Annotated in this window: 394 protein-coding genes, 5 tRNA genes, 3 rRNA genes, 1 other RNA gene, 17 pseudogenes and 1 riboswitch (2 of these 421 only partly in view); of the genes and pseudogenes, 181 read left to right on the top strand and 239 right to left on the bottom strand. The window is 61.7% G+C overall.

Going from position 1 to position 461,373, the window contains the following annotated elements; translation table 11 throughout:
* The 5 genes from AYM40_RS05480 to uvrB form a co-directional block, all read right to left on the bottom strand.
* A protein-coding gene (locus AYM40_RS05480) for a 4Fe-4S binding protein (protein WP_082854955.1) crosses the window boundary here: on the bottom strand, window positions 1-288 show its 5' end (the start). It extends 1,119 nt beyond the left edge of the window; 288 of the gene's 1,407 nt are visible here — the first part of the coding sequence; it begins with the start codon at window positions 286-288; its stop codon lies beyond the left edge, outside the window.
* The gene (locus AYM40_RS05475) at window positions 285-1,130 is read right to left on the bottom strand and encodes an FTR1 family iron permease (RefSeq protein WP_063495338.1); all 846 of its coding nucleotides are present in this window, start codon (window positions 1,128-1,130) and stop codon (window positions 285-287) included. The genes AYM40_RS05480 and AYM40_RS05475 overlap by 4 nt, the downstream gene beginning before the upstream one ends.
* Before the next feature lie 84 nt (window positions 1,131-1,214).
* Entirely contained in the window at window positions 1,215-1,547 is a 333-nt protein-coding gene (locus AYM40_RS05470) for a cupredoxin domain-containing protein (protein WP_063495337.1), read from the bottom strand.
* A gap of 130 nt (window positions 1,548-1,677) precedes the next feature.
* Window positions 1,678-2,226, bottom strand: a complete 549-nt coding sequence (locus AYM40_RS05465; protein WP_063495336.1) for an iron transporter — start codon at window positions 2,224-2,226, stop codon at window positions 1,678-1,680.
* A 322-nt stretch (window positions 2,227-2,548) separates the two neighbouring features.
* On the bottom strand, window positions 2,549-4,642 hold the full coding sequence (gene uvrB / locus AYM40_RS05460; protein ID WP_063495335.1) for an excinuclease ABC subunit UvrB: 2,094 nt from the start codon (window positions 4,640-4,642) through the stop codon (window positions 2,549-2,551).
* Window positions 4,643-4,953: 311 nt separating this feature from the next.
* On the opposite strand from uvrB, the gene AYM40_RS05455 reads away from it, so the two are divergent.
* Window positions 4,954-6,153, top strand: coding sequence for an amino acid aminotransferase (locus AYM40_RS05455; protein ID WP_063497852.1), 1,200 nt, complete (start codon window positions 4,954-4,956; stop codon window positions 6,151-6,153).
* Between the two features lie 179 nt (window positions 6,154-6,332).
* Here AYM40_RS05455 and AYM40_RS05450 read toward each other — a convergent pair whose 3' ends face one another.
* Both AYM40_RS05450 and AYM40_RS05445 read right to left on the bottom strand, forming a co-directional pair.
* Complete coding sequence (locus AYM40_RS05450; RefSeq protein WP_063495334.1) at window positions 6,333-7,586, bottom strand: DUF3734 domain-containing protein; 1,254 nt, start codon at window positions 7,584-7,586, stop codon at window positions 6,333-6,335.
* Window positions 7,587-7,596: 10 nt separating this feature from the next.
* On the bottom strand, window positions 7,597-8,394 hold the full coding sequence (locus AYM40_RS05445; RefSeq protein ID WP_063495333.1) for a 3-hydroxybutyrate dehydrogenase: 798 nt from the start codon (window positions 8,392-8,394) through the stop codon (window positions 7,597-7,599).
* Between the two features lie 222 nt (window positions 8,395-8,616).
* Between AYM40_RS05445 and AYM40_RS05440 the strand changes: the two genes are divergently transcribed.
* Entirely contained in the window at window positions 8,617-9,588 is a 972-nt protein-coding gene (locus AYM40_RS05440) for a potassium channel beta subunit family protein (protein WP_063495332.1), read from the top strand.
* Window positions 9,589-9,787: 199 nt separating this feature from the next.
* The gene (locus AYM40_RS05435; protein ID WP_063495331.1) at window positions 9,788-10,633 is read left to right on the top strand and encodes a 23S rRNA (adenine(2030)-N(6))-methyltransferase RlmJ; all 846 of its coding nucleotides are present in this window, start codon (window positions 9,788-9,790) and stop codon (window positions 10,631-10,633) included.
* Window positions 10,634-10,733: 100 nt separating this feature from the next.
* Here the strand turns inward: AYM40_RS05435 and AYM40_RS05430 are convergent, their stop codons facing one another.
* The 4 genes from AYM40_RS05430 to cueR all read right to left on the bottom strand — a co-directional run bounded on the left by AYM40_RS05430 (window position 10,734) and on the right by cueR (window position 13,499).
* Window positions 10,734-11,783, bottom strand: a complete 1,050-nt coding sequence (locus AYM40_RS05430) for an ABC transporter substrate-binding protein (protein WP_063495330.1) — start codon at window positions 11,781-11,783, stop codon at window positions 10,734-10,736.
* A 269-nt stretch (window positions 11,784-12,052) separates the two neighbouring features.
* Window positions 12,053-12,406: a hypothetical protein gene (locus AYM40_RS05425; protein ID WP_063495329.1), complete on the bottom strand. Its 354-nt coding sequence runs from the start codon at window positions 12,404-12,406 to the stop codon at window positions 12,053-12,055.
* Window positions 12,407-12,635: 229 nt separating this feature from the next.
* Entirely contained in the window at window positions 12,636-12,782 is a 147-nt protein-coding gene (locus tag AYM40_RS38035) for a DUF3563 family protein (RefSeq protein ID WP_074284875.1), read from the bottom strand.
* 294 nt (window positions 12,783-13,076) lie between these two features.
* Complete coding sequence (gene cueR, locus AYM40_RS05420) at window positions 13,077-13,499, bottom strand: Cu(I)-responsive transcriptional regulator (RefSeq protein ID WP_063497851.1); 423 nt, start codon at window positions 13,497-13,499, stop codon at window positions 13,077-13,079.
* Between the two features lie 123 nt (window positions 13,500-13,622).
* Between cueR and AYM40_RS05415 the strand changes: the two genes are divergently transcribed.
* Both AYM40_RS05415 and AYM40_RS05410 read left to right on the top strand, forming a co-directional pair.
* The gene (locus AYM40_RS05415; RefSeq protein ID WP_063495328.1) at window positions 13,623-13,841 is read left to right on the top strand and encodes a heavy-metal-associated domain-containing protein; all 219 of its coding nucleotides are present in this window, start codon (window positions 13,623-13,625) and stop codon (window positions 13,839-13,841) included.
* 17 nt (window positions 13,842-13,858) lie between these two features.
* On the top strand, window positions 13,859-14,779 hold the full coding sequence (locus AYM40_RS05410; protein WP_063495327.1) for a dTDP-4-dehydrorhamnose reductase family protein: 921 nt from the start codon (window positions 13,859-13,861) through the stop codon (window positions 14,777-14,779).
* A gap of 106 nt (window positions 14,780-14,885) precedes the next feature.
* Here AYM40_RS05410 and AYM40_RS05405 read toward each other — a convergent pair whose 3' ends face one another.
* From AYM40_RS05405 to AYM40_RS05365, 9 genes are all read right to left on the bottom strand, one after another.
* Window positions 14,886-18,545, bottom strand: coding sequence for an error-prone DNA polymerase (locus AYM40_RS05405; RefSeq protein WP_063495326.1), 3,660 nt, complete (start codon window positions 18,543-18,545; stop codon window positions 14,886-14,888).
* A 5-nt stretch (window positions 18,546-18,550) separates the two neighbouring features.
* A complete protein-coding gene (locus tag AYM40_RS42220; RefSeq protein ID WP_063495325.1) occupies window positions 18,551-20,443 on the bottom strand; it encodes a Y-family DNA polymerase in 1,893 nt (630 codons plus the stop codon).
* The gene (imuA, locus tag AYM40_RS05395) at window positions 20,343-21,182 is read right to left on the bottom strand and encodes a translesion DNA synthesis-associated protein ImuA (protein WP_063497850.1); all 840 of its coding nucleotides are present in this window, start codon (window positions 21,180-21,182) and stop codon (window positions 20,343-20,345) included. The genes AYM40_RS42220 and imuA overlap by 101 nt, the downstream gene beginning before the upstream one ends.
* A gap of 494 nt (window positions 21,183-21,676) precedes the next feature.
* A 5S ribosomal RNA gene (gene rrf, locus AYM40_RS05390) occupies window positions 21,677-21,789 on the bottom strand.
* Between the two features lie 219 nt (window positions 21,790-22,008).
* A 23S ribosomal RNA gene (locus AYM40_RS05385) occupies window positions 22,009-24,889 on the bottom strand.
* A gap of 341 nt (window positions 24,890-25,230) precedes the next feature.
* Window positions 25,231-25,306: transfer RNA gene (locus AYM40_RS05380), tRNA-Ala, on the bottom strand.
* Window positions 25,307-25,397: 91 nt separating this feature from the next.
* Window positions 25,398-25,474, bottom strand: a tRNA-Ile gene (locus tag AYM40_RS05375).
* A gap of 64 nt (window positions 25,475-25,538) precedes the next feature.
* Window positions 25,539-27,069, bottom strand: a 16S ribosomal RNA gene (locus AYM40_RS05370).
* The 16S, 23S and 5S rRNA genes sit together here with 2 tRNA genes alongside, the layout of an rRNA operon.
* 487 nt (window positions 27,070-27,556) lie before the next feature.
* Window positions 27,557-28,672 (bottom strand): AI-2E family transporter, encoded by a 1,116-nt coding sequence (locus AYM40_RS05365; protein ID WP_181448407.1) that lies wholly within the window; start codon window positions 28,670-28,672, stop codon window positions 27,557-27,559.
* 271 nt (window positions 28,673-28,943) lie between these two features.
* Here AYM40_RS05365 and AYM40_RS05360 point away from each other — a divergent pair, with 271 nt between their 5' ends.
* The 4 genes from AYM40_RS05360 (at window position 28,944) to AYM40_RS05345 (ending at window position 32,871) form a co-directional block, all read left to right on the top strand.
* Complete coding sequence (locus AYM40_RS05360; RefSeq protein WP_063495324.1) at window positions 28,944-30,158, top strand: DUF2863 family protein; 1,215 nt, start codon at window positions 28,944-28,946, stop codon at window positions 30,156-30,158.
* Window positions 30,159-30,375: 217 nt separating this feature from the next.
* Window positions 30,376-31,251, top strand: a complete 876-nt coding sequence (locus AYM40_RS05355) for a response regulator transcription factor (RefSeq protein ID WP_063497848.1) — start codon at window positions 30,376-30,378, stop codon at window positions 31,249-31,251.
* A gap of 112 nt (window positions 31,252-31,363) precedes the next feature.
* The gene (locus AYM40_RS05350; RefSeq protein WP_063495323.1) at window positions 31,364-32,038 is read left to right on the top strand and encodes an energy-coupling factor ABC transporter permease; all 675 of its coding nucleotides are present in this window, start codon (window positions 31,364-31,366) and stop codon (window positions 32,036-32,038) included.
* 167 nt (window positions 32,039-32,205) lie between these two features.
* A complete protein-coding gene (locus AYM40_RS05345) occupies window positions 32,206-32,871 on the top strand; it encodes a BspC domain-containing protein (RefSeq protein WP_063495322.1) in 666 nt (221 codons plus the stop codon).
* 117 nt (window positions 32,872-32,988) lie between these two features.
* Here AYM40_RS05345 and AYM40_RS05340 read toward each other — a convergent pair whose 3' ends face one another.
* Window positions 32,989-34,143: a M14 family metallopeptidase gene (locus AYM40_RS05340; protein ID WP_063495321.1), complete on the bottom strand. Its 1,155-nt coding sequence runs from the start codon at window positions 34,141-34,143 to the stop codon at window positions 32,989-32,991.
* 34 nt (window positions 34,144-34,177) lie between these two features.
* Window positions 34,178-34,960 carry a peroxide stress protein YaaA gene (gene yaaA, locus AYM40_RS05335; protein WP_063495320.1) on the bottom strand — a complete coding sequence of 261 codons (783 nt, stop codon included), beginning with the start codon at window positions 34,958-34,960 and terminating at the stop codon, window positions 34,178-34,180.
* Between the two features lie 58 nt (window positions 34,961-35,018).
* Here yaaA and AYM40_RS05330 point away from each other — a divergent pair, with 58 nt between their 5' ends.
* A complete protein-coding gene (locus AYM40_RS05330; RefSeq protein WP_063495319.1) occupies window positions 35,019-35,507 on the top strand; it encodes a putative toxin-antitoxin system toxin component, PIN family in 489 nt (162 codons plus the stop codon).
* Between the two features lie 127 nt (window positions 35,508-35,634).
* Window positions 35,635-36,807, top strand: coding sequence for a pyridoxal phosphate-dependent aminotransferase (locus tag AYM40_RS05325; RefSeq protein ID WP_063495318.1), 1,173 nt, complete (start codon window positions 35,635-35,637; stop codon window positions 36,805-36,807).
* 109 nt (window positions 36,808-36,916) lie between these two features.
* On the opposite strand, the gene AYM40_RS05320 is transcribed toward AYM40_RS05325, so the two are convergent.
* Window positions 36,917-37,564: a glutathione S-transferase family protein gene (locus tag AYM40_RS05320; RefSeq protein WP_063495317.1), complete on the bottom strand. Its 648-nt coding sequence runs from the start codon at window positions 37,562-37,564 to the stop codon at window positions 36,917-36,919.
* 126 nt (window positions 37,565-37,690) lie between these two features.
* Here AYM40_RS05320 and AYM40_RS05315 point away from each other — a divergent pair.
* The 6 genes and pseudogenes from AYM40_RS05315 to AYM40_RS05290 form a co-directional block, all read left to right on the top strand.
* Window positions 37,691-38,110: pseudogene (locus AYM40_RS05315) on the top strand (3-hydroxyacyl-CoA dehydrogenase NAD-binding domain-containing protein); the annotation flags it as partial.
* Window positions 38,111-38,202: 92 nt separating this feature from the next.
* Window positions 38,203-38,991 carry an oxepin-CoA hydrolase, alternative type gene (locus AYM40_RS05310; RefSeq protein WP_063495315.1) on the top strand — a complete coding sequence of 263 codons (789 nt, stop codon included), beginning with the start codon at window positions 38,203-38,205 and terminating at the stop codon, window positions 38,989-38,991.
* Window positions 38,992-39,012: 21 nt separating this feature from the next.
* Window positions 39,013-39,729, top strand: coding sequence for a histidine phosphatase family protein (locus AYM40_RS05305; protein ID WP_063495314.1), 717 nt, complete (start codon window positions 39,013-39,015; stop codon window positions 39,727-39,729).
* Between the two features lie 20 nt (window positions 39,730-39,749).
* Complete coding sequence (locus AYM40_RS05300; protein WP_063495313.1) at window positions 39,750-40,856, top strand: phosphotransferase; 1,107 nt, start codon at window positions 39,750-39,752, stop codon at window positions 40,854-40,856.
* 62 nt (window positions 40,857-40,918) lie between these two features.
* Window positions 40,919-42,178, top strand: a complete 1,260-nt coding sequence (locus AYM40_RS05295) for an acyl-CoA dehydrogenase family protein (protein ID WP_063495312.1) — start codon at window positions 40,919-40,921, stop codon at window positions 42,176-42,178.
* A gap of 173 nt (window positions 42,179-42,351) precedes the next feature.
* On the top strand, window positions 42,352-43,053 hold the full coding sequence (locus AYM40_RS05290; protein WP_063495311.1) for a glutathione binding-like protein: 702 nt from the start codon (window positions 42,352-42,354) through the stop codon (window positions 43,051-43,053).
* Window positions 43,054-43,204: 151 nt separating this feature from the next.
* Here AYM40_RS05290 and AYM40_RS05285 read toward each other — a convergent pair whose 3' ends face one another.
* From AYM40_RS05285 to AYM40_RS05225, 14 genes are all read right to left on the bottom strand, one after another.
* Entirely contained in the window at window positions 43,205-43,684 is a 480-nt protein-coding gene (locus AYM40_RS05285) for a MaoC family dehydratase (RefSeq protein ID WP_063495310.1), read from the bottom strand.
* Window positions 43,681-44,139, bottom strand: a complete 459-nt coding sequence (locus AYM40_RS05280; protein WP_063495309.1) for a MaoC family dehydratase — start codon at window positions 44,137-44,139, stop codon at window positions 43,681-43,683. Before AYM40_RS05280 ends, AYM40_RS05285 begins: the two co-directional genes overlap by 4 nt.
* Before the next feature lie 36 nt (window positions 44,140-44,175).
* The gene (locus tag AYM40_RS05275) at window positions 44,176-45,303 is read right to left on the bottom strand and encodes an acyl-CoA dehydrogenase family protein (protein WP_063495308.1); all 1,128 of its coding nucleotides are present in this window, start codon (window positions 45,301-45,303) and stop codon (window positions 44,176-44,178) included.
* Window positions 45,304-45,313: 10 nt separating this feature from the next.
* Complete coding sequence (locus tag AYM40_RS05270; RefSeq protein WP_063495307.1) at window positions 45,314-46,510, bottom strand: acyl-CoA dehydrogenase family protein; 1,197 nt, start codon at window positions 46,508-46,510, stop codon at window positions 45,314-45,316.
* A gap of 48 nt (window positions 46,511-46,558) precedes the next feature.
* Window positions 46,559-46,984 (bottom strand): DUF1178 family protein, encoded by a 426-nt coding sequence (locus AYM40_RS05265; RefSeq protein ID WP_063495306.1) that lies wholly within the window; start codon window positions 46,982-46,984, stop codon window positions 46,559-46,561.
* A 265-nt stretch (window positions 46,985-47,249) separates the two neighbouring features.
* On the bottom strand, window positions 47,250-47,774 hold the full coding sequence (locus AYM40_RS05260; RefSeq protein WP_063495305.1) for a helix-turn-helix transcriptional regulator: 525 nt from the start codon (window positions 47,772-47,774) through the stop codon (window positions 47,250-47,252).
* A 50-nt stretch (window positions 47,775-47,824) separates the two neighbouring features.
* Window positions 47,825-48,073: a hypothetical protein gene (locus AYM40_RS42215; RefSeq protein WP_082854953.1), complete on the bottom strand. Its 249-nt coding sequence runs from the start codon at window positions 48,071-48,073 to the stop codon at window positions 47,825-47,827.
* A gap of 340 nt (window positions 48,074-48,413) precedes the next feature.
* Window positions 48,414-48,998, bottom strand: a complete 585-nt coding sequence (locus AYM40_RS05255) for an NUDIX domain-containing protein (RefSeq protein WP_063495304.1) — start codon at window positions 48,996-48,998, stop codon at window positions 48,414-48,416.
* Between the two features lie 42 nt (window positions 48,999-49,040).
* On the bottom strand, window positions 49,041-49,337 hold the full coding sequence (locus tag AYM40_RS05250; RefSeq protein WP_063495303.1) for a DUF2818 family protein: 297 nt from the start codon (window positions 49,335-49,337) through the stop codon (window positions 49,041-49,043).
* Window positions 49,337-50,809, bottom strand: a complete 1,473-nt coding sequence (nuoN, locus tag AYM40_RS05245; protein WP_063495302.1) for an NADH-quinone oxidoreductase subunit NuoN — start codon at window positions 50,807-50,809, stop codon at window positions 49,337-49,339. The genes AYM40_RS05250 and nuoN overlap by 1 nt, the downstream gene beginning before the upstream one ends.
* 25 nt (window positions 50,810-50,834) lie before the next feature.
* Complete coding sequence (locus AYM40_RS05240; RefSeq protein ID WP_063495301.1) at window positions 50,835-52,325, bottom strand: NADH-quinone oxidoreductase subunit M; 1,491 nt, start codon at window positions 52,323-52,325, stop codon at window positions 50,835-50,837.
* A gap of 14 nt (window positions 52,326-52,339) precedes the next feature.
* Window positions 52,340-54,412 (bottom strand): NADH-quinone oxidoreductase subunit L, encoded by a 2,073-nt coding sequence (gene nuoL, locus AYM40_RS05235; RefSeq protein WP_063495300.1) that lies wholly within the window; start codon window positions 54,410-54,412, stop codon window positions 52,340-52,342.
* Between the two features lie 17 nt (window positions 54,413-54,429).
* Window positions 54,430-54,735 carry an NADH-quinone oxidoreductase subunit NuoK gene (nuoK, locus tag AYM40_RS05230; protein ID WP_013339863.1) on the bottom strand — a complete coding sequence of 102 codons (306 nt, stop codon included), beginning with the start codon at window positions 54,733-54,735 and terminating at the stop codon, window positions 54,430-54,432.
* 20 nt (window positions 54,736-54,755) lie between these two features.
* Window positions 54,756-55,442, bottom strand: a complete 687-nt coding sequence (locus tag AYM40_RS05225; protein ID WP_063495299.1) for an NADH-quinone oxidoreductase subunit J — start codon at window positions 55,440-55,442, stop codon at window positions 54,756-54,758.
* Here AYM40_RS05225 and AYM40_RS41260 point away from each other — a divergent pair.
* Window positions 55,432-55,716, top strand: coding sequence for a hypothetical protein (locus AYM40_RS41260; protein ID WP_158515241.1), 285 nt, complete (start codon window positions 55,432-55,434; stop codon window positions 55,714-55,716). The two genes, AYM40_RS05225 and AYM40_RS41260, sit on opposite strands and share 11 nt — an antisense overlap.
* On the opposite strand, the gene nuoI is transcribed toward AYM40_RS41260, so the two are convergent.
* The 16 genes from nuoI to AYM40_RS05145 all read right to left on the bottom strand — a co-directional run bounded on the left by nuoI (window position 55,665) and on the right by AYM40_RS05145 (window position 71,645).
* Window positions 55,665-56,153, bottom strand: coding sequence for an NADH-quinone oxidoreductase subunit NuoI (gene nuoI / locus AYM40_RS05220; RefSeq protein ID WP_063495298.1), 489 nt, complete (start codon window positions 56,151-56,153; stop codon window positions 55,665-55,667). The two genes, AYM40_RS41260 and nuoI, sit on opposite strands and share 52 nt — an antisense overlap.
* Before the next feature lie 15 nt (window positions 56,154-56,168).
* A complete protein-coding gene (gene nuoH, locus AYM40_RS05215) occupies window positions 56,169-57,233 on the bottom strand; it encodes an NADH-quinone oxidoreductase subunit NuoH (RefSeq protein WP_063495297.1) in 1,065 nt (354 codons plus the stop codon).
* Entirely contained in the window at window positions 57,234-59,567 is a 2,334-nt protein-coding gene (nuoG, locus tag AYM40_RS05210; RefSeq protein WP_063495296.1) for an NADH-quinone oxidoreductase subunit NuoG, read from the bottom strand.
* Between the two features lie 122 nt (window positions 59,568-59,689).
* Window positions 59,690-61,018 (bottom strand): NADH-quinone oxidoreductase subunit NuoF, encoded by a 1,329-nt coding sequence (gene nuoF, locus AYM40_RS05205; protein WP_063495295.1) that lies wholly within the window; start codon window positions 61,016-61,018, stop codon window positions 59,690-59,692.
* Window positions 61,015-61,500, bottom strand: coding sequence for an NADH-quinone oxidoreductase subunit NuoE (gene nuoE / locus AYM40_RS05200; protein ID WP_063495294.1), 486 nt, complete (start codon window positions 61,498-61,500; stop codon window positions 61,015-61,017). Before nuoE ends, nuoF begins: the two co-directional genes overlap by 4 nt.
* A 131-nt stretch (window positions 61,501-61,631) precedes the next feature.
* Complete coding sequence (locus AYM40_RS05195; protein WP_063495293.1) at window positions 61,632-62,885, bottom strand: NADH-quinone oxidoreductase subunit D; 1,254 nt, start codon at window positions 62,883-62,885, stop codon at window positions 61,632-61,634.
* Between the two features lie 9 nt (window positions 62,886-62,894).
* Window positions 62,895-63,497 (bottom strand): NADH-quinone oxidoreductase subunit C, encoded by a 603-nt coding sequence (locus AYM40_RS05190; protein WP_063495292.1) that lies wholly within the window; start codon window positions 63,495-63,497, stop codon window positions 62,895-62,897.
* Window positions 63,498-63,518: 21 nt separating this feature from the next.
* Window positions 63,519-63,998 carry a NuoB/complex I 20 kDa subunit family protein gene (locus AYM40_RS05185; RefSeq protein ID WP_006052903.1) on the bottom strand — a complete coding sequence of 160 codons (480 nt, stop codon included), beginning with the start codon at window positions 63,996-63,998 and terminating at the stop codon, window positions 63,519-63,521.
* A gap of 63 nt (window positions 63,999-64,061) precedes the next feature.
* Window positions 64,062-64,421, bottom strand: coding sequence for an NADH-quinone oxidoreductase subunit A (locus AYM40_RS05180; RefSeq protein WP_007175615.1), 360 nt, complete (start codon window positions 64,419-64,421; stop codon window positions 64,062-64,064).
* 161 nt (window positions 64,422-64,582) lie between these two features.
* Window positions 64,583-64,667: transfer RNA gene (locus tag AYM40_RS05175), tRNA-Leu, on the bottom strand.
* 112 nt (window positions 64,668-64,779) lie between these two features.
* Window positions 64,780-65,157, bottom strand: coding sequence for a preprotein translocase subunit SecG (gene secG, locus AYM40_RS05170; protein WP_063495291.1), 378 nt, complete (start codon window positions 65,155-65,157; stop codon window positions 64,780-64,782).
* Between the two features lie 82 nt (window positions 65,158-65,239).
* The gene (tpiA, locus tag AYM40_RS05165) at window positions 65,240-66,019 is read right to left on the bottom strand and encodes a triose-phosphate isomerase (protein ID WP_063495290.1); all 780 of its coding nucleotides are present in this window, start codon (window positions 66,017-66,019) and stop codon (window positions 65,240-65,242) included.
* Between the two features lie 133 nt (window positions 66,020-66,152).
* The gene (locus AYM40_RS05160; protein ID WP_063495289.1) at window positions 66,153-67,169 is read right to left on the bottom strand and encodes an NAD(P)H-quinone oxidoreductase; all 1,017 of its coding nucleotides are present in this window, start codon (window positions 67,167-67,169) and stop codon (window positions 66,153-66,155) included.
* A gap of 210 nt (window positions 67,170-67,379) precedes the next feature.
* A complete protein-coding gene (gene pnp, locus AYM40_RS05155; RefSeq protein WP_181448406.1) occupies window positions 67,380-69,527 on the bottom strand; it encodes a polyribonucleotide nucleotidyltransferase in 2,148 nt (715 codons plus the stop codon).
* A 338-nt stretch (window positions 69,528-69,865) separates the two neighbouring features.
* On the bottom strand, window positions 69,866-70,138 hold the full coding sequence (gene rpsO, locus AYM40_RS05150) for a 30S ribosomal protein S15 (protein WP_011487489.1): 273 nt from the start codon (window positions 70,136-70,138) through the stop codon (window positions 69,866-69,868).
* 184 nt (window positions 70,139-70,322) lie between these two features.
* Window positions 70,323-71,645 (bottom strand): branched-chain amino acid ABC transporter substrate-binding protein, encoded by a 1,323-nt coding sequence (locus tag AYM40_RS05145; RefSeq protein ID WP_063497847.1) that lies wholly within the window; start codon window positions 71,643-71,645, stop codon window positions 70,323-70,325.
* 184 nt (window positions 71,646-71,829) lie between these two features.
* Between AYM40_RS05145 and AYM40_RS05140 the strand changes: the two genes are divergently transcribed.
* A complete protein-coding gene (locus AYM40_RS05140; RefSeq protein ID WP_063495287.1) occupies window positions 71,830-72,393 on the top strand; it encodes a hypothetical protein in 564 nt (187 codons plus the stop codon).
* Between the two features lie 114 nt (window positions 72,394-72,507).
* Here the strand turns inward: AYM40_RS05140 and AYM40_RS05135 are convergent, their stop codons facing one another.
* The 6 genes from AYM40_RS05135 to AYM40_RS05110 all read right to left on the bottom strand — a co-directional run bounded on the left by AYM40_RS05135 (window position 72,508) and on the right by AYM40_RS05110 (window position 79,635).
* Complete coding sequence (locus AYM40_RS05135) at window positions 72,508-74,055, bottom strand: 2-isopropylmalate synthase (RefSeq protein WP_063495286.1); 1,548 nt, start codon at window positions 74,053-74,055, stop codon at window positions 72,508-72,510.
* A gap of 364 nt (window positions 74,056-74,419) precedes the next feature.
* Window positions 74,420-75,289, bottom strand: coding sequence for a CDP-diacylglycerol--serine O-phosphatidyltransferase (gene pssA / locus AYM40_RS05130; protein ID WP_063495285.1), 870 nt, complete (start codon window positions 75,287-75,289; stop codon window positions 74,420-74,422).
* 24 nt (window positions 75,290-75,313) lie between these two features.
* On the bottom strand, window positions 75,314-75,952 hold the full coding sequence (locus AYM40_RS05125; protein WP_054034968.1) for a phosphatidylserine decarboxylase: 639 nt from the start codon (window positions 75,950-75,952) through the stop codon (window positions 75,314-75,316).
* A 134-nt stretch (window positions 75,953-76,086) separates the two neighbouring features.
* Window positions 76,087-77,103: a ketol-acid reductoisomerase gene (gene ilvC, locus AYM40_RS05120; protein WP_063495284.1), complete on the bottom strand. Its 1,017-nt coding sequence runs from the start codon at window positions 77,101-77,103 to the stop codon at window positions 76,087-76,089.
* 165 nt (window positions 77,104-77,268) lie between these two features.
* Window positions 77,269-77,760 (bottom strand): acetolactate synthase small subunit, encoded by a 492-nt coding sequence (gene ilvN, locus AYM40_RS05115; protein WP_011487482.1) that lies wholly within the window; start codon window positions 77,758-77,760, stop codon window positions 77,269-77,271.
* Between the two features lie 111 nt (window positions 77,761-77,871).
* Complete coding sequence (locus AYM40_RS05110) at window positions 77,872-79,635, bottom strand: acetolactate synthase 3 catalytic subunit (RefSeq protein ID WP_063495283.1); 1,764 nt, start codon at window positions 79,633-79,635, stop codon at window positions 77,872-77,874.
* A gap of 352 nt (window positions 79,636-79,987) precedes the next feature.
* Here AYM40_RS05110 and AYM40_RS05105 point away from each other — a divergent pair, with 352 nt between their 5' ends.
* The 11 genes and pseudogenes from AYM40_RS05105 to AYM40_RS05055 form a co-directional block, all read left to right on the top strand.
* Window positions 79,988-80,551: an RNA polymerase sigma factor gene (locus tag AYM40_RS05105; protein WP_063495282.1), complete on the top strand. Its 564-nt coding sequence runs from the start codon at window positions 79,988-79,990 to the stop codon at window positions 80,549-80,551.
* Window positions 80,548-80,964: a DUF3619 family protein gene (locus tag AYM40_RS05100; RefSeq protein WP_063495281.1), complete on the top strand. Its 417-nt coding sequence runs from the start codon at window positions 80,548-80,550 to the stop codon at window positions 80,962-80,964. Before AYM40_RS05105 ends, AYM40_RS05100 begins: the two co-directional genes overlap by 4 nt.
* Before the next feature lie 16 nt (window positions 80,965-80,980).
* A complete protein-coding gene (locus AYM40_RS05095; protein ID WP_063495280.1) occupies window positions 80,981-81,739 on the top strand; it encodes a DUF3106 domain-containing protein in 759 nt (252 codons plus the stop codon).
* 13 nt (window positions 81,740-81,752) lie between these two features.
* On the top strand, window positions 81,753-82,274 hold the full coding sequence (locus AYM40_RS05090) for an RDD family protein (RefSeq protein WP_063495279.1): 522 nt from the start codon (window positions 81,753-81,755) through the stop codon (window positions 82,272-82,274).
* 223 nt (window positions 82,275-82,497) lie between these two features.
* Window positions 82,498-83,439: a UDP-2,3-diacylglucosamine diphosphatase gene (locus AYM40_RS05085; protein WP_063495278.1), complete on the top strand. Its 942-nt coding sequence runs from the start codon at window positions 82,498-82,500 to the stop codon at window positions 83,437-83,439.
* Between the two features lie 30 nt (window positions 83,440-83,469).
* Window positions 83,470-84,501, top strand: coding sequence for a glycosyltransferase family 4 protein (locus AYM40_RS05080; RefSeq protein ID WP_063495277.1), 1,032 nt, complete (start codon window positions 83,470-83,472; stop codon window positions 84,499-84,501).
* A 20-nt stretch (window positions 84,502-84,521) separates the two neighbouring features.
* Entirely contained in the window at window positions 84,522-85,175 is a 654-nt protein-coding gene (locus AYM40_RS05075) for a diacylglycerol kinase (RefSeq protein ID WP_082855149.1), read from the top strand.
* Window positions 85,176-85,462: 287 nt separating this feature from the next.
* Window positions 85,463-86,188 carry a TetR/AcrR family transcriptional regulator gene (locus tag AYM40_RS05070; protein WP_063495276.1) on the top strand — a complete coding sequence of 242 codons (726 nt, stop codon included), beginning with the start codon at window positions 85,463-85,465 and terminating at the stop codon, window positions 86,186-86,188.
* 2 nt (window positions 86,189-86,190) lie between these two features.
* A complete protein-coding gene (locus AYM40_RS05065) occupies window positions 86,191-86,775 on the top strand; it encodes a TIGR00730 family Rossman fold protein (protein WP_063495275.1) in 585 nt (194 codons plus the stop codon).
* An 84-nt stretch (window positions 86,776-86,859) separates the two neighbouring features.
* Window positions 86,860-87,606, top strand: coding sequence for an SDR family oxidoreductase (locus AYM40_RS05060; protein ID WP_063495274.1), 747 nt, complete (start codon window positions 86,860-86,862; stop codon window positions 87,604-87,606).
* A pseudogene (locus AYM40_RS05055) lies at window positions 87,607-87,837 on the top strand (glycosyl transferase); the annotation flags it as partial. It lies immediately after the preceding gene.
* 5 nt (window positions 87,838-87,842) lie between these two features.
* On the opposite strand, the gene AYM40_RS05050 reads toward AYM40_RS05055, so the two are convergent.
* From AYM40_RS05050 to AYM40_RS04980, 15 genes are all read right to left on the bottom strand, one after another.
* On the bottom strand, window positions 87,843-88,448 hold the full coding sequence (locus AYM40_RS05050; protein WP_063495272.1) for a DUF924 family protein: 606 nt from the start codon (window positions 88,446-88,448) through the stop codon (window positions 87,843-87,845).
* Window positions 88,441-88,854, bottom strand: coding sequence for a group II truncated hemoglobin (locus AYM40_RS05045; protein ID WP_063495271.1), 414 nt, complete (start codon window positions 88,852-88,854; stop codon window positions 88,441-88,443). The genes AYM40_RS05050 and AYM40_RS05045 overlap by 8 nt, the downstream gene beginning before the upstream one ends.
* Window positions 88,855-88,883: 29 nt before the next feature.
* Window positions 88,884-91,466, bottom strand: coding sequence for an ABC transporter permease (locus tag AYM40_RS05040; RefSeq protein ID WP_420488463.1), 2,583 nt, complete (start codon window positions 91,464-91,466; stop codon window positions 88,884-88,886).
* Window positions 91,463-92,074: a DUF4126 domain-containing protein gene (locus AYM40_RS05035; RefSeq protein ID WP_063495269.1), complete on the bottom strand. Its 612-nt coding sequence runs from the start codon at window positions 92,072-92,074 to the stop codon at window positions 91,463-91,465. The genes AYM40_RS05040 and AYM40_RS05035 overlap by 4 nt, the downstream gene beginning before the upstream one ends.
* A 260-nt stretch (window positions 92,075-92,334) precedes the next feature.
* The gene (sugE, locus tag AYM40_RS05030; protein WP_063495268.1) at window positions 92,335-92,655 is read right to left on the bottom strand and encodes a quaternary ammonium compound efflux SMR transporter SugE; all 321 of its coding nucleotides are present in this window, start codon (window positions 92,653-92,655) and stop codon (window positions 92,335-92,337) included.
* Between the two features lie 153 nt (window positions 92,656-92,808).
* Window positions 92,809-93,507: a two-component system response regulator KdpE gene (gene kdpE / locus AYM40_RS05025; protein ID WP_063495267.1), complete on the bottom strand. Its 699-nt coding sequence runs from the start codon at window positions 93,505-93,507 to the stop codon at window positions 92,809-92,811.
* Window positions 93,500-96,334 carry a DUF4118 domain-containing protein gene (locus tag AYM40_RS05020; RefSeq protein ID WP_063495266.1) on the bottom strand — a complete coding sequence of 945 codons (2,835 nt, stop codon included), beginning with the start codon at window positions 96,332-96,334 and terminating at the stop codon, window positions 93,500-93,502. The genes kdpE and AYM40_RS05020 overlap by 8 nt, the downstream gene beginning before the upstream one ends.
* 186 nt (window positions 96,335-96,520) lie before the next feature.
* A complete protein-coding gene (kdpC, locus tag AYM40_RS05015) occupies window positions 96,521-97,099 on the bottom strand; it encodes a potassium-transporting ATPase subunit KdpC (protein ID WP_148662223.1) in 579 nt (192 codons plus the stop codon).
* A gap of 51 nt (window positions 97,100-97,150) precedes the next feature.
* Window positions 97,151-99,262 carry a potassium-transporting ATPase subunit KdpB gene (kdpB, locus tag AYM40_RS05010; protein WP_063495264.1) on the bottom strand — a complete coding sequence of 704 codons (2,112 nt, stop codon included), beginning with the start codon at window positions 99,260-99,262 and terminating at the stop codon, window positions 97,151-97,153.
* A gap of 44 nt (window positions 99,263-99,306) precedes the next feature.
* Window positions 99,307-101,112 (bottom strand): potassium-transporting ATPase subunit KdpA, encoded by a 1,806-nt coding sequence (gene kdpA, locus AYM40_RS05005; protein ID WP_063495263.1) that lies wholly within the window; start codon window positions 101,110-101,112, stop codon window positions 99,307-99,309.
* Entirely contained in the window at window positions 101,109-101,201 is a 93-nt protein-coding gene (kdpF, locus tag AYM40_RS05000) for a K(+)-transporting ATPase subunit F (protein ID WP_063495262.1), read from the bottom strand. The genes kdpA and kdpF overlap by 4 nt, the downstream gene beginning before the upstream one ends.
* Entirely contained in the window at window positions 101,198-101,311 is a 114-nt protein-coding gene (locus AYM40_RS04995) for a hypothetical protein (protein WP_063495261.1), read from the bottom strand. The genes kdpF and AYM40_RS04995 overlap by 4 nt, the downstream gene beginning before the upstream one ends.
* A 332-nt stretch (window positions 101,312-101,643) precedes the next feature.
* Window positions 101,644-102,618 carry a quinone oxidoreductase family protein gene (locus AYM40_RS04990; RefSeq protein ID WP_063497845.1) on the bottom strand — a complete coding sequence of 325 codons (975 nt, stop codon included), beginning with the start codon at window positions 102,616-102,618 and terminating at the stop codon, window positions 101,644-101,646.
* Between the two features lie 53 nt (window positions 102,619-102,671).
* Window positions 102,672-103,061 (bottom strand): methylglyoxal synthase, encoded by a 390-nt coding sequence (locus AYM40_RS04985; RefSeq protein ID WP_063495260.1) that lies wholly within the window; start codon window positions 103,059-103,061, stop codon window positions 102,672-102,674.
* Window positions 103,062-103,137: 76 nt separating this feature from the next.
* Window positions 103,138-103,920 carry an SDR family oxidoreductase gene (locus AYM40_RS04980; RefSeq protein WP_063495259.1) on the bottom strand — a complete coding sequence of 261 codons (783 nt, stop codon included), beginning with the start codon at window positions 103,918-103,920 and terminating at the stop codon, window positions 103,138-103,140.
* Window positions 103,921-104,156: 236 nt separating this feature from the next.
* On the opposite strand from AYM40_RS04980, the gene upp reads away from it, so the two are divergent.
* The 10 genes and pseudogenes from upp to AYM40_RS42210 all read left to right on the top strand — a co-directional run.
* The gene (upp, locus tag AYM40_RS04975; RefSeq protein WP_063495258.1) at window positions 104,157-104,807 is read left to right on the top strand and encodes a uracil phosphoribosyltransferase; all 651 of its coding nucleotides are present in this window, start codon (window positions 104,157-104,159) and stop codon (window positions 104,805-104,807) included.
* Window positions 104,808-105,314: 507 nt separating this feature from the next.
* On the top strand, window positions 105,315-106,043 hold the full coding sequence (locus AYM40_RS04970; protein WP_063495257.1) for a YebC/PmpR family DNA-binding transcriptional regulator: 729 nt from the start codon (window positions 105,315-105,317) through the stop codon (window positions 106,041-106,043).
* 264 nt (window positions 106,044-106,307) lie between these two features.
* Window positions 106,308-107,606: a phosphoribosylamine--glycine ligase gene (purD, locus tag AYM40_RS04965; protein WP_063495256.1), complete on the top strand. Its 1,299-nt coding sequence runs from the start codon at window positions 106,308-106,310 to the stop codon at window positions 107,604-107,606.
* A 237-nt stretch (window positions 107,607-107,843) separates the two neighbouring features.
* Window positions 107,844-108,767: an oxygen-dependent coproporphyrinogen oxidase gene (gene hemF, locus AYM40_RS04960; RefSeq protein ID WP_063495255.1), complete on the top strand. Its 924-nt coding sequence runs from the start codon at window positions 107,844-107,846 to the stop codon at window positions 108,765-108,767.
* Window positions 108,768-108,793: 26 nt separating this feature from the next.
* Complete coding sequence (locus AYM40_RS04955) at window positions 108,794-109,546, top strand: nicotinate-nucleotide adenylyltransferase (RefSeq protein ID WP_420488462.1); 753 nt, start codon at window positions 108,794-108,796, stop codon at window positions 109,544-109,546.
* 4 nt (window positions 109,547-109,550) lie between these two features.
* Window positions 109,551-110,006 carry a ribosome silencing factor gene (rsfS, locus tag AYM40_RS04950; RefSeq protein WP_063495253.1) on the top strand — a complete coding sequence of 152 codons (456 nt, stop codon included), beginning with the start codon at window positions 109,551-109,553 and terminating at the stop codon, window positions 110,004-110,006.
* Window positions 110,007-110,075: 69 nt separating this feature from the next.
* Window positions 110,076-110,546: a 23S rRNA (pseudouridine(1915)-N(3))-methyltransferase RlmH gene (gene rlmH / locus AYM40_RS04945; RefSeq protein WP_063495252.1), complete on the top strand. Its 471-nt coding sequence runs from the start codon at window positions 110,076-110,078 to the stop codon at window positions 110,544-110,546.
* Window positions 110,547-110,624: 78 nt separating this feature from the next.
* Window positions 110,625-111,254 carry a Maf family protein gene (locus tag AYM40_RS39930; protein WP_063495251.1) on the top strand — a complete coding sequence of 210 codons (630 nt, stop codon included), beginning with the start codon at window positions 110,625-110,627 and terminating at the stop codon, window positions 111,252-111,254.
* 9 nt (window positions 111,255-111,263) lie between these two features.
* Window positions 111,264-112,733: a ribonuclease G gene (gene rng / locus AYM40_RS04935; RefSeq protein ID WP_063495250.1), complete on the top strand. Its 1,470-nt coding sequence runs from the start codon at window positions 111,264-111,266 to the stop codon at window positions 112,731-112,733.
* Window positions 112,734-112,965: 232 nt separating this feature from the next.
* Window positions 112,966-113,091, top strand: a pseudogene (locus AYM40_RS42210) (Arm DNA-binding domain-containing protein); the annotation flags it as partial.
* A gap of 370 nt (window positions 113,092-113,461) precedes the next feature.
* Here AYM40_RS42210 and AYM40_RS04930 read toward each other — a convergent pair.
* The 4 genes from AYM40_RS04930 to AYM40_RS04915 form a co-directional block, all read right to left on the bottom strand.
* Window positions 113,462-114,526 carry a maleylacetate reductase gene (locus AYM40_RS04930; RefSeq protein ID WP_063495249.1) on the bottom strand — a complete coding sequence of 355 codons (1,065 nt, stop codon included), beginning with the start codon at window positions 114,524-114,526 and terminating at the stop codon, window positions 113,462-113,464.
* Window positions 114,523-115,227: a dienelactone hydrolase family protein gene (locus AYM40_RS04925; RefSeq protein ID WP_063495248.1), complete on the bottom strand. Its 705-nt coding sequence runs from the start codon at window positions 115,225-115,227 to the stop codon at window positions 114,523-114,525. The genes AYM40_RS04930 and AYM40_RS04925 overlap by 4 nt, the downstream gene beginning before the upstream one ends.
* Before the next feature lie 73 nt (window positions 115,228-115,300).
* Complete coding sequence (gene tfdD / locus AYM40_RS04920) at window positions 115,301-116,413, bottom strand: chloromuconate cycloisomerase (RefSeq protein ID WP_063495247.1); 1,113 nt, start codon at window positions 116,411-116,413, stop codon at window positions 115,301-115,303.
* Window positions 116,410-117,177, bottom strand: a complete 768-nt coding sequence (locus AYM40_RS04915; RefSeq protein ID WP_063495246.1) for a chlorocatechol 1,2-dioxygenase — start codon at window positions 117,175-117,177, stop codon at window positions 116,410-116,412. Before AYM40_RS04915 ends, tfdD begins: the two co-directional genes overlap by 4 nt.
* Window positions 117,178-117,370: 193 nt before the next feature.
* On the opposite strand from AYM40_RS04915, the gene AYM40_RS04910 reads away from it, so the two are divergent.
* A complete protein-coding gene (locus AYM40_RS04910; RefSeq protein WP_063497844.1) occupies window positions 117,371-118,267 on the top strand; it encodes a LysR family transcriptional regulator in 897 nt (298 codons plus the stop codon).
* A 645-nt stretch (window positions 118,268-118,912) separates the two neighbouring features.
* Here the strand turns inward: AYM40_RS04910 and AYM40_RS04900 are convergent.
* Window positions 118,913-119,155 (bottom strand): annotated as a pseudogene (locus AYM40_RS04900) (transposase domain-containing protein); the annotation flags it as partial.
* Window positions 119,156-119,424: 269 nt separating this feature from the next.
* Here AYM40_RS04900 and AYM40_RS04895 point away from each other — a divergent pair.
* The 3 genes from AYM40_RS04895 to AYM40_RS04885 are packed head-to-tail and all read left to right on the top strand — an operon-like array spanning window position 119,425 to window position 122,449.
* The gene (locus AYM40_RS04895) at window positions 119,425-120,513 is read left to right on the top strand and encodes a site-specific integrase (protein ID WP_236720895.1); all 1,089 of its coding nucleotides are present in this window, start codon (window positions 119,425-119,427) and stop codon (window positions 120,511-120,513) included.
* Window positions 120,510-121,457 carry a tyrosine-type recombinase/integrase gene (locus tag AYM40_RS04890; protein WP_063495243.1) on the top strand — a complete coding sequence of 316 codons (948 nt, stop codon included), beginning with the start codon at window positions 120,510-120,512 and terminating at the stop codon, window positions 121,455-121,457. The genes AYM40_RS04895 and AYM40_RS04890 overlap by 4 nt, the downstream gene beginning before the upstream one ends.
* On the top strand, window positions 121,454-122,449 hold the full coding sequence (locus AYM40_RS04885) for a tyrosine-type recombinase/integrase (protein WP_063495242.1): 996 nt from the start codon (window positions 121,454-121,456) through the stop codon (window positions 122,447-122,449). Before AYM40_RS04890 ends, AYM40_RS04885 begins: the two co-directional genes overlap by 4 nt.
* A 44-nt stretch (window positions 122,450-122,493) precedes the next feature.
* Here AYM40_RS04885 and tnpC read toward each other — a convergent pair.
* The 12 genes and pseudogenes from tnpC to AYM40_RS41825 all read right to left on the bottom strand — a co-directional run.
* Window positions 122,494-123,840: pseudogene (gene tnpC / locus AYM40_RS04880) on the bottom strand (IS66 family transposase); the annotation flags it as partial.
* Window positions 123,841-123,902: 62 nt separating this feature from the next.
* Window positions 123,903-124,259, bottom strand: coding sequence for an IS66 family insertion sequence element accessory protein TnpB (gene tnpB, locus AYM40_RS04875; RefSeq protein ID WP_148662106.1), 357 nt, complete (start codon window positions 124,257-124,259; stop codon window positions 123,903-123,905).
* Entirely contained in the window at window positions 124,235-124,582 is a 348-nt protein-coding gene (locus tag AYM40_RS04870) for a transposase (protein WP_148662105.1), read from the bottom strand. Before AYM40_RS04870 ends, tnpB begins: the two co-directional genes overlap by 25 nt.
* Before the next feature lie 77 nt (window positions 124,583-124,659).
* The gene (locus AYM40_RS04865) at window positions 124,660-125,559 is read right to left on the bottom strand and encodes an AraC family transcriptional regulator (RefSeq protein WP_063495240.1); all 900 of its coding nucleotides are present in this window, start codon (window positions 125,557-125,559) and stop codon (window positions 124,660-124,662) included.
* Between the two features lie 347 nt (window positions 125,560-125,906).
* Window positions 125,907-126,074, bottom strand: coding sequence for a hypothetical protein (locus AYM40_RS41255; protein WP_158515240.1), 168 nt, complete (start codon window positions 126,072-126,074; stop codon window positions 125,907-125,909).
* A gap of 222 nt (window positions 126,075-126,296) precedes the next feature.
* Window positions 126,297-127,220, bottom strand: a pseudogene (locus AYM40_RS04860) (IS3 family transposase); the annotation flags it as partial.
* Between the two features lie 15 nt (window positions 127,221-127,235).
* On the bottom strand, window positions 127,236-128,591 hold the full coding sequence (locus AYM40_RS04855; RefSeq protein WP_063495238.1) for an IS110 family transposase: 1,356 nt from the start codon (window positions 128,589-128,591) through the stop codon (window positions 127,236-127,238).
* 231 nt (window positions 128,592-128,822) lie between these two features.
* Window positions 128,823-129,083 (bottom strand): annotated as a pseudogene (locus AYM40_RS04850) (transposase); the annotation flags it as partial.
* Window positions 129,084-129,181: 98 nt separating this feature from the next.
* Window positions 129,182-130,243 (bottom strand): MFS transporter, encoded by a 1,062-nt coding sequence (locus AYM40_RS04845; RefSeq protein ID WP_063495237.1) that lies wholly within the window; start codon window positions 130,241-130,243, stop codon window positions 129,182-129,184.
* Window positions 130,244-130,258: 15 nt separating this feature from the next.
* Entirely contained in the window at window positions 130,259-131,227 is a 969-nt protein-coding gene (locus AYM40_RS04840; protein ID WP_063495236.1) for an IS5 family transposase, read from the bottom strand.
* Between the two features lie 82 nt (window positions 131,228-131,309).
* Window positions 131,310-131,609: pseudogene (locus tag AYM40_RS38015) on the bottom strand (MFS transporter); the annotation flags it as partial.
* Between the two features lie 482 nt (window positions 131,610-132,091).
* A complete protein-coding gene (locus AYM40_RS41825) occupies window positions 132,092-132,319 on the bottom strand; it encodes a hypothetical protein (RefSeq protein ID WP_063495235.1) in 228 nt (75 codons plus the stop codon).
* A gap of 579 nt (window positions 132,320-132,898) precedes the next feature.
* Here AYM40_RS41825 and AYM40_RS39920 point away from each other — a divergent pair.
* Window positions 132,899-133,216: a hypothetical protein gene (locus AYM40_RS39920; RefSeq protein ID WP_063495234.1), complete on the top strand. Its 318-nt coding sequence runs from the start codon at window positions 132,899-132,901 to the stop codon at window positions 133,214-133,216.
* On the opposite strand, the pseudogene AYM40_RS38010 reads toward AYM40_RS39920, so the two are convergent.
* Both AYM40_RS38010 and AYM40_RS04825 read right to left on the bottom strand, forming a co-directional pair.
* Window positions 133,209-133,426, bottom strand: a pseudogene (locus AYM40_RS38010) (IS3 family transposase); the annotation flags it as partial. The gene AYM40_RS39920 and the pseudogene AYM40_RS38010 overlap by 8 nt on opposite strands.
* Before the next feature lie 70 nt (window positions 133,427-133,496).
* A complete protein-coding gene (locus AYM40_RS04825) occupies window positions 133,497-134,384 on the bottom strand; it encodes a LysR family transcriptional regulator (protein ID WP_063495233.1) in 888 nt (295 codons plus the stop codon).
* Between the two features lie 103 nt (window positions 134,385-134,487).
* Between AYM40_RS04825 and AYM40_RS04820 the strand changes: the two genes are divergently transcribed.
* On the top strand, window positions 134,488-135,399 hold the full coding sequence (locus AYM40_RS04820) for a TauD/TfdA dioxygenase family protein (protein ID WP_063495232.1): 912 nt from the start codon (window positions 134,488-134,490) through the stop codon (window positions 135,397-135,399).
* A gap of 482 nt (window positions 135,400-135,881) precedes the next feature.
* On the top strand, window positions 135,882-136,172 hold the full coding sequence (locus AYM40_RS04815) for an alpha/beta hydrolase-fold protein (protein WP_082854945.1): 291 nt from the start codon (window positions 135,882-135,884) through the stop codon (window positions 136,170-136,172).
* Window positions 136,173-136,321: 149 nt separating this feature from the next.
* Here AYM40_RS04815 and AYM40_RS04810 read toward each other — a convergent pair whose 3' ends face one another.
* From AYM40_RS04810 to AYM40_RS42080, 6 genes and pseudogenes are all read right to left on the bottom strand, one after another.
* Window positions 136,322-137,482 (bottom strand): porin, encoded by a 1,161-nt coding sequence (locus AYM40_RS04810; protein WP_063495230.1) that lies wholly within the window; start codon window positions 137,480-137,482, stop codon window positions 136,322-136,324.
* A gap of 130 nt (window positions 137,483-137,612) precedes the next feature.
* Window positions 137,613-138,329 (bottom strand): annotated as a pseudogene (locus tag AYM40_RS43170) (IS3 family transposase); the annotation flags it as partial.
* Window positions 138,330-138,405: 76 nt separating this feature from the next.
* Window positions 138,406-138,938 (bottom strand): annotated as a pseudogene (locus AYM40_RS04800) (formaldehyde dehydrogenase, glutathione-independent); the annotation flags it as partial.
* Window positions 138,931-139,509 (bottom strand): ferredoxin reductase, encoded by a 579-nt coding sequence (locus AYM40_RS04795; protein WP_063495228.1) that lies wholly within the window; start codon window positions 139,507-139,509, stop codon window positions 138,931-138,933. The pseudogene AYM40_RS04800 and the gene AYM40_RS04795, both read right to left, overlap by 8 nt.
* 61 nt (window positions 139,510-139,570) lie before the next feature.
* Window positions 139,571-139,798, bottom strand: a complete 228-nt coding sequence (locus tag AYM40_RS42085) for a hypothetical protein (protein ID WP_063495227.1) — start codon at window positions 139,796-139,798, stop codon at window positions 139,571-139,573.
* A 15-nt stretch (window positions 139,799-139,813) separates the two neighbouring features.
* Window positions 139,814-140,149, bottom strand: coding sequence for a Rieske 2Fe-2S domain-containing protein (locus tag AYM40_RS42080; RefSeq protein WP_063495226.1), 336 nt, complete (start codon window positions 140,147-140,149; stop codon window positions 139,814-139,816).
* A gap of 724 nt (window positions 140,150-140,873) precedes the next feature.
* Here AYM40_RS42080 and AYM40_RS39915 point away from each other — a divergent pair.
* A complete protein-coding gene (locus AYM40_RS39915; protein WP_148662104.1) occupies window positions 140,874-141,059 on the top strand; it encodes a hypothetical protein in 186 nt (61 codons plus the stop codon).
* A 19-nt stretch (window positions 141,060-141,078) separates the two neighbouring features.
* On the opposite strand, the gene AYM40_RS43590 is transcribed toward AYM40_RS39915, so the two are convergent.
* Window positions 141,079-141,216 carry a hypothetical protein gene (locus AYM40_RS43590; RefSeq protein WP_420488472.1) on the bottom strand — a complete coding sequence of 46 codons (138 nt, stop codon included), beginning with the start codon at window positions 141,214-141,216 and terminating at the stop codon, window positions 141,079-141,081.
* Window positions 141,217-141,420: 204 nt separating this feature from the next.
* Between AYM40_RS43590 and AYM40_RS04775 the strand changes: the two genes are divergently transcribed.
* The gene (locus tag AYM40_RS04775) at window positions 141,421-142,332 is read left to right on the top strand and encodes a TauD/TfdA dioxygenase family protein (RefSeq protein WP_063495224.1); all 912 of its coding nucleotides are present in this window, start codon (window positions 141,421-141,423) and stop codon (window positions 142,330-142,332) included.
* A 724-nt stretch (window positions 142,333-143,056) separates the two neighbouring features.
* The gene (locus AYM40_RS04770; protein ID WP_063495223.1) at window positions 143,057-143,368 is read left to right on the top strand and encodes a DUF4148 domain-containing protein; all 312 of its coding nucleotides are present in this window, start codon (window positions 143,057-143,059) and stop codon (window positions 143,366-143,368) included.
* On the opposite strand, the gene AYM40_RS04765 is transcribed toward AYM40_RS04770, so the two are convergent.
* The 3 genes from AYM40_RS04765 to AYM40_RS04755 all read right to left on the bottom strand — a co-directional run bounded on the left by AYM40_RS04765 (window position 143,365) and on the right by AYM40_RS04755 (window position 146,206).
* The gene (locus AYM40_RS04765) at window positions 143,365-143,577 is read right to left on the bottom strand and encodes a hypothetical protein (protein WP_063495222.1); all 213 of its coding nucleotides are present in this window, start codon (window positions 143,575-143,577) and stop codon (window positions 143,365-143,367) included. The two genes, AYM40_RS04770 and AYM40_RS04765, sit on opposite strands and share 4 nt — an antisense overlap.
* Window positions 143,578-144,365: 788 nt before the next feature.
* The gene (locus AYM40_RS04760; protein ID WP_063495221.1) at window positions 144,366-145,367 is read right to left on the bottom strand and encodes a transketolase family protein; all 1,002 of its coding nucleotides are present in this window, start codon (window positions 145,365-145,367) and stop codon (window positions 144,366-144,368) included.
* Window positions 145,364-146,206: a transketolase gene (locus tag AYM40_RS04755; RefSeq protein WP_063495220.1), complete on the bottom strand. Its 843-nt coding sequence runs from the start codon at window positions 146,204-146,206 to the stop codon at window positions 145,364-145,366. Before AYM40_RS04755 ends, AYM40_RS04760 begins: the two co-directional genes overlap by 4 nt.
* Before the next feature lie 266 nt (window positions 146,207-146,472).
* Between AYM40_RS04755 and AYM40_RS04750 the strand changes: the two genes are divergently transcribed.
* The gene (locus AYM40_RS04750) at window positions 146,473-147,819 is read left to right on the top strand and encodes an IS4 family transposase (protein WP_063495219.1); all 1,347 of its coding nucleotides are present in this window, start codon (window positions 146,473-146,475) and stop codon (window positions 147,817-147,819) included.
* Between the two features lie 8 nt (window positions 147,820-147,827).
* Here the strand turns inward: AYM40_RS04750 and AYM40_RS04745 are convergent.
* From AYM40_RS04745 to AYM40_RS04725, 5 genes and pseudogenes are all read right to left on the bottom strand, one after another.
* Window positions 147,828-149,051: pseudogene (locus tag AYM40_RS04745) on the bottom strand (MFS transporter); the annotation flags it as partial.
* 80 nt (window positions 149,052-149,131) lie between these two features.
* Complete coding sequence (locus AYM40_RS04740) at window positions 149,132-149,881, bottom strand: SDR family NAD(P)-dependent oxidoreductase (protein ID WP_063495218.1); 750 nt, start codon at window positions 149,879-149,881, stop codon at window positions 149,132-149,134.
* Between the two features lie 191 nt (window positions 149,882-150,072).
* Complete coding sequence (locus AYM40_RS04735; RefSeq protein WP_063495217.1) at window positions 150,073-150,963, bottom strand: LysR substrate-binding domain-containing protein; 891 nt, start codon at window positions 150,961-150,963, stop codon at window positions 150,073-150,075.
* A 562-nt stretch (window positions 150,964-151,525) separates the two neighbouring features.
* Window positions 151,526-152,659, bottom strand: coding sequence for an MBL fold metallo-hydrolase (locus tag AYM40_RS04730; protein WP_063497842.1), 1,134 nt, complete (start codon window positions 152,657-152,659; stop codon window positions 151,526-151,528).
* Between the two features lie 485 nt (window positions 152,660-153,144).
* Entirely contained in the window at window positions 153,145-154,641 is a 1,497-nt protein-coding gene (locus AYM40_RS04725) for an IS5 family transposase (protein ID WP_063494538.1), read from the bottom strand.
* A 1,267-nt stretch (window positions 154,642-155,908) separates the two neighbouring features.
* Here AYM40_RS04725 and AYM40_RS04720 point away from each other — a divergent pair.
* A complete protein-coding gene (locus AYM40_RS04720; RefSeq protein ID WP_063495216.1) occupies window positions 155,909-156,145 on the top strand; it encodes a hypothetical protein in 237 nt (78 codons plus the stop codon).
* 191 nt (window positions 156,146-156,336) lie between these two features.
* On the opposite strand, the gene AYM40_RS04715 is transcribed toward AYM40_RS04720, so the two are convergent.
* Together AYM40_RS04715 and AYM40_RS04710 are read right to left on the bottom strand one after the other, a co-directional pair.
* On the bottom strand, window positions 156,337-156,567 hold the full coding sequence (locus AYM40_RS04715) for a helix-turn-helix transcriptional regulator (protein ID WP_082855146.1): 231 nt from the start codon (window positions 156,565-156,567) through the stop codon (window positions 156,337-156,339).
* Window positions 156,568-156,806: 239 nt separating this feature from the next.
* The gene (locus AYM40_RS04710) at window positions 156,807-157,067 is read right to left on the bottom strand and encodes a hypothetical protein (protein WP_063495214.1); all 261 of its coding nucleotides are present in this window, start codon (window positions 157,065-157,067) and stop codon (window positions 156,807-156,809) included.
* Window positions 157,068-157,519: 452 nt separating this feature from the next.
* Here AYM40_RS04710 and AYM40_RS42205 point away from each other — a divergent pair, with 452 nt between their 5' ends.
* The 5 genes from AYM40_RS42205 (at window position 157,520) to AYM40_RS04685 (ending at window position 161,428) form a co-directional block, all read left to right on the top strand.
* The gene (locus tag AYM40_RS42205) at window positions 157,520-158,305 is read left to right on the top strand and encodes a hypothetical protein (protein WP_082854943.1); all 786 of its coding nucleotides are present in this window, start codon (window positions 157,520-157,522) and stop codon (window positions 158,303-158,305) included.
* A gap of 11 nt (window positions 158,306-158,316) precedes the next feature.
* The gene (locus AYM40_RS04700; RefSeq protein WP_063497840.1) at window positions 158,317-158,733 is read left to right on the top strand and encodes a DUF4279 domain-containing protein; all 417 of its coding nucleotides are present in this window, start codon (window positions 158,317-158,319) and stop codon (window positions 158,731-158,733) included.
* A gap of 329 nt (window positions 158,734-159,062) precedes the next feature.
* Window positions 159,063-159,488 carry a hypothetical protein gene (locus AYM40_RS04695; RefSeq protein WP_063497839.1) on the top strand — a complete coding sequence of 142 codons (426 nt, stop codon included), beginning with the start codon at window positions 159,063-159,065 and terminating at the stop codon, window positions 159,486-159,488.
* Window positions 159,489-159,606: 118 nt separating this feature from the next.
* The gene (locus tag AYM40_RS04690; RefSeq protein WP_063495213.1) at window positions 159,607-160,740 is read left to right on the top strand and encodes an alpha/beta hydrolase family esterase; all 1,134 of its coding nucleotides are present in this window, start codon (window positions 159,607-159,609) and stop codon (window positions 160,738-160,740) included.
* Between the two features lie 178 nt (window positions 160,741-160,918).
* Window positions 160,919-161,428, top strand: coding sequence for a hypothetical protein (locus AYM40_RS04685; RefSeq protein WP_063495212.1), 510 nt, complete (start codon window positions 160,919-160,921; stop codon window positions 161,426-161,428).
* A gap of 139 nt (window positions 161,429-161,567) precedes the next feature.
* Here the strand turns inward: AYM40_RS04685 and AYM40_RS04680 are convergent, their stop codons facing one another.
* The 5 genes from AYM40_RS04680 to AYM40_RS04665 all read right to left on the bottom strand — a co-directional run bounded on the left by AYM40_RS04680 (window position 161,568) and on the right by AYM40_RS04665 (window position 165,236).
* Window positions 161,568-163,277, bottom strand: a complete 1,710-nt coding sequence (locus AYM40_RS04680) for a putative bifunctional diguanylate cyclase/phosphodiesterase (protein WP_063495211.1) — start codon at window positions 163,275-163,277, stop codon at window positions 161,568-161,570.
* Between the two features lie 257 nt (window positions 163,278-163,534).
* Window positions 163,535-163,729, bottom strand: a complete 195-nt coding sequence (locus AYM40_RS43585) for a hypothetical protein (protein WP_420488461.1) — start codon at window positions 163,727-163,729, stop codon at window positions 163,535-163,537.
* Window positions 163,726-163,935 carry a hypothetical protein gene (locus tag AYM40_RS04675; protein ID WP_063495210.1) on the bottom strand — a complete coding sequence of 70 codons (210 nt, stop codon included), beginning with the start codon at window positions 163,933-163,935 and terminating at the stop codon, window positions 163,726-163,728. The genes AYM40_RS43585 and AYM40_RS04675 overlap by 4 nt, the downstream gene beginning before the upstream one ends.
* Before the next feature lie 199 nt (window positions 163,936-164,134).
* Entirely contained in the window at window positions 164,135-164,635 is a 501-nt protein-coding gene (locus AYM40_RS04670; protein WP_063497838.1) for a GAF domain-containing protein, read from the bottom strand.
* A gap of 178 nt (window positions 164,636-164,813) precedes the next feature.
* On the bottom strand, window positions 164,814-165,236 hold the full coding sequence (locus AYM40_RS04665) for a TOBE domain-containing protein (RefSeq protein WP_063495209.1): 423 nt from the start codon (window positions 165,234-165,236) through the stop codon (window positions 164,814-164,816).
* Between the two features lie 368 nt (window positions 165,237-165,604).
* On the opposite strand from AYM40_RS04665, the gene AYM40_RS04660 reads away from it, so the two are divergent.
* The 3 genes from AYM40_RS04660 (at window position 165,605) to AYM40_RS04650 (ending at window position 168,494) form a co-directional block, all read left to right on the top strand.
* Window positions 165,605-167,257, top strand: coding sequence for an SH3 domain-containing C40 family peptidase (locus tag AYM40_RS04660; protein WP_082854942.1), 1,653 nt, complete (start codon window positions 165,605-165,607; stop codon window positions 167,255-167,257).
* Between the two features lie 255 nt (window positions 167,258-167,512).
* The gene (locus AYM40_RS04655; protein ID WP_063495208.1) at window positions 167,513-167,989 is read left to right on the top strand and encodes a VOC family protein; all 477 of its coding nucleotides are present in this window, start codon (window positions 167,513-167,515) and stop codon (window positions 167,987-167,989) included.
* 31 nt (window positions 167,990-168,020) lie between these two features.
* On the top strand, window positions 168,021-168,494 hold the full coding sequence (locus tag AYM40_RS04650; RefSeq protein WP_063495207.1) for a VOC family protein: 474 nt from the start codon (window positions 168,021-168,023) through the stop codon (window positions 168,492-168,494).
* Window positions 168,495-168,544: 50 nt separating this feature from the next.
* On the opposite strand, the gene AYM40_RS04645 is transcribed toward AYM40_RS04650, so the two are convergent.
* The 7 genes and pseudogenes from AYM40_RS04645 to AYM40_RS04610 form a co-directional block, all read right to left on the bottom strand.
* On the bottom strand, window positions 168,545-169,348 hold the full coding sequence (locus AYM40_RS04645; RefSeq protein WP_063495206.1) for a transglutaminase-like domain-containing protein: 804 nt from the start codon (window positions 169,346-169,348) through the stop codon (window positions 168,545-168,547).
* 113 nt (window positions 169,349-169,461) lie between these two features.
* The gene (locus AYM40_RS04640) at window positions 169,462-170,358 is read right to left on the bottom strand and encodes a transglutaminase family protein (RefSeq protein ID WP_063495205.1); all 897 of its coding nucleotides are present in this window, start codon (window positions 170,356-170,358) and stop codon (window positions 169,462-169,464) included.
* 368 nt (window positions 170,359-170,726) lie between these two features.
* Window positions 170,727-172,481, bottom strand: a complete 1,755-nt coding sequence (locus AYM40_RS04635) for a ShlB/FhaC/HecB family hemolysin secretion/activation protein (RefSeq protein WP_063495204.1) — start codon at window positions 172,479-172,481, stop codon at window positions 170,727-170,729.
* 98 nt (window positions 172,482-172,579) lie between these two features.
* Entirely contained in the window at window positions 172,580-172,789 is a 210-nt protein-coding gene (locus AYM40_RS04630; protein WP_236720894.1) for a hypothetical protein, read from the bottom strand.
* Window positions 172,790-172,794: 5 nt separating this feature from the next.
* On the bottom strand, window positions 172,795-181,158 hold the full coding sequence (locus tag AYM40_RS04625) for a hemagglutinin repeat-containing protein (RefSeq protein ID WP_082854941.1): 8,364 nt from the start codon (window positions 181,156-181,158) through the stop codon (window positions 172,795-172,797).
* A 702-nt stretch (window positions 181,159-181,860) separates the two neighbouring features.
* Window positions 181,861-182,308 (bottom strand): annotated as a pseudogene (locus tag AYM40_RS04615) (DUF308 domain-containing protein); the annotation flags it as partial.
* 162 nt (window positions 182,309-182,470) lie between these two features.
* On the bottom strand, window positions 182,471-183,394 hold the full coding sequence (locus AYM40_RS04610) for a recombination-associated protein RdgC (RefSeq protein ID WP_063495199.1): 924 nt from the start codon (window positions 183,392-183,394) through the stop codon (window positions 182,471-182,473).
* Window positions 183,395-183,549: 155 nt separating this feature from the next.
* On the opposite strand from AYM40_RS04610, the gene AYM40_RS04605 reads away from it, so the two are divergent.
* From AYM40_RS04605 to waaC (AYM40_RS04595), 4 genes are all read left to right on the top strand, one after another.
* Entirely contained in the window at window positions 183,550-183,870 is a 321-nt protein-coding gene (locus tag AYM40_RS04605) for a hypothetical protein (protein WP_063495198.1), read from the top strand.
* Between the two features lie 358 nt (window positions 183,871-184,228).
* Window positions 184,229-184,372, top strand: a complete 144-nt coding sequence (locus AYM40_RS41250) for a hypothetical protein (RefSeq protein ID WP_158515239.1) — start codon at window positions 184,229-184,231, stop codon at window positions 184,370-184,372.
* 150 nt (window positions 184,373-184,522) lie between these two features.
* Window positions 184,523-185,533, top strand: a complete 1,011-nt coding sequence (locus AYM40_RS04600) for a glycosyltransferase family 2 protein (protein WP_063495197.1) — start codon at window positions 184,523-184,525, stop codon at window positions 185,531-185,533.
* A 331-nt stretch (window positions 185,534-185,864) separates the two neighbouring features.
* Window positions 185,865-186,884 carry a lipopolysaccharide heptosyltransferase I gene (waaC, locus tag AYM40_RS04595; RefSeq protein WP_063495196.1) on the top strand — a complete coding sequence of 340 codons (1,020 nt, stop codon included), beginning with the start codon at window positions 185,865-185,867 and terminating at the stop codon, window positions 186,882-186,884.
* A 210-nt stretch (window positions 186,885-187,094) separates the two neighbouring features.
* On the opposite strand, the gene AYM40_RS04590 is transcribed toward waaC (AYM40_RS04595), so the two are convergent.
* Entirely contained in the window at window positions 187,095-188,168 is a 1,074-nt protein-coding gene (locus tag AYM40_RS04590; protein ID WP_063495195.1) for a glycosyltransferase family 4 protein, read from the bottom strand.
* On the opposite strand from AYM40_RS04590, the gene AYM40_RS43230 reads away from it, so the two are divergent.
* A complete protein-coding gene (locus AYM40_RS43230) occupies window positions 188,167-188,295 on the top strand; it encodes a hypothetical protein (RefSeq protein WP_256390475.1) in 129 nt (42 codons plus the stop codon). The genes AYM40_RS04590 and AYM40_RS43230 overlap by 2 nt on opposite strands.
* Before the next feature lie 15 nt (window positions 188,296-188,310).
* Here AYM40_RS43230 and msbA read toward each other — a convergent pair whose 3' ends face one another.
* Window positions 188,311-190,104, bottom strand: coding sequence for a lipid A export permease/ATP-binding protein MsbA (gene msbA, locus AYM40_RS04585; RefSeq protein WP_063495194.1), 1,794 nt, complete (start codon window positions 190,102-190,104; stop codon window positions 188,311-188,313).
* A 185-nt stretch (window positions 190,105-190,289) separates the two neighbouring features.
* On the opposite strand from msbA, the gene AYM40_RS04580 reads away from it, so the two are divergent.
* The gene (locus tag AYM40_RS04580; RefSeq protein ID WP_063495193.1) at window positions 190,290-191,051 is read left to right on the top strand and encodes a glycosyltransferase family 2 protein; all 762 of its coding nucleotides are present in this window, start codon (window positions 190,290-190,292) and stop codon (window positions 191,049-191,051) included.
* Between the two features lie 54 nt (window positions 191,052-191,105).
* Here AYM40_RS04580 and dnaE read toward each other — a convergent pair whose 3' ends face one another.
* Complete coding sequence (gene dnaE, locus AYM40_RS04575) at window positions 191,106-194,684, bottom strand: DNA polymerase III subunit alpha (RefSeq protein ID WP_063495192.1); 3,579 nt, start codon at window positions 194,682-194,684, stop codon at window positions 191,106-191,108.
* Between the two features lie 416 nt (window positions 194,685-195,100).
* Here dnaE and AYM40_RS04570 point away from each other — a divergent pair, with 416 nt between their 5' ends.
* Window positions 195,101-195,964 (top strand): sulfurtransferase, encoded by an 864-nt coding sequence (locus AYM40_RS04570; protein WP_063497836.1) that lies wholly within the window; start codon window positions 195,101-195,103, stop codon window positions 195,962-195,964.
* A 240-nt stretch (window positions 195,965-196,204) separates the two neighbouring features.
* Window positions 196,205-197,089, top strand: coding sequence for a tRNA glutamyl-Q(34) synthetase GluQRS (gluQRS, locus tag AYM40_RS04560; RefSeq protein ID WP_063495190.1), 885 nt, complete (start codon window positions 196,205-196,207; stop codon window positions 197,087-197,089).
* On the opposite strand, the gene AYM40_RS04555 is transcribed toward gluQRS, so the two are convergent.
* From AYM40_RS04555 to purT, 6 genes are all read right to left on the bottom strand, one after another.
* The gene (locus AYM40_RS04555; protein WP_063495189.1) at window positions 197,090-198,577 is read right to left on the bottom strand and encodes a DEAD/DEAH box helicase; all 1,488 of its coding nucleotides are present in this window, start codon (window positions 198,575-198,577) and stop codon (window positions 197,090-197,092) included.
* Window positions 198,578-199,067: 490 nt separating this feature from the next.
* The gene (locus AYM40_RS04550) at window positions 199,068-200,504 is read right to left on the bottom strand and encodes an aldehyde dehydrogenase family protein (protein WP_063495188.1); all 1,437 of its coding nucleotides are present in this window, start codon (window positions 200,502-200,504) and stop codon (window positions 199,068-199,070) included.
* A 99-nt stretch (window positions 200,505-200,603) separates the two neighbouring features.
* On the bottom strand, window positions 200,604-202,256 hold the full coding sequence (locus AYM40_RS04545; RefSeq protein ID WP_063495187.1) for an acetolactate synthase large subunit: 1,653 nt from the start codon (window positions 202,254-202,256) through the stop codon (window positions 200,604-200,606).
* A gap of 291 nt (window positions 202,257-202,547) precedes the next feature.
* Window positions 202,548-202,916, bottom strand: a complete 369-nt coding sequence (locus AYM40_RS04540; RefSeq protein WP_063497835.1) for an MliC family protein — start codon at window positions 202,914-202,916, stop codon at window positions 202,548-202,550.
* Window positions 202,917-202,990: 74 nt separating this feature from the next.
* A complete protein-coding gene (locus AYM40_RS04535; RefSeq protein WP_063495186.1) occupies window positions 202,991-203,203 on the bottom strand; it encodes a DUF6726 family protein in 213 nt (70 codons plus the stop codon).
* Window positions 203,204-203,334: 131 nt separating this feature from the next.
* A complete protein-coding gene (purT, locus tag AYM40_RS04530; RefSeq protein WP_063495185.1) occupies window positions 203,335-204,549 on the bottom strand; it encodes a formate-dependent phosphoribosylglycinamide formyltransferase in 1,215 nt (404 codons plus the stop codon).
* Window positions 204,550-204,826: 277 nt separating this feature from the next.
* Between purT and AYM40_RS04525 the strand changes: the two genes are divergently transcribed.
* Window positions 204,827-205,366: an META domain-containing protein gene (locus AYM40_RS04525; RefSeq protein ID WP_063495184.1), complete on the top strand. Its 540-nt coding sequence runs from the start codon at window positions 204,827-204,829 to the stop codon at window positions 205,364-205,366.
* Between the two features lie 435 nt (window positions 205,367-205,801).
* A complete protein-coding gene (locus AYM40_RS04515) occupies window positions 205,802-210,112 on the top strand; it encodes a DNA translocase FtsK (RefSeq protein ID WP_420488471.1) in 4,311 nt (1,436 codons plus the stop codon).
* A gap of 194 nt (window positions 210,113-210,306) precedes the next feature.
* Here AYM40_RS04515 and AYM40_RS04510 read toward each other — a convergent pair whose 3' ends face one another.
* Entirely contained in the window at window positions 210,307-211,599 is a 1,293-nt protein-coding gene (locus AYM40_RS04510; RefSeq protein WP_082854939.1) for a lactonase family protein, read from the bottom strand.
* A gap of 142 nt (window positions 211,600-211,741) precedes the next feature.
* On the opposite strand from AYM40_RS04510, the gene AYM40_RS37975 reads away from it, so the two are divergent.
* A complete protein-coding gene (locus AYM40_RS37975) occupies window positions 211,742-211,894 on the top strand; it encodes a DUF3096 domain-containing protein (protein WP_073429502.1) in 153 nt (50 codons plus the stop codon).
* Between the two features lie 219 nt (window positions 211,895-212,113).
* Here AYM40_RS37975 and AYM40_RS04505 read toward each other — a convergent pair whose 3' ends face one another.
* Window positions 212,114-212,359 carry a hypothetical protein gene (locus tag AYM40_RS04505; RefSeq protein ID WP_063495180.1) on the bottom strand — a complete coding sequence of 82 codons (246 nt, stop codon included), beginning with the start codon at window positions 212,357-212,359 and terminating at the stop codon, window positions 212,114-212,116.
* A 230-nt stretch (window positions 212,360-212,589) separates the two neighbouring features.
* Between AYM40_RS04505 and AYM40_RS04500 the strand changes: the two genes are divergently transcribed.
* Entirely contained in the window at window positions 212,590-214,470 is a 1,881-nt protein-coding gene (locus AYM40_RS04500) for a glycoside hydrolase family 15 protein (protein WP_063495179.1), read from the top strand.
* Window positions 214,471-214,648: 178 nt separating this feature from the next.
* A complete protein-coding gene (locus AYM40_RS04495; RefSeq protein ID WP_063495178.1) occupies window positions 214,649-215,926 on the top strand; it encodes a polyhydroxyalkanoate depolymerase in 1,278 nt (425 codons plus the stop codon).
* 106 nt (window positions 215,927-216,032) lie between these two features.
* Here AYM40_RS04495 and AYM40_RS04490 read toward each other — a convergent pair whose 3' ends face one another.
* On the bottom strand, window positions 216,033-216,665 hold the full coding sequence (locus AYM40_RS04490; RefSeq protein WP_063495177.1) for a TetR family transcriptional regulator: 633 nt from the start codon (window positions 216,663-216,665) through the stop codon (window positions 216,033-216,035).
* 231 nt (window positions 216,666-216,896) lie between these two features.
* On the opposite strand from AYM40_RS04490, the gene rsxB reads away from it, so the two are divergent.
* From rsxB to AYM40_RS04475, 3 genes are all read left to right on the top strand, one after another.
* Window positions 216,897-217,721 (top strand): electron transport complex subunit RsxB, encoded by an 825-nt coding sequence (rsxB, locus tag AYM40_RS04485; protein WP_063497834.1) that lies wholly within the window; start codon window positions 216,897-216,899, stop codon window positions 217,719-217,721.
* Between the two features lie 19 nt (window positions 217,722-217,740).
* Window positions 217,741-218,385: an endonuclease III gene (gene nth, locus AYM40_RS04480; protein ID WP_063495176.1), complete on the top strand. Its 645-nt coding sequence runs from the start codon at window positions 217,741-217,743 to the stop codon at window positions 218,383-218,385.
* A gap of 96 nt (window positions 218,386-218,481) precedes the next feature.
* On the top strand, window positions 218,482-218,916 hold the full coding sequence (locus AYM40_RS04475) for a DUF1841 family protein (protein WP_063495175.1): 435 nt from the start codon (window positions 218,482-218,484) through the stop codon (window positions 218,914-218,916).
* A gap of 105 nt (window positions 218,917-219,021) precedes the next feature.
* Here AYM40_RS04475 and AYM40_RS04470 read toward each other — a convergent pair whose 3' ends face one another.
* Entirely contained in the window at window positions 219,022-219,405 is a 384-nt protein-coding gene (locus AYM40_RS04470; RefSeq protein ID WP_063495174.1) for a c-type cytochrome, read from the bottom strand.
* A gap of 59 nt (window positions 219,406-219,464) precedes the next feature.
* Window positions 219,465-219,833, bottom strand: a complete 369-nt coding sequence (locus AYM40_RS04465) for a c-type cytochrome (protein ID WP_063495173.1) — start codon at window positions 219,831-219,833, stop codon at window positions 219,465-219,467.
* Window positions 219,834-220,175: 342 nt separating this feature from the next.
* Here AYM40_RS04465 and AYM40_RS04460 point away from each other — a divergent pair, with 342 nt between their 5' ends.
* The 5 genes from AYM40_RS04460 (at window position 220,176) to AYM40_RS04440 (ending at window position 225,327) form a co-directional block, all read left to right on the top strand.
* Entirely contained in the window at window positions 220,176-221,018 is an 843-nt protein-coding gene (locus tag AYM40_RS04460) for an AAA family ATPase (RefSeq protein WP_063495172.1), read from the top strand.
* A gap of 72 nt (window positions 221,019-221,090) precedes the next feature.
* The gene (locus AYM40_RS04455; protein WP_063495171.1) at window positions 221,091-222,266 is read left to right on the top strand and encodes a vWA domain-containing protein; all 1,176 of its coding nucleotides are present in this window, start codon (window positions 221,091-221,093) and stop codon (window positions 222,264-222,266) included.
* Window positions 222,267-222,306: 40 nt separating this feature from the next.
* Window positions 222,307-223,527: a benzoate/H(+) symporter BenE family transporter gene (locus tag AYM40_RS04450; RefSeq protein ID WP_063495170.1), complete on the top strand. Its 1,221-nt coding sequence runs from the start codon at window positions 222,307-222,309 to the stop codon at window positions 223,525-223,527.
* Window positions 223,528-223,686: 159 nt separating this feature from the next.
* Complete coding sequence (gene tal, locus AYM40_RS04445) at window positions 223,687-224,640, top strand: transaldolase (protein WP_063495169.1); 954 nt, start codon at window positions 223,687-223,689, stop codon at window positions 224,638-224,640.
* Between the two features lie 270 nt (window positions 224,641-224,910).
* On the top strand, window positions 224,911-225,327 hold the full coding sequence (locus AYM40_RS04440; RefSeq protein WP_063495168.1) for a VOC family protein: 417 nt from the start codon (window positions 224,911-224,913) through the stop codon (window positions 225,325-225,327).
* A gap of 80 nt (window positions 225,328-225,407) precedes the next feature.
* Here AYM40_RS04440 and AYM40_RS04435 read toward each other — a convergent pair whose 3' ends face one another.
* The 7 genes from AYM40_RS04435 to AYM40_RS39905 all read right to left on the bottom strand — a co-directional run bounded on the left by AYM40_RS04435 (window position 225,408) and on the right by AYM40_RS39905 (window position 231,361).
* On the bottom strand, window positions 225,408-226,532 hold the full coding sequence (locus tag AYM40_RS04435) for an FUSC family protein (RefSeq protein ID WP_148662101.1): 1,125 nt from the start codon (window positions 226,530-226,532) through the stop codon (window positions 225,408-225,410).
* Between the two features lie 124 nt (window positions 226,533-226,656).
* Complete coding sequence (gene mctP, locus AYM40_RS04430) at window positions 226,657-228,207, bottom strand: monocarboxylate uptake permease MctP (protein ID WP_063495166.1); 1,551 nt, start codon at window positions 228,205-228,207, stop codon at window positions 226,657-226,659.
* On the bottom strand, window positions 228,207-228,455 hold the full coding sequence (locus tag AYM40_RS04425) for a DUF3311 domain-containing protein (protein WP_063495165.1): 249 nt from the start codon (window positions 228,453-228,455) through the stop codon (window positions 228,207-228,209). The genes mctP and AYM40_RS04425 overlap by 1 nt, the downstream gene beginning before the upstream one ends.
* 395 nt (window positions 228,456-228,850) lie before the next feature.
* Window positions 228,851-229,774, bottom strand: a complete 924-nt coding sequence (locus AYM40_RS41245; protein WP_063495164.1) for a hypothetical protein — start codon at window positions 229,772-229,774, stop codon at window positions 228,851-228,853.
* Window positions 229,771-230,244, bottom strand: coding sequence for a DNA-deoxyinosine glycosylase (locus AYM40_RS04415; protein ID WP_063495163.1), 474 nt, complete (start codon window positions 230,242-230,244; stop codon window positions 229,771-229,773). Before AYM40_RS04415 ends, AYM40_RS41245 begins: the two co-directional genes overlap by 4 nt.
* Window positions 230,244-231,014, bottom strand: a complete 771-nt coding sequence (locus AYM40_RS04410) for a chorismate--pyruvate lyase family protein (protein ID WP_082854938.1) — start codon at window positions 231,012-231,014, stop codon at window positions 230,244-230,246. The genes AYM40_RS04415 and AYM40_RS04410 overlap by 1 nt, the downstream gene beginning before the upstream one ends.
* 26 nt (window positions 231,015-231,040) lie before the next feature.
* A complete protein-coding gene (locus AYM40_RS39905; protein WP_162493824.1) occupies window positions 231,041-231,361 on the bottom strand; it encodes a hypothetical protein in 321 nt (106 codons plus the stop codon).
* Here AYM40_RS39905 and AYM40_RS04405 point away from each other — a divergent pair.
* A complete protein-coding gene (locus tag AYM40_RS04405; RefSeq protein ID WP_063495162.1) occupies window positions 231,261-231,767 on the top strand; it encodes an OmpA family protein in 507 nt (168 codons plus the stop codon). The genes AYM40_RS39905 and AYM40_RS04405 overlap by 101 nt on opposite strands.
* A 189-nt stretch (window positions 231,768-231,956) precedes the next feature.
* Here AYM40_RS04405 and AYM40_RS04400 read toward each other — a convergent pair whose 3' ends face one another.
* Window positions 231,957-233,759 carry a tetratricopeptide repeat protein gene (locus AYM40_RS04400; protein WP_063495161.1) on the bottom strand — a complete coding sequence of 601 codons (1,803 nt, stop codon included), beginning with the start codon at window positions 233,757-233,759 and terminating at the stop codon, window positions 231,957-231,959.
* Window positions 233,760-234,030: 271 nt separating this feature from the next.
* On the opposite strand from AYM40_RS04400, the gene AYM40_RS04395 reads away from it, so the two are divergent.
* The gene (locus tag AYM40_RS04395) at window positions 234,031-234,300 is read left to right on the top strand and encodes a hypothetical protein (RefSeq protein ID WP_063495160.1); all 270 of its coding nucleotides are present in this window, start codon (window positions 234,031-234,033) and stop codon (window positions 234,298-234,300) included.
* A gap of 156 nt (window positions 234,301-234,456) precedes the next feature.
* Here the strand turns inward: AYM40_RS04395 and htpG are convergent, their stop codons facing one another.
* Together htpG and AYM40_RS04385 are read right to left on the bottom strand one after the other, a co-directional pair.
* Window positions 234,457-236,355 carry a molecular chaperone HtpG gene (gene htpG, locus AYM40_RS04390; RefSeq protein WP_063495159.1) on the bottom strand — a complete coding sequence of 633 codons (1,899 nt, stop codon included), beginning with the start codon at window positions 236,353-236,355 and terminating at the stop codon, window positions 234,457-234,459.
* 140 nt (window positions 236,356-236,495) lie between these two features.
* The gene (locus AYM40_RS04385) at window positions 236,496-237,950 is read right to left on the bottom strand and encodes a PLP-dependent aminotransferase family protein (RefSeq protein WP_063495158.1); all 1,455 of its coding nucleotides are present in this window, start codon (window positions 237,948-237,950) and stop codon (window positions 236,496-236,498) included.
* A gap of 278 nt (window positions 237,951-238,228) precedes the next feature.
* Between AYM40_RS04385 and AYM40_RS04380 the strand changes: the two genes are divergently transcribed.
* The 6 genes from AYM40_RS04380 (at window position 238,229) to AYM40_RS04355 (ending at window position 245,955) form a co-directional block, all read left to right on the top strand.
* Window positions 238,229-238,918 (top strand): VOC family protein, encoded by a 690-nt coding sequence (locus AYM40_RS04380; RefSeq protein WP_063495157.1) that lies wholly within the window; start codon window positions 238,229-238,231, stop codon window positions 238,916-238,918.
* Between the two features lie 75 nt (window positions 238,919-238,993).
* Window positions 238,994-240,190: a PLP-dependent aminotransferase family protein gene (locus tag AYM40_RS04375; protein WP_063495156.1), complete on the top strand. Its 1,197-nt coding sequence runs from the start codon at window positions 238,994-238,996 to the stop codon at window positions 240,188-240,190.
* A gap of 55 nt (window positions 240,191-240,245) precedes the next feature.
* On the top strand, window positions 240,246-240,710 hold the full coding sequence (locus tag AYM40_RS04370; RefSeq protein WP_063495155.1) for a RidA family protein: 465 nt from the start codon (window positions 240,246-240,248) through the stop codon (window positions 240,708-240,710).
* 181 nt (window positions 240,711-240,891) lie between these two features.
* Window positions 240,892-241,800 carry a PhzF family phenazine biosynthesis protein gene (locus tag AYM40_RS04365; protein WP_063495154.1) on the top strand — a complete coding sequence of 303 codons (909 nt, stop codon included), beginning with the start codon at window positions 240,892-240,894 and terminating at the stop codon, window positions 241,798-241,800.
* 366 nt (window positions 241,801-242,166) lie between these two features.
* Window positions 242,167-244,533 carry an EAL domain-containing protein gene (locus tag AYM40_RS04360; RefSeq protein ID WP_063495153.1) on the top strand — a complete coding sequence of 789 codons (2,367 nt, stop codon included), beginning with the start codon at window positions 242,167-242,169 and terminating at the stop codon, window positions 244,531-244,533.
* Window positions 244,534-244,746: 213 nt separating this feature from the next.
* Complete coding sequence (locus tag AYM40_RS04355; RefSeq protein WP_063495152.1) at window positions 244,747-245,955, top strand: chromate transporter; 1,209 nt, start codon at window positions 244,747-244,749, stop codon at window positions 245,953-245,955.
* 122 nt (window positions 245,956-246,077) lie between these two features.
* On the opposite strand, the gene AYM40_RS04350 is transcribed toward AYM40_RS04355, so the two are convergent.
* The 4 genes and pseudogenes from AYM40_RS04350 to AYM40_RS04335 all read right to left on the bottom strand — a co-directional run.
* On the bottom strand, window positions 246,078-246,536 hold the full coding sequence (locus AYM40_RS04350; protein WP_063495151.1) for a CopD family protein: 459 nt from the start codon (window positions 246,534-246,536) through the stop codon (window positions 246,078-246,080).
* Between the two features lie 368 nt (window positions 246,537-246,904).
* Entirely contained in the window at window positions 246,905-248,563 is a 1,659-nt protein-coding gene (gene ltrA, locus AYM40_RS04345; protein ID WP_063495150.1) for a group II intron reverse transcriptase/maturase, read from the bottom strand.
* A gap of 795 nt (window positions 248,564-249,358) precedes the next feature.
* A complete protein-coding gene (locus AYM40_RS04340) occupies window positions 249,359-250,513 on the bottom strand; it encodes an IS110 family transposase (protein WP_063495149.1) in 1,155 nt (384 codons plus the stop codon).
* Between the two features lie 235 nt (window positions 250,514-250,748).
* Window positions 250,749-251,639, bottom strand: a pseudogene (locus AYM40_RS04335) (IS110 family transposase); the annotation flags it as partial.
* Window positions 251,640-252,149: 510 nt separating this feature from the next.
* On the opposite strand from AYM40_RS04335, the gene AYM40_RS04330 reads away from it, so the two are divergent.
* A complete protein-coding gene (locus AYM40_RS04330; RefSeq protein WP_148662098.1) occupies window positions 252,150-252,572 on the top strand; it encodes a hypothetical protein in 423 nt (140 codons plus the stop codon).
* Window positions 252,573-253,491: 919 nt separating this feature from the next.
* On the opposite strand, the pseudogene AYM40_RS04325 reads toward AYM40_RS04330, so the two are convergent.
* The 5 genes and pseudogenes from AYM40_RS04325 to AYM40_RS04310 all read right to left on the bottom strand — a co-directional run bounded on the left by AYM40_RS04325 (window position 253,492) and on the right by AYM40_RS04310 (window position 257,235).
* Window positions 253,492-253,933: pseudogene (locus AYM40_RS04325) on the bottom strand (SET domain-containing protein).
* 185 nt (window positions 253,934-254,118) lie between these two features.
* Complete coding sequence (locus tag AYM40_RS04320) at window positions 254,119-254,325, bottom strand: hypothetical protein (RefSeq protein WP_063495147.1); 207 nt, start codon at window positions 254,323-254,325, stop codon at window positions 254,119-254,121.
* 203 nt (window positions 254,326-254,528) lie between these two features.
* Window positions 254,529-254,812 (bottom strand): annotated as a pseudogene (locus AYM40_RS37960) (HU family DNA-binding protein).
* Between the two features lie 1,280 nt (window positions 254,813-256,092).
* A pseudogene (locus AYM40_RS04315) lies at window positions 256,093-256,596 on the bottom strand (ATP-binding cassette domain-containing protein); the annotation flags it as partial.
* Window positions 256,597-256,833: 237 nt separating this feature from the next.
* Window positions 256,834-257,235 (bottom strand): DUF4399 domain-containing protein, encoded by a 402-nt coding sequence (locus AYM40_RS04310; RefSeq protein WP_063495145.1) that lies wholly within the window; start codon window positions 257,233-257,235, stop codon window positions 256,834-256,836.
* A gap of 341 nt (window positions 257,236-257,576) precedes the next feature.
* Here AYM40_RS04310 and AYM40_RS04305 point away from each other — a divergent pair, with 341 nt between their 5' ends.
* Together AYM40_RS04305 and AYM40_RS04300 are read left to right on the top strand one after the other, a co-directional pair.
* Window positions 257,577-257,768, top strand: a complete 192-nt coding sequence (locus tag AYM40_RS04305) for a rubredoxin (protein ID WP_063495144.1) — start codon at window positions 257,577-257,579, stop codon at window positions 257,766-257,768.
* A gap of 232 nt (window positions 257,769-258,000) precedes the next feature.
* A tRNA-Arg gene (locus tag AYM40_RS04300) sits at window positions 258,001-258,075 on the top strand.
* Window positions 258,076-258,260: 185 nt separating this feature from the next.
* Here AYM40_RS04300 and AYM40_RS04295 read toward each other — a convergent pair.
* From AYM40_RS04295 to AYM40_RS04285, 3 genes are all read right to left on the bottom strand, one after another.
* Complete coding sequence (locus tag AYM40_RS04295) at window positions 258,261-258,968, bottom strand: glutathione S-transferase N-terminal domain-containing protein (protein WP_063495143.1); 708 nt, start codon at window positions 258,966-258,968, stop codon at window positions 258,261-258,263.
* Window positions 258,969-259,182: 214 nt separating this feature from the next.
* Window positions 259,183-259,404, bottom strand: coding sequence for a hypothetical protein (locus AYM40_RS04290; protein ID WP_063495142.1), 222 nt, complete (start codon window positions 259,402-259,404; stop codon window positions 259,183-259,185).
* A 147-nt stretch (window positions 259,405-259,551) separates the two neighbouring features.
* Window positions 259,552-259,743, bottom strand: a complete 192-nt coding sequence (locus tag AYM40_RS04285; protein ID WP_063495141.1) for a CsbD family protein — start codon at window positions 259,741-259,743, stop codon at window positions 259,552-259,554.
* A 176-nt stretch (window positions 259,744-259,919) separates the two neighbouring features.
* Between AYM40_RS04285 and AYM40_RS04280 the strand changes: the two genes are divergently transcribed.
* From AYM40_RS04280 to AYM40_RS04260, 5 genes are all read left to right on the top strand, one after another.
* On the top strand, window positions 259,920-260,246 hold the full coding sequence (locus AYM40_RS04280; RefSeq protein WP_063495140.1) for a hypothetical protein: 327 nt from the start codon (window positions 259,920-259,922) through the stop codon (window positions 260,244-260,246).
* A 272-nt stretch (window positions 260,247-260,518) separates the two neighbouring features.
* Window positions 260,519-261,802 (top strand): DNA (cytosine-5-)-methyltransferase, encoded by a 1,284-nt coding sequence (gene dcm, locus AYM40_RS41815; protein ID WP_063495139.1) that lies wholly within the window; start codon window positions 260,519-260,521, stop codon window positions 261,800-261,802.
* A gap of 30 nt (window positions 261,803-261,832) precedes the next feature.
* Window positions 261,833-262,279 carry a very short patch repair endonuclease gene (locus AYM40_RS41810; protein WP_063495138.1) on the top strand — a complete coding sequence of 149 codons (447 nt, stop codon included), beginning with the start codon at window positions 261,833-261,835 and terminating at the stop codon, window positions 262,277-262,279.
* A 172-nt stretch (window positions 262,280-262,451) separates the two neighbouring features.
* Window positions 262,452-262,955 carry a YbhB/YbcL family Raf kinase inhibitor-like protein gene (locus tag AYM40_RS04265; protein WP_063495137.1) on the top strand — a complete coding sequence of 168 codons (504 nt, stop codon included), beginning with the start codon at window positions 262,452-262,454 and terminating at the stop codon, window positions 262,953-262,955.
* Between the two features lie 145 nt (window positions 262,956-263,100).
* On the top strand, window positions 263,101-264,543 hold the full coding sequence (locus AYM40_RS04260; RefSeq protein WP_082855145.1) for an MFS transporter: 1,443 nt from the start codon (window positions 263,101-263,103) through the stop codon (window positions 264,541-264,543).
* A 45-nt stretch (window positions 264,544-264,588) separates the two neighbouring features.
* On the opposite strand, the gene otsA is transcribed toward AYM40_RS04260, so the two are convergent.
* From otsA to AYM40_RS04235, 6 genes are all read right to left on the bottom strand, one after another.
* Entirely contained in the window at window positions 264,589-266,019 is a 1,431-nt protein-coding gene (otsA, locus tag AYM40_RS04255) for an alpha,alpha-trehalose-phosphate synthase (UDP-forming) (RefSeq protein ID WP_063495136.1), read from the bottom strand.
* Between the two features lie 210 nt (window positions 266,020-266,229).
* Window positions 266,230-266,442, bottom strand: a complete 213-nt coding sequence (locus AYM40_RS04250) for a hypothetical protein (protein ID WP_063495135.1) — start codon at window positions 266,440-266,442, stop codon at window positions 266,230-266,232.
* 150 nt (window positions 266,443-266,592) lie between these two features.
* A complete protein-coding gene (locus AYM40_RS42200) occupies window positions 266,593-266,883 on the bottom strand; it encodes a hypothetical protein (RefSeq protein ID WP_082854936.1) in 291 nt (96 codons plus the stop codon).
* Between the two features lie 118 nt (window positions 266,884-267,001).
* Window positions 267,002-268,402: a sigma-54-dependent transcriptional regulator gene (locus AYM40_RS04245; protein ID WP_063495134.1), complete on the bottom strand. Its 1,401-nt coding sequence runs from the start codon at window positions 268,400-268,402 to the stop codon at window positions 267,002-267,004.
* Window positions 268,403-268,711: 309 nt separating this feature from the next.
* Window positions 268,712-268,990 (bottom strand): hypothetical protein, encoded by a 279-nt coding sequence (locus AYM40_RS04240; RefSeq protein WP_063497832.1) that lies wholly within the window; start codon window positions 268,988-268,990, stop codon window positions 268,712-268,714.
* A 48-nt stretch (window positions 268,991-269,038) separates the two neighbouring features.
* The gene (locus tag AYM40_RS04235; protein ID WP_063495133.1) at window positions 269,039-269,356 is read right to left on the bottom strand and encodes a DUF883 family protein; all 318 of its coding nucleotides are present in this window, start codon (window positions 269,354-269,356) and stop codon (window positions 269,039-269,041) included.
* A gap of 381 nt (window positions 269,357-269,737) precedes the next feature.
* Here AYM40_RS04235 and AYM40_RS04230 point away from each other — a divergent pair, with 381 nt between their 5' ends.
* From AYM40_RS04230 to AYM40_RS04220, 3 genes are all read left to right on the top strand, one after another.
* Window positions 269,738-270,781: a sigma-54 interaction domain-containing protein gene (locus tag AYM40_RS04230; protein ID WP_063495132.1), complete on the top strand. Its 1,044-nt coding sequence runs from the start codon at window positions 269,738-269,740 to the stop codon at window positions 270,779-270,781.
* A 391-nt stretch (window positions 270,782-271,172) separates the two neighbouring features.
* Complete coding sequence (locus tag AYM40_RS04225; protein WP_063495131.1) at window positions 271,173-271,769, top strand: hypothetical protein; 597 nt, start codon at window positions 271,173-271,175, stop codon at window positions 271,767-271,769.
* Window positions 271,766-272,287 carry a hypothetical protein gene (locus AYM40_RS04220; protein WP_063495130.1) on the top strand — a complete coding sequence of 174 codons (522 nt, stop codon included), beginning with the start codon at window positions 271,766-271,768 and terminating at the stop codon, window positions 272,285-272,287. Before AYM40_RS04225 ends, AYM40_RS04220 begins: the two co-directional genes overlap by 4 nt.
* A gap of 65 nt (window positions 272,288-272,352) precedes the next feature.
* On the opposite strand, the gene AYM40_RS04215 is transcribed toward AYM40_RS04220, so the two are convergent.
* Window positions 272,353-273,699 carry an AAA-associated domain-containing protein gene (locus tag AYM40_RS04215; RefSeq protein ID WP_063495129.1) on the bottom strand — a complete coding sequence of 449 codons (1,347 nt, stop codon included), beginning with the start codon at window positions 273,697-273,699 and terminating at the stop codon, window positions 272,353-272,355.
* A 23-nt stretch (window positions 273,700-273,722) separates the two neighbouring features.
* Window positions 273,723-275,474 (bottom strand): ABC transporter permease, encoded by a 1,752-nt coding sequence (locus AYM40_RS04210; RefSeq protein ID WP_063495128.1) that lies wholly within the window; start codon window positions 275,472-275,474, stop codon window positions 273,723-273,725.
* Window positions 275,475-276,190: 716 nt separating this feature from the next.
* Between AYM40_RS04210 and AYM40_RS04205 the strand changes: the two genes are divergently transcribed.
* A complete protein-coding gene (locus tag AYM40_RS04205) occupies window positions 276,191-277,801 on the top strand; it encodes a diguanylate cyclase (protein WP_335341182.1) in 1,611 nt (536 codons plus the stop codon).
* 158 nt (window positions 277,802-277,959) lie between these two features.
* Window positions 277,960-278,226, top strand: coding sequence for a hypothetical protein (locus tag AYM40_RS04200; protein ID WP_063495126.1), 267 nt, complete (start codon window positions 277,960-277,962; stop codon window positions 278,224-278,226).
* A 33-nt stretch (window positions 278,227-278,259) separates the two neighbouring features.
* Here the strand turns inward: AYM40_RS04200 and AYM40_RS04195 are convergent, their stop codons facing one another.
* Window positions 278,260-279,576 (bottom strand): ATP-binding protein, encoded by a 1,317-nt coding sequence (locus tag AYM40_RS04195; protein WP_063495125.1) that lies wholly within the window; start codon window positions 279,574-279,576, stop codon window positions 278,260-278,262.
* Window positions 279,560-280,285: a response regulator gene (locus tag AYM40_RS04190; protein WP_054035058.1), complete on the bottom strand. Its 726-nt coding sequence runs from the start codon at window positions 280,283-280,285 to the stop codon at window positions 279,560-279,562. The genes AYM40_RS04195 and AYM40_RS04190 overlap by 17 nt, the downstream gene beginning before the upstream one ends.
* A 219-nt stretch (window positions 280,286-280,504) precedes the next feature.
* On the opposite strand from AYM40_RS04190, the gene AYM40_RS04185 reads away from it, so the two are divergent.
* Entirely contained in the window at window positions 280,505-281,032 is a 528-nt protein-coding gene (locus tag AYM40_RS04185) for a periplasmic heavy metal sensor (protein WP_063495124.1), read from the top strand.
* Between the two features lie 200 nt (window positions 281,033-281,232).
* Here the strand turns inward: AYM40_RS04185 and AYM40_RS04180 are convergent, their stop codons facing one another.
* A complete protein-coding gene (locus tag AYM40_RS04180) occupies window positions 281,233-281,943 on the bottom strand; it encodes a pirin family protein (protein WP_063495123.1) in 711 nt (236 codons plus the stop codon).
* Window positions 281,944-282,625: 682 nt separating this feature from the next.
* Between AYM40_RS04180 and AYM40_RS04170 the strand changes: the two genes are divergently transcribed.
* From AYM40_RS04170 to AYM40_RS04155, 4 genes are all read left to right on the top strand, one after another.
* Window positions 282,626-283,315, top strand: a complete 690-nt coding sequence (locus tag AYM40_RS04170; protein WP_063495121.1) for an ABC transporter permease — start codon at window positions 282,626-282,628, stop codon at window positions 283,313-283,315.
* On the top strand, window positions 283,312-284,025 hold the full coding sequence (locus tag AYM40_RS04165; RefSeq protein ID WP_063495120.1) for an ABC transporter permease: 714 nt from the start codon (window positions 283,312-283,314) through the stop codon (window positions 284,023-284,025). Before AYM40_RS04170 ends, AYM40_RS04165 begins: the two co-directional genes overlap by 4 nt.
* A 49-nt stretch (window positions 284,026-284,074) precedes the next feature.
* Entirely contained in the window at window positions 284,075-284,854 is a 780-nt protein-coding gene (locus tag AYM40_RS04160) for an ABC transporter ATP-binding protein (RefSeq protein WP_063495119.1), read from the top strand.
* Between the two features lie 589 nt (window positions 284,855-285,443).
* The gene (locus AYM40_RS04155; RefSeq protein ID WP_063495118.1) at window positions 285,444-286,598 is read left to right on the top strand and encodes a porin; all 1,155 of its coding nucleotides are present in this window, start codon (window positions 285,444-285,446) and stop codon (window positions 286,596-286,598) included.
* 266 nt (window positions 286,599-286,864) lie between these two features.
* Here AYM40_RS04155 and glnK read toward each other — a convergent pair whose 3' ends face one another.
* Both glnK and AYM40_RS04145 read right to left on the bottom strand, forming a co-directional pair.
* Window positions 286,865-287,203 carry a P-II family nitrogen regulator gene (gene glnK, locus AYM40_RS04150; RefSeq protein WP_006048444.1) on the bottom strand — a complete coding sequence of 113 codons (339 nt, stop codon included), beginning with the start codon at window positions 287,201-287,203 and terminating at the stop codon, window positions 286,865-286,867.
* 185 nt (window positions 287,204-287,388) lie between these two features.
* A complete protein-coding gene (locus AYM40_RS04145; RefSeq protein WP_063495117.1) occupies window positions 287,389-289,077 on the bottom strand; it encodes an NAD+ synthase in 1,689 nt (562 codons plus the stop codon).
* A gap of 134 nt (window positions 289,078-289,211) precedes the next feature.
* On the opposite strand from AYM40_RS04145, the gene AYM40_RS04140 reads away from it, so the two are divergent.
* The 7 genes from AYM40_RS04140 (at window position 289,212) to AYM40_RS04105 (ending at window position 298,021) form a co-directional block, all read left to right on the top strand.
* Window positions 289,212-290,381: a GNAT family N-acetyltransferase gene (locus tag AYM40_RS04140; RefSeq protein WP_063495116.1), complete on the top strand. Its 1,170-nt coding sequence runs from the start codon at window positions 289,212-289,214 to the stop codon at window positions 290,379-290,381.
* A 9-nt stretch (window positions 290,382-290,390) separates the two neighbouring features.
* Window positions 290,391-290,717, top strand: a complete 327-nt coding sequence (locus AYM40_RS04135) for a GIY-YIG nuclease family protein (RefSeq protein WP_063495115.1) — start codon at window positions 290,391-290,393, stop codon at window positions 290,715-290,717.
* A 171-nt stretch (window positions 290,718-290,888) separates the two neighbouring features.
* Window positions 290,889-293,192 carry a type VI secretion system Vgr family protein gene (locus AYM40_RS04130; RefSeq protein WP_063495114.1) on the top strand — a complete coding sequence of 768 codons (2,304 nt, stop codon included), beginning with the start codon at window positions 290,889-290,891 and terminating at the stop codon, window positions 293,190-293,192.
* Between the two features lie 166 nt (window positions 293,193-293,358).
* Window positions 293,359-295,947, top strand: a complete 2,589-nt coding sequence (locus AYM40_RS04125; RefSeq protein ID WP_236720892.1) for a glycoside hydrolase family protein — start codon at window positions 293,359-293,361, stop codon at window positions 295,945-295,947.
* 324 nt (window positions 295,948-296,271) lie between these two features.
* Window positions 296,272-296,823: a lysozyme inhibitor LprI family protein gene (locus AYM40_RS39890; protein WP_148662097.1), complete on the top strand. Its 552-nt coding sequence runs from the start codon at window positions 296,272-296,274 to the stop codon at window positions 296,821-296,823.
* A gap of 426 nt (window positions 296,824-297,249) precedes the next feature.
* Complete coding sequence (locus AYM40_RS04110; protein WP_063495110.1) at window positions 297,250-297,690, top strand: hypothetical protein; 441 nt, start codon at window positions 297,250-297,252, stop codon at window positions 297,688-297,690.
* A gap of 37 nt (window positions 297,691-297,727) precedes the next feature.
* Window positions 297,728-298,021, top strand: coding sequence for a PAAR domain-containing protein (locus tag AYM40_RS04105; protein WP_236720891.1), 294 nt, complete (start codon window positions 297,728-297,730; stop codon window positions 298,019-298,021).
* A gap of 331 nt (window positions 298,022-298,352) precedes the next feature.
* Here the strand turns inward: AYM40_RS04105 and AYM40_RS04100 are convergent, their stop codons facing one another.
* A complete protein-coding gene (locus AYM40_RS04100; protein ID WP_063495108.1) occupies window positions 298,353-300,458 on the bottom strand; it encodes an FUSC family protein in 2,106 nt (701 codons plus the stop codon).
* 296 nt (window positions 300,459-300,754) lie between these two features.
* Entirely contained in the window at window positions 300,755-301,282 is a 528-nt protein-coding gene (gene ppa / locus AYM40_RS04095) for an inorganic diphosphatase (RefSeq protein ID WP_063495107.1), read from the bottom strand.
* A 283-nt stretch (window positions 301,283-301,565) separates the two neighbouring features.
* Here ppa and AYM40_RS04090 point away from each other — a divergent pair, with 283 nt between their 5' ends.
* The 3 genes from AYM40_RS04090 to AYM40_RS04080 all read left to right on the top strand — a co-directional run bounded on the left by AYM40_RS04090 (window position 301,566) and on the right by AYM40_RS04080 (window position 305,246).
* On the top strand, window positions 301,566-303,005 hold the full coding sequence (locus AYM40_RS04090) for an aldehyde dehydrogenase family protein (protein ID WP_063495106.1): 1,440 nt from the start codon (window positions 301,566-301,568) through the stop codon (window positions 303,003-303,005).
* 78 nt (window positions 303,006-303,083) lie between these two features.
* On the top strand, window positions 303,084-303,842 hold the full coding sequence (locus AYM40_RS04085; protein WP_063495105.1) for an SDR family oxidoreductase: 759 nt from the start codon (window positions 303,084-303,086) through the stop codon (window positions 303,840-303,842).
* Window positions 303,843-303,926: 84 nt separating this feature from the next.
* Window positions 303,927-305,246 (top strand): MFS transporter, encoded by a 1,320-nt coding sequence (locus AYM40_RS04080; protein WP_063495104.1) that lies wholly within the window; start codon window positions 303,927-303,929, stop codon window positions 305,244-305,246.
* 198 nt (window positions 305,247-305,444) lie between these two features.
* On the opposite strand, the gene AYM40_RS04075 is transcribed toward AYM40_RS04080, so the two are convergent.
* Genes AYM40_RS04075 through hemC form a run of 3 tightly spaced genes read right to left on the bottom strand, consistent with a single transcriptional unit; the run spans window position 305,445 to window position 309,672 of the window.
* Window positions 305,445-306,635 (bottom strand): heme biosynthesis protein HemY, encoded by a 1,191-nt coding sequence (locus AYM40_RS04075; RefSeq protein ID WP_063495103.1) that lies wholly within the window; start codon window positions 306,633-306,635, stop codon window positions 305,445-305,447.
* A 2-nt stretch (window positions 306,636-306,637) separates the two neighbouring features.
* Window positions 306,638-308,656: a fused uroporphyrinogen-III synthase HemD/membrane protein HemX gene (hemDX, locus tag AYM40_RS04070; protein WP_063495102.1), complete on the bottom strand. Its 2,019-nt coding sequence runs from the start codon at window positions 308,654-308,656 to the stop codon at window positions 306,638-306,640.
* A complete protein-coding gene (hemC, locus tag AYM40_RS04065; RefSeq protein ID WP_063495101.1) occupies window positions 308,656-309,672 on the bottom strand; it encodes a hydroxymethylbilane synthase in 1,017 nt (338 codons plus the stop codon). The genes hemDX and hemC overlap by 1 nt, the downstream gene beginning before the upstream one ends.
* A gap of 413 nt (window positions 309,673-310,085) precedes the next feature.
* On the opposite strand from hemC, the gene ppc reads away from it, so the two are divergent.
* Complete coding sequence (ppc, locus tag AYM40_RS04060) at window positions 310,086-313,286, top strand: phosphoenolpyruvate carboxylase (RefSeq protein WP_063495100.1); 3,201 nt, start codon at window positions 310,086-310,088, stop codon at window positions 313,284-313,286.
* Between the two features lie 60 nt (window positions 313,287-313,346).
* Here the strand turns inward: ppc and AYM40_RS04055 are convergent, their stop codons facing one another.
* Both AYM40_RS04055 and AYM40_RS04050 read right to left on the bottom strand, forming a co-directional pair.
* The gene (locus AYM40_RS04055; RefSeq protein WP_148662096.1) at window positions 313,347-313,682 is read right to left on the bottom strand and encodes a hypothetical protein; all 336 of its coding nucleotides are present in this window, start codon (window positions 313,680-313,682) and stop codon (window positions 313,347-313,349) included.
* Window positions 313,683-313,778: 96 nt separating this feature from the next.
* Window positions 313,779-314,531, bottom strand: a complete 753-nt coding sequence (locus AYM40_RS04050; protein ID WP_063495098.1) for a class I SAM-dependent methyltransferase — start codon at window positions 314,529-314,531, stop codon at window positions 313,779-313,781.
* Window positions 314,532-314,705: 174 nt separating this feature from the next.
* Between AYM40_RS04050 and AYM40_RS04045 the strand changes: the two genes are divergently transcribed.
* Together AYM40_RS04045 and argH are read left to right on the top strand one after the other, a co-directional pair.
* Window positions 314,706-315,518: a helix-turn-helix transcriptional regulator gene (locus tag AYM40_RS04045; RefSeq protein ID WP_063495097.1), complete on the top strand. Its 813-nt coding sequence runs from the start codon at window positions 314,706-314,708 to the stop codon at window positions 315,516-315,518.
* A 163-nt stretch (window positions 315,519-315,681) separates the two neighbouring features.
* Window positions 315,682-317,088 carry an argininosuccinate lyase gene (argH, locus tag AYM40_RS04040; protein ID WP_063497831.1) on the top strand — a complete coding sequence of 469 codons (1,407 nt, stop codon included), beginning with the start codon at window positions 315,682-315,684 and terminating at the stop codon, window positions 317,086-317,088.
* 247 nt (window positions 317,089-317,335) lie between these two features.
* On the opposite strand, the gene AYM40_RS04035 is transcribed toward argH, so the two are convergent.
* On the bottom strand, window positions 317,336-324,829 hold the full coding sequence (locus tag AYM40_RS04035) for a non-ribosomal peptide synthetase (RefSeq protein ID WP_063495096.1): 7,494 nt from the start codon (window positions 324,827-324,829) through the stop codon (window positions 317,336-317,338).
* A 520-nt stretch (window positions 324,830-325,349) separates the two neighbouring features.
* On the opposite strand from AYM40_RS04035, the gene AYM40_RS04030 reads away from it, so the two are divergent.
* A complete protein-coding gene (locus AYM40_RS04030) occupies window positions 325,350-325,772 on the top strand; it encodes an energy transducer TonB family protein (protein ID WP_420488460.1) in 423 nt (140 codons plus the stop codon).
* A 183-nt stretch (window positions 325,773-325,955) separates the two neighbouring features.
* Window positions 325,956-327,263, top strand: coding sequence for an MFS transporter (locus tag AYM40_RS04025; RefSeq protein ID WP_063495095.1), 1,308 nt, complete (start codon window positions 325,956-325,958; stop codon window positions 327,261-327,263).
* Window positions 327,264-327,289: 26 nt separating this feature from the next.
* Here the strand turns inward: AYM40_RS04025 and AYM40_RS43225 are convergent, their stop codons facing one another.
* Entirely contained in the window at window positions 327,290-327,424 is a 135-nt protein-coding gene (locus tag AYM40_RS43225) for a hypothetical protein (RefSeq protein ID WP_256390474.1), read from the bottom strand.
* 210 nt (window positions 327,425-327,634) lie between these two features.
* Here AYM40_RS43225 and AYM40_RS43220 point away from each other — a divergent pair, with 210 nt between their 5' ends.
* Both AYM40_RS43220 and AYM40_RS04020 read left to right on the top strand, forming a co-directional pair.
* Window positions 327,635-327,757 carry a hypothetical protein gene (locus tag AYM40_RS43220; RefSeq protein ID WP_256390473.1) on the top strand — a complete coding sequence of 41 codons (123 nt, stop codon included), beginning with the start codon at window positions 327,635-327,637 and terminating at the stop codon, window positions 327,755-327,757.
* A 504-nt stretch (window positions 327,758-328,261) separates the two neighbouring features.
* Entirely contained in the window at window positions 328,262-329,677 is a 1,416-nt protein-coding gene (locus AYM40_RS04020; protein ID WP_063495094.1) for a chloride channel protein, read from the top strand.
* Window positions 329,678-329,787: 110 nt separating this feature from the next.
* Here the strand turns inward: AYM40_RS04020 and minE are convergent, their stop codons facing one another.
* The 10 genes from minE to AYM40_RS03970 all read right to left on the bottom strand — a co-directional run bounded on the left by minE (window position 329,788) and on the right by AYM40_RS03970 (window position 339,418).
* Window positions 329,788-330,051, bottom strand: a complete 264-nt coding sequence (minE, locus tag AYM40_RS04015; RefSeq protein WP_028196771.1) for a cell division topological specificity factor MinE — start codon at window positions 330,049-330,051, stop codon at window positions 329,788-329,790.
* A gap of 14 nt (window positions 330,052-330,065) precedes the next feature.
* Window positions 330,066-330,881 (bottom strand): septum site-determining protein MinD, encoded by an 816-nt coding sequence (minD, locus tag AYM40_RS04010; protein WP_063495093.1) that lies wholly within the window; start codon window positions 330,879-330,881, stop codon window positions 330,066-330,068.
* Window positions 330,882-330,985: 104 nt separating this feature from the next.
* Entirely contained in the window at window positions 330,986-331,849 is an 864-nt protein-coding gene (gene minC, locus AYM40_RS04005) for a septum site-determining protein MinC (RefSeq protein WP_063495092.1), read from the bottom strand.
* Window positions 331,850-332,069: 220 nt separating this feature from the next.
* Window positions 332,070-332,603, bottom strand: a complete 534-nt coding sequence (locus tag AYM40_RS04000; RefSeq protein WP_063497829.1) for a GNAT family N-acetyltransferase — start codon at window positions 332,601-332,603, stop codon at window positions 332,070-332,072.
* A 186-nt stretch (window positions 332,604-332,789) separates the two neighbouring features.
* Complete coding sequence (gene map, locus AYM40_RS03995) at window positions 332,790-333,575, bottom strand: type I methionyl aminopeptidase (protein ID WP_063495091.1); 786 nt, start codon at window positions 333,573-333,575, stop codon at window positions 332,790-332,792.
* 395 nt (window positions 333,576-333,970) lie between these two features.
* Complete coding sequence (locus tag AYM40_RS03990; protein ID WP_063495090.1) at window positions 333,971-335,128, bottom strand: transporter substrate-binding domain-containing protein; 1,158 nt, start codon at window positions 335,126-335,128, stop codon at window positions 333,971-333,973.
* Between the two features lie 42 nt (window positions 335,129-335,170).
* Window positions 335,171-335,929 carry a hypothetical protein gene (locus AYM40_RS03985; RefSeq protein ID WP_063495089.1) on the bottom strand — a complete coding sequence of 253 codons (759 nt, stop codon included), beginning with the start codon at window positions 335,927-335,929 and terminating at the stop codon, window positions 335,171-335,173.
* Window positions 335,930-336,388: 459 nt separating this feature from the next.
* Window positions 336,389-336,478: transfer RNA gene (locus tag AYM40_RS03980), tRNA-Ser, on the bottom strand.
* 185 nt (window positions 336,479-336,663) lie between these two features.
* On the bottom strand, window positions 336,664-337,959 hold the full coding sequence (serS, locus tag AYM40_RS03975; RefSeq protein WP_063495088.1) for a serine--tRNA ligase: 1,296 nt from the start codon (window positions 337,957-337,959) through the stop codon (window positions 336,664-336,666).
* 145 nt (window positions 337,960-338,104) lie between these two features.
* Window positions 338,105-339,418 carry a replication-associated recombination protein A gene (locus tag AYM40_RS03970; protein WP_063495087.1) on the bottom strand — a complete coding sequence of 438 codons (1,314 nt, stop codon included), beginning with the start codon at window positions 339,416-339,418 and terminating at the stop codon, window positions 338,105-338,107.
* Window positions 339,419-339,672: 254 nt separating this feature from the next.
* On the opposite strand from AYM40_RS03970, the gene cytX reads away from it, so the two are divergent.
* Window positions 339,673-340,989: a putative hydroxymethylpyrimidine transporter CytX gene (gene cytX / locus AYM40_RS03965; RefSeq protein ID WP_063495086.1), complete on the top strand. Its 1,317-nt coding sequence runs from the start codon at window positions 339,673-339,675 to the stop codon at window positions 340,987-340,989.
* 105 nt (window positions 340,990-341,094) lie between these two features.
* Here cytX and speB read toward each other — a convergent pair whose 3' ends face one another.
* On the bottom strand, window positions 341,095-342,084 hold the full coding sequence (speB, locus tag AYM40_RS03960; protein WP_063495085.1) for an agmatinase: 990 nt from the start codon (window positions 342,082-342,084) through the stop codon (window positions 341,095-341,097).
* Window positions 342,085-342,253: 169 nt separating this feature from the next.
* Here speB and AYM40_RS03955 point away from each other — a divergent pair, with 169 nt between their 5' ends.
* The gene (locus AYM40_RS03955) at window positions 342,254-343,174 is read left to right on the top strand and encodes a LysR family transcriptional regulator (RefSeq protein WP_063495084.1); all 921 of its coding nucleotides are present in this window, start codon (window positions 342,254-342,256) and stop codon (window positions 343,172-343,174) included.
* A gap of 179 nt (window positions 343,175-343,353) precedes the next feature.
* Here the strand turns inward: AYM40_RS03955 and lolA are convergent, their stop codons facing one another.
* The gene (lolA, locus tag AYM40_RS03950) at window positions 343,354-344,091 is read right to left on the bottom strand and encodes an outer membrane lipoprotein chaperone LolA (protein WP_063495083.1); all 738 of its coding nucleotides are present in this window, start codon (window positions 344,089-344,091) and stop codon (window positions 343,354-343,356) included.
* Window positions 344,092-344,309: 218 nt separating this feature from the next.
* Window positions 344,310-346,625 (bottom strand): DNA translocase FtsK, encoded by a 2,316-nt coding sequence (locus tag AYM40_RS03945; protein ID WP_063495082.1) that lies wholly within the window; start codon window positions 346,623-346,625, stop codon window positions 344,310-344,312.
* 335 nt (window positions 346,626-346,960) lie between these two features.
* Between AYM40_RS03945 and trxB the strand changes: the two genes are divergently transcribed.
* The 4 genes from trxB (at window position 346,961) to AYM40_RS03925 (ending at window position 350,846) form a co-directional block, all read left to right on the top strand.
* Entirely contained in the window at window positions 346,961-347,959 is a 999-nt protein-coding gene (gene trxB, locus AYM40_RS03940; protein WP_063495081.1) for a thioredoxin-disulfide reductase, read from the top strand.
* Between the two features lie 158 nt (window positions 347,960-348,117).
* Complete coding sequence (locus tag AYM40_RS03935) at window positions 348,118-348,876, top strand: Smr/MutS family protein (protein ID WP_063497828.1); 759 nt, start codon at window positions 348,118-348,120, stop codon at window positions 348,874-348,876.
* Window positions 348,877-348,889: 13 nt separating this feature from the next.
* A complete protein-coding gene (locus tag AYM40_RS03930) occupies window positions 348,890-349,510 on the top strand; it encodes a trimeric intracellular cation channel family protein (RefSeq protein ID WP_063497827.1) in 621 nt (206 codons plus the stop codon).
* Between the two features lie 418 nt (window positions 349,511-349,928).
* On the top strand, window positions 349,929-350,846 hold the full coding sequence (locus tag AYM40_RS03925) for a LysR family transcriptional regulator (protein ID WP_063495080.1): 918 nt from the start codon (window positions 349,929-349,931) through the stop codon (window positions 350,844-350,846).
* Between the two features lie 128 nt (window positions 350,847-350,974).
* Here AYM40_RS03925 and AYM40_RS03920 read toward each other — a convergent pair whose 3' ends face one another.
* From AYM40_RS03920 to AYM40_RS03905, 4 genes are all read right to left on the bottom strand, one after another.
* Window positions 350,975-352,090 carry an ABC transporter ATP-binding protein gene (locus AYM40_RS03920; protein WP_063495079.1) on the bottom strand — a complete coding sequence of 372 codons (1,116 nt, stop codon included), beginning with the start codon at window positions 352,088-352,090 and terminating at the stop codon, window positions 350,975-350,977.
* A 218-nt stretch (window positions 352,091-352,308) separates the two neighbouring features.
* Window positions 352,309-353,166, bottom strand: a complete 858-nt coding sequence (locus AYM40_RS03915; RefSeq protein ID WP_148662094.1) for a carbohydrate ABC transporter permease — start codon at window positions 353,164-353,166, stop codon at window positions 352,309-352,311.
* Window positions 353,156-354,097, bottom strand: a complete 942-nt coding sequence (locus AYM40_RS03910; RefSeq protein ID WP_063495077.1) for a carbohydrate ABC transporter permease — start codon at window positions 354,095-354,097, stop codon at window positions 353,156-353,158. The genes AYM40_RS03915 and AYM40_RS03910 overlap by 11 nt, the downstream gene beginning before the upstream one ends.
* A gap of 197 nt (window positions 354,098-354,294) precedes the next feature.
* Window positions 354,295-355,542: an ABC transporter substrate-binding protein gene (locus tag AYM40_RS03905; RefSeq protein ID WP_063495076.1), complete on the bottom strand. Its 1,248-nt coding sequence runs from the start codon at window positions 355,540-355,542 to the stop codon at window positions 354,295-354,297.
* A 533-nt stretch (window positions 355,543-356,075) separates the two neighbouring features.
* Here AYM40_RS03905 and zwf point away from each other — a divergent pair.
* The 3 genes from zwf to AYM40_RS03890 all read left to right on the top strand — a co-directional run bounded on the left by zwf (window position 356,076) and on the right by AYM40_RS03890 (window position 360,352).
* Window positions 356,076-357,539: a glucose-6-phosphate dehydrogenase gene (gene zwf, locus AYM40_RS03900; protein WP_063495075.1), complete on the top strand. Its 1,464-nt coding sequence runs from the start codon at window positions 356,076-356,078 to the stop codon at window positions 357,537-357,539.
* Between the two features lie 211 nt (window positions 357,540-357,750).
* A complete protein-coding gene (gene pgl / locus AYM40_RS03895) occupies window positions 357,751-358,458 on the top strand; it encodes a 6-phosphogluconolactonase (RefSeq protein WP_063495074.1) in 708 nt (235 codons plus the stop codon).
* Window positions 358,436-360,352 carry a bifunctional transcriptional regulator/glucokinase gene (locus AYM40_RS03890; RefSeq protein WP_063495073.1) on the top strand — a complete coding sequence of 639 codons (1,917 nt, stop codon included), beginning with the start codon at window positions 358,436-358,438 and terminating at the stop codon, window positions 360,350-360,352. The genes pgl and AYM40_RS03890 overlap by 23 nt, the downstream gene beginning before the upstream one ends.
* A gap of 436 nt (window positions 360,353-360,788) precedes the next feature.
* Here the strand turns inward: AYM40_RS03890 and AYM40_RS03885 are convergent, their stop codons facing one another.
* From AYM40_RS03885 to apbC, 5 genes are all read right to left on the bottom strand, one after another.
* Window positions 360,789-361,553, bottom strand: coding sequence for a lysozyme inhibitor LprI family protein (locus AYM40_RS03885; protein WP_063497826.1), 765 nt, complete (start codon window positions 361,551-361,553; stop codon window positions 360,789-360,791).
* 2 nt (window positions 361,554-361,555) lie between these two features.
* The gene (locus AYM40_RS03880) at window positions 361,556-363,841 is read right to left on the bottom strand and encodes an arginine/lysine/ornithine decarboxylase (protein ID WP_063495072.1); all 2,286 of its coding nucleotides are present in this window, start codon (window positions 363,839-363,841) and stop codon (window positions 361,556-361,558) included.
* A gap of 84 nt (window positions 363,842-363,925) precedes the next feature.
* A complete protein-coding gene (gene dcd / locus AYM40_RS03875) occupies window positions 363,926-364,495 on the bottom strand; it encodes a dCTP deaminase (protein ID WP_028200499.1) in 570 nt (189 codons plus the stop codon).
* Window positions 364,496-364,770: 275 nt separating this feature from the next.
* Complete coding sequence (locus AYM40_RS03870) at window positions 364,771-365,304, bottom strand: superoxide dismutase family protein (RefSeq protein WP_063495071.1); 534 nt, start codon at window positions 365,302-365,304, stop codon at window positions 364,771-364,773.
* Between the two features lie 152 nt (window positions 365,305-365,456).
* Entirely contained in the window at window positions 365,457-366,545 is a 1,089-nt protein-coding gene (gene apbC, locus AYM40_RS03865) for an iron-sulfur cluster carrier protein ApbC (RefSeq protein ID WP_063495070.1), read from the bottom strand.
* Window positions 366,546-366,876: 331 nt separating this feature from the next.
* On the opposite strand from apbC, the gene AYM40_RS03860 reads away from it, so the two are divergent.
* The 3 genes from AYM40_RS03860 (at window position 366,877) to AYM40_RS03850 (ending at window position 373,228) form a co-directional block, all read left to right on the top strand.
* Window positions 366,877-367,530: an OmpA family protein gene (locus AYM40_RS03860; protein ID WP_063495069.1), complete on the top strand. Its 654-nt coding sequence runs from the start codon at window positions 366,877-366,879 to the stop codon at window positions 367,528-367,530.
* A 442-nt stretch (window positions 367,531-367,972) separates the two neighbouring features.
* Window positions 367,973-370,108 (top strand): methionine--tRNA ligase, encoded by a 2,136-nt coding sequence (gene metG, locus AYM40_RS03855; protein ID WP_063495068.1) that lies wholly within the window; start codon window positions 367,973-367,975, stop codon window positions 370,106-370,108.
* Between the two features lie 765 nt (window positions 370,109-370,873).
* Window positions 370,874-373,228 carry an enterotoxin A family protein gene (locus AYM40_RS03850; RefSeq protein WP_158515237.1) on the top strand — a complete coding sequence of 785 codons (2,355 nt, stop codon included), beginning with the start codon at window positions 370,874-370,876 and terminating at the stop codon, window positions 373,226-373,228.
* Window positions 373,229-373,291: 63 nt separating this feature from the next.
* On the opposite strand, the gene AYM40_RS03845 is transcribed toward AYM40_RS03850, so the two are convergent.
* Together AYM40_RS03845 and AYM40_RS03840 are read right to left on the bottom strand one after the other, a co-directional pair.
* Window positions 373,292-377,593: a translocation/assembly module TamB domain-containing protein gene (locus AYM40_RS03845; protein ID WP_063495066.1), complete on the bottom strand. Its 4,302-nt coding sequence runs from the start codon at window positions 377,591-377,593 to the stop codon at window positions 373,292-373,294.
* Window positions 377,594-377,621: 28 nt separating this feature from the next.
* On the bottom strand, window positions 377,622-379,460 hold the full coding sequence (locus AYM40_RS03840) for an autotransporter assembly complex protein TamA (protein ID WP_063495065.1): 1,839 nt from the start codon (window positions 379,458-379,460) through the stop codon (window positions 377,622-377,624).
* A gap of 269 nt (window positions 379,461-379,729) precedes the next feature.
* Here AYM40_RS03840 and AYM40_RS03835 point away from each other — a divergent pair, with 269 nt between their 5' ends.
* From AYM40_RS03835 to panD, 4 genes are all read left to right on the top strand, one after another.
* Window positions 379,730-379,915, top strand: a complete 186-nt coding sequence (locus AYM40_RS03835; RefSeq protein WP_054035105.1) for a DUF3460 family protein — start codon at window positions 379,730-379,732, stop codon at window positions 379,913-379,915.
* Window positions 379,916-379,919: 4 nt separating this feature from the next.
* Window positions 379,920-380,792 (top strand): segregation and condensation protein A, encoded by an 873-nt coding sequence (locus AYM40_RS03830; protein WP_063495064.1) that lies wholly within the window; start codon window positions 379,920-379,922, stop codon window positions 380,790-380,792.
* A 217-nt stretch (window positions 380,793-381,009) separates the two neighbouring features.
* Window positions 381,010-381,843: a pantoate--beta-alanine ligase gene (gene panC / locus AYM40_RS03825; RefSeq protein ID WP_063495063.1), complete on the top strand. Its 834-nt coding sequence runs from the start codon at window positions 381,010-381,012 to the stop codon at window positions 381,841-381,843.
* A 50-nt stretch (window positions 381,844-381,893) separates the two neighbouring features.
* A complete protein-coding gene (panD, locus tag AYM40_RS03820; protein WP_012432059.1) occupies window positions 381,894-382,280 on the top strand; it encodes an aspartate 1-decarboxylase in 387 nt (128 codons plus the stop codon).
* Window positions 382,281-382,350: 70 nt separating this feature from the next.
* On the opposite strand, the gene AYM40_RS03815 is transcribed toward panD, so the two are convergent.
* On the bottom strand, window positions 382,351-382,989 hold the full coding sequence (locus AYM40_RS03815) for a ParA family protein (RefSeq protein ID WP_063495062.1): 639 nt from the start codon (window positions 382,987-382,989) through the stop codon (window positions 382,351-382,353).
* A 210-nt stretch (window positions 382,990-383,199) separates the two neighbouring features.
* Here AYM40_RS03815 and AYM40_RS03810 point away from each other — a divergent pair, with 210 nt between their 5' ends.
* The gene (locus AYM40_RS03810; RefSeq protein ID WP_063495061.1) at window positions 383,200-383,619 is read left to right on the top strand and encodes a PaaI family thioesterase; all 420 of its coding nucleotides are present in this window, start codon (window positions 383,200-383,202) and stop codon (window positions 383,617-383,619) included.
* A 43-nt stretch (window positions 383,620-383,662) separates the two neighbouring features.
* Here the strand turns inward: AYM40_RS03810 and AYM40_RS03805 are convergent, their stop codons facing one another.
* On the bottom strand, window positions 383,663-385,132 hold the full coding sequence (locus tag AYM40_RS03805) for a cobyric acid synthase (protein WP_236720937.1): 1,470 nt from the start codon (window positions 385,130-385,132) through the stop codon (window positions 383,663-383,665).
* Between the two features lie 167 nt (window positions 385,133-385,299).
* Here AYM40_RS03805 and cobU point away from each other — a divergent pair, with 167 nt between their 5' ends.
* Genes cobU through AYM40_RS03785 form a run of 4 tightly spaced genes read left to right on the top strand, consistent with a single transcriptional unit; the run spans window position 385,300 to window position 388,727 of the window.
* Complete coding sequence (gene cobU, locus AYM40_RS03800; RefSeq protein WP_063497825.1) at window positions 385,300-385,854, top strand: bifunctional adenosylcobinamide kinase/adenosylcobinamide-phosphate guanylyltransferase; 555 nt, start codon at window positions 385,300-385,302, stop codon at window positions 385,852-385,854.
* Window positions 385,854-386,789, top strand: coding sequence for an adenosylcobinamide-phosphate synthase CbiB (cbiB, locus tag AYM40_RS03795; protein WP_063495059.1), 936 nt, complete (start codon window positions 385,854-385,856; stop codon window positions 386,787-386,789). The genes cobU and cbiB overlap by 1 nt, the downstream gene beginning before the upstream one ends.
* Window positions 386,782-387,819: a threonine-phosphate decarboxylase CobD gene (gene cobD / locus AYM40_RS03790; protein ID WP_063495058.1), complete on the top strand. Its 1,038-nt coding sequence runs from the start codon at window positions 386,782-386,784 to the stop codon at window positions 387,817-387,819. The genes cbiB and cobD overlap by 8 nt, the downstream gene beginning before the upstream one ends.
* On the top strand, window positions 387,816-388,727 hold the full coding sequence (locus AYM40_RS03785; protein ID WP_063495057.1) for a cobalamin-binding protein: 912 nt from the start codon (window positions 387,816-387,818) through the stop codon (window positions 388,725-388,727). Before cobD ends, AYM40_RS03785 begins: the two co-directional genes overlap by 4 nt.
* A 39-nt stretch (window positions 388,728-388,766) precedes the next feature.
* Here AYM40_RS03785 and AYM40_RS03780 read toward each other — a convergent pair whose 3' ends face one another.
* From AYM40_RS03780 to AYM40_RS03750, 7 genes are all read right to left on the bottom strand, one after another.
* The gene (locus AYM40_RS03780; protein WP_063495056.1) at window positions 388,767-390,182 is read right to left on the bottom strand and encodes a Fic family protein; all 1,416 of its coding nucleotides are present in this window, start codon (window positions 390,180-390,182) and stop codon (window positions 388,767-388,769) included.
* 208 nt (window positions 390,183-390,390) lie between these two features.
* On the bottom strand, window positions 390,391-390,981 hold the full coding sequence (gene cobC / locus AYM40_RS03775; RefSeq protein WP_063495055.1) for an alpha-ribazole phosphatase: 591 nt from the start codon (window positions 390,979-390,981) through the stop codon (window positions 390,391-390,393).
* Complete coding sequence (locus tag AYM40_RS03770) at window positions 390,966-391,742, bottom strand: adenosylcobinamide-GDP ribazoletransferase (RefSeq protein WP_063497824.1); 777 nt, start codon at window positions 391,740-391,742, stop codon at window positions 390,966-390,968. The genes cobC and AYM40_RS03770 overlap by 16 nt, the downstream gene beginning before the upstream one ends.
* Before the next feature lie 63 nt (window positions 391,743-391,805).
* On the bottom strand, window positions 391,806-392,867 hold the full coding sequence (gene cobT, locus AYM40_RS03765; RefSeq protein WP_063495054.1) for a nicotinate-nucleotide--dimethylbenzimidazole phosphoribosyltransferase: 1,062 nt from the start codon (window positions 392,865-392,867) through the stop codon (window positions 391,806-391,808).
* 37 nt (window positions 392,868-392,904) lie between these two features.
* A complete protein-coding gene (locus tag AYM40_RS03760; RefSeq protein ID WP_063495053.1) occupies window positions 392,905-393,744 on the bottom strand; it encodes an ABC transporter ATP-binding protein in 840 nt (279 codons plus the stop codon).
* Window positions 393,741-394,781: a FecCD family ABC transporter permease gene (locus AYM40_RS03755; protein ID WP_420488459.1), complete on the bottom strand. Its 1,041-nt coding sequence runs from the start codon at window positions 394,779-394,781 to the stop codon at window positions 393,741-393,743. The genes AYM40_RS03760 and AYM40_RS03755 overlap by 4 nt, the downstream gene beginning before the upstream one ends.
* 48 nt (window positions 394,782-394,829) lie before the next feature.
* Window positions 394,830-396,743: a TonB-dependent receptor domain-containing protein gene (locus AYM40_RS03750; RefSeq protein ID WP_063495051.1), complete on the bottom strand. Its 1,914-nt coding sequence runs from the start codon at window positions 396,741-396,743 to the stop codon at window positions 394,830-394,832.
* 90 nt (window positions 396,744-396,833) lie between these two features.
* Window positions 396,834-397,091, bottom strand: a riboswitch (cobalamin riboswitch).
* 207 nt (window positions 397,092-397,298) lie between these two features.
* Between AYM40_RS03750 and AYM40_RS03745 the strand changes: the two genes are divergently transcribed.
* From AYM40_RS03745 to AYM40_RS03725, 5 genes are all read left to right on the top strand, one after another.
* Window positions 397,299-397,655 carry a hypothetical protein gene (locus tag AYM40_RS03745; RefSeq protein ID WP_063495050.1) on the top strand — a complete coding sequence of 119 codons (357 nt, stop codon included), beginning with the start codon at window positions 397,299-397,301 and terminating at the stop codon, window positions 397,653-397,655.
* The gene (locus AYM40_RS03740; protein WP_063495049.1) at window positions 397,652-397,966 is read left to right on the top strand and encodes a cell division protein ZapA; all 315 of its coding nucleotides are present in this window, start codon (window positions 397,652-397,654) and stop codon (window positions 397,964-397,966) included. The genes AYM40_RS03745 and AYM40_RS03740 overlap by 4 nt, the downstream gene beginning before the upstream one ends.
* A 110-nt stretch (window positions 397,967-398,076) precedes the next feature.
* A non-coding RNA gene (gene ssrS / locus AYM40_RS03735) (6S RNA) lies at window positions 398,077-398,258 on the top strand.
* A 103-nt stretch (window positions 398,259-398,361) separates the two neighbouring features.
* On the top strand, window positions 398,362-398,820 hold the full coding sequence (locus tag AYM40_RS03730) for an EVE domain-containing protein (RefSeq protein ID WP_063495048.1): 459 nt from the start codon (window positions 398,362-398,364) through the stop codon (window positions 398,818-398,820).
* A 196-nt stretch (window positions 398,821-399,016) separates the two neighbouring features.
* Window positions 399,017-399,748 (top strand): SIMPL domain-containing protein, encoded by a 732-nt coding sequence (locus AYM40_RS03725; RefSeq protein WP_063495047.1) that lies wholly within the window; start codon window positions 399,017-399,019, stop codon window positions 399,746-399,748.
* A 93-nt stretch (window positions 399,749-399,841) separates the two neighbouring features.
* On the opposite strand, the gene lgt is transcribed toward AYM40_RS03725, so the two are convergent.
* Window positions 399,842-400,747 (bottom strand): prolipoprotein diacylglyceryl transferase, encoded by a 906-nt coding sequence (gene lgt, locus AYM40_RS03720; RefSeq protein ID WP_063495046.1) that lies wholly within the window; start codon window positions 400,745-400,747, stop codon window positions 399,842-399,844.
* Window positions 400,748-400,880: 133 nt separating this feature from the next.
* Window positions 400,881-401,861: a LysR family transcriptional regulator gene (locus AYM40_RS03715; RefSeq protein WP_063495045.1), complete on the bottom strand. Its 981-nt coding sequence runs from the start codon at window positions 401,859-401,861 to the stop codon at window positions 400,881-400,883.
* A gap of 215 nt (window positions 401,862-402,076) precedes the next feature.
* On the opposite strand from AYM40_RS03715, the gene ilvD reads away from it, so the two are divergent.
* Both ilvD and AYM40_RS03705 read left to right on the top strand, forming a co-directional pair.
* Window positions 402,077-403,750, top strand: coding sequence for a dihydroxy-acid dehydratase (gene ilvD, locus AYM40_RS03710; protein WP_063495044.1), 1,674 nt, complete (start codon window positions 402,077-402,079; stop codon window positions 403,748-403,750).
* Between the two features lie 182 nt (window positions 403,751-403,932).
* Window positions 403,933-404,274 carry a c-type cytochrome gene (locus AYM40_RS03705; RefSeq protein ID WP_063495043.1) on the top strand — a complete coding sequence of 114 codons (342 nt, stop codon included), beginning with the start codon at window positions 403,933-403,935 and terminating at the stop codon, window positions 404,272-404,274.
* Between the two features lie 69 nt (window positions 404,275-404,343).
* Here AYM40_RS03705 and AYM40_RS03700 read toward each other — a convergent pair whose 3' ends face one another.
* The 3 genes from AYM40_RS03700 to AYM40_RS03690 form a co-directional block, all read right to left on the bottom strand.
* Window positions 404,344-405,063: a DUF2486 family protein gene (locus tag AYM40_RS03700; protein WP_063495042.1), complete on the bottom strand. Its 720-nt coding sequence runs from the start codon at window positions 405,061-405,063 to the stop codon at window positions 404,344-404,346.
* A gap of 93 nt (window positions 405,064-405,156) precedes the next feature.
* Window positions 405,157-405,573: a DNA polymerase III subunit chi gene (locus tag AYM40_RS03695; RefSeq protein WP_063495041.1), complete on the bottom strand. Its 417-nt coding sequence runs from the start codon at window positions 405,571-405,573 to the stop codon at window positions 405,157-405,159.
* 52 nt (window positions 405,574-405,625) lie between these two features.
* Window positions 405,626-407,182 carry a leucyl aminopeptidase gene (locus tag AYM40_RS03690; protein WP_063495040.1) on the bottom strand — a complete coding sequence of 519 codons (1,557 nt, stop codon included), beginning with the start codon at window positions 407,180-407,182 and terminating at the stop codon, window positions 405,626-405,628.
* A gap of 137 nt (window positions 407,183-407,319) precedes the next feature.
* Between AYM40_RS03690 and lptF the strand changes: the two genes are divergently transcribed.
* From lptF to AYM40_RS03675, 3 genes are read left to right on the top strand one after another with little or no spacing between them, the layout of a single operon-like run.
* Window positions 407,320-408,417 (top strand): LPS export ABC transporter permease LptF, encoded by a 1,098-nt coding sequence (gene lptF, locus AYM40_RS03685; protein ID WP_063495039.1) that lies wholly within the window; start codon window positions 407,320-407,322, stop codon window positions 408,415-408,417.
* Window positions 408,418-408,420: 3 nt separating this feature from the next.
* Window positions 408,421-409,569: an LPS export ABC transporter permease LptG gene (gene lptG / locus AYM40_RS03680; RefSeq protein ID WP_063495038.1), complete on the top strand. Its 1,149-nt coding sequence runs from the start codon at window positions 408,421-408,423 to the stop codon at window positions 409,567-409,569.
* Window positions 409,570-409,580: 11 nt separating this feature from the next.
* Window positions 409,581-409,961: a sirohydrochlorin chelatase gene (locus AYM40_RS03675; protein WP_063495037.1), complete on the top strand. Its 381-nt coding sequence runs from the start codon at window positions 409,581-409,583 to the stop codon at window positions 409,959-409,961.
* 53 nt (window positions 409,962-410,014) lie between these two features.
* On the opposite strand, the gene cobA is transcribed toward AYM40_RS03675, so the two are convergent.
* From cobA to AYM40_RS03645, 6 genes are all read right to left on the bottom strand, one after another.
* Entirely contained in the window at window positions 410,015-410,767 is a 753-nt protein-coding gene (gene cobA / locus AYM40_RS03670) for a uroporphyrinogen-III C-methyltransferase (RefSeq protein WP_063497823.1), read from the bottom strand.
* A 73-nt stretch (window positions 410,768-410,840) separates the two neighbouring features.
* Window positions 410,841-412,154 (bottom strand): sulfate adenylyltransferase subunit 1, encoded by a 1,314-nt coding sequence (locus tag AYM40_RS03665; protein WP_063495036.1) that lies wholly within the window; start codon window positions 412,152-412,154, stop codon window positions 410,841-410,843.
* A gap of 18 nt (window positions 412,155-412,172) precedes the next feature.
* Window positions 412,173-413,135: a sulfate adenylyltransferase subunit CysD gene (cysD, locus tag AYM40_RS03660; RefSeq protein ID WP_063495035.1), complete on the bottom strand. Its 963-nt coding sequence runs from the start codon at window positions 413,133-413,135 to the stop codon at window positions 412,173-412,175.
* Window positions 413,136-413,250: 115 nt separating this feature from the next.
* The gene (locus tag AYM40_RS03655) at window positions 413,251-413,997 is read right to left on the bottom strand and encodes a phosphoadenylyl-sulfate reductase (protein WP_063495034.1); all 747 of its coding nucleotides are present in this window, start codon (window positions 413,995-413,997) and stop codon (window positions 413,251-413,253) included.
* Complete coding sequence (locus AYM40_RS03650) at window positions 413,994-414,533, bottom strand: DUF934 domain-containing protein (RefSeq protein ID WP_063495033.1); 540 nt, start codon at window positions 414,531-414,533, stop codon at window positions 413,994-413,996. The genes AYM40_RS03655 and AYM40_RS03650 overlap by 4 nt, the downstream gene beginning before the upstream one ends.
* Before the next feature lie 22 nt (window positions 414,534-414,555).
* Window positions 414,556-416,235, bottom strand: coding sequence for a nitrite/sulfite reductase (locus AYM40_RS03645; protein WP_063495032.1), 1,680 nt, complete (start codon window positions 416,233-416,235; stop codon window positions 414,556-414,558).
* Between the two features lie 234 nt (window positions 416,236-416,469).
* Here AYM40_RS03645 and AYM40_RS03640 point away from each other — a divergent pair, with 234 nt between their 5' ends.
* The 9 genes from AYM40_RS03640 (at window position 416,470) to AYM40_RS03595 (ending at window position 424,673) form a co-directional block, all read left to right on the top strand.
* The gene (locus AYM40_RS03640; RefSeq protein WP_063495031.1) at window positions 416,470-417,411 is read left to right on the top strand and encodes a CysB family HTH-type transcriptional regulator; all 942 of its coding nucleotides are present in this window, start codon (window positions 416,470-416,472) and stop codon (window positions 417,409-417,411) included.
* 33 nt (window positions 417,412-417,444) lie between these two features.
* Window positions 417,445-418,605 carry an ABC transporter substrate-binding protein gene (locus tag AYM40_RS03635; protein ID WP_063495030.1) on the top strand — a complete coding sequence of 387 codons (1,161 nt, stop codon included), beginning with the start codon at window positions 417,445-417,447 and terminating at the stop codon, window positions 418,603-418,605.
* Between the two features lie 248 nt (window positions 418,606-418,853).
* Window positions 418,854-419,114, top strand: a complete 261-nt coding sequence (locus AYM40_RS03630; protein ID WP_063495029.1) for a hypothetical protein — start codon at window positions 418,854-418,856, stop codon at window positions 419,112-419,114.
* Between the two features lie 184 nt (window positions 419,115-419,298).
* Window positions 419,299-419,952: a protein-L-isoaspartate O-methyltransferase family protein gene (locus AYM40_RS03625; RefSeq protein WP_063495028.1), complete on the top strand. Its 654-nt coding sequence runs from the start codon at window positions 419,299-419,301 to the stop codon at window positions 419,950-419,952.
* A gap of 59 nt (window positions 419,953-420,011) precedes the next feature.
* Entirely contained in the window at window positions 420,012-420,335 is a 324-nt protein-coding gene (locus AYM40_RS03620; RefSeq protein WP_063495027.1) for a rhodanese-like domain-containing protein, read from the top strand.
* Between the two features lie 324 nt (window positions 420,336-420,659).
* Window positions 420,660-421,136, top strand: coding sequence for a DUF2844 domain-containing protein (locus AYM40_RS03615; protein WP_063495026.1), 477 nt, complete (start codon window positions 420,660-420,662; stop codon window positions 421,134-421,136).
* A 26-nt stretch (window positions 421,137-421,162) separates the two neighbouring features.
* Window positions 421,163-422,479: a DUF3443 domain-containing protein gene (locus AYM40_RS03610; RefSeq protein ID WP_063495025.1), complete on the top strand. Its 1,317-nt coding sequence runs from the start codon at window positions 421,163-421,165 to the stop codon at window positions 422,477-422,479.
* A 202-nt stretch (window positions 422,480-422,681) separates the two neighbouring features.
* A complete protein-coding gene (locus AYM40_RS03605; RefSeq protein ID WP_063495024.1) occupies window positions 422,682-423,134 on the top strand; it encodes a DUF2844 domain-containing protein in 453 nt (150 codons plus the stop codon).
* A gap of 33 nt (window positions 423,135-423,167) precedes the next feature.
* Window positions 423,168-424,673 (top strand): DUF3443 domain-containing protein, encoded by a 1,506-nt coding sequence (locus tag AYM40_RS03595; RefSeq protein WP_082854933.1) that lies wholly within the window; start codon window positions 423,168-423,170, stop codon window positions 424,671-424,673.
* A 106-nt stretch (window positions 424,674-424,779) separates the two neighbouring features.
* On the opposite strand, the gene AYM40_RS03590 is transcribed toward AYM40_RS03595, so the two are convergent.
* The gene (locus AYM40_RS03590; RefSeq protein WP_063495022.1) at window positions 424,780-426,111 is read right to left on the bottom strand and encodes an aspartate aminotransferase family protein; all 1,332 of its coding nucleotides are present in this window, start codon (window positions 426,109-426,111) and stop codon (window positions 424,780-424,782) included.
* 350 nt (window positions 426,112-426,461) lie between these two features.
* Between AYM40_RS03590 and urtA the strand changes: the two genes are divergently transcribed.
* From urtA to ureG, 13 genes are all read left to right on the top strand, one after another.
* Window positions 426,462-427,760 (top strand): urea ABC transporter substrate-binding protein, encoded by a 1,299-nt coding sequence (gene urtA, locus AYM40_RS03585; RefSeq protein WP_063495021.1) that lies wholly within the window; start codon window positions 426,462-426,464, stop codon window positions 427,758-427,760.
* Between the two features lie 135 nt (window positions 427,761-427,895).
* Window positions 427,896-429,533: an urea ABC transporter permease subunit UrtB gene (gene urtB, locus AYM40_RS03580; protein ID WP_063497821.1), complete on the top strand. Its 1,638-nt coding sequence runs from the start codon at window positions 427,896-427,898 to the stop codon at window positions 429,531-429,533.
* Window position 429,534: 1 nt separating this feature from the next.
* Window positions 429,535-430,719, top strand: a complete 1,185-nt coding sequence (gene urtC / locus AYM40_RS03575) for an urea ABC transporter permease subunit UrtC (protein WP_063495020.1) — start codon at window positions 429,535-429,537, stop codon at window positions 430,717-430,719.
* Window positions 430,716-431,579, top strand: coding sequence for an urea ABC transporter ATP-binding protein UrtD (gene urtD / locus AYM40_RS03570; protein WP_063495019.1), 864 nt, complete (start codon window positions 430,716-430,718; stop codon window positions 431,577-431,579). Before urtC ends, urtD begins: the two co-directional genes overlap by 4 nt.
* Window positions 431,580-431,635: 56 nt before the next feature.
* Window positions 431,636-432,328: an urea ABC transporter ATP-binding subunit UrtE gene (urtE, locus tag AYM40_RS03565; RefSeq protein ID WP_063497820.1), complete on the top strand. Its 693-nt coding sequence runs from the start codon at window positions 431,636-431,638 to the stop codon at window positions 432,326-432,328.
* A 162-nt stretch (window positions 432,329-432,490) separates the two neighbouring features.
* Window positions 432,491-433,372: an urease accessory protein UreD gene (locus AYM40_RS03560; protein WP_063495018.1), complete on the top strand. Its 882-nt coding sequence runs from the start codon at window positions 432,491-432,493 to the stop codon at window positions 433,370-433,372.
* Between the two features lie 227 nt (window positions 433,373-433,599).
* A complete protein-coding gene (locus AYM40_RS03555) occupies window positions 433,600-434,403 on the top strand; it encodes a transporter substrate-binding domain-containing protein (RefSeq protein WP_063495017.1) in 804 nt (267 codons plus the stop codon).
* A 161-nt stretch (window positions 434,404-434,564) separates the two neighbouring features.
* Window positions 434,565-434,867, top strand: coding sequence for an urease subunit gamma (gene ureA / locus AYM40_RS03550; RefSeq protein ID WP_063495016.1), 303 nt, complete (start codon window positions 434,565-434,567; stop codon window positions 434,865-434,867).
* A gap of 39 nt (window positions 434,868-434,906) precedes the next feature.
* Window positions 434,907-435,212 (top strand): urease subunit beta, encoded by a 306-nt coding sequence (locus tag AYM40_RS03545; protein ID WP_063495015.1) that lies wholly within the window; start codon window positions 434,907-434,909, stop codon window positions 435,210-435,212.
* A gap of 55 nt (window positions 435,213-435,267) precedes the next feature.
* Window positions 435,268-436,974, top strand: a complete 1,707-nt coding sequence (ureC, locus tag AYM40_RS03540) for an urease subunit alpha (protein ID WP_063495014.1) — start codon at window positions 435,268-435,270, stop codon at window positions 436,972-436,974.
* 3 nt (window positions 436,975-436,977) lie between these two features.
* Entirely contained in the window at window positions 436,978-437,670 is a 693-nt protein-coding gene (gene ureE / locus AYM40_RS03535) for an urease accessory protein UreE (protein ID WP_063495013.1), read from the top strand.
* Window positions 437,657-438,337 carry an urease accessory protein UreF gene (locus tag AYM40_RS03530; RefSeq protein WP_063495012.1) on the top strand — a complete coding sequence of 227 codons (681 nt, stop codon included), beginning with the start codon at window positions 437,657-437,659 and terminating at the stop codon, window positions 438,335-438,337. The genes ureE and AYM40_RS03530 overlap by 14 nt, the downstream gene beginning before the upstream one ends.
* Before the next feature lie 11 nt (window positions 438,338-438,348).
* Window positions 438,349-439,002 carry an urease accessory protein UreG gene (ureG, locus tag AYM40_RS03525; RefSeq protein WP_063495011.1) on the top strand — a complete coding sequence of 218 codons (654 nt, stop codon included), beginning with the start codon at window positions 438,349-438,351 and terminating at the stop codon, window positions 439,000-439,002.
* A 4-nt stretch (window positions 439,003-439,006) separates the two neighbouring features.
* On the opposite strand, the gene AYM40_RS03520 is transcribed toward ureG, so the two are convergent.
* From AYM40_RS03520 to AYM40_RS03500, 5 genes are all read right to left on the bottom strand, one after another.
* Window positions 439,007-439,756: a Fic family protein gene (locus AYM40_RS03520; RefSeq protein WP_063495010.1), complete on the bottom strand. Its 750-nt coding sequence runs from the start codon at window positions 439,754-439,756 to the stop codon at window positions 439,007-439,009.
* A 138-nt stretch (window positions 439,757-439,894) separates the two neighbouring features.
* Window positions 439,895-441,211 (bottom strand): lipid IV(A) 3-deoxy-D-manno-octulosonic acid transferase, encoded by a 1,317-nt coding sequence (waaA, locus tag AYM40_RS03515; protein ID WP_063495009.1) that lies wholly within the window; start codon window positions 441,209-441,211, stop codon window positions 439,895-439,897.
* A gap of 76 nt (window positions 441,212-441,287) precedes the next feature.
* Window positions 441,288-442,172: a Kdo hydroxylase family protein gene (locus AYM40_RS03510; RefSeq protein ID WP_063495008.1), complete on the bottom strand. Its 885-nt coding sequence runs from the start codon at window positions 442,170-442,172 to the stop codon at window positions 441,288-441,290.
* A gap of 61 nt (window positions 442,173-442,233) precedes the next feature.
* The gene (gene waaC / locus AYM40_RS03505; RefSeq protein ID WP_063495007.1) at window positions 442,234-443,235 is read right to left on the bottom strand and encodes a lipopolysaccharide heptosyltransferase I; all 1,002 of its coding nucleotides are present in this window, start codon (window positions 443,233-443,235) and stop codon (window positions 442,234-442,236) included.
* 196 nt (window positions 443,236-443,431) lie between these two features.
* Entirely contained in the window at window positions 443,432-444,826 is a 1,395-nt protein-coding gene (locus AYM40_RS03500) for a phosphomannomutase/phosphoglucomutase (RefSeq protein WP_063495006.1), read from the bottom strand.
* A gap of 289 nt (window positions 444,827-445,115) precedes the next feature.
* On the opposite strand from AYM40_RS03500, the gene AYM40_RS03495 reads away from it, so the two are divergent.
* Genes AYM40_RS03495 through galE form a run of 4 tightly spaced genes read left to right on the top strand, consistent with a single transcriptional unit; the run spans window position 445,116 to window position 449,440 of the window.
* Window positions 445,116-446,378, top strand: a complete 1,263-nt coding sequence (locus AYM40_RS03495) for an oligosaccharide flippase family protein (protein ID WP_063495005.1) — start codon at window positions 445,116-445,118, stop codon at window positions 446,376-446,378.
* Window positions 446,375-447,205 (top strand): glycosyltransferase, encoded by an 831-nt coding sequence (locus tag AYM40_RS03490; RefSeq protein WP_063495004.1) that lies wholly within the window; start codon window positions 446,375-446,377, stop codon window positions 447,203-447,205. The genes AYM40_RS03495 and AYM40_RS03490 overlap by 4 nt, the downstream gene beginning before the upstream one ends.
* 51 nt (window positions 447,206-447,256) lie before the next feature.
* On the top strand, window positions 447,257-448,405 hold the full coding sequence (locus AYM40_RS03485; RefSeq protein WP_063495003.1) for a glycosyltransferase family 4 protein: 1,149 nt from the start codon (window positions 447,257-447,259) through the stop codon (window positions 448,403-448,405).
* A gap of 12 nt (window positions 448,406-448,417) precedes the next feature.
* Window positions 448,418-449,440 (top strand): UDP-glucose 4-epimerase GalE, encoded by a 1,023-nt coding sequence (gene galE / locus AYM40_RS03480; RefSeq protein WP_063495002.1) that lies wholly within the window; start codon window positions 448,418-448,420, stop codon window positions 449,438-449,440.
* A 73-nt stretch (window positions 449,441-449,513) separates the two neighbouring features.
* On the opposite strand, the gene AYM40_RS03475 is transcribed toward galE, so the two are convergent.
* The 9 genes from AYM40_RS03475 to AYM40_RS03435 all read right to left on the bottom strand — a co-directional run.
* Window positions 449,514-450,215 (bottom strand): phosphatase PAP2 family protein, encoded by a 702-nt coding sequence (locus AYM40_RS03475; protein WP_063495001.1) that lies wholly within the window; start codon window positions 450,213-450,215, stop codon window positions 449,514-449,516.
* Between the two features lie 598 nt (window positions 450,216-450,813).
* Window positions 450,814-452,058, bottom strand: coding sequence for a hypothetical protein (locus AYM40_RS03470; RefSeq protein WP_063495000.1), 1,245 nt, complete (start codon window positions 452,056-452,058; stop codon window positions 450,814-450,816).
* A 2,287-nt stretch (window positions 452,059-454,345) separates the two neighbouring features.
* Window positions 454,346-455,041: a class I SAM-dependent methyltransferase gene (locus AYM40_RS03465; protein WP_158515236.1), complete on the bottom strand. Its 696-nt coding sequence runs from the start codon at window positions 455,039-455,041 to the stop codon at window positions 454,346-454,348.
* Between the two features lie 81 nt (window positions 455,042-455,122).
* The gene (locus tag AYM40_RS41235) at window positions 455,123-455,290 is read right to left on the bottom strand and encodes a hypothetical protein (RefSeq protein WP_158515235.1); all 168 of its coding nucleotides are present in this window, start codon (window positions 455,288-455,290) and stop codon (window positions 455,123-455,125) included.
* Between the two features lie 21 nt (window positions 455,291-455,311).
* The gene (locus AYM40_RS03455; protein ID WP_148662093.1) at window positions 455,312-455,629 is read right to left on the bottom strand and encodes a hypothetical protein; all 318 of its coding nucleotides are present in this window, start codon (window positions 455,627-455,629) and stop codon (window positions 455,312-455,314) included.
* A gap of 410 nt (window positions 455,630-456,039) precedes the next feature.
* Window positions 456,040-457,335 carry a glycosyltransferase gene (locus AYM40_RS03450; RefSeq protein WP_082854932.1) on the bottom strand — a complete coding sequence of 432 codons (1,296 nt, stop codon included), beginning with the start codon at window positions 457,333-457,335 and terminating at the stop codon, window positions 456,040-456,042.
* A gap of 277 nt (window positions 457,336-457,612) precedes the next feature.
* Window positions 457,613-458,854 (bottom strand): glycosyltransferase, encoded by a 1,242-nt coding sequence (locus AYM40_RS41230; RefSeq protein ID WP_063494995.1) that lies wholly within the window; start codon window positions 458,852-458,854, stop codon window positions 457,613-457,615.
* A complete protein-coding gene (locus AYM40_RS41225) occupies window positions 458,851-460,086 on the bottom strand; it encodes a lipopolysaccharide biosynthesis protein (protein WP_063494994.1) in 1,236 nt (411 codons plus the stop codon). The genes AYM40_RS41230 and AYM40_RS41225 overlap by 4 nt, the downstream gene beginning before the upstream one ends.
* Window positions 460,083-461,373, bottom strand: the 3' portion of a protein-coding gene (locus tag AYM40_RS03435) for a DUF6418 domain-containing protein (RefSeq protein WP_063494993.1). The gene runs 146 nt beyond the window's last position; the window shows 1,291 of its 1,437 coding nt (coding positions 147-1,437); the start codon falls outside the window, past its right edge — the gene reads right to left on this strand; the stop codon is at window positions 460,083-460,085. The genes AYM40_RS41225 and AYM40_RS03435 overlap by 4 nt, the downstream gene beginning before the upstream one ends.

Below are 461,373 nucleotides of genomic sequence, written 5' to 3'. Positions count from 1 at the left end.
GAGCGCGCCCTCCGGGCACAACACGCCGCACCAGACGCGGCCAAGCATCACCATCGACAGCAGCACGAAGGGCCACCAAATGCCCCAGAACACGAACTGAGCCGCCAGCGTCAGGTTGTTCCACAGATGCGCGGTGTCGTCCGGCAGCGGCATCACCGCCGGCACGAGAATCAGGAACGCGTACACCGCCACCACGACCCACTGAATGCCGCGGATCAGGCCGCCATGACGCTGCATCCACTGCCCGGCCGCGGCGAGGCGGCCCGGGCGGGTCATGACGGCACTCATGCTGCGCGCCCTGCGGCTTGCTGCGCCGGCTTGCGATTCACGCGACGCACCAGCAGATAGACGACCAGCCAGTACACGGTGTAGGCGACCAGATTCATCAGCGCCGGATGGGCGCGATAACCGGTGAGCGTCGCAACCAGCGAACCAAAGGTGCTCGAGTCGTCGAGGATGGCTGAGGAGTTCCACATCTGGCCGATGATCGTCGGCAGGATTTCCTTGTCGATCAGCTTGTCGACGCCGGTCTGGAACAGGCCCGCGCCGAGGAACAGCAGCATGATTTCGGTGACGCGGAAGAAGAGCCGCCACGAGAAATACCTGCCGCCCAACTGCAGCACGTAGAAGGTCAGGAACGCAAGACCGAGGCCGATCACCACCGCGAGCATCTGGTTGCCGTCCACGTGACCCGATTGGCCAAAGCCGAGACCGTACAGGAAGATCACCGTTTCGCTGCCTTCGCGCGCGATCGCCAATGCGACCAGCACCGCGACGCCCCACCAGTTCGAATCGCGCTGACTCTTTTGCAGCGACTGTTCCATGTCGCGCTTGAGCGACCGGCCGTGCTGCTTCATCCATAGCACCATCTGCACGATCAGCACACATGCGACCAGCACCATTGCGGTCTGGAAATAATCCTGCGCGTCACCGGAGAGCACGTCGGTGAAACCGACCAGCGCCGCGCCGAGTGCAACCGCCGCGACCACACCGGCCGCGACGCCGCCCCACAGGTACGGCAAACCGCGGCGCGCATCGTCGTCGCCATTTTTCAACCACGCGTACAGGATGCCGACGACCAGCAACGCCTCGACACTTTCCCGCCACACGATGAATAGAATCTGACCCATTCAAGCTCTCCCTTCTACCCTGCTAGTGCTTTGGCGAACGCGTAACCCGTTTTTGTTCGAGGCGTGCGCTCGCGCCCCAAGCCGCTACTTCGCGACGATCACGCCCTGCGCCTGCTGATGGAAATCGTCGAAGAACTTGTACTCGCCTGGTTCCAGCGGAGCGATCACGACGAACGAATCCGCACCCGGCGCCAACACCTTTTCTTTGCGCAGCTGCACACTTTCGAACTCAGCCGCGCCCTTGCCGGTGTTGCGTATCGCGATCTTGATGCGCTGCCCTGCCGGCACTTCGATGCGCGCCGGATTGAGCTTGCCGTCATTCATTTCCAGGCTGAATGTGGGCAAATCGGCGGCGTGGGCGGCGCCGGCCAGCGACGCCAGCATGGCGAGCATCGCGATCTTTCGGTTAATTCTCATTAGCCTTTCCGGAAAACGCGGCGCAGAGCGGGTCACATCGCCCGTGCGCCGCCTGCTGCTTGCATTCACTCATTCACGCCTCGTCACGCAGCGATGCGTGACGAGGCGTGATGATCTGCGTCGGCGGCGATCAATAACCGCCCTTCTTGCCGATACCCGCGAACGTGAAATCGTATTCGAGCGTGATCGGCTTGAACCACGGACCCACGCCGGTTTCCTTGTCGACGTGACGACCGAACGCCATGTGGCCGGTTTGCATCGGCGCCTCGACGATCATCTTCAGGTGATACTTGCCCGGGCCTTGCAGCTTGACGTTGTCGCCGTAGTGCGGACCGTCGTTGGCGACCATCGCCATCATGTCGCCCTTCTGGGTCTGACTCGAACCGGCTTTCGTCAATTCATAACGAACTTGCAGATACGGCATCCAGTCGCCTTCGGCGAAACCCGTCGGATTGTTCTTGACCGCATGGATGTCGGCTTCAAGGTGGATGTCCGATTCCGACGCCTTGCGCATCATGCCTTCGGGTTCCATCGTGATCGGCTGCAGATAAACCGCGCCGATTTCCATGCCACCCTGAATCTGGTGCTTGCCGATCGGGTATTCCGCTGCCGTTGCGGAAAGCGCCGCTACCGTGGCCACCGCTGCTGCGCCGCCACGCACAAATGAAGAAATCCGCATTGAAACTCCTTATTTTTATCAGACTGGAATCGAACCCATTGGAACAGTGCGGCGCACGTGCGTTTTATGCCGCGGCCCCGGCGCCCTCTGACAGAGGACAGACCGCAGACAATTTCATTACGAACGATAATGCGAACTATTCTCAATATTGGTCGAGTTTATCATTGATCGGCAGGGAGAACAAACGAGAACGCGCGCAAAGCCTTATGGGAACAGGGCCTTAAGGCGGTCTTAAGGAAAGCGCGGGCGAAGGGGTTGGCGGGGTGTAAGGCGAGGAGAGACAAGGCGCGGCACATTGCCGCGCCCTGAACAGGAAGGGGGTTTAATCGACGCCGGGCACGTGGTCGCCGACATTCGCGCCGAACACGCGCTGCCGCAACAGCGCCAGCTGGTCGCGAGTTTGTGCGGCCTTTTCGAACTCGAGATTCTTGGCGTGCTCCATCATCTGTTTTTCGAGACGCTTGAGCTCCTTGGCAAGCTGCTTCTCGGACATGTCTTCGAATTTCGCCCGAGTCTGCTGCTCCTTCAACTCGGCGCGGGCATCGTCGACGTTGTACACCCCGTCGATGATGTCGCGAATCCGCTTGACCACGCCGCGCGGCGTAATGCCGTGCTCCAGGTTGTAGGCGATCTGCTTGGCGCGCCTCCGTTCGGTTTCGTCGATAGCGCGGCGCATCGAATCGGTCACCCTATCCGCGTAGAGAATCGCCTTGCCGTTCACGTTACGCGCCGCCCGCCCGATGGTCTGGATCAGCGAGCGCTCGGCGCGCAGGAAGCCTTCCTTATCCGCGTCGAGGATCGCGACCAGCGAGACTTCGGGAATATCCAGCCCTTCGCGCAGCAGGTTGATCCCGACCAGCACGTCGAACGTGCCCAGCCGCAGATCGCGAATGATTTCCACCCGCTCGACCGTATCGATGTCGCTGTGCAGGTAGCGCACCTTGACGCCATGGTCGGCCAGAAACTCAGTCAGCTGCTCCGCCATCCGCTTGGTCAGCACTGTCACCAGCACGCGGTCGCCTACTTTGACGCGCTCGTTGATCTCGGCGAGCACGTCGTCGACCTGCGTACGCGCCGGGCGCACCTCGATTTCCGGATCGACGAGGCCGGTAGGACGCACCAGCTGCTCGGCCACCTGCCCCGCCGTTTTCTTTTCGTAATCGGCCGGTGTGGCCGACACGAACACCACCTGACGCATCTTGCGTTCGAACTCGTTGAACTTGAGCGGGCGATTGTCGAGCGCCGACGGCAAGCGAAAACCGTAGTCGACCAGATTCTCTTTACGCGCCCGGTCGCCGTTGTACATGCCGTTCAGCTGGCCGATCAGCACGTGCGACTCGTCGAGCAGCATCAGCGCGTCGGGCGGCAGATAGTCGACCAGCGTTGGCGGCGGCTCGCCGGGCGCGGCGCCCGAGAAGTGCCGCGAGTAGTTCTCAATGCCCTTGCAGAAACCCAACTCCTGCAACATTTCCAGATCGAAGCGGGTGCGCTGCTCGAGCCGCTGCGCTTCGACCAGCTTGCCATTGCTATAGAAGAACTCGAGCCGGTCGCGCAGTTCGGTCTTGATCGTTTCGACCGCGCGCACCACGGTGTCGCGCGGTGTCACGTAATGCGACGATGGGTACACGGTAAAACGCGAAATTTTCTGCCGCACGCGGCCGGTGAGCGGATCGAACAGTTGCAGCGTCTCGACCTCGTCGTCGAACAACTCGATGCGCACCGCCATTTCCGCGTGCTCAGCCGGGAAAATATCGATCGTGTCGCCGCGCACGCGGAACGAACCGCGCTGGAAGTCGGCTTCATTGCGGTTGTACTGCATCGCGATCAGCCGGGCGATGATGTCGCGCTGGCCGAGCTTGTCGCCAGTACGCAGCGTCAGAATCATCTTGTGATATTCCGACGGGTTACCGATACCGTAAATCGCCGACACCGTGCCGACAATGATTACGTCGCGCCGCTCCATCAGGCTCTTGGTGGCCGACAGCCGCATCTGCTCGATGTGCTCGTTGATCGACGAATCTTTCTCGATGAACAGGTCGCGCTGCGGCACATACGCTTCCGGCTGGTAGTAGTCGTAGTACGAAACGAAGTACTCGACCGCATTGCGCGGAAAGAACTCGCGAAACTCCGAGTAGAGCTGCGCGGCGAGGGTCTTGTTCGGCGCGAACACGATCGCCGGCCGGCCGAGCCGTGCGATGGTGTTGGCCATCGTGAAGGTTTTGCCGGAGCCGGTCACGCCGAGCAGCGTCTGGAACGACAAGCCGTCCTCAATGCCTTCGACGAGCGTGTCGATCGCCGTCGGCTGGTCGCCGGCGGGCGGATACGGCTGGTACAGCTGGAACGGCGAGCCTTCGAACGCAACGAATTTGGATTCGTCGAGCGTTTCGTCGGCTTCAGTCAGATGGTGTTCGGACATGGGGAGCGGCACCGGGCCTTGGGCAAAGAACTATTCTAACGGGTTGCGGGAGCCCGAGCCGAGCGGGCCTGCGTAGGGGTTGCGGGGGCAGTGGAGAAAGGGCAAATGGCGCCTTGGTGCCTGTTTTTCAAGCAAATAATTCAGTCCAGCGGGCTTTGTCGCCCGAAAAATGCCTGCGAATTCGCTACAATGCCAAGTTGCGCTCGCTCGTCGATGCCCACCCGCCCTCTGAATGAATCGTCCGTCAGACACCGTTGGCCGGGCCGCCCGCGCTCGAAGCCGCCCTCTTTTCACTACTGCTGCCCACCATCATGTCTCTGTTCTCCGCCGTCGAACTTGCTCCCCGCGACCCGATTCTGGGCCTGAACGAAGCCTTCAACGCCGATGCGCGCGCCACCAAGGTCAACCTTGGCGTTGGTGTGTACTTCAATGAAGAAGGCAAGATTCCGCTGCTGCGCGCCGTGCGCGAAGCGGAAAAGGCACGCGTCGAAGCCGCGCTGCCGCGCGGCTATCTGCCTATCGAAGGTATCGCTGCCTACGACGCTGCAGTGCAAAAGCTGCTGCTCGGCAACGACTCGCCGCTGATCGCCGCAGGTCGCGTCGTGACGGCGCAAGCACTGGGCGGCACGGGCGCGCTGAAAATCGGCGCCGATTTCCTGAAGCGCCTGAACCCGAACGCCAAGGTCGCGATCAGCGATCCGAGCTGGGAAAACCATCGTGCGCTGTTCGAAAGCGCCGGCTTCGAAGTCGTGTCCTATCCGTACTATGACGCGCACACGCATGGCGTGAACTTCGAAGGCATGCTGAACGCGCTGAATAGCTATGCCGCAGGCACGGTTGTCGTGCTGCACGCGTGCTGCCACAACCCGACCGGCGTCGATCTGACTGTCGACCAATGGAAGCAGATCGTCGAAGTCGTCAAGGCGCGCAATCTGGTGCCGTTCCTCGACATCGCTTACCAGGGTTTCGGCGACAACATCGAATCCGACGCTGCTGCGGTGCGTCTGTTCGCGGCATCGGAACTGAACGTGTTCGTGTCGTCGTCGTTCTCGAAGTCGTTCTCGCTGTACGGCGAGCGCGTCGGCGCATTGTCGATCATCACGGCAAGCAAGGAAGAATCGGCTCGCGTGTTGTCGCAGCTGAAGCGTGTGATCCGCACGAACTACTCGAACCCGCCCACGCACGGCGGCTCGGTGGTTGCGGCGGTGCTCGCATCGGCTGAACTGCGCGCCACGTGGGAAACGGAACTCGCCGAAATGCGCGACCGTATCCGTGCAATGCGCAACGGCCTGGTCGAACGTCTGAAGGCAAACGGCGTGGGTCGCGATTTCAGCTTCGTGAACGCACAACGTGGCATGTTCTCGTACTCGGGTCTGACAGCGCCGCAAGTGGACCGTCTGCGTGAAGAGTTCGGCATCTATGCAGTCGGTACGGGCCGCATCTGCGTGGCTGCGCTGAATACGCGCAACCTCGACGTGGTGGCTAGCGCGATCGCTCACGTGCTGAAGTAAGGCATGTCGGAGCGCGGGCGTTCATCGCGCGCGCTTTGCCTGGCTGTTGCGGCTTGAACTGCTTGTAGAAACGGCGCCCTTTCGGGCGCCGTTTTTTATTGGCCGGCTGTTGCTGGACGTGTGATTGTCACCGGCCGACACGCCCCGCCGCCGTCAACTGCTGACGTGACCTACTTCTGTCACCCACGACCGTTTCCGCGCGCATCCCGATGGATATCGTGCGTGACAAAACCTGCGTCGTTATCCGGCATGTCGAGCCAATCGGGTTGAGCAAGCGATTGGCGGATATCTTCCAGGCCGCTTTTCCAATGTTCACGCATTGTAGAAAGGCCGAACTGGAAGTCTTTGAAGTGCCCTTCGTATTCCTTCTGCCGATAGATAAGGTGGATCACGTTATAGCGCTTCGAACACGACAGTTCATCCGCCAGCTTGCACCACGGGTCGTCGCGCTGGTCAGACGGCACGCGATCGAGCACCTCGCGCAGCACATGCCGGAAACGCTGCGAACGTTGCAGCATATCGGTCACGAGACGTGTGCGGCTCGAATACTGGATGTCTTTCACGCGCCCTTGAACATCGGTGATGTTGTCCGGCACCGGCCCGATCGCGCTCCATAGATCGACCTGGAACGCGAGCGTATCGCGACGAGGCGTGGTCTGAATCACCTCATAGAGCGGTGTGTTCGACATCAAACCGCCGTCCCAGTAATACTGGCCGTCGATTTCGACCGCCGCGAAACCCGGCGGCAACGCCCCTGAGGCCATGAAATGCTCAGGCCTCAGTTTCGTATGCGTGTTATCGAAGTAGGCGAAATTGCCTGTACCGCAATTGACCGCACCCACCGACACACGCATATCGCCGGAATTGATGCGGTCGAAATCGCAAAGCGCCTCCAGCGTAGCCTTGAGCGGCGTGGTGTCGTAGTAGCTCGCCAGTTGCGGCGGCCCGGAGACGGCGGGCAGCGGCGGCGGGAAACGCGGCACGAAAAAGCCCTTTTGCCCTTCCACGATCGCGCCCATCGCCTGGGTCGCCGTGAAGGCCTTGCGAACGGCCTCACTGGAATTGAACAGCGCGTGCTCGACAAAGGCCGGCAACGGTGGCCCGAACGCCGGCTGACAGATCGTCTCCCAGAATTGCAGCAGCCGCTCGACGCGTTTTTCCGGTGGATTGCCGGCGATGATGGCCGTATTCAGCGCGCCGATCGAAATGCCAGCGAGCCAGTTCGGCTCGATGCCGGCTTCGTACAGCCCCTGAAAGACGCCGGCCTGATAGGCGCCCAGCGCGCCGCCGCCTTGCAGCATCAGCGCAACGGTTTCGTAGTTCGGCAACTGGAGCTGCTGGCCGGGATACGCGGCGGGCGCCGGACCAGCGCCCTCGCCTTCCCCGCCGCCGGGCGCGCCAACGCGCGCCCGCTTGAGATTGCGTTGCGCCATGGGCGCCTCCTTATTGCATGTACCAGCCGTGGCTCACAATAAAGGACTGGCCGGTCAGCGCCGCAGTCGGGAAAGTTGACAGGAACAGCACCGTCTGCGCGACGTCTTCCACCGTGGTGAAGATGCCGTCGACCGTGCCGCCCAGCATCACGTGCTTGACCACGTCTTCTTCACTGATGCCGAGCTCCTTGGCCTGCTCGGGAATCTGCTTGTCGACCAGCGGCGTACGCACGAAACCCGGACACACCACATGCGAGCGCACATTGTGTTTCGCGCCTTCCTTGGCCAGGACGCGCGCGAGCCCCAGCAGCGCATGCTTGGCCGTCACATAGGCGGACTTCAGCGGCGACGCTTCGTGCGAATGGACCGAGCCCATGTAGATCACGATGCCGCCGCGATCGTCTTTGTACATGTGCTTGAGCGCGGCCTTGGTGGTGAGGAAGGCGCCGTCCACGTGGATGGCCTGCATCTTCTTCCAGTCGGAAAACGAGTAGTTTTCGATCGGATTGACGATCTGGATGCCGGCGTTGGAAATCAGAATGTCGATCGAGCCGAACTCGGCCGCGACTTTGTCGATGCCCTGGTTGACGGCGTCTTCATTCGTGACGTCCATCGCCACGCCGATTGCCTTTCCGCCACCCTTTTTGATTTCTTCAGCGACAGCGTTTGCGCCGTCCTGATTCAGGTCGGCGATCGCGACCGCCGCGCCCGCCGCAGAAAGCGTGAGCGCAATCTGCTTGCCGATACCGCTCGCGGCACCGGTAACCACCGCGACCTTGCCATTCAGATTCGTGTTCAGTGACGACATCCAGAACCTCCATGCAGTTGATGAGCAATGACACCACGGGCCGCAGGCGGCGTGAAGTCAGCCAAACGGCATAGGCCGTTTGGCTGAATGCTGCACTGCGCCCGACGCTGCTATTGTGCATGAACCGTGTGGACTACATCCGTAAAACGCACATCGAGCCTTATCTCTTTAAACTAGACGTTTCAGTGGAATTCCGGCGGCATCACTACCAAGGAGGAATGCATGAATTATCGACGTCTGGGCCGCTCCGGCCTGCAAGTCAGCGAACTGTCCATCGGCTCATGGGTCACTTACGGCAATCAGGTGGATCGTGGCGCAGCGCGCGAGTCGCTTGCAGCCGCACGCGATGCGGGGGTCAACTTCTTCGACAACGCGGAGGTGTATGCCGGCGGCCAATCCGAAGAGATCATGGGCCAGGCACTCAAGGAACTGGCGTGGCCGCGCGTGAGCTATGTGGTATCGACGAAATTCTTTTGGGGGCTCAACGAAGCGCCAAACCAGTACTACACGCTGAACCGCAAATATTTGCTGAACGCGATCGATTCATCGCTTAAACGCCTGCAGCTCGATTATGTCGATCTGGTGTTCTGTCATCGTCCTGACCCGAACACGCCGGTCGAAGAAACCGTGTGGGCCATGAGCGACATGATCACGCGCGGTAAGGCACTGTACTGGGGCACGTCTGAATGGAGCGCCGACGAAATCCGCGCGGCTTACGAGATCGCTGAGCGGCATCATCTGCACAAACCGGTCATGGAGCAGCCGCAGTACAACCTGTTCCACCGCAAACGTGTCGAGCAGGAATACAAGCGGCTTTACGAGGATATCGGCCTTGGGCTCACCACATGGAGTCCGCTCGCGTCCGGCCTGCTCACCGGCAAGTACCGCGACGGCGTACCTGCCGATAGCCGCGCACAGTTGCAAGGCTACGACTGGCTGCGCAAGCAGCTCACCGATGCCGGCAAGAACAACGTGGTCGGCAAGCTGGGCGACGTGGCCGACGAGCTGGGCTGCACGGTCGGCCAGTTGGCGATTGGGTGGATTCTGAAGAATCCCCATGTAAGCACGGTCATCACCGGCGCGTCGCGCGTCGAACAGATCGGTGAGAACATGAAATCCGCCGATGTAGCCGAGCGGATCACGCTGGAGCTCAAGCAGCGGATCGAGGAGATCATTGGCGACGCCTACGACTGACCGGCCGCGCGCCAGAACCCGGGACTGCGGGACATGGCTCGCGTACCATCGGGGCTGTGTCGCGCGCAATGCAATACGGCGCGCAACGCGGCGTCGCGTACAATACGCGACCGCGCCGCACTTCAGTTGTGCTGCCGCATTGCACTCGCATCGCCGAATCCGCCCTGGACCGGCCGCCCTCTTTCAGCGTCTCCTCATCATGCTCAGCTACCGCCACGCCTTTCATGCAGGCAATCACGCCGACGTTCTGAAACACGCCGTCGTGTTGCAGCTACTGCGCTACCTCGGCCAGAAGGACAAAGCCTACTGGTATATCGACACGCACGCAGGCGCCGGCGTCTATTCGCTGAAGGAAGGCTACGCGACCAAAACCGGCGAGTTCCAGACCGGCATCGCCAAACTATGGGAGCGTAACGACCTGCCGTCGATCTTCGCGGATTACGTCGACGAAGTGAGCGCGCTGAATCCGGATGGCCAGTTGCGCTTCTACCCGGGCTCGCCGTATATCGCGTGGCGGCAGATGCGCGAGCAGGATCGCATGCGCCTGTTCGAACTGCACACCACTGAAATCGACGTGCTGCGCCATAATTTCCGCGACGCAGGCCGCCGCGCAATGCTTTACGCGGGCGACGGCTTCGACGGCATCCTCGCGTTGCTGCCGCCCGCGCCGCGCCGCGCGCTGGTGCTGCTCGATCCGTCGTACGAAGACAAGCGCGATTACACGCGTACGCTGCGCTGCGTCGAAGAAAGCCTGAAGCGCTTTCCGACCGGCACCTACGCGGTCTGGTATCCGCAGGTAAGACGCCTGGAATCGCAGCGCTTCCCCGATCAGTTGAAGAAGCTGCAGGAGCGCAACTGGCTGCATGTGAGCCTGACCGTCAGCAATCCGCCGACCGACGGCTTCGGCTTGTTCGGCAGCGGCATGTTCATCCTGAATCCGCCGTACACGCTGGCAAAAACACTGAAAGACCAGATGCCCTGGCTGGTTCAGGCGCTCGGCGAGGACAAGGCCGCGCAGTTCAAGGTCGAATATCGCGGCGATTGAGCCGCGTTGCAGGCTCCGCGCAAACTTGTATCTTGGCGATCGAGCAGCGCCCCCGGTCGCATACGCGCGCGACCGGGTAAATCATCCGCCACCAGAGCGCCTACTTGAGTTGCGCCGCTGCCTTGCGGGCGAAGTCGTTGGTATAGGTCGCGTTCAGATCGATCTTTTTCGGATCGAGGCGATTATCGAACGACGACAAGGCGCGTAATGAGGTCGCCGGACCATCCGCAGGCATCAAACCATCCGGCGAATAGGCGTCACGCACGTTGTGGAAGGCCTCCACATAGAGTGCCGAGTCGTTGAGCAAATAGGCCGGCGGCACCATCTTCAGCAAGTCGGCATCGCTCGCGGTCTGCAGCCAGTGGTCCGCGCGCACGATCGCATTGGCGAGCGCCTGCGTCGTCTTCGGATACTTCTGGATGAAAGTCTCCGATGCATAGAGCGTCGCCGCCGGCATCGTCCCGCCGAATACCTCCTGCGTGCCCTTCACGGTCCGCGTGTCGACCAGCACTTTGATCGCGCCGCTACGCGTCAGCTTGGTCATCATCGGATCGACATTGGACAACGCGTCGATCTGACCGCCGCTCACCGCGGCCAGTACCGTGGCGCCGCTGCCCACGCCGATCGCCGAAATCTCGTTGCGCTGTACGCCCGCCTTGCGCAGAGCCACGGTAAGCACCAGATCCGTCGACGAACCCGGCGCGCTCACGCCAACTTTGGCCCCCTTGAAGTCCGCCAATGTCTTGATCTGGTCCGCCTTCGATTTCAGCACCGCGACGACGATCTGCGGCGCGCGGCCCATCAGCACGAACGCGCGGTAGTGTTGCCCCTTTGCCTGCATGAACAACGTGTGCTCGAATGCGCCGGCGCCCACGTCGGCGCTGCCGCCCACGACCGCTTCCAACGCCTTCGACCCGCCCGCGAAATCTTCGAGCGTGACGTCGAGCCCTTCGTCCTTGAAGTATCCCAACTGCTGTGCGGCGAGTACCGGCAAATAGTAAAGGCCTGGCAAACCGCCGACGGCCATCGTCAACGTGGGCTTTTCCGGTGTGTCTTTGGCGAGCGCGACACCGGGCAGCGCCGCGGGTACGATCAGCGCGATCAACGTGGCGCAGGTGCCGGCGATACGCCGCATCCAGTGAGTAGGCATTTGATGTCTCCTTGTTCTGTTTTCATTCGATGCAATGGCGCTGCGCACTGCGCATGGCCCGCATCGCTGGCGAGAAAGCGCGCAACGATTGTCGTCGGACCGTTTCGCACACGCCATGCGCCGAAACCCGAATGGCGTATGCAGTGCCTCGCGCGTTAGCCGAAGGTGCGCGTGCACATGCGGCCGCACGACAGAGGCACCGCCGCTCGAAGCATCAGCGGATGGAAAAAAGGAAAAGAAACGACTGGAAGATATCGCGCCGGAGACGCTTATTGCGCACGCGGCACGGGACGAGGTTGTGGCTGCGGTTGTGGAGACGGCGTGCCGCCGCCGACAGGCAACGGGATGTAGGGCGCGACCACGATCGGCATCGACGAATTCGGCGCCAACTCCGTGGGCGTTGCGATGGGCTGCGCCCCGACGATCGGCTGCCGCGAGAGCGGCGCGGTCTGCAACACGGTGCCGCTTTGGCCGTCGCTAATGCCGCTTTGCGAGTCGAGTATCACGGGTTGGCGGGCGTTGTCGCTCGACGCAGCGAAAGCCGCCGGTACTGCAACCACTGTTGCCAGCGAGGCTGCGACGGCCATGGCCAGGGCGGATTTGAGCAAGCGGACAGGAAGCATGGGCGGACCGGTTGAGTTTGAGAATGCCGGATAACGCAGAAAACGCTTCACCTTACCGCGGCGGCAACCGTCAGGCTAGTCGTTATTCGCCGTGAGTCGCTTTGAAGCGCCACTTGCCATGAAATTTTCGCGGTCCAGATGTGACAAAGCCCCGTCTATACGGGGCTCAACACTTTACTGCGATGGCTGCGCATGAGCGCTGCCGGGTCAAACGTGATGCAGTTGAAACTTACAGCGAGTAGCCGTTGGTTTCGAGCGAGCGGATGCGCTGTTCGAGCTGAACGATATCCGACGACGATGCCAGGTAGGCTTCACGACGGCTGCGTTCTGCGGTTTCAAACCAGGTGCTCAACTTTTCAAGTACGTATGCAAACATGATGTTCTCCAAGGATCACATTGAATCCCCGGTGAGTTTTGCATCAGGGATTTCCCGTAAAAGGGTTAACCCGCATTATAGCCTTATGGTGCAACCTTGCTAGTGAAATGCCCGCATGACGTGCATTCCGTTTTGGAATGGTGCACGCCCGTGGTGCATCTAAGCCATTGATTTATATAAATTCAAAGTGACTTCCATGAGTCAATCGATATTCCCCCCAATTATTTGGCACCATTTCTGTGCGTTTTGGCGTTCGGCTAAGACAAATCCTGCGTCAGGTTGCACCCAGCGCTTTCAAATCGGATAGCAACCCTTCCCCGACACCAGATCGGTGTCGGCTAGCCGCTCGATAATCGGGCAATCCGGGCGCTCGTCGCCGTGGCAATGGTCCGCCAGATGCGCCAATGTGTCGCGCATGTCGGTCAGCTCGGCAATGCGGCGATCGAGTTCCGCGACGTGCTCCAGCGCAATCGCCTTCACTTCGGCGCTGGCGCGCGACCGGTCGTGCCACAGCGCCAGCAACCGGCGGATATCTTCGACCAGAAAACCAAGACGGCGCGCCTGCCGGATGAAACGCAGCGAATGAACCTCTTGCGGCCCGTATACGCGGTAGCCGGCGCTCGTGCGCGACTTTGCCGCCAGCAAGCCCACGCTTTCGTAATAGCGAATCATCTTCGCCGTGACGCCCGACGCGCGGGCCGCTTCACCGATATTCATGACTGTTTCCCCAGTGTGTGCGCCGATCATACACCTTCCCATAGTGGGAAGGTCAGCCACTCAACTACGCGTCGGCAGGCATAATTCAATCATCGCAACATTCATTTTTTCGAGGCAATCCCAATGACGATCGAATTCCAGGTAGAAGGCATGAGCTGCCAGCATTGCGTGGCGGCGGTCACGAATGCGATCCGTGAACACGATGAAGCCGCCCAGGTCCAGGTCGATCTGGCATCGGGCCGCGTGGCGGTCGAATCGGCGCAGCCGGCTGACACGCTAAAGGCCGCAATCGACGAGGCCGGTTACACGGTTATCAGCGTGACCAGCGGCCCGGCCCGCTGAGCGAGCGAGCGACCGTTATGTTCAAGGTTGCCGTCATTGGTGCTTCCGGGCTGCTTGGCCGGGCCCTCGTCGACGAACTGGCACAGCAGGCCGGTTGGCGAGTTGTCGCCACGGCGTTCAGCCGGCCGGGGCGGAACACTGTTGCGCTGGATATTCGCGATGCGCGGGCGGTCGAGCAATTTGTCGAGCGCGAAGTGCCGGACGCGCTCGTGATTGCCGCTGCGGAACGCCGGCCGGATGTGTGCGAGCACAATCCGGCGCTCGCCCGGGCCTTGAACGTCGATGCGGTGCGCACCCTGGCCGCGGCGGCAAAGCGGCGCGGCGCATGGACGCTCTCGATCTCAACCGACTACGTGTTCGACGGCGCCCACCCACCCTATCGGCACGATTCCGCGCCCGCACCGCTCAATGCCTATGGGCACAGCAAACTCGAAGGCGAGCGCGCACTGGCGGAATCCACCGATCTCGGCTGCGTGCTGCGTTTGCCGCTGCTATATGGGCCGATCGTCGCTTGGGCAGAATCAGCGGTGACGAGTCTCGTGCCGGCGATTGCCGCGTCGGCTTCACGCGAGGGCAACGCCGCCGCCATGGATGCATGGGCGATTCGCTACCCGACCTTTACGCCGGACGTTGCGTTCGCGATCCGGCAGATGCTCGAACGGCATGCGCGTGGCGATGCGATCCGCGGCATCGTGCAATGGTCGGGCGACGAGCCGATGAACAAGTATGAAATCGCCGTGCGGCTGGCAGAAGCGCTGCAACTTGATGCGCAACTGACGCCACAACATACACCCACCGACGCGACGCCGCGTCCGCATAACTGCCACCTGGCGTCGGACCGGCTCGCGGCGCTCGGCATTGGCCGCCGCACGCCATTCGACGTTGCGATCCGGCAAGTGCTGGCCGCATTTCCATGGCGGGGCGAGGCAGCGGCGTAGCGCCCGGCCGCGCGCTTAACCACGGCAGGTACTATCCGCGTTTCCACGGCCCGGCGGCACGCCAGCCTGGCGTTGGACCTGCAAGCTAAACCACGGCAGGTCGGCATCAATGAAAATCGCGGCTCGCCGTGGCCAGTTCGCCGAGCCACTCGCTGTGATCCTCGAGTCGATGCGCGACGAGATGGATCACCTCGCCCTTCTGTTTCCGTTTCGCCTTGCCCGCTTCATTTGCGTTCACCACGTTGCCAGCGCTGTCACCGCCGGCAGAAACGCCGTCATCGCGCTGCAAGACGCCATACACCGCCAGCAACGATGAACCCAGCAGCACCTTGCGCTGCTTTTCCACCAGCGATGGCCAGACGATCACGTTGATCGAACCGGTTTCGTCTTCGATGGAAACGAACACGGTGCCGTTTGCCGTGCCCGGCCGCTGCCGCACGGTGACGATGCCGCAGGCGCGCGCCAGCGTGCCGTGCTGACACGCGGCAAGTTCTGCCGCCGTGCGAAAACGCTGCCTGGCAAGACGTTCGCGCAATAGCGCGAGCGGATGACGATTGAGCGTGAGGCCGATGCTCGCGTAATCGTCGACGATCTCGCGACTTTCGGCGGCCTGCGGCAATACCAACGGCGCTTCGGCGATCGGCGCATCGCGCAGCAGTTTGGGCACCGCCTGCTGCGCGGTTACCGCCCACCACGCTTCGCGCCGATGGCCCGCGATGCTGACCAGCGCGTTCGCCGCGGCGAGCGCTTCGAGATCGCGCCGCGTCAAGGCCGCGCGGCGCGTCAGATCGTCGACGTCGGCAAAGTGCGCGTCGCTACGAGCCGCCATGATGCGTTCGGCAGCCACCTGCGAAAGGCCTTTGATCAGATGCATGCCAATGCGTACTGCCGGACCGCGCACACCATAGGTTTTCGACGATTGGAATACGCGTGCGGTCAGCTGTTTTGCCGCGCGCCGGATCGTCCGGGCCACCGTGAAGCGCCGTAACGACAGATCGCGTAATTGCTGCGCGGATAGTACGCCCTGCTGACGATGCAAACAGGTCTCGCTCGATGAAATCCGCTGCCCTTCGTGACCGCGTCTTTCGAAGGTCGATTCCCAATCGCTCAAGGTCACGTCGGGCGGCAATACCTGGACGCCGTGCCGCCTGGCATCCTGCACGAGTTGCGACGGCGAATAAAAACCCAATGGTTGACTGTTCAGCAATCCCGCCAGAAAAGCGGCCGGCTCATAACGTTTCAGCCACGCGCTGAGATAGACGAGCAATGCGAAGCTTGCCGCATGGCTTTCAGGAAAGCCATATTCGCCGAAGCCTTCGATCTGTTTGCAGATGCGCGCGATAAACTCGGGTTCATAGCCTCGCTTGAGCATGCGTTCGGTTAGATCTTTCTGATACTTCGCCAAATTGCCGGTGCGCCGCCATGCGGCCATCGCTCGTCGCAATTGATCCGCTTGCTCGCCAGTGTAGTGCGCCGCAACCATCGCGAGGTGCATCACCTGCTCCTGGAAAATCGGCACGCCAAGCGTGCGCTCCAGCACGGGCCGCAACTCATCCTTCGCGTAGTCCACCGCCTCCAGACCTTGCTTGCGACGCAGATACGGATGCACCATGCCGCCCTGAATCGGCCCGGGCCGCACGATCGCGACTTCGATCACGAGATCGTAGTATTTGTTCGGCTTCAGCCGCGGCAACATGCTTTGCTGCGCACGCGATTCAATCTGGAATACGCCGATCGTATCGGCATGGCCGCACATTTCGTAGACGGCTCGATCCTCGCGCGGAATATCCTGCACCCTGAATTTCGGAAAGCCGCGCCGCAATGCAACGAACTCCAGCGCGCGCCTGATAGCCGACAACATGCCGAGCGCCAGCACGTCGACTTTCAATAGCTTGAGCGCATCGATATCGTCCTTGTCCCATTCGATCACGCTACGGTCTTGCATCGTCGCATTCTCGATCGGCACGAGCCGTGACAGCTTGTCTTTCGCGATCACAAAGCCACCGACGTGCTGCGACAGATGACGCGGAAAGTTGCGCAACTCTTTGGTAAGGCGAATCAGATTCTGCGTGATATGCGATGTGGCATCGAAGCCCGCTTCGGCCAGATATTTGGCGACCGCATCCGTGCCGTCCCACCACTGCTGCGATTTACTGATCCGCTCAATCAATGATGCTTCGAGTCCCAACGCCTTGCCGACGTCCTTCAGCGCACTGCGTGCGTGATAGGTGATCAGCGATGCAGTGAGCGCAGCGCGATGACGGCCGTACTTCCCATAGATATATTGAATCACCTCTTCCCGACGCTGATGCTCGAAATCGACATCAATATCAGGCGGTTCGTTACGCGCGCGCGAGATGAACCGTTCGATCAGCATGTTCATGTGTACCGGATCGATCTCCGTCACATGCAGGCAGTAGCACACGATCGAGTTCGCCGCCGAGCCGCGGCCTTGGCACAGGATGTTTCTGGAACGCGCGAAGCTCACGATATCGTGCACCGTCAAGAAGTATTTTTCGTATTTCAGCTCGGCGATCAGCAGCAGCTCTTTCTCGATCTGACCAATTCGCTTCAGATCCATGCCATTCGGCCAGCGTTCGACTGCGCCGGCCATGACCAGCTTGCGCAGATAGCTCGACGGCGATTCGCCGGCGGGCACCAGTTCTTCCGGATACTCGTACTTCAGTTCGTCGAGCGAGAAGCGGCATAGGGCGGCGATGCGCAGCGTTTCTTCAAGCGTGTCGCGCGGATATAGTTTGCCGAGCCGCACACGCGTGCGCATATGCCGCTCGGCATTCGCCTCCAGCGCGTGGCCGCATGCCGATAGCGGGGTGACGAGACCGATCGCGGTCAGGGTGTCCTGCAATGGCTTGCGCGATCGCGCATGCATCAGGACGCCCCCTGCCGCCACCAGAGGCAAACCGCTCGCTTTTGAAATCATCCGCAACGCGTCAATCTGAAGATCGTCGCTGCCGGTTTGCCAGAGTTCGAGTGCGATCCATGAGCGTTGCGGAGCGACCGATGCCAGCCAATGTGCACAACGCAATGTATGTGAGAGCGTCGCCGTGCGTTGCGGCACGAGGATCAGGACGCAATCGGGCAAGGTCTTGAGATGTTCGAGATGCGGCAATGCATCGGTGAAATCGGACGGACTGAGGCGATAGCTGCCCTTGTCGGCACGCGAGCGGGCGAGCGTGATCAGTTCGGAAAGATTGCCGTAGCCATTGCGGTTGGTTGCGAGCGCAACCAGTGTGCAGAACGGTTCGCCTGCATCGTCCGTCAGATTCAGTTCGCTGCCGATGATGAGGTGAGGGATGGGTTTTAGCGGCTCTTGCTCAGTGGGTCCGTGTTGTGGGGCTTCCTGTTGTGGGGCTTCCTGTTGTGGGGCTTCCTGTTGTGGGACGTCCTGTTGTGGGACGTCCTGTTGCGAGCCCCCTGGATTTGTGGGCGTCGGCTTTGCTGCTTCTTCCAGAAAGGTTCCTACTTGCGCGGCTTTCGCTTTGTGTTCGCGCTCCTTCTGTTGCCGGTCCCGCTCCTGCTTGATTTCTCTTACCGCCGTGTGTGCGCGCACGACGCCTGCCAGCGAGCATTCATCGGTGATCGCGAGCGCGCTATAGCCGCGCGACATCGCCTGCTCGACCAGTTCATGCGGATGCGACGCGCCACGCAGAAACGAGAAATTAGTCAGGCAATGCAGTTCCGCATACGGTGGCAGTTGCGCCACAAGCGCCTGCTCGAACAAGAATGAGGGCCGGGGATTTGCCATGATGCTCAGCCGAACAAACCCTGCAAATACCACTCGCCGCCAAGACGCTCTCGATACACCCAGAACATATGGCCACGATCGTCTGCCGCAACGTAGTAATCCCGCTCGACGCAATTACCGTCCCACCACCCTGCTTCAATCCGTTCGGTACGCGTGAGCATTTTCAGCGGCCGACGATAGATCGGCCGCTGGTCGCGCACCATCAGGCGCAGCGGCTTGTCGAGCATCCAGACGGGGCGAGGCTGCGATGGCAATGCACTGTCGGGCAAATCGAGCGAGGCTTGGGCATCGACCGGTTGTGTGACGAATAGGCGCCGGCTTGTTGAGCCAGACTGTCGGGATAGGTGCACTGGGGGTGCGGTGCGTTCTGCCTGTTCTGCCTGTTCTGCCTGTTCTGCCTGTTCTGCCTGTTCTGCCTGTTCTGCCTGTTCTGCCTGTTCTGCCTGTTCTGCCTGTGTCGCCTGTGTCGCCTGTGTCGCCTGTGTCGCCTGTGTCGCTGCATCTCCGTCTGCGCGCGCAATCTCCAATGCAGCGTGCTGCAACTCATCGGTCAGCCAGGTTTTATCCGCTTTGATTTTTGTCCTGGCTTTCGCAGACGAACGCTTCTTGCGCGAAAACGCTTGCGCCTGGTAGGCCTCGACGCGCATTGCCCGCTCAGGCCGATGATCGTTCTGCACCGACATCTTCAGCACGTTCTCCGGCCCCAATCGCGCGCTCAGGCGTTCGAGCAGACGTGCAATCGAATCGCCGTCTGATTCGGGCATTGGAAACAAGGTGTCCGACCGCCCTGCATACTCGCCGATCTGATCCGCGACCAGTTTCAACTCGATCACGGGCGCCACTAGAACCGTCTGATTCAGCTTCTCACGCAACAGCCAGATCAGATGCTCAGCATCGCGCGACGGTATCGCCCACGCGACCTTCAGACTCGACGTCTTCGGCGCATGACGGGATGCCAATTCATGTTCGAGCAACAACGTATAACCACTGAGCGCTGCATGATGCGCGCTCAACCATCCGGCCAGTTGCACAATCAGCCGGCGCGCGGCGAACAGTAGTGCATCTGCGCTATCGACCCGCGACGGCAACTCCAACTGCGCATGAAACGATGCCGGCGCACGAAACGATTCCCGCGGATCCGGGCGCGTGCCATATGCTTGTGCCAGCAGATCCAGAATGCCACTGCCGAAACGCCGCACGACACCCGACCTTGGCAACTGACGCAAATCGGCCAGCGTCGTGCAACCGAGATGCGTAAGCGCATCGCGATGCACCTGCGCAACCGGCAACAACGATACAGATACGCGATCGAGGACCCGCGCAAGCGACGTTTCCTTCATCACATGCCAACGATGCCCCTGACGATCGGCGCGTGCCCGCGCCAACAGCCACGCGCCCCATGCTGTCGGTGCGCACGCGATGCGCGCCGTATAGCCGAATTCGGCCACAGTCGCGGATACCCGTGATAACAACGCGCGCAAGCCGCCAAACAACCGCAAACCGGAGCCGACTTCCAGCAACAAGGTATGCGCGTGCGCGAGCGACACCTTCGGTGTGTACGTCAGCAAAGCAAGCGCCATCGCTTCGAAAGCCTGGGTTTCTCGAGCTGTGTCTGCAGCAAGCATCTTTAGACCAGGAGCCAAAGCCAATGCGTACGAGCGCGAATGACCCGCATGCACCCCAGCACGCAATGCGTCGAAATCCGGCATCAGGATGTGCGCGTGATCAGCCAGCGCATAGCAACGCACCTCGCCGACATCTTCGGTGCCTGAAGGTTGACTTGCCTCGTCGCCGGGCTCACACCGATTCGGCTTCGCGAGCGAACCATCCAGGAGCGGCTCGAGAGGCTTCACCGCTTCCAGCGACAAGAGTGGCAATGTGACTGCGATCCACAACATGTTTGATCTCTCGTCCTTGATTGCTGCCGACTCCGCTTTCCGGCAACACGACGCTTTGTAACGGCAAAATGAGACGTAGAGGCTCCGCTAGTGGCGGACCGCGGCGCTTGAAGATGTCGATCGAGATACCAATCTCCTGTAACCATTGACGACGGTTGATCGTCTGCGCATTAGCCGGCAAGAGCGGCTCGCAGATCATTCGCAACGGCGCCGGCGAAGATTGCGTGGCTGCCTCGACAGGCCGGATCAAAAATGCCAGCGAGGCCGACTCCTGAGCCGCCACCTGCAGACGCCGAACCTTATCGGCGCGCGCATTCGGCAGCCATACCAGTACGGCACCCATACCATTCTGCTTCAATGCCTGAGCAGCGGCCCATAGGGCCTGGTCTTCACTCGAACGCACCCATAAGACGCGCTCGACATCGATACCCCAAGCCCTCAGTGCCGAAGCACAGGGCTGGTAAGGAGGCGCCACGAGCATGACGTGCCGTTCGGCTTGTGCCGTAAGCTGCCGAAGCGCGCGGGCCAGCAGACGCAGTTCGCCGACTCCTCCGTGTTCAATCAATAACTCCGTCAGGCTGCCGGCCGACCAGCCCTGTCCGGGCAGCAGTTGATCCAGCGCGGCATAGCCGCTGGAAATCACCCGCGAGTCCGCCTCGGCAAGCTCATTGCCTTGCCACACTTGACGCCGCAATCGCGACGACAGCGCTGTCGTCGTCAGATGAATCGCTGCTGCCATAGACACGCTCGTTTAATAGGGAATGCTCCGCCCTGCCCGGCATCGAGCAAGCATGGGGCGACGAGTTTTCACTGTATATTTATACAGTATTCCGCGACGGATGTTAAGACAAGGCGGAGCGACGTAAGCGCGCGCAGGAAGGAAATGAAGAGGAGTTGTGAAGCTGTTCGGCTGCAGTTCTTTCCGCCTGCGAGGGAGTGGTCCTTTGGCGTTGCTGCCAAGCGAACGAAACCAGAGTTAGCGTGCCCTGAGAGAGATGAGAACGGAGAGCCCACGCATGCATGCTGCGAATGGGGGCAAGAACTGACGGGTTACGCGAGCGCGCTCCGGATCGGGAAGGAGTAACGTACCCGCTTTTTTGCTCGAATCGGGGAGCCCACTACGGCCATGGCGATTTTCACCCTTTTTTACGCCCGTTATTTACCGCCACTTTTTACGGCCGTAAACGCAAAAACCCCACCTTTGTGGGGTGGGGTTTCTGGACATGCTGGGGAGCCTGACGATTACCTACTTTCACACGGGAATCCGCACTATCATCGGCGTGGAGTCGTTTCACGGTCCTGTTCGGGATGGGAAGGGGTGGGACCGACTCGCTATGGTCATCAGGCATGACTTGTTGTCGTGTTGACTTTGTCAACACAACCAATCTGGAAGAAGTAGTTTCTGGTGATGCTCACCAGAGGAGCTTTCAGCAAGCTCGGGCTGTGTTGTTCGAGGCACAACATCGATCTCAACCTGTGCATGTGGTCTCAAGACCCTGCGCATGGCGCAGGGTGGGCATCCATAAGTGCTGAAGCACTAACGGCTGCCGACACACACCTGTTATAGGATCAAGCCTTACGGGCAATTAGTATCAGTTAGCTTAACGCATTACTGCGCTTCCACACCTGACCTATCAACGTCCTGGTCTTGAACGACCCTTCAAGGGGCTCGAAGCCCCGGGGATATCTCATCTTAAGGCGAGTTTCCCGCTTAGATGCTTTCAGCGGTTATCTCTTCCGAACATAGCTACCCGGCGATGCCACTGGCGTGACAACCGGTACACCAGAGGTTCGTCCACTCCGGTCCTCTCGTACTAGGAGCAGCCCCCTTCAAATATCCAGCGCCCACGGCAGATAGGGACCAAACTGTCTCACGACGTTTTAAACCCAGCTCACGTACCTCTTTAAATGGCGAACAGCCATACCCTTGGGACCGGCTACAGCCCCAGGATGAGATGAGCCGACATCGAGGTGCCAAACACCGCCGTCGATATGAACTCTTGGGCGGTATCAGCCTGTTATCCCCAGAGTACCTTTTATCCGTTGAGCGATGGCCCTTCCATACAGAACCACCGGATCACTATGACCTGCTTTCGCACCTGCTCGACTTGTCGGTCTCGCAGTTAAGCACGCTTATGCCATTGCACTATCAGCACGATTTCCGACCGTACCTAGCGTACCTTCGTACTCCTCCGTTACACTTTGGGAGGAGACCGCCCCAGTCAAACTGCCTACCATGCACTGTCCCCGATCCGGATCACGGACCAAGGTTAGAACCTCAAACAAACCAGGGTGGTATTTCAAGGTCGGCTCCACGCAGACTGGCGTCCACGCTTCAAAGCCTCCCACCTATCCTACACAGACCGGTTCAAAGTCCAATGCAAAGCTACAGTAAAGGTTCATGGGGTCTTTCCGTCTAGCCGCGGGGAGATTGCATCATCACAAACACTTCAACTTCGCTGAGTCTCGGGAGGAGACAGTGTGGCCATCGTTACGCCATTCGTGCAGGTCGGAACTTACCCGACAAGGAATTTCGCTACCTTAGGACCGTTATAGTTACGGCCGCCGTTTACCGGGACTTCAATCAAGAGCTTGCACCCCATCATTTAATCTTCCGGCACCGGGCAGGCGTCACACCCTATACGTCCACTTTCGTGTTTGCAGAGTGCTGTGTTTTTATTAAACAGTCGCAGCCACCAGTTTATTGCAACCCCTTCACCCTTCTGGCGCAGGCTAGTCAGGCTACAGGGGCGTACCTTATCCCGAAGTTACGGTACCAATTTGCCGAGTTCCTTCTCCCGAGTTCTCTCAAGCGCCTTAGAATACTCATCTCGCCCACCTGTGTCGGTTTGCGGTACGGTCTTGTTAAACTGAAGCTTAGAGGCTTTTCTTGGAACCACTTCCAGTTGCTTCGTGACCTAGATCACTCGTCCCATGCCCTTGAATTCCGCGCCCGGATTTGCCTAAGCGCCTTCTCCAACACAGGAACCGGGACTTCCAACACCCGGACAACCTTCCGCGATCCGTCCCCCCATCGCATTTAACAATGGTGCAGGAATATTAACCTGCTTCCCATCAGCTACGCATTTCTGCCTCGCCTTAGGGGCCGACTCACCCTACGCCGATGAACGTTGCGTAGGAAACCTTGGGCTTACGGCGAGGGGGCCTTTCACCCCCTTTATCGCTACTCATGTCAGCATTCGCACTTCCGATACCTCCAGCGCACTTTTCAATGCACCTTCGCAGGCTTACGGAACGCTCTCCTACCATGCACATAAATGTGCATCCGCAGCTTCGGTATATTGCTTAGCCCCGTTACATCTTCCGCGCAGGACGACTCGATCAGTGAGCTATTACGCTTTCTTTAAAGGATGGCTGCTTCTAAGCCAACCTCCTGACTGTTTTAGCCTTCCCACTTCGTTTCCCACTTAGCAATATTTGGGGACCTTAGCTGGCGGTCTGGGTTGTTTCCCTCTTGACACCGGACGTTAGCACCCGATGTCTGTCTCCCGTGATTGCACTCTTCGGTATTCGGAGTTTGCTATGGCGTAGTAATCCGCAATGGACCCCACAACCATGACAGTGCTCTACCCCCGAAGGTGATACACGAGGCACTACCTAAATAGTTTTCGGAGAGAACCAGCTATTTCCAGGTTTGTTTAGCCTTTCACCCCTATCCACAGCTCATCCCCTAACTTTTCAACGTTAGTGGGTTCGGACCTCCAGTACGTGTTACCGCACCTTCATCCTGGCCATGGATAGATCACCTGGTTTCGGGTCTACACCCAGCGACTGAACGCCCTGTTCGGACTCGCTTTCGCTACGCCTGCCCTAATCGGTTAAGCTTGCCACTGAATGTAAGTCGCTGACCCATTATACAAAAGGTACGCCGTCACCCTCTTTCAAAGGCTCCGACTGTTTGTATGCATGCGGTTTCAGGATCTATTTCACTCCCCTCCCGGGGTTCTTTTCGCCTTTCCCTCACGGTACTGGTTCACTATCGGTCGATCACGAGTATTTAGCCTTGGAGGATGGTCCCCCCATCTTCAGACAGGATTTCACGTGTCCCGCCCTACTTGTCGTACACCTAGTTCTTCCCCGCTGTTTTCGTCTACAGGGCTATCACCTGCTATGGCGGCACTTTCCAGAGCCTTCGACTAACAATGAAGATAACGAGTACAGGCTGCTCCCATTTCGCTCGCCACTACTCTGGGAATCTCGGTTGATTTCTTTTCCTGCGGTTACTTAGATGTTTCAGTTCACCGCGTTCGCTTCACATAGCCTATGTATTCAGCTATGGATACTCCATAAGGAGTGGGTTTCCCCATTCGGACATCTACGGATCAAAGCTCGTTTGCCAGCTCCCCGTAGCTTTTCGCAGGCTACCGCGTCCTTCATCGCCTGTGATCGCCAAGGCATCCACCACATGCACTTGTTCGCTTGACCCTATAACGGGTGTGTCTCATGTCGCATCCACTGGGAATGCAACGCTCGCCACAATCGCTACAGGTTGAGTATTCGTGTTGCGCCGTATTCCAAAAGCGATCTTTCGATCACCTTTTCATACATTGATACAATCACAACCCTGATTCACCTACTCGATCACCCATCTCTAAGTGATCTTTCGTGAATCTCTTTACTACTTCTTCCTGATTGTTAAAGAACGACAGCCGATATCGCGGTTGCTATAACCACGTATCACTCTGACTGGCTCAATCGCCAATGCTTGTTTCACTACATCGCAAACGCCTTTCAACGTGCGCTGCAGATAAACCAGCATTGATGATTGGTGGAGGATGACGGGATCGAACCGACGACCCCCTGCTTGCAAAGCAGGTGCTCTCCCAGCTGAGCTAATCCCCCCAACTTAACCATTCAGACTCAAGGTTGATCCGCCCTGCCCCCTTCGGGGATGGGATGCTCGTAAGCGCTAAAGCGCCAACGATCATCGACATGGTGGGTCTGGATGGATTCGAACCATCGACCCCCGCCTTATCAAGACGGTGCTCTAACCAACTGAGCTACAGACCCCTGAGTCTGTCCTGATTCACAGCCGATAAGCGTGAGCGCTCAACGTTCGACACGTTAGCTCGAGAAAGGAGGTGATCCAGCCGCACCTTCCGATACGGCTACCTTGTTACGACTTCACCCCAGTCATGAATCCTACCGTGGTGACCGTCCTCCTTGCGGTTAGACTAGCCACTTCTGGTAAAACCCACTCCCATGGTGTGACGGGCGGTGTGTACAAGACCCGGGAACGTATTCACCGCGGCATGCTGATCCGCGATTACTAGCGATTCCAGCTTCACGCACTCGAGTTGCAGAGTGCGATCCGGACTACGATCGGTTTTCTGGGATTGGCTCCCCCTCGCGGGTTGGCGACCCTCTGTTCCGACCATTGTATGACGTGTGAAGCCCTACCCATAAGGGCCATGAGGACTTGACGTCATCCCCACCTTCCTCCGGTTTGTCACCGGCAGTCTCCCTAGAGTGCTCTTGCGTAGCAACTAGGGACAAGGGTTGCGCTCGTTGCGGGACTTAACCCAACATCTCACGACACGAGCTGACGACAGCCATGCAGCACCTGTGTTACGGCTCCCTTTCGGGCACTCCCACCTCTCAGCAGGATTCCATACATGTCAAGGGTAGGTAAGGTTTTTCGCGTTGCATCGAATTAATCCACATCATCCACCGCTTGTGCGGGTCCCCGTCAATTCCTTTGAGTTTTAATCTTGCGACCGTACTCCCCAGGCGGTCAACTTCACGCGTTAGCTACGTTACTAAGTCAATGAAGACCCAACAACTAGTTGACATCGTTTAGGGCGTGGACTACCAGGGTATCTAATCCTGTTTGCTCCCCACGCTTTCGTGCATGAGCGTCAGTATTGGCCCAGGGGGCTGCCTTCGCCATCGGTATTCCTCCACATCTCTACGCATTTCACTGCTACACGTGGAATTCTACCCCCCTCTGCCATACTCTAGCCCGCCAGTCACAAATGCAGTTCCCAGGTTAAGCCCGGGGATTTCACATCTGTCTTAGCGGACCGCCTGCGCACGCTTTACGCCCAGTAATTCCGATTAACGCTTGCACCCTACGTATTACCGCGGCTGCTGGCACGTAGTTAGCCGGTGCTTATTCTTCCGGTACCGTCATCCCCCCGGGGTATTAACCCAGAGGCTTTCTTTCCGGACAAAAGTGCTTTACAACCCGAAGGCCTTCTTCACACACGCGGCATTGCTGGATCAGGCTTTCGCCCATTGTCCAAAATTCCCCACTGCTGCCTCCCGTAGGAGTCTGGGCCGTGTCTCAGTCCCAGTGTGGCTGGTCGTCCTCTCAGACCAGCTACAGATCGTCGCCTTGGTAGGCCTTTACCCCACCAACTAGCTAATCTGCCATCGGCCGCCCCTGTAGCGGGAGGTCTTGCGATCCCCCCCTTTCCTCCGTAGAGCGTATGCGGTATTAATCCGGCTTTCGCCGGGCTATCCCCCACTACAGGACACGTTCCGATGTATTACTCACCCGTTCGCCACTCGCCACCAGGGTTGCCCCCGTGCTGCCGTTCGACTTGCATGTGTAAGGCATGCCGCCAGCGTTCAATCTGAGCCAGGATCAAACTCTTCAGTTCAAACCTGTTACTGTTTTTCGGTTCAGTTAAGAACCGGTCGCTCACTCAACGTACTGACGAATGATCATCCTGCCGGCGTGAATCCACCCCAGCAGGAAAACCTTCCTTTAATACTAGTGTGAGACTTGATACTTTCGCTTCCCGGCAGACTCCGAAGAATCCACCGGCGCGTCGCACATCAAGCGCCCACACTTATCGGCTGTTAATTTTTAAAGATCGAGTACGCATTCACCACCGAACCGCCGCCAACTTCAACCACCCGGCACCGCTTCGTTCTGCGTCGCTGCATCAGCAGCAGAGAAACGAGATTATGAAGAACTTTCGCTACGCCGTCAACAGGTTTTTCCAACTTTCTCAACCCGCTCACTTTGCGCAAAGCCTTGCCACTACTGGCTCTCCCGCCTCCCGTGCCCCGGTGTCCGAAGCACGAAAGAGCGAGATTCTAGCGAGCCGGGCCGGGCCTTGCAAGCGGTATCTGGAATTTATTTCAAGGTGTCTTTTCTATGCGCCCCGGTTCATCCACAACCGGCACTTCCACGTCGGATGCCAGAGCGCTGGCTGCCGGGGCGCCGATCGTCCAATCGTGCAGCACGGTATATGCAACCGCCAGCAACGTTGGGCCGATGAAAACACCAAGGAAACCGAAAGCAAATGCACCGCCCAAGATACCCAGCATCACCAGGATCAACGGCATGTCGCTACTCTTACCGATCAGGATCGGCTTGATGACGTTGTCGGACATGCCGACGACCAACACGCCCCATACAACAAGAAAGATCGCCCACCCAGTTGCGCCGCCGTGATAGAGCCAGATCGCCGCGGGCAACCAGACGACGACCGGGCCGCCCGGTATCACTGACAGGAAGAACGTCGCCAGTCCAAGCAGCGCCGGCGCCGGGACGCCCGCAATCCAGCACCCGAAGCCGGCAAGAATGCCTTGCACAAGCGCCGTACCGAGGATTCCGTAGACCACGCCCTTCACCGTGCTGCCCGCCAACGTCAGCAAGTAATCGGCGCGTTCGCCGGCGATGCGCCGCATGCCCGCCCTCAGCCAAGCCGCCGCGCCCTCCCCTCCGGTATAAAAGAAGAACGCGAGCACGATACTCAGCGCCAACAATCCCAAACCATGCGTAACGGCGATCGCAGCCGCCAGAATCCACTTCCCAGCCGGCGCCGCAAGTGCACGCGTTTGCGCGATCAGTTCAGAGTTGCTACTCGTTACATTCGCCCAAAACGTCTCGATGTTCGAGCCAATCAGCGGGATTCGCCCCACCCACGGCGGTAAATCCGGCAAGCCAGCCTCGAAAAGCCTCTGCACCAGCGCGACGATGTCGTGAACATGCGCACCGAAAGCAAAGCCCGCATAGACGAACGGACCAAGCACCACAACCAGAATGATGAGCACGATCAACGTCGCGGCCAGCTTCCGCCGGCCCCCGACTGCCATAGTGAGCCGCCGGTACAAACCCCATGAGCTATAACTGAGGATGGCGCCCCACAGCAGCGCGGTCGTAAAAGGCGCAAGCACCAGCAGGGAGCCACCGACCAATATGATCAATGCGAACACTGCGGCGAGACGTTCAATCAGTTGGTCCGATTTCACTATGAATCTCCTGTTGTGCCAGACCACAGCGACGAATAGGCATATGCTTGCCAAGCGCCCATTGAAGGCAGTCAGTATAGAAGCGGGGCACGCCCCCGGGCACGTCTTATATCATCCGGCCAAGACGCCACGCAACGCATCTGATGGCGCCTGCAACAGGCTTATTTTTGATGCGAAAATGTCCCAATCCATCCGGCATAGCCAGCCAAATAATATGGCAGCATAGAAAAGACTAGAATATAAGGTTCTGTGCCCCTTAATTTCCGGATTTATGCGCTCGCGAATCGCCAAACGTCTCCCCCCCGATGCCGACAAGCTTGTCGGTCTTTCACTCGCGCTTTTCGCGTCGGGCAGCCGCACCGAAGACCGCTTCTGGGAAGCGAAGCTCGATGCGCTGCTGACCAAGATCGTCCGCAACGCCAACCAGACAACGCTGGACGCCGCGCTCGACCATCTGCAGCAGAATCATCCTGATGCCTACGGCGCACTCGCCGACATGGCGGAAACGCACAGCGAGTCGTTCATCGTCGAACATGAAGGCGTTCCTTACGAAGCGCTGCTGATTGCCGCGCCGGTGCTGGCATGGACTCGCTACATGATTCCTTCAGGTCCGCTCAAAGCGGACGCGGCCGACGCGCTGCGCGCACACCTGCAGGCGCACGTACTCGCGGCCAATACGCGTGTGGCCATGGTGCCGTTCCTTTACAGCATCGACCAACTGCCGCGTCACCACGTCGAGACCTGGCGTATTGCCCAGCAACTCGCTCAGGCAGCCATGGCTGGCGGCAACGTCAAACTCAATTTTGGCGAACTGCCGGAAACTTCACCAATCCTGGCCGACCCGCGCTTTCTGCTGGCTGTGGTCGCGGCGCCGGTGGGCGAGCCGGCATTTCGCTGGCAGGAAGAAGAGAACGGCAGCCGGATCGAGCGCGGCCAATGCCTCGAACAATGGGCAACGCAAGGCGGCGCCAATCTGTCACTGGTGCTGCCCGGATGTGAATTCGAGTGTCTGCTGCCGGATGCCTATTATTCAGCCTGCCGCGACGCCGACGAAAGCGTGCGCCCTCACACGGTACGTACCGCCGTGCGTTATCTGTTCGACACAATCGGTGCGGCGCCACAGGAGTTGCGCGCGGTTGTCGCGGGCTTCGGCGAACGCCGTATCGACGAATACCGCGTCGGCTTCACGCGCCGGGGCAGCAATGATGTGATCTACGGCGTCGTGTGGCCGCTTTACGGCCGCGAGAACGGCGAGCCCGGCATCGACGAAGAACCGCAAGAGACCGCTGCGTCAGACGATCCGCTTGAAGAAATCGTCGCATTGCTCAAGGAAACCGGTGTGACAGATGTGCGCCGCCACGCGGGCCGCTTCGAGCCGGAATATTGTGATGACTGCGGCGTCCCCCTCTATGCGGACCCGCTCGGCGAAATCGTCCACGCCGAAATGCCGGAGGACGCGGAACCCGCGCAACCGCATTTCCACTGATCCACCGGCGCCGGCGTCATTGCGCCGCACCGTCGACATCAGGAAGCCCCGCCGCGCGCGGGGCTTTTTTACGTCATTCCTCCTATGCCTTTTGGACAGGCGGTCAAAACGAAGGGAATTTGTCATCATGGTGCCGGTGGTGCATCGTAATGTGCCCGGCACCCTCGCCGGCCCGCACGCATCGCGCGACCTCGCCCGATTCATCTGGAGACATGGCATGCGATTCTCAATACTCAACTCAGACGCGGAACGACGCGATGGACTCAAAGCACTGCTGCGGCAAATCGACCGTCTAGCGCGCTTTAACGAAGCACAGGACTGGCGTCAGGTTGAACGTACGCTCAAGCGCCTGCGGCCCGACCTGCTCGTGATCGACTGGCAGGACTGGATGTCGGTTGACGATACCCGTCATCTGCTCAGCCACTACCCAGACCTGCGCATTGCAGTGCTGACCGACGAGGTCTCTCCAACTGCCGTGCGGGACCTGATGGACGAGGGTGTGCTCGGCGTGGTTCCGCGCGAAACCGACCCGTGCCTGATCGTGCGCGCTTTCGAGATGGTTCTGCTGGGCGGTCACTATGTGCCGCCCGGTGCGCTGGCGCTCAGCCCTCCGCTACCGCCGGATGCCGCCATCCGGCCGTTCGACGAAAAAAGTCCGCCGCCGCGCCGGACCAAACTTTCCAACGGCCTGTCGCCTCGCCAGGAGCAGATCATGCGCTGCGTCCACATGGGCAGCACCAACAAGATGATCGCGCGCACGCTCGGCATCAGTGAAGGCACCGTCAAGATCCACCTGACCAGCATATTTCAGCAACTCGGCGCGCCAAATCGTGCCGCCGCGGTCGCGCTCTACAACGGCTGGCTGTCGGCTCATTTGCAAGTACTGCGCAACGATGACAAAGGTCCGGTTCGTCCGGTAATGGGCCAAGCCGGCGTGGTGCCATTGCGGCGCCGCACGCCGCGGCGCTTCCAGTACCCGTTACCGGCGAACGACGCGGCCGACACGCTGCCAATGGCGGCCGAACCAAGCACGCCTTACGGCGACGCACCCCCCGGGTTGGCGGCGGAACAGGTCACGCAAGATTCGGCGTAACGTCAACCGGCGCCCGCGCCAGAATCGGGACGCGCAATTTCTGGCAGCGTTCGCGCCGGCTGGCATGGAATCCGCTCACACCTTTTCTCGTCCAACGAGTAATATGAGAATCATGGGTTTCCTCTACACACCGCTTCCGTTCTGGGTCGCTGTCGGTGGCTGGATCGCCACTGCGATAGTGGTCGCGCTCGCGCTCTGGAAAAATCCTTTCAAACGACTTCAGGACGGCACACTCCAGCATGTCTGGCTCGCGATCATCGTCGCGGTGTCGGTGCTGTGGGCGAGCAACGCGTGGCTCGACGATGGCACTGTCATGCATCTGCTTGGCGCCACGCTGGTCGTCACATTATTCGATTGGGCGCTGGCGCTGATCGCCATGGCGATAGTCACCGGTCTTGCCGCCGTCGTCTTCGACGCCCCCTGGCAGGGCATTGCGCTGACTTTCCTCGTGTTCGGTGCGCTGCCTGTCGGCATCTCGACCTTGATCCAGCGCGCCAGCATCGCCTGGCTGCCGCGCAACCTCTTCATGTTCATCTTCGGCCAGGGTTTTGTCTCACCCGCCATTGCCGTGTCGCTCACGGCGGCCGCGGCACTCGGCGTTCACATTGCGCTCGCCGACGGCTCGATGACCGTGGTGCCGGTCGGCTACGCGTTCAGCGTGCTTCTGCTAGCCACCGGCGAGGCCTGGTTCACAGGCATGTCGACGGCATTGATCGCGGTCTACCGCCCGGCGTGGGTGACCACTTATGATGTGCGTCGATATCGATTGGGCGGGCCACGCACCTGACACAGACGCGGCATCGAGCACGTATCTGTGGCAATCGGCCATCCCGGCACATAAAACGCCTGAATCCAAGCACCACGACAGGACAAAATATTTGTGTCAGGATTGAACTCATCCCTCTCGCCGGGCATCTTACGTGCCTCATGTCTCATTAGCGTCTAACAAACTAGATGGATCGCACCAACGTACTGCGCCGATTGCTGCGGTTGGTCGGTCGGTTAGCAACATTTGCAGCGGGTCTCTCGCTCATTTGCACTGCTCCCGCATATGCCGATCAACTCGAACAGCACAACGATCTCGTCAACAGATTTGTCAATGACATGCATGCAGACCCGCTAGTCGCGGACTGCGCTGCTCATGGCAACTTTGTTGCAAGCACATCGACCGCCTTCGACCATGTCGAATTTCCCCCCAGCTCCTTCGACAGCGCGCATGCGTCGGTCACCCCTTGGAACGATTCGTTCGACGAGGGCAAGCAGCGCGTCAAGGTGGACAACATCGTTATCGTCGAGGGCCTCGGTATCCGCCAGAACGGCGACGGAGATCCAGCCGATCTCAAGTTCCGCTGCGGCTACGTGGGCGCCCGGATGCTGGCGTTCAGCTGGAACGATCCGGTGCCGCCGGCCCGTGCGCATCAATCCGGCTCGACCGGATCGCAAGCGTCTTCGGGCAAGCATAAGAGCGTGAAGGGCAAGCACTCGGCTAGTGGCAAAACTACGAAGAACGCGGCCGGGAAGTCCTCGAAGGCAAGCGCAGGGAAATCTTCGAGAGCGACCTCCAGCAAATCTTCGAGCAAATCGACCGCGAAGAAGCACCCGGCGAAAAAGACTCAATAACGAGCATAACCCGTGGCCGTTTCAACTGACCCACGCCGCGGGCCATGCCGGCACCCCCCAAAAAAACGGGGCACACACTTCCAAAGTGTGTGCCCCGTTTTTTTATACAGCGTCCGGTCAGGCGAACGTCTCCACGTGCCGCAAGATCGCTTGCAGCATGGCGGCGCCCAGAGACGCGCTACGCTCGCCGTTCCAACCCACCCGCTCATCCGGCAGATTGGCGTTGTCCTTGAACGGCATCTCCAGGGTCAACGACAGACAGCCGAATTCGTTACCGATGTATTTTGAAGCGAGTTTGAGCGCGTCCTCACGATACTTGCTCGCGGCGTAGCCATACTTGTCCTGGAAGTCAGGACTCGCATGCTTGAATGCTTCGATGAACGCTTTCTGCTCCTCTGCCTGCCGCTCCGTGAAACCCGGCAGCATTTCGGAGCCGGCCACAAACACGTACGGCAGTGCCTCGTCGCCGTGGATATCGAAAAAAAGGTCACAACCGGTCGCGTGAATTGCGTCACGCACCACCAGCACCTCAGGACTGCGCGCGGCATCCGGCTCCATCCATTCGCGGTTCAGGTTCGCGCCCGTCGCGTTGGTGCGCAGATTGCCGTGCACGCTGCCATCCGGATTCATGTTCGGCACAATGTAGAACACCGCGTGATCGTAGAGCTTGCGCGCCACCGGATCGCCCGCCCAATCGCCCCAACCCGCGAGACGCTTGACGAGACCTTCGATAAACCATTCGGCCATCGTCTCGCCAGGATGCTGGCGCGCGATCAGCCAGATCTTCTTCTTGGGTGTATCGCCAGTTTGTGGCGTGCCCAGCGTCAGCAGCGACATCGGCCGGCCTTCGAAGGTCTTGCCCAACTCCGTAAGCGTGGCCTGCGGCATCTGCTGGACCGCGCCGAGAAATTCCGAGTGACGTTCTTCGCTATACGGCTCGAAATACGCGTAGTAGATGCGGTCGAAATCCGGCGTGTGGTCGATCGTCAACACACGGCCGTCGTAGGAAGTCGGCACGCGGAACCAGTTCACCCGGTCATAGCTCGCCACCGCCTGATAGTCGCGCCAGCCTTCGGCGAAAGCGCACGCCGCGGCATTTTCAAAGGTCATCACGCAGCGCTCGCCGGCCGCGCCGGATAGACGGAAATAAAACCACTGCGCGAACTCGGCGTGACTGTCGGGCCGCACGCGCAGACGGATGTTGCCAGCGTCTTCGCAGGCCAGCACTTCGATCGCGCCTGAGTCAAAGTTGCTCGTAATCGATAATGTCATGATGTTTTTCCCTGCTTGTGTGCGCCGCATTCGCTTAGTCAGCGATACGGCGGCGGAATACGTAAGTGGAATCGTTCGAGGCCTCGGCGTTGAACGCGTAGCCTTCGGAGTCGAAGTCCTTCAGTTGTTCGGGCTTGTCGAGACGGTTTTCGACCGCGTAGCGCGCCATCAGGCCGCGCGCGCGCTTTGCGTGGAAGCTGATGATTTTGTAGCGGCCGCCCTTCCAGTCTTCAAACACGGGTGTAACGATCGGCGCTTCGAGCAGCTTGGGTTTGACTGACTTGAAGTACTCACCGGAAGCGCAGTTGATCAGCACTCGCGAGGCGGCAGCTTTCTTCTTCAGTTGCGCGTTCAAAGCCTGCGTGATCCGTTCGCCCCAGAACGCGTACAGATCCTTGCCGCGCGTATTGGCAAAGCGCGTGCCCATTTCGAGGCGGTACGGTTGCAGCAGATCGAGCGGGCGCAGCAATCCATACAGGCCTGAAAGCACGCGCACGTGATTCTGCGCGTAATCCAGATCGGCCGGCTTCAACGTCCTGGCGTTGAAGCCTTCGTACACATCGCCGTTGAACGCGAGCACCGCCTGCTTGGCGTTGTGCGTGCCGAAACTGGGCGACCATTCCGCGTAACGCTGGAAATTGAGGTGTGCAAGCTGATCGGAAATGCTCATCAGCGAGCCAATCTGCTGCGGAGACAAAAGGCGCAATCCGCCGATCAATTCGGCCGCATCGTCGACGAAATCGGGGATCGTGTGCTGTTTGACGTGCGCGGGGGTTTCGTAGTCGAGCGATTTCGCCGGCGACAGAACGATTATCATAGAGGCCTTGCAGGCACGCCGTGCCTGGCGGTCAAAGACGAAAGCCAGATTGTAACGAATGCCCGGTTCCCATGCCTCACACGGCGCTTTGCGCGTCGTTCTCGATTCCAATGTCTGGATCGATATTCTCGTGTTCGACGATCCGCACACGCGGCCGATTCGCGCCGCGCTCGAAACCGGCGCGCTCGCCGCGCTGATCGATGCGCGCTGCCTCGCCGAACTCACCTACGTGCTCGACTATCCGCAATTCGTGCATCGCAATGTGGACAAGGCAGCGGCGCTTGCCGTCGTTGCGCGCCTCGCACAGTTGGTCGAACCCGCTGCACCCGCGGAAGATGCCAGGCCGTTGCCCAAATGCAAAGACCGCGACGACCAGAAATTCCTCGAACTCGCGCACGCCGCGCAGGCCGACTGGCTGGTATCGAAAGATCGCGCAGTGTTGAAACTCGCCAAGCGGATTGCGCGTGACTTCGGTTTCCAGATTGCGCAGCCGGCGCCGTTCGTCAGCGCCTGCATGAACGCGGAAAACGAGCCAGCGCCCGTATGACCCCTGGCCGGATGGCCAACGTCGGGCCGACTGCGCGCACGCAGCGCCACGATTCCCTACAATCAGGCATCGTCCTTTTCGAACGACGTCTTTCGCCAATTCACTCGACCACGCTCCGGACAGCGCCATGAATGCACCGCACGACACGCCCATGAGTCCCTCGTTTCCGTCCCGCCTGCCGGACGTCGGCACGACGATTTTCACTGTAATGAGCGCGCTCGCCGCCGAAAAAGGCGCGGTGAACCTCGGCCAGGGCTTTCCCGACTTTGGCTGCGATCCCCGCATTGTCGACGCGGTCGCGAACGCCATGCGCGACGGCCACAATCAATACCCGCCGATGGCCGGCGCCGCGCCGCTGCGTCAGGCGATTTCGGACAAGATCGCGAACCTGTACGGCCGCCGCTATGACGCCACCAGCGAGATCACCGTGACGGCAGGCGCCACGCAGGCGCTGCTGACCGCGATTCTCTGCACCGTGCATCCGGGCGACGAAGTGATCGTGGTCGAGCCGACCTACGACAGCTACCTGCCGTCGATCGAGCTAGCCGGCGGCAAGCCGGTCTTCGTCACGCTCGACGCGCCCGACTTTACGATTCCGTTCGACAAGCTCGCCGCCGCGATCACGCCGAAAACACGGCTCCTGCTGATCAACACGCCTCATAACCCGACGGGTACGGTCTGGCGCGCGGAAGACATGCGCAAGCTCGAAGAAATCGTGCGCGGCACCAACGTGCTGATTCTGTCCGACGAAGTCTATGAACACATGGTGTATGACGGCGCGCCTCACGAAAGCGTTGCGCGCTACCCGGAACTCGCGCAGCGCAGTTTCGTGGTGTCGAGCTTCGGCAAGACCTATCACGTCACCGGCTGGAAAGTCGGCTACGTAGCCGCACCCGCCGCGCTCACTGCCGAATTCCGCAAAGTGCATCAGTTCAACGTGTTCACGGTCAACACGCCGATGCAGGTCGGCCTCGCCGATTACATGAAGGATCCAGCACCGTATCTGGATCTCCCCGCGTTTTATCAGAAGAAACGCGACTTCTTCCGCGCAGGCCTCGAGAATTCACGCTTCAGGCTGCTGCCGTGCACGGGCACATACTTTCAGTGCGTCGACTATTCGGCGATCAGCGATCTGCCCGAAGCCGAATTCGCACAATGGCTGACCGGCGAGATCGGTGTCGCGGCGATTCCGGTGTCGGCGTTCTATCACGAGGCACATGAATCGGGCGTGGTGCGCTTCTGCTTTGCCAAGCAGGAAACCACACTCGCCACCGCGCTCGACCGGCTGGCGCGGCTCTAGGACGCCCCGCGAGATGCTGCGAACGAACCCACGTTCCTCGCCATCGCGCGCAGCGGCCCACGCGTGCGTTGCGCGCCCGAAATCACGTCGCCCGCAATACTGCTGCGCGTCAGGCCGGACGCGAGGCCGCGATATACGCCTTACGATCTTCGGTCACGCGCTGCGCGGCCGGCCGGGCCTTGATTGCCTTCACATAGCTTTTCCAGTCCACGCCGGCGTCGAGCAGGAAGTCGCGGCCGTAGATGGTCTGCGTCGCCATGCCGACCAGCGGCAAGCTCACATAACCTGCTGCGTCGGCGACACTGAAACGCTCGCCGCTCAAATACGGCCCGAATTTCGCGATCCGCCTGAAGCCGAGGACGTGACGCGCGAGCAGCTTCTCGACGCGCCCCTTGGTCGCGTCAGTCACGGTGCCGCCGAAGAACGCTTCCTTGTAGAGATTGCGCGCGGTCAGTTCGAGGTGCACATCCACGAAGGTGATCAACTCGCGCTCCTTGGCCGCTTCCCACGGGTCTGCGGCGAAAATCGCCTTGTCGGGAAAACGCGCGGCCAAATACTCGACGATGCATTGCGATTCGCACAGATCGCCGTGCTCGGTCTGGATATAGGGCACCTTGCCGAGCGGAGAATGCTCGAGCATCGTCTCTTCCTGGCTCGGCAGCACGAACACTTCCTCGAACGGAATGCCGTGTTCGAGCAGCACGAACTTCACCTTGTTGTAATAGTTAGAGAGCGCGAAACCGCACAGCTTGATCATTCGGGGTCTCCTTCCTTCGGATTGTTTGAGACCGCTCGTCAAAATCAAAGCAGCGGTCTTCGATCAATCGTCCAGTAAATTGCACGATCGTGCTATTCTAAAATAACCACGGAGTCGAACATCGCAATGACCTCTCGCAATTTCAGTATCGAAACTATCGACATTGTCGGAACTGGTGCAATGGGCCGTGGCATTGCTCAGATTGCCGCGCTGGCGGGCCTCACCGTACGTCTTTACGACACGAATCCCGCCGCGATCGGCGCCGCGCGCGACTACCTTGCCGAGACTTTCGCCAAATTGACCGCCAAAGGCAAGCTCGACCAAGCCCGCTCGCTCGCCGCGCTGGCGAACGTGAGCGGCGCGCAGGTCATCGGCGATCTGGCCGATTGCGATCTGGTCGTCGAGGCGATTGTCGAAAAGCTCGATGTGAAGCAAGCCCTCTTTCGCGAACTCGAAACGGTGGTGAGCGGCCGGTGCGTGCTGGCGTCGAACACCTCGTCGTTGTCGATTACGGCGATTGCAGCGGGCTGCACGAATCCGTCGCGCTATCGTCCGTCGCCCTGGCTTACACGGCGCGCGCAACCTGGCCTGTCGCTGACGCAACGCGACGCCGCCGACACTCAAACGGAGACACAACAATGAGCGCAGAACTGCTGACCTCACGCCCGACCGAAAGCGAATCGACGCTGGTCCTTACGCTGTCGAACCCCGGCGCACGCAATGCGCTGCATCCGGACATGTATGCCGCGGGCATCGAGGCGCTCGAATCGGTCGAGCGCGATCCGTCGATCCGCGCCGTCGTGATTACCGGCGCGGACAATTTCTTTTGTGCCGGCGGCAATCTGAACCGCTTGCTGGAAAACCGCGCGAAAGATCCGTCGGTGCAGGCGGAGAGCATTGAGCTGCTCGGCGAATGGATTTCGGCGCTGCGTCTGTCGTCGAAGCCGGTGATCGCCGCTGTTGACGGCGCCGCAGCCGGCGCAGGATTTTCATTGGCACTCGCGTGCGATCTAATCGTCGCAGCGGAAGACGCCAAATTCGTGATGTCGTATGCGCGCGTCGGTCTCACGCCCGATGGTGGCGGTTCGTGGTTTCTCGCGCAAGCCTTGCCGCGGCAGCTCGCGACCGAAGTGCTGATCGAAGGCAAACCGATCGGCGCCACGCGTCTGCACGATCTCGGCGTCGTCAACAAACTCGCGAAGACCGGCACCGTGCGCGACACCGCTGTCGCCTGGGCCGACGAGCTCGGCAGGATTTCGCCGAATTCGGTCGCGCGCATCAAGGGGCTCATCGGCGAGGCCGGCGCACAGCCGCTCGCTGAACATCTGGTCGCCGAACGCGACAGCTTCGTCGCCTCGCTACACCATCGCGACGGACTCGAAGGAATTTCCGCGTTCCTCGAAAAACGCGCTCCGGTCTACAAGTGAACATCCGTGAACGAAGGGACAATGCCTGACTATCAACTCCCCAAGCGCCGCCGCATCTTCCTGATGCGTCACGGCGACGTGACCTACTTCGACGACTCCGGCCGCGCGATCGACCCTGAAACCGTGCCGTTGAACGCGAACGGCCGCGAGCAGGCAAGCGCGGCAGGCCGCGTGTTCGCCGGACAGCAAGTCCGGTTCGATCGGGTGATCGTGAGCGGCTTACCGCGCACGGTCGAAACCGCGCAACGTGTGCTGGCCGAGACCGGTCAGCAGATCGGCCTCGACATCGAGCCCGCATGGCAGGAAATTCGCGGCGGCAAGCTCAGCAACATTCCGCCGCAGGATATCGAAGCGGCATTTCTCGGCGTGTTCGACGGCATCGTGCCGGAAAGCACGCGCTTTCTCGACGGCGAAACCATCGGCGCGTTGTTCGACCGCGTGTTGCCCGCGGTGGCGGCGTTGCGCGAGGACACGTCATGGGACACCGTGCTGCTAGTGCTGCACGGCGGCGTGAATCGCGCGATTCTGTCGCATGCGCTCACCGCCGGCGGCCGTACGTTCTTCGGCCATCTGGCGCAAGCCACCGGTTGCATCAACGCGCTCGACGTCGGCGCCGCGCCGCGCGACTGGGTGCTGCGCACGATCAACTATTCACCGCCGTCGCCGCTGCACCGCGACGTTCGCAATACCACGATGGAAATGCTCTACGCACAATTCATTCAGTACACGCACAGCTGAACCCAAACTGGAGGAGACATATGGTGCAAGCCACACAGATAGGCGAACCAGAACACAAACCAGATTACTCGGCCTTCGAGGGCACGCGTCCGGTCAACGAGCGGCAACGCTTCGACAGCGACGCGCTCGCCGCGTGGCTAACCCGGCATGTGGATGGGTTTTCCGGACCGCTCACGTTGGAGCAATTCGCCGGTGGCCAGTCGAATCCCACCTTCAAACTCGTCACCCCGTCGCGCTCGTATGTGATGCGCGCGAAGCCCGGGCCGGCCGCGAAGTTACTGCCCTCGGCGCACGCCGTCGAACGCGAATACCGCGTGATGCATGCACTTGCCGATACCGACGTGCCGGTCGCGAATATGCACGCCTTGTGCGAAGACGAAAGCGTAATCGGCCGGGCGTTCTACGTGATGGAGTTCGTCGAAGGCCGCGTGCTGTGGGACCAGTCTTTGCCCGGCATGACGCCTGCGGAGCGCACGGCGATTTACGACGAAATGAATCGCGTGATCGCCGCGCTGCATAGCGCCGACGTCGCTGCAATCGGCCTTGCCGACTACGGCAAACCGGGCAACTACTTCGCACGCCAGATCGGCCGTTGGAGCAAGCAGTACATCGCGTCCGAAACCGAACCGATCGACGCGATGCAGCGCCTGATCGAATGGCTGCCGCAGCATATGCCGGCGGGAACAAGCGAGCGCGCCTCGGTCGTGCATGGCGACTACCGGCTCGACAATCTGATCTTCCATCCCACCGAACCGCGCGTACTTGCGGTACTCGACTGGGAACTGTCAACGCTCGGGGACCCGCTCGCCGACTTCGCTTATCACTGCATGGCGTGGCACGTCGATCCGGCGCAATTCCGCGGCATTGCGGGTCTCGATTGGGCGGCCCTCGGCATTCCCGACGAAGCGCAGTACGTCGAGCGCTATTGCAAGCGCACGGGCTTCGAGATTCACGGCGACTGGAATTTCTATCTGGCGTACAACATGTTCCGCATCGCCGCCATCCTGCAAGGGATCATGAAACGGGTGGTCGACGGCACGGCGGCCAACGCTCAGGCACTCGATGCCGGCCGTCGCGCCAAGCCGATGGCCGAACTCGCCTGGCGCTACGCGCAGAAGGTGCGCTAAGCAAATCGGCACACCTGGCTGCGCTCCCGAACAAACGTCATTCGTCATCCGCGAGGTCATACATGAATTTCGATTACACCCCGAAGGTTCAGGCGCTGCGCGAGAAACTGCTCGCCTTCTTCGACGAGCACATCTATCCGAACGAGCAGGCGTTCTACGCCGAAATCGCACGCAATCGTCAGAACGGCAACGCGTGGCTGCCGACTGAACTGATCGAGGAACTGAAACAGAAGGCGCGCGACGCCGGCTTGTGGAACCTGTTCCTGCCTGAATCCGTACGCGGTGCCGGTCTGACGAATCTTGAATACGCGCCACTGTGCGAAATCATGGGCCGCGTGCCCTGGGCGCCGGAAGTGTTCAACTGCAACGCACCCGACACCGGCAACATGGAAACGATCGAGCGCTATGGCAGCGACGACAACAAGCGCGAATGGCTCGAACCCCTGCTGCAAGGGCACATCCGCTCGGCGTTTCTGATGACCGAGCCGGAAGTGGCGTCGTCGGACGCGACCAATATCCAGACGAGCATCGTGCGCGATGGCGACTCCTACGTAATCAACGGCCGCAAGTGGTGGTCGTCCGGTGCGGGGGATCCGCGCTGCAAGGTCTACATCGTGATGGGCAAGACCGATCCTGAGGCGCCACGCCACGCGCAGCAGTCGATGATTCTGGTCCCCGCCGATGCTACCGGCATCACCGTGAACCGCCCTCTCACCGTATTTGGCTACGACGACGCGCCGCACGGCCACATGGAAATCACGCTCGACAATGTGCGCGTGCCGGCCACCAACATGCTGCTCGGCGAAGGACGCGGCTTCGAAATCGCTCAAGGGCGCCTCGGACCGGGACGCATCCACCATTGCATGCGTTTGATCGGCCTCGCCGAGCGAGCGCTCGAACTCATGGCGAAACGCTCCATGCAACGCGTGGCTTTCGGTAAGCCGGTTGCCGCGCAAGGCGTCACACAGGAGCGCCTGGCCGAAGCGCGTTGCATGATCGAACAGGCGCGACTGCTGACGCTGAAGACCGCGTACATGATGGACACGGTCGGCAACAAGGGCGCGCGCGGCGAGATCGCCATGATCAAGGTAGTCGCACCGAATATGGCATGCCAGGTGATCGACTGGGCGATCCAGGCGCACGGCGGCGGCGGCGTCAGCGACGATTTTCCGTTAGCGTATGCGTATGCATCCGCACGGACATTACGCTTCGCCGATGGGCCCGACGAAGTGCACCGCAACGCGATCGCAAAGCTTGAACTGGCGCGCTACATGGATGCGGGCGCGGCGGCTCGCGTCGAAACGCCGATCACACGGGTTTGAGCGCTTGATTGCTTGAGAGGGTGTTCGAGGTTAGCTTCGCGGCGGTTGATTGCCCCGCGAAGCCGAGACTGGCTCATGGTGGCACGGCCAGCAGCATCGCGCGATCTGTGCTCTAATTTTTGTCAATTGCGGCGCCCTTTGCGGCGCCGCTTTCACGAAACCAAGGAGCCAGGATGATCGACGTCTATAGCTGGGCCACCCCGAACGGCCATAAGGTTCACATCATGCTCGAGGAAACGGGCCTCGCGTATACGGTGCATGGCATCGATATCGGCGCGGGCGACCAGTTCAAACCCGAATTCCTTGCCGTCAGCCCGAACAACAAGATTCCTGCGATCGTCGATTCGGAAGGCCCTAAAGACGCCAGCGGCAAACCGTTCGCACTGTTCGAATCGGGCGCGATTCTGATTTACCTCGCGGAGAAAACGGGCAAGTTCCTGCCGGCTAATCCGGCCGCACGCTACGCGACGCTGCAATGGCTGATGTTCCAGATGGGCGGCGTAGGCCCGATGCTTGGGCAAACACATCATTTCCGCATCTATGCGCCGGAGCCGATCGAATATGCGATCAATCGTTACACGAACGAAACGCGGCGTCTGTACGGCGTGATGGACACGCAACTCGGCAAGACGCAGTATCTGGCCGGCAATGACTATACGATCGCTGACATCGCCGCATTTCCGTGGACGCGCTCGTGGCAGAACCAGGGTATCGAACTGGATACGTTTCCGCATGTGAAGCGCTGGCACGAAGAAATTGCCGCACGTCCGGCGGTGGTACGCGGCGTCGAAGTGCTGGCGTCGGCCCGTAAGCCACTCATGGACGACAAAGCTAAAGAGATGCTGTTCGGTGCGACGCAATACGCCAAGCACTAGTCCTGCGTTCGATCCGTAGCATCGGCGCTCGTTCGCATTGGCAATGACCGCGACCGCAGCATTGCTATTCACAGATGGCGTCGATGCAAAAAAGCGCGAGACGGCAGCACTGCCGCTCGCGCTTTTTTGCCAACCGGTCGGCTATGAACGGTTAGAAGTAATGCCGCGTGATGAACTCCGCGACACATACCGGCCGCTCACTACCCTGCCGCTCCAGCGTCACATTCCACTCAACCTGCACACCGGCGTTGTCGACGTCGGCGACGGATTCCACCGCAAACCGTGCACGCAACTGCGAGTTGACCAGCACCGGCGACGTGAACCGCACGCGATTCAATCCGTAATTGACACCCATGCGCTGCTTGAGCCCCACCGTCTTGCCGAGCAACACCGGAATCAACGACAGCGTCATGAACCCATGCGCGACCGGACCACCGAACGGTGACTCACGCCGCGCCCGCTCGGGGTCGACGTGAATCCACTGGTGATCGCCGGTGGCTTCGGCGAAACGATCGACGCTCGCCTGATCGACCGTCAGCCAGTCGCTAACGAGCGGTTCGGCGCCAATCAGCGCACGCAATGCCGCTGCATCGCCAAACGTTACGGTAGGCACCGCGTTGCTGCCCGTCATGTCGCGGCTCCCGGATTGCGCAGTCCGAACAGCCCCTTGGAGCGCACAGTGATCACCGTTTCACCATGCTGATTGATGCCTTCCCACCGCATCGAAACGATACCGCGATCCGGCTTGCTCGCCGAAACGCGCTTCTCGAGTACAGCATTCATCATTGTGATCGTGTCGCCGACGCGCACCGGCTTCAACCAGCGGATCTCGTCGATACCGGGCGAGCCCATCGAAGTCGAGCCCGAGATCGCGTTGCGCACCAGCATGCCCATCATGACCGAACAGGTGTGCCAGCCGCTTGCAATCAATCCGCGAAACTGCGACTCTGCGGCTGCAGCTTCGTCAAGGTGAAAAGGTTGCGGATCGAACTTCTCCGCGAACTCAACAATCTCTGCACGCGTGAACGTATGCTTGCCGATTTCGGTAGTCGTGCCGACTACCATGTCCTCGAAACTCAGACCCATCGCCACACCTCTTTCTTGTCCGATTCGACCAGCTGATCAGGCTTCGGCAGTGACAAAGCCGGGCAGCGCGGCGAACCGCGCGAGATGGTGATCAACATCGCCCAAGGTGGTTTCGATGATAGCAAGACGTTTGAACAGATGCGCCGCCGCGACTTCGTTCGTGACGCCCATGCCACCGTGCAATTGGACCGCCTGCTGACCGACGAAACGGGCAGCCTGACCGACCCGTACCTTAGCTGCGGAAACCGCGCGGCGACGTTCGTCGGCGTCTGCGCTCGTGTAACGCATGGCTGCGAGATAGGTGACCGAACGCGCCTGCTCGGCGTGAATCAACATCTCGACCATGCGATGCTGTAACGCCTGAAACCGCGCGATCGGCTGACCGAACTGCTGGCGCGTTTTGGTGTACTCGACCGTTGCATGGTTCAGCGCGTCGAGCGCGCCAACTGCTTCCGCACAGAGCAATACCGTGCCGTAATCTGCGATGTGTTCGAGCGCCGCGGCGCCTGCGTGTTTGCCAGTGAGCTGGCGTGCCGGCGTGCCATCGAACCTGAGTGTCGCGGCGCGCTGGCCGTCGATCGTGCGGTAGTCAGTGACTTTGACACCGGCCGCATCGCGGGCGACGACAAAGAGCGCGATCTCGCCATTCAGCCGAGCCGGCACGATCCAAAAATCCGCCTGCGCGCCGTGCAGCACGACCGATTTCGTGCCGGTCACCATCGGCTGATCGCCCAGCCCGTTCGCAGCGGTCTCGACCTCGAACAGGTCGTAGCGCGCATGCGGCTCGTGAAATGCCACTGCGAGCCTGATCTCGCCCTGTGCCGCGCGTTCGAGCAGCGATGCGTCTTCGCCCTGCCCCGTGCCCGCCAGCCGTAGCGCCTCGACGCCCACTGCGGTCGCCCAATACGGCTCGACCACCAACGCACGGCCGAGCTCCTGCATGACCACCAGCATGTCGATCGGGCTGCCGTTGAAGCCACCCTGGGCTTCCGGCACCGGCAACGCAGTCAGACCCAATTCAGTAAAAGCTGTCCAGTGCACATCCGACACACCGGTTTCCGATTGCACGATCGCCTGGCGCGCTTCGAATCCGTAGCTCTTGTCCAGATAGCGGCGCAGCGCGTCAGCGAATTGCTGTTGTTCGTCGTTGAAAGTGAAGTCCATGCGCCGCTCCTCAAAGTCCCAAAATCATCTGCGCGATGATGTTCTTTTGAATTTCATTCGAGCCGCCGTAAATCGACGTCTTGCGGAAGTTGAAGTAGTACGCGGCCAGCGGCGCGGCGTCATCGTCGCCAGCGAGGCTATGTTCGCGTTCGCCTTCGAGGAATGGCACGTCGAACGGTGCGGCAAGCGGTCCAATTGCTTCGACCATCAGCTCAGTCAGCGCCTGCTGCACCTCCGTGCCTTTGATCTTAAGCATGGAGGCTTCCGGTCCCGGCCCGCGTCCGCCCGTTTCATTCGCGACCACGCGTTGCACGGTGACTTCGAGCGCCATCAGTTCGATCTCGAGGCTCGCGACTTTCGCGGCGAATACAGGATCTTGCAGCAACGGCTTGCCATTCTTCTTTTGATCCAGCGCGAGGCGCTTCAGGAATACGAGCTCGCGCTTCGATTGCCCGACGCGCGCAATCCCAGTGCGCTCGTGCCCGAGCAGGTACTTCGCATAGGTCCAGCCACGATTCTCTTCGCCGACCAGATTGTCGACCGGCACCTTTACGTCTTCAAAAAAGACTTCATTGACTTCGTGGTCTTCGTCGAGCGTGATGATCGGGCGCACGGTGATACCGGGCGTTTTCATGTCGATCAGCAGGAACGAGATGCCCTCCTGCTTTTTCGCGCCGCTGTCGGTGCGCACAAGGCAGAACATCATGTCGGCGTATTGGCCCAGCGTGGTCCAGGTTTTCTGACCGTTGACCACATAGTGATCGCCAACACGCTCGGCACGCGTGCGCAGCGAGGCCAGGTCGGAACCGGAGCCCGGTTCGGAATAGCCCTGACACCACCAGTCCGTGCCGTCGAGAATGCGCGGCAAATAGTGGCGCTTCTGCGCCTCATTGCCGTACTTCATCAGCACGGGCGCCACCATCGAGACGCCGAACGGCAGTACGGACGGCGCGCCGATACGCGCGCACTCTTCGTCCCAGATATGCCGTTGGGTCGCGTCCCAGCCAGGGCCGCCGTATTCTTTCGGCCACGCGACGACCGACCAGCCGCGCGTGCCGAGCAGCTTGTGCCAGCTTGCGAAGTCTTCGCGGTTCAGACGCTTGTGGTTGAGTACTTTGTCGCTCAGCTCACGAGGCAGATTCGCTTCGAGCCAAGCGCGGATGTCGGCGCGGAACGCGTCGTCAGCGAGGGAATAGTCCAGATTCATGCGTCGTGTCTCCTGGCCGCAACCGCCTGCTGCCAGTGAGCCACTGCGCTATTGCAGCGGTTCCTTCAAGGCAGCCGGGACCGGCAGCGGCATCACTTCGATGCCTTCTTCGACCAAGGCTTTCGCGTCTTCCGGTGTCGTGACACCGCGAATATTGCGCGCCGGCGCTTCGTTATAGTGAATGCGCCGTGCTTCCTCGGCGAAGCGGTCGCCCACGTTCTCAGTCTTTTCCAGTACCTCGCGCAATGCACGCATCACACGCGCCTGCATGTCCCTCGCGCCCGCAGGGACTTGCGTGTCAGTCGCTCCTGACAGATTCAGTCGGGGCGCCGACGGCAGGCGATGCACTTCGTTCGCTCCGCAGATCGGACATTCAACGAGCTTGCGGGACTGTTGCGACTCGAAGTCATCTGCCGAAGCGAACCAGCCTTCGAACCGATGGCCATGCGGACACTGTAAATCGAGGACCTTCATGTGGAATCAGGGCTTGCGTGCCAGTTTAGCGCAAAATGGAAATTTGTGAACGGTCGTTCGTAAATTTTTACGGACGGCGCGTTGACGCCAAGCGTCGCTGATAAATCGAACGCGGTGGGCGATTTTAACGCTTTGCGCAACGGGCTGCCGAAGGTGACTCAACCGGCGAACGGCACGCCGGAAATCCGTAGATGAAAGGGCGCGCTGATCATATAGCGCTCACTGGTTCGCGCGATCCCACCACCGCGCACCGGCGGCGCACCTTTTAAGCCACAAGGAATTCGAGTCGGCGGTTAAGCCTCGGTTCGAGTTGGAGCGCCTCCTTGGCGAGGTTGATCTGTTTAGCCGATTTCGCGACATCGAATACATCCGCCTTGATGTCATACCCGCCACGCGCGGTCAGCCAGCCAAGGATGTCCGACAGATGCCACACCGACGCACTGCCCTCGTGAACCGGCGGCGGAAAGTCGATTGCGTGGCTCAGCATCAGCTTACGCATGTTTTGCCGTGACACGCCCGCGACTTCTGCGACATCCGTGAGGCCGACGAAATCCGGCCCCGCCTCGACAAGACGCGCGGACGGCACTGCCTGTTTGATATCTTTGAGTGCGCTGACAAGCGCTTCGAACGCCGACGCGCCTTCACGAGCAAAAAACAGCGCAATGCGCCCCGGTTGCCCAACGCCGATAGTAGCGTCGTCGCATCCGGCTTCGCCTAGGCGCTCCACGATTTCGTCAAGATCGCAGTCTTCCGCAACGAGCCGGTACTTCAAGGTGAACACATATTCCATAAATTACTCCTGCCTTCATTCAGCCTCGGGCTTTTGCCCTTCGAACACTTTTATTGCCGGCGCGTCGTGCAATTGTCGACGATGCGCCTAAGGTGCTTTGCGTGATTGCCGGGATTCTTCGGCGTACTCCAGACACTCGAGATGCAGAACTCGCCGCAACGACATTCTGCGTCGTTGTAGGGGCAATACATCTTTCCCCAGGCGTGACCTCTTCCACCGCCATGAACACGCCAGCCGTTTCTTTCCGCGTAAGCCAGCGCGGCCTCAACCTCTTTTTTTGAATGGATTCCACGAACCATTTATATCCTCCAATTTAGTGCCTGCGCACATGGTTGTCAAGTGACAACCATGTGCGCAGTCGACTGAACTCGAATCCGCCTCGCACTCTTCGTTATTCAAATTAAGTGCGATAACAAACTCCGTTGCCAGGCGTCGATACTAGAGCGGCGACTCCCATGAGGCGAGACTGCCGGATGGCATAGGACAAGAACCCGTTTTTCAGACACGGATGCACCGCATTGAGTCGATATCGCGCCCACAATGACAAAGCCCCTGCCGGTCATAGACCAACAGGGGCTTTTTGCAGAGTTTCCAACTGGCGCGCGACTCGCGCCCGTTCTGCGCTCTGGACTGAGCGCGCTATCGCGGCTCGGTCATTGGCCAGACACCCGACAGCGCCTTCTCCAGCCAGAACGTGCCGATGATGGTTTTCACGTCCGTCACCTTTCCGGTACGTACCCATTCCAACATGTCGGTGACGCTAGCCGTGAACAGTTCGAGGAATTCGCCGTCGTCGAGTTTGCGTTCGCCGGCAGTCAGCCCACGCGCCAGGTAAATATCGATGAACTCGGTCGAGTAGGAAATGATGGGATGAATGCGCGTCAGATAAACATACTCGCGCGCCGTATAGCCGGTCTCTTCCTGCAGTTCACGTTTCGCGCAGGCCAGCGCGCCTTCGTTCGGATCGAGCTTGCCCGCCGGATACTCGACCATGACCTTGCCCATCGGATAGCGGTACTGGCTTTCCAGCAACACGCGCCCGTCGTCGAATAGCGGGATTACCATTACGGCACCCGGATGCTGAACGTACTCGCGAGTGGCCTGCTTACCGTCGGGCAAGCGGACCGTATCGCACTTGAGCGTCAGGAACGGCCCTTGATGGATCATTTTGCTCTCGAGACAGGTCTCGGTGAGCACGGCATCGTGATCGGGGAGTTCAGCCATATGCGACCTCAAGACAGCTTGGTGCGCGACGGCGAGACGCCGTCAGCGGCGTTTGACGAGATACTGGAAGGTAAAACCGGGGAAAGCGAACACGACGAACAACGCAAACGTGATCGCGTAGAACTGCCACCCCTGTTCGAAGCGGTTACCCGCGCGCGCTTCCAGCAGAAAACCGAGCGCGCCGACCGCAAAGTACAGCACGATCAATTCGGCGATCCGGATCCAGGCGCTCTTCTTCGCCGCGTTCAACGGCACCGCGGCGAAGAGACGCTGATTCAGGAATGGCAGGTTGGCGCCGACCAGCGCCAACAAGACGATAAACCAACCCGCAGCCGACATCAGAGCAGCAGCGTGTGCTGGATAGCCTGCAGGCAGGCCTTCAACAGCGGATCCGGCACGATACCGAGCACCAGCACGGCAACACCATTGAGCGCGAGCAAAGCACGCGTGCCCGTGTCGGCGAGGATCGGCGACTTGTCTTGCGGCTCGTCGAAGTACATCAGCTTGACGATACGCAGGTAGTAGAACGCACCGAACAGCGACGTGATCACGGCCAACACGGTCAGCCAGGTCAACCCGGCATTCATGGTTGCCTGCAGCACGGCGAGCTTGGCGTAGAAGCCGACCGCAGGCGGGATGCCGGCGAGCGAGAACATCATCACCATCATGACGAAAGCGAACACCGGGCTGCGTTGATTCAGGCCCTTGAAGTCGTCGATCGTATCAGCTTCGAAATCGCGGCGTGCCAGCAGCATGATGATGCCGAAGGTGCCCAGCGTCGTAATCAGGTAGACGATGCTGTAAAACATGGCCGAGCCGTACGCATTGGCCGCGCCGGTCGTCTTCTGATCCACCACGCCTGCCAGCAGGCCAAGCAGCACGAAGCCCATGTTCGAGATCGCCGAGTACGCGAGCATGCGCTTCACGTTGCGTTGCACGATGCCGGTGATGTTGCCGACGATCAGCGACAGCGCGGCCAGGATCACCAGCATTTGCTGCCATTCGACTGCCAGCGGCAGCAGGCCCATCACGAGAAAGCGCAGGCCCCACGCGAATGCCGCCACCTTCGGACCGCCACCGACCAGCAGCGTCATCGCCGTCGGTGCACCTTGATACACGTCAGGCACCCACATATGGAACGGCACCGCGCCCATCTTGAACGCCACGCCAGCCACGATGAAAATCACGCCGAACAACAGCACGCTCGGATCGTAGTGGCTCGTGCCGATCGCCTTGAACACTTCGTTCAGGTCGAGCGAGCCGGTCGCGCCGTACAGCATCGAGATGCCGTACAGCAGGAAACCGGAAGCCATTGCGCCGAGCACGTAGTACTTCATTGCTGCTTCGTTCGATTGTGCGGCGTCACGACGCAGTGCGATCACACCGTACAGCGACAGCGACATCAATTCCAGACCGAGGTACAGCGTCAGGAAGTTGTTGCCGGAGATCATCACGAGCTGGCCGAGCAACGAGAACATGCCCAACAGGAAGAAATCGCCGCGGAACAGAGCGCGATCTTCGAGGTACTTGCGCGAATAAACGATCGACACGGTGTAGCCGAGCGTCACTACCGCCTTCATCACGTTGGCGAACGAATCCACCACGTACATGTGGCCGAAGAAGTAGTGCACTTGCGGATCGAACGCGTTCAGTGCGAACCAGATGCCGGCCACGAGCGTCGAGATGACCGCGATGAAATACGTGGTACGGCGACCGGCATCGCCGACGAACGTGTCGTTGAGCCACGCGACGACAACGGCGAGCATCACCAGTGCGTCGGGCAGCAGAGCAGTCATAGGGGCGTTTTGCATGGTCTTTAAATTCCTCCGCTCTGCATTACTGTGGCAACGGCAGCTTGGACTGCGCAACGTGGGAGAGGAGGTTGTCCACGGATACGTGCATCACATCGGTAAAGGGCTTCGGATATAGGCCCATGAACATCGTCAGTGCAGCGAGCACTGCCAGCATGAAGAACTCACGACGGTTGATGTCGAGAAGGCTCTTCACGTGATCGTTGACGACCGCGCCGAAGTACACGCGCTTGTACATCCACAGCGTGTAGGCCGCGCCGAGAATCAACGTGACAGCCGCGCCGCCTGCGATCCAGAAGTTGTACTGGACAGCAGCCAGAATCACCATGAACTCGCCGACGAAACCGGAAGTACCCGGCAAGCCGCAATTGGCCATCGAGAACAGCATCACGAATGCCGCGAACTTCGGCATCACGTTGACGACGCCGCCGTAATCGGCGATCTGGCGCGAGTGCATACGGTCATACAACACGCCGATACACAGGAACATTGCGCCCGACACAAAACCGTGCGAAATCATCTGCACGATCGCGCCTTCCATGCCGAGTTGGTTGAAGATGAAGAAGCCGAGCGTCACAAAACCCATGTGCGCGATCGACGAGTACGCGACCAGCTTCTTCATGTCAGCCTGCACCATCGCTACCAGACCGATGTAGATCACCGCGATCAGCGACAGCGCGATGACGACCGGTGCGAGGAAGTGGCTTGCGTCCGGTGCGATCGGCAGCGAGAAGCGCACGAAACCATACGCGCCTAGCTTCAGCATGATCGCGGCCAGCACGACCGAGCCGCCGGTCGGCGCTTCCACGTGGGCGTCAGGCAACCACGTGTGAACCGGCCACATCGGCACCTTCACGGCGAAGGCCAGGAAGAACGCTATGAATAGCAACACCTGCGGGGTCATGGCGATCTGCGTGTTCTGCCAGGTCGCCAGGTCGAACGTGCCGGTCTGGATGTACAGGTACAGCAATGCAACCAGCATCAGCAGCGAACCCATCAGCGTGTACAGGAAGAACTTGAACGCCGCATACACGCGGTTCGCCCCACCCCACACGCCGATGATGATGTACATCGGAATCAGCGTCGCTTCGAAGAACACGTAGAACAGCATGCCGTCCGCTGCGCTGAACACGCCGACCATGATGCCGGACAGGATCAGGAACGAAGCCAGGTACTGGGCCACATTCTTCGTGATGACTTCCCACGCGGAGATCACGACGATCACCGTAATCAATGCGGTCAACACAACGAACCACATCGAGATGCCGTCGACACCCAGGTGGTACGTGATATTGAAGCGCTCGATCCAGTTCGCCTTTTCGACGAACTGCAGATCGGCGGTGCTCGAATCAAAACCCGTAATCAGCGGGATCGTCACGATGAAGCTGACGACCGAGCCGATCAGCGCAATCCAGCGCGCCGGAGCCGGGTTCCGGTCGGAACCAATAGCCAGGACCAGTAGACCTACGAGGATCGGTAACCAGATCGCGATACTGAGAATCGGATAAGCGTGCATTAGTGTCCCTCGCCTTATTTGCCGCCGAGCGTTACAAACAGGGTCAGGAGCCCCAGCATGCCGATAATCATGGCAAACGCGTAGTGGTAGATGTAGCCGGACTGGAGGAAGCGGATCACGCTGGCAAACCAGCCGATAAAGCGTGCGCTGCCGTTGACGATGCCGTCGATGACCACGACGTCGCCTTCCTTCCAGAGACCACGGCCAATCGCCACGGCACCCCGCGCGAACACCACTTCGTTGATCTTGTCCATGTAGTACTTGTTGTCGAGCAGCGTGTAGATCGGACCGAACGCGCGCTTGATGACAGCCGGCAGATCAGGACGAACCAGGTACAGGAACCACGCGACCAGCACGCCCGCGAGCGCCAGCCACACCGGCAGGCCTGAGACCGAATGCAGACCCATCGACGCCCAGCCCTGGAATTCTTCCGCCATCTCATGCAGCGCCGGATGGTTTTCGCCGACGAAGATCACCTTGTCGAACGCCACGCCGTGCTGGAAGAAGTCGCCGAACAGCATCGGCGCGACAGCGATCGCACCGATCACCACCGACGGAATCGCCAGCAGCACCAGCGGCACCCACACCACCCATGGCGTTTCATGCGGCTCGTGCGCGTGGTCGTCGTGACCATGACCATGGCCGTGCGCGTCATGGCCGTGATCATCATGCGCATGCGCAGCCGCCTCGATGCCCATCGGCGATTCCGGATGCTTCGGATCGCGGAAGCGCTCCTTGCCGTGGAACACCATGAAGTACATACGGAACGAATACAGCGCAGTAACGAACACGCTCGCCACCACCGCGAAGTACGCAAAACCCGAACCCGGCAGATGCGAGAACTTCACTGCGTCGATGATCGAGTCTTTCGAGTAGAAGCCCGAGAAGAACGGCGTGCCGATCAGCGCCAGCGAACCGACCAGCGACGTGATCCACGTGATCGGCATGTACTTGCGCAGGCCGCCCATGTTGCGCATGTCCTGATCGTGGTGCATGCCGATGATCACGGAACCCGCGCCGAGGAACAGCAGCGCCTTGAAGAACGCGTGCGTCATCAGGTGGAAGATGGCGACCGAGTAAGCCGATGCGCCGAGTGCGACCGTCATGTAACCGAGCTGCGACAGCGTCGAGTACGCCACCACGCGCTTGATGTCGTTCTGGACGATCCCGAGGAAGCCCATGAACAGCGCCGTGATCGCGCCGATCACCATCACGAACGACAGCGCCGTATCCGACAGTTCGAACAGCGGCGACATGCGCGCGACCATGAAGATACCGGCCGTCACCATGGTTGCCGCGTGAATCAGTGCGGAGATCGGGGTCGGGCCTTCCATCGAATCCGGCAGCCAGACGTGCAGCGGGAACTGCGCCGACTTACCCATCGCGCCGATGAACAGGCAAATGCAGGCGGCCGTCAGCAGGCCCCAGTCCGTGCCCGGGAAGCTCAATGCCGCGAGTTCGGTGCGCTTCGCGAACACGTCGCCGTAGTTCATCGAACCGGCGAAAGCGAACAGCAGGCCGATGCCGAGCAGGAACCCGAAGTCGCCGATGCGGTTCACGATGAACGCCTTCATGTTCGCGTAGATCGCGCTCTCACGGGTGAAGTAGAAGCCGATCAGCAGGTACGACACCAGGCCCACCGCTTCCCAGCCGAAGAACAGCTGCAGGAAGTTGTTGCTCATCACGAGCATCAGCATCGAGAACGTGAACAGCGCGATGTACGAGAAGAAGCGCTGGTAGCCGTCGTCGTCGGCCATGTAGCCGATCGTGTAGATGTGCACCATCAGCGACACGAAGGTCACCACGCACATCATCAGCGCCGTCAGCGAGTCGACCAGGAAGCCGATCTCGAACTTCGTCCTGCCGATCTGCATCCAGTCATAGATGGTCGCGTTGAAGCTCGCGCCGTCCATCACCTGGAGGAAGACCATGACCGAGAGGATGAAGGAGACCGCGACGCCGAGGATCGTCACCGTGTGCGCACCGGCGCGCCCTACCGCTTTCCCGAACAGCCCCGCAATCAGGGAGCCGGCCAGCGGTGCCAGCGGGATCGCCAGCAGCAGGTTTTCATTGAGTGTCGTTGACATAACCGCTTTACCTGAAATTAACCTTTGAGCTGATCGAGGTCCTCGACATTGATCGTGTCGAGGCTACGGAACAGGGTCACCAGAATTGCGAGTCCGATCGCCGCTTCCGCTGCTGCAACCGTCAGTACGAAGAAGACGAAGATCTGGCCATGCACGTCGCCGAGGTAATGCGAGAACGCGACAAAATTGGTGTTCACCGCCAGCAGCATCAGTTCGATCGCCATCAGGATGATGATGACGTTGCGGCGGTTCAGGAAAATACCGACGACGCTGATCGCAAACAGGATCGCGCCGAGGACAAGGTAATGAGCAAGGGTCAACATGGTTTCTCTCTCCTGTGCGCTCAGCTGTTCCTGGCGGGTGCCGGGTCGGCCGCGGCTGCCGCTGCGGCGGCTTCTTCCGCCGCGACAGTTGCCGCGGTCTTTTCCGAGGCCATCTTCACGATGCGCACGCGGTCCTGGGCACGCACCTTGACCTGCTCGCTGACGTTCTGGCGCTTGCTGTCTTTCTTGTGACTCGTGGTCAGCGCAATCGCCGCGATGATCGCCACCAGCAGCACGAGGCCGGCGACTTCGAACGCGAAGATGTAGTCGGTGTAGATGACCTTGCCGATGATGCGGGTGTTCGACCAGCCGGCCATCCCGTTCGCGGCAGCCGTGGTGTCGCGCAGCGCCGTGGCGGTCGCGCCGTAGCCGTGCCACAGGATCAGCGCGGTCTCGATCACGATGATCGCGCCCACCAGCGTGGCCATGGGCACGAAGCGCTTGAAGTCTTTGCGCAGCACGTCGATGTTGATGTCCAGCATCATCACGACGAACAGGAACAGCACCATCACCGCGCCGACGTACACCAGCACCAGCAGGATCGCGAGGAACTCGGCCTGCAGCAGCATCCAGATCGCGGCCGCGTTGAAGAACGCCAGCACCAGAAACAGTGCGGACGACACCGGGTTGCGCGAGGTGATCACCTTCAGCCCTGAAACCACCAGGAGCAGTGCGAAGATGTAGAACAGTACGGTCGTGAATTCCATGATTACCGGTTCATCGTTAGGCCATCGTCAGGCATTGTTCTTTGGCACCTGCGTCTGGAAAAACACCCACACAGGTGCGCCGTGCCGCGGCGGTCAGGCCGCGGCGCTTGGCCCGACAACAGGCCGTGTTACTGCTGCATTTACTGCTGCATTTGCTGCTGCATTTGCTGCTGCATTTACTGCCGCATTTGCTGCCGCATTTACCGCTTCAGCAGAAGCGCTTCAACGATACGGTGCATCGGCTGCCTTGTTCGCCGCGATCTCCGCTTCGTAGCGATCGCCCACGGCCAGCAGCATGTCCTTCGTGAAGTACAGGTCGCCGCGCTTTTCGCCGTGATATTCGAGAATGTGCGTCTCGACGATCGAATCGACCGGGCAGCTCTCTTCGCAGAAACCGCAGAAGATGCACTTGGTCAGGTCGATGTCGTAACGCGTCGTGCGGCGGGTGTTGTCCGCACGCGTTTCCGATTCGATCGTGATGGCGAGCGCCGGGCACACCGCTTCGCACAGCTTGCAGGCGATACAGCGCTCTTCGCCGTTTTCATACCGGCGCAGCGCGTGCAGGCCGCGGAAACGCGGCGAAATCGGGGTCTTCTCTTCCGGGAACTGCACCGTGATCTTGCGCTGGAACGCATAACGTCCGGTCAGCGCGAGGCCTTTGAGCAGCTCCGTCAGGAAGAAGGTCTTGAAAAAGTTTTGGATTGCGGTCATGGGTTCATCCGCCCTTTATTTCCAGATATTCAACGGCGACATGATCCAGAAGCCGACCACGATGAGCCACACCACGCAAACCGGAATAAAAATCTTCCAGCCCAGACGCATGATCTGGTCATAGCGATAGCGCGGGAACGTGGCACGCGCCCAGATGAATACCGACAGCAGCAGGAAAACCTTGGCGACGAGCCATACGATGCCCGGGACGAACGACAGGAAGCCGAACGGTGCGCTCCAGCCGCCGAGGAACAGTGTTGCAGCCAATGCCGAGATCACGATCATGTTGATGTACTCGGCGAGGAAGAACAGCGCGAACGCCATCCCCGAGTAATCGATCATGTGGCCCGCGACGATTTCCGACTCCCCTTCCACCACGTCGAACGGGTGACGGTTCGTTTCGGCGATGCCCGAGATGAAGTACACGACGAACATCGGCAGGAGCGGCAGCCAGTTCCACGACAGGAAATTCAAGCCGTAGCCGGCGAAGATGCCGCGCTCCTGCGACGTCACGATATCCGACAGATTCAGGCTGCCCGAGGTCATCAGCACGACGACGAGGGCGAAGCCCATCGAGATTTCGTACGAGACCATCTGAGCGGCCGCGCGCATGGCGCCGAGAAACGCGTATTTCGAGTTCGACGCCCAGCCCGCCAGGATCACGCCGTACACACCGACTGACGAAATCGCCATCGCGTACAGGAGACCCGCGTTGATGTCGCCGAGCACCGCGCCCGCCTGGAACGGAATCACCGCCCACACCGCGAAGGCCGGCACCACCACCATGATCGGCGCGATCATGTAGATCCAGCGGCTCGCCTGGGCCGGCTGGATCACTTCTTTCAGCAACAGCTTCAGCACGTCGGCGATCGGCTGCAGCAAGCCTGCGGGGCCCACGCGGTTCGGGCCGAGACGCACGTGCATCCAGCCGATCAGCTTGCGCTCCCACAGAATCAGGTACGCCACGCACAGCAGGATCACGACGGCCACCACCAGGATGCGCACCAGTGCCCACACCGTGGGCCATGCCACACCGAGAAGCTGGGTGCCGCCCGAGTTGATCGTATCGAACAAGCTCATTTACGCCTTCTCCACCAGCAGTTCACCGAACAGGCTGCCCAGCGCTGCACCGGCAGGCGTAGCCGCCGATACGCGGACGACCGTCTCCGCAAGATTCGCGTCGCGCACGGCCGGCAACTGCACCGATTGCTCGCCCTGGCGCACGCGCACGGCGTCGCCTTCCTTCAAACCCAGTTTGTCGAACAGCGCAGCGGGCAGACCGGCCGAATTCGCGGCACGTGCCGCTGCCGTCAGATGCAGCGACTCGGCGCGACGCACCAGCGCGTCGGCGTGGTAAATCGGCACGTCGGCGATACGTTCGAACCGGCCTTCCGCGGCCTTCGCTGCCTTGCCGCGTGCAACCGTGACGCCCGTCCTGTTCGACAGACGCGACCTGATCCCGCCATCGCCGAGGGCTGCCGTGCGCACTTCTTCCGACGTGTCGAATTCGAAGCCCGGCACACCCAGCAGGCTGCCCAGCACACGCAGAACCTTCCATGCCGGACGCGTGTCGCCGAGCGGGCGCACGACGCCGTTGAACGTCTGCACCGTCCCTTCGGCATTGACGAACGTGCCAGCCGTTTCCGTGAACGGGGCGATCGGCAGCAGCACGTCGGCGTAGTCGGCTCCGATCTGGAACGGCGACATCACAACGACCATTTCAGCCTGCTTCAGCGCGGCCAAAGCCTGCGCCGGATTGGCGGTGTCGAACTCGGGTTCGACGTTCAGCAGTACATAACCCTTGCGCGGTTGCCCGAACACTTCGCGAGCGTTCAAACCGCCCTCGCCCGGCAATGCGTTCACCAGATGCGCGCCGACCGTGTTGGCGGCTTCCGTCAGGAAGCCCAGCGTTGCGCCGGTCGCGTCCGCGATCCATTGCGCCGCCGCGTGAATCGCGGCGAAGTCCGGATGACGGACCGCACCGTTGCCGAGCAGCACCACGCGGTGTGCGCCGGTGGCGAGCGACTTCGCGACCTGTTTGTCGGTGTCCGTCGGTTGGGTGCCGGCGAAGGCTTCCGGCAACGCCGCGCCGTTTGCTTCCGCGACCGCGCCGGCGATGCCGGCCAGTGCGTCGAGCCATGCCGACGGTGCGGCAACCACGCGGCGCGCCTGCGGAATCATCGCGTCGTCATTGGTGGCCTGCACGAGCGTGAGCTTCGTACCGCTCCGGGCAGCCTGACGCAGACGCGCGGCGAACAGCGGATGATCGCGGCGCAGATCCGAACCGATCACCAATGCGGCGTCGAGGTTCGACAGATCGGCGATCGAGGTGCCGAGCCACGGCGCACCGTTGACGGGTGCGGAGAAATCCGACTGACGCAGACGGAAGTCGACGTTAGGCGTGCCGACCGCCTGGGCCAGCTGCTTCAGCAGGAACAGTTCTTCGACCGTGCTGTGGGCGCTGCCGAGCGCGGCCAGCGCATTCGCGCCGTGCTCGCCCCTGATGCCCTTCAGACCCTTGACCACGTATTCGAGCGCGGTTTGCCAGTCGGTCTCGACCCACTTGCCGCCTTGCTTGAGCATCGGCTGCGTGAGGCGTTCCGGGCTATTCAGGGCTTCGTACGAGAAGCGGTCCTTGTCCGAAATCCAGCATTCGTTGATGGCCTCGTTTTCGAACGGCAGAACCCGCATCACGCGGTTGTTCTTGACTTGCACCACCAGGTTCGCGCCGACGGAATCGTGCGGGCTCACCGACTTGCGGCGCGACAGTTCCCACGTGCGGGCGCTGTAGCGGAACGGCTTGCTGGTCAGCGCGCCCACCGGGCACAGGTCGATCATGTTGCCCGACAGTTCGGAGTCGACCGTCTTGCCGACGAACGACGTGATTTCCGAATGCTCGCCGCGGCCCAGCATGCCGAGCTCCATCACGCCGGCCACTTCCTGGCCAAAGCGGACGCAACGCGTGCAGTGAATGCAACGCGACATTTCTTCCATCGAGATCAGCGGGCCGACGTTCTTGTGGAACACCACGCGCTTTTCTTCGCTATAGCGCGACGACGACTTGCCGTAGCCCACCGCCAGATCCTGCAGCTGGCACTCGCCGCCCTGGTCGCAGATCGGGCAATCCAGCGGGTGGTTGATCAGCAGGAATTCCATCACGGCTTGCTGACCCTTCACGGCCTTGTCCGACTTGGTGCGCACGATCATGCCCGCCGACACCGGCGTGGCGCATGCGGGCACCGCCTTCGGCATCTTTTCGACATCGACCAGACACATCCGGCAGTTGGCCGCAATCGACAGCTTCTTGTGATAGCAGAAGTGAGGAATGTACGTGTCGACCTTATGCGCAGCCTGGATCACCATGCTGCCTTCAGGCACTTCTACTTTCTTGCCGTCTATTTCAAGTTCAACCATGATGGTCAATCTTCCTTAACCTGTTACCGCTCAATCGTTCGCCCTGTTCAGCGCCCGTGTCAGGCGATGAATCCCGCGGATGACGTGTTCTGGTGCGCTATCTGGTGTACTTATCCGGGCACTCAGGCAGCCACTGTTTCCGCCGCCGCTGCCGCGCCGGCGTGACCGCCGACGAGGCAACGCTTGTGGGCGACGTGATATTCGAATTCGTCCCAGTAGTGCTTGAGCATGCCGCGAACCGGCATGGCCGCTGCATCGCCGAGCGCGCAAATCGTGCGGCCCATGATGTTCTCGGCGACCGAGTTCAGCAGATCCAGATCTTCCGGACGGCCTTGCCCGTGTTCGATACGATGCACGACGCGATACAGCCAGCCGGTGCCTTCGCGGCACGGCGTGCACTGACCGCATGACTCTTCGTAATAGAAATACGACAGCCGCAATAGCGAACGCACCATGCAACGCGTTTCGTCCATCACGATGACCGCGCCCGAGCCGAGCATCGAGCCCGCCTTGGCGATCGAGTCGTAGTCCATGTCCATCTGCATCATCATGTCGCCCGGGATCACCGGCGCCGACGAACCGCCAGGAATCACGGCCTTGATCTTCCTGCCGCCGCGCATGCCGCCGGCCAGTTCCATCAGCGTCGCGAACGGCGTGCCGAGCGGAATTTCATAGTTGCCCGGACGCTCGACGTCGCCTGCGATCGAGAAAATCTTCGTGCCGCCATTGTTCGGCTTGCCGATTTCGAGGTAATTCTGCGGACCGATCGCGAGCAGGAACGGCACCGCGGCGAACGTCTCGGTGTTGTTGATCGTGGTCGGCTTGCCGTACACGCCGAAGCTCGCCGGGAACGGCGGCTTGAAGCGCGGCTGGCCTTTCTTGCCCTCGAGCGATTCGAGCAGCGCGGTCTCTTCGCCGCAGACGTAGGCGCCGTAGCCGTGGTGTGCATGCAGTTCGAACGAGAAGCCCGAACCCATGATGTTGTCGCCGAGGAACCCGGCGCGGCGCGCTTCGTCCAGCGCCTGTTCAAAGCGCTTGTAGACTTCCCAGATTTCGCCGTGGATATAGTTGTAGCCGACCGTGATGCCCATCGCGTACGCGCCGATGGCCATGCCTTCAATCAGCGCATGCGGATTGAAACGCAGGATGTCGCGATCCTTGAAGGTGCCCGGTTCGCCTTCGTCCGAATTGCAGACGAGGTACTTCTGCCCCGGGAACTGGCGCGGCATGAAGCTCCATTTCAGACCGGTCGGGAAACCCGCACCGCCACGGCCGCGCAGACCCGATGCCTTGACGTCGGCGATCACCTGCTCGGGCGGAATCTTTTCTTCCAGAATGCGGCGCAGCTGGGCGTAACCGCCGCGCGCCACATAGTCTTCGAGATGCCAGTTGTCGCCGTTCAGGCCGGCGAGAATCAGCGGTTTGATGTGACGATCGTGTAAAGACGTCATTTCGAAAGCTCCTCGAGCAGCTGGTCGATCTTCGCGCGGCTCATGAAGCTGCACATGCGATGGTTGTTCACCAGCATCACCGGCGCATCGCCGCACGCGCCCATGCACTCACCTTCTTTCAGGGTGAACCTGCCGTCCGCCGTGGTTTCGCCGAAGTCGATGCCGAGCTTCTGCTTCAGATAGTCAGCAGCGCTGTCGGCGCCGCCATCCGGGCCGAGCTGGCACGGCAGGTTCGTGCAGAGCGTGATCTTGTACTTGCCGACCGGCGAGGTCTCGTACATCGTGTAGAAGGTCGCCACCTCCTGCACGGCGACCGCCGGCATGCCGAGATAGTCCGCGACGAACTGCATGAGTTCGGGCGACAGCCAGCCATGCTCTTCCTGAGCAGTGGCCAGCGCCGACATCACGGCGGACTGTTTCTGATCGGCGGGATACTTCGCGATCGCACGATCGATTTCTTTCAGGCCTTCAGCTGAGATCATTTTCAGACACGACTCTTTCAATTCCTACCGAACGAAAACCTGTCGCGCGTTGCATGGTGCGACAGACCCGGCGTTCCTTTGACTGACGCGCGCTGCGGTGCAATCCGCAGACGCGCGCTGATGAATACGTCCTAGCGATCCACTTCGCCGAACACGATGTCCTGCGTGCCGATGATCGTCACAGCGTCGGCGATCATGTGACCGCGCGCCATTTCATCGAGCGTGGACAGATGCGCATAGCCCGGCGCGCGAATCTTCAGGCGATACGGCTTGTTCGCGCCGTCCGAGATCAGGTAGATACCGAACTCGCCCTTCGGATGTTCGACCGCAGCGTAGGCCTCGCCTTCCGGCACATGGAAGCCTTCCGAGAAGAGCTTGAAGTGGTGAATCAGCTCTTCCATGTTCGACTTCATGCCAACCCGCGACGGCGGCGCAACCTTGTGATTGTCGATCATCACCGGCCCCGGATTCCTGCGCAGCCACTCAATGCACTGTTTCACAATCCGCGTGGACTGGCGCATTTCTTCGACACGAACCAGATACCGGTCATAACAGTCGCCATTCACGCCAACCGGAATGTCGAAATCGAGCTTGTCGTAGACTTCGTACGGCTGCTTCTTGCGCAGATCCCACTCGATACCCGAGCCGCGCAGCATCGCGCCGGTCATGCCGAGGTTCAGCGCCCGCTCCGGGCTGACCACGCCGATACCGACCAGACGCTGCTTCCAGATCCGGTTGTCGGTGAGCAGCGTTTCGTATTCGTCGACGCACTTCGGGAAACGCGTGAAGAAATCGTCGATGAAGTCGAGCAGCGAACCTTGACGGTTCTCGTTCATCCTCGACAGCGCCTTTGCATTGCGGATCTTCGACGCCTTGTATTGCGGCATTGCGTCAGGCAGATCGCGGTACACGCCACCCGGACGGTAGTAAGCCGCGTGCATCCGTGCACCGGACACCGCTTCGTACACGTCCATCAGGTCTTCGCGTTCGCGGAACGCGTACAGGAAGACCGCCATCGCGCCGACGTCGAGTGCGTGCGCGCCAATCCACATCAGGTGGTTCAGCACCCGCGTGACTTCGTCGAACATCACGCGGATGTACTGCGCGCGAACCGGCACCTCGATGCCGAGCAGCTTTTCGATCGCCATCACGTAGCCGTGCTCGTTGACCATCATCGACACGTAGTCGAGGCGGTCCATATACGGCACGGACTGGATGAAGGTTTTGGTTTCCGCGAGCTTTTCGGTCGCGCGATGCAGCAGGCCGATGTGCGGATCGGCGCGCTGGATGACTTCGCCGTCGAGTTCGAGCACGAGGCGCAGCACACCGTGCGCAGCCGGATGCTGCGGGCCGAAGTTGAGCGTGTAGTTCTTGATCTCTGCCATGGCGTTCTCTTAGTGTTTCAGACCGCCATAGCGATCCTCGCGGATCACGCGCGGCGTGATTTCCCGCGGCTCGATCGTCACGGGCTGATAGACGACGCGCTTCTCTTCCGGGTCGTAACGCATTTCGACGTAGCCGGAGACAGGGAAATCTTTACGGAACGGGTGACCAATGAAACCGTAGTCGGTCAGGATGCGGCGCAGGTCCGGGTGACCCTCGAAGATGATGCCGTACAGGTCGAATGCTTCGCGCTCGTACCAGTTGGCCGAACTCCAGATATCGACGACCGACGCGACGATCGGCACTTCGTCGTCCGGCGCGAACACGCGCAGACGCACACGCCAGTTGTTCTGCACCGACAACAAATGCAGAACGGCCGCGAAACGCGGGCCATCGTATGCGCCATCGGCGTAGGTCTGATAGTCGACGCCGCACAGATCGACCAGCTGCTCGAAACCGAGCGAGCGGTCGTCGCGCAGACGCGTTGCCACATTGATGTAGTCGCTCGCCTTCACGACGATCGTCAACTCACCGATTGCCTCGGTGGTGCTCAGCAGGAGGCCGCCAAAGGCCGCCTCGAGGTTCGCTTTCAGGGTCTCGAGTTTGCTTGCCATATTGTGGGGGAGGCGTTGGCCTTATTGACGGGCGATGGTGTTGGTGCGACGGATCTTGGCCTGCAGCTGGATCACGCCGTACACCAGCGCTTCCGCCGTAGGCGGGCAGCCCGGCACGTAGACGTCGACCGGCACGATCCGGTCGCAGCCGCGCACTACCGAATAGGAATAGTGGTAGTAGCCGCCGCCGTTCGCGCACGAGCCCATCGAAATCACCCAGCGCGGCTCGGCCATCTGGTCATAGACCTTGCGCAGCGCCGGCGCCATCTTGTTGCACAGCGTGCCGGCGACGATCATCACGTCCGACTGGCGCGGACTCGGACGAAATACCACGCCGAAACGGTCGAGGTCATAACGGGCAGCGCCCGCATGCATCATCTCGACCGCGCAGCACGCGAGACCGAACGTCATCGGCCACAACGAGCCAGTGCGCGTCCAGTTGATCAGTTTGTCTGCCGTAGTGGTGACAAACCCTTCCTTCAAGACCCCTTCGATACTCATTTGCTTTCCACTCCAGACGGGGCGGCAAGCCTTGGCCACCCACGCAAACCGGCGATTAATCCATCATTCCCAGTCGAGGCCGCCCTTCTTCCAGATATAGGCAAAGCCCAGCAGGAATTCGAGCAGGAAAATCATCATCGCCATGAAGCCGGGCCAGCCGATATCGCGCAGGGCCACACCCCACGGGAACAGGAACGCGGTTTCAAGGTCGAAAATGATGAAGAGAATGGCGACGAGGTAGTAACGCACGTCGAACTTCATGCGCGCATCTTCGAATGCTTCGAAGCCGCACTCGTACGGTGCGTTTTTCTCGGTATCGGGCTTGTTGGGACCGAGGATCTTGCCAATGCTGACCAGTGCTACGCCTAAACCGGTGCCCACAATGAGGAACAACAAGACGGGGAAATAGGCTGCGAGGTTCAAGACTATCCTCTATCGGTTGGTTCTGAATGCCGCCAAGAGCATAGCACTCCTGACGCGAAATCACTTCGGCAACGTACATGCCGCAAGCCCAACGCAAGCCGCGCGTCAGAAGTGAAAATGCCAGCCGAAGCGAAGCAAGCGGCTGGCATTTAGATAACATTTGGTGCCGACGGCGAGACTCGAACTCGCACAGCTTTCGCCACTACCCCCTCAAGATAGCGTGTCTACCAATTTCACCACGTCGGCACTAACTGCAATCCGGGAAAACAACTTATAAAACCCGCGAATCGCTTCAAGACTTAGATTGTAACTGGTTTAAACAGTTTGTTCAACGCACCAAAGCACATTTAACGAAAATTTATTTCGGCACATCCGTAGCCGGGACGGACGCAGCCGATGCCGGCAATACTGCCGAACCGCCGGCCGGCGCGGACGCAGCGGAAGGCGCGACAGGCGCAGTCACAGCCGCGCCCAGCAAGCCTGCGGACGGTTTTGCACGATACGCGCCGAGGTATGTAAGCGTCAATGTGGTTACAAAAAACACGGCCGCGAGCACGGCCGTGGTACGCGACAAAAAGTTTGCCGAACCGGTCGCGCCGAACAGACTGCCCGATGCGCCGCTACCGAAAGCAGCGCCCATATCGGCGCCTTTGCCGTGTTGCAGCAAGACAAGGCCGATGACCCCAAGTGCCGACAACAGCTGAACGACGATAATCAATGTTTTCAAATACAGCATCACACTCACCTGAGTCTTTATTTAACCGCGCCACACAATGTGTGCCGCGCGGGATTGGGTCATCCTCGCCAAGGCGCCCCGCTTAACCAGCGACGCTCGTCGCGGCCGCCGCCCTGCAGATCGCCAGGAAATCCTGGTCTTTCAACGACGCGCCGCCGATCAGGCCACCATCGATATCCGGCTCGCGGAACAATTCTTCCGCGTTTTCCGGCTTCACACTGCCGCCATACAACACCGGCACATCCGCCACCGCCGCGCCCTTGGTCGCCAGACGCGAACGCAGGAACGCATGCACTGCCTGCGCCTGATCCGATGTAGCGCTCTTGCCGGTACCAATCGCCCAGACCGGCTCATACGCGACGACGATGCGTGCCGCGTCATCCACCGACAGCTTCGCCAACACTTCATCCAGTTGCGCGCCGACTACCTGCTCCGTCGAACCGGCTTCACGCTCTTCGAGCGTTTCGCCGACACACACGATCGGGGTCAAACCCGCTTCCAGTGCACGCTGCGCCTTCACCGCAACCAACTCTGCGCTTTCACGGTGATAAGCACGGCGCTCCGAGTGCCCAACGATCACGAGCGTGGCGCCGAAATCCACCACCATTTGCGCAGCCACTTCGCCGGTATAGGCCCCATGCGTGAATGCGGAGACGTCCTGCACGCCCCACACGACCTTGCTACCTTCCAGTAGTGATTGAGCCTGCGCGAGATAAGGGCACGGCACGCAGACACCGACGCGCACGTCAGCCGGCAATTCGGCCGCACCTTGCGCCACTGCCTGCAACAGCGTCGCATTCTCGGCGAGGCGCCCGTGCATCTTCCAGTTACCGACTACCAGCTTGGCTCGTTGTTTCGACATCGTCTCGTCTTGTCTTGGCGGCGGACTTGGTTTGCGCCTAGTTCGCGCTATTTAGCCCGCCTTTCGGATTCATGCGGCGCGCGCAAAACGCGCAATTTTACTGCGTGGGGTGGATCGGGTCAAACTGGCCGCGTCAAGCGTCCTGGCCCCAAGTCAGCACGATCTTGCCGACGTGCGTGCTGCTCTCCATCAGCGCGTGCGCTTCGGCGGCCCGCGCGGCCGGAAACACACGGTGCACCACCGGCTTGATGCGGCCATCTTCAAGGTGTGGCCACACGCGCTCTTTCAATTGCGCGGCGATCTTCGCCTTGAACTCGACCGGCCGCGGACGCAACGTCGAACCCGTCACCGTCAAACGGCGGCGCAGCACTTCGCTCAGATTCAACTCGGCTTTCGCGCCGCCCAGCAAGGCGATCAGCACGATGCGCCCGCCGTCGGCCAGTGCGGTCAACTCACGGGGCACATAACTGCCCGCCACCATGTCAAGGATCACATCGACACCGCGATCGTTCGTCAGCGACTTGATGACCTCGACGAAATCCTCAGTCTTGTAGTTGATCGCACGCTCCGCACCGAGCGCTTCGCACGCACGGCACTTCTCGTCCGATCCGGCCGTGGCGAACACGCGAAAACCCAGCGCATGCGCGATCTGAATCGCTGTCACACCGATGCCGCTGGAGCCGCCCTGCACCAGCAGCGTCTCGTTCGACGCGCTTTCGCCGCTGCCGAGTTGCGCACGGTCGAACACATTGCTCCACACCGTAAAGAATGTTTCCGGCAGCGAAGCCGCCTCGACATCCGACAATCCAGCCGGCACCGGCAAGCACTGCAGCAGCGGCGCGGTCGCATATTCCGCGTAGCCGCCGCCCGCGAGCAATGCGCACACGCGGTCACCCACTTTCAGACCAAACGGATTATTCTTCTCGTCGATGGCGCCGCCGACGATCTCACCCGCCACTTCCAGCCCCGGCAGGTCCGAAGCACCCGGCGGCGGCGCGTAACCCCCTTTGCGCTGGAACACGTCCGGACGGTTGATGCCGGATGCCGCCACCTTGATCAGCACCTCGCCCGCTTTCGGCTGCGGCATGGGCCGCTCCGCCAGCTTGAGGACTTCAGGCGCGCCGAATTCAGTGATTTCGATCGCTTTCATTTGCGTCTACTCCAAGATTGGATTGCGTTGCCTACTGGCAGGAAGTGGCGGAAATCGTCAGAACTGCGACGAAGCGCTTCATGCAGACAGAGTACCCGTTTGTGCCGGTTTGCACCCGCTTGCGCCTGCTTGCAACGCAATCCACCCTGCACCCTTCATGAAAAACGGCCGGCACGCATTCGCGCTGCCGGCCGTCGCCTTACTACAGCATTACTGCGGCGTCGGCTCGCCTTGCGGCGCGCCGTTCGCGGCGTCGTTCAGCAACGCCTTGGCCGACAAGCGCACGCGGCCCTTTTCGTCCGTCTGGATAACCTTGACCTTCACTTGCTGGCCGTCCTTCAGGTAGTCGTTGATGTCCTTGATACGCTCGTTGGCGATTTCGGAGATGTGCAGCAGACCGTCCTTGCCCGGCAGAATGTTCACGATCGCGCCGAAATCGAGCAGCTTGAGCACGGTGCCTTCGTAGACCTGGCCCACTTCGACTTCCAGCGTGATGTTCTCGATACGCTTCTTCGCTTCGGCCATCCCTTCGCTGCTCGTGCTGGCGATGGTGACGACGCCGTCGTCCGAAATATCGATCGTCGTGCCGGTTTCTTCGGTCAGCGCGCGGATCACCGAACCACCCTTGCCGATCACGTCGCGGATCTTTTCCGGATTGATCTTGATGGTGATCATGCGCGGTGCGTAGTCCGACAGCACCGTGTTCGCACCCGACACCGCCGAGGTCATCTTGCCAAGGATGTGCATACGGCCTTCCTTCGCTTGCGCGAGGGCGACCTGCATGATTTCCTTGGTGATGCCCTGGATCTTGATGTCCATCTGCAGGGCGGTCACGCCTTGCTCAGTACCCGCCACCTTGAAGTCCATGTCGCCGAGGTGATCTTCGTCGCCGAGGATGTCGGTCAGCACGGCAAACTTGTTGCCTTCCAGGATCAGGCCCATCGCGATGCCGGCGACGTGCGCCTTCATCGGCACGCCGGCGTCCATCAGGGCGAGGCAGCCGCCGCACACCGAAGCCATCGACGACGAACCGTTCGATTCGGTGATTTCCGAAACGACGCGGATCGAGTAGCCGAATTCGTCGGCGCTCGGCAGGCATGCAGCCAGCGCGCGCTTGGCCAGACGGCCGTGACCGATTTCACGGCGCTTCGGCGAACCGACGCGGCCCGTTTCGCCGGTCGCGAACGGAGGCATGTTGTAGTGGAGCATGAAGCGTTCGCGGTACTCGCCTTCGAGCGCGTCGATATTCTGCTCGTCGCCCTTGGTGCCCAGCGTTGCGACCACCATAGCCTGCGTTTCGCCACGCGTGAACAGTGCCGAGCCGTGCGTACGCGGCAGCACGCCGGTACGGATTTCGATCGGGCGCACGGTGCGCGTGTCGCGGCCGTCGATACGCGGCTCGCCGTTCAGGATCTGCGTACGGACGATCTTCGCTTCGATGTCGAACAGCACGTTGCCGACGCTAGCCTTGTCCGCTGCAACCGTGCCGGCTGCCGCTGCTTCTTCTTCCAGCTTGGCCGACGTCGCTGCGTAGACTTCCTTCAGCTTGGCCGATCGGGCTTGCTTGTCGCGAATCTGATAAGCGGCGAGCAGTTCGGCTTGCGCCAGTTCCGACACGCGGGCGATTAGCGGCTCATTCTTGGCAGCCGGCTTCCAGTCCCATTCCGGCTTGCCGCCTTCGCGAACCAGTTCGTGGATCACGTCGATCGCGACCTGCATTTGTTCGTGGCCGAACACCACTGCGCCGAGCATCACTTCTTCGGTCAGTTGCTGTGCTTCCGATTCCACCATCAGCACCGCGCGTTCCGTACCGGCGACGATCAGATCGAGTGCCGATTCCTTCATCTGCGGACGCGTCGGGTTCAACACGTATTCGTTATTGATGTAGGCCACGCGTGCTGCGCCGACCGGGCCGTTGAACGGCAAACCGGAAATGGCGAGCGCCGCCGACGCGCCGATCAGCGCGGGGATGTCAGCGGGGATTTCGGGGTTCAGCGACAGGACGTGGATCACGACCTGGACTTCGTTGTAGAAGCCTTCCGGGAACAGCGGGCGGAGCGGTCGATCGATCAGGCGCGAGATCAGCGTTTCGCCTTCCGACGGGCGGCCTTCACGGCGGAAGAAACCACCGGGGATCTTGCCTGCAGCGTAGGTCTTTTCGAGGTAATCGACGGTCAGCGGGAAGAAGTCCTGACCCGGCTTGGCGGTCTTGGCGCCGACCACAGTCGCCAGCACAACGGTGTCTTCGACGTCGACGATCACCGCACCGCTCGCCTGACGAGCGATTTCGCCCGTTTCGAGGCGAACCTTATGTTGGCCCCACTGAAATTCCTTGACGATCTTATTGAACATAGTCATTGCTTTTCCTCTTCGTTATGCCGCGCGGACCAGAAGCGGCGCGGCAACGCCAGGACCGGCGCCACACGGGAAGAGTAGTGTTATGCCATTCCAGAGAACCACGCCTTACGTGATGTACGCGCGCGAACCGCTGGAATGACACAAAGCTCTGCCCTGAAGCCCGGCCGTATTTCTGCTTTTTTGCTACTTTCTTACTGCTGCTTCCCTACTAGCCGCCGCATGAATCGTCACGCTACCGCGACCGGCAGGCGGCGCGCATCACATGAAGCGCACCGTGCAAAAACAAAATGCCTGTATCAGTGGAACTGACACAGGCATCTTGCTGAACGACTGGCCGATTACTTACGCAGACCCAGCTTCTCGATCAGTGCGCGGTAACGATCCGCGTCCTTACCCTTCAGGTAGTCGAGCAGCTTACGACGGCGGCTCACCATGCGCAGCAGACCGCGGCGGCTGTGGTGATCCTTCGTGTGGGCCTTGAAGTGAACGGTCAGTTCGTTGATGCGGGTCGTGAGCAGCGCGACCTGAACTTCGGGGGAGCCGGTGTCGTTAGCTGCGCGTGCGAATTGCGCAACGACTTCGGACTTCTTGCTTGTTTCAACTGCGGACATGTCGATTTCCTTGAGAACTAGACAGGCGGTCACGGAAGAAAGGCCGTGCCGTGGGTTACCCGTGTACGCATACTTTTAGCCATGCCACACAACGGGACGCGTATTGTAGCACAGCCCAATCCGGCCGCGAACCCTGCTGTGCCGGGCCGGATCGTGGGCGGTTCGGGTTGGCCCGGAGCCCGCTTTACGGCCGTTTCATCTTACATACGGTCGTCGGCGCCGTGCGCTCGGGCGGCAAAGCCAGCACCGTGCGGAAGCCGTAGCCTGAACCTTCGTTGTCGAACTTGACGCCCGGCGTGCCGGCCTTGTCCATCTCCATCACGTAAAGGGGCTGGATCAGCTGATGGTCATCGGCCCGCATCCACGAGGCGTGAAAGCCGTTGTCGAACTTGATCCCCTCCAGGGTCCGGGCGACAGCCGTCGGGTCGGCACTGCCGGCGCGGCTCATCGCCGCGGCAAGCGTTTCGATCATCAACGGCATGCGCAGCACCGGGTAGTCGTCCTGTGCGGCCGGGAAACGGGCGCGAAACGCCGCGTACCAGGCATCGGAGGCCGCACCTCCGGCGTTCGGGTGCCAGTCGGCCACTGCGATCACATGCCTGACGCCGGCGTCCCCTAACGCGGCAGGCGCGCCGAGGCTGTTGCCGTAGAAAGTGTAAAACCTGGTGTCCAGGCCCTGCTCTCGTGCCGCCTTGACCAAAAGCGTCAGATCGTTGCCCCAATTGCCGGTGATAACCGCGTCCGCGCCGCTCGCGCGGATCTTTGCGATGTACGGCGCAAAGTCCTTCACGCGTCCGATCGGATGAAATTCGTCGCCGACGACCACGATATCCGGCCGCTTCTCGGCCAGCGTCGAGCGCGCGAGGCTGCTGACATCGTGGCCGAAGCTATAGTCCTGGTTCAGCAGATAGACCTTCTTGACCGCCTTGTCACGCTGAATCACGTCAGCCAGCGCATCCATGCGCATGCCCGCGTGCGCGTCGAAGCGGAAGTGCCAGAAACTGCAATTGGCGTTGGTCAGGGCCGGATCGTCGGCGGAATAATTGAGGAACAATTCGCGGTTGCCCGGCTCGCGGCTGTTCTGTTTGTCGATCGCGCCGATCAGCGCGGCCGCCACTGCCGAACTGTTGCCCTGCATGATGTAACCGATGTGCCGGTCGGCGGCGGCGCGCAGTTGCACCAACGCCTCTTCGGTACTGCCCTTGCTGTCGAGCACGACCAGTTCGAGCGGATGCGCGCCGTCGGCGAGCTTCACGCCGCCTGCCGCATTCACCTGTTCGACGCCGAAGCGCAGATTGCGCTCCACCGCCGCGCCCGCGTTCGCGAATGGGCCGGACATGCCTTCGATCAGCGCCAACTGGATCGGCGCACCCGCGGGCTGATTGCCTGGCTTGCCTGCCGTACCGGACACCGCGTCGCCCGCGGCGTGAGCCGCCGCGGTCACCGAAATCGCCGCCAGCGCGACGACTGCCGCTGCTGTCACCCGTTGCCAGTTAGCCATCGTCATTGCCCCGCTTGATTCGTCGAAGCGCGGATCATAGGGCGTTCCAGCCGGAATAAGCAAGCCGGCGAATTCGTTACTGTGCCCCCCCAGGGACGCCTCGCACATGGCGCAAATTTTTTGCTGCCGCCCGTGTCAAAATATTGTGTCTCGATGAAAAAACGCTACTCAAACACCATCGGAGGAATTCATGCGCACCCGCCACCCATCCACGGCGGCCTTGATCGAAGCGCCGCCCGCAGCACGCCTGCGCCGCGCCGCGCTCGTCTGCCTGAGCGTGCTCACAGTCACGGTTACGCTCGCCGGTTGCGTGCAGCCATGGCAGCAGTACAGCCAAGGCGCGGACGAATCGACCATCGTCGCCCGCCTCGGCGCGCCGCGTGAAAGCTACGACCTCCCCAACGGCGGCAAGCGGCTGATGTGGCCGACCCAGCCAATGGGTGAAACCACAACTGCGGCCGACATCGACGCATCCGGCAAGATCGTCACCGTGCGCCAGGTGCTTCAGCCCAACGAGTTCTACCGGGCGGAAATCGGCAAGTGGACGAAGAGCGACGTGCTGGTGAACTTCGGCCGTCCAGTGGAAACGTCGTACTTCCCATTGATGAAGCGCGAGGTCTGGACGTATCGCTATCTGGAAGACAACGTCTGGTACATGATGTACAGCTTTTATTTCGACGATCAGGGTATTGTGCGGCTCACGCAGAAAACGCCTGATCCGCTACACGATCCGGATCGCCGCAGCCTGTTCTGAGCGCACACAGTGCGTAAAACGTGCGCCGCATCAACACGAAGCCCCGTGCTTTTCAGGGCACGGGGCTTCGACGCATACGGCTAGCAGGCACGCCAGCGGCGCCCTGCTCCTCCACTACTCCGAACGTTGCGGATTCAGCTTGTCGGCGTTCGAATACAGCTTGTTGAGCGCCGAGATATACGCCTTCGCGGACGCCGCAACGATATCCGGATCGGTGCCCACACCGTTGACGATACGGCCGCTCTTCGACAGCCGCACGGTCACTTCGCCCTGCGCCTGCGTACCGGTTGTGATGGCGTTCACCGAATACAGCAGCAGTTCCGACCCGCTTCCCACTTCCGTTTCGATCGCATTGAGCGTGGCATCCACCGGACCGTTGCCGCGTGCTTCCCCGGTCACTTCCTTGCCTTCGACCGAGAACACGATCTTCGCGTGCGGCTGCTCGCCGGTTTCCGAATGCTGCGACAGCGACAGGAACTTGTAGTGCTCCCTCTCCTGCGCCTCAGCGGATTCTTCGGTGACGATCGCGATGATGTCTTCGTCGAAGATTTCCGACTTGCGGTCGGCCAATTCCTTGAAGCGTGCGAACGCGGTGTTCAGTTCGCCTTCGCTATCGAGCGCGATACCCAGTTCCTGCAGACGCTGCTTGAATGCATTCCGGCCCGACAACTTGCCAAGCACGATCTTGTTCGCGCTCCAGCCCACATCTTCGGCACGCATGATTTCGTACGTGTCGCGCGCTTTCAGCACCCCGTCCTGGTGAATGCCGGATGCGTGCGCAAATGCGTTCGCGCCGACCACCGCCTTGTTCGGCTGCACGACGAAACCGGTGATCTGCGACACCAGCTTCGAAGCCGGCACGATCTGCGTCGTATCGAGACCGATTTCGAGGCCGAAGTAATCCTTGCGGGTCTTCACCGCCATCACGATTTCTTCGAGCGACGTGTTCCCCGCGCGCTCGCCGAGACCGTTGATCGTGCACTCGACCTGACGCGCGCCGCCGATCTGCACACCGGCCAGCGAGTTCGCCACCGCCATGCCGAGATCGTTATGGCAATGCACCGAGAACACTGCCTTATGCGAATTCGGAATCCGCTCACGCAGCGTTTTCACCAGCTGACCGTACAACTCCGGCACACCGTAGCCGACCGTATCCGCGATGTTGATGGTGGTCGCGCCTTCGGCGATCACCGCTTCCAGCACACGGCACAGGAAATCCATGTCCGAGCGGCTGCCGTCTTCCGGCGAAAACTCGACGTCGTCCGTGAATTTGCGGGCGAAACGCACTGCCAGCTTCGCCTGTTCGAACACCTGATCCGGCGTCATGCGCAGCTTCTTTTCCATATGCAGCGGCGACGTCGCGATGAACGTGTGGATGCGGAAATGATCGGCCGGCTTGAGTGCGTCGGCAGCGCGTTGAATGTCTTTGTCGTTTGCACGGGCCAGCGAGCAGATCGTGCTGTCCTTGATCAGGCCCGCGATGGTGTGGATCGAATCGAAGTCGCCATTCGAGCTGGCCGCGAAGCCCGCCTCGATCACGTCCACCTTCATCCGTTCGAGTTGCTTCGCGATACGGATTTTTTCTTCCTTCGTCATCGACGCGCCAGGCGATTGCTCGCCGTCTCGCAACGTGGTGTCGAATATGATCAGTTTGTCGGCCATGTCGGGTCTCCTGGGGAGTCGTTCAATTGCGGGGATTGGATATTGGAATTCGGGCGTTTGCGCCACCGCTGGCGACGCTAAACCATAGACGAGGCAGACGGAGGGCGGAAACCGTAAGCGATCAGCGCGGTAGACGCGCCAGCACTAGCGCGTCTAGCGGCGCACCGGCTTGTTGAGGCTCGTGCTGCAGCTCAAATGGGAACGTGAACGCATTCATCGAACGACTATAGCGGCATTCCCGCCATCGTGCAATTGGCGTCAGACCTGCCTCCTGCCCGCCGCCGGACGGGCCTGCAAGCGAAAAACGGCAGCCCGGGAAGGCTGCCGTTTTCTCACGTCACTTGCACGCAACGGAGGTGCGCCGTTACCTGTCCCGCGCCACGGACCGAGCCGGGTTCGCCCTGCCCCGCACCGCCTGATAGGCCCAGAACACATAGCCCGACAAACCGTACAGCACGAACAGGCCGAACAGCATCAGCGGCGGATCGGACGACACCAGCACGAACGCCACCACCACCAGCAGAATCACGCCGAACGGCACGCGGTGCCGTACGTCGAGCGCCTTGCCGCTGTAGAACGGCGCGTTCGACACCATCGTCACACCGGCATAGATGGTCAGCACGAAGGCGACCCACGGCAGCCATACCAGCTTGAGCGGCACGCGGTTATCGGTGGCGAGCCACACGAAACCGGCGATCAGCGCCGCGGCCGCCGGACTCGGCATGCCCTGGAAGAAGCGCTTGTCGACCACGCCGATGTTCGTGTTGAAGCGCGCGAGGCGCAATGCCGCACCCGAACAGTAGACAAACGCAGCGAGCCAGCCCCAGCGGCCGAGATCCTTCAGAATCCACTCGTACATCACGAGCGCCGGCGCCACCCCGAACGACACCATGTCCGACAGGCTGTCGAACTGTTCGCCGAACGCACTTTGCGTATGGGTCATCCGGGCGACCCGGCCGTCCATGCCATCCAGCACCATCGCTACGAAGATCGCGATCGCCGCGACTTCGAAGCGCACGTTCATCGCCTGCACCACGGCAAAGAAGCCGCAAAAAAGCGCTGCGGTGGTGAACGCGTTCGGCAGCAGATAAATGCCGCGCTTTCTCAGGAACTGCTGGCGCTGCGCGCGCCGGCTCTCGACAGCCACCGTCTCCGCCACGATCGGCTTGTTGCGGCGGAACGGACGCGGGAGCTGCCCGCTGTTGCGGGGTCGACGCGATTTGAATGCGGCCATTCGGAAAACCTCCTTGGTGCCGCTTTATAGTTCAGCGAGGATCGTGGACGACGCGGAGACCTTCTCGCCGATCGACACACGCGGACGGCTGCCAACCGGCAGATACACGTCGACGCGCGAGCCAAACCGGATAAACCCATAACGTTGACCACGCGTGAGCGGCTCGCCTGACCGTACGTAGCAAAGAATACGCCGCGCAATCAGACCGGCGATCTGCACCGAGGTCACCGTCTGGCCGCCGGCCATTTCGATCACCACCGCGTTGCGCTCGTTTTCGAGCGACGCCTTATCCACGGCGGCATTCAGATACGCGCCCGGGAAATATTCGACCTTGGAGATCGCGCCATCCACCGGCGAGCGTTGCGAGTGGACGTTGAAGACGTTCATGAACACGCTGATCTTCAGCGCTTCACGATTGGCATACGGGTCATGCGCTGTTTCGACTGCGACGATGCGGCCGTCGGCTGGGCACAGTACGGCGTTCGCCTGAGTCGGAATCGGGCGCGCCGGATCGCGGAAGAACTGGACGACGAAGATCAGGATCAGCCAGAACAGCCATGCAAAACCGAATCCCGCGAAGGCATGAACCAGTAATGCAACGACGGCCGCGATGGCGATGAACGGCCAGCCTTCTCGCGCGATGATCGGATGAGGGTAATTCATGGATGGCTTCTGTATTTTTGTAAAACCGTAGGATAGCAAAAGCCGCCCAGGGTTCAGCACCCTTGGACGGCTTTTTGCATTACCGGCTGCCGCGACGATGCGCCGCGCCGGTCAGAGGCGGTAAAGCTGGCCTCTTAGTTCTTCGACTGGTCGACCAGCTTGTTCGCAGCGATCCACGGCATCATCGAACGCAGCTTGGCACCCACCGTTTCGATCTGGTGCTCGGCCGTCAGACGGCGGCGCGATTGCAGCGTCGGTGCGCCAGCCTTGTTTTCGATGATGAAGCTCTTGGCGTACTCGCCGGTCTGAATGTCGGTCAGCACGGCCTTCATCGCCTTCTTCGTTTCAGCCGTCACGATACGCGGACCCGTCACGTACTCGCCGTATTCGGCGTTGTTCGAGATCGAGTAGTTCATGTTCGCGATGCCGCCCTCGTAGATCAGGTCGACGATCAGCTTCAGTTCGTGCAGGCACTCGAAGTACGCCATTTCCGGCGCGTAGCCCGCCTCCACCAGCGTTTCGAAGCCGGCCTTGATCAGGTCGACCGTACCGCCGCACAGCACGGCTTGTTCGCCGAACAGGTCGGTTTCCGTTTCTTCGCGGAAGTTCGTTTCGATGATACCGGCACGGCCGCCGCCGTTCGCAGCTGCGTACGACAGCGCGATGTCACGCGCTGCACCCGACTTGTCTTGCGCAACGGCGATCAGGTGGGGCACGCCGCCACCTTGCGAGTACGTACCGCGAACCGTGTGGCCCGGCGCCTTCGGCGCGATCATGATCACGTCGAGGTCGGCACGCGGGATCACTTGACCGTAGTGCACGTTGAAGCCGTGCGCGAAGGCCAGTGCTGCGCCTTGCTTGATGTTGGCGTGCACTTCCTTTGCGTAGACTTCAGCGATCTGCTCGTCCGGCAGCAGCATCATGACGACGTCCGCGCCCTTGACGGCTTCCGCCACTTCCTTGACCTGCAGACCGGCGTTCTCAGCCTTGCTCCACGATGCGCCGCCCTTGCGCAGACCGACCGTGACCTTTACGCCGCTTTCGCTCAGGTTCAGTGCGTGCGCATGGCCCTGCGAGCCATAGCCGATGATGGTGACTTGCTTGCCCTTGATGAGGGAGAGGTCGGCGTCCTTGTCGTAGAAAACTTTCATGTCGGTTCCTTGGCTAAATTCGGTGAAATCAGTGAAATACAAATACTGCGAATGGTGTGTTTTTTGTGTTGCTGGCCGGACAGGTGCAGATTCAGACACTAGCACGGCCCGGCTTCGATCGAGACGGTTGATAGCGCAACTTCGAATCGCAACTCAGCTCGCGCGTCAAACCTTCAGAATGCGCTCGCCGCGGCCAATACCCGAACTGCCCGTACGGACGGTTTCGAGAATCGCAGTCGCGTCGATTCCTTCGATGAAGGCATCGAGCTTGTCGCTCGCGCCCGTCAGTTCGATCGTGTAGGTCTTTTCGGTGACGTCGATGATCCGTCCGCGGAAAATATCCGACATCCGTTTCATCTCCTCACGCTCCTTGCCAACCGCCCTCACCTTGATCAACATCAGCTCGCGCTCGATGTGGGCGCCCTCGGTAAGGTCGACCACTTTCACCACCTCGATCAGGCGGTTCAGATGCTTCGTGATCTGTTCGATCACGTCGTCCGAGCCAATGGAAACGATGGTCATGCGCGACAGCGAACGGTCTTCGGTCGGAGCCACCGTCAAGGTTTCAATGTTGTAGCCGCGTGCCGAGAAGAGACCGACCACGCGTGACAACGCGCCCGGTTCGTTTTCCAGCAGGACTGAAATGATGTGTCTCATGTTTCGCTTCTTCCAGATGTTTTGTCGATGTATGCGAGCGGGGTCGCGCCGCTTCGTCCGCCTTCGCCCTTTGTGGAGGCGCGCATGACGAAGCCAACGCTAAAACCGTCGTTATAGATCTTCCGAACCCATGAGCATCTCAGTGATGCCCTTGCCGGCCTGAACCATCGGCCAGACGTTTTCGGTCGGATCGGTCTGGAAATCGAGAAACACCGTGCGATCTTTCAGGCGCAGCGCTTCCTTCAGCGCCGGCTCCACATCGGCCGTGCGTTCGATACGCATGCCGACGTGACCGTACGCTTCGGCGAGCTTCACGAAGTCCGGCAGCGCATCCATGTACGAATGCGAATAGCGCTTGCTGTATTCGATCTGCTGCCACTGGCGCACCATGCCCAGATAGCGGTTGTTCAGCGAAATGATCTTGATGGGCGTCTCGTACTGCTTGCAGGTCGAGAGTTCCTGGATACACATCTGGATCGAGCCTTCGCCCGTGATACAGAGCACGTCGTCGTCCGGGTGCGCCATCTTCACGCCCATCGCCGCCGGCAGGCCGAAGCCCATCGTACCGAGGCCACCGGAGTTGATCCAGCGGCGCGGCTTGTTGAAGCGATAGAACTGCGCCGCCCACATCTGGTGCTGGCCGACGTCGGAACATACGAAGGCATTGCCGTCGGTCAATTCCCACGCCTTTTCCACCACGTACTGCGGCTTGATGATGTCGCTCTTGCGGTCGAACTTCAGGCAGTCTTTGGCGCGCCAGGCTTCGATGTCCTTCCACCAGTCGGCGAGCGCCGCGGTGTCCGGGCCATGCTCGGCCGTTTGCAACTGCTCGATCAGCTCCTTCAGCACTTCCTTCACGTCGCCGACGATCGGAATGTCGACCTTGACGCGCTTGGAGATGGAGGAAGGATCGATGTCGATATGGATGATCTTGCGCGGGCGCGACGCGAAGTGCGCCGGGTCGCCGATCACACGGTCGTCGAAGCGCGCGCCGATCGCGATCAGCACGTCGCAGTGCTGCATCGCCATGTTGGCTTCGTACGTGCCGTGCATGCCGAGCATGCCGAGGAATTTCTTGTCGCTCGCGCGGTAGCCGCCCAGACCCATCAACGTATTGGTGACGGGATAGCCGAGCAGATCGGCGAACTGATTCAGCTCACGCGACGCATCCGCGAGGATGATGCCGCCGCCGGTATAGATGTACGGGCGCTTGGCCGACAGCAGCAAGGCCACGGCCTTGCGAATCTGGCCGGAGTGACCTTTCGTGACCGGATTATACGAACGCAGCGAAACCGTCTTCAGCGGTTCGTACTGGCACGGCATCTTCGACACGTCTTTCGGAATATCGATCAGCACCGGGCCGGGACGGCCGGTACGGGCGATATAGAAAGCTTTCTTGACGGTAGCGGCGAGATCGCGCACGTCCTTCACGAGGAAGTTGTGCTTCACGCACGGACGCGTGATGCCGACCGTATCGCACTCCTGGAACGCATCCTGACCGATCGCAGCAGTCGGCACCTGGCCGCTGATGATCACCATCGGGATTGAATCCATGTAGGCCGTGGCGATACCGGTCACCGCATTGGTAACGCCGGGGCCGGAGGTCACGAGGCACACCCCCACTTTGCCGGTGGAACGCGCATAGGCGTCGGCGGCGTGGACTGCGGCTTGTTCGTGGCGCACGAGGATGTGCTGGAATTTGTCCTGCTTGTACAGCTCGTCGTAAATGTAGAGTACCGAGCCGCCGGGATAGCCCCACACAAACTCGACGTCTTCGTCGGCCAAAGCGCGCATGAGCACGGTGGCGCCGATAGAGTCAGCTTCAGGATGGGGGGTCGTATCCGACGTGGAGAATTCCGCGCTGGGCATATTCATTTATTCACCTTTCGAATTTTCGGCAAAAAATTGATCGGGTGCTCTCTGCCGGGCTTGTGGCTCGGGTTCAAGCGGCGCGTCCAGTTGACAGGCGAGCTTCTTGGGCCACACCTCAATTGAGACAAGTCACTTATGTTGCGAACCAGCGACGATATCTGCAGAAACCCGCGAGGTCAAGCAAATATTGCCGTGGCGCCCTGTCCCTCAATCTCATTATTGACCGAAAGCGTGATATTGAGACGAAGGGCGAATTACGTTTCGCCCCAGCGGAGCGAAAGTTTGTTAGCATCCGCGAGTTTTACGACATTTTTCGACCGATTACGCGCACGCACGCTGCGCCGACCCCCAACGGATGGCATCAGACAAGGAACTCGCCGATTTTTTGGCGGGCGTCGAAAGGCGCGCATTCAAGCAGACGGTCTACGCCGTGCGGGACGACGACGCCTCGCTCGATATCGTGCAGGACGCGATGATCAAGCTCGCCGAAAAATACGGCGACCGTCCGCCCGCCGAACTTCCGCTTCTGTTTCAACGTATTCTCCAGAATGCGATGCACGACTATTTTCGTCGTGCCAAAGTGCGTAATACTTGGGTTAGTCTGTTTTCTTCGCTCGGCAACGCCGACGACGACGAATTCGACCCACTCGAAACATTCGAGGCGCAACAAGGTTCAGCGGGCTCAGAAAGCAACGAACAGAAACTCGAACGCGAACAGGTCTTACAGTTAATCGACGACGAGATCCAAAAGTTACCGGCACGTCAACGGGAGGCGTTTCTCATGCGTTATTGGGAAGATATGGATGTCGCCGAGACTGCCGCCGCGATGGGCTGCTCCGAAGGCAGTGTGAAAACACACTGCTCGCGGGCCACCCACACGCTGGCGCAAGCGCTCAAGGCCAAAGGAATCACGCTATGAGCTCCCTAGAAACCAGAGAACTCGAGTTCGCCCGCCAGGTGCGGCGCGCGCTCGACGAAAACGCCGCCAATATTCCGTCCGCCACCGTCGACCGGCTCGCGGTGGCGCGCCGCGCCGCACTTGCTCGCAAGAAGCCCGAAACCGTGAGCGCGCCGGTGTTCGTGCCCGCCTTCGCCGGTGCCGGCATGCCGCAAGCCGACATGGCGCAGCGCCGCCGTTCGCCGCTGCGCCGCTTTGCGCTCGCCTGGCCGCTCGTCGCGCTGGTCGTCAGCCTCGTGGGCATCGCCTACTGGGAAGACCAGCAACGCATCGCCGAACTCGCCGATATCGATGCAGCCATGCTAAGCGACGACCTGCCGCTCAATGCCTATCTCGACCACGGTTTCAACGCGTACCTATCACGCGCCCACTGAGCGGGAGAGTCTTCGGGTGAGTTACAAGCGCGGCTTGGCCGTTGTTTTCGGATGCGCGATCGCGGCTCTGGTGTCGTTCGCTGCGACGTATCCGCGCTTTTATCCGAGCCCGTCGACCGTCAGCGCGCCTGCCGCAGGCGGCAATGCGACCGCCAGGGCGCCCGCACCTACCTTCGCCGGCGATCTGCCGAGCCTGTCCGACAACAATAGCCCGATGGCATGGTCGCGCCTGAGCGCGGCCGAGCACGTTGCGCTCGCACCGTTCGCCAGCGAATGGGATTCCTTTAGCGACGAACGCAAACGCAAATGGATCAAAATCGCGTCGCGTTACCCGAAGTTGCCGCCTGACGCGCAAAAACGCCTGCATGACCGAATGACTGAATGGGTGCGTATGACCCCCGATCAGCGGCGCGTTGCACGCGAAAACTACCAGGTGTCGAAGGAGTTGCCGCGCGAAACCCGCCAGAATGCATGGAAGGCTTATCAGCAATTGCCGGAAGAGCAGAAGGAGCGGCTCGCCGCGAGCGAGCATAAGCGGCGGCCGAGCGTGGTGAGTGCGCCGCCGTCCGGCAAGACCGAGATCAAGGGCCTGGACCGCCTGGTCAGAGCCCGGGAGCACGGCGCGAGCGCAGCCGCAGCGGCGAGCGCCGCGGCTGCCGCGCCATTGCCAAGCCCGGCCGTTACGCCGGCGATTCCGGCGGCGGGCAGCTTCGTGCCCGCCACGCCGCTGCCGGTTTCGCCGTCCGAGGCACCGTCGCTCTTCAACGGCTCCTGATCGGCACCCGACCGTGTCCCAACCGCTCTCCACCTCGACACTGCCCGCCGATTCATCGGGCACCGCACCCACCGTTCGCCGGCGCCTGGCCACGCTGCTCTACGAAGCCGTGATCCTGTTCGGCGTCGTGTTTATCGCGGGCTATCTGTTCAGCACGTTGACGCAGCAGCGCAACGGTCTCACCCATCACAACCTGCTCGCAGCGTGGATCGGGCTCGTCGTCGGTCTGTATTTCGTCTGGTTCTGGACCCACAGCGGCCAGACGCTGCCGATGAAAACGTGGCGCCTGCGCGTCATTGCCGCCAATGGCGGGCCGCTGTCCACACCCCGCGCGATCGTTCGTTACGTGCTGGCGTGGCTGTGGTTTTTGCCGCCGCTTGCGCTGCATCCGCTGCTGGGCCTCGCCGTGCCGCAGACGCTGGTGATCGCCGCGATCTGGTTCGTGCTGTGGGCCGCCACCGGCCGCTTCGATTCGCAGCGTCAATTCCTGCATGACCGGCTCGCCGGTACCCGTGTCGTTAGCGTCGCACGCTGAGCAAACCGGCCGCCCCGCAATTCACGCCGCTGCGTCCACGGTTCGCGTTCGCTTGATGTCCGCTTGATGTCCGCTTGACCACAGTTGCCTGTCGCCACAACCCTTCTCCGCACCCCGCCGCCGTGTCCCTCTTCCGACACAGTAATAAGAACTTCTTGTGACTGTCACGGCAGGGTCACGCGCGGCTGGCGCAATACGGGCACCGCAACTCGACGCGTGAGCCATGGACCCCAAAACGTCCGCGACTTCCCTGTTCCGCCAGACCGGCCCGAGCGTCGACCCTGTCGCGTTCCGCCCGGAACCCAACCCTAGCCACGGCATGCCGTTGCCTGTGCCGTCGCTGCCGCTCGACGCGCACGCCGCTCATCACGACGACGACCACGCCGAGCCACACCGCTATCGCACCATCTGGCTGTCCGACATCCACCTCGGCTCGAGCGGTTGTCAGGCGCCGTATCTGCTCGACTTCCTGCGTCACAACGAGTCGGAATACCTGTACCTCGTGGGCGACATCATCGACGGCTGGCAGTTGAAAAAAGGCTGGTACTGGCCGCAGGCGCACAACGACGTCGTGCAGAAGGTGCTGCGCAAAGCGCGCAAAGGCACCCAGGTCATCTACGTGCCGGGCAATCACGACGAAGCCGCGCGCCAGTTCTGCGACCTCGCGTTCGGCGACATCCACGTGCGCGGCGAAGCGTTCCACACGACGCTCGCCGGCAAGCGCCTATGGATCGTGCACGGCGATCTGTTCGATGGCGTGATCCAGCACGCGAAGTGGCTCGCCTATCTCGGCGACACGCTCTACACGATGATCCTGATCCTGAACCGCTGGTTCAACCGGATCCGCAGCCGGCTCGGCTTTCCGTACTTGTCGCTGTCGCAATACCTGAAGCATCAGGTGAAGAACGCGGTGAATTTCATCTCGTCGTTCGAGCGCGTGATGACTGACGAAGCGCGCCGCCGCGGCTGCGACGGCGTGGTCTGCGGGCACATTCACAAAGCAGAAATCCGCGACATCGACGGTGTGCTGTATTGCAACGACGGCGATTGGGTCGAAAGCCTGTCGGCACTCGTCGAGACGTTTGAAGGCGAACTCAAAGTGATCTACTGGACCGTGATGCGCGCACCGGAAGTCGGCGTGCAAAAGGCCCGGGCGACCGCGTAGTCCCTCTCCACTTCTATTGGGCCGAAACCGATGAAGATCATGATCGTCACCGACGCATGGGAACCGCAGGTCAATGGCGTCGTGCGCACGCTGAAAAACACCACGCGCGAACTCACCGCACTAGGCCACCACGTCGACTTGCTGACGCCGCTCGAATTCAAGACGATTCCGTGCCCGACCTATCCTGAGATTCGCCTGTCGCTGATGCCGCGCCGCAAGCTGCGTCAGCGCATCGACGAGTTCGCGCCCGACGCGCTGCACATCGCTACCGAAGGCCCGCTCGGCATGGCCGCACGCGCCTATGCGATCCAGCACAAGCTGCCGTTCACAACCGCTTATCACACGCGCTTTCCCGAATACGTGCAGGCGCGTTTCGGCATTCCGATCGCGCTGACCTACAAGTTTCTGCACTGGTTCCACAAAGCGTCGCTGGCAGTGATGGCGCCCACGCCGGTGGTTAAGGCCGACCTCGAAAAATTCGGCTTCACCAACGTGGTGTTGTGGACCCGCGGCGTCGATCTCGAGATCTTTCGCCAGATGGACTCGAAGGTCCTCAACACCGCACGGCCGATCTTTCTGTACGTGGGACGGGTGGCCGTCGAGAAGAACGTCGAGGCGTTTCTCAAGCTCGATCTGCCCGGCTCGAAGTGGGTCGCGGGCGAAGGCCCGGCACTCGCGGAACTGAAGTCGCGCTATCCGCAAGCGAATTACCTGGGCGTGCTGACGCAAGGCGAACTGGCCAAGGTCTATGCCGCCGCCGACGTATTCGTGTTCCCGAGCCGCACCGATACCTTCGGGCTCGTGCTGCTCGAAGCACTGGCCTGCGGCACGCCAGTGGCAGCGTATCCGGTGACCGGCCCGATCGACGTGCTGGGCGACGGCGGCGCGGGCGCCATGCACGAAGACTTGCGCGAGGCCTGCCTCGAAGCGCTGAAAATCGACCGCAGCCATGCACGCGCGTGGGCCGAACGCTTCTCCTGGGCAGCAGCGTCCGAGCAGTTCGCGGCACATCTGAAGCCGCTGCCGCGCACCTCGTACAGCGAGGAAAGCGCCGCCGCATGATGCGGCGCGCCGAGCCGCCCATGCGAGAGAGAAACGCTACCGTGGCACGCACGGCGAACGGCGCGCTGCGCGCCGTCAACGCCGTCGCTGCCGACGACGCCAGCAGCGCCGAACCGTTCGACGATGTGAACGAGACCGGTTCGCCTAATCATGCAAATCACGCACAGGGTTCAAACGGCACGAGCGGCATGAACGGCATGAGCGGCGCGCGTGTTCCAGGCGATGCCGACGAGACCCACGAACCGCTCAGCCCCGACGATCCGCTCGCACCGCTCCCCTTCAACCCATACAAGGGCAATCGCGGACTGACCCGCGCGTGGCACGCGATGAAAAATTCGCTCGCCGGGTTTCGCGTGGCGATCCGCGAGGAAAGCGCGTTTCGCCAGGAGCTCACGCTCGCCGCGATTCTGATTCCGTGCGGCGTGCTGGTGCCGGTCGAGCCCGTGTCGCGCGTATTGCTGCTCGGCTCGGTGTTGCTGGTGCTGATCGTCGAATTGCTGAATTCGAGCCTCGAGGCGGCCATCGACCGGATTTCGCTCGAACGCCATGAGTTGTCGCGCCGTGCCAAGGATCTCGGCAGCGCCGCGGTCATGGTCGCGCTCGGCATGTGTCTGATGACGTGGGGGCTGATCGTCGGGCCGCTCGTCGCGCGTTGGCTCAAAGCGTGGCTATGAACCCCACGCAGCGTGCCCCGTCGCCCCCTGAGAAATGAAAACCCCGAGTATCGCCTTGGTATAAGAACGGTCGGTTTATAATCGTTCGATAGTCTCACAGGAAAACGCTGGGCCGCCCCCATGTTTTCCGCCCCGAAGGAAGTCCCCCTGGGGGATTGCCCCTTCGGCGGGCCTGTCGCGCAGCGGCAGGTTTGGAGGCGCTCCACTATACCAACCGCGTCCGGATGGATCACGCGAAAGCGGCATGCCGCCACGCGCCCAGCCCGGCGTAACCAGGGCCGGACTACATGGAAGCCAAACCTCCCCGCCGCACCCGCGAACGGATCCTCGAACTGTCGTTGAAGCTGTTCAACGAGATCGGCGAGCCGAACGTCACGACAACGACGATCGCCGAGGAAATGGAAATCAGTCCAGGCAACCTGTACTACCACTTCCGCAACAAAGACGACATCATCAACAGCATCTTCAGCCAGTTCGAGCAGGAGATCGAAAAGCGTCTGCGTTTCCCCGACGACCACCGCGCGACCATCGACGAAATGTGGTCGTATCTGCAGTACATGGTCGATTTCACCTGGCGCTATCGCTTCCTGTATCGCGATCTGAACGATCTGCTGGCACGCAATCGCACGCTCGAAACGCACTTCAAACAGATCATCAGCCACAAGGTGCGCTTTGCGAGCCAGTTCTGCGAGCAACTCGTGGCGGACGGCGAAATGGTTGCAACGCCCGAAGAACTGCAGGTGATCGCGACCAACATCGGCGTGATCGCGACGTACTGGTTGTCGTACCAGTTCGTGATGAACCCGCGCAAGTACAACGAGCAGGAAACCATTCGCGCTGAACTGCATCAGGTAAGCGTGCAGATCGTGTCGCTGATGGCGCCTTATCTGCGCGGCCGCTCGCGGCAGCTTTTCGACGACCTCGTCTCAGGCAAGCTGCCCAAGCGCGAGTTCTACGACTACCTGCCGCCGAAGGAAGGCGCCGCGCCCCGCAACGAACCGAAGGACGTCTGAGCATGAAGTCGGTGTGTGTGTATTGCGGCTCCTCCGACGGAGTCAGACCGTTGTACGCCGAAGCCGCGCGCGCCTTCGGCCGCGCGCTGGTGCAGGCAGATCTCGCGCTGGTCTATGGCGGCGGCAAGGTGGGCCTGATGGGCGTGATCGCCGATACGGTGATGGCCGAAGGCGGCCGCGCAGTCGGTGTGATCCCCGAGTTGCTGGTCAACAAGGAAGTCGGCCATAACGGCTTGACCGAGTTGCATGTGGTGCCTGATATGCACCATCGCAAGAAGATGATGGCCGACCTGTCCGATGCGTTCGTCGCGATGCCAGGCGGTGCGGGCACGCTCGAAGAGCTGTTCGAGGTCTATACGTGGGCGCAACTCGGCTATCACCAGAAGCCGGTGGCACTGCTGAATATCGACGGCTTCTACGATCCGCTGATCGCGCTGCTCAAGCACACGGTAGACGAAGGCTTCATGCGGCAGACCTATTTCGACATCCTGCAAAGGGATGCCGATCCCGTCGCCTTGATCGACAAGCTGCAACGCTATAAGCCGCCTGCCAGCGACAAATGGGCGATCAAACGAGACGCCGTTTGAGCACCGCCTGCTGCGCTTCCTCGCCCCGCTCCACGAACACCGGCTGCACGCGCCTGCTGCCCCCACCCGAACGATGAGGTTGTGATGACGAAAGCCGTTCTGATCACCGGTGGCAGCCGCGGCATTGGCCGCGCGACCGCGCGTTTGCTGGGCGCGCGCGGCTGGTCGGTCGGCGTGAACTACGTGCGGAACCTCGCGGCCGCGCAGGAAACCGTTGCTGAGGTGGAACGCAACGGCGGCCACGCGTTGCCGATTGCCGGCGACGTCGCCAGCGAAGCCGACGTGATCGCGATGTTCGACGCGCTCCAGCAGAAGTTCGGCCGGCTCGATGCGCTCGTCAACAACGCCGGGATCGTCGCGCCGTCGAGCCAGCTTGCGGATATGGACCTCGCGCGTCTGAAGCGCATGTTCGACGTCAACGTGCTCGGCGCCTACCTGTGCGCCCGCGAAGCCGCACGCCGCATGTCCACAACCCGTGGCGGCGCGGGGGGCGTAATCGTGAACATCTCGTCGGCGGCTGCGCGTTTGGGTTCGCCGAACGAATACGTCGACTATGCCGGCTCGAAAGGCGCCGTCGACACCATGACGCTCGGCCTCGCCAAGGAACTCGGCCCGCAGGGCGTGCGCGTGAACGCGGTGCGTCCCGGTCTGATCGATACCGACATCCACGCCAGCGGCGGCAAGCCCGAGCGCGCCGCCCAGCTCGGCGCAACCACGCCGCTCGGCCGCCCCGGCAGCGCCGACGAAGTCGCCGAATCGATCGTCTGGTTGTTGAGCGACGCCGCCTCGTACGTGACGGGCGCGCTGCTCGACGTCACCGGCGGACGCTGAGCGGTGGCCGCGGCGAGCTGGTTCGATATCCGCGTGATTGGCACGCTGGCGCTGTTCGCGAGCAGGCTCGTCGTCATCAAGCACGTGCACGACATGATGACCGACGTCGCGCTGACGGCCGGCGCCACGCTCGGTTTCTGCGGACTGTTCGAACTGGTGCCGGTGCATGTGCGCGACGAAGCGCGCCTGCTGCCGGTCGACGCCCACCGCCGGCGCCACGCGATGCTGAGCGACGTCTAGAACGACGAGCCGGGTTCTTTCAGGAAAGCCGTTTCTTCATCCGTCGACTGGCGCCCGAGCAGCGCATTGCGATGGGGAAAACGTCCGAAACGCTCGATGATTCTGGCGTGCCTGACCGCGGACGAGTAGTAGGACGCACCACCCGGCTCGGCCTTCAGCTGTTTGAACAGGCGCAACGATTCGTGCTGGCTGGCAAGCGTTTCGTCGTGCTCGAACGGCAAATACGCGAATGCGCGGTGATGCACGGTCGGCAGTAAGAGATCGGCGCCGCTTGCGATTATCTGTTGCGCGATGCGCAGCGCTTGATGATCGGCAGCGAAAGCACGCGGTGTATTGCGGTGGCAATTGCGGGAAAACTGATCCAGCACGATGACCAGGGCTAGCGCGCCGAGCGGTGTTTCCGTCCAGCTGCCGAGAGCCCCTTCGCGCGCCGCGTCGATGAGTGTCCCGAAGCGTTCCAGCAACATCGCATCGAAGGCCTTGTCGCGCGAGAACCAGAGCTTGCGGGCATGGCCGAAGGTGGGCGCATTCGGAGCGCCGAACCAGCAATCGAGGACTGCGCGCGCCTCTGCTGCTTCCGGCTCCGCTGCCCTCTCAACCATTGCGATTACGCATCCAGTCCGCAGTCTCGAAGAACGACGTCAGCAACCGTTCCCTCAACGGCTCGGAAAGCCCAACGTCTTCCATCGCCCACGCCATGCAGCGAAGCCACTGATCCCGTTCGCTGGATGCGATCGGAAACGGCATGTGCCTCGCCCTCAACCTCGGATGGCCGAAGCGGCTGATGTAATGATCGGGGCCGCCCAGCCACCCGCACAAGAACCAGAAAAACTTGTCGCGCGAGCCGTCGAGCGACTCCGGATGCAAAGCCCGGATCCCGGCGAACGCCGTTTCGAGATCCATCAAGTCATAAAACCGGTCGACCAGTTCGCGCACACGCGCTTCGCCGCCCACCAGTTCGAAGGCCGTCGGCTGTGCGGCGGACACTTCGTCGTTAAGATCGCTCATAGCCAATCACAAAAACCAAAAGAGAAAAATCATGCGTCCCGCAGCGATTGCAACGCGGGCCGCGTCAGCACATGCCGCAAGCTGAGCCAACCGCCCACGCCCGCGCAGGCAATCCCGGCTGCGATGCCCGCGGGCAACAGCCACGGATCGAAGGTCAGATAAAACTCGAACACGTGCGTCGCCAGCACCCAGCCGATCACTTGCGCGCCGATCGCAGCCATCAAACCCGCCAGCGCGCCCACCGCTACAAACTCGGCGACCTGCACTGCCCGCACCTGGCGATGCGACGCGCCCAGCGCGCGCAGCAGCGCGGATTCTCGCATGCGCTCATCGCGCGTGCCGGCAAGCGCCGCGTAGAGCACCAATACGCCGGTCGCGAGCGTGAACGCGAACAGGAACTGCACCGCGCCGATTACCTGCTGCAAGACACGCTGCACCTGCGCCAGAATCGGACCGGTGTCGATGGCCGTGAGGTTCGGATAGGCGGCGATCAGCCCGTCGATGGTCGACTGCCTTTCCGGCGGCAAATGGAAACTGGTGATGAACGTCGCCGGGAAATCCTGCAAGGCGGCCGGCGGCATCAGCACGAAAAAGTTGACCTTGAACGAGCCCCAGTCGAGCTTGCGCACACTCGTCACCGGCGCGTCGATCTGCAAACCCGTCACGTCGAAGCGCAGCGTATCGCCGGGCTTCACGTTGATCAGCTTCGCGAGCCCCTGCTCGATCGAAATCTGCGGCGTCTTCGTGTCGCCATACCATGTGCCCGCGGAGAGACGGTTGTCGTCGGGCAGCTCGGTCGTGTAGGACAGGTTGAATTCGCGATCGACGAGCCGTTTGGCATCGTCGCCCTTGAACGAATCCGGATTGACCGGCTTGCCGTTGATCGCAAGCAGCCGGCCGCGCACCATCGGCGCGAGCACCGTGCCGGGCACACCGTGCGTGCTCAGATACTGCGTGACGGCGTCGCGCTGGTCGGGCTGGATGTCGATGATGAATTCGTTCGGCGCATCGGGCGGCGTCGATTTGCGCCAGCCGGCCACGAGGTCGTTACGCGTCATCGCGATCAGCAACAGGCACATCAGACCGATGCCGAGCGCGGTGATCTGCAACGCGCTCGCGCCGCTGCGCCGCTCCAGCGACGCCAGCGCGTAACGCCAGCCGATTCCCGCATTCACGCGCTCGCTGCGCACGACGCGCGACGCGCCCCACAACGCCAGCCGCGCGATGCACGCGAACACCAGCAGTCCGCCGGCAAAGCCGCCCGCGACGATACCGCCGAGCTTCAGCTCGCCCGCTGCGACGATCAGGAGCGCGGCGAACAACACGATGCCGAGCGCATAGGCGGCCCACGCGGTGCGTCCCGCCTCGCCCCATTCGCGACGCAGCACGCGTACCGGCGGCACGCGCGTCAGCGGCAACAGCGGCGGCAGCGCGAAGCCGAGCAACAGGACAAGACCGGCCGCGATACCTTCGAGCGCCGGCCACGCGGTCGGGTACGGCAAAGCGACGTCGATCAGACTGCCGAGCCACGTCAGCAGCGCCAGATGCCCCAGGTAACCGAGCGCCACGCCAAGCGCGCCGCCGATCAAACCCAGCCCGACGAATTCAAGCGTGAACAGCGCACGCAGCGTGGCCTGGCTGACGCCGAGACAGCGCATCGCCGCGCAGCCGTCCAGATGCCGGCGCATATACCGATGCGCGGCCATCGCGATCGCCACCGCCGCGAGCAACGCGGTGAGCAGTGAGACGAGTGTGAGGAAATGACCCGCGCGGTCGAGCGTCTGACGCACTTGCGGCTGGCCTTCCTGCAACGATTCGAGCGCGACGCCGCGCATCTTGCCGCCGTCGACCTTGTCATGCGCGAACTGCGCGAAGCGCGCCACGGATGCATCGGAGCCCGCCACCAGCAACCGATAGGTCACGCGGCTGCCGAAGGTGATGAGGCCGGTCGATTGGACATCGTCGGCACGCAGCATCAAGCGCGGCGAAAAATTGACGAACGAGAAACCACGGTCGAGTTCGCGGGTAATCACCGCGCCGATCGTGAAGCTGCGAGACCCGACCTTCACGGTGTCGCCGACATGCAGCTTCAATGCCTCGAGCAGTGCCTGATCGACCCATACCGTACCCGGCGCCGGAATCGATTGGGTAGGATGGTCCGCCGCGCCCGGCGCCGCAGCGATCCGCAACGCGCCGCGCAACGGATAACCCGGCGACACCGCCTTGACGGCGGCCAGCCGCGAGGCCGGCTGTGCGCCGGCCGAATTGACCATGCTGGGGAAGATCGCCGTGCTGGCGGTATTCAGACCGAGCGCGCTCGCTTGCTGCGCGAACTGCGGATCGACCGGATGATCGGCCCGGACGATGAAATCGGCCGCGATCATGCGCCGCGCATCCCGCTCGAGCCCCTGATGCAAGCGGTCAGCCAGAAAGCCGACACTCGACAACGCCGCGACGGCCAGCACCAGCGCCAGCAGCAGCATCGTCAGTTCGCCCGCGCGCCAGTCTCGCGCCGTCATGCGAATAGCCTGGCGCAGCACGTCCGCGCCGCCCAGCCGGCGTGTTGGCCGTGAGGCCGCCCGCACCGCAGCACCCCTTACCGTATCGCTCAATCGTGCCGACTCCTGGCAAGCCGCGACACCATGTGCGTCGCCATCCCGCGAAAACCGCCCTGCACGCCGCGCCACAGCCGCGGCAACGCCCAGCCGGCCAGCACCAGGAAGCCCACCATCAATACCAGGAACAGAAGCGGCACGAACAGCGCGAGCAGCATGCCGCCGAACACGAGACCGTCTTCCGCGGTCGAGGTCACGACATTCGACACCGGTTCCGGCGACAGATTGATCAGCGCGCGCGTGCCCGCTTTCGCCAGATGCGCGGTGCCCGCCAGCGTGCCGCCCGCGAGCGCCGCGACCGTCAGCAGCGCGGGATCGGCATGGCCAAGCGCGCCGGCCGCGAGTACCGCGCCGGCGGGAATCCGGATAAAGGTATGGACCGCGTCCCACAAGGAATCGAACGCGGGGATTTTGTCGGCGAGAAATTCAGTGACCGTCAGCACACCGGCGACGCCGATGACCCACGGCGACGACAGGGCGGACAGCGTATCGGGGAGATGGATGAAGCCAAGACGTGCGAACACGCCGGCCAGCAGGACTGTCAGATAGAGGCGCAGACCGCTGCCCCATGAGAGGCCCGCAGCGAGCGAAAGTGATTCAAGCATGGCCGCCTCCAGGCGCGCTGTGCGTGCCGGGCGCTTCGACGGGCAAAGGAAAGGGAACCGCCGCACCGAAGTCGTCAGACCCGCGCCAAGCCGGCCGCGCCAAATGGGCCGCGGACAATTTCAGGTTGGATTCAGTCTCATTATAGCCACGTTAATTCGCAGAACGCAGAGCGGCGAACAAATGGCAGGCTCGAATGGCCAGTCGTTAGCGGCCGGTTCGAGCGCACGCGGACACGCTAATCCGGCTGGACAACAGGGGCTCAATGCCCCGACGACAGCTTCAACCCGATCAAGCCGATCACGATCAGCGCCGCGCTCGCCACCCGCGCGGCCGTCAGCGCCTCGCCCATCATGACAATGCCGAAGATGAACGCGCCGACCGCGCCGATCCCCGTCCACACGGCGTAGGCCGTGCCGAGCGGCAACTGGCGCATTGCCATCGCGAGCAGGACAAAGCTGCCGAGCGCGGTCACCACCGTGAATACGGAGGGCCAGAGCCGGGTGAAACCTTCGGAGGTTTTGAGACCGGCCGCCCATGCGACTTCGAGCAAACCGGCAATCAGCAGAAGAATCCAGGACATGAGACAGCTCCATGGTCAGATGGGGCCGTCCCCGTTTGTAGCAGTGCGCAAGGCCGTCCTTACGAACTGTAATTATATCAAAATAGCTCGCCGCCCTGCTGCGGCGACAAGCCGCAAAGGCGCGCAAGGGCGCAGCGGACGCCTCGGGCAGGCTTAAACCGCGCCCACCAGCCGGTATCCCACGCCCGTTTCCGTGACGATATGCTCCGGTTGCGCCGGGTCGCGCTCCAGTTTCCCGCGCAGATGCGCCATATAAATACGCAGATAATGGTGGCTCTCGACATGCGACGGCCCCCACACGTCGCGCAGCAATTGGCGGTGCGTCAGCACGCGGCCGGCGTGGCGGACCAGTGTCGCAAGCAGACGGTATTCGATCGGCGTGAGATGGACGGCTACGCCGTCGCGGCTCACCTGACGCAAGGCCAGATCGACCGTCACCGCGCCGAAGCGCACCAGCGGCGATTCATTCGCGCCGCCCTGATTGCGGCGCCGCATATGCGCGCGGATCCGCGCCAGCAGTTCCGAAACGCCGAACGGCTTGGTGAGGTAATCGTCCGCACCGGCATCGAGCGCGGCGACTTTTTCGGTTTCCTGAGTGCGCGCCGACAACACGATGACCGGCAACTCGCTCCAGCCACGCAGCTCGCGAATCACGTCGAGACCGTCGGTGTCGGGCAGGCCGAGATCGACGATGACGAGATCGGGCTTGCGCGTCGCGGCTTCGACGAGACCTTGCTTGCCGGTCTCGGCGTCGTGCACAACAATGCCCTCGCCTTCCAGCGCGGTTCGCACGAAGCGGCGAATCTGCTTTTCGTCTTCAATCAGGACGACTGTGATGCTCGGGTCACTCATGGCTAGGCTTGGAACGCGGGTTAAGAGTTAAATCGTGGTCCGGCAAGGCATCGGCGCCTTCGTCTTCCAGCGCATCCGGCGCTTCGGGCGGCGTTTCCACCGGCAGCGTGAACCAGAAACGCGCGCCTTCGACACGGCCGTCCGCGGACATCCGATTGAGCGCGCCGATTGTACCGCCGTGCGCTTCCACGATTGCGCGGCAGATCGCGAGGCCGAGGCCGATGCCCGGCTTGGCCGACTCTTTCTCGCCGCGCGTGAATTTCTCGAACACACGCGCTTCCATGCCGGCCGGCAGACCCGGTCCGTTATCGTCGACGGCGACGCGTACGAACGACTTGCCGTCCGCGTCGAGACGTTGCGCGCCAATCGTCAAGGACGTGTCCGGCGGGGTGTATTTGGCTGCGTTCTCGAACAGGTTCGAGAAGAGCCGCTCCATCAGCACCGCATCGAGATGCAGCAGCGGCAAATCCGCAGGCAGCTTCACCTGTACCGGATGATTCGCCAGCACACGCTTGCAGGCCCGCAGCGCGGCGCCCACCGTTTCTTCGAGGAGCGTCCACTGCTGATTCAATTGCAGGCTGCCGGCTTGCAAGCGCGCCATGTCGAGCAGATTGGTGACGATGCCCGTCATGCGCAGTGCTTCTTCGTGAATCGCTTCGACGAGATCGTCGCCGGGCTGCGCACCGGGATGCGCCTCGCGCGATTGCGCCAGCATCGACGAAAAGCCGACGATCGTCGTCAACGGCGTACGCAGGTCGTGCGAAATCGCCGAGAGAAGCGAATTGCGCAAGCGCTCGGATTCCATATTGACAAGCGCATCGCGTGCGATGTCGACGTAGTGCACCCGCTCAAGGGCCAGTGCGATTTGCGCGGCAAACGCGTCGAGCATGCGCTGCTGCTCGGGCACATCCAGCTCACGCTCGTCGCGCATCACAACCGCGAGCACGCCTCGTGTGCGCATCGGCGCCTTCAGCGGCAGATACAGCGCGGCGGCGGCCGGCAGCGTATCGGTGCCTTGCCCAGCGGGCTTCTGCTGATCGTAGACCCATTGGCCGACGTCGATATCGAGCATCTCGCCTTCGAGCGTGATCGTCGCGTCGGGGTCCTCGATCTTCTGCTTCACCTGATCGGCACTGTCCGGCAGCAGAATCGCGACGCGCGCGCCGAACACTTCGCTCACATGCCGGCTGCCGATGCCGACGATCTGCTCCATGGTGAGCGCTGCCGCCAGTTCACGCGCCATTGCATACATCGCGCCGGTGCGTTGCTCCCGACGCCGCGCAACACTCGCCTCGCGGCGCAAGCTCGACGTGAGATGGCTGATGACGAGCGACGTCAGCAGCATGCCGAAGAAGGTCAGCAGATACTGCGTATCGGACACCGACAACGACATGCGCGGCGGCACGAAAAAGAAATCGAATGCCGCCACGCTCATGAACGACAGCACGACACCCGGCCCGCGCCCGAGCTTCACCGCCGTGAAGATCACGCCGAGCAGGTACAGCATGACGAGGTTGGTCAGATCGATATGGTCGATCAGTTGGCTCGACAGCAGCGTAATGGCCGCGCAAATCGCCAACGCGAAACCGTAGGCGCGCGGCGGCGAACGGCGTTCGCGCGCCGCGCTCAACGCCTCGCGCCAAGCATTCGCCGTGGTATTCAGCAAGTGGCGATGCTCGCCGCCATCGCGTTCCGACGACGCGCGAATCAGCGTGAGATCGAGATCGCCCGCGCGTTCGGCGATGCGCTCACCGAGCGGCCGGCGCAGCCAGCGCCTGAAACCGGTGCGGGCCGAGGCGCCGGCCACCAGCTTCGAGACGTTGCGAGCCTGCGCGTAGCCGATCAGCGCGGCGACCGCATCGGTGCCTGCCAGTGTCGCGGTTTCGGCGCCGAGTTCGGCGGCGAGCTTCAAGGCATTCAGCGTGCGTTCGCGGCGCGCATCGGGCAAGCGCTGCAGCGCGGGCGTTTCCACATAGACGGCAATCCAGTCGGCCTTCAGGCTGGCGGCGAGACGCGCCGCCGCGCGCACCAGCATCGGTGCTTCCGGGCCGGGGCCGACGCACACCAGCAAGCGCTCACGTGCCTGCCAGATCCGCTGGATCGACCGATCGGCGCGATATTCCCGCATCTGCGCATCGACACGGTCCGCGGTGCGGCGCAATGCCAGCTCGCGCAACGCGATCAGGTTGCCCTTGCGAAAGAAGTTGCGCACCGCACGCTCGGCCTGCTGCGGCAAATACACCTTGCCGTCGCGCATCCGGTCGAGCAGTTCTTCGGCGGGCAGATCGACCAGCGTGACTTCGTCGGCGCGATCGAACACGCGGTCGGGGACCGTCTCCCAGACGCGAATGCCGGTGATCTGGCCGACCACGTCGTTCAGGCTTTCGAGGTGTTGGACATTGACCGTGGTGTAGACGTCGATGCCCGCGTCGAGCAGTTCGTAGACGTCCTGCCAGCGCTTCAGATGCCGCGCGCCCTGCACATTCGAATGCGCGAGTTCGTCGACGAGAATCAGCTGCGGCTTGCGGGCGAGCGCGGCGTCGAGATCGAACTCGCCAAGCTTGCGGCCGCGATACTCGATACGCGCGAGCGGCAGCACGTCGAGGCCTTCTAGCAGCGCAGCGGTCTCGCTGCGGCCATGCGTTTCGGCGATGCCGACCACCACGCCCGCGCCCTCATCGGCACGGCGCCGGGCGGCCTGCAACATCGCATAGGTCTTGCCGACGCCCGCCGACGCGCCGAAAAAAATCTTCAGCCGGCCCCGCTGACGCTTTTCTTCGTCCCGTTGCAGCTTGTCGAGCAATTCGTCAGGATCGGGTCGGTTCATGCTTTCTGTTTATGGGTCTGTTCGATGACAGCCTGTGTGGGTCCACGGGGCTGCATCAGGTAGATGGTGGCACGGTAGCCGCTTCACCGCAAACGCCGGCCGCCGGAGCGCCAGCCGCCGGGACGCCGCGCCACAAAAGGCCAAGACGGCGCCACACCGGGCGCCGTCTTTGTCAGCCCCACCCGCTTAGCCTTGATGCGCAGCGTCGAGTGCGAGATTCAACTGCAGCACGTTGACGCGTGCTTCACCGAGCACGCCGAACTGGCGGCCGCTAGTGTAGCGGTCAACCAGCGCCTGCACGTCGTTCGGCGACATCTTGCGCGCCTTCGCGACACGGTCGATCTGGTAAGCCGCCGCAGCCGGGCTGATTTCCGGATCGAGGCCACTACCCGAAGACGTCACGAGGTCGATCGGCACCGGCTTCGACATGTCGGTACCCGCCGCCTTCAACGCGTCGAGGCGGCCTTTGATTTCATCCGACAACGCCGGGTTGGTCGGCCCGAGGTTCGAGCCACCCGAGCTCGTTGGGTCGTACGGTTTCGGGCTGATGGCCGACAGACGGCCCCAGAAGTACTGCGGCGCATCGAACTGCTGGCCGATCAGCTTCGAGCCGACCACCTTGCCGTTCTGTTCGATCATGCTGCCGTTGACCTGATCGTGGAACGCGGCCTGGCCGATGGCGGTCATCACAGCCGGATAAGCGAGTCCCGTGATCGCCGACAGTACGACAAAGATCACGATAAGCGGACGAAAAAGTTTCATGATTGGCAATCCTTTTAGACGCGTCCGGCAGCCAACGCCGCCGGACACAGCCTGTTAAACCCAGCCGAGCGCGGCCAGTACCATGTCGATCAGCTTGATGCCGATAAACGGCACGATGATCCCGCCGAGGCCATACACCAGCAGATTGCGGCGCAGCAGGATCGCGGCGCCGAGCGGCCGGTACTTCACGCCCTTCAGCGCCAGCGGAATCAGCAGCACGATGATCAGTGCGTTGAAGATCACCGCCGACATGATCGCCGAGGCCGGAGTGGCCAGATGCATCACGTTCAGCCTGTTCAGTGCCGGATAGGTGCTCGCAAACGCTGCCGGGATAATGGCGAAGTACTTGGAGACGTCGTTGGCAATCGAGAACGTCGTCAGCGAGCCGCGCGTCATCAGCATCTGCTTGCCGATCTCGACGATCTCGATCAGCTTGGTCGGGTTCGAATCGAGGTCGACCATGTTGCCGGCTTCTTTCGCTGCCTGCGTGCCGGTATTCATCGCCACTGCGACGTCGGCTTGCGCCAGCGCCGGAGCGTCGTTGGTACCGTCACCGGTCATCGCCACCAGCTTGCCTTCGGCCTGGTGCGCGCGGATCGTCGACAGCTTGGCCTCCGGCGTGGCTTCCGCGAGGAAGTCGTCCACGCCTGCTTCGGCTGCAATCGCGGCTGCCGTCAGACGGTTGTCGCCGGTCACCATGATGGTCTTGATACCCATCTTGCGCAGTTCGGCGAAACGCTCCTTGATGCCGCCCTTGACGATGTCCTTCAGTTCGATCACGCCGAGCACGCGTGCGCCATGCTCGCCCTTCTCGGCCACCACCAGCGGTGTGCTGCCGCGACGCGCCACTTCAGCCACGGCGTTGCTCACTTCAGTCGGATAACGGCCGCCGTTCGCTTCGACGTAGTTCTTGACGGCATCGGCTGCGCCTTTGCGGATCTCGCGGCCCAGCGCCCCGGAGGAAGTCCCCGTGGGGGACAGGTCCACACCGCTCATCCGCGTTTGCGCGGTGAAGGCGAGAAAGACTGCATGCAGCGACGCCATGTCGCGAGCGCGGATGTTGAAGCGCTGCTTGGCGAGCACGACGATACTGCGGCCCTCCGGCGTTTCGTCCGACAGCGACGACAGTTGCGCCGCATCGGCGAGCATTTCTTCGGTCACGCCCGGCGCCGGCACAAAGGTCGAAGCCTGACGGTTACCGAGCGTGATCGTGCCGGTCTTGTCGAGCAGCAGCACGTCGACGTCACCTGCAGCCTCCACAGCACGGCCTGACGTTGCAATCACGTTGGCTTGCATCATGCGGCTCATACCGGCCACACCAATGGCGGACAGCAGGCCGCCGATCGTGGTCGGAATCAGACACACCAGCAGTGCTACGAGCGCGGTGATGCTCACCACATGGCCAGCCTTGACGGCTTCGACGGAGAACATCGAGAACGGCAGCAGCGTGGCGGTTGCGAGCAGCATCACGATCGTCAGCGCGACCAGCAGAATCGTCAACGCGATTTCGTTCGGCGTCTTTTGACGCTTCGCGCCTTCGACCATCGCAATCATGCGGTCGAGGAAGGCTTCGCCCGGATTGGCCGTGACGCGCACGACGATCCAGTCCGACAGCACGCGCGTGCCGCCCGTCACCGACGTAAAGTCGCCGCCCGACTCGCGGATCACCGGTGCGGATTCGCCGGTAATCGCCGATTCGTCGACCGACGCGACACCGTCGATCACTTCGCCGTCGGCCGGAATCACGTCGCCGGTTTCGACCAGCACCACGTCGCCTTTACGCAGATCGGACGCCGTCAGAATGCGAATCGGCGACTTCGGATGCGGCTCGTTGAGCTTCTTGGCCATCACGTCTTTCTTCGCACTGCGCAGCGACGCGGCTTGGGCTTTGGAGCGGCCTTCAGCAAGCGCTTCTGCGAAGTTGGCGAACAGCACCGTGAACCACAGCCACAGCGTAACCGCGAGGATGAACCCCGCAGGCGCTTCGGCCTGGCCGCCCAGCGCGGCGATCCAGAGGATCGTCGTCAGGATGCTGCCGACGTACACGCAGAACATCACCGGGTTACGGAACTGCGTGCGTGGCGTGAGTTTCTTGAATGAGTCCACGATCGCCGGACGCACTAGCGCCGGATCGAACATGGACCGCGTTGCATTATGTTCAGTCATTGAATCCTCGTTTTTCCCGAATCGCCCGTCTCAGTTGCCAGGCATCAATGGCCGGCGATCATCATCAGATGCTCGACGCCGGGGCCGAGAGCGAGCGCAGGCACATAAGTCAGTGCGCCGACGAGCAGCACGGTGCCAAGCAGCAACACCACGAACAGCGGACCATGCGTAGGCAGCGTGCCGCCGGTGACAGCCAGGCGTTTCTTCGCCGCCAGCGAGCCGGCAATCGCCAGCACCGGAATCAGCGAGCCGAAGCGGCCAAACCACATCGCGATCGCGGTCAACCAGTTGTAGAACGGCGTGCTCACCGTCAGGCCAGCAAACGCGCTACCGTTGTTGTTCGCAGCCGAGCTGAACGCGTAGAGAATTTCCGAGAAGCCGTGTGCACCGGGGTTGGCGATACCCGCCTTGCCCGCATCGCTCAGCACCGCGATCGAGGTACCCACGAGCACCAGCAGCGGCGTGAGCAGCACGACGATCGACACCATCTTCATCTCGTACGCTTCAATCTTCTTGCCGACATATTCAGGCGTGCGACCGATCATCAGGCCTGCGACGAACACCGCGAGCATGGCGAACACGAGCATCCCGTACATACCGGAGCCCACGCCGCCGAAGATCACTTCGCCCAACTGGATCAGCAGCATCGGGTAAAGGCCGCCGAGCGGGGTCAGCGAGTCGTGCGTGTTGTCGATTGCACCGCACGATGCCGCCGTCGTGGCGACGGTGAAGATGCCCGACTGCGCGATACCGAAGCGCGTTTCCTTGCCTTCCATATTGCCGCCCGACTGCAGCGCGTTGGCGGACTGGTCGACGTTCAGCGAGGTCAGGGTCGGGTTGCCGGCCTGCTCCGCGCTGATTTCACCCACCACGCAAGCAGCGAATGCGATCGTCATCACGGCAAGGACAGCAATACCCTGCTTGCGGTCCGAGATCATCCGGCCGAACACCAGGGCCAGCGCCGCCGGGATGATCAGCATCGAAAAGATCTGCAGGAAGTTGCTGAACGGCGTCGGGTTTTCGTACGGGTGTGCCGAGTTCGCGTTGAAGAAGCCACCACCGTTGGTGCCGAGCATCTTGATCGCTTCCTGCGACGCCACCGGGCCCATTGCGATGGTCTGGGTCGTCACCTTGGTGTCGACCGTCACTGCGTTACCCTTCGCATCCTTCACCGGGTTGCCTTGCGCATCGAGCTTCGGTGCGGCATAGGTGGTGGTCTGCAGGGTCGGCACGTCCTGATACGCCTTGAAGTTCTGGATCACGCCCTGGCTCATCAGCAAACCAGCGACGATCACCGACATCGGCAGCAGCACGTACAGCGTCACCCGCGTGATGTCGACCCAGAAGTTACCGATGGTCTTCGCCGTATGACGTGCGAAACCGCGGATCAGCGCGATCACCACGACGATGCCGGTGGCAGCGGACAGGAAGTTCTGCACCGTCAGGCCAAGCATCTGCGTCAGATAGCCGGCGGTCTGCTCAGGCGTGTAGTCCTGCCAGTTGGTGTTGGTGACGAAGCTGACAGCCGTATTGAAGGCACCGTCCACCGACATCGGACCGAAGGCTTGCGGGTTGCCCGGCAGCCAGCCTTGAACACGCAACAGGAGGTACAGGACCAGCACGCCGAGCACGTTGAACGCGATCGTGGCGATGGCGTAATGCTTCCAGCTCATTTCCGTCGACGAGTCGACTCCCGCGATACGGTACAGCACACGTTCGAGCGGACCGCCGAAGCGGACCACGCGAGAGGTGCCGTCCATCACGCGCGTCAGATAGCGGGCAACGGGCACTGCGGCCGCGAGCAGCACGACCAGAAAAATGACCGTTTGCAGGACATTGTTGGAGTTCATTCAATGTCCTCCGCGCGCAGCAGCGCATAGACGAGGTAAGCGAACAGCAGCGCAGTAGCAGCGCCTGATAGCCACAGAATCCAGGTCATGAGCGTGCTCCCTGGCCGCGCCGGAACTGCATCAACTTCTCGCAGCCGGCAATCAAAGCAAAGGTCAGCGCTGCAAACAGCACCATCCCCCCGACGTACAGCACATCCATTTGTGTTCTCCATTAGCGGACTTTGGATGGGTAGAACGTTATGCCGATCCGCGTAAAGGCTTGGTCAAAGATGGCAGGGGCGGTATAAAAAGCGCGTAAACGAAACAGGCCGCTCCACTGGGCATGGAACGGCCTGAGGCCCATGAGGCCTGCTTTGCAGGGAAAGGCAACGCTCGCGCGGGCTGCGGCGCGGCGCGGCGCGGAATTTTTATGGCGTCGCTATTGCGCCTTGATGGCAGCAGGCAGCGCGCCAGCGACTTGCCGGGTGCTGCCTGCCGGGTGCTGCCTGCTCCCGCGTGGCGATGTGGCCACGCGCCCAGGCATTGACGCGCTTACGGCAGCAGAATCGTCGAGCCCGTGGTGCGGCGTCCCTCGAGATCGGCGTGAGCCCTGCCCACATCCGCCAACGCGTAGCGCTGATTGATGCTCGTCTTCACCTTGCCCGACACCAGCACGTCGAACAACTCCGAGGACATCGCCTCGTAGTCGCTGCGTTTGGCGATATAGGTAAAGAGTGTGGGGCGCGTGAAGAACAGCGAACCGCGTCCGGCGAACTCCGACGAATCGATCGGCGGCAACGGTCCCGACGCATTGCCGAAGCTCACGAACATGCCGAGCGGAGCGAGGCAGTCGAGCGAGCCCGTAAACGTGTCTTTACCGATCGAGTCGTACACCACCGGCACACCCGCGCCATTGGTGATCTCGCGCACGCGCCTGGTGAAGTTTTCGCGCGTATAAACGATTGGATGGTCGCAGCCGTGGGCTTTGGCGATTTCGGCTTTCTCGTCGGAGCCAACCGTGCCGATCACCGTTGCGCCGAGCGCCTTCGCCCATTGGCAAGCCAGCAGACCGACGCCGCCGGCTGCGGCCTGAATCAGAATCGTCTCGCCGGCCTTCACGGGATAGGTACGGCGCAGCAGGTACTGCGCGGTCAGCCCTTGCAGCATGACGGAGGCCGCCTGCTCGTCGCTCAGCGCGTCCGGCACCTTGATCACCTGGGCCGCCGGCAACACACGCTCCTGGATGTATGCCCCAGGCGGACGCGCCACGTATGCCACGCGATCGCCCGCTTTGAAAGCGGTCACACCCGCGCCGACCGCGGTGACTTCACCCGCCGCCTCCATACCGATGCCACCCGGCAACGGCAGCGGGTACAAGCCCGTGCGGAAATACACGTCGATATAGTTCAGCCCAACCGCGTTCTGTTTGATGCGGATCTCGCCCGCACCCGGCTCGCCCACATCGACGTCGACCCATTTCATCACCTCCGGGCCGCCGGTTTTGTCGAATCGGATTGCTTTGACCATCATGTCTCCCTGGTGGGTGGTTTCGTTCGATCGTAAAGCACCACGGCGTTGCTCTAGATCTGCTGCGTGAGACGCAAGGTCAGCACGTCGAGAATCATTCGCGCAGTCGAAATGTTGGTGGCGCACGGGATGTTGTGAACGTCGCAGGCGCGCACCAGCGCGTTGATGTCCGGTTCGTGCGGCTGCGGCGTCATCGGGTCGCGCAGGAAAATCACCATGTCCACCCGCCCTTCCGCGAGTTGCGCGCCGATCTGCAGGTCGCCGCCATGCGGGCCTGACAACATGCGCTCGACCGTGAGGCCATGCGTGTCGCCGATGCGCGTGCCAGTCGTGCCGGTCGCGACAATCTCGCAGCGCCTGAGCGTATCGACGTATTCGCCGGCCAGTTTGACGATGTCGTCTTTCTTGTGATCGTGCGCGATCAGCGCAATGCGGGTGGTCATGACGTAAGACTCCTGAAACCGCTGTGATTGTCGTTGTTGTAGTGATGGTGATGCCGGTGCTTCGACACGTGCCCGCTCAGAACGTACCGGGGTAAGCGCCGCCGTCGACCAGCCAGTTCTGGCCGGTGATGTAGCCGGCATGCACGCTGCACAGGAACGCACAGGCGCGGCCGAATTCATCGCGATTGCCGAAACGGCCGGCGGGGATCGTCTTCATGCGCTGCGCGCGCGCATCGTCGACGGAAATGTTTTGCGCCTTGGCTTGCGCCGCGAAGGTGGTGGCGATGCGGTCGGTGTCGAACAGCCCCGGCAACAGGTTGTTGATCGTCACGCCCGTGGCGGCCACCTTGCTGCGTGCAAGTCCCGCGACGAAGCCGGTCAGCCCCGAGCGCGCACCGTTGGACAGGCCAAGCACGTCGATCGGCGCCTTGACCGCCGAGCTCGTGATGTTGACGATGCGCCCATAGCCGCGCTCGCTCATCCCGTCGATGGTCGCGCGGATTAGCTCGATCGGCGTCAGCATGTTGCTCTCCAGCGCGCGAATCCAGTCTTCGTGCGTGAAATTGCGAAAATCGCCCGGCGGCGGCCCGCCGGCGTTGTTGACCAGAATGTCCGGCTGCGGACAGGCGGCGAGCGCCGCGGCGCGCCCTTCGGGCGTAGTGATGTCGCATGCCACTGTTTTCACTTCGACGCCGCTCTGCTTGCGAATCTCGGCGGCGGTCGCCTCCAGCGTTTCCGCCGTACGGGCGACGATCGTCAGGTTGACGCCTTCGGCTGCCAGCGCTTCCGCGCAGCCGCGCCCCAGTCCCTTGCTAGCCGCGCAAACCAGCGCGGTGCGTCCTGCGATTCCCATGTCCATGTGTGTGTCCTCGTGACGTAGTCGTGGCGCGGGGGTGGCCCCGCGGTTGTCCAATCGTTGCAAAGTCTCCCCCGATTCTAGAAGAATCGGTGCCCGACTGCGCCGGGCCACTGCAATCTCCGGTATCTTCCGGCGCCACTCTTTCGGTAAACTTGCGCCGTGGCGCGTCCGCCAGCCCGTTTCAGGCCTTGCGGACCGCCGAACCGATCCCTTTAGCCGCCGCTTGCGCCCCCGCCATGACTCAGGACAGCCGTTTTCCCAATCTTTTCATCCTCGATCACCCGTTGATCCAGCACAAGCTGTCGCATATGCGCGACCGGGACACCTCGACCCGCACGTTCCGCGAACTGCTGCGCGAGATCACCCTGCTGATGGGCTACGAAATCACCCGCAACCTGCCGATGACCACGCGCCGCCTCACCACGCCGCTGGTGGAAATCGACGCGCCGGTGATCGCCGGCAAGAAACTGGCGATCGTGCCGGTGCTGCGGGCCGGCATCGGCATGTCGGACGGCCTGCTGGAGCTGGTGCCGTCGGCGCGTGTGGGCCACATCGGCGTGTATCGTGCCGAGGACCATCGCCCGGTCGAGTATCTGGTGCGCCTGCCGGATCTGGAAGACCGTGTGTTCATTCTGTGCGATCCGATGGTCGCGACCGGTTATTCGGCCGTGCACGCGGTGGACGTGCTCAAGCGCCGCAACGTGGCCGCCGAGAACATCATGTTCCTCGCGCTGGTGGCGGCCCCGGAAGGCGTGCAGGTGTTCCAGGACGCGCATCCGGACGTCAAGCTGTATGTGGCGTCGCTCGATTCGCACCTGAACGAGCACGCGTACATCGTGCCGGGTCTCGGCGACGCCGGCGACCGCCTGTTCGGCACGAAAAACTGACAGCCGGCTGAGGAAACCGGCGGCGGCGCGCGCAACACGCCACCAGCCGGTTTCGCACTACGCCGGTACAATCGATGTCCGCCTTAGAGACTGGGCATGCCATGCGTGGCCGGACACGGCACACTGCGCCCACTTTCGCTTCAATCCCCGGCTGCCGCGCCTGCGCGCCGTGATAAAATTCGAATCCGCTCAAAGAGCGGCTCGACTTGCACTGCCACGCGGTGCATCACGCCTTCACGCCGGGTCTGCCGGGACCGGCGCACTTGAACGCCGCTGAGCCGCCCGCTGACCGTCCTGCCCCGCCCCAACCGCGCTGCCGACCTTTGGTCCCGCTAGTCGGGTCTGGCCGGGCGCGATCAAGCTGAGGAAAGCCTGACACCGGGCGGTCCGGCGCCGAGCGGTTAGACATCGAGGCGCAAGGTCGCAATCAGCAGCGCCGCGCGCCCGACATCGCAACGACAATTGCACTATGCGTGCGCCCCATAGGCGCGCGCGATGGAGAAAAGTATGGCGGGTCATTCGAAATGGGCCAACATCAAGCATAAAAAAGCAGCGGCAGACGCCAAGCGCGGCAAGGTCTGGACGCGGCTCATCAAGGAAATTCAGGTGGCAGCCCGCATGGGCGGCGGTGACATCGACTCGAACCCCCGTCTGCGGCTCGCCGTCGAAAAGGCGTACGACGCAAACATGCCGAAAGATAACGTCAACCGTGCGATCCAGCGCGGTGTGGGCGGTGTCGATGGCGCAAACTACGAAGAAATCCGCTACGAAGGCTACGGCATCGGCGGCGCGGCGGTGATCGTCGACACGATGACCGACAACCGCACCCGTACGGTGGCGGACGTGCGTCACGCGTTCTCGAAGAACGGCGGCAACATGGGCACGGACGGCTCGGTGTCGTTCATGTTCGATCACGTCGGCCAGTTCCTGTTCGCGCCCGGCACGCCTGAAGACAAGCTGATGGAAGCCGCGCTCGAAGCCGGCGCTGACGACGTCGTCACGAACGAAGACGGAAGTATCGAAGTGCTGTGCCCGCCGAACGATTTCCCGAAGGTGAAGGCCGCGCTTGAAGCTGCGGGCTTCAAGGCCGAAGTGGCCGAGGTGACGATGAAACCTCAGACGGAAGTCGAATTCACGGGCGACGACGCCGTGAAAATGCAGAAGCTGCTCGACGCGCTGGAAAATCTGGACGACGTGCAGGAAGTCTATACAAACGCCGCGATCGCCGACGAATGAGCGTGCCCCGGCGGCGCCTCGCGCGTGGATCGGCATCGAACCACGCGCCCGCGCCGCCGGCTGGCCCTTTGGGTTGGCCCTCGCGTTGCTGCTGAACGGGCGTTGGTCGGATATTGGTTTGGACCCTTGCGCACCGTCTCCACCCGGGTTCGCTATGTGCCCTGCGCCGCTGTCTGGCTGCGGGCCCATTGCAAACCTCGCTGTTATTCCACGGCTGAGCGTGCCGCTTCAGCCGTTTATGGTTTTTAAGTCTCGGGGATTCACATGAAGTTACTCGTCGTCGGTTCCGGCGGTCGCGAACATGCGCTCGCATGGAAGCTCGCGCAATCGCCGCGGGTCCAACTCGTCTACGTTGCTCCCGGCAACGGCGGCACCGCCCAGGACGAGCGTCTGCGCAACATCGACATCACCGATGCGGCCGAACTTGCCGATTTCGTCGAAAAAGAGCAGATCGCCTTCACGCTGGTCGGACCGGAAGGGCCGCTCGCCGCCGGTATCGTCAACCTGTTCCGCTCGCGCGGCCTGAAGATTTTCGGACCGAGCAAGGAAGCCGCGCAGCTCGAAAGCTCGAAAGATTTTGCCAAGGCGTTCATGAAGCGCCACGCGATCCCGACCGCCGAATACGAAACCTTCGCCGACGTCGCCGCCGCGCATGCGTATCTGGACGCGAAGGGCGCGCCGATCGTGATCAAGGCCGACGGCCTCGCCGCCGGCAAGGGCGTGGTCGTTGCGCAAACGCTGGAAGAAGCGCACGCCGCGGTCGACATGATGCTGTCGGACAACAAGCTGGGCGATGCCGGCGCGCGTGTCGTGATCGAGGAATTCCTCGCCGGCGAAGAAGCCAGCTTCATCGTAATGGTGGACGGCAAGCATGTATTGGCGCTCGCCTCGAGCCAGGACCACAAGCGTCTGCTCGACGGCGATCAGGGTCCGAACACCGGTGGCATGGGCGCCTACTCGCCCGCGCCGATCGTCACGCCGCAACTGCATGCACGCGTGATGCGCGAAATCATCCAGCCGACCGTGCGTGGCATGGAGAAAGAAGGCATCCGCTTCACCGGTTTTCTGTACGCCGGCCTGATGATCGACGCGCAAGGCAACCCGAAGACGCTCGAATTCAACTGCCGCATGGGCGACCCGGAGACGCAGCCGATCATGGCGCGTCTGAAAGGCGACTTTTCGAAGGTAGTCGAGCAGGCAATCGCCGGTACGCTCGATACAGTCGAACTCGAATGGGACCGCCGTACCGCACTTGGTGTCGTGCTCGCCGCGTACAACTATCCGGACACGCCTCGTAAGGGTGACCGGATCGGCGATATCCCGGCCGAAGCCGCGGACTCGGTCACCTTCCACGCCGGCACCACGTTGACTGACGGCAAGCTGACCACCTCGGGCGGCCGCGTGTTGTGTGTGGTTGGTCTGGCGGATTCGGTGCGCAGCGCGCAATCGGTCGCGTACGAGACGATCAACCAGATCTCGTTCGACGGCATGCAATATCGCCGCGACATCGGCTACCGTGCATTGAACCGCAAGCACGACGTCAAGACCGAAGGCAAGCACTAAGCCCGCCCCACTCGCCCGCGTGCAGCGCCAACGGCGCTACACTGCGGGTTTTCGCGGCCGTTGCAGCGCCCACCGTCTCAGGTGGGCTCATCCGGGTTTCATTAACATTTCACCCGGCGCGAGCGACCGTACTGCCGCGCCTTCGCAGGAGTAGAACCACCCTGACGAAGGCCCGGCCGTCGCCCTTCACGAAGAACCCGCGGCACGGTGAGCGTGCCGCCCTCAGCATCTGCATTCATGACCGATTCGAGCTATGACGCACAGGCCGTGCGCAGCTGGCTGCAAGGCCTGCAAACGCAAATCGCGGACACGCTCGGCGCGTTCGACGGTAAGCCGTTCGCGACCGACGCATGGCAGCGCGCTCCCGGCGAAAAGCTGCGCGGCGGCGGTTGCACGCGGATTCTGGAAGGCGGCAACTTCTTCGAACGGGCCGGCATCGGCTTTTCGGACGTAGCAGGCGACGCGTTGCCGGGTTCGGCGAGCGCCGCGCGCCCGCAACTGGCCGGACGTGGTTTCGAGGCAATGGGCGTCTCGCTCGTGCTGCACCCGCACAATCCGCACTGCCCGACCGTGCATATGAACGTGCGTCTGCTGATCGCGACCAAGGCCGGCGAAGAGCCGGTGTTCTGGTTCGGCGGCGGCATGGATCTGACGCCGTATTACGGTTACGAGGAAGACGCGCAGCATTTCCATCGTGTGTGCCGCGACGCACTGCAGCCTTACGGCGCGGACCTCTACCCGAGTTTCAAGCGCTGGTGCGACGAGTATTTCTTCCTCAAGCACCGCAACGAACCGCGCGGCATTGGCGGGATTTTCTTCGACGATTTCTCGGCGCCCGGCTTCGATCAATCGTTCGCGATGCTGAAAAGCGTCGGCGAAGGATTCCTCAAAGCGTATATGCCGATCATCGAAAAGCGCCGCAACATTCCGTACGGCGAAGCCGAGCGGGACTTTCAGGCATACCGGCGCGGCCGCTACGTCGAGTTCAATCTGGTCTTCGACCGTGGCACACTGTTTGGGCTGCAGAGCGGCGGACGTACCGAATCGATTCTGATGTCGATGCCGCCTGTGGTGAACTGGCGCTACAACTGGCAGCCCGAACCGGGCACGCCGGAAGCGCGTCTTTATAGCGATTTTCTCGTGCCGCGCGAATGGGTGTGAGGCGTTAAGCCCGCACCACACTGCACGTGACCACGACAAAGGATCTTCACCTGAAGCCGAACGCTCATCCTGTCGCCCTGCCTCGCCGAATCGGACTGCTCGGCGGCACTTTCGATCCGATCCACAACGGCCACCTCGCGCTCGCGCGGCGTTTCGCCGAGGTGCTGAACCTGACCGAACTGGTGCTGCTGCCAGCCGGCCAGCCATGGCAGAAAACGGACGTGTCAGCCGCTGAACACCGGTTGGCCATGACCCGCGCCGCCGCCGGCGCGTTGGTGCTGCCGGGCGTAACCGTGCGGGTGGCGACCGACGAAATCGAGCACGAGGGTCCGACCTACACCGTCAACACGCTGCAGGTGTGGCGAGAACGCGAAGGTCAGGATGCGTCGATTGCGCTTCTGATCGGCGCGGATCAACTGGTGCATCTCGACACATGGCGCGACTGGCGGCGCCTGTTCGACTTCGCTCACATCTGCGCGGCCACGCGCCCCGGTTTCGACCTTGCGTCGATTCCGCCCGTGGTCGCGAAAGAAATCGACGCGCGCCGTGCCCGCGCCGACGTTCTGCAAGCTACGCCCTGCGGCCACTTGCTGATCGACACGACGCTTGCGTTCAACGTCGCGGCCACCGACATTCGCGCGCATCTGCGCGAACAGGTGACCCAACGGCTTGCCCTCGCGGGCGGCGAACAGCAAGACAAGACCCAGGCCCGGGCCGCAAGCCATGTCCCCACTGCGGTGTGGGACTATATTCTTCAACATCATCTGTACCACCGGTAACCCCATGGATATTCGCAAACTGCAACGCGTGATCGTCGACGCCCTCGAAGACGTCAAAGCGCAAGACATCAAGGTGTTCAACACCAGCCACCTGACCGCGCTGTTCGATCGCGTGATCGTCGCCTCCGGCACCTCGAACCGCCAGACCAAGGCGCTCGCTTCGAGCGTGCGCGAGAGCGTCAAGGAAAACGGCGGCGACATCATCAGCACCGAAGGCGAGGACATCGGCGAATGGGTGCTGGTCGATTGCGGCGACGCGATCGTGCACATCCTGCAACCGGCGCTGCGCCAGTACTACAACCTCGAAGAAATCTGGGGCGACAAGCCGGTGCGCATCAAGCTCTCGACGCCGGATCCGTTCGGCGGCGCGCGCTCGAGCGAACCCGACGACGAGGACGAAGAAGACGAAGCGCCGGCTGCCAAAAAGCCGGCACGCAAGACGCCGGCACGCCGCAAGTAAACACCTGGCCGGCAAACCGCTTACGTCTGCAACGCATCGCCCGCGCTTAGATCCGCGATACCACTCTTGATGAAACTGCACATCCTCGCCGTCGGCCACAAGATGCCTGACTGGATCGCCACCGGCTTCGACGAGTACGCGAAACGCATGCCGCCCGAGCTGCGCATCGAGTTGCGCGAAATCAAGCCCGAGCAGCGTTCGTCGGGGCGGCCGGCCGAAAGCGTGATGGCGGCCGAGCGGCAGAAAATCGAAGCCGCGTTGCCGAAGAACGCGCGCATTGTCGCGCTCGATGAACGCGGCAAGGATTGGACCACGATGCAGCTCGCCGGCGCCCTGCCCGGCTGGCAGCAGGACGGCCGCGACGTGGCGTTTCTGATTGGCGGCGCCGACGGGCTCGATCCCGATCTGAAAGCGCGCGCCGATATGTTGTTGCGTGTTTCCAGCCTGACGCTGCCGCATGCCATGGTCCGCGTGCTGCTCGCCGAACAGCTTTACCGCGCGTGGACCATCACGCAAAATCACCCCTATCACCGCGCGTGAGCGGACGAGGCTGCGAACAGATCGCGTGTTTTGGGTCTCGTTGCGCATTGCCGCCACCTGCCTCATCGAGACCTGTTCATGCCAACGCCCGCCGCTTCGCTGCATCCGTTCGTCTACCTCGCTTCCCAGAGTCCACGCCGTCAAGAACTGTTGCAACAACTCGGCGTGCGTTTCGAATTGCTCCTGCCGCGTCCCGATGAAGATGCCGAAGCGCTCGAAGCCGAGTTGCCCGGCGAGCGCGCGCGCGACTACGTGCAGCGCGTGTGCATCGCCAAGGCGCACGCTGCGCGCGCGCGTCTCGTGGCAGGTGGGCATGCCGCACGGCCGATCCTGGTTGCCGACACAACCGTCACGATCGACGATGCGATCCTCGGCAAGCCCGTCGACGCCGACGATGCCGTCGCGATGCTCACGCGCCTCGCGGGCCGCGATCACGAAGTGCTGACGGCCGTCGTGGTGGTCGACCCGGAAGGCACGCTGCTGCCCGCTGCGCTATCGGTATCGAAGGTGCGTTTTGCTGCACTGCAAGCGGACGCCGTGCGCCGCTACGCTGCAAGCGGCGAACCGCTCGGCAAGGCGGGTGCATATGGTGTGCAGGGACGCGCCGCGGAGTTTATCGAGCATATCGACGGGTCCTATTCAGGTATCATGGGTTTGCCGCTTTTTGAAACCGCTGCCCTTCTGCGCGCAGCGCGCATCGACTTCTAAAATAACATCATGAATGAAGAAATCCTGATCAATGTCACGCCGCAGGAAACGCGCGTCGCGCTCGTCCAGCAAGGCGCCGTCCAGGAACTTCACGTCGAACGAACGCTGTCGCGGGGACGCGTCGGCAATGTCTATCTCGGCAAAGTCGTCCGCGTGTTGCCGGGCATGCAATCCGCCTTCATCGACATCGGCCTGGAACGCGCCGCATTCCTGCACGTAGCGGATATCTGGCATCCGCGCATTGCGGGCGAACCGCAGCATCAGACGCCGCATCAGCCGATCGAGAAGATCGTCTTCGAAGGTCAGACGCTGATGGTGCAGGTCGTGAAGGATCCGATCGGCACCAAGGGCGCAAGGCTGTCCACGCAAGTGAGTATCGCCGGGCGCACGCTCGTGTATCTGCCACAGGAGCCGCACATCGGCATCTCGCAGAAGATCGAAAGCGAAGCCGAACGCGAAGCCGTGCGTGCGCGTTTGACCGCCGTGCTGCCCGCCGATGAAAAAGGCGGCTACATCGTACGCACCATCGCTGAAGATGCGACCAGCGAAGAGTTGGCCGGCGACGTCGCGTATCTGCGCAAGACATGGGCGACGATCATCTCGCAAGGTCAGCGCATGCCGCCTACCAGCCTGCTGTATCAGGACCTGAATCTCTCGCAACGTGTGCTGCGCGATTTCGTGAATGACGAAACCTCGCGCATCCAGGTCGACTCGCGCGAGACCTATCAGATGCTCGCCGACTTCGCGGCCGAGTTCACGCCGGCGGTGTCGTCGAAGCTGCATCACTACACCGGCGAGCGGCCGCTCTTCGATCTGTACAACATCGAGGCGGAGATTCAGCGCGCATTGTCGCGTCGCGTGGATCTGAAGTCGGGCGGGTATCTGGTGATCGACCAGACCGAGGCGATGACGACGATCGACGTGAACACCGGCGGCTACGTTGGCGCGCGCAACTTCGACGATACGATCTTCAAGACCAACCTCGAAGCCGCGCACACGATCGCGCGGCAATTGCGGCTGCGCAATCTGGGCGGCGTGATCATCATCGACTTCATCGATATGGAGAATGTCGAGCATCGCGATCAGGTGCTCGGCGAGTTGAAGAAAGCGCTGTCGCGCGATCGCACGCGCGTGACCGTCAATGGTTTCTCGCAGCTTGGACTCGTGGAGATGACGCGCAAGCGCACGCGCGAGTCGTTGGCGCATGTGTTGTGCGAGCCTTGCCCGGTGTGCCTGGGCAAGGGGCAGGTCAAGACGCCGCGTACGGTATGTTATGACGTGCTGCGCGAGATTCTGCGCGAGTCGCGGCAGTTCAATCCGCGCGAGTTCCGCGTGGTGGCGTCGCAGCAGGTGATCGATCTGTTTCTTGAGGAAGAGTCGCAGCATCTGGCGATGCTGATGGATTTCATCGGCAAGCCGGTGTCGTTGCAGGTGGAGTCGAATTTGAGCCAGGAGCAGTACGATATTGTGCTGATGTAGGTCCGCCGAGGGCCGACGAGTTCCAGAGAATTCATATAAACACCTTAAAATTCAAATACATATAAATAGCCATCCGCGTCAATCCGTTGTCATCCGTGCAGAGCGCGCCTAAAATGTGTAGCTAGACAGAGGCGTGCAATGGCAACTCGCGGACCGAATGTCCTATCCGATCTCGAACTAAGGCGATGGATTCGGGAAAGGCGACCCCTCGAAAAAAACTGACGGCGGCGGCTTGACCTTCACTCTTTCAGCCACAGGGACTGCGTCTTGGATACTCCGTTTCCGGATAGGCGGAAAACCGGAAGAATTGACACTCGGACGCTACCCCGATCTGACGCTGTCGGCGGCACGCAAGCTCGCGGCCGAAAAACGCGTCGAAGTTCAGAAAGGCAACAACCCGGCGACCGAGAAACGCAAGGACAAATCCCGGACGAACTGGACGGTACGTCAGCTTGTTGCCGACTACCGCGAGAAGGTGCTGGCCAATTTGGCCACGAGTACGCAGCGTAGCGATGGTCGAAACCTGAAGCGGGTCGAGAATGTGCTCGGTGCAATGCACTTGTCCAATTTGCGAAAGCTAAACCTGCCTGAGATGTTCGTGTCGCCGGTATCAATTGGCACACGTCTCGTGGCTCTCAGGATGATATGGAACGCCCCATCTTTACGTTGCGAAGTGTGCAAGTTTCGCTTGGCAGTTCCCGACCCGGCGCGATACAGGGGGATGACCGTTATTGAGAGTCCGGTCTTGCTCCATGAAACGCATTGGCTAACAGTGTTTCCAATGCATCCGGTTCCAGCGGGCGCGGATTCGGATACTGGTCCTTTAGAGCCAGATCGCGGACTTTCGGAATATCTTCGGGTCGCATACCGAGTTCCGCGAGACTGAGAGGCGTTCCGGCATCTCTGGCGAGGTCATATAGTGCGCCCGGGACGTCACTGCTGCCGACGATTTCCTGAAGCAGTCGCGTGGCCACCCCGGAGTACGGCAGATTGTATGCGAGAGCATGTGGTAGCACGACCGAATGCGTCTCAGCGTGAGGAAGATTAAGCGTCCCACCGAGCGTGTGGCAGAGCTTGTGATGTAGCCCCATGCCTAGATGGCATAGCACAGTGCCACACATCCATGCCCCAAAAAGGGCATCCGTGCGCGCTTCCACGTCATTCGGTGCTGCTACCAGCCGCGGGACTGCATCGAACAAGGCGCTTATGCCTTGCTTGCACATGGCTTCGAGTACGGGGTTGAGCTCCGACGCATACAGACCTTCTGCTGCGTGAGCGATTGCATTCAACGCGCTGGTCACCGAAATTGCAAGCGGCAATTCGACCGTGAGCAACGGATCGTAAATCACTGTCTTCGGGAGGACCTTCGGGTCTCTGCCGGTCCTCTTCACACCGTCTTCCGTGACACCCCAAATGGTGGTCATTTCACTACCGGCGTAGGTCGTCGGTATAACCAGACTCGATACATCAAGTTTCATCGAAAGGATTTTCGCGAGTCCGGTAGTCGATCCCCCGCCGATCGCGATGACTGAGTCTGCTTCGGTATTCTTGAAAGCCCGCTCGGCTTGCTGAATGACTTCGACGGGAACATGCATCGTTGCACCATCGAAATAACCCGCTACCCTGTCACCTATCGGACGGACGATATCTTTTGCTAACTCGCGTTGGTCCCGGCTGCTTAATACCAGGGGGCGACGTGAGCCAAGGCGTTCAACTTCGTCTGGCAACGCAGACACAGTACCCGCCCCGAAGACGACCCTCGGGCTCATATAGTCAAACGTGAATTTCTTCATGAAAGAGCCTTCAAGGTCGCAAGCAATTCGAGCGTCCGCGCATTGGCCACAGTCGTCGCTGCCTGATCGAAACCTGGGCTCGATGCCCGCGCAAATGAATGTCCCACTGGATACCAGTGGAGACTGATGTTTCTGTTTTGACCAAAATGTTCATCGAGAATGCTACGTGCCTCTGCCGTGACATAGTGATCTTCGGTACCCATATGAAACATGGCCGGGCGGCCAATAGCTGGCACCAGTGAAACCTTTTTCTCAAGTCCCACACCGTAATAGCCGATTGAGCAATCGGCCAACGATCGCGCAGCGACGTTGAACGCCAGAGCACCTCCCAGGCAGTACCCAACTACAGCGACGCGGCCGTTCGAGAAAGGAAGTGCACGAGCGTATTCAATGGTGCACGCAAGATCATCGGTTCCTGCTTCCAGGTCAAAGTCACGAAACAACGCAAGCGCCTGTTCCCGCTCCGACGGTACGTTTGCATCAAGCTCGATATTCGGCGCCTGTCTCCAGTACAGATCCGGGCACACGCAGCCAAAGCCCGCGCCAACGAGCCAATCTACGGTTTCTCTTATGAAAGGTGTGATCCCGAAAATCTCCTGCGCGATCACGACAATGGGTGCGGAGACGGCATTCGGCTTACCAAGGTAAGCACCAAACCGCCCCCCCGAGCGCGACGTGATTTCAACGCCCTTTGATAACATATTAGTCTCCAGTTACAGGTGCGCAGCGGCATTTAAGGTGACGCATACCCGCGGCCTGCGCTGCGCGTCCTGGCTAGCTGACACGTGCGTATTGGCGCACCTTGTCCTCGTCAAGCGTCATGCCGTGACCGACGCCAGTAGGGATCTGCAATTCATAATCCCGGATCTCGAGCGGCTCCTCGCTCAGCGTGTCTGCCAGCACAAAGGGGCCTAGCAGTTCGCAACCGAACGGAAGCGACGGAACCGTCGAATAGAGCTGAAGTGCGACCGAAGTGCCGATCGTCGAATCAAGCATTGTGCCGCCATACGATGCAATCCCGCTTGCCTCGGCGACCGCTGCTATCTTTTGCGTCGCTGAGACTCCCCCCATGTTGCAAAGCTTCAGTGAAAAGACATCCACACTTCGATCGCGCGCGAGATCGAACGCCGAGGCCAGGGTACTCAGGCTTTCATCCGCCATGATAGCCACCCGGTTGTTGCCGGAGAGCCGCTTTAAAGCATGTATATTTTCGCGGGCGACCGGCTGTTCGATGAGTTCCACACCAAGCGCTTCCAGCTCGGGGATGTATACGGACGCCACCTGCTCGTCCCAAGCCTGATTCACGTCAACGCGAAGCGATGCCTTCGATCCCAGACTATTTGACAAAGCCTCCATATGGATAAGATCGTCTTGCGGGGACCGAAAACCTAGCTTAACCTTGAAGCGATTGTGCCGTCGCCTTTCAATCATCTCGACGGCAGAATCGATATCGCGCTTCGTATCGCCGCTCGCCAACGTCCAGGCAATCGGAATCGCAGTGCGCAATTTTCCGCCAAGTAACTCGGCGATCGATACGCCCAATGCACGGGCTTTGAGGTCCAGCAACGCCATCTCGACTGCAGCTTTTGCGGACGCGTTTCCAGTGACGGCACGCGCCATGGTTTGCAGTGCAACCGAAACGTTGAACGCATCAGTTCCGACGAGGTGGGGAGCGAGATACCGCTCCACGATGATCTTGATTGTCTCCGCACATTCCGCGCTCCAGACTGGACCACCAACACTTCCGCCCTCGCCAACGCCAACCAGTCCCTCGGAAAAAACCCGGACGATGACGTAGCTCTGCTGCTGCACGGTAGTGATCGACATCTGGATCGGCCGCCTGGTCGGCACATCCACGATTACTGCCTCGATCGCATCGATCTTCATGCGTTTGCTCCCGCCTGCGAACGCGCGGGCTCAATTACGAAATTGATGTTCATCACGCGAGCGCCATCTTGCACAATGTCGGGTGTGATCAGACTGGACTCGACGCCATTGCAACAGTCGTCCGTGACCCAGTCCCCTCCTTCAAAGTAGTACTGGGTCGTCAGCGTTTCGTACCCCGGCGCGTTCACCTTGAAATGCACGTGGGCCGGACGCCACGAGTGACCACCCATGGTTTCAAGCAATGCGCCGGTAGGACCCTGATTTGGAATCTGGTAGGCGACCGGCATCGTCGTTCGCACACGGAACCCGCCATCGGTGCCAACCCGGAGTTTGCCTCGATAGAAATCGGTCGGAATGTCGTCATGAAAACCACTGTACTTGCCGTCGGGAGTCGAATGCCAGACATCAATCGTTACGTTCTCAATCACGCTTCCGTCGACCCCTTTGACCGTTCCCTGGATTAGCAACGGCTTGTGGTCGTCCGTGTCGTAACTCTTGAGCCGGTCTTCGACCAGCGGAGCGTCGTCACGATAGTAGGGCCCTTCGATTGCAGGCGTTGAGCCGTCGCTAAGACGGGCCTTCGTCGCCACGACGGTGCTGTTGAAGAATACGTCGCAAAGCAGCGCAATTTCACGCTGTTGCGCGACCTCCATGAGGTAATGGACCGCGGTTCTGTATTCCGACTCCGTGACCTCTTTCTCGTCGAGCGCCCGCTGTACCGCCGACACGATGGTATCGACAACATCCTTGATTCTGTTGTTCACTTCTCCTCCGTCTAAAACATGAACGCGTGGGCGACAACCACCCCGCGAAGTCATGATAGGGATTGGGAACCTGTGCGGTCCAATACCTTTACTCCGTGTGCCTCATACGGTTTCCGTATGGCCGATGCTGGTTGCGGAGCGAGAGGTACTTGCTCACAATCGCCGAAGAGCCAAAAAATAAATGGGGCACACCATGGAAATCAGACAGTTGAAATACTTCGTCGCCGTCGCGGAAGCGGGAGGTTTTGGAACCGCGGCGCAGAGGTTGCACGTATCACAGCCACCGCTCACACGTCAGATCCAGGCTCTTGAGCGCGACATTGGGGCAAAGCTCTTCGAGCGGTCGGCGCGAGGTGTTGAACTTACCGCTGCGGGAAAGGTGTTTCTTGACGACGCACGTCAGTTGCTCGCGCTTGTGCAGCGGTCTTCTCGCCGATCGCAAGCTGCGGCCAGAGGCGAATCGGGTGAACTGAATCTCGTCTACTTTGGGACTGCTGTCTTTGAGACAGTTCCGGCGTTCGTCAGGACTTTCCTTGCGACGTATTCCGACGCCACCATCTCCGTGGCTCACATGACCAAGGAGGCTCAGCTGGAATCTCTCCTCTCAGGAGTGGTGGATATTGGATTCGGGCGTTTCTATCCGGTGACAGAAGGCGTGACGAGCTGGAACATTGGGTCGGAGACGCTTCACGTCGCCGTTGCGGACCCTTGGGACACACGCGTTGCCGGTGCCCGTGTAGTGGCAGACCTGGTCGATGTGCCCATCATCCTGTATCCACGCGGCGATCGACCAAGTTTCGCCGACAAGGTAGTTTCCATGTTTAGAACGGAAGGGGTGGAGCCAAAAATAGCAGCCGAGGTCGAAGACGTCACTGCGGCCCTTGCACTGACTGCCGCCGGGACAGGCGCTGCATTGGTGCCAGCGTCAGTCGCACATGTTCGATGGCCGGGCGTGACATTCATTGAGCTTGAACCAAAGAAGCTGTCAGTCCCGATCAACTGCGTGTTTCGCACACATCGCAGAGCTCCGATTGTTGACTCGGCGTTACAGGTCGTTGCCCTCCTTGCTAAAGGAATGAGCAAGCGCTAAAGTCACCCGGCTAGTTGCCGGAGTATGCGCTCATCGGATTTCAACATTGGCGGCAGCGTGGCCTGAAGGAAATCGATCCAGCTACGCACGTTGGCGCTTAGATATCTTCGAGAAGGGAATTGCGCGTACACGGTCATTTTCTCCAGCGTGTACGGCGCGAGCACACGAACCATGGAACCCCGGCGCAAGTCGTCGAGTGCGGCGGCAGGAGACGCTCCGGGACCGCCCGCGCTAACCGCGTACGCGGCCTTGGCACTATTGAAGATATATGCCCCTGCACATATACAGCGGATCATTTGGACAGCAGGTAGACCCCGCGGATTGTTGCGAGAGTTGCCCTGGTGTCGTGCTGGGCAGCCGATGTGCCAATCTACTGGCTCGGGGACGCATGGGCACTCCCCACCGTCTCTTGCGCCACGTTGGGGGCAGTTAGATACCCACAATCGAATGCACCATGACAGGTCCCATTCGGTTAGCAGAGCGACCAGTATGACCGGTTGGAATCCCCGTGTTTCAGCTCTAAATGCGAGATTGAATACCAGGCACCTTTGCCTCACTTATTTATCCAGAATGTCAGCTGAAGAGTGTGCGCCCGAAGCTTTACGGTAAGCGGCCGGTCATCCCATCTTGACGGCAGCGTTCGGTTCAGGCCTGCAGAGACGGCTGCCAGCGATGTGGCAGGAGTTCTTCGAGGCGGCTTGCGGGCTGCGTCGGCAGTCGCGTAAGCACGTCCTTGAGATACGCGTACGGATCATGGCCGTTGAGTTTCGCCGACTGGATCAAACTCATGGCCGCAGCTGCGCGTCGGCCAGCACGCAGAGAACCCGCGAACAACCAGTTGTTGCGACCGATGGCGATTGGACGTATCTGATTCTCACACCAGTTATGCCGATTCCCGGATTATGCCGCGTCAAGGTCCCAAAGAGCATCGAACACGCCCCTGTGTGATTGTCGAGCCGGCATAATCCGTATGATTTCTCAGGCTGGCTGTTACGCTGGCCAGGAGAAATCAAATGAAGGCGATACACACAGTCAGCGCATCGGGCGGGCTGCCCGCCCGTCACATTGATACATTCCTTGATCGTCTACGGACGGCACGTTATTCCGAAGTAACGCTTCTCAAGAAACGAAGGGTTTTGTCTGCCTTCTCTCGGTGGATGAAGAGCACGAACGTCGGACTGGTTGACCTTGATGAGTCCGCTACGGCTTGTTTCACGGAGCGCCTGACCGACGCTCCTGAAGCGCGTGTTCAGTTCGAGCTTGCCGTGTTACGGTCGTTTCTTGCCTATCTGCGTGACGAAGCCATCGTGCTCTCGTCGACATTGGGCGACCAATCTGCGATCACCCATATCTACGAGCGGTACCTGGACTACCTGCGGCAGGATCGTGGACTTGCGAAGAACTCGGTGCTCGTCTACGGGCCCTTCATTCGCGACTTCCTCAACAGCCAGGATGTCGGCGACGGCGACATATTGCCCGATGCATTCGACGCCATGACGATCCGGAATCACATCCTTACCCGCAGCAAAGGCCGGTCGGCGGAGTACACGCGGCTGATGACGGTGGCCCTTCGCTCGTTTTGCCATTTCCTCTTTCTGCATGGCGAGACGGCACGAGACCTGTATGAGTCGGTGCCTTCGGTTCGCAAGTGGCGGCAGTCAACTGTGCCAACGTTCCTCACGCCTGAGCAGGAAGAGGTCCTGATTGCAACTGCTGATCGGTCGACTCCACGCGGGAGCCGTGATTATGCCGTCCTGCTGTTGCTGGCGCGGCTCGGTTTGCGTGCCGGAGAGATCGTCGCGCTTGAACTAGGCGACATCCACTGGCGTTCCGGAGAACTCGTCGTTCATGGTAAGGGGCAAATGGTCGAGCATCTCCCGCTGCCATCCGAGGTTGGAGAGGCGATTGCCATGTACCTTCGCGACGATCGAGGTGCGAGCGCATCGCGACGGGTCTTCCTTCGCATGTGGGCACCGCGCGTCGGTCTGGCGGGACCGGCGGCGATTGGCCACATTGTTCGTCTGGCTTTCGCTCGTGCCGGATTCCGTCCCGCGTGCCGTGGCGCCGCGCATCTATTCCGCCACGGTCTGGCGACGACGATGATTCGCCATGGTGCGTCGATCGCGGAAATCGCTGAGGTCTTACGGCACCGCTCACAGGACAGTACCGCGATCTATGCAAAGGTTGCGTTTGAGGATCTGCGCAGGGTAGCACGCCCGTGGCCCACGACGGGAGGTGCAATATGACTGCGATCCGTGACTCCCTCGCTCGGTACGTCGCAGTGCGCCGGGCGCTCGGGGCGAAATTCTATGAACCTGCATTGGCACTCGGTCATTTCGTTGATCTTCTGGAACACGAAGGTGCCGAGTTCATCACCACCGATCTGGCTCTTCGCTGGGCAACGACGCCCGTACTCGTCGAACGCGCTACCTGGGGGCGGCGTCTCTCCCAGGTGAGAGGATTCGCCAAGTGGATGAACGCCATCGACAGTCGGAATGAGATTCCTCCAGCAGGACTCCTGAGTGCCCGCCGACGGCGCAATCCTCCGCATATTTACACGGAACAGGAAATTACCCTGCTCATGACTCATGCTGCGCGGCTACGCTCGCGCACAGGCTTGCGAGCACTGGCCTATACGACGCTCATCGGGCTTCTCGCAGCGACCGGCCTCAGACCAGGCGAAGCCCTTTCGCTCGACCGGTGCGACGTTGATCTCGTGAACGGAATACTCTCCGTTCGGGAATCGAAGTTCGGCAAATCGCGCTTTGTTCCTGTCGAAGAGTCGACCCGCGAGGCACTCGAACGCTACGCGCAGAGTCGCGACCAACTCTGCCCTCTACGGGTGAGTGAAGCGTTCCTGGTGGGTGAGCGTGGTATTAGACTGAACGCCAGCGCTGTGCGCAACATGTTCGTCAGAATGTCGCGTGCGGTCGGTCTACGGCCAGCGACAAAGGATGGCCGGGCAGGTTACGGCCCACGGCTCCAGGACTTTCGACACAGTTTCGCGACTGGAAGGCTGGTTGCATGGTATCGCGCCGGACTGGACGTGAGCCGGGAATTGCCGAAACTTGCCGCCTACCTTGGACATGTCAACGTTGGTCTTACGTACTGGTACATCGAAGCGGTTCCGGAGTTGCTTGAACTTGCGGCAGGCTATCTCAGCAGGAACTGTCCGGGAGAGTGGCCATGAACGCCGCCGGCCTTCCATCCCTCGTCCAGCGTTTCTTTACCCAGCGCTTGCTCGAGCAGCAAGGTCTGAGTTCGCACACGGTGGCGAGTTACCGCGACACGTTCCGGTTGCTGCTGGCGTTCGCCATGAAGCATATCGGGCGCGTGCCGTCAAAACTGCGGATCGAAGACTTCGACGCGTCGTTGATCGAGAAATTCCTTCAGCACCTTGAACAGGACAGGGGAAATTCAGTGCGGACACGTAATACGCGCCTCGCCGCTGTGCATGCCTTCTTCCGGTTCGTCGCGGTCAGCGAGCCCGCGCTGTTCCTGCAATGTCAGCGCATCCTTGCGATTCCATCCAAACGCTGTGAACACGGCCCCGTCGAGTTTCTCACCGAGAGCGAGGCCGCATCCCTGGTAGCTGCACCCGATGTACGAACATGGATCGGCAACCGCGACCGAACGCTGCTTCTTGTAGCGGTTCAAACGGGTCTGCGCAACAGCGAACTGACCTCTCTCAGGCGTCAGGATGTGGTGCTCGGCACAGGCGCCCACGTCCGTTGCCTCGGCAAAGGCAGAAAGATGCGATGCACTCCGCTGCGACCGGATGTCGTTGCCGTCCTGAAAGAATGGCTACGGTATCAACCAGGCGAACCAGATGATCCTGTCTTCCCCAGTTCGCGCGGCGGTCATCTCAGTGCCGATGCTCTTCAGCGACTCGTGTCACGCAACGTCGAAATCGCGCGTCTCTCGTGCCCCTCGCTGAAGAAAAAATCAGTAACGCCCCACACGCTTCGGCACGCGGCCGCGATGAGCCTGTTGCATCACGGCGTAGACCTGACCGTGATCGCGCTCTGGCTCGGACATGAATCATCTGAGACGACCCAGATCTACCTGCACGCCGACATGCGGCTCAAGGAACGCGCGCTTGCGCACGCCAATGCGAGCGGCATTGCGCCGACGCGTTACAAACCTCCCGACCCCTTGCTTGCCTTCCTGGAGGGCCTTTGATAATGCCGACAATCCGAGCGACCCGGAACAGGGATCCGCCCAACTGATGCGCCCGTGGCTTCGGGACGCGGCATAATCCGGGAATCGGCATAACTGGTGTCAATCGGCACCTGCGGATCGTCGAGGTAACGCGTCAACGCCACCCATCGGCGCAAACTGTAGTCCAGAGCTTTGGCGATGGCTGAGCCTTCACTCACCCGCACGCGTTGCTGTGTCATCCACGCATGGAGTGCCTCAGCAATGGGACGCGCTCGCTGTTGCCGGATATCCAGGCGTTCGTTCGGAGCGAGCTGCTGTACCTCCCGTTCGATCTCGTAGAGCTGACCGATGTACTGAAGCGCATCCCGTGCAATCTCGCTCTTGCTGGCCGTATGCAGATCGTAGAACTTGCGCCGCGCGTGCGCCATGCAACCGAGCTCGGTCACGCCCTGTGCAAACAGTGCTTTATAGCCGGTGAAGTCATCGCAGACGAGTTGCCCTCGCCAGTCTCCCAGGAAGTCCCTCGCGTGTTCACCCGCCCGACTGTCAGCGAAGTCGTAGACGACCGCCTTCAGATCCTCGAAGGCCCCGGGGCAATAGGTCCATAGATAAGCTCTTTGTGTCTTGCCCTTACCGGGACTGAGCATCGCGACAGGCGTCTCATCGGCGTGCATCACCCGATGCCGCAGCATCTGTTCCTTGAGTGCGTCGACCAGCGGCTGCAATTGCACTCCGCACATGCCGACCCACTGCGCCAGTGTCGAGCGCGGGATGGCGAGACCGGCGCGCCCGAAGATCCCTTCCTGCCGATACAACGGCAGATGGTCGCCGTATTTGGCGACCAGCACCTGTGCCAGCAACCCGGCAGTGGGGATGCCCTTGTCGATCACCTGAGCCGGAACCGGTGCCTGAATCAGGGTCTCGCACCTGGCGCACACCCACTTGCCGCGCACATGACGCTCGACGGTAAACACGCCCGGTGTGTAGTCCAGCTTCTCGCTGACGTCCTCGCCGATGCGCCTGAGCTGGCAGCCGCAACCGCAGGTTGTCGACTCCGGTTCGTGACGAACTTCGATACGCGGCAGGTTTGCCGGCAGCGGCATACGGCGGGGTTTGTTCGGGATCGCGTCGGCCTTCGACTGGGCGGCCAGTTGTTCGATCTCTTGCTCAATGGCGACCAGATCGGCATCGATGGCTTCGTCCAGCAGGCTCTGCTGCTCTGCGCCAAGCTTCTCGCTGCGTGCGGCGAATTTCCACCGCTTGAGCACCGCCATCTCATGGGTGAGTTGAGCGATGCGGGCATCCTTGAAGCGCAGTTCGCTGTCCCGGGCACGCACTTCCGACATCAACTCCATAGCCAGGGCCCGCAGTTGCGCGGCGTCCATGTCCTGGAGTTGGGTCGTATCGATCATGCCCGTTATTGTGCCAGCGGGCCGCCAGCGCCTGAATTGGCACGAGCACCGATTGTCCGTCGCTAGATCACACGGATCACGCCGTCCTCGCCGATACGTTGCCAGGGCAACCCCAGCACGAGGGCGGCGAGTTGTTCCTGCGTCATTGACTGTTGGGTGCCCAGTCCGGGCTGCGGCCACACGAAGCGGCCCCTGTTCAGGCGCCTCGCCGCGAGCCAGATACCGACGCCGTCATGGACCAGCACCTTCATGCGGGTGGCGCGGCGATTGGCGAACAGGTAGGCGTGATGAGGGCGCGCGGCACCAAACACCTGCACGACCCGGGCGAGTGCAGTGTCGGTGCCTGCACGCATGTCTAGCGGATCGATCGCCAGCCACACCGCATCGATACGGATCACTTGAGCCAGGTGCGCAACCACGTCGCGCACTCGCTGGCCGCCTGCACCGGCCAGCTCACCGTGATGACACTGCCGCCACGCCGTACTTCAACGCGGATATCGCCCGGCGTCGACTGGGGCAACGACAGCGGCATGAAGCCGCCGGCAAGTTCTATACGTGCGGGAACGACCTCTGCCTCGTTCGCAGCGCACTCGGCCTGGCGCAGCCAGCGGTGAACGAGGTTTGCGTTGATGCCGTGTTCCAATGCCACGGCCGCGATTGATGCACCGGGTTGGCGGCAGGCGTCGACTACCGCCGCCTTCAGTTCTGCCCCATGTGTACGACGAATTCTCTTTACTTCCATAGTGTCCACCTGGCTATCCTGGTGGACACTATCCTCACGTGCTATACCGCTTCGTTCAAGATGGGTTCGCCGTGCGCTTACGCTTTACGGTAGGCTGCTGGCGTCGTACCCACTCGACGGCGAAACGCGTTGGTTAAGTGCTCCTGATGTGAAAATCCGCAATCCAGGGCAATATCGGCTATCGGACGATCTGTTCTCGCAAGTAATCGCTTCGCCGACTCTATGCGACGACTTAATACGAACTGGTAAGGAGACTGTCCGAGAGCAGCGTTGAACCGCCGCACGAAATGCGACGCGCTCATGCCCGCCAGCGCGCACAACTGGGAAAGACTGATCTCCTCACACAGATTTACATCGACATACTCCGTAATCGCATGCAATCTGACCGGCGACAAAGGTGGACACTGTAATTTTCCTTGTGTAGACACGTATCGTTTTAGCTGGCGCGAAATCAACCGTTCGGATATCGCCAAGGCCAACGTGTCGATGTAGAGTCCGACACCTTTGGCTTTTGACTCCATCAGCCGCGAAACCTCGGTGCCAATTTCGAGTAGCAAAGCATCCTGAACGCACATTTCCGGTAGAAGTTGCATCGCCTCTATTCCATCCCCACCCCTTTCGCGTAAGCATGCGTCGAACACATCGCCATGCAGATACAGATGCATCGTCTCGACGCTGGACTCGAGATTAATGCCGAATCCGCGGTGCGCCGGCCAGAAGTAGATCCCGCCCGCTGGTACGTTTCGTCGAATTGCCTTGTCTCCCGCATATCCGCTTACGCGAGCACCACCGTTTCTGTGAAATACGAGCAAATGATGCCGAACCGGGTCTATATCGGCTTGGAACGGAAATTCATATTGGACGGAAGCAAACAACGAATCCCAGCCGAGATTAGCGCTTGAATAGCATAGGCTGCATGTCGATCGGCGCAGTATGCCGCGCGAATCTTCGTCACGAATCGGATCTATGTGTGCCAATTCGATACTCCTTACACTTACAACCAACAGAGGTACGCCGGGACATCGTTATCCGTCGGTGAATCACGACTCTGGACAAGCACCACTCGCGCAACCGACCCTACGCGAAATTCGTCTTCCCCTCAAACTTCCTGGCCAGCTACGACATCGAACACCTGCACTTCACGGCCGGCCTCACATACCATACGCCATACGGGGCATCGCACGAACCTAGTTTCCCAAGGGCGGCAGGTTGCGGAGAAATGCGCACGGCCGGGCTGCGTTCGAGGCTGCCCCGCCCCCCGTAACAGTCCTCGCCAAACAAGAAATAGCGATACCAAAGATGCAGTTCGCCCATGCGTTCTTTTTCATTCGTGCACTGAGCAAGGGTCGAACGGAAGCTTGAACTCCCTGCCGTTGAATTCCACGACCTCATAAAATCCGCCCACCGCAATCCGGATGTCGGGTGGGCTTCTTCGATGCGCGATTTCATGGTGTAGATCCGGAATGTCGTCAACGCGATTGTGTTCGATCATTGCTGCAAGGTTTCCGCTGTATCGGTGGATTTGTTTTACGGCGCAAGCTCCATGTCGCCAAGGAGTTCCCGGTCGCTACACCCACCGCGTCGCGCGACCTCTAACAACCCTCACAACATCGTCACGCGATTGAGTCCTCTTCCGCTTCTTACTGGCTCGATCACTGTCTCCTTAAATAACAGTGACCTTGCCCCCGTTCCGCGAATCCCATAACCGAGGGAATTATGCGGCTCGTCCCTGCTGAGCCGCGAACCAGTTTTTCTCGAATGTCATGGGACTGACGTAGTCGAGTGTCGAGTGCAACCGGCGTGCATTGTAAAAGCTCAGCCAGTCAATCACCTCATCCATTGCAGCACGCCGCGTGGTGAAGTGTCGTCCATGCATACGAGCTACCTTCAGCGAACCCCACAGGCTTTCCGTCGGCGCGTTGTCCCAGCAATCGCCGCGTCGGCTCATCGACGAGCGCATGCCGTAGGCCTTCAGCGTGTCCTGGAACAGGCCGCCGCAATACTGGCTGCCCCGGTCGCTATGCACGATTACACCAGCCTCGGGGCGACGCCGGAACCACGCCATGCGTAGCGCGTCTGTGACCAACTCCGCTTTCATGTGCGGCTGCATCGACCAGCCCACCACCTGCCGGCTGAACATGTCGATGATGACCGCGAGGTACACCCAGCCTTCGGCTGTCGCCAGATAGGTAATATCGCTCGTCCAGACCTGATTCGGCGCCGACGCCGTGAAGTCGCGCCCCAGTAGATTCGGTGCAACCGGCAGGTTGTGATTCGAGTTCGTCGTCGCGATGTACTTGCGCTTGTGCCGTGCACGAATGCCATGCTGCGCCATCAGCTTGCGAACCCGCTCCTTGCCCACGCGCACGCCGCGCGCGAGCAGTTCCTTCCACATGCGCGGCCAGCCGTATTCGCCCTTGACCTGCGCGTGAGTCGCCTTGATGTGCGCGAGCAGGGCATCGTTGCTCATGTAGCCTCTTTGCGGCTTGTCCTTGGCGCTGCGTTGCTGGCGCTGATGATATCCGCTGGGGCTGACTTCGAGCGCTTCACACAGTACTGAAACTGGCCAGTGGTGTCGATTCCGGTCAATGAACGCGCACTTCACATCGACTCCTTCGCGAAGTACGCTGCGGCTTTCCTAAGAAACACACCTTCACGCTGGCGAGTCCTGAGGTTGCAGTGAATACCCAAATTGCGCCGCGCGGCGATGAAGCTGTTTGATGACGCGGTCCCTGTACTGCTGCTCGTAATGATCCGCACCCGGGTCGCGATAGTCCATGCCATAGCGCATCGCGTTATAAAACAGGACAGCGATCTTGCGCGCCGTCGCGGTCACGGCCTTGGCGTTGCCGATGCGCCCGGCGAGGCGCCGGTAGAATGCACCAAGCGCGGTATTGCTTCTTCCAACGGTCACCGCCGCAAGCCTCAGGGCGACTGTGATGCGACTGCTTGTTTTGCGCGTGTGCGATGACAGCACCTTGCCACCGCTGATCTTGCAGCCGGGCGAAAGCGTGAGCCATGAAGTGAAATGTTTGGCGGTTGGCCATCGGCTCAAGTCCGTTCCACATTCGCCAATCAGGCGCAGTGCAAGGAATGGGCCGATGCCGTGAATTTGCGTCAGGTCGGTCCCCGCCAGTTGGTACATGGCCGTGCGCACATCAAAGTTGGGATCGCTGGGCAGCTTGCTGCGATGCTTCGCCTTCGGCAACGGCGCATCCGGAATCGGGTGAGCGATATTGAGAATCGCGACAGCGCGTTCGATCTCAACATCGCACTCGTCGATACACCGCTGGTAAAAGTCATACAGCGCAAGCGCCTGCTTCAAGGCGAATACGTGCTCGGGCTGGTAGTTGCCCACCAGTGCACTACGAATGGTCTCAAGGCTTTCCTTGCAGCGGACGTCGCGCATCGCCGCCAGCCGGTCTGGATCGCGTTCGCCGGCGACGATCGCGCGGACGATCCGCATTCCAGTGACGCCCGTGATATCCGTGATCACGTGGTGCAACTGGATATTCATGAAGGTCAGCGCTTTCTGCATGTGCTGGATATGCGCGGCGGCATAGTCAGTATGCCTTTCGCGGCAACGCAGGTATGCGCGTAATTCCGCGATGTCGCGCCCAGGCCGGAAACTTGCCCGTAGTAGCCCACACGCGTGCAGTCGCTGCAGCCATTGTGCGTCGTTGACATCACTCTTTCTTCCAGGGACTGCGCGCGCCTCGCGTGCATTGGCAAGAACGACTTCAAGGCCCCGGGACTCCAGCACCTCGTAGGCGGCGACCCAGTACACGCCGGTCGATTCCATCACAACCGTCTTTGTGCCGGTCGCGACGAGCCAGTCCGCCATGCGTTGCAAATCGCTCGTAAATGCCTGGAATGTCTGCACCGGCTCGTCGCACAGATCTGGACTCACGGCGACAACATGGAACCGTGAACCGATATCAATACCGGCTGCAAACGGATGAATGATCGGCAACCCTGAGGGCTTGGATCGTGTTCGGTCTTTTGGCATCACCCACCTCCTGGATAATCAGGCGCAGGACGGGGACTCGGAATAGATCAATTTCCTAAACGGGGTCGCCCGAAGACGCCGCCACAGATGAGTCCGCAGCTTCCCCTGGGCCAGGTTTTTTGACGGGGTTCATACCTCCAAGAAGCTTACGGCCACTGTCTCTGCGTGCATCGAGTGTACTCCCCGGGAGTTTCTACTCATGAGGGGCGCGCGCAAGCGCGTAGGGCGGTTTTTTAAAATATCCCGCTCCATCTTCAGGCGAGCCACTTCCGCACGCAGCCGCGCCAGTTCCATCTGTTCTGGGCTCACAGGCTTCGTGCCAGCGCCCGCCAGCCTGCCTTCCCGCTCAGCCTTTATCCAGTTGTACAGCGTCTGTTCAACAACACCCAGTGTCGCCGCCACGGCCGCCATGCTTTGTCCGGCCTTGACCAGTCGCACGGCTTCCAGCTTGAATTCGAGCGTGTACTGTGCCCGCTTTGCCTTGCCTGTCATCGTTCTTCTCCTTGCTTGAGTTTACCTGCTCAGCAAGGGATTCGTTTTTCGGGGGCAAGCTCACAGTTCATGAACAAAGCGAAGCGATACGAGGAGGATCAGGTGGTCAAAACCTTCGTTTGAACACCATCCACGGAGAAAACGCACCGCGTAACACTGAGTGCGCAAACTGCCGCGACGACGATCACCGGAATGCTTGTTGCGAGAAGCATGGAAGAACTTTGTCCATTCGCGAGGAGCTGTCCGGCTGCCAGCGGTCCGATGATTGGTGCGAGCCTGCCGACCGCTACTGTCGCGCCTACGCATGTACCACGCACGTGAGTTGGGTATGCCATCCCGGTCACGGCGTAAAGAATCGCCTGGGCTCCAGTAAGAAAAAAGCCCGCCAACAATCCGCCCAAAGCCATCGAGGTACTGCCGGTCGCGCCAGCAAGGATTGCAAGGGAAAGTGCGATACCAACATAAGCGCCGAGCAAGGTGGGCTTGCTACCGATACGATCCATCAAGGTTGCAATGACAACCGATCCGGCCGCAGCGCCCAAGGTAAGAAGCACTTGAACAACACCCGCTTGCTCGTGCGTTAGACCACGGGCCTGAACCATGTATGGCAGCCAGTTGATCAAAAAGTAGATTACGATCAGCGTACCAAGGTAGCTGGTCCACAACGCGAGAGTAATGCGCGCGCGTCCTTCCTTCCAAAGGGCCTGCGAAACGCTCACCGGCTTATCGCGAGTGTCGTGCTCATCACGTTTGATACGTGACGTTTCCTTCATAAAGACTGCAAGAAGCACCAACACCAGCAAAGGCCCGAATCCCCCAACAAAAAAGATATTTCGCCACTCGTGCTCGCCCGGGCTGATCATTCCAATGACAGTTGCGAGAACAGCGCCCGTAGGCATCCCGCAGTACATTGCACCGACCGCCGTACCGCGTCGCTCGACGCTTGCCACCTCGGTACATAGTGCGATCAGGGTTGGCATTGCGGCACCCAGACCCAAGCCCGTCAATAACCGCACCGTCAAAAGGGCGTTAATCTCGCTAAGGAAGCTCTGCACAACTAGCTTTGAAGCGTTACCTTTCACATCGAGCGCAACCTCGGCGTTCAGATTTTTGTTGGTGAGCTGATTGCGAGGGGTTTTCCGCGCTCCGGAGCGCTCCAACCAGACATATGGCCTTCATCGGCCCGGTGTTTCAAGCTTGCGCAAAGCTCTGCGAGCCATCCATAAATTGCCCAAAGCAAACAGCGTGGTGATCTGGGCGATGTTCTTCGGCAAACCACGATAGCGCGTCTTCATGTAACCGAACTGCCGCTTGAGGATGCGAAACGGGTGTTCGACCTTGGCCCGAATACCCGCCTTCAGGCGTTCGATCTGATCGTATATCGCGTCCAACGAATCACTCAGATCCAGTTTCCTGCGCTTTGCCGGTCGCATTGCAACATGCCAACGCACCGCCTCAGGCTCACAACGCTTTTCGATACCCTGATATCCGGCGTCCGCGTACACATCCGTTTCTTCACCATGCAGCAACGTCTGGGCTACGGTAATGTCGTGAACATTGGCCGCCGTTCCAATGACCGTATGGACCAGGCCCGAATCGGCGTCCACGCCGATATGCATTTTCATCCCGAAGTACCAGTTGCCACCTTTCTGCGTTGATTGCATTTCAGGATCGCGCGTGCCGGAGCCATTCTTTGTCGAACTGGGCGCGGCGATCAGGGTGGCGTCGACTGCCGACCCAGCCTTAAGCATCAGGCCTTTCTCCGTCAGGATTTCATTGACCAGCGCCAGCATTTGCACCGCCAGACCGTGCGTTTCCAGCAGATGGCGGAACCGGAGAATCGTGCTTTCATCCGGCAAGCGGACCATCCCGCCGTCGAGACCCGCGAACTCGCGATACAGCGGCACGTCATAGAGTGCCTCTTCCATGGCAGGGTCTGACAGACCGAACCATTGCTGCATGAAATGAATCTGCAGCATCGTCGCAATCGGGAACGGCGGCCGACCGGTTTTGCCCGTGGGATAGTGCGGCTCGATCAGCGCAATCAGCTTCAACCAGGGCACAACGCGTCGCATCTCATCGAGAAATTCCCGCTTGCGCGTGCGCTTCGTTGACAGATCCAGACCAAGACCAAGTTGCGTCATTACACTGCTCCCCACCTAATTGGCTCTGCTTCCAGGATAGCTCAGCAGCAACGCAATGCCAGGACTTTTGCAGACCTTCCCTAACTTGCGTCGTTGCCAGCGAGAAAATGCCAAACAGTGCAGCAGACAGCATTAGCACTCGCTTTCGACCAATTCGATCAGCCAGCATCCCTCCGAAAACGGCGCCGGGAAGCATGCCAAGCCCTCCGAATCCAAAAACCCATCCTAGCTGCGCGGCACCGAGATGAAACTCGCGCGCTATGCGTGGAGCAACAACGCCGATCGACTGGAGATCGAGCCCCTCTAACAAAGCAGTCGCAAGACACAGTGATATCGTTAGATATCCTCCTATTTTATTCAACCCTGTTTCTGTAGGTTGCATAGTTTTCTCCAAGTTATATTTTTAAGTAGCGGCACTCACAGCGGCACATGCGTCGCAAGATACTTGCGTCATGTCGACCTCCACCTGGTGCCCATTGCAATCAACATTTCATAAGTTCGATCTAGCGTTATAGCAATGGGAAATCAGGTCGGGTCATCATATTTTGTCGGAATGCGAATCTTCCATGATGACTGGTCACAACGTCTGGGGGTCTTTGTAGGTGCCCACCGTTCATGCGTCTTCATCACGAAAAAAATGCTATTTTTATCAACATCAATTGAACAACCACGTTCTGCTGCGTGCGACGTAGCGAGTAAATGCTGGTGTGTTCGATCCTTCGCTTCGACATAACCATCGCCTCCTGAACTGCTCTTCCAACTGGCGGGAAGGCGAGTCTCGCAAACCCTCCGCTCAAATTAAAACGGATGATGCAATCCCACACGAAAAATGCCTTGCGATCACCCGTTTGATGGGCTAGTGACCTAGGTAATTTGCGCTGCCGTCACCGAACCGCCCGCTTTCATCAATTCGGCGGCGGCATAGATGTCTGTCCGTTTGGAAAGGGTCCGCAAAAAAGACCCATTGCCCCTCTGACTGGCGGTGTAGGTGATGCCCTTGTCAACGATTCCATATAACGTCACACTGCTCCGTCCATACGCCGATACGGATGCGACACATAGCGAAGCGACGACACACGGCAAGCCCTTCATCTCCAGTCTCCTCCCACATTTGGCTGCTTTCGTCCAAACATTGCAGATGGCGAGTGAAGCATCATTTCAATTTCATCGATCGCACAGGTTCAGCGGGCTGTTGAAATACACCTTGCCCATACCCAGCACACCATTCCAAAAGAGTTGCCGCGCTGGCCTAGTTCAATTTTACGTTTGGCATCCTTAATTCCTGCGGAGCTATGAAAATTTCGTCGCCAATATCTGCCTCTATCCCGCTTTCGCGGCAAGCGTAAGCATACGGATGAGGTTTTAGGACGTCTGAGTCAGCGGGAGCAATCGCTCGACCCGCTCGCGGCTGCGATACATCGCCTGCCGAATCACATCACCCGCCCTGCCCCAACCGACGGCCTACCGGATGCGTGTGCGCCTGCTGATCGCGTAGCTGGGTGAGGACCTGGTACGTCCGTCAATCGTCGAGCCGCAAGCTCGACCGTCGTTTCGTGCCGAATCCGGCATCACCCAATCTTGATCATGGAGCAGCAAGACTAACCTGAAATGAGACGCGTGATAATTAGCTATATCGTTCCCAGATATGTTCCCAGGAGTTGCAAATGAGCGATGTACCCGAAACGACACGCGCCCGCCGTATTTCCCAGTGTCATCGTCGATGTACCGTTTATCAACCGACAGGTTCATCCGTTGCAGGAAGGATTTGACGTCGTGTTTTCGGTGCTGCCCAAGCGACTCCCGGGAGCTGTGGAGGAGAAAATTGGCCTGTTCGAGCAGAACATCGTGAGAGGCAACGCTGAAGCACAGGGATCGTCACTCACCCGTTTAAGCGACCAGACATCGACGCCCGTCGTATGGCACGAGCGTATGAAAAGCACGCCGACAAACCCCAGGAAAGCAAACGTGGCAGGCACGCGCATGTCATGACTTCGGCATGATCCTGTCGAGCACCGGCGGGAGAGTCGCCGCGCTTCCCGGCACGATAGCCATTGACGCTCACGCAAAAGATCTCGCACAGAGCCGACGGCGGATCGTGCCGGCACTGTGCGTCAATCCAGGCAAACTTCACCGGTGGTACTTGGCGAAGAACGCTGCTACTCATTTTGCGATTTCCAGTTCCATTTGCAAGCGCTTGTTTAGACGCGAGGAACCGGAATTACCAAATTTTCAAAGGTAGCTCATTCAGCACACTAGAACACCAACAGGCTCATGCTTGTGGGTGCTCCAATATCTCACGCGCGATCGACAATAGTCCCTGAATGGGTTGTGCACCGAGTCGATAGTCAGGCACCATGGCTTTAAGCAGAAGCGGTTCAATACGCCATTCGGTTAGTAAAACCTTCAAATCAGTCTCCTCCGACTTATCGAGTAGTACGGACGGTACCAATGCAATGCCGGTGCCAGCTCTAACGAGCTTCATCAGTAGATCCATACTGTTGGTTGAAAAAACCGGCTGTATCCGGACCGTCGACTGATGGCCGTCGCGTGAAAAGGTCCAGTGTGTGCCGAACGGAGTAAAGACCACGCACTCGCAGCCCGTCAAGTCATCCGGACAGGTCGGTATGCGGCGATGCGCGTCCTCAGTGCCACCTATCACGATGCTCTGCTCAAACAGGCCAATTTTCTCCTCCACAACTCCCGGGAAGCGGGTGGGGAGCACCGAAAACACGACGTCAAATCCTTCCTGCAGTGGATGAACCTGTCGGTTGACAAACTGTGCATCGACGATGACACCGGGAAATCGCCGCCGAAATCTCAGAAATATTTCTTCGAATAGGGCTTCGAAAGGTGTTGTCGGACATTTGACTACCAAACGACCGGTATATTGCACACTTGGGTCGCTGGTCTGAGACAACATTTCGTCAACCTCGGCGAGCACACGTTTGATCGATCGAAGACGAATCTCACCGACATCGGTGAGTCCTATGTGTCGCGTGGTACGCGTGAATAGGGCGGCACCAAGGCGCCATTCAAGCTCGTTGATACGCTTGCTGACAGCGGTATGTGTGATCCCAAGACGACGCGCGGCAGCAGACAAGTTGCGTGTCTCGGCGACTAACACTGCGGCCCGCATCGTTTCGAGCATGTCGCTCATTTGCAACTCCTGAGAACACATCTGGGAACCATATAGTCGATTATCACGCGCCTGATTTCAAGTTAATCTTGCTGCTCCATCATCAAGAACTAGGAGGAGCATCATGACGCTGACTGTTGAACCCATCCTGCCACGCTTTGGAGCCGAAATTTCCGGCGTGGACATTTCCGCCCCGCTTGACGCAACTGTCCAGGCAGAACTTCTGCGCGCAGCCAGCACCTGGGGCGTCTGTGTGTTCCGCCAGACCAACCTTGATAATGACGCCCACATTGCGTTTAGCCGGATCTTTGGCCAGCTCGAACTTGCCCCCATCCGCCCGGATAAGCCACCTCGTTTTGGTCGGCGCGAGTTGATCGATGTTGGTAACCTGGACGATGAAGGCAACATCAAACATGATCCACGTGACCTCATGTTCAATCGGGGAAATCAGCTTTGGCACACCGACGCCTCCTTCGTTCCAACACGATCGTCTTACTCTTTGCTGCTCGCGCACGAAGTGCCCGCTTCGGGTGGTGAGACGTGGTTCGCCGACACACGATCAGCCTATGAGGATCTGCCATCCAACATGAAGGACCGTATCGATGGCCTTCAGGCAGTTCACTCAATCTGGTGGTCTCGACGTCTTGCCGGTTACAACATCAGTGATGACGAAATCGACAACGGTGGGTCCGCCCTTCAGCCTTTGGTCTTGCCACACCCATCCGGCCGCAACGCGCTCTGCCTTGCTTCGCACATCCGGGAGATTGTTGGCATGTCTCGGGAAGACGGGCAAGCACTGGTGCGGGAACTGATAGAGTGGACAAGCCAGCCGCAGTATCTGTTCTCCGTCGATTGGAAAGCTGGCGACCTCGTGCTGTGGGATAACCTTGCGAGCATGCATCGGGGCGGCGAATATGATGACCGCAGATCACGGCGCGACATGCGACGTACGACAATTCGAGACGCATCCGTCATCAGTGACGCGAAGGACGCCTTCTCCAACGTGTTCGATGTCGTCGACAAAACTACAGCCTAGTGCACAGAGCAAGAAAATAGCACGCATCCGAAGCCGGATTAACCGAACCGGGGATAAGGCGTGCAGGAAAGGAGCGCATTGATGAAAACTCGCGAACGATCGTTGCGCCTGTCAGTTGAAAAGTGGTTCCAGTCCACTCCGGCAATGCCTGTTCAGGTGTTCGATTTCGGCCGCGTGATGCCTAGCGGGGCTCGATACGTTCGTGTTGGCGTAGTTCGTCCACATGGCTCTTTGGCGATTGTGTTTTTTCGTCACACCGATGGTTCGTGGAATGTCTATCCGCCAGCTACACGAGCGCCCTCAATGCAGACATATCAGCCGGCTGCCTGATGGCAAACATTTAAATGCTCGGGAGAGAAATGCTGCCACCAGCCCCAAGCGAGGTGGACGTCCATTTGGAGTTGGTTGAAAAGCGCTAATCGATTCGCTCGGTCGTACTGTATGGTTAAGGTCGAACAGTGCTAGAACTACCATCTGAATACATGACTTTCTGGGCCTTGCAGTGTTTCTATCATCAGGATTCCTCTTCGGTCGGAGGATCGATGTGCTTTGGTGTGTATCTTCCGCCGCAAGCGTCGCGTGGCAAAGTGCCAGCCCTGCTTTTTCTGGCCGGCTTCTCATGCAGCGAGGAGACCCTCGCGATCAAGGCCGGCGCTCAACGGTACGTTGCGGAACATGGCATTGCCATCGTCACTCCTGATACAAGTCCGCGTGGAGAGGGCGTCGTCGACGAGCCGGATGCTTGGGACGTTCGGATCGGAGCCGGGTTTTAGGTAGACGCCACTCGGGAACCGTGTGTCGTCATTACTGCATGTACTCATCCGTCTTGCACGAACAGCCTGAGGTAATCGCCACCAGTCTTCCAGTGAACACAAACCGGATGGGCATATCAGGCCGTTCGATGGGACCCCCACAGCAGATGTCAGAATTGATGGCGAATACCGACATTCACCGCCACCGTCGACGTGCCGGGAGCCGCTAGCTCGCCATATGCCACCATATCGGTCATATTTCCCTGATTGTTCACATGGCCCAATTGCGCGTACACGGTGGTTGTCTTCGAGAGTTGATAGTCCGCCACGACCGCAAACATCACGGACTTGTTGGTCGAATCATGCCTGTCCTTCAGGTAGTAGATCCCGCTCGTCACCGTTAGAGCCGGCGAGAACACATATCCCACCCCGGCAGAATACATGTCGATATCGACCAAGTTGGATTCGGCTGGATTCCTGCCGTTGCTGTAAGAAGCCGAGAACGAAAAGTTCGCAAAGTCATAGAGTGCACCAAAGTAAATCATTCGATTGTTCGCGACACCGGTTGCAGGCGCTGTGAGTGGAATGGGATTGGCGTCGTGACCGTTGTAATAGAGCGCCGAGAGGTGAAGTCCATAGTTGGCGTACTGCAACACCACCGACTCGCGCGTGTTGGCCTGAAAGCTCCCCGGGACGCCTCCGAGGGCGAATTCCAGAGAGCCGGTGAATCCAGAGACGGTCGGAGACCTATATACGATCGCGTTGCTTTCAAACAAAGCCCCCAGAGGTGCATTGGTGCTACCGAGGCTCCACCCCGCGGCCGTATTCATGCCAACCCACGCCATGAGAGCGCTGCCAAAGTACGCGGCTCCGCGAACGTCGGTGGCTTGTATTGCAAACGCCATGGGCGCCAGTTGTCGGCCAACCGTCACGGCGCCGAATGATCCCGATAAGCCGATATAAGCCATTTGATTGAAAATTGAACTGGTCGGTGCCGTGTTGTCTCCAATGATCGATTTTCCATTCGTACTACTAAATCCATTCTGCAACCTGAAAAAAACCTGGTAACCGCCGCCCAGGTCCTCGGTTCCTTTAATGCCCCAGTTGCTCGGTGACACGCCGCCGTCCTTCACGGCAAAAACGCTCCCCGTATTGGCCGCTTTCGGACTGAGCGAAGCTGCCGACGCGCTCTGATAAAACAGCCCCGAATCGATCGTCCCGTAGAGCGTCACCGATGACTGGGCAACGGCAGGCGAACCGTAACACGCTATAGTGGACGCGATCGCGGCAAAGCGGATCACGGTCGGTACGGATTGCGAATGCGCACGCATTTTCTTGTCTCCTCGTCTTTGTGGTAATAATTCAGTCTTCAGGCGCCGTATCGCGCCGCCATGTGGAGATTCAACGCAACGCGTCGGTGAGGCCTGGTATGACGGTGAAAAGATCACCGCCGAGGCCGTAGTTTGCGACCTCCAGAATCTGGAGCCCTTGTGCCTCACTCAGCTTGTTGCCCGGCGGTGACCGCCCTGTCGTCGTGCGGCGAGCACCGCATCGCCGCTTCCCACACAGCGTTGGAACGTGTCCAGGCTCACGCCCAGTTCGTCGCCTGTCTTCTACAGCCGGCAGCATGACTTGCGCTGCCTCGCGAATCAACGATACCTGTAACAGTTGATCCGGGACTTTGATCAATCGTCCTCTTTGTCTCGCCAGATCTCCTGGGCCTGTTTCTCAGAATCGGCACCGCGGCCGCTTCCGCCAGCGCCTTCTCGCGCTGCAATTTCTCTCGAGTTGCTGAACGCGCTTCCCGTCCTCTTTCGACTGCTGGCGCTGCTCGCGTGCCTGCTCCGCGGCATTTGCATTAGCCGGACGACAAGCGGTTCGCCAAGCGGATATCTGTTCCGGATAAAGAACCTCAAGACGACAGTACTCGGCCACATCCACTGCATCGAGCAGCGTGGTCTCCAGCACCACTTCAATCTGTTTTCCGAAAACCATCCCTAGAAATTCTTCCCATCGCCCGGCACGGCCAACCCTTATCCTTCCGCCTCTCGGCGTCACCTGTACAACGTATGTTCCGTAATTCTCCCTTCGCTGGACAGCGCCGAAACCAGCGCGTGTTCCGGCGGCATCATGCGACGCACAAGCACTTCTTTTTCTTTCTCTTGAGTAGGATTTCATTCACGTTGATCTTGCCGCCCCGGAGCATGTCTGTAAGAATCAGATAACATGACAAGTAGTCTGGCGCCGAGGGCGCTCAATTTGCCCGCAACAAACCATGCGGATCGAGCACGAACTTCTTGGCAGCGCCTGCATCGAATGCCTCATATCCCTTCGGTGCATCATCGAGCGAAATCACTTCTACATTGACCACTTCGGCGATATTAATGCGCCGCCCGGGATGGCCATCATCAACTGATTGTTGTACTTCATCACAGGCGTCTGGCCCGTGAAAAAGTTGTGTGACTTCGCCCATCCAAGGCCCAGCCGCACACTCAGACTACCCCGCTTCGCCGCTTCGTCGATAGCGCCTGGATCGCCGGTTACATACAAGCCAGGAACTCCGATGTTGCCTGCTGCTCGCGTGATCTCCATCAGGGAGTTCAGCACGGTCGCCGGGGCCTCGTGCTGCGATCCCGAGCTTCCGTGGCCACGAGCTTCGAATCCAACGCAATCGACGGCGCAATCCACTTCCGGCTTCCGAACGATATGTTTGATCTGTTTAACAAGTGACGCGTCGCTTGCTAGGTTGACCGTTTCAAAGCCCATTCTCTTCGCGTGTTCAAGGCGCGCGATAGACGTGAGTGCCGGGGTCGGCACTCCGACTGAAGGTCGCGCGCGTATTGAATTGCTGCGAGTCGCCGTGATCGTCGAGATGAAGAAACGTGTTGGAAACCAGATCGTGGAGCCTAAACCGTTCCTTGAAGGCGATCTTGTCGAGCGTGCGGGCGCAGTAGTGCAGTTCGAAGGAGGCGCCTTCGTTTACCAGGCGTTTTGCCATACACAGGAGAGGTGTAATTCCGATTCCTCCGGCAACGAGGATGGAGTGTGTGGCATGCCGCGCGAGCGCGAAGTGATTTTTCGGCTCACCAATGACAATCTCGGCCCCTTCCATGAGCTCATGCATGGCAACCGAGCCCCCCCGAGAGCCAGGGTCCTTTAACACCCCTATGACGTAGCGATGGTTCTCGTCAGGATTGTTGCAAAGTGAATATTGCCGAATCAGTCCACCGGGTAAGTGAACCTCGATATGCGATCCGGCCGAGAATGCAGGCAGCAAGACGCCTTCCGCGCTCGTTAGCTCGAACGAACAAATCCCGTCGGCAACGACAGTCTTGCTTGTCACTTTTACAGTAAGCATGGTAACTTTCCCTGGCAGCAGGCAAGCCTGAAGCGGTGCGACACTGACTTCGGGTTCGCGTTTAATTAAGTCCAGTTCCCAGGATAGGAGCCTCGTCTGCGCCGCCGCCAAACGTGTTGCGATGCAGGTAGCCAAGGTGCGTCAGATCAAATAGGTTGTCGTGCATGAGCATATAGCGGCCAGGCACGGGCTTATACCAACCGCCGATGCACTTGTATTCGGGATTCGAAAGCCCGATGTCGAAATGATCGGGGATCAGGCTCTCGTCGGCGAACGCCGGGTCTCCCATCCAGATCCAGATCCATTACCCGCGCCCCGCAACAGGGTATGCCTTGATCTTGCAGCCTTTCGGAATCACATTCTGACTAGGAATCAAGCTGCAAGCGCCATTGGGTTGAAAACGAAGTTTGTGATAACCGCACTCGATCTCATCGCCTATCAGTAAGCCCTTGCTGAGCGGATAACCTCGATGAAGGCACTTTCCCGCCACTGCTATAGGCTCCCCCGCCGGATTGCGGTACATAACAACCGTCTCGTCCAGCAGCATGCGCTCCATGGGTTCGCGCGTCACTTCGTTGGACCAGGCCGCCACATACCATTGGTTGAGCGGCGCGAACATGCCTTCTGCAAGTGGATACATTTTCTTCGCCTATAAGTTTTACCGTGTCGTTGACGGACTCTAATTCTCGAACAGCGATTTCCGGTCTCCGCGACATATCAACTTCATGTTGTAATCGACAGGGCGCTTGCCGCGCACCACATCAAAACCGTTTGGAAACGTCGCCATTGCTTGATCTCTAGCCTTGCTGAAACAGAACCCGTCACTCGGTTCCTGATAAATTCTCGCGAGTCCAGAGCGTATGCTGAAGCAATAAAATCTCGCACGCTGCGCCAACTCCTCTTCAGGTGAGCGAATCATCGACCAGGTTTACGTCCGTGGGAGGAACGGAATTTCAGCACACGAAACAGCCCTGCATCTGCCAAACGGCTTTGTGGGCGGCGCACCAGTGCGAATGCTCCCGATTACCACGCCGCGCAATAAGCTCTGTAACGCTTTGATCGATAAGCTGTCGCGAGCTGTCCAGCTCAAGCCGAGTAGCAGTCCCGCGGCTAAGGGCCCAACGATCGATCCAACCGGTCCCACAGGCGCCGGCTGCGCGCAGAAGTTCTGCCTGGACAGTTGCGTCGAGCGGGGCAGGAATGTCCACGCCGGAAATTTCAGATCCAAAGCGTGGCAGGATGGGCTCAGCTGTCCGGGTCATGATGCGCCTCCTAGTTCTTGATGATGGAGCAGCAAGATACCTTGAAATCAGACGCGTGATAATTAGCTATATCGTTCCCAGATATGTTCCCAGGAGTTGCAAATGAGCGATGTTCCCGAAACGACACGGGCCGCCGTATTTCCCGGTGTCATCGTCGATATACCGTTCGTCAACCAACAGGTTCATCCGCTGCAGGAAAGATTTGGCGTCGAGTTTTCGGTGCTGCCCACCCGATTCCGGGGAGGATGGGTTGTGCACCGAGTCGATAGTCGGGCATCATGGCTTTAAGCAAAAGCGGTTCAATGCGTTATTCGGTTAGTAAAACTTTCAAATCAGTCTGCTCCGACTTATCCAGTAGTACGGAGGGTACCAATGCAATGCCGATGCCAGCTCTGACGAGCTTCATCAGTAGATCCATACTATCGGTTGAAAAGACGGGATGTATACGGACAGGTCGGTATGCGACGATCCGCGCCCTCAGTGCGACCTATCACGACGATGACACCGGGAAATACGGCGGCCCGTGTCGTTTCGGGCACATGCTCGTTTGCAACTCGTGGGAACATATCTGGGAACGATATAGCTAATTATCACGCGTCTGATTTCAAGGTATCTTGCTGCTCCATCATCAAGAACTAGGAGGAGCATCATGACGCTGACTGTTGAACCCATCCTGCCACGCTTTGGAGCCGAAATTTCCGGCGTGGACATTTCCGCCCCGCTTGACGCAACTGTCCAGGCAGAACTTCTGCGCGCAGCCAGCACCTGGGGCGTCTGTGTGTTCCGCCAGACCAACCTTGATAATGACGCCCACATTGCGTTTAGCCGGATCTTTGGCCAGCTCGAACTTGCCCCCATCCGCCCGGATAAGCCACCTCGTTTTGGTCGGCGCGAGTTGATCGATGTTGGTAACCTGGACGATGAAGGCAACATCAAACATGATCCACGTGACCTCATGTTCAATCGGGGAAATCAGCTTTGGCACACCGACGCCTCCTTCGTTCCAACACGATCGTCTTACTCTTTGCTGCTCGCGCACGAAGTGCCCGCTTCGGGTGGTGAGACGTGGTTCGCCGACACACGATCAGCCTATGAGGATCTGCCATCCAACATGAAGGACCGTATCGATGGCCTTCAGGCAGTTCACTCAATCTGGTGGTCTCGACGTCTTGCCGGTTACAACATCAGTGATGACGAAATCGACAACGGTGGGTCCGCCCTTCAGCCTTTGGTCTTGCCACACCCATCCGGCCGCAACGCGCTCTACCTTGCTTCGCACATCCGGGAGATTGTTGGCATGTCTCGGGAAGACGGGCAAGCACTGGTGCGGGAACTGATAGAGTGGACAAGCCAGCCGCAGTATCTGTTCTCCGTCGATTGGAAAGCTGGCGACCTCGTGCTGTGGGATAACCTTGCGAGCATGCATCGGGGCGGCGAATATGATGACCGCAGATCACGGCGCGACATGCGACGTACGACAATTCGAGACGCATCCGTCATCAGTGACGCGAAGGACGCCTTCTCCAACGTGTTCGATGTCGTCGACAAAACTAAGGTCTAGCCACATCGGTAGACAAGTCTAGCGTCGACGCACGCCGCAGAGGCATCAGAAAAAGGACGTAGCCTAAACCCGACGGCCGTGTTTCGAGTATGACGAGAACCGTTGGGACAGGCGTCAATCGCTGATTGAGGCGAGATCGAGTCCCCGTTCGGTCTGGGGTTTCTGTCACCGGACCATCCTGCGGCAAAAGCGTCGTCCCCACCCCAATGGCATTGAAAGGAAACCGCACAACGAGCCAGATCCTTCTAATCACATCCAGTCCACGCGCAACGGCTTCCTATTCGACAAAAGTCGCCGACGCCTTGGCAAAGAGCCTGATATCCGGAGACAAGGGCTCCACTACCATCGCCGAGACTTAGCGGGTGAGCCTCTCCAACACATCGACGACAGCTTCGCTATCGCCCGCAATACGCCGCCCGGACAAATGGCGCCATCCAGAGAGCTGTCCTCGAGTTGTCGGATGCGCTGGTCTCGGAACTGAAGGCGGCGGACATTACCTACCTGCATACGCCCCCCAGTAACGACCGCCGGCGCCGCGCGCCATCCCCTGCCCGAGCAGGAAGGCGACGACATCGCGATTGGAATCAGGGTTTACCCATATTCGACAACAATCTTTTCCAGATACTTGCCTTAATTTTAAGCGCCCTCTTACCTAGACTGTAGTCACTGATTTACGAACAGGGCTGTTCGTAGCAGGACAAAACAAAGTCTGGAGGTAGTAACCATGAAGTCCCTTATTCAAGCCGTTGTCGTTGCCGCTGCCCTTGCTGCTCCGGTTGCCGTGTTCGCCCAATCGAACCAGCCTGTCACCCGTGCGCAAGTGCGCGCTGAACTGGTCCAGCTCGAGAAGGCTGGTTATCACCCGGGCGATGATGACAACACCACTTACCCGGCGCAGATTCAAGCTGCTGAAGCAAAGGTTGCCGCGCAGAACGGTGCGACAGGTGTCGGCGGTGTCGTGAGCGGCTCGTCGGCGTCCGGCGCCCCCTCAGCCGCGGTCCCTACCGGCCCGCGTTCGCTTTACTCCGGTCACTAAACCGTCAGGTTGGCGAGCCGCCGGCGCCCCATCCGGTAGCCGAGCATCGTCCTCTGAGCGCGCAGCACCTCTGCGCGCCCCATTCCAAGAACTGGCCCGCTATCGAGGTAACGCCCGGTAGCGGGCCAGTTTCGTATTGATACCTCCGCCGTCGGACTCCCGATGGCTTCGCCCAGGCCTTCACGGTCTGGGCTCTTTTTCTCGTCCATTGATGGTTGGTTTCGTACACGCCGCGTAGCCGCCGGCGGTCACTGGACCCGTTCCATTGTCGGCGAAGCACTCAAAAAAAAGCCCCATCGGTCTTTGACAGGGCTTGAGCACACACGCCAAGGAGATCAGCGCTGCGTCGAGAGTACTTGGCGAAATTCGGGGCAGCAAGACGCCATTAATAACGGGGCGTTACCGAAATTGCGGCCGGGGAGCCGTGTAACCGGTCCACTGCCCCCCACTTTGGCGCAAGCAGATCGCCGCCGTTCGCGTCGCCATCCGCGCAGGTCACCTTCGGCGCCGGCGGCGGCAAGAAAAAAAGCCCGCCTCAGTGGGCGGGCTTAATCCATGTGGAGACATGGAGCAGACGGGGTAAGCATAAACCCTAGTCCGTTTCAATGCAGCGCAGTCCGAAACCGGGACTCCATAATGGCGTAATGTTGTTTTGCTTTCAGGAGGCAATATGAACGCTGTGTGCTCGCTGCATGACCCCTGAACTATCGCTGCCCCGAGCAGCCCCGGCAAAGTGACTTTGAACGGCCCAGTTAGACCCGCTGCTGCCAGTCACTCGCTCATTCCGAGGGGCCGAAGACAAGCGGCAAGCGGCCGGTCAGAGCTCTTCTTCAGCCGGGCAGGCTTTGCCTAACAAATGTCAGCGTTCTTTTTTTTTCGGTAGCGGTGCGTCGACGGAACTGACGCACCGTCCCCCTCCCAAACTAGCAGACGACTCGTTTCACACGCCGGCGGAGCGATGTCCGCCGTGCTGCTGCGTCTGGATGACACAGTGGGCTCATCCAAGCCAGCCCTTGATGGTATCGGCCATGACGTTGGTCGAGATGCCATAGCGATCGTGCAAGGTCGGCAGCGCGCCCGCACCGAGAAACTCATCGGGCAGTGCGATTTGGCGGTACATCGGCGTGACGCCCGCCGTGAGCAGCGTGGTCGCGACCGCTTCGCCAAGCCCACCGATCACCGAGTGATTCTCGGCGACCACCACCATGCGACCCGTGCGCCGGGCTTCGCGCAAGATCGTCTCAGTGTCGAGCGGCTTGATGGTCGGCACGTGCAGTACGCCAACTCCCACGTTGTCCGCTTCCAGCAACTTCGCCACCTCCAGCGAACGCATGGTCATGATGCCCGACGAGATGATGAGAACTTCGGCGCCGTCGCGCAGCAGCTTGGCCTTGCCGAGTTCGAACTGGTAATCGTATTCGTCGAGCACGGCCGGAACATTGCCACGCAGCAGGCGTGCATACACGGGGCCGTTATGCGCAGCAATCGCAGGCACCATTTGCTCGGTGTCGAGAGCGTCGCACGGATCGATGACCGTCATGTTCGGCATCGCGCGCATCAGGGCAAGATCCTCGGCCGCCTGATGGCTCGGGCCGTAGCCGGTCGTTAGGCCCGGCAAGGCGCAGATGATCTTCACGTCGAGGTTGTCCTCGGCGATGGCCTGGTGCATGAAGTCATACGCGCGACGGGTTGCGAATACGGCGTAGGTCGTCACGAACGGCTGGGCGCCTTCATGCGCCATACCGGCGGCCGCGCCCATCAGCAACTGCTCGGCCATGCCCATCTGGTAGTAGCGCTCAGGGAATTCCTTTCCGAAGATGTGCAGGTCGGTGTACTTGCCGAGGTCGGCAGTCATACCAACTACATTCGTCTTCTCCCGGGCCAGTTGGGCCAATGCATGACCGAACGGAGCGGAACGCGTGACCTGTCCTTCGCCAGCGATCGATGCAATCATCGCCGAAGTCTTCAGACGCGGCTTTTTGGTGGTGGTATCGCTCATGCTTGTCTCCCTGCTTCGAGTGCTGCGAGCGCCAGTTGCCACTCATGGGCATCGACGCGGATGAAATGGTTCTTTTCCCGTTCTTCGAGGAACGGCACGCCGCAGCCCATGCGGGTATCGCAAACGATAATCCGGGGCTGCTCTTTCGGATGATTGCGTGCAGCATCGAAGGCCGCCTTCACTGCGTCGATGTCGTTGCCGTCCACGCGCTGCGTGAACCAGCCAAATCCTTCGAGTTTCTCGACGAGCGGCTCGAACGCCATGATCTTCGAGGAGGGACCGTCGGCTTGCTGGTTGTTGACGTCGACCATGGCAATCAGGTTGTCCAGCTTCCAGTGAGCGGCCGACATAAGGCCCTCCCAGATCGCGCCTTCATCGAGTTCGCCGTCGGAGAAGAGCGTGTAGACGAAGGCGTTTGAGCCCTTACGCTTCAGTCCCAGGCAGCGACCCACCGCGATCGTGAGACCGTGGCCGAGCGAGCCGCCGGACATCTCCATGCCGGGCGTGTAGCTCGCCATTCCGGACATCGGCAACCGGCTGTCGTCGCTGCCGTAGGTTTCAAGTTCTTCCGGTGGCAGGAAGCCGGCTTCGAACAGCGCGGCATAGAGCGCAATCGCATAGTGGCCGTTGGACAGCAGGAAGCGATCGCGGCCTTCCCAGTCGGGGTTGTCGGCCTGATAGCGCATCGCGCCGAAGTAGGCAACCGCGAGTACATCGGCGATATCGAGTGCCTGGCCGATATAGCCTTGGCCCTGTACTTCGCCCATCAGCAAGGCGTTTCTGCGAATCCGGTAGGCGCGCTCGGCGAGCGTCACCCCATCTGATGAGGGACTGTTCATGGTGTCTCCTTGATTTAAAAAGTGAGTCTTTGCAGCGAACGGTGTCAGCGATTGACGGATTTGGCTGGCACGAGGAAAACAAGCCCGGCACCGATGACGATAGCGGCGGAGATAAAGATAAGCCCAGCCGTCGACTTACCGGTCAGGTCGTTCAACCCATCTCGTTATACACAAATCGACAGTTCCGGAGACGATGTTGGATAGCAAAGTAGCCGGAAGGGGGTTGTTAACAATGCGGATTTCGCGTTTACTCTCGGATTTTCAGCATGAAGATCCGAAACGACGCGGGAGCATGGGTGGACGAAGAATTTGAGACTCTGGATTTGGGCGATCCACGGCGAGACCGGCGCGCGAAGGAACTGATCAAACGGTTTGCCAGCCGGCCCACGGCCAGCATTCCGGGCGCGTGCGAAGGCTGGGCCGAGACGATGGCAGCATATCGCTTTCTAGGCAATGAGCGCATCGACTGGCGCGACATGATGCAGCCGCATTGGGATCGCACCACGGCGCGCATGGGAGCGTTGCCGGTGGTGCTGTGCATTGCCGATACGACAGAGCTGAACTTTAACGGTCAGGACATCGAAGGGGCCGGCCCACTCAGTTATGAAGCACAGGTGGGCATGTATCTTCACGCGACTTATGCGGTGACACCGGATCGGGAGCCGCTGGGTGTGATGAATGCCTGGATGTGGGCGCGCGAGTCACGCGATGCAAACGGCAGGCGTGGCGGAGTCAGGGAAAGTGCGCGGTGGATCGAAAGCTATGAGATCGTGGCCGAACAGGCACGGGCCCTGCCAGACGCGCGGCTGGTGTATGTGGCCGATCGTGAAGGCGACATCGCGGCGCTCATGCAGCGTGCGCAGGAATTGGGTGAACCGGCGGACTGGCTGATCCGCTCGCAGCACAACCGTGCCTTGAAGGACGAAGAAAAGCTGTGGGACAAGGTGCACGCGGGTAACGTGCTCGGCCGTATCAGTTTCGTGCTGCCCGGGCGCAGTGGCCAGAAGGCACGTGAAGTGAAGCAGGAACTGCGCAGCCAGCGCATTACGCTGCCCGGTCGCGTCAGCGTCACGCTCACCTGCGTCGAGGCGTATGAGGTGGATGCGCCAGCGGGCGTAAAGCCAGTCATCTGGCGTCTTGTGACCAACCGCGAAGCGGGTGATGCGGATGCGCTCATCGAACTCATCGACTGGTACCGCGCGAGATGGGAAATAGAAATGTTCTTCAATGTCCTGAAGAACGCCTGCCGGGTTGAGGCGCTGCAGCTCTCGCAGATGGAACGGGTAGAGAAGGCACTTGCGCTGTACATGGTCGTATCGTGGCGTATTGCACGGCTCATGCGTGTGGGCAGAACGTGTCCGGAGCTAAACGCGTCGCTATTCTTCGCGGCTGACGAGATACATGGTGCTCACGTGCTCTGCAAGAAGGCGCGTCCGAAAAAACCACCGACACTGAACCAGATGATACGGATGATCGCGTCACTGGGTGGATTCCTCGGGCGCAAGAGCGATGGTGAACCGGGCGCGAAGACGTTGTGGATTGGCATGCAGCGAGTCATGGATGCTGTGAGCACCATCCAGATCTTGCGCGACGGCTACGACACTTCTGTATAACGAGATGCGTTCAACCAGCCCACGATGGCCGGCGAGAAGAAGCCCGCGAGATTGGCGAAACAGTTCACCGCGGCGATACCCGCCGCGGCGGACATGCCGCCGAGAAGCGCGGTCGGCAGTGACCAGAACTGCGACGACGAAGCGAGGATGCCGGCGGCGGCCACGCTGACACACACCAGCGACGCACCGACTCCGCCCAGCATCGGCAGCGTTGCAAAGCCGGCCGCCGATACGAGCATCGGGATCGCAAGATGCAGACGACGTTCGCGATGGCGGTCAGCGCTTGCGCCCACCAGCGGCAGCGCAATGATGGCGCACAGGTACGGGATGGCTGTGAAGACGCCCACCCACAGCGGGTCGGCCACGCCGGACTTGCGGATGATCGTCGGCAGCCAGAACGTCAGCCCATACTGACCGAGCACGACGCAGAAGTAGATGGCAGCCATCAACCACAAACGACGATCGCCGATGAAAGACCGGATCGACACATGGGCGACCTTGTGGGCGTTGTCGTTCGCCACGTTGCGTGCGAGAAGCGCCTTCTCCGGATCAGTGAGCCACTTGGCGGCAGCGATACCGTTGTCGAGGTAGAGCAGGATGGCGACGCCAAGGAGCAACGACGGCAGCGCTTCGAGGATGAACAGCCACTTCCAGCCGGCGAGACCGTGTACGCCCTGGAACGCATGCAGGATGTAACCGGACAACGGCCCACCGACAATGCCGGCAAGTGGAATCGCCATGAAGAAGAGGGAGAGCGCCTTGGCGCGCCGCGCCGACGGAAACCAGTAAGTCAGATACAGGATGACGCCTGGCGCGAACCCAGCCTCGGCCACGCCCAATAGAAAGCGGAGGACATAGAACGTTGTGGGCGACTTGACGAAGACAAAGCAGGCCGAGATCACGGCCCACGTCAGCATGATGCGAGCGAGCCAGTTTCGTGCGCCCACTTTGTGCAACATGAGATTGCTCGGTACCTCGAAGAGGAAGTAACCGAGGAAGAAAATACCGGCGCCGAAGCCATACACGGTTTCGCTGAATCGCAGGTCGTTGAGCATCTGCAGTTTAGCGAAGCCCACGTTGACACGATCGAGATAAGCGCCCAGATAGCACAGCATCAGGAACGGTATCAAGCGTCGTCCCACTTTCGCATACGTTTTTGATTCGAAGCTCGCCGGATCGGCGAGCGATGTCACATCGCCCGTCATTGACGGCGCAGTGGCCTTCGCTTTCATGATTGTCTCCTGCCATATCGCCCCGGGTTTTACCGCCGGGTGCATTGACCCATCCGCCGCAGTCGCGACGGATGTCGTACTTAGTGGATCAACATGCCGCCGTTGACGTCGAGCGTGATACCGGTGAGATAGGCTGACAGGTCGCTCGAGAGGAACAGGCAGGCGTTCGCGACGTCGGCCGCATCGCCGAGCCGGCCGAGCGGAATGCCCTTGATGATGTCGGCGCGCATCTCCGTCGTGAGCTTGTCACCGGTGATGTCGGTCTGGATCAGACCCGGCGTGATCGAGTTGACGCGGATGTTGTCCGCCCCGAGTTCACGCGCCATGGCACGAGCAAGGCCGAGTACGCCCGCTTTTGCAGCGCTGTAGTGAGGACCGCCGAAGATGCCGCCCCCGCGTTGTGCGGAAACGGATGACATGCAGACAATGCTGCCGCTCTTTTGCGCTCTCATTTGCGGAATGACCGCTTGCGACATGTAGAGGGTACCGCGCAGGTTCACGTCGATGACCGCGTCGAAGTTGTCGGCTCCGATGTCCATCGTCTTCAAAGGCTGGGTGATACCTGCGTTGTTGATAAGGCCATCGACACGACCGTACTTCTCGATGACCGCCTTGGCGGCAGCCATGCATGCGGCCTTGTCGGTCACATCGCAGGCGAGGCCGAGGTGTTCTTCGCCGAGGTCACGCGCGGCACTCTCGGCGTCTTCCTTGCGAAGATCCAGAATCACCACTCGCGCGCCCTGGGCGGCAAGCGCTTTTGCGGTCGCACGGCCAATGCCACGCGGCGAGGCTGCACCGGTTACGATGACGACTTTGCTGTCGAGCAACATGTTTGTCTCCATTGATCACGTTAGTTGGTAGATGCAGTTTCAGTGCTTCAACCATCTCGATCAATGCAGTTCGGCTCAACTATTGCTGAAGAATATTCAGGTGTCGCTGCACCGCGAAGTCTCAGGCGTCAGAAAGCGGCCCTTTTTCGCATAAGGTAGGGCGCTGGCGTCACGCCAGGCGCGGCCTGGCGCTATACGGCGTCACGGCTGATCTCTTGCTCGACCCAGGTCAAAAATTTGGCCACGCGCGGCAAATCCGCGTTCTGGGAAGGGTAAACGAGGTGATGGGCTCCGACCTCGACCGCATACGTGCGATCGAAGACCGGTACGAGCGAACCGCGTTTGAGGTGGACCGATGCGAGCATCGTGCTTTCGAGCGCAATGCCGTGTCCCAATGCCGCGGCTTCGAGCGACATGTACGAGCGGTCGAACGCGAAATCGTATGCCTTGGGCGACACCGCGACGCCGAACTTGCCGAACCATTGCTTCCACTGCACGAGAGGCGTCTCCGAGAAGATCAGGCGCCGTTCGAGCAGATCCTCGGGGGTACGCACCGGGTGTCTTCTCAGGTATTCCTCCGATGCAAGAGGCGCGATGAACTCGTTGCGTAGCGTTTTGATCTCGCCGTCGGTCCAATGAGCGTAGCCATGCCGTACGTCGACGTCATAGAAGCCGGAGGTGAACGACACATCCTCATACGAGCACGCGAGATTCAACTGAATGTCGCCGTTCGCTTCCTGGAACAAAGCCAGCCGCGGCAGCAGCCACATCAACCCAAAGCTGGGACTCGAGTGAATGCGAAGAATCTCGACACCCGATTGGCTCGATGCGCGCTCCGTCGCGCGGCTCAGGTCGGCGAGCGATCCGGTGACATCGGCCAGATATTGCTGACCCGTTGGCGTCAGCACCAGTCCCCGTCCCAGCCTTGTGAACAAGGGCCTTCCCACGATGGATTCGAGGTTGGCAATTTGATGGCTGACCGCGGATGGCGTTAACCCTAATTCATCAGCCGCCCGATTGACGCTCTTCGTGCGGGCGACACTCTCGAACGCGATGATGGCTTTTAGTGGTGGGATGCGCATTGTTCCTGGATGCAGAGGTTGCGAACCGCCTTGGATCAGGGTGTTCTGCTTCGCTACTGGCGATTCCAGAAATGTCGCGTATCCGAGGGGTAAAGGCAAGCCAAGGTTCGGCCGATAGGCAATCGGTTCACAGGAGCGCGAGACGTTGAGCGAATACGAGGGCAAGCCCGGCGACCAAGCGCATCCGGTTATCGGGAAGTGGCGGGTCTCGGGCCGAGAGCCGCCGTTCAGGTCCTCTGACCGTCTGGCGGCTTGTGGCCGAACTGAGCCCGACGACGACCGGCTCTGATCGACCCATCTGAGCCACTGGCCCGGAAGTTGCCTCGGTCCGGCCCAATCTCCATAAGAGACGCTCGCGAATGATTTCTTGCCTGCGCTGCCAGCTAACAGATGCAGTTCCCGCTCAAGTGAAGCGTCTGGCTGCGGCAACGCAGCGCACCATTGCCGCGCGTCTGTCAGCGCGCAGCTCAATGGATAAATCGTGGAACGGGCTTTAAGGCTTAACGGTACGCGACATCACTGCCGGCATGTGCGCCGGTATACCGCGTGCGTTCGGCAACGTTCAAGCGCCGAATGTGAAGCGCGTGCCGGTCGAAGACCACAATACTTTGCCCGGCATCGCTTGCGTCGCCATCGCGTAGAACGATTCGCCTGAGCAGTGCATCGGGATCAGATAGTCCGGATTGATTTCCTTTAACTGGTTCACAGTGGCTTGCTGATACTCCGTCGGCTGCGGCGCGAGATGAAAGCCGCCAACGATCGCATGAACCTTGGTGACGCCCGACACTCTCATCGCTGTCTTGACCGTATTGAGCACGCCGCGATGCGCACAAGACGTCAACACCACAAGCCCCCGATCCTTGACCAGATAAGCCGTGCTCTGCTCATGCTGGAAATCATCGGGTATCGAGGTGACGTTCTGCTTTTCCGGTGGCAGCTTGTTGCCCGCACAACCGACACCGTCATGCAAACCAACGGTCATGATGCTTGGGTTGATCGGTTTCTCAAACGTGGTTTGATCGATCCAGCCCGTGGTGAATGCGTGATCTGCAACAACTGCGGGTCGTTCTGCAAAGGTGATGACCAGATTGGCGTCGCGCATTGCCTGCCGGTCGAGCGAACCGAACTGGCCGCCGCGATTCTCGCGTGTACAAAAGCATTCCTCGCCGCCGAGATAGATTGGTAACTGTTCTTTCAACTTGCCGCGGCTGTTTTGCAGGAAGCCAACCATGCCACCGAAATGATCGTAATGGCCGTGCGTGAGCAGTAGCGCGTCGAGTTGCGCAGGATTAATTTTCAACAGGCCGATGTTATTGTTCAGCGTCTCCGGCGTATAACCAAAGTCAATCAGGATTTGCCGCGTCTGCGCGCCTTGCGAGGATTCGACGTGCAAGGAAAGACCCCATTCGTTCTCAAGCGTCAGGCGGGGCGCGTGATCTTTCGTGAGTGGCAGGCCAAACCGTTGAACGTCAACATTGCCGACGCGACGACTCGGCTCCAGTCCCGAATACGATGAATCAGTTACGACCCGCACCGATACGGTGTCGACGACCGGCACCCCGCCAGTCAACGGCTCGGCGAACGCAACCCGCGACAAGCCGAGCAATGCGCTTCCCGACATCACACCCAGCGCACCTGCGCCTCCAGCGCGCAGCAAGCGGCGACGCGACCGGCTACCCAAATAGTCTTCGTTCACTGTCAACTCCCCATTGTTTTCGCTGAGACGAATTGAACAATCATTGCGACTGCTCCAGCGAACGGTCGAATGACTGCCTGGACCGGAAGCGTGGTTGTCGAGAATCGATTAACAGTTATCGTTCTGCACGTAAATACTCTCATGAAACAAGCTTTTCCGTGAGTGAAAATCCGGCTCCGCATCAAAGCAGGCGAAAAGGTCGGCGTGAATGCGCTTTGCTCGCCTGGGAGCGCCGAGCGTCTTGGGTCAAGAACGCCGGTCTGATCTGACGTACTCCCTGTCAAACGTATCGCACGCCGACAAAGCGGGTAACACTGCAAGAAGGCAAGCCTGCTTCAGACGCACTTTCATTTTTATCCCCCTATATAAAGGCTTTTTCAAGCCCTTCCTCTCACGGCGAGTCTTAGCTCTCATCTAAACTTATAGTAATGCAAACCAATATGTAAAATGTATACGGAATGACTTTTTAGTCGGCCCTGCAAAATTCAGTTTGCTTGACGCACGACGCCGATCGGGTATTTTGTCGGAGCGGGACGGTTAGCCCGCCGGAAGCGTTCCCGGTGCGCAAGCAGCGGATGCGACAGGACATCGGCGATCGAATGCAGCCAGGCGAGGACAAAAAAGATGGGCCCCAGACCCAGGCGAACAATCGCGCGCAACAGCCAGCGCAGGTTGTAGCCCGTGGCGCACAGCACGGCATGCAGCGCATCGCCGGTTTGTCCTTTGAGCCAGCAGCGACGCATACCGTGGTCGTGCTTCACATGGCCGATGATCGGTTCAATCGCCTGGCGTCGCTTGAGCCAACGTCGCTGCGTGCTGGTCAGTGTCCTGTGTTTGCCGCGATGAATCAGGTGTACTGATGATACCTCCACGTCGACGCCGCGAAACCCGAGATCGACCAACACGGTCTTCGGCTGTGGTGTACCGGGCAGGTCCTGCAACAGAATGGAGCTCTGTTCGAGTTGCTCGGCCAGCGTATGGCCGTCATAGGGGTTGCCGGGGAACGCCCGCGCACCGACGATCAACCCTTGTTTCTCCGTGATCGCGAGGCTCACCTTGACGCCGAACTCGTAGGGCTGGCGTGCCTTTCCTTTCCCAATGCATTCAACTTCAGGCGCATGCAGTGCGTAGAGTTTGTTCCTGTCCTTTGGACGTTGGTGGCAAATGCGCCAGGCCCGCTCAAGCCAGACGCGCAGTTGTGCCTGCCGTTCGTCTGAAGCTCCAGACAGCTTGCGTTCGATATCGCGCAGCAACCGTCCCAGTACCGTGCGCTGACGCTTGAGTACACGACGCAGGCGCCTGAACTGCTTCGCATGGGCATAGCCGCCCGCGCGGCGACGCAGTCGCTTGCCTTCGCGCTCGTACGTTTGCTTCAGCCCCAACCCTGCGCGTTGCGCCAACTGAACGAGTCTGGCCCGCGCCACCTCAAGCAGACGGCTGTCGGTCGGATACGCAATCGCCTTCTCCTGCACCGTGGTGTCGACAATCACGCGCTCGAATTCGACCGGCGTCACCGCCTTCATCTGCACCGCAGCCGCGATCGTCGCCGCGAGCAGCTCCTCGACACCGGCTTCGCCCAGCGCCTGCCGAAAACGCACCAGGTTGGTCGGGTCGCACGGCAGACGCGGCTGGAAATACTCCTCGCCGCAGAAGAACTGAAAGTACACGTCCTGTGCCCAGCGCTCGCACACCGTTTCGTCACTCTCGTTGTAGGCGTGCTTCAGGTACAGCAGACCCACCATCAGCCGCATAGGCAAGCGCGGACGTCCAGCCGCACTGACGCCACCGGCAAATTCCAGCGAGTTCGAGCCAAACAGGTCAACCGCTTCGCTCACCCGTCCATCGCGTGAACGTCGCTCGAACAGGGGAGCAAGCGTCGTTTCGATTGAAGCCCATGACATCTTCGTTGCCAACACGGCAAGCGGGTGACGTAGATCAATCATCGCGTCCAGACGGCTACGAAAGAAATCAGGCGTGCTCATTGGCGACCACTCCGAAACTCCCAGAATCTTTATCAGATCGATATTCGTTCTGGGAGTTCTATTACCCTCCAACAAACTGCATCGCTTGGCCAGGCGGGGCTTCACGAACTTCTGCAAGGCCGACTTTTTACGATGCCTCTATTGCTGGCGCCGGTTACCTGCGACGCGCAACATCCTCGCCTCATACAGATGGACGCCCGTAGAATCGGACCCGAGCCTCTGTCTTCTCCCTTCCTGGAAAAGACTTCCTTAGATCGCGCGAAATCAAACAGACGTCTGTTTCATATTGCACCGATCTCCGCAATGATGGCGGGAGTGAAGAAACAAGCAGGTCACCGCATGCATACAGACCGAAGAAACCACCTGTGACGTCCTTGTTTTTTGGGTGCAGGAAAACGCACGCTGGCATTTGGCACCTTGCCATAGCTCGGGAAACGGGACAGCTTCGTCGGTTTGCCAGACTTCTACCGTTGATCTGCAGTGCTGAGATGGATATACAGTACATCAGCCTTGCGCGAAGCCAATGGCGCAGCAGATCGATACAACCGCTCCGAGTTTCGAGCATGCGCCAACTCGTTTCATTGTCCTTCCTTCGCACAGGATTGCTGGCAATGCCGACGACTCCGCGCTTCCCATTGACCGTCAAGATTCATCTGTATGGGACACTTCGGGTCTATGTTATTTATAGTAATCGTAACGCCCCGCAGTGCAGCCTCTGGACGACGGATTGGCATGTAGCAAACCATCGTTTCATTCGCGTCGCCAAATGGCGACTGGTCGCTCGTCAGCAGACGTTCGCCAACCAACTGCGAAGGACCGCTCCTGGCCGAGTTGTGCCTGATAGCTACCCGTCATGAGCCGAAGGGCTGCGACCGCGAACAGATCTTAAATCTGTTGCTCAATCCGCCCGGATCGCCGGTAGAGAAGGCCGATGCAGAATCGACGCAATACGTCCGGGCGCAAGACGGGCGCAGCGCGCTATTCCTCGCCGCTCGAGCCGGAAAGCGCCAATCACGCCGTACACAAATGTCCAAAAAAATATCTACGTTATTGATTATTAAAGATATTTTTTATTGAGAGTATTCTGTGCTTTTGATTAAATATGGGTGAGTCTGACGACTGGAGAAGCCGCTATACGGTCGCCTCGGCTCACCTGCAGTGACACGCGGACAAGAGGGTTCATGCCGTCCTGTCCTCAATACGGGATGACCACTAGGAGATCGTTACGAGTGAAGACCAGAAATCGCTGAAGGAAGTCCTTCAGCGCGTGACCCGCCTCGAAACACGGCTCGTGCAGTTGGGTGACTACGTGGGCGCGAACCTGCGCACCAAGATGCAGATTGAGTTGAACAATGACGAGCACGGCGCATGGGTAGATGTGGATGCGCCCGACGTATCAATCTCGCGCATCATCAACGAACTGCAGAGGCTCGGCGTCAAAAGAGACATCCGCCTGCCGGTAATGTGCAACGGCGCGACGATCGCCACCGTGTTTACTGGATGACTCCACTCCTTTTGTGTGTCGCATCTGGAAGTCGATTCCAGATGCGACCTCATCTGTCGACCATTGAGCGGCTCCTGCCGCTCGAACCGAACGACGGCAAAGGCGTAAGGCGGCAAAAAAGCCCCGCTGCGTCTTCGACAGGGCTTGGTGCACACGCGCCAAAGAGTTCAGCGCTGCGCTGACAGTAGCCTTTATGCAGGTTCCCTTGATGCGAGCCACGCACGGACGTCCTCGACACGCCAGCCGACAGCCTTTGGACCGAGCGGGACCGGCGCAGGGAAGACGCCTGCTTTTATCCATGCGTAGAGCGTCGTCCGCCCAATCGAAAGCACGTCGACCATCAAATGCTTCGCTCGCACAAATCCCACTTCGGGCAACCGGTAGGGTTGTCGCTCCAGACCGCTGTTAGATACCGCCGTCATAACCATCTCCTCGTTTGCGATGACCCAATGGTCGTGTCACGACCAGCGCGCGGCGGACCAGAACGAACGAAAGAGAATAAAGAAGAACTACTTATAGATTTGCGGTGCGCTCGTAAAATCACCTTCACGAATACCTGACTGAAGGACGAGAATATGGCGACGATTGCCTGCGTGGGTTGGGGATCGCTGGTATGGGATCCAAGGCGGATGCCCCTCTTAAGCGGCTGGTTCTATAACCCTTATCGTACTGGGATCACAGTGTCTAAAACTGAACAGTACGATATAGCGCTGATGTAGCTTGCCTTCGTCTTATCTGGAAAGCCTTTCACGGATTTCGAGTTCCCGCAAAGCGCTCTGGCTACCCATTTTCGTTCGCCCCCCGCCGCCGAGATATAGCCGGGCGCAAGCGCTTTCGGTTCGAGCAGCTCCTGATACGCCCACAGCATGGGACTGTTGGCAAACTTCGCGCCGGCCTGTTGCAGCTTGTTGATGCCAGCCATGCCTTACAGGCCGAAGAGCCCAGGCGCTTCACCGGAACCGATCAGGCCGACGCGACAGAACTCCAGCGCGAACGCTTGTCCTCACATATTTTCGCTGTCGCATACGCTCATCGGATCTCCTGTCGCTGGGCGCGTGCGTGTATGCGGAAACCAATCACCGCCCCGGTGAAGCCGGCAACGAATAGATTGCGTATTCGCTGCGGCAGAGCGCCGCCGATTTCGATACAGAAGTAATCGAGCCCCTGCCGCATTGCAGTCGTGTCCGAAATAACATGCCGGCGCACTCCACAACACAAACGGACAGCCAGAAGAAACTGGCATGACAAAGTCGATCCGCAAACGGTCTTTTTTTTCGTTTCTTTTGAACTACTTACCATAGTCAGCGTATCTCGTAAACAATTTCCCCAGACGATCTGCTAGGTTTACACCGTCACAAGGGACAGGACCTGGCAATGGGCGGCACTGAACTGAAAAAGGATTCGCTGCAACGGTGGATGATGTACAGCAAGGATTCCTACGGGAGTGGGCGCATCTTTCCCACTACCGAGAAAAAACTGGCGGTTGAAGAAGGCAAGAAGTTCGCGCGACGTGCATACGCCGATGTATGGGCTCAGGACGCCGCACTTGTGCTGCGCGTCCGCTCGTTCCTCGGGACGAACTTCCACTGGCACCAACGGCTGGCAGAGAGCGGCGCTGACCTTGAGGTCATACAGACCTTGCAGTCCATGATTCGCGGTGAAAGTGTCGTTCTCATTGCCGAGCAATCGCGGACAGGGGGCGCGTGGAACGATCCAGCGCCTAAGCCCAAACGGCTTCCCAGCTTCCGTGAGGAGTTAATGACGGGGCTGGGCATGTCATACGAGGCTGCGACGGTCTACATGGACCGCTATGACGACATGGTGGACGAGGTAAATGCGGCTGCAGCCCGCTATGCAAACGGGGCCGTGTCGTCATTGACCGACACCGCGAACGATCTCACGCCGCAAGGCGATACGCAGCCGTTTAAGTACATCCCGGATGCGGTAAGGGGCGACGTTGAAGAACTGCCCGCCTCGACGAACAACCCGAAGTTTGCTGCGAAGATGCTTGGATACGACCAAAATACGTTCGGCGACATGCTGCACAATTTCAAGCCCGATAATGGCCTTGGACCGGCGGACAACGTCATCTGGCACGACAACGGCGACGTCTACTTCAATGGAGATTTCATCGCCAATTTCCACGATTGGGCGAACTGACAGGACCATCGATGAATGACCATCAACGCGCACACGCGACATTTCATGTAACGGGCGACTCAGTAACGCCCGCGTTCTGGACGGACTATTTTGGCGTTAAGCCCGACACTGCCATTACCAAGGGCGAGCACTTCACGACACCTTCCGGGCGTCCAAGCCGCGCGCCGGGCCGAGTTGGATTGTGGGGCGTTGGGAGCAAATCATTTGTTCGTAGCGATCAACTCGAGCCCCATCTGCGTTATCTCATCGAACGGCTGAATCTGTCGCGGCCGGGGCTTCGTGAGCTGATAGAGCGTAAATGCGTGAAAGTGCGGTTTTGGTGTTACTGGGACAACGAGACCGGCAACCGAGTGCCCGACGTACCCGACGACGTTCGGGCGATGATAGAAGCAATCGGCGGCACCATCGAGATCGATGAATATCGATAGTCCTCGCACGCAAAATAATCAACGGCGTATATGTAGTACGCGCTCGCGGCATTGCGCATCGATGCTCTCAGAGAGCCCCGCTCTCACTTTCTTTTTTGGTGGGTCGCTGGCGTGCCCATTTCCAACGGGACATTGCGCTCTGTTTGCCAAAACGGCAATCGTCGTCGGAAGAGCCGTAGGCATTGTCGTCAGCACGGCCACCGCCCCAGGAACATCTACCGGCCCTCAATTTCCCCATTGACGTCATTCAAACCAAGAGCGTATAACCATCCAATTGGATGTTATATGGATGGCATATGGATGCTGCTCTGGTGCCAAACGGGACAAAAATGACCAATCTCAAACTCATCGACACCTCCCGCCCCAAAGGCGGCGAGACCGAAAAAATCACCATCAACCTCGGCCCAATCGACCTGGGCCAGATCGACTTACTCGTCGAAGAAGGTTTTTACTCGAACCGCACCGACCTGATCCGTACAGCGATCCGCAACCAGCTCGCCGTACACGCCCAAGTCGTCACGGAAACGGTGACCCGGCGCGCGATGGTGCTCGGCTTGCAACACTTCTCGAGGCAGGACCTCGAAGCCGCTCAAGCCGCGAACGAACGACTGGACATTCATGTGCTCGGTCTTGCCAGCATTGCAGCCGATGTGCCGCCGGAACTCGCGGCGGCCACGATCGCATCGGTCGTGGTGCTTGGCGCGTTTCACGCGTCGCCCGCGGTCAAGGCGGCGCTCGCCGGCCGCATCAGGTAGCCGCGCCCGGCATGGCCGATCCTATGGTTGAACACGTGTCGGCCACGTGGCCGAGCCTGTGAAGCTAGTCGCCTGACCTAGCCACGCCCAATGCAAGTCAACGTAGTCACCTACGATCATGAAAATGAATGAAGATTTTTTGAAGTCGATGAAAGAAGCCTTCGACCTGCTGCGCACGAAGGGGCCGAAGGAAGCGACCGCTGCAGTACAGCGTGCGCTTGCGGGCGGCACGACTAAAGCAGGCAATGCGCAAACCCCGCGCACGCCGCAAAGCGTCAATGAATGGGCGCAAGCGTGGACGCAGGCGCAAACTCAAGCACAAAGTCAGGCGCAACCACACGCCGCCACCACCCCGCACGCCACTACCGAGCGCACTTTCGACGCCGACACACCCGGCACCTTCAGCACTCACACCTTCAGCAACAGCGCGGGCCAACGCCAATATAAGCTCTACGTCCCCGCCGTCTACCGCAGCGAACCGTTGCCGCTGATCGTGATGCTGCACGGCTGCACGCAAAACGCCGACGACTTCGCGGCTGGCACGCGCATGAACGAAATGGCCGAACGTCATGGCTTCATCGTCGTGTATCCGAATCAGTCGCAAGCAGCCAATCATTCGAAATGCTGGAACTGGTTCAAACCTGCCGACCAGCAGCGCGACCAGGGCGAGCCGTCGTTGATAGCGGGCATCACGCGTGAGGTGATCGCGCGCTATCGCGTCGATCCGGCGCGCGTGTACGTGGCGGGCCTGTCGGCGGGCGGTGCAATGGCGGATGTCATGCTGAAGACCTCGCCCGACCTGTACGCGGCAGCCTGTGTCCATTCCGGCCTCGCCTACGGATGCGCGAAGGACCTGCCCACGGCGCTCGCCGCAATGAAGGGCGGCCGTACACATCGCAACCGCTCACGTGTCGAGCCACAACGCCCGCTCATTGTGTTTCATGGCGATGCGGACACGACGGTGCATCCCTCGAACGCCACAGCGCTCGTAGCAGGCTTCGACGCCGGCGTCACGACAGTCAGCCCGCCATCGCATGCAACAGGTGCGGCGAGTGGCCAGCGCGCTTGCACGGTGCAGCGGCTGGTCACGGCGAATGGCGTCGAAGCGGAGTACTGGTTGATTCGTGGCGCGGGGCACGCATGGGCTGGCGGCAATCAGCGCGGTTCGTACACGGACCCAGCCGGCCCCGATGCCGCGGCCGAGATGCTGCGCTTCTTTCTCGCCCATCCGCGTGCGTCAGGCACGCACTGAGCACCATTCAACTGACAAATCATCTTGGCGAAAACGCTGTACTTCCTGCCGCAAAGGTATAAAGTGACTCATGTTGCAGCGCAGCAAAATCACTGCGCCGCGTCGACCTGCCGTCTCGTGCGAGACCTGGCCTCCGAAATCCTTTGGGCGCCTGCACCAGGTCACTTTGGAGATCACCATGCACAGCCCCGCGATCGAACATAGCGCCGCCTTTGGCCAACGCACCTTGAACATCTTCACCACCTTGCAACTCGATGGACTGGCGTGCCTGCAAAAACTCGGCGAACTCAATCTCGCGGCCCTGAAGGCGACGGTCACCGAAAGCAAGAATGCCTTGGCGGCCGGCCAGTTCAACACCGCGCCGTTCGCCGGCGTGGCCGATGTGCAGCAGCAACTGGTTCAACGCACCTTGTCGTATGCGCAGCACGTCAAAGAAATCGACGCGCAATTCACTGCGGCGTTGACCAAGGCCGGCGAATCGCTGCGCGAAGAGTTCGGCGCCAGCGTGGCGCAGTTTGGTTCGGGCTTCGGCCAGACCGCGCCGCTCAGCCCGGATAGCGCGTTTGGCGCGATGCAATCCGTAATGGCCTCGATGATCCATTCCGGCAACGTGATCCAGGACAGCATCAAGCGGGTATCCGGCATGGCCGGCACGGCGATCGCTGTCGCGGATGACGCTGCACGCTGAGTCCCACGCAGAAACGCGATCCAACGAAAAGGGGCCAATCGGCCCCTTTCTCTTGTGCGCTTAGCTAGGCGACGCGCTGCGGCGACTGAAGGACCGCGGCTTCAAGTTGGCAGCGGGATTGCCAACGTCAGCCGGATCGTCAAGCGGAGCCCAACGGCTTCAGCAAATTGCGCAACGCCGCGATGGTGATGGGCCGCGAAAACCAGAATCCTTGCGCCTCGTCGCAGCCGAGCGCTTCCAGTTGCGCGGCCTGTTCGGCCGTCTCCACGCCCTCGGCCGTCACCCGCAGCTTTAACGCATGCGCCATGGCGATAATGGCGCCGACGAGCGCTGCGCATTGCGGCTCGGTACTCATGCGCATCACAAACGAGCGATCGATTTTCAGGCGGTTCAGCGGAAAACGCGTGAGATAGGCGAGACTCGAATAGCCGGTGCCGAAGTCATCCACTGCGACCTCAACGCCCAATTCGCGCAACGCATGCAGCGTCTGCAACGCCTGCTCGGTATCGCCGAGCAGCACGCCCTCAGTGATTTCCACTTCAAGGTACGACGGATCGAGCGCGGCATCTTCGAGCGCCTCGCGGATCGTCTCGAACAGATTGTGCTGCTGGAACTGCTGCGGCGACACGTTCACCGCGACCCGTGGCAAGGTTCCGGTGAGCCGCAGCAATTTGCCGGCGTCGCGGCACGCGGTACGGATCACCCACTCGCCGATCTGCTCGATCAGCCCCGACTCTTCCGCAACCGGCACGAATTCGACCGGACTGATCAAACCACGCTGCGGATGATTCCAGCGCAGCAGCGTCTCCACTTGCGCGATGCGTCCGTTGGCGAGCGTCACCTGCGGTTGATACACGAGATGCAGTTGCTGACGTTCGAGCGCTTCGCGCAGCATCGCCCCCAGTTCGAAGCGGCGCGCCGCCTGGCCTTCGAGCGCGGTGGAAAAGCGCCGCACCGCGCTGCCGCTCACCGCCGAAGCCGCCGACAACGCCACGCCCGCGCGGCGCATCAGCGTCGGCGCATCGGCGCCGTCGGCAGGATAGGCGACGATGCCGATACTCGCCGTGATGTTCAGCGCGGTGCCCGCGTAGTCGATCGATTCGGCGATGCGACCCAGTGCCTCAGCCGCGAAAGCATCGGCCGCCGCGCCGGTCTCATTGATCAGCAGCGCGAATTGCGTGCCACCGATCGAGGCAATCGTACCGTCGTTGGGAAAGAGACCGCGCAGCCGCTCGCCGACGATCTGCAACACCAGTTCGGCCGCATGCAAACCGAGCGCATCGCGCAGCTTGCGTAAATGATCGAGCTCGGCGATCAGCACCGTAAAGCCGTTGCCGCTTCTCCGACAGCGCGCGATCGTCAGCTCGAGGCGTTCGGTAAACAGCGTCTGATTCGGCAGGCGGGTCACGCCGTCATGATGCGCGACGTACCACAGGCGCGCTTCGGATTGCGCGTAACGCGTCATGTCAATGGCCATGCCGACATAGCGGGCGGGCCCCATGGCTACCCCGCCGGGATACGCCGGCTCGGCGGCGAGCGGCGCCAACGCGAACACCACGCGAATCGGGGCGCCGTTGCGCCGCACATAGGTCCATTCGCCTTCATAGCGCGAGCCTACCGCCGACAGCGGCGGCAATTCGGCACGCCGCCTCGCGAGTTCGGCCGGGTCGTGCAAGGACTCAAAGGTGCACCGGCCGATCAATTCCGCGGCGGTAAAACCGGTGAGCTTTTCGAAAGCAGCATTGACCGAGTCGAACGTGCCGTCGGCCATGCAGACGAACATGCCGTATGGCGCCGCTGAAAGCGCGGCGTCGCGTGTGCGCGCTTCGGCGTAGTGGTGATCTTGCATCGCGCCGGCCTTTGAATTTCCTGGTTATTTAAAACGAATGAGGAAAGCGATTGAGCGTTTTTCTTGTCGCGTACGGCGCAACTGGCAAAGCCGGCCGATTCGGTCCAATCCGCCGGGTAACCGTGAGCATGATAGCGGCTTTCCCTGGCCGGAGCCGCCGCGCCAGCCGCGCATTCCCGGCGCGAATCGTTTCCCTCGGTGTATTCCCCAGTTCCGGCTGCGGCACGCCCGTCATCGCGCACCTCATAAAGCGTTCGCTATTGCGGGGATACTCCGCGCCTCATGACCCAACGCACACCGGCCTTCAACGCCTTCGTCCGTTTGCGACGGAAGGTGCTTGCACTTGCCGTCGCAAACGGACGCGAGGTCGTGATACTGGCACACGATGTTGCCGTTGTCGCCCCCTGGCTAAGCGGCGCGCCGCGATGCGGACAGATGTCGCGTGCGCTCACCAGTTGGCCGTTCGAGCGGAACGGAACACGACCAAGAGTTCGTCGAGCAGCGTCACGCTGATGGGTTTATCGGTCACGTCGGCGGCGAACGCCACCGGATGCCAGTAGCGGCTGAGAATCTCCCAGTCGTGGCTATCGAAGGTGCAATTGCGGGGTAAAGCGAGGGAGCGTTGAAATGTCAGCGGGGCAACGGTGGCGGAACTCACGCATGTCTCCAAAACCTGGTGGGGGTTCGTCGCGCTCATGTGCTGTCCCCCAAGGGAACTGCCTTCGGGGTGTCTTGAGCGCGTGGAGAGAACGATAGCGGGATGAGGTCCGCCGACCTATCCCCTGAAGTGCATCTAGTCTATGTACGAAACAGCATAGGGTGCCGCCGCACCGCTGGATCAGCCTTTCCTGAAACGCCTACGACGCGCGCGGCAGAGCGGCTTCGATAAACGCTGCGCATAGCGCTTCCATGCCCTTCGCGTCTTCTGCGTCGAAGCGCGCGACGACCGGGCTGTCGACATCCCACACGCCGATCAGCGTGCCGTCCGGTGCGACGAGCGGCACGACGATTTCGGATTGCGATGCCGAATCGCAGGCAATATGGCCGGGGAATTCATGCACGTCTCGCACCACTTGCGTCTGACGGGTAAGCGCTGCCGTGCCGCACACGCCCTTGCCGAGCGCGATGCGTACGCAAGCAGGCTTGCCCTGGAACGGCCCGACCACCAGCTCGCGGCCATCGTGGAAATAGAAACCGGCCCAGTTCAGATCGCTCAGCGAATGGAACACGAAAGCGGAGAAATTCGCGGCGTTGGCGATCCAGTCGGTTTCACCGGCGAGCAGCGCGCGCGCCTGGGCGACCAGCTCTTCGTATTGCGCGGCTTTGGGGAGATGCGAGGCGGAGGAGACTTCGAACATGACGGTGTCCGTGATGAAAGCGGGAAAGAGGAGCAGCGAGGCCTGCAGTGTAAAGCAAGCCGCCGTTTCCTTCACGGCACGCCGCACTGCGCATGCCGCCCTCTTTCCGCCCGCTCTGCGTGCGGCCTGATGGCTTTGTCCAGACGTTAAGCCGGTGGGCAGCGCCACGCAGCGATCGTTATTCGACGCCGACGATCACGCTCGATGCCTTGAAGATCGCCGTCGCCGCTTTGCCGTTCGCAAGGCCGAGGCGGTCGACGCTTTCGTTGGTGATAATCGCGGCGATCTGCGCGCCGCCTGCGGCGATCGTCACTTCCGAATTCACAGCACCCCTGGTCACCGCCGACACGGTGCCGGCGATGCAGTTGCGCGCCGACACCTGGCTCTTCGCCACGTCGACCATCACGATCACCGACGACGCCTTGACCAGCGCAAATGCCTTCTTACCTGCAGCGAGACCGAGCGATGTCGCGCTGCCGTGTGTGATGATCGCAACGATCTCGAGACCGTCCGGGGTGCGCAACGTGACTTCGTCGTTCACGGCGCCGTGTTTGACTTCGGCGACTTCGCCGGCGAATTGATTGCGTGCGCTGGTTTGCATGTTGTTCTCCTGGTTGTGGAGCCTCGTGAAAGACGATTCGAGGCGATGTGTCGAGCGTAACGAAACACCCGGCCTGCGCGGCCGCTTGTGCGTGAGTGCGGTATGGCACAGCGTAATTGACGATTCGAACCTCAATGAAAACACATAAGCGTTGTGTAAATACACTCATAACGCCGTGCAGGCACAGCGCAGGCAATTGGCTTCATGCCGCCGCCGTGTCGCGCAACGTGGCGCTCATGCCCGCGAGTAACCTGTAAGCGTGAGAACGCCTGGCTAGCTCGTTCCGCGTCGATGCAGCAAGCATCCACCGCCCGGCGCCTCGCGCGACACCGTATCATCGTGCCCTTGGACCATCACCGCCGAACTCCATGCCTGTCGCCGCCCTGCCCCCCACTGCTGCACGCTTTGCCACACGCCTCGCCGCCCGCTTGCCGCACGCCCGCCGTGCCGCCACGTTATGCGCCGCCCTTGCAGCCGCTGCTACGTTCACCGCCTGCAGCAATCCGTCGCCGACCCGCGACGCCCACGCGCGCGTCGACACGGTCGCGTTGTTCCCAATCGCCAATTACGACCAGAACGTCGACCACTGGCTCGAACCGGACAGCCCCGGCTACGACCAGCCGTTCCTGAGCCCCGCGGATCAGCAGGCGCACTTCAGCGCCCTCTACGCACGCTATTTCGGCACCGGCACGGCCGCGCCGTCGCCGTGGAATTCCGCTTACGTGACGATGCGCGTCTACCGTCAGCAAGGCGCGGACATTGTCGCGCTGCAGCAGCGCCGCATCGACAAGTTCGACAACACCGGCAAAAGCGGCGCGGCGCTCGGCTACGGCGAAAATTTCCGGCCGCACGACAAGGCGTGGATCGACACCATCGCGCAAAACATGGCGGTCGGCCAGTTCACGCAGGAGGTCGTCTACAAGCCCGCACGCCGCGCAATTGCCACCAGCAACCTGATGGTGCGCGAACTGCCGACCATGGACCCGTCGTTTTACGATCACCGCCTGGCCGGCGAAGGCTATCCGTTCGACAACCTTCAGATCTCGGCAGTACGCCCCGGCACGCCGCTGTATGTGCTGGGCAGCAGCGTCGACGGCGCGTGGCGCTACGTGCAAACGCCCGACGTGCAAGGCTGGGTGCGCAGCGACGGCGTCGGCATGACCGACGACGCCTTCGTCGACACGTGGCGCGCTGCCACCGCGAGGTCACTGGGCGCGGTGACAGCTGCCTCGGCGCCGGTGCGCGACAGCCGCGGCGTGTTCCGCTTCGACGCGCCCGCCGGCACGCTGCTGCCGCTCGTGCCAGACAACGCCATGCGGCCCGCAACACAGGCTGGCAAAACCGCAAGCGAAGCCGCCGGCGCCCCCGCCGCCCGCAAACTCCTGGTCCCGGCCCGCGACGTCGACGGCCAGGCGATCATCCGCACCGCCCACCTGAGCGATGCGCAGATCGCTCCCATGCCGCTCGCCGCGACCCCGCGGCATCTGGCAATGCTGATGAAAACGCTGATCGGGCGGCCGTACGGCTGGGGCAATAGCGGTCTCTACAACGATTGTTCGTCGGAACTGCAAAGCATCTTCGCGACGTTCGGCGTGTGGCTGCCACGCCATTCGTCGACGCAAATGAGCGCGGGACGCATGATCGATCTTTCCGGCTCGACGCCGGCGCAACGGCTCGACTACCTCGCCCAGCATGGCGAACCATTGCGCACGCTGATCTACATCAGCGGCCATGTGATGCTGTACATCGGCAACACGACCCGCAACGGAGTCGCCGTGCCGGTGGTCTACCAGGACGTATGGGGTTTGCGGCCGGCCGACAATAGCCGGCGCGCGGTGATCGGCGGCTCGGTGATCCTGCCGCTGTTCGAACACATTCCGGAAGACGCGACGCTGCAATCGCTCGCGGCAACCTCGACGTTCCAGATCAGCGTCCTCGGCGCGCCAGGCGGCGCAGCAGCGACGCCGTCGGCACCGTCCACCCCCGCCGCGCCGCCGGATGACGACAATCCTGCCGGTTGAAATAACGCCGGGAGAAGACAATCCGGCCGATTGAATCCGCGCGGCGACCTGCGCCGCACGCCCGTGCACGCGCCTGCGCCCGCGCAGATGTCCACGCAGACGTCCACACCCACACCCACGCCGCACGGGCGTGCTTAAAAAATATTTTTTCCGGAGTGTCGATTCAAACGCGACGCACTCGTCGTAACGTTGAAGGCCTGGCTCACGCAGTCGGTCTTTCAACTCACAAACCTGTTACTTCAAGGAGTCGCCGTCATGTCCAGCCCCGCTGTCAAACCGATCCCGGACGGGATGCACTCGCTGACCCCGTATCTGATTTGCGCCAACGCCGCGGAAGCCATCGCGTTCTACACCAAGGCTTTCAACGCCGTCGAGCAATACCGCCTGCCCGGTCCCGGCGGCAAAGTGATGCACGCCTGCCTGAAAATCGGCGACTCCATGCTGATGCTGACCGACGAATGGCCTGACCACAACGCGCTGGGCCCAAACGCGCTAAAAGGCACGCCGGTCACGATTCACCACTACGTCGAAGACGTCGACGCCAGTTTCAAGCAGGCCGTCGAGGCCGGCGCGACGGTCGCCATGCCGCTTGCCGACATGTTCTGGGGCGACCGCTACGGCCAGTTGAAGGACCCGTTCGGCCACAGCTGGTCGCTCGCCACGCATAAGCGCGACCTGACCCCGGAACAGATTCAGCAAGGTATGCAGAGTATGGAGTGCGGGCAGAAATAAGCCACGCGCCCATCCATGACGAGGAGCTCGTATGCAAAAAATTGCGCCATGCCTGTGGTTCGACGGTAATGCCGAAGATGCCGCACGCTTCTACACGTCGGTGTTTTCGCATTCCCGCATCACCACCACGATGCATTACACGGACGCCGGCCCCGGGCCGAAGGGAGACGTGCTGTTCGTCACCTTCGAGCTGGAAGGTCAGGAGTTCATGGCCTTGAACGGCGGCCCCCAATACAGCTTCACGCCGGCTATTTCGCTGTTCGTGCACTGCGCGTCGCAACAGGAGGTCGACGGCTATTGGGCGAAGCTCCTGGACGGCGGCGCGCCGATGCAATGCGGCTGGCTTCAGGACAGGTTCGGCGTGTCGTGGCAGATCGTGCCGGACGCACTCCCTAAAATGCTGCGCGACCCGGATGCCGCGAAAGCCAGCCGCGTGATGCAAGCCATGATGAAAATGGTCAAGCTCGATATCGCGTTGCTTGAACAGGCTTATCGGGGCGGCTGACGCGGATCAGTCAGGCCGGTGCGCGCGCCGGCCCTTGGCGAATGAGCCTCCTATATAGCCTCGCACACCACATCGAACTTCAGCAGTTGCGTAGGCCCAAACGCATTACTGATCGCGACATCGGCCGCATCGCGTCCCCGAGCCATCAAAACCCTACCTGTACGCGGCACATTATTCCGAGGATCGAATGTCTGCCAGCACCCGCCAACATACGCCTCGAACCACGCGGCAAAGTCCATCGTCGCATACGGCGGCGGCGTGCCGACATCGCTGATATACCCCGTGCAATAACGCGCCGGTATATTCATCGCCCGGCACAGCGTCACGGCCAGATGCGCGAAATCCCGGCACACGCCCTTCCTCTCCTGCCACGCCTGCCAGGCGGTCTTGGTCGGCCGCGCGAAATCGTAGCCAAATACGATGTGCTCGTGCACGTAGTTGCAAATCGCATCCACCCGCCCGCGACCAAGCGGCATCTTGCCGAACGTCTGCCACGCAAATTCGGATAGCAAATCAGTTTCGCAGTAACGGCTGCCCAGCAGAAATACCAGCGAATCGTCAGGCAGCGCCTCCACTGCATACTGCTCGGTCAGCGGCGGCCGCCTCTCCGGTTCGGACGAGACCTCGAGCACGGCACTCGTCGACAACGCGAGCCGTCCCTGCGGCGCGACGATCCGGCTGCACAAATTGCCGAAGCCGTCGCGATACTGCCTGATCGGCACCGGCGGATCGACCACCAGCAAATCCGCACTCAGCACGTCCTTCGCGTGCGAATAGTGCGTGTTCAACATCAACATCATCGGCGTCGGTTGCACGCACTCATAGACCAGCTCGTAGCCAACGCGCAATTTCATCGCGGCGCCCTCTTCCAGTTGAAACGTTCAGTTGACGCGCCCGGTGAGCAACCTGAATTGACGCTCCCAGCTAACACGTTCGGTTTGTACAAGCCCTTTCATCGGGCTCACCCTCACTCGCCTTCGGTCACGCTCACATCGACCTGCAAACCGCGAAACGAATGCGGCGCGCCATGCCATGTGCCCCATAACGGCAACGCCTGGTAGTAATTCCACGCCACCGCCACCCGAATCAGATGGCGATTGCCGACTATGCTATTGGTCGGATCGAAATCGACCCAGCCGGCGCCCGGCAAATAGATCTGCAGCCATGCATGCGTCGCACCGCCGCCTTGCGTCGCGTCGTGCTCCGGCACGAACAGATAACCACTCACAAAGCGCGCCGCGAGACCGAGCGAGCGCACCGCGTCCATCATCAGCACCGCGAAATCGCGGCAACTGCCGCTGCGGTTGCGCAAGGTGTCGCCAGGACGGTTCACGCCCTTCTCCGTGCGGCGCACATAGAAAAACGTGCTTTTTATTTCGAGCGTCATCGCGCGCAGCAGCGCCATTGTGCCGCCGGTGCCGTTCTTGCCGCTCGCACCGCCGCTGTGCACAGGAACGAAGCGCCGCGCCCACTCGTCCACGTCCCCGTCCGGATACTGGCGGCTGCGCGCATTCACGAGATCGGACGCTTCCTCGTTGGTGTACGCGAACGGCCAGTTCACTGCGTACGGTTCGAGCGCGTAATCGGGCATGGGCGTTTCGAAGTGTTCCAGCGTCACTTCGCTATCGAAGCGCAATTCGCTCGCCTTGCCCGCGAAACTCGCGACCGCCACGGAGTTGTCGAACACGTCGTGTAGCCAGTGCAGCCGGGACGGCGTCGGCGTAATCACCAACTGGTTCGTGACGAGGCGCAAGTCGTGGCTGGCGCGCGGTCGGAACATCATCCGGTGTTCGCCGAACCGCACGGGTTCCGAATAACGGTAGACGCTGAGGTGACGCACCGTGAAACGCGTGGGCTCAGTCATCTGACAGGCCGATCGATGCAACTGGGTTCGTCCTGAGCATCGCGTTCACGCCGGTAAAACCCGCTGCCGCAACAGGCGCTGAGCGCCCGGCACGGTTTGATCCTGAAAGAGCCACGGCCAAAATCCGGCGTGGTGGGGTGCTGTCATCGACAAGCAGTCGCTTTGAGCATACACCCGCCATATTGGTTGAAATCACTCATTTGGCCGTGGCGCCGTGCATGGGAAAGTTATCAACGGAATCTGCTCGCAATGGTGTGGACAAATCACACCCTGTGATAAACAGCCCCGCCGAATAAGGCTTTCCGGGCGGCGTGTCGGGGAGATTTCTTTCCCCTCGCGCCTTCAAACATCCATTCCCCCACTGCACGCTAGAACTGCGCCGTGGCCTGCACGCCGACCGTCACGCGCGATGTCGGGAAGCCGCTGGGTTTGTAGACCGGCGTCCCGGCGAACAGGTCGTAGGAGATACCGACAAAGCGCGAAGGCAGACCACCGCGGATGCCGATCACCGCGCCCGCCAGTTGTGTTCCGGCCAGAAACGTCGTGTTCGGTCCGAACACGCGGCCATAGTCGATCCCGGCGTACAGCGCCTGTCCCGTCTGTCCGATAGGCCACTGCAATTCGTTGCGCCAGTAGAAACCTTTCTCTGCCGCCAGCATGGTTTCACCGTCGAAGCCGCGCACTGTGTAACGGCTGCCGATGGTGAGGTCGTCCAGATAGAACAGCGTGTCGTTGGTGAACTGTGCGTGAACGGTCGTCACGTAGCGGAAGTTCTGTTGGGCGACGGCGAACGGGATCGACAGGTTCGCGTCGAGCACGGTCATGTGGTAGCGGTACGTGGGGCCATCGGGATACGGGTCAGCCGTCGCGCCCAGTCCGCCGATGCCCTGACGATACGCCAGTGTGCCGTCAAACTGCACCGCGCCGACGTAGTGGCGGTCGGTCAGGCCCGCTTCGATGAACGTGTTGTTGCGCCGCTGCTGCGGTATGTCGATGTCGTTAATGAAGCTCTCGCCGAAGCGTTTCGATATCTGGAACTCCACGCCAAACACGTCGCTTTGGCTGCGGCTTAGTACACGCGCGAGCCTGAGTGCCGCTGTCTGCGAGTTGCCGCTGGACACGAACGTCTGGTTCACGCCCGCAATGTTCTGGTAGTACGTGTTCGTGTTGCCGGACAGCGTGGCCGTCCAGTAACCCCATGGGAGCGAGTACGAACCGTTGAAACCGTGCGAGCCGAGCGACTTGTTGCCGAACGACAAGTCCTGATTTGCGCCGACTGTGAGTATGTCGTTCAGTCCCAGCGGACTGTCGATGCCGAGGCTCACGTTGCCCTGCCACTTGCCGGTGGCATCCGTGCCCGAGTTATCGACGGACGTGATGAAGCTCCACGGCTTCGAGCGCTTCACGCTCACGACGACATCGCTCTCGCCCGGCGTGTCCGTCGGCTCGATCTTCATGTCCACGTCCTGCGACGCCACGCGCTTCATCTGCTCCAGCCCCTGCTCAAGATCGCGCAGGTCCAGCAGGTCGCCGTCGCGGGCGGGGAATGCGGATTTCAGGGTGCCGCGCGTGGCAGGATCGGCAAAGCGGAGCTGGTGCACGATGCCAGGAACGAGCGCGAATGCCAGCGTGCCGCTGGACAGGTCCTGCTGCGGGACGAGCACGCGGGTGGTCACGTATCCACGGCTCAGGATCGCCTGCTGCAGCCCCTTGGTCAGCGTGTCAATGCAGGACTTGCCTACGCACTGGCCCCTGTAGTGATCGAGCCATTCGCGCGCGAAGGCGAACGGGTCCAGTGATAGGGCTGACGCTCCCTTGCTGCGCACCGCATCGGGCAGGGTTGTCGGGACATCAAGCGCGAATTTGCCGATGCGGAAGCATGGTGTCTCGACCGGCAACAATGGGTAGCCCTCGATTTCTGGCAGCGTCGAACGCACGGCGGGAGCCTGCACGGTTGCGTCACGCTGCTGTGCGTCGCGCTGCTGCTGGATCTGCTGGTTCTGCTCGGCGTTGGCCCGTGCGGCGGCGGCTTCATCGGCTGGCGTCGGCGCATGCTGCGCGTTCGACGCGAGCGATACCAGGGCTGTGAGCGGCAGCGCCGCCAGCCTCTTTCGAATTTTCATTGCTAGATTGGTTCTTGAATCTGTTTATCGCTCGGTATGCGGCTGAGTGAGGCGCACCCGGCCACGACCGGGGTTGCTGCAAATTGACGAGTTATCTGTCAAATATCTCTTGCCGCAATCGTGGCAAGCGCATACCTGTCAGTTTCAGGTAAATACGCTTCGATCTCGTATGCTTCGGGAGATGTAGGATCACCGAAGACTAGAACAACGGCAACAGTCGTCCCGGTCGGCAAAGTTACCGCAGTATGCTCACCGATCAGTTCTGCCTCAACCGGTCTAGATAGCTGGAAGGTATCGTTTTCTTTCATTGCGCTCATTTTTTTGCAGGAATTCCCGTTACCAATCTGACCGTTCCTGAATTGTCCTTCATAAAGACAAACGTTGTATCAATCGTCTTTCCATTTGGACCGGTGATTGAAATAACCTGCTCGTAGGTCTGTCCGTATTGACCCGTCTTTGTTGGTACAGCGGTTGCCGGGTCGAAGCGCACCTGGGAAGCAAGATCTTGCCAGCTGGTTTGATCGAAGCCTAAAGCCTGATTAAACCAATTTGCTTTGGACTGGTTCTGCGAGTGGTCTGGGTTCAACAAATAGTCTTTTAACTTGCCCTCTAGATTAGACGTGTCAAAGCCTGTATTGCCGCTGTTGCTACCTTCGTTTGATGCATTGGAAGTTGAATCGTTGTTCCCGTTATTGATCGTTGCATTGCTGGGCACGTACCCCGGCGTCCCGATCCCAGCGTTCGCCACGCCTTTGGTCGCAGAGTCCACCAGCACCAGTCCCGGGCTCGCCGTCGGCGGCTCGCCACCCTTAGCGCCGATGACGGCATTGATGCCGTTCGCCGCGCCCTGCGCCATCAGGTCAGTTGGAGACTCTGACATCTTCGCAGCAGCGCCGCTCTTTACCATCCCGATAAACTGGTCGACCAGATTTCCAATCGACCGTCCCTGCGTCGTGCCAGGGGGCACCCCAATTGCCTGTTCGACAAGACGACGAGCCTTGTCCTCGTCCTTATTGTTGCCCTGATTGTAGAGGTTCACGTTCGACGCGCCTGCCGCACCCGCCGTCCCGCCAATGACTGCACCACCGATCCCCGACGCGATGTTCCCGGCCAGGTTCCCAATCAGCGCCGAGCCGGTCGCACCCGCAACAGCGTCGCTGAGTTCCTTCGTCTGCGGCGCAAGAAGGGAGGACAAACCCGCACCGGCAGCGCCGCCAATCGTGCTGAACGCGCTACCGCCGCCAAGTCCACCGATCAGCGCGCCACCCGCCGCGTGGAGTTCTGCACGCGAATCACCGCCTTCGCGCCAGTTGTTGTAGTCAGCCAGCGCGGCCGCCATGCCTTCGGTATCGCCCCGATCCTTCGCGGCCTGGAGCGCGGTAACCGCGTCGTCGCGCTTTATATCCGCATACGCACCGATACCTTGCGACACCGTCTGTCCTGCCGCCTGGGCGGCCTGCACCGTGTCAGCCTGCTGATTGAGGATATCGTTCACATCCGGCGTTTTCGCAACCGTGCCGTTCGTGTCCGTCGCGTCGCGACTCAGGCTCGCAACGTCCTGAGTCTGATGCTCGCCGTCAGTGATAGTGATCGTGCCCGCGCTGATGGCGCTACGCGTCGTCGCGCTCGAATCGCCGCTGTCGTTCTGCGAAATCATCGGCGAGACGCCAGGCTGACCGCTGACCGAGCCGGGGCCGGTCGCTTTTCCTGTTACACCAACGCCCACACCCGCGCTGATACCGTTGCTGTTGGCGTCGTAATGTGACTGGTTCTGAACGTCGCTATACGTGAGTGTCCCGGTCGTCAGCCTGTTTTTCGAGGCGTCCGCCGTGCTCGAAATCACCGCGCCAGTGAGATCCGTATTACCCTTGACGTTGACGTTGAAGCCGCCATCGCCCGCATTGATCCCGGCCTGCTCATTGACGCCCGCATAATTCGAGTCCGCTTGGCCGTTCTGTGCGCTGAAGCTTGCGCTTCCGCCGCCCTGGCTGATCGTGAAGCCGCCACCCGCGCTGCTCTGATGCGCCGCGCTGTTCGTCACGTCCTGCACACTCGTGATGTTCAGGTTGCCGCCAACGTCAGCCGTGACCTGTTTGCCCGCAATCTGCGAGCCGATGATGTTCGTATCGCCGCCCGAGATCACCGTAACGCTATTCGCGCCCGTGACATGCGAGGCATTCTGGATCGACGCGTCACTGTTCGCATCGCCATGCGCGTTCGCCATCGCCGCCGAGACGCCAAAGCCGCCGCCAAGCGTGTACTGCACGCCAATGCTTGCGCTGCTCGAACTGTTCGAGCTACGCGTCGAATCGGTGTCTGTCGTGTTGATGACGTTCACCTGGTTCTTCGCAGCCAATACGACATCATTCGCGCTCACGTTCGACCCGGCGATAGTCATGTCGCCATTCGTCGCGACGAACGCCGCCATGCCGCCTGCCTGCACATTGGAGCCACGCTGAGTTGCCTGGTCCTCAGACGACTGGCTCTGGCTCTTGCTCGAACCAATGCTGACCTTGATACCGATGTCGGGCTTGCCCCCATCGGCCAGCGTCTTCGCGCCCATGCCCGTCAGCGCAACGTCACCCGCCGCCGCGATGCTGTGCAGCGTCGCCGCCCGGTCATTGCCACTGCCGGCCGACCGGCTGGCCGCCTGGGATTCCGAATACGCATTGTTGATCGCGTCGCCCACCGACCCCGCGAGGCCGATCGTGAGGCCGCTGCTGCTCGTCTTCTGCGTCTGCGCCTGATGCGAGGTGTCCGCCGCCGCGTCGATAATCACATTGGCTGCGATGCCCGTTACGTTCTGGCCCGCGACAAGATCGCTGCCCGTGACGTGCAGCGTATTGCCCGCCTGGATCGAGAGATTGCCGTTGATCGAACCGACCGTGCTCGCGTTGTTCGTGACGCTCGACTCCTGGTCGGTGGTCGAGAGCTTGTTGGTGCCAACTGTGACAGTCAACCCGCTCGTTCCAAGGCCCGTGCGCTTCTCCTGATAGCTGCTGGAGGACTGCATGGTGTCCTGTGACGTGGTGATGTTCACGTCATGCGCGGCACTGAGCGCAACGTCGTTCGTGCCAACGATGGTGCTGCCCGTGACATTGATATCCTTGCCGCTCGCGATGGTCACGGCATCGGCGGAAACCATGCTGCCCTGCGAAAGCGTCGTCGTGGTGTCATGCGAACTCGACACTTCCTGGCCGCTCACGACATTGCTGTGCCTGTGCTGTTCCTGCGAGTTATCGACATGCGTTTCTGTCGTTGCGCCGATCTTGACGTTACCCGTTGCCGCCAGCGTCGCCATTCCCTTGTCGAGACTGATCGCGCTGCCAGTGACGTTGATGTCCTTGCCTGACGCCACGGTCAGCGAATTGCCGGCATTGAGCGTTGTCGCCGTGAGCGTATCGTCGGACCGGCGCAGTGATTCTGAGTAGCTGCCGTGACTGTCGCTACCCGAGCTATTGCTGTCGGTGGTGGAGGTAGCTTTCGCCGCTTGCAGCGTGACGTTGCCATTCGCTGCGAGCGTGCCGCCGCCAGCCAGATTCAGGTCCGCGCCCGTGGCCGTCAGGTCGCCGCCCACGCCGATCTGCAAAACGCCACCGACGTTCAACGAACTGCCGGTCGTCTGATTGGCGTTGGTATTCGAGACGCCGTTGGCGCCCGCCACGATCTTGTGTTCGCCGGTCTGCACCGAACCCAGGTCATAGTTACCACCCACGGCCATGCCGAGGTTGCCACCCACGTTCAGGTTGCCCGCATTCTGCTCGACATTGCCGCCGGTCACGATGAGCGCGTCACCTGTCACGTTCAGGTTCGCAATGGGGCCGAGCGCGGTTGTGGTGCGTGTGGCACCTGTTGCGCTAACCTGTTCGACGGTCTTCACCACCGTATTCAGCAGCAAGTCGCCGCCCGCGTTCAACGCGAGGCTTCCCGCATTCACCGTCGCCGAGGTCAGATCAACATTGCCCTTCGTCGTCAGCGACATCAGGCCACCGCTTTGCAGCGAGCCGAATGCGTTGTTGATCTGGTTGCCCTGGATCGACAACGTATTGCCTGCCTGCACCGTGCCGCTGTTGGTCAAGGTCTGCGCGTTCTGAATGTCAATGTCGGTCGCGGCGAGCAGCGGGCCGTTCATGTTCTGCTGGCTCACCTTCGCAAGATAGACGACCGGCACGAGCACGGACTGGCCGTCAACCACTTCGGTCTGCATGATGATGACGTTGCTGGTGAGCACCGCCACCTGCTCAGGCGACAGGCTCATGCCGAGCGGCAGGTTCAGCGACTGCGAGAGCGATGCGCCTGCGGCAAGCAGCGACTGGTACATCGACTGGAGGTCGGTGTACGGACCGAGTACGGCCTTGCCCGTCAGCGACGTAACCTGGTTGCGCACGAGCTGCTGCTCGTAGAAACCGTCGCCGAGACGCTTCTCCGTCGCCTGCGGATTCAGGCCAAGTTGTTGCAGGTAGTAGTCGCTCGAAATGAACGATTTCTGGTTCGTGAAGGCCGGATTCGTTTCGATCAGATAACCGGCACCCGGTGACGTAGCCGGCTTGAACAGGCCGCCCTGCGGGACGGTCAGGTTGCTCAGGACGTTGACCGCCGTCGCACTGGTCATGACCGGATCGATCCGGGCCGCGCTGCCGCTGACCGCGCCCGCATTGACGCCCGTGAGCGACTGCCCAGCGGCAAGACCGATAGACGGAATCCCCGCGTTGCCCGCCGTGTTGTCGATGCTGATGCCCGTACCCGACAGCGTGCCGCCCGCGACAAAGCTCGCTTCGTAGCCCGGCAGGGAGTAATGGTGGATGTCGGCGGGCGCCGCCTGGTAGCCGCCTGGATTCGAGCCGACAAACGGCGCATTGCCGAACGGCAATGTCCAGTTGTGCTCAGAGTTGTCGTAGTTGTTGTAGTGGTAGTAGCCCGAATACGTGACCTGTAGTTCGGGAGCGCTCTGGCCCTGCCAGCTGTTCTGGTCGAGCGTGACGGGCGCCGCGATGTTGCCCACCGCCGCACCCGCGCTCCAGTAGTTCTGGAACAGACCCACCTTTGACGCGTCCAGGTTGCCGCCCGCAATGATCTGCGCCTGCGGGCTGATGGTTGCGGTCAGGTTCGCCAGCGCCACGCCCGTATAGGTGGTGTACTGGTAGCCGCTGTTCCACTGCCCCCCATGCGGCGGCTCGATATTGACGCCGCCAATCATGGTCGGGTTCGCGTTGGACCAACCCACATTCTGACCGGAACAGGCGGCCATATTGACCGCAGTGCATCCGGTCAGGCTGATACCCAGTTGATCCAGCAGCGCCGGATCGACCGGCTGATTCAGCCCGGTCGTCGTCATCGTCGTGCGGGTATTCGTCACCTGAGCGGCGTGCAGTTCCATGTCGCCCGCCGATTCGATCAGGCCCGACTGGTTGCGGATCAGGTTCGCATTCGTGTAACTGCCGTCCGCGTTTTTGCCACCGGCCAATACGACTTTGCCAAGACCGTAAATTGCGGTCGTCGCCTGCGTGTCGGTCATCGTCGTGTCGTCGCGGTTCTCGATGTCCTGCGCGAGCAGTTCAAGCGTGCCGTTGCTGTCCGTCGCGCCGATCAGCGCGGTTGGCCCGACATTCTGTATGGACTGCGTGGCATTGAGCGAGACGCTGCCGCCAACGATTGCACCCGTGTTCCTCAGGGTGTTCGAGTGCGTCATGAGCGTGCCGCCCGCCATCATCACGCCGCTGTTGGCGATATCGCCCGCATTGATGCCGAAGTTGTTCACCGCTTCGAGCGTCGCGCTGTTGTTGAACCTGCCCGGCAGGGTGAAACTGAGGTCATGACCTGCGGCGAACTGCAAATCCTGCGTCGGCGCGAAGTCGCCCTGTACGCTTACCGCTACGTCATTGGCCGCGCTGTACGCTCCGCCGCCCGTGAGCGCTGCGGCATTGACGGACAGGTTATGGGTCGCGCCAATCTGTCCGTTTGTGTTCGTGAGCGCGCCGGTCGTCGTGATCGCGACATCGCCATTCGAGCCAGTCAGGTTGCCAATCTGGCCGCTGCTGTTGTCGACGACATCGGCCCGCATGGCGACGTTCGCGCCGCTCACCTGGCCGTTCTGCGTGTTCACGAGCGCTGACGCATCGACGGCGACGTTGCCGTTACCCGTCATCACGCCGCCCGTGTTCACGATCTGACTGCCGCCTTGCACGGTCGTGTCTCCCGTGCCGAGGTTGCCGACAAGACCGTTCGTGTTATCGACGGACGCCGCCTGAAGGCCGAGCGTACCCTCGTCGCCCGCTGTACCGGTGCCGGACTGTATTTGTCCGTTCGTGTTCGTCAGGGCTCCGCCAGTCGCAAGCGACAGCGACGACAGTGAGCGTATCGCCCCTTGAGCGTTGTTCAAGTCGCCTAAGATGTTTGCTGCAATGTTCCCTCGCGCGGCGAGCACGCCGTTCGCGTTGTTCAGGCTACCGGCCCACGCGGCGAGTTGCCCCGCCGTAATGATCTGGCCGCCGACGTTGGAGAAGGAACCTGCACCATTGGCAGGAACAATAGTCAGCGTGCCCATGCCGGCGTCGAGAATCGTGCCGCCGTCGTTAATAAGCAAACCAGGGCCGAGCGCCAGGCCGTCGCTATTGGTCTGCAGCGTGCCGCCCGAATTGTCGAGCGTGCCGGTTACATCGACGGTCATCGCGCCTGTGCCGGTCTGTGTGATGCTGCCGCCGTGGTTAACGAGGTTCGCCGCATGCAGCGCGAGCTGGTCTGCACCGAGGTTGCCGTGGCTGTTGTCGAATGTCGCAGCGGAGAGCGTTGCAAGATGGCCCGCCGCGACGGTGTTTGCGTTCGTCAGCGTTGAGCCTGCGGCCAGCGTGACATTGCTGTTCGCCGCCAGCGTGCCGCCATTGAACAGCGTCTGCACGGCGCTGGCGATCAGCGACTGCACCGCCGTGATCGAACCCGCGTTTGCGATCTGTCCGGCCTGCACGGTCACGTTGCCATTGCCGCCGATGGTGCCGCCCGAGCCGTTGTTCAGCAGGCCGACCGTCGCCAGCGTGAGGCCGTCCGCGCCCAGCGCCGCGACATGGCCTCCCGTGTTGTCGAGCGAACCGGCATTGACGGAAAGTGCGCCTGACGACTGCAGCGCGCCGCCCTGGTTCTGCAAGTCATTTGTTGCCGCGACGTTGAGCGTACTGCCCGAGACAATCTGCCCATTGCGGTTGGACAGTGCGCCAGCCGTGACGGTCTGCGGACCGCCTGACGACAGTACACCGCCGTCGTTCACCAGCGTCCCGGAGGCGCGCGTGTCCAGCGCGCCGCCCGCCGTCACCGTTGCGCCCGACAGGTTCAGGTCGCCGCTGCTGGCCGTGAGTGCCAGCGCACCGTTGGCCGAGGTACGGCTTCCGGCGAGATTGACCGCCGCGCCGTTCAGCGCCGCATTGCCGCCGGCCGCATTGCGCCCGGTCGCGGTCAGTGTGCCGCCAGCCGTCACGGAAAGGTCGCCGGACTGCGCAAGGCTGCCGTCGCCGTTCACACCCGCACCGAGCGTACCCGTCGATGCCACGCTGCCCGCCTTGACGGTCGTGCTCTGCTGCGCCGCCACCACACCGCTATTCGTGAGCCCGCCCGACGTGCTCGCTGTGACATTCTGCTGCGCGTAGGTTGTCCCGCTGTTGTCGATGCCATCCCGTGCGGACAGCGTCAGGTTTCCGCTTGCGTTGGTCTGTCCGGCAAGCGTCAGCAGGCCATTGGTGCTCAGTACCAGATCGCCTGCCTGCGCCGCGAGAACACCTTTATTTGAGACACCAACGCCATTCTCCGTGCCGACCAGAACGATCCTGTTCGCGTACATGCCGCCAAGCTGGCTCACGTCGATGGAGACCCCCGGCGCCGGACCATCGCCCGCGACAAGCGTTGCAGCGAGCGTGTCATGACTGATACTGTTCGCACCGGTCACGACGTTCAGGTTCTTCGCATAGATTGCGGCGTTTGCCTGGACGGCGCGGGAAAGCAGGTCAACCTGGTCGGTATCGCCTGCATTCAGCCCCGCGCCCTGGATGCTGATGTTGCCCCCGGTCACGTTAAAGCCCGAGAGTGAACCGTCCGGCGCAAAGTTCGGCGTGCCCGTGGTCAGGATGGCCCTGGACGTATTGATAAAACCGCCACCATTGACCGAAATACCAGAGCCGTTCGCGATGACAACTTCCGCGCGCTGGCCCGCGACTTCAAGATGACCATTGATCTGGCTGGCCGCGCTGCTGTTGACCTGGTTGACGATGACACGTGCGGACTGGCCCGGTCCGAAATTCGGATTGCCGTTAATCATGCCCGCCTGCTGCGTCTGCACGATGGTGGGCGAATTGTTCAGGATCGCGCCTTTCGGCTGCACGTCGAACCGGCCATAGGTATTCATCGAGACGCCCGTGCCCGAGGGCCGGTTGATGTTCACCTGATCCAGGCCGTTCTGTGTCTGTACGACGGATGGGGCGTGCGCGCCGCCCGGAACGATCTGTGCGCCCGACAGCGACGGCAGCGCGCCAATAAGTGCGAGTGCGGCGAACGCGATCTGCCGCAACGAAAAAATCACACCCTGTGATTTTCTGCTGCTTACCGTGATCTCTCCCGCCTGCTTGCCAGTTGCCGCGGCGGCGACAAGCATTCCTCTCAGTCGGCTGTACACCAGCCTATATGTCTTCCGGTTCATTCTTCTGCTTCGTTTTACGGATTTTTAACCGGCCGTAAACTAGCGGAAATCAAGCTAACCATTTGTCAACAATTCGCAAAATTCGCAGTGCTACAACATTTTTATCAAATCGTACTTTTCCTATAGAGCATCAACGCGATATCGCGTCGCCCGAGCGGGCAAAACAGCCATGTGTCGACATGGGGAATTTCAACGAATGCTGCGGGATGGAAAGCGTGCAAAGACGCCGAGCAACAGTATTGGCGGCGAACGCGGCGTTGCCATAGGGCAACTCGTGGTGCTGGAGCAGGTGCGCACGGTAAACAAAAGCAACGAGATTGCGGCGATTCCGCAGTTGCTTGCCCCCAAGGCGACTTCCTTCGGGGCGTTGAGAACCGCATGCACTGTATGCTCGACATAGCCTTTGTTGAAGACCAGTGCCGCGTAAGGGTCGAGAATGCCGCACAGAACTTCGCAAACAGGAAAGCGCTACGAGACCAATCGCAGTGCAAAGTGCGGTTCAAAAAAATCAGACCCGCGAAAAACGGGCCGGACCTCCGTGACTAGCCGCCCGAATGGCGGCCTCAAAGTTATCAACAGAATCTGTTCGCAAATCTGTGCATAACTATCCAGCAAGATCGACAAGCTCTTGATCCGTCTACTGTTTTTACCGCTACGTCGAAGTTGGGCAAGCTGGCGGGACGCCGGCGTCAAGCACATCCATCACGCGCCGCGCTCTTCTTCGCGCCATTGCTGCCGCGCACGCACCATTCTGCGCACGGCGAGGCGCGCCATCTTCACCCTACCCGACGGACGCGGGTCGGCGAGCATGTTGAGCGCGTGCATAGTCGAGCGTGAGGCCGGGCGTCCACGCCATCGTCGTGGCGCGTTTGCGCTGTTGCGCGGCTACCCACAATTCGGCGTCGTAATCACGCGCAAAAATGGCCGCCAGCCACCGAGGCTCCCCCAGACCCGCGCCGACGCGCCTTCGATCGCCGCTGCAAGAGCGCGCGATACGCTGCTCGAACAATTGCGGTGCGTCAGGTTGTAGGTCGCGTCGCGCGAAATCGTCGGGCGAGCGATCGATCTCGACGCCCGGATACAAGCTGATATAGATGCCCTCCGGCGATTCGAGCGCGGCATGCCCGGTTGATATCACGCCGTTACGGTCGCAATCTTAACCACATTCACGGCGCTGGCGCAGCAGGGTCCGGTGTGGCGGCGGTCTGCGCGTAGCGACGCTCTCACGCAGCGCCGCTACGCGAATGCATCGCGCATCGGCGCTGCACGATCGCAGCGAGATCCACTCAGGCTCGACTCAGGCGAACGCCACTCAGGCAGCCGCAGCTTGCGGCATCGCCTCGCCCTGCTCGCCGCCCAACGCGTCGAGCAGATCGCCCAGCATGCGGTCGAGTTCGGCGGTCATCAGCGTGACGTCGGAATCGAAGCGCTCGTCATCGTTCTGCGCGGTGGGATCGCTCGCTTCCTTGAGGACGTCGAGCGGCGCGATACGCTTGATCGTGAGCGTTGGCGTCAGCACGAACGAGACACGATCGTTCCACGTCATCGCAAGCCGCATGCATTGCTTGCCGGCTTCGATATGACGGCGCATATCTTCGGCGTCCAAAGTATGCCCAACGTAGCGCACTGTCGCGTTGCCTTCCGTCGGCGAGCGCAACTCGGTGTCCTGGTCGAGCGTGAAACCCGCGGGACCTTCACCGGAAAGCAGCCATTCGGTCATCGCCGCAACCGGCGATTGCGTGACGCGCACCGTGCCGAGCGGCAGTTGATCGATCGATTTCACCAGCAGGCCGCGCACTTCGTCGGCGACCGCTTGCGAGCCGGCATCGATCACGAGCCAGCCGTTTCTGGTATCGATCCACACGCGTGTATCGCGGCGGATGCTGAAGGCGCGCGGCAACAGTTCGTCGGTCACCTGTTCCTTGAGTTCGCGCATCTGCTTGCGGCCGGGTTTGAAGCCCTGCTGCTCTTCGAGTTCGAGCGCACGCGCCTTGGTCACTTGCGTGACGACTGAAGCGGGCAGCAGTTTCTTTTCGGTGCGAAACACCAGCAGCATCTGACCATTGAGCGAATACACCAGCGAGCCGTTGTCGCGCGGCGACGCCCAGCCGTGGCTTTGCATCTCGACGCTGTTGCCGGGCGCGAACGCGTGCGGCGCGAGCCATTTCTCCATCTGTTCAGGGGTGACGGACCACGGAGCGGGGAGACGGTGCAACTGAAGGTTTTTGAACCACATGGGCAGGGTCTTGTACGGGCAAAGCGCGTCATTCTATATGACGGCGAAGATGGAGCGGTCAGGCCATCGTGGTCTGCCAGATCAGTCTTAGGGCGCGCTTTACGTTCAAATCACCTAAACTTTCTGATAAACGCGCGACCTAGACGGAGGCGGCCATGGCCGATGAAACCGCACCCTGGCAGATAGTGGAATACGAGGGTTTCGAAATTCACGTGGCGCCGTTCCTGAAAAGCCCGCCCGACGAATCGAAGCCGCCAGCCGTGCCTGATAATCGCTACACGTATGTCGGTTACGTGTGCCATCCGGGCGCCGATCCGGCCATCCCTGGGCATACGGTACCGTTCCATGCAGACGGCGAAGAGAGCTTTGCCGGCAAGGATGAAGCGCTGTACGAAGGGGCTCATGTGGGACGCAGCATCGTCGACGGCACGCACCCGGATTTGACAGTGCTGCCGCTGGTAACAGGCGGCGTGTAGGGACACTGGGCGGTCCGCATCTGACGGACCGTCAGCGCACGGAAAGAAATCGAAAGACAAAGTGCGCCGAAAGGTTATCCACGCCGCGATCCCCAGTCGATCCGTCGCGCGGCCCCACCGAAAGCCATCCCCACCGCCCGCTGCGCCCGCTTCCGATTGGCGCAACCGGAATTGTCACGCGGCTATAATCGCGGTCGCCCTCTATCTTGAAAGAAGTGCACGGAACCTCCGGCTATCGCATCGGCAGGCCGAAACGGTAATGTTCACACGAATTTTCGATCGATGATTTTTGCTCCCAGCCCGATCTGGTTAAGCACAGCCCTGCTATTGCTCGCGCCCGCTGTGAACCTCGTGTGGCGTGGCGGCGATCTTTACACTCGGCTGGGACGGCCCGCGCGACTGGCGGGTGCTGACGGTCAAGTTGCTCGCGCTGGTGAGCGCCACGTTTCTGGCGGCTATCGACTCGCGCAAACAGGAGTTGTCGAAGCAGGCCAGCAAATAGCATGACCGGCAACGGCCGGCGACGACCGTTCATTGCAGCATCCGGGGCGCAGAGCACCCAGCCGTCGACATCGCGGTTGCGGCACGCATAAAACGGGCCTGACCTCGACATCCATTAGAATCTGGCCACATCGCCATCCAATCCCGTACCATGAATAACAGCGTTCCGAACAGCCCTTTGTCTGCACAGGCCCAGCCGCTCGTTACGGTGCTGCTGATCGCTTACAACCAGCAAGGGGTGATCGCGGATGCGGTGCGCAGCGTGCTCGCGCAAACCTATACGCCCCTCGAAATCATCATTTCCGACGACGCCTCCAGCGACGGCACCTATGCCGCAATCGAAGCAGCAGTACGCGATTACGACGGCCCTCACCAGGTGATCACGCAGCGCAACCCGGCCAACGAAGGGATCAGCGCGCATCTGTCGCGCCTCGCCGCCATGGCACGGGGGGAATTGCTGTTTGTCGCCGCCGGTGACGACATGTCCGCACCGAACCGCTGCGAACGGGTCGTCGAATACTGGCTCGAGCATGGCCGGCGCCCCGATCTGATCGCGACCGACCTCGCCGACATGGACGAAGCCGGCAACGTGCACGAGCGCATGGCGCCGACCGAACTCGACAACTACCGCAGCTTCGAAGATTGGCTGGCGCAACGGCCGTGGCTGGTCGGCGCGGCGCACACGTGGTCGCGTCGGCTGTTCGAGCGCTTCGGCCCCATGATGCCCGGCTCCGCGGCCGAAGATCAGGTCATGACGTTTCGCGCCATCGTCTCGGGCGGTGCGCTGAGCCTGCGCGAGCCGCTCGTGAGGTACCGGCGCGGTGGTCTTTCGAGCAAGCGCCGCTATCGGACCACGGCTGAACTGGTTGCGCGCATGCGTCAGGGCAATGGCTTCGCACTCGTGGAGACTGAACAGATACAGCGCGACGCCGACATTGCCGGCCTTGGAGACCAGATGCGCGCGGCGCTCGCGCCGAAACTCGCGCGTGAGCAGTTCATTCACGCGATGTTCGACGCCCGCCGTCTCGGCAAGCGCCTGACGCTCCTGACGGGCACAGGCACGGTGAAGCTCGGGCTGCGGATCCGCATGTTTCTCTACACCACCTGCCCTGCGGTCTATGCGCCGTCTCTCTGGCTGAAGCGGCTCAAGCGAAAAGACTGAACGCACTTGCATCGACAGCGTCCGCTGCCACGCTCTACGGCATAGACTGTCGATGCACCGGGAGCGGGCCACACTGCTCCTGTCAATAGCGGGTTCCTGGCCTGGCGGCGCTGCGCACCCAGACGCTGCGCAGAAGGCGGGTCCGGTATAATCGCTTCGGCCAAAGCTCTAGCTAACACAGATCATCCTGATTCCATCTCGAAGCTGATCATCTGAATGCGCGGTGCGGCACGCCGACCCGAAGCGTTCTTATCCGAGATGCGGCGAAGCAGCCACAGACATATGTCCTGACAGAACATGCCGCAGCCGAAATACCCCTAAATCTGCGCTAATGAACAGAATCCTAATTGTTAAGGTCACTTCGCTGGGTGACATCGTTCACGGCCAGCCCGTGGTATCGGACCTTCATCGAGCCTTTCCCGGAATCAAAGTGGACTGGGCTGCAGACTCGGCGTTCGCAGACATCCTTCGTTGGAATCCCGGCATCGACCGTGTCTTGTGCGCACCGCTGCGTGGTTTCAAGAAGCGGCGCGGCCTTGATGATCTGAAGGCGATTGCGGCATCGATCGGCGAATTGCGGCGTGAGAAATACGACGCCGTGCTCGACTTGCATGGCGTCTACAAGAGCGCGATCATCGCCTTTCTCGCGCGCTCGCGCCGCCGCTACGGCTACCGTGCGGAAGATCTCGGCGAGAGCGGCGCAGCGTTCGCCTATACCGAGCGGTACGCGCCACGAGGCAATCTCAACGCATTGGACGGACTGCGAAACACCGTCAGCCAGGTCTTCGGCTATTCGCTCGAAGGCGCGCCGCGTTTCGGCCTGCGCATTCCGGCGCCGGCCATGGCGCTCGAAGCAGCGAAACACGCACCATTTGCCCTCTTCTTCCATGCGACCTCAAGCGACGAAAAGAAATGGCCCGTCGGTCACTGGCACAGTATCGGCCGCTCTCTGGTGGATCAGGGGATTACACCTTTGTTACCGTGGGGTTCGGAAGCGGAACATAAGGACGCGGTCGCGATCGCCGAAGGAATTCCGGGTGCAATCGTGTTGCCCCGTCTGAGCGTGGAAGCGGTCGCGCAGCACATCGAAATGGCCGCGCTGATCGTCGGCACGGATACTGGATTCGTCCACCTCGCGAGCGCCCTGCAAAAGCCCACCGTGATGATTTTCACGGCGACCTCGCGCGGCCACTTCGGCATCAACGTGCCCGGCCTGTCGACGTCGGTCGGCGACGAGGGACGTCCGGCATCGGTTGACGAAGTGCGTGAAGCCATCGGTGCAGTGCTGGACCGCCCTGAAGACTTCACCCAAAGCGGCGCCGTCAAGCCATATGACAGGCCCGCAAAATAGCGCATAAGCCACTGCCGTCAAAAAAAATCTTACTCACAAACTTCCACGCCGGATATGCCCTATCACCAAAGCGGCGTGACCGTTGTGAAGAACGGCGTCGATATCTTGCTGTTTTCGCCTCCCGACGCGGAAAGGATGCTGCAGCGACGCGGCAATCATGCAAGGTGGCCCGCGCGGCCGTCGGCCAGTGGCTCGGGTGCGCGTCCGGGCTTATTTGCTGTCGAAAATGCGCGTGGCCAATGCCAGAAGCACATCGACGTGACCGGTCACCCGCGCATCATAGAGGACCGCATCACGCGCCAGCCCGGACGACAGCGGCGCCGGGTCGGCGAGCCGCTGTTGTACCGCGCGCTCGATGGTCGCCCGCAAGTCGGCGACGTCGTCCGGTGCGAACACGAACTTTGCGTGTTCCGCGATCGCATCGCAGCAGCCGATACTCGACGGAAAGATCACCGGTGTGCCGCACATCACCGACTCGACGCCGACCAGTCCAAACGGCTCATACTTCGAAGCGAGAATTGTGAAATCGGCGGCACGATAGGCGTCTTCGATTTCCTTCACATAGCCGACGTAGCGCAGCCGCCCGGAGGTGCGCTCCGGCGGCCTGCCCGCGACGGCGACAACCACCGGGAGCGCCGTATCGTGCAAGGCCGCTTCGATCAGCGGCAAACCCTTGCGCTCGTGACTGCTCGACGGAAACAGCAGCACGATCTCGTGATCGGCGAAGCCCAGCTTGCGCCGTAGCAGAGCGCGCTGCGCGCTGTCCACCGGCGTGAAGCGTGCGCCATCGACAGGCGGATAGAGCACGCGAATCTTTGCCTCATCCACGCCATACAGCTCGCGCAGTTCGTCATGCATCAGCTTCGAGTGCGCGACGATGACGCTCGCCTGCTCATACTGACGGCGCTCGAGCGCGATCTGCCAACGGTCCGAACGCCGTTGCTCTCGCCCGATAGCACGCAAAAAACCGAGATGGGTGCCGCCGCAAATCGCGATTTCGGACGAATCGACCCGGTTGCAACCGATCAGCACATCGACCTGCGCCGTCCGGCGCGCGCTGCGCAAACGGCGTGAAAACCAGCTATCTCGAAACTTGCCCGGCAGCAGCGAGACGCGGATGCGATGCGGCTCGACCATGCGGCTTTCCGGAACCGACATGTCGAAGCGGCGGGCAAAAAACGCCGGCTCGATGCCCATCGCGGCGAAGCCGCGCACGAGATCCATCGCGTAGCGCTCGAGACCGCCACTATGCTTCAGCGCATTGCTGGAGAGTCCAATTTTCATGATTCAGGCGACGGCGCGCGAGCGCCTGGTCAAACGTAAAGGAAAAGCGAACAGACGTGACCAGGTCACGCGGACGGCGGCGCTGTCCGTGCGCAGCGCGACACGGATACAGACGGAAATGCATTGAAAATCCCGCCGCGCGTCACGCTGCGTCTTGCTGAAACTGGATGCGATGCAGATGCGCGTACAGCCCGCCTTGCGCCAGCAGCTCGCGATGGCTGCCGCGCTCGACAATCCGCCCTGCTTCCATCACCAGAATCCGGTCGGCGCGTTCGATGGTCGACAAACGGTGCGCGATCACGAGCGTAGTGCGGCCCTTCATCAAGGTTTCCAGCGCCGCCTGCACGTGGCGTTCGGATTCGGAATCCAGCGCCGAGGTGGCTTCGTCGAGGATCAGGATCGGCGCGTCCTTGTAGATCGCGCGCGCGATCGCCAGACGCTGGCGTTGACCGCCCGAGAGCATCATGCCGTTGTCGCCGACCAGCGTATCGATGCCATTGGGCATCGCCTCGACGGTATCCCACAGGTTCGCCGCGCGCAGCGCCGCCTTGACCTTGTCCGGATCGGCCGTCTGCCCATAAGCGACGTTGTTGGCCACCGAGTCGTTGAACAGCACCACGTCCTGGCTCACCATCGCGACCTGGCTGCGCAGCGCGTGCAGGCTGTATTCCGGCAGCGCAACGCCGTCGACCAGAATCTCGCCGCCGGTCGGATCGAAAAAGCGCGGCAACAAATTCACCAGCGTGGTCTTGCCGCTGCCCGACGGGCCCGCCAGCGCGACCATTTCGCCCGGTGCCGCCTTGAACGACACGTGGTCGAGCGTGTGGCGGTTGTGCGTGGCGTTGCTGCCGTAGGTGAACGATACGTCGCGGAATTCGACTTCGCCGCGGGCGCGCTCGAGCGGCACGCCGCCGCCCGCCGGTTCGGACGGCTCGTCGATCAGGCCGAAAATCAGCTCGCACGCCGTCATGCCGCGCTGCAGCGGCTGGTTCACGTCCATCAGGTGCTTCAGCGGCGAGATGATCAGCAGCATCGACGTGACGAACGCCACAAAGCCGCCGACGGTAGTCTGATCCGACGACGATTGCACCACCGCGATCGTAATCACCACCGCGAGCGCGATTGACGCCAGGAACTGCGTCAACGGTTGTGCGAGGCCGCCGGAGACGGTCATGCGCATGGCGTAGCCACGCAGACGCTTGCTCATGGCCGTGAAGCGGTCTGTCTCGTACTGCTCGCCGTTGTGCACCTTGACGACCTTGTAGCCCCCCACCGTCTCTTCGACGATGTACGACAGTTCGTTGGTCAGCAGTTGATGCTCGCGGTTCAGGCGCCGCAGGCGACGGTTGATCTTGCCGACCAGCCAGCCGATCCCCGGCAGCAGCACCGCGACGATCAGCGTCAGGCGCCAGTTCAGATAGAACAGATAGCCGAGCAGGAAGACGACCGTCAGCGAATCGCGCACCAGTGTGACCAACACGCCCAACAACACGTTGAGAATCTGGTTGACCTCGAAGACGATCGCGTTGATCACCGTGCTCGCGGTTTCGCGCTGGAAGAACGCCACGCTCGTGTGGATCATGCGGTCGAACATCGTCAGGCGCAGATCGAGCAGGATCTTGTTCGATACGTAGGCGAGCAGATAACCCGAAGCGTATTGCGACACGCCGCGAATCAGCGCGAGGCCGGTCACCGCGACCGGCACGAACCACTTGGCATTGTCGCTGGCGTGCGCGCCGAAGCCCTTGTCCAGCAGCGGTTTGAGCAATGCGGGAATCGCCGCGTCAGTGCCGGCGCTCACGGCCATGGCGACGATCGCACCGATCGCCACCCACATCAGCGGCTTGATGTAAGGCCACAAGCGTCGAAAGACGACGGCGGGCGACGATGTCTCACCTGAACCGATGGGTTTGCTTAACGTAGGCTTCGCGCTCAAGGAATCCTCTGAGAATGCGGGACAGCATCCGCACGGCGGGCGGAATGCCTCACACGCGGAATATCAAAAAACAGCATTGTAAACGGTCGGGGGCGGCGGCCGGGGGTTATGGATTGGCCGGGTTGCGCCGGGTTGTATACTTGCGCGACCCATTCCGCCACCCTGCCCCCCCACGCAATTCAGGTATGCAAGAAACCACCCTCGGCGTCGCCATCATCACCAAAAACGCGGCGGCGCGACTGGCCGAATGCCTGCAGGCCGTAGCCTTCGCCGATCAGATCGTCGTGATCGACGGCGGCAGCACCGACGGCACCGCTGACATCGCTCGAGCACACGGCGCGCGCGTGTTCGAGCAAACCGACTGGCCGGGCTTCGGTCCGCAAAAGAACCGCGCCGTGGATGCGCTCACCACCAGCTGGATTCTCTCGCTCGACGCCGACGAGATCGTCTCACCAGAACTGGCTGCGGCGATCCGCGCGGCGCTGGCCGCTCCCACCGCCGACGTGTACGCGGTGGACCGGCTGTCGAGCTTTTGCGGCCACTGGATTCATCATAGCGGCTGGTATCCGGACTGGATTCCACGCCTGTTCAAACGTGGCGCCGCGCGCTTCTCCGACGACCTCGTGCATGAGCGCCTGGTGTTCGACACGCCCTCGCAGCGCCTGACCGGCAAGCTGATGCACTACTCTTACGAGGACTTCGAAGGCGTTTTGCGCAAGCTCGACGCGTATTCGACAGCGGGTGCCCAGCAACGTCATGCGGCCGGCAAGCGCGGCAGTTTCGGCAAGGCGCTCGGGCGCGGCGCCTGGGCCTTCGTGAGGACCTATGTGCTGCGGCGTGGATTTCTCGACGGTCGCGCGGGTTTCATGATCGCGTTGTTCAATGCCGAGACGGTGTACTACCGGTTTTTGAAGCTGGCGCGGATGGGGGAGAAGACGCAGCGCTAGTGGCTACGGCTCGCCAACGGTTTGCCCACGCGCACCGCGTGAGCAAACCAGCCATCAATAAACGATTTCGATCGAGCTTCCGGCAAACTCACCGCGCAATGCCGCGAGCAATTCGTCGGTCGGCTTTACGCGCCACGCGTCGCCCAGACGCATTTCACCTTGCGCATTCTCGCTGCGATAAACCACCTGCACGGCGAGACCGTTCGGAATCTGCACAGCCTGCCGCTGACCGCCAGCGCCGCCATAGCCCCCGCCGTTGCGGCCACCGCCGCCTCCATTGCCACCGCGCGATGACGCCGCCGGTGCCGGCGCAGCTTGCGGCTCGTCCTTACCCGCGCTATGCGCTTCGAGCACGCGCCGCAACGCCGACGCGTCCGCGTTGCCGTTCATCTGCACCTTCACGGCTTCCGCATAACGGCAACGCGCGCGGCCGAGATCCATCACCGTATCGACGGTGAAACGGATGCCGCCCGTGAACGCGTCGTTACGCGCCGAGCCTTGCACGACCAGTAGTTCGTCTTCCTTGAACAACTGCTTGTGCGCTTCAAAAGTCTCGTTGAAGACCGTCACTTCGCATTGGCCGGTGCCGTCGTCGAGCAACGCGATCAGCATCTTGCCGCGCTGGGTCATCTGCGTGCGCAGCGACGCGATCACGCCCGCGACCAGCTTGTCGCGCCCTTCCTTCAGTTCGCCGATTTTCTGGCGCACGAAACGGCGCACTTCGTCCTTATAGGCATCGAACAGGTGGCCCGACAGGTAGAAGCCGAGCGCGCCTTTCTCTTCCTGCAGCTTCTTCTTTTCCGGCCATTCCGGCTCGTCGACCAGCTCGTGCCCTTGCGACGGCGCGTCGCCCATGTCGAACAGGCCCGCCTGCATCGCGTTGGCGCTTGCCTGCTCGGCCGCTTCCATTGCCAGCGAGACGGAGGCGATCAACTGTGCGCGATTCGCATGCAGCGTGTCGAACGCACCGGCGCGGATCAATGCTTCCACCGTCCGGCGATTGACGATACGACGGTCGACCCGGTTGCAGAAATCGAAGATATCGATGAACGGACCTTCTTCGCGCGCGCGGATAATTTCTTCGATCGCGTTCTGGCCGCTTCCCTTGATCGCACCGAGGCCGTAGCGAATCGTTTTCGACCGCTTGCCGTCCGCTTCCGCAACCGGCTCGAAACGGTATGCGGACAGATTGATGTCCGGTGGCAGCACGGCCATCTTGTTCGTGAGGCAGTCCTCGAACAGGATCTTGACCTTGTCCGTGTCGTCCATGGCGAGCGACATATTCGCCGCCATGAATTCGGCCGGATGGTGCGCCTTCAGCCAAGCCGTGTAGTACGCGAGCAGCGCATACGCCGCCGCGTGCGACTTATTGAAGCCGTAGCCCGCGAACTTCTCCATCAAGTCGAAAATTTCGTCGGCCTTCTCGCCGGCCAGCCCGTTCTTCGCGGCGCCCTGGCGGAACAGCTCGCGATGCTCGGCCATTTCCTCGGCCTTCTTCTTACCCATCGCGCGACGCAACAAGTCGGCGCCGCCGAGCGAGTAGCCGCCGATGATCTGCGCCATCTGCATCACCTGCTCCTGGTAGACCATGATGCCGTAGGTCTCTTTCAGAACAGATTCAACACGCGGATCCGGATACTCCACCACTTCGCGGCCGTGCTTACGCGCACAGAAGCTCGGGATCAGGTCCATCGGGCCCGGACGGTACAACGCCACCAGCGCGATGATGTCCTCGAAGCGGTCAGGCTGCGCGTCTTTCAGCATGCCTTGCATGCCGCGGCTTTCCAGCTGGAACACGGCGACCGTGTTCGCTTTTTTCAGGATCGAGAACGACGCCGCGTCGTCGAGCGGCACCTGCGCGAGCGACCAGTCTTTCTTCGACGGATCGAGACGGCGGATATAGCGCTCGGCCCAATCCAGAATAGTTAGCGTGGTGAGGCCCAAAAAGTCGAACTTCACGAGGCCGACGGCTTCGACGTCGTCCTTGTCGTACTGGCTCACGACGCCGCTTTCGTCGCCCTGCGTATAGAGCGGGCAAAAATCGGTCAGCTTGCCGGGCGCGATCAGCACGCCGCCGGCGTGCATACCGACGTTACGCGTGAGGCCTTCCACGCGTTGCGCGAGTTCGAGCAGCTGATGCACTTCGTCTTCGTTGTCGAAGCGCTCCTGCAACAGCGGCTCTTCCTTCATCGCGTCGGCGATGGTCACGTGCTTGCCCGGCTTGAACGGAATCAGCTTGGCGATGCCGTCGGTGAACATGTAGCCGAGATCGAGCACGCGGCCGATATCCCGCACCGCTGCCTTCGCCGCCATCGTGCCGAAGGTGGCGATCTGCGACACGGCGTCCGCGCCGTACTTCTCCTTCACGTACTGAATCACACGGTCGCGGCCGTGCTGGCAGAAGTCGATGTCGAAGTCGGGCATCGAGACCCGTTCCGGATTCAGGAAACGCTCGAACAGCAGGTTGTAGCGCAGCGGATCGAGGTCGGTTACGCCGAGCGCATACGCGACCAGCGAACCCGCACCCGAGCCACGGCCCGGACCTACCGGCACGCCGTTGTTCTTCGCCCAGTTGATAAAGTCCGCAACGATCAGGAAGTAGCCGGGAAAGCCCATCTTGATGATCGTGCCGCACTCGAATTCGAGGCGCTGGTAATACGTTTCGCGCTGCGCCTCGCGCTCGGCCGCATCCGGGTACAACTGTTCGAGACGCTTTTCGAGGCCTTCTTTTGACAATTGCACTAGGTAGTCGTCGAGCGACATGCCGTCGGGCGTCGGGAAGAGCGGCAGCTTCGGCTTGCCGAGTTCGAGCGTCAAATTGCAGCGCTTGGCGATTTCGACACTATTGGCGAGTGCCGACGGAATGTCCGCGAACAACCCTGCCATCTCGTCTTGCGTGCGGAAATACTGCTCGGACGTAAAGCGCTTCGAGCGGCGCGGATTCGCCAGGATGTCGCCTTCGGAAATGCACACGCGCGCTTCGTGCGCGGTGAAATCGTCCGGCGTCATGAACTGCATGGGATGGGTGGCCACCACCGGCAATTTCAGCGACGCCGCGAGCGCAACCGCCTGCTGCACGTACTGCTCGCCGCCCGGCTGGCCGCATCGTTGCAGTTCGATATAGAAGCCGCCGGGGAATACCTTCGCCCAATGCAATGCGTTGCGTTTGGCCGCTTCTTCATTACCGGCGGCGAGCGCGAGGCCGATGTCGCCCTGTTGCGCACCCGACAACGCGAGCAGGCCTTCACCCAGACCCGACTCGAGCCAGCCGGCTTCGACTTCCGCGCGGCCGCGATACTGGTTGGTGAGCGATGCCTTGCTGAGCAGCTCGCACAGATTCAGATAGCCGCGGCGGTTTTTGACCAGCAGCAGCAAACGCGAAGGCTTGTCGCGGTCGTCCGGATTGGTGATCCAGACGTCGCAGCCGGCAATGGGTTTGACCCCTTTGCCGCGGGCTTCCTTGTAGAAACGGACGAGGCCGAACGCGTTGCCGAGGTCGGTAAGGGCGAGCGCACCCTGACCGTCTTTGGCGGCGGCCTTGACGATGTCGTCAAGACGCACGATGCCATCGGCAATCGAGAATTCGGAGTGGACGCGAAGATGAACGAAGCGGGGATCTGACATGGGCGACATTGTAACTCCACCCTTCTGGAGTTTTCAGGCCAAAACCGCGCGTTAGCCGTTCGGCTTAGGACGGAAACGCGAACGCACCGTACACCGGCGTTGTGCAGGCGGTGGACGGTTTCGTTGGTCGGGCGCGCGCGGTGCGCTTCATATGCTCGAACGGACCTGCCGGAGAAAATTCGGCGGTATTTCGCTCGCCAGAGCGCGTGGCCCGGTGCGAGCGCGCAAGCAAGCGCCATGCGAGTTTGCGAGCGATTTGCGCTGCCGCAAGGGGTTGGCCATTCGGCCGAGTCGGCCAAAGCGCCGGCTTGAGGGATAATACGGGTTTCGCCCTTTTCGACGTGGCCGCGCCGCATGGAGTTTGAATGCGGGCGTTTCAATGCGCCCCCGTTTTCCGCGCCGCCATTTCTTACCGCTGGACACACATGAGTATCGTCAATCTCGCCGCGTATCATTTCGCGACTATCGAAGACACCGCCGCATGGCGCCCGCTCGTCACCGAGCGCTGCACTACGCTCGGCTTGCGCGGCACCGTCCTGCTGGCGCCGGAAGGCATCAACCTGTTCGTCGCGGGCACGCGCGAAGCCACGGACGCGTTCATCGACTACATCCGTCACGACGCGCTGTTCGAAGGCAAGTTCGCGAACCTGCAGTTCAAGGAAAGCCTGTCGGACAAGCAGCCGTTCACCCGCATGCTGGTCAAGCTCAAGCGCGAGATCATCACGATGAAAAAGCCGGCGATCCGGCCGGAGCTTGGCCGCGCGCCATTCGTCGACGCTTCCACGCTGAAAGGCTGGCTCGACCGCGGCCATGACGACGAAGGCCGCCCCGTCGTCATGCTGGACACACGCAATGCATTTGAAGTGGACGTCGGCACGTTCGACGACGCGCTCGACTACCGCATTACGAAATTCAGCGAGTTTCCCGAAGTCATCGAACAAAACCGCGCCGATCTCGAAGGCAAGACGGTCGTGTCGTTCTGCACAGGCGGGATTCGCTGCGAGAAGGCGGCGATCCACATGAAGGAAGTCGGCATCGAGAACGTGTACCAGCTCGAAGGCGGCATCCTGAAGTATTTCGAGGAAGTCGGCGGCGCGCACTATCACGGCGACTGCTTCGTATTCGACTACCGTACCGCGCTGAATCCACAACTGGAACCGACCGCGACCGTGCAATGTTTCGGCTGCCGCGCGGTGGTGATGCCCGGGGCGCAACAATCGCCGATGTACGTGGCGGGCAAGACATGTCCGGAATGCCATCCGGACAGCAAGGCGACGCGCGCCGCGTGATAAGCGCAAGCGCCTTCGCGCGATCGCGGCGAGGCACGCAGGTCGTGCTCAGCGCATCACAGGCTCCGGCCACCGCAAACGCGAAGAGCACGGGCCGGGTGCGCCGCGACCGCCAGCGCTGCGGCGCCGCGTTTAGCGGTCGCATGGGCTTCGAACGAGATCGAGCCATGCGCGGTTGCTGACATGCGCGACGAAGATAAGCAAGACGCCCCGTTTTTTCCGCACTAATCCATCCGACCCATGACTTATCGTGGACGCTTCGCTCCGTCGCCTACCGGACCCTTGCATTTCGGCTCACTGGTGAGCGCGCTCGCAAGCTGGCTGGACGCGCGCGCGCATGGCGGAGCGTGGCTTGTGCGGATCGAAGACATCGACGGACCCCGCACCGTCGCTGGCGCGGCCGAGGAGATTCTGTCCACCCTCGAACACTTCGGCATGCATGCAGACGAGCCGCCCGCCTGGCAAAGCGATCGTATTGCGCGCTATCAGGAAGCGCTGGAGCAATTGAAGGCTGCCGGCCTGGTCTATCCATGCGGCTGCACGCGCAAGGAGATTGCCGACTCGCTGCTGCATGCGCACGCGCGCAACACCACGCTCGCCTACCCTGGCACCTGCCGCAACGGCCTGCATGGCAAACCGGCGCGCGCATGGCGCCTGCGCGTACCCGATGGCGATGCTGCGGTGATCACATTCGAGGACCGCTGGCAGGGCAAGCAGACGCAGAACCTGGCCACCGAGGTCGGCGACTTCGTCCTGAGACGTGCCGACGACCAGTGGGCATACCAACTGGCGGTGGTGGTCGACGATGCGGACGCGGATATTACGCACATTGTGCGAGGCGCGGACCTGATGGATTCAACGGCCCGGCAGATTTACCTGCAGCGTTGCCTTGGCGTACCGACGCCGGCGTATTTGCACGTACCGGTGGTGACGAACGATCAGGGTGAAAAGCTCAGCAAGCAAAACGGCGCAACCGCGCTTGACAATGACAAGCCGTTTGAAGCGCTGAGCGCAGCCGCTCGTCATCTGGGCCTTGGATTAGACGGGACTGCGCATACTACGCTAGAGGGCTTTTATGCTGCCGCGACGGCAGCGTGGGCGCAGCGCACGGGCGTGCGAATGTGATCAGGTAGACGACGGCGACTTCCTCGGCATCCCAAACCCACCCAGCAACGCAGCCAACGGCTGCTTGGACGAAGACTTCTGCGGAGCACCAGCAGAAGCGGCAGCCGCCTCCTCAACCTTCCTCACAGAAGCCGCCGAGGGCTCATAAGGCTTAAAGAAAAAATCATCCACAGGCTGTGCGCGATGATGATGCGGCCGATCGAACGAACCCGAGGACGAAGCCCCCGAACGCCGGCGACCACCTCGCTCGTCACGGCCCTCTGCGCGGCCATCAACGCGTTCACGCCGCGGCGGACGCTCTTCATGGTGATGCCGCACCGGCGTATCCACGGTCAGGTGTTGCACATCCAAAGGCCGCTTGATCAGCTTCTCGATATCGGCCAGTTGCTTCCGCTCATTCGGGCTGCACAGCGACAAAGCATCACCGGAAGCCCCAGCACGCCCAGTGCGTCCAATCCGGTGCACATAATCTTCCGCGTTAAACGGCAGATCGAAATTGATCACAGCAGGCAGCTCAGCGATATCCAAACCACGCGCGGCGACGTCAGTCGCCACCAAAGCCTCGATCTCGCCACGCTTGAACGCATCCAGAGCCTGCATTCGTTCATTCTGCGTGCGGTCACCGTGAATCGCCGTGGCGACCACGCCGTCGCGCTCCAGGCTCCGCGCCAGACGGCTCGCGCCGATCTTGCTATTACAGAACACGATCACCTGCTTGAGGCCGCGGTCGCGAATCAGCTTAACAACCGCGCCCGTCTTGTCGCCCTCGGCGACCTCATACACGATCTGCGTCACATTGGTCGCGGTCGAATTGCTGCGCGCGACTTCGATCGTCTGCGGGTCGCGCAGATACGTGGCGGCCAGTTTCTTGATTTCGCCCGAGAACGTGGCCGAAAACAGCAGCGTCTGACGTTCCTTCGGCAGCAGGTTCAGGATGCGCTGCAAATCCGGCAGAAAGCCCATGTCGAGCATCCGGTCGGCTTCGTCGAGCACAAGGATCTGCACCTGGCCGAGATTGGCGGTTTTCTGCTGCACATGATCGAGCAGACGGCCCGGCGTGGCGATCAGAATTTCGACGCCGCGGCGCAGCTGCTCGGACTGCGGATTCATGTCGACACCGCCGAACACCACGGCGCTGCGCAGCGCCGTGTGCTTCGCATACGACTGCACGTTCGCCGCCACCTGGTCGGCCAGTTCGCGGGTCGGCGTGAGGATCAGCGCGCGCACCGGATGGCGGGCGGGCGATGCGCTCGTGCTGGCTTGCGGCAGCAAGCGCTGGATGATCGGCAGCGAGAAGCTGGCGGTCTTGCCGGTGCCGGTTTGCGCGGCGCCCATCATGTCACGGCCGGCCAGCACGACGGGAATCGCCTGCTCCTGGATCGGCGTAGGGATGGTGTAGCCCGATTCTTTGACGGCTTTCAGGATGTCGGGCGCGAGACCGAATTGATCAAAAGTCGCAGTGCTGGGCGTGACGGCTGTGTCGGACATGGTGGCTTTCGCTAAAAATGCGCTTGGCGCGGTGCGCGCGGCAGCGGTCGGAACCGCAGAGGGCATCAGGATGAAGGCGGAGCCACGGCGTTCCGCACGGGACCCGTCAGTACTACGGGAAAAATGCGGCCGGCTCCGGCCGGCGGAAACACCCGCCGGAAAGGCCGGTATTGTAGCACTTCAGCAAAAACACTCATGGCGCATCCGCCGGCTTTCTGCGTAGGCTGCCGAAAGCCCAACGGCGAGCAGTTCGTCAGGCCGTCCGTGCCGGCTCTGGAAGACGGCCTGCGAGGGTCGGAACGCCTCGCTGGCAGCGTAGTGCGTGAGTGCGACAGATGCATGACAGTTCGGTTCGCCCCAGCCGCGCCGCGGAACGCCCGACGCAGGCGCGCGGATACCGCACACCACGACGGAGCCCCGAATACCTGAAGAAGACGCGAAGGTCTGGAAGGCGCCCGCATCATCGTCATGCGCCGCCGCTCACGCCCTGTCACCACGTCTCGCGCATCACCATCAAGCGCATTTCGGTCATATCCTCAATCGCGTAGCGCACGCCCTCGCGCCCCAGCCCAGAATCTTTCACGCCGCCGTACGGCATGTTGTCGACCCGGAACGACGGCACGTCGTTGATCACCACGCCGCCCACGTCGAGTAGATCCCACGCGCGATGCGCATGGGCGAGCGAGTCGGTGAACACGCCGGCTTGCAGGCCGAAGTCGCTGTCGTTGACGGTAGCCAGCGCGGCATCGAAATCGTCGAAACGCTCCAGAATCGCCACCGGGCCGAAGGCTTCCTTGCGATAGAGGTCGGTGTCGGGCTTCACGCCTTCGAGCAGCGTGGCCTCGAACATCGCGCCCTCCACCTTGCCGCCGGCGACAATCTTCGCGCCCGCCTGCACCGCGCTTTCCATCCAGCCGGCGAGACGGTTGGACTCCGATTCGGAGATCATCGGCCCGACAAAGGTCTTTTCGTCCTTCGGATCGCCCATGACAAGCGACCTGGTCTTCGCGATCAGCTTCTCGCGCAGCGCGTCGTAAAGCGTCGCATGCACCAGAATCCGCTGCACGCCGATACAACTTTGCCCCGACTGATAGAACGCGCCGAACGCCAGCCGGTCGACCACATAGTCGAGCTTCCCGCCCTGATCGCCGTCGACGATCGCCGCCGCGTTGCCGCCCAACTCCAGAATCACCTTCTTCTTGCCGGCCTTTTTCTTCAGTTCCCAACCCACCGCGGGCGAACCGGTGAAGGACAGCAGCTTGAAACGCTCATCGGTGGTGAACAGATCGGCGCCGTCGCGATGCGCCGGAAGAATCGAGAACGCGCCTTTCGGCAAGTCGGTTTCCGCCAGAATCTCGCCCATGATAAGCGCGCCGACCGGGGTGCGGCTCGCCGGCTTCAACACGAACGGCACGCCCGCCGCGATCGCCGGCGCGACCTTGTGCGCGGTCAGGTTAAGCGGAAAATTGAACGGCGAGATAAACGAGCACGGACCGATCGGCACACGCTTCACATAGCCGTGATAGCCCTTCGCCCGTGGCGAAATCTCCAGATTGATGATCTCGCCGTCGATGCGCACCGACTCTTCGGCCGCCACCTTGAACGTATCGATCAGACGCGTGACCTCGCCTTTCGAGTCGTTGATCGGCTTGCCCGCTTCGATACACAGCGCGAGCGCCAATTCGTCGTATCGCTCGCGAAACCGCTTCACGCAGTGTTCGAGCACGGCCTGGCGCTTGAACGGTGGAAACGCGCGCATTGCGGGCATCGCGTCGACGGCATAGCCGATCGCTTTGTCGATCGCCGCCGCGTCCGCCATCGCCACACGGGTCGCCACTTCGCCGCTGAATTTATCCGTCACTTCGAGATCGGTGTTAGCGGCCACCGCTTCGTTCGCGAGGTAGTACGGGTAACTCTTGTTCAACATGACGCATTCTCCTTGATCCAATGCCTGACATCAGCCATGCAGCCAGCAAGGGTTATGCACAGTTGCCGCTCATGGCTGCTCCGTCCATCACTGTTCCACTCATAGTTGCGCAGACAGCCGCTTGATCTCGCGATTCAGCACACGCTCGTTGTCCGAGTAGTCGATCGGCAGATCGATCACATGCACACCCGGCGTCGCAAAACATTCGCGCAGCAGCGGCGCGAATTCCGCGGCCGATTCAATGCGATGACCCTTCGCGCCGTAACTCTCTGCATATGCAACGAAATCCGGATTGTTCAGCGTCATACCGTAGTCCGGGAAGTTCATGTTTTCCTGCTTCCAGCGGATCATGCCGAACGCGTCGTCGCGCAAAATCAGGATCACCAGATCAAGCTTCAGGCGCACTGCCGTTTCCAGTTCCTGTGAATTCATCATGAAGCCGCCGTCGCCGCACACAGCCATGACCTTGCGGTCCGGGTGCACGATCCTGGTCGCGATCGCCGACGGCAAGCCGGCGCCCATCGACGCCAATGCGTTATCGAGCAGCAGCGAATTCGGTTCGTGCGCGCGGTAGTAGCGCGCGAACCAGATCTTGTACATGCCGTTGTCCAGACACACGATGCCGTCCACCGGCGTGGTCTCGTAGACGTCGTTGACGATCCGCACCGGGTACATCGGGAAACGGTCGTCGTGCTGGCCTTTGACCAGATGCGCCTCGAAGTGCTGCTTGATCTCCTTGAAACGCGTGAAGTCCCAATGCTCCTGCTGCTCCTTGAGACTTTCCTTCAACTGCCACACGGCGTTGGCGATGTCGCCGACCACTTCGATCTGCGGGAAATACACCGTATCGACTTCCGCGCCGAGAAAGTTGACGTGAATCACCGTCTTCTCGCCGGCCTCGCCGCTGCGCATGAAAAACGGCGGCTTCTCGATCACGTCATGGCCGACATTGATAATGCAATCCGCGTGGTCGATCGCGCGGTGTACGAAGTCGCCGTCGGACAAAGTCGCGTTGCCGAGCCACATGGGGTGCGATTCATCGATCACGCCCTTGCCCATCTGGGTCGTAAAAAACGGAATGCCGATCTGGTCGACGAACTCGCGCAACATCTTGGTAGTGGTCTTGCGGTTGCCGCCCGCGCCGATCATCAGCAAGGGATGCTTCGCTTTCTTGATCGCCTCGACTGCGCGCGCCACGGCTTTTTCTTCCGCGACCGGACGGCGGCTGAAGCTCTTCGGAATCGGGTGGCCGTCGCCCTCTTCGTGCGCGACGTCTTCAGGCAATTCGAGGTGCGTGGCGCCGGGCCGTTCTTCTTCCGCCTGACGCACCGCCTCGCGCACGGTGGCCGGAATATTGCCGATCGACACGATCTGCCGCGTGTACTTGGTGAGCGGCTCCATCATCCGCACCACGTCGACGATCTGAAAATGCCCCTGCTTGCTGGTCTTGATCGGTTTCTGCCCAGTCACCATCAGCATCGGCATGCCGCCCAACTGCGCGTACGCGGCAGCGGTCACGAAGTTGGTCGCACCCGGCCCCAAGGTGGCCAGACACACGCCGGTGCGGCCGGTGAGGCGCCCATACGTGGCGGCCATGAACCCGGCAGCCTGTTCGTGACGCGTAAGAATCAGGCGAATTTTCGAGCGGCGCAGCGATTCGAGCAGATCGAGATTTTCTTCACCGGGGATGCCGAACACGTACTCGACACCTTCGGCTTCCAGCGATTTGACGAACAGGTCCGATGCTTTCATGGAGGGTCTCGCTTGATGAAACGGACACGGGCCATGAGCCCCCGCCCGTTGAGGTCCGAGGTCCGGTAACGGTCGATCGAAGACGACGGCAACCGCGCCAGCCATGCGCGGCCTGACATTACGGCGATAGCGGCAACAGTGGCGACGGCGAGGGCAGCGGACACGGCAGAGGCCACGCCGGACAGCTTACTACTCGAACGGAAAGGATGCGCGCAGACGGGCAGCGCCGCAAGACGGAGGCAAACGTAAGGTGGGCAGGCGGCGTGTCTGAAGAAAGCCACCGCATCATGCTCACCGAGTGATGGTGACGCAATCAGACAGCATCGGCGAGGCGTTTTCGCCGGCTGTCGCGTCGTACAGCTCGGCGCGCGGGCCTTTGGTCCACCAGGTGTAGCTGCCGGCCTGATACTTCGCGCCGGAGGCCGATATCGTGTTGACGAACAGCAGTTGCTGGCCCTTGACAGGCACGAGCGCGAAGCTTTGGCCGTTCGCCGTGTTCCAGTAGGTCACTTGCAGAATCTTGCCGGTCGCACAGGTGTATTTGTGCGTCTGGCGATTCCTGGCCTGAATCTCGGCGAGGCGCGATGGCTCGGCCCATGCATTGCCGTACAGCGCCGCGAGCCCCGCTGCCGTCGTGACTGCGGCAAGCCATTTCTTCATGAGATGCCGCGATCGTTGTTGCACATCAAGCATAGGTGGCGCGCCTTGCTCTGCGGTTGGGGTTGCGGCTGTGCTTATGGATCGATCACGGCGGCGCACGCGTCGGTCGGCGCGGCCGCCACGTGCCCGACGAGCGGGACGATCTTCAAGCCGGCCGACGCGACCCGGCATGGCGCAGCGGCGAGGCCGCACCCTGTCATCCCGGCACACAGCGCGAGCAGCACGCCAAGTGCGCCAAGACGGCCGAACCTTCCAGACCGCATGTTCATGCGGGACTCCAGGGCCATACGTACCTCTACTTCAACGAACTTCAATCAGTCTGGTTTCGCGCGCGGCGAGTTTGCGCGGCGCGCGAGTACTTCACTTCACTGCGCATCGATGCACTGCGGCACCGCCAGGCAGCGCGCATCGACGCATGTTACTTCGTGGAAACCGGCCGCACCGCCGCCGCGGCCTGCTTCGCACGCGAGCGTGCTTCGTCGATGGTCTCGCCGGTAGCCAGCGCCACGCCCATGCGCCGCTTGACGAAACTCTCCGGCTTGCCGAAGAGACGCAGATCCGCATTCGGCACGGCCAACGCTGCCGCGACACCTTCGAAAGCGATAGCCGCCTCGTCCAGACCGCCGTAAATCACCGCCGACGCGCCCGGCGCCCGCAGCGACGTGTCCACCGGCAAGCCGAGGATCGCGCGCGCATGCAGCTCGAACTCCGAGAAGCGTTGCGAGCACAGCGTGACGAGGCCCGTATCGTGCGGACGCGGGCTGACTTCCGAGAACCATACGTCATCGCCGCGCACGAAAAGTTCCACGCCGAACAGGCCCCTGCCGCCCAATGCCGCGGTCACCTTGTGCGCCACTTCGCGCGAACGTTGCAGCGCGAGCGGGCTCATCGGCTGGGGCTGCCACGATTCGACGTAGTCGCCCGCCACCTGCACGTGGCCGATCGGGTCGCAGAAGTACGTGCTGACTTGCCCGCTCGCCGGATCGATCGCGCGCACGGTCAGCTGGGTGATTTCGTATTCGAAGTCGATAAAGCCTTCGACGATCACGCGGCCGTGATTCACGCGGCCGCCCGCCATCGCGTATTGCCAGGCGGCGTCGACATCCGCGTCGCTCTTCAACACCGACTGCCCCTTGCCCGACGACGACATCACCGGCTTCACGACGCACGGATAGCCGACCTTGGCGATACCCGCGCGCAGCTCCTCGAGCGAATCGGCGAACGCGTACGGCGAAGTCGGCAGGCCGAGTTCTTCAGCGGCCAGACGGCGGATGCCTTCGCGGTTCATGGTGAGTTGCGTGGCGCGCGCGGTCGGGATCACTTCGGCGAGGCCGTCGGTTTCGATGGCGGCAAGCGCGTCGGTTGCGATCGCCTCGATCTCGGGGACGATCAGGTGCGGACGTTCCAGTTCGACCAGTGCGCGCAAGGCGGCGCGATCGGTCATGTCGATCACGTGCGAGCGATGTGCGACCTGATGGCCTGGCGCATTCGGATAACGGTCGACGGCGATCACTTCGACGCCCAGCCGTTGCAGCGCGATGATCACTTCCTTGCCAAGCTCGCCGGCGCCGAGGAGCATGACGCGCGTAGCGGATTCAGAAAGGGGCGTGCCGATCCGTTGGCCGATCTGCATGGGGTCTCCAGATAAAAGTCGGATGAGGGTGGGATTGGGTGGAACACGATGTTAACATGCGCACCCCGCACCGCACCCGATGCGCCGACGCCGCGCGCACCGCGCCGCGCCTTGCTCGCCGGGTCCGCGTTGCTATCAGTGCGTAAGGTGCGCAGAAGGTGCCGCGGCGCCAACTGCAACGCACGTGTTTAAGTCCGCTCTCACGCCGTTGCGCTCGCGTGCGGCGAGCTTAGTGCGTTACCCTTACGCCTTCGCCAGTTTGAAGAGGAACGACGCCATGCTCCAAAGCTCCTCCGCGCGAGGTGTTGCGCGCTTCATCCCCTATGCGCGCACGGCCATCGCCGCGTTGAGCGTCGCCGCGCTATGCAGTGCGTGCGCCATACCGAAGCATCCGGATTCGGAAGCCGCACCGCCCGATCCGTTCAATCCGGCCGCCACCCAGTTGCTCGACGACACCAGTTGGGTGCTCACCGGCTGGAAACAGGCCGACGGCACGGCACGCGCGATTCCAGCCGCCGATCAAGGCGCGCCGATCACGCTCGTGCTCTCCACCGACAAAGGCCAGCGTCACGCCAGCGGCTTTTCCGGCTGCAACCGCTACATGGGCTCGTATGCGCTGAAAGACGGCAAGCTGAGCTTCGGCACCCTGGGCGGCACGCGCATGGCGTGCACGACGCCGGGCGGCCAGATCGAAGGCTCGTATCTCGACGCGCTGACGCACATCGACCGCACCGGCGTGCAGATGCGCGCGCCGCAGCAGATGCAACTGGTGCTCGATAACGGCGACACGCTCACGTTCGACCGCAACGCCAAATGACGGGTACATGGAGCGGTGGGATCGATATGAATCAGGTGGCAACCCGGCCGGCACGACGGGACGACGAAATCGCCGACACCCGGGCTTGCACGGCAGCAAGCAATCCTGTCCGCATAGCGCGCCCCAGCGACAGTCGCGGCAGTTGTTTTTCACCGACGGCGGGTCGCATGCCGGCCTGCTTTCCGATTTGACGCAAGCATATTTGCGTCCGCCTTCGAAGCATCGGGCTTCGCCGGTTAAACTCGACGGATTGCGTTTTGGCGCGTCCGTCATTCGTTGATGTCTAGTATGCACACGGTAGTTTTCGGCTGGTTCGGCGGGTCAGCCGTCTGGTTTATTCCTCTTTTGTGGCGCCTCGTGAAGTCGGTGCTGCCAGGCGGCGCAGGTCTGCGCGGCCCCGGCACGATCCGTCTTTGGCTCGGCTTCGTCTGTGTAATGGTGGCGAGCTGCACGCTGGAGGCGTCGCTGATCGGCGCGGCCGGCGTGAGCGGCTTCGGCCATGCACTGGCGGCGGGCTTCGGTCATCTGCTCGGGCATATCGGCACGCCGCTCGCGGCGCTCGCCCTGCTCGTGATCAGCCTGCCCTGGCTGATCGACTTCCGCTGGCGCGACGTCGCCGTGTGGGCCGATGGTGCATTCGGCCTCGGGCTGTCACGCGGCCTCGCCAAACGTGACGAGGAAGCGCGCCGCCATCGCAGCGTCGATGACGGTTTGCCGTCGCATGTATCGCCGTCCACCAATACGATGGCGCCGAAAATCAATGGACGTTATGCGCGCCCAACCGTCTGGCGGCCGCCGGCGAGTGGCCGCGCCGCGGCTGCGGCTAGCGGCGCGGCGGGTGCAACGACTGCCAGGGACGCGGCGTCACGCGGCGCCGGGGAGAGCTGGCGCGCCGGCGCGGTGAAAACGCGCAGCCGGGCCGCGCAGGCAGAGCCGATGCTGCGTACGTCCGCTGGCACGCCGCCGCGCCAGGTCCCACTGCAAGTGCCGATGCAGGCGCCGACACCCTCGCTGAACACAGACCGGGCTGCATGGATGCCGGCCGAGCCGGTTGCGCCGGCCGGATGGTTGCGTGAGGCGGCAACGGCGCCACGCGCGTCCACCGCGCCGGCCGCTTCGACTGCGGCATCAGGAACGACCGCGAGTCCGGCTCGCGAGAGCGCTTCCCAGGTTGGCCGGCGCTCGGCTGGCGAGCAACGTCCGGTGGGATCGTTGGCGGCCGACTCGGGCATGGCGGGTGTGGCTGGTTCCGCGAGCGCAGTCGCCGCTCCGGCTGCTGCGGCACAAGCGATACACGCAGCGCACGCGATGGCGCCAACGCGGATGGCGCCAGGTTCGACAGCCGGTTTGGCGCCAAACGCCTCCGCTGGCGCAGCTCGTCCGTCGACGCCCCAGAGTTCAGCCGCAGGAGGATCTCAGGGAAGTCGCTCCACGGCGGCCCCGCAGCCGTTCTCGTCCGCTTCGCGCGCGAACCCCGCCATCACGCCCGTGCAGCCCACGCGACGCCCGGCTTCGTTCAGCGCGCCGGCCCCCAGCTATACCCGGCCGATGGCCACGGCACAGAAAGTCACGCCGCCCGCCAGCGTCCAGGAGACGCTTCGCAGCATCGCAGAAAACGCCGCGCGCTGGACCGACATCGCCGGCGTCAGCCTCGCGCGCAGCAGCGGCGCGGAAAACACGATGACCGCGACGACCCCCTTGAACACCGAGCCGTCGGTCGAGGCCGGGAACCCGGGCGTGGCTTTGTCGCTCGCAAGCGAAGCTGAAATGGACGCGGTACCGAGCGTAAGCGCGCCTTTGCAGGACGTAGCCGAGGCTGCGCCGGACTCTACGCCGGCGCAGCTGCCAGTTGAGACGCCGCAGATCGATGCCGCATTCGCGGCGTCGGTCGAAGAAGACACCAAGCCCGTCGTGCAATGGCCGATTGAGCCGCCGGTTATCCAGATTCCGTTGGCATCGGCATTGGCACCTGCACCTGCACCTGCACCGGCATTGGCGTCGGCACCTGCGCCTGCGCCTGCGCCTGCATCGGCACCGGCATTGGCGTCGGCACCTGCACCTGCACCTGCACCTGCACCTGCACCTGCATCGGCATTGGCGTCGGCACCTGCACCGGCATTGGCACCGGCCCAAGGAGATGCAGTGGCGCTGGTGGAGGCATCGGGATCCGCATTGGCACCGATACAAGCACCAGCACCAGCACCAGCACCAGCACCAGCACCAGCACCAGCACCAGCACCAGCCGCGCAGTATGCAGCCCCGGTGCCCACGCCCACACCGTTTCAAATCTTTGCAGCCCAGTTGGAAGCGAGCAGCGCGCAAACGGACATGTCGCCGTTCGTCGAAAACGAACCGACGCAATTCGCGAGTCAGAGCGACGGCAATGCAAACGCACCCGCTGAACGCGAGCAGCCGATCAATCAGGCTGCGGCACCGTCGCAGGTTGCGGCATCGGATGTCGCCAACATCGCCGTTCCCGCAAAAGCAGCGCGTCCCGAAACATTGCGCACTGAGCAGGGGCAGCCGTTTGACCGGCCGGCAGCGTATTCACAAATTGCGGCGTCGAATGACGCTACTGGTGCTGATACAGCGGCCGTAGCGCAGGTTGGCGAAATGCGCGCCGAAGAAGTGCCTTCGTCCCGCCCGCCCGCCGCGCCGTCGCAGGACGCGACGACGCACGTTGCACAGTTCACCCCCACGCACGCGCACACCGCGACGCCTGTGCCGGTGCATCACGCCACGCCGCCGTGGCACGTCGAGAGCGTGAGCGAAGCGTCCGCGCCAGTCGACGTAGAAGAGATGGACACGCCTGCCCTATCGGACGTATCGGACGTATCGGACGATTTGAACGCGTCAGCCGCCCTGGACGCTTCGACCGTCGCCGCAGTAGAGCCGCAAAGCACCACATCGCACGCGTCGAACGTGGTTCGCTTCCCGCGTTTCGCGGTTCAGGCCGCAGTGACCTCTGCCGCCATCGTCGACGAAGCCGCCAACGGGCTGGGTTACGCACCGAGCGCACCGAGCGCACCGGCAGCACCGGCAGCCCCGGCAGCGCCGGGCTTCCCCGCCATCCAAACCGCACCATCTGCAACCTACCTCACAACCGAACCCTCGACCGAACCTGCCGAACCTGCCGAACCTGCCGAACCTGCCGAACGCGCCGAACGCGCCGCGCCTGCCGAACCCGCCGAGCCCGCCGTCCAGCGCACGCCGCTGCGCGGCCACAGCCCGGCCAACGGCTTCGAGTTCCGCGCGCCCGCGGCATCGATAGTCGAGCTGCCGACGCTCGACCTGCTCGCGCGTGCCGACACCGACGTCGAACCCGTCTCCGAAGAAAAGCTCATCGAAACCGGCCTGCTGATCGAGCAGCGTCTGCAGGAATTCAAGGTGCCGGTGACAGTGGTCGGCCACTCGGCTGGCCCCGTCATTACGCGTTTTGAGATCGAACCGGCGCTCGGCGTGCGCGGCAGTCAGATCGTCGGCCTGATGAAAGACTTGTCGCGCGGCCTCGGTCTCACGTCGATTCGCGTGGTCGAGACGATTCCCGGCAAGACCTGCATGGGTCTCGAGCTGCCGAATGCCAAGCGGCAGACGATCCGCCTGTCCGAAATTCTCGAAGCAAGCGTCTATCAGAACTCGCATTCACGGTTGACGCTGGCGATGGGCAAGGACATTACCGGCCATCCGGTGGTCGCCGATCTGGCAAAAGCACCGCACATGCTAGTGGCAGGCACGACGGGTTCGGGCAAGTCCGTGGCGATCAACGCGATGATCTGCTCGCTGCTCTACAAGGCGACGCCCGAAGAAGTGCGGCTCATCATGATCGACCCGAAGATGCTGGAACTGTCGGTGTACGAAGGCATTCCGCATCTGCTCGCGCCGGTCGTCACCGATATGAAGCTGGCGGCCAACGCGCTGAACTGGTGTGTCGGCGAAATGGAAAAGCGCTATCGGCTCATGTCCGCGGTCGGCGTGCGCAACCTGGCCGGCTTCAACCAGAAGATCCGCGATACGGAAGCCAAGGGCAAGAAGCTCGGCAACCCGTTCTCGCTGACGCCGGAAGCACCGGAGCCGCTCGCGCCGCTGCCGCTGATCGTCGTGGTGATCGACGAGCTGGCCGACCTGATGATGGTCGCGGGCAAGAAGATCGAAGAACTGATCGCGCGTCTCGCGCAGAAGGCGCGCGCCGCCGGCATTCACCTGATTCTGGCGACGCAGCGTCCGTCGGTGGACGTGATCACCGGCCTCATCAAGGCGAACATTCCAACGCGCGTGGCGTTCCAGGTATCGTCGAAAATCGACTCGCGCACGATTCTCGATCAGATGGGCGCCGAATCGCTGCTCGGCCAGGGGGACATGCTGTTCCTGCCGCCGGGCACGGGTTACCCGCAGCGCGTGCATGGCGCATTCGTCGCCGACGAGGAAGTGCATCGGATCGTCGAGTATCTGAAGCAGTTCGGCGAACCGCAATACGAAGAAGGCATTCTCGACGGCCCGGCCACCGAAGGCGCCTCGCCCGACCTGTTCGGCGACACGCCGGATGCCGAAGCCGATCCGCTTTACGACGAAGCCGTTGCCTTCGTGGTGCGCACACGGCGCGCGTCGATCTCGTCGGTGCAGCGGCAATTGCGCATCGGTTATAACCGTGCGGCACGCCTCGTCGAGCAGATGGAAACGGCGGGCCTGGTGTCGGCAATGGGCATCAACGGCAGCCGCGAAGTGCTCGCGCCGGGACCGGCGGAATAGCACGCAAATAAGCACGCAAAGCCGGCAGCGCTCGACCAAAGCCAGCCGAAAAAAACGGGCCGCTCGAAGCGGCTCGTTTTTTCATGCAACGCGCGTGTTCAAGTCACGCGGCAACAATTCAAATGCCTGTGCGCATTCAGATCACGCGCCAAACGCATGCTCACACCCGTTCATATTGCGCGCGCAATCGCGATTCACGACGGCGACACCAGCTTGAAGTCGACCGGTGAGTCGATCTCGATACGCTTCGGATTCGCTTCGAGCAATCCGCTCTGCTGATCGCGCTTGAACACATACACGGTGCCACTGTTCTGATTGCCGACGATCAGCCAATTGCCGGTCGGGTCGATCGCGAATTCGCGCGGCGACTTGCCGAGGCTCGGCTGACGCCCGATCTTCTTCAGATGACCGTTGGCCGGATCCACCGAGAAGATCACGATCTCGTTCGCATCGCCGCGATTGGTGGCGTACAGGAAGCGCCCGTCCGGCGACAGGTGAATGGCCGCGGCACCCACTGCGCCCTTGAAGCCCGGTTCCGTCAGCGAGATCGTCTGCACCTGCGCGAGCTTGCCGTCAGCGTAGTTGAAGGTGCTGACCGTAGCGGCCAGTTCGCTCGTCAGATACGCATGCTTGCCGTCCGCGCCAAACACCAGGTGACGCGGCCCCGTGCCGGCCTTCTCCTGGGTGTAACGCCAGTCGGTCGGGCCGAGCAAGCCACGGCTTCCGTCCGGCGTATAGCGGTACGAGTACAGCTTGTCGGCGCCCAGGTCTTGCGCGAACAGGTAGTGGCCGTCCGGCGAGAACACGGTGGAGTGGACGTGCGAGTTGTCCTGGCGTCCCTTCACCGGACCGCCGCCTTCATGGTGCACCGTGAGCACCGACGCGCCCACCTGGCCATCCGCCTGCAACGGGAACACCGCGAAGCTGCCGCCCGGATCGGCCGCCACCGAGTAGTTCGCGGTCAGCAGATATTTGCCGTCCGGCGACAGGCTCAGATAGCACGGATCATTGCCGTCCGACGAGACCTTGTTGAGAAAGGTCAGCTGGCCGCTCGCGGCGTCGAAGCGAAACGCGCTGATGCCGCCGCGCTGCGTGGCCGGGCCGTTGTCCCCGGGCAATTCGTTCACCGCATAGACGAAGCGCCGGTCACGGCTCACCACCAGGTACGACGGGTTGACTGTCTGCGCGACCGACACGCGAGTCGCTTCGCCCGTCTTCGTGTCGAAGCGATAGACGTACAGGCCCTCGCTCTTGCCGCCGGTGTAAGTGCCGACCAGCATGTCATAGACGCCGTCGGCGGGAGCCGGGCCGGAATCTTGGGCAAACGCATGCGAAGCAACGATCGAGACCATGAGCACGAAACCTTTTATTATCGAGCGGGCGGAGCGCAGAGGAGTTGGCCGCCCGCCGCGCCATGAGGTGGATTGAGCAGAAAGCAATGGAGAGCTTGAAACGGCACACACGGCAGCCCGGTGACGACGAAGCATATGACCTCCTGGACATCGGTTATTCGGTGGATTCGTTCGTAACGGTGTCTCCGGTCTGCCGCGCAATCGGTCGAATTGTTTTATCGAGGCAAGTATAAGTTTTTTCAATCGCGTCTCACCCCACTCACACTACGGAGTCTTCATGAACGTCACACTCAGCCTGGGCCCGCTGGTTTCGTTGATCGCCGGTATTCTGATCCTCGTCATGCCGCGCCTGTTGAACTACATCGTCGCGCTCTATCTGATCATCATCGGCATCATTGGGATTTTCGGCGTGGGAGCGTCGCACTTCTAGGCGGCGGCAGTCGGCAAGATGAGCAGGAAAGAGCGCGCGGCCGGGCGCAGTGCCGGCCCGGCAACGTCTCGCACGAACGGGGTACCGCGATGAAAAATGGCACGCGTATCGACGCCGGTTGCAGCAGCGCAACAAGCGGCATGGCAAAGCGGCATGGCAAAACGACAAGTGCGCGCCAGACGCGGCGTGCCGCGTGCAAGACAGCCGCGCAGCGGACAGTCAGCCGTTCGAAAGCTGGTCGAGCCGCAAACGCCCCTGCAACGACAATCCGCCGACGGCATAATGACCGTCACCTTCATGATGACGGCGGAAGCAGGCCCGTTCGATCAGAAAGGCCGCAGCGGCCAGCATTCCGTTGCGGCTCAGGCCCAGCCGGCCATGATCGAGCGGCAACATCGAATCGTCGGCCAATTCGCTGGCGGCCGAGAGAATCGTGATGCAATCGGATTTCGACGGGTTCAGCATTGCTTGGGTCCTCGAAAGTGGCGTCTCTATGCGCCAAGGGGAAGGCCGGTGCATGATCCGGAGAGCTCGGCGCATCGGCATGAAAAACGATTGTAGGCAGTGATTTGACAATTACCAACTCGCGTTTTGCCGTATTGCGTGCTGAACCAAAGCGCATCGCACGGGTTCGGTAAAAATAACCACCTTTTGCGCGGCGGTCCCCGCCTCGCGTAAAACCGACACGCTCCTCCATGCCCGCACTCATCGAAGACTACGCGCTCATCGGCGACGGCCACACTGCCGCGCTCATCTCCCGGGATGGGTCCGTCGACTGGCTGTGCTGGCCGCGCTTCGACTCCGGCGCCTGCTTCGCCGCCCTGCTCGGCACACCCGACAACGGCCGCTGGCTGATTGCGCCAGTTTCGGATACGCCACCCAGCATCACGCGCCGCTATCGCGGCGAAACGCTCATTCTCGAAACCGATTTCGAAACGCCCGAAGGCGCGGTCACGCTGATCGACTTCATGCCGCCGGGCAACGGCTGGTCGGAAGTGGTGCGGATCGTGGTCGGCAAACGCGGCACGGTGCGTATGCAGATGGAACTGGTGCTGCGCTTCGACTACGGCTTTTCGATTCCGTGGGTCGACCGCCTGACGCACGACAGCGGCATCAAGGCGATTGTCGGCCCCGACACCGCGGTGCTGCGCACGCCGGTCGACTTGCGCGGCGAGAAGATGAAGACCGTTGCGGAGTTCACCGTGACCGAAGGCGAACGCGTGCCGTTTTCGCTGGCTTATGCCGCGTCGCACCTACGCATTCCGCCGGGCCGCGATCCGCACACGTCGCTCGCCCGCACCGAGAACCATTGGCTCGAATGGTCGGCGCGCAGCACCGTCGAAGGCAAATGGGCCGCGCCGATCCGCCGCTCGCTGATTACGCTGAAGGCGCTTGCGTACGAGCCGACCGGCGGCATCGTCGCCGCGCCCACCACGTCGCTTCCGGAACAGTTGGGCGGCACGCGCAATTGGGACTACCGCTACTGCTGGCTGCGCGACGCCACCATCACGCTGCTCGCGATGATGCGCGGCGGCTACTACGACGAAGCCCGCGCGTGGCGCAGCTGGCTCGGCCGCGTGATGGCCGGCGCGCCCGATCAGTTGCAGATCATGTACGGGATCGCCGGCGAGCGGCGCCTGCCCGAGTTCGAAATCGACTGGCTGCCGGGCTATCAGGATGCCAAACCCGTGCGGATCGGCAACAACGCGGTCGGGCAGCGCCAGCTCGACGTTTACGGCGAAGTGATGAACGCGCTGCATCTCGCGCGCGTCGGCGGCCTGCAGGCGGACGACACCGCATGGAACGTGCAGCGCGCGTTGCTCAGCCATCTCGACACGATCTGGCAAGAGCCGGACGAAGGCATCTGGGAAACCCGCGGCGGCCGCCAGCACTTCACCTTCTCGAAGGTGATGGCGTGGGTCGCCTACGACCGCGCCATTCGGTCGGCCGAAATGTTCAAGCTGGAAGGCCCACTCGATGAATGGCGTGCAACCCGCGCGACAATCCACGCGGAAATCTGCGCAAAGGCATGGAATCCGGCGCTCAACGCGTTCTCCCAGTCCTACGGCAGCGACCAGCTCGATGCGAGCGTCCTGCTGATGCCGCTGGTCGGCTTCCTCCCGCCCGCGGATCCGCGCGTCACGGGCACGGTAGCTGCAATCGAAAAGGACCTGATGCACGACGGCTTCGTGATGCGCTACCGCACCACCGAATACGACGACGGCCTGCCGCCCGGCGAAGGCACCTTCCTCGCGTGCTCGTTCTGGATGGTGGACAACCTGGCATTGCAGGGCCGCATCGATGAAGCCGTCGCGATGTACGAACGCCTGCTTGGCCTCTGCAATGACGTCGGCCTGCTCGCGGAAGAGTACGATCCGGCCGCGAAGCGCCTCGTCGGCAACTTCCCGCAGGCGTTTTCGCATGTGGCGCTGGTGCACACCGGCCTGAACCTGATGAAACACGAACAGGCGATGGCCCAGGCGACCGGGCAGCCGCCGCATAACGAAAGCGTGGCAGCAGAACTTGAGGCTGTGGCAACCCCCGATAGCGGCGCGGCAGCATCGCCAGTACCATGATTTAATGACACTTTGCGCCGCAGTTCGCGTAAATTGCTGCGTTGCACAAGCACGCTTTGTTCAGTATGATCCAGCAGACTGTTGGCCGAAAATCAATGTGCCCACAACCAGTACGGCCTGCCGCAACGCCACACGCGTGTTTGCCAAGCCCCATGCGAACCGCCTAAACGGAGCACCTATGCTCTACCAACTGCACGAATTCCAACGGGCGATGTTGAGCCCCCTTACCGCCTGGGCCCAGGCCGCGTCGAAATCGTTCGCGAATCCCGCCAGCCCATTGGCCTATGTGCCCGGCGCCACACGCCTGTCCGCCGGTTACGAACTGCTCTACCGGCTCGGCAAGGATTACGAAAAGCCTGAGTTCAATCTGCATCAGATTGTCAAAGACGGTCATAACATTCCGATCATTGAACAAACAATCATCGAAAAGCCGTTTTGCCGCCTGATGCGCTTCAAGCGTTTCGCGGACGACAGCGACGCTGTCACCCAATTGAAAGATGAACCGGTCGTGCTGGTGTGCGCACCGTTGTCAGGCCACCACGCCACGCTGCTGCGCGACACCGTGCGCACGTTGCTGCAAGACCACAAGGTCTACCTGACCGACTGGATCGACGCACGCATGGTACCGCTCGAAGAAGGCGAGTTTCACCTCGACGACTACATCGCCTACATCCAGGAATTCATCCGTCACATCGGCGCAAAGAATTTGCACGTGATCTCGGTGTGTCAGCCCACTGTTCCGGTGCTCGCCGCCATTTCGTTGCTGGCGAGCCGCGGCGAAGACACGCCGCGCACCATGACGATGATGGGCGGCCCGATCGACGCGCGCAAGAGTCCGACCTCGGTCAACTCGCTCGCCACGCAGCACTCGTATGAGTGGTTCGAAAACAACGTGATCTTCACGGTGCCGCCGAATTATCCGGGCGTGGGCCGCAAGGTTTACCCGGGCTTCCTGCAACACACCGGTTTCGTCGCAATGAACCCGGAACGGCACGCGGCATCCCACTGGGACTACTACCAGAGCCTGTTGCGCGGCGACGAAGACGACGCGGAAGCACATCGCCGCTTCTATGACGAGTACAACGCCGTGCTCGACATGGACGCGGACTATTACCTCGACACAATCCGCGTGGTGTTCCAGGAATTCCGTCTGGCCGAAGGCACATGGGACGTCGCCGGAGAACGGGTGCGTCCGCAGGACATCACGAAGACCGCGCTCTTCACGATTGAAGGCGAGCTGGACGATATCTCCGGCGACGGTCAGACGTTCGCCGCGCAAGAGTTGTGCAGTGGCATTCCGGAAGAGGACAAGCGTCACTTCACCGCGGAAAAATGCGGCCACTACGGCATTTTCTCGGGCCGCCGCTGGCGCACCATCATCTATCCGCAGTTGCGCGACTTCATCCTCGAGCACAACAAGGCGCCGAAGGTAGCAAAGGAAAAAGTCGAAGCCTGAGCACCGCGCGCGGATAAAAACAACGGCCTCTTCTTCCGAGGCCGTTGTCGCTTTTAACGCTTTCTATGCTGCTTCTTGTGCGGTAGATGCGCAGCCGCGCCGCAGCCTACTTCCGCAACAGATACGCAAGCAGCAACTCGGTGTTCATCTGAATGACTTCGCTGCGTTCGCTCGCACTGCTGAAGTCGCGACCGAGTGTCGCTTCGAGCGTGAAGCGGTTCGACACGATGTAGTAGCCCATGCCGGACAGCGTCACGTAAAAGCGCAGCGGATCGACGTTGGCTCGAAACAGCCCCGCGCGTTGACCCCGCTCAAGAATGCTGCCGAGCGTGGCGATGATCGGCGAGATCATTTCGCGGATGCGCGTCGACTTCTGCATGTAGCGTGCCTCGTGCAGATTCTCATTGTTGACGAGACGCAGCAACTCGGGATGATCGCGGTAGTAATCCCAAACAAAATGCGCGAGACGTGTCACCGCCTCCACCGGAGCGACACCGTTCAGTTCGAGCGTTCGTTCCGCTTCATTGAGCGCGCTGAATGCGTGCTCGAGTACCGCCGTGAAAAGCTGCTCCTTGCTACCGAAGTAGTAATAGAGCATGCGTTCATTCGTTTCCGCGCGGCGGGCGATCTGATCGACGCGCGCGCCGAACAACCCTCCATTTGCAAACTCTTCGGCCGCCGCAAGCAGAATGCGGCGCCGCGTGCCTTCAGGATCTCTTTTGATTTTCGGCTGATTCATGGTGGCATCGTCTTCGTGAGCCGCGTTATCCGGATCGCGCCGCCGGCCTCTCCTCGGGCCTTGCACCGACAGCACTGAACGGGCTGGTTGGGGGAACACCCTTATGGCGGTCTTTCGAAAAAGCGCTTCGATTATGGCACATGGATTGCGGATGGCAATTGGGGAAATCGGCGATAATGTGCTATTTAGTTCAAGCTACGCGGCCGCAAGGCAAGCACCAATGTTGTGACCGTGATCGACTCCAAAACACTCGCAGACCGCATCGAGGATCTGCTGCCCCAAACGCAATGCACCAAGTGCGGCTATCCGGCGTGCCGTCCGTATGCCGAGGCTGTCGCCAACGGCGAAGCCAACTACAACCAGTGCCCGCCGGGTGGCGCCGAAGGCGTCGCGCGCCTCGCCGCACTGCTCGGCAAGCCGGTGATTTCGCTCAATTCCGCCAACGGTGTCGAACGGCCGCGTCCGCTGGCGGTTATCGACGAACAAGTTTGCATCGGCTGCACGTTGTGCATGCAGGCCTGTCCGGTCGATGCAATAGTTGGCGCACCGAAACAGATGCATACGGTAATCGCCGAGCTCTGTACCGGTTGCGACCTTTGCGTGCCCCCCTGCCCGGTCGATTGCATCGCGATGCCGCCGGTCACCGGCGACGCAACCGGCTGGGGCGCATGGAGCCAGGGCCAGGCCGACGCCGCGCGCGAGCGTCACAACCGGCGTGAAGCCCGCCTCGCACGCGAACGCGAAGCGGCCGAAGCGCGTGCTGCAGCGCGGCGAGCGGTCAGCAGCCCGCCCGCTCAAGCAATGGAAACCGGTGCCGCGGCAACGCCCTCCGCGCCCGCAACGGACGACGCCGAAGCGAAAAAACGCGCGATCATCCAGGCCGCGCTAGAGCGTGCGCGCCAGAAGAAAGAAGAACTGGCCGCCAAGGGCCAGGGCCCGCAAAATACGGAACGCGTCAGCGCCGACGTGCAGGCGCAGATCGACGCTGCCGAAGCACGTCGCCGCCGTCTCGGACTCGCTGCGGACGCCCCCGATACGCCACCAACGAAGCGCTAACCCTTTACTTTTGCTGCGCATGAACGCGAACAAACGCCGCGCCATCTACGAGACGCTTCAGAGTCTCAACCCGCATCCCACCACCGAGCTCGAGTACACCACACCGTTCGAACTGCTGATCGCCGTGCTGCTGTCGGCGCAGGCCACCGACGTCTCGGTGAACAAGGCGATGCGCAAGATGTTCCCGGTCGCGAACACGCCGCAGAAGGTGTTCGATCTCGGCGAAGAAGGGGTTGCCGGCTACATCAAGACGATCGGCCTGTATCGGACCAAGGCGAAGAACGTGATCGCAACCTGCCGCATTCTGCTCGACCAGCACGGCGGCGACGTGCCGGAAGATCGTGAAGCGCTCGAAAGCTTGCCGGGGGTCGGCCGTAAAACGGCGAACGTGATCCTGAACACCGCGTTCGGCCATCCGACCATCGCTGTCGATACGCACATCTTTCGGGTTGCGAATCGAACCGGGCTCGCGCCCGGCAAAGACGTGCGCGCGGTGGAAGCGGCGCTGGAGAAATTCACGCCCGCCGAGTTCAAGCAGGATGCCCACCATTGGCTGATTCTGCACGGCCGCTACGTATGCAAAGCGCGCCGGCCGGAATGCTGGCATTGCGTGATCGAGCCACTGTGCGAATTCCGGCCGAAGACGCCGCCGCCGGATCTTTGAGGGTGGCGCGCCGCCAGCAAGCTACGTCGCCCCGGCGTAAAATGACGCACTGCACGCCCGCCCCAAGCGCCCGACACTAACCGCCCCGTTCCCACGATGTTCAATCCCAGCCGCGACGAAGTCCGTCAATTTTTCACCGACACCTGGCGCAAACAGCGTCAAGGCGAGATTCTGACGCCGCTCGAAGCGATCGCGGCCGACTGGATTGTCGAGCATCCGGAATATCACGCGGATCTAACCAACACGGACGCCGCCCAGGCTCAGGACTACTCGCCCGATCGCGGCCAGACCAACCCGTTCCTGCATCTGTCGATGCATCTGGCGATCACCGAACAATTGTCGATCGACCAGCCGCCGGGCATCCGCGCGGCACATGAGCGGCTCGCCGCCCGGCTCGGCTCCACTCACGAGGCGCAGCACGCGATCATGGACTGCCTCGGCGAAACCATCTGGGAAGCCCAGCGCACCGGCACCCCGCCGGACACAGACGCCTACTTGCAGCGTATCGAGCAGCGCGCCACGCGCGACTGAACCGTTCGCCACACCGCACGAATCACGGCCTCAAAAGCGCAACACCCCGCCGAAGCGGGGTGTTGCCGTTCAATCTGCTAGCAACGCAAAAACAGCGCGACGCTATTACTTCTTCTGCACCAGATCGCCGTTCAGCGATTCGACGTACGCCGCGATGTCCTTCATGTCGCCTTGCGACAGGCTTTGCACCTGCGCCTGCATGATCGCGTTGTTGCGACCGAGGTGCGGGTTGCCATTGCCCATCTGGTACTGGCGCAGCGCCCAGTAGACATAATCGGCGTGCTGACCGGCGAGCTTCGGATATTCCGGGCTCACCGGCTTGTTCAGGTTGACACCGTGGCAAGCCGCGCAGTTGTGGCTGTCCGCCAGCACCTTGCCGTTGCCGGCGTCGGCGGCGTGCGCGACGTTCGCTGCAAGCAGACCGATGACTGCCGCCGACGCACATGCAGCCTTGAACACCGTGTGGAGTGCCTGTTGGGGCTTATTCATGAATTCTCCTATCCCGCGAATATAAATAGCCGAGTGACCGGACGGATGACCGCAGCCGATCACTTGTCGGGATTGCTCTTCGAAGAGGAATTTTGCGCTGCGTAGTAGGCGGCGATGTCGGCAATGTCCTGATCCGACAGCGACGTGGTGATCGCGCGCATCGTTTCGAAGTGGCGGTCGCCCTTCTTGTAGCCGTGCATGGCGTTCTCGAGGTACGCCTGATTCTGGCCGCCCAGCATGGGCACGCGGTAGACCTCAGGGTAAGCCGTGCGGTATTCGGGGATGCCGTGGCAGCCAATGCACATCGCGACCTTGCCTTGGCCCGCCTTCGCGTTGCCGACGACATCCGCTGCCTGCGCACCGGCCGCATAACCCGCGAGCACCGACAGCGCTGCGATCACGACGTGTTTGCCGACGAATTTATTCATAGCATGTAACCTGGCTTGAGGGGAAACGGGCGCCCGAAAAGGCAACGGCCCGCGCCGTTATTCTTATAGGGTAGCCACGCAGGCCAAAAAAATCGGGCTAATTGTACCGCGACGCCGCGCCGAACGTCCACCGCGCGGGGCCAGCGGCGCATCCGGCCACCGCAAAGCCACGGCCAGCGCCATTCTTGCTCCGCCGCGCCTCGTCCGCATGGCTGTGTGCCAACCCGCCGCGATCCGGCCGGTCTTGCCCGTAGTCGCGGGTGAAACCATACGCGAGCCCGTTTCAGCACAACAGGCCTTCTGACTTATACTGGGTTTTTTCTCAAAAAAGAGCATCTCGCCATGCGTTTTGAAGGCTCATCGCAGTACGTCGCCACCGACGACCTCAAACTCGCGGTCAATGCCGCGATGACGCTGAAGCGCCCGTTGTTGATCAAGGGCGAACCCGGCACCGGCAAAACCATGCTGGCCGAAGAGGTCGCCGCCGCGCTCGGCATGCCGCTGCTGCAGTGGCATATCAAGTCCACCACCAAGGCCCAGCAAGGCCTGTACGAGTACGACGCGGTGTCGCGCCTGCGCGATTCGCAACTCGGCGACGAGCGCGTCAAGGACATCCGCAACTACATCGTGAAGGGCGTGTTGTGGCAGGCGTTCGAGTCGGACGAGCAAACGGTGCTCCTGATCGACGAGATCGACAAGGCCGACATCGAATTTCCGAACGACCTGCTGCGCGAACTCGACCGCATGGAGTTCTACGTGTACGAGACCCACGAGCTGATCCGCGCCAAAAAGCGCCCGCTCGTGATCATCACGTCGAACAACGAGAAGGAACTGCCCGACGCGTTTCTGCGCCGCTGCTTTTTCCACTACATCAAGTTCCCCGACCCGGTGACGATGCAGCAGATCGTCGAGGTGCATTACCCCGGCATCAAGAAGGAACTGCTCGCCGCGGCCATGCAGAGCTTTTTCGAGTTGCGTAACGTCGCCGGCCTGAAGAAGAAACCGTCCACCTCGGAACTGCTCGACTGGCTGAAGCTGCTGCTCGCCGAGGACATTCCGCCCGAAGCGCTGCGCTCGTCCGACCAGAAGCAGATCATTCCGCCGCTGCACGGCGCGCTCCTGAAGAACGAACAGGACGTGAGCCTGTTCGAGCGGCTGATCTTCATGAACCGCAATAATCGTTGATGAACCGTTGATTGACCGCGACTACCCGTTGATAAGCGCGGCGCACCGCCCACCCGCCGCCGAGGACACAGCATGCTGATCGACTTCTTCTACTCGCTGCGCGCCGCCAAACTGCCGGTGTCGGTGAAGGAATACCTGACGCTGCTCGAAGCGCTGAAAGCCAATGTGATCGCGCCGTCGCTCGACGAGTTCTACTATCTCGCGCGCATCACGCTGGTCAAGGACGAGCAGTATTTCGACAAGTTCGACCAGGCGTTCGGCGCGTATTTCAACGGCGTCGCGAAGGCCTCGGAGCTCGCCTTCGACGTCCCGCTCGACTGGCTGAAGAACAAGCTGCAACGCGATCTGTCGCCCGAAGAGAAAGCGCAGATCGAAGCGATGGGCGGCCTCGACAAGCTGATGGAGCGCCTGAAGGAACTGTTCGACGAACAGAAAGAGCGCCACGAAGGCGGCAACAAATGGATCGGCACGGGCGGCACCTCGCCGTTCGGCAACGGCGGCTATAACCCTGAGGGCGTGCGCATTGGTGGCGACGCGGCGGGCAATCGCACGGCGGTGAAGGTGTGGGAAGCGCGCGCCTACCGCGATTACGACGACCAGGTCGAAATCGGCACGCGCAACATCAAGATCGCACTGCGCCGCCTGCGCCGTTTTGCCCGCGAAGGCGCCGCCGAAGAGCTCGATCTGCCCGACACGATCCGCAGCACCGCGGCAAACGCCGGCTGGCTCGACCTGAAGATGGTGCCGGAGCGGCACAACAAGGTGAAAGTGCTGATGCTGCTCGACGTGGGCGGCTCGATGGACGATCACATCAAACGCACCGAAGAGCTCTTTTCCGCCACCAAGGCCGAATTCAAGCATCTTGAGTTCTATTACTTCCACAACTGTGTATACGACTTCCTGTGGAAGAACAATCGCCGCCGTCACGCCGAGCGCATGCCGACGTGGGACCTGCTGCACAAGTTCACGCCCGACTACAAGCTGATCTTCGTCGGCGATGCGACCATGAGCCCGTACGAAGTGCTGCAGCCGGGCGGCTCGGTCGAATACAACAACGCTGAAGCCGGCGCCGTTTGGCTGCGCCGCCTAGCCGATCATTTCCCGCATTACGCGTGGCTCAATCCGGAACCGGAAGGTTTGTGGGCGTACCGGCAGTCGGTCAGCGCGATCCGGGAAGTGCTCGGCCACCGCATGTATCCGCTCACCCTCGCCGGACTCGAAACGGCGATGCGCATGTTGAGCAAATAAGCAACCCGCGTTTTCGCTCCAACTATAAGAAAGCTGCCGCATGAATCCGTCTTCATCGCCCGATTTGTCCCCTGCCGACGTACGCCCCGGGCCACTCAGACCGTTTGCCGATACGTCGTTGTCCGCCCTCGTCGCCGGCTTCGTCGCGATGATGACGGGCTATACCAGTTCGCTCGTGCTGATGTTCCAGGCAGGCCAGGCCGCGCATCTCACCGATGCGCAGATTTCGTCGTGGATCTGGGCGCTGTCGATCGGCATGGCCCTCTGCACGATCGGCCTCTCGCTTCGCTTTCGCGCGCCGATCGTGATTGCATGGTCGACGCCCGGCGCGGCGCTGCTGGTGTCGTCGCTGCCGCATGTGACCTACCCTGAGGCGATCGGCGCGTTCATCGTCTGCGCGGCGCTGCTGACGGTGGTCGGCCTGACCGGCTGGTTCGACACGCTGATGAAGAAAATCCCGGCAGGCATCGCCTCCGCGTTGCTGGCGGGCATTCTGTTCGAGATCGGCATCGAGATTTTCCGCGCGGCGCAGTTCCAGACCGCGCTCGTGCTGACGATGTTCTTCACCTATCTGATCGTCAAACGCCTCGCCCCCCGCTACGCGATCGTGACGACGCTGATCGTCGGCACGGCCGCCGCCGGTGCGCTAGGGCTGCTCGATTTCAGCCGCTTTCACGTTGCGCTCGCCCACCCGGTGTTCACGATGCCGGCGTTTTCGGCCGCGGCGAGCATCAGCATCGGCATTCCGCTATTCGTGGTCGCGATGGCGTCGCAGAACGTGCCGGGGATCGCCGTGCTGCGCGCGGACGGCTACACCACGCCTTCCGCTCCGCTGATTTCGACAACCGGCATCGCCTCGCTACTGCTCGCGCCATTCGGCTCGCACGGCATTAATCTTGCGGCCATTACGGCGGCGATCTGTACCGGCCCTGAGGCGCACGAAAACCGCGACAAGCGTTACACCGCAGCGGTCTGGTGCGGCATTTTCTACCTGATCGCCGGGATTTTCGGCGCAACCATCGCCGCGCTGTTCGCCGCCTTGCCAAAGGCGCTGGTGGTTTCCGTCGCGGCGCTGGCGCTGTTCGGCTCAATCATGAGCGGTCTCGCCAACGCGATGCAGGACACGAAGCAGCGCGAGGCGGCGCTGGTGACGTTCATGGTGACGGCCTCGGGCCTCACCCTGCTATCGATCGGCTCGGCGTTCTGGGGGCTGGTGGCGGGCGTGCTGACGCAGCTGGTGCTGAACGCCCGGCGCGCCTGAATCCGCCATAGAATAGAAGCATCCGGCAGCGTTTCCCGGCGACATGGCGGGAAACGCTGCAGCGTGACCCGCGGCCGCCGGAAGTGGTTTGTCTTTTCTGTCCGGTGGCGACCTCATTTCTCCTGAACCACGGCGCACGCGCGCCATGAAGGCTCGAACATGACAACCGCACTCGATCAACTCAAGCAGTACACCACCGTCGTGGCCGATACCGGCGACTTCCAGCAGCTTGCCCAGTACAAGCCGCAGGACGCGACCACCAATCCCTCGCTGATTCTGAAGGCCGTCCAGAAAGACGACTACAAGCCGCTGCTCGAAAAGACCGTGAAAGCCCACGCGTCGAAGCCGGTCGGCGCGATCATCGACCACTTGCTGATCGCCTTCGGCAGCGAAATTCTCAAGATCATCCCGGGCCGTGTGTCGACCGAAGTGGATGCGCGCCTGTCGTTCGACACCGAAGCGTCGATCGCCAAGGGCCGCGAACTGATTGCCCTGTACAAAGACCACGGCATCGGCCGCGAACGCGTGCTGATCAAACTGGCCTCCACGTGGGAAGGCGTCCGCGCGGCCGAAGTGCTGCAAAAGGAAGGCATCCACTGCAACATGACGCTGCTGTTCTCGCTCGCGCAGGCCGCCGCCTGTGCCGAAGCGGGTGCGCAACTGATCTCGCCGTTCGTCGGCCGCATCTACGACTGGTACAAGAAGAACGCCGGCAGCGCGTGGGATGAAGCGAAAGACGGCGGCGCCAACGATCCGGGCGTCAAATCGGTGCGCCGCATTTACGCGTACTACAAGAAGTTCGGCTACAAGACCGAGGTGATGGGCGCGAGCTTCCGCACCACGGGCCAGATTCTGGAACTGGCCGGCTGCGATCTGCTGACCATCAGCCCGGATCTGCTGCAAAAGCTGCAGGAGAGCACCGACAAGGTCGAGCGCAAGCTGTCTCCTGACCTCGCCTCGGGTACGGACATCGAACGCGTGCCGGTCGACGAATCGTCGTTCCGTTTCCTCGTCAACGACGAAGCCATGGCAACCGAAAAGCTCGCTGAAGGCATCCGCGCGTTCGCGGCGGACGCCGTCAAGCTGGAAAAGCTGATCGAGGCGCTGCGTTAAGCTTCGCTTTCGCCGCTTAAGTACGCGGTCGCGCAGTTAGTCGTGCGTCTGGTCGTGCATCTGGTCGAATACGCGGCCCTGAGCCTCCCGGTTCGAGGCCGCGTGCCGTTTACAGCCGCGCGTCCGCTACGCCGCCGCGCCGCCGCTTCTTACGAAATAAAGTCACAATTGCTGCCCCAACGGACGACTACAATCGTCTGCACGCCCGCTCCCTCGCTACCCTTCGCCGAAGGAAAGCGGCGTCGCTGACCCATATCCCGGGAGACGATCATGTACGTTCAGCCTTATGTATTTTTCAACGGCCGCTGTGAAGAAGCGCTCAAGTATTACGGCGAGAAGCTCGGCGCCGAAGTCACGTTCCAGATGCGCTACAAGGACGCGCCGCCCGACGCGCAAGCCCAGCTGCGCCCCGGCACGGAAGACAAGATCATGCACGCGGCTATCAAGCTCGGCTCGACGGTGTGGATGGCGTCCGACGGCCACTGCGACCCCGACGCCGCCCCGATGAACGGTTTCAGCCTGTCGCTCACGGCCGACGACGCCGCATCGGCCGAAAAGTATTTCAATGCGCTCGCCGATGGCGGACAGGTCATGATGCCGTTCCAGGCCACCTTCTGGAGTAAAGGCTTCGGCATGGTGGTGGACCGCTTCGGTCTCGGCTGGATGGTGACGGTGCCGGAAGAGTAAGCCCATTGTGCGTGGCCGATCGGGCTGCCGCAGTCGCGGCAGCCGGTCGAGAATGAGCGCGCCGTCCTGACCGTTGCGCGCTAAGCCTTCAGCAAAGTCCGCGAATGCCGCTCGATGTTCCAGTTCGGCTCGGTCTCCAGCAGCAAAGTGCGCAACCGCTCTACCTGTTCAGCAAGCCGCTGCCCGAGCCAATACGGCCCTTGCAAGTCGGGCGGCAATTCAAGCGCCGCGTCGCGATGCGCCTGTGCAAGCGGCAACGCGGCCGGAATGCCGAAGTGTGGCGCGCGGCCAAAACGCAGGCCGCGCGCCATCGCCAGCAGAATACCGCGCACGGCGTGCACCTCGATGCCACACCCCTGCGCATACGCAGCGCGCGCCGCGGCATCGGCGCGCATCAGCGGGCCGGTCGCCAGCAATTCCAGCGAACTGAGCACCGAGCGATGCAGCCGCTGAATCTCTTCGAGCCTGGCCTGCGGCACATCGATCTCCTTCGCCACCGAAGGCATCAGCGAGCGCAACTGAACCAGCCGCTTGTTGATCGCGAGGAAGCGTTTGACCTGATCCTCCTCGCTAGTCGTCTCGCCTACCAGCAAACGCGTGTAAATCTGCGCACAGGCCCGCAAGTTGTCGGCGATCCCGTAGCGCCACGAATAGGTCGCATGCAGCGGCAACGCAAACGAAAACGCCAGCGCGATCACGATGCCGATCAGCACGTTCAGCGTACGCCAGAGGCCGACGTCGATCAGATTGTCACCATGACCCGCGACGATGCACATCGTGATCGCCGTCAAGAGACCGATATACCCCGACGAACCGATCGCGAACCATGCGCAGACCGCCGCGACGATCGACATCAGCACATAGGTGAGCGGCAGCGAGCCGGTCAGGTTCTGCAACAGGATCAGCGCAAGACCGATCGCCGCGCCGAGCAGTGTCCCGGCCGCCCGGTCGGCAGCCTTCTTGCGGATATTGCCGTGATGCTGCAAGCCGCCGATCACCACCAGCAGGGTCACCGACGACCAGATGCCGTGAGGAATGTTGATACCGGTGGTCGCGAGAATCGATACCAGCATGGCGACGCCGACGCGCAGGCTATGCAGCATCTTCGCGTGGCGATAGCGGTAGTACGGCGACGTGATCGTGCGCACCATGCGGCTAATGGCTGAGCGGGGGGCGATTACGCGGGGGGAATCGGCAGAAGCCATGGCTCGCGCGACGGGCGCTTTGAAGGACGGTTCCGCTATCGTGCCCTGGAGTGCCCCGGAAAGACAAACGCCCGCAAACTTTTGTCTGCGGGCGTTGCTTTTCCGGCGAGATGGAACGGCTGACTTAGCCTTCGACCACGTCCAGATAATCTTCCGGACGGGTACGGTCCTCGGCGCGCTGCATGCCGAACACGCGCACTAGCAGGCTCACCACCACCGCCACCACCAGGTTGACGATCAGCGACCACACCGCCGCGTAGCCCGGAATCGCCATGCCGAACAGGTGGATCGTGAAGATCGAGCCCGCCAGCTTCAGCGAAATCGCCATCCACGTGCCGGTTGCGATGCCGACCGCCCAGCCGATCAGGAGGCCACGGTAGTCGAGCACGCGCGTGTAGAGACCCAGCACGATGGCCGGCAGCGTCTGGATGATCCAGATGCCGCCCAGCAGTTGCAGCTGAATCGCGTACGTAAGCGGCAAACCGAGAATGAACGCGACCGCGCCGACCTTGACGATCAGCGACACCAGCTTCGCGACGTTGGTCTCCTGCTCATGCGACATGTTGCGGTTCACGAACTCCTTGTGGATGTTGCGCGTGTACAGGTTCGCTGCCGCAATCGACATGATCGCCGCCGGCACCAGCGCGCCGATACCGATCGCCGCGAACGCCACGCCGACGAACCACGACGGGAAGAAGTGCAGGAACAGCGCCGGCACCGCGAAGTTCGGGCCGAACGCCTTGAAATACGGCGCGAATTCCGGCATGTCCTTCACGCCCGAAGCCAAAGCCATGAAGCCCAGCAGCGCGAGCAGACCGAGCACCAGCGAGTAAGCCGGCAGCATCGCCATGTTGCGGCGGATCGTGTTACCCGACTTCGACGACAGCACCGCGGTGATCGAGTGCGGATACAGGAACAGCGCGAGCGCCGAGCCCACCGCAAGCGTCGCGTACGCGCTGTAGCCGTTCAGGCTCGACACGTCCGGTGCCTTCAGCAGGAGCTTGGCCGGCGGCACCACGCTGAAGATATGGCCAAAGCCGCCCAGTTGCGGCGGAATCACGATGACCGCGGCAAAGATCACGACATAGATCAGCACGTCCTTGACGACCGCGATCATGGCCGGCGCGCGCAGGCCCGACGTGTACGTGTACGCCGCCAGGATCGCGAACGCGATGATCAGTGGCAGATCGCCGACGAAGCCCTTGGTGTCGAAACCCAACGCGCCGATCACCACTTCGATACCGACCAGTTGCAGCGCGATGTACGGCATGGTCGCGACAATCCCGGTCACGGCGATCGCCAGCGCCAGCATGCGGCTGCCATAGCGAGCCGAGACGAAGTCGGCCGATGTCACGTAGCCTTGACGTTTGGCGATGCTCCACAGTTTCGGGAACACGACGAACGCGAACGGATAGATCAGGATCGTGTACGGCAGCGCGAAGAAACCGGTTGCGCCCGCACCGAACACCAGCGCCGGCACGGCGATGAAGGTGTAGGCGGTGTACAGGTCGCCGCCCAGCAGAAACCATGTGACGATGGTGCCGAAGCGCCGGCCGCCGAGGCCCCACTCTTCCAGATGGGCGAGGTCGCCCTTGCGCCAGTGGGCCGCGATAAAACCGAGAATGGTGACGCCGATAAAAAACAGGACGAAGACGAAAGTTGCGGTGGCGTTCATTATCGTGCGCCCCCTTGCGAGCTGCCCGGGTTGCCCGATGAGCGGGTCTTGGTCTTGAAGTACACGAGCGCCGTGATGATCGCGCTGATCAGCACCCAGAGGAGCTGATACCAGTAGAAGAACGGAAAATCGAACAGCTGCGGTTCGACTTTGTTATATGACGGCACCCAGATCATTGCGATCCAGGGCAACAGCAGCAACCACAACCAACGTTTGCTGGCCTTGTTCGCGTCGGCGTCGTGAGCCATGACGTCTCCTCTTCCCTATTATTGAAATGTTGGCCCGTGTTTTGACGGGTGGTGGATCCCACAGCGGGTTGCCGCCCTGCGGATAGCCAGGGGCGCCCCGAAAGCTTCGAAAGAGTATAGGAGCGGCGAACGTGCGGTCAAGCCGGGGCGACCCGAGGCGGGACAGTGGTTTGAGGCTAGTGGGACGGGGCGTTGACGCGGGCGGGACACTGCTTCAACGCACGGCGCGAGCCCCGTGCAGCAGCGGGCCCGGGACCGGGTGACCGATGCAGGGCTCGCGCGCGAGCCCTTGAGCGCGACGCGGAGGCTGTGCGATGCGCGATGGGTTGTGACGTTGAGGACCGTCGCGTGGGCGCAACGAAGGCCGGGCTTCGCCAGCCCGACCGCTTCACTCATCAGATCGAGAAAGAGCCGCTGTTCTGCCCGGTCGATTCCTGCAGACCCTTGATCCACTTGCGCGCCGGCAAGCCGAGTTCCGCTTCGATCAGCTTCGCGCGTGCCTGCAGCGCCGTGAACGGCACGTTGAGCGCCGGGCCCGAGAACGCGATGGCGATGCGGTTGCCGTCATGCACTTCCGGCAATGCGACGACGCGGCCGTCGAACGCTTCGTTCAGACGCTTCATGTTGCGCACGAAGCTCGGATGATCGCCGAACAGGTTGATCGTCACCACGCCCGCCTCGGTCAGACATGCACGCACCGCACGATAAAAGCCGACGCTGTCGAGCACCGGGCCGCGCGCGGTTGCATCGTAGACGTCGATTTGCAACGTGCCGATCGTGCCGTGGTTGGCGCGGTCGTTGACGAAGTCCCATGCGTCCATTTCGTGCACGGTCAGACGTGCGTCGTCGTGCGGCAGTTCGAACATCGTGCGCGCGGCCACGACCACGGCCGGGTTCAGTTCGACCGCTTCGACCTTGGCGCGCTTCAGGAAGCGGTGTGCGAACTTGGTCAGTGCAGCCGCACCCAGACCGAGCTGGACGATCCGCTTGGGTGTTTCGATGAACAGCAACCAGGCCATCATCTGCTGCGCGTATTCGAGTTCGATGTGATCCGGCTTGCGCAGACGCATCGCGCCTTGCACCCATTCCGTGCCGAAGTGCAGGAAGCGCACGCCGCCCTCTTCCGAGAACGTGACCGGCGCGAAACGCGGCTTGCGCGGCGCTTCGATTTGCGGCGCGTCGTGCAGACCGTCGTCGTGCAGCGCGCGCTTTTTGTTGCGCACTGCTTTTTGTTTGTTCGGCGTGTGGTCGGCAGCGTCAGCGTCTTTGTTGCGGAATGCACGGGCTTCAGCCGAGGCGCGCTTGATCAGTTTCGTCATGTAAGGATGTCGCGCCAGAGACGCAATTTTTGGTCGAACGAGAGCATAGCATTCGCCGGACTCGACGAAGGCAATACGAGGGTGGCGTAGCCGGCTTCGCCGATCACCGGCGCAAAGCGGCCCGCCGTCTTGCCGTTGAAGCAGACTTTGGCAAGCTCCGGCGCATGGGCACGCAGCGAAGCGAAATCGTTGGGGCTGGCGTTGCGGATCGCGGCGTCAAGACTGCCTTCGCGCTCGCAGGCGGCGAGCACGTCCCACACGCCGATGCCGTGCGATAGCAAACGCCTTAGCCGTTCTTCATAGGCGAGTTCGGGAAGCGGTTCGTCGAGCACGGTGCCGAGCAAACGCCAGAACTGATTGCGCGGATGCGCGTAATACTGCGTCACCGCAAGCGACGCCTCGCCGGGAAAACTGCCGAGAATCAGCGTATGCGTATCCGCCGCGACAACGGGGGGAAAGCCACGCAGCATCAGCGCTTCGCCTGATTGTCTGATGCCGGTGTGTGCCCGGATTCTCGCGCACCCGGTTCGGAAAGGTGTTCTTGCTCCGCACGCGACGCGCCGTGGGCGCGCGACGCCGTATGCTCGAGCGGCCGGCCGTGCTCGCGCATATGAGTACGCTGCGGCGCGTGCGCGGGCGCCGGGTGCGCAGACGTTGTGCTCGCCGCATTGACTAGATTCGCCAGGTGCGCAAGCTGCGCCCACAGCGCCGGCAACATGCATTCGGTCACCATCAGCGGCGCGCCGTGGCGCTCGAACACCGAGCGGCGCGCGACCAGCGCGTGCGGCGGCGTTTCACCGATCTCACGCGCGGCTAACGGGTACAGGGGATGACGTGCCGTCAGTCGCCGGCTTACCAGCGACGAACGCGCGACGCTGCTATCGCTGTAGAGCAACTCGGCGAGCGGCCGTGTGCGCAGTCGGCGTATGGCCTGCCATACGCCGACGCTCGCCGCGAGCGGCGCAATACTATGCGCCGCGACAAACGGCACGCCGTCCACCGACAACACCACTTCCCGAACCCACACCGGCGCGCGCGGCACGAGCCCGAGCGCAGCGTGCTCGTCGGCCCATGGCAGCGCGACGGCTTCGCGCGTCACGCGCACCGCGACTTCGCCGAGCGCGCGCAAATGCGCGGTCAGCGATCCACCGCGGGTCAACCAGTCTTTCTGGGCGGCGCTAAAGCAGGGTAAGGGCGCGACACGCCAGTGGGCGTCGGCGGCATCGAAACGGATAGGCATGGTGTCGGATTATAACGGCGACGCCGTCAGAGGATTGCCAGCCCCACACCCGTCTTCCCTTCAGGCAGTTCCATTGACAGCCATTCGGACGCTGACCTGCTTTTTAACCAGATGTCGATTTCAGATAGTTCTGATTCTCCCTGCCCGCTGACGCGCGATACAACCTCCGGGCATTGCAAAGTCGGCGGTTCGCCCGCAATCGAAGGGCGTGCCATGTGATTGGATTCTGAAAGAGAAAATGAAAACATGAGAACATTTCTGGGCGTCACCGCGTGCGCAATGTCTGTCCTGCTGATGGCGGGGTGCGCGGCGCCGCTGAGCCGCGATAAAGAAACATCGTTGAACAAGGCCGTCGGCATCGAAGTGACGCCGGTTGCCAACGGTGTCTCGGTCAAGCTGCCCGAAGCCGCGCTGTTCGAGTTCGGCAAATCCGAAGTGCGCGGCGATGCGGCGGCAGTCATCAATCGTTCAGCCGTTCTGCTCAAGCGCAGCAAGAAGCCGGTGTTGGTCGAGGGCTACACCGACAATGTCGGCACGCTCGACTATAACCAGCAGCTTTCCGAAGCGCGCGCCACGGCGGTAGGTTATGCGCTCGTGGCGCGCGGCGTGGCGCTGGACCGGATCCGGACGAAGGGCTACGCGTACAACAACCCCGTCGCCGGCAACGACACAGCAGAAGGGCGCGCGCTAAACCGACGCACCGAGATCGTGGTGCGCGGCGAAACGATGGATACGCTGATGGGACAGAAGTAGGCGTTCGCCGCCTGACGCCAGGTTCGTAAAAGCGCCCGCGGTCATGATCTGACCCCGCAAAGTTGGACACCCGTCCAACAACTTGGGGTGCAGTTCAGTCATGCGGGCGTTTTTTACGTGTGTGCTCTTATAGATGCGGCTTTCCGGTTTCCGCGCGATTCACGCCATGCGCACCATTCGCGCGAACGACTATCGCGCGTCTGGCATCGCCCGCAATCTGGCCGCCACGCGTTCGACCACCGGCTCCCACACCCCCGGCTGCGGCTGCCTGAACAGTTCGACCGTGTCGTACCAAGGCTGCGCTTCCTCATTGCCCCAACACCAGTGTGAGACGTGATCGAGCATGGCCAGCACGGGACGCCCCAATGCGCCGCCCAGATGCAAAGGCGCGCTATCGATGGTCACCACTGCGTCGAGCGCGGCCACGTGCGCGGCCACGTCATCGAAACCGGCCTGGTAGTGCGCAGTCAGATCGCAAACGCAATATCCCTGCGCGCTCAAAGCCGTCACGTCGGCGTGACGGCCCGGCGTCAGCGGATGGAACACCACCGTGGGTAACGCGAGCACCGGAGCCAGCGCTGCAAGCGGAATCGACCGTTTCGCGTCGCGACGATGCGTCGGGCTGCCCGACCAAACGAGGCCGACATGCAATCGCGCCGGCTCCCCACTGTATGCACAGATCCGCTCGCGCCATGCGGCCGCGCGGCTTGCATCGGCAGACAGATAGGCGGCGCCGCGCACCTGCTCAGGCTGCAAACCAAGCATCGACGGCACGCTCATCATTGGCAGTCCAAAGTTCGGCTTGCCGAGGGGCCCGTCCTCGATGGACACGCAATCCGCGTAAAAGCGCACGAGCAGCGGCTGTAGCGCCCGGCGTACCGCGAGCACCAGCCGGCCACCCTCGTCACGTACGTGCGCTGCCAACTCGGGCACAAAGCGCACCATCTGGATATCGTCGCCGTTGCCCTGTTCGCTGTGCACGATCAGGGTCTTGCCGGCCAGCGGTTCGCCCTGCCAGCGCGGACACAGCCGCTCCATCACCGTCACGACGTTGTTCGGCTCGCGGTCGTCGCGCGTCAGACGCGCCGCGAAGTGCGGCCATGCGTTCGGCCAGTCACCGCGCCGCAACTTCAGATCGGCCAGATCGACGGCCGCCTGCGGCACGGACGGGTCGAGCGCGAGGGCCGCATGCAGCGCCGCTTCGCTATCCGCAAACCGCGCCTGCTCGGCAAGATACATACCGATCGCGGCCAGCACGTGGGCATTGCCGGGTGCGGCGGCGTCGACAGCGCGCATGGTCGCCTCTGCCGCAGCTGGGTCGTTGCACTGCCATTGCACATGGCTTAGTTGCCAGGCGATTTCGGCATCGGCGGGATGGCGCGCCAGCACCTCGCGACACACGCGTTCAACGGTGAGCCAATCGCGGATCTCCCGGAAAGCCAGCACGAGCTGCAGCGGCAACGCGGGGTGGATTGCCGGGTCGAGCGCATAGGCCCGCAACAGCGCCGCGCGACGCTCGGCTCGCGCGCCCGCATCCGGCAACGCCGCAAGCGCAATCGCCAACCACCAAGGCGCCCGGGCGTCTTGCGGCGTGTGCTGCTCATACGCGCGCAACATGTGCGCCGCCGCCGAAGGCGCGCTGCAGTGGTCGATCAGCCAGACGATCCATTCGACCGTCGCAGCCGACGGCTGCATGTTTACCGCCAATTCGCTGTTGCGCTGCGCAGCGTCGGCACGGCCCAGTGCGTCGGCGAACAGCGCCACGCGGGCATGACGCGTACCGCTTTCTGCCGCCTGCGCTTGCGAGGCACTGTGGTATGCCGCTTCAAAACGCCCTGCGCTCGCGCACAGGTCGGCGCGCAATTGCGGCGTGACACCCTCTGCAATGAGTTCGAGGGCTCGTCGCTCGGCGGCGTCGAAACCTTGCTCGCACAAGATCGACCACAGCAGATACACGGGATCGGCGGATTTCACCAGGATGGAATCGGACATAAGAATACAGAGAGGTTGTCGCACGCAGACGCGCACAATCGCAGAAATAAGACTCGGTGCATAAATGGCTTAGAGATTGCAAATAATCCTTTAAGCATCCGAATTTCGATCGCACGAGCATAAGACAATTGCGCGATTTCGCATCCCACAAATCAATCTCGATTTAGTTTTGTTGAACAGATTTGATTAGTTAACCATAATTATTTTCCGGTCGACTTCTAGCGGGTCACGAAATCGTCCGGATCGACAACCAACACACAGGAGCAAAGGCTTGAATACTACGAACACAAAAGAAACTTCTGACCGCATTGCCCATCTGGCGGCGGTTGTCCTACGGCGTCCGAGCGCCTTGTATCTGGAGAAGGAACTCGCCGGTTCGGCGCTCGCGCAGCATCACACGTCGAAGCAGACGAGCGCGGTGATCGGCAGTCTCGCGGCGAAAGTGCTGGCCGATCACCTCACCTGCCTGGAGGCAAAGGAACTCGCAGGGTCCGTGCTATCGCAAGTGCGGCATTTGCACGGTCAAGCGCCCGCGCGCTAAGGCCTCGCCATTGCCCACCTAAGCACCGTCGCAAAACCTCCTCCGGGCAGTCAGGCGACAAGGTACTGGGCAAAAAAATGCGCTGCCGAAGCAGCGCATTTTTCAACCACAAGCGTCAAATCGACGCCGGCCCAGGCTCAATTCAAACTCGAAAACTCAACCCGCACGCGCCAACAACAACGCGTTGGTACGCTTCACGAAGCTGGCCGGATCTTCCAGCGCGCCACCTTCGGCAAGCAGCGCCTGATCGAACAGCAGATGGCACCAGTCGTCGAAGCTCGCGCTGTCCGCATGCAAGCCCTTCACCAGCGCATGCTCCGGATTCACTTCGAGAATCGGATGGAACGACGGTGCGTCCTGGCCCGCGGCCTTCAGCATGCGCTGCAGATAGCCGCTCATTTCGCCGTCGTCGGCCACGAGGCAGGACGGCGAATCGGTCAGGCGGAACGTCAAGCGCACGTCCTTGGCCTTGTCCTTCAGCGCTTCTTTCATCTTGTCGACGAGCGGCTTGAATTCCTCGCCGACCTTCTCCTGCGCCTGCTTTTCTTCATCGTTCAGCGCGCCCAGATCGAGATCGCCGCGCGCGACGCTTTGCAGCGGCTTGCCGTCGAATTCGTTCAGGAACGACAGCATCCATTCATCGACGCGATCGGTCAGCAGCAGCACTTCCACGCCCTTCTTGCGGAACACTTCGAGATGCGGGCTGTGGGTCGCGGCCTGCCAGGCGTCGGCGGTCACGTAATAGATCTTCGTTTGCTCGGGCTTCATGCGCGCGACGTAGTCGGCGAGCGACACGGTCTGCTCCGGCGATTCCGTATGGGTCGACGCAAAACGCACCAGCTTCGCAATACGCTCGCGATTGGCGAAGTCTTCGCCGACACCTTCCTTCAGCACCTGACCGAATTCCTTCCAGAAGCCGGCGTACTTTTCGCGGTCGGCATCGTTCTCGGCGTTGGCCAGTTCTTCGAGCATCGACAGCGAACGCTTGGTCACGCCTTCGCGGATCGCCTTCACGTCGCGGCTTTCCTGCAGGATTTCGCGCGACACGTTCAACGGCAGATCGGCCGAATCGACCACACCCTTCACGAAACGCAGATACGCGGGCAGCAGTTGTTCCGCGTCGTCCATGATGAACACGCGCTTCACGTACAGCTTCAGGCCGGCGCGATGATCGCGGTTGAACATGTCGAACGGCGCATGCGTAGGCACATACAGCAGTTGCGTGTACTCGCTGCGGCCTTCGACGCGGTTATGCGTCCACGTCAGCGGATCCTGATGATCGTGCGAGAGGTGCTGATAGAACTGCTTGTACTGTTCTTCGGTGATGTCGTTCTTCGAACGGGTCCACAGCGCGCTCGCCTGGTTGACGGTCTCTTCCTCGTCCTTCGTGACCATCTCGCTCTTTTCAGCGTCCCACTCCTCCTTCGCCATCAGAATGGGCAGCGCGACGTGATCCGAGTACTTCTGGATGATCGACTTCAGACGATGCGACGACAGCAGGTCGTCTTCGTCCGCACGCAGATGCAGCGTGATGGTCGTGCCGCGCGCGGCGCGTTCTATCTGCTCCACCGCGAAATCGCCCTCGCCCGCGCTTTCCCAGCGCACGCCGTCCGAGGCCGGCAAACCGGCGCGGCGCGTTTCCACCGTGATCTTGTCCGCGACGATAAAGCCCGAGTAAAAGCCCACGCCGAACTGGCCGATCAGCGCCGCATCTTTCTGCTGGTCGCCGGAGAGCTTGCCGAAAAATTCCTTGGTGCCCGAACGCGCGATCGTGCCGAGATGCGAGATCGCCTCGTCGCGGCTCATGCCGATGCCGTTGTCGTCGATGGTGACGGTACGCGCGGTCTTGTCGTACGACACGCGAATCCGCAGATTCGGATCGTTTTCGTACAGCGCACTGTTTTCGATTGCTTCGAAGCGCAGCTTGTCGGCCGCGTCGGACGCATTCGAAATCAGCTCGCGCAGAAAAATTTCCTTGTTGCTGTACAGCGAATGGATCATCAGGTGCAGAAGTTGTTTAACTTCTGCCTGAAAGCTCATGGTTTCTTGTGCCATGGTCGGACTTCCTCTCTGTTACGAATGGGTTCTAGTCTGGCGTGGCGCTCGGCCGCGGGCCACATGGATCATATGGACCGCCGAGGCCGTGTCGCCGGATCGCCATATTGCGCGCTAAATTGGGGCGGCCCGGCGCGGTTTCAAGAGGCGCGCCGCGCGACGCCGTCCAGATAGCGGCACAGGAATGTCGACAGCTCAGGATCGCCACAGTTGGCGATATTGAAGCGCATCCAGGTGGTCGGCGATTGCTGCGGAGAAAACAGACTCCCCGGCGTCAGCAGGAAGCCTTCTTCGTGGCCCGCGGCCGCGAGCGCGCTCGCATCGACGCCGGTGTCGGCCCATAGAAACATGCCTGCCGTGGGCGTCAGGAACAGCTTCAGGCCGGTCTTCTCGAGCATCCGCACGGATTTTTCGCGCACGCCGTCGAGCCGCGCGCGTAGCCGCTCGACATGCCGGCGATAGTGGCCCTCGGTGAGAATCTTGTAGAGCACACGCTCGTTCAATTCGGGACTCGTCATGCCGACCAGCATTTTCTGATCGGCGACGGCCGTGGCCACCTCCGGGGCGCAGGCGATAAAACCCACGCGCAGATTGGGCGCCAGCGTCTTCGAAAAGCTGCCGAGGTAAATCACGCGCTTCAACTGGTCGAGGCTCGCAAGCCGCGTGCCGGGATAGCTCGGCGGGCACAGATCGCCGTAAATATCGTCTTCGACGACGATGAAGTCGTAGGCCTCAGCGAGACGCAGGATGCGGAACGCCTGCGCGGCCGTGAGTGACGTGCCGGTTGGATTCTGCAACACCGAATTGATCACCAGCATTTTCGGCCGCCACGTCTCCACCAGCGACTCGAGCGCGTCGAGGTCCGGCCCATCCGGCGTGTATGGCATGCCGACTAGCCGCGCGCCTTGCGACGCGAAGCGCCCGAACATCTGAAACCAGGCCGGATCGCCGACGATCACCGCATCGCCCGGCTTCACGTAAATTCGTGAAATCAGGTCGATGGCCTGGGTAATGCCGGAGACCATCACGATCTGATCCGGCGAAGCGCCGATTTCGAGCTCCTCCAGCCGCGTCTGCAATTGCTGGCGCAGCGGCAAAAAGCCCTGCGGCGTGCCGATGCCGAGCATCTGCGCACCGCTTTGCCGGCCGAGGGTGCGCAGCGCGTTCGTGATCAGATCGCCGTCGAGCCAGCGTCCCGGCAGGTAGCCCAGGCCCGGGCTGCGCTCGGGGCGCGCGCCCGTATGCAGCATATTGCGCAGCAGCCAGACAACGTCGATCGTCGCCGGCGCGGGCGCCGCCGCGGCGATCGTGCGGATCTCAGCCGTCGGCGCGCAGCCCAATCGTTCGCGCACATAGAAACCGGAACCGCGCCGCGACTCCAGGTAGCCCTGCGCCACCAGCCGCTCGTACGCCTCGACCACGGTGAAGCGCGATACGCCCTTGTCCAGCGCCAGCTTGCGGATCGACGGCATGCGCATGCCGGGACGGAACACGCGCTCCTCGATGCGGCGGCGCGCCCACTGGACGAGCTGCTCGACCAACGTCAGCGAGGCCGTATCGTGCGGGGTGGGAATCTGGGCAAGCGGGACGGACATAACGGGCTCCAACTGTACCGAACGGTATCGAATCGATTGTACCGTTACTGTGCCGGTCGCCACCGCTACATTCAAGGCTACATTCAAGATAAGCAACAGATGGCGAAGCGGCCCGAGCGGCATGCATTGCACACGAGCGACCTCGGACCAGACCAGCCCAAACGCCATCCGCCTGTCCCGCCGACCCGGCAAACGGTTATGCTTACGCCCCCGGCCACGCTGCTGCCGCATCCGGCGCGCGTTCCGGCTTACCGCAGAAACCGCTTTCCTGATCCGCCATGACTGCCCATTCGCTCCGTCTCGATCACCTCGTAATTTCCGCCCGCACCCTCGACGAGGGCACGCAGTACGTGGCCGACACGCTCGGCGTCGCACCGGCCGGCGGCGGCGCGCATCCGCTGATGCGCACGCACAATCGCCTGCTGAACCTGTGGGGCGGCGTGTATCTGGAGGTGATCGCGGTCGACCCGCAGGCCGCGGAACCCGCGGAGGGTGCCGCACCCCGTGCCCGCCTGTTCGCCCTCGACGACCCGGCGACGCACGCGCGGCTCGAAAAAGGGCCGTACCTGTCGCACTGGGTCGCCCGGGTCGCCCCCCCGAAGCGGCTCGCGGCGTGGCAGACGCAGTATCCACAGCGCATTGCGCCGATCGTGCCAATGACACGCGGCGATTTCAGCTGGGTCCTCTCGGTGCCTGACGACGGCGCGTTCCCCGCATGGCAAGGCGCCGGCGAAGGCGTGCTGCCGTCGTTGATCCAGTGGGACACGCCGCGGCATCCGTCGGCGGCGTTGCCGGAAACAGGCATCGCACTGAAAGCTTTGAAAGCGACACATCCGCAAGCCGACGTGATTGCCGCGCAATTGCACTGGCTGGGCGCGGCGCACCTGATCGCACTCGAACCCACGGAAGGCGCAGCGGCGCTCGTCGCCGAGTTTGAAACACCCGAGGGTCTACGGACCCTTAAATAAGCAGCGCGCGCGGGTCATCAACTCGCGCGATAATTGAAGTTTTGACCGGTTCCAGACATACCAGCAGAGGAGACCATGGACCAAAGCGACTTGAAAGCCCCCACGTGGCAACTGTCCGAACGCGCACGCAAGCTCACGAGCTCGGCGATTCGCGAGATCCTGAAGGTCACGGAACGGCCCGAAGTCATTTCGTTCGCGGGTGGCCTGCCCTCGCCGGCGACCTTCCCGGCCGAGCGCATGCGCGAAGCATCCGACCGCATTTTGCGCGACGCGCCCGCCGCGGCCTTGCAATACAGCGCGACTGAAGGCTATCTGCCGCTGCGCGAATGGATCGCGCAACGCTATTCGGTGAACGGCGCACAGATTCGCCCTTCGCAGGTACTGATCACGACCGGCTCGCAACAGGCGCTCGACCTGCTCGGCAAAGTGCTGGTGTGCCCGGACAGCCCCGTGCTGGTCGAAACGCCGACCTATCTCGGCGCGCTGCAATCGTTCTCGATGTACGAACCGCGCTACGTGCAGGTGCCGACCGACGAGCAAGGCCTGATTCCTGAAGCGCTTACGCCCGAACTGACGGCCGGCGCGCGCCTGTTGTATGCACAACCGAACTTCCAGAATCCGACGGGCCGCCGCCTGCCAGTCGAGCGCCGCCGCGCCTTGGCCGCGTTTGCGAAGACCGCACCGTTCCCGGTGATCGAAGACGATCCCTACGGCGCGCTCGACTACGCCGGTGAACCGCTGCCCACCATGCTGTCGATGGCGCCGGATCACATCGTCCATCTCGGCTCGTTCTCGAAGGTGCTGGCGCCGGGCCTGCGGGTCGGCTACATCATTGCGCCCGAAGAATTGATCTTCAAGCTCGTGCAGGCCAAGCAAGCCACCGATCTGCACACGCCGAGCTTCACGCAGCGCATCGTGTACGAAGTGATCAAGGACGGCTTCCTCGACACGCACGTGCCGACCATTCGCGAGCTGTATCGCGATCAATGCGCGGCGATGCTCGCCTCGCTCGCACGCTACATGCCCGAAGGCGTAAGCTGGAACCGGCCGGAAGGCGGCATGTTCGTGTGGGTGAATCTGCCCGCACAGATCGACAGCATGAAGCTGCTCGAAGAAGCCGTCGCGCAAAATGTGGCGTTCGTGCCGGGCGGTCCGTTCTTCGCGAGCGAAGCCCAGCACAACACGCTGCGCCTGTCGTTCGTCACGGTGCCGCCGGCCAAGATCGACGAAGGCGTGTCGCGTCTTGCGGCGCTGATCCGCGCGAAGGTCTAAGCGACCCGGCCACCTCGCCGGGTTACCGAATTTCACTACTGACCAAGGACACACCATGGCTCAAACGAATGTGTACGACAAGCTTAAGGAACTGGGCATCGAACTGCCGAGCGCAGGCGCTCCGGCAGCCGCCTATGTGATGAGCGCGCAAAGCGGCAACACGGTATACCTGTCCGGTCACATCGCCAAGAAGGACGGCAAGGTGTGGGCCGGCAAGCTCGGTGCCACCCTCACCACCGAAGAAGGCAAGGCCGCCGCACGCTCGATCGCGATCGACCTGCTCGCCACGCTGCACGCGCATGTGGGCGATCTGAATCGCGTCACGCGCATCGTCAAGCTGATGAGCCTCGTCAACTCCACGCTCGAATTCACCGAGCAGCATCTGGTCACCAACGGCGCGTCCGAACTGATCGCGGACGTGTTCGGCGAGCGCGGCAAGCATGCGCGCTCGGCGTTCGGCGTGGCGCAGATTCCGCTCGGCGCATGCGTCGAGATCGAGATGATCGCCGAGGTCGAGTAACGCACGCCAACAGGTTCGGCCGCTGGTTTGCCCAGCGGGTCGTCCTGAACATTCTGAACGCGTCGCGAGGTGCCAGTCACCCGCGGCGCGTTTTGCATGTGTGAAGAGGTGGATCGTTCCTTTGTCACCGGATAGAATCCGCGAATCCTACCCACCTGCTGGATTCGCCGGATTGCGCCCGATGCCCGCCAACACCGTTCGTTTTAAACAGGTCGACGTATTCACGTCGGTGCCGTTCAAAGGCAATCCGCTTGCTGTCGTGTTCGACGCCGACGCGCTCGATGCGAATCAGATGCAGGCGATCGCGCACTGGACCAATCTGTCCGAAACCACCTTCCTGCTGAAACCGACCGACCGGGCGGCCGATTATCGCGTGCGTATTTTCACAACGCATGGCGAACTGCCGTTCGCCGGTCATCCGACACTCGGCACCGCGCATGCGCTGCTCGAAAGCGGGTATCGACCGAAGCAGGCCGGCAAACTGGTGCAGCAATGCGGCGTGGGTCTCGTCGAATTGCAAGCACTGACTGAATCTGGATCGGCCGGCAACGTGCAAGGCGGCTGGGCTTTCGCCGCGCCTCCCGCGCGCGTCACGGCGCTCCCTCAAGATCGGTACGCGGCACTGGCTGCAGCTTTGCGTAGTGACGCAATCGATTTCAGTGCAACGCCCTGCGCGGTCGACAATGGTGCACCATGGCTCGTAGTACGCCTCAATTCAGCGCGCGACTGTCTCGCGCTGGAACCCGACGCCGCTGCGCTCGCCGACCTCGTGCATGCGATGGACACTCATGGTCTCGCCGTCTACGGCCCGCACGGCGCTGACGGCCCGGCCACCTTCGAGGTGCGCTGCCTGATGACAGGCGGTGGCTTCGGCATTGGCGAAGATCCGGTAACGGGCAGCGCGAACGCCGCGCTTGCGGGCCTGCTGAGCGCCCAGCAGTTGCGCCCGGGCTCACACTACACGGCCCGCCAAGGCACCGTACTGGGCCGCGCCGGCAACGTGTCGGTGCACTACGACGACGCAGCCGGCAAGACGTGGATCGGTGGGCCGTCGGTGACGATCGTCGACGGCACGTTCCGGTTGCCATGAACGGCGCGATTAATGCGCTATGCATGATGAGAGGCCTGGCACACCTGAATTCCGGATCCCGATGAAATATTCGAATACGAATGCCAGGCTGCGGCCCCAAGGCTGGCCGCGCCGGCTGCGAATTCACCCGGATGGGACGGTCGGCCGCGCCCGCGTATACCCGATGCCCGGACCCTTCCTTAATCCAGTGGCATTAAGTAATATCGAAACGTACCCGACGACCTGCGGACGGTCAGGCACGACGCCACGCCCCCTTCCCCTGCGCAGCAGTTCCGGCACCTTGGTCACCATGCAGCCACCCATGAAATTAGCGCAGTCGATGCTCGCGCAGTTGCAGCTGGCCGGCACCAGGGCACGGGCCGCACGATGAGCCAGTCCCGCTTCTCCGACCAGCACGAAGCCAAGCCCCGCCGCGACCCTGCCGTGTCGCGCCGCCGTGCCTTGCTCGTCATTCCCGCGCTCGGCGTGCTGGTCCTGATCCTGCTTTGGACCGTGATCTTCGCGCGTCTGTCGGTTGAGAAAGAAGCCACGAATCGTGAAGCGATGGCCTCCGCTGCGATTCTCTCCGCGGCGCTGGAGCAGCATACGGTCAAGGCGATTCACCAGGTCGACCAGATCACCCGCTTCGTCAAATACGAGTTCGAGAAAACGCCGAATCACTTCGATCTCTCCAGCACAGTCGAAAAAGGCGTGGTGCAAAGCGAGACACTGGTGCAGGTGTCGCTGATCGACGAGCACGGCAGGCTGATCGCCAACACGGCCGAACTCAATCCCAAACACATCGATCTGTCGGACCGCGAACACTTCAAGGTCCACGAACACGAGAACGACGACCAGTTGTACATCAGCAAGCCGGTGCTCGGCCGCATATCCGGCCACTGGACCTTGCAGATGACGCGGCGCCTGAATCATCCCGACGGCTCGTTCGCGGGGGTCGTGGTGGTCTCCGAGGACCCCAGCTATTTCACCAGCGACTTCTACAACAACGCGGCCATCGGCCGAGAAGGCGTGATCGCGGTGATCTCGGACAACGGCACGGTGTTGGCGCGCCGCACGGGCAGCGCCGAAAGCGCCAACGGTGCATTCTCGGCGAGCGGTTCGTATCCGACCTCGGAGCATGTGTCGGGCACCTACGTCGATTCGATCGACAACGTCACGCGCATCGTCTCGTACCGGCATATCGACGGCTATCCGCTCGGCGTGCTGGTGGGCCTGTCGCAAGCCGAAGAATTCGCCGACTACAACCACACGCGCAACGTCTATCTGCTGATGGCCAGCTTCGTCTCGCTCGCGATGCTGAGCTTCTTCGCGGTGGCCACCGGGTTGATCGGCAAGCTGCTCGGGCGCGAGCGGGAAATGACGCATCTGGTCGAATACGATCTGCTAACCGGTTTGCGCAATCGCTATGCGACGCTGCAAACGCTGCGGCACGACGTGGTTCAGCCCGCCAATCTCGGCCGCCTCGCGATTCTTTTCATCGACCTCGACAACTTCAAGACCGTCAATGACACGCTTGGCCACAACGCCGGCGACATCGTGTTGCAAATGACGGCCTCGCGCCTCGCCGCCGCGGTCGGCGACTGCGGCACGCTGAGCCGCATCGGCGGGGACGAGTTCGTCGTGGTGATCAAGGGCGACGACGTCGAGAAGCGCGCGGTCACACTCGCCGAAGCGGCGGCCGAAGTATTCGCCCAGCCTTTCGAAGTGCGCGGCAGCTCGTTCGTATTGCATGCAAGCATCGGCATCGCGCTCTACTCGGTCGCCAACGAGAACGAAATCGACCTGCTGAAAAAAGCCGACCTCGCGATGTACAGCGCCAAAGACGCGGGCAAGAACTGCTACCAGTTCTATTCGCCGCAGTTGTCGCACCGCGCGGACCATTTGATGAAGTGGGAACAGCAGTTGCGCGTCGCGCTCGCCGAAGGCCAGCTGTTTCTCGCCTATCAGCCGAAGATCGATCTGACGCGCCGCTGCATCACCGGGTTTGAAGCGCTGGTGCGCTGGAACCATCCGCAACACGGTCTGATCCCGGCCAACGAATTCATTCCAGTCGCCGAATCGACCGGCCTGATCGTGCCGATCGGCGACTTCGTGATCGAAACCGCCTGCCGTCAACTGGCGTTGTGGCAGCAACAGGGCTACGACACGCTGTCGCTTGCAGTGAACATCTCCGCGGTGCAGTTCTGGCGCGGCGATCTATACGAAACCATCGCGCACGCAATCGAGGAAAGCGGCATCTCCGCGCGCCGCCTCGAACTTGAAATCACCGAGACGGCGATGATGGAATACCCCGAACTCGTCTCGGAGAAGATCTTCGCGTTGAAGCGCCTCGGCGTGCGCATTGCGCTCGACGACTTCGGCACAGGCTATTCGTCGCTCTCCTATCTGAACCGCTTCTCGGTCGACACGCTGAAGGTGGACCGTTCGTTCGTCCAGGCGATTCCCGGTGACCGCAGCGTGTGCGTGATGGTCACTGCGATCGTCAACCTGGCGCGTTCGCTCGGGCTCACGGTAGTAGTCGAAGGCACCGAGACCGAAGAGCAGATCGCGTGGCTCGCCGGGCTCGGCCATATCGAGGCGCAGGGCTTCCTGTTCTCGCGTCCGGTGCCGGTCGACGCGATTCCGGCACTGCTCGAACGCTTCGGCGTATGCGGCATGAAGGGTCACCGCGCCGCGCATGAAACCGACAGCACCAACAGCGTGTCCAGCACCAGCGCGAGCACCAATAGCTGAGCGCGGCCCGGCTGTGGCGCGCCTAGCACACGGGCGCAGCGCCCAGCCTTTAGACGGATAAGCGGCGCCCCGCGCTTATCCAACCGCAGCATCGCAAAACCCGCTACATTCACGCTGTACCGCGTTACAGTGCGATGCCGGCTGCCGGCGCACCAACACACACAACGATGATCCCAAGGGGCGGGCCGCCCGCGTACCGGCGCCCGCGGCGCCATGCAGACGATCACGAGCCAGGATGCCGCAAGGCGAGGAAGACGAGAACCGCTATGGACGCTGTTCCGGGTCGTGTTCGGCCTGTCGGCGCTGTCGTGGGGCGGCCTCGCGCTGATGGCGCAACTTGAAAACCACTACGTGGAACGCGAAGGGCGGCTCTCGCGCGTGGCCTTTTCCGATCTGATCGCGCTTGCCTGGATGGTGCCCGGACCGGTGGGCTGCAACGTCGCCGTGCAACTGGGACATGCGCTGCGCGGACGCGCCGGCGCCTGGGTGGCCGGCGTCGCAAGCGTGCTGCCCTTTTTCATGCTGATGACGCTGTTCGCGATCTTCTATCGCACGCCGCTCGTGCGGGCCGCTGCCTCTCAAACTTTGCTCAATCATTTCAGCGTGGTGCTGGCCACGCTGATCGCGATCACCTGGTACAAACAGACGCGCGCGCTGGTGCGCGGCAAGCTCGAATGGATCGCGGCGGTGCTCGGGTGTGTAGCGCTCTTCTATGCGCACAGTCCCGCGGCGTACGTGGTGATGCTCAGCACGGCTTTCGGCACCGGCTGGCTGGTCAGCACGGATCGCAATGCACGCATCGCCGTGTCGATCGGTCGCGGCGACTGGCACATGCTGGCCGCACTGTGCGTGCTGCTGGCGATATTCGCACTGCCGTTGCCGCATCGCTATGAGCTGGCGCTGCTATGGCCACGACTGGCGGGTGCGGGCATGACGTTGTTCGGCGGCGGTTTCTCGGCGTTGCCGGTGCTCAAGACGCTATTCGTCACGCCAGCCATCGGTGTATCGGATAACGACTTCACCTTGGCGTTTTCGCTATCGCCGTTATCGCCTGGACCGCTGTTGAACGTGGTGCCGTTCTTCGGCTATCTGGTGGATGGCTGGGTGGGCGCGCTGATTGCTACGCTCGCGCTTTTTGTGCCGTCGGGCTGCCTCGTGGTGCTGGCGCAGCGGCATCTGCATCAGTTGAAGGCCAATCCGCGTTTCGAGCACGGCATGCGGATCCTGCGCGCGGTCACCACCGCGTTTCTGGCGGTGGCGGTACTGCGCATCGCGGGGCATGTGCCGTTCAAACCTGAGTATCTGGTGACGGCGCTGTTCTCCGCCATGTGCTTCGCGAAACTCAAGGTGCCGGTGTATGTGGTGTACGGGACTGTGGCGATCGTGTGTGGGCTGTGGCTTGCCTGCGGCGCCATGCCGTAGTCGGTGGTGGCCCGCGCTTGATAACCGGTATTCATTCGCGCGCTTCAGAGCCGTCACTCACGCTCGCGCTGTGAAGCCGTACTCCACGACGCGAGCAGAATGTCGCGGTAAGTAGTCGGGCTTCAGAACCCGCGCGACAGCACCGCCACACCGATCGTCACCACACCCAGCACAATATTCACCAGCACCAGACGCCGGATCGTGCCGACCGCTTGCGCGCCGTCCGGCCACTTCTGCGCCTGCACCGCGCGGCGAATGCGCGGGAACACGGCGAAGCGAATGTGTCCGAAGATCAGCATCATCACGATGCCGATGCCGGCCATGGCATGCAACGGCCACGTGGCGTGACCGCCGCCGAATTGCATCAGCAGGAAACCGCCAGTGAGTAGAATCACCAGCACGGCTGCCGCGACCCAGTTGAAGAAGCGGCCGAACACCGACTCCCACAAAGGCAGACGAAGTTGCGGCGAAAGATCGGCAATGGCCGGGCGCAGACAGAAATGCGCAAACACCATTCCACCCACCCACACCGCGACCGCGAGCAGATGCAAAAAGAGTGCGAGTTCGATAGCTTTGTTCATGTTGTTTTCCTCTCCCGACGACGCCACACCGCTTGTGACGAGTGATATTAGTAGCGGCTATTGAGCGCATTCGACTGCGCGCTATGCGTGCAGTTCCATGTACTGGCGGCGTCTTAACATTCCTTGTAGTTGTTATTGCAACGCGCCCGATGCCGCGACGGCGTTACACCCCGGATTTTTGCTACGCGCGGCGTGCGCTTTAAAGCGCACGATGTGGCTGCTTGTGTTTCGAAGCACACGCCGCGTTCATGCCTGGCCCGCCGGGTAGCCAGGCGCGGTTGCCCGCACCTAGCCCCCTAAGAACTGTACGTGCAAGTTTCCCTGCATACAGCTCAAGCCTCTGCCAAGGCATCTTTCGACACCCGCTTTCACAACTTATTTCCGGCGTACTTTTGAATTCCATGACAACCGGGATGGTGCAGTTGAATGTTGCCCGCTGCAATCGACCCACCGTCGGTTCTTTTCACAATGAAGCGGGTGACCCAAGGGGTTCCTATTGCGATCGGTTCCTGACAGGTCGGACACAGGCCATCCTGCCTCAGCCAGACCCGGTAGAGCTTCGCGCGGCCCCTTGGCAGGTTCATCATCCTCTTGCCCCATCGGGTCTCGAAGTATGGTTCCCACTGTGGGTCGTGCGGGTTAGCCCCGGCCTTGATCTTGACATGCCGCTGTATCGGCGTGTCCGCCGCTTTCAGCAGGACAAGCTCCTTCTTCCCCCCATCCTCTTGTTTTTCGGTTGTGGCAAATACCCAGTTGCGGGTGCCTTGGGTTTTGAAGTATTTATCTTTGACCCAGCGGGCGCCTTTCTCTGGATGCCGTCGAACCGCCCATTGCCACAGCATTGACCAGACATATGTATCAACCCGAGCAAAGGTTTCCTTGGCGACCACATGGCGGTGATAGTTCGCCCAGCCCCGCAAAATCGGGTTGAGCAGGCGTATCAAGTTTGCTTGTTTGGCCGTCTTGTTGCCTTTGATGACTTCCCGGATCTTGTCAAGATGCGCTTTGACGTTCGCTTTCGACGGTTTCATCAACAGCTTGCCGTTGTACTTGCGGATATTCCATCCGAGGAAGTCAAACCCTTCGTCGATGTGCGTTACCTTGGTCTTTTCCGGCGACAGGACGAGCCCACGTTCCGCCAGAAATGCGACCACCGCGGGTTTGACCTCGTGCTCCAGCCACTCTTTCGAGTGGCCAGTGATGATGAAGTCGTCCGCGTACCGCACCATGTGCATTTTCAGGCCTGTCCGCTTTGCCTTCGGAAACTTCTCTGCCAGCATCGCTTCGAGACCATCCAACGTCATGTTGGCCACTACCGGTGAAATAATTCCCCCTTGAGGGACCCCGGCATCGGTCGGGAAGAGTTCGTCCTGATACACATATCCCGCCTTGAGCCACTTCTGCAGGATCACCTTGTCCGTGGGGATGTTAGCGACCATCCATGGATGGCTGATTTCGTCGTAACAGGCCTTGATGTCGGCTTCCAGCACCCACTGCGCGCTTGTCTTTCTCGCGAGGGCGATGAAGCATTGTTCCCCCGCGTCGGCTGTTGAGCGCTCCGGCCTGAACCCATACGAGTTCGGGTCGGCAGTGGTTTCCGCAACCGGCTCCAGAGCAAGCAGATGCAATGCTTGCATCGCCCTGCAGCGCATCACGGGTATGCCGAGCGGCCTCATTTTCCCGTTCTTCTTCGGTATCATTACCCTCCGAAGCGGAAGAGCCGAGTAACCCCGTCTCTTCAACGACGCAATCGCGTTGGTCTTTGCCCCCGGTGTTTTCCAGATGACCTTGTCGACACCAGGGGTGTTCTTGCCTTTGTTTTCAGTCACCCGCTTGACGGCTAATGCCTTGCCGCTGAACGAGTGGGTCAGCAGCCATTGCAAGGCTTTCACCTTGTTGTGCCTGCCGGCCTGTGTCCACTTCACAATACGCGCTTGCAGCCGTCTTACCTGACGCTGGACATCGGCCCAACTGATGCCGTCCCATGCCACGCCGGAAGGCGCACACGCTGGTGTTGCTGCGTCCATTTGCTTCCCTTCCGTTAAGATGGTTCTACCTACTCTCTTGTGATGAGAGACCACGAGGAAGTTTGCCCGCTTTCGCGTGGGATGATGTTGCAACCCCTATCCATCCGATTACAGGATGGCGTTCGCTTTGTCCTCAATCCTTCGCCCGCATCGCCATGGGCAAGCCTTGCGGCTTGCTGTCCCCGAGGGGAGCGATACGGGATTTCCACGTTCCGCTTGCGAAAGCATGTCGGGTTAGGCGCCTGCTGTCGACCGGGAGGCGTATGGGTCACGAGAGCGTATAAGTGAAGACGCTCTTCCCACCTCCATTGCCATTTTGGCTCAAGCGCAGTAGCCACTTCCGCTTGTTTAGAATAACGACCTTTATCGCAGATTCACATGTGTTCGCCATGCCGACTGTCTAGCACTCATCCGGCGTGTGGCTGCCAGAAGGGTACGCCTCTCGCGATTGATACCCCGCATCTTGCGATGCTTCGTTACATTGTCAGAGTCGCTCTTTATTCAGACTCCTAGACTCGCCCGGTGACACGGGCGGTTCCCTCATGTTGAAGCGGGAACAGCTCCTGCAAGCAACTTCGTGTCGCAGTCACCACCTTCTATCCGCTGGCGTGTCGCCAGCCTTATCCTGCATGCGCGTTACGCCGGAATCTCTTCCGGGAACATGCCCCATCTGAAAATATTCGGTTGCTTCAGCAACCCAGCGTGATCACGGGCATGTTCACTCCAACCGTGTTTGCTACGCAAATAAAATGCCAAGAAAAACCTCTACATCCTATCAGGTAGACATAAGTATGCCTAAACGTTCTTAAGATCCGCGCCTTCGGGAATGACTCCGTCTTTCAGATAGCGCCACAGTGCAATGGCAAGACGTCTCGCCACCGCGACGATAGCGATACGTCGCGCACGTCGGTTCGGCCCCGTGCCCTGTGTGCGTTGGTCAAACCATTTTGTTAGTGCGCTGCCGGGCTGGTAGCGCAGCCACGTCCATGCAATCTCGATCAGCAGCGCGCGTACCCGCCGGTTTGACTGTTTGCTGATCCCTTGATCGATCTGGCTTTCGCCGCTGTCGTATGGCTGAGGCACCAGCCCGACGCACGAGCCGACTTCGCGGCGATTGTTGAAGTTCCGCCAGAAGAGCTCGAGCGCAAGGCGCGAGGCGCCTACTTCGCCTATACCCTTCAGCCGCGCCAGCGCATCGCAACGCTGGCGCGCGACTGCTGGTACGTTTGTCTTTCGCGTGCTCTCCAACACCGCAAGTTGCTGTTCGACGAGGGCCAGCCGATCGCACTCACGCCGTAACCGCTCATACAGCTCGCGCGGTAACGGCGCACCGTCGTGGCAGCGTACTTCGTCGCGCTCGAGTCGGTCCGCGAATGCCCGGTGATCGACAGCATCCCAGCAGCCGAGGGTGGCCAGCAGCTTGCGCATGCGATCTTGGTGCTGCAGGATTTCCTTCTGTAGTTGCCCGCGCTCTCGCATCAAGTGGCGCGATGCCTCGTCCTCCGGTAACGGTACGCGAATCACATGCATGCGATCGCGCTCGCCGCGCAGCCACGCGCGCAAATTGATGACCAGCTTGATGACATCGAGCCGATCGGTCTTGGCGCGCCGCTGGTGGCGTTCGACCGGAATGCTGGCCGGATCAATGACGTAGCAGTCGACGTGTCGAGCCCGTAACGCGCGCCAGATCCAGAACGCGTCCTGCCCGGCCTCATAGCTCACGACAACCCGTACATCTGTCGGTAATGACCATCTTTCCTTGTGGGTCTCGATCAGGTCCAGCACTGCCTGCAGGCGCGCCGCAGCCTGCGGCTGTCCAACGGTGTGGACGGCCGGCTTCTCGCGCCGGCCGTCGTGAAACGCGACTTTCCATTTGGCCGCCGCCAGTTCCAGCGACACTGCCAGCACCAGTCCGTCACCACTACCTGTGTATGCCTGATCGGTAAGCATGATGTTCTCCTGTGAGCAAACCTCAGCATGCTGATTTTAGGCGTCAGCTTGGCGAGGGACTCGCTTCATAGGATCTGACATCCGCGGGTTGGATACCGCATTACAGAGGTCCGCCTCATGAGCCTGCCGCTAACTTCCGCCGCAAGTTGGTGATGCCCGTTGCGTAATACCATCGCGGGTTGCTCGGATGCCGGGCTGCGCCGCCTTCAGGAAACTCCTTCCGTTGTTCGGGAAATCACACACAGGCCGCGGGCGGTTCGCTGCGAGGTATTGCAAGCGCCATGGCCAGTCGACTGATGTCCCAGATGAACGCCGCCAGTTCGCGGGCAATAGCCACGATCGTGATGTTGATGGGCTTGCCTCGCGCGGTCAGCCGGGGGAATCGTCGGCACAGCCGCACCTGGGCGTCCCAGGCGCGGTCGATGATGGCCTTGGGCAGACCTTCGAGACGGGCCTGGATTTCCGGGCTGACGCGGGCAGGATGGCGGTAACTCCAGGCCGCTTCGACCAGCAGTCTTCGGGCGTAGCTGTTGCCGGTTTTGGTAATGCTGCCCTGGCGGCGTTTGCCTCCCGATGAATGCTCGGATGGCGTTACGCCGAGCCAGGCCATCAGCTGACGCGGGTGTTCGAAGCGGGACAGGTCGCCCACTTCTGAAATCATCCCGACGGCGGTAACGAACTGGACGCCCCGCATGGCCTGCAGGGCCAGCACTACCGGATAGAAGCGCCAGGAGATCACCGCTTCGCGTAGGGCTGTTTCGAGACGGGCGCACTGCGCAAGCCGGTCCTCGATCGTGCGCCGGTGTTCGTCAAAGGCAAGGTGCTGCCAGGCGCTGGGAAACGAACAGCGGCCCAGCCAGCGACGGTGCGCCTCGCCCCAGTTTGCGCTACCGGTATAACGGACGCCATGCGCGAGCAGGAACGACTTCAGTCGATGCCGTGCACGTCGCAGATCCTCGCGGGCAGCCGCCCACGCGCGGGCGAGATCCCGGAATGCCTCGTCTTCAATGCCGGGCACGTACACGGCCGACAGGTCGTCGGCGCGCAGCGAGCGCGCCAGCTTGATGGCATCACGCCGGTCGGTCTTTACGCGCTCGCCCGGCTTGCGCGGGATCAGTGAAGGTGCCGCGCAGGCCGACGGCCACGGCGGCCTTTGCTCGAACGCAACGTTAAAGGGACCGTATGGGTTTAGCGCCCAGGGGGAAGTTCTTGGATTGCTGGAGGCAACAACAACAGGTAGCGTTCTGCATCCGTTCGCCACCCCGTCCATCCTGAATGACGTCGCCATCGTGACGTTCGATGGCGCAGGTCATTTTGCACGGACCGACTTCGGGAATATGACCTGCCCCTTACTTAGCGTGTTGACGGGAGCCTTGCCTGGCGGGGCTGATTCGATGCCGAGGACCAAAATCCTCGGCATTTTTTATACTTACCGGCCCAAAAATTTAAAAACAGGCCGGCATTTCCGCCTCAGCGCCCGAATGGGACGCCTTTCCGCACGGCAACTCGTTGGCGCAACCCATGCGCACTCGTCGCAGGGCCGCCAAAACTGGGCATAAACTCGCTTCAAACACCGTGCAAGCACCGCTCCCACGTCAGCCCCTATAGCCCCGCTGGACGGGGTCTTCGCCGCGTTATGCAAGTGGAAAATATTTTCGAAAAAGTAAAAGCCCCGCCAATCCAAGACCGGCGGGGCTCTTCGTCAAATAAATTGCCCGTCATCAACACGCTAAGTAAGGGGCAGGGGAATATGAACGGGGTCCCGAAAGGCGGGCAGACTGCATTCAATCCGAATCAGAGCGGCTCCTACGCGGTGAACGCCGATTGCACCGGTACCATGCAAATCACGTACACTGGCGGCCCCGTGCCGGCCGGCGTCGTGCTTGACTTGGAAATGGTGGTCGCTGACGACGGGACGGTCGTCAAAGCGATTATCGCCACGGAGACCGTACCGTCCGCCGGGCCGACCGCCGACGGCACGACGTGCTCATCGAATTGCCAGTTAGGTGTGCAAGTGAGCTTTGAGGGTAAAAAGGTCTTGGTCTACGGCTTCCGCTAGTCGAATCGCACATTGAATTGTGCTTTCTCTCTATGGTGCGTTCCATGGGGTGGCGCCGAGCCCGTGCTCGGGCAGGTTTGCCACCCTTTAATGCCCGCCGCCTTCAGCCAGGTGACCGCCAATTCCCCCGGTCTATCGCGATACGGAACCCGACGCTGCTCGTGATGTTGGCGGACACCGACGCCACCAACATGGCGATGGCTGCACAAGGAGGCGAGCGTCGATTGACGTGATCGCGCGCGTAGGTCCGTTGTTTGGGCGGAGCCGACGTTCGAACGTCCGCGTGAAGGTCGGGTTGAATGTCTCAAACTGGCCGAACTCGGTCCGCTGCGGGAGACTTGCCGCGTACGATTCGCGGAGGCCGCTGAATGCTCTTGGGTTATTCCCAACGATCATAGGGTCGCCCGATCCAGCGGCGATTACGAAAACAGTGGCAAAGATTCGAGGCCGGATTGGAGCCGACGCCGCAGCGACGCAGATCGACTTGCACGTGGAGCAGTTTCCCCGCTAGCCGAACCGAGCCGCTGGTATAGATCCGATAGCGCCCGACAAACGGACGTGCGAGCCGGCGTCGCCGCCAATGCCAGTTCAAGCTGGTCCAGCAGTTCCGGCAGATTCACCTTCCCTGCTATCTTTCCTGCGAACTTCCGCTTCTGCATAAGGCCGCTCCCCTATAGCTGTCGAGATACGCGCTGGCGTCGACCTCACCACCAATCGTCAAGCTCCAGCGACATCTGTTTCTTCGCATTTGCGCCAGGCGCACGGTCGGATGCATCGCCCTTTAGCAACGGTGACTTCAGCACATCGAGATGGAAAACCACATCCATGCCGATCCGGACAAATCCCTCATTCTCCCGCGTCGGGCTGCCGGCGCTTTTCGGGATAGCGATGCTGCCAACTGGCTCCTCCGCCCCTCTGTTCACGCTGCGTCCGCCAGCATCGAGTGACGACAGTCCGCCGCGGCGCACCGGCACGCGTACTGGCGCCCGGACGTCCTCATCCAGCGGATCGTCAGTGGCAAGCAGATATTCAATGAACAATTCTTCACCGGCCCCGATCGAGCGGAGCGTGTGGATGAAGATGCGATCACCGTCTTCAATGGTTTCGCAGTTGGGCGCGCACGCGTGATTGAGCCAGCGCGCGCTGTTGCCGCCACGGCTGCCGTCGATCACCCGCCCATCCGACAGGCCGAAAAGAAACGTATGGCCTGCGATGCCTTCGCGCCGATGACGGCGCACCGCACTTCGCCACGAGGTGATTTCACCCTTGTACTCAAGCACGCGCTCGCCCGCCGCGAGCGCGTACTTGGCGAACACGCCTTTACCGTGAACTGAAGACCGCCGGACAACTACGCGCTGCATACTCTTTCCTTTCCCGATGTCAGCGCCAGTATACGAGTAGCAAATTTCCGCATCCAGCGCGATGGAATAAGCAGGCACTTGCTACGTTCGGGCACCGGCGGGCATATCGAAGCTGGAGAGTCGAAGTATTTGATCCGCAGCCATGCCCGAAATGACCGACCGATCGCCCGCGAAGAGATCCAGCTTCAGAAAAGCTGAGCGCCGAGATCGCGCAGACTGATCCACTTGACGGTGCTGACGAAGGTCCTGCCCGTCGTATCGAGAGATACGATCATCGCGCGCTGCCCAAGCGCTTCTGCAATCACGCGCACGATGCGCGTCCGGTAGCGCAGCAGCGCACCGATCGGTGGACACAGCGGCTCCCGCCTGCTCGGCGATCGTTTCTTTTCCATACAGCTATCTTTATAGATGGTGCAGCGAATCGAAGGGGCCGCGGCACGTCGCAGCATCTCGCTACCGATGCTACCTGGCCGACTTGCCCAGGTCCAGGCTCTTTGCACAATCACGCCCGCTCCCTGACGCCAGCCAACGGTGGGGTCGACGTGCCCCCGCTGAGTACCGCCGGCAGGAAGCCTGCCGACGGTTCGCCCCGCTCTCAGCCGCCGTTCACCGCATCCTTGAAATGCCTTGCCCGCCGTGAACTTGACGGTCTTCGCCGCAGGGATCTGGATCTCGGCGCGGTGGCCGGGGTTGCGACCCGACCCGCGCGGCACGCGCACCGGTGGAAAACGAGCCGAAGCCGATCAGTTTGCACCGTCTTTCCGTTCGTCAGCGCACCGGTGATGGCTGCGATCACCCGCGTCAATCGTCTCGCCCGTCGCGGCCTTGCTGTCTCCCGGTCTTCGCGGCGACCGCATCCACCAGTTCCTGCTTGTTCATTGTGAACTTTCCTCGTTGTGGTTGAAATCTCGTCACCCTACCCGATCGGCGCGCCTTCGCGCAATCGGCACACAGCGGCATGTGGTCCGCGACAGGCCCGTCGTCCTGTCGTGCCGGGCACGCACCGGGTGAAGTCGCCAGGGGAATCTGTCCTGGGCACGGTCGAGGACGCTGACCGCGAAACGTCAACGCCCGGTTCTGCGCCGGAGCCAGTCTTCCCCGAGGGTCGACCGCCGCAGACCGCCGGGCACGTCTCTGCGTTTTCAAAGTCTTCTATTGCGCGTGGCCGCGCGCTTCGCGGCTGCGGTCACAAAATCCAGTCCCCGCGTCCTCAGGTCACGGTCGGCGCACCGCGTCATCACGCCAGGATGCCATCCGGCGACGTCATCCGGTCCATATAACGGCCAGTGTCCGCAAATGAAGGGGTAGATAGCCCCAACTATCGACCCCTTCATTGCCGCTGGCTTTGAGACGCATCTGCGCGGCGAAGGCCGCGTCATACCCCACTCCCGGTCGGCTTCCTGGTGTGCTCGGCCTCCGGGGCAGCCGTCACCGCGCGTGCTACCATGGCCGCGTGGGGCTGGACGACGCAACAGAGCATCGAATTACCGTGCGTCGCAGCCAGCCTGGCGTGCTTCAGGCCTGGGGGCCGGTGATGAGCATCAATGCCGTGCATGCAGCCGTTGTCCTGGCAATTCCGGTTCTCGCCATTGGCTTCGCGGCCGCGTCTTTCCGGGTGTTCAGCCGCAGGGTGCAGCACCCGCGACGGGGCGCGGCCCGATGGATCCAGGTCCCGTTCGACCGCCTCCTGAACCGGCCCGGGACGCGTGCGGAATCCCGCCGGCGGCGCGACCTGGCGGCCCAACAAACTGAAGCAGGCCCAGCGCGGATCGGCAGAAAACACTGTCGGCAAAAAACCCTGACGCGGGCGCCCCGGCCTGTCCGCCCCGGCCAGGCGGCGGCGGGCTCGCTTCAGGCGGCGGCCTCCAACGGGTCACCGCGGTGCCTCACCCCGGTGCCGCTGCGCACCCACGAAGCCTGCATGACAGGGGGGCCGCGCCCCGTCCCCCAAAGGTCGTCCCGGGTGAGGGAGGCGCCGTGCGGGTGGGCCCGTGGCCGCCGCCCGGTTCCGGCATCCCTTTCATCCCCGCCCCCCGGTTGCCCTTGGGGTGCCCCTGTCGGGCCATCGCCAATCCGTTCGTTCTGCCAACCAGTTTTTTTCACGACTGCGGCAGCCGACCGGGCGGCGGTCCGGCCCCGGCCCGCGCACCCGCACGCCCGCGCTTTTGCATCCCGCCCGACAGCGAACCGACCCGCGCCTCGCCATTCAGACCGATTTGCTGCAGCGTGGTGGCCACGCGCGTGCTCCAGTTCCAGGCGTCCGAATGGTCGAGCGCCGATTGCAGCGTGTTCATGCGCGACATCAGCGCGTCGTGCTCCGGGCCTTCTGGCTCGTCGGCCAGCTGATTGGCGACCGCGTCATATTGATCCAGCAGCTCGCGGGCGTGAGTCAGGCCGGCGGCGACCGCTTCGAACACCGTGTCGTCCGTATCGAACTCCGGCTCTTGCGGCACGTAGACCGACGTCAGGCCCTGTTGGCGCGTGATGAGGCCATCGTCCGGCTTGGTCAGATCGGCGACGATTTTCAGCAGCGACGACTTGCCCGCGCCGTTACGGCCGATCAGCCCAACGCGCTCGCCCGCTTCGAGAGAGAAATCCGCGTGATCGAGCAACGCGACGTGACCGAACGCCAGTTGGGCCCCGGTAATGGTGTAAAGCGACATGGAGAATTGGAGAAGACAGCGATGAGTCGGAACTGCTCATTGTACCGGGCGCGCGGGCGGGTGCCTGTATGCCGGAAGAGATAGGCTGAATGGCCAGCTTGCAAAACGGGGATGAACCGTACGCAAGCCAGATGCAGACCGGATCCGACTGGGTTCAAGCCCTGCGCAAGCCAGGATATAAAACGGAAAACGCGGCCGGACGGCGCTCGCGCACGTCCAGCCGTCTCACCCGTCACGTTACTTCACGTGCACCGTGATGGTCTTGCTCATCTCCGGCCCATACGAACGATGCGCACCGTCGCCGAATTGCAGCGTCAGCGTATGGTCGCCCGGCGGCAGCGTCAGATCGGTTTCGGTCTGGCCCTTGCCGAAGTGGAGCGATTTGTCGTTGGCGGGAATCACTTCGCCCTTGGGAAGCGGCTTGCCGTCGATCAGCAGATGATGATGGCCCGTGCCTTCCGTCATCGTGCCGGCTGGCGCGATCTTCATGCCGTCGACACCGAACACCACGTGCACCGGATTGCTGACGGTTGCACCGTCCGCCGGCTGCACGAACGACACGCCTGTGGCCTGCGCCGCGCCCGATACGGCGAGCAAGCCGGCCAGTACCGTACCGGCCAACCATGTGTTCTTAAACATCGTTTTTCTCCTTTTTCTGGGAAACGAGAGTCATGCGCGGCCATGCAGGCGTCGATGGCGGCTCAAGTCGCCTGAGGCCGATCGTCGCAACGCATGCCAAGCGCCCGCCGCGCCTGTCCAAAAGATGAGTTGCGGATCAAAGCATACACGCTGTGTATGACGGAGTCCGTCACGCGGGCCCGGACACGTCTCAGGCGCTTTGCGGCGCTGCCGCATGGGTAGTTAGCGATGCATTTGACGCGGTGCATTTGACAAATTCCGGTAACATTGCGGGTCGCCGCCGTGCCCCAAAAAGGGGCAGACTGGGCGGATCATTGCATTGAACCAAAGAAGAGTACGTCGTGAGCGAAGTAATTGAAGTGACTGAATATAAGAGCTGGGTCTGCCTGATTTGCGGCTGGATCTACAACGAAGAAGAAGGCCTTCCCGAAGAAGGTATCGTCCCGGGCACGCGCTTCGCCGCGATTCCGGACGACTGGCACTGCCCGCTGTGCGATGTAAGCAAGGCGGAGTTTGCGGTGGTGGAATTCTGAGTGAGCTCGATTAAACCGGGGGTGCGCTGTCTGATGTAGTGCGCCGGGCGGTTCGCGCGGCCCAGTGGGTGAAGCCTGCTGGGCCGTTTGCTTTGTGTGACGGGCTTTGCAGCCCTCCTCGCGGCTGGGCGTGTTTGATATACTCTGCGCTCGCTGGCGAATTTGGACTCGCCTGGTCCCTGCCCGGGGTTGTTCGTCGGCGGGATTACAGCGATTATTTTGGTTCGGTCCTCTCCCCGTAGTTCAATGGATAGAACAAGTGCCTCCTAAGCGCTAGATACAGGTTCGATTCCTGTCGGGGGGACCAATCAGCGTCCCAGCGTCTCCCAAATTTGCCCAGACAAGCCCCGCATGCCTTGCGCTACGGGGCTTTTTGTTGCCATCACGGGTGCAACAGCTTCCTTTGGCGTCGCGGATGGCTTCGACTGTCATGGTTGCGCCTCTGATGCCAACAACAGCCGGAAACGATCCACGCCCCCGGCCGCCCCCCCATCACGAAGGCCGCTTCGGAATATCCAATCCCTTCGCCACCGCCGGACGCGCAACGAACGCCGCCAGCACCCGCTTCACATTCGGAAAGTCTTCGATCCCGACCAGATGCCCTGCTTCGTAGAAGCCGATCAGATTGCGCACCCACGGGAAGGTCGCGATATCGGCGATCGAGTAAGCATCGCCCAGGATCCAGTCACGCCCTTCGAGCTGCTGATCCAGCACCGCAAGCAGCCGCTTCGACTCGGCGATATAACGGTCGCGCGGGCGTTTATCTTCGTATTCCTTGCCGGCGAACTTGTGGAAGAAACCCACCTGGCCAAACATCGGGCCGATGCCGCCCATCTGGAACATCACCCACTGGATCGCTTCATAACGGCCAACGGCATCCTGAGGAATCAATTTGCCCGTCTTCTCCGCCAAGTAGATCAGGATCGCGCCGGATTCGAACAGCGGCAGCGGCTTGCCGCCGGGGCCGTTCGGATCGATGATCGCCGGAATCTTGTTGTTCGGATTCAGCGACAGAAACGCATCCGACATCTGATCGTTCGCATCGAAGCGTACGAGGTGCGGCTCATACGGCAGACCGGTTTCTTCGAGCATGATCGACACCTTCACGCCGTTGGGCGTCGGCAGCGAATACAGCTGAATCCGGTCCGGATGCTCGGCAGGCCATTTCTTCGTGATCGGGAAGGTGGAGAGATCGGTCATGGTGAGGGTGTAAACCTTGTGCGAGAGCTTCGGCTGGAAATCGGAATCGGGAATCCGCGATCGGCCAGATGGCCGAAAAGAAAGACCCGAACGCGCGACCGCCAAATATAAACCGACTCAGCACAACGCGTGCGAGCCCGCCTCAAAACACCCTGGTGCGAACGTGGCCACTCAACGCGCCTCCTTACCGCCTAACCGCCCGCGGCGGCAAGGCTCACCACAAATCTTTGGTCGCCGTACCGGCGCGCAGGTTATACCCATCGCGCCACAGCGTCGCGCCGACCGTCAGCAGCAGGGTCTTCTGCTCGCCATCGAGTTGCTCCCACGCCCCAGCCAGCCAGGTGGCAAAACTCGCACAGGTGGTTTCGAGGTCGACGGGTACTTTGCCCTCCAGATACTGCCGTTCGAACATCGAAAGCACTTTTTCGGGTGTCATGGGCGCCTCCCCCTAGTTGAATCCGCCCAGTCTAAAGGCGGCGCACGACGCGCGGAGCGTCTGCGGCGCCGAACCCGGGTTACTCCCAGGCCAGAACACAAAAGGCGCCGAAGCGCCTTTTCCCATCAAGCGACCCCGCGAGCCGCATTACGGCGCGTTGCGCTTTGCATTGTCCTTGGCGTCTTCCTTAGCGTCGCCATAAGCCTTTTGCACTTTGCCGGCGGCTTGCTGGAGGTCGCCCTTGAGCTCCTTACCGGGGTTGTTGGTGGCCTTGCCGACGGCTTCGTTGACCTTGCCCTTGACCTGCTCGCCCACGCCTTTTACCTGGTCCTTGTTCATGTTCAGCTCCGATTTCTGGAATGCCGGCGCGACATTACGCCAGTATCCCTGTTCAGCAACGGGTGTGCCCGCGCCCGCCGCCAGCCGGTTTCGCCCTGTCAGGCCGGTCGCGAAAAATATTTCAAAAAGCCCTAAAGTCCCTCCGCAGCCTGCCGTAAAGGCGCCATGGAGGAGCTATGGAACGCACACCCATTACGCAGACGGGGTCATCCCAGGCGGCGCTGATCGACCAGGACATCGCGCATATCGGGCGTGTGATGCGGCCGTCTTTACACGGCGACCTGGGCGGACCGATTCTGCCGACCGCCTACTGGCGCAAGCGTCTGCACCAGTTGCTCGACACCGGCAATCTGTCCCACGCGCAATTGTGCGGAGTCGACAGCCTCCTGCTGCAGCTCGACCAGTTCGAAGCCGCACCCCAGCCAGTTCTGGATGAGCTGCCCCCGGCAGACGCCGCGCTGCCCCAGCCGCTACAGGCCGCGACCTCCGACGACCATTTCTGACACGCTGCAAGCCTTGATGGCCGGCCTTCCACGCCGGCCAGTCCGACTCGTATCCGCTAAAAAAAGGCCGCGAACCCTGTCGCGGCCTGAACACGTCGCAACGCGGGGAATTCGCGTCACACGACAAGCCTGCACGTCCAACCGTGACAGCCGCGTTTAGGCGAGAACAGGCTTTGCTTGCCGGAAATATTCCGCCCCTTGTCCGCGGAAATAGGAAAAATGGGACGACCTTAGGTCATAATGTCCGCAAAAATTCCCCAGCAAGGACCTCTGTGACCCACGCCCCACCGCTCGACCTGCTCAGACAGGCGCGCACCCGCTTCACCCAACGCGAAATCGCAGCGCACGTCGGTAAGGACATCAAGACGGTGCGCCGCTGGGAAAAAGGCGAAACGCCGTGTCCGTCCATGCTCGAACCGGCCTTGCGCGATCTGCTGCACAGCGGCGGTCGGACGAAGGCCGGCGCGGCTACGGGCGGCGCCCAGTTCCGCTTTATCGATCTGTTTGCCGGCATCGGGGGCATTCGCATGGGTTTCGAGGCGCACGGCGGCGACTGTGTCTTCACGAGCGAGTGGAACGATTTCTCCACCAAAACCTATCGCGAGAACTACCCGGCCGACGGCGAACACACGCTGATCGGCGACATCGTTTCGTTTCCCGCCGAAGCGGTGCCGAGTCACGATGTGCTGCTCGGCGGCTTTCCGTGCCAGCCGTTCTCGATCGCCGGCGTCAGCAAGAAGAACGCGCTGGGCCGCCCGCACGGATTCGAGTGCACAACGCAAGGCACGCTGTTTTTCGACGTCGCCAGGATCATTGCGGCAAAGCGCCCCGCCGCGTTCCTGCTGGAGAACGTGAAGAATCTGCTTTCGCACGATAAAGGCCGTACCTTCGACGTGATCCTGCAGACCCTGCGCGACGAACTCGGCTACGAAGTGCACTACCGCGTGGTCGACGGCCAGCATTTCACGCCACAGCACCGGGAACGCATCATCATTGTCGGCTTTCGCGGCAAGACGTCGTTCACCTGGGACGATCTGCGTCTGCCGGAAAGCGGCCCGCGCCTCGGCTCGATCCTGCATCGCACCGACGGCAGCGAACCGGTGCTGCCGTGGGACCACGATCGCTTCTTCGACCATGCCGGCAAACGCGTGCAAGCAAAGTACACGCTCACGCCGAATCTCTGGACCTATCTGCAAAACTACGCGGCGAAGCATCGTGCAGCGGGGAACGGCTTTGGCTTCGGCATGGCTTATCCCGACAGCGTCACGCGCACACTCTCCGCGCGTTATCACAAGGACGGCTCGGAAATTCTGGTCTATCAGGGCGAACAGTTGCGGCCGCGACGCCTCACGCCGCGCGAATGCGCCCGGCTGATGGGCTTTCCCGATACCTTCAGGATTCCGGTCAGCGACACGCAGGCTTACCGGCAATTCGGCAACAGCGTCGTCATGCCGGTGATGCGGGAAATGGCGCGCATCATGCTGCCGCACGTGCAAACCCTGCTCGCCAAGGAAACGCACAATGGTTCGAAGCAAGCCCTTTCGCTCTATTCCTGAGCGGCCCGTTCCCCTACCCAGGCGCTAGCGATGGTCGATATCGTCGACAGCGCAACGCGCAGCCGGATGATGTCCGGCATTCGCGGCCGCAACACGAAACCCGAAATTCTGATCCGCAGCCTGCTGCATGGCCGGGGTTTTCGCTTCCGTCTGGACGCACGCGACCTGCCGGGCCGCCCGGACATCGTGCTGCCGCGCTACCGCGCTGTCGTACTGGTGCACGGCTGCTTCTGGCACGGTCACGACTGTCATCTTTTCAAATGGCCGCAAACGCGGCCGGAGTTCTGGCGCGACAAGATCGGCCGAAATCGCAGCAACGACGACAAAGTTCAGGCGGCGTTGCTCGCCAGCGGCTGGCGCGTCGGGGTGGTATGGGAATGCGCTTTGCGTGGCGCGAATCGCGATATCGAGGGCGTGTTGCAACGGCTCGTCGAGTGGTTGAAGAGCGACGCGCCGCGCTTCGAGGAGCGCGGCTGAAAGCTGCTTGTAGCCCACCCGATTGGAACGAATCCGCAAGCGGCTGGTGATACACTCGATTGGCTAGCTCGGGGCATTTTTGCGAGCCGAACTTGCAGAAATCGGGCGGTAAGCCGGCAGCAAAAAAACACGCCCCGACCATCCCAGAACCACTCACGAAGGGAGGCACACGATGGCTGATTTCCGTCTCTGGTCCGACGATTTCCCCACCAATGGCTTTATGCCGAAAGCCCACGAATACCACGACAAGGCCTTCGGTGTAGACGGCGAGAATATCTCGCCCTCATTGCAATGGGATGCGCCACCGGCCGACACCCAAAGCTTCGCGCTCACCGTTCACGATCCCGACGCGCCCACCGGCAGCGGCTTCTGGCACTGGGTTGTCGTCAACATTCCGGCTGACGCCCGCTCACTGCCGCGCAACGCCGGCAAGGCCGATGGCTCGCTGCTGCCGCCAGGCGCGCTGCAGGTGCGCAACGACTACGGCACGGTCGGCTTCGGCGGCGCAGCGCCCCCGCGTGGCGACAGGACGCATCGCTACATCTTCCGCCTGCATGCGCTGAAGGTGCCGCACCTGCCGATCAACGCGGACACCACCAATGCGGTCGCGCGTTTCATGACGCATCTTAACGAGCTCGACTCCACCACCCACACCGGCCTGTACGAGCTCAAATAACGCATGAGACACGATGCCGTTGCGCTGTCGCAGCGCCGGCATCGTCGCTGCGTGCCGTCTTGTCTTCCAGGGCGGCACGCAGCGCGCGTGGTTCATCGCAGGTCGCAGGGTCGATGAACCGCCCCACTCCGAATCCAACAGAACGATGCACGCACAACCATTGCGCAAGGACAGTTCGATGCCGGCCGGTGCCCCCTCGGCTACCCCACTCGCCGCCGGCACGCCGCTCGCAGACAGCACCGAACAAGGCCTGCCGATTCCGCAACGCTACTGGGCGATGCTGGTTATCGCGCTCGCCCTCACGCTGGCGGTGCTCGACAGCGCGATCGCCAACGTGGCGCTGCCGACCATCGCGCGCAATCTGCATGCGAGCGCAGCCGGCTCGATCTGGGTCGTCAACGCGTACCAGCTCGCCATCACCATTTCACTGCTGCCGCTCGCGTCGCTCGGCGATCGCATCGGCTACCGGCGCATCTATCTGGCCGGGCTGATCCTGTTCACCGTGGCGTCGTTCGGTTGCGCGTTGTCCACCTCGCTGCCGACGCTCGCGCTCGCCCGCGTCGTTCAGGGCTTCGGCGCGGCGGGCATCATGAGCGTGAACACCGCGCTCGTGCGCATGATCTATCCGCCCACGCAGCTTGGGCGCGGCGTTGCAATCAACGCGATGGTCGTTGCGGTGTCATCCGCGCTCGGGCCGACGGTCGCCTCCGGCGTACTCGCCGTAGCCTCGTGGCCGTGGCTGTTCGCGATCAATGTGCCGATCGGGATCGCGGCGATTGTCGGCGGCTTCAAGGCACTGCCGATGAATCCCGGCCACGACTCTCCGTACGACTATCTGAGCGCGGTAATGAACGCGTTCGTGTTCGGCCTGCTGATCTTCGCCGTCGACGGCCTCGGTCATGGCGAGCGCTTCGGCTGGGTCGCCGCAGAAGCACTCGGCGCCGTTGTGATCGGCTACTTCTTCGTGCGCCGTCAATTGACCCAGCCCGCGCCCTTGCTGCCGATCGATTTGCTGCGGATTCCAGTGTTCGCCCTCTCGATCGGCACCTCGGTCTGTTCGTTCTGCGCGCAGATGCTGGCCTTCGTGTCGTTGCCGTTTCTGTTGCAGGACGCGCTCGGTTTCTCGCAGGTAGAGACCGGTTTGCTGATAACGCCGTGGCCGGCGGTGATCATCATCGCCGCGCCGATTGCCGGCGTGCTGTCGGACAAGGTGTCGTCAGGCTGGCTGGGCGGTGTCGGACTCGCTGCGATGACCGTGGGCCTGCTGCTGCTCGCCACCCTCGGCGCGCATCCCGAGCCCATGCAGATCGCATGGCGCATGGCGCTGTGCGGTGCGGGCTTCGGGATCTTCCAGTCGCCGAACAACCGGACCATGTTGTCCGCCGCGCCGCGTGAGCGCAGCGGCGGCGCGAGCGGCATGCTCGGCACCGCGCGCCTGACCGGACAGACGCTCGGCGCCGCGCTGGTCGCGCTGATCTTCGGCATCGCGCCGCAGCATGGGCCGACTATCGTGCTGTATGTGGCCGCGTGCTTTTCAGCGGTCGCCGCCGTGGTCAGCACGTTGCGCGTGATAAACAGTTCGACGTGACCAGCAGGCGCGGTTCTTGAAGAAACCGCGCCACCGCTGATGCGGCTACGACGACGATGCCGTCACGTCAGCGAGCTTTACCGCTTTGGCCGTCACCGACGAGGCGGTCGCGACGTTGCGCAGATCGCCCAGGAACGTATCGCGCCAGACCGACAGATTGTTCTCGCGCATCGGCGCCATCATGTCCGCATGGCGCGCTTGACGCTCGGCGAGCGGCATCGACAGTGCGCGCTCCAGCGCCTCGGCCATCTGCGACAGATCGAAGGGATTGACGACGAGCGCCCCTGGTAATTGCTCGGCCGCACCGGCAAATTGCGACAACACGAGTACGCCCGGATCGGCCGGATCCTGCGATGCAACGTACTCCTTCGCGACGAGGTTCATGCCATCGCGCAGCGGCGTCACATAGCCGACCTGCGATTGACGGAACAGCGCCATCAGCAGATTGCGCTCGTACTTGCGGTTCAGGTACTGGATCGGCGTCCAGTCGAGTTGCGCGAAACGGCCGTTGATGCGGCCGGCTTCGCCCTCCAGCGTCTGACGAATGCGCTGATACGTCTGCACATCCGCGCGCGTCGGCGGCGCGATCTGCACCAGCGATACGCGCCCGTGCCAACCCGGGGCATTCAGCAGCAGACGTTCGAAAGCCTGGAAGCGCTCCACCAGACCCTTCGAATAATCGAGCCGGTCGACGCTCATGATCAGCTTGCGCCCGCGCATGCCGTCACGCAGGCTGCGCACCGGCTTGCGGTCGGTGAACTGTTCGGCAGCCTTGGCGATTGCGTCCGGATAGATACCGATCGGGTACGCCGCCACTTTAAGGAAACGGTTGTAGGCGTGCACCATGCCGTCTTCGCTCGAGGTGCCGTGCAAGCCGCGCTCGATAAAGTCGACGAACGACTGGCGGTCCGCCTCGGTCTGGAAACCGACCACGTCGTAGCTGCACATCGCCTTGACCAATTCCTCGTGCGGCGGAATCGTGCGGAGTACTTCCGAAACCGGAAACGGGATATGCAGGAAAAAGCCGATCGGATTCTTCACGCCGAGCTCGCGCAGACAGCGCGCGAACGGCAGCAGGTGATAGTCGTGCACCCAGATGATGTCATCGGGTTTGAGCAGCTCCTTGAGCTGTTTGGCGAGCGTCGCGTTGACGCGCTGATAGCCCGCGTATTCCTGCCGGTCGTAGCGCGACAGGTCGTTGCGATAATGGAATGTCGGCCACAGTGTCGCGTTCGAAAAGCCGCGATAGTACTGGTCATAGTCGCGCTTGGTAAGGCCCACCGTCGCGTACGTCACATTGCCCTGCTTTTCGATCACCGGAGCGGACGGCTCGCTCACGGTTTCACCGCTCCAGCCGAACCAGACTCCGCCGGTTTCCTTCAATGCGTCCAGCACGCCGATCGCGAGGCCCCCTGCTGCGGGGCGGCCTTCCTGGGTCGGCGCCACACGATTCGATACCACGATCAGTCTGCTCATTGGTGCTCCACCTAGTCAGTTGTTTCGTTGCATACGGATGTGTGCCAAAGAGGTGCATGCAAATCGCGTGCCGTTTTTTGAGATGCCGGAAATAAAAATGTATGCAAATGTGACGAACGAGCAGAAACACGCGATATGGAAGCACCGCGAAGAAATTTTTTCTGCTTTGTATGACGAAACCGGGACCCGTCTTACCGGCCGTCAGAGGGCTCACGCGTCCTGTTCCGAGCCGAGATCGCGCTGGTACTCCAGACCTTCCCGACGCACGCCGCCCTGGTTGTGCTCGCCGTCTGGGGGCGCATCGGGCGCGACGCGGTTCTGCGCCGCCGGGTCCGGCGACTCTGCCGGGGCGCTCTTGCTGCTGGCAGGCCGGGAATCGCGCTTGGAGTGGCGTGCGGAACGTCGCAGTGCTGGATGTCTCATGATCGATGCCTCCGGGGAAGCCCGCCGCCATCTCGACGGCATCAATTCAGTGTAGGGGTCACGACGGTAAATTGCCGGTAAAAGATGCGCCAGCTTTGTAACAAGTACATAAATTCGCTGCGCCTGATGTGATGCAGCGCACGGAGCATGTCAGAGTTGCACGACTGACGCTCGCCACGGCGGACGCTGATTGGCTTGTGGCATAGGTGGCGCTTGCGACGACAGATGCCGCCTGGCTTGTGGCGTTTGTGTGGGCTGGGGTGGCGGATCGCCGATTGGCGGCGCAACGGGTTCGATCGGATCTGGAGTCGGACTGGGACCTGGAATCGTGTCGGGCTCGCCAGGATCCGGCGATGGCGATGGCGATGGCGGTTCGATTGGCTCGGGGCGGTGAGCGAGCTTTGGGAGGGGAAGTGCGGGAGCGGCGGCGTATTCCGGCATGTTGGTTATCCTCGATTTTGCATTCCTTTGGAACACAGCAAGGCCTATGCCGAATGAAGGCCAGCGCCGCAGACATACAGCCAACAAGCGCCGCCAAAGGCAAAAAAACCGCCTAACCTCAAACATCCGCTCCCCTCAAAGCCCGCGACTCATCAGCAACATCACCCTCATCGCGCGCATCATTGCCATACTCAACAAGACGGTTATAAAGCGTCTTCAAACTAATCCCAAGAATCTCAGCAGCCCGCGTCTTCACACCGCCACATTGCTCGAGCGTAGCCAGAATCAACTGCCGATCCGCTTCGGCAAGCGAGGTGCCAAACGGAATCGTAATCGCCGTGCCGGCGGCAGGCTTCGACAACGTGATCTGCAGCGGCACCGCTGCCGTGCTATCCGAATCCGCACCCGACATGATGTGCGCACGCTGCACATAGTTCTTCAGCTCGCGCACATTACCCGGCCACGGATATGACATCAACATGTCCTTCACTGCAGGCGGGAAATGCTTCTTCGTGCTGTGACGCTCGTTGAGCTCGTCGAGGAACGCCTGCGCGAGCAACTCGACGTCCTTACCCCGCTCGCGCAGCGGCGGCAGGCTGATCGGAAATACGTTCAGGCGGTGGTACAGGTCGAGCCGCAACTTGCCTTCCAGTACCGCCTGCTCAGGATCGCGATTGGTCGCCGCAATCAGGCGCACGTCCGTTTCGATTTCCCGGGTCGTGCCAACCCGCATGAACATGCCGGTTTCCAGCACGCGCAGCAGTTTCACCTGCAACTCGATCGGCATTTCGGTGATTTCGTCGAGGAACAGGGTGCCGCCGTTCGCGCGTTCGAAATAGCCTTTGTGCTGGCGGTCCGCGCCGGTGAACGAGCCACGCTCGTGGCCGAACATTTCCGATTCGATCAGGTTCGGCGAGATCGCGCCGCAGTTCACCGCGAGAAACGCGTGCTTGCGGCGCAAGCTGAGCTGATGCAGCGTCTGTGCGGCCACTTCCTTGCCGGTGCCCGACTCGCCCATCAGCATGACCGAGGCGGCCGTCGGTGCGACGCGGCCGATCTGGTCGTAGACCTCCTGCATGGCCGGTGAATTGCCGAGCATCAAACCGAAGCGGCCCATGCGGCGCAACTCGCCGCGCAAGGTGCCGATTTCCGCCTTCAGGTCGCCGGCGCGCGGCAAGCGCGACAGGATCGCCTTCACGCGCTGCATGTTGATCGGCTTCACCAGGTAGTCGGTGGCGCCCATCTTCAGCGCGTTGACCGCCGACTCCACCGTGGCGTGGCCAGTAATCACAATCACCTCCACGCCGGAGCGCGGATCGAGATCTTCAAACAGATCGACTCCACTGCCGTCGGGCAGCTTCAGGTCGGTAAAGACGACATCCGGCATCTGCCGGACCAGTTGAATGCGCGCTTCGCGCAAATCGCCCGCAGTGGCGGTCGTCAGACCGTCTTCCCCGATGATGGCGGAAAGCGCCTCGCGGGTACCGGCATCGTCATCGACAATCAGTACGTGTGGCATCGCGTCTCGAAAGCCCGAAAGCGTGAATGGGGGACATGCAAAGCGCATGCTGAACTGCCCGCCGGCGGCTTACCGATGCGTCGCGCGCGCCCTGACGTGAGCACACGCTAACGTTCCACGGCAGCGCCGAGCGCCTGACTTGATTCAATATCGCAACAATCAACGGCAAAATTCCCCGTAATTGCGCGACATTGTTGTCTATTTGCCTATTATACGGCTTTATCGAGATAAACTTGCAAGGGACGCCAGGCGCCGCTTCTCGAAGCGGCACGCCGGCGCAGCGGCGCACGCAAGGTCACCATTGAGCCCTCAGCTACGCGGAAACGGCCATGCGTCGCCTTCGCCGTTTGGTTGCGCCGAGCCATTTGCACCATGTGCGATGTCTGGCGCAGACGGGCCAGCACTCGCCGCGGTCACGCCGCCGGACGGCGTAGCCGGCGCCATCACCGTGCCGCCCTCGCCTTCCCAGCGGCTCAATTCACGCGCCGCCGGAGCCTGCGCGGCACGGTTTCGTTGCACGTGGCGCACGGCCAGAAAGCCGCCGAGAGCCATCAGCGCGCCGAAGATGCCAATTTTGGGTCGTCCCATCGTGAACTCCTTGTTATCGTCAAGCGGATCGGCGTCGCACACTGCGCGTTAGCGCGCGCTGAGAACGCCAAGCAGGAAGCCGGCGCCCGCGGCAATGCCGATCGAGCGCCACGGGTTGTGCCGCACATAGCGTTCGGTATTGACGGTCGCGGCCCGATAGCGGCGCTGCGCGTTCTGTTGTGCATCGCCGAGCGCGGATTGCAGCGTTTGGACATGCGCCCCCAAGCGCTCGCGCAGCGCATCGACGCCCTCGCCCGGCACGTTGGCGGCAAGCCGCAGCATCTCTTCGGAGTCCGTCAGCAGCACTCTCAGATCCTCGACCATCTTCTGCCCGCCGAGTGCGAGCTGTTGCCTGGTGTCAGTCATCATTCACTCCTGTATCTGAGTTCGGCGTTGGCATCTTGATTGCGCCTTGTTTCCGGCGCATGGCGAACGATCGGAGAACCGCATCCGCCGCCGGCGCGCTTTGAACAGCGTCGCTCAAGAGCACATTCATGTCGGAACCGCTCCGCAAACGCCGTGCCCGATATATTTGCCAGTCTCATTCGGCACCGCCACGGGCTCGGGCACTTTCGGCCAGGCGTGCGGCGGCCTATTTCGCCGACCGTCACATGAATTGCCGGAAGCGGTGTCAAAGTGGTTAAATCGAATTTTTGTGAGATAGTGACCGCACTGGTCCGTCTTGCGCCAAAGGCTTCAAACTCTGCGCGTCGCAACACCGAACCCCATTTGCACAGGACCCCGTTTATGGCGTCAATCGATCTGGACCCGGCCGCCGTCTCCGCCGCACAGACGAAGCAGCGCGTCGCGGACGGCGTCGCGGGACTGAAATCGTATGGGCTGCTGTATGGCTCGTCGCCGGTGATGCTCGATCTGTACGAACAGATCGAACGCGTCGCCGGCACCGACGCGACCGCGCTGATCATCGGCGAATCCGGCACCGGCAAGGAACTGATTGCCCGCACGATCCACGATCAAAGCAGCCGCAAGGACGCCCCGTTTGTCGCCGTGAACTGCGGCGCGATTCCCGACGAACTCATCGAAGCCGAATTGTTCGGCCACGAAAAAGGCAGCTTCACCGGTGCGGTTCAAGGCCGCGTCGGCTACTTCGAACATGCGAACGGCGGCACGCTGTTCCTCGACGAAATCACTGAAATGGCGCCGGTGCGCCAGGTCAAACTCTTGCGCGCGCTCGAGACCGGCACGTTTTTTCGCGTCGGCGGCAACGAACTGATTAGCGGCGACGTGCGCGTGATCGCGGCGACCAATCGCGACCCCGCGGTAGCGGTGAAAGAAAACGGTCTGCGCGAAGACCTGATGTACCGGCTCGCGGTTTTTCCGTTGCGCGCGCCGCCGTTGCGCGAGCGCGAGAGCGATCGCGAACTGCTCGCGCAACACTTCCTTGCCTTACTGAATCAGCAGGAAAGCACGAGCAAGAGCTTCAGCAAACGGTCGATCGAAACCCTGCGGACCTGGTCGTGGCCGGGCAACGTGCGCGAGTTGAAGAACGCGGTGTATCGCGCGTTCATTCTCGCGGAGAAAACGGTCGAGTTGCCGCATCCGCATCTCGCCTCGCGCGTGAAAAAGCCGGTGACGCAGGGCGACGCGATGAGCGTGTGGATCGGCACCCCGCTCGCCGATGCGCAAAAGCAGATCATTCTCGGCACGCTCAAGTATTGCGGCGGCGACAAGCGGCGCGCCGCCAAAGCGCTCGGCGTGAGTCTGAAAACGCTCTACAACCGCTTGAGCTTGTACGGCGACGAAGGCGCGGAAGAAGAAACCGAGCAGTAAGCCGTGCCTGGCGCTCATGCGGTTCGTTCGCGTGAGCGCGTGTTTTCTGGGTACTGGCCGTCTGCTCTTTTGCGCCCTCCTCGTGCGCTTGTTGTGCTTCCCTCTCTGCCGAAACCGCCCTTTCTGCACACCTGTCATCTCATAATTAATCCGTTCGCACCACCAATCAAATCGGCTTCCTCTCACCAGAAAGCGATTTGACTCGCATCATCTTTTGCAATTGCTTGCACTTTCCCACTGCCAATTACAAATGGCATCCTGCAAAATGCGGCAGCGCACGGTGCAACGATGAGAAAGACGTGCCTTTCGCTCACACATCATTTCACTCACGTGCTTCACATGTGTCAACGGTGCCTGAGCGAAAGGCGCTTGCAGGAGCAGAGACAGGGAAATGCAAAAAAGTAAGGTCTGGGCCGATTGGGCAAAACAAACAGCCAAAGCGTCTAAGGCAGCCAAATGCGCACGGCCGAATGCAGCGGCGCTCGCCGCATTGGCAGTGGCGATCACGTCGGCGTTAAGCGGATGCAGCTCGCTCTATTCGGAAGGCGCCACCGCCGGCGCGGGTATCGCAGGCGCCGCGCTCGCAGCCAAAGTCACCAGCAATGCGGCCGTCGCGACCGGCATCGGTCTCGGCGCAGTGGCCGCCGCGCGCGCCGGCGTGCAGTACTCGGAGCGCGTGGTCCACAAGAATACGCAGGACGGTATCGCCAAAATCGCCGGACCGCTCGACGTCGGCGCAATCGCAGCCTGGAGCGTGACCCACTCGGTGCCGATCGAAGACGACGAGCACGGCCGCGTCACCGTCAGCCGCACGATCAGCGCCGGTGCGCTCGACTGCAAGGAAATCGTCTTCTCGGTCGATCAGACCGCCACCAGGAATGTGCCGGCAAGCAGCGCGTTCTACGTCGCGTCGATCTGCCGTGACGGCGACAACTGGAAATGGGCGTCGGCCGAACCCGCTACCGAACGCTGGGGCGCGCTGCAATGAGGGCGCGGTCGCTTCCACGTCTGCGGCTCGTGCTGGCCGGTGCGATCTGCGTCGGCGCCAGTCTGCTGACGAGCGGCTGCTCGTCGGTCGGCGCGGCAAGCGGCGCCGCAGCCGGTATCGCGTCGGGCCTCGTGACTTCCAACCCGGCAGTCGGCATTGGCGTCGGTATCGCCGTGCAGGCCGCGACCGACGAAGCCGTCGGCCGCTATATGCGCACCATGCACACCGATCAGCAGAACATGATCGCCGCGCTGGCGGGTGCGATGCCGGTTGGCGAGACGCGGCCCTGGGCGGTCAAACACACGCTGCCGATCGAAAACGGCCACGGCCAGGTGCGCGTGACGCGCGCGTTCAGTTCGGCACTCGCGCTGTGCAAGGATTTCGTGTTCTCGGTTCAGGACGGCGACGGCCCGAATGCGCACGAAGACTGGTACACGGCGAGCGCGTGCCTGCAGGACAAAGGCTGGAAGTGGGCGTCGGCGGAACCGGCAGTCGAGCGCTGGGGCGCTCTGCAATAAAAAAAGCGGCAGGATCTCCCGTGCCGCTTTTTTTGCCTGAAGCGTCTGAATCGACTCGACCAGGTTTAAGACTCCACGTCTTCCAGACTGAAAATTTCCGTCTGGTCGTTGTACGAGAAGATCTCGCCATAACGGCCCCAGTTGATCACTGCGTCGAGCGTCTCTTCCGCCGCGCTGTCCGACAAGAAATCTTCCAGTTCCTGCTCGAAGCGCACGCGTGGCGCACGATGCCCCGGGCGCTCGTTCAACACCTTCTTGATCCGCGCGGCCAACGGCACATGGCGCAGCAGGTGCTCGGCGAACATCATCTTGCGTTCCTGCGTGCCGAATTCAGAGAACACGCGCGCCGGCGGCGTCAGGAAAATATCGCCTTCGCGCACGTCGGCGAAACCCAGGTGCTGCAGCACTTCGGCAACCGGGAACAGATCGTCCACCTCCAGATGCAGCGAGCGGGCGATTTCCGGCATGTCGGCGCGGCCGTGGTACGGCGCAGCGGCCAGCGTTTCGATCAGACCGGCCATCAGGTTGGTCGACACATGCGGCAGCCAGCTGCCGAGTTCGAGCCCCTTCTTGGTCGCTTCGCCGGTCTGGCGCGCGGTCATCTTTGCGTAGATCTCGTCGACCAGACGGCGGAACGCCGGATCCAGCCGGTTGCGCGGATGCTTGAACGGCACCTTGATCTCGGCGATTACGCGGCCCGGGTTCGACGACAGCACCAGAATGCGGTCGCACATGAACACCGCTTCCTCGATGTTGTGCGTGACGATCAGCACCGATTTGATCGGCATGCGGCCTTGCGTCCACAGGTCGAGCAGGTCGGTACGCAACGTTTCGGCGGTCAGCACGTCGAGTGCGGAAAACGGCTCGTCCATCAGCAGCAGCGTCGGATCGACCACCAGCGCGCGCGCAAAGCCGACGCGCTGACGCATGCCGCCCGACAATTCGCGCGGATACGCGTTTTCAAAACCGTCGAGACCGATCAGGTCGATCGCGGCCAACGCGCGCTCGCGGCGCTCGCGCGCACCCACGCCTTGCGCTTCGAGGCCCGCTTCCACGTTCTGCAGCACGGTCAGCCATGGGAACAGCGCGAAGGTCTGGAACACCATCGCGACGCCCTTCGCCGGGCCGGCGAGCGGCTTGCTCATATACGTCACTTCGCCGTCGGTCGGCTCGATCAGGCCGGCGATAATGCGCAACAGGGTCGACTTGCCGGATCCCGAACGGCCCAGCATGCCGACGATCTCGCCTTCGCGCAGCGACAGGTTCACATCGTCGAGGACGAGCAACTCACCTTGAGTCTTGTTGAACCCTCTGCACACGTCCTTGACGCACAGAATCTCCTCGCCCAGGCGCGGAGGCATCGGCGGCGTCTGGACCGGCGCGGCGGTTACGGCAGCTTTAGGATTTTGCATCGCGTTTTGCCTTAAATTTACTGTCAATCGAGCCGAAGCTTGGACTCGGCATAGGCGTACATCGGACGCCACAGCAGGCGGTTGAACAAGGTCACAAAGAGGGACATCACGGCAATGCCGAGAATGATCTTCGGAAAATCGCCCGCGGCGGTCGTCTGCGCGATGTATGAGCCCAGACCGTGTGCGACGACTTTGGTATCGCCCCACTGGACGAACTCGGCGACGATACTCGCGTTCCACGCGCCACCGGAAGCGGTAATCGCGCCCGTCACGTAGTAGGGGAAGATCCCCGGCAGCATCGCCCTGCGCCACCACTGCCAGCCGCGGATGCCGAAGTTGGTGGCCGCTTCGCGGTAGTCGTTCGGGTAGGAACTGGCGCCCGCAATCACATTGAACAGGATATACCACTGGGTGCCGAGCACGATCAGCGGCGACAGCCAGATGTCCGGGTTCAGGTGAAAGCGCACGATCACGATCACGAATACCGGGAACAGCAGGTTGGCCGGGAACGCGGCCAGAAACTGCGCGAGCGGCTGGATCTTCTCGGCGAGCGCCGGACGCAGTCCGATCAGCACGCCGAGCGGCACCCAGATCAGCGACGACATCGCAATCAGCAGCGCCACGCGCAGCAGTGTGATGAGGCCCAGCACGAGCACGTGGCCCACTTCGTCGAGCGTCACGCCGGTGCGCACGTAAGCCACGACACGATAGACCACATACACGGTAAGGAGGATCACCAGGATCCCCCACACAATGTCGCCCACGCGCGACGATTTCTCGCGCTGCGGAATCGCGAAGCGAACGCGGTCGAATGCCGGCAGACGCATCGGCACGCGTGCGGCGTTCGCGAAGATCCAGCCCATCGGCACGAGCAGGCGGTGAATCAGGCGGGTCCGGCGGATCAGGTCGAGCAGCCACGACTCCGGGGCATTGCCGGAGCTGGTCGTTTCCATACGGAACTTGTCCGCCCATGCGACGAGCGGACGGAACAGGAACTGGTCGTAGGCCAGGATCACGACCGTCATCGCCAGAATCACCCAGCCGATCGCGTGCATGTTCTTGTCGGAGATCGCCTGCGCCAGATACGCGCCGATCCCCGGCAGGGTGATCGTGTTGTTGCCCACCGTGATGGCTTCGGAGGCCACCACGAAGAACCAGCCGCCCGACATCGACATCATCATGTTCCAGATGAGGCCGGGCATCGAGAATGGCACTTCGAGCTTCCAGAAGCGCTGCCATCCCGTCAGATGGAAACCCCGCGAGACTTCATCCAGATCGCGCGGCACCGTGCGCAGCGACTGGTAGAAACTGAAGGTCATGTTCCACGCCTGGCTCGTGAAGATCGCGAAGATCGCCGCAAGCTCCGCACCCAGCACGCGCCCCGGGAACAACGCGAGGAAAAACGTGACCGTAAACGAAATGTAGCCCAGCACCGGCACCGACTGCAGGATGTCGAGAATCGGCACCAGCACGAGGCCCGCACGGCGGCTCTTCGCGGCAAGCGTGCCGTAAATCAGCGTAAAGGTCAGCGACGCCACCATCGCCGCGAGCATGCGCAGCGTCGTGCGCATTGCATATTCAGGCAGGTTCGACGGGTCGAGCGAGATGACCTGGGTCTTCAACGTCGACATCGGCGCCAGCGTCTGATGAAAGCCAATTGCAGCCATCGCGATCACGCAGATGATCAACGGGAAGGCGACGAAATCCCAGCCGTTAGGCAGCAATCGCCACGCCGAAGCATTGGCGGTGCGTTTCAGGTCGAAACTGAAGTCCATCAGGCGCGCTCCCCGCTGTTACAAGTGTTCAAATGCACAAAGGAGGCCGCGGCTTTAACGCGGCAATCTGAAGATCGGTCCGGAAAGCGGAAATCAGGCATGACAAAACGCAAGTGCGCGGTAAATCGTTAGCGTTGGAGACACGTGGACCGGCGACGGACATGGCCGTGGGCAGCCGCCCGGGACCACAACCGTCAAGCCGGGCTCCTGTCGCCGCGGGCGCCGCCCGAAGGCTGGCGGGCATTCCTTGTTTTGGACGGCACGACACTACACCATCCTATGTTTCAGGCACAACCTTTCACACCAAATAGCAGCAAATTGCAGCGTACGCCGCGGCAACGGCACGGCCAGGGAAACCCGTATAGCCATTCAGAAAGCTGACGCGCTGCCGTTAAAGACCTGATGGGCGAAGCAGATGGACTTCGCATTCCCGCAATAACGGTGGCGTCAGGCCCCATGACGGTTAAAATCAACAGACGACACGCCATGTGCGGTTATGCCGGGCCACAGCGCGGCCCACACCGAGGGCGTATCGCCAGCCGCCTCCATAGAGGCGAAACACGGGGCGAAACCGCGCCAGCGCGCAGCCACGAATGAGCTAGTTGCATGTCACAGCCAGACGGATCAGAGGGTCGATGAACAGGACAACCTTGCGCCAGGCAACCGGACCGATCAGCTTCGCGCTGATCGTGCTGGTTTGCTGGTTTGTGGCCGGCATGGTCGCGGACCGGATGGTACAGCAAGAGCTGGACGCGGCCTTGCGCACGCAGCGGCAAATGTCCACGTCGATCGTCGACAACATGGCGGAAGTGATCGCCAGCGACCTTGCGATGTCTCGGGCCATCCCCGCAACCATGGCCGAAATGGACGTGGTCCAGCACGCGCTGGTGCAATCCCAGAATTATGCCGCGAACGGCGAAGCGGCGGAACCCGCCTTGCACGCCGCGTTGTTAAAAGACCCGCAGATGCTCGCCGTCGGCAATTTCCTGCATGATGCACAAGGCTTCTCCGGGCTCGACCAGATCTGGCTCGTCAATGCGAACGGCATCTGCGTCGCATCGAGCAGCGCCATCAATAACCCGCTCGCCGCGGAACGCTCCTTCGTCGGCGTCGACATGCGCACGCGCGGCTACCTGACGAATGCCCTGCTCGGCGCGTTTTCGGAAGCCTATGGCGTCGGCCGCCTGAGCGGCGAGCCGGGCATCTTCATCGCGGCGCCGGTTTACGCCGACGGCCTGCTGGTCGGGGTGGTGGTGGCCAAGGTGGGGATCGCGCGGCTGCGCCACTGGGTCGCGCATGCCGGCACCTTCGTCGCCGACGAGAACGGCGTCATCATCATGGCGCACAAAAGCGAACTTGAAGGCCGGGCGCTGCCAAACTCGCGCATCACCCAGATGAGCGCCGACGAGCGCATGACCACCTATCGCCGCGAAATCCTCCCCGACATCCGGATTCAGGTCGACACGCAGGTGCGCGCACAGGCGCCCTGGGTGCCTGCAACCGTCGCCGGCCAGCTGTTCGGCATGAGCGCTCAGCCGGCGCCGTCGCTGTATCAGGCACGCAGCGGTCTGAATTCGGGGCTGTCGGCGCATCTGGTCGATCCGCTCGCGGCGTGGCCCGAATTGCTGCGCAATCACAAGCGCGACCATCTGCTGGTGTTTCTGACGCTGGCCGGCACGGTCGCGCTCGCGTGGGTGATCACCGTGTCGTACGTGCGCGAGCGGCGCCACCATCGCGCCACGCGCGATCTTGCAGAGCAATTGCAATCGGCCAACACCCTGCTCTCAGCCGAGGCGCGCCACGATGCGTTGACCGGCGCGCTGTCGCGGCGCTACTTCCTCGACCTGCTGCGCCACGAGATCGAACGTGCGCATGCGGGCAATGAGCCGCTGTGCATGGCGATCGCCGACCTCGACCACTTCAAGCAGATCAACGACCGCTTCGGCCACGCCGCCGGCGACCGCGCGCTCGAACATTTCGTCGACACCTGCCGGGCCGAGTTGCGCGGCACCGATGCGATCGGCCGGCTAGGCGGCGAAGAGTTCGGCCTGCTGCTGCCGGCCACGAATCTGGCGGCCGGGCGCGAAGTTGTCGAACGCTTGCGGCTGCGTCTAAAGGCGATTCCTTCGCCGAGGCTGCCGGCTTCGGTGGGCCTGAGCGTGAGCATCGGCATCACCGAACTCTCCGCCGACGATCTGCCCGAGCGCATCATGAGCCGCGCCGACATGGCGCTTTACGCCGCGAAGTCGGGCGGCCGCGACCGCACCGAAGCACTTCCGCCCGACGATACCGCGCCGCCCGCGCGGACGGTGGCCAACGCCTGGTGACGGCGCCCGAAAATCCATCCCGTCCGCTGCGCCGTCAACACCCCGACGAGCGTCGCGGCTGACGCAAAGCAAGCCCCGGCCTCGGGCGTCCTGTAATGAAGCAGGTATCATCATCCCTGACATTGAGGTTGCCGCTACCGCTTTAACGGGAGATTCGCATGAAGGGAAATCTGGTCATTGTCTGTCGCGATCAGGATGCTGACGCGTTCGACCATTTGCTGGCCGAATATGGCGCGTTCCAGACGCGCTTGTCCTCGACCGCCTGGTATCTGAAACTGGAGGTCGCGCCGGAACTGATTCAGGAAGAAATATTCGCGCGTCTCGGCAAGTACACCACACACTACATCTTCGAAGCCGAAACGGTAACGTGGAATACGGTTGATAGTGACGCGGCGAATGCGTTGAACACACTGTTTTCAGACTAGCGCAAAGATCGTCGCGCCCTTGCCCCGCTCAACCTACCAGACGCTTTCCGAGGCTGCCATGGTCCGCGGCACCACTTCGAACGGAAAGCTCATCAAGACCCGCAAGCCACGGCCGCCGTGGTTGCCGATCTCCCACTCCCCGCCCGCACGCCGCACCAGACGCTCGACGATCGCGAGCCCCAGCCCGCTATGACCGTTGCCGCCGCGCGCCGGGTCGAGCCGGACGAACGGCCGGCTGGCATTGATGAGGTCCTGCGCGGCGATACCGCTGCCGTTGTCGCCCACCGAAAGCGTGAAACCTTGCGCCGTGCGCGCCGTAGCGACGACGACCGGCGGCGCGCCGTAGGCATGTGCGTTGTCCAACAGGTTCGACAGGATCCGGTCGAGCGTCGCCGCGGGCAGCAGGAAACCCGGCCCCGCATTGAGTTCGGTCCGCACCGTGGGCGCACCGGCAGCGACCGCACGATAACTGCGGACCACACGTTCGCATTGCGCGTCCACTTCGACCGCTTCGCTGCGATCCGCGCCGTCGTGTGCGAACACCAGGAACTGTTCGACGATATGCGTCATCGAATCGACGTCGCGCACGACGCCGTCACGCATTTTCACTTCTTCCATCATTTCAGCGCGCAGCCGCAAGCGTGCCAGCGGCGTTTTCAGATCGTGCGCGACACCGGCCAGCATGACGGCCCGGTCGTTTTCCGTGCGCGCCACCTCCTGAACCATCTGGTTGAAGCCGTGCGTCAACTGCCGCAACTCGCGCGGACCGCGCTCGGGCACCGGCGGCACCGGCAAGCCACGGCCGAAGCGCGCCACCGCCTGGGCAAGCGAGCGCAACGGCTGCTGCAGCGCCCACGCGGCAAAGAGCGCCGCCATCACCGCGAACGAGAAAATGATCGCGAGCCACAGCACCGTACGGTCGAGCGAACGGGGCGTGCGCAATTGCTGCACCGGCACCACGATCCAGCTGCGATCGGCGGTGCCGCGCACCCACAGCGTGGGCGGACGGCTTGGCGGGCCGATCCGCACCTGCGTGCCGGCAGGCATGCGATCGCGCACGTCATCGGTGAAACGTTGGAGCGGCGCCGGCAGAGTGGTGCTATCCGGCGGCACGTCGGAGCTCGCCGGATCGACCAGCCTGACGCGCGACGGCAAGGGCTGATCCGGCGTGCGGGCGACGTGCTGGCGCACCGCTTCGACGAGGAAGGTGGCTTCCTCGACTGCGTAGCGCGTTTGCAGCTGGCTGCGCTCGAGCCGCATGAGCGCGTACCACGCGAAATGCGACAGCAGCAGCACCGCAATAACTAGCAGCGCCAGACGCCCGAACAGCGAATCAATGGGCCGGCGCATGCTGTTCGCCATCCGGCACGAACACGTAGCCGCGCCCGCGCACCGTTTGAATGAAGCGCGGCGTGGACGGATCGGTTTCGAGAATGCGACGCAGACGCCACACCTGGACGTCAATGCCGCGGTCGGTGCCGTCGTATTCCGGGCCATGCAGCAGTTCGAGCAGGCGCTCACGGGTGAGCGTGCGCATGGGGTGGTTGACGAAAATCTTCAGAAGCGCGAATTCGCTGCCCGACAGCGTGAGCGGCTTGTCTTCGAGATGCAGCGTGCGCGACTGGAAATCCAGCGTGAAGCGCCCGAAGTTGAACGGCTCGCGCTGTTCCGGCGCAGCCGCCGACGGCAGCGTGCGGCGCCGCCGCAGCACCGCCTGCACGCGCGCCAACAGCTCGCGCGGGTTGAACGGCTTGCCGAGATAGTCGTCTGCGCCGAGCTCCAGCCCGACGATGCGGTCGACGTCGTCAGCACGTGCGGTAAGCATGATCACAGGGATGTCGTCGCCCGACGCGCGCAGCTTGCGCAGCGCGGTCAGCCCGTCTACGCCCGGCATCATCAGATCGAGCACGATCAGATCCGGACGCTCGCGTTCGAGCCTGCGCTCGAGCGTGCCCGCGTCGTGCAGCACCGAGACTTCGATGCCCTGACGGGCCAGATAGTCGCGCAGCAGATCGCGTAATTCGACGTCGTCGTCGACAACCAGTATTTGAGTAGCCATGGGATGAAGTTTAACGCGCAGCAGGAAGGGTTTTCGATTTCAGACGGCCCGCAAGGGTTACCGGGTGTTACCGTGAAAGATGTACGTAATGACTCGTAATAGCCGCATCAAGCCACGTAACACAGCGCCGGCCGCAGTTCTCTACGCTGTGACTTACCGAATGCAGGCCGTCCACATTACCGGTTGCATCGTCGGCTATTCCATTACAGGGAGTCTTACATGTCCACCAAAAAAATGTCGCGCGTTCTCGCCGTTGCCGCCACTGCCCTCGCCATCGGTGCGGGCGCTGCCTATGCAGCCCAACCCGCCGATCACGGCGGCCCCGGCGGCTGGCATGGCCACTTCATGAAGGACCTGACGCAGCTGCATGACCAGTTGAAGCTGAACGCGGATCAGGAAAAGCAATGGCAGGCCGCACTCGACACCATGAAGCAGAACCATGAGGCCATGCGCGCCAACCATGAACAGATCAAGAACCAGATGAAGGCCGCGCAGCAGCAGCCGATCCTGGATCTGAACGCCATGGCTGCCGCGCACCAGCAAGTCGAGCAAAAAGACGCGCAACTGCGTCAGCAAACCACGGATGCGTGGCTCAAGTTCTATAACGGCTTGAACGACCAGCAAAAGACCACCGTCAGCACGGCGCTGAAGCAGCGTTTTGCGAAGATGGAAGCGCGTCACGAGAAGATGCACGAGCGCTGGGAACATCGCAAAGGCGCAGCGTCGGCGCCGGCTGCGAATCAGTAAGCGGTACCATGCAGGCGGAAGGCGGCTCGCGCGGCCGTCGTCCGAATGCAAAAACGCCACGGGAAACCTTCCGTGGCGTTTTTGTTTGCGTGCAACTCACGCTTCAGGCTGGGCACTCGTTGCGCTTGCAACCAGCAACCCTCGACCATCGGGCGATGAATGAACGTCCGGTGATCGGCGCTTACCGCGCCTATCCGCACTTACCCATTGAGCAGGCCGAGATCGAACAGCAGCACTTCGGCGTTCTCGCCCTTTTCAAGCGTCACCGTATCGGTCTCGCTGAGCTTGGCGGCGTCGCCGGCCTGGAGCGCTTCGCCATTCACAGTCAGCGCTCCGCGCGCCACGTGCACATACGCCAGCCGGCCTTTCGGCAACGCGAACGCAGCCTGTTCCGCGCCGTCGATCAGCGCCGCGTAGATCGAGGCATCCGCATGAATCGTGACGGAACCGTCCCGGCCGTCGGGCGAGGCGACCACGCGCAGACGCCCGCGCTTGTCAGCATCGTCGAAGCGTTTTTCCTCGTAGCCGGGCTGGTCGCCCGCGCGTTGCGGGATCACCCAGATCTGCAACAGGTGCGCCGGTTCGTCCTGCGAGGCATTGAACTCGCTGTGCTGCACGCCCGTGCCGGCGCTCATGCGTTGCACGTCGCCGGGACGGATGGTCGAGCCGTTGCCCATGCTGTCGCGGTGCGCGAGCGCGCCTTCGAGCACATAGGTAACGATTTCCATGTCCCGATGGCCGTGCGTGCCGAAGCCCTGGCCGCCGGCGATGCGGTCCTCGTTGATCACCCGCAGCGGTCCGAAATGCACGTGTTGCGGGTCGCGGTAGTCGGCAAACGAGAAGCTGTGATACGAGTCGAGCCAGCCGTGATTGGCGTGGCCGCGTTCATCGGAACGGCGAATCTCGATCATGGGGGTCTCCCTGTGAGTAAATGGCGATGCACAGAATGTAGGGGCGCGAAGCCCGCTAAACAATCGGCGACGGCGCACCGGATCGTTTCATAAATCCGTGCAATCGTGCGCCGGCCGCGTCCCGCACTGGCGCGCCGCCCCTGTTCGGGTAAAATACCGCCCTTTTCGAGATGCGTGGGCGCGGAAGGCGCGCCGGCGGCCGGGCTCGCGATAAGACGGCGGCGGGTTTCGGCCCTTCGCCAAATCCGCTTGATACGCCCAAAAGACATCGGCGGAACCAAAGCGGGACCGAAGCAAAACCCATACGCGGCACAGGTCACTGAGTTGGTCACTGAGTTGGTCACTGAGTTGGTCACTGAGTTGGTCACTGAGCGGGCCTCCAGCCCAGCGGCCGGTCAGGCAATCAGCAACACGCAGCACCCGCGAAACTCGGGGCTCGCCCGCATGGGCTTTCCCGAGGCTTCGTAATACAGTCGGCAATAGCATCAAAAGCAGCATCAACCCCGATTCAAAACCAGAGTCGACAAGCGCGCTGCAAGACCGGTAACGGTCGTGCAGTCATGATTTGCACAGCGGTGCGCTGTGCGCCGCAGGAAACGGCGAGCCCAGGCTCGCGGCAAACGCGGTGCAGAGCTGGCCGCGTCTTTCGCGGTGCGTCGCAAACGCATCGTCAAGGACCCATATGTTCCTTCAAGGCTACGGCCCGCTGCTTCTAAACGGCACCTGGCAAACCGTCAAACTGGCGGTGTTGTCGCTGGCGTTCGCTTTCGTGCTGGGCCTGCTCGGCGCGGCGGCGAAACTGTCGAAGAACCGCTTCTCCTATGGTGTCGGCACCGTCTACACGACGCTCGTGCGCGGCGTGCCCGACCTGGTGCTGATGCTGCTGCTGTTCTACAGCATCCAGATCTGGCTGAATAACCTGACCGACCTGCTCGGCTGGGACCAGATCGACATCGACCCGTTCGTGGCCGGCGTCGCCGTGCTGGGCTTCATCTACGGCGCGTACTTCACCGAGACCTTCCGCGGCGCGTTTCTCGCCGTGCCGCGCGGCCAGCTCGAAGCGGGCGCGGCCTACGGCATGACCGGCTGGCAGGTGTTCTCGCGGGTGATGTTCCCGCAGATGATGCGCTTCGCGCTGCCTGGCATCGGCAACAACTGGCAGGTGATGGTCAAGGCCACAGCGCTGGTGTCGATCATCGGTCTCGCGGATGTGGTCAAGGCCTCGCAGGATGCGGGCAAGGGCACGTTGCGGTTCTTCTTCTTCACCCTGCTTGCAGGGGCGATCTATCTCGTCATCACCACAGTGTCCAACTTCGTGCTGATGTACCTCGAAAAGCGTTACTCGACCGGCGTGCGAAAGGCGGATCTATGATCGAGATCATTCAGGAATACTGGCGCAACTATCTTTATAGCGACGGCTACCGCCTCACCGGCGTCGTGATCACGCTGTGGCTGCTGGTGGTGTCGATCGGGCTCGGCTTCTGCCTGTCGATCCCCCTTGCGGTCGCGCGCGTGTCGAAGAAGAAATGGCTCGCCAGTCTGGTGTGGCTGTATACATATATCTTTCGCGGCACGCCGCTCTACGTTCAGCTGCTGCTCTGCTACACCGGCTTGTACAGCCTCGAAATCATCCGCAACCACGATCTGACCAACGCGTTCTTCCGCGACGGCATGCATTGCACGCTGCTCGCGTTCACGCTGAACACCTGCGCGTACACCACCGAGATTTTCGCGGGCGCGATCAAGGCCACGCCGTATGGCGAGATCGAAGCGGCGCGCGCGTATGGCATGTCGTCGTTCACGTTGTACCGGCGAGTGATTCTGCCGTCGGCGCTGCGCCGCGCGTTGCCGTACTACAGCAACGAAGTGATCCTGATGCTGCACGCCACCACCGTCGCGTTCACCGCGACCGTGCCGGACATTCTCAAGATCGCGCGCGACGTGAACTCGGCCACGTACCAGTCGTTCAATGCGTTCGGCCTCGCCGCCCTGCTCTATCTGTCGATTTCGTTTGCGCTCGTGTGGCTGTTCCGCCGCGCCGAGCGCCGCTGGCTCGCTTACCTGCGGCCGCAAGGCAAGTAACCAAGAAGGGCACTGTGCCTCCAGGCAAGCAAGCCCGCCAAGGATCCCGATGAACACCAAGAAGCAAAAGCTCTTCGTCGACGAGCTTCACAAACAGTACGGCGACAACGAAGTCCTCAAGGGCGTGTCGCTGAAAGCCAACGCCGGCGACGTGATCAGCGTGATCGGCTCGTCGGGGTCAGGCAAGAGCACGATGCTCCGCTGCATCAACTTCCTCGAGCAGCCAAACGCCGGGCGCATCTTTGTCGACGGTGAAGAAGTCCGCACGCAGACCGGCAACGCCGGCGCGCTGCGCGTGTCCGACCCGAAGCAGTTGCAGCGCGTGCGCACCAAGCTGTCGATGGTGTTCCAGCACTTCAACCTGTGGTCGCATATGAACGTGCTCGAGAACATCATCGAGGCGCCGCTCAACGTGCTGGGTCTGAAGCGCAAGGAGGCCGAAGAGCGGGCGCGCGAGTATCTCGATAAAGTGGGCCTCGCGCCTCGTCTCGAGAAGCAGTACCCGTCGCATCTGTCGGGCGGTCAGCAGCAACGCGTGGCGATCGCGCGCGCGCTGGCCATGCATCCGGACGTGATGCTGTTCGACGAACCGACTTCCGCGCTCGATCCCGAGCTGGTCGGTGAAGTGCTCAAGGTCATGCAGACGCTGGCCGAAGAAGGCCGCACGATGATCGTCGTCACTCATGAAATGGCGTTCGCGCGCAACGTGTCGAATCACGTGATGTTCCTGCATCAAGGCCGCGTCGAAGAAGAAGGCCACCCGGACGAAGTCTTCAGGAACACGAAGAGCGAACGGCTCAAGCAGTTCCTCTCCGGCAGCCTCAAATAAGACCGTCGTACAGCTCGCTGTTTGGGCTGTAGTCAAAATAGCATTACAAGGCGCTTACGAGCGCCTTTTTTACTTCGCTTACCTGCATATTCCGGCCGTTCTGGCCTCGAAAATGGGCCCGAACCTGGCCTGCACACCCTCCTCCCGCCTACTCTGCCGCATTTGAAGCGTCAATAGTGGCAATCCTTAACGTTGTTCGTCCCAATCCATGATTCCCTTGCGGCATAAGGGTTTCCCGCCTTTTCGTGGACGTTGCAACAATTCCCTGCACACATTCGTATTGCAATTTGGAGACACCGGCCTAGGCCGGACCTAATTTCTTCTCCCACTCCAGGGTATTTTTGATAAATTAGTAACCAAAGTAGCAAAACAAAGTTCATTAAAAGTAGTTTCACTTCAAAGCAACAGAGGAGAACCGGTCGGCGAGGGATCGGCATGGCGCGAAGAATAGCCCACTGAGGCTATCCGTCACGGCAGGGGACCCAATCCACCCGCTAATCTCCCTGGTACTGATTTCTGTTCGGCGCGCTTGTGTCCGAACACCATTCGCAGTACTGGGTTTCACTTTTGACAGGGTATGGAGGAGAAGATGAAGAAAGCTTTGCTCGCCGCTGCGCTGATGACAGCCGGTGTAGTTGCGCACGCCCAAAGCAGCGTGACGCTGTATGGCCGCCTTGACGCTGGCCTTGAATACATGTCGGGCGTTCCGCAAGGCGTCGGTGCAAACGGTCAGGCAACGAGCAGCACGAACCGTTTCAAAGCAGAAAGCGGCGACTGGGGTACCAGCCTGTGGGGCATGAAGGGCGTTGAGGACATCGGCGGCGGCAACAAGGTCCTGTTCCAGTTGGAAGGCTCCTTCAATACCATGACGGGTGCGGGCCCTAGCGGCGGCGGCCTCTTCAATCGCTGGGCAACGGTCGGTTTGGCGAACGACCAGTACGGTACGTTCACGATGGGCCGCATGCTCTTCATCTCGAACGGCGTGTGGGACTTCGACCCGTTCGGTCAATCGAACTGGTCGTCAGCGTCGCTGGTGCGTGGCCGCAACTGGCCGCAATCGAGCAATAACTTCGCATACCAGTCGCCGAAGATCGCAGGCTTTGACTTCTACGGTCAATACGCCCTGTCGAACGCGACGAACTGGAACGGTAACAACCCGAATGGTCAGGGTCGTGAAGCCGGCGCACAGATCACCTACACAAGCTCGCTGTTCCAGATTCGCGGTCTGTACGACGAAATTCGCAACCCGGCCAACGGTGTTCTGTACGGTCCGGCTGCCGCCACTCCGGCCAATGCGGCTAACATCGCCACCGGCGTGTTCGCGGCATCGCGCGAATACTCGGCTCTCGTGAATGTGTTCCTCGGCCAGTTCAAGGTTCAGGCCGCTTACCAGGCGATCCGTTCGGCAAGTGCTACGGGCGTTCTGCCGGGCCAGCCGACCACCCTCGATCACGAATGGGGCGGCGTAACGTGGCAAGCAACGCCGGCTGCAGCACTGATCGCAGCGGTGTACCACGTCAACGGCAACAATGGCGCGGGCAATGCAACGATCTACACGATTGGCGGTTCGTACAACCTGTCCAAACGCACGCTGCTGGATATCCAGCTCGCTACGGCACGTAACAGCAAGAATGCTAACTTCGGCCTGAATGCTGACAACGCCGGCACGTCCGCCGCAACGGACAACCCGCTGCCGGGTCACCAGCAGTCGGGCGTGTACGCAGGTATTCAACACTCGTTCTAATCGAACGGTGTCCCCCAAAGGGACTTCCTTCGGGGCGCCCCCCAAGGGGACTTCCTTCGGGGCGTAGTCACAAGTTCTTCACGAGAGTCTTTTTCACGCTGCTGCGAGAGGCGCGTATCGGTGCGATGTCCGAAAGGGTATCGCACCGTTTTTTATTGGGGCGCGCGGTTTTGCCACTGCCCAGGCGCACCGGATCGGTGCGCGCGTTGCGCGAAAGCCTATACCGCCGCTTTAACGCCGTGTTTTAACAGTGCGAGTCGAACTGCTCAAACGGCCGCTTCGTTCTCCTCACCCGTGCGAATCCGGATCACACGCTCCACGTCCGCGACGAAAATCTTGCCGTCGCCGATCTTGCCGGTGCGCGCCGCGCCGATGATCGCGTCGATCACCTGATCGCACTGGTTGTCCGCGACCACCACTTCGATCTTCACTTTAGGCAGAAAGTCGACCACATACTCTGCACCACGGTAGAGCTCGGTGTGGCCTTTTTGCCGGCCGAAACCCTTGACTTCGGTTACGGTCAGCCCCGTAAGGCCGACTTCAGCGAGCGCCTCGCGCACTTCGTCAAGTTTGAACGGTTTGATGACTGCAGTGATGCGCTTCATGGCGGACCTCATCTCGTGATTGGAAGGTTGAAAGGGGCATCGATGATTTTTATTCTACGCTGCGCCGGATGCGTTGCGGCGGTCCGGCGGTCCGGCGGTCCGGCGGTCCGGCGATCCGGCGATCCGGCGATCCGGCGCGCGCTTCCGGTCTGCTACGGGGTAAATCCGCAGCAACCGTTCGCTTCTTACTGAACCGGCTCGGTGTAGCGCGACGTAATCGGATAGCGCCAGTCGCGGCCGAACGCGCGATGCGTGACGCGAATGCCGATCGGCGCCTGACGGCGTTTGTACTCGTTGATCTTGATGAGGCGCGTAACGCGTTTCACGTCGTCGACCGCGTAGCCCGCCGCGATGATTTCGGCAAGCGAGCGGTCCTCTTCCATGTACATGCGCATGATCGCGTCGAGCACTTCGTACGGCGGCAAGCTGTCCTGATCGGTCTGGTTCTCGCGCAGTTCCGCCGACGGCGCGCGCGTCAGAATCCGCTCGGGGATCACGTCCTGCTTGCCGAAGGTGGTCGCCTGGTTGCGGTAATGGCACAGCTTGTAGACCAGCGTCTTGGCGATGTCCTTGATCACCGCGAAGCCGCCGGCCATGTCGCCGTATAACGTGCAGTAACCCACCGCCATCTCGCTCTTGTTGCCGGTGGTCAGCACGATCGAACCGAACTTGTTCGACAGCGCCATCAGCAAGGTGCCGCGAATGCGAGCCTGAATGTTTTCTTCGGTGGCGTCTTCGGCGCGGCCGGCGAACTCATCGGCGAGCGAGCCGCGGAACGCGTCGAACATCGGCGCGATCGCGATTTCGTCGTAGCGCACGCCGACGCGGCGGGCCATATCGGCGGCGTCGGTGGTGGAAATGTCCGCGGTGTAGCGCGACGGCATCATCACCGCGCGCACGCGGTCGGCGCCCAGCGCGTCGACTGCGACGGCCAGCACCAGCGCCGAATCCACGCCGCCCGAGAGGCCGATCAGCGCGCCCGGGAAACCGTTCTTATTGATGTAGTCGCGCACGCCCATCACGAGCGCGGCGTACACCTGCGCTTCGAGCGAGAGTTCGGGTGCGATCGCGGCAGGCAGCGGTTTGCCGCCATCGAACTCGACAATCGCGTTGCCTTCCTCGAACTGGGCCATCTTCGCGATCAGTTCGCCGTTTTCATCGAGCACGAACGAACCGCCGTCGAACACCAGTTCGTCCTGCGCGCCGACCATGTTCACGTAGACCATCGGCAACCCGGTCTCGCGAATCCGCGCGCGCAGAATGTCGAAGCGCACTGCTTCCTTGTTCAGGTGATACGGCGAGCCGTTCGGAATCAGCAGCACTTGCGCGCCCGCCGCCTTCGCCATTTGCGCAGCCGACGCATGCCACGCGTCCTCGCAAATCACCACGCCGTACTTCACGCCGTCCAGTTCGAACACGAACGGCTGCGGGTCGGAAGCGAAGTAGCGTTTCTCGTCGAACACCTCGGTATTCGGCAAATCCTGCTTGCGATAGGTGCCGGCCACCTCCCCGTCCACGATCAGCGAGGCGGCGTTGAAGGTGTCGACCGGCGGCACGCCGCGCTCAATCGGCGCGTTTGCATTACCATGGCCGTTTGCCGTATCGCGCAGCGGGTGGCCGACGATCACATGCAAGCCCGTGAAGGGCTTCAGTTGCGTGGCCAGATCGGCGAGCGCCGCCGCACTCGCGGTGTAGAACGCGGGACGCAGCAACAGATCTTCGGGGGGATAGCCGGATAGCGCGAGTTCAGGCGCGATCAGCAGCTTCGCACCATCGTTGTGCGCGGCGCGTGCGGCAGCGACAATCTTCGCGACGTTGCCGGCGAAGTCGCCGACGGTGACATTGATTTGAGCAAGAGCGATTCGGGTCTTCATGGCAGGATCGACAGACAAGCCAGGTGGCTTGCGAGTACCGCGGCTGGTTAGCTCGACGGCAACGGACAAATCGGATAAACGAACGACGCACCGCTTAAACGCGCCGCGCCGCTCATTGGAAACAGTCACACAGATTGAACCAGGAACGCTTTGATTATCGCACGGGCATTCTGGCGTCGCCCTCCGAGGTGGACGCCGCCGAATGGAATGCCCTCCTTGCGCAGCAGACACAGCCCACGCCGTTTCTGCGGCACGAGTTCTTGAGCGCGCTCTCCGCGACCCGATGCGCGGTCGCCGATACCGGCTGGGCGCCGCAATTCGTCACGCTCACGGATCCGCGCACCGGCAAGCTCGCGGCGGCCGCGCCCGTGTATCTGAAAGGGCACTCGTACGGCGAATACGTCTTCGACTGGGCCTGGGCCGATGCGTACAAACGCAACGGCCTGCCGTATTACCCGAAGCTGCTGTGCGCGGTGCCGTTCACACCGGTGCAAGGCAACCGGCTGTTGTCGGCGGATACGCATGCGCTCAGACATCTGGCGGCAACGCTGATGGCGTTCGCCGAGCAAGCCGACGTATCGTCGCTGCACGTGCTGTTTCCGACCGAAACGGAAGGCGCCGCGCTGACCGACATGGGTATGATGCAACGCGAAGGCGTGCAATTCCACTGGCTGAACGACGGCTATCGCGACTTCGACGATTTCCTCTCCACGCTCGAACAGAAGAAACGCAAGAACATCCGCGCCGAGCGTCGCAAGGTCCAGGAAGCCGGCGTGACGATGCGTCGGATTCGCGGCGAAGATATCCAGGACGCCGACTGGCGATTCTTCAGCAAGTGTTACCGGCAAACCTATCGCGAACACTTTTCGAGTCCGTATCTGAACCTCGATTTCTTCCGGATGATCGGCGCGTCGATGCCGGAAAATCTGCTGCTGGTGATCGCCGAATACGAAGGCAAGCCGATCGCCAGCTCGCTCGTGGTGTATCAACGCGATGAGAAAACCGGCGGCACCTTGTACGGCCGCTACTGGGGCGCGCTCGAACATGTGCCCTGCCTGCACTTCGAAACGGCGTACTACCAGCCGCTCGAATTCTGCATCGAAGAAAAGCTCGGGGCGTTCGAAGGCGGCGCCCAGGGCGAGCACAAGATGGCGCGCGGTTTTTTGCCGACGGTGACGCGCTCGGCGCATTGGCTCGCGCATCCGGCCTTCGCCGATGCGGTCGGCCACTTTCTCGACAACGAAAAGAACAGCATCCACGCGTATGTGGACGAGCTGCGCGAACACAATCCGTTCAAAGGTTGACGCGTACCCATGGCGTGGTTTCTGTATCTGCTCGAATGCTCGGACGGCAGCGTCTATACCGGCATTGCTACCGACGTGCAGGCGCGCTTCGACAAACACCTGAGCGGCACGGGCGCGCGCTATACGCGTTCGCGCAAGCCGGTGCAGGTGCTGGCGTCGTTTGAGTTGGCGGACAGGTCCAGTGCGTCGCGCGCGGAGTATTGGGTCAAACGTTTGCAGCCCTCCGACAAGCGTGCACTGGCCGCGGGACTCCGTACGCTCGAATCGGTGCTGCCCTTGGCCGAGCCCGAGCCGGTTGCCGCCGAGGAAACGGAAGACGCAGCCGGCGCCTCCTGACGGCCTACCCCCAATGGCACGGCATCTAAAGCGCGCCGCCTGTTTCAGATCCCCTCCGCCCGTTTTTCGCTACCCGCAGTTTCAGACAAGTCCGATTGCGCGCGTGATGCCTCCCTATGCATTCTCGGCAGACGTTGATCTGTCGCGATATATAAGTGGGAGACGCAAAAAATGGAGAACCCAAACGGGCATGGCATAGCCCGCCGAGGTCAGCACTATTTCCTCGAAGTGCTGGGAGATGAACAGGTCAAGGATATTTCGGTCGTTTCGTTCAGCGCTCTCGAAAAGATGGGACAGCCGTACTGGATCGATATCGTCGCGACCCATCCGGAGAAACTGAAACGAGACGTTATCCTCGGACATGAGGCAAAGTTCAAGCTCGCGCCTGAAGACGGCGGCGAGCCACGCGTATTCTGGGGGCGCGTGACACGCTTTTCGCACGTGCAGACGACGAACGATTGCAGCACCTATGAGATCGTTGTCGAACCGCATATCGCCTGCCTCACCCTGCGCACCACGCAGACCTATCAGCACCAGAGCGCGCCCGAGATTATCGAATCGATCTTGCGGCGCAATGGCCTCGCGGGCCATCAGTTCACATTCAAGCTGCGTCGCCAATACCCTCAGCATCCGTTCCGGTTCCAGTATCAGACGGGTGACTGGCGCTTCATCAATATCCTGATGCAGCAAGAGGGCATCTACAGCTACATCGTGCCAGGCGAGCACGGGGATGTCGTCGTGTTTGGAGACGACATCGACCACTACATCTACCAGCCCACCCTGACTGCGCCATACAGGCCAATGTCGGGGCTGGCGACGGACGCCGAGTCCGTGTTCGCGCTGCGCTCGCATGCCGAGCTGGTGCCCGAGTCGTTCGTTGTAGCCGACTACAACCCCGATCAGGCGTGGGAGCGCCTCAAGGCAGAGGCCAATGTCGCCCGCAAGGACACGACGACATTCGGCGAGCCGTATATCTACGGTACGCATCATGTGGACGCTGACGGCGCGCGATGGGAAGCGCAGTTACGTCACGAGGCGGCAATTGCATGGCAGGTCGTGTACGAAGGTGAAAGCAACGTTCACAGCTTGTGTGTCGGCCGGATTCTGCGCACCGATGCGCAGTTGCCTGACGCGCCAGACGGCCACGTCATGATCGAAGTCACCCACACTGGCGCGCGTGACAAACCCTATCGCAACACCTACCAGGCGATCCCCTCTGGGCGGCGCTTTCGCCTGAAGATCGACGATGACACGTGGCCGAAAATTATCGGTTCACTGAGCGCCCGCGTCACGTCGCCGGGCCAGTACAAGTACGCGTACCTGACGCAGCAGGGCTATTACGTGGTGCGCTTCGACTGCGATTTTGGCGAATGGCCTGCCGGTGGCGAGAGCGTGCCGCTGCGCCTCGCGAAACCGTTCGCGGGCGGCCTGCAAACAGGCTTCCACTTCCCTGCCGTCGAAGGGACGGAAGCCATCATCGAATTCCGGGACGGCGATCCGAATAAGCCTTACATCGCTGCGTTCCATCACAACAGCCAGCAGCTTGACCTGATTACCAATCAGGACCGTTGGATGTCTCGCAACGTCATTCACACGCAGGGCGACAACAAGCTCCAGTTTGAAGACTGGGAAAGTCAGGAACACGCCAAGTTTTCCACCCGGCATTCGGGCAAAAGCCAGTTGACCTTGGGGTATATCGTCAACGGCAACCGTGAGCATCGCGGCAGCGGCTTCGAACTGCGCACCGATGCCCAGGGTGCAGTGCGTGCTGGTGGCGGCCTGATGCTTTGCAGCGATATACAGCCGCAGGCAGGCGGCAAGCAGACGGACATGGTGGAAGCCATGCAGCAGTTTCAGGCACTACAGGTAAAGGCGCAGGGGCTGGCCGACCTGGCGAACACGGCAAAGGCCGAGATTGCCGACCTGAAGGCCGAAAACGAATGGCTGAAGAACAGCGTGAACGAGCTGAAGGAGGCCGTCATGCTGCTGTCCTCGCCGAAGGGCATCGCTGTTGCGACGGCAGATCGCGTGTCGGTTGCAGCGGGTAAGGATGTGAATGTGACGACAGGCTCATGCTTCAACGTGAGCGCCCTGAAGAGCATCGTCATGGCGGCCGAAAGCGCGCTGTCGCTGTTCGCGCATACCCTCGGCATCAAGCTGTTTGCGGCGCGCGGCAAGGTCCAGATCCAGGCGCAAAGCGACGAGCTTGATATGGCGGCCCTGAAGGATATCAAGATAACCAGCTCGAACGGCAAGCTCATCCTCTCGGCAAAAGATGAGGTCTGGATTGGCGCGGGCGGTTCATACGTCCGTATCACCCCCAGCAACATCACTAACGCCACACCTGGCGAATGGATCGAAAAGGCGGTGTCGTTTCAGAAGGACACCCCGGATTCGGCAATGGTCAAAGAAGGGGTCCCGTGGACGACCGATCTGCCGGATACGGGCGCTCACGGTTCACGATTTTCCGGCTGACGGCGTTGCGTCGAACCCGACTTACCGACCATTACCACTACCACACCTGACAAGCATGCCCCCACAAGCTCATCCGCACCCAGAACCAGCATCGGCCTCCGCGCCAACCCCAGAGACCTCCCCGCTGACGTGGCGCTATCCATTTCCAGACAGGGACAACAAGGAAGTGACCAGCCCGCAGACCTTCTATCAGGCACTGGCCGGAATGGAAGACGGCTTTTTCCCGCTGGGGGTCAATGGGTTTCCGCACGGTGGTATCCACCTGAACAACAGCGTCGGTATGTTCGAGACAAAGGACGGCGTGCGTTGCATCGCTGACGGATATATCGTCGCCTACAAGATCGATGACGCCTATCCGCACCTTCAATTCAAGGACGGCAAGTGGGCCATGTATTCGACCGGGTTCGTGCTGGTACGCCATACGCTGACGCTGCCACCCGCGCCCAACAGCACGGGCGTACAGCCAGCTGACGAGTCACAAGATATCTACAGTCTCTACATGCACACGGCGGACTGGGCGAACTATCTGGCCGATGAGAAGCTGAAGCGCCCGTGGTGGTGGCTGGATGTTAACGCGTTCCGCGTTCAAAACAGGGATCATCAGATGGCCCCGCCCGAGGGAGGCACGACCGGGGCGGCTGGCGCGCTTGTCTGGACGGAGCCGAAGGCGGGTAAGAAGGCCGGAAGCTTCACGGCGGGCGAACAGGTCGGCTTCTTGCCTGAAGGCAGCGAGGTCATCATCAGCGAGACGCGCGGCCAGTGGGTACGCATCAAGACCATCACCGCGGGTCATATGATCAGTCCGGTCAATGGCGGCTATTTCGGATGGGAAGACCAGAATGTGCCGTGGAAAAGTGAAGCCGATAGCGCGAAAGTCACGCCTAAAGACGACTGGGGCTGGCTGTACAAGCCGAACCTGCACGGGATCAAGGAACCGGACCCGGTAGGGCTGGTGGTGATTCCCCCGAAGCCAGCATTCGTCAAAGCCGGAACGTCGCTCGGCCAGATCGGTGAGTATCACGATTACGAGCGCGCGACGCCGCTGCCACCTGCGCCGAAGCGCCAGCTTTTGCATCTTGAAGTATTCGCCGACGATGGTTTCAGCGCGTTTCTGGACAAAAGCCGCGCGCGGTCGGCGCACCTACCCGTCGATCAGCGGACACTTCTGGTGATAAATGTGGGTGCAAAACTGGTGAAAGACATCCCTCCGGCGGATTGCAAGTTGTGCGACTGGCATCCCCTGTATCGGGCTGATGTGACACCGGACAGTCCGGCAAGCGGTCCCTGGGTTAAGGTGCAACCGCGATATAACGACTCGACCACGGCCCTGCTTATGCCCGGGGGGCCACCTGTATGGATTGAGCGCGAGAAGCTCGCAACCGCAACGGCCACAACACCAGCCTGGAGCCAGTTCCCGCTTAGCCTGCAAAAGGTGGCCGACCCGGCAAACGCATTTATGCTGGTGTATCCGCGCAGTCAACTCGACGGATTGAGCGCACGGGACAAGGCTGTTGACGACGGCAAGACACAATGGTGGCGTGTGAAGTTTGGCAATGCAGACGGACACACAGCTACGGGCTGGGTCCGCGAAAGGGATCATCCCGGTACACAGTGGCAAAGTCCGTGGGCATGGCCTGGCTTTGAGAGGGTCGACGCCACCGGTATCGATCTCGCGGATGCCTTCAGGCGCAACTTGGTCCTCACCGGTGTGGCGGACTGGAAGGAACAGAAGGAATTCGCGCCATCGATCACGGCAGTCAATGGCAGTCCGTTGTTGCAGAAACTAGAACAGACGATTTCAAAGCTGGCTCCCCCTCCGGGCTACGGCGCCGGTAGCAAGCCCAAACAGGAGAATCCTGCTGGCAAGGTCACGGCCACGGCCATGCAGGCCGCAATGCGCACACCATGGCTCGCGCAGGCGCTATCGCACGTGATCCTGCGCTACGAAAGCGAATGGGGCGGTGACATGTCGCGATGGGACGCAATTACGCCGCTGATGCGAAACGCAAAGGACAATTGGTTGGTCGAATTGCAGCGCATCCGCAAGCTGCAATGGTGGAACGCGGTGAAGGGCAAGATTGCAGGTTTTCCTGCCAGCGCAACGGTGCTGCATATTCATCCGATTGCACTGACCGCGAATTTCATGTCGGCAGGAAGCGCGAAGTCAATCTCCGAAGACGGGATTTTTTTCATATTTAAACAAGAGGCACTTGCTGGGGTCACCAATAGACTTCACTGGCCTGGCGGTAACAGCGGGGTAACCTTAGGTGCCGGTTATGACATGAAAGCGCGTTCGGCCGAGAGTATCGTTAGTGATATGAAGTCTATTGGCGTGAATGATGCGGCAGCACACGCAATCTCTGCCGCTGCTGGACTTAGCGGGCACGCCGCGCTCGATTTCTGCAAGAAAAACCTCGGCCTTGTCAATCTTAGCGATGAAAAACAGGTTGATCTGCTCAGGAAAACCGTACCTGCTTACGAAAAAATGGTCATCAAAGCAATAAAAATCGACCTTCTGAAACATGAATTCGATGCGCTCGTTAGTTACGCCTACAACCCGGGTGGAGGATGGGCGAGCGTAACAAATTTTATAAATCACATAAACATTGAGCAAGCAATGAATAACATAAAAAAATACACTACATCGGGCGGCGTCGCATTCGATGGACTTGTAAAAAGGCGGGCCGACGAGGTTACTCTGTACACCACAGGCAGATACGAATTTCACGGCGACCCGCTCCCGCCCCGTCAGTAATATTCAAACAATTTTTTCGAAATTTATATGAATAATCGCCTGTCCCGATGGTTGCTAATTTTCCTGACGTGCATGCCCTCGGCAGGGTCAACGCACGCTTTCGCGGAGACACTGCCGAAAGAGTTAATTGGCCAGTGGCAAGTGCAGGAGGTCCACACCAATACAGCCTCTGGTCGGACTTCGCAATATGCGTGGAATGACCCCAGACTAAGATGGCGCATATTTAATTTTAAAAATAAAGTCGTAGAAAACAATACATATGATTTTTATGACGACTGCAAAAAACCATCAATAAGATCAATTGACACTACGTTTCGAGACGCCATGCTTCGCAGCATCGGCGGATATGATTACCCGCCGCACGAGAATGCAAATCCGGTTAGCGACTACAGGTTAATTACTGATGCGAAAAAGCCGGTTAGAGTATTTAGCCTAAGTTGCGGAAAAGATTTGTGGCAAGGGGACTTAGGTGTTTCATATCCCGAACTGGGGAAATTGGCAATACGGGGGGCATGGATGGCTTTTACCTCTGACGACAGATTGTATTTGCGGTGGCGCGACGAAACAGTTTTGTTGCTAAACAAAATCACAAAAGACGCACCGGAAAAAGCATCATTCGATTGCGCAAAGGCAAGCAATAACACAGAGCGAGAAATATGTAGCTCACGCGAACTAAGTGGCTTCGATAGAAGTATCAGTGACGCATACATGCGACTTCTCAATCAGACGCAGGATGCAGGTGAAAACGAGAAAATTATCGCAGACGATCAGCACAAATGGATAAAAAAACGAAATACATGCAACTCTGACAAAAAATGCATCTTGAGCCTGATGAAATTTCGACTTCAGTTCCTTGTCGATCAGAGTCGAACTTGATGAAATTAAATTCGGTGGCGAACCATGAAATCGTTGCGAGTCCACATCGGATGGCCTTCGATTGGCGGGAGTATTCTCCTGCGCCCCCCGGGCAGGCTCGGCAGGGTTTGCAGGTTGACGCACCACTGGGTGCGCGGCCCGTTGACGTTCGACGTGGACCCGATTGTCCTGGCGGAGTATTCGCGGACTCGCGAGCTTGCCGGTCTATTCGCGTGGCAGGAGACGCACAGGGAGGTTTTGAACTGGAATAGTCAGCGCCTATATCAGGTTGCCGAGCGTACCCTCGGCTCAATTGAGCGATTGCCACGGGACGCGATGGGCTGCAAACAAGTTGCCTTGTTCGATCCCGAGTTCCAGCAGTGGCATTTCGTACCGTATTCGGAGCCTGACGATGACCGCTCGCAGGCATGATTTCAAGGAATGGTGATGAAGTTTTTCAAGCGCAAGCGCACTGTGGCGCTGAAGTGGGACGGCGCTCTCAAGCCCCACGAAACACCACGCGTCCACGTTATGCCCGATGGTACGGAGGCCCGGCAGGACGAGAACGGCATCACCATCCGGCAAACGGATGGCAGTGAATTCACAGTCGACAAGGATGGACGGCCACGGGGCAGAATTTGCACCGTATCATCGATCACGATTGCCGACATCGCCTACGTGACAGCACACCAAATCAACAAGGTTTATGAAACCGTATCGCACGTCGTGCGATTCCGAAATGGCGGAATGCTGTGCTACTCGCTCGACGCCAGCGGACGGCTACTTGACTGCGAGTTCGACGGGCTTCACGTATCAGCCAAGAACGGCCATGTCGTCGCAGGATGCACAGACGTGGCATTGACCCTCAAACGGGAGACGGAGGATTGATGTCAGGGCTTCTCGTTTTCATATTCTCAGGAGAACAATGATGGCTCAGCGATTCGATATTCTTGCGGGCGATACGACCACGGCGGGGGGAACGGTCTGCCCGAAATCGCGGGCTGACATGATGGATGGCCGCGCGGTAGCGTATGAAGGTGATCCCGTATGGTGTCCGGAATGCGAGACAACTGGCTGGATTCTTGGCGTGGGTGAGCGCCCGCCGGACCATGGGCCGGACGGACGCAAGTCGGCGTTGAGTTGGGACTGGTGCGTGTGCGAATGTGACCCAAAGCCGTTGCTGATCGCTTCACAGAAGCGGTCGGACATCCGCACCTAGCCAATTCCGTAGAAGCGTGCGGACAGCGGTGAGGTAGTCGCCGTCGCCATTCGTGCAGCGTCGTCGTGGACGGCCCCAAGGTACAGGGTTCGATCTTGTCTTCGGCGACAGCATAAGCCTCGCACTGCGGAAGGAACGCGTCGCAGATATCCCGGATATGATCCAGTTCAAGTTCAAGATTCGACCTGGCGCATTCTGCAATCCTGCGCAGCTGCGCCACCAATTGCGCGCTGTCAAGGTTCAGTGTCTGGAGATTTATTGTCTAAGTCTTCCCGTTTCGGCGATGACCGTAGGCGGCGACATTCCCACCATTCACGCTTGCCCGCTCCGCCTACCCCCTGGCCTCCCGCATCCGCTCAGTCAGCAGTCGATGCAATAGCGCAATTTCCCCCACCGCATCCGCCTCCAGTGACGAGAGCCTGTCTCGCGCAGGCAGATCGCGCCGGATCGGCCGCAGGGTTCGATTCAATGCCGCCTCGATGTCGGCACTCGCGGCTGCAAGCCAAGCGCCAAGGTCATCGTGCATGCAGCGCCGGTTTGTACTCAAGCGCAGTTGAGTCGCGGTTCCCGCCATTTTCCGCAGCACGCTCAGCACCGTCAGCATCACCGTGTCGACCATCGAGTCCTCGAGCTTTTCGAGTCGAATGCGGCCGATTGCCTCCTCAGCGTTATTGCTGCCGAGGCCAGCGGCTCGGCGCAAGCGTTCCATCTCCTTCTCGCTTCGGTCCGGCGACTCCAGTGCCGCCCTCAGATACGCGAGATTGGCCCGCACCGCCTCGCTCAGATAGGCGCGATAGTCGACTCTTTCCCGCGTCGGCCATAGATAGAACGTGGCCAGCAACGCCAACACACAGCCAAGCACATTGTTGCCGAGCCGCGTCACCGCGTAGGCGAATTCGCTGGCGCCTGGCGTCGCGAAGTCGGCCACGAGCACAAAGGTCGGCGTCAGGAACAGAACGAAGAGGCTGTAGCTGACGGGACGCAGTGCCATCGTGGCCACCACCAGCGGAAAGACCGCCAATGAAATGCCGAGCGGCGAATGAATCGCATAGCCGATGCCCGCCGCCAGCACGCCCCCGACGATGCTTCCGGCAGCGCGCTCGATACTTCTTGGCCAGGTCGCGGCAATGGACGGCTGCAGAATCAGCAGCGTCGCCATGGTTGCCCAGTAGCCGAAGGGAAGCCCAAGCGCCCGTATGACCAGAAAGCCCGCCGTCGTCGTCACGCCCACGCGAGCGGCGTGGCGCAAGCCGACCGACTGGCCCGAGAGGTTCGCCTTGAGGGTCGACCACGTCCGCGTCAGCAGTCTGGCGGCACGGTCCGACCACCCCAACGGTTGGGCATACGCCGGCGCGAAATCGACCAGTTCGAAGTCGGACTTGAGCGCCACCGGTTCCATCAGCGCGGATTCGAGCCGCGTCGCGAGGCGCCGCAAACGGCGTTGCAGGTCGGCGAGACGGTTCCATTGCGCTTCGTTGGTGGCCGCGCCGATTCTGCGCAGGACCTCGCCCATCCCGGTCAGCAGTCGAACCGTACGTCTGGCGCGGCGTGCGTCGTCCGGGTTTTTTTCGCAGGCGCCGGTGACCGCAATCAGGTACGCAAAGAGCGCCTCACTTTCGGTCAGCAGGGCGAGGAGATTGTCGTAGGTTTCCCGGCCGGCCATTCTTGAGCCAGGCACGTTCGCAAGCGCCTGGCGCGAGCGCTCAAGCGTTGCCCGCGCATCGGCGCGAAATTTCGCGGCATGCGTGGCCCACTGGCGAGGGGCCGCGCGCTGTTCGAGCAGGCGCGCGCTGTCGAATGCGATGTCGGCCAGCCGCACATACACCGCACGCAGCGAAGCGCGGCTCGTGCCGAACGGATGAATGCGCCAGACGGTCAAGCTCAGCACGACGGCAAACAGGCATCCGGCCAGGTAGATGCCGAGAAACGCCATGCCTCCCCGAAGGTCGTGCATCGGCCGGTCGACCATCACGACACAAGCGGTCGCCGCGAGAATCGTCACCTGCGATGTCGCGGCGCCCCAGATCCTGCCGAACGCGCCGAACGTCGTGAATGCCAGCATGGCGAGCGCAGCGAATACCGTCCCCTCGCCTGACGCGAAGGCGGTCACGCCACCGCACACGGTCGACAGAAGCGCAAAGCCCATCATCGAGGCGAAGCGTGTGCGATTCGAGCCGGCCGCGTCTGCGAGACAGGTCCAGAAAGCGCCGATCGCAGCCCATGCGAAGGCTGGGTCGTGCAGCAGATTGCCTAGCACCAGCATGGCGGTGGACGCACAGGCGGCTCTCAGCCCTTCCGACAGATTGGCCTCGCTTGTCGAAAACGACACCATCCATACCGGCCGGCCGCGGTAGATCGCGGTGACGAGCGCATACAGGCTCGCAACCAGGCGGCTCGACCCGCGCGGCGACGAAGGGTTGGACTTGCGATTCAGCATCCGGACGGTGGGCTCCCAAAAAACGCACGTTGGCGCTGCCTCAGCGCATTAATACGCCGACGGCAGAAACCCGCTACGGCCGGCGAATGATAAGGGTTAACACTGAGATATAAAAATGCCTTCGGTTCATCCAGTCGATGCGCTGTGTCTATGAGCTGGAATGGCGGGCTAGACGGGCATGTCGCCGGCGCTATGCATTGAACAGAGCGTGGAATCTCCGAAAAGCCGCCCATGAAAAAACCGCGCGGCCCTTGCAGGCTCGCGCGGTTTTTTATCAACCACCGGTGTCACGCAGCTTACTTCTTGTAGTTCGCCACGCCTTCGCTGATTTCCTTGTGAGCGGCTTCAATGCCCGCCCAGCCTTCGACCTTCACCCACTTGCCCTTCTCCAGCGCCTTGTATTGCTCGAAGAAATGCTTGATCTGGTCTTTCAGGTACGCCGGAACGTCGTCGATCGACTTGAGATCAGCGGTCATCGGGCAGACCTTGTCGTGCGCGACGGCGACCAGCTTGGCGTCGACGCCCGATTCGTCAGTCATTTGCAGCATGCCGAGGGCGCGGGCGCGGACCACCGAGCCAGCCAGCAGCGGGAACGGCGTGATCACCAGCACGTCGACCGGGTCGCCGTCGCCCGACAGCGTTTGCGGAATGTAGCCGTAATTCGCCGGATAGCGCATGCCCGTGCCGATGAAACGGTCGACGTGGAGCAGGCCCGTTTCCTTGTCAGCCTCGTACTTCACCGGATCGCTTTGCGCCGGGATTTCGATGATGACGTTGAAATCTTGCGGAAGGTCTTTGCCTGCGGGGACGTGATTGAAGCTCATGAGCGCTCTCTGATCAGATGGAATTCGGAACACGGCGTGCGGCGCGAACTCGAGGGGCGTGAATCGTGAATCTCGCCAGGACGAGGCGCTGCGGCCGGACAATGCGTAATGCGACATTATAGCCAATCGGCCGATGGCACCTCTGGTTGGATCGGCGCGATAATCGTCTGGCGTCGCTCGATTGTGCCTCTCGTTTGTGAACACCGCGTATCTGAACCTCGGCTTGAATCTCGGCGTGGACCTCTGCGTGGACCTCTGCTGCGTGACATCTCAAGGAGCCTGCATGGAAGAAGCCCGACACTTCATCAACGGTGAATGGGTTGCCGCATCGGGCGGCGAGACCATCGCCGTGCTCGACCCCTCGGACGGCCAGCCGTTCACTCAACTGGCCCGCGGCACCGCAGCGGATATCGACGCCGCGGTCCACGCCGCCCGGCGCGCCTTTGAAGGCGCGTGGGGCGAGGCAAGCGCCGCCGAACGCGGCCGCGTGCTGTACCGGCTCTCTATGCTGGTGGCCGCACGTCAGGAAGAACTCGCCCAACTGGAGGCCCGCGATACCGGCAAGCCGCTCAAGCAGGCGCGTGCCGATTCGGCCGCCCTCGCCCGCTATTTCGAGTTTTATGCCGGCGCGGCGGACAAGCTGCACGGCGAAACGCTCCCCTATCAGGCTGGCTACACGGTGCTGACGATCCGCGAGCCGCACGGCGTGACCGGCCATATCGTGCCGTGGAACTACCCGATGCAGATTTTCGGCCGCAGCGTCGGCGCGGCGCTCGCCACCGGCAATGCGTGCGTCGTCAAGCCGGCGGAAGACGCGTGCCTGTCGGTGTTGCGCGTTGCCGAACTGGCGGCGGAGGCGGGTTTGCCGGCGGGCGCGCTGAATCTCGTCACGGGTTTTGGACATGAAGCGGGCGCGGCACTCGCGCGTCATCCCGGCATCGATCACATTTCCTTCACCGGCTCGCCCGAAACCGGCAAGCTCGTGACGCAAATGGCCGCCGAGAACCACGTGCCGGTCACGCTCGAACTCGGCGGCAAATCGCCGCAAATCGTTTTCGCCGACGCGGATCTTGACGCGGCCTTGCCCGTGCTGGTGTCGGCGATCGTGCAGAACGCCGGGCAAACCTGCTCGGCGGGCAGCCGTGTGCTGATCGACCGGGCAATTTACGAGCCGCTGCTCGAGCGGCTGAGCAGCGCGTTCCACGCGCTGCGGGTCGGACCGTCGCATGCCGATCTCGACTGTGGTCCACTGATCAACGCGAAGCAGCAACAGCGCGTGTGGGACTTCCTCTCCGACGCGCAACACGACGGCATTCCGATGGCAGCACACGGCGAGGTGATTCCCGAAGCGCCGGAAAGCGGCTTCTATCAAGCGCCCACGCTGCTGCGCGACGTGCCCGCAAGCCATCGCCTCGCGCGCGACGAAGTGTTCGGCCCGGTCCTCGCCGCTATGTCGTTCACCGACGAAGACGAAGCGCTTTCGCTCGCCAACGGCACGCAGTACGGCCTCGTCGCGGGCATCTGGACGCGCGACGGCGCCCGGCAGATGCGCCTCGCGCGGCGCCTGCGCTCCGGTCAGGTATTCATCAACAACTACGGCGCGGGTGGCGGCGTCGAATTGCCGTTCGGCGGCGTGAAGCATTCAGGCCATGGACGTGAAAAGGGCTTCGAAGCGCTGTATGGCTTCACGGTGCTGAAGACCATCGCCATTCGTCACGGTTAGACACGCTGAATTAGTGCACCTGAGTTCGAAGCGAAGTCAGTCAAGACATCACCATCCATAACAAGCAACGGAGACATCATGCGGTTGACAGGTAAAACGGCCATCGTCACAGGTGGCGGCTCGGGTTTCGGCGAAGGCATCGCGAAGACCTACGCGCGCGAAGGAGCGAATGTGGTGATCAACGATCTGAACGGCGCGGCGGCCGAACGTGTGGCGAGCGAAATCGCGCTCGCCGGCGGCAAGGCGATCGCCGTAGCCGGCAACGTCACCCAACGCGAGGATTGGCAGGCCCTGCGCGAGGCCGCGCTCGAAGACTTCGGCAGCGTGCAGATCGTCGTCAACAATGCCGGCACGACCCATCGCAACAAGCCGGTACTCGACGTGACGGAAGCCGAGTTCGACCGTGTCTATGCGGTGAATGTCAAAAGCATCTACTGGAGCGTGCAGGAATTCGTGCCGTATTTCCGCCAGCAAGGCGGCGGCGCTTTCATCAATATCGCGTCGACGGCCGGTGTGCGGCCGCGGCCGGGGCTCGTCTGGTACAACGGCAGCAAGGGCGCGGTGATCATCGCCAGCAAGTCGCTCGCCGTCGAGCTGGGTCCGGACCGCATTCGGGTGAACTGTGTGAACCCGGTGATGGGCGAGACGGCGCTGCTGTCGGAATTCATGGGTGTCGAAGATACGCCGGAGAACCGCAAGCGCTTTCTCGCCGGCATCCCGCTCGGCCGGTTTTCGACGCCGCAGGATATCGCCAACGCGGCGCTGTATCTCGCCTCGGACGAGGCCGAGTTCATCACCGGTGTGTGTCTCGAAGTGGACGGCGGGCGCTGCGTGTAAACGCCATGCAAACCAAACCATTCAGCACCGCTAGAATCGCGCTCGACGGCGGCACTTCATTTCAACAAGAAAAGAGGAGACACCATGGCTAGTCCCGCAAATCCGCTCCACCATCCCGGCGCGGGTGCGCCCCCCTCCAGTTTCGAAGAAGCGACCTACCGCAAGGTAACCTGGCGGCTCGCGCCATTCCTGATGCTCTGCTACGTGGTGGCGTATCTCGACCGCGTCAACGTCGGCTTCGCCAAGCTGCAAATGACCACCGATCTCGGCCTAAGCGACGCGGTCTACGGCTTCGGCGCGGGGATTTTCTTCCTCGGTTATTTCATCTTCGAAATTCCGAGCAACGTGATCCTGCACAAAGTAGGCGCACGCGTGTGGATCGCACGGATCATGGTGTCATGGGGCGTGATCTCGATGCTGACCATGTTCGTCACCACGCCGACCATGTTCTACGTGATGCGCTTCCTGCTCGGGCTCGCCGAAGCGGGCTTCTTCCCCGGCATCATCCTGTATCTCACATACTGGTATCCGTCGCACCGGCGTGGCCGCATGACCACCTGGTTCATGACGGCAATCGCGTTGTCCGGTGTGATCGGCGGCCCGGTCTCGGGCTATATCCTGAAGAGCTTCAACGGCATGAACGGCTGGCATGGCTGGCAGTGGCTGTTTCTGCTCGAAGGGATTCCTTCGGTGATCGTCGGGATCATGGTGTTTCTGAAGCTGGACGACCGCATTTCGAAGGCCAGCTGGCTCACCAGTGAAGAGAAGGAATTGCTCGAACGTCAGGTGGCGGCCGAAGAAGCCACCAAACACGACATGCCGATTCGTCAGGTGCTCACGAGCGGCCGCGTGCTGATGCTGAGCCTCACGTACTTCTCGTTCGTGATGGGCCTCTATGGGGTGAGCTTCTGGCTGCCGACCATCATCAAGGCGACCGGCGTGACGGACGCGTTCATGATCGGTCTGCTGTCGGCGATTCCGTTTGCGGCCGCGGTAGTCGCGATGGTGTTCGTGTCGCGCAGCGCGGACCGCAACCGCGAGCGGCGCTGGCATATCGCGTTGCCGGCCTTCGCGGGGGCGATCGGCCTCGTGTTCTCCGTGGTATGGACGCACAATACCGTGCTGGCGATGGCCTCGCTCACGCTCGCGACCATGGGCATCCTGACCACACTGCCGCTGTTCTGGAGTTTGCCGACGGCGATCCTCGCCGGCACAGGCGCCGCAGCCGGCATCGCGATGATCAATTCGATCGGCAATCTCGCGGGTTTTCTCAGCCCGTACGCAGTCGGCTGGTTGAAGCAGGCGACTGCCGCGAACGACTCCGGCATGTATATGCTCGCAGCGTTTATGGTTCTTGGCGGTCTGCTAGCGATCAGCGTGCCGGCGAAGATGGTCGACAAATGACGATGCTGGATTCGTGACGTAAGGCAGGAAGCGCCGCCAAACGCCGTACGTCACGGTTCACGTTTCAGTGACTCGTAGCGCGCATCGCGCCGAGACATCGCACCTCCAACGGAAAGGCCCCCGGCGTCTTACAACGCCGGGGGCCTTTCTCCCTCTACTGCAGCGCGCGATCAATCAAACGCCGCGCCAATCCAGCCATCAAACGATATTCATCGCCAACGAACTCTCACGATAGTGCTGGCTCGCCTTATCGGAATCGCCGAGCTGTTCATGCAAACGCGCCAGCGCACGATGCGAACGAATCTTCAGCGTCTCGTTGTCGGCCAGTTTCAGCGCGCGCTCGAGGAACGATTGCGCCTTGCCCCACAGCTGCTGATGCAAGCACAAGCGGCCCAAGGCGAACATCAAGTCCGCGTCTTCCGGGCGATCCTTCTGCCACCCCTCGGCCTTCTGAATCAGCGGCAACGCGTCGCCCCCGGTCGTGTCCGGATAACGGCGTAGCAGACGCGCGTCCCAGTTCTGCGCCAAAGCTTCTTCAACGATCCTGCGTGCTTCCTGCGGACGATTCAGCGACACCAGCAGTTCAGCGGCGAGGTCGGCGAGACGCGGCGAATGACGCTCGGTGGCCGACAGCGAATTCCACAAGTCCAGCAGCGCATCGGCGTTATGACGCCGGTCGCGCAGCAGGTTTTCCGCCGCGAGCTGACGCAAACGCACCGCCACCGCCGGATGGATCGCTTCGCGCTTTTCCAGCGTCTTGACGAGCTTGAGCACTTCACCCCAGTTCTTCAATTGCTGTTGCGCGCGCAACATGATCTGCTGCGCGTGAATGCGCCGTGCGCCCTGCGATTGCATTTCGGTGAGCGCGGTCAGCGCGCCGTCCGCGTCGCGGCCATCGGCACGCATGTCGGCGGTGGCCATCAGGCGTGCGTCCTGCCAGTCGGCCTCGTCGATCTGGGCGAGCCATTCGTCGCGCCGCGCATATTCACGCATGCGGTGCGCCGCGGTGGCCGCGATCAAACCGGCCGCGCCCTTGTTGTCGCCATTCGTCAGCGAGTCTTTTGCGGCTTTTTCAGCGCGCGAGAAACGCCCAGCGTACAGATTGCCGATCGCGTCACGCAATGCGGCGTGCGCCTTCGCGACACGCGAGCGCGCACGATAGGCCGCCACGCGCTGCGGCATGCGCCAGATGTTGCGCACGATGCGCAGCAGCGCGTACAGCAGGATGAACAGCACCACCAGCCCGACCACGAACAGATTCAGCGAGATGTCGACGCGGTACGGCGGATAGATCAGCAGCACCTGCCCCATGTCGAAGCGTCCGACCACCGCCAGCACCACCGCGATGGCGAACAGAAACGCAAGCCATAGAAGTCCCCGGATTGCCATGATTAACCTCGGTTCCGGTATTGATTGACGGCCTGCAGACTGGCGTTCAGATTCGGCAGTTCAACGGCGGCCGAGCCCGCATCCACCTGCTTGAGCAGATCGATCGCGATCTGCGTTTTCTTCGACGTGTTGTCGAAGTAGCGCGTGAGCGCAGCCTGCGCCGCCTGCAGGTCGGACTTCAGCGTGGTCTGATTGCGCGAGAGCAGCGCAAGCCGCGCCGACAGCAAACGCAGCTTCAGATTCTCGCGCACGAAGTAGCCTTGATCGGGCGTGACGAGCATGGCGTCGGCGTTGTCGATGCGGCGCACCTGCACGAGGCTCGTCAACTGCTGGCCAATGCCGGTCGTGACTTCACGCCACCAGACTTTCCAGCGCGGCTCGCCGGTGGCCGCGGCCACCTTCGCCGTGTCGGCCCAGGTGGCGGCCTTCGGCGTGGCGTGGGCAATCGGTGCTTCGCCGGAGAGCGGCAGGTTGTCGACCTGGTCGATCGCGTTGTCGAGCTTGATCGCCAGACCCGTCAGATCCGTGGAAGGCGCGGCCTTCAGCTTGTCGATATCCTGCGCGATCGCCTTGCGGACAGTGACAGCCTGCGGGCTATCCGACGCGGCGAGACGCGTGTCCGCACTTTGCAGCGCGAACAGCGCGAGCTGCGTATTGCCGGTGAGCTGCAATTGCTGGCTCGCTGCCGACAGCATCTGACCAACTTCAGCCATCGTCCAGTCGTCGCGATTGCGGGCGAGATCGGTGTATTGCTGCTGCAGCGCCTGCTGCGCGGTTTGCGCGTCAGCGAGCTTGCCCTCGAGTTGCGCGACCTGCGCGTCCGATCGATGCACCGTGGCCAGCGCCTGATCGGTCTTGGCGCGCAGGTCGTTGGTCTGCGCGTCGTTGGCTTGCTGGCGTTGCGCGAGCTGCTGCTCGGTGCGCTCCACCTTGCGATTGAGCGCATAGCCGCCCACGGCCGCCGCACAAGCGATGATCACGACGACAAACCACAGCAGCGGTCCGCTCGCGCTGCGGCGCTTTTGCGCTTCATAGGGCGTGAAGGGTGGATTCGGCGGCAACGCGGTGGTTGCGGCCGGCTGGGGTGAAGCGTTCGTTGATGCGTTCGTTTCAGTCATGCGTGATTTAGCCGGTGAATGAGCCGGGTTGGACGGTACCGGTTGAACAACGGTCGGGACGGCGGCAAGCAAGGCGCGGGCAATGCGGTCATCGCCCGCGCCGGACACCGTAATGCTATCAAAACCCAATGCCCGCGCGGTCTGCGCAATACGAGGGTGCGGCGTGACCAGGTTGGCGCGTTTCAGTTGCGCGATTTCGCCGGCGGTCAGATGCTCTTGCGCGAGTTCATGCAGATTGCGCACACCTTCGGAACTGGTAAGCAACCAGGCGTGGGGCTCGCCAGCAAGCAGCGCATGCACGCGTGCCCAGCCGCCGATCGACGGTTCCGGCACGAGGCGGCGATAGGCAGCCACCGTTTCGACTTCGGCGCCCGCCTCGCGCAAGCGGTCGGCGAGCCATTCGCGGCCGCCATCGCCGCGCACGATCAGTACGCGCTTGCCTTCGAGGCTCGCCGCGCCGAATGCGGTATCGAGCGCCGCGAACAGGCCTTCGGAATCGAAGCGCGCCGTATCGTCGTCGGGCACGGACGGCGGGCTGATGACGTTGTACGCCGGCGCCGCGACACCGTGGCGCGCCAGCGCCTGCACACTGCCCGGCCCGACTACGCCGATCGGCAGCGCATGTGGCCAGATCGCATCGCTCCTCGCAAACGCGTGATCGACCGCATTCGGCGAAACGAACACCACCAGTGCATAACGCTCCAGGGAAGCCAGCGCGGCGCGCAACGGTGCTTCGTCAGTGACAGGCGCGATGTCGATCAGCGGAAAGTCGAGCAAGGCAATGCCCGCCGCCGCGAGTTGCACGGTCAATTCATCCGACTGACCGGCCGGTCGCGTAATGACGACCGTGAACGCCGCCGTGCCGACGGATGAGGATGCGCTGCCCGGGATAGCGGCCGCCATCACTCGCCGGTCGCCGCGCTGTCCGACACGCCGTCTGCTGACGCTGCCGCGGGACCGCTGGCCGTGCTTAACGCACGGACGATTTCCATCGCACCCTGCTGTTCGAGCGCGTTCGCCACTTCCTGGCCGAGAGCAACAGCACGTTCGACAGTGGGCGCCGGCGCCGACGCCTGCGCGCTCAAGACACGCTGGCCGTCGGGCGTAGCGACGATGCCGCGCAGATGCAGCGCGCCGTCGTGCCAGGTCGCATACGCCGCGAGCGGCACTTCGCAACTGCCGCCGAGGGCGCGCGAGACCATCCGCTCCGCTTCGACGGCCGCTGCCGTATGCTCGTGATGCAGCGGCGCAAGCCATGCCGCGAGGTCCGCGCGATCGGCGCGAATCTCGATGCCGAGCGCGCCCTGACCGGCTGCGGGCAAGCTGTCTTCAGGATCGAGCAGCGCGCGGATGCGCTCGCCGAGCCCCAAACGCTTCAAACCGGCAGCCGCCAGAATGATCGCCGCATAGTCGCCGCGATCGAGTTTCGACAGACGCGTGTCCAGATTGCCGCGCAACGGCCGTACCACGAGGTGCGGGTAACGCATGCGCAGCATGGCCTCGCGGCGCAGGCTGGAGGTGCCGACCACGGCGCCGGCGGGCAGCGCGGCAAGCGAGTCGTAGTCGTTGGACACCAGCGCGTCGCGCGGATCTTCGCGTTCCATGATGGTGGACAGCGCAAAGCCTGCGGGCAATTCCATCGGCACGTCTTTGAGCGAGTGCACGGCCAGATCGGCGCGGCCGTCGGCCAGCGCCGCTTCCAGTTCCTTGACGAACAGGCCCTTACCACCAACCTTCGACAAAGTGCGGTCGAGAATCTGATCGCCACGTGTCGTCATTCCGAGGATTTTTACGTCGCAAGATGGATATAATTTGTGCAGCGCACATCGCACATGCTCCGCCTGCCACATGGCAAGGCGGCTTTCTCGCGACGCAATCACAAGCGTGTGGGGTGGCGCAAAAAACGTCTCGGGGTTCATTAGCTTGCTGATCGAATGACGGGATGTAATAACAATCAATGTTAGCACGCGACCCCGTGTCTCAAGGCACAGCGGAGCGCCGTGCCGGCGCGGTATCGATGGAGGAGACGGGCCTCGCGCAGCGCGCACCTGCCGCATCCCAGCCTGGTGAAGCACGGTCGTTCGCGCACCGGGGCGCGGCATGCGGGATGATGCAATGCGGCGCAACGTGTCTCGCGTGTCTATCGTGGATGTCATGCGCCTCGTGCGCTTTGTGCAAATGCACGCGCGGCCACCCTCTCCGGCGCATTGCCGCATACCGTTTCGTACTGGTTTCGTACTGGTTTCGTGCAGTTCAGGTTGCAACTCATAGTGCAGTTCCGCAGTAGCAGTTCATCACTCAACAGACCCTGGCTTCCCTGAGGAAACCCATCGTGACGTCTTCCGGATCGGCGCGCCCTGCCCGCCGCAACACTGCATCGCCCAACGCTCAAGCGGCGGACGCCGCTTCTGCCTCCGCCGCAACGGCTGCCCCATCCACACCGGCCAAACGCGCCGGCAAAGCAGCCCAGGCAAGCCAGGCCGCTAACGTCGCCAAAGCCGCCAAAGCCTCCGCGCCCGCGAAGACCGACAAGACGGCGAAGGCCGTCAAGACAAACAAGGCGACGCACGCCGCGAACGCCGCCAACGCGCTGAAACCGGCCAAAGCCAGGTCCCCGAAGCTCAAGGCCGATGCAAACGAAGCCGCGCAGCAGGCCGCTGACGCGCCCACGCTGCAGGCGGTTTCGCTGGATACGATCGTGCCCGCGTCGAAAAGCAGCGGCCGCTCGCGCGACGACAAGGATCATCCGCTATTCCAGGACATCCGATATCTGGGACGCCTGCTCGGCGACGTGCTGCGCGAACAGGAAGGCGACGCGGTGTTCGACGTCGTGGAGACGATCCGCCAGACCGCCGTGCGTTTTCGCCGTGAGGACGACAACGCCGCCGCCCAGACGCTCGACAAGAAACTGCGTTCGCTGAGCCCCGAGCAAACGGTCAGCGTGGTGCGTGCGTTCAGCTACTTCTCGCATCTTGCGAATATCGCTGAAGACCGCCACCGCAATCGCCGTCACCGGATTCACGCGCTGGCCGGCTCGACCTCGCAACCGGGCACCATCGCGCATGCGCTCGAACGGCTCGTCGAGGCGGGCGCCGCCGCGACGCCGGTCCTGCAGCAGTTCTTCAACGAAGCGTTGATCGTGCCGGTCCTGACCGCGCACCCTACGGAAGTGCAGCGCAAGAGCATTCTCGACGCGCAGCACGACGTCGCGCGCCTGCTCGCCGAACGCGATCAGCCGTTGACCAACCGCGAACGCGCGCGTAACGAAGCGATGCTGCGTGCCAGCGTCACGTCGCTGTGGCAAACGCGGATGCTGCGCGACTCGCGCCTGACGGTTGCCGATGAAATCGAAAACGCGCTGTCGTATTACCGCGCCACTTTCCTCGAAGAAATTCCGGCGCTCTACGCCGACATCGAAGAAGCGCTCGCCGAGCACGGCCTCGCTGCACGCCTGCCGCCGTTCTTCCAGATGGGCAGCTGGATCGGCGGCGATCGCGACGGCAATCCGAACGTCACGGCCGAAACGCTCGAGCACGCGATCACCCGCCAGGCTGCGGTGATCTTCGAACACTATATGGAGCAGGTGCACAAGCTGGGCGCCGAGTTGTCGGTGTCGAATCTGCTGGCCGGCGCAAGCGACGCATTGAAAGAACTCGCAGCCGCCTCGCCCGACCAGTCCCCACACCGTACCGACGAACCGTATCGCCGCGCCTTGATCGGCATGTACACCCGGCTCGCGGCCAGTGCGCGCGTGCGTCTCGGCGAAGGCAGCGTGCCGGTGCGCAGCGCGGGCCGCGGCGCGGCGCCGGTGCGTGCCAAACCGTATGACAACGCCGCCGAATTCGTGCGCGACCTGCACGTGCTGATCGATTCGCTCGCCGAGCATCATGGCGCGCCGCTCGCGGCACCCCGCCTGTCGCCGCTCGCGCGCGCCGCCGAAGTGTTCGGCTTCCATCTGGCGAGCATCGACTTGCGCCAGAGCTCCGACATCCATGAAGCGGTGATCGCCGAGTTGCTGAAACGCGCAGGCGTCGAAGACGACTATGCGTCGCTCTCAGAAGAAGACAAGCTCAAGGTGCTGCTCGCCGAACTGTCGCAGCCGCGCCCGTTGCGCCTGCCCTACGCCGAGTACTCCGATCTCGTGAAGAGCGAACTCGGCGTGCTCGAAGAGGCCCGCGTCACGCGCGAGAAGTTCGGCGCGCGCGCGGTGCGCAACTACATCATTTCGCACACGGAGACCGTCAGCGATCTGGTCGAAGTGATGTTGCTGCAAAAGGAAACCGGCCTGCTGCACGGCCGTCTGGGCGACGCGCACGATCCCGCGCAAGCCGGGCTGATGGTGATCCCGTTGTTCGAGACGATCCCCGACTTGCGCAACGCGCCGCATATCATGCGCGATTTGATCGCGCTACCGGGCGTGGATGCCTTGATCGAACATCAGGGCAACGAGCAGGAAGTGATGCTCGGCTATTCGGACAGCAACAAGGACGGCGGCTTCCTGACGTCGAACTGGGAGCTGTACCGCGCCGAACTGGCGCTGGTGTCGCTGTTCAATGAGCGCGGCGTGACCCTGCGCCTGTTCCATGGACGCGGAGGCACGGTTGGCCGTGGCGGTGGCCCGACGTATCAGGCGATTCTGTCGCAGCCGCCGGGCACCGTCGACGGCCAGATCCGTTTGACCGAGCAAGGCGAAGTGATCGCCAGCAAGTTCGGCAACCCGGAAATCGGCCGGCGCAATCTGGAAACCGTGGTGGCCGCGACGCTCGAAGCCTCGTTGTTGCCGCACGGCAATGCGCCCGCGCAACTGCCCGCCTTCGAAGAAACGATGCAGCAATTGTCCGACGCGGCAATGGCGTCGTATCGCGCGCTGGTCTACGAAACGCCGGGCTTCAAGGAGTATTTCTTCGAGTCGACGCCGATTTCCGAAATCGCCGAGCTGAACATCGGCAGCCGTCCGGCTTCGCGCAAATTGCAGGACCCGAAGCAACGCAAGATCGAAGATCTGCGCGCGATTCCGTGGGGCTTCTCATGGGGTCAATGCCGCTTGCTGCTGACCGGCTGGTACGGTTTCGGCAGCGCCGTGGCCGCGCATCTGGACAGCGCGCCGAGCGACGCCGAGCGCATCCGCCGTCTGGCGCTGCTCAAGAAGATGCACAAGACCTGGCCGTTCTTCTCGAACCTGCTCTCCAACATGGACATGGTGCTGGCGAAGACCGACCTCGCGGTGGCCTCGCGCTACGCACAGCTCGTGTCGGACAAGAAGCTGCGCAAGCACGTATTCGAGCGGATCGTCGCGGAATGGGAGCGTACGTCGAAGGTATTGTCGGAGATCACCGGCAAGAGCGAACGGCTCGCGGAGAACCCGCTGCTCGCGCGGTCGATCAAGAACCGCTTCCCGTATCTCGACCCGCTCAATCACTTGCAAGTGGAGTTGCTCAAGCGCCACCGCGCGGGCGATACCAACGCGCGCGTGCGGCGCGGGATTCATTTGAGCATCAACGGGATTGCGGCGGGCCTGCGTAATACGGGCTGATCGAGCACGGATTAAATAAGCGATCGAATCAACCGTTGGAAAGACGAAGCCGGGTGCGGGTCAGTTGACCGCACCCGGCTTCGGCATTTCCGGCGGGGGAATGTTGAATTTGAGCGGAGGCTCGCGCCACGCCTGTGCCCGCTTTTCGCGCTCGTCGAGCTCGGACTGAACGCGCTCGTCATGGTCGCGGCGCGCCTGGCGCGGCATGTTTACCGTAGAACCAAGCGCGGTACCGCCCATCATCGTCCCCGTTGAATAGGGGGAACCCATTGGATCGGACGACACTGCGCGCGGCAACGTGGTACCACGATCGCGGTAATAGTCCTGATAGTCCCTCGCGAACACAACGAATGGCAACAGAACGCCCGCCATTAGAAAAAATATAAAGCGTTTCATGATTACGCTCCGGATTCCATAGTAATCCGAAGCGTAACACGCGGAAACTATCTCATTTTTTTGGATGCATTCGACGCGACGCGAGACCGCACCGGCCTACTGCGCCTCGACCATCAGCACATCGAGCTTGAACGAGCCATCTTCCTGCACGTCGAAATACTGGCGCACCTCATCGGGCGAGTTGCGCCACAGCGAGTGAATCGCCACCACGCGCGGTTCCGGCGTGCGCATGCGCGCCACCCACGAGTTGAACTCGATCGCGATGCGCCAGCGCTCGCGGATCGATGCCTTGAAACCGGCCGCTTCGAAAAACGCAATCCATTCGTCAGCGCGGTAGTCGCGGATATGCGAGCCGTCGCGCAATACTTCGACCGCCTGAATATGCGTGTCGAGCAGCGGATGATCGGCGCCGGCGATGTCGATGAACAGCACCTTGCCGCCCGGCTTCAACACGCGCCGCACCTCGGACAGCGCGAGCGGCACGTCGCGCCAGTGGTGCGCGCTCATCCGGCTGATGATCCAGTCGAACGAATGATCGTCGAACGGCAGCGTTTCGGCGGCGCCCTGCCGCGTGCGGATGTTGGCGAGGCCACGATCCTTCGCCGCGCCGTCGAGCGTCGCCAGCATTTGCGGCGCGATGTCGTACGCGACCACTTCTTTTGCGTGTGGCGCCACCGCGAAACTCGCGTGACCCGCGCCGCAGCCCATGTCGAGCACCGTTGCATCCGGCGTCGCGGCGATCGATTCGGCCAGCGTCTGCAGATCGGCGCCGGTGGCATGCGTCTGACTCGTCAAATACGCGGCGGCGGTCGAGCCGAAGGCGTCGGCGACCTGATCGTGGTGCTTCATGGAAGGCTCCAGTTGTCTATGTGGGGTTGGGCCGGAGTTGGGCCCGGTCGGTCTGGACGGCGCTGCGCCGTTCCAACCGTTACAATAGAGCCCGCCGTGTACCAGTACAAGTTAAGCAATTATTCTGGTATCGATAGCACCACCTCGTCCCCGTCCAAGCGCTGCCCGATAAGAATGACCACGCCGCCCTCCGCCGACAACCCGCCGCCGCTCGACGCCACGCCTGCCCGCGCACTCGGCGATTTCATCCGCGCTCACCGTGAACGGCTCACGCCACAAGCGCTCGGCCTGCCGCCCGGCCCCCGCCGCCGCACCCCCGGCTTGCGGCGCGAGGAAGTCGCGCAGCTATGCGGCGTGAGCCCGACCTGGTACACGTGGATCGAACAGGGCCGCCCGGTCTCAGCCTCCGCCGAGGCGCTGGCGCGCATCGCCGTCGCGCTGCAATTGTCGCGCGCCGAGCGGGCTTATCTGTTCGAGCTGGCCGCGCAGCGCGACCCGGCCGAGCCCGATCCGGCCGCCGCCGACGCGCCCGCCACCCTGCTCGAAACCGTGCAGCTCCTGAACGCACCGGCTTACGTGCTCGACCGGCAGTGGAACGCGCTCGCCTGGAACGCGCGCGCCGCCGACCTGTTCGTCGGCTGGCTGGACGGCACGCACGACCGCAATCTGCTGCGCTACACCTTCACCGAACCGGCCGCCCGCGAGTTGATCGTCGACTGGGAAACGCGCGCGCGGCGTCTCGCCGCCGAATTCCGCGCCGACTCGATCCGCCATCTGAACGACGCGCCCACCCGCGGGCTGATCGACTCGCTCACCGCCGCCAGCGACGCGTTCTCCCGCTTCTGGGCGTCGCAGGACGTGGGCGGCCGTGAAGGCGGACGGCGCGAGTTCAACCATCCGCGCGACGGCCGCATCGTCTACGACCAGATCACCTTCAAGCCGGCGCATCGCGAGGACCTGAAGCTGGTGGTGCTGGTGCGGGAGTAGCCGCTGTAGGGCAGAGGCGCGCTGCGGCATACGTGACCGCCGGCAGGCGGCGTCTTTGATGCGGTCCGCCGGTGTTAAAATCCCTGTCATTCTTCGCTTCGGCGGCGCCTGCACCGTACGCAAACGCCGCCAGCCTCCTCACCTCGTTCAACTGCCCAACACCATGACGTCCCAACTGCACAAAAAAGGCGAAGCCTGGTCGGCTCGCTTCTCGGAGCCGATGTCGGAGCTTGTCAAACGCTACACGTCGTCGGTTTTCTTCGACAAGCGTCTGGCGCTCGTCGATATCGAAGGGTCGCTCGCGCACGCCTCGATGCTCGCCGCGCAGAAGATCATCGCCGCCGACGACCTGGCCGCGATCCAACGCGGCATGGCGCAGATCAAGGGCGAGATCGAGCGAGGCGAGTTCGAGTGGCAACTCGATCTGGAAGACGTCCACCTGAACATCGAAGCGCGCCTGACCGCGCTGATCGGCGACGCCGGCAAGCGGCTGCACACGGGCCGCTCGCGTAACGACCAGGTCGCAACCGACATCCGCCTGTGGCTGCGCGGTGAAATCGACCGCATCGGCGGCCTGCTGACGGAACTGCGCACGGCCCTGCTCGACATGGCGGAGAAGAACGCGTCGACCATCATGCCGGGCTTCACACATCTGCAAGTCGCGCAGCCGGTCACCTTCGGCCATCACCTGCTCGCCTACGTCGAAATGTTTTCGCGCGACGCCGAACGCATGATCGATTGCCGCAAGCGCGTGAACCGTCTGCCGCTCGGCGCAGCCGCGCTGGCCGGCACCAGCTATCCGATCGACCGTCATGCGGTAGCGAAGACGCTGGGTTTCGACGGCATCTGCGCGAATTCGCTGGATGCGGTGTCCGATCGCGACTTCGCGATCGAGTTCACGGCCGCGTCCGCGCTGGTGATGACGCACGTGTCGCGCTTCTCCGAAGAACTCGTCCTGTGGATGAGCCCGCGAGTCGGCTTCATCGACCTGGCCGACCGTTTCTGCACGGGCTCGTCGATCATGCCGCAGAAGAAGAACCCGGACGTGCCCGAACTCGCGCGTGGCAAGACGGGCCGCGTAAACGGCCATCTGATCGCCCTGCTGACCTTGATGAAAGGCCAGCCGCTCGCGTACAACAAGGACAATCAGGAAGACAAGGAGCCGCTGTTCGACACCGTCGATACGGTCGCGGACACGCTGCGCATCTTCGCTGAAATGGTCGCCGGCATCTCGGTGAAGCCGCAAGCCATGCGCGACGCCGCGTTGCAAGGCTTCTCCACGGCAACCGATCTCGCCGACTACCTGGTCAAGCGCGGCCTGCCGTTCCGCGACGCGCACGAAGCGGTGGCGCTGGCGGTTCGCGTGTGTGCCGATCGCGGCTGCGATCTGGCCGACCTGACGTTGGAAGAAATGCGTAAAGAATTGCCGAACGTCGCGCATCTGATCGGCGAAGACGTGTTCTCGTATCTGACGCTCGAAGGTTCGGTGGCGAGCCGCAACCATCCGGGCGGCACCGCGCCCGAGCAGGTGCTCGCGGCGGTCAAGGCTGCACGGGAAGCGTTGAAATAAGGTCCGGCCCGGCGCGCGTTAGCGCGTCCGGCAACGCGTGCAGCGCACAAAAGAAAGCCCGCGCGAAGCGGGCTAAATGAAAGACTTCCACCGATGCCTCTCGCAAGAGGCCATCGAAGTGTAGGCTCGTTTTGGCCGCGGACCAATCCAGTCATATTTCCGCCTATTACAAAGCAACGTGAGCAACCGTTCGGTGTGCGAGTGACCGGCAATGCACCGCCGGCCGCTCGCGCACCCGCACCGCGCTTTACAACTCCGCTGTCTCCGATACCGGCTTAAGAAAGCCCGCGTCGCGCAAGTAGCCGACGTAGAGCCGGATCAGCGCGGCGTAGTCGACCGTCAGTTCCACGCCGTGCCATGCCAGTTCCGTCACCGTGTCGAACTGCTCGACCGGCAACGGCGCGCCGGACAGGTCGTCGGCGTAAAAATCGCGAATCAGCGCCAGACCGTTCGATGCATCGAGATCCGCCAGCCGCCGTTGCCAGTCGGCCGGCGCCTGCGGATCGGCGCGCAAACCGCAAGCGGCCAGCGCCGCGAACCACTGCCGCTGAGTCAGCGCGAGGGGGTTGTTCAGGTTCACCACCCGTACACCGGCACGCGGATGCAGCGCCACCGCCGTTACCGCGCTCGCCAGCAGATCGACTGGCATCATTTCGACTTCGCGCGCCGTATCCGGATAAGCGCCCAGCTGCAGGCAGCCCTTGTTGAACAGCCAGAAATGGTTGTGCGCGAAGTTGCTAAAGCCGGTACGGCGGTCGCCGGTGATATTGCCCGGCCGCGCGACAACCGCCGGCAAGCCGAAGCGGCGCGCGCACTCCGCGACGCGCTGTTCGCCCACCCACTTCGTCAGCAGATAGCCGTTGTCCAGCAGCGGACGCGCGTTGCTTACCTGCTCGTCGATGCGCACGGCGTCCGCCAGCATCTCGCCGACCGACAGCGTCGAGATGAAGCAGAACGGTTTTTGCCGCTGCGTCAGCGCGAGCCGCAGCAAGGCCTCCGTCCCGCCGACGTTCGCGCGCTTCATCTCCTCATAGCTATGCAGGTGATGCACGAACGCGCCGCAATGCAGGATCGCGTCGACCTGCGCGGCGAGTTGCGCCCAGCGCGGCGTGTCGAGTCCAAGCTGCGGCGCGGCAAGATCGGCGGGGATCACCTCGACGCGGCTGAAGTCGATCGCAAGGCCCGCTTCGCGCGCTTTGTCCTGCAACACGGCGAGCCCTGCGGCCGCACTCGCGCAGCGTTGCAGGCACACCACCTTGTCGAGCCGGCCGCATAACGCGTGCAAAAGGTAAATGCCGAGGAAGCCGCTCGCGCCGGTCAACAGCATCGTGCGGATCGGTGCTGCTTCGGCGCCGTCAGCCAATGCCGGTGCGGTGTGTTCGATGGTGAACGGCTCTGCGGCATCCGCAAGCGCGCGCTCGATCATGTCTTCACGACGGCCATCCGCGAGTGTCGCGATGGTAGGCGAACGGTAGAACGCAGCCATCGGGAACTCGATACCGAGCGAATCGCGCAACTGCGCCTGCATTCGCACGGCCAGAATCGAGTTGCCGCCAAGCCGGAAAAAACTGTCGTCGCGGCCGATGCCGGAGGCACGCAGCAGCCCCTGCCAGATATCGGCAATGCGTTGCTCGACGCCCTCGCGCGGCGGCGCGCCGCTTGCGCGCGACGGCGCCGGCAACGCCTTGCGATCGTGTTTGCCGTTCGGCGACGCCGGGAGCGAGTCGAGCCTGATGAAACACGCGGGCACCATGTAGTCGGGCAGCGACTGCGCAACGTGACGGCGCAGCGTGTCCTCGTCCAGCGCGACGCCGCCCGCGCCCGGTCCGGCAACGTAATACGCGGCCAGATAGCGCGCCTCGCCCTCGCCCCACACCCGGCATGCCGCATGCGCGACACCTGGCGCGGCCGCGATGCAATTCTCGATCTCGCCGAGTTCGATGCGAAAGCCGCGCAGCTTGATCTGCGCGTCGTTGCGGCCGAAGTATTCGATCGTGCCGTCAGCGAGAAAACGGCCGAGGTCGCCGGTGCGATACATCAGCGCGTACGGTGCATCGCGAAACGGATCGACCACGAAGTGCTCCATCGTCATGGCCGACTGATTGATATAGCCACGCGCCAGATTCTCGCCGCCGATGTAGATTTCCCCAACCGAGCCGGGCGGCGTCAGTTGCCGTTGCGCATTCAACAGATAGAGCCGGTAACCCGGCAACGGCTTGCCGATGATGCGACTCGGCCCGCCGGGCAAAACCTGCCCGCACGAGGCCATCACCGTGATTTCGGTCGGGCCGTACAGGCTGAACAGTTGCGTGCGTTCACTCCACCAGGCGGCGCTCGGCTCGTCCAGCGTATCGCCGCCGAAGCCGAGCAGTTGCAGATCCGGCAGCGGCTCGCGCGGCAAGCTCTGCACCACCACCGGTGCCAGCGACGCATGCGTGACGCGCTCCGCCTTCAACACGCTGTGCAGCAGCAGCGGATCGCGGCGCGCCTCCTCCGGCAGCACGATGAGCGTGCCGCCGTGCAGCAGCGCGAGGAACAGATCGAGCACGCTCGCGTCGAAATTAGTGGACGCCGCGAGAGTGCTGACGCTGCCTGGCGCATAGCCGAGCGCGCGGCTCGCGCCGGCCACCATCCGAACGACGCTATGGTGTTCGACCAGCACACCCTTCGGCTTGCCGGTCGAGCCCGACGTGTGGATCACATAAGCGAGCGCCTCGGGAGCGACAGCGCGTGGCCGGTGCGACTGCGCTGATTGCTTCTCCGCTTGCTTCTCGGCCTGCTTCTCGGCCTGCTTCTCGGCCTGCTTCTCCGCTTGCTTCTCCGCTTGCTTCTCCGCTTGCTTCTCCGCTTGCTTCTCCGCTTGCTTCTCCGCTTGCTTCTCCGCGTCAATCTCCGCCTGAGCCTGCATGTCCGCCTCGGCATGCGCATTCCCCGCCGCCAGCACAGCCGGGTCGATTGTGCGCAATTCGCCGAGACCTGCGGCCTCCAGCGCGCGGCGGCTCGGTTCATCGGCGAGTACCGTATCGACCGAACAGTTTTCGACGAAATAGCGCAAGCGTTCGGCGGGATAGGCCGGGTCGAGCGGCACATACGCGCACCCCGCCTTGAGTGTGCCCAGCACGGTCGCCACCAGCAGGACGCTCTTCTGCATGCTCAAACCGATGCGCGCGCCGGGCGGCACACAGGCTGACAAGCCGCGGGCAATGGCATCGCTGAGTGCGTCGAGTTCGCGATAGCTGAGCTGCTGCTCGCCGCAGCGCACGGCAACGCGCGACGCGTGCGCCGCGACCACCTCGGCGAAACGCGCAGGAATCGACTGCGGTGCATCCGGCAGCGGCTCACCGCAAGCGTAACTCAGACACTGAGCATGTTGCGCGTCGCTCAGCCAGGCCAGTTCGCCGACCGGCGCATCAGGCTGGTGAGCCGCGGCGTCGCACAGCGTCATGAACACCTCGGCCATGCGCTCGACCGAGGCTGCGTGCAACACCGAACTGTCATATTCGAAGCGCCCGTCCAGACCGCCATCGGGACGCAAATAGAAAATCGCCGACAGGTCCGCTTTCGACGTCAGCGGAGGACGTTCCTCGGCGTGATAGGCCGCCTCGCCGATGAGGCCATTCAGATCGATGCCGTTCTGCAAGCTGAAAATCGCATTCAGCGCGCCGAGCTGGCCGTTATCGGTGTCGTAAGGCGTGGCGAGCAGATGATCGCGGTCGTCGAGCATCTGGCGTTGCACCGCGCGCGCCAGCTCGCCGAAGCCCTGCCGCGTGTCGATGCGCTGCACCAGCACCGCCATCGAGACGAACATGCCGTAGATCCCCTCGCTGCCCGGGACATCGCGGCCCGCATACGGATAGGCACATGCCAGTTGCTGCTGGCCGCTCACGCGCCACAGCCATACCAGGTACAGAGCAAACAGCACGGGCGGCACAGTCATGTCGTGCGCCTCGGCAATCTGCTTCAGACGCCGCATCTGGGCGGACCGCACATGCAGCGCCAGAGAGCGGTTCGCGTTGGGTTCGCGCTGCAGTGCGTCGAACGGCAGTTCGGTGCGCAAGGCAACGCCGTCGAGCTTGCGCATCCAATAGTCGCGCGCGGCGGCAAAGCGCGGCGAGGCCGCCAGTTGCGGCGCCCAATGACCGTAATCGAACCACGAGAGCCGCTCTGCCGAAACCGGCTTGCCTTCATAACGCGACGCCAGTTCATCCAGCAGCAGCTTGAACGACCAGCCGTCGAAAATCGCGTGATGAATGCAGATCAACAAGGTGGTGCGGTTCTCTTGCGGGGACATCAGCAGTTGCGCGCGCCACAACGGCGCGCAGTCGAGCGGCAAGCACAGCGCGCGCATGGCTTCAGCACGCGCGTCGATAGCACCGGCATTGCAGCTTTCTAGCGGAATGCGCCAATCCGTCGGCGGGGTAGGAGTGCCCGGCAGCAGCAGCAATTGTCCACCGCGCTCCGCGAAGCTCGCATCGAAAATCGGGTTGTGCGCGAGCACGGCGACGAGCGCCTGGTGCAATCGCAACGGATTCGCGGCCCCGCCGAAGTCCACCCGCATCACGATGTTGTACGCGTTATCGTCAGGCTTGCCGAGCGCGCGGGTGTGCATCATTCGCACGAGCCGGCTTGCCACTGGCGCGGGCATAGGCGCGTCTGACTGCGCGACGAGCGGCGGCAGCGCCGCGCCTTGCTCGACGCTCTGCCGCGCCCTTGCACAGAAGGCATCGAACTGCGGATGCTCGAACAGCGTCTTCAGCTTGACCGGCGCGGACAAGCTCGCGCTGACGCGGTTGCACACGAGCGTGGCGAGTAGCGAGTGGCCGCCCAACTGGAAGAAATGGCTGTGCTCGCCGACGCTCTCGAGCGGCACGCCCAGCACCTCCGACCAGATCGCTTGCACCGCCAGCTCGAAGGCATCGAAAGCGCGGCTCGCAGGGTCAGCCAGACCGGCTTGCGGCGCCGGCAATTTGCTGCGGTCGATCTTGCCGTTCAGCGTCAAGGGCAGCGTCTCGATCTGCAGCAGGAACGCCGGCACCATGTAATGCGCGAGACGTTGCGCAAGACGACTTCGCAACACCGCCGGCTCCAGCGCGGCACCCACATACCAGGCTACCAGCGCCGTGCCGCCCTGCCGCTCGCACGTGCCGACATAGGCGCTGCGCACCTCCGGCTGCTCGACGATGCTGGCCTCGATTTCGCCCAACTCGATCCGGTAGCCGCGAATCTTCACCTGAAAATCGCTGCGGCCGAGAAACTCGATCGCGCCATCCGGCTGGAAACGGCCGAGGTCGCCGGAGCGGTAGAGACGGCCGGGGCCGAACGGATTCGCCAGGAACTTCTGCCCGGTCAGTTCGGGCCGCAGCAGATAGCCGCGCGAAACAGCCGCGCCGTCGATGCAGATTTCGCCGATCCCGCCGAGCGGCACCGCTGCGCCGTCCTCATCGAGCAGATGGATCTGATAGCCGGGGAGCGGATGGCCCAGCTGATTGGCCGGCTTGTCGCCATCGAAGGTGTTTTCGGTCGCCATCACGGTGGTCTCGGTCGGCCCGTAGATGTTCGACAGGCGCAGCACGCCGGACCAGAAGCGGATCGTCTCGTCGTCGCTCGCTTCGCCGCCGCACAAAACCGTGTCCAGATGCGGCAACGCGCGCCGCGGCAACAGCTTGAGAATCGCCGGCGGCAGGAACGCATGCGTGATGCGTTCGGCGCCGAGGAAAGCGGCCAGCGCATCGGCGTCGGTGCGCACCGCGTCGGGTGCGACGATCAGGTGGCCGCCGTGCGTCAGCGGATTGAAGATCTCGAGCACGCTGGCGTCGAAATTGACGGACGCGAACTGGAGCCAGCGCGTGCTTGCATCACGGCGATAACGGCCCGTCAGCGACGCGATCAGATGCGCCAGCATGCCACGCTCGATGACGACACCCTTGGGTTTGCCCGTGGTACCTGAGGTGTAGATCACGTAGGCGGTGCGCTGCGGATCCGCCGGCGCGCACTGCGCCGTGGCCGCCCCGGCCGCCGGCTCGTTCAGTAGATCCTCGATCCGGTATAGCGCGCAGTCCGCCAGCGCGCTCAAGCGCTCGTGCGTCGCCGCATCGACGATCACCGCCCGCAGTTGCGCATCCTCGACGATGTAGCGCAAGCGCTCATCGGGCATCTGCGGATCGAGCGGCAGATAGCCCGCGCCACTGGCGAGCACGCCGAGCATTGCCGGCACGATGCGCGCACCGCGCGAGACGCAAATGCCGATCAGCACGTCCCGCCCATCCGGTGCGGCCGGTTCGAGCGCGGCGAGCGCTGCGCCCACACGCTGTGCGGCGAGCGCCAGTTGCCCGTACGTGAAAGCGGCGTCCGGGCCGCTGAGCGCCGGACGCGCGGCGTGTTCGCGCGCTGTCCGCGCGAACAGATCGAGCACGTCGCGCGCGGGGGCCGCGAGCGGGCCACCGTCGGACCATGCGGCACAACGCTGCCGCAACGCCGGCGTATAGAGATCGAGCGCATCGAGTCTGTACTCGAGACTCTCGCCGACGCGCGCGAGCAGCGCCGTCAAATGTTCGAACGCGAGACGCAAGCCGTCGAGTTCCTGGGGATGGCGGCTATGCACGTGCAACGCGATCTCCTCGCGCACATCGAGATAGACGCCGATGTCCTCGTGCGAGAAACGGCGCGAGTACGGCGTCAGCAACGCCGCAGGCAGTGTGCCGAGCGTGAGCGCGTCATAGGGCAAGCTGTCGGTCTCGCACACTACATTGGTCGCGCGCACGAAACCCGGCTCGCGCCGCTCGATGTCGTGCAGCACTTCGAAGGCTGGAAGTTCGGCGTGAAAATCGGCCATCTCGGCGCGCGCCGCCGCGTGCCGAAGAAACTGCCGCAGCGTCATCGTGTCGTCGAAGTCGGTTTTAAGGACACGTACCCGTTCGTCGAAACCGATCGTCTCGTCGCGCTGGCAGCGGCCACGCTGGTGATGCGCAGTGAGCACCGCGCGGCTGCCAGTCATGCGGCGCAGCAGCACGTGAACACACAGTTTGATCAGCAGATCGGGCGCGATGCCGAGCGCTTTTGCTTCATGGCGCAATGCAGCGCCTGTATGCGCGTCGAGGCGCACCGTAAAGCAGCTGTCGGCGAGCGCGTTCTGCCGGCGCGGCGCATGCCATTCGAACGAGGTGTCGCCCACCTGGCCGATCCAGAAATCGAGGTCGGTCTGCAAGCGGTCGCTCGCGAGGAGTTCACGCTCGGCGTCGAGCAGGCCTTGCTGATCGATGCCGAGCGGCGCACCCGGCGCCTCGCCGCGATAGGCCCGCGAAAGCGCGTTGAACAGCGGCGTCAGCGAAAAACGGTCGAGCAAGGCGGGATGGCAGGCGAACACAAGGTAACTGTGCGCGCCGGCGCGTAGCAGCGTGAACGCCCACGGCAGTCCGGCGTCCATACGGAAGGCACGCGCGCATAGGCCGTCGATCAACGACAGCACGGCGGCTTCGTCGCGCGCGTCACGCCTGTCGAGATCGATGACATTCAGTTGCGCGCGCACATCACGGCGGATGACCCAGCGCATGCCCTGTTCGGCTTCGACGAGCCGGTAGGCAAGCGGCCGGCAATGCGCCACCAGTTGCGCCACGGCGGAGGACAGACGCTCGACGTCTGGACGGCCGTCGATCCGGTAGACGGCGCAGAGATTGGGACCGGCGGCGGCGTGCGCCAACGTGCGGGATTGCGTGCGCGTCAACGCAAAGGAAGTGTGTTCCAAACGATACCTCGTTGTCGGGATGGACAGGACCGATCGGCTCGCGTAGCGCCGCTCGTACGCGACTTATGATCGCGCTGCAACGCTTCGCCCGATGGTCCGGCCCACGCTATCGACGTGAGGCTATTGTCACCATAGGAAAACTCTTAGAACTCCTGTTGTGTGTGGATCGGCATGACGAACTTTGTTTAAAAACGATGTATGTCAGGCGGATCGCATCAGACTGAATGCACTCATACATACTGCAGAAAGGTGATGGAAAGGATGTCGCGCGCGGCGTGCAAGCGAGCCGAATCGCATGGCGTTGGATCGGCATACAGGGTCAACGACAGTTGCATCCTGACGCTTTTTGACTACCATCAAGTTAGACCCTGTCTCTGTGGTTTCTCCGACGATGCTTACCCGCACGCGTCACCTTCGCCGCTTGACCGGACGCTTCGCTTTCCGCGTTGGCGCATCGTTATCGCAAGCACATAGCGCGGTATCGGCGTTGACCGCCGCTTCGGTTTTGGCGCTCGCGGCCATGGCAGGCTGCACCATCACGCCGCCGCAACGCCCGCTTATCATCACGCCGGCGGCCGCCGTCAACAGTGCGACGCTCGACCAGTATCGCAGCGCGGTCGCCCAACGCATCATTGAACGCAGCCCGTCCTACGTGTTGCGCGGCACGCCGCAAGCGATGCTGCGCTCGCTGGTGGTGGTGTCGTTCACGGTGGATCGCAATGGCCAGGTGGTGGCGTCGTCGGTGTATCGCACCAATGGCGACGACGAAGCCGAAAGCACCGCGCTTGCCAGCTTGCGACGCGCCTCGCCGTTGCCGCAGCCGCCCGATAAATTGCTGAATGGCCGTGGCCAGCTCGAACTGTTCGAAGACTGGCTGTTCAACGACAACGGCAAATTCCAGTTGCGCGAATTCGCCTCGCCGCAAGCCCAGACCATCGAGTGAACGCGGCTCCAAAACAGCGCTCATCGGCAAGACGCGAGGCAAGCCTCGCCCCGCCTTGCTGCGCCGCCGCCGCGCTCGTTATAATTTTCCGATTCCCTAAGCCGGAGCCTGCCGGCACGGCTCATGCCGCCCGCATATAAAAAGTATGGTGCCCGACGGCATCACGACACACGGAGACCCTGCATGTCCACTTCGCCGATTTCCGCGGCCCAGCCCAATGCGGCCGGGCAAAACAGCAGCGCACGGATCATCTTCGCGAGCTTCATCGGCACCGCGATCGAGTTCTACGATTTCTACGTCTACGCGACTGCCGCGGCGCTCGTTATCGGACCGGTGTTTTTCCCGCACGGCTCGGCGACCGCCCAGGCCTTGTCGGCTTTCGTCACGTTCGGCATCGCGTTCGTCGCGCGGCCGATCGGCTCGTTCCTGTTCGGTCACTTCGGCGACCGGATCGGTCGCAAGTCGACGCTCGTCGCTTCGCTGCTGGTGATGGGTGTGTCCACCACGCTGATCGGTTTCGTGCCCGGCTACGACTCGATCGGCAGCCTCGCGCCGATCCTGCTATGCATCTTGCGCTTCGGGCAAGGCATCGGCCTCGGCGGCGAATGGGGCGGCGCGGCGCTGCTCGCCACCGAGAATGCGCCGGCCGGCAAACGCGGCTGGTTCGGGATGTTCCCGCAGTTGGGGCCGTCGATCGGTTTCCTGGCGTCCAACGGCCTGTTCTTCGCTTTGGCGTTGTCCTTGAGCGACGAGCAATTCCGCAGCTGGGGCTGGCGCGTGCCGTTCCTCGTCAGCGCGGTGCTGGTCGCGCTGGGTTTGTATGTGCGCTTGAAGATCGCCGAGACGCCGGCTTTCCAGGCGGCCATCGAACGCAAGGAACGCGTGAAGATGCCGATCGCCACGCTGCTCTCGCAGCACGGGCTGCCGACCCTGCTCGGTGCGCTGGCAATGGTGGTCTGCTACACGCTGTTCTACAACGCCACGACGTTTTCGCTGTCGTATGGCGTGTCGGTGCTGCATATTCCCCGGCCGACGTTCCTCGGCATGCTGTGCATCGCGGTCGTGTTCATGGCGCTCGCCACGCCGCTGTCGGCCTGGGCGAGCGACCGTTATGGCCGCAAGCCGGTGCTGATCGCCGGCATCATCGCAGCGATCCTGTCGGGCTTCACGATGGCGCCGTTGCTCGGCAGCGGACAGACACCGCTGGTGCTGCTGTTCCTCGTGATCGAACTGTTCCTGATGGGTGTGACCTTCGCCCCGATGGGCGCGCTGCTGCCGGAACTGTTTCCGACCAACGTGCGCTATACGGGTGCAGGCGTGTCGTACAACCTCGGCGGAATTCTCGGTGCGTCGGTCGCGCCGTATATCGCACAGGTGCTGGCCGCGCACGGCGGGCTGTCGTGGGTGGGCGCTTATGTGTCGATTGCGGCGGCCGTCAGCATGATCGGTGTGCTGTGCATGCGCGAGACGCGCGATGCGCGCTTGATGTGAAGAGACTGAAAGCGCGCCGCAAGCCGTTATCGGTAGTAGTAGCCACCGTGATGGTAGTAACCGCCGCCGTAGTAATAGCCAGGCGCCGGTGCAACGATGCAGCCCCCGAGCGCCGTTGCCAGCAGCGTGCCTGCGATCAGGGTCAGGATTAAGCGTTTCATATTGTTCTCCTTCGTCAGATTCATTCGAGCCGAAACCCCGAATGACTCGATTGAACACGACCCTGCCTCGCGCGAGCGTTGCTATTTGTAAGGGAAGATCACTGAGGTGTTACACGTTTGAGACCCGAAACCGACCGCACCGAAGCATGGCGGCGGCAGACTCACATCAGACGAAAACAGCACCTATACTGCTTTGAGCATGTGCACTCCGTGCAAACCCTGCCCATGGCGGGTGTGCGGATCGAGGCGCTGACGGTGGGTATTGAGTACGCGCTTCCACGCGCGGTGACTGCGCCGGCGAACACGCATCAGAGCATGCGTCCAGCCAATTAGGCATTCAACGAAAAGCGACAGATTTAACAGGTGTGTAATGCGCGACGCTTATCCGAACGCAGAGAGCGGTCATGAGCAACCTACCGCAGGGCACCGGTGAGCGGCACACGAATCTGCCGGTACTCGCGCGGCATGCCTTGATGAATGCGCCATTGAACTCGACCGTCAGGTGGCGGTCTCTTTAGAACTGGGTCGATCACACGATGTGGCCGCTCAGCACTGAGTCACTGAATGACTCAGTGCATGAGTCAGTTTGTTCATTGCGGCGATTCCTCTCCGCCCGTAGTTCCCCGACGCGGGCGTTTTTTGGAGGCGTTCCGTGGCAGCGCTCGTTTGATTGGGCGACTGTACGTCGCGCCTCTTTTCTTTCAGGCAAACTCTCGCTCCAGCGCACCCCTTCGGCGAATGCTTCGTCCGCCGCGCGGTCCACTTCAACTCCGGGAAAGGCGCGTTTGAAGTCGGCGGCGCGCTTTATAATTCCCCCTTTGCGCCAGCACATCACTCATGTCCCGGGCCTTCCCTCCAAGCTCTTCCAACATCGTGCGTCGCGCCAAACGCCTGTGGCGGCAATATGGCGTCTTCTGGCTCGGCGCAATCGCGGTCGGCCTCGTGGCGGTGCTGTATGCAAGGCTGATCGACTGGGGCTACGGCGAATTCCGCACCATGCAGCAACAGCACGTGTGGGCGCCGTTGCTCGTCACGCCCGCGGTCGCGGCGCTGGCCGTCTGGCTCACGCGCAAATTCTTCCGCGGCGCGGAAGGCAGCGGCATTCCGCAAGTCATCGCCACCCTGCATGCCAAGCCCGGCGAATACGGCGCACGGCTGCTGTCGTTCCGGATTCTGTTCGGCAAGATCGCGGTGTCGTTTCTGGGGATTCTCGGCGGCTTCACGATCGGCCGCGAAGGACCGACCGTGCAGGTCGGCGCAGCAGTGATGTTCAATCTGCGGCGGCTGTATCCACGCTCGAACGCGCTGATCGAACGGCAGCTGGTGCTCGCGGGCGCGGCAGCGGGCTTGTCCGCGGCGTTCAATACGCCGCTGGCAGGGATCGTGTTCGCGATCGAGGAACTCACGCGCAGCTTCGAGGCCCGCGCGAGCGGCGTGCTGATTACGGCGATCATCATCGCCGGGGTGATCGCGCTCGGGCTGAACGGCAACTACACCTATTTCGGCACCATCCAGATCGGCGCGCATTTCCCCGATCTGCTGGCGGTGGCCGTCGTGCTCACCGCAATCGTCACCGGTATCGCGGGCGGCGTGTTCGGCTGGCTGCTGCTGAACACCGCGCGCTGGATTCCGGCGCCGCTGCGTCAGTTGCACGGCGAGCGGCCTGTCGCGTTCGCCGCGCTGTGCGGTTTCGTGATCGCGGTGGTCGGCCTCATCTCCGGCGGCACGACCTTCGGCAGCGGCTATGCGGAAGCGCGCGGACTGCTCGACGGACACGAGCACCTGTCCGTGTTGTATCCGTTTCTCAAGATGATCTCGATGGTCGGCTCGTATCTGCCAGGCATTCCGGGCGGCATCTTCGCCCCCTCGCTGTCGATCGGCGCGGGCTTCGGCAATCTGCTGCACATGGTGTTCGGCTCGATGCAATTGCCGATGCTGATCGCCCTCGCCATGGTGGGCTATCTGGCGGCGGTCACGCAGTCGCCGATTACGTCGTTCGTGATTGTGATGGAGATGATCGACGGCCATGCACTGGTGATTTCGCTGATGGCCACCGCGTTGATTGCAAGCCGTGTGGCGCGTTTCTTCGCGCCGCCGTTGTATGAGTCGCTGGCACAGCGCTATATGGCGCCGCTGCCGCAGCCGGAACCCGCGCCGGCGCCGGAAGTCCCCGAAGTCGAGGCGCCCGAACCAGCGGTGGCCGACGAGATCAACGGCGATGCTCGCGCTGAAGACGGCGCCCCGCGTCAGTAGACGACGACCGCCGGCGCGCGACGACACAAAGAAGACATCACAACAGAGACAGCGCTTACGCTCCACCTCGTCACGTCATATCGACGAAACGAAGCAGAGCGCGCAATCCGTTATGCGGAACCAGCCTGCGGTATTTCGATTTTGACCTCGAGCACTTCGAGGTCGTCCTGGCGTTCCAGGCTCACGCGAATATCGTCATTGGAGATTTTCACGTACTTTGAAATGACGGCCACCAGTTCGCGTTGCAACGCAGGCAGGTAATCGGCAGGCGCATGGCCGCCGGCGCGCTCGTGCGCGATGATCAACTGCAGGCGTTCCTTCGCTACCGACGCGGACTTCTTCTTCTCGCCCAGCAAAAACGAAAGAATCGACATTACGTGCGCTCCCCTTACTTGGTGCCGAAGAGGCGCTGCAGCAGCCCTGGCTTCTGGTAATCGGTAAAGCGAAGCGATTTCTGCTCGCCGAGGAAACGCGACACGACATCTTTATAGGCTTCGGCGACATCGGTACCGTCGAGGTGCACGGCCGGCAGACCCTGGTTCGACGCATGCAGCACCGCTTCCGATTCCGGAATCACGCCGATCAGATCGATGCGCAGAATTTCCTGGATGTCGGTCAGCGACAGCATTTCGCCTTCGCTGACGCGCTTCGGGTTGTAGCGGGTGATCAGCAGGTGTTCCTTAATCGGCTCCTTGCTTTCGATTGCGCGCTTGGTCTTCGACGACAGGATGCCGAGGATACGGTCCGAGTCGCGCACCGAGGAGACTTCCGGATTCGTCACGATCAGCGCTTCGTCGGCGAAGTGCATGGCGAGCAGCGCGCCCGATTCGATACCGGCCGGCGAATCGCAAACAATGAATTCGAAGTCCATCGCGATCAGGTCGTTGATGACCTTCTCGACGCCTTCCATGGTCAGCGCGTCTTTGTCACGCGTCTGCGATGCCGGGAGGATAAAGAGGTTCTCGCACTTCTTGTCCTTGATCAGCGCCTGGTTGAGGTTGGCTTCGCCCTGGATCACGTTGATCAGGTCGTACACCACACGGCGCTCGCAGCCCATGATGAGGTCGAGGTTACGCAGGCCGACGTCGAAGTCGATCACGGCGGTTTTGCTGCCACGCAATGCGAGGGCCGATGCAAAACTCGCGCTCGTGGTCGTCTTGCCCACGCCACCCTTGCCCGAAGTCACCACAATGATTTTTGCCATTACCCTTACCTTGTATCCGTCAAATTCGTCAATTATGTGCGGCCCAATTTGCCGTGGAACGCCGCATGCCGTGACCGTTCAGGGCAGCGCGCGCATCACGTCGATCAGGTGAGCCGCAGCGGTTCGATCATCAACTTTTCATCTTCGAGCCAGATCTGCACCGGCTTGCCGAGCACGTCGGCCGGCAGCGGGTTCTCGGTCGTACGATAGATGCCCGCGATCGAGATCAGTTCCGGTTCGAGACACGTGCAGAAAATGCGCGCGTCGTGATTGCCCTGCACGCCGGCCAACGCCCGGCCGCGCAGCGGCGCATAAATATGGATGTTGCCTTCCGCGATCACTTCCGCGCCGTAGCTCACCAGACCGAGCACGACCAGATCGCCCTTTGCGTAGATGCGCTGGCCCGAGCGCAACGGCTTGTCGACCACCATGGTTTGCGACGAAGTGGCGAGACGTACCGGCTCGGCGGCGGGCGCCGGCTCGACCGCGGCGGCCGTGGCCGGGGTGCCGCTTTTCGGAGGCCCGCCGGTGGGCGTGCCGGCTGCGGTTGTGAACAGATCGGCCGGGGGCGTGGCCGTCGCGGCGGTGGCCACCGGTGCCGTGCCGGCGGCATGGGCGCCCTCTTCGTCTGCGGACTTGGCGGCGCCGCCGCGGCGGTCGCGTGCTTCGAGCAGCGGCAGCGCGGATTCGGCCGCCCACGCCTGCTGCGCGTTGGCGACGATGCCGACCGGACGCATGCGCACGCTGTCGAGCAGTTGCGCGATGTCCGCAAGCGGCACGCGCTCGTTGTCGGCGAGACGCCGCACGTCGATCGCGACAACGTCGTTAGCGAAAAATTCGGGGGTCGCCTCGAAGCGCCGGGTCAGTTCGGCACGCATCGCGTCGAGGTCGGTTGTCTTGACCACAAACAGGAGTGTGTCGACAGAGCCGCTGCGGAGTTCGAAAAAGGGCGATTTCTTGGGCGACATAGCGTTCGGCAAAAAATTTTGCGTATTTTACAGGCGTCCAGGCAGGGAGCGAGTTTTTTTGCCGGGAGAACGCGCCCCTGCGGCCCGAATACCCATGACGTGACCACGCCCCGGTCGTTCAGGCCGCGCTTAGGCCGCTGATTCGGCCATGAACTCGGCCATGAACGCTGTAGCGACGCGGATGGGATTTGAGCGGCAGACTGACGCGCCGCTCGCGGGATCACTGCTGAAACACCTGCGACGTGGTCGGCACGTGGCGCACCAGCAGGCTTTCGGCCTGCTCGGGCGCGCACGCGACGCGCCGATGCTCGCCGGTCGGACCGAAGCCAAGCGCCTCATAAAAGCGCATCGCATTGCGGTTGGCGTCGGCGACCCATGCGTAGATTTCCATGGCGCCTTCGCCGGCGAGCCAGGCGCTGGCGGTATCGACCAGCAGCTCGCCGCCTCGCAGATGACGCACGGCCGGCGCCACCCACAACTCGCGGACGAACGCGCGGCGCGCCGCGGTGTCGTCGAAATGTGCTTCGATCATTCCTGCCGGATGGCCCTCGGTATAGAGGATGAAACTGGTGACGATAACCGAAACAGCGTGTTCGGCGGCGGTAGCGCCGAACGTGGCGGCATCCGCCGACAACGCGTCCTCTAGCGTTTCGCAGAAGGCATAGGGCGCCTCCCGCAGCGACGCAGTGCGGAGTTCGCGCAAAACGGCGCCCTGATCAGCAGCGATACGGCGAACGGTCAATGACGGACTCATGCGGACGAAAACCCCTTGAAACACCAAGGCATAGCTTTAACCGAACCGGCGCGCGAGTCAAATCCTTATTTACTGGATCGGACCATAGCGCCGGTCCTTGGTGCAGGCGCCGCAAGCCATCTGTGCCGCAATTTGAGCGCCCGCCGCCTCGCTAGCCGGTTCGTCAGGCGCGCTGGGCCACGGCGTTCAAGGCGCTTCGTAATCGCCGGTGCCGTCCGGCCACGGTGTCAGCAACTCGTAGCCCTCTTCGGTCACGGCGATCATGTGCTCCCATTGCGCCGACAACGAACGGTCTTTGGTGACGACCGTCCAGCCGTCACGTTGCACCGCGGTGCCGGCGCGGCCCGCGTTGATCATCGGTTCGATCGTGAAGACCATGCCCGGCTTCAGACGCACGCCCTGCCCCGGCTGACCGTAGTGCAACACTTGCGGGTCTTCGTGGTAGACACGGCCGATGCCATGGCCGCAGTAGTCGCGCACGATCGAGAAGCCGTCGCGCTGCGCGATCTTCTGGATCGCGGAGCCGACGTCGCCCAGCGTAGCGCCCGGCTTGACCTCGCGGATGCCGGCAAGCATCGCCTCGTATGTCGTGTCGATCAGCTGGCGCGCCACCGTGCTCGGCTGGCCGACGCAATACATGCGGCTGGTGTCGCCGAAATAGCCGTCTTTGATAATCGCGACGTCGATATTGATGATGTCGCCATCTTTCAGAATTTCGTTGCGGTTGGGAATGCCGTGGCACACCACCTGGTTGACGGACGTGCAGACGGTCTTGGGAAACCCCAAATAACCGACATTTGCCGGAATCGACTTTTGCGTATTGACAATGTAGTCGTTGCACAGCGCGTCGAGCTCGTCGGTGGAGACACCGGCCTTGACGTGCTCGCCAATCATCGCCAGCACGTCGGCCGCGAGGCGGCCGGAGATGCGCAGTTTAGCGATGTCGTCGGGAGTCTTGTAGGTAATGGCCATGAATTCGGTCGAGGTGGGTCGATGATGACGATCGGCCAATTGTACAGAGGATCGCCGGACGGCCTCCGAGAGCCGGGCCGGGCCTGCTTGCCTGGGGCCTGCTTGCCTGGGGCCGGCGTCGGCGAACCGCTCGCGCTTGATGCCCCGCGCGCAGATGATGTGCAATGCTAAGCGTTCGTCATAGTCGACGGGTATGCGTTCGCTCCACATCTGCGCGCGGTAGAGCTTGAGGCCGGCTTGAGGCCGGACACGCTGAAATCGCCCTCGCCGACGAGTCTCGCGGACAGCACGTCGTCGCGTCGTCGCGTCGGTCGGCGCAGGCGGCGCAGGCGGCCATCGCCCAAGGATTATTGTTCATGCCGGGCCACGAGAGCCCGGCAGAAAAACCAACCGCGTCAGCGCACCGGAATGATCAGGTGCTGGCCAATCAGGATGAGGTTGGGGTTTGGAAGGTTATTGCGCCTCTGCACGTCCACAAATCGCGCACCGCTTCCCAACTGACTCGCGGCAATGGCATTCAGCGTGTCGCCGGAGCGGACCACGTAAGTCTTCTCGCCGCCGGTCGCCGCGGTGGTGAGCACCTGGTCGCTGATGAAATATTTACGCAACAGGTCCAGATACGCCGGCGACTGCTTGACCTTCGCGATCGCGGAGTTCAGGTAGATCAGCAGCGCGCTGTCTTCCTTGCGTACGCCGATTTTGTACGCGAGGTTGGACCCGTCCAGCTTTGTGACCGCGAACGTCAGGTCGGTGCCTTTGATCTCCGACACGCCAAACGGATAGTCGTAGACGATGGCGTCGACCTGATGCTCGTCCAGGAAGTGCGACATCCAGGATCGCTGCCCCTCGATGCTCGCATCCGATAGCTCGACGATTTTGCTATTCGGGAATGCTTTCTGGACAAACGCTTTCACGTCTGGATCGCCCTGCAGCACGCCGACTGTTTTGCCCGCCAGATCGGCCGCGGAGCGGACCGGCGAACCCTTGGCCACGATCAACGAATAGCCGAAGTCCTCGACATAGGGGATCGAATAGACCACGCCGCTCGGGGTGTTGTCGGGAAACGTCAGGCCGTCCATGGCGACGTCGACCACCGCGTTGCCCTGCTTGTCGGTTTTCGTCAGCTGATCGGGGACCGCGGGATACGTGTCCACGCCGTGATGCGTGTCGACCGTGACGATCGAATGATCGCCCGAGGTGAACTCTTTCTGCGCGAACAGCAGATTGGCGAAGTCGACGTTGAAGCCTTGCGGCTTGCCGCTGTCTTCCGAGTAAAACGGCCGCGATGGATTTTCGACGCTGACGCGCACGACGCCGTTGCTCAAGATCGATTTCAGCGTGTCCTTGTTGGGCACGAAACCGTCCGGGTTGCTCGGGGCTGTCGGTTTGACGTCGGCACTGCTGTTGTTGCCGGTGTCCACGCCGTTCACCGCGACGGTGTCTTTGTCGGTGCTCTGGCCGCTGTTGAGAGGATTTTTCAGGCCGCCTTCGTGGATATACCAACCGGCAGCCAACAAGATCAGGAAAAGAACCGAACCCAGGATTTTCTTCATTGTTTTTTGATCGAGTTGAGTGGTCGAGCGGTGAGCGCCTGATTATTTGGGTGCCGCGGGCGAGCCGAGTTGCTGAGCGGGCGGATTGATAGCACCCATCTCGGTAGCAGCCTTGGCTTGCTGCACTTCAGCGCTTTCCATCAGCGACGTTTCCATTTCGGAGAATGCTTTATTGACCGAGTTCATCACGGAGTCGAGCGCGGCGTCCGTTTTGATTTGCGCGAAAGTGTCGCTGGATTGCATGCCGGCAATCTTGTTCATGCGTTGTGCGGATTGCGACATATCCCACAGTGCTTTGGCCCGATCGATCGCGTCGGAAAATCGCTTGAGTTCGTCCTGCACCTGCTTATAGCGCCCCTCGCGAAACGCGAGCAGTTTTTTCATCGTCGCGAGTTGGGTCTCGAAACGGTCCGCGTCTTCGGGATACTGCTTTTTGAACTGCGCGGTTTTGTCTTCGAAGTTTTTCACTTCGGTGCGGAAGTCGGTGATGCTCTTCTTGAACCGCTCGGCGCCTGCCTGCTTTTCGGCCAGTTCGTTGTAGAGCGTCTCGATCGGGTTCGACTTCGCTTCGTTCACGAACATCTTGACCTTCTGGTTCGCGAACTTCATGGCGAGAACGGGACCGAAGTTGATCGCCGCCAGCCCGATCACCGCCGCGAGGATCAGGCCGACCAGGCCTTTGACCAACAAGATGGCGAGTGGCGCGCCGATGGCGATGCACAGCCCGATAATCGACCACTTGATGACTTTATATTTGGCGGTGCTGGCGGTCGTGTCAACGACCGAATTGCCGACTGACATGTGAATCCCCTTTTAAAGCCTGTTTTACAAAACTGGTTTTGCAAACTGCTCGGGACATCGTTGTGGCTGTGCGTTTGGTGTCTGTATTTTTGAGCCCGACGCGAAAACGCTGTATGACTTTACAGGCACTCAGGCGACTCGGGAAGTGTCACTTATTTTTCACCATGACTTGACGGATCACGAACTCGAATCGATCTGATGGTCCGGCGACACGCATCGAATTCAGGCAGGCACATTCGCCAAACTGAATCGCTTATCCGGGCCGCTGGCGCGACGTTTAATACGCCAGACTCAAGCCGGCTTTCGCTGGAAACACCCATAATGTGACCCGGATGTCCGGGGACTGCCACTGGAACCCAAGGGAGCCCGATGGCGTGAAGCGACGTTCGCACTTGCGCGTTTGGCGGGTTGTTGGCGGCCAGAAACGAAAACAGGCCCCGAAGGGCCTGTTTCTAAATTTGGCGGAAAGGGTGAGATTCGAACTCACGGTACCCCTAAAGGTACACTGGATTTCGAGTCCAGCGCATTCGACCACTCTGCCACCTTTCCGGGTCTTCCAACTCACTGCAACGAGTGCTGCTTAGTTGCTAAGTGAATCAGATCCAAGCGGGTCGTTGCTTGGGAGAGAAAGATTATAGAACAGCTAAATCCGATTTCCAAGCCCCTCGACCAAAAAATTTCGAAGAGACTTGGCAATCGCAGCGGCCTCAGCCGCTGCATCAGCCCAGCACCAATCAAGCCGCCGGCACTTCCAGCCGCTCCACCCCACCAAGGTACGGACGCAACGCCGCCGGCACCGTCACCGACCCATCCGCGTTCTGGAAATTCTCCAGCACAGCCACGAGCGTACGGCCAACCGCCAGACCCGAACCGTTCAGCGTATGCACCAGCTCCGGCTTGCCCTGCGCATTGCGAAAGCGCGCCTGCATCCGGCGAGCCTGGAACGACTCCGTATTCGAGCAGCTCGATATCTCGCGATACGTATTCTGCGCAGGCACCCACACTTCCAGGTCGTACGTCTTGGCAGCCGAGAAACCCATATCGCCCGTGCACAGCGTGATCACGCGGTACGGCAGTTCAAGCTTCTGCAGGATCGTCTCTGCGTGGCCGACCATCTGCTCCAGCGCATCATACGAAGCTTCCGGCGCAACGATCTGCACCATTTCGACCTTGTCGAACTGATGCTGGCGGATCAGCCCGCGCGTGTCGCGGCCATACGAACCCGCTTCCGAGCGGAAGCACGGCGAATGCGCGGTCAATTTGATCGGCAGCGTATCCGCTTCGACGATGCTGTCGCGCACCGTGTTCGTCAGCGAAATTTCCGACGTCGAAATCAAATACTGCGTGACCGTGTTTTCGTCGCCGCCCTTCTCGACGCGGAACATGTCGTCGGCGAATTTCGGCAGTTGGCCCGTGCCGTACAGAATCTCCGGATTCACGATGTACGGCGTGTACACCTCGGTATAGCCGTGATGCAGCGTATGCGTGTCGATCATGAACTGCGCCAGCGCGCGATGGAGCCGCGCAATCTGGCCGCGCAGCAACGTGAAACGCGCGCCCGACAGTTTCGCGCCGGTCTCGAAATCGAGGCCGAGCGGCATGCCCACGTCGACGTGATCCTTCACCTCGAAATCGAATTGACGCGGCGTGCCCCAGCGGCGCACTTCGACATTCCCGGTTTCGTCCTGACCCATCGGCACGCTTTCGTGCGGCAGGTTCGGCACGCCGAGCAGCAGGTCGGACAGACGCTTCTGGATATCCTCGAGCTTGGCCGCCGACGCCTTCATCTCGTCGCCGATACCGCCCACTTCGGCCATCAGCGCCGAGGTGTCCTCGCCCCGCCCCTTCATCCCGCCGATCTGCTTCGACAGGGTGTTGCGGCGCGCCTGCATCTCTTCGGTACGGGTCTGGGTGTCGCGGCGTTCCGCTTCGAGCGCGGTAAAGGCCGCCACGTCGAGGGTATAGCCGCGGTCGGCGAGGCGCTTGGCGACGCCGTCGAGGTCTTTGCGCAGCAGCTGGATGTCGAGCATGGGATGGGGCGGGTGTTCGTTATATGAAGCTGGGATTTTAGCGCACCGGCGCGGGCGGCCGGTACGTTAGATGGTCAAGGCGTGCGGAATGGCGATTCGGCATCTGAAACAGCCGCAGAAGCAGCAGAAGCACCAGCGAAGACGCTTAACCCTTTTTAGGCTTGTTCTCGCTGCGCCACTGCGCGTCGAGTTCGGCGAGACGCGCCATCTTGTCGCCGATCTTGCCTTCAAGACCGCGCGGCGTCGGCTCGTACCAATGCGGGTCGCGCATGTTGTCCGGCAGATAGGTCTCGCCGGCCGCGTAGGCATCGGGTTCGTCGTGCGCATAGCGGTATTCGTGACCGTAACCGAGTTCCTTCATCAGTTTGGTCGGCGCGTTACGCAAATGTACTGGCACGCCGCGCGACTGGTCCTTGCTGACGAAACGGCGTGCCTCGTTGTACGCGTTGTACCCGGCGTTCGACTTCGGCGCGACCGCCAGATAGATGACCGCCTGCGCCAGCGCCAGTTCGCCCTCGGGCGTGCCGAGGCGCTCATAGGTTTCGGACGCGTCGAGCGCAATGCGCGCCGCGCGCGGGTCGGCGAGGCCGATGTCTTCCCACGCCATGCGCACAATGCGTCGCGCGAGATAACGCGGGTCCGCGCCGCCGTCGAGCATGCGGCAGAACCAGTACAGCGCGCCGTCCGGGTTGCTGCCGCGCACCGATTTATGCAGCGCGCTGATCTGGTCGTAGAATGCGTCGCCGCCTTTGTCGAAGCGGCGCAGATTCTCGGCGAGCGCGCTGCCGAGCAAGGCGCCGTCGATTTCGGTGCTCTTCTGCTGGGCCGCCGCGCGCGCGACGATTTCCAGGTTGTTCAACAGCTTGCGGCCGTCGCCATCAGCGGAACCAATCAGGGCGTCGCGGGCTTCGTCGGTGAACGTGAGGCCGCCGAGTTCTTTCTGCGCGCGGTCGAGCAGTTCGCGCTGCTCTTCGTCGGTGAGGCTTTTCAGCACGTAGACGGCGGCTCGCGAGAGCAACGCGCTGTTCACCTCGAACGACGGATTCTCGGTCGTGGCGCCGACGAACACGAACAGCCCCGACTCGACGTGCGGCAAGAACGCATCCTGTTGGCTCTTGTTGAAGCGATGCACTTCGTCGACGAAAACCAGCGTCTGATGCCCGTTCGCGCGATGAATCTGCGCGGTCTCGACGGCTTCGCGGATATCCTTCACGCCCGAGAGCACCGCGGACAACGCGATGAACTCGGCATGAAACGCGTCGGCCATGAGCCGCGCGAGCGTGGTTTTGCCAACGCCGGGCGGGCCCCAGAGAATCATCGAATGGGCTTCGCCGGATTCGAAGGCGACCCGCAACGGCTTGTTCGGGCCGAGCAGATGCTTCTGGCCGATTACTTCGTCGATATTGCGGGGCCGCAGGCGTTCGGCGAGCGGAACATTGGCACGGGTTTCTTCAAACATGACGTTTTGGGGATAATCTCGGCTTTTCCGGACGCAGTCCGTATGAAGGCGGCGTGCTGCCGGATGGACAAAGCCGGCACGCGGAGGTGCGGGCGACGACCTGCATTATGACAGCGACGGCGCTCGAGCGATGAGCGCGCCGGTCAGCCCGTAATCTCGCCGACAGCCTGACAGGCTAACATCGCGCGCGGCCTGGCCGGCAACACCGGCGTCGCACGCGAACATACAAGCAATACCAAGAGGAACACGATTAGATGGCACAAGACCCACTCGCCGGCGACGCCGGCTCCACCTACGCACCGCTCACGCCGGTGCCCGACGCGCGCCGCGCGTTCCGCACCGGCGACGCTTTCGCGCTCTGGTTCTCGCTCGGCATCGGCCTCCTGGTCGCGCAGGCGGGCGCACTGCTGGTGCCGGGGCTGTCGCTGCCGCATGCGTTGCTGGCGATTGTGATCGGCAGCGTGATCGGCGTGGTGCTGCTCGCGCTGGTCGGCATCATCGGCACGGACACCGGCCTTGCCGCGATGTCCTCTCTGCGCCCGACGCTCGGTGTGCGCGGCGCCTCGGTGCCGGCGGTGCTGAACGCGGTGCAACTGGTCGGCTGGGGCTCGTTCGAGGTGATCGTGATGCGCGATTCCGCCGATGCGCTCGCCAAGCAGGCCTTCGGTTTCTCGATGCCGCTGATCTGGACCGTGATTTTCGGTTTGCTCGCGACGCTGCTGGCCATCAGCGGCCCGCTGTCGTTCGTGCGCCGGTTTCTGCGCACGTGGGGCATCTGGCTGCTGCTGGCGGGCGCCGCGTGGCTTTCGTGGAATCTGCTGGCCAAGCATGACCTAGCCGCGCTGATGCGCCGTCCTGGCACCGGCGAGATGTCGTTCGGCGGCGCAATCGATCTGGTGGTCGCGATGCCGCTCTCGTGGCTGCCGCTGATCGCCGACTACACGCGTTTCGGCCGACGCCCCGGCGAAACCTTCCGCGGCACGCTGCTCGGCTATGGCATTGCGAACATCTGGTTTTACGCACTCGGCGCGATCTACGGTCTCGCGGCAGGCGGTGGCGATGCGCTGCTGACCGGCGCGCTGGCTCAAGCGGGCGGCGGCCTCGCCCTGCTGCTGATCCTGATCGACGAAGTGGACAACGCGTTCGCCGATATCCACTCGGCTGCGGTCTCGACCGGCACGTTCTGGACGCGCGGCAGTGTGCCGTTGTTGTCGGCGGCATTCGGCGCGTTGTGCACGGCGATCGCATTGCTTGTGCCGATGGCGAAGTATCAGAACTTCCTGCTGCTGATCGGCTCGGTGTTCGCGCCGCTGTTCGGCGTGGTGCTGGTAGATCACTTCATCGTGCGCAAGCGTCGCATTGAAGCCGCTGTGCTCGGCGATGTGCGCGGCCGTTACGGCTTCTCGGGCGGCTGGCATCTGAGCGCGTTCGCGTCGTGGGCAATCGGGATCGTGTCGTATCAGGCGATCAATCAATGGCTGCCGAATCTGGGCGCCACGTTGCCCGCGTTGGCGGTTGGCGCGGTGTGCTATCTGGCGCTGGTGTCGGTCCGGAAGACGGCTTACGCGTAAGCTGAGCAAGCATCATCGCAATACAGAAAACGCCTGCAAATGCAGGCGTTTTCTCTTGATGCGTCATCAACCTTAATCAGGTTACTGCGCAACCCTACGCGCAGTTCACCGCTTCGAGGCGCGATACTCGACGCCCGGCAACACGCACAGCAACTCGAACGCGAGATTCGCGCCGAGCAGCGCGGTCGTGCCGAACGGATCGTACGGCGGCGCCACTTCAACCAGATCGCAGCCGACGATGTTCAGCCCATGCGAGCCGCGAATGATTTCCAGCGCCTGTGGCACCGTCAAACCGGCGATTTCCGGCGTGCCTGTACCCGGCGCGAAGGCCGGATCGATACCGTCGATATCGAATGTGATGTACACCGGAGCGTCGCCCATGCGTTCCCGCACGCGTGCCATCAACGGCACCAGCGACTGATTCCAGCACGCCTCGGCCTGCACGACTTCAAAGCCCTGATCGCGGCACCAGTCGAAATCTTCCGCCGCGTAACCCGTGCCGCGCAAACCGATCTGCACGACACGATCGCAGTCGAGCAAGCCCTCTTCCACCGCGCGGCGAAACGGCGTGCCGTGTGCGATCTTCTCGCCCATCATCGTGTCGTTGACATCGGCGTGCGCATCCACGTGAATCAGGCCGACCTTGCCGTGCTTGCGATGAAGCGCGCGCAGAATCGGCAGCGCGATCGTATGGTCGCCGCCGAGCGTGATCGGCTTGCAGTTGTGCTGGAGAATTTCGTCGTACGCGGTTTCGATGCGCTTGATCGAATCGTGCAGGTTGTACGGATTGATCGCGACGTCGCCGAGATCGGCCACGCGCAGCGAATCGAACGGCGCGGCGCGCGTCGCCATGTTGTACGGGCGCAGCAGCACCGATTCGCTGCGGATCTGGCGCGGCCCGAAGCGCGCGCCGGTGCGGTTCGAGGTGCCGAGATCGAACGGCACGCCGACGAAACAGGCATCGAACCCTTCGGCCGAGCCGACGTTCGGCAGCCGCATCATCGTCGCAATGCCGCCGCAGCGGGGCATGGCGTTGCCGGACAGCGGTTGCGGCCGTTCACCGGCTTCGGGGGAAATGAAGGAGGAAGTATTCATCGTGTCTCGGCAATGAAAAGGGGGCAGTAAGCAAATTAGTGCAACCGGCCGAGGAATCAATAAAAAAGCGCACCTTGCCGGGCGAATCTCGATTCTTGAGCAGTTTCCCGCAAGTTAAAATACGAACAGAATAAACTTCACATTGATTTGTAGCGATGTATCCTGACGCATGTTCTCTCAACTCACCGATCTCGACCTGCGGCTGATCCGCGTCTTCCTCGCTATTGTCGATGCCGGCGGCGTCTCGCCAGCCCAGGCCACGCTAAACGTCGGCCAGTCGACCATCAGCACGCAACTCGCCACACTGGAAACGCGCCTCGGCTACCGGCTGTGTGAACGCGGCCGCGGCGGCTTCAGCCTGAGCGCGCGCGGCGAGCAATTCATCGACGCGGCTCGTGCCCTGCTGTCCGCCGTCGATACCTTCGGCATGCAGGCGCGCAATGTCGGCCGCAAGCTGGTCGGCACGCTCGATATCGGCATGATCGGCCATACGCCGGTGTCGGCGAGCGCGCGTATCAGCAACGCGATCGGCCGGTTTCGGGCGCGCGATCAGTCGGTGCGATTTTCGATTCTGGTGCGCTCGCCGGGCGAACTCGAAGAACTGCTCCTGAACGGCCGGATTCAGATCGGCATCGGCTATTTCTGGCATCGCGTGCCGTCGCTCGAATATACCGAGGTGTTCGCCGAAGATCAGTTCGCGTATTGCGCAAAGGGGCATCCACTGTTCGCTTCAGCCGGAGAGGTGTCACCCGCCGAAGCTGCGGCTCACGAATGGGCGTGGCGCAGTTATCCGTTGCCCGAAGCCGAAAGTTCGACCACGCCGCAGAACGTCACCGCCGTCGCGGACAACATGGAGGCGGTCGCGATTCTGGTGCTGTCGGGGCATCATCTCGGCTATTTACCGGGGCATTTCGCGGCGCCGTTCGTCAAGCAGGGCTTGTTGGCCGCGTTGAATCCGGCACAGATGCGTTACCGCGTGGCGTTTCATATGGTCACGCGGGCGCGGCAGCATCGCACCGATATCGTCGAAGCATTTATCGACGATATGAAGGCTGCGCATCCGGTGCAGGTGCTGGAAGTGGATGAGTAGCGGTTCGGCACACCCGGTGCGCGCGCTGAAAACGGACGGGTACCAGGCCTGCAGAGCCGGGTTAGGTCCCGGAAAAGAACGCGCAGCGCGATCGGCAGCCCATCGGCCTCGGTCAGCAATTGAAAAACCGCGCTCGATGGCGCGGCCTTTCTGCAAATCAAACTGTTACTGCAACCCGATTATCCGTTGATCACATCCGCGCCCTTCGGCACCGTGAACTTGAACGCATCGGCCGGCAGCGGCGGGTTCTTCTGGATGTTCGAGAACGTCAGCAGCGTCACGTTGCCGAACACATCGTGCAGTTCCATCGCTTCAAGATTGCCGTCCTTGAAGCCGATGCCGACACGCTGAAACTGCGTGTCTTTCGCTTTGGGCGTCAACTCGAGCCAATCGATGCCGGCCTTCACGCCCGCATCGCGCAGCGTGAAGTTCTTGTCCAGATCGTTGCTGCCGAACAGGATCGCCGCCGGGCTCGCACCAAGTGCGCCGCCGAGGCTGCGCACCGTCACCTGGTTCAAATCCTTGTCGTACACGTAAAGCTTGTCGCCGTCGGCTTGCAGCAGTTGCGCATAGGGCTTCTCGTATTGCCAGATGAACTTGCCGGGACGCGCGAAGGTGAACGTGCCGCTCGACGTGCCAGTCTTGCCGGCCGCGGACAGCACGCCGCTCGCGCCGCTTGCACCTTGCGCCTTGCTCGGCGCGCGCACTTCCTGCTGCACAAAGGTACCGCGCGCGGAATGCACTTGCGCGACGAACGCCTTCAGTTGCTCGGTGCCGCTCGCGAATGCCTGCGACGCGACGAGCATCGACGCGCCGATCGCCACACTGCCGACGCCACGTACGATCGTGCGAGCGAGTTGGCCAAAACGGCTGAGGTGAGCACTCTGTCGAGCGTGCTGCTGCGCGAATAGCTGCATGGTGTTTTCTCCCTTGATTGAATTCGTTGAGCGGTCGTGGCGGCCTGCGAACGAGGCAGCGGCCGGGTGACCGTGGCGGCTAGCTTGCACCGCGCAGCCGAGGGACGAACCCTCAGCCTCGGAGCGCAGCTTAAGCAAGAAGCCTTAAGCGGGACTTATGCGCTGGGCTTATGCACAGCGCATTGCGACCGGTTCGGCGGAATAGCGGCATGGATCGCCTATTCCGTTTCCCGCGCCGGCGCAAGAATTTCGCGATTGCCGTTCGACGACATCGCCGACACCACACCCGAGTTCTCCATCTGCTCGAGCAGGCGCGCCGCACGGTTATAGCCGATGCGCAAATGCCGCTGCACCAGCGAGATCGACGCGCGGCGGTTCTTCAGCACCACATCGACGGCCTGGTCGTATAACGGGTCCGACTCGCCGTCGCCCGAACCGCTTCCCCCTGCGCCCGCGGAGCCTTCGTCGCCCTCGCCCGTCACGCCGCCTTCGAGAATGCCCTCGATATAGTTCGGCTCGCCCTGCTCCTTGAGCTTGTCGACGACGCGATGCACTTCCTCGTCCGACACGAACGCGCCGTGCACACGCACCGGCAAGCCGCTACCCGGCGGCAGGTACAGCATGTCGCCCATGCCGAGCAGCGATTCCGCGCCCTGCTGGTCGAGAATCGTGCGAGAGTCGATCTTCGACGACACCTGGAATGCCATTCGCGTCGGCACGTTGGCCTTGATCAGACCGGTAATCACGTCGACCGACGGACGCTGCGTCGCCAGAATCAGATGGATGCCCGCCGCGCGCGCTTTCTGCGCAATCCGCGCGATCAGCTCTTCGACCTTCTTGCCGACCACCATCATCAGGTCCGCCAATTCGTCGATCACGACGACGATGTTCGGCAGACGCGTGAGCGGTTCCGGATCGTCCGGCGTCAGGCTGAACGGATTCGGCAGCTTCTCTTCGCGCTTTGCGGCTTCGTCGATCTTGTTGTTGTAACCGGCAAGGTTACGCACGCCAAGCTTGCTCATCAGCTTGTAGCGGCGCTCCATTTCGGCGACCGCCCAGTTCAGCGCGTGACCCGCCTGACGCATGTCCGTCACCACCGGACACAGCAAATGCGGAATACCTTCGTAGACGCTCATTTCGAGCATCTTCGGATCGATCAGGATCATGCGGACCTGGTCGGCGCTCGCCTTGTAGAGCAACGACAGGATCATCGCGTTGATACCCACCGACTTGCCCGAGCCGGTTGTACCAGCCACCAGCAAGTGCGGCATTTTCGCGAGGTCGGCGCACACCGGCTTGCCGCCGATGTCCTTGCCGAGGCCCATGGTGAGCGGCGAAGCCGCGTCCGCATAAACCGCCGAGCCGAGAATCTCCGAGAGACTCACGGTCTGACGGCGCTGGTTGGGCAACTCCAGCGCCATGAAATTCTTGCCCGGAATCGTTTCGACCACGCGGATCGACACCAGCGACAGCGAACGCGCCAGATCCTTCGCCAGACCGACGATCTGGCTGCCCTTCACGCCGGTGGCCGGCTCGATTTCGTAGCGCGTGACGACCGGACCCGGATACGCGGCGACCACGCTCACTTCGACACCGAAGTCCTTGAGCTTTTTCTCGATCAGACGCGAGGTGAATTCGAGCGTATCGGCGGAAATGGTCTCCTGCGCGGCCGGCGCCGCGTCGAGCAGCGAGATCGGCGGCAAGGTGGAATCGCCCGGCAGGTCCGTGAACAGCGGCACTTGCCGCTCTTTCTCGACGCGCTCCGATTTGGCGGGCGTGACGACCGGCGGGACGATCATGACCGGCTCGTGCTCCTCGATCCGCACACGGCCCTTTTCGACCTTGCCTTCGCGCTTCACGGCGGCGGCTTCGCCCAATTTACGGTCGCGGCCGGCCTCGCGGCGCAGCTTGGCGAAGGTGACCGCGGAAATAATCGATTCGCCGACCTTTTCCGACACCGACAGCCACGAAAAACGGAAATACAGCGACAAACCAATGCCGAGCACGATAAGTAGGGCCAGCGTGCCGCCCGTGAAGCCGAGCGCATGCGATATGCCGCGCGCGACCGCTTCGCCGATCACACCGCCCGGCGCACGCGGCAATTGCACTTTCAGCGACCACATGCGCAGCGCTTCGATGCCGTCGCAAGCGAGCAACACCAGCATGAAGGCGAACGCGTCCGCGAGCCAGCCAGCATCGCGCGGTACGTCTTCCTGCAGTTCCTCGTGACGGGTGATACGGCGGTAATTGGCGGAGATATGGCGACCGAGCAGCACGATCCACCAGTAGGCGGACAGCCCGAACAGCAGCAGCAGGATGTCGGACGTCCACGCACCGACGCGGCCCGCCCAGTTGGCGATGTGGTCGACCTGCGCGGCATGCGTCCAGCTCGGATCGTGCCGGCTGTAGCTGACGAGCGCCATGAGCAGGAATACGCCGAGCGCGACCTGCAAGATCCAGCGGATTTCGGTGAAAAGGCGCGACATGCGGTGCGGCAATGCCTGCGCGCTCGCGGAATAGGGAGCTTTTGCCATTGATCCTGTTGCTTGTGTGGCCGATTTGGCGCCAAAGTCGCGGCCCGAAGCGGCGCTTAAGGCGGCTCCAGACCCGGTCCCGGCTACCGGGTCCAGCGATGCGGCCTATTGTAAACGCAGTGCCTCGCGCGAGGCTGTAAATGACGGTAACTTAGCCGATTGGCCTCACGAAAGGCCGCCGGGACCCGTGGCAATGCTATCGCCGCGATCAGAAAGCTTCATGAAGCAGGCCGGCGTGCCGCCCTTTATAATGCCGCTCTGATACCCATCTACAGTTTCAGCTCAAGTCGCGCGGCCTCGCATGGGCGAGCCGGGCGCCGTAAAAGGATTCGATCATGCCCGCAACTTCCACGAAACACGCCAAAGTTCTGATTCTCGGTTCCGGTCCCGCCGGCTACACGGCAGCGGTCTACGCGGCACGCGCCAACCTGTCTCCGGTGCTCGTCACGGGTCTCGCCCAGGGCGGCCAGCTGATGACCACGACCGACGTCGAAAACTGGCCTGCCGACGCCCACGGCGTGCAAGGCCCGGAACTGATGACGCGTTTTCTGGAGCACGCCGAGCGCTTCAACACGGAAATCATTTTCGACCATATCCATACGGCCAAGCTGGATGAGAAGCCGATTCGCCTGATCGGCGATTCGGGCGAATATACCTGCGACTCGCTGATCATCTCGACCGGCGCATCGGCACAGTATCTCGGCCTGCCGTCCGAAGAATTGTTCATGGGCAAGGGCGTGTCGGCTTGCGCCACCTGCGACGGTTTCTTCTACAAGCAACAACATGTGGCCGTGATCGGCGGCGGCAATACCGCGGTCGAAGAAGCTCTTTATCTTTCCGGCATCGCCAAGAAGGTGACGGTGATCCATCGCCGCGACAAGTTCCGTGCCGAACCGATCCTGATCGACCGTCTGCTGGCGAAGGAAAAGGAAGGCGTGGTCGAGATCAAGTGGAACAGCACGCTCGACGAAGTGACCGGCGACCAGTCCGGCGTGACCGGCCTGCGTATCAAGAACACGAAAAACGGCGACACCACGGATATCGCGCTGCAAGGCATCTTCGTCGCGATCGGCCACAAGCCGAACACGGACATTTTCGCAGGTCAGCTGGAGATGAAGAACGGCTACATCATCACCAAGGGCGGCCTGAACGGTTTCGCAACGGCCACCAGCGTGCCGGGCGTGTTCGCGGCGGGCGACGTGCAGGATCATGTCTATCGTCAGGCGATCACCAGTGCAGGCACGGGCTGTATGGCCGCGCTCGACGCGCAGCGTTATCTGGAAACCATCGAAGAGATTGGCGAGCACGTCATGAGCGCCGAAGCCGACCGTTGATCATCGCGTGAATCTGCGAGGGTAAGCGCGACGGTAAAATGGCGGCTGGGCAAGGCTCGGCCGCTAGCTTTGGAGAAAGCCGCGGCTGCAAAGCCAGCGGCTTTTTTTGCGTCGTGCTTGCGTCGCGCGATCGTTCCACTTTTCTGTGTATTACCGATATGCCGAAGAATCAGCCCCACCCTAGCGAACCGAAGCGCGCCCGTGCCATTGCCAGGCCCGCGCCCGAGGTGGCTGCACCCATCGCCAAACCGAAGATCGAACCGGCCGCCGGTCTAGCCGGCCTCGGCGCGTTGCGCGATGCGTTAAAGGGCGACACGCAACGGCGTGAACGCGAGCGCGCGGCCGCAGCGGCGGCGCAGCGCGAAGCCTCGGCGGACGCCGATCTGTTTCGTCGCGAGATCGGCGCGGTTGCGCCGCTGGCGGTCCCGCCGCGCGCCAGCTTGCCGCGCAATCCCCCGTCGCCGCTGCCGGTGCAAACCAGACTCGACGAAGAAGCGGTGCTGCACGAAGCGATCTCCGACGAGTTCGATCCCGAGATCCTGCTCGAAACCGACGAAACGCTGTCCTATTGCCGGCCCGGTGTCAGTCAGGAGGTCGTGCGAAAACTGCGGCGTGGCGATTGGATCGTGCAGGCGCAAATCGATCTGCACGGCATGCGTCGCGAGGAAGCACGCGAGGCGTTGGCCGAGTTCATTCGCGAATCGGTGAAACGTGGCCTGCGGTGTTTGCGTGTGATTCACGGCAAAGGCCTCGGGTCGATCGGTAAAGAACCGGTATTGAAGGGCAAAGTGCGCGCGTGGCTCGTGCAGAAGTCCGAGGTGATTGCGTTCTGTCAGGCACGTCCGCATGACGGCGGCGCGGGTGCGGTGGTCGTGCTGTTGCAGCCGGGCGCATTGCCGGCTTCCCCCAGGTCCTGACGGAGTCCCGGTGATCCATCCGAGGCTGACGTTGGCGCTGACCATCATGGAGGCGCTGGCGCTTTTCGCGTACGCGATTTCCGGGTTTATCGAAGCCCGAACCCGACGGCTCGATGCGGTGGGGACCTTCCTCGTGGCAATCGCGACGGCCTTCGGCGGCGGTACGTTGCGCGACGTGCTGCTCGAACGGCGGCCCTTCTACTGGGTCGAACATCAGGCGTATCTGATCGCGATCTTCGTGATGTCCCTGTTTGCGCCGACACTATTGAAGATGACGTCGCGCCTGCTCTCCGAGCGGGTCTTGCTGGCGGCCGATGCCGTGGGACTCGGCTTGTTCAGCATTGCCGGCACGTCGATCGCGCACGACGCGCAGATGCCGTGGTTCACGTCGGTGATGATGGGGGTGTTGACAGGCGTATTCGGCGGCGTGATCCGCGACGTGCTGTGCAACGAGGTGCCGCTGATTTTGCGCGATTCGCGGCCGTATGCGACATGCGCTTTCGTGGGGTGTTGGCTGTACGTGCTGCTGGACTATATGAACGTCGATACGGTGTACGGCGTGTTGATCGCCACCGCCTTCATCCTGCTCGCAAGACTGGTGACGTTCCGGTTCAACGTCCGCCTGCCTCACTAAGCCTGCCTCACCAAACTTGCCTCATCAAGAGCGCGCTGCAATTGGTCAGCTTACAAATTTTTCAAATATTACGCGACCTTTCTTGAAAATTTGGGACGTTTGGTCGTACCACATCACGGTGCATCGGCTCTTTGTCGCGTCAGATCTTCGCCAAAAGCGGGTGAACATCCGTCTTCCGCTAGCATTTTCGCGGCTGTCGCGCTGCTGTCGATTTGCTCCGCTGTGGTTCGTCGTGAGGTAAACGGCTCCTTTGGCCGTCATCGCGCCCCAGCACTCCTTGCAACCGCGACAGGTGACCACGATGACCCTGAAGCTCTATGCCCTCCCTCGCGTGGCCGCCCTTATTGCGACAACACTATTTCCAAGCGATACACTTCACTTCGAGAGCCACTTCCGCCCATCACTCATAAGGCAAAACATGGACCGCTTCGAAGCGATGGAGATATTTACGCGTGTGGTCGAAGCGAACAGCTTCACCAAAGTATCCGAATCGCTCGACCTACCACGCGCCAAAGTCAGCCGCACCATTCAGGCTCTCGAAGAGCACGTCGGTGTGCGGCTGCTGAACCGTTCGACGCGGCAGGTCAGCGTCACCGAAGACGGCGCGCTCTTCTATGAGCGTTGCGTACGCATCCTCGCGGAAGTCACCGACGCCGAATCGTCGCTGTCGAACAAGCGCGAAAATCCAAGCGGCACGATTCGCGTCGATACGTCCGGCACGCTCGCCCGTGCGCTGCTGCTGCCCGCGCTCGACGACTTTTACCTGCAATACCCCGAGATCGACGTGCGGCTCGGGCTGGCGGATCGCAATATCGATCTGATTCAGGACGGGGTGGATTGCGTGATCCGCATGGGCACGCCGGAAGAGTCGAGTCTCGTGGCGCGGCGCATCGGCCAGGCGAAGATCGTGACCTGCGCGTCGCCCGCCTATCTGGAGAAATACGGCACGCCAACCACGCTCGACGAGCTGAGCGAGCATCGCGCGGTCAACTACATTTCCGCGCGCAGCGGCAAGACCTTTCCGTTCGAATACGAAGTGGACGGCGAGATCGTCAAGGTTGCGTTGAAGAGCGTGCTCGCGGTGAACGACGGCAGCGTCTACATCGGCGCGGGCGCGCTCGGCCACGGCATTATCCAGCCGTCGCGCTTCATGGTTGCGGATCTGATCGCGCAAGGCGCGCTCACGGAAATCCTCACGGCCTACACGAGCCCTGGCACGCCACTGTCGATTTTGTACGCGCATCGCCGCAATCTGAGTTCACGGCTTCGCGCCTTCACCGAGTGGGTCACCGAGCTGGCGCGAAGCAATCCGGATCTGCGCATTACGGACGTTTGAGAGCCTGGTGCAGAGGCGCCATGGTCCGAGCCCGATGCAAACAGCACCTGGCAAAAAAAGAAAAGCCCCATGCGTCTCACAACGCATGGGGCTTTCTTCAATGCGAATCGCTCAGCGAATCACCCGCCTCAGGCAATCCGCTCTTCATTGGACGGATCGAACAACACCGCCTTCGACGCATCGAACAACAATGTCGTAGTCGACAAGGGCTGCGGATTCGAAGCCGGGTGCACGCGGCTCACAATGCGCTTGCCGTTCACCTGCGCGAACACCAGCGTGTCAGGACCGGTCGGCTCGATCACGTCGACATTCACGTCGATCGACTGCAGGTTCGCGTGGTCGCCATGCGCACCGCGTGCGTCGGTGATCCGCTCAGGGCGCAGGCCGAGAATCACTTCGCGCCCAATGTGCGACTTCACCTTGGCCGAGTCGAACGGCAGGTTCAACACATTGCGCGCCGTGCCCGTATCCAGCTCGATGCCGACGCCCGAACCCTGCTCCACCAGCTTGCCCTGGATGAAGTTCATCGGCGGCGCGCCGATGAACCCGGCCACGAACAGATTGGCCGGCGAATCGTAGATCTCTTGCGGCGCGCCGAACTGCTGGACGATGCCATCTTTCATCACCGCGATGCGGTCGCCGAGCGTCATCGCTTCGATCTGATCGTGCGTCACATAGACGATCGTCGTGCCGAGGCGTTGATGCAGCAGCTTGATTTCCGAACGCATCTCGATACGCAGTTTCGCGTCGAGGTTCGATAGCGGTTCGTCGAACAGGAACATCACCGGATCGCGCGCGAGGGCACGACCCATGGCCACGCGCTGACGCTGACCGCCGGAGAGCTGGCCCGGCTTGCGGTCCAGCAAGTGCGTGATCTGCAGCGTGTTCGACACGCGGTCGACGATCTGCGCCTGCTCCTGCTTCGGCACCTTGCGGATGTTCAGGCCGAACGAGATGTTCTCGCGCACCGTCATCGACGGATACAGCGCGTACGACTGGAACACCATCGCGATATCGCGATCCTTCGGCGAGAGGTTGTTCACCGTCTTGCCGTCGATCTGGATCTCGCCCTTGGTCACGGTTTCGAGGCCGGCGATCATATTGAGCAGCGTCGATTTCCCGCAGCCCGAGCCGCCCACGAGAATCAGGAACTGGCCGTCTTCGATGTCGATGTTGACACCCTTCAGAACCGGCACCCCGTTCGGGTAAGTCTTGTACACGTCACGGATGGAAAGGCTTGCCATGCTGTGAATCCTCTTGTCTCTGGTACTGCTTGAAAGCGCTCCCAAACCTGGCACTTCGCGCCAGGCCCCCCGAGGGGGGCTGAGAAAACTTGGGGCGGCCCGGCGTTTTCTCAGGAACGTCTTGTCGGATGACGGCGGCGCGTTTCTTGCACTTATCTTGCACTCAGTGCGTGTTGTGCAGGACGCGCCGCCGCGATGCGTATGGGCTAGCCCCGGGGCTAACCCTTGACGGCCCCCGCCGTCAGACCGCGCACGAAATAGCGGCCGGCGACGATGTAGACGAGCAGCGTCGGCAACGCGGCGATAATCGCGCCGGCCATGTCCACGTTATATTCCTTCACGCCGGTCGAAGTGTTCACGAGGTTGTTCAGCGCCACCGTGATCGGCATCGAATCGACACCGGAGAACACAATCCCGAACAGGAAGTCATTCCAGATCTGCGTAAATTGCCAGATCAGGCACACCATGAAAATCGGCAGCGACACCGGCATCAAAATCTTCGTGAAGATCGTGAAGAACCCGGCACCGTCGATCCGCGCGGCCTTCACGAGTTCAGCCGGAATGCTCACGTAGAAGTTGCGGAAGAACATCGTGGTGAAGGCGATACCGTAGATCACGTGCACCACCACCAGACCGGTTATCGAATTCGACAGGCCGAGCAAGCCTTCGAAACGCGCCATCGGCAGCAGGATCGCCTGGAACGGGATGAAGCAGCCGACCAGGATCATCGTGAAGATCGGATCCGCGCCGCGGAAGCGCCAATGCGTGAGCACATAGCCGTTGAACGCGCCGATGATCGACGAGATCAGCACGGCCGGAATCACCATGCGCACGGAGTTCATGAAGAACGGCTGCATGCCGTCGCAGCGCACACCCGTACACGCACCGCTCCATGCCTTGATCCAGGGATCGATGGTCCAGTGAGTAGGCGGCGTGAGCAGGTTGCCGGAGCGCAGCTGGTCGATGTCCTTGAACGACGTGGACAGCATCACGTAGAGCGGAAACAGGAAATACAGGGCAAACAGAATCAAGGCCGCATAAATGACGGCACGGCTGATCGTCATCTTAGGCTGCATTGCGGGTGCTCCTCGATTCCAGATACATCAGCGGCACGAGCACGGCCACAACGGTGGCGAGCATCATCATCGACGATGCCGCGCCGACGCCCAGCTGCCCGCGGTTGAACGAAAACGTGTACATGAAAATAGCCGGCAGCGATGAAGACGTACCCGGACCGCCCGCGGTCAACGCGACAACCAGGTCGAAGGTCTTGATCGTGATGTGGCAGAGAATCAGCAGCACCGAGAAGAACACCGGGCGCATGCTCGGAATCACGATCTTGCGATAGATGGTGGGCAAGCCGGCGCCGTCCATCTGCGCGGCCTTGAAGATTTCACCGTCGACCCCGCGCAAACCCGCGAGGAACAGCGCCATCACGAAGCCGGTGGATTGCCACACCGCCGCGATCACGACGCAGAAAATCGCCTTGTCGGGGTCGCCGAGCCAGCTGAACGAGAAGCTCGTCCAGCCCCAGTCGTGAAACACTTTCTCGAGGCCGACGCTCGGCGTCATGATCCATTGCCACGCCGTACCCGTCACGATGAACGAGAGCGCCATCGGGTACAGGAATACGGCGCGCAGCGCGCCTTCGTTGCGGATCTGCTGATCGAGCAGGATCGCGAGGAACAGGCCGAGGCCGATACAGATACCGATAAACGGAATGCCGAACCAGCCCAGGTTGGCAGCCGAGGTCCAGAACACATCGTTATCGAACAGTTCGCGATAACGATCGAGACCGACAAATTCATAACGAGGCATCAGTCGCGAATTCGACAGCGACAGAAAGCCGGTAATAGCGATGAAGCCATACACGAAGATCAGACTGATCACGACGCTGGGTGCGAGCACCAGCTTCGGAATCCAGCGGTCGGCAAGGGCCGCCATCGGCGACGTGCGGCGGGTCACGGAAGCCGTGGTTTTCCCGTTTCCGCTGATAGAAGCAGTCACTACTCGACTCCTGCTGAAACTGTACCGCCGAGGCGCTCACGCATGGAAAACGCGAGACCGGAACGGTATAGGTGTGACTCGATGAAACCAAGGGTGAAGTCTCTCGCCCTAAGTAACGCAACGGCTGCAAGCTATCTGAAGCGCGCGCCCGGCACCCACGAGGGCAACAGCCAGGCGCACCACTTCGCTTACGTCGCTTACTTGGTCTTCGCTGCCTTCGCGAGCGCGGCAACCGCGGTCTTCGAATCTTGCTGCGAGTTCATGAACTTCGTGACCACGTCGGAGATCGCGCCGGCTGCTGCATCCGGTTGCGCCATGCCGTGTGCCAGCGAAGGCACATACCCGCCCGACTTGATCGCCACCTGTTCATCCGCGTACGACTTCTTCGCGCAGTCGTCGAACTTGATCATCGACACACCCAGACGAACCGGGATCGAGCCCTTGTTCAGGCTGAACTGCTCCTGGAAGTCCGGCGACATGATCGTCTTGGCCAGTGCCAGTTGACCCGGCGTCGCAGCCTTCTGGCCCTTCTGCTGGAAGAACACGAACGAGTCGACGTTGAACGTGTAAGCTTTTTCCGTGCCCGGAACCGCAGCACAGATGTAGTCCGAGCCCGACTTCTTGCCGGCGTTGGCGAATTCACCCTTGGCCCAGTCGCCCATGAACTGCATGCCGGCCTTGCCGTTGATGACCATGGCCGTGGCCAGGTTCCAGTCACGGCCCGTGCGGCCCGCGTCGAAGTAACCCTGGATCTTGCGGACCGTGTCGAACACGCCGACCATCTTGTCCGACGTCAGCGTCTTTTCGTCGAGGTCGACCAGGGCCTTCTTATAGAAGTCGGCGCCTTGCGACAGCACGACGTCTTCCCACAGCGTCAGGTCTTGCCACGGCTGACCACCCATCGCGATCGGCTGGATGCCCGCAGCCTTCATCTTGTCGGCCACCGCGAAGAACTCAGGCCACGTGGTCGGCACCTTGCCGCCCGCCTTGTCCAACGCTGCCTTGTTGATATACAGCCAGTTCACGCGGTGCACCGAGAACGGTGCAGCAACGTAGTGACCGTCCGCATGCATGATCTTGTCGATTTCCGGCGGCAGATTCTTCTTCCAGTCGCCAGCGGCTGCATCGATCGGCACCAGCACGCCTTGCGAAGCCCAGTCCTGGATCAGCGGACCCTTGATCTGCGCAGCGCTCGGCGCGTTGCCCGAGATCACCTGCGTCTTGAGTGCCGTCATGGCAGCCGCACCTGCACCGCCAGCAACCGCGAAGTCCTTCCACGTGTAACCCTGCTTCGTCATGTCGTCCTTGAGGACGCCGACGGCTTTCGATTCGCCGCCCGAAGTCCACCAGTGCAGCACTTCGATCGACTCGGCAGCTTGCACAGCCGAAACGCCACACATCAGACCTGCGGCGCACAAAGCGCCCATGATCGCGCGAAATTTCATTGTTTATCTCCTCCAGACACCTGAACAAAAAACAAATGGCCCCTGATGTCGCCAGGGTGCTGTGGTTGGTTCAAACAGGCAAAACACTGGGCGATCGAGCACGGTCGGGCGCATGCTTAAGGCATGGGCCGGCGGACCGATATCCGGCCGCTGGAAGCTCAAGAGATGAGTGGTTCGGGATGCAACTGACTGTCTCCTCTTTTGATTTTTGCCTGCCCGCGTAGCGCGCGGCAGACTCGAGGTGCCTCACACGTTAACCCTGACGCCAGGTCCGCCTTCCGGCCGTTCCGTCAAGGCCGCCGGGGCGCATGCTGGCACGTGCCCGCACGCAATGTCCGTTAACATGCAGGGGACGCCCGCCGATTCGGGAAAAGGCGCATCCAGCTTCACAGCGCACGCTTTTTTCATCGAATTAACGCTACCTCTTGATTTGTATTGTAGTTAAACTACAATTCAGTGTCAAAAAATATTTTATCGGACTACGGTCGCCCTTTCCGGTCACCCCGGCGGCCCCAGGATATCGACGGAGACTCATGCAAACCGACTCAAGCTTCACCTTCGTTCTCTTCGGCGGAACCGGCGATCTGTCGATGCGCAAAATCTTGCCGGCACTGTATGAAGCGCACCGTGCAGGCGGCATGCTGGCCGACAGTGGCAAGATCGTCGCCGTGGCGCGGCATGTGGCTGATCGTGCCGACTACCTCGAATGGGTCAACGAGCACGTCAAGCCGCACGTGTCGAAGAACGGTGTGGATGAAACAGCATGGGCGAGCTTTCTCGACCGTATCGAGTTCGTGAAGATCGATCTGGGCAAGGCCGAAGACTTCGCGCTGCTGCGCGACGCCTTGAGCGGCCGCCCCGGCATTCGGGTGTTCTATCTGGCCACGGGTCCGTCGCTGTTCGTGCCGATCTGCCGCGCGCTGGCGTCGGTGGGGCTCAACGAAAATTCGCGCATCGTGCTGGAAAAGCCGCTCGGCTACGACCTCAAGTCGTCCAACGCAATTAATGATGCAGTCGGCGAAATCTTCGCTGAAGAACAGATCTACCGGATCGACCACTACCTCGGTAAAGAACCGGTGCAGAACCTGCTTGCGCTGCGTTTCGGCAATGTGCTGTTCGAACCGTTGTGGCGCCGTGAATGGGTGGAAAGCATTCAGATCACGATTGCCGAAGAGCTCGGCGTGGAAGCGCGCGGCGACTTCTACGACAACACCGGCGCATTGCGCGACATGGTGCAGAACCATTTGCTGCAACTGCTTTCCATCGTGGCGATGGAACCGCCTCACTCGATGGATTCCGACTCGGTACGTGACGAAAAGCTGCGCGTGCTGCGCGCGTTGAAGCCGATCGATCCGCGCGATATCGGCAAGGTCGCGGTGCGCGGCCAGTATCATTCGGGCGTGATCCGCGGCAGCGCGGTCCCGGCGTACGCTACCGAGCCCGGCGTGAAGCCGGACAGCACGACTGAAACCTTCGTTGCGGTGAAGGTGGAAATCGAAAACTGGCGCTGGGCCGGCGTGCCATTCTTCCTGCGCACGGGCAAACGTCTTGCCGACCGCGTCGCTGAGATCGTGGTGAATTTTCGTGCGGTGCCGCATTCGGCATTGGGCGCGTCCGCGTTGCGCGGCGGTGCGAACCGTCTCGTGATCCGTTTGCAGCCGAATGAAACCATTCGCCTCTACTGTCTCGCGAAGCAGCCCGGCGAAGGCATGAACCTCGCCAGCGTCCATCTCGACCTCGCGTTCGACCGGTTCTTCCGCGAAGGGCAGATGGAGGCGTATCAGCGCCTGTTGCTCGATGTCATCAATGGCCGCCTCGCGCTGTTTGTGCGGCGCGACGAGCAGGAAGCGGCATGGCGCTGGGTCGAACCGATCCTCGACGAATGGGCGGCGTCGCACAAGCCGCCCAAGCCGTATGCGGCAGGCACGTGGGGACCGGCCGCGGCGAGCGCGATGTTGGCGCAGCACGACACCTGCTGGCTCGAAGAAGAGAATTGAATAGTTGAATCAACTGAATCACGGCGCCGCGCCGTGCCCCGATCGCGATCCCGATTGAAGCACAGCGCAGCGCCTGCTAGACCCACCGACGAACTGAACGGAATGGCGCCGGTATCACGAAGGCGCCTGCGAGTCATCCCGCTTGCAGGCATCGCGTGAGAGCAGTACAGCACGTTCCGCAGATCGAACAAGAAAGCAGCACGGAGGAGAAGTGATCAAGCTTCACGCTTTCGACGATCAACGCGCCCAATCCGACGCGTTGGCGAAAGCGGTTGGCGACGCGTTACATGCGTCGCTCGCCGCACAAGCGGCCACGCCCAATACTGGCGCGCGCCCGGCAACGCTCGCAGTGTCCGGAGGCAGCAGTCCGCGTCCGTTCCTGCAGACGCTGTCCACGCAATCCTTCGACTGGGCGCGCATTGCCGTGACGCTGGTCGACGACCGCTGGGTGCCGGAAACGGACAGCGCAAGCAATTCGCAGCTCGTCCATGACACGCTGTTGCAGAACGCCGCGAAGCACGCTGCTTTCTGGCCGCTGGTCGACACGGCGCAAGACCTGAACGCGCACGTTGCCGCGCTGAACGCCGACCCGCGCTTTAGCTCGGTGCCGGACGTCGCGATTCTCGGCATGGGCGAAGACGGCCACACCGCGTCGATTTTCGCAGATGCGCCCGAATGGGACTATGCGATCACCACCGCCGAGCGCTTCGTCGCCGTGCACCCCGGCAACGCGCCGCATGCGCGCGTGAGCTGGTCGCTGTCCGCCCTGAAAGAAGTGAAGCACTTGTTTTTGCTGATCGCAGGACCGCGAAAGCGGGACGTGCTGAATGCCGCCGCCGCTTCGCTACAAAAAAATGCCATCTCGCAGTTGGCAAATGACAAGGGAGTGACACTCGATGTCTACTGGTGTGCAAACTAAGGCTGTTCCGGGCGCGGGCCAGCACGCCGACGGACCAAGGCTGCTCGCCGACATCGGCGGCACCAATGCGCGCTTCGCGCTGGAAACCAGCCCCGGCGAGATCGGCTCGGTGCAGGTCTATCCGTGCGCGGACTATCCAGGCGTTGCCGAGGTCATCAAAAAGTATCTGAAGGACACCAAGATCGGCCGCGTGAATCACGCGGCGATTGCGATTGCGAACCCGGTCGATGGCGATCAGGTCAGCATGACCAACCACGACTGGAGCTTTTCGATCGAAGCCACGCGCCGCGCGCTCGGCTTCGACACGCTGCTGGTGGTGAACGACTTTACCGCGCTGGCGATGGCCCTGCCGGGCCTGACCGATGCGCAGCGCGTGCAGGTAGGCGGCGGCGCGCGCCGTCCGAACAGCGTGATCGGCTTGCTCGGCCCGGGCACCGGCATGGGCGTGTCCGGCCTGATTCCGGCCGACGACCGCTGGATCGCGCTCGGCAGCGAAGGCGGCCACGCCACCTTCGCGCCGGCCGACGAGCGCGAAGACATCGTGCTGCAGTACGCGCGCAAGAAGTGGTCGCACGTCTCGTTCGAGCGTGTGGCGGCGGGCCCCGGCATCGAAGTGATCTACCGCGCGCTGGCGGGCCGCGACAAGAAGCGCGTGGCCGCCAATGTCGACACGGTCGAGGTCGTCAAACGCGCGCTGGAAGGCGAGCCACTCGCGGCCGAATCCGTCGATGTGTTCTGCGGGATTCTCGGCACCTTCGCGGGCAATATCGCGGTGACGCTCGGCGCATTGGGCGGCATCTACATTGGCGGCGGCGTCGTGCCGCGGCTCGGCGAATTCTTCGCGCGTTCGTCGTTCCGTAAACGGTTCGAAGCGAAGGGCCGCTTCGAGGCGTATTTGCAGAACGTGCCGACCTATGTAATCACCGCTGAATACCCGGCGTTTCTGGGTGTTTCGGCGATTCTCGCGGAGCAGTTGTCGAACCGCACGGGCGGCAGTTCGTCGGCCGTGTTCGAGCGGATTCGCCAGATGCGCGACGCGTTGACGCCAGCCGAGCGCCGCGTGGCCGACCTCGCGTTGAATCATCCGCGTTCGATCATCAACGATCCGATCGTGGATATTGCGCGCAAGGCCGACGTGAGCCAGCCGACGGTGATCCGCTTTTGCCGCTCGCTCGGCTGCCAGGGGCTGTCGGATTTCAAGCTGAAGCTGGCGACGGGGTTGACCGGCACGATTCCGGTGAGTCATAGCCAGGTGCATCTGGGCGATACCGCGACAGACTTCGGCGCGAAGGTGCTCGACAATACGATTTCCGCGATTCTTCAATTGCGAGAGCATTTGAATTTCGACCAGGTCGAGCGGGCCATCGATCTGTTGAACGGTGCACGGCGGATCGAGTTTTATGGGCTCGGCAATTCGAACATTGTCGCGCAAGATGCGCATTACAAGTTCTTCCGGTTTGGCATTCCGACGATTGCCTATGGCGATCTGTATATGCAGGCGGCGTCTGCTGCCTTGCTCGGCAAGGGTGATGTGATCGTTGCCGTGTCCAAGTCTGGGCGTGCGCCCGAACTACTGCGTGTGCTGGATGTCGCCATGCAGGCGGGGGCCAAGGTGATTGCCATTACGTCCAGCAATACGCCGCTGGCCAAGCGGGCCACGGTCGCTTTGGAGACCGATCACATTGAGATTCGCGAGTCGCAGCTGTCGATGATTTCGCGGATCTTGCATCTTGTCATGATCGATATTCTTGCCGTTGGCGTAGCGATCCGGCGCGCCGTGCCTAGCGCGGATGTGGCTGAGACCGTCGCTAAGGCGCGACAAGGCGCGGATGACGATGCTACCGCTGTGCTCGATTGGCTGAGTCATGGGGCGGCTTCTTCGGCTCGAGATTAACGGTTTTTTTGTGCCTTCGCGGCGGGTTTGTCTGGTTGCCTGCAGTGTTGGGCAAACAGCGACAATAGACCCCATCGCCGAAGGCCCAACATGCGTTGCGTCACCAGCTCCGCAAGAGCGACCCGAGCGAAGACCTCGCCACACGCCTGCCAAAACCAATATTCGACCGCATCATGGCGTCGCGCTACAAACCGGCGACGCTGATGCTCTGGCTAGGTGAATGGGTGCAGCGCCACGCGCAAGCAGGCGCGATCTGCTCGGAGAGCCGGCGCTGGAATTGCCCAAGCCGGAAGATGAAGGTTACATGCTCGATTGATAGCGTCGCGGCGCAAGCGCAGCCGCATGATCGGGGAAAGTGGGAGGCTACCAGGCTGGCCCTGCGCCAGGCACTCCGTCAAGCGCCGACACTCATTGTTTGTCGGCGTTGCGACAGCCCTCAGTCGTTGCCCACCGTCTCCGACAAGCGCTTGATCGTGGCCACTCGTGCGCCAATGATATCGATGCGCCCACGCTCATCGATCAACGGCGTGGTCGCGATGAGATACGCGCTCCAGGCCTTTTGTGCGCGCGTGAGTGTAGCGCGCGAGCGCACCGGCATCTTCGCCTGCAAGCGGCGGTAGTAGCGGTTCAGATCGAACATCGCGTGTTCGCATTGCGCGTCCTCGGTACAGGCTCGCGGACGACGCGGCGGATCGCCCCCCGCGCTGAGCTTCGCCGCCGCGCTGCGCAGCGCCAGCGCGCGGTCACGCACCGGCTGCAATTGAATATCGGCTTCGGCGAGTTCATACATCGAGCCGTGCGTGGTTGCGAACACCGCACTCAGCAAGGGCTTCTCGGCATCGCGCGAGGCTTGCCAGCTGGTCTGACTCTTGTCCCACTGCTTGCGCTGCGCGGGCGGCAGCTTCGTCTGAAGCTGCTGCCACGCGCCGTCTAACGCGGCCTTCCAGCCGATCCGCGCGTTGTCCATGCACTGCACCTGCCCCGCCGTCGACGACATGTCGCTGCGCGCCAGACAGGTGCGCATCGACGCGTCGATCGGATCGGCGGCGGCGGCTTCGGCATGCGCCGCCGAGGGCGTCACGCCGAGCGTCGCAGCAAGCACCGCGCCTAGCACCGCCGCCGACATCGCCGACGTCAGGGCCAGCGCGCCAAACGCGCGCCGCCAGCGGTCAACGCCCAGCAGGGACTTCACTATCCGCATCGTCAGGCGCGCACGCAATCGACGAAGTATTCGATGCGCCCGTTGATGGTTTCGCCGACAAGCCCGTGGATATCCGTGTGGAAACCCGGGAAGCGCGCGTTGAACTCGCGCGCGAAACGTAGATAGTTGACGATGGTCTTGTTGAAGCGCTCGCCCGGAATCAGCAACGGAATGCCCGGCGGATACGGCGTCAACAGGATCGATGTGACGCGGCCTTCGAGTTCGTCGATCGGTACCCGGTCGATCTCGCGGTGCGCGAGCTTGGCGAATGCATCCGACGGCTTCATTGCCGGCTCCATGCTCGACAGGTACATCTCGGTTGTCAGGCGCGCAATGTCGTTCGCGCGATACACGCTGTGGATCTGCTCGCACAGATCGCGCAGACCGACACGCTCGTACATCGGATGATGCGAGACGAATTCGGGCAGCACGCGCCACAGCGGCTGGTTGTTGTCGTAGTCGTCCTTGAACTGCTGCAACTCAGTCACCATCGAGTTCCAACGGCCCTTGGTGATGCCGATCGTGAACATGATGAAGAACGAATACAGCCCGGTCTTCTCGACGATGATGCCGTGCTCGGCCAGGTACTTCGTGACGATCGCAGCCGGAATGCCGGACTCGCCGAAGCCGCCGTCCATATCCAGACCCGGCGTGACGATGGTCGCCTTGATCGGGTCGAGCATGTTGAAGCCTTCGGCGAGCGGGCCGAAACCGTGCCACGCGTCGTTCGGGCGCAGCATCCAGTCTTCGCGCGAGCCGATGCCTTCTTCGGCGAACTGGTCCGGGCCCCACACCTTGAAGAACCAGTCGTCGCCGTACTCGGCGTCGACCTTGCTCATCGCGCGGCGGAAGTCGAGCGCCTCGGCAATCGACTCTTCAACGAGTGCCGTGCCGCCCGGCGCTTCCATCATGGCCGCGGCCACGTCGCACGAGGCGATGATCGCGTACTGCGGGCTGGTGGACGTGTGCATCAGATACGCTTCATTGAAGCGATGCTTGTCGAAGCGGCTATTCTTCGAATCCTGCACGACGATCTGCGAAGCCTGCGAAATACCGGCCAGCAGCTTGTGCGTGGAGTGCGTCGCGAACACCAGCGCGCCGATGCGCGGACGGCCCGCACCGATCGCATGCATGTCCTGATAGAACTCGTGGAATTCCGCGTGCGGCAGCCACGCTTCGTCGAAGTGCAGCGTATCGAGCCAATCGCCGAGCATTTCCTTGATCATCTCGACGTTGTAGATCACGCCGTCGTAGGTGCTCTGCGTGATGGTCAGGATGCGTGGCTTCAGTTCCGGATTCCTGGCCAACGCTTCGCGCGCGAACGGATTCGCCAGGATCTTCTTCTTGATGTTCTCCGGCTCGAATTCGCTGCGCGGAATCGGGCCAATGATGCCGAAGTTATTACGCGTCGGCGTGAGAAACACCGGAATCGCGCCGGTCATGGTGATCGCGTGCAGGATCGACTTGTGGCAGTTGCGGTCCACCAGCACGATGTCGCCCGGCGCAACCGTGCCATGCCAGACAATCTTGTTCGAGGTCGACGTGCCGTTGGTCACGAAGAACACGTGGTCGGCACTGAAAATGCGCGCGGCGTTGCGCTCCGATGCTGCGACCGGACCCGTGTGGTCGAGCAGCTGGCCGAGTTCGTCGACGGCGTTACACACGTCGGCGCGCAGCATGTTCTCGCCGAAGAACTGGTGGAACATCTGGCCAAGCGGGCTCTTCAGGAACGCGACGCCGCCCGAGTGCCCCGGGCAATGCCACGAATAGGAGCCTTCGTCCGCGTACTGCACCAGCTCCTTGAAGAACGGCGGCGCGAGCGAATCCAGATACACCTTGGTCTCGCGGATGATATGGCGCGCGACGAATTCCGGCGTGTCCTCGAACATGTGGATGAAGCCGTGCAGTTCGCGCAGGATGTCGTTCGGCAGGTGGCGCGAAGTGCGCGTTTCGCCGTACAGGAAGATCGGAATATCGGCGTTGCGGCGGCGCACTTCGGTCACGAACGCGCGCAATGCGACGATCGCGGCGGCCAGTTCCGGCGTCTCGCCGTCCACCACCACGTTCTCGACGTACGGCAGCAGTTCATCGTCGTCGATCGACAGGATGAAGCATGAGGCGCGGCTCGACTGCTGCGCGAACGAAGTCAGATCGCCATAGCTCGTCAGCCCGAGCACTTCCGCGCCTTCTTTCTCGATAGCTTCGGCCAAAGCCCGGATGCCGGAACCCGAGATGTTCTCGGAGCGAAAATCTTCGTCGATGATGACGACGGGAAAACGAAACTTCATGGGCGATTCTCCAAAAAGAACGACCGCTGCATTCGACCAGGCAGCGGTCACCCGAATAGCTGGTGGGTCAGTACGCTGCCGACGTCAGGTCTTGGGCAACGTGACGCCGTGCTGACCTTGATATTTGCCGCCGCGATCCGCGTACGACGTTTCACAAATCTCGTCGCTTTCGAAAAACAGCACTTGAGCGACGCCTTCGTTCGCGTAGATTTTCGCAGGCAAAGGTGTCGTATTCGAGAATTCGAGCGTAACGTGCCCTTCCCATTCCGGCTCGAACGGCGTCACGTTGACGATGATCCCGCAACGCGCATACGTGGATTTGCCCAGACACACGGTCAGGACGCTGCGCGGAATACGGAAATACTCGACGGTGCGGGCCAGCGCGAACGAATTCGGCGGGATGATGCAGACATCGCCCTTGAAGTCGACAAACGATTTCTCGTCGAAGTTCTTCGGATCGACAATGGTCGAGTTGATGTTAGTGAAGATCTTGAATTCGTCGGCGCAGCGGATGTCGTAGCCGTAGCTCGATGTACCGTAGCTGACAATCTTCCGGCCGTCTTCGGAGACGCGGACCTGATCCGGCGCAAACGGCTCGATCATATTGTGCGACTCGGCCATGCGCCGGATCCACTTGTCGGATTTGATAGTCATAGGTGAACGCTGCTCGACTTGAGTGACAGATGTGTGACGGATAAGAACCCGGTGTACGGGCTACGTGCCCCGGGCCGGGCACCATCGGCTACGCGCCCCCGGTTAGGTGCCCCCGGCCAGGTGCCCCGAACGAAAGGCGCTTATTTTACGCGATCACGAGAATGCTGCCGCGGGCGAAGTGCCGGAGCAGTCCGCGACACCCCCGAAGGTGTGCCGCAAGCTCATTCAAACGGCTAAACGCTTGCGGAGAATGAGACCCGCGGCCTGCGCCGCTCTCACTGGCGAATCACGCCGCATGCGAGCGCGGGGCCTGCGCCATGCTGCGGATACGCATAAGGGTCGGTCGCGTCGTGATGCAGCAGCACTGCACGTTGCAACACCGAGCGGATACCGTCGAGCGACACGTCCGGCGCAACGATGAAGCCGGTGGCCACGCCATTCGCGTCCGCGTGGATGTTGCCGAGATCGCCTTCGACCCGGACCCCTGCTTTGAGACGCTCGGCGGCCGGCGAAAACACCTGGCCGGCGCTGGAGCCGTCGGCGGCATTGCAGTCGCCGCGCTCATGCACTTGCAATGCGTGGTCGCTATTGGGCGGCAAGCCCGAGAGATTGTAGGTGACCTGCACGCCGTCCGAACGCTCGATGAACGTGACGAGACCGCGTGCCTGATTGCCCACGGTGGGCAGCAACTGCGCGTCGGCACGCTTTTCCTGTGGTCTCAGGAACGTGCTACAGCCGCATAACAGCACACTGCTGGCAGCCAGGACGATGAACGCATGCACCGCCCGCCCGTCGATTCGTTTTCCCATGCGATCCTCTTGCCGGCCTGGCGGCCGCCCCTGCGGCCGCCGAGCCGAACTTGTGAAGTCGACATGATACCGCGAGACCAGGCGCAAATTGACGCCTTGGCCCCGCTTTGGCCCCGCTTTGGCCCCGCTTTGGCCCTTGTCCGAACGGTTAGTCAGGTGTTCTGGACAACGATGCTGGGAAACTTCGAAGTCATGTCGCGAGCCCGCTCGGCGATATGGATCGCCACCTTGCGCGCGATCGACCGGTAGATCCCGGCGATGCGCCCTTCCGGATCCGCCACGACAGTAGGTTTGCCCGAGTCGGCCTGCTCGCGGATGGCGATATCGAGCGGCAGGCTGCCGAGCACGTCGACGCCGTATTCCTTGCCCATCCGCTCGCCGCCGCCCGCGCCGAAGATATGCTCTTCGTGGCCGCAATTCGAGCAGATATGCATGCCCATGTTCTCGACGATGCCGAGGATCGGAATGCCGACCTTCTCGAACATTTTGAGGCCCTTCTTCGCGTCGAGCAGCGCGATGTCCTGCGGCGTCGTGACGATCACGGCGCCCGTCACCGGCACGCGCTGCGACAAGGTCAGCTGAATGTCGCCGGTGCCCGGCGGCATGTCGACGATCAGGTAGTCGAGATCCTGCCAGTTGGTCTGCCGTAGCAGCTGTTCGAGCGCTGAGGTGGCCATCGGACCGCGCCACACCATCGGGTTGTCCTGCTCGATCAGAAAGCCGATCGAGTTGGCTTGCAAGCCGTGGCCGGTCATCGGGTTCATCGACTTTTCGTCGGGGGATTCGGGGCGCCCGGCAATCCCAAGCATCATCGGTAACGAAGGGCCGTAGATATCCGCATCGAGGATGCCGACCGACGCGCCTTCGCTCGCCAGTGCCAGCGCGAGATTCACAGCGGTCGTGCTCTTGCCGACCCCGCCCTTGCCCGACGCCACCGCGACAATGTTTTTAACGTTCGGCAGTAGTTTGACGCCGCGCTGCACGGTGTGCGCAGCGATGTTCTGGGACACCTCGACGCGTGCGTTTGCCACGCCGGGAACGGCCCGCAGTGCCTCGGCGAATTGCGTGCGGATCGCTTCAAACTGCCGCTTGGCCGGATAGCCGAGTACCACCTCGAGGCTAACCGCGTCACCCTCCACGGCCACGTTCTTGATGTTCCTGGCAGCCGCGTAGGGCTTGCCCGTGTTGGGGTCAGTGACGGCCGCGAGGGCAGCGTCGACCAAAGCCCGATCGATACTCATTGACACTCCGTGGGGAACACTTGCGGCGCGGCGGAATCGAAGCTTCGGCCACGCGCCGGAATTTGAAAAAAATTGTTAGACAGCATTGCTAAAACCAGGCGCGCCGTGCACCCTTCGGGCAGGCGGAACGCCATGGGGTCGCATCGCTGCGTACTTCAGTCATCATTGTAGTGGCTGGCGCCAAGCCTTGCCGGAAGACCCTTCTCCACTGTCGGACCGGAACCAGGGAAGACACAGGATTCTCGTATTGTCGACTTGCGCGCTTTACGGCCGTCACGTTCAACGGATAGATTGATCGCTTCCACCCGCTTCACTCAAGAGGAATCAAAAAATGAATGCAAAAATCATGACTCGCCTTGCCGTTTTCGCCGTTGCCGGTTCGTTGCTGGCAGGCTGTGCAAGCCAACAGGGCACCAACACGGCAGTCGGCACGGGCGTGGGCGCCGCGACCGGCGCGGCGATCGGTGCGATCTTCGGCGGCGGCAAGGGCGCGGCGATCGGCGCGGGCGCCGGCGCGGCGGTCGGCGGCATCACCGGCTACAACTGGCAAGCCATTCACAACAAGCTGTCGGGCGCTACCAAGGGCACCGGCACGCAGATCACCGAGCAGCCGGACGGCTCGCTCAAGCTGAACATCCCGAGCTCGGTCACGTTCGACACCAACAGCTACGCGATCAAGCCGTCGTTCGCGCCGGTGCTGGATCAGCTGACGCAGACCATGCAGCAGAATCCGGAACTGATCGCTCAGGTGATCGGCTACACGGATAGCACGGGTCAGCCGGCTTACAACCAGACGCTGTCTGTCAATCGCGCGGAAAGCGTGACCGGCTATCTGGGGCAACGCGGCGTCGCGCCGCAACGCCTGTCGGCAAGCGGCATGGGCCAGAACCAGCCGGTCGCTGACAACAACACCGAAGCCGGCCGTGCAGCAAACCGTCGCGTGGAAATCTATCTGCGCGCCACGGCTCAACACGCCACGCAATAAGGGCAGAGCCTGAAAGAGGACAAAGCCGCCAGGTGCCTGGCGGCTCTTGCCGCCGGCCTTTGCCATCTCGTGCCGCCTTTTACCGCCGGCGTCAGGCGTCAGGCGTCAGGCAAACCGTAAAAAGCAGACGAAAGAAAATCTTGCACGAGAACGAAGAAATTTTCGAACTCTGCCGAAAATCAGCGGTCTGTCTTTACGGTACGTGGCTGGCGAAGCCGCCGCGTCACCATTCTCCTCTTGTCGTTGTTGCTCCGGGGTTAATAGCCCCGGTTTTTTTTGGGCGCTCGCTTTTCGCCTCGCAGGAAGTCCCCTTGGGGGACACACCGTCAAGCCCAGGCACCGACCCAGCCGCGTCCCAAGCGGCCTAAGTGGCCCAGCGCGCGCCGGGCGCGTGCCCTGCTAGAATCAACGTTTCGTCCCACCGCAGGCTCCCACCATCCTTATGTCAGCACCCGCAACCGATCTCTCCGCAGGCGCGCCGTCAGGCCGTCGCCAGGTTCTCGTCACGTCGGCCCTTCCGTATGCGAATGGGCAAATCCATATCGGCCATCTGGTCGAATATATCCAGACGGACATCTGGGTCCGGACGTTGCGAATGCACGGGCATGAGGTCTACTACGTGGGCGCCGACGACACGCACGGCACGCCGGTCATGCTGCGTGCGGAAAAGGAAGGTCTGACGCCGAAGCAGCTGATCGACCGCGTCTGGCAGGAGCACAAGCGCGATTTCGACAGCTTTGGGATTTCGTTCGACAATTACTACTCGACCGATTCCGAGGAAAACCGCGTCCTGAGCGAATCGGTCTACCTGGCGCTCAAGGAAGCCGGCCTGATCGAAGCGCGCGACATCGAACAGGCCTACGACCCCGTCAAGGAAATGTTCCTGCCGGACCGCTTCATCAAGGGCGAATGCCCGAAGTGCGGCGCGAAGGATCAATACGGCGACAGCTGCGAGGTATGCGGTTCGACTTACCTGCCGACCGAACTGGTCAATCCGTATTCGGTTGTCTCGGGCGCGACGCCGATTCGCAAGACCTCGACGCACTACTTCTTCCGCCTGTCCGATCCGCGCTGCGAGAATTTCCTGCGCGCGTGGGTCAGCGGCCTCGCGCAGCCGGAAGCCACCAACAAGATGCGCGAATGGCTCGGCGACGCTGGCGAAGCCAAGCTCGCCGACTGGGATATTTCGCGCGACGCGCCGTATTTCGGCTTCGAAATTCCGGGCGCGCCGGGCAAATATTTCTACGTGTGGCTGGACGCCCCGGTCGGCTATTACGCGAGCTTCAAGAACCTGGCCGTTAAGCGCGGCCTCGACTTCGACGCGTGGGTTCGCAAGGGCTCGACCGCCGAGCAGTACCACTTCATCGGCAAAGACATTCTGTATTTCCACACGCTGTTCTGGCCGGCCATGCTCGAATTCTCGGGCCACCGCACACCGACCAACGTGTTCGCGCACGGCTTCCTGACGGTGGACGGCGCAAAGATGTCAAAGTCGCGCGGCACGTTCATCACCGCGCAAAGCGTGATCGACACGGGCCTGAATCCGGAATGGCTGCGCTACTACTTCGCCGCCAAGCTGAACAGCACGATGGAAGACCTCGACCTGAACCTCGACGACTTCCAGGCGCGCGTGAACAGCGATCTGGTCGGCAAGTACGTGAACATCGCGAGCCGCGCCGCCGGCTTCCTGATCAAGCGTTTCGACGGCCGCGTGCAGGACAGCGCCATGCAGCACCCGTTGCTCGCCACGCTGCGCGCCGCCGTGCCGCAAATCGCCGCGAACTATGAGGCGCGCGAGTACAACCGCGCGCTGCGCCAGACCATGGAACTGGCCGACGCGGTCAATGCGTACGTCGACACCGCCAAGCCGTGGGATCAGGCGAAAGACCCGGCCAACGAGGTCGCATTGCACGAAACCTGCAGCGTGAGTATCGAGGCGTTCCGTCTGCTGTCGCTGGCGCTCAAGCCGGTGTTGCCGAAGCTGGCGGAAGCGGTGGAAGCCTTCCTCGGCATCGAGCCGTTGGTGTGGGCCGACGCGAACGTGCCGCTCTCCTCCACGCGCCCGATCAACGCGTACAAGCATCTGATGACGCGCGTCGACCCGAAGCAGATCGAGGCGCTCATCGCAGCGAATCGCGACTCGCTGCAAGCCACGCCGGAAGCTGCGGCGCCAGCGGATGCGAAGGCCAAGTCGAAAGCAGCGAAAGCGGCCGCTGCCGATAAAGATGAAGCGCCCGGCGTCATCTCGATCGACGACTTCGCCAGGATCGATCTGCGCATTGCGAAGATTGTCGACTGCAAGGCGGTGGAAGGCTCGGACAAGCTGCTGCAACTCACGCTCGACGTCGGCGAAGAGAAAACGCGCAACGTGTTCTCGGGCATCAAGTCGGCCTACCAGCCGGAGCAACTGGTCGGCAAGCTGACGGTGATGGTCGCGAACCTCGCCCCGCGCAAGATGAAGTTCGGCATGTCCGAAGGGATGGTGCTGGCGGCCTCCGCAACTGACGAGAAAGCCGAACCGGGTCTGTACGTGCTCGAGCCGGATAGCGGCGCGAAGCCGGGCATGCGCGTGAAGTAAGCCAGCCGCAGGTTCGCGGCTTTCGTAAAAAAGCACGTCTTCGGACGTGCTTTTTTCTTTGATGCGCGCCGCCTGCCACTTACAGCGCAGTGGCAGTCGTTGCAGCGATGCGCGCTATACGCAGGTATGTCATCACCCTCTTTGCAATATGCAAAACTGGTTTGAACCGGTCCAGTGTCCCATCACTGCCCCGGACGTTGCCCACAACCCGAGGACCATATCATGCGAGTTCAAGGATATAGCGCAAGCGCACCGCTCCCACTCACCGAGGAGAATTCACCTTCGTCCTCTTCGGACATCGCACAAACTGCGAAGCAAAATACGCCTAGCGCAGCCACGCAAGCGCCGCCCTCCCCACGCATCCGGACTTCGGCGCTCGCAAATCACGTGCAGCATCTCCTTGCCCCCCTGGCCAATGAAACTGCACGTTCACATCTGTCACCGGAAAGCAGGCAGATCGCGTCGCCAGATTCCGCAAACGATCAACCGCCGCAGCGGGTCAGGACACGACGCGGAGGGCGGCTCCCTCCTACGGGCGTGGCCGGTCTTCCACCAGAAGCTACGCAGGTCCCGTATCGGGGGGCGATCATCAATCTGAGGCCAAGCGCCGCGCCCAACAACTCACCGGAAGTACGGGAAGACTATGCCACCTTCGATAGCATGCATCGCCCCTCCTACGATAGCAGAGCACAAGTCACCGCAGACCGCTTGGCTCCGGCGGCAGGGCCAAACGTACCGCGGGACTTCGGCACGACGATGGCGACCATGGCAACAGCCGCCATTAATTCGGTGCCGCACGGTAGCAACCTGCTCGAAGCGGCTGCCGAAATCTACGACATGTACGCGAACGGGGGCACGGACAGGGAACATGTGCTCACCAGCATCGAGGGCTATCACCACGACGGCGAGTGGAACGGCGACGCGAGAGAGCTCGCGCACTACATCAGGCATCCAGGCGCCGCGGGACTGGAAAACGAGACCGCTGTGGTGGATGACCTGGCTCGCCATTTTTCCACGCCCTACAACCCTCATGGCGAAGCAATGGGACATCCCGAGACGTTTGCGCTGATAGGCTACGCGCCCGTCAACGATAACATTCCAGGGCGTGACAACTGGTCTCCGTCCGTGGTGTTTGCCGTGCAGCGATTACACACAACCGGCGATTACCGCAACGACAGGTATGCGCTCTACAGCCCCTACGACGGCGCCTTCCTCTACGAGAATTTCAATCAGTTAGCCTACGCTATATCCAACACTCCGTTAAACGAACCGGACACCCCGAATCCCGTTCATGCATACACGTCCTACTACGCGATGCAAAATGTGCTGCAGCACCCCATGGCAGAAGAACGCCTCGGCGACATCGGCGGCAGCTACGGAATGCCGGCCCTTCCAACGCTGCGCCCGCAGTCGTCCGGCGGCGCCGCGCCGCCTATGGCAATGCCATCCCTCACACCACCGCGGGCGGACTTGCCGCCACCGCCCGACTTCGACCAGCCGGGACCATCGGGCTATCAGCCGCGACCGCGCGACGACCTCAAACGCAGTGCCGACACCGAAGGCGAGCGCCAGCCAATGGCGCTATACCGCCCTTCCATCGTCACGCCGGCAGAGCTGAAGAAGCTCGGTCGCTTCAGCGCCGAACAGACTCCGCTCGGCAAGGTCAACCTCGACCTGCACAATTTCGACGTCGCGACCAACCCCTCCGTGATCGACGGTGCCGGCTATCTCGGCACCTTCCGTAAGCTCGAAACAGCACAGCAGAATCCGGCACTCGTCGACGCGAAGAACGGCTATGTCTATGCGGTCGCGCCCACGCCCAACATGGTCGACGTCAATGCCTCGCTCAGCGCGAATGCCCGCAACCCCGATACCGGCGAAGTCGCCGCAATGGGCCGCATCGACTACACGCAGATTCGCGGCTGGCAGAAAATGGAAAACGGCAAGCTCGGGAAGTTCACGGCCAATCCCGACTATCGCTGGGACGTCTACGACCAGACCCGTACCGCCGGCGCCCAGCCGCAACTGTCGCGCTTCGCCGCCGACAACCCGGCATGGAGCGACAGCGCGCATCGACCGTTCGCCACGACGCAGACACACAACGACACCACCACTTATGTGCCGACGCAGGAGCCAAACCTGACTCAAGCGACCTTCTACAACCACGCGTTGGAAAAAATTGGCTACCTGAACGACCAGCAGGCCAAGGGCCAGGATTATCGCGGGCCGGTGGAACTCATCGCTCACAACGGCGCCTACGGCACGCTACAGGCCAACGTCCACACACCGGCAGGGCAGCTCTTCTCGCCCAACGGCCCCGGCAACACCGACGTCACAGTCACAAACAGAGCAGCCGACGTGGGCGGTTATCACACATTCCGCATGGGCGACGACGGCCGGTTTCACACCAAGGTACTCGGCGAAGACGAAGTCTTGCGGGTGGGCAGCGACGGCTTTCTGAATCTCGACTACGCGCCCAAGGATCCGCAAAACAGGAATGGCGTGTTCCGCTACCAGGATAACCGTCTGGTTCACGAAGAAGACCACAAGGTGCTCACCTATTCCAATGCAGGCTATGCGTATGTGAGTGACCATGACTATGACAGCAGCTATTCGCAGTGGAAGCTGACCGGCAGCAGCAATAAGTCCTATGCGCCGCCGAAGAGCATCTACTCGTATCACGACAACAGCGCCGGCAGCGCCCGAACGCAGTATGAATTCGACAAGGACCCAGATTTGGCTTTGCCCACTGGAGCGACCCACTTCGTGACGTCCTTGCCCGGCGGCCCGTCGACCTATGAAGACACCGGCTCGTTCATACGCAACGCCACTCAGGACCAACAGCAGGAGCGAGCCAACTGGCTCAATCGCAACAACGCGGCGCTGCTGTTCAAAGACGGCTTCTATCTCACCGCGACCGGCGAGCACACCCTGGAGGTACGCAATCTGCAAGGCAACACTATCAAGACCGTTCAAACCGATGCCGCGTCGCAAAACGACGCATCCGGGATCAAGTCCGATTACTCGATATCCGATCGGACATGGTCTCGCCTGCAGAGCGAGCAGGACCGCAGGAAGAAGTTTGAAGAACTGAGCAAGACCGCGTATGCCGCGCAGTGACCGCGGATGATCGACGTCTGAGAGCGCCGCGCCTGTGCATTACCGGGCGCGGCACACTAGGTGTCACCACCGGATCCGGTCGAAGCGCCGTGTATAAAGCAGTGTCATGCCGTCGAACGTGCCGCCATATGCCGCGACCGACCAATAGCGCGTGAGGTTCACCGTCGCCTTGATCGCATTGCTGGCCGACTGCAGACCCTGTTCGTAGCCGATCACGAGCCACTCGTTGATCGCCTTCGACACCATCACCACCTGCGGATCGGTCAGGCCGACTTCGCTTCGGCCGATCGAAAACTCGTCGAGCCCGATGGTCTGTGCGATCCGTTTGCCGCTCGCGCTGCCGAGCAACGCGAGCGCCGTCGTCATGGTGCTTTGCTGACCGAGGTTATTGCCCTGATCCGTGCCGTGTCCAAACAGCAGCCATGAGAGCTTTTCGTTATCCGGCACGGACGGCTCAGAGATCAGCTTCGCCACCGGGAACTGAACCGTGCCCGTGACCTGCACGCCCGCCTCGACCTGCTGATTGCGGCGCATTGCCAGGATGTTGATGCCCGGATTGGCAACCGGACCGTTGAACGTGAAGAAGCCATTCTCGATGTTGAGCTTGCGGCCGAACGCGGTATAGGTCGAGCCCTTTGTCACGCGGACATTGCCGACCGCGCGCAACGGCAGGTTCGGTGCGCTCATCGCGGTGATCGTGCCGCTCAGGCCAAGGTCCGCGCCCATGCCGCGGAAACGGAAGCTATTGCCGAGACTGATGTCGATATTGGCGCGTGGCGCAAACGGACCGATCGGCTTGTTCGTGCCCGCCACCTGCGGCGGTGGCCGCTCGCCCGCCACCGTACCGTCCGGACGCACCACCACGACGTCGTCGCCGAGCTTCGGCGCGGACTGCTCCGGCATATCGAACAGCGCGTGATCGACCACGAATTTGCCGTTGATCGCCATGCCGCCCTCTGCCCCGCCGTTTGCCACGCTCGCGCTACCCGACAGCGACAGATTGCGGTCCGGCGCCGCGAACAACTCCAGCTTATCCGCGACGATGCTAGCGGACAGATCCGGCTGGGCACCATCCAGACGCACACGGCCGGTTGCGCGCAGCGTGCCGCTCGCGCCGTGAAACTCGACCTGCTGGAAATCCACCAGATTTTGCGAGAGCGCGATGCGCACCACGCCGTCCTTCAACTGCACACCCTGGTCGACCATCGTCGCCGACAAACCGTCGCCGATCAGCGACCCCGTCAGGTTCGGCTTGGCGACCGTGCCGCCGAGTGCGAGTTTTAGCGCGAGGTGGCCGTCGAGCAAATAGCTCGGGCCGAACAGTCCGCCGGTCGTTTTTAGCGATGGCACGTTCGCATTCACATTGCCGGTGAGCGCCCCCTCTTCGTTGACGCTCAGGAAGCCGTCACGCATCACGAGCGTGGTATGCGCGTCGGCGTCGATCACGCCGATCCGGCTGGCCTGCGCGTGGATGGTCGCATTCAGCCGGTTGCCGCCGCTGAACTCGGCGCGCGCGGTCATATCCGTGATACCCAGCGAGGTCAAACCACGGCCGATTTCGACCGTAACGTCGCCACCGCGACGCTTCAGCTGGATGTGGCCGCTCGCGGTGCTGCCGAGCGCGAAATCCCAGTCGCCGTCGAACACCAGATCGGTTTTGACGGCCGGTGGCGTGCCGGTGATCTCGCGACGCAGATCCTGCAGGCGCGCCAGCGAAATGTCGGTCAAGGTGCCTGCGGACTGGATCTTGCCGTGGTCGAAGGCGAACGATTTCAGGCTCAGCACCGCAGCTTCGAGCGTGAAACGCGTTGCGCCGAGCGTCAGGCGGTTCGGTCCGGCGCTGACGGCGAGCGGCGACTCGAGATTCAGCGCCGGCGTGCCCCGGTTCTGCAGGCGGGTCACCGTGCCGTCCCAGCGCGTGCCGTCGCGTGCTTCGGTCAGCTTGCCGTTGGCCGCAAGCGTCAGGTCGAGCGGACGGTCCTGCAACTTGCCGGTGGCGGCCGCCTCCAGTGAATGGTTTGCGCGCGTGCCGGACAGGCGTGCCGTGAGCGTGGTCAGATCGACGCCGCCGGCGCTGAGATTGCGCGCGTCGGTCGTGAAAACGAGCGCGCCGTTCGCGCCGTCACGCAGTTCGGCGTGACCTTCTGCATGGCCGATGCGGGTATTGCTGAACACCACGCTGTCTGCCTTGTAGTTCAGCACGACATTCGGATGCGCAAACGAGCCAGTAACGTCGCCATCCGCCGCGACGAGGCCGGCGAGGCCGAAACCGAGGCGCTCGAGTTCCGGCGCATCGACACGGAAACGCAGCCGGTCGCCGCGCGCGCCGAAGCTGCCTTGCAAGTCCACCTGATTGCCTGCCACCGAGAGATTCGCCCGGCTCGGCAGAATCCGCGAGCCGGCCAGCTGGACCACACCGCCGCCCGTCAACGGCAGGCCGTCGTAGACGCTCGGACCGAGTTTGAATTCGGCCTTGGTGGTGAAAACCGGGCCGAGCATGCCGGCCGCGGTGAGCGTGCCATTCACGCGTGCCTCGATCTTGCGGGCCGGCGGCGCACCGCGCTTGGGCGGCGGCGCTTTGCGTTGAACCACTTCGGCTCGCACTGCGGCTTTGGCGGTGTTCTTTACCGCGGCGGCGGCTTTGTCGCCAGGGGCCGCGCTTTTCGCACCGGCCGTGCTGCCCGCTTGCGCTGCGCCTTGCGCGAGCGCCTGACCTTTGGCATTGGCCGACGCGGGCGCCGGGCCGGTGACCGGCGTGCGCGACGGCATCTGCGAAGTCAGCGTCAACGGATCGAAATCGGTCAGTTGCGCTTTCAGGTTGTAGGTGGAATTCGCGTCGTGCTTGAGTGCGCCAGACAGATCGATGCGGCCTTTACCCGACGTGACACGCACGTCGTTGAAGCTCATGCGCGCGGGGTCGAAGGTCACTTTGCCTTGCGCGCGCAATCCTGCTTTCGGGTCGGCGAGATCCAGGGTCAGACTTTGCACGTCGTCGTTCAGACGGATGCCGATCGGACCGGAAAGCTGGGTGGGCCGCACGGCCGCTTCGAGGGCGTTCAGGTCGAGCCCGGCGACTTGCAGATCGAACTGACCGTGCTTGCCGGTCAGCGCGCCGCCGCCGGTGAGCGTGGCGCTCTTCACGAGCCGCACCTTCAGGTTCGAGATGCGCTGCGCCTGGGCGTCGAGGCGCACGTCGGTTTGCGCGTCGATCAAAGGCAGCAGGTTCTGGTCGATCGCCCCCGGTTTGGCGTTGACGATCGAGACATGGCCGGCGACGGCGAAACCTGCGGCGCGGGAAGCGCTGGTGGCACTCGCCGAACTTGCCGCGCCAGCACCGCTTGCGCCGCTCGCCGCGCTTGCGCTACCCAACACCACCGCCCCCGCCGCGTCCTGCCCCACCGGCTGCAGTTCAGCGCGCACCGCCAGATCCGCCAGCGGCGCGCCGGGCGCAAACGCCTGCGGATTGACGTGGTCGAAAGTCAGCGTGGCGCGTTGCAACGGCACGTCGCCGAACGGCGTCGCCTCGACCTGGGCATGGCCGGCGAGCTTCATGCCGCTGGCGTCGAGTTCGGCGATGAAATTCTCCAGCGAGCCGCTCAGATGGCCGCCCACCTGCACCGCCTCGTTGTTGACCTTGCCGGAATAGCCAAGATCGCCGGTCAACGGAAACGGCCGCACCCCGTCGAGCTTCGCCGCCGCCGTCACCGCGCCGAACGGCGTGTCCAGCCGCTCGATCGCGGCCTCGTGATGCCGGCCGTCGCTGCGGCCATGGAACATGAAGTGGGAAAGCTCGGTCGTCGACCCACCCTGGCGCAACAGCAGTTTGTCGACCTGCACGTCGCGCACTTCGAGTTGCATCGGCAAGCGCAAATCTTGCGGCAATTTCAGCGGTCCGCTGCTGCTCGACGACGAACCGACACGGGCGTCGATCGTCCCGATATGCAGATAGTCGATCGAGAAGCGCCAAGGCTTGCGCGTCAGTCCCCAGCGGCCGGCCACGCGGTCGATCTGGATATCCGTGCCGCTGCCGTCGAGACTGCGCCAGCGCACCTGCCGGAGTTGGACGCCGTTGGCGATAGCACCGCTCCCGAGCGTGCCAGTCAGCCTGCCACCCAGCAGCTTGACGGCCGCCTGCCACGCGTAAGCCGTTCCGCGCTCGGTCGTCAGCGCACCGTACAGCAGGCCGATTGCCGCGGCGACCAGCAGAACCTGCACGGCGACCATCCACGCAAGCGTTTTCAGCAACAACCGGCCGCGACAGCGCGCCGGCGGCGCGTCGGGCGGGGGCTGCTGTCCGGGCGGCCCTCCAGGCGGATGAGCGCCGGGCGGCTGCGCGGGTGCTTGGGCGGAGACGTGCGTGGTCATGCGTGGATCATGTAGAAGCAGGTTCCCATCAGAAGGCGATGCCGAGGGTCAGGTACGGCCGCACGCTCCGGTTGCGGATCCCATAGGCGACATCGACATTGACCGGGCCGACCGGGCTGCGCCAGCGCGCACCGACGCCGGCGCCGGGATAAAAGACTTTCTCGCCCCAGGTATCGGTGGCGGTGCCCACGTCGAAGAACGCGGCTGCGCCCCAGTCGTGAGTGAACCAGTGCTGATACTCGGCAGCCGCTGTCACGAGGTATTTGGTGGGCAGCACCGAGCCGTCGACGTTATTGCCGATGCTCTGATAGCTGTAGCCACGGATCGAATTCGAGCCACCCGCGCGGAATAGCAGCGAAGCCGGAATCCCGCTCGAACTGCCGCTCGTGAACACGCCGCCGAGTTCGGCACGGAACAGCACGAGGTCTTCCCTGCCGATTGGCAGGTACTGCTGGCCGCGGGCATAGCCGCGCACGAACGTCTGGTCGGTCAGCACGCCTTTGACCGCGAAGCCCGCTTCGACGTGAATCAGGTTGCCCGAACGCGGGAACAACGGATCGTCGGTATTGCGGCGGGTCCACGACCATGACGGCACCAGCGCGCGGCTGGTAGTCGGCGCGGCCGCGTTCTGATCGAGCCGGTCCTGGTAATAGAGGATCGCGTAGTTGTAGTCGATGAATTGCGACGTACGGGCCCGCTGCACGCCACCGCGGATACTGTAGATGCGCGTGTCGGACACGTCGGTCGTGGTGTAGGAAGCCAGCACGCTATTGGTCCACGCGCGCGGCCCCGGTGGCATTGCGAGCTGGATTTGCCCGTACTGCTGGATCTGGTCGATGCGGCCGTCGACCGTGAACGGCCACGCTTTGCCGAACGTGTCGAGATAGGAATACGAACCCTGGATCAGCGGGCCGTTGTCGGTCGAATAACCGACCCCGCCGCGCATACTGTTGTACGGATATTCCGACACCTTCACATGCACCGGCGTATCGACCGGTTTGGCCGGGTCGCTATCCACGTCGATCGCAACGCTCGCGAAGTACGGCGTGTTCTGCAACTGCCGCTGCAATTCGGCGACGCGCTGCACGTCGTAGATATCGCCGGCCGAAATCGGATTCACATTGTCGACGATCTGTTCCGGATAGCGCCGCGTGCCGGATACGTCGAGCTTGCCCATGGTGAAGGTCGGGCCGCTGTCATACGTCACCGACAATTTCGCTTCGTGCGTGCGCGGGTCGATCCGCGCCTCGGAGTGGTAGATCTTCGCGCCCACGTAACGGCGCGCCTGCAACGCCTTGAGCGACGCGTTTTTTGCGTCGTCCCAATTGCCTTGCGAAAACGGATCGCCTTCATGCAGTGAAAACGCGAAACGCGCGGCGTTTTCCTGCGCCGGATCTTCGGTCAGCACCGGACCGCGAAACGAGAGCGAAATCGACGTGATGAGGGTTTGCGGGCCGGGATCGACGCTCACCGTCACGCGCTTTTTGTCGTCGACGGTTCGCACGTCGGTGCGCACAACCGGCGTGAAATAGCCCTGCGTGGAGGCCAGATCGCGCACCTGCTGGGGGATGGCGGTAATCAGAAATTCGAACTGGTCGTCGCTGATGTCAGGACGTTTGGCGAAACGCGCCACGTCCAGGTGCGCTTCGAGCAGCTTGCGCAGCGAGCGCGGCGTGGCTTCGATATCGACCTTGTAGCTGGCGGCCGCGCGCCGCGCTGCGTGCGCGTCGACCGCGGCAAGCATGAGCATGAAGATGCCGAACGCCAGCCACGTGCGCAGCCAGCGCCGAACGGACAGCGGATGCCCAGACTCGTCACCGGTTTTGCCGCGCCGCACTCGCGGCGCTTCGATCGCGCACCCCGCCAAACAGGACCTCCGGCCGTGGTTGATGAATTCTGTCGCTCGGGGCCGCCGCGGCGGCCGAAGCTCGCTATTTGACCACATCGGCGAAGCCGCGCCATCTCTTAAAGGAGCGTTTGCAGCGTGAGGCGCGGCGAGCCCTGCGGGCCGGTACACCGCACCGGCCACCGTTTTTCGACCACGCGCGGCGCATGCGGTAAAATTATGGAATAGCAGCGGTGCCGCGCGGGTTCCCGCCAGCCAGCCGCCATCCCCCAAACCACGGACGTCTAGCCATGTATCAATCGGACATCACCCAATTCCTGAACCAACTCAAGCAGCAAAAACCGAATCTGGAAGCTGAGCAGCGCCGTGGCCGGTCGCTGCTGTGGGACAAACAGCCGATCGACCTTGAAGAACGCGCCGAGCAGAAAGCCTCGCGCGTAGAGCAGACGCCTTACTCGTACTATCAAAACTTCTAAGCGCGTGAGTCACGCCGACGAGGCAAAAGGCGCCACGCCGGTGCCCGACGCCGCGCTTGCCGCGCCCGCCACCGATTCGACGCCGGACATCGTGGACGGCATCGCTTTCGCACGCCTGTACGGCGAGCCGCTCTTCAAGCTGCCGACGGATCTGTACATTCCGCCGGATGCGCTCGAGGTGTTCCTCGAAACGTTCGAAGGCCCGCTGGATCTGTTGCTGTACCTGATCCGCAAGCAGAACTTCAACGTGCTCGATATCCCGATGGCGGACGTCACGGTCCAATACCTGGGCTACGTCGACCAGTTGCGTCAGACCAATCTCGAACTCGCGTCCGAGTATCTGCTGATGGCCGCGATGCTGATCGAGATCAAGTCGCGCATGCTGTTGCCGGTGAAAAAGGCCGATAGCGGCGACGAAGCCGAAGATCCGCGCGCGGAACTGGTGCGCCGCCTGCTCGAATACGAGCAGATGAAGCTCGCCGCCCAGCGCATCGACCACCTGCCGCAGCTTGGCCGCGATTTCCTGCGCGCCGAGGTATATATCGAGCAAAGCATCACGCCGCGCTTTCCGGATGTGGATAGCGAAGACCTGCGCGCCGCGTGGGCCGACGTGATCAAGCGCGCCAAGCTGGTTCAGCATCACAAGATTTCGCGCGAGGAATTGTCGGTGCGCGAGCATATGAGCACGATCCTGCGGCGGCTGCAGAATGCGCGCTTCATGGAGTTCTCGGATCTGTTCGACACGAGCAAAGGCGTGCCGGTGGTCGTGGTGAATTTCATCGCCATGCTCGAGTTGTGCCGTGAGTCGCTCATCGAAATTACTCAGGCCGAGCCGTTCGCACCGATTTATGTGCGCCTCGCCTATCTGCCGGCCTGAAGCCGGGAAACGGGGCTTGCGTGCGCCATCGCTGCAGCAGACGCCTCGCTGCGGTGCGGCCGCGGAACAAATCCACTACTTCGGTGCGCCCCCGGAACAAATCCACTACAATCCGGCGCTCCAAACCTGTCATTACAAGTGAGGCCGCCGGTCACGCAAACCCTGAGTTTTTGCGCCAACCGGGTCTCGCCCCGCGCAAGGAAATCCCTGTCCGATCATGAAAGTCATCAGCTCGATCCATGAATTGCGCGACCAGTTGCGCGGCCAGAATCGCACTGCCTTTGTGCCGACCATGGGCAATCTGCACGAGGGCCATCTGTCGCTGATGCGCCTCGCGCGCCAGCACGGCGATCCGGTGGTGGCGAGCATCTTCGTCAACCGCCTGCAGTTCGGCCCGAACGAAGATTTCGACAAATACCCGCGCACGCTCGAAGCCGACATCGAGAAGCTGCAGAAAGAAGGCGTCTACGTGCTGTTCGCGCCGACGGAACGGGATCTGTACCCGGAGCCGCAGGAGTATCGCGTGCATCCGCCGCACGATCTGGGCGACATTCTCGAAGGCGAATTCCGGCCGGGTTTCTTCCAGGGCGTGTGCACGGTCGTGATGAAGCTGATGTCGTGCGTGCAGCCGCGCGTCGCGGTGTTCGGCAAGAAGGATTACCAGCAGCTGATGATCGTGCGCAGCATGTGCCACCAGTTCGCGCTGCCGACCGACATCATCGCCGCGGAAACCGTGCGCGACACCGACGGCCTTGCGCTCAGTTCGCGTAACCGCTTTTTGCAAACGGCCGAACGCGCCGAGGCGCCGATGCTGGCCGCCGAGCTCAATCGCGTGCGCGATGCGGTGCTCGCCGGCGATCGCGACTTCGCAAAACTCGAACAGGCGGCGATGGCCGCACTGGCTGTGCGCGGCTGGCAGCCTGATTACATCGCGGTGCGCAAGCGCTCGAATCTGCTGCCGCCGGGCACACAAGACACGAATGCGGAGTTGGTCGTGCTGGCTGCCGCCAAGCTCGGCACCACCCGTCTCATCGACAACCTCGAAATCTGAAGCCATCTTAGTCTGCGCAAACGCGCATAAGAAGCCACAAGGGATTGGTCATGCAACGCAATATGCTGAAGTCGAAAATCCATCGCGTCGCGGTCACGCACTGCGAACTGCACTACGAAGGTTCGTGCGCGATCGACGAGGACTTGCTGGAAGCCGCGAATATCGTTGAAAACGAGCGGATCGACATCTGGAACATCAATAACGGCGAGCGCTTCTCGACGTACGCGATCAAGGGCGAACGGGGCAGCGGCATGATCTCGCTGAACGGTTCGGCCGCGCGGCGCGCGCAACTGGGCGATCTGGTGATCATCGCGGCGTTCGCGGTGGTCGACGAAGCGGAACTGAAGGCAGGCTGGAAGCCGGATCTGGTGTTCGTCGACGACAACAACAAAATCAAGGGCAGCCGCGATCACGTGCCGACCCAGAACTGGACCTGAGCTGAACCTGAGCCGGCCTCTCGCCGCACGGTCCCATTCAGCGGGCGGCCGCGCCGCCTGCTGATTTACTTCAAGCCTTCTTGCCGGCGCCGTTGGTCCATTGGATGATCGGTTGCCACTGCTCCAGATCCTTCTCCACGCGGCTTTTCGCGACGTCCCACAAGGTCAGGCCGTGCGCCGCCAGTTGCACGTAATTCTGGGTGTCGCGCAGAAAACCCAGCACCGGCAGCTTCAATCCCTCGACAAAGCGATGCAGCTGCTCCGCTGAGCGCGTGCGCGCGTCGACGCGCATCCCCACCACCCCGATCTCGATCGCGCCTTTCCTGACCGCTTTCTCCTTCGCCAGCCGCTCGAGAAAGTCCTGGGTGGCGAGAATATCGAACATTGACGGCTGGAGCGGCACGATCACCTTGTCGGCCAGATCCAGCGCGATATTCAGGCGGTTGCCGTGCAACCCGGCCGGTGTGTCGATAACCGCATGTTCCAGGCCTTTGGGCGGTTTGGCGGGGTTTTCAAGGTCAACCTCCCAGGTCTCGATGGGCGGCAACGCGGCCGGCCGCAGCGACAGCCACGCGTGCGCGGACTGTTGTCTGTCCATGTCCGCCAGCGCGATCCATTCCCCCTGCGACGCGAAATAGCCGGCCAGATTGGTGGACAGCGTGCTTTTGCCCACACCGCCCTTCGGATTCGCCACCACAATTACCGTCATGAATTCTCCCGGAAAGAAGGCTGGGCGCCGCCAGCCGGTTTACCGCGCAGTTTGCTCTGACTTGCGCCAACGTGTCCTGATCCGCAACGGTTTCAGGTTCACCCGCCGATCCCGCCGTTGATAATATCGATAAATGCACCGGGGCCGAAGCCCCCAAACGGCTATTGACCGCCCTGCCCCCCTGATTTTTCCATCGAGGCTCCCCATCTCATGAGCACACTCCGTCCGGAATACAGCATCGAGCGCCTGCACGAACGTCAGAAGGGCAAGCTGCCCGGCTTGCTGGGCGTGCATGTTCTGGCGCTTGAGCAAGGCACTCTGACCGCGGAACTGACGGTGCGCCACGAATTGCTCGCGCCGAACGGCTTTTTGCATGCCGCCACCGTGATCGGCCTCGCCGATACGGCCTGCGGCTATGCATGCCTCGCGCACCTGCCTGAGACGGCGCGCAATTTCACGACCATCGAGCTGAAAAGCAATTTTCTCAGCACGGCGACGGAAGGCACGATCCGCGCGGTCGCCAAGGCCGTGCATCTGGGCCGCAGCACGCAGGTGTGGGACGCCACCGTCACCGATCCGAACGGCAAGACGATGGCGCTGTTTCGCTGCACGCAAATCCTGTTGTATTGACTGAGCGACGCCGGGACGCGGACCACCGCCCGATTGACCTTCATCACCCGATCGCAGCAAAAAGCTTCGCAAGATCGAGGTGCTCGGCGAGCGTGTCAGCCAGACGGTCCAGCGAAGCCTCACGCAACGCCGGGTAGTCGATTGTCCCGGCGTCACTTAAGCCCGCCCACGCGAGCAGTGCGGCGCATGCGGCCGGCGTGTCGAACAGGCCGTGCACATAGGTGGCGAGGATCTGGCCATCGGCCGAGATCGCGCCGTCGGGACGGGCGCCGTGCGTTTCGCCCAATTGCAGCGCGGGCGAACTCAGCGCCGGACCCTGCGTCTCGCCCATGTGAATCTCGTAACCGGCGACCTCGGGCGAACCGGGCAATGCGAGTCGCCCTGTGACATTCTTAAGCGTTTTTTCGCGCGTCAGCACTGTCGAGTAATCGAGCCAGCCGAGGCCCGCGCTCGTGCCAGGCGCGCCTTCCACGCCGTGCGGATCGGCCACTTCGCGTCCGAGCATCTGCATGCCGCCGCAAATCCCGATGACCCGGCCGCCGTAGCGCAAATGCCGTTGCAGCACCGCATCCCAGCCTTGCGCACGCAGAAAGGCCAGATCGCCCGGCACATTCTTCGAGCCCGGCAGGATGATCAGATCGGCCGGCGGAGGCGGCGCGCCGCTTCGCACGTAATGAAAGTCGACTTGCGGATGCGCGCGCAGCGCGTCGAAATCGGTGTGATTGCTGATGTGCGGCAGCACCGGCACGACCACTCGCAACATCGGGCCCAGATCGTCGCTTTCGCCGCTTTGCGCGGCGCGCAGTTCGGGCGGCAGCATGTCTTCGGCGTCGAGCGTCAGGCCGTGCAGGTAGGGCACCACGCCGAGCACCGGCTTGCCGGTCTTCGCTTCGAGCCAATCGAGTCCGGGCTTGAGCAAACTGACGTCGCCGCGAAACCGGTTAATGATGAAGCCGCGCACACGTGCCTGCTCGCTTTCCGAGAGACACGCGAGCGTACCGGTCAAATGCGCGAACACCCCGCCGCGGTCGATGTCGGCCACCAGCACGACCGGGCAGTCGACCGCTTCAGCAAAACCCATATTGGCGATATCGCGGTCGCGCAGATTGATCTCCGCAGGACTGCCCGCGCCTTCGACAAAAATCGTGTCGTACGCCGCTTGCAAACGCGCATACGACTCCAGCACGGCCTCGAAGGCGACCGGCTTGTAGTCGTGATACGCGCGCGCATCGAGATTCATGCGCGCCTTGCCGTGGATGATCACTTGCGCGCCGCGGTCGCTGGTCGGCTTGAGCAGCACGGGGTTCAGATCGGTGTGCGCGGCGATGCCCGCGGCCACCGCCTGCAGGGCCTGCGCACGGCCGATCTCGCCGCCGTCGACCGTCACCGCGCTATTGAGCGCCATGTTCTGCGGCTTGAACGGCGCGACCCGTACGCCGGCGCGGCGCGCCAGCCGGCACAAACCCGCGACGAGCGTGCTCTTGCCTGCATCGGACGTGGTGCCCTGAATCATCAGCGTGCCGCGCGGCACAGGTACGGCGGGATGCGGGATCGAAGTGGTGGTCACGGAATGTCGGGTTCGGCGGTGAATGGGCAATAAACCCAGGTAATGAACGCAGGCAATGAACGCGGCATTATCCCATCGTGCCGGCACGCGCTGCACGCCGGTACAATCACGCGATGATTCCCCGCGACCTCACCTTCGTTCTCGGCGGCGCCCGTTCGGGCAAGAGCGTGCATGCCGAACAACTGGCGAACGACAGCACCCTCCCCGTCACGTACGTCGCCACCGCGCGCGTGGCTGACGACGCCGAATTCAGCGCGCGCATCGCGCATCATCGCGAGCGGCGTCCGGCGCATTGGGCTTTGCACGAAGCGGGCGTCGATCTCGCCGGCGCCGTGGCGCAAATCGACGCACCCGGCCATTGCATTCTGATCGACTGCCTGACGCTGTGGCTCGCCAACCTGCTGTGCCCACCTGAGGGCGACGGCTTGCCGGTCGATCAATATCACGCGCATTTTGCTGCGCTGGAAGCGGCGCTCATCCACGCCAAAGGCAAGATCATCGTGGTCAGCAATGAAATCGGTCTGGGCGTAGTGCCGCTCGGCGCGGCAACGCGACTCTATGTCGACGAACTCGGGCGGCTCAATCAGCGCATCGCCGCGTTGAGCACCCAGGTGACGATGATGGTCGCGGGCTTGCCGCTCGCCTTGAAAACAGAGGGCAGCGCGTGATGCTGTCGCTTCCTCTGATCGTTACGCTGGCAACGGCGGGCGTCGCCGTCGACCGTTGGCTCGGTGAGCCGCGCACCGCGCATCCGCTGGTCGGCTTCGGCAAATGGGCGATGCGCCTCGAAACGCGTTACAACACCGGCCGGCGTTTGCGGCTCAAGGGACTGCTCGCGTGGTCGCTGGCGGTCATGCCGCCGGTGCTGATCGCCTGGTGGCTCGTTTCCGTGCTGCCGTTTGTTGCAGCCTGCGCGGTGCATGTCGTGTTGCTGTGGTTTGCGCTCGGCGCACGCAGTCTGCACGATCACATTGCGCCGATCGCCGAGGCATTGGCGCGGCGCGATCTGGCGCAAGCGCGTCTCTTGACCTCGCGCATCGTGTCGCGCGAAACCGCTCATGCCGACGAAGCGGCACTGTCGCGCGCCGCCGTCGAATCGGCGCTCGAAAACGGCAATGACGCGATCTTCGGCGCGCTGTTCTGGTTTGCGATCGCGGGCGGTCCAGGCGCGCTGGGGTTTCGTCTGGCCAACACGCTAGACGCCATGTGGGGCTACCGCACGCCGCGCTATCTGCGCTTCGGCTGGGCCGCCGCGCGCCTCGACGACGTGCTCAACTGGATTCCCGCGCGCCTCACCGCGACGAGCTATGCCTTGCTCGGCGACACTCGCACGGCGCTGCGTTGCTGGCGCGAACAGGCGCCGCGCTGGGACAGCCCGAACGCCGGGCCGGTCATGGCGTCAGGCGCGGGCAGTCTGAACGTGTTGATCGGCGGCCCCGCGGTGTATCACGGCGCGCTTGAACACAGACCAACGCTAGGTTTCGGACACCCCGCGAACGCCACGCATGTTACGGCGGCGTTGATGCTGGTTGAACGGACGGTCATTCTCTGGCTGGCGGTACTGATCGTGCTGGCGTTGCTGAGTGCGCCCTTTCATGGTTGATCGAACCGCTACTCACAAAGCTGATACCGGCACCCCGCTCAACGCCGTGGTCCACGGCGGCAATCTGCACGAAGCGGCGGAGCGTTACGGCATTCCGTACGCGCAATGGCTCGACCTGTCGACGGGCATCAATCCGCACGGCTATCCGGTGCCGCCGGTTCCCGCCGATGCCTGGCGCCGCCTGCCCGACGAAGGTGACGGTTTTGCCGCCTGTGCCGCCCGTTACTATGGTGCGCCGGACGCCGCGCACGTGCTTCCCGTAGCGGGGAGCCAGGCGGCGATTCGCGCACTGCCCTCACTGCTGCCAGGTGCCCGGGTTGGCATCGCGCCGCTCACGTACAGCGAATATGTGCCTGCATTCGAGCGGGCAGGACACGACGTCGCGCCACTGGATGTGTCCTGGGACACCTTGCCCGACACGCTCACGCATGTGGTCATCGTGAATCCTAACAATCCGACCGCGGAACATCTGAGCGCCGACAAGCTACTGCACTGGCATGCGCAACTCGCCGCGCGCGGTGGCACGCTGCTGGTCGACGAGGCTTTCGCCGACACGATGCCTTCGGCGTCGCTCGCGGCAAGCACCCATCGCGATGGGCTGATCGTGTTACGTTCACCGGGAAAATTCTTTGGGCTCGCCGGTGTGCGCGCTGGCTTCGTACTCGGTGCGCCGGCTTTGCTCGACGCATTGCGTCGTACGCTCGGGGCATGGACTGTCAGCGGCCCGGCTCGGCATGCCGTCAAGGCCGCGTTCGAAGACGAATTGTGGCAACAGCAGATGCGTACGCGGCTCGATGCGGAAAGCGCCCGTCTGGCGAGTCTGTTGCAGGCACACGGTTTCGCCACACACAGCACGCCGCTCTTCGCGTGGACCGACGATGCGCGCGCCGCCGCTCTGCACGAAGCGTTAGCGCGGCGCGGCGTGTGGACACGTCTCTTCACGGCATCGGGCAGTGTGCGTTTCGGGTTGCCTGCGAGCGATGCGGAATGGGCGCGTTTCGAAGAGAGTTTGCGCGAGGCTGTTCGATGACTCGGCGCCCACGCTTTGCCATTGCTGCGGCACTCTGTGCGAGTACGCTGCACGCGCACGCCGCCATCACGGTCATCGACGACACCGGCGCAACGGTCACACTGCCTGCGCCCGCACAGCGCGTCATCAGTCTCGCGCCGCATGTCACCGAACTGCTGTATGCCGCGGGCGGTGGCGCGAAACTGGTCGGCGCCGTGTCCTACAGCGACTATCCGCCCGAAGCGAAGCAGCTGCCGCGCGTCGGTGACAACAAGGCGCTCGACCTGGAACGGATCGTTGCGTTGAAGCCCGATCTGATCATCGTATGGCGGCATGGCAATGCGCAGCGCCAACTCGATCGCCTTCGTGAAATGCATGTGCCGCTGTTCTTCAGCGAGCCTCATCGTCTCGACGACATCGCCGTGTCGTTGACCAAGCTCGGGCAATTGCTCGGCACCTCGCCGATTGCCGATGCAAGCGCTGCGGCATACCGTCAGGACATCGCACGATTGCGCACGCAGTATGCAAGCCGGCCGCCTGTCGGCGTGTTCTATCAGGTGTGGGACCAGCCGTTGATGACGCTCAACGGCGACCATATGGTCAGCGACGTGATTGCGCTATGCGGCGGCCGCAATGTGTTTGCGAAACTCGAGCCGCTGGTGCCGACCGTCTCGACTGAAGCGGTGCTCGCAGCGAATCCGGAAGCGATCTTCACCGCCGCGCCCGGCGCGACCAAACCGGACACGACCCTGCCGCAACTCGACACATGGCGTGCATGGCCAAGTCTGAAGGCGGTGGCGAACAACAATCTGTTCGCCGTCGACGGCGATCTGATCAACCGGCCGGCGCCGCGTATTGCGCAAGGGGCCAGGCAAATATGCGAAGACCTCGACCTGGCGCGCTCCCGAAGGAAGAACAGCGCGCAGTGATGCCGCGGCAAAGCCGTGCAGCAAGAAGTGCCGCGTGCGTTAGCGCGAGACGGCGTCTGCCCGCTTGAATGGCCAGCGCTCGAATTCGGATAGCCGCAATCGATAACGCGCGACATTGCCGAGATAGAGTTGATCGAGATCGGACTGGATTGCGTCGATGAACGAAGATACATCCGCTGCGTCCACCCGATTCTGCGCAAGCGTTTCGATCTCACCGCGCGTGCCGGCAAGGCCGCCGCGAATCACCTCCTGCACGGCCTCAATCAACGCATTGCGATACTTGAGGCGAAACGCGTCCGGCTCGCCGATCGATTGCCGAATCGCCAGATAACGCTGACACGAGCGCTCGTACGCCCAGATGAAGACATCGCGCAACAACTCGACGCGATTGGTCTCGTACACACCGAGTGTGCCGTCGACGTAGGCCTTTTCGGGAACGTCGATGAACGACAGCGGACACAGATTCTGCCGGATCAGCGGGATATTCGCGGTCAGACGCGAGACCCGTTTGTTGACGTCTTCGAACGGCTGCAGATACGGCAGGTGCACCATGCCGAAGAAAGCCTGCTCGAAGGGGTCGTCGATCTGCGCGGCCTTGTTCAACACCGCCTCGAAGCATTCCGCGATCTGCTGCGGCACGGCGAGCGGAAAAAATACGGTGCCGCTGATCTCCACTTCGCGCGCGCGCAAACGGCCGCTGGCGAACGGATCGGACATCAGGTTGTCGGAGAGAATCGCGTGAAGGTTCAGTACGGTGAATCGATTGAAGCCCACTTCGTCCGCGCTCTCGACAATCATTTCGATCGCGGCCTTATGATTCAGGATCATCTGCGTTTCCTGAGCGTCCTTGCCTTGCGCAATGAGCCCTTGCTCGATCAGCCGCACGGTATCGAGCCGCGTGTAGGTATTGCCCTCGAGCCGTGACGACGCCCACGATAAATCGATCAGAAGCCGGCTCATGATGTCGCGCGCGTACGTGCCGGCCGGCCGCACATCCGCCGACGTGCGGCCCCACTCATGCAGGCGTGCACGCTGCGCTTGCGATAAATACGCATCCTGATTCGGACGATAGCGTTCGAGAAACGCGCGGTTATAGCCGACCGGCCGGCGCTCGTGCAGCGGCCTGTTCACTTCTGCGCGCACCTCGAGTCCCGCACTCGACACGGGCACGTAGGCTTCGCCGGAAGTGCTTGCGCCGGTGACGACCTGTGCGGGGAAAACAGCCGCGCTGGAAGCGGCGGCCTGCTTGTAGACCACTGCCCGCCCAGCACCTTCCGAGATGATCCGGCCAGCTTCGAGCAACATGTCGAGACGACGTTGCAGCGTGCGGCGCTGCACGGGATGCCGGCACGCGGCAAGTGCCGCTGCCAGCGCACGAACGCCCCGCCCCTCAGCGCTCGCAGCGATGAGGTGCTCGATCAGATCCAATTCCTGCTTGATGCCGTTGCTGTTCATGCGCGCCACCCTCGAGCCTATGTGGCGCGATAAATCCTAATCGCGCCACTTTCTCTTGGCATTGTGGCACAAATCGAGCTAAACGCGCCACTCCAGGCTTAAAAATGGCGCAACTTCTGGTTTCTCGACAAATTTCCTGAAAAAGTGTCACGAATAGAACCAGGACTGACACAATTCGGGAGCGCACACAGGCACAAGCCCCATTCCCTCACGCATTCCACCTCACCAGCAACCACTGCTGCGTCGCCTCATCCCTGCGCAGCCAGACAATCCCCGTCATCTCCAGCGACCAGCGCAGACAGTGTTCCAGCGGCACGTCCAGCACCAGCGAAGCGATCACCCGCATTACTCCTGCATGCGTGACCACATAGGCCGGCGACAACTCGCGCGTCTGCGCGAACGCGTCGAACCACGCCCGCACCCGCGCGACGAATTGTGCGACGCTCTCGCCGCCATGCGCACGCGCGTGTTCGAAGTTGGCCGCCCAGTCGTCGAGCAACTCCCGATCGATCGCGTCCCAGCGCTGCTGCTCCCAAGCGCCGAAATTCATTTCCTGCAGACGGTCGTCATAGCTGAGCGCGCAGCCGAAATCGTTCGCCATCGCGGCGGCAAGCGCCGAGCAACGCATCAGCGGACTCGATATGAACACGCGCGGCGCCGGCACCAGCAACGTGGCGAGTTTCAATGCAAGCGCGGTTGAGGACACTTCCGCATCCGCGACAAGCGCGACGTTGCTCTGGCCGTAGCACACGCCCGCATCGAGTGCGACGGCGGGATGGCGGATCAGGACGATATCCATGCAAGCCCCAGCAGATAGATGCTCGATTCAAGAATCTGTTGTGCGAAGCCAAGGCAGTCGCCGGTGTAGCCGCCAATGCGTCTAACGAAATAACGGCCCATGGCAAACCGCAGCGCCGCAAGCACGATGAATGCCGAGCCGGCGAAGCGCCAATCCGGCAGACCGGGCCCGTTCGGCCAGAGCAAGCACGGCAGACCGAATACTGCTGCGCAAAGCAACGCGGGACCGCTCAAACGTTGCGCAACCGGTTTGGCTTTGCCTTCGGCGCGCACATAGTCGAGCGTGGCCAGATAGCTGATTGCAAACACGCGGCTCGCCGCATGCGCTGCAATCATCAGACTGGCGGCGCGCATCGGCGGCAATGCGGCGAGCGTTTGCCACTTCAGTGCTAGCGCGATCACGAGCGCGATGGCGCCAAAGGCACCGATGCGCGAGTCATGCATGATGCGCAACACGTCCTCGCGCGTATAGGCGCCACCGAACGCATCGACGCAATCGGCAAGTCCGTCCTCGTGAAATGCGCCGGTGACGAGAAGCGACGCAGCCATCGACAGCAGCACCGCCACGCCCGCTGGAAAGACATGCAAGGCCGCGAGATAAACCAGCGCGCTCAATCCGCCGATCAATAGACCGACCAGCGGAAAATAACGTGCCGCCGCATTCAGATAGTGCGGCTCATAGCCGACCCAACGCGGCACCGGCATGCGCGTGAAATAGCCGAGCGCCGTGAAGAAATAGCGCAGTTCCGCGAGCGGGTTCATGAGCGGACCGGCCGCGCGCGTCCGTACAACGGCGCTTTGCATAACGGCGCTTCGTATAGCTGATTAAGCATCGCGATTCGCAACACCAGCCGATTCGAAGCTCGCCATTTCGTTGACGAACGCCACCGCCGCGCGCAGCAGCGGCACGGCGAGCGCCGCGCCGGTGCCTTCGCCGAGACGCATATCGAGCGAGAGCAATGGCAGCGCGCCAAAATGATCGAGCATGCGCCGATGCCCCGCCTCGTTCGAGGCATGCGCGAACACGCAATACTCGCGCACGTTCGGCGCGAACGCATCGGCCACCAGCAATGCCGCGGTCGCGATGAAACCGTCGACAAGGATCGTCATACGCGCTTGCGCAGCAGCGAGGTACGCGCCGGTCATCATGGCGATTTCGAAACCGCCGAAGGTGGCGAGCACGTCGAGCGGATCGTTGGAAACAGCGTGATGCGCGAATGCCGAGGCGAGTACGTTGCGCTTTTTCGCGAGTCCGGCATTGTCGAGACCCGTACCACGCCCGACGCATTCGTCGATCGGCACACCGCACAGGCGGCTCATCAGACACGCGGCCGACGACGTATTCGCAATGCCCATTTCGCCGAAGCCGATCACATTGGTGCCGAGCGCCGCGTGATGCCGCACGCGAGCCGCGCCCGCCTGCATCGCGGCGAGTGCCTGTTCGTGCGTCATTGCGGGTTCATGCGCAAAGTTGCGCGTGCCGGCCGCAACCGGAATATCAATGAGACCGTCCGTGGACGGCAGCGGCGTCGCAATGCCTGCGTTGACCACTTCGAGTTCGATACCGGCGACGCGGCTCAAGGCATTGATCGCCGCGCCGCCCGCGAGAAAGTTAGCGACCATTTGCGCGGTCACCGCTTGCGGATAGGGACTCACACCTTCCTGCGCAATGCCGTGGTCGCCGGCGAACACGATCATTGCCGGACGTTCGACCGTGGGGTGTGTCGTACGCTGGATCAACCCCAACTGGCGCGCGAGTGTCTCGAGCCGCCCAAGGCTGCCGGGGGGCTTGGTCTTGGTATCGATAATGTGTTGCAGTTCGGCACGCAGCGTTTGATCGAGCGGTTCGACTTCGGTCAATACCGGCAAACCTGGCAAAGAGGTCATAGACGTTTCTGAAAGAGAGAGTGTTTTTACAAAACGCTTAGCCTGCTGGCAGGTCATCAGCCGCAGGCGATTCATGACGCGAGCGCGGCGCCGGAATCAGCGCCTCATGCTCGCCGTCGCGAAGCAGAATCAATGGATAACCGAACGCGCGGCTCGTCAGCATGGGTGTCAGCACGTCGTGCACCGGCCCGGCATACGCGCCGCCGTTGCCGTCGAGCAGCAGCGCATGCGTCGCGAAGCGCCGTGCGAGGTTCAAATCGTGGCACGAAAACATCACTGTACGCCGGGGCTCGCGCGTCCAGGCGGTCAGCGCTTCCAGACAGTCGATCTGGTGGTGCAGGTCCAGATGCGAGAGCGGCTCGTCGAGCAGCAGCAACGGTGCCTCCTGGCACAACACCGCCGCCAGCGCCACGCGTTGACGCTCGCCGCCCGAAAGCGACAGCACGTCGCGCGCGGCGAATTGGGCGAGACCCAATGCATCCAACGCGGCATGCGCGGCAGCGCGATCCGCCTCGCCCTCCCACCCCCAGCCTGTCAGATGCGGAAAGCGGTTCAGCATCACGATGTCGAGCACACTCGCGCTGAAAGCGTCCGCTGCGCTTTGCGGCATCAACGCGCGACGCTGCGCCAGCGGCAACGGCTGCCAGTCGGCGAGATGCACGCCGTCGAGTTCGACATGGCCCGCCGACGGTTGCGCCAGACCGGCGAGCGTGGACAGCAATGTCGTCTTGCCCGCGCCGTTCGGCCCGGCGATACACCAGATTTCGCCAGCGTAGAACGTATGCGTGAACGCGTCGAGCAAGGTGCGCATGCCTGCACGCAAGGTCAGGCGTTGCGCGCTCAGCGCGGATAGCGGGGCGTTGTGTGCGTTCATCATCGGCGCCTGCGCAACAGCATCCACAGAAACACCGGCACGCCGACGATCGACGTGATCACGCCGACCGGCAATTGCGCCGGCGCGATCGCAGTACGTGCGATCAGGTCCGCACCCATCACCGCGACACCGCCGCCGAGCGCCGCGGCCGGCAGCAGCATGCGTTGATCGTTGCCGAACGCGAGCCGCAGCATATGCGGCACGACGAGGCCGACAAAACCGATCGTGCCTGCCGTCGTCACCGCCGCAGCAGCAGCCAGCGACGCCACCAGATACACGCGCAAGCGCAGCGGCATCACCGCCACCCCGAGTGCCTGCGCGGCAGCGTCGCCTCGCAGCAGCACATTCAGACGCGGCGCAGCGGGCACGATTGCCACCAGTACGACGACGAGCGTGGCGAGCGCCGTCCATGGCATCGCGCCACCGTTCAGATCGCCGGTCAGCCAGAACAACATGCCGCGCAGCCGATTGTCTGGCGCAAGGTTGAGCAACAAGGTAATGACGGCGCCCCAACCGGCCGCGATCACCGCGCCGGTCAGCAGCAACCGCGGCGACGTATCCTGCGGCTCGCCCCGCCACAACTCGCGGCGTGCGAGGCCGAGCACCAGCAGGATCGACACGAAGGCGCCGGCGAAGGCGCTGGCATCGACGATCCACCACGCGCATCCGGCGATCATCGCGACCAGTGCAAACGTCGCCGCGCCGCCCGACACCCCCAACACGTAGGGTTCGGCCAACGGGTTGCGCAACAGCACTTGCAGCAGCGCACCGGCCAGCGCAAGCAACGCGCCGCACGCGAAGCCGCCCAGCGCGCGAGGCAAACGCAGCGTGCGCACGATCTCGCCGGCAAGATCGGCGGACTCGACATGCGACGCGTGCGAAGGCAGCAGCGCCGCCAGCACGCGCGCGGGTGCGAGCGGCACGCTGCCGAGCGCGAGCGACGCCATCAGCACAGCGAGTGCGATTGCCGCGAGCGCGAGCCATATCGCGGCCGCGCGCTTCGCGTTCATCACGCGCAGCGTGGTTGTGGTGTTATGCATAGGGCTCGAACCGCGGCTCATCGACACGTTCTCACGCCAGTACGTTCGTCATTGCTGCTGCCAACCAACCGTGACATACGCACCCCGCCGCGGCGAGTTATATGAGTAGGCCGTTTCATAGTCCTTGTTCAACACGTTCTGGATCTGCGCGGCGACGTACCACGCCTTCGTGATGCTGTAGCGCGCCGACAGATTGACCACACCGTAGCCGCCCAGCGTGCCGCTGCTGTCTTCACGGGTGCCGCTGACGATCCACTCGCCGCCGACACGCCACCCGGCGATACTGCGATTCACCGCCAGCGACGCGAAGTGCCGGGCACGCCGCACGAGATCGGTATCGCTATCGAGGTCGACGGGATTTTGCAGCGTCACCGACGCACGCATATCCGTCTTGCCGACATGGCCGCTCCACGATCCTTCGAGCCCCTGCACCTTCGCACGGCCGACGTTCTCGGCCAGATAAATGCCAGGCGAGACCTGCGGGTAGTCGATCAGATTCGAATACCGCGTCTGGAACGCACTCAGACGCATCACGCCAAGCGCATTCGAGGCGTACTGCAACGCTGCTTCGATCGAATGGCTGCGCTCCGGCTGGATCGACGGATTACCGCTGTACGGATAGTACAGATCGTCGAAGCTCGGCGCGCGAAACGAATCCGAGTAGCTTGCGGTCGCCTTCCAATGCTCGCTGATGTCGAAGCCGTAGCCGAGATAGTAACTGTTCGCCCCGCCGAAATCGGAATACTGATCGCGCCGCAGATTGGCCTGAACCTGGTTGCGCCCGAAGCGCCCCGTATAACCGACAAAGCCCGAATCCACATGCCGGTCGGGCGCCGCGAAGGTATCCGAGTCGAGGCTCTGATCCAGATGCTCATAGCCGACCTGCAGGTTCTGCTGCGCGGCGAACGCGAAATCGTTTTGCCACGTGTACTGCCGGTTGTCGGTGTCGAAGCGGCCGTTGTAGATGCCGTTGGTATTCGACACGCTGCGGTCGTCGCCTTCGGCAACGATGAAGTGCGTGGTCCACCAGTCGGTCAGCTTGCCGTTCGCGAACACCGACACCTGGCGCACTTTGGTGTACAGGTTGTTTAGATCGGTGGGCAGGCCGTATGCGTTGTCGTAGCTGTTATTGCCGTTCGACTGGAGATACGTGACGCCCGCGTCCCATTTGTCGTTGAACTTGTGGCGCAGCGAAGCCGAGATGCTTTCGTTCAGATAGCCGTTTGCGTTTGGATTCGCGTTGGGCGCCTCTGCCGGATTGAGCGACGAGAAGCCGTCGTCTTTCGAGCGCGCGAGCGAGATGCTGAAGGTCGTCTTGCCGTCTTGATCCAGCGCGCCGTTCACGCCCATCTGCTGCGTCTGCGTGTGATAGCTGCCATAGCCCACCGAAAAATTGAAGCGTGGCGGATGCTCGCCGCCGTCTTTCGTGAAGACCTGTACCACGCCGCCAATTGCGCCCGAACCGTATAACGCGGACACGTTGCCGTTCACCACTTCGACGCGGTCGATCTGGTCGAGCGGAATCTGCGCGAGTTGCGGCGCGCCCAGGCTCACCGAATCGACCCGCACGCCGTCGATCAGCAAAAGCGATTGCGTCGACGATGCGCCGCGCAGAAACAGGCTCGCCGTTGAACCCGGTCCACCGGTGCGCGAAATCTGCGCACCGGGCGCGAGTTGCAGCAGACCGGGCAAATCGGTCGCAGTCGTATCGGCGATGTCCTGCTGGTCGAACAGCGTGGTCTGCGGGATCGCATCGGCGAGCGGTTGCGGCCCGCGTTCCGCGCTGACTACAACGGGCGACAACAGCGTGGGTGACGGACCGGCAGACCCCGTATCGGCAGATGAAGATGAAGACGGCGAAGAAGAAGAAGAAGAAGAAGAAGAAGAAGCAGCTTGCGCATGCGCGACGAGCGGCAGGCTCGCAAAGGCGAGCAACGCCGCGCGAGCGATAGGGGACAACATGGGATGACATTCCTGTGGATAGCGTGCTCGGCCCGCTTCCCCGCAGGCCGATGCGTAACGAGGCGGCCGCGCTGTTTAACGTTTGCGTGCGGACGACCCTCTCCCTCTGGCCGGTATCCGGGCTGGCGACACATCGATCCCGCCTTCCCACGCGTGACGCGCAGTGGCACACTCGCGTGTTCAGCTTCGAACACGCGATCAGGATCGACCTGCATGACGAATGCGGTCGCTTACCGTTGCGGGGGCAGCGCAGGTTCGCGCGTTCAGGCGAGACGCGCGCCCTGCTTCCCGTTTAACTGCGCGCACTGTGGAAAAGCGCGCGCGGGCACCAGAGTGCGGCCAGTTTAGGAGCGGCCCTCGGGTCCGTCAAGAATGGTTAGGCCGTGCGCAATCTGATCTGTTATGTGCAGGCTATTGTCCGATGCGCGTGGTGCTTTTCATCATATGGTCGATAAAAGCCTGCATAAAGCGATGTTGTTACGTCTCGAAACGAGACAATTGTCGGAACCTGCGACATTCCGCGCTAAAATGCAATGTCTTTAGAGGACGCAGCAGATGCTCACCGAACTCGAAACACTTTCACAAAATATCGGCAAGCTGATCGCGATCAGCCAACGCCACAATGAAGCGCGGCTCGCGCTCGAAGATCAGCTCGCTCAAACGCGTGCCGAAGCAGAGGCCACGCGCACTGAACTCGCGTTGATGCGTGAGGAGCGCGATGCACTGCAGGCGGAACGCGACGCGCTGTCGGCAAAGATCGACGACGCACAGGTCCGCCTGAATGCGATCCTCGAAAAGCTGCCGCGGGCTCGCGCGCACAACGAGCCGGACAATCAGCTCGATCTGCTCGAGACCGCGCCGCATGAGGTCGAAGCGGAGAGCGACGTCACCCGCCATGGAGAAAATGCATGACCACCAAGCAGATCGAAGTATCGATTCTCGGCGTGCCCTATCGCCTCGCCTGCTCGCCGGAAACTGAAGGCGCGCTGCTCGAAGCGGTGGCACGCGTCGACGCCGAGATGTCGAAGATCCGCAATAGCAGCAACGTACGCGGCACGGATCGCATTGCCGTCATGGCTGCGCTGTCGCTGGCATCGGAACTGCTTAAGCTGCAAACGAGCGTGCGACACGGGGAAGCATTTCCCGCGGAAGAAATCCGGCGTACAATGCACCAAATGAACGAACAACTGGGTACTGTGATTCAGCAGTACAGCATGCAGTAAGTACCCAGCAGTCTCGAACAGTTTCAAGTGGCCGGTCCTGAGATCGGCTACGGATTCAAGCGGAATGCATGAGCGAAGGCTCATGCAAGCGATTGAGTTCAATCGGTTTGACTTCCCTGCCTGGTTCGCCAAGGTCATATATTCCTTGAACCAATGCCATGTGCACGGTTGTGGAAATTTGTAGCACGGGTGTGCGCGTCACTCTGTCTGATGTACCCGAAGTGCTGCTAACTGCGACCAATTCTGAACCCCCGGTTCAGGATGCCGGCCTAGCGGCTAAGGCGGGGACCTTATTCAAAACGGCATCGGACTTCGGTTCGGTGCCGTTTTTCTTTGGGCCTCGATTTTTCTTGCTGCATCAAACCCGTAACGTTCACTCACGTTCAATTCGATTCATGCGCTACTGGCTAATGAAGTCCGAACCGGACGAAGCAAGCATCGACCATCTCGCTCAGGCACCGCAGCACACATTGCCGTGGACTGGTGTGCGCAACTATCAGGCGCGCAACTTCATGCGCGACATGATGCAGGTCGGCGACGGCGTGCTGTTCTATCACTCGAGTTGCCCTGAGCCGGGCATCGCCGGGCTCGCGGAGGTATCGTCCACCGCCTATCCGGATCCGACTCAGTTCGACAGGAAGAGTCCCTACTACGACCCGAAGTCGTCGCAGGAAACGCCGCGCTGGCTACTCGTCGATGTGGTGTTCAAGAAGAAGATTCCGTTGATTCCGCTTGCGGCGCTGCGCGAGCATGAGGAATTGAAGGACATGCGCGTGCTCGCCAGAGGCAACCGCCTGTCGATCACGCCGGTGACCGAAGCCGAATGGCGCTTCATCACCAAACGTCTTGTTTGACGATGCGTACGCACATGCGACCCGTGCTCGGTTGAGTCATGCGCACATCTGTGCGCGGATGAAAGCAAACCTTGAGCGAACGTGAAATTAGGGAACCAAGCTCAGGTTACAAGCGCCTAACGGACTCGCAAACGTTGTGCCATTGCATGGCGTTCGCTCCAATCGTGCACAACCTGTTCAAGCAAGGAGTCCAAGCATGACGAAAAACACCACACGTGCACTCGCGCTCGCTCTCATATGCGCCGCCCCTGCCGCGCTCGCGCTGACACCGGCCATGGCCCGCGCGCAGAGCGTCACGCAGTATCAGCCGGCGGGCGTACTGTCGCTGAATGCGCAGGCAAGCGCGGAAGTGCCGCAAGACGTCGTCAATATCACGCTGTTCTACGAGCAAGAAGCGAGCGATCCGTCCGCGCTCACCTCCACGCTGAATCAGCGCGCCGATGCGGCGCTGCAAAAAGCCAAGGGGCTGAACGGTGTAACGGCCCGTACCGGTTCCTTCTCAATCTACCCGTCCACCGATCGTGACGGCCGCATTTCCGCATGGCGCGGCCGTACTGAAGTTGTGCTCGAATCGCACGACTTCGCCGCGGCGTCGAAACTCGCAGGCCAGATGGCATCGATCATGCAGGTCGGCAACGTGCAGTTCTCACTATCGCCTGAAGCACAGCGTGCCGCGGAGCAGAAGCTCACCGGTGAAGCCATCAAGTCGTTCCGCGAGCAAGCCGCTTCGTCGGCGCAGGCATTCGGCTACAACGGCTATTCGATTCGTGAGGTCAACGTCGGGCACAACGGCGTCATGCCTCGCCCAATGATGATGATGAGCGCGCGTGCCATGAGCGCCGATGCGAAGGCATCCGCGCCGGTACCGCTCGAAGGCGGAACGTCGACCGTGACGGTCAACGTGTCGGGCTCGGTGCAGATGAAGTAACACGATTGCCGCTTGAAATACCGCTGAAAAGGAAAAAGCCACGTCATGCTGTGGCTTTTTTTCATTGGCTGATCACTACGATAAGCGCAGTGCTCAGTTCGCGCTAACCGCCTGCGCCGATTCTCGCCGCGCACGGCGATAGGACCAAATCAGCATGCCGATGCCCACGAGGATCATTGGCAGCGAGAGCCATTGGCCCATCGAGAGGCCCATTGCCAGAAGCCCAAGGAAGTCGTCCGGTTCACGCGCGAATTCCACCGTGAAGCGCGCGAGGCCGTAGCCGATCAGAAACACCGCGGAAATCGCGCCCATCGGCTTCGGCTTGCGCGAGAAGAAGAACAGCACGAAAAACAGCGCCACGCCTTCGAGCGCAATCTCATACAACTCCGACGGATGACGTGGCAGCATGTGATATTGCGCGAACACTTCGTTCAGATGCCATTGCGCGGCCAGTTGCGGATGCGCGGTGAGCCACCCCGCGTCGTCCGGCGCGGCGCCTGGAAACAGCATCGCCCACGGCGCCGACGGATCGGTCACACGCCCCCACAACTCGCCGTTGATAAAGTTGCCGAGACGTCCTGCCGCGAGCCCGGTCGGCACCATCGGCGCAACGAAATCGGTGACCTGGAGCCATGAGCGTTTGCGTTGATACGCGAACAGCACCATCGCCAAGGTCACGCCGAGGAAGCCGCCGTGAAACGACATGCCGCCTTCCCACACCTTGAAGATGTCGAGCGGATGCGCGAAGTAAAAGCTCGCCTTGTAGAACAGCACATAGCCGAGCCGGCCGCCGAGAATCGTTCCGAGCACGCCGTAAAACAGCATGTCGTCGATATCTTTAGCGGTCCAGCCTTGCGCGGCGACATACGGCAAACGCAGCCGCAACCGGCCGACGACGATCGCCGCGATGAACGCAACGAGGTACATCAGTCCATACCAGCGCACAGCGAGCGGCCCCAGATGAATGGCAACGGGGTCGAAATTCGGGTGAATGAGCATCGTGTTGTTATGGGCAGTTCAGGTTCAGAAGCGGATTTCTAGTCGATTTTCAAGTAGCAACCGGCGGCTTGCGCACCATGCGGCGCCTGCGTTGGACGGTTCGGTTTGCAATGCGTTCGCGCCAGCGTCGAGCCTAAACACGGGAATCAGCGAACTGCGCTTCGACGACGGCATGCGCTCGCACGATCTCGATGAAGCCGGCCAACACCGGACTCACCTCCGCCGTGCGCCAGACCAGTCCCGTCTCGATCGCCGGCACAGATTCGGAGAGCGGCCGGTACACGACGCCGGTGCGGCGCAGGTTACGTAACGATTGCGGCACCAGTGCGACACCCATTCCGGCCGACACGAGGCTCACGATCGTCTGCATCTGGATCGCCTCCTGGCCGACCCGGGGTGCAAGGCCCGCCACGCCGTAGCAATCCATAATGATGTCATAAAAGCCTGGTGCCAAACGTCTTGGGAAGATCACGAGCGGCTCGTCGGCGACGTCGCGCAAGCTGATCGGCGTGTCCAGCCACTCCGCGTGCGGGTCGGCCTTGGACCCCGCGGCGCTGCCGGCGCGCACCGCCGTTTCCGTCGACATCGCGATCACCAGCGGCTCGCGGGCAATCGGCAGCCACGAGAGCTGGGTGGCATGGCGCGACGGCAGCGGCGCGATCACGAGGCCTGCATCGATGCGCCCGGCCACCAGTTCGTCGACCTGCACGTCGCTGGTGGCTTCGGTCAGTTCGAGGCGCACCCGTGGATGGCGCGCGCCGAAATCGCGCAACAGCAACGGCAGCAGGCCGTAATCGGCCGTCGAGACGAAGGCCAGCGACAGCACCCCCGCCTCGCCTCGCGCGAGGCTCTGCGCCAACGGCCGCAGGCCCTCGGCGCTCGCCAGCAGGCGCTGAACCTCGGGCAACAGATCGGCACCCACCGGTGTGAGTTCGACCGAGCGCTTGGTGCGCGCGAACAACTCGACGCCGAGTGTCTCCTCCAGCGCCCGAATCGCCTGCGACAACGGCGGCTGCGTCATGGAAAGGCGCGCGGCCGCTCGCCCGAAGTGTTTTTCTTCGGCGACGGTCACGAAATAGCGCAACTGGCGCAGGTCAGGAATGGCAGGCAGCATAATTAATACATTTTACGACCTAATAGAGCCTGAATAATATATTGGACACGCGCTTCGCAAAACTGCATCCTTGCGCGACGCGTCGGAACTAAACTGAACTGACGCGCCGGCCGAACCCGCCGGCAACGCATTGGCAGCGCAGGCGCGGCCCCTGCGGCAACACCTGAGCCCCGAACACGCAGCACAGATCAAAACAAAACCGATTGGAGTTCCCTATGGCATACAACCGTCGTTCGAAGAACATCACGCAAGGCGTGGCGCGCTCACCGAACCGCTCGATGTACTACGCACTCGGCTACGAAAAGGCCGACTTCGACAAGCCGATGATCGGCATCGCCAACGGCCACTCGACCATCACGCCATGTAATGCCGGCCTGCAGCGTCTGGCCGACGCAGCGGTCGCCGCGGTCAAGGGCGCCGACGCGAATCCGCAGATCTTCGGCACGCCGACTATCTCGGACGGCATGTCGATGGGCACCGAAGGCATGAAGTACTCGCTGGTGTCGCGCGAGGTCATCTCCGACTGTATCGAGACGTGCGTGCAGGGCCAGTGGATGGACGGCGTGGTCGTGATCGGCGGCTGCGACAAGAACATGCCGGGCGGCATGATCGGCATGTTGCGCACCAACGTGCCGAGCATCTACGTGTATGGCGGCACGATCCGACCGGGCAACTGGAAGGGCACCGACCTGACCATCGTGTCGTCGTTCGAAGCCGTGGGCGAATTCACGGCCGGCCGGATGTCGCAGGAAGATTTTGAAGGGGTCGAAAAGAACGCATGCCCGTCCACGGGTTCGTGCGGCGGCATGTACACCGCCAACACGATGAGCTCGTCGTTCGAAGCGCTGGGCATGTCGCTGCTGTACTCGTCGACGATGGCGAATCCCGACCAGGAAAAAGTCGACTCGGCAGCCGAATCGGCACGCGTGCTGGTCGAAGCGGTCAAGAAGGATCTGAAGCCGCGCGACATCGTCACGAAGAAGTCGATCGAAAACGCCGTGGCCGTCCTGATGGCGACGGGCGGCTCGACCAACGCGGTGCTGCACTTCCTCGCCATCGCGCATGCGGCGGAAGTGGAATGGAGCATCGAAGACTTCGAGCGCATGCGCAAGAAAGTGCCGGTGATCTGCAACCTGAAGCCGTCGGGCCAGTTCGTCGCGACCGATCTGCATAAGGCGGGCGGCATTCCGCAAGTCATGAAGATTCTGCTCGACGCAGGCCTGCTGCACGGCGATTGCATGACGATCACCGGCAAGACGATCGCTGAAGAACTGAAGGACGTGCCGAGCAAGCCGCGCGCCGATCAGCAAGTAATCTTCCCGATCGAACAGGCGCTGTACAAGGAAGGGCACCTCGCCATCCTGAAGGGCAACCTGGCGGTTGACGGCGCGGTCGCCAAGATCACCGGCCTGAAGAACCCGGTCATCACGGGCCCAGCCCGCGTGTTCGACGATGAGCAAAGCGCGCTGGAAGCCATTCTGGCCGACAAGATCGTCGCCGGCGACGTGGTGGTGCTGCGCTACCTCGGTCCGAAGGGTGGCCCTGGCATGCCGGAAATGCTCGCGCCGACCTCGGCGATCATCGGCAAGGGTCTCGGCGAAAGCGTCGGCCTGATCACCGACGGCCGCTTCTCGGGCGGCACATGGGGCATGGTGGTCGGTCACGTCGCGCCGGAAGCATTCGTGGGCGGCACGATCGCGTTCGTGCAGGAAGGCGACTCGATCACGATCGACGCACACAAGCTGCTCCTGCAGCTGAACATCGACGACGCCGAACTGCAGCGCCGCCGCGCCGCATGGCAACAGCCGAAGCCGCGTTACACGCGTGGCGTGCTGGCGAAGTACTCCGCGTTGGCGCTGCCGGCCAACAAGGGTGCAGTGACGGGCTAAGCGCACATCGGGCACGCGCTGATTCGCCTCGCTTCCTCGGGGCGAATCAGAAGCACCGCTCGACGCTACATAAGCGATCCACGCTACGTAAAAGCGCAATGGGGCGCACGGGAAACCGTGCGCCCCATTCCTTTTATAATGCGTGCACTACGAGTCGGGCACCTGCGCCGGCGGAGACCAGAATGAAATCAACGTCGTATGCGGCGCTTGCAGCGGCCGGCGTGCTGAGCGCTACGTTAGGCGCCGGCAGTCCCGCGGCGCACGCGGAGGCCTCCGCGGGCCTCGCGCTTGCCCAGCAGCAGAACTGCATGAGTTGCCACTCGGTGACGCGCCCATTCATGGGACCGGCGCTGCATGACGTCGCCGCGCAATATGCCGGCCGCGAAGATGCCGCCGCCTATCTGAAGCACAAGATTCTGGACGGCAGCACGGGCGTGTGGGGCCGGGTGGCGATGCCCGCGAATACGCAACTCACGCCCGATCAGGCGGCTACGCTGGCGAACTGGGTGATGACCCTTAAATAATTGACGCTTGAAGAAGACTCAAATGAAAGCGGTGGGCGCGCCCGGATAAAGGTGCGCCTCCTGCCATGCTCAAGCGCTGCCCGAGCGCCGCGCGACCTCCTGATCGGCCGCTTCCCTTACCCAGCCGGTCAATTCAGTCTCCAGAGCCAGCGCCACTTCGCGCGTGATCTGGTTGACGAGCCACGAAGTGTGATCCTGCAACGCCTCGCGACAGCGTGCTTCGATGATGCCGCGCCCCTCGCCCGTCAGAAAACCCACGAACCGTCCGCGCAGACGTTCGGCGATAACGTCGGCATCGAGATTCGGCTGCGGCTGTGCAAGTGTTTCGTAAGCGATATCCGGTGGCACGATCGCGCCCGCCTCGATCGGCGCATGCGGTTCAGCCCGATCGAAGACACCCGCTGACGGCGCGAAGGCCGGCTCATGTCCGCGCCGGTGATCGGCCGCGTGGTGTGCCCTCGAGCGTTTTTTCGGATGAGCCGGCTCCGCCGGATGCGCCTGCTCTGACACATGCGTGGGCTCCGGCGCGAGCGTCGGCTCCTGCCGCGCGTGCAACGTTTCCGGTGCAGGCGCGGGTTCTGGCTCGTGCCCGGATTCTGGAGTAAGGACCGGCTCAGGCTCACGCCTCGGCTCCGGCGCAAGCACCGGTTCTCGCACAGTCTCAGGATCAGATACCGGCTGCGTAGCCGGCGCCACCGCGCCGCCCGGCGCAGGACGTGCCTCGGCAGGCTTGCCCGGTACGAGAACCTCGTTTAGAACCGGGATCGAACTATCGTTAGGATCGGACACGCGCACTCTCCGTGTTTGAGTCCAAGCTGAAGCAGGCCGCGCACGCGTCGAATCCATCCGACAAAACACCACGCGGCACAGGCGGAACGAGACCTAGCTGCCTTGCTTGTAGTTGTTCAAAGCATAGCCGCGATCGCGATAGAAACGATAGCGTTCGCGGCCCGCCGCGAGTTCAGCGTGTGCGTTGCCGACCACTTCCAGCAATCTTTCGAAGCGCGCGAATTGCGCCGGCACCGCGGCGCCGAGGTTGAGCAGCACCTGATGGTGCGGCACATCATCGAGGCTCGAAGCCAGCACGATTGGCGTTTGCGCGGCTAGCGGCGAGCCCGCCATGCAGTGCGGCACGAAGTCGAGTGGCGAGAACGTCCACAACTGTTCGTCGAAAGCCCGGAGGCGCTCGGGCTCGGCCAGTACGATGGTCGGCTGGCCCGCCTGATACGCCTTGCGGATCAGGCGGCAGGCATACAGCAGCGAATCGCCGACGTTCGAGTGAAAATCGATTCTCGTCATCGGCGGCTCCGCTTTGCTTCTGCAGTGACGCCCGCAACCTTACTGCAACGCGTCATTGTGCAGCGCGACCGTCCGCGGCCCCGCCGTCCGCGGCCCGACCGTCAGCGGCCCTGTCGATCAGGAACTGCGCGAGCAACGGCACCGGACGGCCGGTCGCCCCCTTCGCCGCGCCGCTCTTCCATGCGGTGCCGGCGATGTCCAGATGCGCCCACGGATACGCGTCAGTGAAGCGCGACAGGAAGCACGCCGCCGTCACGCTGCCCGCCGGACGGCCGCCGATGTTGGCGAGGTCCGCGAAGTTCGATTTCAGCTGCTCCTGATACTCCTCGTCGAGCGGCATGCGCCAGGCCGGATCGGATGCTTCACGCGATGCATCGAGCAGTTCGCCCGCCAGCGCGTCGTCTTTCGAGAACAGACCGCTGTTGTGATGACCCAGCGCGATGATGCAGGCGCCCGTGAGCGTGGCGATGTCGATCACCGCTGCCGGCTTGAAGCGCTCGGCATAGGTCAGCGCGTCGCACAGGATCAGCCGGCCTTCGGCGTCCGTGTTCAGCACTTCGATCGTCAGGCCCTTCATGCTGGTGACGATGTCGCCCGGCTTGGTGGCGGTGGCCGACGGCATGTTCTCGACGGCCGGGATGATGCCGACCACGTTGATTTTCAGGCCCATTTCGGCGACGGCGCGCAACGTGCCGAGCACCGAACCGGCGCCGCACATGTCGTACTTCATCTCGTCCATGCCTTCGCCCGGCTTGAGCGAAATGCCGCCGGTGTCGAACGTGACACCCTTGCCGACCAGCACCACCGGCGCGGCCTTCGCGGCGCCGCCGTGGTACTGCAGCACGATGAACTGAGCCGGTTCGACCGAGCCCGCCGTGACCGACAGGAACGAGCCCATCTTGAGTGCCTCGCACTGCTTCTCGCCCAGCACTTCGACTTTCAGCTTCCAGTCTTTGGCGAGCTTCTTCGCGGTGTTGGCAAGGTAGGTCGGCGTGCAGACGTTGCTCGACAGGTTGCCGAGGTCGCGCGTCAGATCCATGCCGTTGGCGAGCGCGGCGCCCTGCTTGGCCGCAAGCTTGGCGGCCTTCTCGTCGCCCGTATTGACGCTGAACACGATGCGCTTCAAGGCGCGCGCCGCGTTGTCCGGCTTGCTCTTCATCTGCGTGAAGCGGTAGGTCAGCTCGCGCAGCGCGAGAATCGCGGCGCGCACGCCCCAATCGGCCGTGCGCTCGAGGATCGGCAGCTGGGCGAGCGTGAAGGTGACCTGGACGATCTTGGTGCCGAGCAGCGCGCGCCAGGCGGCCCGCACGGCTTCGCCGTAGGCTTTCTGGCTGAAAGCATCCTGCTTGCCGAGCCCGACCAGCAGCACGCGCGAAGCGCCGATGCCTGAGACTTCGTGCAGGAACAGCGTGGTACCGGCCTTGCCGTCCATGTCGCCGGCCTTGATGATGCGGGTCAGGAGGCCCTTGGTAGCCGCGTCGATCTCCAGCGCAGCGCCCGAGAGCGTTTGCGACTCGAACACGCCGATTACGATGCAATCGGATTTCCCGGTCAGGAAACCGTTTGACGAGCCTTTGGTCCAATCACAGGCTTTTATGCTAAAGTCCATCGCGCTTGTCCTCGGATAAAATCTGGGCTTAGGATGAAAGCCGCAATTATCCGCTATTTTTCCCGCGGCGGCTGCACCGGAGGCGTAAAGGGAAACAACCCGCGCGTCACTGAGAGCGCCCCCTCTCCTCACCAATAATGATCTTCGAACGCTCCCTCCAGCGCGAACTCGCGTATACGGCTGGTGCCGTGTTCATGGTTCTCCTCACGCTCGTGCTGACGACGATGATGATCCGCATCGTCGGCCTCGCCGCCTCGGGGGAGATCGATCCGCGCGACGTGCTGGTCCTGATCGGCCTGACCGTGATCGGCTACCTGGCCATCATGCTCGTCGCGACCCTGTTCGTGTCGATTCTGTTCGTCCTGACCCGCTGGTACAAAGACTCCGAGATGGTCGTCTGGCTCGCCTCGGGTGTCAGCTTGACCCGCTTCATCAAGCCGATCGGCATCTTCGCCACGCCGATCATCATTCTCATCATGTTCTTCGTGTTCGTCGGCTGGCCGTGGTCGAACCAGCAGAGCAAGCTGCTGCGCGCGCGTTTCCAGCAGCGCGACGAAGTCTCGCTCCTCGCGCCGGGCCAGTTCCGCGAATCGGCTGCCAGCCACCGGGTGTTTTTCATCGAGAAGATGTCGCCCGACCAGGCGCGCGTCGAGAACGTGTTCGTGACCAGCACGGAAAACGGCAAGCTCAACGTGGTCGTGTCGAAGACAGGCCACACCGAAATACACAAGAACGGCGACCGCTTCGTCGTGCTGGAAAACGGCCGCCGCTATGACGGCGAACCGGGCCACCCCGATTTCCGCATCATGGAATTCGAACGCTACGGGGTGAAGATCCAGAGCCAGCCGGTGATCAATACGCCGACTACGACCGGTTTGTCCACCCCCGCGCTGCTGCGCAATCCGACCAACGATAACCTCGCCGAATTCGCGTGGCGCGCGGGCCTGCCGCTGATCGCGATCAACCTGATGCTGCTGGCGATTCCGCTTGCGCATCAGAACCCGCGGCGCAGCCGCACAATCAATCTGGTGATGGCTGTCCTGATCTATCTGACGTATTCGAATCTGTTGAACGTGGTCCAGTCGTGGATCGAGCAAGGCAGGATGTCGTTCGGGGTTGGACTGGTCGGCCTGCACATTATCGTGGCGGCGATCGTCGTGTTCATTTTCTGGCTGCGCGTGCGCAACCGGCCGCTATTCACGCGGGCGATGTTCAGCCGTTCGCAGGGGGCCTGACCGATGCGCATCTATGAAAAGTACTTCGCGCGTCAGGTCTACCTCACGTTCGTCTTTATTCTGTTCGCGTTCTCGGGTCTGTTCTTTTTCTTCGACCTGATCAACGAACTGAACTCCGTCGGCCACGGCAACTACAAGTTCCAGTACGCGGTGCTGCGCGTCGCATTGCAAACACCGTCGCGCTTCTACGAAATCATTCCGGTGGCTGCGTTGATCAGCGCGATCTACGTGTTCGCGCAAATGGCGGCGAACTCCGAGTACACGATTTTCCGCGTGTCCGGCCTCGCCACCAATCAGGCACTGCGCTCGCTCATGAAGATCGGCATTCCGCTGGTGTTCCTGACTTATATCATCGGCGAAGTGGTCGGTCCGTACACGGATCAGTTGTCGGAACGCGTGCGGCTCGAGGCACTGGGGTCGTCGGTATCGAGCAACTTCGAGTCGGGCGTCTGGGTGAAGGACACGCTCACCGCGCGCGCGGACGGCGAACAGGTGACGCGCTTCGTGAATGTCGGCGAATTGAAGCCGGACGCGACGATCAGCAACGTGCGGATTTACGAATTCGATTCGAAGTTCCGTTTGTCCAATGTGCGGATCGCCCAAAGCGGCAGGTACCAGCCACCGGGCCACTGGCAACTGACCGGCGTGACCGACACACAACTGATCGACGTGCCCCCTCCTCCGGGCACGCCGTCCGATGCGTTGAATCCGGTGTATCGCGCAAAGCAGGTGGCGCTGCCCGAATATTCGCTGCGTTCGGAACTGACGCCGCAAATTCTGTCGGTGCTGCTGGTGTCGCCGGACCGGATGTCGATGTTCAATCTGTTCCGCTACATCCAGCATTTGACCGAGAATCACCAGGACACACAGCGATATGAAATTGCGCTGTGGCGCAAGCTGCTGTATCCGTTTGCGGTGTTCGTGATGCTGGTGCTGTCACTGCCGTTTGCGTATCTGCATACGCGCGCCGGCGTGGTCGGCGTGAAGGTTTTCGGCGGGATTATGCTGGGGATGAGTTTCCAGCTGTTCAACACGCTGTTCTCGCATATTGGCACGTTGAATACGTGGCCCGCGCCGTTGACTGCGGCTACGCCCGGGCTGGTTTATCTGGTGCTTGGCCTGGTCGGGTTGAAGTGGGTGGATCGCCATTAGGAGCCTTCGTCATGGCTGCGCATGGGCTTGTTCTGTTTGGACACGGCGCGAGGGATGCGCGCTGGCGGGAACCGTTTGAGAGGCTTGCCGAAAAGGTGCGGGCTGCCCGCCGTTCTGATGCTGGCGCTGGGCCGGTTTTGCTGGCTTTTCTTGAGTTGATGGAGCCGGATTTGCCTACTGCTGTGGGTTCTCTCGTCTCCGGCGGGTGTGCTGTTGTGACTGTTGTGCCGGTGTTTTTTGGGCAAGGCGGGCACGTCAGGAAGGATCTTCCTGCGGTGATCGAGCGGTGTCGCGGGTTGTATCCGTCTGTCGAGATCAAGTGCGCTGTTGCCGTTGGCGAGGATGAATCTGTGTTGGACGCTGTCACAGAATATTGCCTTCGGCAGGTTTGATTTCTTTTTGGCACTCGCGGTGCTTTGGTTGTACACCCGCGGTGTTGGCCTTTTTAAGCCGCGACTAAAAGCCCATCCGCGGAGCGGCCCACCTGCTGCCGGGCAGCAAAAGCCTCCCCGATCATCAAAAGACTAGGCTGCGACGCATCAAGCCACTGCTGAGCCTCGCCACACGCGAGCGCCGAAAGCGTGAGAGTGAGCGTCCGCTCGCGAGCCGTACTACACGCTTCGACAATTGCCACGGGAGTCGCGCCATCTCGCCCGGCGTCAATCAATTGCTGAGCGATTTCAGGCCCACTGTCCCGCCCCATATAGAACACGAGCGAATCAGCATTTACCTGCTCACGAATTGCCTCAGTATCAGCCGCCCGGCTATGCGTAGCCAACGCCACGCTCCGTGACACACCCCGAAGCGTCAAAGAACGCTTCAACGAAGCCGCACTAGCCAGCGCAGCCGTAATCCCGGGCACCACCTCATACTCGATCCCCGCAGCCTCAAGCGCCCGCATCTCCTCATCGGCACGCCCAAACAACATCGGATCGCCGCCCTTCAGGCGCACCACGACATCGTGCTCCAAAGCCGCATCCACGATCTGCTTGTTGATGAACTGCTGCGCCGTCGAAAGCTGACCACACCGCTTGCCCACCGCAATCCGCCGCGCATGAGCAGGCGCATAATCGAGCATCGCCGGCTCAACCAGCGCGTCGTGCAACACCACATCCGCCATGCCGAGCAGCCGCGCGCCGCGCACCGTGATGAGATCCGCGGCCCCTGGCCCCGCACCGATCAGATACACCTTACCCATTCGCCTTAACCCCATTCGTCCGGTTCGTGCAAAACCCAAAGCGCGACGGCGCGCCAAACACCCAGTCAACGACTCACGCCGAAAACGCCCGGATCATCCCAGCCGCGACGGTGTGATGCGTCGCTTCGTCGATCAGCACGAACGCGCCCGTGCCCTGATGCGAGTCGTACACGTCGCACACCAGCGGCTTTTGCAACGTCAGCGACACGCGGCCGATGTCGTTCATCGTCAGGTCCTTGCGATCGGTCGCCTGCGACAGCGTATGCACGTCGAGCACTTCCTTGATCGAACCGATCCGCGCGAACACCGTGTTGGTGGTCTGCTTCAACAGATACTTGCGTTGCGTCGACAGCGGTGTGTCGTCGAACCAGCACAGGTCGGCTTCCAGCTTCTTCGCCGGCTCCGGCGCTGCTTCGCGCAGCACGAAGGTATCGCCACGCGACACGTCGACGTCTTCCGCCAGGCGGATCGTCACGGTTTGACCGGCAAACGCGCGGTCCACCGCCGCCGTACCGCCCGTCACCGGCGCGATGATCTCGGCAACCGTCGCTTCGCGGTTCGCGGGCAACACGACGATGGTGTCGCCAACCTTCACCTCACCCGCTTCGACACGGCCCATATAGCCGCGGAAATCGTCAGCCTGGCTGCCGTCCTGACGCGCCACCCATTGCACCGGGAAACGCAGCGCCTGGCCCGTCGGAACTTCGACCGGCAAGGCTTCGAGCAAATCGAGCAGCGGCTCGCCCGCGTACCACGGCATGCTTTCGCTAGCCGTCACGATGTTGTCGCCCTTGAGCGCCGACACCGGCACGAAACGCACGTCGTCCAGACCCAGTTGACGCGCGAGTTCGACATACGCATCGCGAATCTCGTTGAAGCGCGCCTCGCTGTAGTCGACGAGGTCCATCTTGTTGATCGCGACAATCGCGTGCTGCAAGCCGAGCAGCTTCACAATCGCGCTATGACGCTTGGTTTGCGGCAGCAGTTGCGCGACGCCGTCGACGAACGTCACACGCGTTGCGTCGACCAGAATGATCGCCGCATGCGCCGTCGATGCGCCCGTCACCATATTGCGCGTGTACTGCTCGTGACCCGGCGTGTCGGCGATGATGAACTTGCGCTTTGCCGTTGCAAAGTAACGGTATGCGACGTCGATCGTGATGCCCTGCTCACGTTCGGCTTCGAGGCCATCGGTCAGCAGCGAAAGATCGATTTCGTCGCCAACGGTACGCTTATTCTTCGCGCGCGACAGCGCCGAGAGTTGATCGGAAAGCACAGCCTTGCTGTCGTACAGCAGGCGGCCGATCAACGTGCTCTTGCCGTCGTCGACGCTGCCCGCGGTAATAAAACGCAGCACGCCGAGGTCTTCTGGTTGATGAATATTCATTTGCATTACCCCGTGTGCTTAGAAATAACCTTGCTTCTTACGCTGTTCCATCGCGGCTTCGGAGACCTGATCGTCCATCCGCGTCGCGCCGCGTTCCGTGATTTCGGTCACGGCCGTTTCGGCGATGATCTTCTCGAGATCATCCGCATCGCTTTCCACCGGGCACGTGCAGCTGATATCGCCCACGGTGCGGAAACGCACCAGCGCGGTTTCGCTGGTCTCGCCTTCACGCATCGGCGTGAGCGGCGTGACCGGCACGAGCAGGCCGTTGCGGCGCACGATCTCGCGCTGATGCGCGTAATAGATCGACGGCAATTCGAGCTGTTCGCGGGCGATGTATTGCCACACGTCGAGTTCGGTCCAGTTCGAGATCGGGAACACGCGCAGGTGTTCGCCGTTGTGCAGACGCGCGTTATACAGGCTCCACAGCTCCGGACGCTGAGCCTTCGGGTCCCATTGGCCGAATTCGTCGCGGAACGAGAAGATCCGTTCTTTCGCACGTGCCTTTTCTTCGTCGCGTCGCGCGCCGCCGATCAACGCGGTGTACTCATGTTCCGCGATCGTTTCGAGCAGCGTCACGGCTTGCGCAGCGTTGCGCGAATCCAGTTCGCGACGCAGACGCACGGTGCCGCGCTTGATCGAATCTTCAACGTGGCCCACCACCAGTTCGGCGCCGATCTCTTTCGCGCGGCGATCGCGGAAGTCGATCACTTCGTCGTAGTTGTGACCGGTGTCGATATGCACGAGCGGGAACGGCAGCACGGTCTTGCGATTCGCGCCAATGCCGAAGGCCTTCAGTGCGAGGTGCAACACCACGACCGAATCCTTGCCGCCCGAAAACAGCAGCGCAGGCTTGCTGCATTCGGCGACCAGTTCGCGCAGGATGTGAATCGACTCGGCTTCGAGCCAATCGAGGTGGTCCATCCGGTTCGCCGTGTTGGCAAGCGGTGCATTCACAGTGGAATCGAGCGTGGTGCTCATGTTTGGGTCCTTCGTTGATTCGCCTGGGCGGGCGCTTGCTCGCCCAGGCGAAAGTATTCAAATCGGTATCTGCGGCGTTCAAGCTAAAAACCAAGGCCTGAACCGCCTGAATGCTTTATGCCGAAACCTTTTCGCTGCTGCTGACGGGGATCGGCGTAATCGTCGTGATGTGCAGTCCGCATTCCTTCGTATCGCGCGACTCCCACCACCAGCGCCCCGCCCGGCTGTCTTCACCGGGACGGATCGCGCGGGTACAAGGCTCGCAGCCGATGCTCGGGTAACCGCGCGCATGCAGCGGATTGACCGGCACATTCAACGTTTTCAGATAGTCCCACACTTCAGCTTCGGTCCAGTCCGTCAGCGGATTGAACTTGGCGATGTTGCGCGCGGCGTCGTGTTCTTCCTCATGCAGCTCGGCACGCGTCACCGACTGCTCGCGGCGTTGGCCCGTCACCCACGCGCTGACGTCCGACAGCGCGCGGTTCAGCGGTTCGACCTTGCGGATTTCGCAGCAGCGCTTGCGCAGATCGACGCTTTCATAGAAGGCGTTCAGACCGTGCGAGCCGACATATTCTTCAACCGCGGCCGCTTGTGGATGAAACTGCTCGATATCGTAACCGTAGCGCTCTTTCACGCGATCGAGCATGCCGAGCGTTTCCGCGTGCAGACGGCCGGTGTTCAGCGAGAAGATGCCGATCTTCACGCCACGCGACAGAATCGCGTGGGTGAGCAGCATGTCTTCCGCTGCGAGGCTGCTGGCGAGCTTGACGTTCGCGTGACGCGCGGCGATCGAATCGAGCAGCGCATTAAGGCGCTCGACCTTCGCGGCGAGTTCCGGCGTGAGCGATTGGGCGTCGCTCATGCCGAGGCCTTTGCCGGTTCGCCCGCTTCACGGCGGCGGAACAGCGGCGACGAGTTCACCGCGCCCTGATAGTTGAAGCTGAATTCGTCGAACGCCTTGAGCGCGTCGTCGAAGTCTTTATCCGAACGCAATGCGTAAGCGTCGAAGCCGCAGCGGAACATAAACGTCAACTGATCGCGCAGCACGTCGCCGATCGCGCGCAGTTCGCCCTTATAGCCATAGCGCTCGCGCAACAGGCGGCCGATGCTGTAGCCGCGGCCGTCGCGGAACACCGGGAAGTCCACGCCGATCAGCGCGATCGTGTCGAAGTCGCCGACGAGATCCGCCGGTTCGCTATCCGGCGCGAGCCACACGCCGATTTCAGCGGTGCTGCGCGAAGCGGTCAGCGCATCGCGCTCAGCCTGCCACAGCGCGAGCGGCACCAGCACTTTGCCGGCCGGCAAGGCATCGACTGCGGGCAGCGTGCCGTCTTCGGCGGCGCGGACCACCGTCCAGTCATCGTTGACGATCGCGCGGTTCTTGATGATAGAAGCCATCTGTTCAGTATCCTTTTCGCGGTTACGCGTGAGCCGGTTGGCGCGAGGCGTACACACGTTCCTTGAACGGGGTGATGCCGATGCGATTGTACGTTTCGACGAAGCGCTCGCCCTCAATGCGGTTTTCCACGAACGTATCGATCACCTTGCTGATCACGTCCGGCATTTCTTCCGCCGAGAACGACGGGCCGATCACGCGGCCGAGATGCGCGCCCGTGGCGCCCGTGCCCTGCTCGCCGCCGAGCGTCACCTGATACCACTCCGAACCGTCCTTATCGACGCCCAGAATGCCGATGTTGCCGACGTGGTGGTGACCGCAAGCGTTGATACAACCCGAGATGTTCAGCGACACGTCGCCAAGGTCGTACACGTAATCGAGATCGTTGAAACGTTCCTGAATCGCCAGCGCGATCGGAATCGACTTCGCATTCGCGAGCGAGCAGAAATCGCCGCCCGGGCACGCGATGATGTCGGTCAGCAAGCCGATGTTCGGCGTTGCGAAACCTTGCGCCTTGGCCTTTTCCCACAGCGCGAACAGGTCGCGCTTCTGCACGTTCGCGAGAATCAGGTTCTGTTCGTGCGACACGCGGATTTCGCCGAGCGAGTATTCGTCGGCCCAATCGGCGACCGCTTCCATCTGCGCGTCGGTGGCGTCGCCCGGGGCGATCGTGGTCGGCTTCAGCGACAGCGTGACGGACGAATAGCCCGTCACCTTGTGCGGACGCACGTTACGTTCGACCCAGCGCGCGAACGCACGGTTTTCCAGCAAATGCTTTTCGAACGATGCATCCGTGTCGGCCAGCTTTTCATACACCGGCGGCTGGAAGTATTGCGACACGCGATCCACTTCGGCTTGCGTCAGCGTCGAAGGACCGTCCTTCAGGTGTTGCCATTCTTCTTCCACTTGCGCCGAGAATTTCTCCGGGCTCAACGCCTTCACGAGAATCTTGATCCGCGCCTTGTACATGTTGTCGCGGCGGCCATAGCGGTTGTACACGCGCAGCACGGCTTCGCAGTAGGTCAGCAGATGTTGCCACGGCAAATCGCGGCGGATGATCGCGCCGATGATCGGCGTACGGCCCATGCCGCCGCCGGCCAGAATGTCGGCCACCAGCTCGCCCTGCTCGTTCTTCTTCAGATACACACCCATGTCGTGAATCTGCACGGCAGCGCGGTCTTCCTTCGAACCCGACACGGCGATCTTGAACTTACGCGGCAGCCACGCGAATTCCGGGTGGAACGTCGACCATTGGCGCAGGATTTCTGCCCACGGACGCGGATCGACCACTTCATCCGGGGCTACGCCCGCGAACTGGTCGGCCGTGATGTTACGAATACAGTTGCCCGAGGTCTGAATGCCGTGCATCTGGACGGCCGCAAGCTTGCGCAGGATTTCCGGCGTTTCTTCAAGCTTGATCCAGTTGTACTGGATGTTCGAGCGCGTCGAAAAGTGGCCGTAGCCGCGGTCGTGTTCGCGCGCGATCTGGGCCAGCACGCGCATCTGGTCGCTGCGCAGATTGCCGTACGGAATCGCGATGCGGTGCATGTACGCGTGACGCTGCAGGTACAGGCCATTCTGCAGACGCAGCGGACGGAACTCCTCTTCGCTCAATTCGCCCGACAAGCGGCGGCGAACCTGATCGGCGTATTGCACGACCCGCTCATCGACGATGGTCTGGTCGTACTGATCGTATTGGTACATTCGGGGACCCCAATTTTTTGCGTTACACACGGCGGTCCGGGGGCCGGCCACCCGGTTCCGCCGCGCTCCGGATACCTCCCTTTGTCAGCCCATGCGAGTCAGGGTTTAGACCCATCTCTCATTTGCTTATGACAAATACAGATATCCATATTGAAAAAGATGGACAGATCGTAATAAACTCCCCTTATATTTCAAACGACTAAAAAATTCTTTTTATATGCGGAGAGGTTATATATGAACCTGCATCAATTCCGCTTCGTCCGCGAGGCTGTGCGGCAGAATTTCAACCTGACCGAAGCGGCTAAAGCACTGTTTACAAGCCAGCCGGGCGTTTCCAAGGCGATCATCGAGCTGGAAGACGAATTGGGCGTCGAAATCTTCACACGACACGGCAAGCGCGTGCGCTCGCTGACCGAGCCGGGACGCATCATTCTTCAGTCGGTTGAGAAAATTCTGCAGGAGGTCGAGAGCCTCAAGCGGGTTGGTAAAGATTACGCGGCCCAGGATCAGGGCAATCTGGTGATCGCCGCCACCCACACACAGGCCCGCTACTCACTTCCGGCCGCTATCGCCGAGTTCAAGAAGCGCTTCCCGAAAGTTCACCTTTCAATCCTGCAGGGCAGCCCGACGCAGGTCGCCGAGATGGTGATCCACGACCAGGCCGATCTGGCCATCGCCACCGAAGCGATCGCCAACTATAAGGAACTGGTCTCGCTACCGTGTTTCCAGTGGCACCACGTCGCCGTGATGCAGCCGGATCATCCGCTGCTCGACCGCAAACTTTTATCGCTGGATGATCTGACCCAATATCCTTTGATTACGTACGACAACGCGTTCGCCGGCCGCACCAAGATCAACGAGGCGTTCCGCCTGCGCGGCCTGCATCCGGACATCGTGCTGGAGGCGATCGACGCCGATGTGATCAAGACCTACGTCGAACTGGGACTTGGCGTCGGCGTTATGGCGGACATCGCGTTCAACGCCGAGCGCGACCGCCATCTGCGCGCGATGCCGGTAGGCCACCTGTTCGGCAGCAACGTGACGCGGGTCGCGCTGAAACAGGGCGCGTATCTGCGCAGCTATGTGTATACGCTCGTCGAACTGCTGTCGCCGAGCATGAACCGCAGGCTGATCGAACAGGCACTCAAAGGCGAACACGAAACCTACGAACTTTGAACTGACCACGCTTCCCGCTACGGAGACCCATCGATGACGTCGTATAAGAAAAAAATCAGCGGCCTGGCCGCTCTCGGCGCGCTCTTGTTCGCCACCGCAGCACAGGCCGATATCAAGGTCGGCATCGACCTGTCGAGCACCGGCCCCGCGGCCGTGATCGGTATTACCAGCAAGAATGCGATGCTGATGTGGCCGGCCACGATCGCCGGTCAGAAAGCCGACTACATCTTCCTCGACGACGCTTCAGACCCGGGCAACGCGGTGCGCAACATCCGCAAGCTGATCAATGAAGATCACGTCGACGTGATCGTCGGCCCGAATATCACGCCAGCCGCGATGGCCGCGCTCGATCCGGTCGCCGAAAGCCAGACGCCGATGATCACGCTGATCGGCTCGGCGAGCGTGGTCGAACCGCAGGAAGGCAAGAAGGTCTGGGCCTACAAGATGGCGCAGACCGATAGCGCGATGGCCGACGTCATGACGCGCTACATGTCGAACCACAACGTGAAGACGGTAGGCTTCATCGGTTTCGCGGACGGTTACGGCGAAAGCTGGCTCAACGAGTTCAGCAAGTTCGCGGCCTTGCGGCATATTCAGCTGGTGGCCACCGAGCGCTACAACCGCACCGACGCCAGCGTCACCGGCCAGATCCTCAAGCTGATGGCCGCCAAGCCGGACGCGATCCTGATTGCCGGGGCCGGCACGCCGACCGTGCTGCCGCAGCGCACGCTGATCGAACGCGGCTTCAAAGGCCCGATCTATCAGACGCACGGCATCGCCACGCCCGAGTTCATCAAGCTGGGCGGCAAAGATGTGGAAGGCACGCTGTTCCCGACCCAGCCGGTCGTGGTCGCGCGCACGCTGCCGGCCGATCATCCGGCGAAGAAGGCGGCGCTCGCGTTCACCAACGAATACGAAGCGAAGTACGGTCCGGGCAGCGTCACGCAGTTCGCGGGCGATGCGGCAGGCGTGTACCCGCGTTTGCAGGATGCAGTCGCGCGTGCGTTGAAGACAGCGCAGCCGGGCACGCCGGCTTTCCGCGTTGCGTTGCGCGACGAACTGGAACACGCGCATGAACTGGTCGTGCCGAACGGCGTGGTCAATACGAGCCCGAAGGACCACGTCGGTCTGGATCAGCGCGCGAGCGTGATGGGCATCATCAGGAACGGCAAGTTCGTTTACCTGAGTCAGTGAGCATGGCATGCGCGGCGGGTTCCATCCCGGTTCAGCCGCGCGCATCGCACTGCCTACCGCCGCCGTCTGTCCGCCTGAATTTGCTGCAGGATTGGGCGGGATTGGCTGTGGTGCAAGTTCGGACGCACGGTGTATACCGTAAAAGATCACGCATAAATAAGGGAGAAGGCCGCGCAATGGCGCAACTTCGCGCGCCCCACGCGAAGTTGCTACAGTAGAAGTCTTTCCCCGACCAGCCGTCCCACATCATGCGCACCACCCGAGCCATCCACGCTGTCGAGCGGCTGAAAACCCGTAGCGGCAATCCGCAGTTCGCCGCGATCAGCCTGTCCGGCGGCCTGTTCTACCTGGTCGACAAATCGAGCGGCACGGACAAGAAAGTCTCCGATCCGCTCACGCTCGACGACTTCGTCAAGTTCGTCGACGGTTTCGGTCCGCCCAAGCCGCGCAAAGCGAGCAAACTCGATATCGCTTTTGAAGAGCAGATCAGGAAGAGCAAGGGCAGCTAGGCAGCGGCGCTCTGCCCGCGACGGCGTGGGTTTGCGCCGCCATTTGGTACAATCCCGCAGTTACCTGCTGCGACCTGCTGTGTGCCGAGTTGCACCCCGGGGCTGTATCCCGGAGTCCTACCCTGAGGGCGCCGGTCAGTGGCAAAGAATCGCAAACTCGCCAAACCACACTGCCGAATCCACCATGAACATCGAGCAAGCGCGCTTCAACATGATCGAACAGCAGATCCGCCCCTGGGAAGTGCTCGACCAGGACGTGCTGAATCTGCTCTCGATCGTCAAGCGTGAAAACTTCGTCCCCACCGTCCACCGCGATCTGGCCTTCGTCGATTTCGAAGTGCCGCTGCCGGCCGGCCAGCACATGCTGGCGCCGCGCGTCGAAGCGCGCGTACTGCAGGAACTGGCGGTGAAGAAACACGAAAGCGTGCTCGAAATCGGCGCCGGCTCGGGTTACATGGCCGCCCTGCTTGCGCACCGCGCGCAGCACGTGCTGACGGTGGATATCGAACCGGAACTGGCGGAGTTGGCGAAGCACAACCTGATCGCCAACGGCGTGCTGAATGCCGAAGTCGCCACCGGCGACGCCTCGCGCGGCTGGGCCGGCGCTGCGCCGTACGACGTGATCTGCGTCTCGGGCGGCCTGCCGGTGCTGCCGCAGGAAATCCTCGAACATCTGAAGATCGGCGGCCGTCTGGCGGCTTTTGTCGGCACCGCGCCGGTCATGAAGGCGCAGATCATCACGCGCATCGACGAGAAGCAGTTCCGCATCGCCGACGTGTTCGAAACCTATGTCGAACCGCTGATCAACGCCGCGCAACCGCCGCGCTTCAAGTTTTAATTCACACGCTTATCTGTACGGCCGGCACGCTGCCGGCCGCTGAACCGGATGTCCCGCTGATGCAAAATCTGACTGCTCCCGCGCTCGCCGAATGGCTCGCCGACCAATCGCGCCCCGCGCCCGTACTGCTCGACGTGCGCGAGCCGTGGGAAATCCAGACGGCGTCGATCGCCGGCGCCGTGTCGATCCCGATGCGTGAGATTCCCGCGCGCAGCGAAGAGCTCGACGACGACGCGCAAATCGTCTGCGTGTGCCATCACGGCGCGCGCAGCGCCCAGGTCGCGATGTTCCTCGAATCGCGCGGCCATGCCAACATCTTCAATCTGCAAGGCGGGATCGACGCGTGGTCGCGTCAGGTCGATCCGTCCGTCCCCACCTATTGATCGCACGGTCGCGATAATCCGGCCGCGGGCGCCGGCCCTCGCGGCCGCTCCCGCGCTTCATTGCGCGGCTCTCGCGTTTTTTCCGCTCGCGGCGCACGCCGCCGGCCTCTCTCGGCTTTACGACGAAGCACTCTCGAACGACTGCTGGTCGCTGTTTGCCGATGCCAGCGACTCTTCGCTCATCCTCCGGGCGCGGACCGTTTTCGACCTCCCTGACCCCTCCCTTTCATTGCGATCCATCCGGTCCGCTCCGCAGAATTTTCTTACGGTTTCCTGAGCTTTGCACTGGCACCATGCTCCGACCATTTTTGGAGGAGCAAGTTGATGAAAGGTTTGAAGATCATGATGCTGGCGGCAACGTTATTGCCGCTTGCGTCGTATGCGGCTTTGGGCGGTGCGCCGAGCTCCAGTTCATCCTCACCGTCAATGCTGCGCGCTACGCCAAAGTCTGCCGCCGCAGCAAGCACGGGCGCGGCCAACCCAACCGCCACGGCGCCCTACTCCGTGCGCGAGTCGCTCGACGCCGACGGCGTCACGATCCGCGAATACGTGCTGCCCAGCAATGTCGTGTTCGCGGTCACCTGGGAAGGGCCGATACGGCCGGATATGAAGGCGCTGCTCGGCAGCTATTTCCCCAACTACGTGAACGCGGGTGAAAGCCGTGTGCGCGGGCCCGGCCCCATGGTCGAAGGCAATGACGACTTTCGCGTCGAGTCCGCTGGCCGCCTCGGCCACTTCTTCGGCGTCGCCTATTTACCGCGGCTGAAACCCGCCAGCGTCCGCCCGGGCGATCTGAAATAAGACGTCCACCGAGCTACGGAAAAAATATGAAAACCATTCACAAAACGTTTTGGGCGGCCATGACGGCTGCCAGCGTTCTACTTGCAGCTTGCGGCGGTGGAAGCGGCGGAAGCAACAGTGACGGCAGCTCCATCGGCTGGAACGCCACTCCCGACTGGATCAGCCCGCCCAACGGCTCCGGCGGCACCAGCGGCTCGGGTAACGCCGGCTATACCAGCAACATTAAAACCGACAAGAACAATACGGTAACCATTCGCGTCGACAACTCGATGGGCAGCATCAACATGCTGTACGCCTCGATCAAGGTATGCGTGCCCGACACGCAGGGCAAAGGGCCGTGCGTGACCGTCGACCGCATGCTGGTCGACACCGGGTCGACCGGCGTACGCATTGCGGCCAGCGCGCTGCAGTCGCTCAGTCCACAGTTGCTCACGCAAGCCGGTGCTCCCAGCGACGATACTGGCGCCTTTCCGATCGCCGAATGCATGACGTTCGCCTCCGGCTTCACATGGGGCTCGGTCAAGCGCGCCGACATCACGATCGGTAACCGGACGGCGAGCAACATTCCGATCCAGGTGACCGGTGACGGCGCATTTACCACGCCGGCGGACTGCATTGCGCGCGGTGGGGCCGACCTCAGCACCGCCAGGAGCCTGGGCGCCAACGGTATCCTGGGAATTGGGCACTTCACGCAAGACTCAAAGGATGCACTGACGAAGGCGGTGCCGGGGCTCTACTACTACTGCCCGTCGGTTAATTCCTGCGTCAGTACGAGCATGACAGTTGCCAAGGAGGTCATGAACCCGGTTGCGGCATTCGACGCCGATTACAACGGCGTGGTCATCCGCTTGCCGGCGATTCCAGCGGGTGGCCAGGCGGGTGTCTCCGGTCAGCTGATATTCGGCGTCGGCACCCAGTCGAACAATACGCCACCAACCAATGCCAACATCTTTGCACTCGACGAGTACGGCACCATGACGACGCAGTATCACGGCACCGTGCTTAACAGGAGCGCGATCGATAGTGGCACGAATGCGTACGTGTTCCCCGACGACACGATTCCCACGGCTTCCGGGTGGTACACGCCATCGAGTCCGCTCAACCTGACGGCAACGATCGAGCCCACCGACGGTTCCAGTCCGCCTGTTAACGTGACCTTCCCGATCGACAACGCCCTGAACCTGTCGGCAAGTGGTAACGCTGCGTACAACAACGTCGGTGCGTACTCCCCGTACAACCGCACGTTCCTCTGGGGCTTGCCGTTCTTCTATGGCCGCAGCGTGTATACGGTGATTGGGCTCGCCAAGATCGGTACGTTGACCGGCCCGTTCGTCGCGTTCTGACGATTCGGCGTGCCTTGTTTAGGAGGCGGCGTCGCGAGGCGCCTGTCTCCTGCTTTCTGTCTCCCGCGCTTTTCTACCTCCTGCCGCCGCGCAGAAGCGGCCGAATCGCATCGGTGTTTCCTACTCACCGTTGGGACTTTTCAGAGCCTCTCATTAATCGCCCGCAGGCACCATGCTCCGACCTGTTTTTTGGAGCAATGTGATGAAATTTGTAAAGTTCGTGCTGGCCGTGTCGGCTCTTTTGCCGCACGCGTCGTATGCGGCATTGGGCGGGGCACCGGGTGCAGGTTCAGCCCCGAAGTCCTTGCTCCAATCGGCAGCGTCTAATGCCTCTTCTACATCCACCGCAACCTATAGCGTGCGCGAATCATATGACACCGACGGCGTCAGGATTCGCGAATACGTGCTGCCTACCAATGTCGTCTTTGCTGTCACGTGGCAAGGGCCGGTGCGCCCCGACATGGTTGTGCTACTCGGCAGCTACTTTCCGAACGCTGTCTCCGCTGGTGCGGGACGCGCGCGCGGCACCGGTCCGTTGATCGAACGCAACGGCGATTTTCAGATCGAGTCCGCAGGCCGGGCGGGAAACTTCTTCGGCAAGGCCGTTCTGCCGCGCCTCGTCCCCGCGAATGTCCGTGCAGACGATCTGCAGTAACGCGGCATATCGATTTCACGGAACACAAGAAACATGAAGACCCTCAATAAGAAACTTTGCTTCGCGCTGCTGACGGCAAGTCTGGCGCTTTCCGCTTGCGGTGGTGGCGGTGGCGACGACGGCAACTCGAACGCGGCCAAGGACAACGATAAGCCGGCGACGCCGACGCCGAGTCCGACGCCCTCGCCTACGCCGAGTCCCGCTCCGACTCCTACGCCGAGCCCGGTGCCGACTCCGACTCCGACGCCGACGCCGACGCCGACGCCGACGCCGACGCCGACGCCGACGCCGACTCCGACTCCGACTCCGACTCCGACTCCGACTCCGACTCCGACTCCGACTCCGACTCCGACTCCAACGCCGACGCCGACGCCGACGCCAACACCGACGCCAACACCGACACCGACACCGACCCCGACTCCGACGCCGGTCGCCGACGTGAACAGTGCGCAAATCGTCGTCGATCGGACGATGGGCGAAACCAACATGCTCTACGTGAGCGCAACCATATGCCTCCCCGGCTCGCAAGGTAGCAACCAATGCTCGACCGTCGATCACATGCTGCTCGATACCGGTTCGGTCGGCGTGCGCGTGATGGCAAGCGCGCTGGGTTCGACACTCGCTTCCCGCTTGCCGGCACAGACCGGAGCTTCCAACGATCCGACCGGAGGCGCTCCAATTGCCCAATGTGCGACTTTCATGGGCGGCTATACATGGGGCTCGATCAAACGAGCCGACGTGACAATCGGAGGCAAAGCGGCGGGCAATCTGCCGGTCCAAGTGATCGGCGACGGCGCATATGCCATGCCGGCTGAGTGCAATTCGCGTGGCATGATCGATCTCAATACGGCAGCCGCGCTTGGCGCCAACGGCGTGATCGGCATCGGCCATACGGCGCGCGACTATCCGCTTGCTGCGCGACAAGTATTGTCGGCGACCTACTACTACTGCCCCACCACGGGCTCGTGCACGGGCACGCGCGTACCGCTCGACACGCAAGTCATGAATCCTGTCGCCGACTTTACCTCCGACAACAACGGCACCATCATCCGTTTGCCGGCATTACCCGCAGACGGTCTGACGACGGCCACAGGTGAACTGGTGTTCGGCGTCGGGACGCGTCAGAACAATGCGCTGCCGTCGACGGCGAATATCGTGCCTGTGGATCAGAACGGCTTCTTCACGACCGTGTACAAGGGCATTACGCTCACCGGCGTGTTCGACAGTGGCACGAATGTGTATTACTTTCCGGATGGCACAATTCCCTACGCGGGCGTCTGGTACACACCATCGTCGCCCCTTAGCCTGTCTGCCGTCTTGAAGGCCACTAGCGGTGTCGGCACGCCCGTCACAGTGCCGTTCTCGGTCGGCAACGGGCTCAGCTTGCGGGCAAACCTGAACGCAGCCTACGATAACCTCGGCGCGAGACTTTCCGGAGGCTTCATGTGGGGTCTGCCGTTCTTCTTCGGCCGCAATGTGTACACCGTGCTGGAAGGCGCCAAGATCGGCACGCAGACCGGGCCGTTCGTCGCCTTCTGACTTCAACAGCCGTACGCGCGCAACACATGAGGCCGGCGCCGCAAAGGCGCCGGCCTTTTTTCTTGCTAACACTCCCACCCTCGAAAGACAGCGCCCTGCACGACCGCTAATCCGTCTCCTTCAAAACCTCAGCCACCGTCCTGAAGATCTCGTCGATCTGCGCTTCCTCGATGATGAGCGGAGGCGAAAACGCCAGAATATCCCCCGTATAACGCGTCAACACCCCCTTCTCGAAGCAGCGCACGAAAACATCGTAAGCACGCGCACCCGGTGCTCCGTCACGCGGCGCCAACTCCACCCCACCCACCAATCCAAGATTGCGCACGTCAATCACGTGCCGCTCGCCGCGCAGCTTATGAATCGCGTTCTCGAAGATCGGCGCCATTCGCGCGGCCCTCTCGAACAGTTGTTCCCGCTCATAAAGATCGATCGTCGCGCACGTAGCGGCAGCTGCGATCGGGTGTCCTGAATACGTATACCCATGAAACAGCTCGATCCCAGCCGGCGCCCCATTCACGATCGAGTCGTGAATCTTCCCACTTGCCGCAACCGCCCCGATCGGCGCTGCCGCATTATTAGTGCCCTTGGCCATCGTCAACAGATCCGGCGTCACGCCGAAATACTGCGCAGCGAACGGCGTACCCAAACGCCCCCAGCCGGTAATCACTTCATCGAAAATCAGCAAGATGCCGTGCTTGTCGCAAATCTCACGCAACCGCCGCAAATACCCTTGCGGCGGAATCAGCACACCAGTCGACCCCGCCACCGGCTCAACAATCACCGCGGCAATCGTCGACGCATCGTGCAGCGTAACAAGCCGCTCCAGTTCATCGGCAAGATGCGCACCCCACGCCGGCTGCCCTTTCGAAAACGCCGCCTCCTTGATATTCAGCGTATGCGGCAAATGATCGACAGCAGGCAGCAGCCCACCTGAAAACGCCTTGCGGTTCGGCGCAATGCCGCCCACCGAAATCCCTCCAAAGCCCACGCCGTGATACCCACGCTCGCGTCCAATAAACCGGGTCCGCTGCCCTTCGCCACGCGACCGGTGATAAGCCAACGCGATCTTCAGCGCGGTATCCACCGCCTCCGAACCCGAGTTCACAAAGAAGATGTGCTTCAGATCTCCGGGCGTATGCCGCGCGATTTTCGTCGCGGCTTCAAAAGCTTTCGGATGCCCCATCTGAAACGTCGGAGCAAAATCCATTTCCGCCGCCTGAGCCTGCACGGCGGCCACGATCTCGTCGCGGCAGTGCCCCGCGTTGACGCACCACAGCCCAGCCGTGCCGTCGAGAATGCGCCGGCCATCGTGCGATGTGTAGTACATCCCCTTCGCGCTCGCCAGCAGACGCGGCGCGCTCTTGAACTGGCGGTTCGCCGTAAAGGGCATCCAGAACGCGGACATATCGGGTGTATTGACGCTGGCGCGCTCACTCATGTCGGGTCTCCTCGCGTGGTTGGTCTTCCAGTGTAGGCAGAGCGCGGCGCATGCACAAAGGGGCGGCGCCCATGCACCGCCGACGCCCGCTGGCCGATGGACACGCTTCGTTGCGGCGCGGCACGCACCTGGACGAGGCGCGAGCCCCGCTCCTGCACCAATTTTGCGCCGCGCTACGCATAACTGACGCAGCGCTTCACCGCGTCGCAGCACACGATTCGCGGACTTCAAGTCGAAATTGCCGCTTGGCATGTGCCTTGCAGTACACAAGCGGCAAGTCATGCGGGATAAGCCCTGCTGGCTGAAATCGACGCCCATAAACATCCACGATCAATGGCAAGGGGAAATACATGAAACGTCGCAGTCTGTTGAAGTTCGGCTCCATGTCGGGCGCATTGGCGCTTGCAGGTAAGGTTCCGTTTGCTCAGGCGCAATCGGGCAGCGGCCCGATCAAAGTAGGCGTTCTACATTCCCTGTCCGGCACGATGGCGATCTCGGAAACATCGCTCAAAGACACCGCGCTGATGACCATCGCGGACATCAACAAGAACGGCGGCGTCATGGGCCGCCAACTGGAACCGGTGGTCGTGGACCCGGCATCGAACTGGCCGCTGTTCGCCGAAAAAGCGCGTCAGCTGATCACTCAGGAGAAGTGCGCCGTCGTGTTCGGCTGCTGGACGTCGGTGTCGCGCAAGTCGGTGCTGCCGGTGTTCGAAGAACTGAATGGCCTGCTGTTCTACCCGGTGCAGTACGAAGGCGAAGAAATGTCGCGCAACGTGTTCTACACGGGCGCCGCGCCGAATCAGCAAGCGATTCCGGCAACCGAATACCTGATGAGCGCGGAAGGCGGCGGCGCCAAGCGCTTCTTCCTGCTGGGCACCGACTATGTGTACCCCCGCACGACCAACAAGATCCTGCGCGTGTTCCTCAAGTCGAAAGGCGTGCAGGAAGCCGATATCCAGGAGGTCTACACGCCGTTCGGCCACAGCGACTATCAGACCATCGTCGCGAACATCAAGACCTTCTCGCAGGGCGGCAAGACCGCCGTGATCTCGACCGTCAACGGCGACTCGAACGTGCCGTTCTACAAGGAACTCGGCAACCAGGGGCTGAAGGCGTCCGATGTGCCGGTGGTCGCATTCTCGGTCGGCGAAGAAGAACTGCGCGGCATCGATACGAAGCCGTTGGTCGGCAATCTCGCGGCATGGAACTACTTCATGTCGCTGCGCAACCCGGCCAACGAGAAGTTCAAGAAGCAATGGGCTGCATGGGTCAAGGACAACAACCTGCCGGGCGGCACCAAGCGCGTGACCAATGACCCGATGGAAGCGACCTTCGTCGGCATCCATATGTGGAAGCAGGCCGTCGAGAAAGCAAAGAGCACGGAGGTGGACAAGGTGCGTGTGGCGATGGTCGGCCAGACCTTTGCGGCACCGTCGGGCTTCACGCTCGAAATGGACGGCAATCACCATCTGCACAAGCCGGTGATGATCGGCGAAGTGCGTGCCGACGGCCAGTTCAACGTGGTGTGGCGCACCAAGACCGCGGTCCGCGCGCAGCCGTGGAGCCCGTTTATCGCCGGCAATTCGAGCAAGCCGGATGTAGTCAGTTCGATTCCCGCATTCCTGAAGCGCTCGCGGGTTGTCTGAGTCTGAGCCAGGGCAGAGCCGGGGCTGAACCGCTGCTCTGCCCGACAGTACGCTGCAAGAAGCAAGACAACGGTGCTGCGCCGATGCAGCACCGCGATGCCGCGCCGCCTCGGCGGCTTTTCTTCAAAGGCCATCATGGCGTTTTCATTTCTGAATGTCGCACGACGCAGCGCACGACGCACCATCGTCAGCGGGGCGCTTGCGCTCCTCGCCAGCACGCCGCTTGCCGCTTTCGCGCTGAGCCCGGCCGATGTCGCGCCACTCGCCGGTGACGACTTCGATGCGAAATCCGCGGCAATCGACAAACTGATAGCCAACCACGACAAAGAATCGCTCGCTGTACTCAAAGCCCTCTCCGAGGACAGCGCGCTCGCCACCGATTCCGGTGCCGTGCTGTTGCAAGACGGTGACACGGCACGCGATGCCGTCTCCGGCAAAACGGTCGCCGCGGGCGACGCGCAACCGGTCACCCTGAACAACCTGCTGCGCTCGAAAGTGACGGGCGCGCTCTCGGGTCTGCAACTCGATTCGCCCGACGCCGCCACGCGCGACGCCGCCATCACCGCGCTGCTGCAAAACCCCGATCCGTCGATCAAACCGCTCGTCGATGCGGCGCGCGCGAAGGAAACCGACCCGGCGCTGAAGAAGCGCCTCGACACGCTGTGGGCGATGACCGCGTTACACGACGCCGACCCGGCCAAGCGTCTCGAAGCCGTGCAACTAGTCGCCGCGCGGCACGACCTCGACATGAACGAACTGCTGCGCCCACTCGTCGCGAAGAAGCCGGACGGCACCTTCAGCGAAGTAGACGATCGCGTGCGCGCCGCCGCGCAAAGCGGCATCGACGAACTAGATTCGATCCAGCGCCGCAGCCAGATCGCCGGCACGCTGTTCGCGGGCTTGTCGCTGGGCAGCGTGCTGCTGCTCGCTGCATTGGGCCTCGCGATCACGTATGGGCTGATCGGCGTCATCAACATGGCGCACGGCGAGTTCCTGATGATCGGCGCGTACGCCACCTACGTCGTGCAGAACCTGTTTCAGCGCTTTGCGCCCGGCGTGTTCGACTGGTATCCGCTGCTTGCCGTGCCGGCGTCATTCGCCGCAGCCGGACTGGTCGGCATCGTGCTCGAACGGCTGGTGTTGAAGCATTTGTACGGCCGTCCGCTCGAAACCCTGCTGACCACCTTTGGCGTCAGCCTGATCCTGATTCAGGCGACACGCATGCTGTTCGGCGCCCAGAACGTCCAGGTGATCAACCCTGCGTGGATGAGCGGCGGTGTAACCGTGCTGCCGAATCTGATCCTGCCGTACAACCGGCTGGCGATCCTGGCGTTTTCGCTGATCGTCGTTGGGATTGCGTGGGCTGTACTGACTAAAACCCGTCTGGGTCTGTTCGTGCGCGCCGTCACGCAAAACCGGCGGATGGCAGCCTGCGTCGGCGTGAAGACCGCGCGCGTCGATTCGTATGCGTTCGCGTTCGGCGCTGGCATTGCCGGCCTGGGAGGCTGCGCGCTGTCGCAGATCGGCAATGTAGGCCCGGACCTCGGCCAAAGCTACATCATCGATTCGTTCATGGCCGTGGTGCTCGGCGGCGTCGGCCAACTCGCCGGCACGGTGATCGGCGGCTTCGGCCTCGGACTGGTCAGCAAGGCGATCGAGCCGTTCTGGGGCGCAGTGCTCGCCAAGATCGCGGTGCTCGTGCTGATCGTGCTGTTCATCCAGAAGCGTCCGCAGGGCATGTTCGCCCTCAAGGGCCGTAGCGCGGAGGCATGAGATGACATCGACTACCTCATCGGCGCACGTCGGCGCAGCGGGCGGTGGTACCGCTGCCGGACGCGAAGCGCAGTCCGGCTTCGCGCTCGGCTTGCCGCCGCGTCCCGCATTGCTGTCGCGCCGCGCCTGGCTCGCGCTGATCGCACTGATCATCGTGTTCGGTCTTGGCGTGCCATTCGCCACCCTGGTGGTCCCGGAGACGAGCGCATTCCATCTGTCCGCGTATGCGACGACGATCACCGGCAAGTTCATGTGCTACGCGATTGCCGCGCTGGCACTCGATCTCGTGTGGGGTTACTGCGGCATCCTGAGTCTGGGACACGCGTTGTTTTTTGCATTGGGCGGTTACGCGATCGGCATGTACCTGATGCGCTCGATCGGCCACGAAGGCAAATACGGCAGCGACCTGCCCGACTTCATGGTGTTTCTCGATTGGCACCAACTGCCGTGGTACTGGCAAGGCACGCAGCACCTCGGCTATGCGCTGCTGCTGGTGGTGCTGGTGCCCGCCGTTGTTGCCTGGGTGTTCGGCTTCTTCACGTTCCGCTCGCGGGTGAAGGGCGTGTACCTGTCGATCATCACTCAGGCGATGACGTTTGCCGCCATGCTGCTTTTCTACCGCAACGAAACGGGATTCGGCGGTAATAACGGCTTTACCGACTTCAAGCGCATCGGCGGTTTTCCGATTACGCATCCGGGCACGCGCACTGCTCTTTTGCTGATCACGTTCGCGGTGTTGATTCTGGCCTTCATCGGCGCGCGGGCAATCGTCACGTCGAAGCTGGGCCGCGTGGTCACTGCGGTACGCGACGGCGAAACGCGCTTGATGTTCCTCGGCTACAGCCCGCTCGCGTATAAGTTGTTCGTGTGGACCGTCTCCGCTATTTTGTGCGGGATTGCAGGGGCGTTGTATGTGCCGCAGGTCGGCATCATCAACCCGGGCGAGATGTCGCCGGGCAACTCGATCGAGATGGCGATCTGGGTGGCGGTGGGCGGACGCGGCACGTTGATCGGACCGATCATCGGCGCGTTCGCGGTGAATGGCGCGAAGAGCTTCTTTACGGCGAACTTCCCTGAATACTGGCTGTTCTTTCTTGGCCTGATTTTCGTGCTGGTCCCGCTGTTGTTGCCGAACGGCATCATGGGGCTGATCGAAACGGTGACGCGCAAGAGGAACGGTTCATGAACGACAACCCGATGGTTCCTGATCTTGCATTGACTGAAGAGCCTGCTGAACGGTCGTTGAGCGGCGTCGCGAGCATGGGGCACGCGGTGGTGTCAGGCGAGATCGATATTTCGCATGGGACGATTCTTTACCTTGAAGACGTGACCGTGAGTTTCGATGGGTTTCGCGCGTTGAATGCGCTGACTTTATCGATCAACGCGGGGGAGTTGCGTTGCATCATCGGTCCGAACGGGGCCGGCAAGACGACGATGATGGATGTCATCACCGGGAAGACCGAACCGGATTCCGGCAAGGTTTTTTTGGGGCAATCGATCGATCTGACGCGGATGAATGAGCCTTCTATTGCACGTGCGGGTATTGGGCGGAAGTTTCAGAAGCCTACCGTTTTTGAGCAGCATCCCGTGTGGGAGAACCTTGAGTTGGCAATGAAGGCTGACAAGGGATGGTGGGCTTCTTTGCGTGCGCGATTGGATCGTGAGGCGCAAGCGCGGATTGAAGAGACTCTGGTTTTGATTGGGCTTGAGCGTGAGGCTCGGCGACTTGCTGGTGAGTTGTCGCATGGACAGAAGCAGCGGCTTGAGATCGGGATGTTGCTGATGCAGCAACCGGCGCTTTTGTTGCTCGATGAGCCTGCGGCGGGCATGACCGATGATGAGACGATGCAGCTAGCCGAGCTGCTTAATCATTTGCGCGGGACGTGTTCGATGATGATTGTCGAACACGACATGGAGTTTGTTGCGGCGTTGTCGGGTGAAAAGGGAAAGGTCACGGTGATGGCAGAAGGGCGTGTTCTCGCCCATGGCACGCTTGACGAGGTGAAGAAGGACGAGACGGTGATCGAGTCTTATCTCGGGCGGTAATGGCCACAATCAAACCACGGCCGCAACAAGCCGCCAGAATTCAAGGATCGACCGACATGCTAGAAGTGGAAAACCTGAACCAGTACTACGGCGGCAGCCACATCCTCCGGGACGTGAAGCTCACCGTGCCTGGCGGCAAGCTCACCGTGCTGCTGGGCCGCAACGGCGTGGGCAAAACAACCTTGCTTCGATGCCTGATGGGCGTCGTCCAGACCAAAAGCGGTTCGATCGCGTGGCGCGGCACTCCGATTACCAAACTTCCGACCTACTCGCGAGTGGAGAAAGGCCTGGCCTACGTCCCGCAAGGCCGCGACATCTTCCCGCGATTGACGGTCGAAGAAAACCTCCTGGTCGGTGCGGCCAGCAAAAAAGCCCCGAAGAAGATCCCGGACCGTATCTATGAGCTGTTCCCAGTCCTGAAGGATATGCGCGCCCGCCGCGGCGGCGACCTCTCCGGCGGTCAACAACAACAGCTCGCAATCGGCCGGGCACTCATGAGCGATCCGCAGTTGCTCATCCTCGATGAACCCACCGAAGGCATCCAACCGTCGATCATTCAGGACATCGGCCGCACGCTGCGTCAGCTGGTCGAAGAAATGGGCATGACGGTGCTGCTCGTCGAACAGTATTACGACTTCGCCAAAGAGATCGCCGATCGGTATTGGGTCATGAGCCGCGGAGAAATCGTCGCGGGCGGCGAAGGGGTCAATATGGATACGGATGGCGTACGTGCACTGATCGCCGTCTGACGGGTGCAAGCAGGACAAGCAGCGCAGCGTGCTATTCTCGCCGAATCCTGTGGCAACGCGGCTCGTCGTTGCATAACGCGTGCAGGCACGCTGCGCCTTGACGCGTCTGTTGCCGCGTCCACTACTGTGCCCAGCCGCTCATTCATTCGCAAGTCCGCTCGCATGTCGCTCCACGAAAACCACGCCACACTCGCCGCCACGCAAAATACCGCACACTCGCAATGGCGCGCGCGCCTCGAACTCGGCTTCGTCAAAGAGGGCGAACGGACGACGCTCAAGCATCGGCTGCATGATGGTCCGTTGCGCGTGCAACGGCCGCTCTATCCGGAAGGCAATGCGATCTGTCACGCAGTAATCGTGCATCCGCCGGGCGGGATCGCAGGCGGCGATCAACTCGATATCGACGTTGTCGTCGGCGACAGTGCGCACGCCGTTATTACCACGCCCGGCGCAACCAAGTGGTACAAGTCCAATGGCTGTGCGGCACGGCAGAATATTGCGGTGCGTGTCGGCCCTCAGGCGAAGCTCGACTGGCTGCCGCAAAACAATATCGTTTTCGATCACGCCAACGCGATGCTGGATTTTTCGCTGACGCTTGGCGAAGGGGCTACCGCGATTGGGTGGGATGCGACTCAGCTCGGGCGGCAAGCGGCTGGCGAGCGGTGGTCGGACGGGCATTTGCGGGCTGTGTCGCGGATCGTTGGCGCGAATGGCGAGGCGCTGTGGCTCGAACGCGCGAGTCTTGCGGCGGCGGATTCATTGCGGGATGCGGCGCAAGGGCTTGCCGGGTTTCCCGCTTATGGGACGCTGTGGGCTGTCGGGACAGCCTGCGATGATGCACTCGCTGAAGCGCTCACTGCCCAGCTGCCGTTTGATGATTCGTTGCGGGCGGCGGCTTCCTGTGTCACTGATGGGGTTTTGCTCGTGCGGGCGGTTTCGCGGTCTATGGAGATGCTGCAGCGGGCTTTGACTCGGTGCTGGCTTCAGTTGCGCCCGGTCGTGCATGGCGTCGACGCTGTGCCACTTCGCATCTGGTCGACCTGATTCGCTCAGCATAGACGCCTGGCAGCGCAGCAAGCCTTTCACCTTCGCAAGACGTCGCGAGCACCAATCTGGCGCGGCCGACTACGCCAAGTCGGTGCACTATCGTGTCTTTCGCCCCGCGAAGCCACGCTGCACCGCCATGGCACATACCTTGCATCAAAATCCCCCACGATGCTGCCACGCCCTGATGGCAGCCGACCGCTTCTCGCCACCACCGCCCACATAACATGACCCGATCGACCCTCCGCCCCGCGCGTCGCGCCTGGCTCGCCGCACTGTTGCTCTCGCCCATCCTCGCGATCAATGCGCCGGCCGCTCACGCGGATACGCTCGACAACATCGCCAAGGCGGGTGTGCTGAAAGTCGCCGTGCCGGAAGACTATCCGCCGTTCGGCTCGGTCGGCGCTGATATGAAGCCGCAAGGCTATGACATCGATACCGCCGCCCTGCTCGCGAAGTCGATGAACGTGAAGCTCGAACTCGTGCCGGTCAACAGCGCGAACCGCATCCCGTATCTGCAAACGGGGAAGGTCGATCTGGTCATCTCGTCGCTCGGCAAAACGCCTGAACGCGACAAGGTCATCGATTTTTCGACGGCCTATGCGCCGTACTACCAAGGCGTATTCGGTCCCGCCGATATCAAGGTCACCGGCCCCGCCGATCTCACCGGCAAAACGGTCGGCGCGACGCGCGGCGCGCTCGAAGAAATCGGTCTCTCGCAAATGGCGCCGAACGCGACTATCAAGCGCTTCGAAGATAACAACGCGACCATCGCGGCATTCCTCTCGGGTCAGGTGCAGTTGATCGCCGCTGGCAACATCGTCGCCGCCGCGATCCTCGCGAAGAATCCGCCGCGTCGTCCGGAACCGAAGTTCGTCATCAAGAATTCGCCGTGCTTCGTCGGCATGAACAAGAACGAAGGACGCCTGCAACAGAAGGTGAATGCCGCCATCGCACAAGCGAAGCAGGACGGCACGCTCAACACGATGTCGAAGAAGTGGTTCGGCGCGCCGCTGCCGGCCGATCTGTAAGCGCGTCGTTAGCCAAACTTGATACCGTGACTGCCTTATCCGGCATTGCACTCGTCGTGGACTCATCCTGTGCGCAGCACGTAATGAGTCCACGACTTGCAGCGCCTATCACTGTCGTCGTCTGCTCCCCCGGGACAGGCGCAACCCTAAGTACATAATCGATGAAGCTGACACCTCGCGAGAAGGACAAGCTGCTGATCTTCACCGCCGCGCTGCTCGCCGAACGGCGCCGCGCTCGCGGCCTCAAACTGAATTACCCGGAAGCGGTCGCCTTCATCAGCGCCGCGCTGATGGAAGCGGCCCGTGACGGCAAGACCGTCGCCGAGGTCATGCACTACGGCACCACGCTTCTGACACGCGCCGACGTGATGGAAGGCGTGCCGGAAATGATCCCCGACATCCAGGTCGAAGCCACGTTCCCCGACGGCACCAAGCTCGTCACCGTTCACCATCCGATCCCGTAACCCGTACCCCCGTACACCCGTACCCCGAAAGGCAGCCCCATGATTCCCGGCGAACTCCTCATCGACGACGGCGAACACGAACTCAACGCGGGCCGCGCGACCGTCACGGTGCTCGTGTCGAATACCGGCGACCGGCCGGTGCAGATCGGCTCGCACTATCACTTCTACGAAGTGAACGAAGCGCTCTCGTTCGATCGCGAAGCGGCACGCGGCTTCCGCCTGAACATCGCGGCAGGCACCGCCGTGCGCTTCGAGCCCGGCCAGGAACGCACCGTCGAGCTGGTCGAACTGGCAGGCGACCGTGTCGTCTACGGCTTCAACGGCAAGGTGATGGGCAAGCTCTGATGCGCCACGCGCACAGCCTGCATGTGACCACCCTGCTCATTTCCGGACCCACACCATGACATTACGCATTGGCCGCCGCGCATACGCGGAAATGTTCGGCCCCACCACCGGCGATCGCGTGCGCCTCGCCGACACCGAGCTGCTGATCGAAGTCGAACGCGACTTCACGACGTACGGCGAAGAAGTGAAATTCGGCGGCGGCAAAGTGATTCGCGACGGCATGGGCCAGTCGCAACGCGTGCATGCCGACGTGGTCGATACGGTCGTGACGAATGCGGTGATTCTCGATCACTGGGGCATCGTCAAGGCCGACATCGGCATCAAGAACGGCCGCATCGCCGCGATCGGCAAAGCCGGCAATCCCGACATCCAGCCAAATGTGACGATCGCGATCGGCGCGTCCACCGAAGTGATCGCGGGCGAAGGCCTGATCGTGACGGCGGGCGGCATCGATACGCACATTCATTTCATCAGCCCGCAGCAGATCGAAGAAGCACTCGCGAGCGGCGTGACGACGATGCTCGGCGGCGGTACGGGCCCGGCAACGGGTACGAACGCGACGACTTGCACGCCGGGTCCGTGGCATCTCGAACGCATGCTGCAAGCGGCGGATGGTTATCCGATGAATCTCGGTTTCCTCGGCAAAGGCAATGTGAGCCAGCCGCAACCGGCGCTTGAACAGATCGCCGCAGGTGCGATTGGCTTGAAGCTGCACGAAGACTGGGGCACGACGCCTGCCGCCATCGACAACTGTCTTTCCGTCGCCGACGATACCGACACGCAGGTCGCGATCCACACGGATACATTGAACGAAGCGGGTTTTGTCGAAGCGACCGTGGCCGCGTTCAAGGGCCGCACGATCCACACGTATCACACGGAAGGCGCAGGCGGCGGCCACGCACCGGACATCATCAAGGTCTGCGGCGAAGCGAACGTGCTGCCCTCGTCGACCAATCCGACGCGCCCGTACACCGTCAACACGCTCGAAGAGCATCTGGACATGCTGATGGTGTGCCACCACCTCGACCCGTCGATTGCGGAAGATATCGCGTTTGCCGAGTCGCGCATTCGTCGCGAGACCATCGCCGCCGAAGATATCCTGCACGACCTCGGTGCGTTGTCGATGCTGTCGTCGGATTCGCAGGCAATGGGGCGCGTGGGCGAGGTCATCATCCGCACGTGGCAGACCGCGCACAAGATGAAAGTGCAACGCGGCGCGCTGCCTGAAGACAACGCACGGCACGACAATTTCCGCGCGAAACGTTACGTCGCCAAGTACACGATCAATCCGGCCATCACGCACGGCATTTCGCATGAAGTCGGCTCGATCGAACCCGGCAAGTGGGCCGACCTGGTGTTCTGGGAGCCAGCGTTTTTCGGCATCAAGCCGTCGCTGATCCTGAAGGGCGGCATGATCGCGATGGCGCAGATGGGTGACCCGAATGCGTCGATTCCGACGCCGCAGCCGGTCCACTATCGCGAGATGTTCGCGACGCGTGGCGGGGCGCTGGGACGCACTTCCCTGACCTTCGTTTCGCAGATGGCCGCCGATGCGGGCGTCGGCGAACGCTATGGCCTGAACAAGCGTATCGTTGCTGTAAAGAACTGCCGCAACATCTCGAAGGCCGACATGATTCACAACGCGTGGCGTCCGGCGATCAGCGTCGATCCGGAAACGTATCAGGTCATCGCAGACGGTCAGTTGCTGACTTGCGAACCAGCAACCGTGCTGCCGATGGCGCAACGCTACTTTCTGTTCTAAACCATGCGCACTATCGACAAACTGATTGCGCCGCATCTGAAACTGGCACCTGTGCTGGTGAAGCGCGCGCCGACCTTGACGCTCGCTTTTGATGACCGTCGCAAGAGCCGTCTTGCAGCAACGCTCGACAACGGCGAAGAAGTCGCGCTGCTGCTGCCGCGCGGCACTGTGCTGCGCGACGGCGATGTTCTGGTCGCCGATGATGGAGGTCTCGTGCGCGTAGTCGCCGCGCCCGAAGCGGTGCTGGTGGTCCGCGCGAAAGACGCGTTGACGTTGACGCGCGCCGCGTACCACCTCGGCAATCGTCACACGCCGGTTGAAGTCGGCGCGGATTACCTGAAGCTTGAATACGATCCGGTGCTGGCCGATATGCTGAAGCGCATCGGCGCAAGCGTGGATCAGGTGTCGATGCCGTTCCAGCCGGAATCCGGCGCGTACGGCGGCGGTCACAAGCATGGTCATGACGAGACCTTCGCAGAAGACTATGCCCTCGCGCAGCAGGTGTTCGGCGAGCATCATGGGCATGAGCATTCGCATGGCCATGGCCACCCACACGAACAAGGTCATAGTCACGCGCACGGTCACTCGCAAGAGCATGACCACGGCCATGAGCATTCGCACGATCACAAAGACGACGATCACGTCCACGACGAATCGTGCGGCCACGGGCATCATCACCACCATGCGCATCGCTGAACTCACGGCGCTACTGCATCTCGCGTCGCCGGCACTACCGATCGGCGCGTTCAGCTACTCGCAGGGTCTCGAAGCGGCGATCGAAGCGCAACTCATCACCGACGCAGATTCCGCACGCGATTGGATCGCGAGCGGTTTAACCGATGTGCTCGCGCGTGGCGAGCTGCCGTTTCTCGCGCATCAGATGGAACGCTGGCGTGCGCACGACGCAGACGGCTTAAAGGAAGCGAACAGCGAATTCCTAGCAAGCCGGGAGTCCGCGGAACTAAGACGCGAGACGGAACAGATGGGCTGGTCGCTGAGACAGTTGTGCGTCTCGCTGGAATGGGGCGACGCCGAACGGCGCACGACGCTGGCGTCGCTCAAGCCGCTGGCCCAACCCACGGCTTTCGCCTTCGCCGCTTTCGCACACAATGCAGCACCTGACGCCGCGCTCGCCGCCTACGCATTCAGCTGGGTGGAAAACCAGACCGCCGCCGCATTGAAGGCGGTGCCGCTCGGCCAACTCGCGGGCCAGCGCATCATCGTCGCGTTGCGTGAGCCGATCGACGCTGCCGTCACACGAGCATTGGCCACTTCTCCCGACAACATCAACACCTTCGCGCCGCAATTGGGCATTCTGTCGGCGCGTCACGAGTCGCAGTATTCGCGGCTGTTCCGCTCATAAATTAACCCATCATGAACGCACCTCACCACCCCACTCAACCGCCTGTCCGCACGAAAAAACTGCCGCCGCTGCGCGTGGGCGTCGGCGGCCCGGTCGGCTCGGGCAAGACCACGCTGCTCGAAATGCTCTGCAAGGCGATGCGCGAACAGTACGACCTCGTCGCGATCACCAACGACATCTATACGAAGGAGGACCAGCGTCTGTTGACAGTGGCAGGCGCATTGCCCGCCGAACGGATCATGGGCGTCGAAACGGGCGGCTGCCCGCACACGGCGATTCGTGAAGACGCATCGATCAATCTCGAAGCCGTCGACCGCATGCTGACGCGCTTTCCCGATGCGGACATCGTGTTCATTGAATCGGGCGGCGATAACCTCGCGGCGACATTCAGTCCGGAACTGTCGGACCTGACGATCTATGTGATCGACGTGGCCGGCGGCGAGAAGATTCCGCGCAAAGGTGGCCCGGGTATTACGAAATCGGATCTGCTGGTGATCAACAAGACCGATCTCGCGCCGATGGTCGGCGCGAATCTGGAGGTGATGGCTTCCGACGCGAAGAAGATGCGCGGCGAGCGGCCCTTCGTGATGTGCAATCTGAAGGCGCTCGACGGACTGGATGTGGTGGTGAAATTTATCGAGAAGAAGGGGTTGTTGAAGGTCTGAGACCTTACTCGCCCGGATGGCATTCAAGCAGGAATGCCATCATTTCGGATCCATCTTTCGATAGATAGAAGCGCACCATCTTCTCGTTGAAGTCGCCCGCGCGCTGCGCTGGCACGCTGATCGCGTCGATACCGTTCGACATCAACACACCATTCATCATGAAGCGCGACGTGCGCTTGTTGCCGTCGAAGAAGAATTGCTGCAATGCGCCGAACAGGAAGAAAGCGCAAGCTCTCTCGAAGGCGTTGGAAACCTGATCGGTCAGTGCGTGTGTGCCCGCGGCAAAAACCTGGTTGAGTTCAGGGGCACCGGGCAAGGTCGGCAGCGGGGTATGTCGCCCCGCCTCCCCCAACGCTTCGTCGGGCATGTATCGCGTTTCCTCGCCTTCCCCACGGAACACGCCCCACTCGAGCGCCTCATTACGCGCAACAAGGCGGTGCAGGTCGCAAAACGTTGTTTTGTCGAGCGCAAATCTGCCGTTCTGCACGATCGCCAGTAGATGTTTCGAACTCTCCGCCAAGTTCAGAATCTGCTCCTGATCAGAAACTTTCCGCCCGCCAACCGTTACGCCGTCGAGCAGGGTCTTTACCTCAGGAAACGTGAACGGATTACCTTCGAGCACGCTCGCATCCCACACGAATTCCGGCAGCATCCGATGAAAGCGAAAACACACCCGTTTAATCGAATGGGTCGGCAAGTCTTGCGGGATCGCGGCGCGATCCCATTGAAAACCGAGGTCAGTAAAGAGCGTCATGGCAGCAGTGGAAAATGCGGTTCGAATCAGAAGGTGGTCAATGCGCACGCCCGATGTTCGCAGAATATATGATTTATTGGCGCACAAACCGATAAGACAAGCGCCGCAATTCGCGGCGCTTGAATGACTACGCTGTGACTACTCCGGCAACACCGCCATCAACACATCAACAGTCCGTGCCGTTGCGCCGCGATGGCGCGCGGCAAACGCCGAAGCCGCGCCGCCCATCGCCAGCCGCCTTGCCTTGTCGCCGAACAGCTCGCGCAACGCCCGCGCCAGATCAGCCGGATCTTGCACCTGCACCGCCGCACCCGCCGCGACCGCATCCGCCGTGGCTTGCGTAAAGTTGAACACATGCGGCCCGATCAGCACCGGCACACCGACCGCACAGGCTTCAATCAGATTCTGCCCGCCCAGCGGCAGCAAACTCCCGCCGATAAACGCGAGATCCGAGGCGGCATAGTAAGCGCCCAACTCACCCATCGAATCACCGAGCAGCACGTTGACGTCAGAAGGCAAAGCAGGCACACCGCCGCCTGCAGTTGCAGCAGCAGCCGACGCTACCGCCGCGCTCGGCGCCCAGGTCGAACGCCGCGCAAGCCGCAAACCCGCCGTCTCGACCAACGCCGCCACTTCGTTAAACCGTTGCGGATGACGCGGCACCAGAATCAGCAACGCATCATCGATACCAAGCGCCGCGAACGCCTGCAGCACCAGCTCCTCTTCGCCTTCGCGCGTACTCGCCGCGACCCACACCGGCCGCGTGCCGATCGCCGCACGCCACGCATGACCACGCGCTGCCAGTTCCGGCGGCGTGCTCATATCGAACTTCAGATTACCGAGTACCGCGACGTTACGCGCACCGAGTGCAGTGAGCCGCTCCGCATCCGACGGACTCTGCGCCAGCACCCGCGCAAATCCGCCGAACACGTCCTTGGTCGCATGGCCGAACTTGGCCGCGCGCTTGTACGAGCGTGCCGACATCCGCGCATTGGTCAGCACGAGCGGCACGTCCGCGCGACGGCATTCGTCGATCAGTGTCGGCCACACTTCGGTTTCCATCACGAGACCGAGCGACGGCCGCCACGCCCGCAAAAACCGCCGCACCACGTGCGGCATGTCGTATGGCAGATAGCTGCGCAACACACGGTCGCCGAAAATCTGCTCGCCGGTGGCACGGCCACTCGGCGTCATATGCGTCAAAAGAATGCGTGCGTCAGGACGCGCTTTCATCAGCGCGTCGATCAGGGGTTGCGCGGCACGCGTCTCGCCCACCGACACCGCATGCACCCAGATCAGCGGCGCATTGTCTTCCGGCAACCGGCCACGGGAGTAACCGAAACGCTCGGCAATATGCTCGCGATAGCCGCGCTCCTTGCGCGAACGGATCAGCAAACGCAGCACGGCAAGCGGCGCGACGATCCACCAGAGCGCGTTATAAATCGCCCTCAGCATCGGGACTCCGCACATCCGGGCGCGAATCCGAATGCAAGCGCGAGTTTCACAGCGCGATCGAAACAGACAGCGGCGCTCAAACCAGCGCCCTGCCCTTCAGGCGCTCGAGAATGCCGAGCGGTGCGCAGTCCGGCTGCGCCATCGCCTTGACCGGCAGGAAGAAGGTCTGCTCCAGCATGAACTGGCCGGACATCACCGCATGCGAAGTCTGATCGGAGAAACACACCCACACGCTGCCCGGCGGAAACGGCATGGTCTCCTGCGGACTCGACTTCTGATAGTTGAGATCGGCCTTCATGCTGTCGTGCAGATTCAGCATCAGATGGTCGTATTCGCTGCGCGGCGATTTGGTGACGTGCAGCAGGTTCAGCAGCCACGCCGAGCCCGGCATCTGCGGCTTGATGCGCGGCAGGAAGCGTTTGGCCATATCCTCGAACGGTTCGCCGACGCGCCACACGCGCGGTGCGCCATGCGGATTGACGTTGGTGAACACGCGCAGAATGCGCTCGCCGTAATTCGGCCGCGACGGAAAGGCATCGACGTGCAAACGGCTATCGTCTTTACGCCAGGACGTCTCGCGCCCTTGCACCTCATGCAGCCGCAGGCTCGTCGGCGCGACGCGCAACTTGCTGTTGTATTCGGGGAACAGCCCATCGACGAGCGTGCGCGCATTGGTCTGATAGCGCGCGATCAACGCGCGCACCGCCGATTGCGTGACCGCATCGCCAGCCACGCCGTGCAAGGCGCCGCCGTTCGGCTCAAGACTGATGTTCTTGCGGCTCGGATCGGCCAGTTTGGGATCGAGCAACGCCTGTTCGCCGCCTTCGATCGCAAAGCGCAGGTTCGGGAAATACAGCACCTTGCCGCGTTCGACGCCGGCCAGCAGCATCTCGCGTGGCACGGACAGGTTGCGTCCGTGCCAGTCTGCGTTCGCTACTTCGATGATCTGGGTTTCGTTCATGGTCGCCCTTGAAAACGGATGGAGCGTGAGGCGAAGCACCCCGCATTACAGCGTTACGACATTAGAGCAGGCCGAAACCTGCCAGCGCGGATTTGACTTCTTGCAGCGTGGGCGGCTTGCCGGCTGTGCCGAGGTTGACGACGTTCGGCGACCAGTAGCCGCCAGTACGCCACGCGGTGGCGAAATTGTACAACTCGACTGTCGGCCGCTTCAGCGCCGCCGCAATGTGAACCAGACCTGTGTCAACGCCGACTGTCGCGGCGGCGCCTTCGATCAGGCCGACCACCGCCGGCAATGACAGCCTGGGCGGCACGATAGCCGCACCGCCGAATTCCTTCGCCAGACGCTCGCTGGTGACGCGCTCGTCCTCGCTGCCCCACGGCAGCACGATCGACGCGCCGCGCCGCACCAGAGACTGACCGAGTTCGATCCACGCGGTATCGGGCCACTGCTTGTCGGCGCGCGAGGTGGCGTGCACGAACACCACGTAAGGCACCGGCAGATTCAGATTCGCCCCCGACAAAGCCAGCGCCGCGCGCCCGGTGTCAATGCCGAAGTCGATATCGTCGGTGGGCTGCGGCTGCGGGTCGTTCAGCGCCGCGGCCACCAGTTGGCGGGTACGCTCGACCACATGGGTGCGCGGCTCGATCGGTACCCGCTTTTTGTAGAAGAAGCGCACCGGCCATTCGAATCCCGCGCCGTCGGTACGGTTCGCAAGGCCGACCAGCGGTCCACGCGCCATGCTCGCGACCCACGCCGTCTTGATGAGCCCCTGGCAGTCGATCACGAGGTCGTAGTTCTCGGCGGCGAGCGCGCGGCGAAACGCGCCGATCTCGCGCCAGGTGTCGACCGAAAGGATGCGCTTGCGCCAGCGCCGCAGCGACACGGGAATCGCCCGCCGCACGCCGCTGACGAGCTCCACGAGCCCTACGAAGCTTTCTTCGACGAGCCAGTCGATCTGGGCTTCGGGATGGCGGCGTTGGATGTCGGCGATCACCGGCATGTTGTGAACGACGTCGCCCAATGACGACACCCTCACGATCAGTATCTTTTGCACGCTCAAGTGTGGGAAAACCGGCTATCCGGCCCGAAGATGCGTTGAGAAAAGTGCCCTCGCGCCAGGTCCCCCGAGGGGGCGAGGACCGCAATTCTAGCGCGATACGGGTAAATGGCATGAAAAAACGCGGCGCGGTAAGTGAAACCCGCGCCGCGTTCGACGGTGGCCGCGGTTCGCGAAGAACCACGGCGCGCTCGAGCCTTTAGAACGGCAGCTTCGCGTCAGGCTTCTCCGCCATGATCACGCGGCGGAAGTCTTCCTGGATGCGCTTGAGCGCCTCGTCGCTATCGGCTTCGAAACGCATTACCACCACCGGCGTAGTGTTCGACGAGCGCGCAAGGCCGAAGCCGTCCGGGTACTCGACACGCAGGCCGTCGATCTTCACGACGTCGTCCGCGCCGGTGAACTTCGCGTTTTGCTGCAAACGTGCGATCAGTTCGAAGTTTTCGCCTTCTTCGAGCTTCAATTGCAGTTCCGGCGTGGAATTCGAGTTCGGCAGCGAGTTCAGCAGCTTGCTCGGATCCGCCACACGCGTAAGGATTTCGAGCAGCCGCGCACCCGTGTACAGGCCGTCGTCAAACCCGTACCAGCGGTCTTTGAAGAACACATGGCCGCTCATTTCGCCTGCCAGCGGCGCGCCGGTTTCGCGCAGCTTCGCCTTCACGAGCGAGTGGCCGGTCTTCCACATCAGCGGTTCGCCGCCTTTATCTTTGACCCATTTGGCGAGATTGCGCGTGCACTTCACGTCGTAAATGATCTGCGCGCCCTTGTTGCGCGACAGCACTTCTTCGGCGAACAGCATCAGCTGGCGGTCCGGATAGATGATCTCGCCGTCTTTGGTGACGACGCCGAGGCGGTCGCCGTCGCCGTCGAAGGCGAAACCGATTTCCGCGTCCGTTTCCTTCAACGCGCGGATCACGTCCTGCAGATTCTCGGGGTGAGCCGGGTCCGGGTGATGGTTCGGGAAGTTGCCGTCGATCTCGGTGAACAGTTCGACCAGTTCGCAGCCGAGCTTCTTGAAGAGCTTCGGCGCGAGCCCGCCTGCCACACCGTTGCCGGTGTCGACCACGATCTTGATCGGGCGTGCGAGCTTGACGTCGCTGGCAATGCGATCCAGATACGCATCGGCGATGTCGTACTCGGTGTATGTGCCGCTGCCATCAGTGAAGTTTTCGTCGACGATGCGCTGATGCAGCGCGAGGATCTGCTCGCCGTAAATGGCCGCGCCGCGCAGCACCATCTTGAAGCCGTTGTAGTCGGGCGGATTGTGGCTGCCCGTCACGACGATGCACGAATCGACGCGGCGTTCGCCGCCGTCGAGCTTCAACGGCACGCTGGCCGCGAAGTAGCCGACCGGAGTCGGCACCATGCCGACGTTGACCACGTCGACGCCGGCCGCACGCAGACCGTCCGACAGTGCCTGGATCAGCTCGGGACCCGAGAGGCGCCCGTCACGCGCGACCACGACGGCGTCGCCACCTTGCGCCCGCACTTCGCTGCCGAAGGCGCGACCGATCGAACGCGCTGTGTCGGCGTCGAGCGTCTTGCCGATCACACCGCGAATGTCATACGCCTTGAAAATAGATTTGGAGATCATGATGGCTCACTTACGTGCAATGGAAAATTTTGACCGACGCATCGCCGAGAAATCGGTAAAACACGCTGTTAAACCGAGCGATGCGTCCTTGCCGGAAGCGATCCGGTTCCAACTTATAATTGCGCCTTTCGGACATACCCTGATAGACGCCCATTCTAATGCTTAGACGCCCACCTTTTGTTAAGTTGCCGCGACAGTCGGCCTGTGGATGGGCATTCGCGCAGATTGCCGGCAGACAACCCGCGCCGCTCGCGCGCCCCGCACAACGGGACTGGCGAGTGTCCACCGGATGCTGACACTCAAACGCTTCGCCAATCCGGACGTCACGCGCGCCTTCACCAATATCGTCTGGCTCGGGCTGGAGCGGCTCACGCAAATCGGCGTGGCAATCGTGATCAGCGGCATGCTGGCACGCTACTTCGGGCCCGACACTTTCGGCAAATGGCAGTACGCGAATACGCTACTGCTGGTGCTTTCGCCAATCACCTGGGTATGCGGCGCGGAAATTCTGGTTCCCACCATCGTCAGCCGGCCGCCAACCCAGCTCGGCACGGTGCTCGGCAGCGCCTTCGCGCTGCGCTTCTCGGTTTCCGTCGCGGCGCTGCTGCTCACGTGGCTTGGCATTGCGTTGCACTTCTTCGACCCGCTGGTGGGCGCCATGCTCGCCGGCCTCGCGGTGACCATGCTGTTTCGCGAGCCGTTCGTCGGCGTGATCAACGCGTGGCTGCAAAGCATGACGTATAGCAAGCCGCAGTTGCTCACCAGCATGAGCACCGCGGTGCTGAAGGCCGGCTTCGCCTATCTGCTGGTGCGCGCCATGGCAACGCCCGCGCGCTTTGGCTGGCTGTGGGCCGCCGAATCGGCGGCGATCGGCGCGGTCTTGCTGATCTATTACATCCGTCGGCATGGCGGCAAGCTCGGCTGGCGTCTCGACCGCTCGCTCTTCAAGCACTTCGCGACCGCGGGCACGGTGTTCTGGCTCGGCCTGGTCTGTATGTATCTGTTCCTGAAACTGGACAGACTGATGCTCGAGCGGGCGATTTCCTTCGCCGACCTCGGGCGTTATTCCGCCGCGCAGCAGTTGAACGAAAACTGGATCACGCTTGCGCTGATGCTCGCGCAGACGATCGCGCCCGCCTTCGTCTACCGCGTGCAAGACGCCGCGCAATTGCGCCGCAACGTGTGGCGGCTCACCGCCATGACCGCCGCGCTGATGGTGAGCGGCGCGATCGTGCTGGATCTGCTGGCCGGCTTCATCATCCGCAGCGTATTCGGACCGGACTTTGAAGGCGCCATCGAGATTTTCCGCTGGGCCGTGTGGCTTTCCGTGCCGGCCGGCGTCGAAGCGATCGGCAATCTGATCGTGCTGAAATATCAGGCCAAATTCGTGTTGCTCTCGAAGTGGCTGCTGGCGCTCGCGATTGCATTCGTCGTCAATCTGCTGGCAATTTCACGGCTTGGCGCTTACGGTGCGCTGGTGGGACTCGCAGCCGGTTATCTCGCCGCCGCGTCAGTTAATCTTTATTACATTCGTTTCAAATTGCGCCCATGACGAACTCATCCGCCGCCGCGCATATGTCTCTCGACGACGTCGCCGTCCTGATGCCCGCGTACAACGGCCAGGCCGACGTCGATCTCACGCTGGCCTCGTTCAGCGAAAACGCGCTAGTGCATGTACTGATCGTCGACGACGGCAGCACGCCGCCGATCGCAGCGCCCACGATCCCGAATATGATGATCGAAGTGCTGCGCATGCCGCAGAACCGCGGCATCGAACGCGCGCTGCAAACCGGCATCGACGCCCTTGCCCAGCGTGGCTTTCGCTACGCAGCACGCATCGACGCGGGCGACCGCAGCGTGCCGCAACGGCTCGCTAAACAACGCGAGTTCATGGAGTCGCATCCGCAAGTAGCCGGTCTCGGCATGTGGACGCAAGTGGTCACGCGTGAAGGGAAACCGCTGTTCATGCTGACACCGCCGGCTGAGCCGCATGAGATCCGGCGCTTGCGGTTCTTTCGTTCATGCCTCGCGCATCCTTCGATGATGTTGCGTATCGACGCCGTGCGCGCGGTCGGCAACTACCAGGCAGCATATCCTTCCGCCGAAGACCTCGATCTGTTCGTGCGTCTGATGGCGTGCTACGACTGCGCGAACCTGCCGGAACTCGGGCTCTACTACGAGCTGAACGAAGGTGGCATCAGCGCGACCAAACGGCGCCGCCAGGTCAGCTCGACGTTGCGTCTGCAACTACGCTACTTCAACGTCGCCAATCTCTACGACTGGCTGGGTCTCGCCAAAAATATGCTGCATCTCGTGACGCCTTACCGCGCATTGCAGCGGGTCAAACGCACGCTGCTTGCGCCGCGTGCGAGTCATTGATTCCGTTACGCCGTCATTCACCCTGTTATTCACCGTCGAGCCCGTTCCCGCATGAAGCCTGCCCTGAAGTCGACGCCCGCGCTACGCATTACACTCGTCTGTAACACCGCCTGGGCAATCTATACGTATCGGCAAGGGCTGATCCGCATGCTGGTTGGACGCGGCGTCGACGTGACGGTGCTCGCGCCGCGCGACCGCACGTTCGGATTGCTCACCGCGATGGGGTGCCGCTGCATCGAATTGCCGGTGGCGTCCAAAGGCACCAGTCCGCGCGAGGACCTGCGCACACTTCTGTCGTTGTATCGCTTGTATCGAAGCATCCGCCCGCACGTCGTGTTCCATTACACGATCAAGCCGAACATTTACGGCTCGGTCGCTGCGAAACTGGCGGGCGTGCAGTCGGTGGCGGTGACCACCGGGCTCGGTTACGTGTTCATCCAGCAGAGCCGCGCTGCGCAAGTCGCCAAAAAACTGTACCGTTTCGCCTTCCGATTCCCGCGCGAAATCTGGTTTCTGAATCGCGACGATCAGGCCGCCTTTGTCGAGCAGAATTTGTTGGCGCATCCTGAACGTGCGCGCCTCCTCCACGGCGAAGGCGTCGATCTCGAGCAGTTCGCCTTCACCCCGCTGCCGGAGCGGATGGAATTCAAGTTCGTGCTGATCGGGCGGCTGTTGTGGGACAAGGGCGTCGGCGAATATGTCGAAGCCGCACGGCGTTTGCGTGAACGTTATCCCCAGGCGCGGTTCCAGTTGCTCGGCCCGGTGGGCGTCGACAACCCTAGCGCGATCACACGCGAAGAGGTGGCCGCGTGGGAACAGGAAGGCATCATCGAGTATCTTGGCGAGGCGCACGACGTGCGGCCCTTCATCGCCGGCGCGAATTGCGTCGTCCTGCCGTCCTATCGCGAAGGCGTGCCTCGCACGCTGATGGAAGCATCGGCGATGGGCCGGCCGATCGTGACGACCGACGTACCAGGCTGCCGCGAAGTGGTGGCGGACGGTGTCAATGGATTGCTGTGCGAAGCGCGCAATGCAGAGAGTCTCGCGGCGCAGCTGGCGCGGATGCTCGACATGAGCAGCGCCGAGCGCCGCGCAATGGCTGAACGCGGTCGACAGAAAGTCGCGCAAGAGTTCGACGAACGCGTTGTCGTCGAAACGTATAAAGACCTGGTGCAAAAAATGACGGGCGTTCTACTTTAACGGAGCAACAGCATGACCACGAAGGGCACGATTCTGGTAACGGGCGGTGCAGGATTTATCGGCTCGCACACATGCGTCGAACTGCTGAACGGCGGTTACGACGTCGTGGTAATCGACAATCTCGTGAATAGCAACCGCGAGTCGCTGCGGCGCGCGGAGCAAATCACCGGTAAGCCCGTGACCTTCTACGAAGCCGACGCGCGCGATGAAGCGGCGCTCAAGCGCATTTTCGACGCACACCCGATCACCGGCGCGATTCACTTTGCCGCGCTGAAGGCGGTGGGCGAATCGGTCGCCAAGCCAATCGAGTACTACAGCAATAACGTCGGCAGTTTGCTGGCGCTGCTCGGCGTGATGCGCGATCGCAATGTGAAGCAGTTCGTGTTCAGTTCCTCGGCGACGGTGTATGGCGTGCCGAAGAGCTCACCGATCGACGAATCCTTTCCGCTGTCGGCCACCAATCCTTACGGGCAGTCGAAGCTGATTGCCGAGCAGGTTTTGCGCGATCTGGAAGTGGCGGATCCTTCATGGCGGATTGCGACGCTGCGCTATTTCAATCCGGTGGGCGCGCATGAGAGCGGCTTGATTGGGGAGGATCCGGCGGGTATTCCAAATAACCTGATGCCGTATGTGGCACAGGTTGCTGTCGGCAAGCTGGAGAAGCTGCGGGTGTTTGGCGGCGATTATGAAACGCCCGACGGCACCGGCGTGCGCGACTACATCCATGTGGTCGACCTGGCGCGCGGACACCTGGCCGCGCTCGACGCACTGGTCAAGCGCGATACCAGTTTCGTCGTGAACCTCGGCACAGGCCAGGGCTATAGCGTGCTGGACGTGGTGCGCTCGTTCGAGAAAGCGTCCGGCAAACCGGTGCCGTACGAGATCGTCGCGCGCCGTCCGGGCGACGTCGCGTCGTGTTTCGCCGATCCGGCGGCGGCCGAGAACATCATCGGCTGGCGTGCACAGTTCGGCATCGAACAGATGTGCGCGGATCACTGGCGCTGGCAGTCAACGAATCCGCACGGCTTCGCCTGAATGAAGTGAAAGTCGACGGCGGTGCCAACGAATTGCCAGACAGGAATTCGACCGCCGTCGGCTTTCGTCGCCTCTACGAGTGCGCGACGACTTTTGAAACGGCGTGTACGAGCATCCGCACTTCATCGAACTGCGTTGCCAGCTCGAAACACAGTACGAAGGCCATCGCGTAACAGAGCCCGGGCCATCGGTGGATCCATCGCAAGAACGGCGCTGCGAGAGGCTTTCTGATGGAGTCGCGGGTCATTACATAGGTGACCACAACGCCGATCAGCAACCCAGCGATAACGTCGGTCGGATAATGCAGGCCGAGATAGATACGCGTCGCGCAGATAAAGATCGCCGTGTAGAGTATCGCGGGTATCCCCACGCGGTATGAAACGAGAAAAATTCCCATGGCGACCGACATCCACACCATTGCGTGGTCGCTCGGAAAAGAACTCCAGAATCGCAACTCATGTTCCCCCTCGGCTACTGGAAACTGAAGGTGCAAATCCGGGTTATAGATTGGTCGCACGCGAAATGGCAGGTAATGTGCGAGCAATCTGCCTAGCACGAGTGCCACAAGACCGCTCACAAAGGTCGCGATGACGATCTCGCGCTCCCATTCGCCGCGCTGAGTAGGCCTGAACCAGATCCACCACAGTATGGGGACGAGCAGCAGGCCCTTGAACGTGTACATACCGGCGATCGCTTTGATCGCGCTATTCACGAATGGAGTGCTGAAAGCGCCGTGGGTCAGGAAAGTTAGGATTGTTAGATCGAATCCGTTCATTGCGGAATTTCCTCAACGTAATCGCTCAAGGGGCGTGGAGACGAAATAATAATTCCGTCCCGCATGCGTGTTCCCGCCCTCTTCCGGGATCACGCCGTCAGCTCCGCTGCTCGCGATGTCAATACCGCCCGATTCTTCGCGCCAGCGCTTCAAGTCGGGCACCGGTCTTTCGTTCTTCCACGGCAATCAGGACCCTGCCGCCTTTGTCTCACTGGTCCCGAGGATCTGAATGCTGATGGTACCTCCACCTTCCCTCAAATTGACTTACAAATGCATTAGTTGTGTGTTATAGCGCCCAGATGAAAACGCCACTACAGGTGCTTCGGTAATATCTACACGTTTTCGTTGGCATCGCAAAGAGGCGCAGTTGTGGACTGCATTCAATATTCGTGAAGACGGGTGACGCACCGAGCCGCGAAGGCTGGCGAACAGACGCGCCGTGCTGCGAGGAATGGATGGGTAGATTGAGGGAGGAAAGAAGAACGAAAAGCGCTGCATTGCGCAGCACGCTTCCCTCCCTGGGCCTAGGTGGCGGACAGTTCTCGAATGCGCGGCGCCGCGTGGCTCATTCGATGCCACGCGGTGCGAACGCAATCTCTTAGTTGACTACGATGGCCGAAGAAAGGGCGTTCTTGACGAACGGCTTGCCGACCACCTTGACGTAGTAGGTGCCCGCTTTGGTCACCGGAATCGTGGTCGTGGTGGCTGGGTAGCTCGCCTGGACCCAGGCGCTGTTGGAGTAGCTCCACAACTCCAGATGATCCACGGTATCCGCGTGCGTGAACGAAACCTTGATCGTACGGCTACTCACCGAAGTGGTCACCCCCAGGCAGTTGTCGATACCCGTCTCGAGCGGAGTCCCCTCGTAGTAATCATCCCAGGTAACCAGTTGCAGAAACGGCAACTGCTTGGCCGAATTGAAGTACTGGTTGATCTTCGTGAAGCTGTTCAGCCACGTTTCGCCGCATTGTTGATCAACAAACGTCGGACCATCCCACGGGGCCAGTGCGCCATTGAAACCCTTGTACGCTGCGCCCATCGTGATCTGCGTCGGGTGCAAATTGGACCGGGTGTAGAAATCGTCCATCGTGGACAGATCAGGCGGCGTGACGTCCGTGCTGGTCGGGTTGACCCACAGGAACGAACCGGCACTCTTGGCAATGCCGAACCCATCCGGCGACGTTGCGTTGTCCAGATGGACGAACTGAATATTCGGATATGCGTTTTGAATGGCCGTCCAGTTGACCCCGCCCGCCGCCGTCAAGCCAAAATCACCGACGACCGGCTTGCCGTTATAGGTCAGATAAGACGCGTCACTGAGGTAATGCGAGTTGATGTAGCTCAACGCGGCCATCACCTTGTTCTGGTTGGTCCCGCTGTAGTTGTTCAACAAGTTCGCGTCGAGCATGATCGCAAACGACAGCTTATTGCCGGACAGCGTAGTGTAATTGTGAATGATCGGCTGCGAAATGAGCCAGTCCTGGTCGCTGATATCGGTCTGCCCCTGCCAATCTACCATCACGCCATCGACACCGCGGCTGACGAGGTCGGCGAAGAACGCCTTGACGTACGTGGTATTGCCGTTCGAGTAGTTGACGTTGACCCCGGTGTCGTTGCCGCCGTCGAACCACGGCAGATAGTGCACCAGCACCTTCGTCGTGTTACCCGGGTAAAGCAGCGTGTGGACGTTGACCTTCGAGACATTGGTCCCACCCGCCAGCGTACCGTTTGAGAAGGCCTTTGTGGCCGCATTAGCCGAAGTGTTCGGAGCCATCAGCGCCGATTGTGCTGTCTGCGCTTGCGCGTAACCCGCGATAAAAAGCGTGGCAACGCCCGCGAGCATAGCGCGGGAGAATTTGGATCTTAGTTTCGTGGACACCATCAATATCCTGACTCGTATTTGATTGAAAACGTAAAGCCGTGAACCTCAGGGTTCACTGCAAAAAAGTAGGGGGGTTGCCCGGCCGAAGGCGCTTTGGCTACCCCGTGGCCACGACGCAAGCGGCAAGGCCGTTACGCCGTTCGCAGCGGCAATGCCCTGCGAGCAGGCTGACTTCGAGATACGGATTCCGCTCTTACTCGGCCACGTTAGGAACGTGATCTTTCTGTAAGCAGTACTGATTGCGATCCGCTTGTTTTCGGTGACGAATAGTAGAAATCCTCCTTCGGATGCCTTGGTTTAAACGTGACTGGACTCGCCCGCTCCATGACGGCTGATCGCCGACGCGCAACGCTGAGCAGGTTCCGGAAGCAGCCGTGGCAACGCATTCGATGCCAGATCGGAAAAACTGCCCTTCCGCGCCTGTTCTCGATCATCAACACTGATCTGATGCGAAAACCCAATGCACTTGCGCTTCAATGAGCGACGGCATTGCATACGCGAAACAGCTTCCGGCGATGACAGTGCGATTTCATCTATCTTTCATTTTTGTCGGTTAGTACACCGAAATCAAAATGAAAGGCCGATGCAACTGCTTCCTTTCAAAATCCAATCGATGAGCACTGGGGATGACACAAGTCGGGGCTCCAATTCCGCTCTTGCGACATCCGGACTACATCAGCACTCATCCCAATCCACAGACGCGCCAATAGCGCATGCTTTTACCTGGAGAGCGCGGCGAACCTTCGAAGCTCTCTACTTCGCATGGACCGCTCGGTTAATTCGTATTACGAATTAAATTGTAAAAAATTGTTCCACCCTTTCATCGGGCGCGGAATGCTCTTTCATGTGCTCCCAGTCGCCTCGCCGGACTCTTCGAATCCGACGTATCGATATCCAGGTTGTGATCGGAAGCTGCTTCGACTCTTACAGGCTCGGCCCTGTCTTGCCAAACCGAAGACCTGCGACAGAACCGACCCTGGTGACTAGCGAGCCACTCTTACGTCAAAGCCACCCTTCACATCGCTGCCACCGATCGCGGCAGCGCGAGCGCGTCTTGGGCCAATCAGGGACACACCGCTTCCGGTGTGTGCAGGACGAACAGCGAGCGAATTCCGACTGCATCAGAAGCACTAGCGCCGCTAGCACATCTCGCACGCAGCAGCAAGCAAATGACGGCTCGGTGTTTTCACGTAGCAGCGCCAGGCACGAATTATATTCGCAAAAAAACGTTTCAACTCTGCAACGCGGCGAAAGACGCGGCAAAAAAGAGATAGCTCCCCGCATCCAATCGTCTGAAGACAGTTTTTCCTCGCATCCGTCGCAAAGCGCAACAGCTCTTCTCGATTGGTCAGTTGAGCACAATGAACCACTTGACTTACGCGATTCATTCATACCAAAGAGGCAATTTGAACCTAACGATATTCCTCTGATCAATAGGATGGCGAACGATTTACCGGACGGACAAGCCAGATTTTTCCGACAGCGAGGTAGCTAAAAACAGCAACGTGTATCGACAAAAAAAATCGACTGTCGACAGCGCATGTGGTGTTTACCCATCACTTTCCAGCAAACCTCTTCGCGTCTCGCGGAGTTGGCAGTGAACAGGATGGATTGGCTTCAGTGAAATGACTTTTTACAACGTTCGTTATCCGATCATTTTTCTCGTCAGCACACCAGGTTAGTCCACGAACGTTCGATCAGAATAAAAACGCGAAATGCGACGTAGGGTGCGCGATCTGGCTAATCAGGCAATACGTCTGCGCTAAGAACGAGACCGCCACATTGGGTATCTCATCGAGACATCGATTAGCAATGTTGCAAGCGATGAGTGCGCTCGACGTCATCGTTGACAGCCTGACCGGCCGACGCGCATGGGCGTCTCCTCCAATGACTCAGCGTCGGCTCGGATATGTCATTGCGATGACGGCCTCCGGTTGAGATGGAAATTCGGTAATCGTGGAAGGCGATCCCGCGGGGGCGCGATTTGCAGGCATGATTCAGATCGAAAATTATAGGATACCGAATCAATTCATCGACACTTCTAAACGCGGCAGCGCCCACTCACCCGGCGATGTGGGCCGTCGCATTTGCGCAGCGCTGCCGTCTGAAAACAGTTGATCCTTGAGTCCGCTGACGCCTACGGTTCGCAACAGAACTCAGTTCGATGGCAGACCACTGCCGCATCAAAGCGCCTCTTAGATGAAAACAGACTATCTGCCTGTTGCTCGCTACCCGAGCCCCGCCGCCTCTAGGCTTCTTTCGTCGCTGAAATGATCATGCTGAGCCAGAATTGCTTGAGGCCCAGCAAGCCGAAACTGTAGAAGAAGAAATCCTTGAACGACTCGACTCTTTTATTTTCCGTATAGTTGATTTCAGCAACCCTCAACCCGCACCGCTTCATTGCATCGTAGATCTCCAGAGGCACGTATTCCCGGCGATGAACCCCTTCATTCTCGAAACTGACCTCGCCGAAAACTTTCTCGGGAGATTGCATGATGGGCCGCATCAGAATCAATCTGATGACGTTTCTGATGTTGGCAAAGTTGGGCGTATTGATGATGAGCTTGCCGTTCTTTTTCAGCAACGCCGATAGCATCAGGACGTGCTCGTAGGGCGGCCTCGGGATGTGCTGAATGATCGAAGAGCTCAGAGCAAGATCGAATTTTTCCTCGCAAACCCACGGCGTGGACAAGTCGCAGCCAATGGTATTGAAGTTGCTCTTTTCGTAGTACTTCCGATGGTAGTCAATGGCCTCAGGAAAATCGACCACCGTGATATCGGCATTTTTGAAACGGTATAGCGCGTGCTCTATATAAGCACTGCCAGCACCCACTGAGATTATTTTCGCGCCATCGGGAATGCTGTCACAGCACACTCTGAAAATATTCCACAGCCTCTCCTCGTGCGCGCGGATGTACTCTTCCCCCTGCCTGCCGTCATCCACAAATTCTCTGCAAAGGTTTAAGAAATCACTTTTTTTTGCCTTCCCTGTTAACATATTAACCCCCAGTTTAAGCTCACTTTACTAATAGAAAAGCTGTCGCCCCATGATGGAAAATCGATCCTTGCCGGCATTGACCAACACCGAAGCGATGCCGAACACCGGATTAACCAAAGATTGGCTCCACTGTTCGCTCGTTGCGTCCGAAAGACCAGCGACGTCGGCGTACATTTCGGCATCAGCGGTGCCCATGTTTGCCAGACCCTGAATCACTCAGCGCTGGTGAACGCGCGCTGCTGCATGAACCTCGGTAGGTTCGGCGCCGAGCAGCGCGGCCTCATGCTGTCGTAGCCGGGCTTTCTCTGCCGTATTCATGCAGACGCTTTCATCCGACGTGATGCCCTGTGCTGTTGCGAACGATTGCTGCACATGCACGCCGCTCACAACCCTCAACGAAGCGCCGAGAACAATTTCCGGCAGTTTTTGCTGGGAACATAACAAGCGACACATGCCGGGAACTCCTTCATGCGCAGCGGTCGAAATGGGAGATTGAAAACAGCGATGCAATAAGGCCCGCTCACGTTCGAGCAAGGCCCATTAAACGCCGGCAATCACCCCGACTTAGTTCGGTGGACCACACTACTCGAGAGCAAGCAAAAACCTGCTGCGAAATTGGCTAGTGGGTGGAATTTCCTCAAGCGACCTATCAGGCCGGGCGACCGTGGTGGCCTGCCGCGTCCGGGATGACCCCGCGCGAGACGGATTGCGCATCAACGCGGAGGTGGTTTTGCGCCTCGCATACTGTCGATTGTGGCTTTTTCGCTATGACAGCGTAGTCCTGCCAGCAGCGATTCGTCCGTGTGTTGCCAGACATCTGCTTTCTGCGATGCGACGAGCCGCCGCATCCGAATTTGGCCGGAGCAGAAAACGCCTCGTGAATACTCACGGAAAAACGGCGAAACTCCGGCCCTTAAAATCAAACGCGAGGCGCTACCCCGTCTTCAACGCTGCTTTGCATGGGTACTATGCTGCACCACGTCAATCGAGATGGCGGACAGGTTGCCTTCGCCGGCAACGACATTCATCTCCATCTTCGGAGCGTACACGCCTGGCCGGAGCAGATCGCCCCAGCGGCGCGCAAACACCGGCAGGCTGAAATTGCGCTCGCAGAAGGCGGAAAACCGTATCGCCGCGGCCATTACCTCATTCAGATCGGCATCGGGATTGGCGAGAAAACGCTCCAGTCGCGCATCGTCCATGGCCAGCGCCGCATCTTCAAAATTCAGCCCCTCATACGCCGCGTCATTGCCAACCGGAACGCAACCAAACGAGATAGCCTCCAGCACCTTCGACTTGATGCCACCACGCAGGAACGTCGGGCATAGGGCAATCGAGGTGGGGGTATAGACGTCGTCGAGCGTCGTTGCAAAGCCGGCGAACGTCACGTTCGGCACGGATTCGTATTGACCGGACATACGCCCGTAAATGACCAGCGGGAAGCGCAACTCAAGCTGCTTCCATGACGCCAGCAGGTACTGGATTGCGAGCCGGTTCTGCAGCTGGCTGTCCGCGCCGATGAATACGAACCGAACCGGATCGGCGGGCCGCATCACCGGCTTGACCGAGTCGATTGGCGGCGCGATCACATGCACCCGCTTTTTCATTGCGGCGGGCAGGATGCGCTCCAACGCGTCGGCGTCCGTTGTCGAGACCAAGGTCACGGCATTCGAGGAAGCGGCCGCCAGCCGCTCATGGCCTTTCAGCGCATATTCCTCATATCTCAGCATCAGATTGCGGAATAACCGCAAATTGATCAGCGAGACGACCGCCGTCGGGATCGACTTCGCGAGGTAGCCCATCGACAATGGGAAATTGCCGGTCCTCAGGATATGGGCACGCCGCGACATCAGATCGTCCAGGTCGCTGATAATGTGGCTTGACGGATAGCGTCGGCGAACGAACGCGGCATAGTCGACCATCCGGATGCCATCGAAGTAGATGACATCGGGTTTGAACTCGTCGATCGTTTCGATCAGTCGCCTCTTTCCATCCCCACTGGCGAACATGGCGACTTGCAGCGCGCACGGCTTGCCTGCAAGCATGCCTTCGACGATCCTCAGGCCGGCGCGCAGCTTCGAAACGAGCGTGCCCATTTCGAATACCGAGCGGATCTTGAGTTCGCGCACCTCGGCATCCATACCGATCGCTTCGCGAATGAAGCGCAAAGTGCGTTCACGTCCATTCGACGCCGCCCGAGGGATATCCCGGGTCATTACCATCAGTACGCGTTTTCTCATACAGCCTCCGATTGGAGATGGTTCTAAATTCGTTCCAGAGGTCTACGGAAGCAAGCTCAGATCTGAAGAGCCGCCGCGCCAATTGAACAGCTATGCCGCCATGCTCAGAAATCCATCTCGTTTTTTCATATGATTCGTTATGCAAATTAATTGGATAAGGCCGGTGGCGATGCAAACTTCCGCACATCCAAACACGCCAGAAATCCAATTCGCTACAAGATTTGCACTACCTGTGCGCCCCGAATGACTGACGCGATCACCCCACCCGCACGCTGATCTAACTTCGAGTATCCCGCTCGACTTCGATTGCACGGACGCCTGCATCGCGCTGTTCGTGTCTCGCCGCAGCCAGCAGGACCGCTTCGAACTGCTGCAGTTGTCGCGGCGGCAGGAAGTGATCACGTTGTGCGTGGCAGCGGCGGGCAATGTCACGGTAGAAAACCGGGGCGTCGACGAGTCGCCGGATGAGCGCCCCGAGTGCTGCGACGTCGCCACGCGGCACGGTCAATTCGGGAAAGGCACTGAATACTTCCGGCAGTCCGCCCGAGGCGAACGCGATCGATGGCTTGAAAAATTCCCAAGGCTCGAAAGCGACCATTCCGAACGGTTCGTTCCACATCGATGTGACGACCACGAGATCGACCAATGAGTAAAAGTCTTTCGGAGCGACGAAGCCATAACGCACGACCGGCAGATCCGGGTGCGCGGCGATCAGTTGGTCCAGAACCTGTTCGTTGTCCCGGCCCGCGATATGCAGTTCCAGGTCGCCTCTATGCGCCGCCGCCGCGCTCGCAAAAAACTCACGAATACCCTTCGTCGCGTCGGTGCGTCCGATAAAGCCGACCCGAAAAGGCTTATGCGGCTCGGCGGGCGTCGCGGGGATCGCGCTGAACGGCTGCCGCGCGTTATGGATGACGCAGGGCAGCGCGCGGCTGAAGAAATTTTGTTGCCGATGGCGCTCCAGCACAAAGTTGCTGACTCCGACCACATGCCCCACCAGCCGCGAGAACCACGCCTTCGGGGACGAAACGGTCCGACATCCCTGGCATGCCTGCTCACACGCGCGACCGTTGCGGAACATCGTCGAGGTCGGGCATAGCAGCCAGTAGTCATGCAGAACATGCACAACCGGGATCCGCAAACACCATGCAGCGAGCCATATGGCCGGCCCCATTCCCTTGAGGTTGTTCGTGCAGAGGGTGTCGATATCAAGGCGCCGCAGATGACGCAGTGCGTAAAGGAATACGAACGGGTTGAACGTATCCAATGCACCGAACAAGGCCTTTTTCAGTCCGCTTCGCACGGCATGCGAGAACTGGTTGTAGATGTTCGTGTTCGGCATGCTGTGCACGCGAAGACCATCCACGACCGCTGTTTCAGCCGCGCGCGAGTCCGACAAGGTCAGAATGGAAACGTCATGACCCCGGTCACGAAGCTGAACCGCCAGATCGTAGACGATCAACTCGGTGCCCCCGACAACCTTCGGAGGAAAGCGATTATTGCAGAAGCAGACTTTCATGGCGCCACCTCCACGCGCGTCCCCTGTCCGAAGACGACAGCCCAGAACAGGACGATGGACACGGCCGTCGCCACCGCCGGCGCATACATCATGAGCACCGAAGGCATCACGAATGGCGCCACTCCGATTGCAACGATGGTCACGACGAGCTTCACCGTCATCAGCCGGTAACGCCGGGCAGCGATGAGCCAGGTAGTGAGCCCTGCGTCCACGAACGTAGCGATCGAGCATGCGGTGCCGAAAATCATGACCGGCACACCGGCTTCGAACGCAGGTCCATAGATCGCCAGGAAGACCGGCCGCCCCGCGAACAGGCTTCCGACCAGTGCTACTGCGGCGATCACCGCCAGATAGGCACTGAGCTTGATCGCCTTGCTGCGCAACTGGTCCTCGCCACGAGCGGCGAAGACCATTGCCGGTGCAAGAGCCAGCGCAAGCGTCGTACCGACAGAGTTCCACTGCTCGATGAGCGACGCCGCTGCCGAATAAATGCCAAGGTCCGTCTTCGACATCAGCGTGCCCAGCAGAAGCCGGTCCATTCGCAACACCAGCATGCTGGCGGCAATCGCCGGCCAGATCCTGAGTCCGCGCACGACGAGCGTTCGCGTGACCATTTCCGAACCGTGCAGGGATCGCGGTCGATTGAAGGCGAGTGTCCGATAACGGCTGAACGGCGCGGCGGCGGCCACGCAGGCTTCGAGCGGCCATGCGAACGACGCGACGACCGCACCAACCGACGCGTGGGCGGCACCCAGCAGCCAGAGCACCCGAACGCCGCTGGCGTAGGCTTTTGCCCGCGTGATGACCCATGGCTTGGTTTCCGCATAGGCCATGAGGGCGCCGAGCGCAATGGGCTCGCCCAGCATCACCAGTCCGGCGATCAGCGTCAGGGCGCCGCTCGAGGACTGCATCAGCAACCCGACGACAATCAGAAAGAGCAGCGTCACGCTGAGCGTCGAACCCAGGCGCAAACGGAAGGCCCGATAGAACACGAGGTGTCGCAGTCGGGGATGCCTGCCAAAGATCGGCGCTACGGCCTGAGCGCTGAATATCAGTGCGGCGCTGCTAACGACATACGCGAGCGACAATGCGAACTGCAGTTCACCGAAAAAATGAGCGCCGTACAGACTGGCGAACAGGTGATTACTCGCGACTGCCGCGAGCGCCCCGATGACCTTTTCGCACACCACGCCGGAGAGCGACGAAAACAGCAGTGTTCTGAAAGATTTCACGATGCCACCAGCCGTTTCATTTTTCTCGCCGTGGACCGCGAATCAACCAGGACCCACCACAGGAACGCCATGGCCACGTAGAACAGCGTGCGAACACCGAAGAAAGACCAGTAGTCGCCTTGCTGGAGCCCGGAGGACGCATAGCTCAGCACCTTGACGACCAGCCAGAGCATGATCACACCGCCACGAAGCGCGAACACTATCTGCAATGCGCAAAGCGCACCGTATATCACGCCCGTTAACGCGACGAACAACGCGCCGCCAGCCAGGCCGAACCAGAATACTGGAATCGCCATCTGCCCCATGGTGAAGGTGATGTCGTCCTTTATATACCCTGTTATCACGTGCGGCTCGCCGTATGCGACCATCACGTCGCGCAAGCCGCTGTAGCCAAAGCTGTCGTCGAAGCTGGGCGCGTCCATCGAGAACAGCGAATGCACGAAGCGCCAGAATGCCGGCGCGCCGCCCAACGGAGGCGCGGCGAAGAGATGCGCGTCGTAATCGACCACGTACCAGACCTGCCCCTGCAGTAGCGAACGGTCCGTCATCGTGTTTTGCACATCGAGTCCCTGCCCCTGGTAGGCCGAAAACACCGAACCGACACCGATCACCAGCGCGATGGCGCCTCCGATTGCCATGTATCGTAGTACTGGCTTGCCTTTCATGACGAGCACCGCAACCACAGGGGCGAGGACGGAGAGGCCGAAGTGCAGCACGGACATGAACTGCTCGCCGTGAAGGATATAGAGATCCGTCGTCGCAATGATCAGCAGGATCGAAAAGCATTTGACTGCACGGCTTTTGCTGGTGGCGAGCGCGCCGAGAATCAACGCCAGAAACGTCTGATTGTTCAGGAACAGGTTGAACAACACACTCTCGGTCCCAGTACTTCCATTGCGAATGGTGTAACGGTTCACACCATTGAGCAGCGCGAACCCTTGGGTCAGCCCCGCTGCCACGCCGGCGCCGATAATCGCGAGCGCCAGTGTGAATCCCAGCGCTACACTGCGCAGTTCAGTGGTGATCAGCGCAACCGGCACGCTCGTGTCGCGAACTTTCAAATATCGATTGAAGCCGTAGAGCGCACAACCGACGAAGGCGACATAGAAAAGCAACTGCCGGCTAAAGGCGCCGTTCGCTTCACCCTGGACCGCCGTTTCGGTCATCAGACCGCCCGCCTCGATGCCGATGCCGGCGACAAATCCAGTCAGCCCGATCATCATGAAAAAGAGCGTCGATACTGAAAAGAGCGGTTGCGTTACCACCAGATAGATGACCGCGAGCACT

The sequence above is a fragment of the Paraburkholderia phytofirmans OLGA172 genome, from assembly GCF_001634365.1.
Lineage (GTDB): Bacteria > Pseudomonadota > Gammaproteobacteria > Burkholderiales > Burkholderiaceae > Paraburkholderia.
This window is presented reverse-complemented; position numbering and strand designations above follow the sequence as displayed.

Excerpts from the sequence above, each read along its gene's own strand:
- apbC (WP_063495070.1), bottom strand. The coding sequence starts at position 366,545 with ATGAGTATCGATCGGGCTTTGGTCGACGCTGCCCTCGCGGCCGTCACT.
- ilvD (WP_063495044.1), top strand. The coding sequence starts at position 402,077 with ATGGCATACAACCGTCGTTCGAAGAACATCACGCAAGGCGTGGCGCGC.
- AYM40_RS05020 (WP_063495266.1), bottom strand. The coding sequence starts at position 96,334 with ATGAACCGACCCGATCCTGACGAATTGCTCGACAAGCTGCAACGGGAC.
- uvrB (WP_063495335.1), bottom strand. The coding sequence starts at position 4,642 with ATGTCCGAACACCATCTGACTGAAGCCGACGAAACGCTCGACGAATCC.
- lolA (WP_063495083.1), bottom strand. The coding sequence starts at position 344,091 with ATGCAGCTATTCGCGCAGCAGCACGCTCGACAGAGTGCTCACCTCAGC.
- AYM40_RS03750 (WP_063495051.1), bottom strand. The coding sequence starts at position 396,743 with ATGTTGTCCCCTATCGCTCGCGCGGCGTTGCTCGCCTTTGCGAGCCTG.
- AYM40_RS05455 (WP_063497852.1), top strand. The coding sequence starts at position 4,954 with ATGTCTCTGTTCTCCGCCGTCGAACTTGCTCCCCGCGACCCGATTCTG.
- AYM40_RS03805 (WP_236720937.1), bottom strand. The coding sequence starts at position 385,132 with ATGATTCAGGGCACCACGTCCGATGCAGGCAAGAGCACGCTCGTCGCG.
- AYM40_RS05405 (WP_063495326.1), bottom strand. The coding sequence starts at position 18,545 with ATGGCAAATCCCCGGCCCTCATTCTTGTTCGAGCAGGCGCTTGTGGCG.
- AYM40_RS03545 (WP_063495015.1), top strand. The coding sequence starts at position 434,907 with ATGATTCCCGGCGAACTCCTCATCGACGACGGCGAACACGAACTCAAC.
- AYM40_RS04630 (WP_236720894.1), bottom strand. The coding sequence starts at position 172,789 with ATGAAAGAAAACGATACCTTCCAGCTATCTAGACCGGTTGAGGCAGAA.
- AYM40_RS04695 (WP_063497839.1), top strand. The coding sequence starts at position 159,063 with ATGACCAATCTCAAACTCATCGACACCTCCCGCCCCAAAGGCGGCGAG.
- waaA (WP_063495009.1), bottom strand. The coding sequence starts at position 441,211 with ATGCTGAGGGCGATTTATAACGCGCTCTGGTGGATCGTCGCGCCGCTT.
- AYM40_RS04440 (WP_063495168.1), top strand. The coding sequence starts at position 224,911 with ATGTACGTTCAGCCTTATGTATTTTTCAACGGCCGCTGTGAAGAAGCG.
- AYM40_RS05240 (WP_063495301.1), bottom strand. The coding sequence starts at position 52,325 with ATGCACGCTTATCCGATTCTCAGTATCGCGATCTGGTTACCGATCCTC.
- AYM40_RS04775 (WP_063495224.1), top strand. The coding sequence starts at position 141,421 with ATGACGCTGACTGTTGAACCCATCCTGCCACGCTTTGGAGCCGAAATT.
- AYM40_RS04425 (WP_063495165.1), bottom strand. The coding sequence starts at position 228,455 with ATGGCTCACGACGCCGACGCGAACAAGGCCAGCAAACGTTGGTTGTGG.
- AYM40_RS04375 (WP_063495156.1), top strand. The coding sequence starts at position 238,994 with ATGGACCAAAGCGACTTGAAAGCCCCCACGTGGCAACTGTCCGAACGC.
- AYM40_RS03610 (WP_063495025.1), top strand. The coding sequence starts at position 421,163 with ATGAAAACCATTCACAAAACGTTTTGGGCGGCCATGACGGCTGCCAGC.
- AYM40_RS04590 (WP_063495195.1), bottom strand. The coding sequence starts at position 188,168 with ATGAAAATTGGACTCTCCAGCAATGCGCTGAAGCATAGTGGCGGTCTC.
- kdpB (WP_063495264.1), bottom strand. The coding sequence starts at position 99,262 with ATGACTGAACATAATGCAACGCGGTCCATGTTCGATCCGGCGCTAGTG.
- AYM40_RS03845 (WP_063495066.1), bottom strand. The coding sequence starts at position 377,593 with ATGACCACGCACGTCTCCGCCCAAGCACCCGCGCAGCCGCCCGGCGCT.
- tpiA (WP_063495290.1), bottom strand. The coding sequence starts at position 66,019 with ATGTCGAAACAACGAGCCAAGCTGGTAGTCGGTAACTGGAAGATGCAC.
- AYM40_RS05275 (WP_063495308.1), bottom strand. The coding sequence starts at position 45,303 with ATGGACTTCACTTTCAACGACGAACAACAGCAATTCGCTGACGCGCTG.
- AYM40_RS04105 (WP_236720891.1), top strand. The coding sequence starts at position 297,728 with ATGATGGCTCAGCGATTCGATATTCTTGCGGGCGATACGACCACGGCG.
- AYM40_RS05360 (WP_063495324.1), top strand. The coding sequence starts at position 28,944 with ATGCGCTCGCGAATCGCCAAACGTCTCCCCCCCGATGCCGACAAGCTT.
- AYM40_RS04710 (WP_063495214.1), bottom strand. The coding sequence starts at position 157,067 with ATGGCTGGCATCAACAAGCTGCAACAGGCCGGCGCGAAGTTTGCCAAC.
- AYM40_RS03655 (WP_063495034.1), bottom strand. The coding sequence starts at position 413,997 with ATGAGCGACGCCCAATCGCTCACGCCGGAACTCGCCGCGAAGGTCGAG.
- lptG (WP_063495038.1), top strand. The coding sequence starts at position 408,421 with ATGCGCATCTATGAAAAGTACTTCGCGCGTCAGGTCTACCTCACGTTC.
- dnaE (WP_063495192.1), bottom strand. The coding sequence starts at position 194,684 with ATGTCGCCCATGTCAGATCCCCGCTTCGTTCATCTTCGCGTCCACTCC.
- galE (WP_063495002.1), top strand. The coding sequence starts at position 448,418 with ATGACCACGAAGGGCACGATTCTGGTAACGGGCGGTGCAGGATTTATC.
- ureE (WP_063495013.1), top strand. The coding sequence starts at position 436,978 with ATGCGCACTATCGACAAACTGATTGCGCCGCATCTGAAACTGGCACCT.
- AYM40_RS03985 (WP_063495089.1), bottom strand. The coding sequence starts at position 335,929 with ATGTCAGTCGGCAATTCGGTCGTTGACACGACCGCCAGCACCGCCAAA.
- AYM40_RS03770 (WP_063497824.1), bottom strand. The coding sequence starts at position 391,742 with ATGAACCCGCTCGCGGAACTGCGCTATTTCTTCACGGCGCTCGGCTAT.
- cobC (WP_063495055.1), bottom strand. The coding sequence starts at position 390,981 with ATGGATATCGTCCTGATCCGCCATCCCGCCGTCGCACTCGATGCGGGC.
- map (WP_063495091.1), bottom strand. The coding sequence starts at position 333,575 with ATGGCCATTACCTACAAGACTCCCGACGACATCGCTAAACTGCGCATC.
- cueR (WP_063497851.1), bottom strand. The coding sequence starts at position 13,499 with ATGAATATCGGTGAAGCGGCCCGCGCGTCGGGCGTCACGGCGAAGATG.
- minE (WP_028196771.1), bottom strand. The coding sequence starts at position 330,051 with ATGTCGATTCTTTCGTTTTTGCTGGGCGAGAAGAAGAAGTCCGCGTCG.
- AYM40_RS03730 (WP_063495048.1), top strand. The coding sequence starts at position 398,362 with ATGCGCTACTGGCTAATGAAGTCCGAACCGGACGAAGCAAGCATCGAC.
- AYM40_RS03510 (WP_063495008.1), bottom strand. The coding sequence starts at position 442,172 with ATGAACGAAACCCAGATCATCGAAGTAGCGAACGCAGACTGGCACGGA.
- AYM40_RS04810 (WP_063495230.1), bottom strand. The coding sequence starts at position 137,482 with ATGCGTGCGCATTCGCAATCCGTACCGACCGTGATCCGCTTTGCCGCG.
- AYM40_RS05350 (WP_063495323.1), top strand. The coding sequence starts at position 31,364 with ATGGGTTTCCTCTACACACCGCTTCCGTTCTGGGTCGCTGTCGGTGGC.
- AYM40_RS04290 (WP_063495142.1), bottom strand. The coding sequence starts at position 259,404 with ATGACACCCGAAAAAGTGCTTTCGATGTTCGAACGGCAGTATCTGGAG.
- nuoF (WP_063495295.1), bottom strand. The coding sequence starts at position 61,018 with ATGACGTCTTTACACGATCGTCACATCAAACCGCTGATTCTCGCCGGC.
- AYM40_RS05125 (WP_054034968.1), bottom strand. The coding sequence starts at position 75,952 with ATGAATTACCCTCATCCGATCATCGCGCGAGAAGGCTGGCCGTTCATC.
- AYM40_RS03725 (WP_063495047.1), top strand. The coding sequence starts at position 399,017 with ATGACGAAAAACACCACACGTGCACTCGCGCTCGCTCTCATATGCGCC.
- AYM40_RS03870 (WP_063495071.1), bottom strand. The coding sequence starts at position 365,304 with ATGGGAAAACGAATCGACGGGCGGGCGGTGCATGCGTTCATCGTCCTG.
- AYM40_RS05450 (WP_063495334.1), bottom strand. The coding sequence starts at position 7,586 with ATGGCGCAACGCAATCTCAAGCGGGCGCGCGTTGGCGCGCCCGGCGGC.
- nuoE (WP_063495294.1), bottom strand. The coding sequence starts at position 61,500 with ATGATCTCAGCTGAAGGCCTGAAAGAAATCGATCGTGCGATCGCGAAG.
- AYM40_RS04050 (WP_063495098.1), bottom strand. The coding sequence starts at position 314,531 with ATGAAGCACCACGATCAGGTCGCCGACGCCTTCGGCTCGACCGCCGCC.
- gluQRS (WP_063495190.1), top strand. The coding sequence starts at position 196,205 with ATGACTTATCGTGGACGCTTCGCTCCGTCGCCTACCGGACCCTTGCAT.
- AYM40_RS04660 (WP_082854942.1), top strand. The coding sequence starts at position 165,605 with ATGCCTGTCGCCGCCCTGCCCCCCACTGCTGCACGCTTTGCCACACGC.
- AYM40_RS04350 (WP_063495151.1), bottom strand. The coding sequence starts at position 246,536 with ATGAACAAAGCTATCGAACTCGCACTCTTTTTGCATCTGCTCGCGGTC.
- AYM40_RS04930 (WP_063495249.1), bottom strand. The coding sequence starts at position 114,526 with ATGAAGAAATTCACGTTTGACTATATGAGCCCGAGGGTCGTCTTCGGG.
- AYM40_RS04700 (WP_063497840.1), top strand. The coding sequence starts at position 158,317 with ATGAATGACCATCAACGCGCACACGCGACATTTCATGTAACGGGCGAC.
- AYM40_RS05340 (WP_063495321.1), bottom strand. The coding sequence starts at position 34,143 with ATGACATTATCGATTACGAGCAACTTTGACTCAGGCGCGATCGAAGTG.
- AYM40_RS42080 (WP_063495226.1), bottom strand. The coding sequence starts at position 140,149 with ATGTATCCACTTGCAGAAGGCATGTTCGCGCCGCTCAACCAATGGTAT.
- AYM40_RS03645 (WP_063495032.1), bottom strand. The coding sequence starts at position 416,235 with ATGTACCAATACGATCAGTACGACCAGACCATCGTCGATGAGCGGGTC.
- AYM40_RS03615 (WP_063495026.1), top strand. The coding sequence starts at position 420,660 with ATGAAAGGTTTGAAGATCATGATGCTGGCGGCAACGTTATTGCCGCTT.
- AYM40_RS04985 (WP_063495260.1), bottom strand. The coding sequence starts at position 103,061 with ATGACCACCCGCATTGCGCTGATCGCGCACGATCACAAGAAAGACGAC.
- AYM40_RS04995 (WP_063495261.1), bottom strand. The coding sequence starts at position 101,311 with ATGGATGTGCTGTACGTCGGGGGGATGGTGCTGTTTGCAGCGCTGACC.
- AYM40_RS05330 (WP_063495319.1), top strand. The coding sequence starts at position 35,019 with ATGCCCGGTTCCCATGCCTCACACGGCGCTTTGCGCGTCGTTCTCGAT.
- AYM40_RS04555 (WP_063495189.1), bottom strand. The coding sequence starts at position 198,577 with ATGTCCGACACAGCCGTCACGCCCAGCACTGCGACTTTTGATCAATTC.
- AYM40_RS05415 (WP_063495328.1), top strand. The coding sequence starts at position 13,623 with ATGACGATCGAATTCCAGGTAGAAGGCATGAGCTGCCAGCATTGCGTG.
- AYM40_RS03555 (WP_063495017.1), top strand. The coding sequence starts at position 433,600 with ATGACCCGATCGACCCTCCGCCCCGCGCGTCGCGCCTGGCTCGCCGCA.
- AYM40_RS04020 (WP_063495094.1), top strand. The coding sequence starts at position 328,262 with ATGTCCCGGGCCTTCCCTCCAAGCTCTTCCAACATCGTGCGTCGCGCC.
- AYM40_RS04605 (WP_063495198.1), top strand. The coding sequence starts at position 183,550 with ATGGCCGATGAAACCGCACCCTGGCAGATAGTGGAATACGAGGGTTTC.
- AYM40_RS05035 (WP_063495269.1), bottom strand. The coding sequence starts at position 92,074 with ATGCTTGAATCACTTTCGCTCGCTGCGGGCCTCTCATGGGGCAGCGGT.
- AYM40_RS04765 (WP_063495222.1), bottom strand. The coding sequence starts at position 143,577 with ATGGACGAGAAAAAGAGCCCAGACCGTGAAGGCCTGGGCGAAGCCATC.
- ppa (WP_063495107.1), bottom strand. The coding sequence starts at position 301,282 with ATGAGCTTCAATCACGTCCCCGCAGGCAAAGACCTTCCGCAAGATTTC.
- AYM40_RS04225 (WP_063495131.1), top strand. The coding sequence starts at position 271,173 with ATGCAAAAAAGTAAGGTCTGGGCCGATTGGGCAAAACAAACAGCCAAA.
- AYM40_RS05465 (WP_063495336.1), bottom strand. The coding sequence starts at position 2,226 with ATGCGGATTTCTTCATTTGTGCGTGGCGGCGCAGCAGCGGTGGCCACG.
- otsA (WP_063495136.1), bottom strand. The coding sequence starts at position 266,019 with ATGAGCAGACTGATCGTGGTATCGAATCGTGTGGCGCCGACCCAGGAA.
- AYM40_RS04475 (WP_063495175.1), top strand. The coding sequence starts at position 218,482 with ATGTTCAATCCCAGCCGCGACGAAGTCCGTCAATTTTTCACCGACACC.
- AYM40_RS05250 (WP_063495303.1), bottom strand. The coding sequence starts at position 49,337 with ATGTCGGCTGCGGGTTGGTTTATCGTCTTGTTGGCGCTGGTCGGCGCC.
- AYM40_RS04500 (WP_063495179.1), top strand. The coding sequence starts at position 212,590 with ATGCCCGCACTCATCGAAGACTACGCGCTCATCGGCGACGGCCACACT.
- cbiB (WP_063495059.1), top strand. The coding sequence starts at position 385,854 with ATGCTGTCGCTTCCTCTGATCGTTACGCTGGCAACGGCGGGCGTCGCC.
- AYM40_RS05265 (WP_063495306.1), bottom strand. The coding sequence starts at position 46,984 with ATGAAGGTCCTCGATTTACAGTGTCCGCATGGCCATCGGTTCGAAGGC.
- AYM40_RS04670 (WP_063497838.1), bottom strand. The coding sequence starts at position 164,635 with ATGTTCGAAGTCTCCTCCGCCTCGCATCTCCCCAAAGCCGCGCAATAC.
- AYM40_RS03890 (WP_063495073.1), top strand. The coding sequence starts at position 358,436 with ATGTCTACTGGTGTGCAAACTAAGGCTGTTCCGGGCGCGGGCCAGCAC.
- AYM40_RS05445 (WP_063495333.1), bottom strand. The coding sequence starts at position 8,394 with ATGTCGTCACTGAACACGAATCTGAATGGCAAGGTCGCGGTGGTTACC.
- AYM40_RS04655 (WP_063495208.1), top strand. The coding sequence starts at position 167,513 with ATGTCCAGCCCCGCTGTCAAACCGATCCCGGACGGGATGCACTCGCTG.
- lgt (WP_063495046.1), bottom strand. The coding sequence starts at position 400,747 with ATGCTCATTCACCCGAATTTCGACCCCGTTGCCATTCATCTGGGGCCG.
- AYM40_RS04770 (WP_063495223.1), top strand. The coding sequence starts at position 143,057 with ATGAAGTCCCTTATTCAAGCCGTTGTCGTTGCCGCTGCCCTTGCTGCT.
- AYM40_RS05475 (WP_063495338.1), bottom strand. The coding sequence starts at position 1,130 with ATGGGTCAGATTCTATTCATCGTGTGGCGGGAAAGTGTCGAGGCGTTG.
- AYM40_RS04715 (WP_082855146.1), bottom strand. The coding sequence starts at position 156,567 with ATGACGGCGGTATCTAACAGCGGTCTGGAGCGACAACCCTACCGGTTG.
- AYM40_RS05100 (WP_063495281.1), top strand. The coding sequence starts at position 80,548 with ATGAGCTCCCTAGAAACCAGAGAACTCGAGTTCGCCCGCCAGGTGCGG.
- AYM40_RS03590 (WP_063495022.1), bottom strand. The coding sequence starts at position 426,111 with ATGAGTGAGCGCGCCAGCGTCAATACACCCGATATGTCCGCGTTCTGG.
- waaC (WP_063495196.1), top strand. The coding sequence starts at position 185,865 with ATGAACAGAATCCTAATTGTTAAGGTCACTTCGCTGGGTGACATCGTT.
- AYM40_RS05295 (WP_063495312.1), top strand. The coding sequence starts at position 40,919 with ATGAATTTCGATTACACCCCGAAGGTTCAGGCGCTGCGCGAGAAACTG.
- AYM40_RS04240 (WP_063497832.1), bottom strand. The coding sequence starts at position 268,990 with ATGGGACGACCCAAAATTGGCATCTTCGGCGCGCTGATGGCTCTCGGC.
- AYM40_RS04135 (WP_063495115.1), top strand. The coding sequence starts at position 290,391 with ATGGCGTGGTTTCTGTATCTGCTCGAATGCTCGGACGGCAGCGTCTAT.
- AYM40_RS37975 (WP_073429502.1), top strand. The coding sequence starts at position 211,742 with ATGAACGTCACACTCAGCCTGGGCCCGCTGGTTTCGTTGATCGCCGGT.
- AYM40_RS42205 (WP_082854943.1), top strand. The coding sequence starts at position 157,520 with ATGGGCGGCACTGAACTGAAAAAGGATTCGCTGCAACGGTGGATGATG.
- AYM40_RS04760 (WP_063495221.1), bottom strand. The coding sequence starts at position 145,367 with ATGAGCGATACCACCACCAAAAAGCCGCGTCTGAAGACTTCGGCGATG.
- AYM40_RS04600 (WP_063495197.1), top strand. The coding sequence starts at position 184,523 with ATGAATAACAGCGTTCCGAACAGCCCTTTGTCTGCACAGGCCCAGCCG.
- AYM40_RS03955 (WP_063495084.1), top strand. The coding sequence starts at position 342,254 with ATGTTCTCTCAACTCACCGATCTCGACCTGCGGCTGATCCGCGTCTTC.
- AYM40_RS03690 (WP_063495040.1), bottom strand. The coding sequence starts at position 407,182 with ATGGACTTTAGCATAAAAGCCTGTGATTGGACCAAAGGCTCGTCAAAC.
- AYM40_RS03935 (WP_063497828.1), top strand. The coding sequence starts at position 348,118 with ATGCCGAAGAATCAGCCCCACCCTAGCGAACCGAAGCGCGCCCGTGCC.
- AYM40_RS04045 (WP_063495097.1), top strand. The coding sequence starts at position 314,706 with ATGACCACGCCGCCCTCCGCCGACAACCCGCCGCCGCTCGACGCCACG.
- AYM40_RS04505 (WP_063495180.1), bottom strand. The coding sequence starts at position 212,359 with ATGCTGAACCCGTCGAAATCCGATTGCATCACGATTCTCTCGGCCGCC.
- AYM40_RS04640 (WP_063495205.1), bottom strand. The coding sequence starts at position 170,358 with ATGACTGAGCCCACGCGTTTCACGGTGCGTCACCTCAGCGTCTACCGT.
- AYM40_RS04855 (WP_063495238.1), bottom strand. The coding sequence starts at position 128,591 with ATGCCAAAAGACCGAACACGATCCAAGCCCTCAGGGTTGCCGATCATT.
- AYM40_RS04160 (WP_063495119.1), top strand. The coding sequence starts at position 284,075 with ATGAACACCAAGAAGCAAAAGCTCTTCGTCGACGAGCTTCACAAACAG.
- AYM40_RS04795 (WP_063495228.1), bottom strand. The coding sequence starts at position 139,509 with ATGCTTACTGTAAAAGTGACAAGCAAGACTGTCGTTGCCGACGGGATT.
- AYM40_RS05110 (WP_063495283.1), bottom strand. The coding sequence starts at position 79,635 with ATGAATATGCCCAGCGCGGAATTCTCCACGTCGGATACGACCCCCCAT.
- nuoL (WP_063495300.1), bottom strand. The coding sequence starts at position 54,412 with ATGTCAACGACACTCAATGAAAACCTGCTGCTGGCGATCCCGCTGGCA.
- hemC (WP_063495101.1), bottom strand. The coding sequence starts at position 309,672 with ATGAACCCCGAGACGTTTTTTGCGCCACCCCACACGCTTGTGATTGCG.
- AYM40_RS03850 (WP_158515237.1), top strand. The coding sequence starts at position 370,874 with ATGGCAACAGCCGCCATTAATTCGGTGCCGCACGGTAGCAACCTGCTC.
- AYM40_RS03560 (WP_063495018.1), top strand. The coding sequence starts at position 432,491 with ATGTCGCTCCACGAAAACCACGCCACACTCGCCGCCACGCAAAATACC.
- AYM40_RS04610 (WP_063495199.1), bottom strand. The coding sequence starts at position 183,394 with ATGTGGTTCAAAAACCTTCAGTTGCACCGTCTCCCCGCTCCGTGGTCC.
- urtE (WP_063497820.1), top strand. The coding sequence starts at position 431,636 with ATGCTAGAAGTGGAAAACCTGAACCAGTACTACGGCGGCAGCCACATC.
- AYM40_RS41255 (WP_158515240.1), bottom strand. The coding sequence starts at position 126,074 with ATGATCGAACACAATCGCGTTGACGACATTCCGGATCTACACCATGAA.
- AYM40_RS03860 (WP_063495069.1), top strand. The coding sequence starts at position 366,877 with ATGAATGCAAAAATCATGACTCGCCTTGCCGTTTTCGCCGTTGCCGGT.
- AYM40_RS04215 (WP_063495129.1), bottom strand. The coding sequence starts at position 273,699 with ATGCAAAATCCTAAAGCTGCCGTAACCGCCGCGCCGGTCCAGACGCCG.
- AYM40_RS05060 (WP_063495274.1), top strand. The coding sequence starts at position 86,860 with ATGACGAAAGCCGTTCTGATCACCGGTGGCAGCCGCGGCATTGGCCGC.
- AYM40_RS04895 (WP_236720895.1), top strand. The coding sequence starts at position 119,425 with ATGAAGAGCACGAACGTCGGACTGGTTGACCTTGATGAGTCCGCTACG.
- AYM40_RS39890 (WP_148662097.1), top strand. The coding sequence starts at position 296,272 with ATGCTTCGCAGCATCGGCGGATATGATTACCCGCCGCACGAGAATGCA.
- nuoH (WP_063495297.1), bottom strand. The coding sequence starts at position 57,233 with ATGAGCTTGTTCGATACGATCAACTCGGGCGGCACCCAGCTTCTCGGT.
- minD (WP_063495093.1), bottom strand. The coding sequence starts at position 330,881 with ATGGCAAAAATCATTGTGGTGACTTCGGGCAAGGGTGGCGTGGGCAAG.
- nuoK (WP_013339863.1), bottom strand. The coding sequence starts at position 54,735 with ATGTTGACCCTTGCTCATTACCTTGTCCTCGGCGCGATCCTGTTTGCG.
- AYM40_RS05285 (WP_063495310.1), bottom strand. The coding sequence starts at position 43,684 with ATGACGGGCAGCAACGCGGTGCCTACCGTAACGTTTGGCGATGCAGCG.
- pnp (WP_181448406.1), bottom strand. The coding sequence starts at position 69,527 with ATGACTATGTTCAATAAGATCGTCAAGGAATTTCAGTGGGGCCAACAT.
- AYM40_RS03715 (WP_063495045.1), bottom strand. The coding sequence starts at position 401,861 with ATGCTGCCTGCCATTCCTGACCTGCGCCAGTTGCGCTATTTCGTGACC.
- AYM40_RS04450 (WP_063495170.1), top strand. The coding sequence starts at position 222,307 with ATGAATCCGTCTTCATCGCCCGATTTGTCCCCTGCCGACGTACGCCCC.
- AYM40_RS03695 (WP_063495041.1), bottom strand. The coding sequence starts at position 405,573 with ATGACGAGAATCGATTTTCACTCGAACGTCGGCGATTCGCTGCTGTAT.
- nuoG (WP_063495296.1), bottom strand. The coding sequence starts at position 59,567 with ATGGTTGAACTTGAAATAGACGGCAAGAAAGTAGAAGTGCCTGAAGGC.
- AYM40_RS04195 (WP_063495125.1), bottom strand. The coding sequence starts at position 279,576 with ATGCGCCGGCCCATTGATTCGCTGTTCGGGCGTCTGGCGCTGCTAGTT.
- AYM40_RS03485 (WP_063495003.1), top strand. The coding sequence starts at position 447,257 with ATGAAGCCTGCCCTGAAGTCGACGCCCGCGCTACGCATTACACTCGTC.
- AYM40_RS42200 (WP_082854936.1), bottom strand. The coding sequence starts at position 266,883 with ATGCCGGAATACGCCGCCGCTCCCGCACTTCCCCTCCCAAAGCTCGCT.
- rng (WP_063495250.1), top strand. The coding sequence starts at position 111,264 with ATGAATGAAGAAATCCTGATCAATGTCACGCCGCAGGAAACGCGCGTC.
- AYM40_RS04910 (WP_063497844.1), top strand. The coding sequence starts at position 117,371 with ATGGAAATCAGACAGTTGAAATACTTCGTCGCCGTCGCGGAAGCGGGA.
- AYM40_RS05140 (WP_063495287.1), top strand. The coding sequence starts at position 71,830 with ATGCGCACCCGCCACCCATCCACGGCGGCCTTGATCGAAGCGCCGCCC.
- AYM40_RS42215 (WP_082854953.1), bottom strand. The coding sequence starts at position 48,073 with ATGGTTCGTGGAATCCATTCAAAAAAAGAGGTTGAGGCCGCGCTGGCT.
- AYM40_RS04055 (WP_148662096.1), bottom strand. The coding sequence starts at position 313,682 with ATGAAACGCTTTATATTTTTTCTAATGGCGGGCGTTCTGTTGCCATTC.
- AYM40_RS04665 (WP_063495209.1), bottom strand. The coding sequence starts at position 165,236 with ATGCAAACCAGCGCACGCAATCAATTCGCCGGCGAAGTCGCCGAAGTC.
- ureA (WP_063495016.1), top strand. The coding sequence starts at position 434,565 with ATGAAGCTGACACCTCGCGAGAAGGACAAGCTGCTGATCTTCACCGCC.
- AYM40_RS05080 (WP_063495277.1), top strand. The coding sequence starts at position 83,470 with ATGAAGATCATGATCGTCACCGACGCATGGGAACCGCAGGTCAATGGC.
- AYM40_RS41235 (WP_158515235.1), bottom strand. The coding sequence starts at position 455,290 with ATGGGCACCGCTGATGCCGAAATGTACGCCGACGTCGCTGGTCTTTCG.
- nth (WP_063495176.1), top strand. The coding sequence starts at position 217,741 with ATGAACGCGAACAAACGCCGCGCCATCTACGAGACGCTTCAGAGTCTC.
- AYM40_RS04245 (WP_063495134.1), bottom strand. The coding sequence starts at position 268,402 with ATGCCACACGTACTGATTGTCGATGACGATGCCGGTACCCGCGAGGCG.
- tal (WP_063495169.1), top strand. The coding sequence starts at position 223,687 with ATGACAACCGCACTCGATCAACTCAAGCAGTACACCACCGTCGTGGCC.
- trxB (WP_063495081.1), top strand. The coding sequence starts at position 346,961 with ATGCCCGCAACTTCCACGAAACACGCCAAAGTTCTGATTCTCGGTTCC.
- imuA (WP_063497850.1), bottom strand. The coding sequence starts at position 21,182 with ATGGCAGCAGCGATTCATCTGACGACGACAGCGCTGTCGTCGCGATTG.
- AYM40_RS04735 (WP_063495217.1), bottom strand. The coding sequence starts at position 150,963 with ATGCGCATCCCACCACTAAAAGCCATCATCGCGTTCGAGAGTGTCGCC.
- AYM40_RS03740 (WP_063495049.1), top strand. The coding sequence starts at position 397,652 with ATGACCACCAAGCAGATCGAAGTATCGATTCTCGGCGTGCCCTATCGC.
- AYM40_RS04545 (WP_063495187.1), bottom strand. The coding sequence starts at position 202,256 with ATGAAAGCATCGGACCTGTTCGTCAAATCGCTGGAAGCCGAAGGTGTC.
- AYM40_RS04110 (WP_063495110.1), top strand. The coding sequence starts at position 297,250 with ATGAAGTTTTTCAAGCGCAAGCGCACTGTGGCGCTGAAGTGGGACGGC.
- upp (WP_063495258.1), top strand. The coding sequence starts at position 104,157 with ATGACTCAGGACAGCCGTTTTCCCAATCTTTTCATCCTCGATCACCCG.
- AYM40_RS05085 (WP_063495278.1), top strand. The coding sequence starts at position 82,498 with ATGGACCCCAAAACGTCCGCGACTTCCCTGTTCCGCCAGACCGGCCCG.
- AYM40_RS05190 (WP_063495292.1), bottom strand. The coding sequence starts at position 63,497 with ATGGCAAGCAAACTCGAGACCCTGAAAGCGAACCTCGAGGCGGCCTTT.
- AYM40_RS05075 (WP_082855149.1), top strand. The coding sequence starts at position 84,522 with ATGCGAGAGAGAAACGCTACCGTGGCACGCACGGCGAACGGCGCGCTG.
- AYM40_RS04320 (WP_063495147.1), bottom strand. The coding sequence starts at position 254,325 with ATGGAAAAGAAACGATCGCCGAGCAGGCGGGAGCCGCTGTGTCCACCG.
- glnK (WP_006048444.1), bottom strand. The coding sequence starts at position 287,203 with ATGAAGCGCATCACTGCAGTCATCAAACCGTTCAAACTTGACGAAGTG.
- AYM40_RS04310 (WP_063495145.1), bottom strand. The coding sequence starts at position 257,235 with ATGTTTAAGAACACATGGTTGGCCGGTACGGTACTGGCCGGCTTGCTC.
- zwf (WP_063495075.1), top strand. The coding sequence starts at position 356,076 with ATGCAAACCGACTCAAGCTTCACCTTCGTTCTCTTCGGCGGAACCGGC.
- nuoI (WP_063495298.1), bottom strand. The coding sequence starts at position 56,153 with ATGACCGCAATCCAAAACTTTTTCAAGACCTTCTTCCTGACGGAGCTG.
- cytX (WP_063495086.1), top strand. The coding sequence starts at position 339,673 with ATGGCACAAGACCCACTCGCCGGCGACGCCGGCTCCACCTACGCACCG.
- AYM40_RS04025 (WP_063495095.1), top strand. The coding sequence starts at position 325,956 with ATGTCCACTTCGCCGATTTCCGCGGCCCAGCCCAATGCGGCCGGGCAA.
- AYM40_RS04460 (WP_063495172.1), top strand. The coding sequence starts at position 220,176 with ATGCGTTTTGAAGGCTCATCGCAGTACGTCGCCACCGACGACCTCAAA.
- AYM40_RS04925 (WP_063495248.1), bottom strand. The coding sequence starts at position 115,227 with ATGTTATCAAAGGGCGTTGAAATCACGTCGCGCTCGGGGGGGCGGTTT.
- AYM40_RS05355 (WP_063497848.1), top strand. The coding sequence starts at position 30,376 with ATGCGATTCTCAATACTCAACTCAGACGCGGAACGACGCGATGGACTC.
- AYM40_RS03495 (WP_063495005.1), top strand. The coding sequence starts at position 445,116 with ATGCTGACACTCAAACGCTTCGCCAATCCGGACGTCACGCGCGCCTTC.
- AYM40_RS04385 (WP_063495158.1), bottom strand. The coding sequence starts at position 237,950 with ATGTCCGTCCCGCTTGCCCAGATTCCCACCCCGCACGATACGGCCTCG.
- AYM40_RS03885 (WP_063497826.1), bottom strand. The coding sequence starts at position 361,553 with ATGCGGATAGTGAAGTCCCTGCTGGGCGTTGACCGCTGGCGGCGCGCG.
- AYM40_RS04840 (WP_063495236.1), bottom strand. The coding sequence starts at position 131,227 with ATGACGCAACTTGGTCTTGGTCTGGATCTGTCAACGAAGCGCACGCGC.
- AYM40_RS04340 (WP_063495149.1), bottom strand. The coding sequence starts at position 250,513 with ATGCTTACCGATCAGGCATACACAGGTAGTGGTGACGGACTGGTGCTG.
- kdpE (WP_063495267.1), bottom strand. The coding sequence starts at position 93,507 with ATGAGTGACCCGAGCATCACAGTCGTCCTGATTGAAGACGAAAAGCAG.
- AYM40_RS04230 (WP_063495132.1), top strand. The coding sequence starts at position 269,738 with ATGGCGTCAATCGATCTGGACCCGGCCGCCGTCTCCGCCGCACAGACG.
- AYM40_RS04295 (WP_063495143.1), bottom strand. The coding sequence starts at position 258,968 with ATGACCGATCTCTCCACCTTCCCGATCACGAAGAAATGGCCTGCCGAG.
- AYM40_RS41810 (WP_063495138.1), top strand. The coding sequence starts at position 261,833 with ATGGTCGATATCGTCGACAGCGCAACGCGCAGCCGGATGATGTCCGGC.
- ltrA (WP_063495150.1), bottom strand. The coding sequence starts at position 248,563 with ATGGACGCAGCAACACCAGCGTGTGCGCCTTCCGGCGTGGCATGGGAC.
- AYM40_RS05260 (WP_063495305.1), bottom strand. The coding sequence starts at position 47,774 with ATGGAATATGTGTTCACCTTGAAGTACCGGCTCGTTGCGGAAGACTGC.
- AYM40_RS03915 (WP_148662094.1), bottom strand. The coding sequence starts at position 353,166 with ATGCAGCCTAAGATGACGATCAGCCGTGCCGTCATTTATGCGGCCTTG.
- urtD (WP_063495019.1), top strand. The coding sequence starts at position 430,716 with ATGAACGACAACCCGATGGTTCCTGATCTTGCATTGACTGAAGAGCCT.
- AYM40_RS04470 (WP_063495174.1), bottom strand. The coding sequence starts at position 219,405 with ATGAATAAGCCCCAACAGGCACTCCACACGGTGTTCAAGGCTGCATGT.
- AYM40_RS04380 (WP_063495157.1), top strand. The coding sequence starts at position 238,229 with ATGACTGCCCATTCGCTCCGTCTCGATCACCTCGTAATTTCCGCCCGC.
- AYM40_RS03920 (WP_063495079.1), bottom strand. The coding sequence starts at position 352,090 with ATGGCAAGCCTTTCCATCCGTGACGTGTACAAGACTTACCCGAACGGG.
- hemDX (WP_063495102.1), bottom strand. The coding sequence starts at position 308,656 with ATGGCGGCCGCTATCCCGGGCAGCGCATCCTCATCCGTCGGCACGGCG.
- AYM40_RS04815 (WP_082854945.1), top strand. The coding sequence starts at position 135,882 with ATGACTTTCTGGGCCTTGCAGTGTTTCTATCATCAGGATTCCTCTTCG.
- AYM40_RS05045 (WP_063495271.1), bottom strand. The coding sequence starts at position 88,854 with ATGAGCGATCTTAACGACGAAGTGTCCGCCGCACAGCCGACGGCCTTC.
- AYM40_RS04030 (WP_420488460.1), top strand. The coding sequence starts at position 325,350 with ATGGCAGGCTGCACCATCACGCCGCCGCAACGCCCGCTTATCATCACG.
- panC (WP_063495063.1), top strand. The coding sequence starts at position 381,010 with ATGAAAGTCATCAGCTCGATCCATGAATTGCGCGACCAGTTGCGCGGC.
- AYM40_RS05105 (WP_063495282.1), top strand. The coding sequence starts at position 79,988 with ATGGCATCAGACAAGGAACTCGCCGATTTTTTGGCGGGCGTCGAAAGG.
- rpsO (WP_011487489.1), bottom strand. The coding sequence starts at position 70,138 with ATGTCCGCAGTTGAAACAAGCAAGAAGTCCGAAGTCGTTGCGCAATTC.
- AYM40_RS04515 (WP_420488471.1), top strand. The coding sequence starts at position 205,802 with ATGGTGGCGAGCTGCACGCTGGAGGCGTCGCTGATCGGCGCGGCCGGC.
- urtC (WP_063495020.1), top strand. The coding sequence starts at position 429,535 with ATGACATCGACTACCTCATCGGCGCACGTCGGCGCAGCGGGCGGTGGT.
- AYM40_RS39915 (WP_148662104.1), top strand. The coding sequence starts at position 140,874 with ATGAGCGATGTTCCCGAAACGACACGGGCCGCCGTATTTCCCGGTGTC.
- cobA (WP_063497823.1), bottom strand. The coding sequence starts at position 410,767 with ATGGGTAAGGTGTATCTGATCGGTGCGGGGCCAGGGGCCGCGGATCTC.
- AYM40_RS04750 (WP_063495219.1), top strand. The coding sequence starts at position 146,473 with ATGAAGATCCGAAACGACGCGGGAGCATGGGTGGACGAAGAATTTGAG.
- serS (WP_063495088.1), bottom strand. The coding sequence starts at position 337,959 with ATGCTCGACATCCAGCTGCTGCGCAAAGACCTCGACGGCGTCGCCAAG.
- cysD (WP_063495035.1), bottom strand. The coding sequence starts at position 413,135 with ATGAGCACCACGCTCGATTCCACTGTGAATGCACCGCTTGCCAACACG.
- AYM40_RS04650 (WP_063495207.1), top strand. The coding sequence starts at position 168,021 with ATGCAAAAAATTGCGCCATGCCTGTGGTTCGACGGTAATGCCGAAGAT.
- AYM40_RS04400 (WP_063495161.1), bottom strand. The coding sequence starts at position 233,759 with ATGTCCGATTCCATCCTGGTGAAATCCGCCGATCCCGTGTATCTGCTG.
- AYM40_RS04535 (WP_063495186.1), bottom strand. The coding sequence starts at position 203,203 with ATGGCCCTGGAGTCCCGCATGAACATGCGGTCTGGAAGGTTCGGCCGT.
- hemF (WP_063495255.1), top strand. The coding sequence starts at position 107,844 with ATGACCGATTCGAGCTATGACGCACAGGCCGTGCGCAGCTGGCTGCAA.
- purD (WP_063495256.1), top strand. The coding sequence starts at position 106,308 with ATGAAGTTACTCGTCGTCGGTTCCGGCGGTCGCGAACATGCGCTCGCA.
- AYM40_RS04265 (WP_063495137.1), top strand. The coding sequence starts at position 262,452 with ATGGCTGATTTCCGTCTCTGGTCCGACGATTTCCCCACCAATGGCTTT.
- AYM40_RS05225 (WP_063495299.1), bottom strand. The coding sequence starts at position 55,442 with ATGGAATTCACGACCGTACTGTTCTACATCTTCGCACTGCTCCTGGTG.
- AYM40_RS03905 (WP_063495076.1), bottom strand. The coding sequence starts at position 355,542 with ATGAAATTTCGCGCGATCATGGGCGCTTTGTGCGCCGCAGGTCTGATG.
- AYM40_RS03500 (WP_063495006.1), bottom strand. The coding sequence starts at position 444,826 with ATGATCTCCAAATCTATTTTCAAGGCGTATGACATTCGCGGTGTGATC.
- AYM40_RS03810 (WP_063495061.1), top strand. The coding sequence starts at position 383,200 with ATGAGCACACTCCGTCCGGAATACAGCATCGAGCGCCTGCACGAACGT.
- AYM40_RS03945 (WP_063495082.1), bottom strand. The coding sequence starts at position 346,625 with ATGGCAAAAGCTCCCTATTCCGCGAGCGCGCAGGCATTGCCGCACCGC.
- AYM40_RS03490 (WP_063495004.1), top strand. The coding sequence starts at position 446,375 with ATGACGAACTCATCCGCCGCCGCGCATATGTCTCTCGACGACGTCGCC.
- AYM40_RS04550 (WP_063495188.1), bottom strand. The coding sequence starts at position 200,504 with ATGTTGAACAAGAGTTACCCGTACTACCTCGCGAACGAAGCGGTGGCC.
- AYM40_RS03530 (WP_063495012.1), top strand. The coding sequence starts at position 437,657 with ATGCGCATCGCTGAACTCACGGCGCTACTGCATCTCGCGTCGCCGGCA.
- AYM40_RS05065 (WP_063495275.1), top strand. The coding sequence starts at position 86,191 with ATGAAGTCGGTGTGTGTGTATTGCGGCTCCTCCGACGGAGTCAGACCG.
- AYM40_RS03785 (WP_063495057.1), top strand. The coding sequence starts at position 387,816 with ATGACTCGGCGCCCACGCTTTGCCATTGCTGCGGCACTCTGTGCGAGT.
- argH (WP_063497831.1), top strand. The coding sequence starts at position 315,682 with ATGACGTCCCAACTGCACAAAAAAGGCGAAGCCTGGTCGGCTCGCTTC.
- AYM40_RS04100 (WP_063495108.1), bottom strand. The coding sequence starts at position 300,458 with ATGCTGAATCGCAAGTCCAACCCTTCGTCGCCGCGCGGGTCGAGCCGC.
- secG (WP_063495291.1), bottom strand. The coding sequence starts at position 65,157 with ATGCTGTATTTGAAAACATTGATTATCGTCGTTCAGCTGTTGTCGGCA.
- AYM40_RS42085 (WP_063495227.1), bottom strand. The coding sequence starts at position 139,798 with ATGGGAGACCCGGCGTTCGCCGACGAGAGCCTGATCCCCGATCATTTC.
- AYM40_RS03595 (WP_082854933.1), top strand. The coding sequence starts at position 423,168 with ATGAAGACCCTCAATAAGAAACTTTGCTTCGCGCTGCTGACGGCAAGT.
- AYM40_RS04285 (WP_063495141.1), bottom strand. The coding sequence starts at position 259,743 with ATGAACAAGGACCAGGTAAAAGGCGTGGGCGAGCAGGTCAAGGGCAAG.
- ureC (WP_063495014.1), top strand. The coding sequence starts at position 435,268 with ATGACATTACGCATTGGCCGCCGCGCATACGCGGAAATGTTCGGCCCC.
- AYM40_RS04090 (WP_063495106.1), top strand. The coding sequence starts at position 301,566 with ATGGAAGAAGCCCGACACTTCATCAACGGTGAATGGGTTGCCGCATCG.
- AYM40_RS04130 (WP_063495114.1), top strand. The coding sequence starts at position 290,889 with ATGGAGAACCCAAACGGGCATGGCATAGCCCGCCGAGGTCAGCACTAT.
- AYM40_RS05470 (WP_063495337.1), bottom strand. The coding sequence starts at position 1,547 with ATGAGAATTAACCGAAAGATCGCGATGCTCGCCATGCTGGCGTCGCTG.
- AYM40_RS04510 (WP_082854939.1), bottom strand. The coding sequence starts at position 211,599 with ATGCTTCGTCGTCACCGGGCTGCCGTGTGTGCCGTTTCAAGCTCTCCA.
- AYM40_RS39920 (WP_063495234.1), top strand. The coding sequence starts at position 132,899 with ATGTACCCGAAACGACACGCGCCCGCCGTATTTCCCAGTGTCATCGTC.
- AYM40_RS04495 (WP_063495178.1), top strand. The coding sequence starts at position 214,649 with ATGCTCTACCAACTGCACGAATTCCAACGGGCGATGTTGAGCCCCCTT.
- AYM40_RS04685 (WP_063495212.1), top strand. The coding sequence starts at position 160,919 with ATGCACAGCCCCGCGATCGAACATAGCGCCGCCTTTGGCCAACGCACC.
- AYM40_RS05050 (WP_063495272.1), bottom strand. The coding sequence starts at position 88,448 with ATGGTTGAGAGGGCAGCGGAGCCGGAAGCAGCAGAGGCGCGCGCAGTC.
- AYM40_RS05430 (WP_063495330.1), bottom strand. The coding sequence starts at position 11,783 with ATGCCTACTCACTGGATGCGGCGTATCGCCGGCACCTGCGCCACGTTG.
- AYM40_RS39930 (WP_063495251.1), top strand. The coding sequence starts at position 110,625 with ATGCCAACGCCCGCCGCTTCGCTGCATCCGTTCGTCTACCTCGCTTCC.
- cobD (WP_063495058.1), top strand. The coding sequence starts at position 386,782 with ATGGTTGATCGAACCGCTACTCACAAAGCTGATACCGGCACCCCGCTC.
- dcd (WP_028200499.1), bottom strand. The coding sequence starts at position 364,495 with ATGACTATCAAATCCGACAAGTGGATCCGGCGCATGGCCGAGTCGCAC.
- AYM40_RS03650 (WP_063495033.1), bottom strand. The coding sequence starts at position 414,533 with ATGGCTTCTATCATCAAGAACCGCGCGATCGTCAACGATGACTGGACG.
- AYM40_RS04000 (WP_063497829.1), bottom strand. The coding sequence starts at position 332,603 with ATGAGTCCGTCATTGACCGTTCGCCGTATCGCTGCTGATCAGGGCGCC.
- nuoN (WP_063495302.1), bottom strand. The coding sequence starts at position 50,809 with ATGCAAAACGCCCCTATGACTGCTCTGCTGCCCGACGCACTGGTGATG.
- minC (WP_063495092.1), bottom strand. The coding sequence starts at position 331,849 with ATGTCGCCCAAGAAATCGCCCTTTTTCGAACTCCGCAGCGGCTCTGTC.
- AYM40_RS04355 (WP_063495152.1), top strand. The coding sequence starts at position 244,747 with ATGCAGACGATCACGAGCCAGGATGCCGCAAGGCGAGGAAGACGAGAA.
- kdpF (WP_063495262.1), bottom strand. The coding sequence starts at position 101,201 with ATGACCTGGATTCTGTGGCTATCAGGCGCTGCTACTGCGCTGCTGTTC.
- AYM40_RS04370 (WP_063495155.1), top strand. The coding sequence starts at position 240,246 with ATGGCTCAAACGAATGTGTACGACAAGCTTAAGGAACTGGGCATCGAA.
- AYM40_RS04820 (WP_063495232.1), top strand. The coding sequence starts at position 134,488 with ATGACGCTGACTGTTGAACCCATCCTGCCACGCTTTGGAGCCGAAATT.
- AYM40_RS04525 (WP_063495184.1), top strand. The coding sequence starts at position 204,827 with ATGCTCCAAAGCTCCTCCGCGCGAGGTGTTGCGCGCTTCATCCCCTAT.
- AYM40_RS04690 (WP_063495213.1), top strand. The coding sequence starts at position 159,607 with ATGAAAATGAATGAAGATTTTTTGAAGTCGATGAAAGAAGCCTTCGAC.
- AYM40_RS03990 (WP_063495090.1), bottom strand. The coding sequence starts at position 335,128 with ATGAAGAAAATCCTGGGTTCGGTTCTTTTCCTGATCTTGTTGGCTGCC.
- AYM40_RS05160 (WP_063495289.1), bottom strand. The coding sequence starts at position 67,169 with ATGAAAGCGATCGAAATCACTGAATTCGGCGCGCCTGAAGTCCTCAAG.
- AYM40_RS03450 (WP_082854932.1), bottom strand. The coding sequence starts at position 457,335 with ATGAGAAAACGCGTACTGATGGTAATGACCCGGGATATCCCTCGGGCG.
- AYM40_RS05440 (WP_063495332.1), top strand. The coding sequence starts at position 8,617 with ATGAATTATCGACGTCTGGGCCGCTCCGGCCTGCAAGTCAGCGAACTG.
- speB (WP_063495085.1), bottom strand. The coding sequence starts at position 342,084 with ATGAATACTTCCTCCTTCATTTCCCCCGAAGCCGGTGAACGGCCGCAA.
- AYM40_RS04570 (WP_063497836.1), top strand. The coding sequence starts at position 195,101 with ATGAGTATCGTCAATCTCGCCGCGTATCATTTCGCGACTATCGAAGAC.
- AYM40_RS04645 (WP_063495206.1), bottom strand. The coding sequence starts at position 169,348 with ATGAAATTGCGCGTTGGCTACGAGCTGGTCTATGAGTGCGTGCAACCG.
- AYM40_RS04145 (WP_063495117.1), bottom strand. The coding sequence starts at position 289,077 with ATGAAGACCCGAATCGCTCTTGCTCAAATCAATGTCACCGTCGGCGAC.
- AYM40_RS43230 (WP_256390475.1), top strand. The coding sequence starts at position 188,167 with ATGATTCAGGCGACGGCGCGCGAGCGCCTGGTCAAACGTAAAGGAAAA.
- AYM40_RS05435 (WP_063495331.1), top strand. The coding sequence starts at position 9,788 with ATGCTCAGCTACCGCCACGCCTTTCATGCAGGCAATCACGCCGACGTT.
- pssA (WP_063495285.1), bottom strand. The coding sequence starts at position 75,289 with ATGGCCGCATTCAAATCGCGTCGACCCCGCAACAGCGGGCAGCTCCCG.
- AYM40_RS04155 (WP_063495118.1), top strand. The coding sequence starts at position 285,444 with ATGAAGAAAGCTTTGCTCGCCGCTGCGCTGATGACAGCCGGTGTAGTT.
- AYM40_RS42220 (WP_063495325.1), bottom strand. The coding sequence starts at position 20,443 with ATGTTGTGGATCGCAGTCACATTGCCACTCTTGTCGCTGGAAGCGGTG.
- AYM40_RS05135 (WP_063495286.1), bottom strand. The coding sequence starts at position 74,055 with ATGGCCGACAAACTGATCATATTCGACACCACGTTGCGAGACGGCGAG.
- AYM40_RS04365 (WP_063495154.1), top strand. The coding sequence starts at position 240,892 with ATGCCCGCCAACACCGTTCGTTTTAAACAGGTCGACGTATTCACGTCG.
- AYM40_RS04250 (WP_063495135.1), bottom strand. The coding sequence starts at position 266,442 with ATGAGACATCCAGCACTGCGACGTTCCGCACGCCACTCCAAGCGCGAT.
- AYM40_RS03780 (WP_063495056.1), bottom strand. The coding sequence starts at position 390,182 with ATGAACAGCAACGGCATCAAGCAGGAATTGGATCTGATCGAGCACCTC.
- ilvC (WP_063495284.1), bottom strand. The coding sequence starts at position 77,103 with ATGAAAGTTTTCTACGACAAGGACGCCGACCTCTCCCTCATCAAGGGC.
- AYM40_RS04330 (WP_148662098.1), top strand. The coding sequence starts at position 252,150 with ATGCAAGTGGAAAATATTTTCGAAAAAGTAAAAGCCCCGCCAATCCAA.
- AYM40_RS05195 (WP_063495293.1), bottom strand. The coding sequence starts at position 62,885 with ATGGCAGAGATCAAGAACTACACGCTCAACTTCGGCCCGCAGCATCCG.
- rsfS (WP_063495253.1), top strand. The coding sequence starts at position 109,551 with ATGGATATTCGCAAACTGCAACGCGTGATCGTCGACGCCCTCGAAGAC.
- AYM40_RS03755 (WP_420488459.1), bottom strand. The coding sequence starts at position 394,781 with ATGCATAACACCACAACCACGCTGCGCGTGATGAACGCGAAGCGCGCG.
- AYM40_RS04580 (WP_063495193.1), top strand. The coding sequence starts at position 190,290 with ATGCAAGAAACCACCCTCGGCGTCGCCATCATCACCAAAAACGCGGCG.
- AYM40_RS04075 (WP_063495103.1), bottom strand. The coding sequence starts at position 306,635 with ATGGCAATCCGGGGACTTCTATGGCTTGCGTTTCTGTTCGCCATCGCG.
- AYM40_RS04465 (WP_063495173.1), bottom strand. The coding sequence starts at position 219,833 with ATGAATAAATTCGTCGGCAAACACGTCGTGATCGCAGCGCTGTCGGTG.
- AYM40_RS04165 (WP_063495120.1), top strand. The coding sequence starts at position 283,312 with ATGATCGAGATCATTCAGGAATACTGGCGCAACTATCTTTATAGCGAC.
- AYM40_RS03970 (WP_063495087.1), bottom strand. The coding sequence starts at position 339,418 with ATGTTTGAAGAAACCCGTGCCAATGTTCCGCTCGCCGAACGCCTGCGG.
- ilvN (WP_011487482.1), bottom strand. The coding sequence starts at position 77,760 with ATGAGACACATCATTTCAGTCCTGCTGGAAAACGAACCGGGCGCGTTG.
- AYM40_RS05145 (WP_063497847.1), bottom strand. The coding sequence starts at position 71,645 with ATGACGATGGCTAACTGGCAACGGGTGACAGCAGCGGCAGTCGTCGCG.
- AYM40_RS04200 (WP_063495126.1), top strand. The coding sequence starts at position 277,960 with ATGAAGGGAAATCTGGTCATTGTCTGTCGCGATCAGGATGCTGACGCG.
- AYM40_RS05255 (WP_063495304.1), bottom strand. The coding sequence starts at position 48,998 with ATGGCTGAACTCCCCGATCACGATGCCGTGCTCACCGAGACCTGTCTC.
- AYM40_RS04410 (WP_082854938.1), bottom strand. The coding sequence starts at position 231,014 with ATGCCTATCCGTTTCGATGCCGCCGACGCCCACTGGCGTGTCGCGCCC.
- AYM40_RS03605 (WP_063495024.1), top strand. The coding sequence starts at position 422,682 with ATGAAATTTGTAAAGTTCGTGCTGGCCGTGTCGGCTCTTTTGCCGCAC.
- AYM40_RS41825 (WP_063495235.1), bottom strand. The coding sequence starts at position 132,319 with ATGAAGGGCTTGCCGTGTGTCGTCGCTTCGCTATGTGTCGCATCCGTA.
- AYM40_RS03620 (WP_063495027.1), top strand. The coding sequence starts at position 420,012 with ATGCAAAATCTGACTGCTCCCGCGCTCGCCGAATGGCTCGCCGACCAA.
- AYM40_RS04190 (WP_054035058.1), bottom strand. The coding sequence starts at position 280,285 with ATGGCTACTCAAATACTGGTTGTCGACGACGACGTCGAATTACGCGAT.
- rlmH (WP_063495252.1), top strand. The coding sequence starts at position 110,076 with ATGAAACTGCACATCCTCGCCGTCGGCCACAAGATGCCTGACTGGATC.
- AYM40_RS04415 (WP_063495163.1), bottom strand. The coding sequence starts at position 230,244 with ATGCTGCGTGGCTTTCCCCCCGTTGTCGCGGCGGATACGCATACGCTG.
- AYM40_RS41230 (WP_063494995.1), bottom strand. The coding sequence starts at position 458,854 with ATGAAAGTCTGCTTCTGCAATAATCGCTTTCCTCCGAAGGTTGTCGGG.
- AYM40_RS05325 (WP_063495318.1), top strand. The coding sequence starts at position 35,635 with ATGAATGCACCGCACGACACGCCCATGAGTCCCTCGTTTCCGTCCCGC.
- AYM40_RS04890 (WP_063495243.1), top strand. The coding sequence starts at position 120,510 with ATGACTGCGATCCGTGACTCCCTCGCTCGGTACGTCGCAGTGCGCCGG.
- AYM40_RS04980 (WP_063495259.1), bottom strand. The coding sequence starts at position 103,920 with ATGGACATGGGAATCGCAGGACGCACCGCGCTGGTTTGCGCGGCTAGC.
- urtB (WP_063497821.1), top strand. The coding sequence starts at position 427,896 with ATGGCGTTTTCATTTCTGAATGTCGCACGACGCAGCGCACGACGCACC.
- AYM40_RS05305 (WP_063495314.1), top strand. The coding sequence starts at position 39,013 with ATGCCTGACTATCAACTCCCCAAGCGCCGCCGCATCTTCCTGATGCGT.
- AYM40_RS03470 (WP_063495000.1), bottom strand. The coding sequence starts at position 452,058 with ATGCTCGCGGGCGTTGCCACGCTTTTTATCGCGGGTTACGCGCAAGCG.
- AYM40_RS04170 (WP_063495121.1), top strand. The coding sequence starts at position 282,626 with ATGTTCCTTCAAGGCTACGGCCCGCTGCTTCTAAACGGCACCTGGCAA.
- AYM40_RS04260 (WP_082855145.1), top strand. The coding sequence starts at position 263,101 with ATGCACGCACAACCATTGCGCAAGGACAGTTCGATGCCGGCCGGTGCC.
- AYM40_RS04360 (WP_063495153.1), top strand. The coding sequence starts at position 242,167 with ATGAGCCAGTCCCGCTTCTCCGACCAGCACGAAGCCAAGCCCCGCCGC.
- AYM40_RS04725 (WP_063494538.1), bottom strand. The coding sequence starts at position 154,641 with ATGAGCACGCCTGATTTCTTTCGTAGCCGTCTGGACGCGATGATTGAT.
- AYM40_RS05310 (WP_063495315.1), top strand. The coding sequence starts at position 38,203 with ATGAGCGCAGAACTGCTGACCTCACGCCCGACCGAAAGCGAATCGACG.
- AYM40_RS04680 (WP_063495211.1), bottom strand. The coding sequence starts at position 163,277 with ATGCAAGATCACCACTACGCCGAAGCGCGCACACGCGACGCCGCGCTT.
- AYM40_RS04755 (WP_063495220.1), bottom strand. The coding sequence starts at position 146,206 with ATGAACAGTCCCTCATCAGATGGGGTGACGCTCGCCGAGCGCGCCTAC.
- cobU (WP_063497825.1), top strand. The coding sequence starts at position 385,300 with ATGATTCCCCGCGACCTCACCTTCGTTCTCGGCGGCGCCCGTTCGGGC.
- AYM40_RS05290 (WP_063495311.1), top strand. The coding sequence starts at position 42,352 with ATGATCGACGTCTATAGCTGGGCCACCCCGAACGGCCATAAGGTTCAC.
- htpG (WP_063495159.1), bottom strand. The coding sequence starts at position 236,355 with ATGGCACAAGAAACCATGAGCTTTCAGGCAGAAGTTAAACAACTTCTG.
- AYM40_RS04210 (WP_063495128.1), bottom strand. The coding sequence starts at position 275,474 with ATGGACTTCAGTTTCGACCTGAAACGCACCGCCAATGCTTCGGCGTGG.
- cobT (WP_063495054.1), bottom strand. The coding sequence starts at position 392,867 with ATGACCTCTTTGCCAGGTTTGCCGGTATTGACCGAAGTCGAACCGCTC.
- AYM40_RS05425 (WP_063495329.1), bottom strand. The coding sequence starts at position 12,406 with ATGCTTCCTGTCCGCTTGCTCAAATCCGCCCTGGCCATGGCCGTCGCA.
- ureG (WP_063495011.1), top strand. The coding sequence starts at position 438,349 with ATGAACGCACCTCACCACCCCACTCAACCGCCTGTCCGCACGAAAAAA.
- AYM40_RS03665 (WP_063495036.1), bottom strand. The coding sequence starts at position 412,154 with ATGAATATTCATCAACCAGAAGACCTCGGCGTGCTGCGTTTTATTACC.
- sugE (WP_063495268.1), bottom strand. The coding sequence starts at position 92,655 with ATGTCCTGGATTCTTCTGCTGATTGCCGGTTTGCTCGAAGTCGCATGG.
- mctP (WP_063495166.1), bottom strand. The coding sequence starts at position 228,207 with ATGAACGCCACCGCAACTTTCGTCTTCGTCCTGTTTTTTATCGGCGTC.
- AYM40_RS04185 (WP_063495124.1), top strand. The coding sequence starts at position 280,505 with ATGTCCACCAAAAAAATGTCGCGCGTTCTCGCCGTTGCCGCCACTGCC.
- lptF (WP_063495039.1), top strand. The coding sequence starts at position 407,320 with ATGATCTTCGAACGCTCCCTCCAGCGCGAACTCGCGTATACGGCTGGT.
- AYM40_RS03705 (WP_063495043.1), top strand. The coding sequence starts at position 403,933 with ATGAAATCAACGTCGTATGCGGCGCTTGCAGCGGCCGGCGTGCTGAGC.
- AYM40_RS04970 (WP_063495257.1), top strand. The coding sequence starts at position 105,315 with ATGGCGGGTCATTCGAAATGGGCCAACATCAAGCATAAAAAAGCAGCG.
- AYM40_RS04080 (WP_063495104.1), top strand. The coding sequence starts at position 303,927 with ATGGCTAGTCCCGCAAATCCGCTCCACCATCCCGGCGCGGGTGCGCCC.
- AYM40_RS03475 (WP_063495001.1), bottom strand. The coding sequence starts at position 450,215 with ATGAACGGATTCGATCTAACAATCCTAACTTTCCTGACCCACGGCGCT.
- AYM40_RS03625 (WP_063495028.1), top strand. The coding sequence starts at position 419,299 with ATGAACATCGAGCAAGCGCGCTTCAACATGATCGAACAGCAGATCCGC.
- AYM40_RS05280 (WP_063495309.1), bottom strand. The coding sequence starts at position 44,139 with ATGGGTCTGAGTTTCGAGGACATGGTAGTCGGCACGACTACCGAAATC.
- AYM40_RS04235 (WP_063495133.1), bottom strand. The coding sequence starts at position 269,356 with ATGACTGACACCAGGCAACAGCTCGCACTCGGCGGGCAGAAGATGGTC.
- AYM40_RS04220 (WP_063495130.1), top strand. The coding sequence starts at position 271,766 with ATGAGGGCGCGGTCGCTTCCACGTCTGCGGCTCGTGCTGGCCGGTGCG.
- AYM40_RS05410 (WP_063495327.1), top strand. The coding sequence starts at position 13,859 with ATGTTCAAGGTTGCCGTCATTGGTGCTTCCGGGCTGCTTGGCCGGGCC.
- AYM40_RS04435 (WP_148662101.1), bottom strand. The coding sequence starts at position 226,532 with ATGGCTTCTGCCGATTCCCCCCGCGTAATCGCCCCCCGCTCAGCCATT.
- AYM40_RS04885 (WP_063495242.1), top strand. The coding sequence starts at position 121,454 with ATGAACGCCGCCGGCCTTCCATCCCTCGTCCAGCGTTTCTTTACCCAG.
- AYM40_RS04180 (WP_063495123.1), bottom strand. The coding sequence starts at position 281,943 with ATGATCGAGATTCGCCGTTCCGATGAACGCGGCCACGCCAATCACGGC.
- AYM40_RS04085 (WP_063495105.1), top strand. The coding sequence starts at position 303,084 with ATGCGGTTGACAGGTAAAACGGCCATCGTCACAGGTGGCGGCTCGGGT.
- AYM40_RS05345 (WP_063495322.1), top strand. The coding sequence starts at position 32,206 with ATGGATCGCACCAACGTACTGCGCCGATTGCTGCGGTTGGTCGGTCGG.
- AYM40_RS03880 (WP_063495072.1), bottom strand. The coding sequence starts at position 363,841 with ATGAAGTTTCGTTTTCCCGTCGTCATCATCGACGAAGATTTTCGCTCC.
- AYM40_RS04825 (WP_063495233.1), bottom strand. The coding sequence starts at position 134,384 with ATGAGCGACATGCTCGAAACGATGCGGGCCGCAGTGTTAGTCGCCGAG.
- AYM40_RS04205 (WP_335341182.1), top strand. The coding sequence starts at position 276,191 with ATGGTCGCGGACCGGATGGTACAGCAAGAGCTGGACGCGGCCTTGCGC.
- AYM40_RS03675 (WP_063495037.1), top strand. The coding sequence starts at position 409,581 with ATGGCTGCGCATGGGCTTGTTCTGTTTGGACACGGCGCGAGGGATGCG.
- AYM40_RS04635 (WP_063495204.1), bottom strand. The coding sequence starts at position 172,481 with ATGAAAATTCGAAAGAGGCTGGCGGCGCTGCCGCTCACAGCCCTGGTA.
- AYM40_RS03630 (WP_063495029.1), top strand. The coding sequence starts at position 418,854 with ATGCGCACCACCCGAGCCATCCACGCTGTCGAGCGGCTGAAAACCCGT.
- AYM40_RS03835 (WP_054035105.1), top strand. The coding sequence starts at position 379,730 with ATGTATCAATCGGACATCACCCAATTCCTGAACCAACTCAAGCAGCAA.
- AYM40_RS38035 (WP_074284875.1), bottom strand. The coding sequence starts at position 12,782 with ATGTTTGCATACGTACTTGAAAAGTTGAGCACCTGGTTTGAAACCGCA.
- AYM40_RS04405 (WP_063495162.1), top strand. The coding sequence starts at position 231,261 with ATGAGAACATTTCTGGGCGTCACCGCGTGCGCAATGTCTGTCCTGCTG.
- AYM40_RS04740 (WP_063495218.1), bottom strand. The coding sequence starts at position 149,881 with ATGTTGCTCGACAGCAAAGTCGTCATCGTAACCGGTGCAGCCTCGCCG.
- purT (WP_063495185.1), bottom strand. The coding sequence starts at position 204,549 with ATGCAGATCGGCCAACGGATCGGCACGCCCCTTTCTGAATCCGCTACG.
- AYM40_RS04280 (WP_063495140.1), top strand. The coding sequence starts at position 259,920 with ATGGAACGCACACCCATTACGCAGACGGGGTCATCCCAGGCGGCGCTG.
- AYM40_RS04990 (WP_063497845.1), bottom strand. The coding sequence starts at position 102,618 with ATGGTCAAAGCAATCCGATTCGACAAAACCGGCGGCCCGGAGGTGATG.
- AYM40_RS05070 (WP_063495276.1), top strand. The coding sequence starts at position 85,463 with ATGGAAGCCAAACCTCCCCGCCGCACCCGCGAACGGATCCTCGAACTG.
- AYM40_RS03760 (WP_063495053.1), bottom strand. The coding sequence starts at position 393,744 with ATGATGAACGCACACAACGCCCCGCTATCCGCGCTGAGCGCGCAACGC.
- AYM40_RS43225 (WP_256390474.1), bottom strand. The coding sequence starts at position 327,424 with ATGAAACGCTTAATCCTGACCCTGATCGCAGGCACGCTGCTGGCAACG.
- AYM40_RS04490 (WP_063495177.1), bottom strand. The coding sequence starts at position 216,665 with ATGAATCAGCCGAAAATCAAAAGAGATCCTGAAGGCACGCGGCGCCGC.
- AYM40_RS03640 (WP_063495031.1), top strand. The coding sequence starts at position 416,470 with ATGAACCTGCATCAATTCCGCTTCGTCCGCGAGGCTGTGCGGCAGAAT.
- AYM40_RS05270 (WP_063495307.1), bottom strand. The coding sequence starts at position 46,510 with ATGAATCTGGACTATTCCCTCGCTGACGACGCGTTCCGCGCCGACATC.
- AYM40_RS05185 (WP_006052903.1), bottom strand. The coding sequence starts at position 63,998 with ATGAGTATCGAAGGGGTCTTGAAGGAAGGGTTTGTCACCACTACGGCA.
- yaaA (WP_063495320.1), bottom strand. The coding sequence starts at position 34,960 with ATGATAATCGTTCTGTCGCCGGCGAAATCGCTCGACTACGAAACCCCC.
- AYM40_RS03635 (WP_063495030.1), top strand. The coding sequence starts at position 417,445 with ATGACGTCGTATAAGAAAAAAATCAGCGGCCTGGCCGCTCTCGGCGCG.
- panD (WP_012432059.1), top strand. The coding sequence starts at position 381,894 with ATGCAACGCAATATGCTGAAGTCGAAAATCCATCGCGTCGCGGTCACG.
- AYM40_RS03745 (WP_063495050.1), top strand. The coding sequence starts at position 397,299 with ATGCTCACCGAACTCGAAACACTTTCACAAAATATCGGCAAGCTGATC.
- AYM40_RS05320 (WP_063495317.1), bottom strand. The coding sequence starts at position 37,564 with ATGATCAAGCTGTGCGGTTTCGCGCTCTCTAACTATTACAACAAGGTG.
- AYM40_RS03520 (WP_063495010.1), bottom strand. The coding sequence starts at position 439,756 with ATGACGCTCTTTACTGACCTCGGTTTTCAATGGGATCGCGCCGCGATC.
- AYM40_RS03815 (WP_063495062.1), bottom strand. The coding sequence starts at position 382,989 with ATGACGGTAATTGTGGTGGCGAATCCGAAGGGCGGTGTGGGCAAAAGC.
- metG (WP_063495068.1), top strand. The coding sequence starts at position 367,973 with ATGTCAGCACCCGCAACCGATCTCTCCGCAGGCGCGCCGTCAGGCCGT.
- AYM40_RS03925 (WP_063495080.1), top strand. The coding sequence starts at position 349,929 with ATGGACCGCTTCGAAGCGATGGAGATATTTACGCGTGTGGTCGAAGCG.
- tfdD (WP_063495247.1), bottom strand. The coding sequence starts at position 116,413 with ATGAAGATCGATGCGATCGAGGCAGTAATCGTGGATGTGCCGACCAGG.
- AYM40_RS04870 (WP_148662105.1), bottom strand. The coding sequence starts at position 124,582 with ATGGAAGTAAAGAGAATTCGTCGTACACATGGGGCAGAACTGAAGGCG.
- urtA (WP_063495021.1), top strand. The coding sequence starts at position 426,462 with ATGAAACGTCGCAGTCTGTTGAAGTTCGGCTCCATGTCGGGCGCATTG.
- AYM40_RS04540 (WP_063497835.1), bottom strand. The coding sequence starts at position 202,916 with ATGAAGAAATGGCTTGCCGCAGTCACGACGGCAGCGGGGCTCGCGGCG.
- AYM40_RS04625 (WP_082854941.1), bottom strand. The coding sequence starts at position 181,158 with ATGAACCGGAAGACATATAGGCTGGTGTACAGCCGACTGAGAGGAATG.
- AYM40_RS05300 (WP_063495313.1), top strand. The coding sequence starts at position 39,750 with ATGGTGCAAGCCACACAGATAGGCGAACCAGAACACAAACCAGATTAC.
- AYM40_RS04455 (WP_063495171.1), top strand. The coding sequence starts at position 221,091 with ATGCTGATCGACTTCTTCTACTCGCTGCGCGCCGCCAAACTGCCGGTG.
- kdpA (WP_063495263.1), bottom strand. The coding sequence starts at position 101,112 with ATGAACTCCAACAATGTCCTGCAAACGGTCATTTTTCTGGTCGTGCTG.
- AYM40_RS41245 (WP_063495164.1), bottom strand. The coding sequence starts at position 229,774 with ATGACGAAACTGATCAAGCGCGCCTCGGCTGAAGCCCGTGCATTCCGC.